Origin of the sequence: Staphylococcus sp. 2S1, assembly GCF_046721335.1 — a bacterium.
Taxonomy (GTDB): Bacteria; Bacillota; Bacilli; order Staphylococcales; family Staphylococcaceae; genus Staphylococcus; species Staphylococcus equorum_A.
The window spans coordinates 1901209-2362581 of the sequence record NZ_JBEUUJ010000003.1; the positions used below are offsets into that span (position 1 = coordinate 1901209).

Here is a 461373-nt window from a genome sequence, read left to right on the forward strand (position 1 = left end):
ATCTAAAGGACCTAAATTAGCAGAAATGCCTAGTCTTTATGGTATCCCTAAATCCGAAGCGATGGATAAGTTGAAAGACTTAGGCATTAAAGACGCTAAAGTAAAACAAGCGTATACGAACCAAAATGTAGCTAAAGGATTAATCGAAGGACAAAACGTATCACCTGGCGATAAAGTTGAAGTGAATGATAGTAATATCGAATTAACTGAATCATTAGGTACAAAACAAGTTTATGTCGAAGATTATGAAAACAAATCTTTTAAAACTGCTAAGTCAGAATTAGAAGCTAAAGGCTTTAAAGTTGTAGTTAATGAAGAGCAAGACGACGACAAAGTTAAAAAAGATCACGTTATCAGCCAATCACCAAAAGGTGAAGAAGTTGATGAAGGTTCAACGATTGGATTCACAGTTTCTAAAGGAGCACCTGAGGAAAAAGATGAAGACAAGGACAAAGACAAAGAAGATTCTGATAAAAAAGATGAAGCTAAGTCTAAAGATGATGAACTAGACAAGACGTATACAGAGACATATCAGGTACAGTATACGGGTGATGATGATGAGAGCCAAGAAGTCAAAGTTTATGTAAGAGATAAAGATGACGAAGGCGATTCAGCTTCACAGACGTACAAGATAAAAGAAAACAAAACAGTAAAAATCCCAATGACAATTCAAAAAGGCGAGACGGCAGGATATACCATTCGCGTTGACGATAAAATCGTCGCCGATAAAGATATTCCATATGATTTTTAGCCAAAGCTTACGATCCGAACTCGCACTTAACGAACGAAGATAGTTTAGTATTGCTAACTTACCTTTGAGTCAAACAAATATAAGTAAACACCATTTCAACTGATATAAAGTCTGTTGAAATGGTGTTTTATTTTATAGGTTTTATTATTTTTATGAGAGTAATAAGATGATTTATACTGATTTTTATACGAAATAGTCATAAATCATATTTAAATTAAAAAGGCTTTGCTATAATATATAAGATAATAGTTTTTAAAGAGAGGTGTCTAAGTGAAGACAGGACGCATTATAAAATCATTAAGTGGCGTTTATCGTGTAGATGTAGAAGGGGAACTATACGATACGAAACCACGCGGTTTATTCAGAAAAAATAAATTTTCACCGATTGTTGGTGATGTAGTTGATTTCGAAGTTGAGAATATAACCGAAGGATATATTCAATACGTTCATGATAGAAAAAATGAATTAAAAAGGCCACTTGTTAGCAATGTGGATCATCTTATATTAGTAATGAGTGCAGTAGAACCTGATTTTTCAACGCAATTACTAGATAGATTTTTAGTCATTGCGCATTCATATCATATGCGCCCGCGTATACTCATAACTAAAAGAGATTTAGCCTCAGCAGAAATGCAACAAAAAGTTATACAATTGTTAAATGTTTATGAAAATATGGGCTATAAAACACAATTTATTAGTATCGATGATGATATTGAACCTGTTTTTGCCGCTTGGGGAGAAGGACTTGCTGTATTAAGTGGTCAATCAGGTGTCGGCAAATCGACACTATTAAATAAATATTTTCCAGAACTGAATATTGAAACACAACATATTTCAAAAGCGCTTAACCGCGGTCGCCATACTACAACGCATGTAGAACTTTTTGAACGAAGCCATGGTTATATTGCTGATACGCCTGGGTTTAGTGCGTTAGATTTTACACATATCCAAAAAGACGAATTAAAAAATTACTTTATGGAGATCAATGAATACGGCGAACAATGTAAATTTAGAGATTGTAATCATATTAATGAACCAAAATGTAACGTGAAAATAGAGTTGGAAAAAGGAAACATTGCACAATTTAGATATGACCATTACTTACAACTCTTTAATGAAATTGCAAATAGAAAGGAAAGATATTAAATGGCAAAACTTTATCCATCATTATTATCAACTGATTTTTTAAAATTACAAGAAGAATTAACAGCATTAGAAGAAGCAGGTGTAGACGGTGTACACTTTGATGTTATGGATGGCCAATTCGTGCCAAATATCTCGATTGGTTTACCGATACTTGAAGCAGTACGTAAAGGTACTAAACTGCCAATTGATGTTCATTTAATGATTGAAGAACCAGAAAAATATGTCGAATTATTTGCCGACTACGGTGCTGATATGATTTCAGTGCATGTAGAAGCAACACCTCATATTCATAGAGTGATAGAACAAATAAAGAATAAGCATGTAAAAGCAGGTGTTGTAATTAATCCTGGAACACCAGTTGATGCAATCTTACCAGTGATAAAAATGGTAGATTTTGTATTAGTGATGACAGTGAATCCTGGTTTTGGAGGTCAATCATTTATTAGTGATACTGTTGATAAATTAGATCAACTATCGAAAATCAAAGATGAATTAAATTTAGACTTTGAAATTGAAGTAGATGGTGGTATTAACAATGAGACTGTTGAAACTGTTATAAACCATGGTGCTACAATGTTAGTTGCGGGGTCATATTTTTTCAAACATGATGATTACAAAGTAGTAACTAAGACATTGAAAGGCTGAAGCTAATGAAAGTGAATTTATTGTGTGGTAATAGAAATTTGCCTGAAAGTTTATTAAACACTGAAACAGATGCGCATTGGATTGGGGTTGATCGAGGAGCGTTACTTTTGATAGAAGCGGGAATAACACCTCGATTCGCTGTAGGTGATTTTGACTCAATTACTAGTGAAGAAAAAGCATTTGTTGAAAAAAGAATTGACATTAATCCATTTAATTCGGAAAAAAATGATACAGACTTAGCTTTAGGTATTGATCAAGCAGTGACCAATGGTTATAAAGAAATTTGTGTTTATGGTGCTACAGGCGGTCGATTAGATCATTTTATGGGTGCATTACAAATTTTAGAAAAACCAGAATATACAGAGCAAAATATTGTCATAAAACTTATTGATGTGAATAATGAAATTCAATTTTTAAAAACAGGGTCATATACGATTCAGAAAAATGACAATTATCGTTATATCTCATTTATTCCAGTTACGTACCCTACGATTATCTCGTTAAATAATTTTAAATATAATCTTGAAAAGGAACAACTTAAACTTGGATCTACGTTAACGATTTCCAACGAACTCAACCAAGCAGAAGGTAATGTGAATATTACTGAAGGTAATGTATTAATGGTGAGAAGTAAAGATTAAAATACAACGACAAATAATGCTCAAGTTTATGAATTAATTTAAATGAGCGCATAAAAAAAGACCAATCCTCCACATAAGGACTGGTCTTTTTCGTGCATTATATTTATTAAACTCTAGTTACTTTACCAGATTTTAAAGCACGTGCGGAAACCCAAACTCTTTTTGGTTTTCCGTCTACAAGAATTCTAACTTTTTGAAGGTTAGCATTCCATCTTCTTTTAGAAGAATTTAAAGCGTGAGAACGATTGTTTCCAGTTGAAGCTTTACGACCTGTTACGAAACATTGTTTGCCCATGAAAGTACCTCCTTTAATAAATATAAATACACGCATCTACTACATACTTGAATAATGTACCACAAATAAAAATAGATGTAAATAAGAAGTATGATTTTTTCTATTTACATAGATTCTACTTTTGTTAAAATCAAATTATGGTATAATTATAAACTGTGGATAAATGTAGAAATTTGCTTAATTAGATAAATTATATTATTTGTTAATTTTATAGTTAATTAAACAACCATAAACTAGGAGGCCCAATTTAAATGACATTAGAAATCACAAATGATTATGGTAGTATAGACATTTCAAACGAAGTAATAGCTTCAGTTGTGGGTAGCAAAGCAGTAGAATGTTATGGGATTGTAGGAATGGCTTCTAGACAACAAGTAAGAGATGGAATTGCTGAAATATTAGGGCATGAAAATTATTCTAAAGGTATTGTTGTAAGAGAAGGCGATGGCGTTATAGATGTTGATATGTATATCATTGTAAGTTATGGTACTAAGATATCTGAAGTAGCGAGCAATTTACAGTCAACAATAAAATACACATTAGAGCAAACATTAAAAGTAAAAGTAAATTCAATAAATATATTTGTACAAGGTGTTCGAGTTAATAATGGCACTAAGAACTAGGAGGACAATACGGAATGGTTAGCAAAATAAATGGTAAATTATTTGCCGAAATGATTATACAAGGGGCACAAAATTTATCAAATCATGCAGACTTGGTTGATTCATTAAATGTGTATCCAGTACCAGATGGAGATACAGGGACAAATATGAATTTAACGATGACATCTGGAAGAGAAGCAGTGGAAGAAAACTTGTCGCAAGATATCGGTGAACTAGGGAAAACCTATTCAAAAGGTTTGTTAATGGGCGCTAGAGGGAACTCTGGGGTCATCTTATCGCAACTATTTAGAGGTTTTAGTAAAAGTTTAGAAGCGTATGATGAGATTAATGCACAGCAATTAGCAGAAAGTTTCAAAGCCGGTGTAGAAACTGCATATAAAGCAATTATGAAGCCTGTAGAAGGTACGATATTAACTGTAGCTAGAGATGCTCGCAGATGTCGCTATGCGCAAAGTAGAAGAAACTGAAGATTGTATCGAATTGATGACATATATTTTAGAAGAAGCAGAAATCTCACTAGAAAACACGCCTAATTTATTACCCGTATTAAAAGAAGTGGGTGTAGTAGATAGTGGTGGTAAAGGTTTGGTTGTCGTTTATGCTGGTTTCCTTAAAGCATTAAAAGGTGAAACGGTAAGTGCTGAAACAGCTAAATTAGATAAAGATTCGTTAGTAAATGAAGCCCATGATTTTCATGGTGTAATTAATACTGAAGATATCGTTTATGGTTACTGTACAGAAATGATGGTACGTTTCGGGAAAAATAAAAAAGTATTTGATGAACAAACATTCAGAGAAGATATGAGTACATATGGTGACTCATTATTAGTCATAAACGACGACGAAATTGTTAAAGTACATGTACATAGTGAAAAACCAGGTGATGTGTTTAATTATGGTCAACAGTATGGAGAACTTATTAAATTAAAAGTAGAAAACATGCGTGAACAACACCGAGAAGTTGTAAAAAAAGAACAAGTAGGTCAAAGAGAGACTCAAACACCTGAAACAGTTGAAACGGCAGTTATTGCTATTTCAATGGGAGATGGTATATCTGAATTGTTCAAATCAATGGGTGCAACACATATGATTAGTGGTGGTCAAACAATGAATCCATCAACTGAAGATATCGTTAAAGTAATTGAACAGTCACAATGTAAACGCGCAATTATTTTACCTAATAATAAAAATATTATGATGGCGAGCGAACAGGCTGCAAATATCGTAGGTGCTGAAGCTGTCGTTATCCCAACTAAATCTATACCACAAGGCATTGCGAGCACTCTTTAATTATGATGAATCAGATGCGCTTGAAGCTAACAAAATACGCATGGTTGAATCACTTGAAGCAGTGAAATCAGGTTCAGTGACATATGCTGTAAGAGATACAAAAATTGATGGTGTTGAAATTAAAAAAGATGCGTTTATGGGCTTAGTTGAAGACAAAATCGTTACGAGTAACGAAAATGAATTTGAAACTGTTAAAGGTTTATTGTCTGAAATGATTCAAGATGATAGTGAAATCATTACGATGATTATCGGCGAAGATGCAAATGCATCATTGACTTCAGATATTGAAACTTGGCTTGAAGCATCTTATCCAGAAGTAGAATTAGATCAACATGAGGGCCAACAACCTGTATATCAATATCTATTCTCTGTAGAATAAATATATTTATTGAACACTTGTATATATGAATAGCTTCCACTTTAGGAAGCTATTTTAAATTGTCGACAAGGTCTAAAAGCTTTGTTGACAATTTTTTTGTGCACGTTTTCTGTGAGTAGAACTATAGCTTCACTATATATTACATACTTGCTTCACTAGGACATGACCTCAACCTATAGGTCTGCGATTTGTTTTGGATTATTCGTATCATGGCAGTGCGTCTTAGATGAAAAAAGTTCATAAACTAAAAAATATAGAGTTAGTCTACTAAGGATAAATTTTGTGACAGTAATTATTTTATTGTATGTAAAGATTTGTATAATTAAATTGAAAGTAAACATTTTTATTTAATTAAACCTTATACAACAATATTCTTCTTTTAAATGAGAATAATGCAACCAGTATTGGTTTATAATGTCTTGCTTAATTGTTATAATGAGTTGCATGCATATAAATGTAAGCGCATTACATTAGAAACATTAAAAATAAGAGTGGGGTATAATTATGAAATATAAAACAGTTTTCGATATTATAGGACCTACAATGGTGGGGCCGTCTTCATCTCATACTGCTCGGTGCAGTAAGAATTGGATTAGTAGCAAAAGATTTATTTAATCAATTGCCAAAACAAGTTGATATCTATCTTTATGGTTCATTTATGGAAACGTACAAAGGACATGGTACAGATGTAGCACTTGTTGGTGGTTTGCTAGGTTATGATACAGATGATGACCGCATACAAACAAGTTTAGAAACAGCTGAGCAAATGGGAATGAAAGTGAATTTTATAGAAATGGCTGAAGAAAGATCACATCCTAACACTGCTATTATCAATATGAGAGATGCTGATAAAGAAATTTCTGTTGAAGGTGTTTCTATAGGTGGCGGTAAAATTGAGGTAGTTGCTATTAATGGATTTAATATTGCGATAAGCGGTAATTATCCAGCTCTGCTTGTGTTTCACAAAGATACTTTTGGCACGATTGGTCGTGTAGCAAATATTTTAGGTGATTCTAGTATCAATGTGGGGAGTATGCAAGTTTCTAGAAAAGAAAAGGGCGACCAAGCGTTAATGACTTGTGAATTAGATGAATCTGTGACAGATGAAATTATAGATAAAATTAAAAACGTCGAAGGTGTAGTGACAGTTTCACTCATGGGCGACGCCTAATGGAGGGTAACGCATGTTTAAAAGTGTGAAAGAACTAGTAGAAAAATGTGAAACAGAAAATAAAAAAATTCATGAAATCATGCTAGAGCAAGAAATGGAAGTAACTGGCTTATCCGAAGCTGATATTTATGCCGGCATGGATAAAAACTTACAAACGATGGAAAATGCACTTGATGAAGGGTTAGAAGGCGTAACTTCAACTACTGGATTAACTGGTGGAGATGCTGTGTTAATCAAAAATTATTTGAAGACAGGTAAATCATTAGCTGGACCAACTTTATTGGATGCAGTGAGTAAAGCAGTTGCAACAAATGAAGTCAACGCGACAATGGGTAAAATTTGTGCAACACCTACTGCCGGCTCTGCAGGTGTAGTACCAGGCGTATTATTTGGACTCAAACCACGCCTTGAACCTACAAGAAAAGATATGTTGAACTTCTTACTTACCTCTGGTGCGTTTGGTTTTGTAGTGGCAAACAATGCATCAATTTCAGGTGCAGCAGGCGGTTGTCAGGCAGAAGTAGGTTCTGCTGCGGCGATGGCGACAGGTGCAACCGTAGAACTTGCCGGCGGAACGCCACAACAATCGGCTGAAGCTTTTGCAATTTGTTTGAAGAATATGCTAGGTTTAGTATGTGACCCAGTAGCCGGCTTAGTTGAAGTGCCTTGTGTGAAGAGAAATGCTGCAGGTGCATCAAACGCAATTGTCTCTGCTGATATGGCTTTAGCAGGTGTAACTTCAAGAATTCCCACAGATGAAGTGATTGAAGCAATGTACAAGATTGGCCAAACGATGCCATCAGCATTGCGTGAAACTGGTCGTGGAGGTTTAGTCGGTACACCAACAGGTCAGCGTCTAAAACAAGAAATATTTGGTGATTAAAAATGTCAAAAGTCAATTTAATAGATAGTCCCTTTCCTTTATCACAGATAAAAGGACTGGGCCCGAAAAGGTTGTCCGTATTAAATGAATTAAATATCCATACTGTAGAGGATTTAATTTTATATTTACCAACCCGTTACGAAGATAATACAGTAATTGACTTGAATACGGCCGAAGATCAAGCGACAGTGACAGTGGTAGGAGAAGTATATTCGACGCCTACTGTCGCTTTTTTTGGTCGTAATAAATCTAAGTTAACCGTACATATCATGGTCAATAATATTGCTGTAAAATGTACTTTTTTCAACCAACCATATTTAAAAAAGAAAATTGAATTGCATGGTACAGTTACGGTAAAAGGTAAATGGAATAGAAGTAAACAAGAGATAAATGGCAGTAGAATGTTTTTCAATCAACAAGAGACTCAAAAATCACAATTTGAACCTGTTTATCGTGTTAAAGAAGGCATTAAACAAAAACCATTGAGGGATATGATTCGACAATCGTTGGGAGAAGTCACTATACATGAATGGCTCTCTGATGAATTGAGACAAAAATATAAATTAGAATCATTAGAGGATACGATTAAAGCGTTGCATTTTGCCACAGACAAGGCATCTTTGCTTAAAGCACGTAGAACATATGCTTTTACAGAATTATTTATGTTTGAGTTACGAATGCAATGGTTAAACCGATTAGAGAAAACATCGGATGAAGCGATTGAAGTAGATTATGATATTAATTTAGTGAAACATTTTATAGACTGCCTTCCTTTTGAACTCACTGACGCGCAAAAGCATAGTGTTAATGAAATATTCAGAGACTTAAAAGCACCAATAAGAATGCATCGTCTCTTGCAAGGTGACGTGGGTTCAGGTAAAACTGTCGTAGCGACAATCTGTATGTACGCACTGAAAACTGCGGGATTTCAATCAGCATTGATGGTGCCTACTGAAATATTAGCAGAACAGCATGCAGAAAGTTTAGTTGAAATTTTCGGCGACAGGATGAATGTGGCCTTACTTACAGGTTCAGTAAAAGGTAAAAAACGAAAGTTGTTACTAGAGCAACTACAAAATAATGAAATTGATTGTATTATCGGCACACACGCCTTAATACAAGATGATGTAGTATTTAATAATGTAGGTCTAGTAATAACAGATGAACAACATCGTTTTGGTGTGAATCAACGTCAATTGTTGAGAGAAAAAGGTGCGATGACTAACGTCCTTTTCATGACAGCTACACCTATACCACGAACATTAGCTATATCCGTTTTTGGTGAAATGGATGTCTCATCCATTAAACAATTACCAAAAGGCAGAAAGCCGATTATTACTTCATGGTCCAAACATGAAGCTTATGAAAGTGTACTCAATCAAATGACTTCGGAATTAAAAAAAGGTAGGCAGGCATATGTAATTTGTCCTCTAATTGAAAGTTCTGAGCATTTAGAAGATGTGCAGAACGTTGTTGAGTTGTATGAATCGCTACAGATATATTATGGTACTGAAAAAGTAGGATTGCTACATGGTAAGTTGCATTCAGAAGAAAAAGATAGAGTAATGCAACAATTTAGTAATCATGAAATAGACGTTTTAGTATCTACAACCGTTGTAGAAGTAGGAGTGAACGTACCTAATGCAACGTTCATGATGATTTATGATGCTGATCGTTTCGGTTTATCTACTTTACATCAGTTAAGAGGGCGTGTAGGTAGAAGTGAACAACAAAGTTATTGTGTACTCATTGCTTCACCGAAAACAGAAACAGGTATAGAGCGCATGAATATTATGACACAAACGACAGATGGTTTTGAATTAAGTGAACGTGATTTAGAGATGAGAGGACCTGGCGATTTCTTTGGTGTGAAACAAAGTGGTTTGCCTGACTTCTTAGTCGCAAATGTTGTTGAAGATTATAAAATGTTAGAAGTAGCAAGAGATGAAGCAACTGAATTGATTCAATCTGGTGTCTTTTTCGAAGCTCAATATCAAATGTTGAGAACATTTGTTGAAGAAAACTTATTATATATGAGTTTTGATTAATAAAGAAAGTATAAAAAAACGGGGCTGAGACATATATTTATGTCTCGGTCCCATTTTTAAATTGAATGTATAATGTTTGTTAATTAACGCCTACGTCAGACCAAGCCTTTTCAATTGCTTTAGATGTTTCGCTATTCGTACCATAAAGGTGGTTCGAAGCTTCTTTTAATGATGCCTTTGCATCAGAAAATTGAGCGTTAGGCGTTAAATATTGTGTGAGTGCTAAATAATAAATTTGTTCAGCTTTTTCTTTGCCAATCGCATTAATTGTTAGGTATGCGGCTTTGTTAGGAATGCCACTATTGGTATGAACACCACCGCTATCTTGGCTGCCTTGTAAATATTGATCCATATGCGCAGGTTGGTTATACTGTTCTGGATTTTTTAAACTTCTTAATGCATCACCATCTTTATTCGGTGTATATACATCCTCGCCGAGTAACCAATCGTCTGAATCAACAAAATAACCAAAAACGTCAGAGAAAGATTCGTTTAATGCACCCGATTGATGACTATACTCTAAACCTGCAGTGCGTTCTGTTACTGCATGTGTGAGCTCATGGGCAACGATATCATTCGCACCTGACAATGCCTTAAACGTCTGGCCGTCCCCGTCACCATAAATCATATATTGACCCGTCCAGGCGGCGTTATTAAAGTTTTTGTCATAATGAACGACCGAATCAATGTCACCGCCGTTATTATCATAACTGTTTCTATCATGTTTATTGAGGAAATAGTCATAGACTTCTTTGGCATAATAATGGGCATCTACGCCGGCGCGTTGTTCTTCTTTATTGAAATGATTGCTGTCATTTGTAATAGGTGAATAGGCATTTGTCGTTTCATTTGCAGTTTTAGTTTCTATGACTGCATCTTGAGAAGTATCGAGTAATGAATATGAATCATTTGCTTTTGTAACGCTTAAAGGTTGTTTTTCATCTCCATTAACGCCTGTCCCTTTACCTTCAGTTGTTGCATTTTTAATAACGTTTTGTTTTTTTAATACTTCACCGGTAGTAGCATCAATTTGGATTTTCCAATGTGTCGCTTTAGGAGAAATATAATTAAGTTCAATATCATAAACAAGTCTTTGCTTATCACTATTTATATCAATATTGTTTTTACTGACAACAGGATAGCTTTTTATGTTTTTTACATCAGACTTTGCTTTGCCTATTGCTTCAAAAGCTTTATTTTCAGCGTTAGCAGAAGATAATTTAGCTTCATTTTCTACTTTTATGTATGGTTTATCTACATTACCATTTATCAATGTTACTTTACCATTTTTATTGACATGTACTTTGATTGTTGTGCCGTCTGATGTAATGTCGTTTACTTTAGGCTTCAATGCGTAATGTGTGACGCCAGTTTTATCTTGTTGTTTATCTATCACGTTATATTGTTTGAAAGCTTCTTTATTGATAGTTTCTTGCTTAGTCTTGGATGATTGATTAACAAGAGATTGTGCATTATTTTGTAAAAATTGTTCTACATCTGCATCATTATTAATCGCAGGGGTATTTGATGACTCTAGACTTTCAGGCTTAATACTATTACTTTCTTGTGCATCAGCATAGCTTGTAGTGAAGGCTAATAATGAACATGACAGTAATGTAGTTGATAATATTTTTTTCATTAGATCCTCCTAAATAAAGTATCCAATTAATGGAATGATTTTTGAAAAATAAATATAATACATCTTTAAAACAATTCAAATTATACATTTCAATTTTATTTAATTCAATATCTTAATAAATATTTATATAGAATGATTAGTATTTGTATTTATTTTGATAATTAAACCGACTGGAAAACGTTTTAAACGTTATAATATTTTTTATATTGGATATCTGACGTGAAAAACATCTAAGGAAGTATGTTTTTTGTTGAGCTAATGAAATAGAAAGTGTTATGATATGTTAGGAATGTTTAAGACTTGGTACTAAAAATTAGGTAATTTAGGTGGTTAGAATAAAATGAAGTTAAAAAAACAAGAACGACGCGAAGCAATTAAAAAAGAAATTGAAAAAAACCCCTTTATTACAGATTTAGATTTGAGTACACTTTTTTCAGTGAGTATTCAAACTATTAGGTTAGATCGTACATACTTAGATATTCCAGAACTAAGAAAACGAATTAAATCCGTAGCAAGAAAAAATTATGAAAGTATTCGATCCATTGATGGTAGTGAAATCATAGGCGATGTAATAAATGTTCAGCCTGATCAACTCGCAACTTCAATTATAGATATTGATGAAGATTCTGTATTTACTAGAAATAAAATTGCCAGAGGACATGTACTTTTTGCACAAGCGAATTCCCTGTGTGTAGCACTGATACATAAACCTGTTGTGTTAACTCAGGAAAGTAATGTAGCATTTTTAAAAACAGTGAAATTAAATGATACAGTACGTGCTGATGCACAAGCGATTGAAATTACAAGTAAATATTATATGATAAAAGTAAATTCGTATGTCAAAGATACTTTGGTATTTAGAGGTACATTCAAAATGTATTATACAAGTGAGGATGAACAAGATGGTTAAAATAGCGATTGATATGATGGGTGGAGACGATGCACCTGAAATCGTTTTAGAAGCTGTTGAAAAAGCTGTGAATGATTTTAAAGATTTAGAAATAATTTTATTTGGTGATCAAACTAAATGCACACTCAAACATGGTCGTGTAGAAGTACGTCATTGTACAGAAGAAATTACGATGGACGATGAACCAGTTAGAGCGATTAAACGTAAAAAAGATAGCTCAATGGCTCGTATGGCTGAAGCGGTTAAAGCTGGTGAAGCAGATGGTTGTGTATCTGCAGGAAATACAGGTGCATTGATGTCTGCTGGTTTATTTATAGTAGGACGTATTAAGGGTGTTGAACGCCCAACATTAGTCCTCACTTTGCCAACAATTTCTGGAAAAGGATTTGTGTTTATGGATGTAGGTGCTAATGCAGATGCCAAGCCGGAACACTTATTACAATATGCCCAATTAGGCAATATTTATGCCCAAAAAATCAGGGGCGTTGAACAGCCTTCAGTAGGTTTGTTGAATATTGGTACAGAGGCAGCTAAAGGTAACACATTAACTAAAAAAGCATTTAGTTTGATGGACGAACAAAATGTCTTCAATTTCACAGGAAACGTAGAAGCAAAAGGTTTAATGGATGACGCAACTGATGTTGTAGTTACAGACGGATATACTGGTAATATGATTCTTAAAAATTTAGAAGGTGTTGCAAAAGCGATGGGTAAAATGCTTAAAACAACGCTTCTAAGTAGTTTCAAGAATAAAATTGCCGCACTTGTATTACGTAAAGACTTAAATGGTTTGATGTCAAAAATGGATTATGCAGAATATGGTGGTTCGGTATTATTAGGATTGAATGGCATTGTAGTAAAAGCACATGGTAGTTCTAGTGCGAAAGCTTTTTATTCAGCAATCCGTCAAGCTAAAATAGCTGGAGAACAAAATATTGTAGAAACTATGAGAGAAACGGTGGGTAAAGTAAATGAGTAAAACTGCGATTATCTTCCCAGGCCAAGGATCACAAAAAGTCGGGATGGCAAATGATTTATTTAATCAAAATGATGCTCGCAACAAAGATTCTTAATCAAGCACAAGCAAAAATGGATTTTGATATTTTAGAAACAATGTTTTCAGATGAAGAAAACAAATTAGGTCAAACAGAAAATACACAACCTGCGTTGCTAACACATAGCTCAGCTTTATTACAAGCACTTAATAATCTAAATGCTGATTATACAATGGGTCATAGTTTAGGTGAATATGTGAGTCTAGTAGCGAGTGGTGTATTGAAATTTGACGATGCAGTTCAAATTGTTCGTAAGCGTGGACAACTGATGGCCGTCGCTTTTCCTGATGGTGTTGGAAGTATGGCCGCAGTATTAGGTTTGGATTTTGATGATGTTAATGCAATATGTCAAAAACTTTCAACAGATGAAGAAATTATTGAACCAGCAAATATTAATTCACCTGGACAAATCGTTGTCTCTGGACATAAAACATTAATAGATAAATTAGTGGCAGAAGGTAAAGCATTAGGTGCGAAACGCGTCCTACCACTTGCTGTGTCTGGCCCATTTCATTCATCTATGATGCAAGTGATCAAAGACGATTTTGCTGAGTATATTGAACAATTTGATTGGAATGATGCGCAATTCCCTGTAGTTCAAAATGTGCACGCAAAAGGTGAAACAGATGCAAATGTAATTAAGGATAATATGATTAAACAATTATATTCACCAGTACAATTCATTGATTCAACACAATGGTTAATTGATCAAGGTGTAGATCACTTTATTGAAATTGGTCCTGGTAAAGTACTTTCAGGTTTAATTAAAAAGATAAATAGAGATGTGAAAATAACTTCAATTCAAACATTAGAAGATATGAAAGCGTGGAATGAAAATGACTAAAAGTGCATTAGTAACTGGTGCTTCAAGAGGTATAGGACGTAGTATAGCGATTCAATTGGCAGAAGAAGGATACAATGTTGCTGTGAATTTTTCGGGAAACAAAGAAAAAGCGGATGCTGTCGTAGAAGAAATTAAAGCGATAGGCGTTGAAAGTTTTGCTATTCAAGCAAATGTTGCAAATGGTGATGAAGTAAAAGCAATGATTAAAGCGGTTGTTGGCGAATTTGGTTCAGTTGATGTCCTTGTTAATAACGCAGGTATTACCCGTGATAATTTGCTTATGCGTATGAAAGAGCAAGAATGGGATGACGTAATTGATACAAACTTAAAAGGTGTTTTCAACTGTATTCAAAAAGTGACACCACAAATGCTAAGACAAAAGAGTGGTGCAATTATTAATTTATCAAGTGTTGTTGGAGCCATGGGTAATCCAGGCCAAGCAAACTATGTTGCGACTAAAGCCGGCGTAATTGGTTTAACGAAATCAGCAAGCACGTGAACTGGCTTCAAGAAACATCACAGTAAATGCTGTTGCACCAGGTTTTATTGTTTCTGATATGACGGATGCTTTAAGTGATGAGCTTAAAGCAAAAATGTTAGAACAAATCCCATTAGCAAAATTTGGGAAAGATCAAGACATTTCTCACACTGTAGCATTTTTAGCTTCAGACAAAGCGAAGTATATTACGGGTCAAACAATACATGTCAATGGTGGTATGTACATGTAAGTAAGTGCTACACAGCATGACAAATTTTGTTTTATAAAACTTCTGATCTCACATAGGAGATTATGATAAGGTATAAAGTATAGATTTAAAATGATTGTGTCACAACTTCATTACTACACTTGATTGTATAAGATCCATTAATATAATGTTATACAGTACAATCATTCGAAATACTACTTGTATTTCAATTGATAAAGTGGGAAAATATATAAGTCTATAATTAGATTTTTTAAAGGAGGTGAATCGACGTGGAAAACTTCGACAAAGTAAAAGATATCATCGTTGACCGTTTAGGTGTTGACGCTGAAAAAGTAACTAAAGAGGCATCTTTCAAAGATGATTTAGGCGCTGACTCACTTGATATTGCTGAATTAGTTATGGAATTAGAAGACGAATTTGGTACTGAAATTCCTGATGAAGAAGCTGAAAAAATCAACACTGTTGGTGACGCAGTAAACTTTATTAATAGTATCGAAAAATAATAAAAAAATATCTGAGTCGTTGAGATGACGGCTCAGATTTTTTATTGATTTTAAACAGAATTTATATTGTAAGATAATACTGCTATAGCGATTTTTACTAGATATATAGATGGTAAATACAGTAGACAGTTTTTTCTTTAGTTTTATTGTATTTTCACGTAAAATATAAAGGTATTAGTACTTTAGCATTAAATCTGAGGAGGAAATAGATTGACCAATTATAAAAAAATAGAAATGGTTAAAGCATTTGAAAAAAAATTTGCGCAGAAGATGCAAGAATTAGACTTGAATTTTAAACAAATAGAATTATATCAGCAAGCATTTTCGCATTCGAGTTTTATAAATGATTTTAATATGAATCGTTTAGAGCATAATGAACGATTAGAATTTTTAGGAGATGCGGTATTAGAATTGACGGTTTCACGTTATTTATTTGATAAATATCCAGAATTGCCAGAGGGTAATTTAACAAAAATGCGTGCAACAATTGTTTGTGAGCCTTCACTTGTAATATTTGCGAAAAAAATTCAAATCAATGAACTTATCTTGTTAGGTAAAGGTGAAGAGAAAACAGGTGGCAGAACCCGTCCCTCACTCGTATCAGATGCATTTGAAGCATTTGTAGGTGCATTATATTTAGACCAAGGTTTAGAATCTGTGTGGAAGTTTGCAGAACAAATTATTTTTCCGTATGTCGAAGATGAAGAACTTGATGGCGTTGTTGACTTTAAAACCCAATTTCAAGAATTTGTCCATAGACAAAATAAAGGTGATGTCACTTATCGTTTAATTAATGAAGAAGGACCAAGCGCATCATCGTTTATTTACTTCTGAAGTGATTTTAGAAAATGCCGCAGTAGCGGAAGGTAAAGGGAAGACTAAAAAAGAATCCGAACAAAAAGCAGCAGAAAGCGCATATAAATCAATGAAAAACAAAGCTAAATAACTTTGTTATAAAACAATATGATAAGAAGTGAATCATATATTGTTAAAACCTTCGCAATAGCAATGTAGTTAATTAAGAAATATATTAGCCTTCAGGTTAATACATGGGTATTTCTAAACTGTGAAACAGCAAGGAACACTTTAAAGGAGAATAGCATGGTATATTTGAAATCTATAGATGCCTTTGGGTTTAAATCGTTTGCGGAGCACACAAATGTACAATTTGATGAAGGTGTAACAGCAATTGTAGGACCTAATGGTAGTGGGAAAAGTAACATAACAGATGCAATAAAATGGGTGCTAGGTGAACAATCAGCTAAATCACTGCGTGGTGCTAAAATGGAAGATATTATTTTTTCAGGCGCAGAACATCGAAAAGCTCAAAATTATGCAGAAGTTAAATTGAAATTAGATAATAGCTCCGGCAAGTTACAACTAGACGCGACAGAAATCGTTGTAACACGTCGATTATACAGAAGTGGTGAAAGTGAGTATTATCTTAATAATGACCGTGCAAGATTAAAAGATATTATTGATTTGTTTCTAGACTCAGGTTTAGGAAAAGAAGCGTTTAGTATTATTTCGCAGGGACGTGTAGATGAAATACTAAATGCAAAACCAGTGAATAGAAGACAAATATTAGAAGAATCTGCAGGAGTTTTAAAATATAAAAAACGCAAAGCTGCCTCCGTACAAAAGCTCGACCAAACAGAAGACAATCTTTCAAGAATACAAGATATTCTATATGATTTAGAGGGGCGAGTTGAACCATTAAGAGAAGAAGCAACTATTGCTAAAGAATATAAACATCTTTCCAAAGAAATGGAAAGAAGTGATGTACTTGTAACGGTCTATGATATTGAACAATATAGTAAAAATATTCATGAACTTGATGATAATTTAAATAATTTAAAGAGTCATCAAGCTACAAAAGATGCAGAGAAAGTACAATATACACAAGCATTAAATAAATATAAATCTGAAAGACAACAACTCGATGAACATATTGAATCATTAAATTTTCAACTTGTTAAAGCGACAGAAGAAGTTGAAAAGTATGCAGGACAACTTAACGTGTTAGAAGAACGTAAGAAAAATCAATCACAAACGAACGCACGTTTTGAAGAAGAACAAGAAAGTCTTAAAATACAAACAGAAACCTTAAAAAAAGAAAAGATAGATGCACAAAATCAAATAGATAAATTAAAAAAACAACAAAAAGAGTTAAATGAAAAAATTCAATACTTTGAATCACAACTCTATGTCAGTGATGAACAGCATGACGAAAAATTAGAGACAATTAAAGATGAATATTATCAACTTATGTCTGAACAATCCGATGTAAATAATGACATTCGCTTTTTAGAACATACCATTCAAGAAAATGAAACGAAGCAATCCCGTTTAGATAGTAGGTTACTTGAAGCCTTTGAACAACTGAAGAAAATTCAAAGCGACATTAATGAAGCTGAAAAGCAAACCGCGACGACTCAAAAAGAATTGAAAAATGCTGAGCAACAGCTCAATAATTATGAAAAAAAATTAACACAACTTAAACAGCAACAGTCTGAGTACGAAGAAAAATTGCACCAAGCGTATCGATTTAACGATAAATTAAAATCTCGTATTGATAGTTTGGCCACGCAACAGGAAGAATATAGCTATTTCTTTAATGGTGTAAAACATATACTTAAGGCTAAAAGTAATAAACTTTCAGGGATACGTGGAGCGGTTGCTGAAGTAATTCAAGTGCCATCCGATTTAACTAAAGCAATCGAAACTGCACTTGGTGCATCACTACAACATGTGATTGTAGATTCGGAAAAAGATGGTAGACAGGCAATTCAATATCTAAAACAAAATGGTTTGGGTAGAGCGACATTTTTACCACTCAATGTGATTCAACCTCGCCAAATTGGTAATGAAATTATGAAAACTGCACAAAATAGTGAGGGTTTTATTAATATTGCCGCACAAGCAATTGAAGTAGAATCAGATTATCAAAATGTAGTTCAAAATTTACTTGGTAATACAATAATTGTAGATGAATTGAAAAACGCCAACGAGTTAGCACGTAAAATTCGTTATCGTACACGTATTGTGACTTTAGAAGGGGATATCGTGAACCCTGGTGGCTCCATGACGGGCGGTGGAGATCGTAAATCTAAAAGTATTTTAGCTCAAAAAGATGAACTATCAACGATGCGTGCTCAACTCGAAGATTATCAACAGCAAACAGTAGCATTTGAAAAGCAATTTCAAAAAATTAAAAATGAGTCAGATCAACTGAGCGAAAAATATTTTGATACAAGTCAACATTATAATGCTATTAAAAAAAATGCTCATAATTATGAATTAGAACTAGACAGATTACGTAAAAGTGAAGCGCATTTAAAAGATGAGCATGAAGAATTTGAATTTGAAAAAAATGATGGTTACCAAAGCGAAACAAGTAAGCAAACACTTGATGATAAAAAACAAAGATTATCTAAAATCAAAACACAACTACAAAAATTAGAAGATGATATCAATCTTTATACAAAACTTTCTAAAGAAGGTAAAGAAAGCACAACGCAAATCCAAGCAACAATTACATCAAAAGCAATCCGATTTGGCAGTTGTAAAAGAACGTTTAAATACTCAGAAACAAACTGAGTCAAAAATTGCCAAACAACTCAATGATGTTATTGTGCAACATCAAAAATTAGAAGAGCAAATTAAACTCTTTAATTCAGATGAAATGACCGGCGAAAAAGCATTTGAAACGATTCAATATAATATGGAACAAAGTAAAGACGAAAAAGTAAAACTATCTCAAAACATAGAAGACGTTAAATCGCGTAGACTCGAATTGAATGATACAATTGAAGTGACAGATCAAAAACTTCAAGAAGCCAATCAAGATATTCTTTCTATAGAAAATCGCTATCAGGATATTAAATCAGAGCAGTCCCGTTTAGATGTATTAATTAATTATGCGATTGATCATTTGAGCGAAGATTATCACTTAACATATGAGCGTGCGAGTGAATTATATGATTTAGATGAAGATATAGACGTTTTACGCAAAAAAGTAAAATTAACTAAAATGTCTATTGAAGAGCTAGGACCAGTTAATTTAAATGCGATTGAACAATTTGAAGAAATTAATACGCGTTTTACATTTTTAGATGAACAACGTGCTGACTTAAGAGCGACGAAAACAACTTTAGAACAACTTATTGAAGAAATGGATCAAGAAGTGAAAGATCGTTTTAAAGAAACATTTCATGCCGTTCAAGGATATTTTTCAGATGTATTTAAATCATTGTTTGGCGGAGGCCAAGCAGAACTCCGCTTAACAGATGATGACTATCTAACTGCAGGAGTAGATATCATTGTGCAACCACCTGGTAAGAAGTTACAACATTTGTCACTACTTAGTGGTGGAGAACGTGCCTTGAGTGCCATTGCATTATTATTTGCGATTTTAAAAGTTCGCTCGGCGCCATTTGTTATCTTAGATGAGGTTGAAGCGGCACTTGATGAAGCAAATGTGATACGCTATGCACAATATTTAAAAAATCTATCAGACCAAACTCAATTTATTGTGATTACACACCGTAAAGGTACAATGGAATTCTCAGATCGCTTATATGGTGTAACAATGCAAGAATCTGGAGTTTCCAAACTAGTAAGTGTTAATTTAAATACGATTGATGAAGTGATTAAGGAGGAACAAACATGAGCTTTTTCAAACGATTAAAAGATAAATTTTCAGCACCTTCAGAAGAACAAAAGCAACAACTTGAAGAATTAGAACAACAAGACGCAGAACAACAAGGTGAAGCATCACAAGATAGAGAGGACGAAACTCAAGATAAACCAGCGAAAAAAGTTAAAAAATTAAAAGAAGCTGACTTTGATGATGATGGTTTAATCTCTATTGAAGATTTTGAAGAAATTGAAGCACAACAGCTCGGTGCCAAATTTAGAGCCGGTTTAGAAAAATCGCGTGAGAATTTCCAAGCGCAACTTAATAATTTACTTGCACGTTATCGTAAGGTAGATGAAGAGTTCTTCGAAGCACTAGAAGAAATGTTAATTACTGCAGATGTTGGATTTAATACTGTGATGCAACTTGTAGAAGAATTACGTGAAGAAGCACAACGTCGCAATATTACTGAAACAGAGGATTTACGTGAAGTTATTGTTGAAAAAATTGTTGAAATCTATCACCAAGATGATGATAACTCAGAAGTGATGAATATAGAAAATGAAGGATTAAATGTAATCCTTATGGTCGGAGTGAATGGTGTTGGTAAGACAACAACAATTGGTAAATTAGCGCATCGTTACCAAGCTGAAGGCAAAAAAGTAATGCTTGTCGCTGGAGATACATTCAGAGCCGGTGCAATTGAACAACTTAAAGTATGGGGCGAACGCGTCGGTGTTGAAGTGTTGAGCCAAAGAGAAGGTTCAGACCCAGCCGCAGTAATGTATGATGCAATTAACGCAACTAAAAGTAAAAACGTAGATATTTTAATATGTGATACTGCAGTGCCGTTTACAAAATAAATCCAATTTAATGAATGAATTAGAGAAAGTTAAACGAGTTATTGGACGTGCTGTACCAGAGGCACCTCATGAAGTTTTACTTTGTCTTGATGCAACGACAGGTCAAAATGCATTGTCACAAGCAAAATCATTTAAAGAGGTTACAAACGTTACAGGTATTGTATTAACAAAATTAGATGGTACTGCTAAAGGTGGTATCGTATTAGCAATTCGTAATGAACTTCATATTCCAGTTAAATACGTAGGTTTAGGTGAAAAATTAGATGATCTCCAACCATTCAATCCTGAAAGCTATGTGTATGGGTTATTCGCTGATATGATTGAGCAAAATGTCGAAGAAGCACCTGAGTCAAATCAGAATGAAGTAGAAATTGAAGGTAATTCAGATGAGTCAAAATGATTTAATTAAAACGATACGTATGAATTATCTGTTTGACTTTTACCAATCATTATTAACAAATAAACAAAGAAACTATTTAGAATTATTTTATTTACAAGATTATTCTTTAAGTGAGATTGCTGATACATTTGATGTGAGTCGCCAAGCAGTGTATGATAATATAAGAAGAACTGGCGATTTAGTAGAAGATTATGAAGAAAAATTAGGGCTATACCGAAATTTTGAACAAAGACAAAAAACATATGAACATATGAAACAGCACATAAATGATCCAGAAAAAATAAAACAATACATTCAAGCACTTGAAGATTTAGAATAAAAGTATATAAAGGAGGGTATTTGATATGGCATTTGAAGGATTATCCGATCGTCTGCAAGGAACGATGCAAAAAATCCGTGGCAAAGGTAAAGTTACTGAAGCAGATATTAAATTGATGATGCGTGAAGTAAGATTAGCATTATTAGAAGCCGATGTTAACTTTAAAGTGGTAAAGGAATTTGTCAAAACTGTATCAGATAGAGCTTTAGGTTCAGATGTTATGAAATCATTAACACCTGGGCAACAAGTCATCAAAATTGTACAAGAAGAACTTACCCAACTTATGGGAGGGGAAAATGCTACGATTAAAATGGCTAACAAGCCGCCAACTGTAGTGATGATGGTTGGTTTACAAGGTGCTGGTAAGACTACCACTGCTGGTAAATTAGCATTATTAATGCGTAAACAATATAATAAAAAACCATTATTAGTAGCAGCAGATATTTATCGTCCTGCGGCAATTGATCAATTGCAAACAGTAGGTAAACAAATCGACATTCCAGTTTATAGTGAAGGCGATCAAGTTAAGCCACAACAAATCGTTGAAAATGCAATCGCACATGCAAAAGAAGCGCATTTAGATTTTGTTATTATTGATACTGCCGGTCGTTTACACGTTGATGAAGCGTTAATGCAAGAATTAAGCGATGTAAAAGAAATTACGAAACCAGATGAAATTATGTTAGTTGTCGATGCAATGACTGGTCAAGATGCTGTGAATGTTGCAGAATCTTTTGATTCTCAATTAGAAGTATCTGGCGTAACATTAACAAAATTAGACGGTGATACACGTGGTGGTGCTCGCACTTTCAATCAGATCAGTTACTCAAAAACCGATTAAATTTGTAGGTATGAGTGAGAAACTAGATGGGTTAGAAGCATTCCATCCTGAACGTATGGCATCTCGTATATTAGGTATGGGAGATGTATTGAGTTTAATTGAAAAAGCACAAACAGATGTGGATGAAGATAAAGCAAAAGACTTAGAAAAGAAAATGCGTACATCTTCGTTTACATTGGAAGATTTCCTAGAACAATTAGATCAAGTTAAAAGTCTAGGGCCTCTTGATGACATTATGAAAATGATTCCTGGCATGAACAAAATGAAAGGCATTGAAAATATGAATATGGATGATAAACAAATTGATCATATTAAAGCAATTATTCAATCAATGACACCTAATGAGCGTAACAAACCTGAGACTTTAAATGTTTCTCGTAAAAAACGTATTGCTAAAGGTTCAGGACGTTCAGTGCAAGAAATCAATAGATTAATGAAACAATTCACTGATATGAAAAAAATGATGAAACAATTTTCCGGTGGCGGCAAAGGCAAAAAAGGCAAACGCAAACAAATGGAAAACATGATGAACGGTATGAATTTACCATTCTAAAATCATAAATTTTGTATAACTATAAATAAAAAACCAGAACAACGACTTGTAACCAAATCGTTGTTCTGGTTTTTTCGTCAACTATATTATTTGTAGAATGATTAAAATTTTTCTAACCCCAAATGATCACGGAAAGTATGACCATTATAAGTTGTTCTGAATAAATTTCTTTTTTGTAATTCTGGCACAATCAATGTTACGAAATCCTCTAAACTATCTGGAAAGACAGGCGGCATCAAATTAAAACCATCGGCTACACCACTTAGTAACCAGTACTCCATTTGATCTACGATAGCTTCAGGAGTGCCAATCAATGTGAAATGCCCACCACCAAGCATTTAAGTAACCAAGTAGTTCTCGTACAGTTGGATGAGTATCACGAATGATTTCCAATATTGTTTCGTAACGTCCAACTGGTCCTGTAAAATCTTCAACAGGAGGTAGGGGAGGCACGGATTCATCTAACTCCCAGTTTTGACAATCTTGTTGAATAAAGAAACTTAATTGTTTTAATGCAGTTTCCACAGGTAAGGCTTTGTCTAATTTTTCTTTCTTAGCATAGGCTTTTTCGTAAGTTTCAGCGACATATGTAACTAGACCGGGAAAAATTTTGATATATCTATTACTGTTTTGTGATAATTGTAATTGTTGATCAAGCTTTTCTCGAAAAGCTTGTGCTTGTTTAAAGTTCCAGGATACTGAATACACTGCATCTGCATATTGAGTTGCCAAGGCAATACCTTGTGAAGATGCGCCAGCTTGCATAGCTACTGGACGACCTTGTGGACTGCTTGGTGTTGTTGATGGTCCTTTAACTTTGAAATGTTTACCATGATGATTAATAGCATTAATGTAATCATCATTAATAATTTTTTTGTTTTTTCGATCATGTAGAAAATGTTCGTTATCCCAAGATGTGAATAACTGATTCATCACTTTTGCAAATTCAGCAGCAATTTCATAGCGTTCATTATGATCAGGGAGCAATTCCATACTGTGATTTAAGGCTTCTAAATCTGTCATAGAGGTGACAAGATTCCAACCTATACGTCCATGTGATACATGATCTAGACTGAGCAATTGTCTAGATGCAGTAAAAGGGTTTGAGAACGTACTTGAAATTGTTGCGACCAGTCCAATGTGCGTTGTCACATGAGCAATAGCAGATAAACTGACGATAGGATCGAACCAAAATGCTGGCATATCAGTAGAAGATTTTGCAGGAAAAGATTGATTATCAGCGAAAAATACTGCGTCGAATAGTCCTTTTTCAGCAAGTTGAGCTAATTCCTGATAATAAGTAATTTCACCAATACGATTCACACTAGAATTCGGCATTAGCCACGCGACTTGGTGATGACCACAAGCATATAATAAAACGCCAATATTAAGTTGTTTTTGATTTTTATCAGACATAGAAAGCACCTCCTAATTATAATTTTTTAATTCATCGTTAAGCCACCATCTACAGTGAAATTTTGTCCAGTTATACCGTTTGCTTGTTCAGAAGCTAAGTATGCAACCATGTTTGCAATGTCTTGTGGTGAAGTCACACGCTTAAGCGGTGTTGTTTGTGCGATCATGTCAAATACTTCAGGCGTCGTTGTAGCACTTGCGTCAGTTGTTTTTAAGAGGCCTCCTGACACCACGTTGGCTCTAATACCAAATTGACCAAGTTCAGCAACAATATTACGAGTAAAACCAATTAATCCAGCTTTTGCAGTTGTATATTCATGATAAGGTACAACAGGATTTTGATATAAATTTGTACCGATAGAAATAATAGTACCTTGCTGTCTTTCTAAAAATTGAGGCATGACACTTTGTGTTACATTGAAGGCAGCTTTTAAAGTACCATCTATTTGTTGTTGGTAATCAACCCATGTTAAATCTTTAAATGATTTTTGCTGTGTAGGATCAAATTTAAAACCTACGAGTGCATTGTTAATTACGACATCAATTTTTCCGAAATATTGAGTGGCCTGTTCAATTAAGTGATCAATATTATCTCTATTTGTGATATCAGCTTGAATAGCAATTGCACAATCTGATCCGATATCAGAAACAAGATCTTCTGCTAACGATTTATTTTTGTAATAATTGATTATAATATTATACCCTTGTTGCGATAATGTTTTTGCAATCGTTGCACCTAAACCTCTACTACTACCTGTTACTAAAACAGTTTTATTCATAACTTTCACTCCTAAAATTTTAAAAAATTCAAATTAAAAAAATACACAACCCTCACTATAGAAAGTTGTGTATTAGAAATGATAAAATAGTGATATTGTAAAAAGGCAAGATTGCCCCTTGAATATATGATATAAAATCTTTCACACTTTCCTCCGCTAGTTTCAGCTAGATCAGGTTCAAAGGGTTTGAGTTGTACTCATCTCAGTTAAAAACACCCCTAGTGCATGCGTTTATTTAATTTAGTCTCAATGTATAGTTTTTAAATATAGATGTCAAGAGACTTAAAATAACATAAGGTATATCATAGATGTATAAAGTGCATGAAAAGAGGAAATTGACAAAAGCGCGTAGTTTACAAGGCGATTGATGAGAAAAAAATGTTTTTTTAAAATTGGTAAAGGATAACCTCTTTACAAATATCAGAAGAACTGGTATCATTATTTCTTGTAGAAAATAAATACTTATGAAATTAAAAGGAGAGAATATAAATGGCAGTTAAAATTCGTTTAACACGTTTAGGCTCAAAAAGAAATCCATTCTATCGTATCGTAGTTGCGGATGCTCGTGCACCACGTGATGGTCGTAATATCGAACAAATCGGTACTTACAACCCATCTAATGTGAAAGCACCAGAAGTTAAAATCGACGAAGAATTAGCACTTAAATGGTTAAAAGACGGTGCTAAACCGACTGATACAGTTCACAATATCTTATCAAGAGAAGGTATTTTGAAAAAATTCGACGACCAAAAATAAGTTTTAAACTTATTAAACAAATATAGTATTTGTAAGAGTACCGTTTTAGGTGCTCTTTTTTTAATGAGAAATATTATAATCAGTGCTTTAAAATAGTTGAGAATAAGAAAATTTTCTAGTGAGGAATGTATTACTATGTTAGATTTATACATGTTATAATAATTAAATAATACATAAAAATTACACAACACTTATAAGATACATTTATCGGAGGCACATATATGAAAGTTGAAGTTGGAAAAATTGTTAATACACATGGTATTAAAGGCGAAGTAAAAATAAAATCTAATTCTGATTTTACAGATAAACGTTTTCAACCTGGGGAAATTGTTGAAATAGCACGTAAAGATAAAGCACCACTTAAATTTAAAATTGCTTCATATCGTATGCATAAAGGACTGCATATGCTTACGTTTGAAGGTATCAATAACATTAATGATATCGAGCACTTAAAAGGTGAAACACTTTTACAAGAACGTGATCATGAAGAAATAGAGCTTGGAGAACATGAATTTTATTATTCAGATATCATTGGCTGTACCGTTTTTAATGAAGATACTCCAATTGGTCGTGTGATTGAGATATTTGAAACAGGTGCAAACGATGTGTGGGTAGTCAAAGGCGACAAAGAATACCTCATTCCTTATATCGCGGACGTGGTTAAAGAAATTGATGTAGAAGGTAGACGTATACAAATCACGCCTATGGAAGGATTATTAGATTAATGAGAATCGACTATTTAACATTATTTCCTGGTATGTTTGAAGGTGTTTTAAATCAATCTATTTTAAAACGCGCTCAAGAAAAGGATTTGTTACAAGTAAATACAGTGGATTTTAGACATTTTGCTGAAAACAAGCATAATCAAGTGGATGACTACCCATTTGGAGGCGGTCAGGGGATGGTGTTAAAGCCGGAACCAATATTCAATGCAATGGATAGTATTGAGCGAACAGAAGACACAAGGGTCATTTTAATGTGTCCTCAAGGTCGCCCATTTACTCAAGCTATTGCTAATGAACTCAGTCAGTGCAGAGCACTTAGTATTTATTTGCGGGCATTATGAAGGCTATGATGAAAGAATCCGTGAACATTTAGTCACTGACGAAATTTCAATGGGGGACTATGTATTGACTGGTGGCGAGCTGCCGACGATGGTAATGACAGATGCGGTAGTTAGACTTTTACCTGGTGTTTTAGGTAATCAACAATCTCACATGGATGATTCCTTTCAAGATGGTTTACTAGAGTTTCCACAATATACACGACCACGTATATATAAGGATTTGAATGTACCAGACGTTTTATTATCAGGCAACCATGCCCACATTGATCATTGGCGTCATGAACAGAAAATTTTAAGAACATGGGAAAAACGACCGGATTTATTAGAACAGTATCCGCTGACTAAAAAAGACCAAGAAATTATAGAAAGATATAAAAAGCAATTGAAAAAAGATTAGTAATATGCTAATATATTTTAAGTGTGCGACACACGAAAATCACTATGGTCCGCTGCTATATTTTGTCTAGGCAAGAACATAGGTTGAAGGAGAGAAAAATAATGAGTAATCACAAATTAATCGAAGCAGTAACTCAATCGCAATTACGCACAGATATACCTTCATTCCGTCCAGGTGACACTTTAAAAGTTCACGTACGTATTGTTGAAGGTACTCGCGAACGTATCCAATTATTCGAAGGTGTAGTTATTAAACGCCGTGGTGGAGGAGTTTCAGAATCTTTCACTGTACGTAAAATATCTTCAGGTGTTGGTGTGGAACGTACATTCCCATTACACACTCCAAAAATCGAAAAAATTGAAGTTAAACGCCGTGGTAAAGTACGTCGTGCTAAATTATACTACCTACGTGAATTACGTGGTAAAGCCGCTAGAATTAAAGAAATTCGTTAATCAGCAAATTAGACATAAAAAAGCGATTCCCAATGGGAGTCGCTTTTTTTGATACATATATAATATAAGTCGCATTAGGTTGTCTTGCTAGAAATACAATTTTAGTCGACATTTCTAGCAAACCTAAGCGACTCATTAAAGAGGTTGAGACAAAATACATGTCTCAGCCTCAATTATTATATTGGCAGTGGCTGACTGAACTGAAAATGCGTTTATATCAAGCTTTTAAAGAACTACTACTTCATTTATGAAGACAAGTAGTTCTTATGCAAGTGCTTCAGCCCTTGTATTCAACTTTACAGTCAGCTTTGCCGGGGTGAGACGACGAAATCTTGTTAGAAAAATTAGATTTCTGTTTCATTCCCTTTATCGTGCTTAATTCTTTGGTTTAATCCATTTCGTGAATCCAATACTCAATATAATACCTAGAATACTTAAAACGACCAAGATAGTTGTATGTGGTGGCGTATACTTGAGTTCGATTTTTTCTTGTCCTTTTTCAACTGGAATTACGGTCATAATGCCATTGCCTTGTTTTACAGGGAGTGTTTTATCATTGGCATACGCCTTCATACCATCACGATATGCCATCGGTAAGACAAGATAGCCTTCGTCATTTTTATCTTTTTTAATTGTATAACCAGAACGTTGTTCAGACACTTGTACATTATCTAACTGTTTAGATGCTTTATTTAAAGTTTCATAGTTTTCACCGTAAATGCCTTTAATATTAAAACGATATTTACCCTGTGACAATTTAACTCGTAGTTTTTCATCTGCTTTTACACGCATTGTAACAGGCGTGACAAACCGGCGATATTTATAAGTCAATTCATTACGACCTTGATTGTATTCGTTCACACCGACGTCATGTTGCTTGTCAGGGCTTAATAGTTCAACATCCATTTCTATATACATATCTTTGTATTTATTTGCAATGGAGGATGGCAGGTGTAAGTTATGCCACCTTTGTCTTTTGTCACTATAAGCTTTCCGTCTTTATCCCTATGTGCATTATTTAATGAGGTAGAGGTTTTGCCCAATAAATTCTCATTAGCCTTAAATTGGCTGTTGGGTTTAGCGTCTTTATCTTTGAGCACGACACCTTGCAACATTGCTTGTTCTTTATCAAGCGGTGATTTAAGATCTTTTGGATCATACACCTTGTTGGTTATATGAGCACTTGGATATTTAATTTCGTTTGTTGAATGAATAAATGATTCTTTTTTTGAATGATGAATCGTATCTTTAGGTTCAAAACCGAAAGATATATTCGAATCATCTGGTCGACGTATACGATCATTAACGTTCCATAATGCCATTAAATTCGCTCTGTTTGATAATAATCGATAAGTACTATTTTTATCAGTATGCATATTAATTTGTAATGTCTGATCATAATATTTTAATATGTCACCATCAAAAATACTTGAATATAAAGCAATACCATTAAAATGATAGATCATTGGTGAATTAAGACCATATTGCGACATATAATCAATTCTACTCAGTGGATCGTCATTATGCTGTTGATTGATTTCAGATATTTTCTTGGATAAAGCAGGACTTTTGTATTTTGAAGCATGCATAGCTGATTTTGTGGATTCATAGTTCCTCACATTATTAAAGTGATGATTAGAAAGAATCATACTTTGTTGAACGATAAATAATACTAATAATACGGCTAATGGCCAACGTTTTTTCAGTAGTGACCTTTTAAATAAAAGTATTCCAATAAAGATCATAATAATGAGACAAGCGAGCATCCAAGTCATTTTTTCTTTCTCAACTATAATTGTCATGATTGACATAATCAGCAAGGCGGGTACACATGCTAAGATATAAGACTTGAGTTTTAATTCTGAAATGTGTTGAATAAATAACGCGATTAATGTCGCAGTGGCGAAAGCAAATATGTAAACCCATCTGCGTTCGGGTGTCGAAAAACCATTAAACATACTATCAAAATAGGGTGTCAATGAACCAACTAACATAATCCAAGTCATAATTGCAAAAAACCTATAATAATAATGTCTATATAACTTAAATGATAGCAATGCTACCATAGCGATAATTGAAACAGTGATATAAAAGCCGTTGCTAAAAAAGTGCTTTTGTCGTGCGAAATCTGTAAACATATCTATTTTAAAATGTGGATTACTTACTCGATCGTTGTTGAAAAACGAAGTAACCCCAGTATAGAATCCCCATATACTAACTAGTGTACTTAATACTATTGCTACAGGAATAATCCATAATTTTTGCTTGCGAGTTACGATATCACTCGGGTGGGGGAACACTAATCTATAAAAGTAATATGCAAAGAGTACAAGAGATTCATAATAACTAAAATAGAAATTTGAAAATAAAGTTAGAGCTACAGCAAAAATAAATAGACCTATTTTCTTTTCTCTATAAAATCGTTCAATAGCCAATAAGGAGAGTGGAAGAAAAATAAGCAAATCTCCATAATATGACCAGGTAAAATTAAAATAAATTACTACTGTTGAGGCACCATATAACATAGAAGCCAGAAAAACAGCATGGTTTTTAAATTTTATATATCTAAAATAGTAAAAGGCTAGTACGAACGTTACTACACCTTTAACAAAAGCAACAATCAGTTGGTTACTTGCCCAATATGTTATGTTACTTGGATTACTATTAAATAACACTTCTGATAGCCAAACAAAAATAAAATTAACCAAAGTAAATGGAGAAGTAGCATAATAATAAGCTAAATCTTTTACATAATCGCCACCTAATCCAAATGAATGATCATAAAAACTTTTGAATTGGCTAAAATGTTCATACAAATACATTTGAAATGGCATCATTTGCCTATAGCCATCACCACTCCCACTAAATACGATACCTTCAGTTAAATAACGAAAGATATATGGTGTGAATGTTAGTAAAGCAACGCCTATACCTAGCGCAACGATACAAATAAATCTTGTAACTTTGTGGGCCCAAAGATTACGAAACATAGTCATACCTCATCTCTGACAAACTCCTTTTAAATATTAATTTGAATTGCGCTGTGGTTTTTTATTTTTGTGAATGCACCAAATCACACTCAAGATGAAACTTATGACTGAAACTGCGATCATAGTATACCAGTATGGTGGTCTATATTTAATTGTAATTTCACTGCTATCCTTATTTACAGGCACACCTGTCATCATATAATTTACTTTTAAAGGTTTTACTTTTTTACCATCCACGTATGCGGGCATACCTTTTCTATAAGGAATATTAATAGAAGCAATGCCTTTCTTATGGCGATCTAATGTTACTTTAATGCCATTTTTAATATCTTGATAATGACCCACATTGTTCTGTTTGCTATGTGCGGTTTCAAGCTTTTTATAATTTTCTCCATGTAAACTTTGTAATTCAAATTCATAATTACCACTAGGGCTAAGTGCAATGTTTATATTACCATTTTCATCTGGTTGTGTTCTATAAAGTTGTGTGTCAACCCCAGTACGATAAGTAGAATTGTTGAATAACCGATTGTTCGAATAACCGTTTATATTTACAGAAAAATTGCTGTCAGGTTTGCCTCGTTTAACTTTTAGCGTCACGTAAAAATCTTTATATTGTGATCTAATGTTTTCTGGAACATGGATTTGTACTTGACCCTGTTTATTATTGTTAGGAATATATATTTTTTTGTCTGTTTTACGATTCATGTTTTGATAGGTGATTTCGGTTTGATTTAATAAGTTTTTAGCTTTATCTGTGTATGTTTTACCCTCATTATTTAAAATTATTCCATCAATCATTGCATGTTCCCTATCTATAGGATCTTTAAGCTTTTGTGCATCAAAGACTTGATCTGAAACACGCACTGAAGGCAAGTTTAAAGTGTTTTCATAGATTTGGTATTGTCCATCTTTTTTAATTTTTTTGAAATGTGCGGGCACGTTATTTTGGTAATCTTTTAACATTAAATAACGAACAGATAATAAACTATTAATGTTTTGTCTGCTATTCGTTGATTGGTATCTACTTACAGATTCTTCTTTCATGTTGATTTTCAAATCATCGTAATAAAAATCAAGTATATTGTGGTCAAAAATACTTGAATAAAGACTCATTCCTTTAAAATGTTGATACATCGGTGTATTATCTTGCTCATTAACGCGCCAATCAATTCGCTCATCTTCAGATTTTCCTTTTTTTATATCAGAAACTAACTGTTGTTGAAGTGGCGTGTCAAAGAGACTTGCATTTACATAATAGCTATTTGCGCGTTGAACATGATCATCAAAATAAATTTGGTTGCGTATAAATACGACAGACACTAAAACAGAAAGTATCATAATAGACAATATAAAGAAATGCGTTAATTTGGTTCTTATTTTAGGTTCTTTAACGAAAAGTATGAGTAAACCAATCATGCTGACTATAGGCATATACCATAGCCACGAAACAAACTTGTCATATTGCCAAGCACTTCCAAAGACAAAACATAAAGAGACTAAAGAGGATAATATGTACGTTTTTAAAGATAAGGTTCTAAAATATTTTACATAAAGTCCTATTAAAATAGCCGAATTAAAAGCGATGAGGTAGTGCCAACGTTTTTGTGGTGCTGAAAAGCCATTAAATACTTGATCCACAAATGGTAAAAAACTAGCACAAATTGAAACCAGCGTAAAAATCGAAAATAATTTGAAATAAAAATGCTTATATAACTTGAATGATAGCAATGCTTGTAGTGTTAAGAAAAGTATGACGATTAAATAATTGTCATAAAATATATTTGTGTTTTGGTTAAAAGGTTCAAATAAGTCTACATCTCCATCAAAAGGGATGCGTCTATTATTAAAGTAACTTTGTATTGTCGGGAAAAAGAAAAACAAACTACAACCTAATGCAATTAATGCTGAAATACATAATGTCATAAATGCATTGAATCTAGTTACGAGATCATTTTTATGTTTAAAAATCATTCGAGCTAGGAAATATAAAAGTCCTGTTAATAATTGATAATAGGCAAAATAAAAATTATTAATTAAAGAAATAGTTACGATAATAATAAAGAAACCTGGTTTACCACTTTTTAAGAAGCGTTCGATTGACCATAGTAATAATGGTAACCAAATAAAAACATCACTAAAAAATGGCCAATAAACAGTGAATCTAAAATAAAGTGGTGACATTACAAAAATAAATGATGCTAATACAGCCACTTTGCGATTGTGTGAAATATAGTGAACATAGATAAATGTTGCTATCATTGCTATAGCAGATTTAATTATAGAAACGACTAAGGCATTTGTCATCCAAAACATCACATCAGAGGTATCCATTGGGATGACTATTTTAAGTAAGACAATAATAATGACGTTCAAAATAAATATAATATTTGTTGAAAAGTAATAACTTAAGTCAGTGAAAAAGTCTCCGCCCAGACCAAAGTCAGAAGCATAAAACCAATTGCCATGACTCCAATTATCAAATAAATACATTTGAATTGGCACCATTTGTTCCATACCATCATTAGGCCCTGTAAATAAAACGCCATCATGGATAAATCTATAAATAACATAACTGTGTCCAATAACAGCCAGTAATAAGAATAAACATGTGTACAAAAATTTACGCTTCATAAACGACTCCTGTATATGTAATAAATATAATTCCATTGTAACGATATTTTATGAATTTAGATAAAAATAACTATTATTTATTTAGAAAAATATAATTCATTAAGTCTTAAGCGTTTTAAAAGTTAAACAGGTTAAATAAAAAACAGTCGAATTTTAATCGTTTTTAGAGATTTAAACGTGGTGTCTAAAATAATTTGAAGTATATTACTAAATAATGTTGTAAAATTAAAGTTAATGAGATAATAATGACATTATTTTATTTATATCGTTATACGTGACGTGTTATGATTTTAAAGTCAAAGAATAGAAAACGAAATTAAAGCATAAGTATATAATTAAAACTTTTAATTAAATAGAGCGTAAATAGAGAAAGGTGATGTATATGGTAATTCAATGGTATCCAGGCCATATGGCTAAAGCAAAAAGAGAAGTATCCGAGGAGTTAAAGAAAGTAGATGTAGTGTTTGAACTTGTAGATGCACGTATCCCGTATAGTTCAAGAAATCCAATGATTGATGAAGTAATACAACAAAAACCACGTGTGGTCATTTTAAATAAAAAAGATATGGCAAATTTAAAAGAGCTAGTAAAATGGGAAAATTATTTTAAAGGCAAAGGCTTTTATCCTGTTGCAATTGATGCAAAACACGGCAAGGGTTTAAAACTCGTAGAGCAAGCAACAATAAAAGCAACAACAGAGAAATTCGAGAAAGAAAAGCAAAAAGGATTAAAACCACGTGCGATTAGAGCAATGATCGTTGGCATCCCTAACGTTGGAAAATCAACATTAATTAATAAATTAGCAAATAAATCTGTTACTAAAACGGGTAATACACCAGGTGTAACGAAACAACAACAATGGATTAAAGTTGGGAAATCATTACAATTGTTAGATACACCAGGTATCTTATGGCCTAAATTTGAAGACCAATTAGTTGGTAAGAAATTAAGTATCACTGGAGCTATCAAAGATAGTATTGTGCATTTAGATGAAGTAGCAATTTATGGCTTAGAATTTATGAAAGCACATGACTATGAAGGGTTAAAAGAACATTACAAAGTTGATGTGCCAATCGACGCAGAAAACTTAGAGTGGTTTGATGCGATAGGGCGTCGTCGTGGATTATTAAGACGTGGTAATGAAGTCGATTATGAAGCGGTTATTGATTTAGTTATACATGAAGTGAGAAATGCCAGAATCGGTACGTACACTTTTGATATCGCTAGTGAAATGGACGTGTAAATAATATTTATGAAACAAACTATTCAAGAAATTAAATTATTGTTGCAAGATATTCACTCGTTAGAAACTTTAAAAAATCATTCTGTTAACGACGATGATCGTAAGGGTGTACAAAATGCGATTGTTTCTAGAAGAAAACAATTGGAAAAAGTTCAAACATTACTAGAAAATTATAAAGTGATGTCTCATTATGAAAATGAAATACTAGCTGATGATGACAAAGCGTTAATTTGTGGCATAGATGAGGTGGGGAGAGGACCGTTAGTCGGTCCTGTTGTTACTTGTGCAGTCATTTTAAATAAGGATCACCATTTCACAGGCTTAAATGACTCAAAACAACTCTCTGCAAAGAAAAGAAATTTTTAGAAACGCAATTATTATCAGAAGTATACGCATACGCGTATGGTGTGGCGACAGTTGAAGAAATTGATCAAATTAATATCTATGAAGCAACTAAATTGGCAATGAAAAGAGCAGTTGAGGCTTTATCTGTTAAGCCTACACATTTACTGATAGATGCGATGACACTAGATGTAGATATTCCTCAAACATCATTAGTTAAAGGAGATGCCAAAAGTGTATCTATAGCAGCAGCAAGTGTGTTAGCCAAAGAACATAGAGATAGATATATGCGCGAACTTGCAGTTAAACACCCAGGTTACGGCTTCGAAAAAAATGTTGGGTATGGCACTCAACAACATTTAAATGGTATAAGTCAGCACGGCATTATAAATGAACACAGAAAAACTTTTGAACCAATTAAATCACTTTCAAATTAATGGTAAAAAACAAAAGATTTAAATAACTGGGCTAAATGAGTTTACAACAGCGCTTACATTTCATATAATTAGTTATGAACTTAACCTAAGAAACAGGAGGATGGAGAATGAATATCCACGAGTATCAAGGTAAAGCATTATTTCGTACTATGGGCGTTGCTGTCCCAGAAGGACGCGTAGCGTTTACTGCTGACGAAGCGGTAGAAAAAGCAAAAGAATTAAATTCAAAAGTATATGTGGTAAAAGCACAGATTCACGCTGGGGTAGAGGTAAAGCAGGTGGAGTTAAAATCGCTAAATCACTATCTGAAGTTGAAACTTACGCTAAAGAATTATTAGGTAAGACGCTTGTAACACATCAAACTGGTCCTGAAGGTAAAGAAATTAAGCGCCTTTACATAGAAGAGGGCTGCGATATTCAAAAAGAATATTATGTTGGATTTGTAATTGATCGTGCTACTGACAGTGTTACTTTGATGGCATCAGAAGAAGGCGGAACTGAAATTGAAGAAGTTGCCGCTGAATCACCTGAAAAAATATTCAAAGAAACTATTGATCCTATTGTTGGTTTAGCACCATATCAAGCTAGAAGAATCGCTTTTAATATTAATATTCCAAAAGAATCAATTAATAAAGCAGCTAAATTTTTAGTTTCACTTTATAATGTTTTCATCGAAAAAGACTGTTCTATTGTAGAAATAAACCCATTAGTAACAACTAATGATGGTAATGTTTTGGCATTAGATGCAAAAGTTAACTTTGATGATAATGCATTATTTAAACATAAAGATATCCTAGAATTACGCGATTTAGAAGAAGAAGATCCAAAAGAAATCGAAGCTTCTAAGTACGATTTATCATATATTGCATTAGATGGAGACATCGGTTGTATGGTAAATGGTGTTGGTTTAGCTATGGCAACTATGGATACAATTAACCACTTTGGTGGCAATCCGGCGAACTTCCTAGATGTAGGGGGCGGTGCAACTAAAGAAAAAGTTACTGAAGCATTTAAAATCATTTTAGGTGATGACAACGTAAAAGGTATTTTTGTTAATATCTTTGGTGGAATCATGAAATGTGACATTATTGCTGAAGGTATCGTTGCCGCAGTTAAAGAAGTAGAGCTTACTTTACCGCTTGTTGTACGTTTAGAAGGTACAAATGTTGAAAAAGGTAAAGAAATTCTTAAAGATTCTGGCTTAGCAATTGAATCAGCTGCAACTATGGCAGAAGGCGCACAAAAAATCGTAAAACTTGTTAAAGAAGCGTAGGAAAGGATGGGAGCACTAACATGAGCGTATTTATTGATAAAAATACAAAAGTAATTGTACAAGGTATCACAGGGTCAACTGCCCTTTTCCATACAAAACAGATGCTTGAATATGGTACACAAATTGTTGCTGGGGTAACACCAGGTAAAGGCGGACAAGTAGTAGAAGGTGTACCAGTATTCAATACAGTTGAAGAAGCACAAAAAGAAACAGGTGCTACAGTATCTGTTATCTATGTACCTGCGCCATTCGCAGCAGATGCAATTTTAGAATGTATAGATGCAGAATTAGATTTAGCTATCTGTATTACAGAACATATTCCAGTAATTGATATGGTTAAAGTTAAACGTTACTCAGAAGGTAAAGAAACACGTGTTATTGGACCTAACTGTCCGGGTGTTATTACTGCTGATGAATCTAAAATTGGTATCATGCCAGGCTACATTCATAAAAAAGGTCACGTAGGCGTAGTATCTCGTTCAGGTACTTTAACTTATGAAGCGGTACACCAATTAACTGAAGAAGGTATTGGTCAAACAACAGCTGTAGGTATCGGTGGCGATCCAGTCAATGGTACAAACTTTATTGATGTGCTAAAAGCATTTAATGAAGACGATGAAACAAAAGCAGTCGTTATGATTGGTGAAATCGGTGGAACAGCAGAAGAAGAAGCTGCTGAATGGATTAAAGCTAACATGACTAAACCTGTAGTAGGCTTTGTCGGAGGACAAACAGCCCCTCCAGGTAAACGTATGGGCCATGCCGGTGCGATTATTTCAGGCGGTAAAGGTACTGCTGAAGAAAAAGTTAAAACACTTAACAATTGTGGTGTTAAAACTGCAGATACACCATCAGAAATTGGTACAACATTAATTGATGCGACTAAAGAAGCAGGCATCTATGAACAATTATTAACTGTAAAACAATAATTGTATTGTACAAACCCAGCACAAATTCCGAAAATATGTCGGAGTTTGTGCTATTTTACGTATTCAAACATTTTAGGTAATATAATACTCGCGGTTGATAGGCATGGATATTCTTTTCTTATCAACCGTTTTTTTGTTGTGAAAATTTCTTTATAAGTTTTATAAATTTGAAGGAATCAATTTACAGAAGAGAAGTTTTAAGTTGTATAACCATCGTTTTATGTCACTTGTTGTAGTTACTTTTATAATAGAAGAAAAACGATTGGAAATTTTTAGCACTTGGCTAATCTTAGTTAGAAGTAATACGTACATAAACTTTATTTTAGTCTTTACAATATAATGAAATTCTAGTTTGAAATGAATTTAAAATAGAGAATTACTCCTTAAAATCTTGTTACTTTTCACTAGAAAATGATGTAGTTTTGTAATCTAAACTACTGCTGTTTTCCATTATAATTGAGATGAAAAGGAGAATTATAATGAGAGAACACGAATATTTAAAACTACGTTTTTCAGGTTTAACGACACACCAAATACATCAACTGTTAAGGTCTAATCCTAGTTTTTTAGACTATGATCAAGTGGAACAAAAGCATGAACTCAAACAATTTTTAAGTACATTAAAAACAAAGCGAAAAGCAGAAATTTATAAGCAATATCTAAATATAGAAGTTAAAAACATAATAACAATGTTAGAACAATGGAATTTAAAGTACATTTCAATAGAACAGTCTACATATCCCATATTACTTCGTGAAATCTATGAACCGCCACTCATTCTTTTCTATAAAGGAAAGCTATCTTTAATGCAATCTCCTCAAACTCTTGCTATTATAGGGTCAAGGCATGCGACAGAATATAGTCAAAAAGCATTGAACTTTCTTTTTCCCTCATTTAAAAAAGAAAACTTAACCATAATCTCTGGCTTAGCTAAAGGCGCAGATAAAATGGCACACGAACATGCTTTATCGATGAATATGTCTGCAATTGCAGTACTAGGTTTTGGTCATTTACAACATTATCCAAAAGAAACGTTTGAAATTAGAAAACGAATAGAAATCGAAGGACTTGTAGTAAGTGAATACCTTCCTTTTCAAAGACCGCAAAAGCATCATTTTCCTGAGCGTAATAGAATAATAAGTGGACTGTCAAAAGGTGTATTGATTACAGAATCTAAAGCAAATAGTGGCACATGTATTACAACGAATTTTGCCTTAGAACAAAATAGAGAAGTATACATACTACCAGGTTCTATCTTTAATCCGATGACTGAAGGGAATTTATTAAGTGCTCAAGAAGGAGCAAAAATTGTTTTAAAAGCAAGTGATATATTAATAGATTATAATTGAAATTTAATTGAATCTAATGGACATTAAATGGAAGTTTATTAATGAAAGAAAAGGCATTTTATAATTATGAAATTACGATGACATTTATTTTGTTTTTTTAGTCAATATTCTTAGAAATCCAGGTAACTTAAAATTAAAAACATTGACAAAAACAAAATAGACCGTTTATCATTTATCTTTGTAATTAGAAATGCAAGGGGGTAACTACTTTGACAGAAAATTTAGTCATAGTTGAATCGCCTGCAAAAGCTAAAACCATTGAAAAATATTTAGGTAAAAAATATAAAGTTATCGCATCTATGGGGCATGTTAGAGACTTGCCACGTAGCCAAATGGGCGTAGATGATGAAAATGATTTTGAGCCAAAATATATTACGATACGCGGCAAAGGTCCAGTTGTTAAAGAACTTAAAAAACATGCTAAGAAAGCAAAAAAAATATTCTTAGCGAGTGACCCTGACCGTGAAGGTGAGGCAATTGCTTGGCATTTGGCGAACATATTAAATTTAGAAGAATCAGTAGAAAATAGAGTAGTATTTAATGAAATAACAAAAGATGCTGTGAAAGATAGCTTTAAACATCCTAGAGGCATAGAGATGAATCTTGTTGACGCTCAGCAAGCGAGACGTATATTAGACCGTTTAGTTGGTTATAATATATCGCCGGTATTGTGGAAAAAAGTTAAAAAAGGTTTATCAGCCGGACGTGTCCAATCTGTTGCACTTAGATTAGTTATTGATCGCGAAAATGAAATCAGAAACTTTAAACCAGAAGAATATTGGAAAATTGAAGGCGAATTTAGATATAAGAAATCCAAATTCAATGCCAAATTCCTTCATTTAAAAAATAAACCATTTAAGTTAACGAATAAAGATGATGTAGAAAAAATTACAACACAATTAGATGGAGACCAGTTTGAGGTAACGAAAGTAACTAAAAAAGAAAAAACACGTTATCCATCTAATCCATTTACAACATCAACATTACAACAAGAAGCTGCGCGCAAATTGAACTTCAAAGCACGAAAAACAATGATGCTTGCGCAAGCAATTGTACGAAGGTATTGATTTGAAACGACAAGGTACAGTCGGTTTAATCACATATATGCGTACAGATTCAACAAGAGTATCTGATCAAGCTAAAGCTGAAGCGAAAAGTTATATTGAAGAAACGTATGGTAATAACTATACGTCAAATCGTAAAGCTAAAGGCCAACAAGGCGATCAAGATGCCCATGAAGCAATCAGACCATCTGGAACATTGCGTACACCAAATGAAATGAAAAATTATTTAACGCGTGATCAACACAGATTATATAAATTAATCTGGGAACGTTTTGTCGCAAGTCAAATGGCACCTGCGATTCTTGATACTGTTGCTATGGATTTAACACAAAATGATTTAAAATTCCGTGCGAATGGACAAACAATTAAGTTTAAAGGTTTCATGACACTATACATTGAAACTACAGACGACGATGAAGGCGGTAAAGAAAATAAATTACCTAATATTGAAGAAGGCGAAATGGTTACAGCAACTAATATCGAACCTTCTCAACATTACACACAACCACCGCCGCGTTATACTGAAGCGCGTTTAGTAAAAACAATGGAAGAATTGAAAATTGGTCGACCATCTACGTATGCACCGACAATAGATACGATACAAAAAAGAAATTATGTAAAAAATGAAAGTAAGCGATTTGTTCCAACTGAACTAGGTGAAATCGTTCATGAACAAGTGAAGGATTATTTCCCTGAAATCATTGATGTCGACTTTACTGTAAACATGGAAACATTATTGGATAAAGTAGCTGATGGCGAAATTCCTTGGAAAAAAGTAATTCGTGATTTTTACAGTAGCTTTAGTCAAGATGTTGAACGTGCAGTAAGAAGAAATGGAAAAAATTGAAATTAAAGATGAACCAACTGGAGAAGATTGCGAACTATGCGGATCTCCGATGGTAATTAAAATGGGACGCTATGGTAAATTCATGGCATGTTCTAACTTCCCAGACTGTCGTAACACGAAAGCCATTATCAAAACGATTGGCGTGACTTGCCCTAAATGTAAAGAGGGCGATGTCGTTGAACGCAAATCTAAAAAGAACCGTATTTTCTTCGGTTGTTCAAAATATCCTGAGTGTGACTTCGTTACATGGGATAAACCTGTAGGTCGTGATTGTCCTAAATGTGAACAATATCTTGTTGAGAAAAAACAAGGACGTAAAAGTCAGGTTATTTGTTCAAACTGTGATTATAAAGAAGAACTGCAAAAATAAACAAACATATCATTTATTAATTATTGCGTAATACAAACTTACATTACGAATATTGTTAATAATTCTATAAGCAACTAACGACACATATTTATAATGTAGACGCATATATTTATAATTATGATATGATGTCGTAGTTGCTATTTTTAATGTATCGGAGGAAATTAAATGACTCAAACTGTCAATGTTATCGGGGTCTGGTCTAGTCGGCTCAGAAGCAGCATATCAATTAGCTCAAAGAGGGATTAAAGTTAATTTAATAGAGATGAGGCCAGTGAAGCAAACACCAAGCACATCACACTGATCAATTTGCTGAATTAGTTTGTTCAAACTCATTACGTGGCAATGCGTTAACGAATGCAGTTGGTGTACTCAAGGAAGAGATGAGACGTCTTGATTCACTTATTATTAATGCAAGCAGACAAAGCAAGAGTACCTGCTGGTGGTGCGTTAGCAGTAGATCGACATGATTTTGCTGGTTACGTTACAGAAACTTTAAAAAATCATCCCAATGTTACAGTGTTAAATGAAGAGATTAATAGCATACCTGAAGGTTATACAATCATTGCTACTGGTCCATTAACAACAGAAAAATTGGCTGCTGAAATTGTTGAAGCTACTGGTGAAGATCAATTGTATTTTTATGATGCCGCAGCTCCAATAATTGAAAAAGAAAGTATAGATATGAATAAAGTATATTTGAAATCTCGTTATGATAAAGGTGAAGCGAGCATATCTGAACTGTCCAATGACTGAAGAAGAATTCAATACATTTTATGATGCATTGATGGAAGCAGAAGTTGCACCAGTAAATGAATTCGAGAAAGAAAAATATTTTGAAGGATGCATGCCCTTTGAAGTTATGGCGGAACGTGGGCGTAAAACTTTATTGTTTGGACCTATGAAACCAGTTGGTCTAGAAGATCCTAAGACAGGCGAACGTCCATATGCAGTCGTACAATTGAGACAAGATGATGCGGCTGGTACATTATATAATCTTGTAGGTTTTCAAACACATTTAAAATGGGGAGCACAAAAAGACGTTATACGTTTAATTCCTGGTTTAGAAAATGTAGAAATCGTAAGATATGGTGTGATGCATCGAAATACATTTATTAACTCGCCAGACGTATTGACGGAAAAGTATGAGTTGATAGGTAGAGAAGAAGTTCATTTTGCTGGCCAAATGACTGGCGTTGAAGGTTATGTTGAAAGTGCGACAAGTGGTTTAGTAGCAGGCATCAACGTAGCGCATAAAATTAAAGGTAAAGGCGGCGTAGTATTTCCAAGAGAAACAATGATTGGAAGTATGGCATATTATATTTCTCATGCTAAAAACGAGAAAAATTTCCAACCAATGAATGCGAATTTTGGTTTACTGCCAACTTTAGAAAATCGTGTTAAAGATAAAAAATTACGTTATGAAAAACTTGCAGATCGCGCGTTATCATATCTAGATAATTATAAGCAAACTTTATAAAATATTCGTTGATATAACCATTTTCTAAAAATTTTGTAAGTTTGACTCAATTTAATAGTTATTTTTCGCAGTCCCCTTCATCAATATGCTACAATTCATATTGATGGAGGGGTTTTTATTGGAAGAAATCCAGCAGGCATATTTATTTATGCTAAAAGTTGAACGACAGTTTTCAGAGCATACTTTAAAGTCATACCACGATGATTTAGAACAGTTTAATGTATTTTTAAGTCAAGAATATTTAGAGTTATCTGCATTCGAATATAAAGATGCAAGAAACTATCTAAGTTATTTATATTCGAAAAACTTGAAAAGAACCTCAGTTTCTCGTAAAATTTCTACGCTGAGAAGTTTTTATGAATATTGGATGACGCAAGATGAAAAAGTTATAAATCCATTTGTTCAATTAGTGCATCCCAAGAAAGAACAATACTTACCACACTTTTTTTATGAAGAAGAAATGGAAGCTTTATTTGATACTGTTGAAAAAGACCCGAAAAAAGGTTTGAGAGATAGAGTGATTTTGGAACTCCTTTATGCAACAGGGATAAGGGTTTCGGAGTTAGTCCATATAAAAGAGCATGATTTAGATATGAATTCACCTGGTGTAAAAGTGTTAGGTAAAGGCGGTAAAGAACGTTTTATTCCATTTGGGGAATTTTGTAAACAAAGTATAGAACGATATTTAGAATTATTTAAACCTAAAAGCAAAAGTGATCATAATTATTTATTAGTAAATATGAACGGTGCGCCTATCACAGAGCGCGGCGTTCGTTATGTGTTAAACGATGTTGTAAAACGTACAGCCGGCGTCACGGATATTCACCCACATAAATTAAGACATACATTTGCAACACACATGCTTAATCAGGGCGCTGATTTACGTACCGTTCAATCATTGCTAGGGCATGTGAATTTATCAACTACAGGTCGCTACACACATGTTACAAATGAACAATTAAGAAAAGTATATTTAAACGCACATCCTCGTGCAAAAAAGGAGAATTAGATTATGAGTACATCTATTCACGCGACAACGATTTTTGCAGTGCAACATAACGGCCATTCAGCAATGGCAGGTGATGGCCAAGTAACACTTGGTGAACAAGTTATTATGAAACAAACAGCACGCAAGGTTAGACGCTTATACAACGATAAAGTTTTAGCAGGATTTGCAGGAAGCGTTGCAGATGCATTTACGTTATTCGAAAAGTTCGAGACTAAACTACAACAATTTGGTGGTAATTTAGAAAGAGCCGCAGTTGAATTAGCTCAGGAATGGAGAGGTGACAAACAACTGCGTCAACTAGAAGCAATGTTAATCGTTATGGATGAGGATTCAATCCTTGTTGTAAGTGGTACAGGAGAAGTGATTGCACCAGATGATGCTTTAATAGCAATTGGTTCAGGTGGTAATTATGCTTTGAGTGCCGGAAGAGCCTTGAAACGTCATGCCACAAACTTAACTGCAGAAGAAATGGCTTATGAAAGTTTAAAAGTTGCATCTGATATTTGTGTGTTTACAAATGATCAAATCGTAGTTGAAAAATTATAAAAGTTAAAACTAAAAAAGCGCAATGAAAAATAAAAATGTATAATTGTAAAAATTTAGGATATAGTAATAATAAATAAATTTAAAAATAATTTTTAGAATAATTGAAATCAAAATTACGGAGGTAATTTATCTTATGGAAACGACTGGCATTAAATTAACACCAAAAGATATCGTTTCAAAATTGAATGAATACATTGTTGGGCAAGATGATGCAAAACGCAAAGTAGCAATTGCATTAAGAAATAGATATAGACGAAGTCTTTTAGCCGATGAAGCTAAACAAGAGATTGCACCCAAAAATATTTTGATGATTGGACCAACAGGTGTAGGTAAGACGGAAATAGCAAGAAGAATGGCTAAAGTTGTAGGTGCACCTTTTATAAAGGTAGAAGCAACTAAATTTACAGAAGTAGGCTATGTCGGTCGAGATGTTGAGAGCATGGTAAGAGATTTAGTTGACGTAGCTATTAGACTAGTTAAAGAACAAAAGAAAGCTTTAGTCGAAGAAGAAGCGAAGCAAAAAGCAAATGAAAAATTAGTAAAACTTTTAGTGCCTAGTATGAAGCAAAAAGCGAATAATGCGAATAACAGTGGGAATAATCCTTTAGAATCATTATTTGGTGGTTCGATGCCAAACTTTGGTCAAAACAATGAAGAAGAAGAGGATACGCCTACAGATGAAATCAAGACAAAGCGTTCTGAAATTAAACAACAATTATTGAATGGTGAATTGGAAGAAGAAAAAGTAAGATTAAAAGTAGAGCAAGACCCAGGCGCTATGGGGATGTTAGGCACAAATCAAAATGAACAAATGCAAGATATGATGAAACAACTCATGCCTAAGAAAAAAGTTGAAAGAGAAGTCCCTGTACAAACAGCACGTAAAATATTAACGGATCAATTTGCCGATGAACTGATTGACCAAGAATCAGCAAATCAACAAGCAATCGAACTTGCCGAGCAAATGGGCATTATATTTATTGATGAAATCGATAAAGTTGCAACTAACAATCAAAATTCAGGTCAAGATGTGTCTCGACAAGGCGTTCAGAGAGATATTTTACCAATACTTGAAGGTAGCATGGTACAAACGAAATATGGTACTGTTAACACTGAACATATGCTATTTATTGGTGCTCGGAGCATTCCACGTGGCTAAACCAAGTGATTTAATTCCTGAGTTGCAAGGTCGTTTCCCAATTCGTGTTGAATTAGAAAGTCTTTCAGTAGAAGATTTTGTACGAATCTTGACTGAACCGAAATTATCACTTATCAAACAATATGAAGCGCTACTTCAAACAGAAGAAGTGACAGTCAACTTTACCGATGACGCGATTAAACGTCTGGCAGAAATTGCCTTCCGTGTAAACCAAGATACTGATAACATTGGCGCACGTCGTTTGCATACTATACTTGAAAAGATGCTAGAAGATTTATCATTTGAAGCACCAAGTATGCCCAATGCGGTTGTAGACATTACACCACAATATGTTGATGATAAGTTGAAATCAATTTCAACAAACAAAGATTTAAGTGCATTTATTTTATAATATAAATAAAAAGGAGAAGGAATATGAGCTTATTATCGAAAACTAGAGAATTAAATACACTTTTGCAAAAGCACAAAGGTATTGCCGTTGATTTTAAGGATGTAGCACAAACAATAAGTAGTGTAACAGTAACAAATGTATTTATTGTTTCTAGAAAAGGAAAGATTTTAGGATCAAGTTTAAATGAATTATTGAAAAATGATCGTATTATACAAATGCTTGAAAATAGACACATACCTAAAGAATATACGGATAAACTAATGGATGTTAGAGAGACACAATCTAACATTGATATTGAAAACGTATTATCAGTGTTCCCACCAGAAAACAAAGATTTATTCAAAATCAGCAGAACTACAATTTTCCCGATTTTAGGTGGCGGTGAAAGATTAGGTACTTTAGTCCTTGGACGTGTTCAAGAAGATTTCTCTGAGAATGATTTAGTTCTTGGCGAATATGTCGCTACAGTTATCGGCATGGAAATCTTACGTGAAAAACATAGTGAAGTTGAACAAGAAGCAAGAGACAAAGCTTCTATTAGCATGGCAATTAATTCTTTATCATATTCTGAAAGTGAAGCAATCGAGCATATCTTTGAAGAATTAGGTGGTAAAGAAGGATTACTTATTGCATCAAAAGTTGCTGATAGAGTAGGTATTACACGTTCAGTTATTGTTAATGCTTTGCGTAAACTTGAAAGTGTCGGTGTTATTGAATCGCGTTCTTTAGGAATGAAAGGTACATTTATTAAAGTGAAAAAAGAAAAATTCTTAGATGAGCTAGAAAGAATTAAATAATAAATACGTAAATGAATTTAAAAATATATCATCAAAAAGAGCGTCTAAATCATAAGACTTTTAGATGTTCTTTTAATGTGTGAAATAGTAATGTGAAAGTATTGCTTTATAAATACAAATATGATATATTTATTCACGGCTATGAAGCCAATACGCACATAAAAAGTATAAGTATAAAGGGTGCGATATTTAGTTATCGTGTTTATATGAGCTTTTTGTGGAGGTAATAAACCAATAGGAGGATTTTAATTATGGCAGTAATTTCAATGAAACAATTACTAGAAGCAAGCGTTCACTTTGGTCACCAAACACGTCGTTGGAACCCAAAAATGAAAAGATACATTTTCACTGAAAGAAACGGTATTTACATTATCGATTTACAAAAAACAGTGAAAAAAGTAGAAGAAGCTTATAACTTCATTAAACAAGTATCAGAAGATGGCGGAAAAGTTTTATTCGTTGGTACGAAAAAACAAGCACAAGACTCAGTGAAAGCTGAAGCAGAACGTGCTGGTCAATTCTATGTAAACCAAAGATGGTTAGGTGGAATCTTAACTAACTATAAAACAATTTCTAAACGTATCAAACGCATCTCTGAAATTGAAAAAATGGAAGAAGATGGCTTATTCGAAGTATTACCTAAAAAAGAAGTTGTAGAACTTAAAAAAGAATACGACCGTTTAATCAAATTCTTAGGCGGAATTCGTGATATGAAATCAATGCCTCAAGCATTATTTGTAGTTGATCCTCGTAAAGAGCGCAACGCAATTGCTGAAGCACGCAAATTACACATCCCTATCGTTGGTATTGTGGATACTAACTGTGATCCAGATGAAATTGATTACGTTATCCCAACAAACGACGATGCTATTCGTGCCGTTAAATTATTAACTGGTAAAATGGCAGATGCGATCTTAGAAGGTCAACAAGGTGTATCTAATGAAGAAGTAGCAAGCAGAACAAAATATTGATTTAAATGAATCAAAAGAAGCTACTGAAGCAGGAACAACTGAAGAAAACACTTCTGTTGAATCAAACTAAGAATAATGTAAAATGGGTGATAAGATATTCAAGCTTATCACCCTTTTTTAAAAACAAATATATTAAAATTCATTAAATAATGGAGGAATATGAAATGGCAATTTCAGCTAAACTTGTAAAAGAATTACGTGAAAAAACTGGTGCAGGTATGATGGACTGTAAAAAAGCGTTAACAGAAACTGATGGTGACATCGACAAAGCTGTTGATTACTTACGTGAAAAAGGTATCGCAAAAGCTGCTAAAAAATCTGACCGTATTGCGGCAGAAGGTCTAGTTCATGTTGAAGAAAAAGGCAATGAAGCAACAATTGTAGAAATTAATGCAGAAACTGACTTCGTAGCTCGTAACGAAGGTTTCCAAGAATTAGTGAAAGAAATTGCTAACCAAGTATTAGAAACAAAAGTTGAAACAGTAGAAGCATTATTAGAAACTACATTAGCTGATGGTAAATCAGTAGACCAACGTGTTAAAGAATCTATCTCAACTATCGGAGAAAAATTAAGTATCCGTCGTTTTGCTATTAGAACAAAATCAGATAACGATGCTTTTGGTTCTTATTTACACATGGGCGGACGTATCGGTGTGTTAACTGTAGTTGAAGGTTCAACTGATGGCCAAGCCGCTAAAGACGTAGCTATGCACATTGCCGCAATCAACCCTAAATATGTTTCATCTGAACAAGTAAGCGAAGATGAAATTAATCACGAAAGAGAAGTTTTAAAACAACAAGCACTAAACGAAGGCAAACCAGAGAAAATTGTAGAAAAAATGGTTGAAGGTCGTTTACGTAAATATTTACAAGAAATTTGTGCAGTTGACCAAAACTTTGTAAAAGATCCTGATCAAACAGTTGAAGCTTTCTTGAAATCAAAAGGTGGAAAACTTGTTGACTTCATACGTTATGAAGTAGGCGAAGGCATGGAAAAACGTGAAGAAAACTTTGTCGACGAAGTAAAAGGACAAATGAAATAATTTTTCATAGTTAAAACAAGAAAGAAGACACCTTTGTGCTCCGTATGAAAGATTTACTTTTGTATTGGAAGACCTATTGTGTCTTCTTTACTTGTATCAATTACATATTTTTACAATAGAGAGGATAAGACAATGGCTCAAACTTCTAAATACGATCGTGTTGTTTTAAAATTAAGTGGCGAAGCACTAGCAGGTAACGATGGATTTGGAATTAATCCAATTACGATTAAAAGTGTGGCTGAACAAGTTGCCGAAGTTGCAAAGATGGACTGCGAAATTGCAGTTATCGTTGGCGGAGGCAATATTTGGAGAGGTAAAACGGGTAGTGACTTAGGCATGGATCGTGGTACTGCTGATTACATGGGTATGTTAGCTACGGTAATGAATGCTTTAGCGTTACAAGATAGCCTTGAACAATTAGAATGCGATACACGCGTTTTAACTTCAATTGAAATGAAACAAGTTGCAGAACCATACATTCGTCGTCGTGCAATTAGACACTTAGAGAAAAAACGTGTAGTTATTTTTGCAGCGGGAATTGGTAATCCATACTTCTCAACTGATACTACAGCAGCTTTACGTGCGGCTGAAGTCGAAGCCGATGTTATCTTAATGGGTAAAAATAATGTTGATGGCGTTTACTCTGCTGATCCAAAAGTAGACCCTAATGCTATTAAGTATGAACATCTTACTCATATTCAAATGTTACAAGATGGTTTACAAGTAATGGATTCAACAGCATCTTCATTCTGTATGGATAACAACATTCCGTTGAATGTGTTCTCAATTACTGAAGAAGGTAATATTAAACGTGCAGTAATGGGTGAAAAAATAGGAACAATAATAACAAAATAATTAGAGGTGTATGACAATGAGCGACATTATTAATGATACGAAATCAAAAATGCAAAAATCTGTTGATAATCTTTCAAGAGAATTAGCTAATATTAGTGCCGGAAGAGCCAATTCCAATTTATTAAATGGCGTAAATGTTGATTACTACGGTGCTCCAACACCAGTTCAACAACTTGCTAGTATCAATGTGCCAGAAGCACGTTTATTAGTAATTGCACCATATGATAAATCATCTGTTGGTAATATTGAAAAAGCAATCAATGCCGCTAACTTAGGTGTGAATCCTTCAAGTGATGGAGAAGTTATACGTATTGTTATTCCGGCATTAACTGAAGAACGCCGTAAAGAGCTTGTAAAAGATGTTAAGAAAATTGGCGAAGATGCGAAAGTAGCAGTTAGAAATGTTCGTCGTGATTCAAATGATGTACTTAAAAAACAAGAGAAAAATGGCGATATCACTGAAGATGATTTAAGATCACAAACAGATGATGTACAAAAATTAACTGACAACTCAATTAAAGAAATTGATAAATTATTAGAAGAAAAAGAAAAAGATATAATGTCAGTATAAACATGGTAATGATGATTATACTTCTATTCACTCATTAAGGTATATAATTACTTATAGTTAGAGCTTGAAGCAGAGGTATATCATATATTTATCTGAACTGTATCAAATCAGACTTTGGTACAGTTTTTTTATTTGTTTATTCAATGCACCTATCTATTATGATAAAATGGTAGTTAATTGCATCTAGAATCTAATTATAATAAACAGAGATGATCAAGCTCGGAGGAAATACCATGTTTAAAAAGTTAAAAAAGAAGAAAGAAAATCAGTATAAGCAATCCGATATAGATTTGGAAGTACATAATATACCCGAACATGTTGCTATAATTATGGATGGTAATGGTCGTTGGGCTAAACAAAGAAAATTGCCTAGAATAAAAGGCCACTACCAAGGTATGCAAACTGTTAAAAAAATCACTAAAGCAACTAGTGATTTAGGAATTAAATATTTAACATTGTATACTTTCTCTACAGAAAATTGGACAAGACCTAAAAATGAAGTGAATTACATTATGAACTTGCCAGTTAACTTTTTAAGAACATTTCTACCAGAGTTGATAGAAAATAATGTTAAAGTAGAGACGATTGGTTTTATTGAGCATTTACCAACATCTACACTTAAAGCGATAGATAAAGCAAAAGAAGAAACAAAGCATAATACGGGCTTAAAATTGGTCTTTGCTATAAATTATGGCGGACGAGCCGAAATTGTTCACAGTGTGAAATCAATTTACGACAAATTGACCGTCAAGGTTTAACAAGCGAAGCAATCACTGAAGAAATGATTAATGATCATTTAATGACTCATTGCTACCCTGACCCGGATCTTTTGATTAGAACATCAGGAGAGCAACGTATTAGTAATTTCCTAATCTGGCAAGTATCTTACAGTGAATTTTTATTCAATGAAAAATTATGGCCAGATTTTGATAAAGAAGAATTAATAAACTGTATTAAAATTTATCAATCTCGTCAAAGGCGTTTTGGGGGATTATAAGTAGTTAGGAGAATAGTATGAAAGTTAGAACTTTGACGGCAATCATAGCGCTTATCATTTTCCTCCCGGTCTTACTGAAGGGCGGAGTTATATTAATGCTGTTTTCGTATTTGTTAGCGTTCATAGCATTAAAAGAATTGCTTAATATGAATATGATTAAGTTTTTATCGGTGCCAGGTATCATAAGTGCGCTAGGAATTTTAATTATTATGTTACCTCAAGGTGCCGGTAACTGGGTTAATGATTTACAATTAAAGTCATTAATAGCAATGAGTTTTATTTTATTAAGTTATACAGTGCTTTCTAAAAATAGATTTAGTTTTATGGACGCCGCATTTTGTTTAATGACGATTGCGTATGTTGGTATTGGGTTTATGTATCTTTATGAAACAAGGTCTGAAGGCTTACACTACATACTATTTGCATTTCTAATCGTATGGTCAACAGATACAGGGGCATATATTTTTGGTCGCTTAATGGGCAAACATAAATTATGGCCTGTGATTAGTCCTAATAAAACAATAGAAGGTTTTGTTGGCGGATTGATTTGTAGTTTAATTATTCCACTTGTTATGATTATGTTTGTAGACTTTAATATTGCAACGTGGATACTATTAATTGTTACGATTGTTTTAAGTATGTTTGGACAACTTGGTGACCTTGTTGAGTCAGGTTTCAAACGTCATTTTGGTGTGAAAGACTCTGGTCGTATTTTGCCTGGCCATGGTGGTATTTTAGATCGCTTTGACAGTTTTATGTTTGTATTGCCACTATTAAACATCTTGTTAATACAAGCTTAACTATCGATTCAAAGTGATACTATACAATTATATAAACAAAAATAAGGAGTTAATGAAATAAAATAACTGAGTGCTTCAATACAGTTATTTTATTTCTTAACTCCTTTTCACAAGCAAAAATACTTTGTGTAATTACGACTGCAAAATGATAAGTATAATGTAAGTGAATGACTTGAAGACATATTAAAGTTACGTGTGTCACTCAGCATTGTTGTGTTATACTTTTATAATCTAAAGTAAGCAAGTAGTCATAAGAAAGTGTATTGTATGAATTAATATATAGTATGATCAAACAATTTATTTCGAAAATATGAGGTGTAGCAAAGTGAGTTTTCTAGTAACAATTATTTCATTTATAATCGTTTTTGGTGTCCTTGTCACAGTTCATGAGTACGGACATATGTTTTTTGCAAAACGCGCGGCATTATGTGTCCGGAATTTGCAATTGGTATGGGACCTAAAATATTTAGTTTCAGAAAAAATGAAACATTATATACGATTAGATTATTACCTGTCGGAGGTTATGTACGCATGGTCGGTGATGGTTTAGAAGAACCACCAGTTCAACCAGGTATGCATGTAAAAATAAAATTAAATGACAAAGATGAAATTACGCACATCATTTTAGATGATCAACACAAATTTCAACAAATTGAAGCAATAGAAGTAAAACAATGTGATTTTAAAGATGGCTTATTCATTGAAGGTGTAACATCATATGATCAAGAAAGACAACGCTATGCAATAGCTAAGAAATCATACTTTGTAGAGAATGGTAGTTTAATTCAAATTGCACCTAGAGATCGTCAATTCACGTATAAAAAACCTTATCAAAAATTCTTAACTTTATTCGCAGGACCACTGTTTAATTTCTTACTTACATTAGTATTATTTATTGGTCTAGCATATTATCAAGGTACAGCAACAAATTCAGTTGATGAAGTTGTTAAAGATTCACCTGCTGAACAAGCAGGGCTTAAATCTGGAGATACAATTGTTAAAGTAGGAAACCATAATATTGATGGTAAAGATGATATCGATAAAGCGGTAAAAGACATTAAAGATAATAAGACAAAATTAGTCGTCGAACGTGATGGCAACAAACAAACATTTGATATTAAGCCTGAAAAAATTGAACAGAAAGTAACGAAAACACACTCAGAAACAAAATATTTATTAGGTTATAGTGCAACGACTGAACACACTATTTTCAAACCAATTGCAGCGGGTGTGGAACAAACACTTAGTGCAGGTAAAATTATTTTCACTGCAATTGTAAGTATGATCGCTAGTATTTTCACTGGAGAATTCTCATTTGATATGTTAAATGGTCCAGTAGGTATATATCATACTGTCGACTCTGTCGTTAAAACTGGTATAATTAACTTGATTTCATGGACTGCTTTGCTAAGTGTTAACTTAGGATTAATGAATTTACTACCAGTACCAGCATTAGATGGTGGACGAATTTTATTTGTAATATATGAAGCAATCTTTAGAAAACCAGTAAATAAAAAAGCAGAAACTACAATTATCGCCATTGGTGCCGTATTTGTATTAATCGTTATGGTATTAGTGACTTGGAACGATATTCAGCGTTATTTCTTATAAGAGGGAGAGAAGCATTTAAATGAAACAATCAAAAGTATTTATACCAACTATGAAAGAAGTGCCAGCTGGTGCTGAGGCATTAAGCCATCGACTATTATTAAAAGCAGGTTTAATCAAACAAAGCACAAGTGGGATTTATAGTTACTTACCAATTGTCATGAGAGTATTAAATAATATTGAAGCCATCGTACGTGAAGAGATGGAGCGTATTGATGCCGTTGAAATATTAATGCCAGCATTACAACCATCAGAATTATGGGAAGAATCAGGACGTTGGAGTGCATATGGTCCAGAACTTATGCGTTTGCAAGACCGTAATGGCCGTCAATTTGCGCTTGGTCCAACACATGAAGAGGTTGTGACTTCGATTGTCCGTGATGAATTGAAATCATATAAACAACTGCCAATGACACTTTTCCAAATACAATCTAAATTTAGAGATGAAAAGCGTCCACGTTTTGGTCTATTACGTGGTAGAGAATTTATAATGAAAGATGCTTATTCTTTTCATGCTGATGAAGCATCACTAGATGAAGCGTATGAAGATATGTACCATGCATATGGTCGCATCTTTAATCGTGTAGGCATTAACGCGAGACCTGTTGTTGCTGATTCAGGTGCAATTGGTGGTAGTCATACACATGAGTTTATGGCGTTAAGCGAAATCGGTGAAGACACGATTGTGTACAGTGAGCAAAGTGATTACGCCGCAAATATTGAAAAAGCTGAAGTGGTTTACCATCCTAATAAAAAACATGAAGATGCACAACCGTTAACAAAAATTGAAACACCAAATGTGCATACAGCACAAGAGCTTGCGACATTTTTAAATAAACCATTAGACGAAATTACTAAATCTATGATATTTAATGTCGATGGTGAATTTATATTAGTATTAATTCGTGGTCACCATGAAATTAACGATATTAAATTAAAAGCTTATTTTGGTACCGACAATGTAGAGTTAGCAACCGAAGATGAAATTATTAATATTTTAGGTGCAAAACCGGGTTCACTGGGTCCAGTTTTTGATAAAGACATTAAAATTTATGCAGATAATTTCATTCAAGATTTGAATAATATTGTCGTTGGTGCGAATGAAGATGGGTATCACTTGTTAAACGCAAATGTAGGTCGTGACTTTGAAGTAGAAGCCTATGGAGATTTTAGATTTATTTTAGAAGGTGAATTATTAGCAGATAGCTCAGACAAAGCGCACTTTGCAGAAGGTATTGAAGTAGGCCAAGTCTTTAAACTTGGAACAAAATATTCTGAATCAATGAACGCCACGTTCTTAAATGACCAAGGTAGAGCGCAACCATTATTAATGGGATGTTATGGCATTGGTATTTCAAGAACATTAAGTGCAATCGTTGAACAGAATAACGACGAAAATGGTATTATTTGGCCAAAATCAGTCACACCATTTGAATTACATTTAATCACAATCAATCCTAAAAAAGATGATCAACGTGAATTAGCGGATCAATTATATACGCAATTAAAAGAAAATTATGATGTGCTTTATGATGACCGTAAAGAACGTGTTGGTGTGAAATTTAATGATGCTGATTTAATCGGTCTACCAATACGTATCGTCGTAGGCAAAAATGCTCGCAGAAGGTATTGTAGAAGTTAAACGCCGCGATACTGGTGACAGTGAAGATGTGCATATTGATAATTTAATTAATTATGTAAATGAATTATATACAAATATATAATTAAAAAGTGAAATGGTAGATGTTACTTATATAAAATCATGAGGTCTGGCACATAAATATGGCATACTATATTAGTGAGTGTAAATTAGAGAACGCACAATAGTTGTCTGATTTCTAAATGTGTTTGTTTCAAACTTTTAAAGAGGGGCGGGAATACGAAATCAAATTTTAAAGTTTGATTTCTGTTCCGCTCCCATTTGTTATTCACAAAAATATGAATTTAAGTTATTAAGTTTAACTATTAGAATTTCACACATATCCGTTATAATATAGAGAATGGAATAATAATACATACACCGTCATTTAATGTAAGTAAGCATATACAAGTAAAGCAGTGTAATTAATAGTAAGGTGGTTATCGTCATGGCAATGACAAATCAGGAAAAATTTAAAATCCTAGCTGACCAAATTAAAATAACAAACCATTTGGAACCAGAAATTTTGGAGCAAAGTGAACTAACGCGTGTGGATGTTAAGACAACAGATCGTACATGGGTGTTTCAAATCACATTACCACACTTTCTATCAATAGAAGATTATTTGCTTTTTACAGGTGCAATTACAGAAGAGTTTAAATCAATTGCAAATGTAGAATGTAATATTACGATAAATAATAAATCAAACCAAGATGAATATGCGATAAAGTATTTTAATCATTGTATCGACCAAACAAAACTTTCACCTAAAGTAAAAGGACAATTAAAGCAAAAACGCTTAATTATGTCGGGGGATGTACTGAAAGTAACTTGTCAAAATGATATCGAGAGAGACCATTTTGATAAAGCCTGTAATGGTAGTTTAGTTAAAGCTTTTCAACAGTGTGGATTCGATATTAGTAAGATAGTTTTTGAAACGGATAGTGTGGGCAACGAAGATGACTTAGCATCATTAGAAGCACATATTCAAGAAGAAGATGAAAAAAGTGCACGTGAAGCTACTGAAAAATTAGAAAAAATGAAAGCCGAGAAGGCAAAACAACAAGATAATAATGAAAGTTCGGTAACTAAGTGTCAAATAGGTAAACCAATCCAAATTGATAATATTAAACCGATAGATTCAATTATTGAAGAAGAATTCAAAGTAGCAGTTGAAGGCGTTATTTTTGATATTAACTTAAAAGAGTTGAAGAGTGGGCGACACATTGTAGAGTTGAAGGTAACTGACTATACAGATTCGCTCGTATTAAAAATGTTCACTCGTAAAAATAAAGATGATTTAGATAACTTTAAGGCATTAAGCGTCGGTAAATGGGTTCGCGCACAAGGACGCATAGAAGAAGATTCATTTGTTCGTGATTTAGTGATGATGATGTCAGATATTGAAGAAATTAAAAAAGCTACGAAGCAAGATAAATCTGAAGAAAAACGAGTAGAATTCCATTTGCATACGGCAATGAGTCAAATGGATGGCATACCAAATATTTCATCGTACGTAGATCAAGCAACAAAGTGGGGTCATAAAGCCATTGCAGTGACTGACCATAATGGTGTTCAAGCCTTTCCAGACGCCCATGCGGCAGCTGAAAAAAATGGTATTAAAATGATTTACGGAATGGAAGGTATGTTAGTTGACGATGGTGTTCCTATTGCATACAAACCTTTGGATCGTGATTTGAAAACAGCAACATACGTTGTATTTGACGTTGAGACGACTGGTTTATCTAATCAATATGATAAAATTATCGAGCTTGCCGCAGTCAAAGTTAAAGACGGAGAAATCATTGATAAGTTTGAACGTTTTAGTAACCCACATGAACGTTTATCCGACGTTATTATTAATTTGACACATATCACGGATGATATGTTAGTTGATGCACCAGAAATTGAAGAAGTCCTTACTGAGTTTAAAGCATGGGTAGGGGACGCTATTTTCGTGGCACATAACGCATCCTTTGATATGGGCTTTATTGATACCGGATATGAACATGTTGGTATTGGCGCGTCTACAAACGCTGTAATAGATACACTTGAATTATCAAGAACAATCAATACTGAATACGGTAAACATGGATTGAATTTCTTAGCCAAAAAGTACGGCGTAGAGTTAACTCAACACCATAGAGCGATTTACGATACGGAAGCAACGGCTTATATGTTTATTAAAATGCTTAAACAATTAGAAGAACTGGGTGTTCATAATCACCAAGATATTAATACATCGTTATCAAACGAAGATGCTTACAAACGTGCACGTCCGAACCATGTCACGCTTATTGTTCAAAATCAACAGGGTCTTAAAAACTTGTTCAAGATTGTAAGTGCGTCCTTAGTTCAATATTATTATCGAACACCTAGAATTCCACGTTCACTATTAGATGAATATCGTGAAGGTATTCTCGTTGGTTCTGCATGTGACGAAGGAGAAGTATTTACTGCTGTAATGCAAAAAGACCAGTCTCAAGTTGAACGTATAGCTCAATACTATGATTTCATTGAAATTCAACCACCTGCTTTATATCAAGGCCTAATTGATAGAGAACTGATACGTGATAATGAAACATTACATGAAATATATAATCGTTTAATCCGTGCGGGTGAAGTTAACGATATTCCAGTCATAGCTACAGGCAATGCACACTATTTAAATGAACATGATTCAATTGCGCGTAAAATATTGATTGCCGCACAACCTGGTAATCCATTAAACCGTTCTACATTGCCAAAGGCGCATTTTAGAACTACAGACGAAATGTTAGATGAATTGCACTTCTTGGGTGAAGAAAAAGCCTATGAACTTGTCATTAAGAATACAAATGAGCTAGCAGATCGTATAGAGCGCGTTGTTCCAATCAAAGATGAGCTATATACACCGAGAATGGAAGGCGCAAATGAAGAAATTCGAGAAATGAGCTATTCTAATGCGAAAGACCTCTATGGTGAAGATTTACCACAAATTGTAATTGATCGTCTTGAAAAAGAATTAGAAAGTATTATAGGTAATGGTTTCTCTGTTATATACCTTATTTCACAACGACTTGTTAAAAAGTCTTTAAATGATGGGTATCTCGTTGGTTCACGTGGTTCTGTAGGTTCAAGTTTTGTAGCAACCATGACAGAAATCACAGAAGTTAATCCATTACCACCACATTACATTTGTCCAAAATGTAAAACGAGTGAATTCTTTGATGATGGCTCTGTTGGCTCTGGTTTTGATTTACCAGATAAAAAATGTGAAACTTGTGGTAGCGTCCTTATTAAAGAAGGTCAAGATATTCCTTTCGAAACATTCTTAGGCTTTAAAGGCGATAAAGTACCAGATATTGACTTGAACTTTAGTGGAGAATATCAACCGAATGCACATAATTATACAAAAGAATTATTTGGTGATGATAAAGTATTCCGTGTCGGAACAATTGGTACAGTCGCAGAGAAAACAGCTTTTGGTTATGTGAAAGGTTATTTAAATGACCAAGGTATCCATAAACGTGGCGCAGAAGTAGACAGGCTTGTTAAAGGTTGTACAGGCGTTAAACGTACATCTGGACAACATCCAGGTGGGATTATAGTTGTACCTGATTATATGGATATATATGATTTTACACCTGTACAGTTCCCAGCGGATGATCAGTCTTCATCTTGGATGACAACGCATTTTGATTTCCACTCCATTCATGATAACGTACTGAAGTTAGATATACTTGGACACGATGACCCAACAATGATTCGTATGTTACAAGACTTATCAGGAATAGATCCTAAAACAATTCCAGTGGATGATAAAGAAACGATGGGCATCTTTAGTTCACCTGAACCTTTAGGTGTCACACAAGAGGAAATTTTATGTAAAACTGGCACGTTTGGTGTACCAGAATTTGGTACTGGCTTTGTTAGACAAATGTTAGAAGATACGAAACCAACAACATTTTCAGAGCTTGTTAGAATATCAGGATTATCACATGGTACAGATGTATGGTTAGGGAATGCTCAAGATTTAATACGTTCAGGTAAATGTGATTTAGCGAGTGTAATCTGTTGTCGTGATGATATTATGGTTTATTTAATGTATAACGGTTTAGAGCCGTCACTTGCCTTTAAGACAATGGAATTTGTGCGTAAAGGTAAAGGATTGACTGACGATATGGTTGAAGCAATGGTAGACAATGAAGTACCTGATTGGTATTTAGATTCATGTAGAAAAATAAAATACATGTTCCCTAAAGCCCATGCCGCAGACTTATGTGTTAATGGCGGTAAGAATTGCTTACTTTAAAGTACATTATCCACTTTATTATTATGCAAGTTATTTCACGGTACGTGCATCTGACTTTGATTTAATTACAATGATTAAAGATAAAGAAAGTATTCGCAATACTGTTAATGATATGTATTCACGTTATATGGATTTAGCTAAAAAAGAAAAAGATACTTTAACAGTGCTTGAAATAATGAATGAAATGGCACAGCGTGGTTTTCGTATGCGACCAATTAGTTTAGAAAAAAGTAAATCATTTGAGTTTATTATTGAAGGCGATACATTGATTCCACCATTTATATCTGTTCCAGGTTTAGGTGAAAATGTTGCGCAAAGAATTGTAGAAGCTCGAGAAGAAGGTCCATTTTTATCTAAAGAAGATTTAAATAAAAAGGCTGGTTTATCACAAAAAGTAATAGAATACTTAGATGAATTAGGCTCTTTACCTAATTTGCCTGATAAAGCGCAATTATCAATATTCGATATGTAATGAACGAAAAGACTTAATAAAAAACAAAAAGCATGAATTAACTTGTCATTATAGGCTTTTTACAAATATAGTTATTTGTCTACCAAATAAACATATGATATAATAACAGTGCTTAAAAAATTAGACTCAGGCAGAAAGAGTGGGCATAATACCCGCTCTTTTCTATTTGCCAAAACAGGAGGTCAGCATGAGTAAAATAACTGAGCAAGTTGAAGCAATAATTCAACCTGTCCTTGACGACTTAAATTTTGAATTAGTAGAAGTTGAGTTTACAAAAGAAGGAAACGATCATTTTTTAAGAGTATCTATCGATAAAGAAGGTGGCGTAGATTTAAATGATTGTGCGCTTGCTTCTGAAAAAATCAGTGAAGTAATGGACTCAGAAGATCCTATCGAACAGATGTATTATTTAGATGTTGCCTCACCTGGTGCTGAAAGACCAATTAAAAAAGAAAAAGATTATCACAACGCTGTGACTAAACCCGTATTTGTTTCTTTATATGCTCCAATCGAAGGCGCAAAAGAATGGTTAGGTATATTGCAATCAGTTGATGATGAAACAATAGTTATGGAAGTCAAAGATAAGTCAAGAACAAAACAAGTTGAAATACCAAGAAGTAAAATCGCTAAAGCACGTCATGCAGTAATTATATAACGTGACGAGGAGGATGATAAATCGTGTCAAGTAATGAATTATTATTAGCTACTGAGTACTTAGAAAAAGAAAAGAAAATTCCTAGAGAAGTATTAATTGATGCTATAGAAGCGGCATTAATTACCGCTTATAAAAAGAATTATGAAAGTGCAAGAAACGTTCGTGTTGAATTAAATATGGATGAAGGTACATTCAATGTTATCGCACGTAAAGAAGTGGTTGAAGAATCATTTGATAACAGAGAAGAAATCGATTTAAGTACGGCACTAGTAAAAAACCCAGCATATGAAATTGGTGATATTTACGAAGAAGACGTAACACCAAGTGATTTTGGACGTGTAGGTGCGCAAGCGACTAAGCAAGCTGTTATGCAACGTTTACGTGATGCTGAACGTGAAATACTTTATGATGAATTCATCGACAAAGAAGATGATATTGTGACTGGTCTTATTGACAGAGTAGATCATCGTTATGTATATGTAAACTTAGGGCGTACTGAAGCTGTATTGTCTGAAGCAGAAAGAAGTCCAAATGAAAGCTACATTCCTAACGAAAGAATAAGAGTGTATGTGAACAAAGTTGAACAAACTACAAAAGGACCACAAATATACGTTTCAAGAAGCCATCCAGGTTTATTAAAACGTTTATTTGAACAAGAAGTGCCAGAAATCTTTGACGGTACAGTTGTAGTAAAATCTGTAGCTCGCGAAGCCGGCGATCGCTCAAAAATCAGTGTACACTCAGACAACCATGACATCGATGCAGTAGGTGCTTGTGTAGGTTCTAAAGGTAGTCGTGTTGAAGCTGTTGTTGAAGAACTTGGCGGAGAGAAAATTGATATTGTGCAATGGGATGAAGATCCTAAAGTGTTTGTAAAAAATGCTTTAAGCCCATCACAAGTATTACAAGTTATTGTTGATGAAGAAAACCAATCAACCGTAGTTGTAGTGCCAGATTATCAATTATCATTAGCTATAGGTAAACGTGGACAAAATGCCCGTTTAGCTGCTAAATTAACTGGTTGGAAAATTGATATTAAATCAGAAACAGATGCTAGAGAAGCAGGTGTCTATCCGGTAGATGTTGAAGATACAGAAGATCAACTTAATGATGTTGTTGACGAAGAAAATGTTGATTTGGAAGAAACAGTCAATGAAGTTTCTGAAACAGTAACTGAAGAAGAAGACGCTGAAAAATAACTTGGAGTGATAACTTTATGAAAAAGAAAAAAATTCCAATGCGTAAATGTATACTTTCAAATGAAATGTACCCTAAGAATGACATGATTAGAGTTGTAATTAATAAAGACGGACAAATTTTTGCTGATGCAACTGGCAAACAACAAGGCCGTGGCGCTTATGTATCTAAAAATGTTAAATTAGTAGAAGAAGCACAACAAAAGGAAACATTAGAAAGATATTTCAAATCTAATGCTGAAACGTTAGAGCCTGTTTATAAAGAGATTATACGTCTTATCTATCGTGAAGAGATACCTAAATGACAAAAGAAAAAATTGTGAATTTTTTAGGATTAGCAATGCGTGCGGGAAAAGTGAAAACAGGCGAATCAGTCATTATAAATGATTTGAAGAACAATAAATTAAAGCTCGTAATCATTGCAACAGATGCTTCTGACAACACAATGAAAGTGATGCAGAACAAATGTGAAAGTTACCATATATCATTACGCATATTTGGAACGAGAGCTGAATTAGGACAGGCTTTGGGTAAAGCAGAACGTGTAAACATTGGAATCACTGATCAAGGCTTTGCTAAAAAGTTATTGTCAATGATTGATGAATATCGTAAGGAGTGACTATATGAGTAAACAAAGAATTTACGAATACGCTAAAGATTTAAAATTAAAGAGTAGAGATATTATCGACGAATTGCAAAAGATGGACGTTGAGGTAACAAGTCATATGCAAACGTTAGAAGATAATCAAATCCACGCATTAGATAAAATTTACAAACCTGAAAAAGCAAAAGAAGCAGAGAAAAAACAACAAAAAACTGCTCAAAACAAGCAACAATCATCAAATAATAAAGGTAACCAAAACAACAAGAATAATCAAAATAACAAAGGTAACCAAAATAATAAATCAAACAATAATAAACCGAATAACAAAAACAACAAAAAGAATAATAAAAAATCAAAACAAATAAAACAAGAAGAACCTAAAGAAATTCCAGAAAAAATCACTTATCAAGAAGGTATTACAGTAGGTGAACTTGCTGAGAAATTAAACGTAGAGTCTTCAGGTATTGTTAAAAAGTTATTCTTACTTGGTATTATGGCTAATATTAATCAATCATTAGATGAAGAAACACTTGAGTTAATCGTTGATGATTACGGTGTTGAAGCTGAAAAAGAAATTGTTATTGATGAAGAAGATTTATCAATTTACTTCGATGATGAAACTGAAGATGAAGATGCTGTTGAACGTCCAACGGTTGTTACAATCATGGGGCACGTTGACCATGGTAAAACAACGTTACTAGATTCTATTCGTCATACAAAAGTAACAGCCGCAGAAGCCGGTGGTATTACACAACATATTGGTGCTTACCAAATTGAAAATGATGGTAAAAAAATTACGTTCCTAGATACTCCAGGTCACGCGACTGTTTACAACAATGCGTGCGCGTGGTGCACAAGTGACGGATATAACTGTTTTAGTTGTAGCAAGCAGATGATGGTGTTATGCCTCAAACAATTGAAGCAATCAATCATGCTAAAGAAGCAAATGTCCCTACAATTGTTGCTGTTAACAAAATTGATAAACCAACATCAAATCCAGATCGTGTAATGCAAGAACTAACTGAATATGGTTTAGTACCTGAGGATTGGGGCGGCGATACAATCTTTGTTCCACTCTCAGCATTAAGCGGAGATGGCATTGATGATTTAATAGAAATGATTGTACTTACTTCTGAAGTACAAGAATTAAAAGCTAACCCAAGTAAAAAAGCTGTCGGTACAGTAATTGAAGCCGAATTAGATAAATCACGTGGTCCATCAGCCTCATTATTAGTACAAAATGGTACACTTAACGTTGGTGACTCTTTAGTAGTTGGAAATACGTATGGTAGAATTCGTGCTATGGTCAATGACCTAGGCCAACGTATTAAAACTGCAGGACCATCTACACCAGTTGAAATTACTGGTATTCATGATGTGCCAAAAGCAGGCGATCGATTTGTGGTTTTCAAAGATGAAAAACAAGCAAGACGTATTGGTGAATCTCGTCATGAAGCGAACGTAATTCAACAACGTCATGAAAGTAAGAGTGTTTCATTAGATAACTTGTTTGAACAAATGAAACAAGGTGAAATGAAAGACTTAAATGTTATTATTAAAGGTGACGTGCAAGGTTCAGTAGAAGCACTTGTCGCATCTCTAATGAAGATAGACGTTGAAGGCGTCAATGTACGTATCATTCACACTGCTGTGGGTGCAATTAACGAATCTGACGTTACATTAGCTAACGCTTCAAATGGTATTATTATTGGCTTTAACGTGCGTCCTGATACAGGCGCGAAACGTGCTTGCTGAGACTGAAGGCGTTGATATGCGTCTACACCGTGTTATTTATAGTGTTATAGAAGAAATTGAATTCGCGATGAAAGGTATGCTAGATCCAGAATTCGAAGAACAAATAATTGGACAAGCAGAAGTTCGTCAAACATTCAAAGTTTCTAAAGTTGGTACAATCGCAGGTAGTTATGTTATAGATGGTAAAATCACGCGTAACGCCGGCGTTCGTGTCATCAGAGATAATATTGTACAATTTGAGGGCGAATTAGACACTCTAAAACGTTTTAAAGATGATGCTAAAGAAGTTGCTAAAGGCTACGAATGTGGTATCACAGTTGAGAAATACAATGACTTAAAAGAAGGCGACATTATTGAAGCTTTCGAAATGGTCGAAATAAAAAGATAAATAATTGGAGATGAATCCAATTTAATGATAGAAAACCTCCAATAATTTAGAGGCTTTCAGAGTGTCAACAAAGTCTCTGACTTTGTTGGCATTTTTTTATGCACGATTTCAGCAGGCACAGCTTCAACCTGTAGTTTTTGGCTAGTGCTTTGCCGCAGGAGTTGGCTCAAAGTATTGTCATATTTGTAGTGAAAATATATAACTGAATTTGAACAATGATTTTCTATATAAAAATAAATCAAATGCCTTTATAGTAATTAGTATGTAGTCGTTCTTAAGCATACAAATTATTGGAGGCTTTTTATCTGGAAAAGATGCTATGGCTGTATTTTTAATATTAAAGTGCTGTCCAAAAGTGAAATATATAAGTATAATGATATTATTACATAAAAACTAGCGATTTAGTTTATGGATTAAAATATAACATGACTTAATATTACAACTTCAATTAGAAACAAAAAATTTTAACCCCTCGTAATGATGTAGCTTACTTTAAAAATCAAATTATAAAAACGCTTTAACCAAACAGTTTTCACAATAATTAAATATTAAAAAAGGGTAGCATATGTTTTGTAAATCATATGTATTTATTTGGTTGCGAATAAGTCAAAATATTATAGTGAAATTTTGGGATAACTATTTTACTGACACTAGCTGTCTATGTACTTAATTACAATTAAATGAAATAGGAGGTTATAAATGATGAGTGAATATTTAAGGGAGATCAATGAATTTTGGCAAGAATATTTGAAGCAATATAACTCTATTTATGATCAAAATACTTTAGAACAAATTATAAAAAATGATGATACGACAGCGTTCTTACATCCACAGGATTTAGCATATTTTAAAGAGCATTTTGGGAATAACTTTGCTGAAATACCTAGATTTAAAAAAATGATAGATTTTGCAAACGGAAAAGTAATTATTGATAAAAATAGACAAAGAATTTTATTTGAAAATGCAGAAATAAATCCTGCTATAGCTAGACCATATTTTGGGAACCCTGATTTAGCTGATATTGTTATATTAAAAAAGCAGCCAGAAAACGATTTTAAAATGTACGAACCTGATATACCAGAATCTGTAGTGATAGATTATCGGCAAAGAATATTATTGGATATACAAGGTAGATTAACATTTAATGGTGAGAAACTGTTTTTACCCTATATAGATAAACATAGATGGTTTATGAAATATTTATATAACGCTTCTTCGACTCTAAAACGTTTTAATATTGACCCAAACAGAGTTATGGTACTTAATTTTTTTCCTTATCAATCGGGGCATACTGCAGGAATACCAAAAGATTTTTTAACATTTAAACATGGATTACCTTCTCAGAGAATGAGTTTTAATTTGTTGTTGAAACTTTTAAACGATGATAAGCATCGCATTTATCTTGTTAGTGAGGAAGAATTATATATTTCGATTTTGAAGAACTTTGCTCATAGTTCAATATGTGACTACCTAATAGATCATTTATTCGTACTTGCTTCAAAACAAAACCGCCATGTTACTTTATGCAATGTGTTAAGTTACCAAGAACACAAAATACGTTTAAGAAAAAAACAAGAATTGAGTAAAATAGAATATTACAACTGGAATAAAGAACAAAAAGAAAAGCGAGAAAAAGGTAATTCAGATTTTTATAGAAAAATTAGCGCGATGCAAAAAAATGTAGAGCATCAACACTGAAATATTAATTATAAAAAGCCTATATTCAGCATAGAAGATATCTAAGGTGAGTATAGGCTAATTTTAAATGTAATAGTTTTTAAACAAAGTCTGGATATGTGCTTTGAATTCATCTACATAATGTTGAGGTTCTATAATTGTAATATATTGTGGATAGTCATATGCAATTTGTATGCTTTCTTTTTTTGAAATAATAATATGTGCGATAGTCCCATGATCACTTTCAGTTCTGTCTATAATAATGAACTGTCTTTGTATTTCTGACCACAGAGGATCTTTAATGAGTAACTTTACAGACTGAATATCTGAAAAAATAGTTTTATCAAACACTTCATTAAGTTGATCGATATTTATAATTGAAGACAAATTTAATATGTGTATCTTTCCTTGATACAAATAAGTAAACCAGTATTTGTTAGAAAAATATCTAGTATATATTGGAATTACTTTTATAGTCAAATTATTACTTATATGTATTGCAACAAAATTATTATTTTCAATGGCCATTTGGAGTCTGAAAATTAACGTGGTTTTGCTCATCTCACACGTCACTTTGAACTGGCTTAAGAGCTTGTTAGACAGGATTTTTTCAGCAAAATTAGAGTTTGCATTAAGCCCTCTAATAAGATTATAAGTGTCTTCATGTATTATCGGTGTAAAATTTTTCAATCTAAATAACAAGTTAAGTAATCTATTATTTTTAAATTTATATTTGTTGATTCTTAAACAATGTTTTTCAAAGTTATTATCGTATATTATTTCTCCATCAATACCATGCCATTCGTTATCTTCATATAAAAAACTGTTAATATCACTAAAATCTCGCTGAATTGAACGAACATTGACGTTAAGCTCGCTGTGCGAGTTCTTCTTTATTGAGTTTCTTTCCGTTTAAAAAGCGGGTATAAATATATAAAAGTCTTTCTGGTTTTTCCAATCATTCACAACTCCTAAAATAAATAAACTTAATTATTAAGTTGGCTTACAGTATAACATTACAATTTATATAATGTGTAAAACTTTATAAAAAACATTTATAAGCGTAGGTTAGGTGTTTCTATGTCAAAAAATCTTCTTAAAATAACAGTTAGGCATAATATTAAACACTTGAGCAATTTAAAATAGATTTTATTGACTATTAATGAAAAAATGTTTCATAAGTTAACAGTTAGGAATTAAAATAATGCCTAACTGTCATAAAATGTTTATTTTTTGTTAATAATGTACAATATAAAGTGTACAGGACTCGAACGAAACTTTTAAAAATATAACCAACTGAAATAATAAATTTGTTTGACGTTATGAAATGAACTGTCATATAATCTTTAAGTAAGGAAACATTTCCCGGACAAATAAATCGTGTGAGGTGAATATAATGAATATGAGAGTCGAACGTGTTGGCGAACAGATGAAGCAAGAAATTATGGATATCGCTAATAACAAAGTCAAAGACCCAAGAATCGGATTTTTAACGATTACAGATGTGCAATTAACAAATGATTTATCAATTGCAACAATCTATTTAACAGTATTAGGTAATGAAAAACAAAAAGAAGATACTTTTAAAGGGTTAGAAAAGGCAAAAGGTTTTATTAAATCTGAACTAGGTTCAAGAATGAGATTACGAATTATTCCTGAATTGAATTTTGAATATGATGAATCAATTGATTACGGAAATAAAATTGAAAGAATGATTCAAGATTTGCACAAAAAAGATTAATTATTATACCAAGTCGGAACAAAATCTCTTTAGATTTTATGTTTCAGCTTTTTTACATAACACAAAGCAAGCTAAGTCATGTTAATATGAGAGTAATGAAAAAAAGAGCATTAAAGGTGGCGTAAAGATGTATAACGGTATTTTGCCTGTGTATAAAGAACGTGGTTTAACAAGCCACGATGTAGTATTTAAATTGAGGAAAATTTTAAAAACAAAAAAAGTTGGACATACTGGCACTTTAGACCCAGAAGTATCAGGCGTTTTACCTATATGTATTGGTGGTGCAACTAAAGTCAGTGATTACATTATGGATATGGGAAAATCTTATAAAGCGACTGTTACACTTGGAAGTAGTACAACTACTGAGGATCAAACCGGTGAAATTCTTGAGCGAACAACTATTGCGCAAGATGAAATTACAGTTCAAGACATTGACCAAATATTGAATCAATTTGAAGGAACGATTACTCAAATACCACCGATGTACTCATCAGTAAAAGTGAATGGAAAAAAACTATATGAATATGCGAGGAATAACGAAGTAGTAGAAAGACCAGAACGACAAGTTAATATTATGCATATTAACCGTACATCTGAACTACGCTTTGAAGATAACAGTTGTCATTTCGAAATTTTAGTGGAATGTGGCAAAGGAACATATATCAGAACATTAGCGACAGATATTGGAAAAGCCTTAGGACTTCCAGCCCATATGTCAAAATTAACTAGAATTCAAAGTGGTGGATTTGATGTAGATGAAAGTCTTACACTAAATGACGTTGCAGAATTACATGAGCATGACGCGTTACAAGAAAAGCTATTTCCTATAGAATATGGATTAAAAGGTTTAAAACAAATTTTGATTTCAGATGCAGTAGTAAAAAGCAAAATTTTAAATGGCCAAAAATTCTATAAAAATGAATTCACAGAAACAATAGATACGATAGTGGCATTGGTAGATGTTACAGACAATAAAGTCTTAGCAATTTATGCGCCACATCCTGAAAAAATTGACGAAATTAAGCCTAAGAAGGTATTTAACTAAAGGAGAAATACGCATGAAAGTGATAGAAGTAGCTCATCCAATTCAAGAAGATCAATATATAACAGAAGACGTTGCCATGGCTTTTGGTTTTTTTGATGGCATGCATAAGGGGCACGCGAAAGTATTTGATATTTTAGAGCAAAAAGCAAAAGCATCCAATTTAAAAAAAGCTGTGATGACGTTTGATCCTCATCCTTCGGTAGTTCTAAATCCTGAACGTAAACGTACCGATTATTTAACACCAATACAAGATAAAGTTGAAATATTAGAGTCCTATGGCATAGATTATTGTATTGTTATTAACTTTTCTTCAAAATTTGCTAATGTACCCGCTGAAACTTTCATAGAAGAGTATATTATAAAAAATAATGTTAAAGAAGTAGTAGCTGGTTTTGATTTTACATTTGGTAAATTTGGTAAAGGTAATATGATGATATTAAATGAAATGACTGAATTTAATACGACAGTGGTAAGTAAACAAGAAATAGAATCTGAAAAAATTTCAACTACTGAAATTAGAAAATCGCTTAAAACAGGTGACTTGCAAAAGGCTAATGAAGAATTAGATTATCTCTATCGTATTAAAGGGACAGTTGTGCAAGGTGAAAAACGTGGAAGAACCATTGGATTTCCAACAGCAAATGTTCAACCTAGCGGTGATTATGTTTTGCCTAAAAATGGTGTTTACGCGGTAAGTATGGAAATTGGGGCGAATAAAAAGGTCTATCGAGGTGTGGCTAATGTTGGTGTGAAACCAACATTTCATGACCCTTCTAAAGCTCAAGTAGTCATAGAAGTGAATTTATTTGATTTTAATGAAAATATTTATGGCGAGCGTGTCACTGTATTTTGGCATCATTATTTAAGACCAGAAATTAAATTTGATGGGATAGATCCTTTAGTAGAACAAATGAATAAAGATAAAGAAAAAGCGAAATACTTATTATCAGTTGATTTTGGAGACGAAATATCATATAATATTTAAGTCGAATGTGTTTTACACATTTAAGGCACCTTTATCTTGGCAGTCCGAGTCTCCAACGGTTCGCTCGGTTAAAGGCGCATAAAAATTAAAGGAGGAAATTGACTATGGCAATTTCACAAGAACGTAAAAATGAACTAATTAAAGAATATCGTACACACGAAGCGGATACTGGATCTCCAGAAGTACAAATCGCTGTGTTAACTGAAGAAATCACTACATTAAACGAACATTTACGTCAACACACGAAAGACCACCATTCACGTCGTGGACTATTAAAAATGGTAGGTCGTCGTAGACATTTACTTAACTATTTACGTGGCAAAGATGTACAACGTTACCGTGAATTAATTAAATCATTAGGTATCCGTCGTTAATTTTAAGATGGATATTGAAAGGGAAAGAACCTTCAGGGTCCTTTCCCTTTTTTATAATCTAGAAAGCATATTATTTAAAAAGTAATATACTAATATAAAATTTTTCTAAGAAATGATATGATGTAACTAATAGATATATGAGAGGAGATTCGTAATGTCTCAAGAGAAAAAAGTTTTTAAAACTGAATGGGCAAATAGATCATTAACGATTGAAATAGGGCAACTTGCTAAACAAGCTAATGGTGCCGTGCTAGTTCGTTATGGTGATACAGTAGTATTATCTACTGCAGTAGCTTCAAAAGAACCACGCGATGTTGACTTTTTCCCATTAATGGTAAATTATGAAGAAAAAATGTATGCAGCAGGTAAAATTCCTGGTGGATTTAAAAAACGTGAGGGACGTCCAAGCGACGAAGCAACATTAACTGCGCGCTTAATTGACAGACCAATTCGTCCGCTTTTCCCTAAAGGATATAAACATGATGTACAAATCATGAATACCGTATTAAGTGCTGATCCTGATTGTTCTCCAGAAATGGCAGCGATGATAGGTTCATCTATGGCACTTAGTGTTTCAGACATTCCATTCCAAGGACCTATTGCTTGGTGTCAACGTAGGCTATGTTGATGGTGAATACGTAATTAACCCAACTGTTGCACAGAAAGAAGTGTCGCGTCTTGATTTAGAAGTTGCTTGGTCACAAAGATGCTGTAAATATGGTTGAGGCAGGCGCAAGTGAAATTACTGAAAGTGAAATGCTTGAGGGAATCTTCTTTGGTCATAATGAAATACAACGTTTAGTTAATTTCCAACAAGAAATCGTGGATCACATCCAACCAGTGAAAACACCATTCACACCTGTTGAACAAGACGAAACGCTTGCAGAAAAAGTGAAACAGCTTACTGAAGCCAATGGTTTGAAAGAAGCTGTATTAACGTTTGATAAACAGCAACGTGATATCAATCTTGACACATTAAAAGAAAAAGTTGTTTCAGAATTTATTGATGAAGAAGATGCTAATAATGCTGCACTAATTAAAGATGTGCATGGCATTTTAAATAGTTTAGTAAAAGAAGAAGTAAGAAGATTAATCGCTGAAGAAAAAATCAGACCTGATGGCCGTAAATCAGATGAAATTCGTCCACTAGAATCAGAAGTTGGTGTGTTACCACGCGTACACGGCTCTGGCTTATTTACACGAGGTCAAACACAAGCACTATCTGTGTTAACATTAGGTTCAATGAGCGAATATCAAATTCTTGATGGCCTTGGTGAGGAACAACAAAAACGTTTCATGCACCATTACAACTTCCCTAACTATTCAGTTGGTGAAACAGGTCCAGTTCGTTCTCCAGGACGTCGTGAAATTGGTCACGGTGCTTTAGGTGAGCGTGCATTGAGTCATGTTATTCCAGATACTAAAGACTTCCCTTATACTGTAAGAATTGTGAGTGAAGTATTAGAATCAAATGGTTCATCTTCACAAGCGTCAATTTGTGGTTCTACGTTAGCCTTAATGGATGCAGGTGTTCCTATTAAAGCACCAGTAGCCGGTATTGCTATGGGATTAGTAACACGTGATGATAGTTACACTATTTTAACGGATATTCAAGGTATGGAAGATGCTTTAGGTGACATGGACTTTAAAGTAGCCGGCACGTCTGAAGGCATTACTGCAATACAAATGGATATTAAAATTGATGGTCTAACAAAAGAGATTATTAGAGAAGCTTTAGACCAAGCACGTGAAGGTCGTTTAGCTATTTTAGAACATATGCTACAAACAATTGATACAACACGCGGTGAGTTAAGTGCGTTTGCACCTAAAGTCGTTACGATGACAATCAAACCTGAAAAAATCAGAGATGTTATTGGACCTGGCGGTAAGAAAATTAATGAAATCATTGATCAAACAGGTGTGAAACTTGATATTGAACAAGATGGTACAATCTTTATAGGTGCTGTTGATAAAGATGCAATCGCCGAAGCACGTAGTATCATAGAAGATATTACGCGTGAAGCTGAAGTTGGCCAAGTATATGAAGGCAAAGTAAAACGTATTGAAAAATACGGTGCATTTGTTGAATTATTCCCTGGTAAAGATGCTTTAGTTCATATTTCACAAATTGCAAATGAACGTATTGATAAAGTAGAAGATGTATTGAAAATTGGAGATACATTTAAAATAAAAGTAACAGAAATTGATAAACAAGGTCGCGTGAATGCGTCTCATAAAGTGCTTTTATCAAATTAATATAAAATAAAAAATCGAATTTTATTAGAAACTAGTAAATGATATGAATCGCGTTACGATAGAATGTTTCCTGTTCTATTCTTAAACGGTTTTCATATCAAAGTATACTGGTTTCTTTTTTATTTAATGCAAATATTAGCAGAATTATTGCGTAAGTAATTAAATACATAAGTGTATAAGACTAAAGTTTAATTTTCAGGAAATTCATAGTTTCTATTGTAGTAAAAACGTGAATATGAAAATATAAAACAAAACATAGAAAATATTGAAGATTTATAAGTAATTGTTTATTTATTGATATCAATCCCGAACTATTTATAGTAATTACTTTAATAGTGTACATAAAGCCTATTTTAACTTATAATATACTATGAGTTTATATATGGACGGGAATTTAAATAGGAGGTAACATTTTGAGTTTAATTAAGAAAAAAATAAAAATATTCGTATAATTCCACTTGGCGGAGTTGGAGAAATTGCGAAAAATATGTATGTCGTTGAAGTAGACGATGAAATGTTCATGTTAGATGCGGGGCTGATGTTCCCAGAAGATGAAATGCTAGGTGTGGACATTGTAATTCCTGACATTCAATATGTCATTGATAATAAAGATAAATTAAAAGGTATATTTTTAACGCATGGCCATGAACACGCTATCGGGGCTGTCACATATGTATTAGAACAAGTAGATGCACCTGTGTACGGTTCTAAATTGACAATCGCGTTAATTAAAGAAAATATGAAAGCACGTAATATTAATAAAAAAGTAAGATATTATACAGTGAATAATGAATCAGTTATGCGTTTTAAAGGGGTAAACATTACATTTTTCAATACAACGCATAGTATTCCAGACAGTTTAGGCGTATGTATTCATACATCATATGGTGCGATTGTTTATACTGGCGAATTTAAATTTGATCAAAGTCTACAAGGTCATTATGCACCAGACTTGAAAAAAATGACTGAAATAGGCGAAGCAGGCGTGTTTGCGCTCATCAGTGATTCCACTGAGGCAGAAAAACCAGGTTATAATACACCAGAAAATGTCATTGAATCACATATGTATGATGCGTTTACTAAAGTAAAAGGCAGACTAATTGTTTCATGTTACGCATCGAACTTTATCCGCATTCAGCAAGTATTGAATTTGGCTCAGAGATTGAATAGAAAAGTTTCTTTCTTAGGCCGTTCATTAGAAAGTTCATTTAATATCGCTAGAAAGATGGGCTATTTTGATATTTCTAAGGACTTATTAATTCCAATTAATGAAGTTGAAAATTATCCTAAAAATGAAGTTATTATTATTGCAACTGGTATGCAAGGTGAACCAGTAGAAGCATTAAGTCAAATGGCTCAAAAGAAACATAAAATAATGAATATTGAACAAGGGGATTCTGTATTCCTAGCAATTACTGCTTCTGCAAGTATGGAAGTCATCGTTGGTAACACGCTAAATGAATTAGCGCGTGTTGGTGCAGAAATCTTACCTAGTAGTAAAAAAATACACACTTCAAGTCATGGTTGCATGGAAGAATTGAAGATGATGATTAATATTATGAAACCAGAATACTTTATACCAGTAAATGGTGAGTTTAAAATGCAAATTGCTCATGCAAAATTAGCGAATGAATCAGGCGTAAAACCTGAGAAAATCTTCCTTGTGGAAAAAGGTGATGTCGTTAACTATGATGGTGACGAAATGATTTTAAATGAAAAAGTGAATTTTGGTAACGTGCTTATCGATGGTATTGGTGTTGGAGACGTAGGAAATATCGTTCTGAGAGATCGTCATTTATTAGCAGAAGATGGTATCTTTATTGCGGTCGTAACACTTGATCCGAAAAACAGACGAATTGCAACTGGACCAGAAATTCAATCTAGAGGTTTCGTTTATGTTAGAGAAAGTGAAGCTTTATTAAATGAAGCTGAAGAAAAAGTGCGTGAAATCGTTGAACTAGGACTACAAGAAAAACGCATTGAATGGTCTGAAATCAAACAAAGTATGCGTGATCAAATTAGCAAGTTATTATTTGAAAACACGAAACGTCGTCCGATGATTATTCCAGTTATTTCTGAAATTTAATAGTTTCCATACTAAACAAAGAGGTTAAGACAAACGCTTAGGTAAACATATTTAAAAGTAGATTGCAGTTGATTGTTATATCTTAAATATGACATGCAAGCAACCTTTAAATCCACTCAAAGCGAACATTGTCTTACCTCTTTTATGTTATTATAGAATACAAATAAACTTTTATTATACAAACATACTTATATAATAAAATCTAAATACATATTATTTACGATGAATAAAAGTGATTCACATAACAATCAATGGGTATAGGATTAAAATAAAATTGAAATCAGAGTTAGAAAAGTAGGTGTGGAACGTGGCACAAACAAAAAAGAGAACTACAACTAAGAGAAAACCAACAAATACAAGAAAGAAAACAACAAATAAAAAGAAAAAACAAAGCGACAGTCCTATTAGATATGTTTTTGCTATTATCGCTTTTGTATTAATTATACTAGGCGCGTTCCAACTTGGTATTATTGGAACAATGATAGATAGTTTCTTGAACTATTTATTCGGTAATAGCCGTTTCATAACATATATATTACTAATTATAGGCACAATATTTATCACTTATTATAAAGCTTTACCGAAGACAAGACGTACAGTTGGTGCTTTTCTATTACAATTCGCACTATTGTTAGTGACACAAATCTTCTTTTACTTTACTAATAATGCACAAGCTGAACGAGAACCAGTATTGTCATTTGTCTATAAGGCTTATGAACAGACTAACTTCCCTAATTTTGGTGGAGGGTTAATAGGATATTACTTATTAACTTTATTCACGCCTTTAATTTCTATTGTTGGTATTATTATTGTGACAATTTTATTGATTGCTTCAAGTGCAATTTTACTTTTAAAGCAAAGTCATCGTGATGTATCGAAAATCGTATTTGAAAAGGTGAAAATTAAAAGTCAAGATGCTTCTGTAAACTTAAAAGAAAAAAGAAAACAAAATAAAATTAAAAAAGATGCTAAAATGCGTGTAAAAGCAGAGAAAAAAGCTGAATTGCAAGCACAACAAGTCGCTACTCAGGATGAAGCTAATAATGAAGTTAAAGATGTAAGTGATTTACCTGAAGTTTCAAATTTAACTGCAGAACAGCAACAATCCATACCTATATATGGACATGGTGATAACGATGATGATAGTGCTCAACCTACGGAAAATAAAAAATACAAACGTAGTCAACGCACGCGCGATCAAGAAGATGCCAATGAGCCAATACCATCACAACAAAGTTCTAAAGAGGAACAAGCTTCATTAGATCAGTTGATAGATGAATCTGAACAAGCCTCAGATGAAGAAGGCGCAAATTCAATATCTGAAGCAGGTGAGGTTGAAAACGAAGCATATACAATACCACCGCTTTCCTTACTCAATCAACCTGCTAAGCAAAAAGCTACATCTAAGGCAGAAGTACAAAAAAAAGGTCAGTTACTAGAAACCACGCTCAAAAACTTTGGTGTTAATGCTAGAGTGACTCAAATAAAAATTGGTCCAGCGGTGACACAATATGAAATACAACCTGCGCAAGGTGTGAAAGTAAGTAAAATTGTTAATTTACATAATGATATTGCTTTAGCACTTGCCGCGAAAGATATTCGTATAGAAGCACCAATACCTGGTCGTTCAGCTGTCGGTATAGAAGTGCCTAATGACAAAGTATCACTCGTTTCATTAAAAGAAGTATTAGATGAGAAGTTTCCTGCCAAAAACAAATTAGAAGTTGGATTAGGTAGAGACATTTCAGGTGATCCAATTACAGTTGAATTAAATAAAATGCCTCACTTACTAGTAGCAGGTTCAACTGGTAGTGGTAAGTCAGTTTGTATTAATGGCATTATTACAAGTATTTTACTTAATGCTAAGCCACATGAAGTAAAACTTATGTTAATTGATCCAAAAATGGTAGAGTTGAATATATATAACGGTATACCGCATTTGCTTATACCCGTTGTGACAAATCCACATAAAGCATCACAAGCACTAGAAAAAGTAGTTGCTGAAATGGAAAGACGTTACGATCTATTCCAACATTCTTCAACTAGAAATATTGAAGGCTATAACGAAGCAATTAGACGACAAAATAAGGAACTAGAAGAGAAGAAATCTGAGTTACCATATATTGTGGTGATAGTTGATGAATTAGCAGATTTAATGATGGTTGCAGGTAAAGATGTGGAAAATGCAATTCAACGAATTACTCAAATGGCACGTGCAACAGGTATTCATTTAATTATTGCAACACAACGTCCCTCTGTAGATGTTATAACTGGTATAATCAAAAATAACATTCCATCAAGAATCGCTTTCGCTGTGAGTTCTCAAATTGACTCTAGAACGATCATAGATAGTGGCGGCGCAGACAAGTTACTAGGTAAAGGTGATATGTTATACGTTGCAAATGGTGGCTCTACGAGAACACGCGTGCAAGGTGCATTTTTAAGCGATCAAGAGGTACAAGATATTGTTAATTATGTTGTTGAACAACAAAAAGCGAACTATGTTAAAGAAATGGAACCAGATGCACCAGTTGAAAAATCAGAAATGAAAAGTGAAGATTCACTTTATGATGAAGCATATATATTTATAATTGAACAACAAAAAGCAAGTACATCCTTGCTACAAAGACAGTTTAGAATTGGTTATAATCGAGCTTCAAGACTGATGGATGATTTAGAACGGAATCAAGTTATTGGACCACAAAAAGGTAGCAAACCTAGACAGATACTTGTGGATTTAGATAGTGATGAGGTGTAAATATGGAACTTACTTCTGTGTATAAAGTTAAAGAGTGGATGATTCAACAAATTAAAGAAGGTAAATTGAGTCCTGGAGAGCCATTGCCAAGTAATTTAGCAGTGGCTAGAACACTAAACGTTAAAACAGATGACGTTTATGATGCCGTAGATGAATTGATTACAGAACAAGTATTATCTAATAACTTAGGGGAAGGTGCGAGTGTTAAATCACTGCACCCGTTCTTCTATCCTTTAGGTGAACTTGTAAGTATTAGTCAAATGATAGAACAACAAGGCTTTAATGCTAGAACAGAATTTATAAGCTTAGATGAAAAACCAGCTACTTCATTGGATGCATTAAGATTAAACATTCCTGATAAAGCTTCTGTGACCATTATAGAGCGTGTCAGACTGGCAGATCGACAACCAGTAGTATATTGCTTAGATAAAGTGCCCGCTGATGATTTAACGTGTGCACAGTATCAAAATAGCGATGAATCTTTATTAAACGCGATTGAAGCTTATGCTAATAAAAAAGTTGCCTATGCGAATACAGAAATTGAGGCAATTAGTTACGAACCTCATATCTCGGACGTGCTAGACGCATCACCGCATGAAGGGCTCATGCTTTTGAAATTAATACATTACGATAATGAAGATAATCCAATACTTTATTCTTTTAATTATTTCAAAAGTAGTTTAGTAAAATTTAAAACGGTTAGAAATAGAATATAAAAACAAAATTATGAAAGCGGGGCATGACAATTTGAAGATAGATAAACAGCAAAATGACTTGCATATAAAAGTAATGCCAACAACAAAATTTAAAACAACCACAATCACATTGAAATTTATGGCGCCATTAGATAGCGAAACAATGACAGCACGTTCACTATTGAGCAAAGTACTCGTTCGTGCGACAAAACAATGGCCGACGGATAAAGCATTTAACCAACACTTATCACAATTATATGGTGCATATGTCAATAGTTTTATTTCAAAATTCAAAGACAAGCATGTAATTACAATATCTTTAGAAATCGTAAACGAACGTTATTTAAAAGACCAGACACCCTTATTTGAAAAAGGTTTGAATCTGTTAAAAGAAATGATTTGGAACCCGTTAATTACAGATGGTGAATTTGATGAAACTTTTGTTGCACAAGAAAAATCGTTATTAACAAAAAAATTAGATGCTATAGTTGATAATAAATCACAAATTGCATTTTTAAACTTACTGAAAAATATGTTTGGAGACCAACCTTATCGCCATATAGCGTCAGGGCAAGTAGAATACATATCAGTGCATAACACCAAAAAATTTATATCATACATATCAATCTATGCTAAAAGATGACTACTGCGCGGTTTATGTAGTAGGCAACGTAGATGAGCAAGCAGTGAAATCACAAATTCAATCATATTTTGATCTTAAACCTTTTCAATTTGAATTATCACATGCAGTACCAACACCGACATCACATACTTTACCACAAGAAATTATTGAAACAGATGTAGTGGATCAAGCTAAATTAAATATGGGATATAAATTCCCAAGCACAATATGGCGATCCACAATACTTTGCTATGGTCGTGTTAAATGTCATGTTTGGCGGTGATCCATCGTCCGTATTATTTAATGAAGTACGTGAGAAACAGAGCTTAGCGTATTCAATACACTCTCAAATGGATGCTAAAAATGGTTTTATGTTTGTACTTAGTGGTGTTTCAGCTGACAAATATGAAATAGCTAAAGATACAATAATAGCTGAATTTGAAAAATTCCAACAAGGTGAGTTTGATGACGATAAATTAGAGCTAGCTAAAAAAGTAATTATTTCACAACGTCAAGAATCTCATGATAGACCAAAAAGTATTATTGAAATATTAAATAACAATATTTTACTTGATGAAGATATGTCAGAAACAAGTTTTATTGAAGGTATACAAAATGTATCTAGAGCAGAGATTCAGCAATTAGCACAAGAAACAATATTAGATACGATTTACATTTTGACGAAAGGAGGTAATGACTGATGAATGAAAAATATTATAAACAAATAGACGAAAAAGTTTATGAAGCTGAGTTAAATAATGGACTCAAATTATTTGTTATTCCGAAAAAAGGATTTCAAAAAACCTTCGTCACATACACAACACAATTTGGTTCATTAGATAATAAATTTAAACCACATGGTAGCGATACATATGTCACAGTACCTGATGGCGTAGCACACTTTTTAGAACATAAATTATTTGAAAATGAAGAAGAAGACTTATTTACTGCTTTTGCGGAAGACAACGCTCAAGTTAACGCCTTTACGAGCTTTGATCGAACAAGCTATCTATTCAGTGCTACTGATAATGTAGACCGCAATATCAAACGTTTATTAACGATGGTAGAAACGCCTTATTTTACTAAAGAGACAGTTGATAAAGAAAAAGGAATCATTGAAGAAGAAATTAAAATGTATCAAGAACAACCAGGCTATAAATTAATGTTCAATACGCTAAAGGCTATGTATGAAACACATCCGATTCGTGTAGATATTGCAGGTAGTGTTGAAAGCATTTATGAAATAACTAAAGATGATTTATATCTATGCTATGAAACATTCTATCATCCATCGAACATGGTGTTATTTGTTGTAGGTGATGTAGATGCAGAGCACATTTATGAAGTCATTGCTGAGCACGAAAATAAAAGAGACAAAGTGAATCAACCACAAATTGTCAGAGATGCTTTAGCTGAAAAAAGCGAAGTTAATGAGGTAAACGTATCAGAATCCATGAAACTTCAATCACCAAGATTAATGCTTGGTTTTAAAAATGAAACTTTAAAAAATGAACCTAACGAAGCTTATGTTAAACGTGATTTAGAAATGACACTATTTTATGAAATGGTGTTTGGTGAAGAGACAGATTTTTATCAAACGTTGCTTAATCAAGATTTAATAGATGAAACATTTGGTTATCAATTTGTTTTAGAACCAACTTATAGCTTTTCAGTTATCACGAGTGCAACGCAATATCCTGATAAATTGAAAGCACTATTATTAGAGGAATTAGAAAACACACAAGGTAAACTAAGTGATGCAGAGGCCTTTAATTTATTGAAAAAACAATTTATCGGAGAATTTATCTCAGGTTTAAACTCACCAGAGTATATTGCTAATCAATACACAAAACTTTATTTTGAAGGCGTAAGCTTATTCGACTTATTAGACATTGTTGAGAGTATCACTTTAGATAGCGTGAACGAAACAGCAAATACATGTTTAAATCTAACACAAGTTGTAGATAGTCGTTTGGAGATGAAATAAAATGAAAGCTTTGGTCATGGGAGGATCTGGTACAATAGGTTCTGCAATTGTCGATCGTTTATTAACGGATGGGTATGAAGTCATCGTACACTATAATAAATCAAACATAGAAACTCTAACTAAGCGCTATGAACAAAAGTCAGTACAATTTGTAAAATGTGATTTAACTCAGTGTAATGAATTGGACAAAGCTTTTGGCTTTATAAAGAATTTAGATTGTTTAATTTATAGTAGTGGTTCAGCTTTATATGGGCAATTACAGGATATGACAGACGAAATGATCGATTCGAGTTATCAAATACATGTGCGTCAATTTATAAGAACAAGTCGATATTTTACAGATCAATTAAGACAAAGTAAAAATGGTAGAATCATCGTTATCTCATCTATTTGGGGCGAAACTGGCGCAAGTATGGAAACTGTTTATTCAGCTATGAAAGGTGCACAAATTAGTTTTGTTAAAGCGCTTAGCCAAGAGTTAGCTATGACAAATGTTACGGTTAATGCTATTGCACCTGGTTTGGTAAGTGGCAACATGACTCAAGTCTGGACGGCAGACGAACTTAGTGACATAACAAGCGATTTACCACAACAAAGATTGATTGCACCTGAAGAAGTTGCACATACGTGTAGTTATTTATGCCATCCATTAGCAAAGAGTATCACGGGGACAGTACAAAAAGTGAATGGCGCATGGTATTTATAAATTTTAATATTGTGTAAAAAAATAAGCCAACTATGAAACATTCAATGATATAATAACAGTACAATAAATCACATGATTTAAAAAAGTGATATTAATAGATGTTTCTTCAAGCACCAGTCTATTATAAAATAACCGTTGTTTTTAAACTAAGGGGTGTTTATTTCATGACAGTAGCTACTAAAAAAGAATGGTATTTAGAATATGAGATAACGTTGAATAGATCAGGTTTATTAGGCGATGTATCTAGTTTGTTAGGTATGATGGGTATCAATATTGTAACGATTAATGGCGTTGATGAAGGTCGAAGAGGTTTACTCATTAAATCTGATAACTTAGAAAAAGTGAGTAGATTTGAAAATATTGTTACTGAAATTGACGATATTTCTATTACTAAATTACGCAAACCTGAACTTCGTGATCGATTGGCAGTAAGACATGGCAGTGTACATAGAGCAAGATGCTGACGATAAAAAGACATTTCGTTTTGAAAGAGAAGACTTAGGTTTGCTCGTTGATTTTATGGCAGAATTATTTAAAGAAGAAGGTCATAAATTAATAGGCATTAGAGGTATGCCTAGAGTTGGAAAGACAGAATCTATTGTTGCCGGCAGTGTCTGTGCGCATAAACGTTGGTTGTTCATCAGTTCTACATTAATCAAACAAACTGTGCGTAGCTCATTAATTAAAGGCGAGTACGATCCTAATCATGTTTATATTATTGATGGTGCTGTAACAGCTAGAGAATCTAATGTAAAACACCAAGAATTAGTAAAAGAAGTGATGAGTTTGCCTTCAATCAAGGTGGTAGAGCATCCTGACTTGTTTGTTGAAACAAGTGATTATGAGATGAGCGATTTCGATTATATTATTGAATTAAGAGAAAATAAAAATCAAGAAATTCATTATGAAGAAATGAAGAAACAAACTGTTAAAAGTAAAAACAACTTAGACTTTGGTAACGATGAATTTGGTGGCGGATTTGGTTTCTTTGAATAAAAAAATGAATAGTTATCAAGGAGGACTGACATCGTGAACACAGTTGGTCAAACTTTAAAGGGACGCCGAGAACGCTTAGGTATGACTTTAAATGAATTAGAAACACGCACACAGATAAAACGTCAAACTTTGACTTTGATAGAAAATAACGATTTTGAATCTTTGAATAAAGTTGATTATGCAGAAGGTTTTATTAAAAAATATGCAAAAGCCGTTAATATTGATTCTGCACAGTTAATCAAAGCACATAGAGACGAAATCCCAAATAATGATGAAAGCATGCAAGAGACGATTGAAGCTTTTTCTAAAGAAAGTAAGCCTACATATCGCAGTAAGAATAAAGAACCGTTGCAAGTAGCTGTTATAGTTAGTGTTGTTGTTATCATCTCAGCACTATTATGGATTTTAGCTGTTTTAGTATTATAATCTGTTAAAGTATAAAGAAACGATTAAGTTATAAAAAGAAAAGAGGACTTCTTATGAATATACCGAATTGGATAACTGTTTTTAGAGTTATACTAATTCCAATATTTCTTCTATTTGCACTGATAGATTTTGGATTTGGTAATATTTCATTTATCGGTGGTAATGAAATTAGAATTGAATTATTAATTAGTGGTATTATTTTTATTATCGCGTCGTTAAGTGATTTTGTTGATGGCTATTTAGCAAGAAAATGGGAACTTGTAACTAATATGGGGAAATTCTTAGACCCATTAGCTGACAAATTACTCGTTTCAAGCGCTTTAATCGCGCTTGTACAAATTGATTTAACAAATTCAATCGTTGCGATTATTATCATTGCACGTGAGTTCGCTGTAACAGGATTACGTCTATTACAAATTGAGCAAGGTTTTGTAAGTGCTCGCAGGGCAATTAGGTAAGATTAAAACTGCTGTTACGATGGTCGCAATTGTTTGGATTCTCCTAGGTGATCCTTTAGCAACTTGGATTGGTTTTGAATTAGGACAAGTTCTGTTATACATCGGTGTATTCTTCACAATATTATCTGGAATTGAATACTTCTATAAAGGTAGAGATGTATTTAAAGCGAAATAATGGGGGGCAGTTCCAATACATGTGCCACACCCACACTTACCAATAAAATTAAGTACTTTAATATAGCAAAACAGTCCAAAGTGATAAAATTTGGGCTGTTTTTATTTTATTTGATAAAATAGTATAATAATTGATTTACTAAGCTTTTTAAAATATATAAAAATCTAATCTTTAGTTTTTTGAGGAATTAAGATTTATAATTAAGTTTATCGAATAATTTTGCGCTCGCTTTTTAGTGCATAAAAAATATAAACTAAAGTAAATCATGTAACTTGGTGTTGAGGAGGAGAAGTTGTGAAGATATCTATCATTGCAGTAGGCTCAGAATTATTATTAGGACAAATAGCTAATACCAATGGACAATATTTATCGAAATTGCTGAATGGTGTAGGTCACAGTGTGGTAGAACATACAGTAATCGGTGATAATCCAGAACGCTTAGAAAGAGTGATAAAAGCATCATTTAATCATTATGATACTGTTATACTAACTGGTGGCTTAGGCCCAACTAAAGATGACTTAACGAAACATACTGTTGCTAAGGTATTAGGACGAGAATTAGTTATTGATAAACATGCTCTGAATTACATTGAACAATTCTTCGAAGAGCAGAATATTGAAATGACTCCAAATAATCGTCAACAAGCGTTAGTTATAGAAGGTTCACATATATTAGAAAATAAAGTCGGCATGGCGCCTGGTATGGTAGTAGATCAAGATGAACGACGTATTGTATTGTTACCAGGACCACCAAGAGAAATGCAACCTATGGCTAAAAACGAACTTTTGCCATTCTTTTTCAATGGTGAAAGCACTATATTCTCAGAATTATTGCGTTTTGCAGTGCATCGGCGAATCTAAAGTAGAAACAGTATTAATGGATTTAATAGATGGACAGACAAATCCTACGATTGCGCCATTGGTCGGAACGCATGAAGTTAATATTAGATTAACGGCAAATGGAGATACGCAACGTGAATGCGAGCAACTTATCGCTCCTATTAAATCAGAAATTTTATCACGCATTGGTGAATATTATTATGGTTCTGATGATATACTACTGGAACAATCTCTGATGGATAAAATTCATCAATCATTTGCTCTATATGATGCTGTTACAGATGGAGAATTATATTCTAGACTGAAGAATTTTAATACTTCACAATTACTTCAAGGGATGTTACCACATCATACGCAATTTATAGATGAACATGATACAATTGAAACTCAACTTTCTGTCTCTGCCAATATCGTTAAAGATTTGTATCAAACAGAAGTAGGTATTTCAATAATGTATTATAAGGATGCAATTTATTTAGGCATTTTAGAAAATGAACGACTTGAAATTCAGTCCTTTAAAATGACGCAAAGAAGAAATTTAATAAAAAGCAGAACTCAAAATTATGTACTAATACGATTACTAAATTGGTTTAAATAAGCATTTGAAGACTGCAAAAACTTAAAAATATAGCACGTGTGTTCTGTTTTAGGTGTAAGTTTTGTCTGTATAAGCGAACAAATATTCTCAAAAAGCTTGCGGAATTATTTAAATCAAGGTATAGTAGAGTTAAGATATTTTACAGAGATTAATCTCAATTAGGAGGTCCAAGCATTGGATAACGATCGTCAAAAAGCTTTAGATACAGTAATTAAAAATATGGAAAAATCATTTGGTAAAGGCGCAGTTATGAAATTAGGTGACAATAAAGCCCAAAGAGTTTCTAGCGTTTCAAGTGGTTCAGTTACTTTGGATAATGCGTTAGGTGTAGGTGGCTACCCTAAAGGAAGAATTATAGAAATATATGGGCCAGAAAGTTCTGGTAAGACTACAGTAGCATTGCATGCTATTGCAGAAGTACAAAAAAATGGTGGCGTTGCGGCGTTTATTGATGCTGAACATGCGTTAGATCCTGTCTATGCAGAAGCTTTAGGTGTAGATATTCAAAATCTATATTTATCTCAACCTGACCATGGGGAACAAGGACTGGAAATTACTGAAGCATTCGTAAGAAGTGGTGCTGTTGACATCGTAGTTATTGACTCCGTTGCCGCATTAACTCCAAAAGCTGAAATTGAAGGTGAAATGGGTGATACACATGTTGGTTTACAAGCACGTTTAATGTCACAAGCATTGCGTAAACTTTCAGCCGCTATTTCCAAATCAAAAACAACAGCAGTATTTATTAACCAAATTCGCGAAAAAGTAGGCGTGATGTTCGGTAACCCTGAAGTAACACCAGGTGGACGTGCGTTAAAATTCTATAGTTCTGTACGTTTAGAAGTACGTCGTGCTGAACAATTAAAACAAGGCCAAGATATTGTTGGTAATAGAACGAAAATTAAAGTTGTTAAAAATAAAGTAGCACCACCATTCAGAGTTGCAGAAGTGGATATGATGTATGGTAAAGGTATCTCTAAAGAAGGAGAACTTATTGACTTAGGTGTTGAAAATGAAATTGTAGATAAATCAGGTGCTTGGTATTCATACAATGGTGATCGTATGGGACAAGGTAAAGAAAATGTTAAATTATATCTAAAAGAAAACCCTGAAATTAAAGAAGATATTAATCGTAGATTGCGTGAAGCACTAGGCATTGTTGATGGTGATGTTAAAGAAGACGAAGATGAAAAACAAACTACGCTTCTTGAAGACGAATAGTGTTATCTAAAACAATTTAAAGATTTACTATAAAATAAGTGTATATATAAAAATATGCGCTTATTTTTTTATATAAATATAAGAATTTTAAAATATAATATGACAAATATTTTGCTATATAAGCTTAATAACATAAGTGACAACAATAGTTATAGGAGAAATAGTGTAAAAGAGGGGTCTCAAATATTGAATTAATGTGTAGGAAACCTTGACACTTCTTAGTTTAAAACCGTACAATTACATTGTATGATTCTTATATAACTTCATATAATCATATTGAAATTGATATACAGAGCAAAATCCTAGATAAAAAGGGGGTGTTTGTGTGAGTTTATTAGGCCTCCTACTCATTTTGCTAGGTATTATTCTCGGAGTTGTTGTAGGGTACATTGTAGCCCGTAATCTATTGCATCAAAAGCAATTACAAGCAAGACAAACTGCAGAAGATATTATTGAACAAGGTAATAAGGAAGCAGAGAATACTAAGAAGGAAAAGCTCCTAGAAGCTAAAGAAGAAAATCAAATCTTAAAAGAACAAAGTGAAAACGAACTTCGTGAAAGACGCGGTGATCTTCAAAAGCAAGAAGCTCGACTTCTTCAAAAAGAAGAAAACTTAGAGCGAAAATCTGATCTATTAGATAAAAAAGATGAGATTTTAGAGCAAAAAGAGTCTAAACTTGAAGAACGACAACAACAAGTAGATGCAAAAGAGAGTAGTGTTCAAACATTAATAAATAAGCATGAACAAGAATTAGAACGCATCTCTGGTCTCTCTCAAGAAGAAGTCGCACAAGAGCAACTTCAAAGAGTTGAAGATGAATTGTCACAAGATATTGCAATACTTGTTAAGGAAAAAGAGAAAGAAGCAAAAGAAGCAGTCGATAAAAATGCAAAAGAATTGTTAGCAACTACTGTTCAAAGATTAGCAGCAGAACATACTTCTGAATCTACAGTATCAGTTGTTAATTTACCAAACGACGAAATGAAAGGTCGAATCATTGGTAGAGAAGGAAGAAATATCCGTACGTTAGAAACATTAACGGGTATTGATTTAATTATAGATGATACGCCAGAAGCGGTTATCCTCTCTGGTTTTGACCCAATTAGACGTGAAATTGCAAGAACTGCATTAGTAAATCTTGTTTCGGATGGACGTATCCATCCTGGACGAATAGAAGATATGGTAGACAAAGCTCGTAAAGAAGTAGACGATATTATTCGAGATGCAGGGGAACAAGCTACATTTGAAATAAATGTGCATAATATGCATCCAGATTTAGTTAAAATCTTAGGTCGTTTACAATATCGTACAAGCTATGGACAAAATGTATTGAAACATTCTATCGAAGTTGCACACTTAAGTGGTATGTTAGCAGCTGAATTAGGTGAAGATGTTACATTAGCTAAACGTGTTGGTCTACTTCATGATGTTGGTAAAGCAATCGATCATGAAGTTGAAGGTAGCCATGTTGAAATAGGTGTAGAATTAGCGAAAAAATATGCTGAAAATGAAACAGTTATTAATGCAATTCATTCCCACCATGGTGACGTTGAACCAACTTCTATTATTTCTATATTGGTAGCAGCAGCAGATGCATTATCAGTCATGAGACCAGGTGCTCGTAAAGAGACATTAGAAAATTATATTAGAAGATTGGAAAGATTAGAAACACTTTCTGAAAATTATGATGGTGTCGAAAAAGCGTTTGCAATTCAAGCAGGTAGAGAAATTCGAGTTATTGTATCACCAGATACTATCGACGACTTAAAATCACATCGCTTAGCAAGAGATATAAAAAGCCAAATTGAAGACGAACTTCAATATCCTGGTCATATAAAAGTGACAGTTGTTCGTGAGACTAGAGCAATTGAATACGCAAAATAAATGTTAGCCATTCAATGACTAACGACAGACTGCCAACAAAGTCATAAGACTTGTTGGCAGTTTTTTGATGATTCGTATCATTAATTGTGTTTATGACATTTCTCGAACAAAGTGATATTATACGGCTTTTAAATAGTAAAAGATATTTGAAGTCTCAAACAACAAAAAAAGAGTGGGATGACGAAATCTAATTTTTCTAATAAGATTTCATCGTATGAGCCCAACTCGGCACAGCTGACAAAATGGAATACAAGAGATTGGTGTAAGTGCACTTTTATTTCAATCAGCCATTGTCCAAATAATAGTTGAGGCTGAGACATGTATTTATGTCCCAGCCTCAACTTACTAGTATACTGAAGTAAAACCTCACTATACTAAGCAATTTATATTTTTATTAATTAGTTTAATTCTAAATCTGCAACTTTAACTTCTTTGATAATTTCAGCTGTGTCATAGCAGTTTGTAGCGATATTTGCATATCTTTCTGCTAAACGATAAGCATTGATATATAGCTCTAGACTATCTTTTGCTATATCTTCTGCGTCTTCACTTTTTGATGGATTTGCTGTAACAACTAGATCAGCAAAATGTTGTGGATCGATATTAATTGACATGTATTACTTCCAACTCCTATATTGTGGATTAAAATAATTACTATAATGAATTATACCCCCATTACAAAATATAAAACTTAAAAATTAAAGAAATATTTACTAAAGAACCTTTTCAACTTAAATTATTTACATTAAACTAACATTAAGAGAGGATGAACAAGTAAATGAGAATATTATTTATTGGAGATATCGTAGGTAAAGTAGGTAGAGAAGCAATTAACACGTACTTGCCTAAGCTTAAACAAACGCATCGTCCTACAGTTACAATTGTAAATGCGGAAAATGCCGCACATGGTAAAGGATTAACTGAAAAGATATATAAAGAATTATTAAGAGAAGGCGTAGATTTCATGACTATGGGGAACCATACTTACGGACAACGTCAAATTTATGATTTTATAGAAAGTGCTAAGCGCATGGTTCGACCAACAAATTTTCCAGATGAAGCACCAGGTGTAGGTATGCGCATTATTCAAATCAATGACTTGAAATTGGCGATTATTAACTTACAAGGTCGTGCATTTATGCAAGATATAGATGATCCATTCAAAAAAGCAGATGAATTAATTGCTGAAGCACAAAAAGAGACAGATTATATATTTGTAGATTTTCATGCGGAAACAACTTCTGAAAAAAATGCAATGGGTTGGTATTTAGATAATAGAGTGAGTGCTGTTGTAGGTACACATACGCATATTCAAACTTCTGATGAAAGAATATTGCCAGGTGGTACAGGCTATATTACAGATGTAGGTATGACAGGATTTTATGATGGTATACTTGGAATCAATAGAGGAGAAGTTATCACACGCTTTATTACTAGCCTACCACAAAGACATGTAGTGCCAGATGAAGGACGTAGTGTCTTATCTGGTGTTATTATAGATATTAATAAAGATGGTAAAGCAACGCATATTGAACGCGTGCTCATTAACGATGATCATCCATTTTAATTATCGTCCGTTAGTATGAATTTTAAAATAAACCACTCTTTACATAGTAATAGGGTGGTTTATTTTGATATGATTGATTATGAATTATTATAACCATTAGGAGGCAAGATGGTATGAAATCACAAGTATCATGGAAAGTTGGCGGCCAAGCAAGGAGAAGGTATTGAATCAACGGGGGAAATCTTTGCTACTGCGATGAACCGTAAAGGATACTATTTATATGGATATCGTCATTTTTCAAGTAGAATAATGGGCGGACATACGAATAATAAAATAAGAGTATCAACATCACCTGTACACGCGATAAGTGATGATTTAGATATATTAATCGCTTTTGATCAAGAAACAATAGAAGTTAACCATCATGAAATGAGAACAGACAGTATTATCATTGCAGACAGCAAGGCAAAACCAGAAAAACCTGAAGGCTGTCGTGCGCAACTCATAGATTTACCGTTTACGGCAACAGCTAAAGAATTAGGCACTGCCTTAATGAAAAACATGGTTGCTATTGGTGCGACATGTGCAGTGATGAAATTAGATATTTCAGCTTTTGAAACGCTTATTACTAATATGTTTACTAGAAAAGGCGCAAAAGTTGTCGAAATGAATATAGAAGCATTAAATGAAGGTTATCGTTTAATGATGGAGCAACTTAATACTGTTGAAGGTGACTTTGTTTTAGAAGAAACAAATGGAACACCACATCTATATATGATTGGTAATGATGCAATTGGTTTAGGTGCTTTATCAGCTGGATCAAGATTTATGGCGGCATATCCTATTACGCCTCGCTTCAGAAATTATGGAGTACATGATTAATAATCTACCAAAAGTAGGCGGCACAGTTGTACAAACTGAAGATGAAATTGCTGCTGCAAACATGGCTATTGGATCAAACTATGCTCGGTGTACGTGCTTTTACTGCCAGTGCTCGGACCTGGACTTTCATTAATGATGGAAGCGATTGGTTTATCTGGTATGACAGAAACACCATTTGTAGTGATTAATACCCAACGTGGTGGGCCTTCTACAGGATTGCCTACTAAACAAGAACAATCTGATTTAATGCAGATGATATACGGTACACATGGAGATATCCCTAAAATCGTAGTTGCACCTACTGATGCAAGCAGATGCATTTTATCTTACGATTGAAGCATTTAATTTAGCAGAAATGTATCAATGTCCAGTGATTATTTTAAGTGATTTACAATTGTCATTAGGCAAACAAACTGTAGAAAAATTAGATTATAACAAAATCGAAATTAACCGTGGCGAAACAATTCAATCTGACATAGAGCGAGAAGAAGACGACAAAGCTTATTTCAAACGTTATGCATTGACTGAGAGTGGCGTATCACCTAGACCTATTCCAGGTGTTAAAGGTGGTATACACCATGTAACAGGTGTCGAGCATAACGAAGAAGGTAAGACGAGTGAAGCAGCTGATAACAGACAACAACAAATGGATAAACGTATGCGTAAAACTGAGCATTTACTAATTAATGAGCCAGTAGAAGCAGATGAACAACATGATGAAGCAGATATTTTATATTTAGGTTTCATTTCGACTAAAGGCGCAATTCAAGAAGGTAAAGATAGATTAGAAGCACAAGGCTTAAAAGTAAATCATATACAAATTAGACAATTGCATCCTTTCCCTAAAGAAACACTTCAAAAATCTATTGATAAAGCATCGAAAGTTGTCGTAGTAGAACACAATTATCAAGGACAACTTGCAAGTATCTTGAAGATGAATGTTACATTGGGTGATAAATTAGTGAACCAAACAAAATACGATGGGACGCCATTCTTGCCACATGAAATTGAAACAAAAGGACTTGAGATTGCCAAAGATTTAAAGGAGCTGGTATAAATGGCAACGTTTAAAGATTTTAGAAATAATGTTAAGCCCAATTGGTGCCCGGGCTGTGGAGATTTTTCAGTCCAAGCAGCGATTCAAAAAGCAGCAGCCAATATTGGCTTAGAACCTGAGGAAGTAGCAATCATTACTGGTATCGGCTGTTCTGGTCGTTTATCTGGATATGTAAATTCTTATGGTGTACATGGTATACATGGTCGTTCATTACCATTAGCACAAGGCGTGAAAATGGCGAACAAAGACTTGACTGTTATTGCTTCCGGAGGAGACGGTGACGGTTATGCAATAGGTATGGGCCATACTGTTCATGCATTGCGTAGAAATATGAACATGACATATATTGTAATGGATAACCAAATTTATGGACTGACTAAAGGTCAAACATCACCTTCATCAGCGCCAGGTTTTGTTACAAAATCAACACCAAAAGGAAATATCGAGCAAAATGTTAAACCATTAGAGCTCGCATTATCTTCTGGAGCAACATTTGTAGCACAAGGCTTCTCAAGTGATATAAAAGGACTTACAAAAATGCTTGAAGATGCTATTAACCATGACGGTTTTTCATTTGTGAACGTCTTTTCACCATGTGTAACATATAATAAAGTGAATACTTATGATTGGTTTAAAGAAAACCTTACAAGTATTGATGATATAGAAGGTTTTGATGTTACAGATAAAAGTAATGCAACACAAAAAGTGTTAGAGTATGATTCTCTAATTAAAGGAATTGTTTATCAAGATACGGAAACACCTTCATATGAATCTCAAATTGAAGAGATGGAAGATACGCCATTAGCTAAAAGAGATATCCATATTGATGAAACGCAGTTCAATGAATTAACAAAGCAATTTGTTTAAATTCGAAGTATAGATAATATTTATATAGTAAAAATAATTAAATGATAGCATATAAGCTGATTACATACGGGGCTTGAATTAAGACAAATTCAATATCGTATAGTATCAGCTTTTTTTAGTAAATGTAGGAATATTTTACTCTGGTTTATAGTATTATAGAAGCTAAACAGTGCTTTATACTTTGGAGGGAATACGATGGTAGACCAATTTAATTCAATGACTGAACTTTTGTTACAGACAAGTGAAGGTAAAGATTGGGAAATTCATACGCGGCGAGCAAGTCAGCCAATGATTATTACGGCAGTCCATGGTGGGGCGATTGAACGTGGCACAACTGAACTTGCTCAATCGATAAGTGAGCGTGGTAACTATGATTTTTATACTTTTAAAGGTGTACGTCATAATAAAAATCACGAACTACATGTGACATCAAGACATTTTGATGAGCCAAAACTGTTACAAATGATCGATGATAATCGGCATGCGATTTCTGTTCATGGTTGCATGGGTGATAAACCAGAAGTGTATATTGGAGGAAAAGATCAAGCACTAAGAAAATATATTAAACACTATTTATCTGAAATTAATATCATTGTTAAAGATGCACCATCCCATATTTCTGGACTTCACGATGATAATTTTGTTAATTGTTGCCAACACAAAGTCGGCGTTCAGCTAGAATTAACTGCGTGTCTAAGAAAAAATTTCTTTATTAACAAAAAATATAATCTTTATGATAGGGAAAATCGAGATAATTGGTCTTCATTAATGGCTGATTTTACGCAAGCAATCATTGATGCTGTAAGCCATTATCAAAAAGAGCGCAATTAACCATTTATGATGTCATTTTAACTAACATTAGAAATAATATTTGCAAAACAAAACATAATAAGATATTATAGATATATTATATCTATAATAGGAAGTTGATAAACAGATGAAATGTTCTAAGGCAACAGATTATGCATTACACGCTTTATTATTTATGATAAAAAGTGACGGCGATTCAAAAAGAATACCAGTACAAGACTTAGCAACCGTATTGAAAGTTTCTACGACTTATTTATCTAAAATTTTAACACGACTTGTAAAAGCTGGGATAATTTCAGCAAATAGTGGTGCAAAAGGCGGCTATCAATTAAAAAATGGATGGCAAGATATTTCAATTTATGAAATTATCGTAACTATAGATGGCAAACAAAGCTTACTAGAGGATAGTTTTAGTCATGGTGAAGGTTGTTCTATTAAACAAATTATGGATGAAGCGGAACGTAGTTTAATAAATAATTTAGAACAAAAAAATTAAAGGACTTGGCTTAACGCTAAGTTCTTTAATTTTTCAATTAATTATAGATATTAAGAGTCTTTAAAAGGTGTAAAGGAGTGGAATAAATGGATTATGAAATCATAGTTATTGGTGGCGGTCCTGCTGGTTTAAGCGCAAGCATTGAATTTTGGAAGAGGTATGATGCATACATTAGTTATCGATGAGGATAAACCACGAAATCGAGTGACATCAGAATCACATGGTTATTTAACACAAGATGGTATTTCACCAACTGAATTCAAACAAAAAGCAAAACAAGATATTGCTAAATACAAAGATGTATCATTTTTAGCAGAACGTGTTATAGATATTAAAGAAAATGATGAAGGATTTGAAGTTTTTACCCAAGGACAATCATTTACAGCCAGACAAGTGTTACTCGCAACAGGATTAAATGAACAAGGACCAGACATACCTGGTTTCAATGATTTTTATGGACAATCTATATTTTATTGTCCGTGGTGTGATGGCTATGAAATGCGTCATCGTAGGTTGGCTGTCATATATTCAGTTGAGATGATAACACATATGGTTAAATTATTAAGCAACTTTTCAAAAGAACTTATCGTTTTTACAAATGGGGAAAGTGTTACAGCCGAAGACAAAGCTTGGCTTAAAGCTAAAAATATTGATATATATACTGAACCCATTGCTGATTTAAGTGGGGAAAAGGATCAATTGACTCATATTAAATTGGCAAACGGCGATAAAGTTGAAGTTGAAGGTGCATTTAGCCAAATGCAATGGGATACTCATTTTGATTTTTTGGAAAATTTGAGTTTAGAGCGTGATGAAAATGAAAAATTTGAAGTCAATGCTTTTGGTGAAACTTCGATTAAGCATTTTTATATTGCAGGTGAAACAAAAGATAATTTCGCGGGTCAAATCATAGATGCAGCAGACTAATGGTGGCATGGTTGCTAAAATGGTAATGATGACACAAATTAGTGAAGATTTTTAAAATAAATCTTATGATATAAATGATTAACGTTTTATATCTATGCCTTGAACATCTTATTTGATAAACTAAAAGATAAGTAAAACATATAAGGGGCTGAAGAAATATGCATGATACGTTAATGAGTGTCCAAATTATTCCGAAAACTGCTAATGGTGAAGATGTTATACCTTATGTTGATGAAGCAATAAAGATAATTGATGATTCTGGTTTGACTTATAGAGTTGGACCACTAGAAACAACAGTACAAGGTGAGATGAATGAATGTTTGATCTTGATTCAAAAGTTAAATGAGCGTATGGTTGAATTAGAAATACCGAGTACGATTAGTCAGGTTAAGTTTTATCATGTCCCTGAAGGTATTACAATCGAGACACTTACTGGAAAATATGATGAAATTTAAAAAATAGATAATAAACAAAAACGATTTAACATATCAAGATGTTGAATCGTTTTTGTTTATTGGGAAAGACCTTTTGCACTTTGGGGCTAAATTTAATATAATGAAGTAATGATTATGGATAAAGTTATAGAACTTTGAACACCTAGGTTGAAATACCAAAGTATAAAACATATTTAAAAACACTTGTTCTTAGTTTATATGATATAGAAAGGATTTTGTAGAGTGAATGAAGAGCAAAGAAAAAGTACTTCTATAGATATTTTAGCTGAACGAGATAAGAAGACTAAAGATTATAGCAAGTATTTTGAGCATGTCTATCAACCACCAAGTTTAAAAGAAGCACGTAAACGCGGTAAAGAAGAAGTAAACTATAACCGTGATTTTCACATAGATGAAAAATATCGTAATATGGGTCAAGGGAAGACCTTTTTAATTAAAACATATGGTTGCCAAATGAACGCGCATGATACAGAGGTCATGGCCGGTATTTTAGGCGCTTTAGGTTATTCAAGCAACAGAAGATATCAATCAAGCTGATGTGATTTTAATTAACACATGTGCAATACGTGAAAATGCGGAGAGTAAAGTGTTTAGTGAGATTGGTAATTTAAAACACTTAAAACGAGAAAAACCAGAAACAGTTATCGGCGTATGTGGCTGTATGTCACAAGAAGAATCAGTTGTTAACAAAATTCTCAAATCGTACCAGAACGTTGATATGATTTTCGGAACGCATAATATTCATCGTTTACCAGAAATTTTAGAAGAAGCTTATTTATCAAAAGCGATGGTCGTAGAAGTATGGTCAAAAGAAGGAGACGTTATTGAAAACCTTCCTAAAGTGAGAAAAGGTAATATTAAAGCTTGGGTAAATATTATGTATGGCTGTGACAAATTCTGTACATATTGCATTGTGCCTTTTACAAGAGGTAAAGAACGTAGTAGACGTCCAGATGATATCATTGCTGAAGTAAGAGATTTAGCGCGTCAAGGTTATCAAGAAATTACGTCGCTAGGTCAAAACGTAAACGCTTATGGTAAAGATATAGAGGGCTTAGAATATGGTTTGGGTGATTTATTAGAAGATATTACACAAATTGATATACCAAGAGTGAGATTTACTACAAGCCATCCTTGGGACTTTACGGATCGTATGATTGAAGTTATTGCAAACGGGGGCAATATTGTACCTCACGTACATTTACCAGTTCAATCAGGTAACAACGCAGTATTAAAAATTATGGGACGTAAATATACACGTGAAAGCTATTTAGATTTAGTAGATAGAATTAAAACGAAGATACCTAACGTTGCACTGACTACGGATATTATCGTAGGTTATCCAAATGAAACTGAAGCACAATTTGAAGAAACTTTAACATTGTATGACGAAGTTGAATTTGAACATGCATATACTTATATTTATTCACAAAGAGATGGTACACCAGCTAACGAAGATGAAAGATAATGTGCCTTTAGACGTGAAGAAAGATAGATTACAACAATTAAATAAAAAAGTGGCTTATTATTCAGAACGAGCTATGAAACAATATGAAGGCGAAGTCATCCAAGTATTGTGTGAAGGTGCCAGTAAGAAGGATAATACTGTGTTAGCAGGCTATACTTCAAAAAATAAACTCGTTAACTTCAAAGCACCTAAAGAAATGATAGGTAGAATTGTAGATGTACAAGTTGATGAAGCGAAACAATTTTCATTAAATGGTACATTCTTACGCATGAGTGAAAAAGCAGTGGTGACTCAATAATGTATGAAAAAGATGACATATTAGCTGAAGCAAATCGCATTAGTGAACGAATCAAATCATTGGATACAGTTAAAGATTATCACACTGTAGAACAACAAATTCATTACAATAAAAATATTGAACAACGCATGAAAGATTTAAAGAAAACACAAAAGCAATCCGTAAACTTACAAAATTACGGTAAAACAGAAGCGCTAAAACAATCTGAAGGTAAAATACAAGGTATTGAGCAAGATATTAATGTATTACCTATAGTGGAAGAGTTCAGAGAATCACAAACTGAAGCCAACGATTTATTACAAATGATGATAAGTACAATGTCTAATCGTTTAAATCAACATGAACAAAATGATGACTAGCGTGTAATGTACTTTCAGGAAAGGAATGAACCGAATGAAGACAATTAAGACGAAAAGGTTAACTTTAACCGCAATATTCATCGCTATTAATGTAGTGTTGAGTAGTATCATTGTCATTCCGTTAGGCCCTATTAAAGCAACACCTATTCAACATTTGATTAATGTACTATGTGCTGTGTTTGTTGGTCCGTGGTTTGGACTAGCTCAAGCATTTATTTCTTCTGTATTACGCATGATTTTTGGTACTGGTAGCTTCTTCGCCTTTCCTGGAAGTATGGTAGGTGTACTACTCGCAAGTGGTTTTTATCATTACCGTAAGCATATCTTCATGGTCATGGTAGGTGAAGTGATAGGAACAGGTATTATTGGTAGTATAATTTGTATTCCATTAGCTTGGATACTTGGCTTTTCAGATTTTGCTATTAAACCATTAATGTTAGCATTTATCGTTTCTAGTATTATTGGTGCTATCATCAGTTATATATTATTAATGATATTGAAAAGAAAAGGCATATTAAAACGCTTCTTATAAGCTATGTCAGATTTACGATACGAGATTAAGACTCAAATAACTAATCAGGAAGTTTTAGATGGATAACGAAACAAGTTATGTCGTGCTATTATTCTTGATTACTTATAGAGACTTGGTCTCGTTTTTTTGAATTTAAATCTACGGTTACTTTATTGATAAATATTTTGATAATAATTAAGCTTTAACGCTACGATTGAATAAATAGGCGTAATATCTAAAGTTATGTTAAAATTTAAGAGTTAAATTAACTAATAAAGTTAAAGAAAATTAAACGAAAATGGATAGTATTAAAGAGGCTTTCGGTACAAAAATGAATATGAAAACACGCTCAGTGCATATTTGAAATGTGTGCTACATGACTACACATACATATTCAAAGATACAATAATAATTGAATTTAATTTTTGAAAAGTAAGAAACTAATAGAAGGATTGTGAAATATCAAAATGACTAACCAAACTCCTATGATGCAACAGTATTTAAAAATAAAATCACAATATCAAGATTGTCTATTATTTTTTAGATTGGGCGATTTTTATGAAATGTTTTTCGATGATGCGAAAGAGGCGTCAAGAGTATTAGAAATCACTTTGACGAAAAGGGATGCCAAAAAAACGAACCCAATACCGATGTGTGGTGTACCTTATCATGCGACAGATGGCTACATTGAAACATTGATTAGCAATGGTTATAAAGTAGCTATATGTGAGCAAATGGAAGATCCAAGACAGACTAAAGGTATGGTTCGTCGTGAAGTTGTTAGAATCGTTACACCTGGAACGGTAATGGATAAAGGTGGCGTTGATGAAAAACAAAACAACTATATATTAAGTTTTGTGAAAGATAATGTCGCTTACGCATTAAGTTATTGTGATGTTTCAACTGGAGAATTGAAAGTTACACATTTCGAAGATGAAGCGACACTAATGAATGAAATTACAACTATTAATCCTAATGAAATCGTCGTAAACGAGAATATTGATGATGATTTAAAACGACAAATCAGTTTAACAACTGAAACAATAACGGTATTATCGGAAATTTCAGATGCACAGTATAGTGTGAATACTATGACGGAAGACAACTTGTTTAATGCGACACAATTGTTGTTAGATTATATATATCACACACAAAAAAGAGATTTATCCCATATTGAAGCAGTTGTTAAATATGAAGCGGTAGACTTTATGAAAATGGATTTTTACGCTAAACGAAATTTAGAATTAACAGAAAGTATTCGTTTAAAAACTAAAAAAGGAACATTGCTCTGGTTAATGGATGAGACTAAGACACCAATGGGTGCCGGACGATTAAAACAGTGGATTGATAGACCACTTATCCATAAAGCACATATAGAATCTCGCTTAGATACAGTAGAACAGTTTATTAATCATTTTATCGAAAGAGATACATTAAGAAATCATTTGAATCAAGTTTATGATATTGAACGCTTAGTAGGCCGTGTAAGTTATGGCAACGTCAATGCACGCGATTTAATTCAGTTGAAACATTCTATTTCAGAAATCCCAAATATTAAAAATCTACTTAATGATTTTGATGAACAGATGACTGCACAATTTAAAGCGCTAGAGCCCTTAGATGAATTACTTGGCTTACTAGAAGAAAGTTTAAAAGAAGAACCACCAATTTCTGTAAAAGAGGGTGGCCTTTTTAAAACTGGTTTTAATAGTGAGTTAGACGAGTATATAGAGGCATCTAAAAATGGGAAGTCATGGCTAGCTGAATTACAGGCTAAAGAACGCCAACGTACTGGCATTAAATCATTAAAGATTAGTTTTAATAAAGTGTTTGGTTACTTTATTGAAATTACTAGAGCGAACTTACAAGACTTCGATCCCACAGCATTTGGTTATCATCGCAAGCAAACATTATCTAACGCAGAACGTTTTATCACAGATGAATTGAAAGAAAAAGAAGACATCATTCTTGGCGCTGAAGATAAAGCAATCGAATTAGAATATCAATTGTTTGTTCAGCTAAGAGAAAAAATTAAAACCTATACAGAACGTTTACAAAAACAAGCTAAAGTTATATCAGAACTTGATTGTTTACAAAGTTTTGCAGAAATTGCGCAAAAATATAACTATGCACGTCCCAATTTTAGTGAAGATAAAACACTACAATTAACAAATTCGCGTCATCCGGTTGTCGAACGCGTGATGGACCATAATGATTATGTGCCAAATGATTGTGAATTAGATCAAGATACATTTGTCTATTTAATAACTGGACCTAATATGTCGGGTAAATCCACTTATATGCGTCAAGTAGCCATAATTAGTATTATGGCCCAAATGGGAGCATACGTCCCTTGTGAATCTGCAACACTCCCAGTCTTTGACCAGATATTTACAAGAATAGGCGCCGCAGATGATCTTGTATCAGGTAAGAGTACATTTATGGTTGAAATGTTAGAAGCGCAGAAAGCACTCGCACATGCGACAGAAAATAGTTTGATTATTTTTGATGAAATTGGAAGAGGTACATCGACGTATGATGGATTAGCACTTGCACAATCGATGATAGAATACGTTGCGAATACGTCTCATGCTAAAACACTATTTTCTACGCATTATCACGAGTTAACAACTTTAGATCAATCTTTATCTTGTTTGAAAAATGTGCATGTAGCGAGCAAACGAATATAAAGGTGAACTTATCTTCTTGCATAAGGTTAAAGATGGCGCAGTAGATGATAGTTATGGTATTCAAGTAGCTAAATTAGCACATTTACCTGATGAAGTAATTTCACGGGCGCAAGTCATATTAGATGCGTTTGAACAGACTGACAAACAAGAAAACCAAGTCGTAGTTAACAAACTTGAAGTAGACTCAAGTATTCAAGAAGCGCAATACTCAAATGTAGAAGAAGCAGTCGCAACATATCCTGAGCAATCTGAATATGCAAAACAGGATGATAATAGAAATCAATTTGAACAAACAGCATTTGAACTATTTGATGCGCCGGTCGAGCAATCTGAAATAGAAAATGAAATTAAGACGTTGAATTTATCTAACATGACGCCGATAGAAGCATTAATTAAATTAAGTGAATTACAAAAACAATTGAAATAGAGGTGAAGTCAAATGGGTAAAATTAAAGAGTTGCAAACATCATTAGCGAATAAGATTGTCGCTGGGGAAGTTGTTGAACGTCCAGGCTCAGTAGTCAAAGAGTTATTAGAAAATGCCATTGACGCCCAAGCGACTGAAATCAATATCGAAGTTGAACAATCTGGCGTAGCATCCATTCGTGTGGTTGACAATGGTACGGGTATTCATATAGAAGATTTAGGCCTCGTCTTTCATCGTCATGCAACTAGTAAATTAGATGCAGATGATGACTTGTTTCATATTCGCACACTTGGATTCCGTGGAGAAGCATTAGCGAGTATCTCTTCTGTTTCCAAAGTGACACTGAAAACATGTACAGATAATGAAGAAGGCCAAGAGATTTATGTGGAAAATGGTGAAATTCTTAATCAAAAACCTGCAAAAGCGAAACAAGGTACTGATATATTAGTTGAATCATTATTTTATAATACACCAGCGCGCTTAAAATATATTAAAAGTTTATATACTGAATTAGGTAAAATTACTGATATCGTAAATCGAATGGCAATGAGTCATCCAGGCATTCGTATTTCACTTATTTCAGATGGCAGAACGATTTTAAAAACAAATGGTTCAGGACGTACAAATGAAGTAATGGCAGAAATATATGGGATGAAAGTGGCTAAAGATTTAGTACATATCTCTGGTGAAACGAGCGACTATCGCTTAGAGGGATATGTTGCTAAACCAGAACATTCCCGAAGTAATAAACATTATATATCTATTTTTATTAATGGTAGATATATCAAAAACTTTTTGATAAACAAAGCAATTTTAGAAGGTTATCATACACTGCTAATGATTGGCAGATTCCCGATTTGTTATATTAATATTGAAATGGATCCGATACTGGTCGATGTCAATGTGCACCCAACTAAATTAGAGGTACGTTTATCTAAAGAAGATCAGTTGTTTGAATTGATTGTAGAAAAAATACGAGAAGCTTTTAAAGATCGTATTTTAATACCACAAAATGATATGAATAAATTGACGCAGAAAAATAAAGTGCTGGATAAATTTGAACAACAGAAAATTGATTTTGAGAAACGTAAACAGCAAAGAGATGCTACACATTCAACGAATTTGAATTTTGACCTTGAGGATAAACAGCCCAATGAAACAAATCAATCTAATCAAGCCTTAGATCATACACTCTCAAGTCCGAATACCTCCTCAGAGGATTCCTATTCAGTGCAAGAATCGACTTATGATTATGCTAAGACGCAAAGAGATGTCTTGACAGATATGGAAGAACAAGATATTACTAATACATTAGCACCTTCTGAAGATGTAGCTGAAGTACCAGACATTAAAGGGAGTATCAGTAGCAATCCTTCACAGCGTATACCTTATATGGAAGTCGTAGGTCAAGTACATGGCACATATATTATTGCGCAAAATGAGAACGGTATGTTTATGATTGATCAACATGTCGCGCAAGAACGGATTAAATACGAATATTTTAGAGAAAAAATAGGTGATGTATCTAATGAAATACAAAATTTATTAATTCCTTTAACTTTTCACTTCTCTAAAGACGAGTTGATGATTATCAATCAACACGTTGAAGAATTAGATAAAGTGGGCGTGCATTTAGAACCGTTTGGTGGTAATGATTATATTGTTGATAGTTATCCAGTGTGGTTTCCTGTTGCTGAAGCGGAAGAAATTATTAAAGATATGATTGAGTATGTCTTAGAACATAAAAAAGTGAATGTTAAAAAAATACGTGAAGAAGTCGCTATTATGATGAGTTGTAAGAAATCAATTAAAGCAAATCACTATTTAAAGAATAATGAAATGGCAGATTTAGTGAATCAATTGAGAGAAACAGAAGATCCATTTACATGTCCACATGGCAGACCGATAATCATTAATTTTTCAAATTATGAATTAGAACGCTTATTTAAGCGTATTATATAGGAGGTTAGTGGATGAAGCCATATATTTTACCGGCTATTCGCTCAATGAAAGATTTAGAAAAACTGATACAGACAGATTATAAAGAATGTGTGTTATTAGATACGCATATAGGTCATATTAAAAGTATTATGGAATTGATGAAGAAGAATAATATAGAAGTGTATATGCATATTGATTTAATTAGAGGTATGAGTCACGATGAATTTGCTTGTGAATTTATCATTCAAAACTATCATCCCAAAGGCATCGTATCGACAAAAACGAAAGTTATAAACAAAGCCAAAGCGTTGAATACGACTACGGTTTTCCGTGTATTTATTCTAGATAGTCATGCACTAACTAGAAGTATTGAGCTTATAAAACGTGTTGAGCCTGACTTTGTTGAAGTGTTGCCAGGTATAGCAACAAAGGCCATAAAAATCATTAATGAAGAGACGAATACGTCTGTGATTGCCGGTGGGTTGATTAATGACGTTGAGGAAGTTGATGTTGCGGTAAAAAATGGTGCGAAATATATCACTACAAGTGATCGGGATTTATGGTAATAAAGCTAAAGCAGTTAAATTAACAATCGTTCTATTAAAGCATAAAGATTGAATGATGTTGATCATAATGTAATTGTCTTAATAGAATTAGCTATTTTAGAAACAGATTAAATCATTTTATTAATGTATAATCATTTCTAAAGCTTATAGCTAATTCTTTTTTATACCATTTTTTAATGATTAAGTATCAATTTATGTAAATTAAAAACCTAGGGGGAACATTTAATGATAAAACCGAGGAAATTATTAAGAGGTGACACTGTTGCAATTGTATCTTTATCTTCTGGTTTAGCCGGAGAAGATTCGATTTTATGGCGAACAAAACAAGGAATCGAACGACTGGAATCCGTATTTGGTTTGCATGTAAAAATTATGCCCAATGCACTCAAAGGTATAAAATATGTCCGTGAACACCCTGAACTGCGTGCTTCAGATTTGAATGAAGCATTAAAAGATAGTGATGTAAAAGCGATTATAAGTTGTATTGGTGGTGAAGATGCCATTAGCATATTACCCTATGTAGATTTTCAAGCAATTTATGATAACCCCAAGATTTTTTCGGGTTATTCCGATTCAACGACTGTGCACATGATGTTTTATAAAATGGGTATCGTTAGTTTTTATGGACAAGCCTTATTGACAGATTTTGCGGAGAATATAGAAATGGATAGCTATACAATTAAAGATATTGAAAAATGTTGGTTCAATAGTTCAGCAATTGGCGAACGATTGCCTACGCCTTATACAAGACCAACAGGATTAGAATGGAAAGTAGAAAATAAAAATATTGCTAGGACTAAAAGAGACAACCAAAGTTATGAAGTTATAAATGGGGCAGGTATTGTGAGTGGCCATTTAATTGGAGGTAATTTAGAAACATTTGTGAGTTTGATAGATACTCCCATATTTCCGGAATTAGAGCATTTCAATCATGCGATACTTTTTTTAGAAACTTCAGAAGATACACCATCTCCTTTAGAATTTTCGAAAATGTTTAATCAATTATTACAAATAGGGGTGTTAGATAAAGTAGAAGGCATTGTTTTTGGTAAACCATTTAATCAAATATATTATGAAGCGTATAAAAATGAAATATTAAAAATTATTAAAAGAAGTAATAAACCAAGCATTCCAATTTTATATAATTTGTCATTTGGACACAATGAACCCAAGCACAGCATGCCTTATGGCTTATCAGCAAAAATTAATTGTCATACTCAGCAATTCGAAATTAAAGAAAGCGCTGTTATTGATTTTTAAATTGTGGCAATTTTTTTACAAAAAAGATTGACAACGCTTTCAATAGAGGTGTAAGATAAACACAAGTTAATAATTAGAACAGAGATGGGAGATTTCTACAGTCATTAAACCAGTGGATTAACACTGGACATAATTGTAGGAGTCTCTTTGTCTTTTTTAGGAGGAGTCTCTATGAGTGTATATTTTGCTGAATTATTGGGAACAGCAATATTAGTATTATTTGGGGGTGGCGTTGTTGCCAACGTTAATTTAAAACGAAGCAATGGTAACGGTGCTGATTGGATTGTAATTGCTACAGGTTGGGGGCTTGCCGTAACTATGGGCGTTTACGCTACTGGTGAAATATCTGGTGCGCATTTAAATCCGGCTGTTACTTTAGCGTTCGCAATGGACGGTGCATTAAGCTGGGGTATGGTTCCTGGATACATCATTTGTCAAATACTTGGTGGTATCATCGGTGGTATTTTAGTTTGGTTAATGTATTTAGCACAATGGAAAGCAACTGAAGATAAAGATACAAAATTAGCTGTGTTTTCTACAGCACCAGCAATAAAAAATTACTTTGCCAACTTTTTAAGTGAAATTATTGGTACTGCTTGCTTTAACAATGGGTTTATTATTCATTGGAATGAATAAAATAGCTGACGGCTTAAATCCATTAATTGTTGGTAGTTTAATTGTTGCGATTGGTTTAAGTTTAGGTGGTCCAACTGGTTATGCCATTAATCCTGCTCGTGATTTAGGACCTCGTATCGCACATGCCATTTTACCAATAGTCGGTAAAGGCAAATCAAATTGGAGTTATGCAATTGTTCCGGTTTTAGGACCTATTACAGGTGGTATGATGGGTGCGGTCATTTATAGATTGTTCTATAAAGGTGCGTTTGATATGATGTCTGTTGTATCAATCGTGTTATTAATTGTAACAATTGCGCTTGGAATCGCTTTAAACAAAGCAAAAAGTGCAAAAGGTATCGAAACAATTTATTAAATAAGTTTTAACTGTCCTGTTTATACGTTAAAATATAAACAGGTCTTATATTATAAAAAAATAAATAATATGAATATGTTTGTTGAATTATTAAAAAGAAATGTATACAGGTAGATTGTTGGGAAACATACATTTCACATACATTATTTATTCAACAAATATAATAAAAGGGAGATTATCAATATGAAAAAATATATTTTGTCAATTGACCAAGGTACAACAAGTTCAAGAGCGATTCTTTTTGACCAAGATGGGAAAATCCAAGGCGTAGCACAACGTGAATTTAAACAATATTTTCCTAAATCTGGTTGGGTAGAACATGACGCAAACGAAATTTGGACGTCTGTATTGGCAGTTATTGCTCGAAGTGCTTAATGAAGAAAATGTTGGCGCAGATCAAATCGCGAGTATCGGTATTACAAATCAACGTGAAACAGCAGTAGTTTGGGATAAACATACGTCACGTCCAGTGTATCACGCAATTGTATGGCAATCGCGTCAAACACAAAGTATTTGTCAAGACTTAAAAGACCAAGGTTTAGAAAGCAAATTCCGTGAAAAAACAGGCCTTTTATTAGATCCTTACTTTGCAGGTACAAAAGTAAAATGGATACTTGATAATGTTGAAGGTACAAGAGAAAAAGCTGACAATGGTGACTTACTATTCGGAACAATTGATTCATGGCTAGTATGGAAACTATCAGGTGGACAAGCACATATCACAGATTATACAAACGCAAGTCGTACATTAATCTATAACATTCATGACCTAGAATGGGATCAAGAATTATTAGACATTTTAGAAATTCCGAATTCAATGCTTCCTGAAGTAAAATCTTCTAGTGAAGTTTATGCTAACACAGTTGATTACCATTTCTTTGGTAAAGAAGTGCCGATTTCTGGTATCGTCGGTGACCAACAAGCTGCACTATTCGGCCAAGCATGTTTCAACCGTGGTGATGCGAAAAACACTTATGGTACTGGTGGATTCATGTTAATGAATACAGGAGAAGAAGCTGTAACTTCTAAGAGTGGTTTGTTAACAACAATCGCGTATGGTATTGATGGTAAAGTCAATTATGCACTTGAAGGTTCTATCTTCGTTTCAGGTTCTGCAATTCAATGGCTAAGAGATGGACTCAGAATGATTAATTCAGCGCCGCAATCAGAAAATTATGCAGAACGTGTCGAATCAACTGAAGGTGTATACGTTGTACCAAGCATTTGTTGGTCTTGGCACACCATACTGGGATGCAGAAGCGCGTGGTGCTATTTTCGGACTTACGCGTGGTACTGAAAAAGAACATTTCATTCGTGCTACTTTAGAATCATTATGTTACCAAACACGTGACGTATTAGAAGCGATGGAAAAAGATTCTGGTATTAAAGTAAATAATTTACGTGTCGATGGCGGCGCAGTTAAGAATAATTTCATTATGCAATTCCAATCCGACATCTTAAACGTTGGTGTTGAACGTCCAGAAATTAGTGAAACAACAGCATTAGGTGCAAGCATACTTAGCTGGACTTGCAGTTGGATTCTGGGATAGTAAAGATGAAATTGCTAATCGTTGGAAATTAGAAAAACAATTCAATCCAGACATGGTAGAAAAAGAAAGAGAAAAATATTATAAAGGCTGGAAGAAAGCTGTAGAAGCTACTCAAGTCTTTAAATTAGATGATGAGTAAAAAAATTAGACTTAAAAGTGTTATCTGTGCTACAATACGGGTAAGTTAATAATATCGAGATGAGAAATGAGAGATTCAATTCGTACAATTATATATGTATGGGATGGGTCTCTCTTTTTTTAATACTTTAGGAGGCGCTGGATTTTATGAGTTTATCAACTTTAAAAAGAGAACAGATTAAGAAAGAATTGAAAAATGACGCTTATGACGTTGTGATTATTGGTGGCGGAATTACCGGAGCTGGGATTGCTTTAGATGCTAGTAATAGAGGTATGAAAGTCGCTTTAGTAGAAATGCAAGACTTTGCACAAGGTACAAGTTCACGTTCTACTAAATTAGTACATGGTGGATTACGTTATTTAAAACAATTACAAGTAGGCGTTGTAGCAGAAACTGGTCGCGAACGTGCGATTGTTTATGAAAATGGTCCACATGTAACAACACCAGAACGCATGTTATTACCATTGCATAAAGGCGGATCTATGGGTAAATTCACTACATCGATTGGTTTAGGCGTTTATGATAGATTAGCAGGTGTTAAAAAAGCTGAACGTAAAACAATGTTAAATGCAAAAGAAACACTTGCAAAAGAACCACTTGTTAAAAAAGCTGGTCTTAAAGCTGGTGGCTCTTATGTTGAATACCGTACAGATGACGCACGATTAACTATTGAAGTAATGAAACGTGCTGAAGAAAAAGGCGCTACTATCATTAACCATACAAAATCTGTTCATTTCACATATGATTCAAATGAAACAGTTAATGGTATTCAAGTAGAAGACCAAATTAGCAATGAAACTTACCCAATTAAAGCTAAAAAAGTTATCAATGCAAGTGGTCCATGGGTAGATGAAGTACGTAGTGGCGATTATGCACGTAACAATAAAGAATTACGTTTAACAAAAGGTGTTCATGTTGTAATTGATCAATCTAAATTCCCACTAGGTCAAGCTGTATACTTTGATACAGAAAACGATGGCCGTATGATTTTTGCTATTCCACGTGAAGGCAAAGCATATGTTGGTACTACAGATACTTTTTATGACAATGTTAAGACATCACCATTAGTTAACCAAGAAGATAGAGATTATTTAATTGAAGCAATTAACTATATGTTCCCTGATGTTAACGTATCTGATGAAGATATTGAATCATCATGGGTCGGTGTGAGACCACTTATTTTAGAAGAAGGTAAAGATCCTTCAGAAATTTCTCGTAAAGACGAAGTTTGGGAAGGTAAATCTGGTTTATTAACAATTGCAGGTGGTAAATTAACTGGTTACCGTCATATGGCAGTAGAAATTGTTGATTTATTAGCAAAACGCTTAAAATCAGAATATAAACTTACTTTCGCTAAAGCGGCAACAAAACACTTACCAATCTCTGGTGGCGATGTAGGCGGCAGTAAAAACTTTGATAAATATATTGAACAAAAAGTTGAAGATGCAAAAGCTTATCAAATAGACGAAGCGACTGCACGTCACTTTGTATCTAAATATGGTTCAAACGCTGAAGAGTTATTCAAAATTGCACAAACTGCGCAATATCAAGAAACTGGTTTACCGTTAGATATCTACACAGAATTAATTTATTCAATTCAAAATGAAATGGTTCACCGTCCAACAGATTTCTTTATCCGTCGTACAGGTAAATTATATTTCAAGATTGATGATGTATTAAATTATAAAGAACAAGTAATTGATGTAATGGCTGAATTATTAGGCTATACAAATATTCAAAAAGAATTATATACAAAAGAATTAGAAACTGCGATTAAAGAAGCACAAACAGGTAATAACCAACCAGACAGTTAAAGAATAAATATGTATAAATAGTAAAACTGGCGACAAGGTCTTAGGACTTTGTCGCCAGTTTTTGTTTGTCTACCTCAATATATCTTTGTGTTACTTTATATCATAATATGTATAGATATCTTTTTCGTTGAAGGGGACAGATAAATCTAAAAAGTAAGGGCTTTGCCACTTTTGTGTTTTTAATGCAGTCTTGTTTAAATTTGATTCCCAATTGGGATAAACACGCATTGCCATTTTGCCTTTGTATTGGGTTGAAGTTAAGACGCCATTTGCTAACAAAATATCTTTCGGAAAAATAAATTGTCCTTTACGATCACCATCAATAATATTAATAACCAAGTAATCTTTAGAACCCTCGCAATTAAAAGGAGTATTTTGAGCTATTTCATTTTTATGCCACATTGCAACAAAATAACCAGTTTTTTTAGGTGTCTTCTTAGCTAACCGACTTTTAAAAGTATGATGGGCTAAGTTAAAATTAAAAGCCTCATATTCATGATTCCATTTTTCAACTTCAAAATTAATTGGAGAAAAGTCATTTACCATTTCGTGCATTTTATTTATTAACTTTTTAGAAGCATAATTTTCAAACATAATAAACCAACCTTTGCTAAATTATATTTAAGTCTTTGTTTTCTGAAGCAAGTAATATAAAATCTAATTACTGTGTTGAAAGCATTAATATACCTAAGATAACTATAAAAATATAAATCCATTTTTCAAAATGATTATGGTGTGTCTTTTTCGATAAATACTTACCTAATAAAACTGCAACAATCAATACAGGTAAAGTAGCTAAGAATAATTGAATAGTTTGACTCGTCCATATACCACCCAACAATTGACCTATGACAACAAAGATAGCTGTTAATAGAAAATGAGCCTGAATTGTACTTTTAAAGTCTTTAATATGCCATTGACTTAGCGTTCCGAAAATAACGATTGGTACACCATGAGAGTTATAAATACTGCCTAGCATGCCGGAAACAAGTCCTGCCAAACCTTCCCATAGAGAAGATTTAAGTTTAATTTTAGCGTGATGGGTAAGAAAAACGGTCTTGATAAATGCATAAATACCATAAAAGATTAGAAAAATAGCTAACAGTAATTGTATTTTTTCAGTATCAAAATGATGGAGTATCCATATGCCTATAGGTATGCCGATTAAACTACCGGACATCATGACTGCCAAAGTCTTATATTTAATATGCTTCATTTCAGAAAAAATATTGAATAAAGCCACAGTTAGACCGACGATACCCACTAAAGATATAGCTGTTTTTATATCTAAACCGATTAAAGCTAATAAAGGCATGCTGATTAAAGCTTCTCCAAAGCCAAAGTATGTTCGGACTAAAGCACCTAAGAATATAGCTAATAAAATAAAAATAAAAATCGTTATATCCATTAGATGTCCTCCTCGACGAATTGTTGTTTGTTTTACATTTTATGATGAGCATGATTAACTCAATACCTATTATTGATTCAATACTTGATATTGAGTATAACATTTTTAATATAGAATCATATTAGGGTTTCGAAGGATTATTGCATTTTTATTGGTGAGAATATTTTCTTAAGTATTTATAAAATCAATGTTTTTTAATATATCGTTGTCTAGTGGTTAACGTTTTGCATTCTATTTGATAACATTGAATTTTGAGGGTATATTGTATAGTATAAGAAGATTGAAATGATGCATGATTTGGGGGCTATCACATGAGTCAAAAGGAATTTAAGATTACTGTTGAAGATGGCACAATGTTAGAAGTGAAATTAGATAAAGCCAAACATGAAACAATTGGTGTTGTACATTTGCTTCATGGTATGGCAGAACATATGGGAAGATATGATGAACTTGTTGAATCGTTTAATCAACAAGGATATGATGTATTACGCCATAACCATAGAGGTCATGGTAAAGAAATAAATGAAAAAGAACGCGGACATATAGATGATATATCACAAGTAGCGGATGATACATATGAAATTGCTCAAACAATGTGTACACACTATACAAACATCCCATACATTATGATTGGTCATTCTATGGGTTCTATTATAGCGCGTGTATTTGCTCAAAAATATCCTGATGCAGCGCAAGGTTTAATTCTTAGTGGCACAGCACAATATCCAAAGTATTTAGGTCTACCCATTGCTCGCATTAATGAAAATCATTACTTTAATATTAGGGAAACGACGTCGATTGAAGTGGATTAACCGATTAATGTATAAATCATTCAATAAAGATATCAAAAATCAAAAAACTTCAAGCGATTGGTTATCTAGCGATGCTCGAGAAGTGGCTAAATTTATAAAAGATCCGAATACTGGTTTTTTAGTTTCCAATCAACTTATATACCAAATAATAAAACACGCATTAGCCACAAGTCGTGTAAAAAATATTGAAAAAATGAATACAGAACTTCCTGTACTACTCATATCGGGTAAAGACGATCCGTTAGGTGGCAAAGGTAAAGGTATTAGAAAACTAGGGAAATTATATAAACGCTGTGGTGTGAAACATGTAACCGTCCATTTATACAAAAATAAACGCCATGAAGTTTTATTCGATACGGATTCTGATATTACATGGAATAACATGTATGAATGGATTGAAAAGCAAATTTTAAAAAAGATAAATAATAATAGTAAATAACTAAAGAGAGTTGATATACACGTGCATAACGATAAACCTTTTTTAATCGTACTTGTAGGACCGACTGCTGTTGGAAAGACAGAATTTAGCATTGAATTAGCGAAAAAATTTAATGGTGAAATTATCAGTGGCGATTCAATGCAAGTATACAAGCATATGGATATAGGTACAGCAAAGATTACACCAGATGAAATGTCAGGCGTGCCACATCATATGATAGATATATTAGAACCAGATGAAACATTTTCTGCATTTGATTTTAAAAATAGAGCCCGAGCAATTAATAACTGAGATTACTGATAGAGGATGTGTGCCTATAATTGCTCGGAGGCACGGGCTTATATATCCAGTCTCTGATTCACGATTATGCGTTTGAAGATGAAACAATCACAGAAGAAGAAAGTGAATTAGTAGATAAAAAATTAGCAGAATTAGATCAGCTATCAAATGAAGCGTTACATCAGTATTTATCATCATTTGATAGTGAGTCAGCAGAAGATATTCATCCTAATAATAGAAAAAGAGTGCGCAGGGCAATACAATATTATTTAAAAACAAAAAAACTTTTAAGTTCTCGAAAGAAAGTTCAACAATATACAGAAAATTATGATACATTATTATTAGGGATAGAAATGTCGCGTGACATATTATATCAAAGAATAAATAAACGCGTAGATATAATGTTGGAACGTGGTTTACTTGATGAAGTGAAACAACTCGTAGATGCGGGATATGAATCATGTCAAAGTATGCAAGCTATAGGCTATAAAGAAATGTTGCCTGTAGTGAAGTGCGGTACAAATAAAAATGACGCAATAGATAAATTAAAGCAACATTCTCGAAACTATGCAAAGCGACAGATGACTTGGTTCAAAAATAAGCTAGACGTAGTATGGTTAGATAAAGAGAAAATGTCACTTTCATCGATGTTAGATGAAGTTTCAGTCCAAATAAAGAAAAGGAGTATAGAACATGAAGACAACAGAAAACATCCAAGATAAATTCCTAGGACAATTTAAGACTGATCAAACAAAAGTGATTGTGTTTTTAATGAATGGTTTTCAAATGAAAGGTGTTATTGAGGATTATGATAAGTATGTAGTATGCTTATTATCTCAAGGTAAACAGCATTTTATTTATAAACATGCTATCAGTACTTTTACAATTGATGATGTACCTCAAACATCATAATCAGAAAATATATAATTAAAAATTAAAAACTAAAAAAGCTACACTAGATTAATTGACATCTAGTGTAGCTTATATTTATTTATAGATATTGTAATGATTAATATTGTTTCAGAAAATCATAAAATCTTCAAATTATAATAATGCTTCAATTTCTGATTCGATTTGATTAGGTTTTTTCTGTGGAGAAAAGCGTTTTACAACTTTACCATCTTTATCTACTAGGAATTTAGTGAAGTTCCATTTGATTTTTTCATTGAAGACACCATTTTGTTCTTTAGTTAAAAATTCAAATAGTGGGTGTTGATTTTCACCTTTGACATCAACTTTTTCATGCATTGGGAAAGTAACGCCATAGTTAATTTTACAGTTTTGTGTAGCTTCTTCACCAGTGCCAGGCTCTTGACCTCCAAATTGATTACAAGGGAAACCTAATACTATAAAATCTTGATCTTTATATTTATCATATAAACTTTGAAGTCCTTCGAACTGTGGTGTAAAACCACATTCACTAGCCGTGTTAACAATTAACATGGGTTGTCCTTGGTACGTATCTAATTTGTACGATTCTCCATTTGGTTTCTGAACTTCTATGTCATATATAGTCATTTTAATTCACCTCTTATAAATAATCTAACATAAATTGGCGCTGTAGTCTTTATATATACACTATGATAGAATAGCTAAGAAAAGAGGTGCATGTTATGACCCAACAACAAACTTATAATACAAAAAAAGAATTAGAAACAGCTATTTTAGTTGGAGTACATGCTCAAAATGATGATGAATTTGATTTTGAGTCGACAATGGAAGAATTAGCATCATTGTCAGAAACGTGTCAACTAAACGTTCAAGAACAGTTTACTCAAAACAGAACGCATTTTGATAGAAAATATTATGTTGGTAAAGGGAAATTAGAAGATATTCGAGCGTATATTGAATATCATGATATCGATGTCGTTGTTGCTAATGATGAATTAACAACAAGCACAATCAAAAGCGCTAAATGGAAATTTAAATGTGAAAATTATCGACAGAACGCAATTAATATTAGAAATTTTTGCATTAAGAGCAAGCAGTAAAGATGGTAAATTACAAGTTGAATTAGCGCAACTTGATTATTTAATGCCAAGATTGCAAGGGCATGGACGTAGTTTGTCACGTTTAGGTGGCGGTATTGGGACAAGAGGCCCTGGTGAAACGAAGCTAGAAATGGACCGTCGTCATATTAGAACGAGAATGAATGAAATTAAACACCAATTAGAAACAGTGGTTGAACATCGTGAACGTTATCGTAATAAACGTGAACAGAACCATGTTTTCCAAGTTGCACTCATAGGTTATACGAACGCAGGTAAATCGTCTTGGTTTAACATGCTTGCCAATGAAACAACATATGAAAAGAATTTATTATTCGCAACACTTGACCCTAAAACACGACAAATCCAGATAAATGATGGGTTTAACTTAATTATTTCAGATACAGTTGGATTTATTCAAAAGCTGCCAACGACATTAATTGCAGCTTTTAAATCAACGCTTGAAGAAGCAAAAAATGCGGATCTATTATTACATGTCGTTGATAGTAGTCATCCTGAGTATAGAGCGCAATATGATACTGTGAATGGAATTATTGCAGATTTAGATATGGCACAAATTCCGCAAGCGATTATATTTAATAAAAAAGATTTACATGAAGGTGCGACGCCGACAACGAATAAGCCATCGGTATTTGTTTCTAGTCGAGATGAAGCAGATATAGACAAAGTAAAACAATTGCTATTTGATCAAGTGCAAAAAACACTCACATATTATGAAGAAACCATACCAAGTGCGAATGCGGATAGATTATATTTTCTCAAACAGCATACACTTGTCTCAGAATTAATATTTAATGAAGATGATGCGACATATGAAATTAAAGGATATAAAAAAGAATAGAAGGAAGTAATGATTAATGGAAGATATGAAACAGCTGATTGCTAATACAGAAGAAACGTTAGCACCATATTTCAGAAACATTGAGGCAACAGCATATGTTAATCAGGAAAAAGTATTAGATGCATTTCATGCGGTTAGAGCAACTGAAAATGACTTGCAAGGCACTACTGGTTATGGCTATGATGATTTTGGTAGAGACCATTTAGAAGAAATTTATGCTCATGTTTTTAAAGCAGAAGATGCTATTGTCAGACCGCAAATTATTTCAGGTACCCATGCGATAACGATTGCTTTACAAAGCACATTAAAATATGGTGATGAGCTGTTATATATAACAGGAAATCCTTATGATACTTTATTAGAGGTTATTGGCATAAATGGAAATGGTATTGAAAGTTTGAAAGAATACGGCGTGAGTTATAATAAAGTTGATTTAAAAGATGATGATATAGATATAGAAGAAGTAATGAATCAAATCAAACCACAAACCAAAGTTATTGCAATTCAACGTTCTAAAGGATATGATCAACGACCTTCTCTTAATTTAGAAGTGATTGAGCGCGCAATTCAAACAATAAAATCACAGTATCCGGACGTGATTATTTTTGTAGATAATTGTTATGGTGAATTCGTTGAAACGCGTGAACCGATAGAATGTGGTGCAGATTTAATTGCCGGATCATTAATTAAAAATCCAGGTGGTGGCTTAGCTAAAATTGGTGGTTATATTGCCGGCAAAGAATCCTTGGTTGCTAGATGTGGATACCGTTTAACTGCACCTGGTATAGGTAAAGAAGCGGGTGCCTCTCTTAACTCATTACAAGAAATGTACCAAGGCTTTTTCTTAGCACCTCATGTTGTTAGCCAAAGTTTAAAAGGCGCATTGTTTACGAGTCTACTATTAGAAAAAATGAACATGCATACAAAACCAAGATATGATGTTCCGAGAACGGATCTTATACAAACAGTTGAATTTGATACGAAAGAGCAAATGATTCAATTTTGCCAAAGTATTCAACAAGCTTCACCGATTAACGCGCACTTTAAGCCAGAACCTGCTTCTATGCCAGGCTATGAAGACGATGTTATTATGGCTGCTGGTACGTTTATCCAAGGTTCGTCTATTGAATTATCAGCTGATGGTCCAATTCGACCACCATATGAAGCCTATGTACAAGGTGGCTTAACTTACGAGCATGTGAAATTGGCAGTAACAAGAGCTGCGAGCAAATCTTAAATCACAGCAACTGATATAAAAGGAAGCTAAAATCCATGTATTCTATCAAACACACATTTTGAAGTAATATACTTGCTAATGATGTGAATTTAGATAAAATATATGGATTTTTTTGAACAAATTAAAGGAATTTTCTAAAAATTAATATGATTTATAAATGTTGATAAGACGCACGTTAGTGATACCAAGGGTTCAAAGGATATGTGAGGAAACCTTACATATTTTTGAAATTATTGAAAAATTGTGCTAAATTTAGAACAAGTTCAAAAATAGAGGTGAGGGAATTGAAGTCAAACGATACATTAAGACGCAATATGCCTGTATTCTCTATCAGTGTTGTAACTAAATTGAGTGAATTAACCGCAAGGCAAATTCGCTACTATGAAACACATGAACTGATTAAACCACAACGTTCAGAAGGCAATAAGAGGCTCTTTTCATTAAATGATTTGGAACGACTTTTAGAAATTAAAAAACTGATTGAAAAAGGATTTAATATCAAGGGTATTAAGCAAATTCTTAATGAAGAGCAAAGTCATCTTTCTGATGATGAACAAGAAACAAGAAAACAAATGATAGTTGAAGCTACCCAGAAACCACAACGAGAAGCAATACCGATAAATCGTGGTGACTTATCACGTTTTATCAAATAATATTAACGGGGGACATTTACAATGCCAAAACGTACATTTACTAAAGAAGACATTCATAAGTTTGCTAAAGAAGAAAACGTAAGATATTTACGCTTACAATTCACTGATATTCTAGGCGTAATTAAAAACGTAGAAGTACCGGTTAGCCAACTAGAAAAAGTATTAGATAATGAAATGATGTTTGATGGTTCTTCAATTGAAGGTTTCGTTCGAATTGAAGAGTCAGATATGTATTTATACCCAGATTTAGATACATGGGTTATCTTCCCATGGACAGCAGGACAAGGAAAAGTTGCTCGACTTATCTGTGATGTTTATAAAACAGATCATACACCATTTGAAGGTGATCCACGTTCAAACTTAAAACGTGTCTTAGAAAATATGAGAGAATTAGGATTCTCAGATTTGAATTTGGGGCCTGAGCCAGAATTCTTCTTATTTAAATTAGATGAAAAAGGCGAACCAACATTAGAATTAAATGATAATGGTGGATACTTTGACCTTGCACCAACAGATTTAGGTGAAAATTGTCGTCGTGATATTGTATTAGAACTTGAAGACATGGGCTTTGATATTGAAGCGAGTCACCATGAAGTCGCACCAGGTCAACATGAAATAGACTTTAAATATGCAGATGCAATTACAGCTTGTGATAACATTCAAACATTTAAACTTGTTGTAAAAACAATTGCACGTCAACATAATCTACATGCGACATTCATGCCGAAACCTTTATTCGGTGTTAATGGTAGTGGGATGCACTTTAACATGTCATTATTCAAGGGCAAAGAGAACGCATTCTATGATCCAGATGGCGATATGCAAATGACGAAAGATGCTTATCATTTCATAGCAGGTACTTTGAAAAACGCACGTGGTTTCACAGCTGTATGTAATCCTTTAGTAAACTCATACAAACGTTTAGTTCCAGGTTACGAAGCACCATGTTATATCGCTTGGAGTGGTAAAAACCGTTCACCATTAATCCGTGTACCAACTTCTCGTGGATTATCTACACGTGTTGAAGTACGTTCAGTAGATCCAGCTGCCAATCCATATTTAGCATTAGCGAGCACTTTTAGAAGCAGGTTTAGATGGTATTAAAAATAAACTAGAAGTTCCAGAACCAGTTAACCAAAACATTTATGAAATGAATCGCGAAGAACGTGAAGCTGTTGGTATAGAAGATTTACCTTCAACTTTATACACTGCTGTTAAAGCAATGAAAAATAACGCACCAATTAAAGAAGCTTTAGGCAATCATATTTATAATCAATTTATTAACTCTAAATCAATTGAGTGGGATTATTATAGAACACAAGTTTCTGAATGGGAAAGAGAACAATACCTTAAAGAATACTAGGTGCTAAACAAGAGGGATAATATCAGTAATATCAACAACTCGGGTCATTCTGAATGAATGATCTCGGGTTGTTTTTTTGCACCGATTTAATGTTAGGAAGTGTTTTGGGTGCGGGTTTTAAATTCCAAACTGGATAATCACTTTTATAGTTATACCATTTTTAGCCCACTTTATTACTAAAAGTCAGATGAAAAACAAGCATAAAAATGATTTGCAAATACAAAAATTAATTAAATCACAGGATATGTTGTCTAAAGAAGCGACACATATTAATTATATTACTCATGCAAATCTTAGCTATTTTAATAACATCTTACGTTAAAACATTATTAATAAAGAACAGCCCCAAATAACTCGATTTGAGTTATTTGGGGCTGTTTGTTGAGATAATATAATTGTAGTGATACACCTATATTAACCGAATATCGCGTGCACGAAAGGTAATAAATATAATGTAAATAAAGTAAGACATATTCCAAAGTATATAATAAATGCACGCGCTTCTTTTGATTTGAAGAAAATAATCACCTCAATCATTATAAACTGAAACTTAATTTTAAGATAAAAGGATTATAAGAGTCAACAAAGAGCATTATAATGCACATTAATATTTGAAGCTATTGTATTATTAATTGTATGTATGATGTATAAGTAGTAATATGTAACTAATAAATATTATTTATCTTGATAAGGGGATGGGTAGATGAACAAGATTAAACTAAGTACATTGAGAGCGGCATCATTAAAAGAATTAGAGAGTAGTATTAATGCATTTTTAGAAGATGATGAAGTGGCAGGTTATCAGTTACTAAATGCTACAGTACGAGAAGTTGAGGAACGCACATACTCATCGAATGAAGAAGAGTTTAATGCTATACTGACATTCATAAAAAATACTTAAAATAAAAAAGTCGAGTATGAAGTTTTAACTTTTTACTCGACTTTTTTATTTTGTGAAAAGGATCTATAAAGTAACGACGATAATTTAAGAAAGATGTTAAAACTACTATAATATAGTTATGTAAACTAAAGTGAAAAATTTTATTTCTTATCGTTCTATTGCTAATACGTATTAAAATGATACATAAAAAAACTGCCCGCATTTGATATGCGGCAGTAAAGGTTATTTCTTTTTATATTTCGTTACGACTGCTTGGATAACAAAAACAATGAAACCAATAAGGACACCTAAACAAATCGCTACGACTGCTCGATACCATTAACGGTAATTGAAATTGATTTTGTAATATGAGTCCTACAATCACTGCAATAATCACTGCGATGATTGTAATCATATTCTCTTTAAATATACTCAATTTGTTCACTCCTATCTAATGTATTATAGCACGAGTTTATCAGTGATATAAAATAAAATATTATTATTCGTCATTATAATTACGTTGAATATTATAACAGAATTTTGTCATTTGAATTAAAGTATAAAATATTGTGGACTACGCTAACTTGACGGCTTAATTGATTTTCTATATGATAATTTGGACAATTCAAAAGAAGTAGGTGCAACAGTGAAATCGACTAAAAAAATGACGATATTAGTTGTTAGTGTGATTGTGTTAGGTGTACTTGCGTTTCAATTTATAAATGGAACAGGGCCTTTTCAAAATAATGGATCAAAATCAGATTCTGGACCTAACGAAACTGAGGAAGTGCACATTGAACGTGTTGTTGATGGTGATACTTTGGTTGCCAAAGATGACAATAACAAAGAACTGAAGGTTAGACTTATCGGAGTGGACACGCCAGAAACAGTTAAACCTGATACTCCAGTTCAACCATATGGTAAAGAAGCTTCTGATTATTCTAAAGCACAATTGACAAACAAAGACGTTTTTTTGGAATATGATAAAGAACAAGAAGATCAATATGGAAGAACATTAGCTTATTTATGGTTAGATAAGCATACAATGTTTAATGAAGAATTAATAAAAAAAGGTTTAGCTAAAGAAAAATATTATGCACCTAATGGTAAATACAGAGACGTATTTGAAAAAGCTGAACAACAAGCAAAAAATAACAATGAGAATATTTGGAGTTAAAGTAATCAACCGAACGTGGTTGTACAAAGTATGCATATAAATGCTAAAAGGAATCATGTGACTTTGTGCACAAAATAAAAGGTAGCTTCCCATTTTAGGGAGCTACCTTTTTATTTTTGCCACTATTCTTTCTAGTAATATCGATTAATGCATATGATTCACTAATTTATTATATTGTTCTTCAGTTAATGATTCATTTGAAGATGCTAGTGTTTCACCAATGACTTCTTTTAAAGATGATTTTGAAGAGACGGTTTCTGCGTAATCTCCTCTAATTGTTGGTCCATCTATGATATTCACACTACCATCTGTAAAATAAACAAGTCCTATACTCTTGATTTGACGTTTTAAGTGTTCATTTATTTTATCTTCTAATACTTTGGCATTTTGAGAAGATTGTTCATATGGATCATAATTATAAAATTCAAAAATCACTGAGTTATTTTTGATACGTTCTATAAATGTATAACTTGTTTTTCGTGTTGTTTGAAATTGTGAATGATATTGATTCGCAATGTAGCGACCGACAGTTTGATTTACTGTGTCTTCATTATTAGATAAAGATTCTAAGTTAGAGTCTACATTAAAATGGTAGAACGTTTTTTGTTTCCAATTTTTAACATTAATGTTGAAGAGCCCTTTATCAGTTATCACGATATAATCGAATGTTCTTGCATATTCAAATAACGGATGTTTTACTGCAAGATTACTTGTAGCAATGATGTCATAAAACTTAATCTTAGTTTCTGTTTTGTATTGTGATAAAATTTCATTTAAATCCTGTTTGGCTTTTCTTAATCCATGATGATATGTATCGTTATTTGCATCAATATCTAACATCTGATTTTTTAAGTATGTGTTTTCACTCGTAACCATACTGATTTTATTAACTAATTGATTCTTAGAATATATTTCAGTATCAAGCTTATGTTTCATAAGGTGATGATTTATAAATACAATAATAATTAATAGAACAATTATTATAAGTAAAATAGAAATTAAAAACATGTGTATCATCCTAATCTTAATTTAATTTTTAACAAGGTTTATTTTACGCCTTTCTTTAAAGTAGTACAAATTGTATTTATTAAATTGTTATAAAAAATACAATAAAATCATTATTAATAACAATTGTGATTATTTGTGTGATTATTCCTATAATAAAAGTTAACTAAGTGAACGTTTGAACAATGATTTATAGTTTTACTTATGACTATAAATAGATATAATAAATTATGCGCAATATAAATAGTGTAGATGGAGGACGACAATTTGAGTGCTATTAAAAGTTATCTCGAGCAAATTACTGAGAAGATCAATGAAAATGAAATTATCGCATTTGATAATCATCCTGTTGCTTATAAAATAATTGATCAATTATTTTATAATGGAATTAAAATCTCAGTGATTAGTTATTCTACGGATATTATTAAATATGTAGCTAAACATACAAATTTTAATATTATATTATCAAATGGTGTGGTTAGCAGTGAATATCATATTATAGTAGGGACAGATGTTGCTCAAACATTTTCAAAATATCGTATTAGTCGGTATTTTGCTACTATGCCTTATATGGCAGATAATTCATTATATCAGACTATACCTGAAGTAGCTGAAATTCAAGTTGCGCTAATACAAAGTGCTGATCAATTTTTGCTTATTAATAGACCTGAATTTTTAAATACCAGATTAGCACATGATTTTATACATATAGGTGATTTTTAAAATTAAATGTGTTTTATTTCACATTTTCATGTTTTATACATTGAAAAACGCTTCTACAAATTATATAATGAATATTATTGGAAACGCTTACTTTGAATAGGAGGTGCTCATTTGCCAGATACTAAAAATAATAATATTAAACAAATTGTAGAGACGCTAAATGAAAATGTAGCTAGTTTATTTAAATATAATGGTGAAGTTGCTAAACAATTATTTTTGCATGATAAATTTAATTTAAATGGAAAAGTAGACATAAGTGTTGAAAGAAAATTTTTAGGGGAAGTTTTAAAATATATACCTAAAACATTTAAATCTGTGCTATATGATGGCACATCCTCAACGTCAGATTTCACGAAAATTGATTTTCCTAAAGTGACACACGCTAATATCTTTGATAACGAAGATATCATCATGACGATTATTGTTTATGATGTAGAAGATGAAGATTGGATGTTTAGATGGAATCATAATATTAGGATGCACTGAGAAACATATTTATTTCCATTCAATCAAATGGGATGTAGATTATGTTAAACCAGAAATCGTCTTGATGTATGAATTGTTGGATCCTATCGATTATCATCAAATTCCTAATTATAGAAGTGTCATTGATTCATTAAGTTATTATCAATTCGTTATCTTACGCTTAGTTGTTGGAGATGAACGTATTAACCAAGCATTAATTTCAGAAAAGAAAGCAATATAAAATCCTTCAAATCAGAATGTCAGTCTTTTAACTAAAGCACATTTGATTTGAAGGATTTCTTTATTTAATATTTATGAATGCATCGTGTTAGATTTTTAAACATTGACCATTATAGCAGTATTCATATGTTGATTTAACCGCTTTTTCTGCATCTGTTACATCTATACCGAACATGATAGATATTTCCGAAGCACCTTGGTTCATCATTTTTAAATTTATATTAGCTTCGGCAAGCGCATGCGTTATTGTATTGGCTGTGCCGACAATTCTATGCATACCTTCTCCTACGATCATGAGTACAGCTAAATCGTGCTCTACACTCAACTCATCAACATCACAACGTTCGCGAATATCGTTTAAGACTTGCTCTTCTCTATGTTGAATTTCTTTTGAACGCATTATGATACTGATACTGTCTATACCTGAAGGCATGTGATCGAATGAAATCTCATAATCTTCAAGTACACCTAATATTTTACGTGTAAAACCAACTTGTCTATTCATTAAGTATTTTTTGATGTTCAGTACTGTGAAGTCTTTGTCACAACTAATACCACTGACAACGTTATTAGAGTTTATTTCTCTATCATGACGAATATATGTCCCTATATCATTAGGTCTATTCGTATTTTTAATGACGACAGGAATTCTATCTTTATGCAATGGCCGCAGTGCTTCATCATGGAAGACACCAAAGCCGGCGTATGAAAGTTCACGCATTTCTCTATAAGTAATTTCATCAATCACTTCAGGATCTTTTACTATAGAAGGATTGGCTCTGAAAATACCAGATACATCTGTAAAGTTTTCATATATATCTGCTCTAACACCTCTAGCGACAATTGCTCCAGTAATATCAGAACCGCCACGTGGGAATGTAACAATGTAATTTTGTCTTGAAAGGCCAAAGAAACCGGGAATAATTAATTTTTCATCATATGCTCTTAATTTATACAATGCTTCATAAGATTGATCTAAGATTTGGGCATTTTGGGGTAAATCTGTAACAGTTATGCCGAGCATCTCCGGGCGAAATATAACGGGTAGGGATGCCTTGACTGTTATTATACTCAGCGATCAATTGAGCATTAAAGTTTTCTCCACAAGATAATAAAGCATCTAACAAACGAGAAGGTTTGTCTTTTAATGTAGCAATGTAAGATTCTAGTGTTTGATCAATCGTAGATAGTAATGTATCACTCATATGTAATTCATGAATAATATCGGCATAGCGCTGAATGATTTCTTCTTTTTTAGAAATATAGTCTAAACGATCAATTACTTTTTCGTATAGACGAATTAATAAATCAGTTGTTTTCACATCTTCTTTATGTCGTTTCCCTGGTGCAGAAACAATAGTGATTTTTCTATCTTCGTCCGAATTAACAATATTTAATACTTTTTTTATTTGTTCTGCATTAGAAACAGAACTTCCTCCAAATTTTGAAACTTTCATAGTGACATACAACCTTTCTAAAAAATCAGAAAATTTTGTTTAGTTTTTATCACGAGAGTGATAGGATAGATATACGATTTAGATTTTCAAGCTTTACAAAAATAATGAATGAATTTATACTATACCATATTCAAGTATTTTTCAACTGTACAATTGTATTTTTTAGAAGAACAATCGGAGGAATGAATTTATGAAGGAATTAAATGTAGCCCTGCTCGGTTTAGGTACTGTAGGTTCAGGTGTAGTAAAAATTATTGAAGAGAATAGAGAACAAATTAAAGAAACAATGAACAAAGATATTAATATTAGACATATCTTGGTACGCGACAAGAGTCGTTCAAGACCTATAAATGTTTCGAAGTATCATTTGACGGAAGACATTGATGAAATATTAAATGATGATTCAATTGATATCGTCGTAGAAGTCATGGGTGGTATTGAACCAACAGTAGATTGGTTGAAACGTGCTTTAAGCGAGAAAAAACATGTTATTACAGCAAATAAGGATTTATTGGCAGTTCACTTGAATGTATTAGAAGAATTAGCTCAAAAAAATGATGTAGCTTTAAAATATGAAGCAAGTGTTGCGGGTGGTATACCAATCGTCAATGCGATAAATAACGGTTTAAATGCAAATAATATCAGTAAATTCATGGGTATTTTAAATGGAACATCAAACTTTATTTTAAGTAAAATGACACAAGAAGAAACATCATTTAAAGATGCTTTAGACGAAGCGCAAAGATTAGGTTTTGCTGAAGCAGATCCTACTGATGATGTTGAAGGCATCGATGCGACAAGAAAAGTAGTAATTACGTCTTATTTATCATTTAACCAAGTCATCAATTTAGCTGATGTAGATAGACATGGTATTAGTGACGTTGAACTTTCAGATATTAAAGTAGCCGATGAATTAGGATATAAAATCAAATTAATTGGTAAAGGTACATATGAAAATAGCCAAGTACAAGCTTCTGTAGCGCCAACACTAGTTAATAAATCGCATCAATTAGCTTCAGTTGAAGATGAATTCAATGCAATTTATGTTATCGGTGATGCTGTCGGTGAAACAATGTTTTATGGTAAAGGTGCAGGTAGTTTAGCTACAGGTAGTGCTGTAGTAAGTGACTTATTGAATGTCACATTAAACTTTGAAACGAATTTGCATACATTACCACCACACTTTGAATTGAAAACTGCAGAAACAAAAGAAATGATGGATGACGAGGATACAATTTCGTTTAAAGATAAAGAAAGTTATTACTTAGTAGTCCAAACAGATGGTGAAGAAATAAACAAAGTTGAAACTCAAATTAAAAGTATATTACCTTTCCATAAATCATTATCAGTATCAGAGCGTGATGCGCATACTGTAGGTATAGTCATCGTTGGTATCGATGAAGCACCAGAGACCTCTATTACAGAGTCAGGTTATATTGTTAAGAAAATTTATCCAGTAGAAGGGGTTTAATATTTATGAAAAGATGGCAAGGATTAGTAGAAGAATTTAAATCATATTTACCCGTAAATGAAGCAACACCACAGTTAACATTAAATGAAGGACATACCCCTTTAATTTACTGTGAGAACATGTCAGAGATGCTTGATATTGAATTACATGTGAAGTATGAAGGTGCAAATCCAACAGGTTCGTTTAAAGATAGAGGTATGGTTATGGCTATGGCCAAAGCAAAAGAAGAAGGCAAAAAAATAGTGATTTGTGCTTCTACAGGTAATACATCAGCATCAGCTGCAGCATACGCTGCACGTGCTGGTTTAAAAGCAATCGTTGTAATACCAGAAGGGAAAATTGCTTTAGGCAAATTATCTCAAGCTGTTATGTATGGTGCTGAAATTGTTTCAATAGAAGGCAATTTCGATGAAGCTTTAGAAATTGTTCAAGAAGTTGCTAAAAATGGTGAAATTGCACTTGTAAATTCAGTGAATCCATACCGTATTGAAGGTCAAAAAACAGGTGCCTTTGAAGTAATTCAACAATTGGACGGTGTTGCCCCTGATATTTTATCTATACCAGTAGGTAATGCTGGAAACATTTCGGCTTATTGGAAAGGTTTTAAAGAATATCACGACAAGCATGATACGCAATTACCTAACATGTACGGATTCCAAGCTGAAGGTGCTTCGCCAATTGTACAAAACAAAGTAGTGAAGGATCCTGATACAGTTGCAACAGCAATTAGAATAGGGAACCCTGCAAGTTGGGATAAAGCGACAAATGCATTGAATGAATCTAATGGATTAGTCGACAGTGTAACTGATGAAGAAATCTTAGAAGCATATCAACTTATGGCACGAAAAGAAGGCGTCTTTAGTGAACCCGCAAGTAATGCTTCAATCGCGGGATTAATTAAACTACACCGTTCTGGAAAACTACCAAAAGGTAAAAAGGTAGTAGCTGTATTAACAGGTAATGGCTTAAAAGATCCTGACACTGCAATTTCTTTATTAGATAACCCTATTAAACCTTTACCAAATGATAGAAAGAGTATTCTAGACTACATCAAAGGAGCACTATAGCATGAGCGATAGGTTATATTTAAAAATTCCGGCATCTACTGCAAATTTAGGTGTCGGTTTTGATTCTATAGGAATGGCTTTAAATAAATTTTTATATTTAGATGTGAAAGTAAGTAAGAATAATGTTTGGACATTTAACCATAACGGCCCAAATGTTGAAGGATTACCAACTGATGACAGTCACTATATTTTCCAAGTTGCTCAAAAGGTTGCGCGTAAGTATAACGTTACTTTACCCAACTTAGATATAGAAATGAGAAGTGAAATTCCATTAGCGAGAGGATTAGGTTCTTCAGCCTCTGCATTGGTAGGTGCGCTTTATATTGCTAACTATTTTGGTGATATAGAATTGTCTAAGTATGAATTGCTTCAACTTGCTACAGAATTTGAAGGGCATCCTGATAATGTCGCACCTACGATATATGGTGGTTTAGTACTCGGGTATTATAATCCAGATACAAAGGTTACAGATGTGTCTTATATTGACACACCGAAAGTAGATATTATTATCACAATTCCATCATATGAATTGAAGACAACTGACTCAAGAAATGCGTTGCCTGATACTTTTTCACACAAAAAAGCGGTTCAAAACAGTGCAATAAGTAATACGATGATTAGTGCACTCATACAGCATAATTATGAACTTGCCGGCAAGATGATGGAGCAAGATGGCTTCCATGAACCTTATAGACAGCATTTAATACCTGAGTTCCAATCGATTAAAGCGATTGCTAAACAGTACCAAGCCTATGCGACAGTAATAAGTGGTGCAGGGCCTACAGTATTAAATTTAATTGCACCTGAACGTAGTGGTGAGTTGGTAAGAGAATTAAAGCATGAATTTGAAAGTTGCCGATCTGAACTTGTTACAATCAACGAATCTGGTGTAGAAACTAAAGTATTGTACCAACATCTTTAATTTGGTGTAGTATAGAATGAAGATGTTGAAAGGAGATAGGCAACATGAGTAAATATAAAGTAATAGTAATGGATATGGACGATACGTTGATGAATGCTGAAAATAAAGTCAGCCCTGAGACAGAATCTTATTTAATTGAGATACAAAAACAAGGGTATAAAGTTATTTTAGCTTCAGGTCGTCCAACTGAAGGTATGCTACCCACTGCGAAATTGTTAGAGTTAGATCGATATAATAGTTATGTGATTAGTTACAATGGTGGTCAAACAATCAATGTTCGTGATGAAGCGGTTGAAGTGAGCCGAGCAATAACGAAAGAAAATTTTGATTTAATTGTAGATTTTTGTAGAAAACATGAATTGTTTGTTTTAACTTATCAAGATGGTCACATCATATATGAAGGTGAACACGAATACATGAACATTGAATCAGAGCTTACTGGTTTACCAATGAAGCATGTAGTTGATATAAAGGCGTATATTCAATCAGATGTGCCTAAAATTATGGGCGTTGATTATGTTTCTAAAGTTTCAGCTATTAACACTGAATTAGATGGCAGTTTCAATGAAGCTGTAGATGTTACAACAAGCAAACCTTACTTTTTAGAATTTATGACAAAAGACGTATCTAAAGGAAATGCAATTATTGCTCTATGTGAGAAATTGGATATAGATATAGCACAAGTCGTCGCATTTGGTGATAGTTCTAACGATATATCAATGCTTGAAGTTGTAGGCTATGCAGTAGCTATGGACAACGCAAATGACGCTGTGAAGGCTGTAGCTGATGAAATTACTTTAAGTAATATTGATAATGGCATTCCACATACGTTACAAAAAATAATAAAATAGGCTTGGATTTAAGTTTAGTTTATATTTGTTCAATTTAAAAAATCACCAATTCCTTGGCATATCAAGCCATTGAATTGGTGATTTGTTTTATGAATAGAGCAATCGTCTAAAGTTCGTTTACGTATTTATTTTGCTGTATGTGTCCATTCATTTTTACCGCGATGTCGTTTAACATGCGCGTATACCTGATCAGCCGCATAATCTAAATTTGTGTAGACTGTAATAGAAAATGCGGATTGATTCTCTTCAAAATCTTCTTCGAGAAATAAATCTTTAAGATGGTTAAAAAGACTTTCCATTTGTGAATGGTCTAAACTACTATACTCCCTTAATGTGCGTTTAATTAAGCGGTTATGTCTATCTTCAAGTGATTGCACAACAATAACGAAGCGTTCCTCAGTTTCTAAAATATCGTCAAATAAATTCGTTTGTCCAATCATAATTTCCACCTCTAAGTTACGTTTATTATTATAATCCATTATACTATATTTCTCTTCAACTGAAAATATCATCGCCTTATAGATTTGAATATGTGTTGAATTCAATAAACACGATTTATTATAAAAGAAAAAGCATTGATGCACAGAAACAAATAATTGCTTCTGTGCATCAATGCTAAGACATTAACTGTAATCGTGACTTTTTAAATCCAACTCTTCAAGTTTAACAATTTTAGTTTTTTTGAAATACTTATGACCAAAGTAAACAATAGCTAAAATCACCATAGGGAAAATATTTCGGAATAATGCTCCGAAATCACGAGCCATTACAGCACCAAATGAATTTCCAACAAATAAGAATAGTAAAGCAAGAATTACAATGATAGGTCCTAATGGGTAAAATGGTGCTTTATAAGGAAGTACATCATCAGGATTTTTATTTTGTTTTTTAATTGCTGACCGTAATCTTATTTGTGCTAAAATACTGGATCCCCAAATTACAATGACTAAAGAACCAATGATATTAAGTAATGTGAAAATAATATCAGATTTGAATTGGGCGATAATAATTATAGCTAATACAATGATAAAAGTAACAAAAAGTGCGGCCATTGGTAATTTTGTAGTTTTATTTAATTTACCTAAGAATCTTGGTGCTTGCTTATCTTCTGCCATTGAGAATAGCATACGACTCGTAGTATAGATACCTGAGTTCGCTGCAGATAATAATGCAGTTAAAATTACAGCGTTAATTACAGATGCTCGCAAATGCAATACCTACACGGTCAAATACAATTGTAAATGGACTTTGTGCTACTGATTCACTTTTGTTCAATAACATTGGATCAGTATAAGGAATAATTGCTGATATGACAGCTATTGATAATACATAGAATAATAAAATTCTCCAAAATACTTGTTTAATTGCTTTAGGCATTGAACGATGCGGATTGGAGGATTCTCCAGCCGTTACAGCAACAACCTCAGTACCACCAACAGAGAAACCCGCGACCAGTAATACGCCTAAGAAGCCTGAAATCCCACCAACAAACGGTGCTTCTCCGCTTGTGAAATTGCTTAAACCATATGTTTTACCACCTAAGATACCAACAATAGTTAATACACCAATCACAATAAATACAACAATTGTGATAACTTTTATAAGTGACAACCAAAATTCTGTTTCACCAAAAGCTTTAACTGAAAAAATGTTCAGTAAAAAGAGTAAACATAAAAAGATAATACTCCACGTCATTGGTGAGAAGAATTGAAATACATCCCAATAATAAAGTACGCTTGCAGATATAATGATATCAACACTCGTTACGAGTAACCATATTGCCCAATATAACCAACCCATCGTAAAGCCTAATGAACTATCCACGAAACGGGTAGAGTATGAACTGAATGACCCCGAAACAGGATAAAACGTAGCTAATTCACCGATAGATGACATTAAGAAATACAGCATTACGCCAATAATCAAGTACGCCAATATTGCGCCGCCTGGACCAGACTTGAGATATAACATTCCCAGTTGCTACAAATAAACCAGTACCGATGGCGCCGCCTATTGCTATCATTGAAATATGTCGAGAGTTAAGACCACGATTCATATTATTTTGTGCCATAAAAAATCTCCTATAATCTATTGAATTTTATATATACAGTCCATTTTAATGCTTTTAAGTGATACAAGCAATGCCTTTTGTGACTTAAAATTCATAAAATATTTAAATATTTAGAAAACTTTCACATATTTCAATGATACTTTGTTGCTTTTAAAATCATATTACATTAAAATAAGTGCTAGATAATAATTATTATTATTTAGAAAATCGAGGGGGAATTTTTATGAGTAATGATAAAAAATTGACAAGCCTTTTTGGTGCGCCAGTCTCGGACAGAGAAAATAGTATGACGGCAGGACCTAGAGGACCACTATTAATGCAAGATTGGTACTTTTTAGAGCAAATGGCTCATTTTGATAGAGAAGTTATTCCTGAACGACGCATGCATGCGAAGGGTTCTGGAGCATTTGGTACATTCACAGTAACAAATGATATTACAAAATATACTTCTGCAAGTATTTTTTCAGAAGTTGGAAAACAAACAGAAATGTTTGCACGTTTTTCAACAGTAGCCGGAGAGCGTGGTGCGGCAGACGCTGAACGTGATATCCGTGGATTTGCTTTGAAATTTTATACGGATGAAGGTAACTGGGATTTAGTAGGTAATAACACACCAGTATTCTTCTTTAGAGATCCTAAATTATTCGCGAGTCTTAATCACGCAGTAAAACGTGATCCACGAACTAATATGCGTAGTTCGCAAAACAATTGGGACTTTTGGACTTCGTTACCAGAAGCATTACATCAAGTAACAATCTTGATGTCAGATAGAGGGATTCCAAAAGGTTTTAGAAATATGCATGGCTTCGGTTCTCATACTTATTCAATGTACAATGACAAAGGTGAACGTGTATGGGTGAAATTCCATCACAGAACTCAACAAGGCATTGAAAACTTACAACCTGAGGAAGTAGCAAGCGTTATTGCTAACGATAGAGAATCATCACAACGTGATTTATTCGAAGCAATCGAAAATAAAGATTATCCAAAATGGAAATTATATATTCAAGTGATGACTGAAGAGCAAGCAAGAAATCATAAAGATAATCCATTCGATTTAACTAAAGTTTGGTATAAAGGTGATTATCCGCTAATTGAAGTTGGTGAATGGGAACTGAACCGTAACCCTGATAACTACTTCCAAGATGTTGAACAAGCCGCATTTGCGCCAACAAACATTGTACCAGGATTAGATTTTTCACCGGATAAAATGTTACAAGGCCGCTTATTCTCATATGGTGATACACAACGTTACAGACTGGGTGCTAACCATTGGCAAATTCCAGTAAACCAACCTAAAGGTGTAGGTGTTGAAAATATTTGTCCATTCAGTAGAGATGGTCAAATGAGAATTTTAGATAATAATCAAGGCGGTGGCACACACTATTATCCAAATAGTGATGGTTCTTTTGAAGATCAACCACAATTTAAAAAACCTGGATTACCAATTGAAGGCGAAGCATATGAATATGATTTTAGACAAGATGATGACAATTACTTCGAACAACCAGGTCGCTTGTTTAGATTACAATCTAAAGAGCAACAAGAGCGTATATTTGTAAATACTGCAAATGAAATGCAAGGTACTACATTAGAAGTTCAACACCGTCATATCCGTCACTGTTACAAAGCTGATAGTGAATATGGTAAAGGCGTAGCGAATGCATTAGGTATTGATATCAATGATGTAGATTTAGAAGTAGCAGACTAAGTTAATATGATGGGTATTAACTTTCTAAGATTTTTAAAACCTTAAAGCAGAATTTATAATTAAAGGTAGCTTCCAATATAATGGAGGCTACCTTTTTATGTTATCTCGTTTTAATTCCTAAAAAGTTTTGTGAATAAAAATGGATTTTACCGCAATTATTGCACATTAGTGCAATTAACGGCGTTGCATCATTTCCTAATGAAGCTGTTAATAAGGGCGCGAAATAATGCCCATTTAAAATTTCGATTTTAGGCTGTTCACAATTACAAATACTTTTGTCTTTTGTTTTTGTCGTTATTGAATTAATGATATGACTTTTCTGCTCGTCTGACATGTGGCGATTTTCCATAAAATTCTCCTCCAATAATAAATACTTATTCTATTATAAGATGTTTCACGGTTGATTAGAAGACTGCTTAAAAATTTAAAAGTGACAATTAAGTTGTAAAATGTTAATTAACACTTATTAATGACCTATAAGATTTGAAAGCTATGGAATGCATGGCAAAAGGGTTTATTTCTGTGTGATGATCTAATCAAATTTAAAGTTTCATAATAAAAATAAAGGAATCTCTATTATGAAAAAGCCCTTAGAAAATGAAATAAAAAAAGATACTCTCAATAAAAATGAATATAAAAAACATACTAAGATTAGCTGTGAAGAAATCTATGACGATAGATTTTTTCACAGCTATTTTTTATAGTTGTAGAGAGAAGTAGATCGAGCAGACTCTTGGATTTTAAATCCGTACTAAAAACTGATCAGCTTTACTCTCGCCTTTTGAAATTCGATTGTAGTATGTTGGGTTCTTGAAACCGTGTATAGGAAAGTGAAATGAGAAAGGTTAAGTAAAGTTTTCGCTTCTCAAACTTTTTTTAGGAGGTTTGATTTATATCGAATACTTAGGAATTGATATTAGTAAAAAAGATAGTGTAATTGCCCACTATTCTGAAAAGCAATTTGTTAAAGAATTTACAATGCAAAATAACCAAAATGGATTTAACCATTTACTTAAATATTTGAAGCAATTTCATGATATGTGTCTCATATTTGAATCGACTGGAATTTATTCAAGAGCTATGGCTAAGTTTTGTAAGACAAATCATATTAATTTCGTTGAAATTAATCCGTTAGAAGCAAAGTTTAAAACAAGTTCTTTAAGGTCCTGGAAAACGGATAAGTCTGACGCTCACAAGTTAGCTCTATTAGCACCAAATCTTTCAAAAAAGAGTATGAAACAATCAGATAGTTCTATTTATTTCGAATTAAGAGAAAGAGCTCGATTTCATCTTGAAATCGAAAATAATCAAAATCGTTTAAAAATAGAATTGATTGAAGTGCTTCATCAAACTTTTCCCGGATTAGAAAATCTTTTTAAAAATCGCTATTCTATAATTGCCCTTAATATTGCGGAATGCTTTTCTCATCCAGACTTTGTGCTTCAAAAAGCCCCACACACATTAACTTTAGATATACTTAACTCAACAAATAAAGGTATGTCTCTAGAAAAAGCAGACAAGTATTCAACACTTTTACTTCAATTAGCGAATGAAAGTTATCCAAATGTAGAAGCAGAATCATTTTTAGTCCAAAAAGTTCAAATTATTACTCAACAATTAAAATTTTCTATTCAACAGATGGATAAGCTAGATAATGAGATGATTGATTTAGCACGAGAATTAAATTGCTTTCAAAATATTATTTCTATTCCAGGTATAGGAGAATTAACAGCGGCGATGATTATTGGAGAATTGGGAGATATTTCTAACTTTCACTCTCATAAACAATTAAACGCATTTGTAGGTATTGATATCAAACGATATCAATCTGGGTTAACGCATTATAGAGACACAATTAATAAACGTGGAAACAAAAAAGCACGTCGTTTATTATTTTTGGTTATATGTAATATATTACGTGGTCAACACCGTTTTGAAAATCATATAGTAGATTATTATTATAAATTAAGAAAGCGACCTAATGAGAAATCTCATAAGACTGCAATAGTAGCTTGTATGAACCGCCTATTGAAAACAATTCATTATTTAGTTACTAATAATAAGTTATATGATTATCAAATGTCCCCACATTAAAACAATCATACAATCAAATATATATTAACACCTTATTTTAAAAAATAAAATCATAAGGTCTATTTTAGTATGCCTTTTTTAAATACTAGTACTTGACTAATCGTAGGAAATAGAGCCTGGGACATAGCATATGTCCTCAGGCTCATTTTTATATTGGCAGTGGCTGACTGAATTGAAAATGCGCTTATATCAAGCTTTTTTCAGTTCTAGTCAGCTGTGCTTGGGGTGGGACGACAAAATTTTATTAGAAAAATTAGATTTCTGTCCCACTCCCTATCTACGTTCTTAGGTGACACCATTATGGAAACACCTTTATTTCTGGAACTTAACAAATCATTTAAGTTCTGTATTACTTTTAAATATGTCGTATTCAAAAGATAAGGTCTAACATCATATTATTTTGTTTCGCGATGTAACGTATATTTGTTTAATCTTGGACAGAACTTTTTAAGTTCTATACGCTCGGGATTATTACGTTTATTTTTAGTAGTAATATAGTTACGCTCGCCAGACTCAGTACAAGCCAATGTAATATTTACGCGCAAAGTTGACACCTCTTTCTTAACAGGAATGATTACGCTTTAAAATTCTATCATATAAATTATTCAATTTCAATTACTTTTCTAAAATATATATGCATTAAAGAAGATATGAATTATCTCATTCAAACAAATTGTAATAATGAGTTGGATTTAGAACTTTCTATTTGATTAATTAAATAGATGTGTTATGATTTAAAACGAAATCATTACGATTTAAAAGGAGAGTTATATTAATGGCAAAAAAATCAAAAATAGCAAAAGAACAAAAAAGAGAACGGTTAGTCGCTCAGTATTATGAATTACGTCAAGAATTGAAAGCTAAAGGAGATTATGAAGCTTTAAGAAAATTACCACGAGATGCCTCACCAACAAGATTAACACGTCGTTGTAAAGTTACTGGAAGACCTAGAGGTGTTTACAGAAAATTTGCAATGTCTAGAATTGCTTTCCGTGAATATGCACATAAAGGACAAATTCCAGGTATTAAAAAATCAAGTTGGTAAATACGACCCAAGTTCGTTTACATTTATAGTAAAACAATGTATATTATCAATTGGTTAAGATAAATTAAAAAGTTATTGTTCGGAATCTGATGTAAAAACATGTATTTTCCTTATATAATATTTAAAATCATCATGAAAATCTTACCATTATATTATTGTTTTATTAAAGATGTTAGGGGTTTGTTAAATTATGAAAATTTTTGATTATGAAGATATCCAACTGATACCAAATAAATGTATTGTTGATAGTCGCTCTGAATGTGATACAACTGTTAAATTTGGTTCAAGAAACTTTAAATTGCCAGTAGTACCAGCAAATATGCAAACAGTGATGAATGAAGAATTAGCAGAATGGTTTGCAGAAAATAATTATTTTTATATTATGCATAGATTTGACGAAGAAGCTCGTATTCCATTTACTAAAAGGATGCAAGATAAAGGTTTGTTCGCATCTATTTCTGTAGGAGTGAAAGAGCGTGAATTCGGTTTTGTTGAAAAATTAGCAGCAGAAAAAATAATCCCTGACTATATTACAATTGATATTGCACATGGTCATTCAGATTCAGTCATTAATATGATTAAACATATAAAAGCACATATTCCAGAGACATTTGTAATAGGCTGGTAATGTGGGTACACCTGAAGGCGTTCGTGAACTTGAAAATGCCGGTGCAGATGCTACGAAAGTAGGTATAGGCCCTGGTCGCGTTTGTATTACTAAAATTAAAACTGGTTTTGGAACTGGTGGTCGGCAGTTATCAGCACTCAACCATTGTAGTAAAGCAAGCACGAAAACCAATCATCGCTGATGGTGGTATCAGAACACATGGTGATATCGCTAAATCAATTCGCTTTGGCGCATCAATGGTAATGGTGGGTTCATTATTTGCGAGCACATGAAGAATCTCCTGGCGAAACTGTTGAATTAGATGGTAAAATGTATAAAGAATACTTTGGTAGTGCTTCTGAATTCCAAAAAGGCGAACACAAAAATGTTGAAGGTAAAAAAATGTTTGTTGAACACAAAGGTTCTTTACTGAATACTTTAATAGAAATGCAACAAGATTTACAAAGTTCAATTTCATATTCAGGTGGCAAAGATTTGAATGCGTTAAGAAAAGTGGATTATGTAATTGTTAGAAACTCTATTTTTAATGGTGATAGAGACTAGTTTTATAGTGGGTGTATAAAATCAGAAAAATTTTATTATATATAGTTGTTTTGTTAATCATAGTATTAGTCGTTCCAATCAAAGAAACAGCTCCTATGACATCGTTACAACAACAGTTTAAATCAAAAGTGGATGGTTGGACATCAGAACAATCTACTTCTGATGATGCGTTGAAAGTGCCGAGTGAACAAGAATTTGCTGTGAATAATATTCAAATGAACATGACTAAAGATGAAGTTGACAAAAAGTTAGGAGACGCACAACGTGTGACTTCTAGTGAGTACGGTACAAATTGGCATACTTACTACTCTGGTGATTATAGATCATTTGTGATGGTGAGTTACATTGATGATAAAGTAAATGCACTTTATAGTAATCAGAATGTGATTTCATCAAAATCAAAAATTAAATATGGAACACCCAAAGAAGTCGTTAGAGATAGATTAGGTGAACCTATTACTGAAAAAGAAAAAGGTCATGTAAAATTTGATGTGCAAGATGACGAATTCGACAATTTCCATGATGATCAGATTTATACAACAGCTTTTTACGACAAACATGAGAACAATAACTTAACTGCACTTTTACAAGTTAGTGAAAAAATGGAAAACCGCTTACAACAACAATACGCCGCACCATCAGAAGGGTTAGCGCAAAGTTTCGAATTACAAAACTTTGATTTAGTAAACGCTGAGAGAGTCCAACGTGATTTAGCCTCGTTAAATTATTCGGCTAGTATTTCTGATACTGCTAGAAAACATAGTGTAGATATGGCAGAGCATGATTATTTTGATCATGATAATTTATCAGGTGATTCACCATTCGACAGATTAGAAGCTGACGGTCATGATTTTAATGCGGCAGGTGAAAATCTAGCTTATGGTCAAACAAGTAGCATTTATGCACACCAAGGTTTAATGAATTCATTGGGACATAGAAAGAACATACTAAAAAAAGAATTCAAAACATTAGGTGTAGGTGTCGACTTTAATGAAGATAGACAACCTTATTGGACTGAAAATTACAGTGGATAGTGTTTATTGATTGTTATAAGAGGGTATCTTATAATTTGTGAGGATGAATAAGTTATGACAACAAATAAAAAAGATAAAACAGAAGATATACTTGAAAAAGTAAAAGAAGTCTTAGATAAAAAAGACAAAAAATAAGAGGTTGAGCTCATTGCTCAATCTCTTATTTTTGTGAGAGTGTTTTTAAAGGATTCAATTTATAATTACATTTCTCTAAATAGGCCTACAACTTTACCTAATACAGTTACATGTTCTAAATAGATAGGTTCCATTGTACTATTCTCAGGTTGTAAGCGATAACGTGTCTTTTCTTTATAGAACCGTTTAACAGTAGCTTCATTTTCTTCAGTCATAGCAACAATAATATCTCCATTTTCAGCGATTGTTTGGCTTCTAACGATTACTTTATCACCATCTAAGATACCTGCTTCAATCATACTGTCTCCAACGACATTGAGAATGAAAATATCACTATTATGAGTTGAAGTGAAGTGTTCGGGTAACGGGAAATATTCCTCAACATTTTCTACGGCAGTAATCGGTATACCGGCTGTTACTTTACCGATTACAGGAACATGAATAGTTTCTTCCATATTTAAAGTATCACCTAATTGTTCTGATACAATTTCAATTGCACGAGGTTTAGTAGGATCTCTTCTTATATAACTCTTTTCTTCTAATCTTGATAAATGACCGTGCACTGTAGAACTTGATGCTAATCCTACGGCTTCACCAATCTCTCTTACACTTGGCGGATATCCTTTTGAATGAACTGTTTGTTTTATATATTCGAAAATTTCACTTTGTCGCTTTGTTAACTCTCTCATAGTAGGCACTCCCTAGATTAATTTGTTTTTATTATAGCATGCATATATATATATTACAAACGTTTGTTCGTTTCTTGTTGACTCGGAACAAGTGTTCTGGTAAGGTGTAAATACAAACAAACGTTCTAGGAGTGGCTATTAATGTTGAAAATATATAAACACCAAATAAAAGCGTATGTAACAGTGTTACTTGTTACGATGCTATTAAGCGCATTATTTATTTTAAGTGCACATAACAATGCAGAATCAGAACAGACGTACGAAATGACCGATCATCAAATAACGCATGAACCAGCACAAAGCGAACAATACAATGTGAAAATCGAAGAGAATAGCGAACACGAACAACAACCGGTTATAGCAACGGTTAAATAATTTTTTAAATAGAAGTGATTTGGGAAAGCAAGCATGTTAATAGTAAATAGGGATAAAGTGAGCGAAACGATTTAGTTTCGCTCACTTTTTTGTTATATTTTTCCTAGATTATAAATTACGGAGGTTAACTATGGCTAACAAGGGTAGCGTAGATTTAGAACGTATTAATGAATTAGCAAAGAAGAAAAAAGAACAGGGACTTACTCAAATTGAAGCCAAAGAGCAATCTAAGTTGCGCAAAGCTTATTTAGACGAATTTAGAGGCAAGTTCAAGCAACAAATTGAAAGTACTAGAATTATTGATTCAGAAGGAAATGATGTTACACCTAATAAAGTGAAAAAAATATTAGATTCTAAAGACAAAGAAGATAAAAACTAAATCACTTTTTTGTTAAATAGAAGAAAATTAATGTATAATGGTATTGAATCTTGCTAGAAGAAAGGAAGTCATGTTAGATGAATATAGAAAAAGATCAATTAGCGATAGATACGATTAGAGCGTTAAGTATCGATGCTATTGAAAAAGCAAACTCAGGTCACCCTGGATTACCAATGGGCGCTGCTCCTATGGCCTATACTTTATGGACGCGTCATTTAAACTTTAACCCCCAATCAAAAGATTTCTTTGATAGAGATCGCTTTGTATTATCTGCGGGACACGGGTCTGCGTTATTATACAGTTTATTACATGTTTCAGGTAGTTTAGAATTAGAAGAGCTAAAACAATTTAGACAATGGGATTCTAAAACGCCTGGTCATCCTGAATTTAGACATACGGATGGCATTGAAGTAACAACAGGTCCACTTGGACAAGGTTTCGCTATGTCAGTTGGTATGGCAATGGCAGAAAAACACTTAGCTGGTAAATTTAATAAAGATGACGCACAAGTTGTAGATCATTATACTTATGTACTTGCTTCTGATGGTGACTTAATGGAAGGTGTTTCACATGAAGTCGCTTCATTAGCAGGTCATAGTCAATTAGATAAACTAATTGTTTTATATGATTCAAATGATATTTCTTTAGATGGTGATTTAGATAAAGCATTTTCTGAAGATGTTAAAGGTCGTTTCGAAGCATACGGTTGGAAGCATATTTTAATTGAAGACGGTAATGATATCGAAGCAATTGATAAAGCAATTGAAGAAGCGAAGTCTAATGATGTACCTACAATAATTGAAGTTAAAACAATTATTGGTTATGGTGCACCAAACAAACAAGCTTCTCATGGTGTGCACGGTGCGCCATTAGGTGAAGACGAAAGAAAATTAGCTTTCGAAAATTATGGTTTAGATCCTGAAAAACGTTTCAATGTGCCTGAAGAAGTATATGAAATTTTCCAACAAACTATGCTAAAACGTGCTAACGAAAACGAAGAAGCATGGAATAAACTTGTTGAAGAATATAGCAGTAAGTACTCAGATTTAGCTGAAGAATTTAAACTAGCTATTAGTGGTAAATTACCAGTAAATTATAAAGATGAGTTACCAAACTTCGAAGCTGGCCATAGTGGTGCTTCTCGTGCTGATTCTGGTGAAGTAATACAAGCATTAAGTAAAACAGTACCTTCATTCTTTGGTGGGTCAGCAGACTTAGCTGGTTCTAACAAATCAAACGTAAAAGATGCGGCTGATTTTGACAAAGATACACCAGAAGGCAAAAATATTTGGTTTGGTGTGCGTGAATTCGCAATGGGAGCTGCAGTAAATGGTATGGTCGCACATGGTGGATTACATCCATACGGTGCAACATTCTTCGTATTCAGTGACTACTTAAAACCAGCACTTCGTTTATCATCAATCATGGGCTTAAATTCAACATTCATCTTTACGCATGATTCAATTGCTGTTGGTGAAGATGGTCCAACACATGAACCAATCGAACAATTAGCTGGTTTACGTGCGATTCCTAATATGAATGTGATTCGTCCTGCAGACGGTAACGAAACACGTGTGGCTTGGGAAGTAGCTCTAGAATCAGAAAGTACACCAACATCATTAGTATTAACGCGTCAAAACCTTACAACAATGGACTTACCAAAAGAAACAGTTGAAGAGGGCGTACGTAAAGGTGCTTATGTAGTGTTTGAATCTGACAAAGAAGCAGAATTCTTATTATTAGCAACAGGATCTGAAGTTAATCTTGCTGTAGATGCGGCAAAAGATTTAGAAGCACAAGGTAAAGGCGTTCGTGTTGTATCAATGCCTAACTGGAATGCATTCGATCAACAATCTGCTGAGTATAAAGAATCAGTATTACCATCATCAATTACAAAACGTGTAGCTATTGAAATGGCTTCACCACTTGGTTGGCATAAATATGTCGGCACACAAGGCAAAGTCATCGCAATTGATGGATTTGGTGCAAGTGCGCCTGGCGATTTAGTAATTGAAAAATATGGTTTCACTAAAGAAAACGTATTGAATCAAATACAAACATTCTAATTAATATAATTAATTATTTAAATTGTTGGTATGAGAGCGAAAGTTCTCATACCAATTTTTATTATTAGATATAAAGCATAGCTTATATTTACAAATTGATTTTGTAATTGATATAATACATAAGGTTGAAAAAATATATATTAATTGAGTTGCTCTTGAAAAGGAGCACCAATTTTAGTAAAATTCATTAGGATAGGAAAGTGGGTGAAACAATGGCAACTTGGTTAGCAATTTTATTAATCGTGTTAGCACTAATTCTAGGACTAGTCGGTGGATTTTTCCTTGCAAGAAAATATATGATGGATTATCTTAAAAAGAACCCACCAATTAACGAAGAAATGCTACGTATGATGATGATGCAAATGGGTCAAAAACCATCTCAAAAGAAAATAAATCAAATGATGACAATGATGAACAAAAATCAACAAGATCAAATGAAAAAAACAAAATAATGTTCTATAAAGGGTTCGAGCCAATAAGTGAATTGGTTTGAACCTTTATTTTTTAACAATAAGATTAAATCATTAAATCCTTAGCCATATTAAATATTTTCAAAGTGAATGATAGTTTTATCAAGATGTTTATGTCGCGAACCCTAAAGTATTCAATAATTAAAATGTGAACTTTATATTTCAAATATTCAGAAAACATTTGATTGTGATATGATTTTTGTTATAATTGTGTATATATAAGGGAGGTATCGATAAGTGAAGGATGCTTATGACATGGAAGACAGAGAAGTATTAGATCGACTAGCTAATATGCACATTAACTTTCCGAACGATGAAGCTTTTAAGAAATATCATAACGCAATGCAAATTCATGATATGAATTATCTTAGATATACACTAAATGATGCATTATCGAGCATGTGTTAATTCACATGTGCAATAGAGCAAAAATGATAGAATAAACCTTTACCAAGGTTCATTCACATTGTCGACAAAGTCTTAAAGACTTTGTTGGCATTTTTTATGGTGTATGTTTTAGATTTTTTAGTCTCACAAAGCTTTAGTCATAGCACTTCACTTTCCCAAGAATAAAACAATAGAAAAAATTATATTATTCGCATAGATGTTAAGCATATTTAGTATAAGAAATTTATTATTTATAGAGGGAAAAGATATTGATAGTTGTTATTTACTTAATTTAAAAATGCTAATATATACTATGTAATGTTAGAAACGAGAAAATAGTGGAAAACGAATTAAAAATACTGATTAATATTTTGTTAAGTGATATACTATCGAAAGTAAATATCATCTTATAGAAATTTAAAGAAGGTGTAAGTGTGTTATATTTAGTAATTTCTATAATTTTCGCTTTTATAATGGGACTAGGTGCTATCTTTGTGCGAATGAAAGCGCAAAATTTTCCAGTTAATGAAAAGAAAATTATATTACCACCATTTTTTATGGCAACAGGTGCTTTAATGTACGTTGTTCCATATTTTAGATTAACTGGTCTTGAAATTGTAGAATGTATTATTTTAGGTATAGCGTTTTCTACAATTTTAATATGGACATCTAAATTTGAAACTCAGGGCAGTGAAATATATATGAAACGCTCTAAAGCTTTCCCTATCATTCTTATTTCACTACTGTTAATACGTACATTACTTAAAATATTTATTAGCAATAAAATAGACCCAGGAGAAATTGGTGGCATGTTTTTCTTACTTGGTTTTTCTATGATTGTTCCTTGGCGTTTAGCAATGTTATATAAATATAAAAAGCTTAAAAGCACGTTAATTCAATAGTTTGTAGAGGCTGGGGCATAAATACATGTCTCAGCCTCAATTGTTATATTGGCAGTAGTTGAAAGAAGTGGAAATTCCTTTATATGTAACTTTTAAAGCATTAGTTCTTCATTTATGAAGATAAGTAGTTCTTATATAAGCGCTGAAGCTATTGTCTTTTTTTATAGTCATCTTTGTGTTCTGGAGTCATATGACAAAATTTTATTAGAAAAATTAGCTTTTTGTCTCATCGCCATTATGGTTATACTTGTCTTAGTAGTAAAAATATTATAATATATAAATACGAACAAACGTTCTATTAGAGGTGTTAAAATGAAAGTAATACATACTGCCGATTGGCATTTAGGCAGAATTTTAAATGGTAAATCATTATTAGAAGACCAAGCATATATTTTAAATCGTTTTATAGAAGCAATGGAAAATGAACAACCGGATGTCATAGTCATTGCGGGTGATTTATATGATACGAGTTATCCGAATAAAGATGCGATTCAATTATTAGAAAGTACAATTGATACTTTGAATCTAGAGATGGGCATTCCGCTCATTATGATAAGCGGTAACCATGATAGTAAAGAACGATTGAACTATGGTTCCAAGTGGTTTGAAAAATCAAATTTATATATACGTACAAAACTTGAAGATATGAATGTACCTATTTCAATTGGGGCTATAGATTTTTATACGTTACCGTTTGCAACAATTAATGAAACTCAACATTTTTTAAAAGATAATACGATAGAAACTTATCAACAAGCTTTAAGTAAATCTATTGAATATATGAGTAATAATATAAATAAGAATAATACCAATATTCTTATTGGTCACTTAACTGTACAAGGTGGTGTGCGTTCAGAATCAGAGAGACCTTTATCTATAGGGACAGTCGAATCTGTAGAAGCTGATTCGTTTCAACAGTTTGATAGAGTTATGCTCGGGTCATCTACACCATCCGTTTAGCATAGATTCTGATTTTATAAGCTATAGTGGGTCTATACTCCAATATTCTTTTTCAGAAGTGGATCAACCTAAAGGGTATAGAACCATTGAAATTAATGAAGATACGATTAAAGAGAAATTCATACCGATTGCGCCTTTAAGACAATTAGAAGTTGTAGAAGGCGATTACGAAGACGCGATACAAGAAAAATTAAAGGTAAAAGATAAAGATAATTATTTACACTTCAAATTAAAACATATGTCTCATGTCAGTGATCCAATGGTACATTTAAAACAAATTTATCCTAATACATTGGCACTTACAAACCAGACTTTTGATTTTAGTGCACACATTCATCAAGATAACTATGAAATTCAAAAATTAGATGATGAAACGATAATTGATAAATTCTATAAAAATATTACTGATGAAGAACTAACACAAACTCAAAGTAAAACAGTAGCTAAGGTGTTAAATGATTTGCTCGAAGGAGAATCTGAATAAATGAGACCTTTAACATTAAATTTAAATAATTTCGGACCTTTCTTAAAAGAAATGATAGATTTTAATAACGTAAAAGATAATCAACTTTTTTTAATCAGTGGTAAAACTGGATCAGGTAAGACAATGGTTTTTGACGCAATTGTCTATGCACTTTTTGGTGAAGCGTCTACTAAAGATAGAAAAGAGAGTGATTTAAGAAGTCATTTTGCAGATAGCAAGACACCTATGATTGTAGAATTTGAATTTAAACTAAGAGACCATATTTTTAAGATTGTGCGACAAGGTGCATTTATTAAAGAAGGTAATAAAAATAAAACGCTAGGCCAGTTAGCAATATACCAATACGAAGACAATGAATATAATCTCAGAGAGAGTAAAATAAATACGGGTAATCAATTTATCAGAGATTTATTAGGCGTAAACGCTGAGCAATTCAGACAACTTTTTATATTACCTCAGGGAGAATTCAAGAGATTTTTACTATCTAAAAGCTCAGAGAAGCAAGAAATTTTAAGGACACTTTTTAATAGTCAGCGTTTTGAAGAAATACAGAAACACTTGAGTAACGACGTAAAAGAAGTTAGAGAACAAATTGAAAAAAGATTCAATATGTTAGAAAATAATTGGCATGATATTGAAACATTTAACGATGAACTATTAACTGAATATAAAACAATCAATGCTAGACAAACAAATCGAATTATGAAAGTATTACCAGAATTTAAAGAAAAAGCACGAAAAATACAACAAGAAATAAAAGAAAAAAAGAGTAAATATAAAGATGAAGTGACCACGGCAGAAAATAATTTAAATTATAATTTAAAACTTGAAGAAGCATTAACGCAGACTTAAAGAGAAACAACTGCAATATGAACAGTTACTTTTAGTTGATGACGAAATCAAAAAGAAAATCCAACTATTAAATGAAATTTATGAAGTAAGACCGTTAGCTAATTTGTTAGAGTCTAAAGAAACGTTAACTTTAAAAAAAGAAAAATCAATAAAAGATATCGAAGAAAAAGAAAAATCGATTAATTCACTCAAAGATAAGTCACATGAAAATAAAAAACAACTCGAAAAACATTTACAGTCTTCAGATATATTAGAAGGTTTTAGAAAGTATGTAGAAAAATGTAAGTTGTTTTATGATAAAGCAAGTAAATATCGAGAGGCATATCATCAACGTGAAACAATAAATAAAGCTTATAAAACACTTGAAGAAAAGGTTAAAACACAAAAGCAACTACTGGATGATCTCGCTAAGAAGTTAAACCATCGTAACAGTGATTATAAAAAAGTTGAATTGCTTAATGCACAAATTTATAATTTAAATAATGAAATCAAAGAGTTAAAACAGAATGAACTCAAAAAAATTGAATTTGAAAGCTTACAAAACAGAAAAAAACAAAAGTTAACAGATATAGAAAAATTTCATATGCGGCTTCAACAATTAGATGACAAATACTCTAATATAGACAAAACGAATATAGATTTAAACAATAAAAAGGATATTATTGCAAAAGTTCAATCAGCATTAAATTCAGGTGATACATGCCCGATTTGTGGAAATGAAGTACATTCAATTGAGCAACATCTAGACTTTGATGAACTAACTGAAAGACATCAAGCGTTAACTGCAATAGAAGAACAACATAAAGATATAAAAGAGAAAAAGATAAAATGTGAAAGTGAATTAAACTATTTAAATGAACAAATAGAAAAATTTTCTCAAGAAGAGCTTAATAATACGAATTATCGTGAACTTGAAAAGCGTATTGATTATAAATATGATGAAAAAGAGAATTTAGAAAAAGAAAATGAAGAGATTAATCAATTAAAAGAACAATTACAAAAAAACGAACAAACTTATCATACGCTTGAATTAGATATGAAAAATAAGCAACATACTCTAAGAGAAAATGATATTACTATAAATGATTTCGAACATAACACCGAACTTGATAATGTTGCTAAGTTTGTGAAAGCTTATGAAAGTAATTTAGAAAAGATAAAAGAATATGACAATGTTTTTAATAAATTAGAACAAAATATTCTAAATAGTAACCAACAACTGTCTATTGAAGAAAATAGTAAAGCATATTTAGAATCAAGTTTAAAAGAATTAAAAAATGAATTGGAAAATATGAATCTGAAGATAGATGAAGAAATGGATAGAATTGGCTTCACTCAATTTGAGCAGGTGGAAGCAACAATAGTTAAAGTAGCAGATAAAGACAAAATTGAAGCAGAGGTCAATACTTACAATAAAGAGAAACAGTCATTAGAATTAGTTATTACACAGCTTAGTGAAGAAACAAAAAATAAAAAACTTGAAGATAGCCAACATTTAAAAGAAATCTATCAACAAAAGCAACAAGTATTAGACAAGATAGCTACGGAATTAAGCCAACATGAATATAAGATTGATTTTAATCAGAAGAAAATCAATGAGATTAATTCAATTATAGAAACATTAGAAAAGGAATTGAAAGCACAGCAAGAAGTGTTTCAATTAGCCGAAATATTGTCAGGTAAAAATGATCAAAAGTTAACGTTAGAAAACTATGTATTAATTTACTACTTGGAACGAATTCTTGCTCAAGCCAATCAACGTTTAGCATTGATGACAGGGCAACGCTACCAATTAACAAGAAGAGAACAAATATCACAAGGTTACAGTGGACTTGAAATAGACGTCTTTGACTCGCATTCGAATCAATCTCGACATATTTCATCATTATCTGGTGGAGAAACTTTCCAAGCATCATTAGCCTTAGCATTAGGACTTAGTGAAGTAGTTCAACAAGAGTCTGGAGGAATTGCTTTAGATTCTATGTTTGTAGATGAAGGTTTCGGAACATTAGATCAAGAAACATTAGAAACAGCGTTAGATACATTACTGAGTTTGAAATCTACAGGGAGAATGGTAGGTATTATTTCTCACGTAAGTGAACTTAAGCAAAGAATTCCGTTAATACTTGAAGTTAGTACAGAGCAATATCAAAGTACTACACAATTTAAAAGGCAATAATTGAATAAGGGATTGGTACAGAAATCTAGTTTTTCTAAAAAGATTTCATCGCATGAGCCTGACCCGGCAAAGTTGACTATAAAGTTGAATACAAAAGCATGATATAAGCATATTTTCAATTCAGTCAGCTACTGCCAATATGCTTATAGAGGAGTCTGAGACATAGGCTTCATAGTAAACTAAAAAATGGTGGTTTCTACGTGAAATAAAGTAGAAACCACCATTTTTAATCGCTTATCCATTTTAGTAGCTCAATGAGTTGCTATTTTTCTTATATTTATTGCCATTAATACTAATTCTACTTCTCGTTTAACTTTAGGTAACCCACGAAGTGACATTCATTTGAAACTCAAAATAGCATTCAAGAAACCAAAAACTGGTTATACATCAATGTTTTTTGGTTGTTGAATTATTAGAAAATGATGGTGCTTTGGGTTGACCCATGCGGGAAATACGCTAGTCAAAGACTACGTCAGGCTGAGGCTTTGTCTGCGGTAAACATGCATAAAAAATACCAACAAAATCGTTAGACTTAGTTGGTAGTAAGAAGCAATGGATATCAAATGCTTATTGCTTTTTATTAATTTTTTCACGTAGTAAATCACGAATTTCTGTTAGTAATACAGTATTTTCTTCTACTTCTTCTTCTTCAGGTTTCATTAAGGTGTTTGCAATTTTAACAAAGATGAATAATGCAAAAGCAATGATAATGAAATCTATAATTGATTGTACAAACATACCATATTCGATGCCCATGAATGTCCAACTTTTTGCAAAGTCAACAGTTCCGAAAATCAAGCCAATTAAAGGCATGATGATGTATGCAACTAGTGCTGTAACAATTTTGTTGAAAGCCGCACCCATTACTACAGCTACCGCTAAATCTAAGACATTACCTTTTAATGCAAATTCTTTAAATTCCTTCAACATTTTATAACACCTCTTAATTAAATATAAATTTTATTATACAATAAGTTTTAAATAAAGAGAATAGTTTTTTTAACTAAATTTGATATTAACACTAGGGTTTGTTATTCTAATACGTGGCGAAAGATAAAAATAGAATTTATAGTGTTTTTTCTATTTAGGATTTTAAAAAATTAAATAAGATGAGAAAGGGAGTTATTATTAATGAATTCTTCTAACGATAGACTTAGTGGTAAGAAAATATCTCCAGTTTTTATCTATAGTGCGATACTCGTAGCGATTGTAGTACTTATAGGTGCATTCTTGCCTGAACAGTTTGACACTGTAACAAATACAATCAAACTATGGATAACAGAAAAACTTGGATGGTATTACTTAATACTTACAACGTTCATTGTTTTCTTCTGTGTTTTCCTAATATTTAGCCCAATCGGTAAACTGAAACTTGGTAAACCGAATGATAAACCTGAATTTAATACAATTTCATGGTTTGCGATGTTATTTAGTGTTGGTATGGGAATTGGACTTGTATTCTATGGAGCGGCTGAACCAATGGCTAACTTTGCTGCGCCACCAACTGCAGATCCAAAAACAACTGAAGCGTATACTGAAGGTTTACGCGCAACATTCTTCCATTGGGGCTTCCACGCATGGGCAATTTATGGCGTAGTAGCATTAGCGCTAGCGTATGCTCAATTTAGAAAAGGCGAACCAGGACTTATTTCTAGAACTTTACGACCTATCTTAGGCGATAAAGTAGAAGGTCCTATTGGAACAATAATCGATGTATTAGCAGTATTTGCTACTGTTGTTGGTGTTGCCGTATCACTTGGTATGGGCGCATTACAAATCAATGGTGGTTTGAATTACTTATTCGGAATTCCAAATAATATATGGGTACAAGCAATTATTATTGTGATTGTAACTATATTATTTATCATGAGTGCTTGGTCTGGATTAAGTAAAGGTATCCAATATTTAAGTAATCTAAATATTAGTTTAGGTTTAATATTGATGATAGCTGTACTTATTATTGGCCCAACTGTATTAATTTTAAATATGATGACAAGTTCAACAGGTAGTCTATTGAACTCGTTCCTATTTAACTCATTTGATACAGCAGCTTTAAACCCTCAAAAGAGTGAATGGATGTCTAGTTGGACACTTTACTATTGGGGCTGGTGGTTAAGTCGGAGTCCATTCGTAGGTATATTTATTGCACGTGTATCTAAAGGACGTTCTATCCGTGAATTTATTTCTGGTGTACTTTTAGTGCCTGCATTAGTAAGTTTCGTTTGGTTCAGTGTATTTGGAGTACTAGGTATTGAAACTGGTAAGAAAAATCCTGAAATATTCGATATGACCGTAGAAACACAACTCTTTGCTGTGTTTAACGAAATACCTATGGGTATTATATTATCAATCGTTGCATTAATATTAATTGCATCATTCTTTATTACTTCAGCAGACTCAGCTACATTCGTATTAGGTATGCAAACGACATATGGTTCGTTAAATCCTTCGAATTACATTAAAGTAACTTGGGGTATTGCACAATCATTAATTGCTTTCGTATTATTATTTGCGGGTGGGGGTGATGGTGCACAAGCACTGAACGCGATTCAGAGTGCCGCCATTATAAGTGCCTTGCCGTTCTCCTTTGTAGTTATAATGATGATGGTTTCATTCTACAAAGATGCCAATAAAGAGCGTAAGTTCTTAGGCTTAACATTGACGCCTAACAAACATAGATTGCAAGATTATGTGCAACATCAAGAAGATGATTATGAAGATGACATTATTGAAAGACGTAAACCATTAAGAGACGATGAAAAAAACGAAAAATAATGTGAATTAACTGGGGGATCCTAATGGGCCTCCAGTTTTTTTGTGCGCAAAAAGATTAAATATTAAGCAGGAGCGGTTTTTGTTAAAGCGTTTAATATAAATAAAAAATATAAGCAAAACAGTAAAAAGAATTGTATATATAATTAAATATAGGTGATAATGATTCTCAATTGATAACATTAACTTATTACACAATCATAGCGTGATAAGTTATACTTATACATACTGATTGAAAAATCAAATCTAAATTATATAGGTTTCTAGTATTATGTAGTTGTTTTAAGTTGCATTTAATTATACAATTCAGATAACGGCATATAATCAATATAAATTTCAAGGGGGATTTTTATGGCTTCTAATATCAAACAACAAGCGAAAAAATCGTTTGAGCTTAACGGAAAATCATATACATTTTATGATTTAAATACGTTAGAAGAACAAGGTTTAACGAAAGTATCAAAATTACCATACTCAATTAGAGTATTACTAGAGTCTGTTTTAAGACAAGAAGATGGTTTTGTAATCACTGATGAACACATCAAAGCATTATCTGACTTTAACAAAGGCGCAGAAGGCGAAGTACCATTTAAACCATCTCGTGTTATTCTACAAGATTTCACAGGTGTTCCTGCAGTTGTAGACTTAGCATCATTACGTAAAGCAATGAATGATGTTGGCGGAGATTTGGATAAAATCAACCCAGAAGTACCAGTAGATTTAGTTATTGACCACTCAGTTCAAGTTGATAGCTATGCAAATCCAGATGCATTAGAACGTAATATGAAATTAGAATTTGAAAGAAACTACGAACGTTATCAATTTTTAAATTGGGCTACTAAAGCATTTAACAATTATAGTGCAGTGCCACCGAGCAACTGGTATCGTTCACCAAGTTAACTTAGAGTATTTAGCAAATGTTGTTCATGCTCGTGAAGTAGATGGTGAAACTGTAGCGTTTCCTGACACATTAGTTGGTACTGACTCACATACGACAATGATTAATGGTCTTGGTGTATTAGGTTGGGGCGTAGGTGGTATCGAAGCCGAAGCAGGAATGCTTGGTCAACCTTCATACTTCCCAATCCCTGAAGTGATTGGTGTTAGATTATCTAACGCATTACCACAAGGTGCAACAGCTACAGATTTAGCTTTACGTGTGACTCAAGAGTTACGTAAACAAGGCGTGGTTGGCAAGTTTGTTGAATTCTTTGGTCCAGGTGTACAACATTTACCATTGGCAGACCGTGCAACTATTGCAAACATGGCTCCAGAATATGGTGCGACTTGTGGTTTCTTCCCAGTAGATGAAGAAGCATTAAAATATATGCGCTTAACAGGTCGTTCTGAGGATCAAATCCAACTTGTGAAAAAATATTTACAAGAAAACAGCATGTTCTTCACAGTAGAAGATGATGAACCAGAATATACTAAAGTTGTTGAATTAGATTTATCAACTGTTGAAGCTTCATTAGCAGGACCAAAACGTCCTCAAGATTTAATTTTCTTAAGTGATATGAAAACTGAATTCCAAAAATCAGTTACTGCACCAGCAGGTAACCAAGGTCACGGATTTGATGAGAGCGAGTTTGATAAAACTGTTGATATTGAATTTAAAGACGGTTCAAGTACAACAATGAAAACGGGCGACCTAGCTATTGCCGCAATTACATCATGTACAAATACATCTAACCCATATGTAATGTTAGGTGCTGGACTAGTTGCTAAGAAAGCAGTAGAAAAAGGATTAGAAGTGCCAGAATACGTTAAGACTTCATTAGCACCAGGTTCAAAAGTTGTTACAGGCTATTTAAATGATTCAGGTTTAAACAATTATCTTGATAAACTTGGATTCAACCTTGTAGGTTATGGTTGTACAACTTGTATTGGTAACTCAGGTCCATTACGTGAAGAAATTGAAAAAGCTATAGCAGAAGAAGATTTATTAGTTACATCTGTATTATCAGGTAACCGTAACTTTGAAGGACGTATCCATCCTTTAGTTAAAGGTAACTACTTAGCTTCACCACAATTAGTTGTTGCTTATGCTTTAGCAGGTACAGTAAATATCGATTTACAAAATGAACCACTAGGTAAAGGCAAAGATGGCGAAGATGTATATCTAAAAGACATTTGGCCTACAATTAAAGAAGTTTCAGATACTGTAGATAATGTTGTTACACCTGAATTGTTCAAAGAAGAGTATGCAACGGTATACAATAATAATGAAATGTGGAACGAAATCGATGTTACAGATAAACCGTTATATGACTTCGATTCTGAATCTACTTATATTCAAAACCCTTCATTCTTCCAAGACTTATCTAAAGAGCCAGGAACAATTGAATCACTTAAAAATTTACGTGTTATGGGTAAATTTGGAGATTCAGTAACAACTGACCATATTTCGCCAGCAGGTGCTATTGGCAAAGACACACCGACAGGTAAATACTTATTGGATCATGATGTTCCAATTCGTCAATTTAACTCATATGGCTCACGTCGTGGTAACCATGAAGTTATGGTCCGTGGTACTTTCGCTAATATTCGTATTAAAAACGAATTGGCTCCAGGTACAGAAGGCGGATTCACAACGTATTGGCCAACAGGTGAACAAATGCCAATATACGATGCGGCAATGAAATATAAAGAAGATGGCACTGGTTTAGTAGTATTAGCTGGTAATGACTACGGTATGGGATCTTCACGTGACTGGGCAGCTAAAGGTACAAACCTTTTAGGTGTTAAAACAGTTATTGCTCAAAGTTACGAACGTATTCACCGTTCAAACTTAGTTATGATGGGTGTTTTACCTTTACAATTTAAAGACGGAGAGTCTTCAGAAAGTTTAGGTATCGATGGAACTGAAGTTATTTCAGTTGATATTGATGAAAATGTTAAACCTCATGATTTAGTTAAAGTACAAGCTAAAAAAGAAAATGGTAAAGTCATTGAATTTGAAGCAGTTGCACGTTTTGATTCAAATGTAGAAATGGATTATTACCGCCATGGTGGTATCTTACAACTTGTATTAAGAAAAAAATTAGCTAGTAATTAATAACTTAATGATTACACATTAGCTGTCTGATATATAAATTCACTTGTTTTAAGTTCTTATGCAAGAGCTTAAGCACTTGTATTTCTTTATCTAATCAGTCTTGTGGGGGTGGGAAAATGAAATCAAACGTTGATTTCTGTCCTGCTCCCTTTTTTATGTTAATATTTAATGTGTAATAATGACTATGTGTATTTGAAAAGAGGACGTAAAATGATTTACAGTATGACAAAAATAGAATCACGTTATCAAGAGACAGATCAAATGGGCGTAATCTATCATGGTAATTACCCTACATGGTTCGAAGTCGCACGTACAGACTATATTTCTAAATTGGGCTTCAGTTATAAAGACATGGAAGATGCGGGTATTATCTCACCAGTAACAGATATAGATATTAAATATATTAAATCCATCACGTATCCAGAAAAGGTAACAATTAAGACTTGGGTAGATAAATACTCTAGATTGAGATATGTTTATCGTTATGAGATTTTTAATGAAGCAGACGAGTTAGCGACTACAGGATCTACTACTTTAACTTGTATTAAAAAGGAAGACTTTAAACCAATTAGACTAGATAAGTATTTCCCAGAGTGGCATGCGGCTTATCTTGATATTGATCAAAAAAATAAAGCGGGCGAAACGTTAGAGCTTGTAAAAGGTATTTAACTCAATACTACTTTTCGTTAAATGTTAATTAAAAGATACATGGTAAAACAAATAAAAAAGGATGATTTCTATATTATTTAATAGAAATCATCCTTTTTCTTGTTTAACTTTAATTCTTTTATCTCGAAAGCTTCTTTAATTATACTAATGATAAATCATTTGAATCTAAAAGTTTAAATACAACTGTTTAAGCAATATTATATAGAAGAAAGATAATAATCAACACTGATTGTACATTAACTTAAGTTCAAAATAATTTAACTATATATTATTTAGTAGTATACGAAATTTCATCAACACTATCATTTATATCGATGAATAAATTATCATCTTTAAAATACCATAAATCTTTTTCGACGATGACTACGTCTAAACCTTCGTAATTATTTTCGTAACCAATTTCAACTTCATCTTTTCTGTCTACGCTAAAGGCAGGGCTAAATCCTTGTTTTAACTGAAATTCTCCACCATAACGAACGAAAAATTGTAAGACTTTATCACCTTCGGGTAATTCAAGTTCTTCTTTAAACCAAGACACTGCATTATTTGAAAGTTCTATTTCCATAATAAAAGTCTCCTTTCGGTTCACAAGTGCTTAACTTATGATAGTTAGTGACTAATCTAAAAATTAGTATTATATACATTACCCGTTTTGAGTAATACTAAAGATATTATAGCATAAATTATCAAAAAATTATTTGAAATCAATTTAGACATATGTGAAATAGCGAAAATCTATGTTAAAGCACTACATTAGTAGTATAATAGAAGTAATGATGTTTTAAAGTGATCGAAGAAATTAATTCTTCGTACGTGGATGTTAGGGGTCTTAAGCTAAAAATAAAAAGTCGGAGGCAATGAAGTCCTCTAGCTTTTTATTTTAATTACTTGATTGTTTACATAGTGACTTGTGTAATAGTTACATCCATTTTATTTTGGGTTCTTCACCTTTGAAAATTCTTACAATATTAGAACGGTGTCTAATAATCAGCAATACAACTACACCGATGCTAACGATAACTAAGATGACGTCTCGAATGAGTACAGCACCAATAAGACAACAGATTGACGCAATAATACTTGAAAGTGAAACATATTTTGTTAATTTCAATATTATAAAGAAAATAGCCGCTAGTATAATTAATAAGACAGGATTCATACCAAGTATAACGCCAAGCACTTGTAGCAACGGCTTTACCACCTTTGAATCCAAGGTAAACTGGATATACATGACCTAAAATTGCGAAAGCACCAACGATTAATCCATTTGTGAAAAATGAACTAATAGGACCTTCTGCACTGACAGGTAACCATAGTGGGAAAAAGACAACAATGAAACCTTTAAATATGTCTAAAAAAGTAACTAGGAAGCCTGCTGGTTTACCTAATACTCTAAAGCTATTTGTCGCGCCAGTGTTGCCACTACCAAATTCTCTGATATCTTTTTTATAAAATAATTTTCCTATTACATAGCCACTTGGAAATGCACCAATGAGGTAACTTAGTATCAACATGATTATAATCATCATCATATATAATCCACATCCTTTAATGACATTAAAATTATTTTACCATACAAGACCATAATAAGACGAATAAAAATTTTCATAGAGGAATGAATTATTTTTTGAAAATTGATTTGGTGCTTGCAATTTATCCAGATTTATATAAGAATAACTAATGTATAGTTTTAAAAACGAACGTATGTTTGTAGGAGGGCGAAACGATTGGCAATGAATAAACAAAATAACTATTCGGATGATTCCATTCAGGTTCTTGAGGGGTTAGAGGCCGTAAGAAAAAGACCTGGTATGTATGTTGGTTCTACCGATAAACGTGGATTACATCATCTAGTGTATGAAGTTGTCGATAATTCCGTCGATGAAGTATTAAACGGTTTTGGTAGTGAAATCATAGTAACTATCAATAAAGATGAAAGTATTACAATAGAAGATAACGGACGTGGCATGCCAACAGGTATCCACACGTCAGGGAAACCTACTGTTCAGGTCATTTTCACGGTACTTCATGCAGGCGGTAAGTTTGGGCAAGGCGGATATAAGACTTCAGGTGGATTACACGGTGTGGGCGCATCAGTTGTCAATGCGCTGAGTGAATGGTTGGAAGTTGAAATCTGTAGAGATGGTACGATATATACCCAAAGTTTTAAAAATGGTGGTAAACCATCATCAGGACTTGAAAAACATGGTAAAACAAAAAGAACAGGTACAAAAGTAACGTTTAAACCAGATCCTGAAATTTTCAAAGCAGCAACTTCATTTAATTACGATATGTTAAGTGAACGATTGCAAGAGTCGGCTTTTTTACTGAAAAGCCTAAAAATCACGCTTAGAGATTTAAGAGCCGGTAAAGAACGTGAAGATGTTTACCACTATGAAGATGGCATTAAAGAATTTGTGAGTTATGTTAATGAAGGCAAAGAAGTATTACACGAAGTCGCTAATTTTGCAGGTGAAGCGAATAAAATTGAAGTAGAAGTAGCATTTCAATACAACGATCAATACTCAGAAGGTATCTTGAGTTTTGTTAATAACGTTCGTACTAAAGATGGAGGCACGCATGAAGTTGGTTTTAAATCAGCTATGACACGTGTGTTTAATGATTATGCGCGACGTATTAATGAATTAAAAGAGAAAGATAAGAATCTAGATGGTAATGATATAAGAGAAGGGCTTACAGCAATTATATCGTTACGTGTGCCGGAAGAATTACTGCAATTCGAAGGACAAACCAAGTCTAAGTTAGGTACACCAGAAGCTAGAAGTGCAGTTGATTCCGTTGTGTCTGACAAATTGCCGTATTATTTAGAAGAAAAAGGGCAATTATCTAAATCTCTAGTAAAAAAAGCTCTGAAAGCCCAACAAGCGAGAGAAGCAACACGTAAAGCAAGAGAAGATGCACGTTCAGGCAAGAAAAATAAACGTAAAGACACATTACTTTCTGGGAAATTAACACCGCACAAAGTAAAAATACTGAGAAAAAAGAAATATACTTAGTAGAGGGTGACTCAGCAGGTGGTTCTGCTAAATTAGGAAGAGATCGTAAGTATCAAGCTATATTACCGCTAAGAGGTAAAGTAATAAATACAGAAAAAGCTAAACTGGATGATATATTCAAAAATGAAGAAATTAACACAATCATCCATACAATTGGTGCGGGTGTCGGTAACGAATTTAAGATTGAAGATAGCAATTATAATAGAATCATCATCATGACAGATGCTGATACCGATGGCGCACATATCCAAGTGTTGTTATTAACATTCTTCTTTAAGTATATGAAACCTTTAGTAGAAGTCGGCAGAGTATTTATTGCACTACCTCCTTTATACAAATTAGAAAAAGGTAAAGGTGCTTCGAGAAAAATTGAGTATGCTTGGACTGACGAAGAATTAGAGCAATTACAAAATAAATTAGGTAAAGGCTTTACACTACAACGTTATAAAGGTCTTGGTGAAATGAACGCCGATCAATTGTGGGAAACAACAATGAATCCTGAAACTCGAACGTTAATTAGAGTACAAATTGAAGATGAATTGCGTTCTTCTAAACGTGTGACAACATTAATGGGTGATAAAGTAGCGCCACGACGTGAATGGATTGAAAAAAATGTTGAATTTGGCTTACAACAAGAACAAAGTATTTTGGATAATAATGAAATTCAAATTTTAGAACAGGAAAACCCCGATGAGGAGGAAATAAATTGAGTGAAATAATTCAAGATTTATCGCTAGAAGATGTTATTGGCGATCGATTCGGTAGGTACAGTAAATACATCATTCAAGAGCGTGCATTGCCAGACGTTCGTGATGGGCTCAAACCTGTTCAAAGACGTATTTTATATGCAATGTATTCAAGTGGAAACACATATGATAGAAATTTCCGTAAAAGTGCTAAAACTGTCGGTGATGTCATTGGACAATATCATCCACATGGTGATTCCTCTGTGTATGACGCAATGGTTCGACTGAGTCAAGGATGGAAATTACGCCATGTACTAATCGAAATGCAAGGGAACAATGGTAGTATTGATAATGATCCAGCTGGCGGCTATGCGTTATACGGAAGCTAAATTAAGCCGTATCTCAGAAGAATTATTAAGAGATATTAATAAAGAAACAGTGCCATTTATGCCGAACTATGATGACACAACAATGGAGCCTATGGTCTTACCAGCAAGGTTACCTCATTTATTGATTAATGGTAGTACCGGTATATCTGCAGGTTATGCAACAGATATACCACCGCATAACTTGGCAGAAGTAATTCAAGCAACGCTTAAATATATTGATAACCCTGATATTACAGTGAGTCAATTGATGAAATATATTAAAGGGCCAGATTTTCCTACTGGTGGTATTATCCAGGGTATTGACGGTATCAAGAAAGCTTATGAAACCGGTAAAGGTAAAATCATTGTCCGTTCTAAAGTAGAATTAGAGGAACTACGAAATGGTAGAAAAGAGCTTATCGTTACTGAAGTACCTTATGAAGTGAATAAAAGTTCACTAGTTAAAAAAATGGATGAGTTACGCGCAGATAAAAAAGTAGATGGTATCGTTGAAGTACGTGATGAAACAGACCGAACTGGTTTACGTATAGCAATTGAATTGAAGAAAGACGTAAATAGTGAAGCGGTGGCGAACTTCTTATATAAAAACACTGATTTACAAGTTGCATATAACTTTAATATGGTTGCGATTAGTGATGGACGTCCTATACTTATGGGCATTCGCCAATTTATTGATAGCTATATCAATCACCAAATTGATGTTGTGACAAAACGTACGCGCTATGAATTAAACCATGCTGAAAGTAGAATGCATATTGTAGAAGGTTTAATGAAGGCACTTTCTATTTTGGATGAGGTCATAAAACTCATTAGAAGTTCTAAAAATAAAAAAGATGCTAAAAATAACTTAGTAGCTGAATATGATTTTAGTGATGCTCAAGCTGAAGCGATTGTGACGTTACAATTGTATCGTCTTACAAATACAGATATTGTTGAATTACAAAATGAACATGATGAATTGAAAAAAACGATCGAAGCTTTAAGAAACATCCTAGATAATCATGATGCCTTATTAAATGTTATTAAAGAAGAATTAACTGAAATAAGAAATCGCTATAAACAAAAACGTTTGTCTTCAATTGAAGCGGAAATTACGGAAATCAAAATTGATAAAGAAGTTATGATACCAAGTGAAACTGTAATCATGAGCGTTACAAAACATGGTTATATTAAACGTACTTCTTTACGTAGTTTTAATGCAAGTGGCGCCGAAGAAGTTGGTGTCAAAGAAGGCGATGAGTTGCTTAAATATCAAGAAGTTAATACTTTAGATACTGCACTTGTCTTTACTAATAAAGGACGTTACTTGTATATTCCAGTGCATAAATTATCAGAGATCAAATGGAAAGATTTGGGTCAACACGTATCACAAATCGTACCGATTGATGAAGGTGAACATGTCATAGATGTCTTTTGTGAACGTGACTTTAAACCTGAAGCATTTTATATTCTTGCTACACGTGATGGTATGATTAAGAAAAGTAATGTTTCTATGTTCAAAACTTCACGCTTTAATAAACCATTAGTATCAATGAAGTTAAAAACGGATGATGAAATCATTAATGTCATGCGCATAGAAGAACTACAACTGATTACAGTGCTTACACATAAAGGTATGTCCTTAACATATAGTAGTGATGAACTTTCTGATACTGGTTTAAGAGCAATTGGTGTTAAATCTATTAACTTAAAAGACGAAGATTATGCAGTGCTTACACAATTGATATCTGAAAAAGATTCAATTCTAATGGCGACACAAAGAGGTTCATTAAAACGTGTAGGATTTAAAGTATTGCAAACAGCAAAACGTGCGCAACGTGGTCTTACATTGTTGAAAGAACTTAAGAAAGCACCTCATCGTATTGTAGTCGCCGAAGTTGTCCAACCAGGACAAAAGCAATATACAATCTATTCAAATAAACAACAAGAAACAGGCGAGATTAAAGATATTCATTTATCAGAACAATACACAAATGGTAGTTTCATAGTAGATATTAATGACTTTGGAGAAGTGGAAAATTTAGTTGTTAAATAATATAAATTGAAAAAACTGTTAGTAAATACAACTATATAATGATAAAATACCTTTTAGGTGCAATAAAAAATAAAACCAAGAGATTTATAGTGGAGCAAGATATGATAGTGCAAAGCCTTTAGCTAAACACTTTTAAACCTTCGCTCACTTTCATGTGCACATATGCATTTTGATTATTAATATGTACATGAAATAACTATAAATCTCTTGATTTTGCTATAAAATTTAAATTATATAGATGAGAGGGATTAAATTGAGTAATTTTGATAGTTTAATTCCAGATTGGTTCAAAACTTTTGTTCAAGTCGGGAATGATTTAATCTGGTCGCAATACCTAATTGGACTACTAATAACAGCAGGTTTATACTTTACTATTAGTTCTAAATTTGTTCAATTAAGATGGATTCCAGAAATGTTTCGTGCCATTGGCGAAAAACCCGAAACACTAGATAGTGGTAAGAAAGGTATCTCGCCATTCCAAGCTTTTGCAATAAGTGCGGGATCTCGTGTCGGTACAGGTAATATCGCAGGTGTGGCTACTGCAATTGTTTTAGGTGGACCAGGCGCTGTGTTCTGGATGTGGGTTATCGCATTGATTGGTGCGGCGAGTGCTTTTATAGAAGCAACTTTAGCACAGGTATATAAAGTACCTGATGAAGATGGTGGTTTCCGTGGTGGACCAGCTTATTACATAACTAAAGGTTTAAATCAAAAATGGCTAGGTGTTTTATTTGCCATATTAATTACAGTGACATTTGCATTTGTGTTTAACACTGTGCAATCTAATACGATCGCTGAATCATTAAAAACACAATATAACGTAAGCCCTGTTGTAACAGGTGTCATTTTAGCAGTACTAACAGGTGTTATTATTTTTGGTGGTGTCCGTAGTATTGCCAAAATATCATCAGTCATCGTACCATTTATGGCAATCATATATATCGGTCTTGTAGCTGTTATTTTGTTTATCAATTATGATCAAATAATTCCAATGATTACTACAATTGTTAAGAGCGCCTTTGGGTTTGAACAGGCGACTGGTGGTGCTGTTGGTGCGGCGATTTTACAAGGAGTTAAACGTGGTTTATTCTCCAACGAAGTCGGTATGGGTTCTGCACCTAATGTCTGCGGCAACAGCGGCCGTTCCTCACCCTGTAAAACAAGGTTTAATTCAATCGCTAGGTGTATTCTTTGATACTATGCTTGTTTGTACAGCAACTGCGATTATGATTTTATTATATACAGGATTAGAATTTGGTGAAAATGCGGCACAAGGTGTTGCAGTAACACAATCTGCACTTAATGAACATTTAGGTAGTGCTTGGTGGTATTTTCTTAACAGTAGCAATATCATTATTTGCTTTTTCATCTGTAGTAGGAAATTATTACTATGGACAATCAAATATTGAATTTTTATCTAAAAACAAAACATTATTATTTGTTTTTAGATGTTTAGTTGTTGTACTTGTATTTGTAGGTGCAGTAATTAAAACAGAAACTGTTTGGGGCACAGCCGATGTATTTATGGGCTTAATGGCAATCGTCAACTTAGTCGCAATTATAGGATTATCTAATATTGCATTTGCAGTTATGAATGATTACCAACGTCAACGTAAAGCAGGTAAAAAGCCTGTCTTTAAACCAGAAGAATTAGAAATTAATTTATTTGGCATTGAAAGTCAGGGCATGAAAAAGAAATAATTATATAAAGTGATTGTAACTATGTATTTTCTATAAAATGAAAATGCATAGTTTTTTTATGTAATAATACTATGAAATTAATAGAAAAGCGTTTTACTACTTTCAATTTTATAAATTTCACTATATAATGCTTATTGACATAATAAGAAGGATGAGTGACATGAGTTCTTACCTTATTACAAAGGTTTTAAATAACAATGTAATTATTTGTACTAATGAAATGCAAGAATATGTATTAATTGCAAAAGGCATTGGTTTTAATAAAAAGATTGGAATGACATTACATGAAAACCAATCCATTGAAAAAGTATATATATTAGATCAAAAATCACAACAAGATCATTATAAAACATTGGTTGAATTAGCTGATGATAACTTGATACAAGCCGTGATTGATGCAGTAAATATTATTACCAATTCGGTAATGAAAATAGACAATCAAAAATTGGTTGTATCGTTAACAGATCACATTATTTTTGCTTATAAGCGTATGAAACAAAATCAATTAATTAATAATCCATTCGTCATGGAAACAAAGCAATTATATAGTGAGGCATATGAAATAGCAGAAAAAGTAATTGAACGATTAAACGATGTTTTAGAAGTGAATTTTCCTGAGGATGAGATTGGTTTTATCGCATTACATATCGCTTCTAATACTGAAACAGTGTCCATACGTGAGATGGAAACGATAAATGTGTTGATTAATAAAAGTATCTTTATTTTAGAGCACGATTTGAAACATACAATAGATAAAGAAACGGTACAATATCAACGGTTTATTAGACATATTCAATTTTTAATAAGAAGATTAAATAAAGGGGAAGTATTGCAAAAAACAAGTGCGTTTGAAGAATTATTAAAAACGCAGTACCCTTTGTGTTTTAATATCGCCTTGAAAATAATGAAAATGTTGCAACAAGAACTGAATGTTACTATATATGAGGCAGAGGTCATTTATTTAACATTACATGTTTATCATTTTATGGTCGCTAAGCCGTCAGATCAAACATAATTTAATTCATTGCAAAATCGGACAATGATATAAACTTATGTATAAAAATTATTATATGCCCCAGTTAACACTGCTAATAGCACTTAGTCATTTCAAATGACTAGGTGCTATTTTTAAAACCACAAACTAAATTAAAAAACTTTGATATTTTAATTTAAATAAAAAGTAATTTTACTTTTTAAAAAGGTTGAAATGTAAAGAGTGTTTAGAAAATATTAAATAACATATAATAATGTATTAAGATTCAACTTTTCACCGCCAACAAGGTTTACAGCTTATGTTGAACATTATAGACTTAGTCTTCAGGTTAATTATGAGTAGGGGGGCTACAGTTGCGTGAAGTATTATGATGAAGTGCCTATTATAAGAGCAGTAGCGGCTATGTTAGTTGTAGCAATTCATACAGTCAATAGTATTGGTTATTCAGCTTCAACAGGCGATTTTACTTCTGACGCTTTAGGATATATCAATCAAATGGCAAGATTAGGCACGCCTATATTTGCTGTTATTAGTGCTTTTTTATTGACGATATCAGTTATTAATAGAGGATTTAGTTTGAATTACTTTATGAAATCTAGATTTAGTAAAATCTTTATCCCTTACATAATTTGGACGATTTTTTATTTGTTATATAGAGAATATTTTTTACATAACCTTGAGGATGACGGTAAGTTAATTAACTATTTTGTTTATGGTAAAGCTAATTTTCATTTATACTTTATTTTGACTGTCATTCAATTTTATTTTCTTTTTCCATTTGTGCATAAATTTAAAAAAGGTTGGCCAATCATATCGGTTTTCATTTTAGCGACCATTGTCAACATTGTTTGGATCGTCATTCAGCCAATTTCATTAGGTGGCGGAGGCGTCGAACGCTTTGTTAATGATAAACTGTTTATTTTGAATTGGATTTCATTCTTTATGCTAGGCATTGTATATGCTAAATTTTATAATGAAATAAAAGAATTGATATTTAAGTATAAAACGGCGCTTACTATAATTATTGCAATATTATTTATAGATTTACTCATAAGTATTGATTTAGAAAATCTCAATAGTTCAATCACAATATCGAACATTATTTATATTCCATTCTTTATCGTTTTTCTTAATTACATGTACGAGCATGTTAAGAAAAATAAGATTGTATTAAATACGTTAACGGTAATTGGTAACTATTCAATGGGGATATACTTAGTTCACTATGTTGCCATACAATTTGTGAAAAGATTACCAATTGTAGAGAATATAGCACCACAAAGTAAATTTGTGAGTGTCTTTATTGCAACAGTTGCACTATCTGCATTATTAGTATACTTAATTGGTAAATTACCTTATGGCAATTATATCGTTCCGATTCCTAAAAAGAAGACGAATAAAAATAAAGATATTACCGAAGAACCAGTTCGTGAAAATGAACCCACTTTAAATTAACAATTTAGAGCTCTCGTATTATTGTGGAATATACTAACTTCTAGGCAAACCAAGCAAATTTTCACGTTTGGTTTGTCTTTTTTTATTAAAAGCTGTAGTAGTACAAAAATAATGAAAGTATTGTTGTACTTTTATTATGTGTATAATTTCTCAAAAAGATTCTTACGATATATAATGTGGTAAAATATATGTTTGGAAGATGACGAATGTGTTAATATTAATATTAGCAAATAAATCGACAATGCATTTTATGTTCGTAGTTTTGTACTACGATTTGTATCATTTAATGTTAAATTATAATTTTAGAATCAAATTAAGGTATGGTGAGTATATGTCGAATGAAGAAAATATAAAGCAAGAAAAAAAGAGTGGAAAAGATAAATTGAGACTGAGTTTTCCAGAAACCCGCTTCATGAAGTTTTTAGGCGGTAAAGATTTACTTTTTGGTTTGTTGATTTTAATATTAGTAGGTTTTTCAATTTTTATATTTGATCAAGTTTCTTACATTTTCAAACCATTTATTATCGTATTTAATACGCTTGCAAGCACCTATCATTGTATCAATTATTCTCTATTATTTATTTAACCCGGTAGTTAATTTAATGGAACGATATAATATTCCAAGAGTTTGGGGCGTTATCATTCTATTCCTACTCATCGTTGGTGTAATATCATTGGCAATTAATCTACTTATTCCAGTGATTGGGTCACAATTCAAAAGTTTTGGTAATAATTTCCCATACTATGTCGATAAAGTGAACCAATTTATTGATAGTCTTACTAAATTTTCTGTGATATCTAATTTCTATACGCAGATTCAAGATCAACTTGATACATTAGCAAAAAAATTACCAGGTATGGTTTCTGATTATTTTAATGGTTTTGGATCTAAAATCAAGAATTTTGCCGAAGCATTAGTCAATGTTGGTGTAGTAATTGCAACAACACCATTTGTATTATTCTTTATGTTAAAAGATGGCTATCGTTTCAAAGATTTTTCTACAAAATTGATGCCACCAAAATTCAGAAAAGATTTTCATGATTTATTAGACAAAATGAGTGTTCAAGTAGGTTCTTATATCCAAGGACAAATTGTTGTTTCGTTCTGTATTGGAATTCTATTATTTATTGGTTATAGCATTATCGGATTAGATTATAGTTTAATCTTAGCATCTATTGCGACTGTAACGAGTGTAGTACCATACATTGGTCCTACGATTGCAATTTCACCTGCAATTATTATTGCATTAATTACTTCACCAATCATGTTGTTGAAATTAATTATCGTGTGGACTGCTGTACAATTTATTGAAGGGCACTTTATTTCACCGAATGTAATGGGTAAAACACTGAAAATACATCCACTAACAATTATTTTTATCTTGTTAAGTGCGGGTAACTTACTCGGTGTAGTTGGGGTTATTTTAGGTATACCGACATACGCTATCTTAAAAGTGCTTATTTCACACTTATATTCTATGTATAAACGTAGATATAATAAATATTATGGTCAAGATGCAGTGCGAGTATCAAACTTCATCAGAAGAAGAAATTCGTTAATATCAACGCATCCTTCGATTAGATTGCACAGTAGCTGTCTGATATCTAAATGAAGTTTTTTCAGTTCCTGTATTACTTTTTCGAGTCAGTCTTATAGAGCGGTGATAGGAAATCAAAATCTGATTTCCTATCACCGCTCCTTTTTTATTAGAAAATTTTTGATTTTGAAAGTACATGCTTGCCTGAGCATGGGAGTGGACAGAAATCTACTGCCAATATAACAATAAAGGCTGTGACCGCGTAAAGCACGCACAAAAATGACAAAGGCTGAAATTCGTCGTTTTTTATATACTTTGCGTTTCATAATGACTTCACTGTGCATCGTATAAATGATTTAAATGAAAGCCACCTAACAATTATGTTATATAGATGTCATTAAAAATTTATTTATTATATTTTAGTGTTGTGCTATATTTTTTATGACACAATAGAATCACTGAAAAGAGAAGTGAAGATATGTCTAAGGAATTAAGAAGTAAAGTATTTTCTATATTAAAAATAGTATTTGCAGTTACGTTATTTATTTTTGTTGTTTTCACATTATATAAAGAACTCTCACATATTAATCTTAAAGAAACAGTAAAATCATTTGGGGAAATTAATAGAGTATGGTTAGTTGCTTTATTTTTAAGTGGTGGGTTATCTATTATTGTATTATCGCTTTATGACGTCCTCTTAGTAAAAACGTTAAAGTTGAAACTCTCTTTATTGAAAACGATTCGTATTGGTTATATTGTAAATGCACTTAATGTTGTCGTAGGCTTTGGAGGTTTTATTGGTGCAAGTGTACGTTTTCTATTATACAAGAACGCAACTGACGATAAAAAGGCGTTAGTACATACAATCTCTATTGTTTTAATATCAATGTTAACAGGACTTAGTTTACTGTCTATCCTTGTAGTGATTCACGTATTTGACGTGACGCACATATTTAGCCCTTTTCCATGGATTAGATGGTTATTGTATATTGTGGCACTATTTTTACCAATATTTATTATAGTTACTTATGTAAAACCAGTTAAACAATCACATAAATTACTTGGTATTTATTGCACAGTTGTTTCTGGTGTTGAATGGATGATAGCGTCATTTGTATTATATATGGCTTTAGTCATTGTAGGCATCCACATACCATTTACTGCTTTTATGGGCATATTTATTATAGCGTCACTATCAGGTTTAATTAGTTTTATTCCTGGTGGGTTTGGAACATTTGATTTAGTCGTCTTATTAGGTTTGAAAAGTCTGAATGTACCGGAAGAAGAAATTGTTTTAGCATTATTGCTCTATCGTTTTGCTTATTATTTATTCCCAGTGTTAATCGCGTTGATTCTTTCTACATTTGAATTCAGAAGTACTGCAAAACGCTATTGGGAAGATTCAAAGCTTATGTTACCAGTGAAAGATATGACATCACTCGTAGCATCGTATCAAAAAGATATAATTGTAAGAGTGCCATCGTTTTCAATTGCACTATTGTTGATGTATACAAGCCTCATATGTTTTTTAAATAATATGACGATTATATATGATGGTTTATATGATCCGAATCATTATATTTATTACATTATCGTATCAGTACATACATCGGCATGTTTACTTTTATTATTAAATATAATTGGTGTATATCATCTCTCTAAACGAGCTATTTTATTTTCAATGATTTCGATTAGTTTAATATTTATTGTTACAGCTTATACTTATGCTTCTTTTATACTACTGAGTTGGCTAGCAGTTATGTTTGTCCTACTATTGGTATTTTATAGACGCTCAAATACAATTAAAAGACCATTCAGATATACAAAGTTATGGTTAAGTGTCGCTGTCGGTGCACTCATTTTGTATATTAATCATATTGTTATAGATGGGACATTCTATACATTAGATATTTATCATTTGGAAATGGACAGTTCAATATTAAGGTATTATTTCTGGTTTACGATTCTACTCGTTGCTATTATTGTCGGTGCAATCGTCTGGTGGTTTGAGTATCGTTATAGAGTAAAGAATAGAAGTAACAATATAGAAATGTGTGAAGCAATCATAGCGCAAAATGGCGGTAATTATTTAAGCCATTTAATGTATAGTGGAGATAAGCATTGTTTTATTAATGAAAAAGAAGATGCCTTTCTTATGTATCGTTATAAATACAGTGCCTATATTGTATTAGGTGATCCAGTAGGCAATCCAGAATCATTTCATGAATTATTAGAAACGTTTTACCGTGAAGCACAATACTTAGGTTATGATGTGATATTTTATCAAGTAACTGATAAATATATGTCACTTTATCATGATTTTGGTAATCAATTTTTCAAATTAGGTGAAGAAGCGGTTATAGATTTAACTACATTTACTACATCAGGTAAAAAGAAACGTGTCTTACGTGCAACATTAAATAAGTTTGATGATCTTAATCTAACTTTTGAAGTGTTGGACCCGCCGTTTTCATCCAAATTACTTGCGGATTTGAAAAACATTAGTGACGATTGGTTAGCAGAAAGAAATGAAATGCATTTTTCTGTAGGTAGCTTTAATGAATACTATGTATCGCAAGCACCTATAGCGATCATTAAAAATAAAGATGAATCTATCATCGCATTTTGTACCTTTATGCCTACGTATTACAAAGCAACACTTTCTGTAGATTTAATTCGTTGGAAGGCAGATAGTCATTTACCTTTAATGGATGGCTTATATTTGAATATGTTGTTATGGGCAAAGGCGCATAATTATGAGCATTTTAATATGGGTATGGCTACATTATCTAATGTGGGGCAAGTGCCGTTTTCATTTTATGGAGAGAGAATCGCAGTAGAGTTTTTGAACATTTTAATGGTCTATATAGATTTCAAGGTCTCAGAAGATACAAAGAGAAATTTAATCCTCTTTGGGAACCAAGATTTTTAGTTTATAGAAAACATCATTCATTATGGCTTAGTATGTTAAAAGTGATGCGTGTAATTAGAAAGTATAAATAAGAAGGAATAAATATAAAAGCAACCAACACACATTTTATGTGTTGGTTGCTTTTTTTAAGGAGTTTAAAAGTGTTTAATGGTTTCTGTAGTTAATATCTGGAGAAGTTATTAACTACTTTAAATAAACTAACTGGTAGAACTGTTCTAAATATCATTTGACTCTAACTATATATGAATTTCTCGTTACCCCTTTGTTAAGGTATAATCATAATATATCATCATTAGAAAACGCTTTCAATGGTGGGAAGTAAGATTATTCAAATAAAAAATGACATTTTATCTACATAATTTCTTTTTAAAATTTAATTGTATTATTACTATTTGCTAGGAGTGGAACGATCGCTAAAAATAGAATTGTATGATAATTATTTAATATTAAAAATAGATTCAATCAGTTCATCATTTGTAGTAAGATATAAAATAAATTAAAAATATTGGGGCGTATTAAAATGAAGAAGATCATAATTGGCATTATCTTAGCCTTATTAGTTATTGCATTAATCGTTGCGGGCACGTTTTTATACCAATCCCTTAATTCTAATTATAAAGGGACAAATCAAGTTTCTCAGAGTAATGAGCACAATAAAGAAAAAAGTAACGGTCATCCGCCGAAAATAGATGTATTAGCACAGCAATTTAGCACAGATTTCATGAATCGTGATACAAGACATGGTTATCATAAAGTATCGAAGGGAATACACAAAGATAAAATAGAAGCTGAATTTGGTAAAAGCGAAAAAACAATGAATATTGCCGGTGTGAAAGTTGTTAAATACGGTGACATTGGGGTTCGCTATACCAATCATAAAGTGAGCCGCTTCTTTATCATACCGGAAGACGTGAATGTCCAACAATTTAGACAAGTACATGGTACAAGAACAATAAACTACGAAGAAAATACAATGATTTATGATGATAATCCTAATAATAAATTCTCGGTAAAAGTTTATGTAGGTCAAAATGGTGAAATTAAGGGGATAGAAAGTATAGATCAAGTAACGGACAATCATTAAAAAGTACAAAGTGGCAATTATAGTTATTTAATATATCCAGATAAATAGTTATAGTATTGAACGACATTACATATGATTTGATAAAGGCATTGATATGTTAGAGCGGTATTCTAAAGTTAAAAGAATACCGTTTTTTATTTTTAAAAACTGCAAATAGCTCTACAGAAAATTAATCTAATAATTAAAACATACGATTGTTCTATTAAATTATAAAAAGTTGTGGTAATATGAAAGCGGTTACATAAATTGAGGTGATTTCATTGGCAACAATAAAAGAAGTAGCTCAATTGGCAGGATGCTCAGTAGCAACTGTCTCTAGAGCAATCAATAATAATGGATACGTAAAAGCACAAACAAGAGCACAAATTGAAAGTGCGATTAACCAACTGAATTATCAACCGAATGAAGCGGCACGTACGTTATATAAGCGAAAATCTAAAATGATAGGACTATTACTTCCAGATATTAGTAATCCGTTTTTCACACTTATTGCTCGCGGAGTAGAAGATGTAGCTTTGGCACACGGTTACCAAGTATTGATAGGTAATAGCGATAATGATATTGATAAAGCAAAAAATTATCTTTCTACATTTGTAGCGCATAATTGTACGGGTATGATTTCCACAGCGCTAAATGAAAATGTAATTGAAAATACACTTCATTCATATGGTATTCCATTTGTATTTGTTGATCGTATCAATGATGGCAATGAAGGGATTTCTACAAATCATTTTGAAGGTGGTCAACTCCAATCTCAATTAATCATCGAAGGACAGGCACAGCACGTATTAATCGTGCATTCTGATTTAAATGTAGCCGCATTCCAATTACGTGTGAATGGCGTAGAAACAGTACTCAACCAACATAATGTGTCATATTGTCGTTGTGAAGAAGAACAAATAGATGACGAAACACAATTTATTAAACAAATACGTCAAAATCATATCGATAGCATTATATGTAGTAATGATTTGATTGCGATTAAAATATTGGGTGTGATTCAACAACATGGATTTAAAGTGCCGAAAGATATACAACTTGTTGGCTATGATGACATACCATTTTCAAAAATGACATTTCCTCAAATTACAACAATAGATCAATCGGCATATCGTATAGGTGAACTTGCTGTATCGAAACTCCTCAATTTGTATGAGGAGGGAGACGCGGACCACGTTGATCAAGTAGCAATTACAGTGAAGCGGAGGGAAAGTACGAGATTTTGATGCATAACATGTAACGGGTTACATAAAATTTTAGGAGTGATTGAATGTATAAGACAGGTATATTAAATAGCGAAATTTCAAAGTTGTTAAGTGATTTAGGGCATACTGATCAAATTATCATTGCAGATTGTGGACTTCCAGTTCCAGAAGGCGTGAAAAAGATTGATCTGGCATTGGAATTTGGAAAGCCTTCTTTTATTGAAGTATTTAACCTTATAAAAAAGCATATGGAAATCGAGCAAATGACATTAGCTGAAGAAATGATAACGCAAAACACGGCATTATATCAGACATTATCAGCTGAAAATATTGAAATTCAAACAACGTCACATGAGCAATTCAAAGTACAAAGTAAAACAGTTAAAGCCATCATTCGCACAGGTGAAGCTAAACCGTTTGCTAATGTTGTACTAACAAGCGGTGTTTTATTTTAAGGGGTGAATAAAATGATAAAGATGGAACAAATATATAAATCGTTTGGGCAAAATGACGTATTAAGAGGCGTGGATTTTGAAATCGGTGATGGTGAGATACATGCCTTAATGGGAGAAAATGGTGCTTGGGAAAAGTACATTGATGAAAATACTCACCGGTGTATATAAGTCGGATAGTGGGTCTGTTGAAGAAAACGGTGAAGCGATTCAATTTAAAAATACCAAAGACGCGGAACTTAATGGTGTGTCGTTCATACAACAAGAGTTAAATATATGGCCTAATTTAACAGTGTTAGAAAATTTATTTCTTGGTAAAGAGGAAACAAAGTGCTTAGGTATTGTGGATAATAAAGCGATGAAAAAACAGGCAAATGCTATTTTCAAAAAGTTAAATATTAATATCGACTTAAATAAAGAAGCGGGTGCTTTATCTGTAGGTATGCAACAGATGTTAGAAATTAGTAAAGCTTTAATGCAAGATTCAAAAGTCATTATTATGGATGAGCCTACTGCAGCATTAACAAATAACGAAATTGATATTTTATTTGAACAAATTCGAAAACTGAAAAGTGAAGGTGTGTCATTTGTCTATATCTCTCATAGAATGGAAGAAATTTTCAGTATTTCAGATCGTATTACGGTAATGCGAGACGGACGTTCCATCTTAACTTCTGCAACAGCAGATACAACAAATGAGAAAATTGTTAAGGCAATGATTGGTAGAGACCTAGATAATCAATACCCAGACAGACATTACACGCAAGATGAGGAAGTTGTTCTTTCTGTAAAAAACCTCAGTTCTACTGAACATAAATTGAATGATATTCACTTTAATCTACATAAAGGTGAAATTTTAGGTTTTAGTGGATTGATGGGTGCAGGACGTTCTGAAATTATGCGTGTATTGTTTGGTTTAGATAAGGGGCATATGCAAGTAACTCTCAATGATAAACAACTACAGATAAATAATCCTAATCACTCTATCAAACAAGGCTTAGCATTTATCACAGAGAATAGAAAAGAAGAAGGCTTGGTCTTGCAAGATTCAATATTAGAGAATATCTCGTTACCAGCTGTTGAAAAGTTTTTCGAAATCCGGCTTTTTAACACGAGCTTCTATGGAGCAATATGCAGAACAAATGATTCAACGTTTGAATATTAAAGGTAAGAAAAATGATGCATGTGTTGATTTATCAGGTGGTAATCAACAAAAAGTTGTTATTGCAAAATGGATAGCAACTGCGCCACATGTCCTAATCTTAGACGAGCCTACACGTGGTATTGATGTAGGTGCGAAAAGAGAGATTTATCAATTGATGAATGAATTGACCGAACGAGGCATGTCTATCATTATGATTTCATCAGAATTACCTGAAATTATAGGCATGAGTGACAGAGTGGCCGTTGTGCATGAAGGAAATATTGCAGGCGTGCTAGAGAAAGCATCATTAACAGAAGAACGTATTATGACATTAGCTACTGGAGGGGAAGTACATGACACATTCTAAACTATCATTTTCATATTTAGAAAAAATAATTCCGTTTATTGGGTTAATCTTATTAGTTATTATCATTAGTGCATTAAACAGCGCATTTTTAGAACCATCCAACTTATTTAATTTACTGAGACAAGTATCGATTAATGGACTCATTGCATTTGGTATGACATTTGTTATTTTAACGGGCGGTATTGATTTGTCCGTCGGTTCTACATTGGCGTTATCAAGTGCGATGGTAGCAATTTTAATGGTATCAGGTGTAGATTCAATGATTGCGTTATTACTCGGTTGTATCTTTGGTGCAGTTCTAGGGGCCATTAACGGTTTGTTAATTACTTTAGGTAAGATGGCACCATTTATCGCAACATTGGCTACTATGACCGTCTTTAGGGGCTTAACACTAGTGATTACGGATGGTAACCCGATTACAAACTTAAATGGGAGCTATGCATTCCAATTATTTGGTCGTGGTTACTTTTTAGGCATACCTGTTCCGGCAGTTACAATGTTTGTTACGTTTATCATTTTATATATTTTGCTACATAAAACAGTATTTGGTAGACAAACTTATGCTATGGGCGGTAATGAGAAGGCAACATTTATTTCTGGTATTAAAGTAAATAAATTAAAAATCATGATTTATAGTTTAGCTGGCTTAATGTCGGCAATGGCAGGTGCAATATTAACATCACGCTTAAACTCTGCACAACCAACAGCAGGTATGTCATATGAGCTAGATGCGATTGCAGCCGTTGTACTGGGTGGTACATCACTTACGGGTGGTAAGGGACGCATACTCGGTACATTAATTGGTGTACTTATTATTGGTGTGTTAAACAATGGTTTGAACTTATTAGGCGTTTCATCATTCTATCAACAGGTTGTTAAAGGTGTAGTGATTATCATAGCTGTATTAATTGATAGAAAGAATAAATAGTGTGGGAGGTTAGCAAGATGAAAAAAATATTAATCAGTGCAATTGCGATTTTATTATTTTTAACAGGATGTTCACTTGAGTCTCCTTTGGAAAATAATGATGACGGTAAGTCAGATAAGAAAAAATCTGATATTGTCATTGGTGTAAGTATCTCAACGTTAAACAATCCATTCTTTGTGAAAATTAAAGATGGTATTGAAGATGAGGCAAAAAAACAAGGTGTTAAAGTGAAGTTTGCAGATGCGCAAGATGATGCGACAAAACAAGCAAACGATATTGATGATTTAATACAACAAAATGTAGATTATCTTATTGTGAATCCTACAGACTCAGATGCAATTTCTGGTAGTATACAAATAGCTAATGATCAGAACATACCAGTAGTAACCTTAGATAGGGAAGTTGCTAAAGGGGAAGTCGCTTCATTTATTGCTTCAGATAACGTTAAAGGTGGGGAAATGGCTGCAAACCTCATCGTTGATAAATTTGGGGAAGGTACTAAAGTTGCAGAGTTAGAAGGTATACCTGGGGCAAGTGCTACAAGAGAACGTGGTAAAGGGTTCCATAACGTAGCAGATGACTCACTTGACGTGGTATCCAAACAAAGTGCGAAATTTAATAGAACAGAAGGATTGGATGTAACTCAAAATATTATTCAAGCACATCCAGATATTAAAGCAATCTTTGCACAAAATGATGAAATGGCATTAGGCGCAATAGAAGCGGTAGGCAGCAAAGATATTAAAGTTATTGGTTTTGATGGTAATGAAGATGCAATTAAATCAGTAGACAAAGGTAAGTTATATGCCACGGTCGCGCAACAACCTGATTTGATGGGTGAAGAAAGTTTGAAAACAGTAATAGATTTACACAAAGGTAAGGAAGTAGAGAAGAAGAATAAGATACCATTAGAAATGAAAAAACAAGAGTAGTAGTAAAAAATAGCTTATAGTGCTATAGGGAGACTAATAAGTGAGTTCGATCATATAATATCAAAAGGCCGGATGCATAGAAGATATGCTCCGGCTTTTATGATTGATTTGTTATTGCTTATAATTTTGACGTTCATTTTGTTCTTCAGCATAACGTTCTGGATTTTTTTTATAAAATTCTTGGTGTTCTGCTTCAGCTTTATAAAACTTAGAAGCGGGCAAGATTTGAGTTGCAATTGCCTTGTCTCTATCAATCGTGTGTTTTAATTTTTCGATATACGTTTCAGCTACTTCCTTTTGATTGTCATTAGAATAAAAAATAGCTGTCTTATACTGCGAACCTCTATCTTGAAATTGTCCGCCGTCATCAGTTGGATCTATTACAGAAAAGAAAATTTCTAATAACTTATTATATGAAAACAGTGCGACATCATATTCGATTTCGACGGTTTCATAATGCCCAGTGTTGCCAGTCTTGACTTGTTCATATGATGGATTATCAACTGTACCTCCCATATAACCAGAGGTTACTTGTTCAATACCTTCATACGTGTCAAAAGGCTTGACCATACACCAAAAGCAACCTCCGGCGAAGTATGCTTTGTTTATATTCATGCTTAACATCCTTTCTGTATTAGACCTTAGTACCATATATTAAGATATTACTTGATTTTTATACTCTTTTTATATAACTTTAATATATGTTAATTATAGTACATAGAAGTGCAATTTTGAAGATATAAGGTTGATACTAATGAATAAGGACAAAAAAAGAAGTACATCAGATGAGAACGAAGAAACAACACAGGCCCCTTTACGAAGGGTGAAAAAGAAGCGGATTAGAAAGCTTCCTTTCATTATTTTAATTATCATTATCCTATTGGCGATAGTGATTGGTTATGCGATTCATGGTTATAATTCAGGTATTGATTATGCTAAAGACCATGGTAAGACACTGAAAGAGCATAAATTTAATGGTGCTCAAAAAAATGACGGTAAGATTACAGTCATGGTGTTAGGTGCAGATAAGGAGCAAGGTGGTATTTCTAGAACAGACTCTATTATGATTGCTCAATATGATTTTGTGCATAAAAAGCTGAAAATGATGTCTGTCATGCGTGATATCTATGCTGATATTCCTGGAAATGGACAGCATAAAATTAACTCTGCATATTCTATAGGCGGTCCAGAATTAATGAGAAAAACGCTGAAGAAAAACTTAGGTGTAGATCCTGAGTATTACGCTATTTTAGACTTTACTGGTTTTGAAAAAATGATTGATGAACTAGAACCTAACGGTGTACCTATAGATGTTGAAAAAGATATGTCGAAAAATATAGGTGTATCACTGAAAGAAGGTCACCATCGATTAAATGGTAAAGAGCTTTTAGGTTATGCTAGATTTAGACATGATGCTGAAGGTGACTTTGGTCGTGTCCGTAGACAACAACAAGTGATGCAAGCACTTAAAGGTGAACTTGCAAGTATCGATACACTTCCTAAATTGCCACGTGTCGCCGGTATTTTAAGAGGTTACTTGAATACGAACATGCCAGACTCTGCAATTATGCAAGCAGGCTTAAACTTTGGTATTCGAGGCGATAAAAATGTTGATTCTCTAACGTTACCTGTCGAAGGAAGTTACCAAGATATTCAAACGTTTGGTGATGGTAGTGCGTTAGAAATCGATAAAGCGAAAAATAAAGAAGAAGTTCAGAAGTTTTTAAACGAATAATATGAAAGAGTGGGACAGAAATCTATTTTTTAACAAGATTTCGTCGCATGAACCTGGCTCGGCAAAGCTGACTATAAATGGAATACAAGAGCTTGATATAAACGCATTTTTAATACAGTTAGCCACTGCCAATCTCAAAAAAGGTAGACAATCATTTTTATGATTGTCTACCTTTTGTTTTATGAGTAAAATCTTTATTGATAGTTTCTTGTGCATGCTTTTCCCGCAGGAGTCAGCACAAGTTACTGCCTTGGTTGTAACAAAGCGCATAGAAAACGAACATTACTAAAAAGTTGGTGTTAACCACAAAACAGACCAAACGCTATGTATTAACGTTTGGTCTGTTTACGTTCTCTATACGTATAAATATAGCATGGTATTATTGGTCGGATTTTCTAACGCCGGCAACACCATAGTGTGATGCTTTCATTTCTTCAATAACAACTTGTATTGCTTCTTTATTAGCACCTGTAGTTTTTTCTACAGCTTGTGTTACCTCAGAGACTAAATCTTTAAGTTGATCATCTGAACGACCTTCTAATAATTTCACATTAACGATTGGCATATGTATTTCCTCCTATAACAATTTGAGCTTATTATATCATGAAAATTCTCAAAATTCTAAAAACAATCAAAATAGAACGTTTGTTCTTATAAGTATTGAATGAGAACACATGTTCGTATATAATAGAATTAATTGAGGGAGGTATTTGATATGTATGATTATAATCTGGTGGAAGAAAGAGATGTATTGTGTATAGACCAAAAGAGCTTTTTTGCAAGTGTGTCTTGTATTCAAAAAGGATTAGACCCATTGAAGGAGAAATTAGCCGTTGTTGCCGATACGAAGAGACAAGGATCAGTTGTTTTAGCCGCCACAGGGCCTTTAAAAGCGCTAGGTATTAAAACCGGGTCGAGACTATTCGAAATACCACATAGAAGCGACATATATATTATTAATCCGAGTATGAGAAAATATTTGGAAGTGTCTGTAGCAATATCAAAAATTGCTTTACGTTATGTAGCGCCGGAAGATCTACATCAATATAGTATCGATGAGTTTTTTATGGATGTTACGGATAGCTATCACCGTTTTAGCACTACGATTCATTCATTTTGTGAAAAGCTGCAATGTGAGATTGAAGAAGAAACAGGAATTAACTGTTCTATTGGTGTTGGCTCAAATATGCTTTTAAGTAAAATTGCAATGGACGTAGAAGCGAAACATTCTTCTAGTTTAATTGCAGAGTGGCGTTACCAAGATGTGCCGAATAAACTTTGGCCTATTCAGCCGTTAAGTGAATTTTGGGGAATTAGTAGGAAAACAGAAGCAAAATTGAATAAACGAGGTATTTTTACTATAGGTGATTTAGCCAATTATCCGTATCAATATTTAAAGAGAGATTTAGGTATAGTGGGGGTAGATTTGCATTTACATGCGAATGGCATAGATCAAAGTAGAGTAAGAGATAAATATGAAGTAATGAATCCATCGATTTGTAAGAGTCAAATACTGATGCGCGATTATCATTATGAAGAAGCTAAGGTTGTCATGCGTGAGTTGATTGAAGATGTTGCTAGTCGTGTTAGGGCAAGAAACCAATTAGCAAAAACGATTCATTTTTCATTTGGTTATAGTGATGAAGGTAGCATTAATAAACAATACACCTTACAGGATCCGACGAATTTGGAAGAGCAAATTTATAAAATCGTTGAACATTTCGCAGATAAATTATGTGATCATACTATGTTATTTAGAACTGTAAGTGTTTCATTAACGAAATTTATAGATGAAAAAGACAGACAGTTAAACTTGTTTATAGATGAATATGAAAGAAAAAGAAATGAAAAATTAGCAAAAACCATTGATGCCTTACATCAAAAATTTGGTCGAGGCATCGTATCTAAAGCCGCATCTTATACTGATGCGGGTACAAAACACGGCCGCTTAGGACTCATGGCAGGTCATAAGATGTAAAAAAGTGCTTAGCATATTAGATAATGAAGTGTTTAAAACTGTTGATAAAATTAGTCGACGTAGACGATTGATTTGTACACGCTTTTCTCAGTCACAGCCTGTAATCTTCGGCTCGTGCTTTTACGCAAGAGTCGGCTCAAATCACTGTCATTATTTAACATGAGTTAGGAATTAATAATGTTAAATATAAAAACAAGCCAAACGTCTTTATTAGTGTTTGGCTTGTTAATAAAATTAGGCTATATAAGTATCGAAATCGCTTAGTGCTTCAGCACCTTTCTTGCGATCTTCTGGGTTTTTAAAACTAATACGTAATGCACCATAAATATCTTCGCGTACTTCTAAAATTCTTAGGTTGCTTATAGAAATATTATGTAAACTCAAGATATTTGTAACTTTGCTTATCATACCCGGTTTATCCGGAATATCCACATATAGATCATACTCAATAGATAGCGCGCCTTGTGATTTAACGGGTAGTTCATCACGATATATTTTAGCATCGTTATAAAAATCATATAAGTCATCAGAGCTATCACGCTCAATGAGAGCAATAACGTCTTCCATTTGAGTTTTCCAGTCATTTAAAATAGTTAAGATTGTGTTTTTATTTTCAATCGTAATGTCTCGCCACATAACAGGGCTACCACTCGCAATTCTTGTGATATCTCTAAAGCCACCAGCTGCAAGTGTTTTTATAAGCGTAGATTCATCAGCATGTTTGGCGTTTAAGTGTACCAAGCTCGAAGCAATGATGTGGGGGACATGACTTACAACACCCGTCACGAAATCATGTTCTTTTGGAGTTATAGAAATAAACTTCGCATCTGTAGTTTTGAGCAAACTTTGAATTTCTTCAAAAGCCGCGTCATTAGCTGATTCATCATGAACGAGTATATAAAATGCATTTTCAAATAAATGTTTTTTAGCATTTAATACACCTGACTTATGACTACCAACCATAGGGTGACCACCAACCAGATGGATATCGTGAGATAAAAGAAGTTGTTCATATTGTTGGATGGTTGACTTTGTACTGCCAGTATCTGTAATAATCACATTCTTTTTCATATGATAGTTTGGTAACTCTTGTAAGTATTTTATCGTTTGTTGTACCGGTGTTGCGTAAATGATGATATCTGCACTTTCAACGCTCGATTTATAATCTGTCGATTGAAAATCAATAATACCTATAGATAAAGCCTTATCTAATTGAGAGGTATCTGCATCATAAGCTGTGATTTCTATATCATCATGATAATATCTTAAATTACTCGCTAGACTTCCGCCAATAAGACCTAAGCCAACGAAAAGTATTTGTTTCATTGTGCGAATCACCTCTATCAAAATTTTCAGAATAGTAACATTGTAAAGCAACAAATGTTATTTCGCAATATGCCTAAACTCTGAAAATGAAGATTTAACTTACTAAGCAAGTTATAATTTTATGAATTGAGATATACTTTGTATGATGAAATGGTATGAGATAATTCAATAAAGATTTATATATGAAAGAATAAAACCGAAATAAAAATCATTTAAATTATACAGGAGTGGTGAAATTGAATATACAAAATATTTTGATTGCTCGGTCAATATGAATCTGCTTTTCAGCAATATTTGTTGTATTTAGAAAAGTATCATTTGCGTTTTCAATCGATTGATATGATTTCAGAAGGTGATATGGAATGGGCGGATGCTTATGTAGGTTTTGCTCCTAGTAAAGCATTTCATCCTTCTAAGGTAAATTGGGTCCATGCATTTAATGCAGGCGTAAATAATTTTTTAGCAATAGATGGTTGGAAGAAATCAAATACGGTATTAACTCGAACTGTGAGTGACTTTGGAGAAAAAATGAGTGAATATTGTTTGAGTTATATATTAAAAGACTTGCAACATCATAAATTATTTCAATCACAACAAAAAGATAAGCTCTGGTCATGCGAAACACCCGTCGCCTTGAAAGATCAAACGATAACGATATTCGGCACTGGTGAAACTGGAAAAGTAATAGCAAAAGTTTTATCGTCATTTGGCACAACTGTATACGGTGTTTCAAGTAGTGGCGAAAACAAAAGGTACTTTAAACAAGTAAATACGTTAGAAACATCCAAACCATTGATTGAACAATCGGATTATATTATTAGTACCTTACCGTTAACACAACAAACTGAAAAACTATTTAATGAACAAATCTTTAGTTATTTAAATAATACTTATTTTATAAATGTTGGTAGAGGACAGGGTGTTGATACAAATCAACTTATAAAGGCACTAGATACTGGAAAAGTGAGACATGCAGTATTAGATGTCTTTGAGTCAGAACCATTACCAAAATCATCAGAGTTATGGCACAGGGAAGATGTTACGATAACACCACATATTTCAGCTTTAACAGATTTAGATGATGCTATTTCATGCTTCTGTAATACATTAGAGTATTTAGAGAGAGATAAAACATTATCAAATCAAGTAGACTTCAGTAGAGGTTATTAAACTGTAATAAAAATATAAGGGTTTTTGCGTTTAGCATCACTGTTATCAAATAGGAATTTCTATTCGGAATCTTACCAATTTTAGAAAATAACAGTTAAACTAAAGATATACATATAAGGAGGGGATAGTATGACAGAATCCATTTTTACGACAATTCAAGCATTAACGAATATTAATAGTCCTTCAGGGCATGCAGAAATGGCAGTTAAATACGTTAAAGATGAAGTTGGAAAGTTAGGTTATACGACTCATATTACTAACAAAGGTGCGTTGATTATTACTGTAGAAGGTGAGAATGATCAAGACCATAAATGTATTACAGCCCATGTGGATACATTAGGTGCAATGGTAAAAGAAATTAAAGAAGATGGCCGTTTAGCATTAGATTTAATTGGTGGCTTTAGTTATAACGCAATAGAAGGGGAATATTGCGAAATTGAAACATCTGCAGGACAAACTTACACAGGCACAATATGTCTACATGAAACAAGCGTACATGTATATCGTAATAATGATAATGAGCCTAGAAACATAGACCATATGGAAGTAAGATTAGATGAAAAGGTGAATACAAAAGCAGATACAGAACAATTAGGTATCGAGGTAGGAGATTTTATAAGTTTTGATCCTAGAACACAAATCACATCTTCGGGTTTTATAAAATCACGTCATTTAGATGACAAAGCAAGTGTTGCCATGATTATAGAGTTTTTAAAAACAGTTAAAAAAGAAAATCTCAAATTACCGCATACGATCCAATTTTACATTTCTAATAATGAAGAAATAGGCTATGGTGCCAATGCTTCAATTTCATCAAATATTGTTGAGTTTATTGCATTCGATATGGGTGCTTTAGGGGATGGTCAAGCTTCAGATGAGTATACAGTTTCTATCTGTGCTAAAGACGCCTCAGGTCCATATCATAAGGCATTACGTGAACAACTTGTCAATTTATGTAAAACAAATAAAATCTCATACAAAGTTGATATTTATCCATATTATAGTTCTGATGCTTCAGCGAGCATTAAAAGCAGGCGCAGATATAAAACATGGCTTATTCGGTGCGGGTATCGAATCATCACATGCATTAGAACGTACGCATATTGATTCATTAAAAGCGACACAAGCATTGTTACATGCTTATTGTTTAGCACCGATTCAATCATAAATATATTGAAACCTAGATTATCTATTTAATTTTGTAATGCTATAAATAAGAGGTGGTGCATTCAATTACGCTAAAAATAGACTATGGGTTTATATTAGGTCTTCGTTTAATGTTTGCAACTAGATTTATCAAATATAGAGTGAATGGTATGAGGAGAACTAAAACACAAATGATAAAAGTAATATTATATCCTGTTTTGGCTATTATATAACCAAATATAATACCTGATAAAATTTCTCCAATTGCACCAGAGGCACCATTCAATGAAAATATCGTAGCCATACTTGTTGTTTTGTTTGCCATTTCTTGATTCAAGATATTGCTGATTAAGGTATTCATAAGATCATCAACGATAGTAACTAATGAAATACTTATTATAGAAACTAACTTTCTTCCTAATATGAGTAATGCTATAAATATCATAGTTACAAATATGATTAAAGCATTGTAAGTTTCAGGTGATTTATTAAAATGAGAATCAAATTTTGAAAATAACTGTAAAACTAATAATAAAATTATTCCACCAAAAGTAGTTATTAAACCAAAAAGCATTTCATTTATCCCTATATATTGAAAATACGGTTGCCAATATCTATCAATTGTATCTATCACAAAGGCAAAGAAAAAACTGGCTATAATGATATTAAAGGCTCTTCTATTGTTAATCATAACGATTGTTGCATCTTTTATAATTGATAGTATAGGGTATTGCTGTTGTTTATGCTTTTTAGTAGGAAGTTTGTCATTTTTAATACAGATAATTAAATAAAGTACCAATATTATAGAGATAGTTCCAGCCTAAGATAAAAGGTAAGTAATTATTAATTTTATAGAAAAAGCCTGATAATGGAGATATCACTATTATAGACAAGATAAAAATTTTTGTGCTATTAAACATATATTTAGAAAAGTTAATTTCTCCCACAGAATAGCTGAGCCATGATTCGAAAGTTCCAGAAAACATAGTTTCAGATAGAGTCCAAGTCAATAGTATAATTATTAGAATTAATATATTTGACGAAAACGGAAAAAATAACCAAGTTAATGAAAGACAAGTGCATGAAATAATTAAATTGAATCTCACACCAAATTTATCTGCAATTGCACCTGAAGGTATTTCAAAAAGAAATTTCATGATTTCAAAAATTGTTCCTATAATCCCAATAAAAAACAAATTATAACCACAGTTAAATAGGAATAGTATCCAAATAGGAGCATAAAATCCTATAATAATTCCCCGTAAAAGTGAGATTATATAAAATGAGCTCATTAGAAATTATACAACTCCTTTATGTATGTAGCATTTTTCTTTTTATTACTAAACATTTTTTATAATAATTCAGCATTATTAATCGTTATTTTTCATTATATTGACGACTTTTTTATTACATAAGCTTTTCTTATACCACTAGGACGTACTAAATATTAATCAAATATCAATGTTTTATTGAACAATGAAACCTAATTATGGTGTAAAACTATAACGCTATCGTACGTCTACCTGTAAATATCATCATTATTAAGATTAAAAGAGAATTTAGATTTAATATTAGAAAGCTAGGCTTCTTCAAAGCGTCCTTGATATTCTTTCTTAGTACATTTAATAATTTATGACTTCTCTGTCTTCTATACTTATTCTAAGGACAAAGATTTAGGTGCTTCGTTAGTGACTTCGTAACTATTACTTTCTAGTTTTTGTATATGTATCTAATACTTCGAAATTATAAAGTGATGTATCGAACACTATAATTATATTATATTTAAAACGTAAAATTTATGTCAATATATTATAATGCATTGAAAATTAGATGATATGTGCATAACTACTAAAATAAATAATTTCGCTTGTTTAGCAACTTCAATTTAATTTTGCAATTTTACTATATACGATGTTATAATATATTTAACAAGAGTTTCGTGCATTGAATGAACCAAAAAACCCCCTCGCTACCACTAATAGCGAGGGGGTTTTTTGGTGTGGTTAATGTCGCCTTTTACTTGTCATTACGATTACGTAACCAATACGCAAATAAGGTAACGATGCAACCACTAATTACTGTGACAGTGGTATGAACAAGAGCCTCGATCATTAATATGCACCTGCTCTCTACGTCATATTGACGCCTGAGAGATAGACGACACTATAATTATATTCTATTCTATTTTTGTTGATTAAGCATCGGATTCATAGATAATAAACCATTGATTTTCATATAAAATATCACAAAATAGTAATGGAAATTTAGCAGATTACATGTACAAAGATGATAAGTTATGATAAAAATAAGCGTGAATATTATCTTTATTTTCTAAGTAAGGGGGATATCTAATGAAAAAAACACTAGGCTTAAACCTTTTGTTTTTAATATTATTCATCATTTTTGCTTTAGCATTTTTCACTAACTTTTTTGGTAGTCTGACGATATATGTCATTATTATCGTCCCTGTTTTAATGCTAGTCATTGGCGGCTATGTATTCAAAACCAACTTCAACAAGTATAACCAAAATGATTTCAACAATAATCATCGTTTAAAGTAAAATAGTAATTAATATAAATTCAAATGTTGACAAATTGAAAATATCCTTGTAGCATACTAGGTAATTACTTTTCGCAACTTAGGTTGCCATTTGAAAGATGACGTAGCATATATGACATGTAGTAAGAAGAAAGCTAATGGGTGATGGAAATTAGCACTGCATATAATGTGAATTGGGCTTTTAGATGTAATTAAAAATTATAATATTTAAAGTGAACAAATAATTTGTTAACTAAGGTGGCACCACGGTAACGCGTCCTTACAGATATGCGTTAGTGTGGTGTTTTTTATATACCAAAAAATAAGAAAGCAAAATGAAGTAAGTGATGTAAAGGTAGCAAGCAGAAAGTTAGTGGTTGATGGAAACTAACACCTACATATACTGAAATTGGGTTTTGTTGGATAACAAATGAATAAATCAATGAGAGAGTAGATTAAAGCAAGTATATCTACTAATTTAGGTGGTACCGCGCGTCAGCGTCCTTAACAATGTTTAAGGATGCTGATTTTTTTATGAGGAGGAAAATAAAATGAAAGTGCAATATCAAAGATTAAATGCAGAGGTAACACCAGAAGCGTTAGCAAGATTGAAAGAAAATAAAATCGTATTAGAGAGTTCAGAACAATCGAAACTAAAAGGGCGTTATTCTATAGTGATTTTCGATACTTACGGTTCAATCACGTTGGATAATGAAACAATGACAGTATGTACACCAGAAGAAAACAGAGTAGAACATGAGCAACCTTATAAAAAAATGAAAGATTTAATTGATCAATATAAAGCAGAAATTGAAGACGAAGCATTAGCGTTATTACCTTTTATTTCTGGTTTTGTAGGATCATGTAGTTTTGATTTAGTAAGACATGAATTCCCAGTACTAAAACAAATCAATCTTGAAGATCATCCGCAACATGATGCTAAGTTTCATATGGTTGAAGATGCATATATATTTGATCATTACAAAGAGCATTTATACGTTATTGCAACGAACTTGTTTTCAAAAGAAAATGATGAACAATTAAAAGCGCGCGTAGCTAAACGTGTAGAAGAATTAAAACAAATTACGATTTATCCATCTGAGCTTGAACATACAGCTACAGAAAAAGAGATTAAATCAAATATTGCACCAGAACAATTTATTAATACAATTAGTAAAATGAAGTCACTCATTCAACAAGGTGATATGTTTCAAGTTGTACCATCTATCGTTTATAGTTACGAACATCACTTTGGTCAACAATTACAAGCTATGTCTTATCAACTTTACCAAAATTTAAAACGTCAAAATCCAAGTCCATATATGTATTACTTGAATATGGATCAGCCGATTGTCGTAGGGAGTTCACCGGAAAGTTTTGTAAAAGTAAAAGGGCAAACCGTAGTGACTAATCCAATTGCCGGAACGATAAAAAGAGGCGCTACTGAAGAAGAAGACCAAGTAAACGAAGCCAGTTTAAAAAACGATGAAAAAGAATTAAGCGAACACAGTATGCTTGTTGATTTGGGTAGAAATGATATCCATCGTGTAAGTGAAACAGGGACTTCGGTAATTGGTAAATTAATGACAATTGAACGTTACGAACATGTGATGCATATTGTCAGTGAAGTTACTGGAAAGCTTAAAGACAATTATTCACCAATGACAGTGATTGCGAGTTTATTACCTACAGGTACTGTATCAGGCGCACCTAAGCTAAGAGCGATTCAACGTATCTATGAAGTGCAACCACAAAAACGTGGCGTATACAGTGGCGGTATTGGTTATATCAATTGTAACCACGACTTAGATTTCGCATTAGCGATTCGTACAATGATGATTGATGACACGCACATTAACGTAGAAGCAGGTTGTGGTGTTGTGTATGATTCAATTCCAGAAAAAGAACTTGAAGAGACAAAATTAAAAGCTAAAAGCTTATTGGAGGTGTCACCATGATACTTATAGTTGATAATTATGATTCATTTACTTATAACTTAGTAGATATGATTGCACAGAAAGAAGCAGTGATAGTTAAATATCCGGATGACCCATCTATATATAATATGGATATTGACGGTGTTATTATTTCACCTGGTCCAGGTCATCCATTAGATACAGATGATTTGATGCAAATCATTGATCATTATAAAAATAAACCGATTTTAGGCGTTTGCTTAGGGTCGCAAGCATTGACTTGTTATCATGGCGGCGATGTCATCCAATGTGATTATATAAAACATGGTAAAAAAGACCAAATGCGTATCACAAAAGAAACTTTGTTATACACTGATATTCCAGAATATTCAGAAATTATGCGATACCATTCATTGATGAGTAATCCTCAAACATTACCTGAAACATTAACAATAACGGCACAAACAGAAGATTGCATACAGTCATTTGAACACACACAATTGTTACATTATGGGATTCAATATCATCCCGAGTCATTTGCTACGGCACATGGTAAACAAATCATTAATAACTTTTTAAACATAATGAAGGAGGTAACAGAAGATGGAGCTACAAACACAGTTAAAACAATATAAACCACTTAATCAAGCACAAATGAATGAATTTATAGAATTACTTATTTCTAAAAATTTAGAAGACAGCGTAAAAATTGAGTTACTCGAAACGTTTTCTGAAAAAGAAACTACGCAAGAGGAGTTAACTTATATATCAAATAGTTTAATTCATTCTATGTATCGTGAACAACCGTACTATCCTAATGCTATGTGTGTTTGTGGCACGGGTGGAGATAAATCAAATAGTTTTAATATCTCTACAACCGTATCTTTTGTTATCGCTAGTGCAAGTGTACCCGTAATTAAGCATGGTAATAAGAGTGTCACTTCATCATCTGGAAGCACGGATTTGTTAAATGCAATGGCTATCAAATCAAGCACTGTTGAAGATACACCAAAACAATTAGACGATAATGGATTGGTCTTTTTAAATGCTACTGAAACATATCCGATAATGAAAAATATTCAACCTATCAGAAAAGGTATCAGCAATCCAACAATATTTAATATTACTGGTCCAATCATTAACCCTTTTAAATTGGATTATCAAGTCATGGGTGTTTACGAAACATCAAAATTAGAAAAAATTGCACAAACCTTAGCAGATTTAGGACGTAAAAAAGCAATCGTTGTATACGGTGCAAATGGTATGGATGAAGCTACATTATCTGGCGACAATATTATTTATGAAGTAACAGCAAATGAAGAAATTAAACACTATACGCTGAATGCAACAGATGTAGGCTTAGATTATGCGCCAAACGAAGCACTTGTTGGAGGTACACCACAAGACAACTTAGAAATCACGAAACATATATTAAATGGAACAGATCGTAGTGCTAAGAGAGATGTTGTTATCTTGAACGCAGGCATCGCACTCTATGTAGCAGAAAAAGCTGAAACAATAGAAGCTGGTGTGAAAGCAACACAAGCATTAATAGAAAGTGGCAAAGCTTTAACGCAATATAATAAAATGGGAGGCAAAACGTATGACTATATTGGATGAGATTGTAACATATAAAAGAGGTTTACTAGAGCAGGGCTATTATGAAGATAAATTATCAACACTAGAAGCAGTGGATATTTCACATAAAAAAACATTCCAATCACATTTAGATGATTCAAATCAACTTGGAGTGATTGCTGAAATTAAATCTAAAAGTCCAACGCTTGATGGATTACCAAGCAAGAGACTTAGCGCAACAAGTGAAAGATTACGAAGCTCATGGTGCGAATGCAGTTTCTATATTAACGGATGAGCACTATTTTGGTGGTAGCTACGAACGTTTACAAGCATTAACAACAGAAACATCATTACCAGTATTGTGTAAAGATTTTGTAGTAGATCCGATTCAAATTGATGTTGCTAAAAAAGCGGGCGCTTCGATAATATTACTTATCGTTAACGTTTTGACCGATCCAGAATTAAGAGAATTATATAAATACGCTACATCGCAAAATTTAGAAGTGCTCGTAGAAGTTCATGATAAAGAAGAATTAGCACGTGCCTATAAACTAGACCCAAAAATTATTGGTGTGAATAATAGAGACTTGAAGCGTTTCATTACAAATGTCTTGCATACAAATGAGATTTTAGAAGATAAAAAACCGGATTATTACTATATTTCAGAAAGTGGTATCAAAGATGAGCAAGATGTTCAAAATATCGTTGATTCGGGTATAGATGGTTTATTAATTGGTGAATCATTAATGAAATGTGATGACTTAAGTCAATTCTTACCAGGTCTAAAATTAGACAAGGTGCAACGATGAAGTTAAAGTTTTGTGGCTTTCGCACATTAGCCGATGTAAACAAAGCAAAAGACTTAAATATTGATGCGATGGGGTTTATTCATTTTCCAAAGAGTAAAAGATATGTAGATATTCCAACCATTAAACAATTGACTGAAGTTATACCTGATGATAAAGAAAAAGTAGTCATCGTTGTTAATCCAGGTTATGACACGATTACCAATTTGATAACGCAAACGCAGATTTCAACAATTCAACTCCATGGAAATGAACCGTTAGAAACTGTACATTTTATTAAGAAAAGTAATCCGAACATTAAAGTTATCAAAGCCTTACCCGCAACAGACCAACAAACATTAACGACAGCTATTGATTATTATAAAGATAATGTAGATATGTTTATTATTGATACACCATCGAAGTCTTATGGTGGTACAGGTAAAGTATATGATTGGGAAATGTTAAAAACAATCAACGATGTTAACTATTTAATCGCGGGCGGTATGAACTACGACAATATACGAGCTGTAGCATCTTTAGATTTAGCACATCAAGGCTATGATATCGCTAGTGGTATAGAAACAAATAATGAAAAAGATACGGAAAAAATGGCAGCAATTATTAAACTCGTAAAAGGAGCAAATGAATTATGAATAAAAACATACAAACAGAAGCAGATGAATTTGGTTTCTTCGGTGCTTATGGTGGTCAATACGTACCAGAAACGTTAATGCCAGCAATTCAAGAATTGAAACAAGCTTATCAAGAAGCCAAAGCAGACCCTAAATTTCAAGAAGAATTAGATGGTTACCTTAAAGACTATGTTGGTCGTGAAACACCATTGACATATGCTGATTCATATACAGAAGCCCTTGGTGGCGCCAAAATTTATTTAAAACGTGAAGATTTAAATCACACTGGTGCGCATAAAATAAACAATGCATTAGGCCAAGCACTATTAGCCAAAAGAATGGGTAAAAATAAACTTGTTGCTGAAACAGGCGCGGGTCAACATGGTGTTGCGAGTGCGACGGTTGCCGCATTATTTGATATGGAACTCGTAGTATTTATGGGTGAAGAAGACATTAAAAGACAATCTTTAAACGTATTTAGAATGGAATTGTTAGGTGCGAAAGTTGAATCTGTAACTGAAGGCCAAGGAACGTTATCAGACGCGGTTAATAAAGCATTACAATACTGGGTAAGTCATGTAGATGATACGCATTATTTATTAGGTTCAGCTTTAGGACCAGATCCATTTCCAACTATTGTAAGAGATTTACAAAAAATCATCGGTACAGAAATTAAAGCGCAAATTCAAGAAAAAGAAGGGCGTTTACCAGATGCAGTTGTAGCTTGTGTTGGTGGTGGGTCTAATGCCATTGGTACATTCTACCCATTCGTTCAAGATGACGTGAAATTATATGGCGTAGAAGCTGCAGGTGAAGGTTATGATACGGATAGACATGCACTAGCGATTAACAAAGGTAAAGAAGGCGTATTGCACGGTACTAAAATGTATCTTATTCAAGATGAAAATGGTCAAATTCAACAAGCACATTCTATATCTGCAGGTTTAGATTATCCTGGTGTTGGACCAGAACATTCGTATTATCACGATATAGGTAGAGTGAAGTTCGCCACTGCAAGTGATAAACAAGCGATGGATGCTTTAGTTAGATTTACAAAAGCTGAAGGTATTATTCCAGCTATTGAAAGTGCACACGCATTAAGCTATGTAGAAACGTTAGCACCAACGATGGGCAAAGATGAAATTCTTGTTGTTACAGTTTCAGGACGTGGCGATAAAGATATGGAAACAATTAGAAATTATATGAAAGAAGACGGTGATTCTAATGCGTAAACTATTCATTCCATATATTATGGGTAATAAATCTTTTATTGAAAATCTTAAGACCGTCAGTGATGCAGGTGCTGATATTGTTGAAGTAGGTGTACCATTTTCAGACCCAGTGGCTGATGGACCAGTCATTATGGACGCTGGTAGCAAAGCCATAAAAGAGGGCGTCAATATTCAGTATATTTTAGATCAACTAACTGAACATCGTGATTCAATATCAAGTAAATATGTATTAATGACTTATTATAATATTATTAATTTTTACGGAGAAGATGCATTTTTTAAAGCTTGTGAAAAAGCAGGTGTCTACGGTTTAATCATTCCTGATTTGCCACATGAACTAGTGCAACAATTAAAAGAACGCCATCCTGACAGAAAAGTGAATATTATTTCACTCATCGCTATGACGACGTCTGAAGAACGTAGTAATCAAATCGCTCAAGATGCGGAAGGATTTATTTATACAGTAACAATGAATGCGACAACAGGGGAAAATGGTAAGTTCCATCCTGAACTTAAAGATAGAATTAAGCATATAAAATCAATTTCTAATGTGCCTGTCGTTGCAGGTTTTGGTATTCGTACACCAGAACATGTGTCAGATATCATAGAAGCTTCAGATGGTGTCGTTATAGGTAGTGAAATTGTTAAACGATTAGAGAAAGATCCAAAAGCAGACACAGTGAGTTATTTTAATTCAATTAGAAATGCACTCGATAGAAAAAGTGAATAAAGCATTGTGTGTGTAAGAGGTTAGAATTATGGGTACGCTATTAAGAGAGAATATATTTTTGAGGTGCATAGCATGCAATTTCAATGAATTAAATATAGCTATTCTCTTATTTTTAAAAAGAGGTGACATAATTTGAGTAAAAAAGTCTTGTTTATTATAACAAGTGTTAATCAATTTGAAGATGGTACACCAACAGGATTATGGTTAGAAGAAGCAAGTGAACCTTATGATATATTAACGGAAGCAAATATTAATGTAGATATCGCTACAATAAATGGTGGGGAAGTCCCATTAGATCCCAATTCTACACAGAATGGTGAACTTAATAAATATAAAGCATTTGTTGAGCAAACGAAATCAGCGTCAAGTATAGAAGATATAGACGTGAGTCAATACGACGCTGTATATTTACCAGGCGGTCATGGCACAGTATTTGATTTTGCACATAATCAGAAGTTAGCTTCTGTACTTGCTGACTTTAAAGCAGATGATAAAATCATTGCATCTGTATGTCACGGTCCAAGTGCTTTTGTCGGTGCTAAAGATAAGAAAGGCAACTTCCTAGTGAAGGGCGTGACGTTAACTGCATTTACAGATGAAGAAGAACGTGCAATGGGCTTTGAGGAAAAAGTACCTTTCTTAACTCAGACAGAATTAGAAAATCAAGGCGTCAAATTTGTAACTCAGGACAACTTCACTGAACATGTGGAAACAGATAATCAATTTATTACTGGTCAAAACCCACAATCAAGCGTAGCAATAGGTGAAACATTACGAGACGCTTTAAATTAGAACATAGTATCATAAGGCGTGGAACAGATATAAATGTTCTACTCCCAACTATAAAGAAAACTGGAAAACTTAATAAGTTTTCCAGTTTTTATTGTTATAACAATGGCAAATGTGTTTAATTGCTTATTCTTTGTTAAAATATAAGTAATGATATAATAAGACATACATAAAGTTCATGTATAATGAATTTATATATGCTATTGATTTAGTTTTATAAATGGTTATTGTATAATAATCAAGATTGAAGTTTAAACTCAAATAAAAAAAGAACTATAAACAAATAGGAGTATACAAAATGAAATTTACGAATTTAACTGCTAAAGAGTTCAGTACATTTACAGATAATATGCCAAATAGTCATTTTACACAAATGGTAGGAAACTACGAATTGAAAATTGCAGAAAGTACAGAAACACACTTAGTTGGTATTAAAAACAATGAAAATGAAGTCATTGCGGCATGTTTACTGACTGCAGTACCAGTAATGAAGTTTTATAAATATTTTTATACAAACAGAGGACCTGTTATAGATTTTGAAAATAAAGAACTTGTTCATTACTTCTTTAATGAATTAACTAAATATGTTAAAAAACATAAAGGTTTACATTTAAGAGTTGACCCTTATTTAGCTTATCAATATCGTAATCATGATGGAGAAGTGTTAGGAAATGCTGGTCATGACTGGTTTTTCGACAAAATGAAACAATTAGGATACAAACACCAAGGATTTTTAACTGGTTTTGATCCAATTCTTCAAATTAGATATCACTCAGTATTAGATTTAGCAGGTAAAACAGCTAAAGATGTACTTAACGGCATGGATAGCCTACGTAAACGTAATACAAAAAAAGTTCAAAAGAATGGTGTTAAAGTAAGATTCTTAGAAGAAGATGAGTTACCAATCTTCCGTTCGTTTATGGAAGATACATCTGAATCAAAAGAATTTGATGATAGGGAAGATAGCTTTTATTATAATAGATTGAGATATTATAAGAATCGTATCTTGGTCCCGTTAGCTTATATGGACTTTGATGAATATATCGAAGAATTAAAAGCAGAGCGTGATGTCTTAAGTAAAGATATTAACAAGGCGATTAAAGATATAGAAAAACGACCAGAAAATAAAAAAGCGTATAATAAGCGAGATAATTTAGAACAACAGCTTATTGCAAATCAACAAAAAATTGAAGAAGCGCAATCGTTACAGGCTGAACACGGTAATGAATTACCAATTTCTGCAGCATACTTTATTATTAACCCCTTTGAAGTAGTTTACTATGCAGGTGGCACTTCAAATGAATTTAGACACTTTGCTGGTAGTTATGCGATTCAGTGGAAGATGATTAATTACGCTATTGACCATAATATAGATAGATATAACTTCTACGGTATCAGTGGTAATTTCACAGAAGATGCGGAAGATGCAGGCGTAGTGAAATTTAAAAAAGGATTTAATGCCGAAGTAGTTGAATACGTTGGGGATTTTGTAAAACCTATTAATAAACCAATGTACAAAATTTATACGACATTAAAAAAAATAAAAGATATTAAGAAGTAGATATAAATTATAGAAGGGAACTAAGCTAGAATGAAATTTACAGAGTTAACCGTCAAAGAGTATGACAATTTTGTACAAAACCCAGCATTAGAGAGTCATTACTTTCAAGTAAAAGAAAATATTGCGACAAGAGAAGAAGATGGATTTCAAGTTGTACTATTAGGCTTAAAAGATGACGACAATCAGGTTATTGCTTGCTAGTCTTTTCTCTAAAATTCCTACAATGGGGAGCTATGTTTATTATTCTAATCGTGGTCCAGTTATGGATTACAATGATTTAGGTTTAGTAGATTTCTATTTACGTGAATTAGATCATTATCTTCAACACCATAATTGTTTATATGTCAAAATGGACCCGTACTGGATTTATAAAATATATGATAAAGATATCAATCCATTGCCAGAACCAGATAAGAATGACGCATTAGTCAACTTATTTAAATCTCATGGGTATACACATCACGGCTTTACGACTGAATATGATACATCTAGCCAAGTAAGATGGATGGGTGTATTGAACTTAGATGGCCAAACACCAAGCATCTTTAAAAAAACAATTTGATAGCCAAAGAAAACGTAATATCAATAAAGCAATTAATTTTGGTATTAAAGTTAGATTGTTAAATAGGGATGAATTCGGTCTTTTCTTAGATCTTTATCGAGAAACTGAAAAACGTCTTGGCTTTGTATCTAAAACAGATGAATATTTCTATAATTTCATTGATAATTATGGTGATAAAGCTTTAATACCTTTAGCATATATAGACTTAAATGAATATATTGAAAATACACAAGAGAGTATTAATGATAAAGAATCACGTAGAGATCAAATCATGCAGAATGAAAATAAATCAGATAAACAGTTGAAGAAAATTACAGAACTGGATAAACAAATAGAGCATGATAAAAAAGAGTTAATGCATGCAAGTGAATTAAGATTAACAGATGGTGCTATATTAAATTTAGCTGCTGGTGTATATTTTGCAAATGCATATGAAGTAAACTACTTCTCTGGTGGCTCATCAGAAAAATATAATCAATATATGGGACCTTATATGATGCACTGGTACATGTTGAACTATTGTTTTGACAATGGTTATGGTCGCTATAATTTCTATGGTTTATCAGGCGACTTCACTGAAAATAGTGAAGATTACGGCGTATATCGCTTTAAACGTGGATTTAATGTGCAAATTGAAGAATTAATCGGCGACTTTTATAAACCAATTAAGAAAACAAAATATTGGTTATTTAATACGTTGAATAATGTTAGAAAAAAAGTAAAAAAATAGCAAAAAAAGAAAGCATACTGGTATGTAAGCCCTAATCAGTATGCTTTCTTTCGTTCTGAAGTTAGTTATATTAGGATGGCAATTCCAATATAACAATGAACTAAAATGTGGAATAGTCTGAGATGTTAATTCTTGTTGTTCCCACATTTTTTAGTATAGCATAGGATTTTAGCAATGCAATAACCTTACACTATAATAATTTTATAGTAAAATTTATTTTTATAAAATTATTAAAATAATATATGTAATAGTTATGAAAATATGAAAAGCGCACTACAAGACGACTTGTAGTGCGCTTTCTAGCATGATTTTTCAAAAATGCGCCCTATTTATTTACAAGTTAAGGATCATTAAGATAATGCTCTAATGATATAAGTTATACCAATAATAAAGAACACCGCACTCATGAAGATAGCAACTAAAATTGCCACCATAAGTGGATTAAACAGTAAAATAATACCGAAAATAATTGTAATAATGTTCAAAATAACCGATATAATATGGAAACCTTTATTTGATTTTTCAAGTGGCGTTACCGTAAACATATTAAATAACGCATTAATAATAAACCAAATAGCAAATAAATAAACAATAAATGTCGTACTTGTAACGATATTAAATAAAATCAATAACCCTAAAATAATGTTAATTACACCAAGTACAAGCACTATGGTTGAAGCATTTTTATCTGTTTTTTTCATTACACGACGAACGAAAATTTCTAAAAAACCGTTAATAATAAATAGTAGTCCTATGAGCCATGTAATAGCAAATAAGTTTTCTTCAGGAAAACTTAAAATAAACACGCCAATAATTAGAAAAATGACGCCAATCACTAAACTAGACCATTTGATTCGGGAACGTTCCCGCATAAATTTCACTCCTAAATGATTATCTAAATAGTATATACCCAAATGACAGAAAAGAACACGTTTTTTATAGGTGCCTATATTTATGTTATGTAACCCTATAAGTATATGCTTTAAATAAAAGACCATTTTTTAAGGATTGCTATAAAATTGAAGGAGATATCAATCTAATAGCAAGATTAAAGAACAAAGTATTGTTTGAGCTTAAAATCACTAATTCATAAAAATAAGACGCTGAGAAGTCGATTTCTCAGCGTTTAAATATAAGTTCATGAGTATATATCCATGTAAACACACGTAAAATTGTGAGTTTAGATCATTGTATAAAATAACCGAAAACAAGATAAACAATATCTTAGTCGCATACAGTCAAAACAAAACTTGTATAGATATTTACGTAGCTTGAAAGTTAATAAAGTACAATTATAATTAGACATTAAGTGAGATGCGTATAAGTATCTAGTAAATGTTAAATGATATGACGTTATGTATATGCATGAAAAAGCTAAAATAGGATTAATAAGTAGTAAATGCTAAATACATAATATATATGATAAAAATAGCTATATAGATATGTAACTTTTAAAATTTACTTTTTAGTTTACATAATATATATTATAGGAAGTTATTGGTATTTGAAAGAAAAGGCCCTAATTGGTAACTCACTACCTGTTACGTTATACATGCTTGTTAACGCAATCATTCTTTCTAGTGCTTCGATGTAATTTCTTCTTGTTCATGATCCATCTATTACGTTATATGTTTATAACTTTAATTAACTTGTTACTATTGTACTTTACTGATGCTATCAAATTATCGACTTTACTATATTGGCTTAAACCTCATATATGGTATATGCTGTGGTTTGAATTTTTATATAACATTTTATTAATTCAACAGATTGAATTTAAAGATATAATTAAAAAAATGAACTGTAACTTAGATTATAGCTACAGTTCATTTTTTATTTTTGTTTATAATCTTCTAATTCATCTTTTGGGATGCCACCACGTTTACGTATTTCTTTTCTAGCTTTCTTTTCGCGGCGTTTACGTCTCCAGTTACGTGTCATGTACCATATTACAAAGCTTAGGATTAAACTTAATATAGTCATAAACGCAACAGAAACCTAATAAAGGTTCATATGTAATATCTTGAAAATTTGGTATTAAAAATGCTGATATTGCTAATACTACTAATGTTAAGATTGGTGCAGTAAACCATTTATTTAAGACAAGATTGCAAAATACTGTTACTAATATGACAGCTACTACAGTAATCCATAAAAAATTAGGCATATCAAAAATAGTCATTAATTCCTCTCCTTTTTATTTAATATTTATACTTTACTTACATTATATATATCATACTATATTTTCTATATAAATACATTCAGTCTTGAGCAGTATAATTTTATATTAAATTAATAAAAAATACGTGTCAATCCAATTCGGTTTACTGTTCCCCACTTTTAATTTAGATAAACTTTCGATTATCATTTATCCGGGTCATTCATGTATAATTAACTGTGAATACAATATAAATGTAGAGGAGTAGATTATATGGCTGAAACACTACCATTTAGAAATAATGTTCCAATTGAAGAAACGTGGGACGTAACTGACTTATTTAGTTCTGACGATGCATTTTATAATACATTGAATGAGACTTTAGAACAAGCTAAGGCGTTTAATCAACAATATACAGGTCACTTAAATGAAGTAGATATTGTTGAAGATGCACTGGATGCATATTCTGAACTATTAATTCAATTAGATCGAATGGCAAATTATGCTGAGTTAAGATTGAGCGTTGATACGGCTAATGAACATGCACAGACATTAAGCGCAAAATTGTCTACATCTTATGGAAAAATCGCTAGTGAACTTTCATTTGTAGTTTCAGAAATATTAGAACTTTCTGATCAAACACTTGAACAACTTGTTAAAACATCGAAGTATCCACACTTTTTAACAAAATTAAAAGCGAATAAGGCGCATCAATTATCTCCAGAAGTTGAAAAAGTATTAGCAAGTTTGTCCCCTACTTTTGAGAGCGCTTTTGAACTTTATGGAACTACAAAAATGTTGGATATTGATTTTGAATCATTTGAATATGATCATCAAACATATCCTTTAGATTATGCTACTTTTGAGAATGAATATGAAGATAATCCAAATGAAACGTTTAGAAGAATAAGTTTCAAACATTTTAGTAATGCATTAAGTAAGTATCAGCATACGACAGTTGCGACATATAATATGCAAGTGCAACAAGAGAAAATCGAAGCAGATTTAAGAGGATATGATTCTGTTATTGATTATTTACTACAAGAGCAAGAAGTGACACGAGACATGTTTAACAGACAAATTGATGTAATTATGAGTGATTTAGCACCCATTATGCAAAAATATGCGAAATTAGTTAAACGTGTTCATGGCTTAGATGTGATGCATTTTGAAGATTTAAAAGTTTCTATTGATCCAAATTACGAGCCCGAAATTTCAATAGAAGATTCTAAACAATATATTTATGGTGCTTTAAATGTACTTGGTGAAGATTATTTGAAAATGGTTGAAGCCGCTTATAAAGATAGATGGATAGATTTTGCACAAAACAAAGGTAAAGAAACAGGTGCCTATTGTGCGAGTCCATATGCTTCACATTCATATGTCTTTATATCATGGACTGGCAAAATGACTGAAACCTTCGTGTTAGCGCATGAATTAGGTCATGCGGGTCACTTTACTTTAGCACAGGAACATCAAAATTATTTAGAATCAGAAGCTTCGATGTATTTTGTAGAAGCACCTTCTACTATGAATGAAATGCTTATGGTGAACTACTTATTTGAAAATAGCAATGATGCTAAATTTAAACGTTGGGTAACAGGTTCTATTATTTCAAGAACGTATTATCATAATATGGTTACGCATTTACTTGAAGCTGCTTTTCAACGTGAAGTTTATAATAAAGTCGATCAAGGCGAATCATTAACTGCCCCAATACTTAATGACATTATGCTTGATGTCTATAGTCAATTCTTTGGAGACAGTGTGAAACTGACAGAAGGCGCAGAGTTAACTTGGATGAGACAACCACACTATTATATGGGATTATATTCATACACGTATTCAGCGGGCTTAACAATTGGTACAGTGATGTCTCAACGTATTCAAAATGAAGGCCAACCGACTGTTGATGCTTGGCTAGATACATTGAAAGCAGGAGGTAGTAAATCACCAGTAGATTTAGCCCAAATTGCAGGTATAGATATCCGTACTGAACAACCATTAAAATCAACAATTGGCTATATTGGCAAACTTGTTGATGAACTAGAAACATTAACTGATGAAATTGAAAAGAAATAACGTTTTATAAAATTAAAAAAGCACAATGGCAATTTTGAAGATCATCCACTTTCATTTATCTGAAAGCGAGTCATCTTTATAAAGCCATTGTGCTTTTATTATGTGTAACATTCTTATTTATTATAGGATTCATAACGTTCGCCTGTAATAAAGAAATAAATATTCTCTGCTATATTACAGATATGATCTCCAATACGTTCCAAATGTCTTGCGACTAAATGTGCTTGCCCGGCAACGAAAGGATCATTATCTATTAAATACGTTGTGTTTACAATATTTTTATAGATATCATCAATATCTTTATCACGATCAATGATTTCTTTTATTAAGGTAATATCATTGTCTTTTACTGCATCATCTAAGTCTTTTAACATTAAGAGCGCAAGTTTTCCCATGGTGTTGAGTCTCGTCAGTACATATTCATCAATAATTTTTGCACGTAATCTAATTTTCGCTATACTTGTTGCATTATCGCCTATACGTTCAAAATCAGTGGCGATTTTTAAAGCGGCCATCATTAAACGTAAATCTGTAGCAATCGGTTGTTGCTTAGTGATAAGCATGATTACTTTTTCATTAATTTCAGTTTCTTGCTCATTGATTTCTTTATCCTTAGCTATTGTTTGTCTGGCATAATTACGATCTTCTTCACTTAACGACGTTAGTCCAAATTCTATATTACGATATACATAAAGACCAAGTCGACGTAGATCTTTAATAAGTCCGTCTAGTTGGCCTTCATATTTATGTCTAATTGTCGCCATAGATTAACCGAAGCGACCTGAGATATAATCTTCAGTTTGCTTATCTGCAGGATTAGAGAAGATCTTATCAGTGTCGTCGTATTCATTAACATAGCCGTTAAGGAAGAAAGCAGTTTTATCAGAAACACGAGCAGACTTGTTGCATATTATGCGTAACAATGATGATTGAATATTGTTCTTTAAGTTCTTGAACAAGTTCTTCTATTTTTAATGTTGATATTGGATCTAAAGCTGACGTTGGCTCATCCATTAATATAACATCTGGTTCAATAGCTAATGTACGCGCAATACAAACACGTTGTTGTTGTCCACCTGATAAACTATAAGCGTTTTTGTCTAAGTCATCTTTTAATTCATCCCAAATTGCAGCGCCACGTAAAGATTTTTCAACAATTTCATCTAAGACTTTTTTGTTTTTAATACCATGGATTTTAGGACCATAAGTAATATTATCATAAATTGATTTAGGAAATGGATTTGGTTGTTGGAATACCATCCCTACATTTGTTCTCAATTTTTCAACTGAATATTTATTATCGAAAATATTTTTATCACGGTACATGATTTTACCGGCAGTTTTAACAGATGGTACAAGTTCAACCATACGATTTAATGCTTTAATGTATGTTGATTTACCACAACCTGATGGTCCAATAATCGCAGTTACATTATTTTCTAAGATATCTAAGTTAATGTTTTTTAATGCATGATTTTCGCCATACCATAAATCAAGATTTTTAGTTGAATAGACAATTTTCTTTTGGCTATCTGGGATTTTATTGTCTGAATGGTTTGGTTCAATAGTAGCTATTGGTGAGTCATTACGGTCGGTATGTGATTTTATTGTATCGTTCGTATCGTTATTATCTATAATTTGTTTATTCATAATTAAAACTCCTTTTTATAGGCTAGATGCTAAGGTTTTACTGAAACCCTAGCACATTCCCATTTACTAGCCTTTTTTAAATAATATTTATCGTGTCTTAAATTTAGTATTTTTTACTATATTTATTTCTTAAGAATATCGCTATTGCATTCATTAATAGTAATATAACGAGTAATACGATAATTCCTGCCGATGCAACGTTTTGGAATTCTTCCTGTGGTAATTTTGTCCAGCTATAAATTGACATTGGTAACGCTTGGAATTGATCGAATATTGTTGATGGTAGCTGTAATAAAATCGTTGGTATACCAATTAAAATTAATGGTGCTGTCTCACCTAATGCACGAGATAGTGCTAAGATGAAACCTGTCAAAATACCAGGAATCGCCGCTGGTAACACAACACGGCGTATTGTTTGCCATTTGTTAGCACCTAGTCCGTATGAAGCTTCTTTTACAGAACTAGGTACAGATCTTATAGCTTCTTGGCTAGCTACAATGATTACCGGTAAGATAAGTAATGACATTGTTAATGCGGCCGCTAAAACGGAGTTTCCGAGTGCAATTGAATCGATACCCATACCTCTTACGAAAATTGTAAGACCGAGTAAACCGAATACGACTGAAGGTACACCGACTAAGTTTGAGATACTCACTTTAATAAAGTTTGTAAGTGCATTTTCTTTAGCATATTCTTCTAAATAAATTGCAGTACCAACACCTAAAGTAATTGTTATCGGGATAATAGTAACCATTAACCATATTGTACCGATAAAGGCACCTTTAATCCCTGCCATAGAAGGCGTTGATGATGAGAAATTAGTGAAAAATGATGGAGTTAAGTGTCCGAGCACCTTTTATAAGTGTATCAATGAGTAATGCCGCTAATACGAGCAGACCAACCATTGTACAGGCAAAGAAAGCCCATTTATTAACTTTATTTGTCGTTAACCTTCCAGAGAGTTTCTTTTCAACTGTTTGTTGATCTACGAGCACGTTTTTGTTTGTTTCAGTCATATTAATACTCCTCTCTGAAACGTTTCGTAATCCATTGAGAAATCAAGTTCATTACTAACGTGAATAAGAATAAAGTGAATCCTACTGCATAAATACTATAGTAAGTATCAGTACCAAATGTTGCATCACCTGTTGCTACTTGAACGATATAACCTGTCATTGTTTGGATAGACCCTGTTATATCAAGTGATGCACTCGGTGTACTACCTGCAGCAAGAGATACGATCATAGTTTCGCCAATTGCACGTGAAATTGCTAATACAATTGAGGCCATAATACCTGAAGTTGCAGCTGGTAAAATAACTTTAGTTGCTACTTCAAATTTTGTAGCACCTAAACCTAGTGCACCTTCTCGCATTTTGTTTGGTACGGATGACATTGCATCTTCACTCATACTTGATATTAATGGAATAATCATTACACCAACTACAAGACCTGGACTAATAGAGTTGAAACTACCTATGTCTGGAAAGATTCCACGTATTAACGGTGTAACAAATGTTAGAGCAAAGAAACCGAATACGATTGTTGGAATACCAGATAATATTTCTAATATTGGTTTGATAATACTTTTAGCACGTGGCGAAGCATATTCACTTAAGTAAAGTGTCGCACCCAGACCTAATGGCACTGCTACGATTGTCGCTATTACAGTTATTTTCAACGTACCTAATATTAATGGCCAAATTCCAAATTTAGGATCAGATGAGAATGGTGTCCATTCCATCGAAAAGAGAAATTCTGTAATAGGAATACGTGTGAAAAACGTAATTGTTTCAGTTAATAATGTGACTACAATGCCGATTGTCGCTAATATAGAAAAAATTGCTATTGTACCTAAAATAATAGGAACAATTTTATCGCTTGCACCATTTTTATTGGCGTTGTTTTTTTCAATCATTTCGCTTACGGAGCGGTTTTTATTCGCCATGTTAATATCCTTCCTTCATATAGACTCCGAAATTGTTAAAAAAAGGTTGGGATATTTAGAAATAGAGAAACAAAGTGGACTTTATTCCCATCGCCACTTTGTTTTCTAATACAGAATCCCGACCTTTAAGATTTACAGCTATGTGTTATTTGTCTTCTTCTTTGTCTTTGCTTTCTTTACCAGTAATCTCTTTTAATTCATCTAGTTGTTTTGTGTAATCTTTTTCTGGTAGAGCTACAAATCCTGCTTCTTCAGCTGATTTACCTTTGTCTTCAAAGATAAATTTCATGAAATCTTGGAATCCTTCATTTTCTTTTAGTTTTTTCTCGTTTGTATAAATGAACAATGGTCTACTTAAAGCATATGAACCATCTTGAATTGATTCTTTAGTTGGTTTAGTAACTTTACCACTATCATCTTTGATTTCAACGGCTTTTAATTTATCTTTATTTTCTTCAAAGAAATTATAACCGAAGTAACCAATACCTTGTTCATTTTTTTGAACTGATTGAACGATTACGTTTGTATCAGCGTTTTTCTCTGCTTTGATATCTCCGTCATCCATAACTTCTTCAGTGAAGAAATCATACGTACCATGTGATTGGTCTGGAGAAAATGATTTGATTTCTTTATCTGGCCATTCAGGATTAACATCTTTCCATGATTTTGCTTCGCCAGAATAAATATCTTTCAATTGATCTTTAGTTAATTCGTTTACAAAATCGTTTTCTTTATTAACTGCAATTGTTACGCCATCTTTTGCAACTTCAAATTCATTATATTTGATACCTTTATCTTCTAATTTTTTCTTCTCTTCATCTTTTATTGGTCTAGATGCGTTTGAAAAATCAGTATTCCCTGAAATGAATTTTTCGAATCCGCCACCAGTACCAGATGTACCAGATGAAACTGTAACATCGGAATTTTCTTTAGCAAATTTTTCGTTTAATTTTTCAATGATTGGACCTACTGTTGATGAACCGTCGCCTTTAACTTCGCCTTCGCCGCCACCAGAACCGAGCATTTCCGCCGCCACAAGCGCCTAATAAAAGTGAAGAGCCAATTACTGTAGTTCCAAATACTTGCCATTTTTTCATTGAAACATCCTCCTAATAAATAAATAACCCTTAAAAGTTATATGTATTTCTTACAGTTCCTATATTACACACAATTTATTAAATACAAATATAGATACTGTAAATGTTTTGTTAATTTAAGGTTGCTTCTATTTACAAAGTTTATAAACACTATGAATTAATAAAGGAGTGACTTGAAAAGATTGATAATACAACGTTTTGGTCGAATTTTATATTACAAACAACTATGGAATTGTAATATAAAAAAGAAAAAATCCTGAAACTACTATATAAAAAATAGTAGTTTCAGGATTGATTTGTTGAGAACTGTATTTTGAAGTCCAATTCATTCTAAAAATTGTGGACATTATTATTATGAAACAAGTTAGATGAAAATATCACTTTATAATAGAAGGAATTACTTTTCTATTCTTTCCCAACCTTTTTTAGTTAAAGCAATTTTACCAGAATCTATTGTGATAATTTTGTTCTTATATAAGTGTCCAATTGCTCTTTTGAATGAACCTTTACTCATATTGAAAATTTCTTTAATAGCTTCTGGACTCGATTTGTCTGAGAAAGGAAGTTCCCCATCATACTCTACGAGCAAGTCAAAGATGTTTTGACCATCATCATCAAGTCTTTCGTGTGCTAGCGGTAAAAATGAACCATTCAATTCACCTTTATCGTTTTGACCAATGATACGCACTTTTACATTTTCACCGAGACGTGGTTCCTCTTTACGTTCTGTTTCGTGAACAAAAATTTTATAACCCTCTTTTGATAGTAAGAAGCTGCCAATTCGTAATAAACGATATGGTCTTGCTTCGATGATTTTATTTTTCAATTCATTGTCGAAAACAGATTTATATGTTTGTTCTACTATTGTTTCTGTTGCTAAACGTGCGAACATATTGTTATCTCTATCAATACGTAACGTAACGAATAACTCATCACCTTGTACTGGCCATACTGATTTAACTTTTGGTAAATCTTCCCAAGGTATTAAAACTTCTCTTGGTAAACCTACGTCGACATGCGCACCATCACGATCTACTTTTAATACTTTTACAAAATCGTATTTATCAGTTGTTACGTCAGGCATATTTTGCGTAGCAAATAATGCACCTGATCTATTTGGGTAAATAAAGAAACTATATTCTTCCCCTATATTTAATTCGTCTTCATCTTTAATTTCGGATTGATTGAGTTTAACTTCTTCTCCGTTTGGTCCTTTTAACTTATATGTTGAGCCTTCTAATCCAACAACTTTAAGAAATTCTATAGAACCTACAATATCTTTTTCATCTTGGGCCATACTTTTCTCCTTCGTACATACAGATTTATTCTTATTTATTATAACATGCTATGAAGAAACTAGCATCACTACATCGAGAATGGTCGAAACAAGTTGATAAGTGTGTTATAATTTGTCCGGTAGATTAACGAAAAGGATAACGAAAAGGAGTAAATGCATGTTACAAGTTACTGATGTAAGTTTACGATTTGGTGATCGTAAACTATTTGAAGATGTAAATATTAAATTTACAGATGGCAATTGTTATGGATTAATAGGAGCTAATGGCGCGGGTAAATCAACGTTCTTAAAGATTTTATCAGGTGAATTAGATGCTCAAACTGGTCATGTTTCTATGGGTAAAGACGAACGTTTAGCAGTATTAAAACAGGATCACTTTGCATTTGAAGATGAACGTGTGATTGATGTTGTTGTTAAAGGACACGAACGTTTATATGAAGTAATGAAAGAAAAAGATGAAATCTATATGAAACCAGACTTCAGCGATGAAGATGGTATTAGAGCTGCAGAACTAGAAGGCGAATTTGCTGAAATGGACGGCTGGAATGCTGAAGCAGATGCGGGTACCCTACTTTCTGGTCTAGGTATCAAAGCAGACCTACAAGATAAAACAATGTCTGAATTAGAAAACAATCAAAAAGTTAAAGTGTTATTAGCACAAAGTCTTTTTGGTAAACCTGACGTATTATTACTAGATGAGCCTACCAATGGTTTAGATATCCCCGCAATAAGCTGGCTAGAAGATTTCTTAATTAATTTTGAAAATACAGTTATTGTTGTGTCTCATGATAGACACTTTTTAAATAATGTTTGTACGCATATTGCTGACTTAGATTATGGGAAAATTAAATTGTTTGTTGGTAACTATGATTTCTGGTACCAATCAAGTCAACTTGCTATGAAAATGGCTCAAGATCAAAACAAGAAAAAAGAAGAGAAAGTTAAAGAATTACAAGATTTCGTGGCACGTTTCTCTGCAAACGCCTCTAAATCAAAACAAGCAACAAGTCGTAAGAAGCAATTAGAAAAAATCGAGATTGATGATATTCAACCTTCTTCTCGTCGTTATCCTTTTGTGAAATTCACACCTGAACGTGAAATTGGTAATGATTTATTACATGTCGACAATGTTTCTAAAACAATCGACGGTGTGAAAATATTAGATAATATTTCATTCTCTATGGATCCTAACGATAAAGCTGTATTAGTTGGTGATAGTGAATTTGCTAAATCAACATTACTTAAAATCTTAGTCGGTGAAATGGAACCAGATGAAGGTACAGTAAGATGGGGCGTAACAACTTCTCAAAGTTTCTTACCTAAAGATAACTCATTCTACTTCGAAGGTGTAGATACAAACTTAGTTGACTGGTTACGTCAATACGCACCTGAGGACGAACAAACTGAGACATTTTTACGTGGCTTCTTAGGACGTATGCTATTTAGCGGTGAAGAAGTTAAGAAAAAAGCGAGTGTCTTATCTGGTGGAGAGAAAGTACGTTGTATGCTAAGTAAAATGATGTTATCAAGTTCTAACGTGTTACTACTGGATGAACCTACAAACCATTTAGACTTAGAAAGTATTACTGCAGTCAATGATGGCTTGAAATCATTCAAAGGTTCTATTATCTTTACATCTTATGACTTTGAATTCATCAATACGATTGCAAACCGTGTTATTGATTTAAATCCAACTGGTGGTCTTTCTAAAGAAACGACTTATAGAGCTTATTTAGAAGAAACTGGTGTATTAAAATAATAACCATGTGTTATTGATTTAAATATAACGCAATAAATAAGAAGCGTATTCTATTTAATATGTAGTGTACTCCTCTTAAAATGTGGACATCTCTAATGCTTTTACAGCATTAGAGATGTCTTTTTCATTTGCTTTATTCATCTGATTTAGAGTGAAGCGCCCCACTGTTTGGGCTAATTACTTTCAAAATAAATTTTTGAATTATATAATCATAATTAATTCAAATGAACGGAGGAGTTATTTTAATGGAAAATTTAAATATGATTGATGGACAACTTTTACCACAAATCGGCTTCGGTACATATAAATTAAATGGTGCGCAAGGTGTACATGCAATCGTTAATGCGTTAAATCAAGGATACAGAATATTAGATACAGCTTATAACTATGAAAATGAAGGTACAGTGGGTAAAGCAATTGAAAGAAGTCATGTTTCAAGAGATCAAATCATTGTAACTTCGAAATTACCAGGTCGTTATCAAGACTATGATGCGGCATTAACAGCTATACAAGAATCTATTTATCGATTAAATGTTGATTATATTGATCTATATTTAATTCATTGGCCAAACCCAAGACATAATAAATATGTTGAAGCTTGGCAAGCGATGATTGATGCTCAAAAAGCGGGACTTATTAAATCTATTGGTGTTTGTAATTTCTTACCAGAACATATAGAAAAATTAGAAAAAGAAACTGGTGTCTTACCTACTGTGAATCAGATTGAATTACATCCGTACTTTAATCAACAAGATATGGTTGAGTATAATAATACAAAAGGAATTATTACAGAAGCATGGAGTCCATTGGGTCGTGCATCTGAAGTAATAAAAGATAAAGACATCGCTGTAATTGCCGAAAAATATAATAAAACAATACCTCAAATTATATTAAGATGGCACGTTCAATTAGGTGTAGTGCCAATTCCAAAATCTACATCTATCACGAGACAAATTCAGAATCTAAATGTTTTTGATTTTAACTTAGAAGTTGAAGACGTAGAAAAAATAAACAACTTATCTCAAAAAGATGGTAGATTAAAAGGTCAAGACCCCGCAACATATGAAGAGTTTTAAAAATTGGAAATATAGAAAAGTGATTGTCATTAAACAGATTTAATTATATTTACACTTATAACGTAAAATGTATAAAAATAATGTTGTATTTTTCAGTAAATTTAAAAAACTTGATAAAAGCGGTTTACAGTACATATAAGCATATGTATAATATGAATCATAAACAAACAAAAATTAAATATGGTTTTGATGAGGCGCATCAATCATTAGTAAATATTAGAAGAACCTGCACTGCTAGCAGCTAATTTTGAAAGGGTGAGATGCCGAAATAGTTATAATAGCAGCTTATAACACGTTGGACTTTATGGTTAAGAGCTAAGAGTCTGTCATTATTGTAAGATAATGGAGTGCATCACTTGTATATAAATTATAGAACAAGTTCGCATCCCGAACTTGTTCTTTTTTTAATACTGTGATTCTCCCCTATTGATTGAGGAGGATATAGAATTGAACAGAAGTGTTTTGAAATTTGGAGGTTCTTCAGTAAGTGATTTTACAAAAATAAAAAATATAGCGGAAATGTTGAAAATGAGAGTTGATCAAGGTGAACAACTTATTGTTGTTGTTAGCGCCATGGGCAAGACCACAGATGAGCTTATGGCTAATGTCTCTGCATTAACTACAAGCCCTAAAGATCAAGAACTTGCACTATTATTAACAACCGGTGAACAACAGACAGTTTCTTACTTATCTATGGTTTTAAATGATATCGGGGTAAACGCCAAAGCGATGACCGGATATCAAGCGGGTATTAAGACAATTGGACATCATTTAAAAAGTCGAATAGCAGAAATTAACCCTGATACATTCGAAATCGCATTTACAGAAAATGATGTTTTAGTAGTTGCTGGTTTTCAAGGCATTAATGAATCACTTGAAGTAACGACATTAGGTCGAGGTGGTTCAGATACTACTGCTGTTGCCTTAGCCGCAAGTAATGACACGGCATGTGAGATATACACCGATGTCGATGGTGTCTATGCTACAGACCCAAGATTATATAAAGATGCAAAACGACTTGAATACGTTTCTTATGAAGAAATGATGGAAATGAGTGCATTAGGTGCGAGCGTATTAGAAACAAGAAGCGTCGAATTAGCAAACAACTATCATATCCCGCTTTATTTAGGAAGAACTTTATCAAATGTGAAAGGAACATGGATTATGTCACAAGCAGAATTATTAGAAAAAAGCAGTCACAGGTGTGGCGTTAGATACACATATGATGCACGTTACAATTAGTTATCCCCTACCAGATAATAGATTACTTACTGAGCTCTTTACTCAATTGGAAGAAGGTTCAGTTAATGTTGATATGATTTCTCAGATTATTAACTTGGAAGGATTACAAATGTCCTTTACTATTAAAGATACAGATGCTTTTCAGATTTCAACCATATTAGAAACTTTAAAAGAACAGTTTAATGCATTAGACTTCAAAATTAATGAAGCATACGTTAAAATCTCTTTAATTGGCTCTGGTATGCGTGATATTTCTGGTGTAGCATCAAAAGCATTCATTACTTTAATTGAAAACGATATTTCATTTTATCAAACTACAACATCAGAAATAAGTATTTCATGTGTGATAGATGCTGAGAATGGCGAACGAGCTGTTCGAACCCTTTATCAAGCTTTTGATATCTGAATTTTCGGAATATAATTAAGATTTATTAAAATAATAAAAATGGAGTGTATGGTATATGACAAAATTAGCATTGGCGGGCGCAACAGGTTTAGTAGGAAGAAAAATGTTAGAAACAATAGATCGCAAAGGTGTGGCGTTTGATGAGTTAGTGTTGTTCTCTTCAGCTCGCTCAGCAGGTGAAAACATTGAATTTCAAGGTAAAAACTATACTGTTAGAGAATTAACAGAAGAAGCGACTAAGGAATCATTTGATTATGTATTAATGAGTGCTTGGTGGAAGTACAAGTGAACACTTCTCCCCTATTTTTGAACAAGCGGGTGCAATTGTCATTGATAATTCAAGCCAATGGAGAATGACTGAAGGTGTAGACTTAATCGTTCCAGAAGTTAACGAACCTGTATTAGACAGAAAAATTATTGCAAATCCAAATTGCTCAACAATACAATCAGTTGTACCACTTAAACCATTACAAGAAGAATTTGGTTTGAAACGTGTTGCATATACGACATACCAAGCAGTTTCGGGTTCTGGGGTAAAAGGGAAACAAGATTTAGCAGAGGGAGCAAATGGTAAAGCACCTGAAGCATACCCACACCCTATTTATAATAATGTATTACCTCATATTGATACTTTCCTTGAAGATGGGTATACAAAAGAAGAACAAAAAATGATAGACGAAACACGTAAAATCTTAAAAGATGATGAATTGAAAGTTACAGCTACTTGTGTACGTGTGCCAGTTCAAGACAGTCATAGTGTTCACATGAGTGTAACGTTAGAAAAAGAAGCTACAGTGAGTGCAATTCAAGAATTATTTGAAAATGATGACCGTGTGGTACTTGAAGATGATCCACAAAATAATGTATATCCATTAGCTATTAATTCTACAGACAGAGATGAAATATTTGTAGGACGTATTCGCCGTGATGAAACATTAGATAATACATTCCATGTATGGTGTACTTCTGACAACTTATTGAAAGGTGCGGCATTGAATGCAGTGCAAATACTTGAACAAGTTATGAGCTTGAAAGGAGTAAAATAATATGGGACATATTTTTGAAGGCGTAGGTGTCGCTCTAACAACACCTTTTACACACAATGAAGTAGATTATGATGCACTTAGAAGACATTTGAAATACTTAATTGAAAATGATGTGAAATCGATTGTTGTAAATGGTACTACAGCTGAGAATCCGGCATTAACTGATGACGAAAAAGATCAAATATTAGAAGTAGTCGTAAATTATGTAAATGGACGCATTCCTGTAATTGCCGGTACAGGTACGAATAACACACAAAAATCAATTCAAGCTTCAGTTCGTGCTAAAGAAATTGGTGCAGATGCAATTATGCTAATCACACCCTACTATAATAAGACGAATCAACGTGGTTTAATTGCTCATTTTACGAAAATAGCAGATGCGATTAAATTACCAGTCATATTATATAATGTGCCTTCTCGTACAAATATGACTATAGAACCAGATACTGTTGAAACTTTAAGTAAGAATGAATATATTATTGCATTAAAAGATGCGACCAACGATTTTGATTATTTAGAAGAAGTAAAAGCACGTATCAACTTAAATGACTTTACACTTTATAGTGGTAATGACGACAATGTAGTTGAGTATTTTAATAAAGGTGGACATGGCGTTATCTCAGTAGTAGCTAACGTGATTCCTAAATCTTTTCAAGCGTTATATGATGCTAAACAAAATGGAGAAGATATTGAAAAACAATTCCAACCGATTCAAACATTGTTAGATGCATTAGCAGTTGATGTTAATCCTATTCCAGTGAAGGCACTCACAGCGGTAGAAGGCTTCGGAAATTACGAGGTGCGTTTACCACTTGTAACTTTAGAAGATGAAGACCGTCGAACATTAGAAAAAGCGTATGAACAATTTAAAGTAGGTGACAAAGTATGAAGATAGTATTAATAGGCTATGGTGCAATGAACCAACGTGTCGCAAGATTAGCTGAAGCAAAAGGACATGAAATAATTGGTGTTATTGTACGAGATGCTACCAAGGATTACCCGTACCCTACTTTTGAACGTATAGCAGATGCTAAAGAAGCAGATGTTGCAATTGATTTCTCCAACCCAGAATTGTTATTACCATTATTGGATGAAGACTTTAATTTACCATTAGTAATAGCAACGACTGGTGAAAAAGAAGAAATAATCAATAAACTTAAAGCATTAAGTGATCAAATGCCAGTCTTTTTCAGTGCGAATATGAGTTATGGTGTACATGCTTTAACAAAAATTTTAGAAGTAGCAGTGCCCCTATTACAAGATTTCGACATTGAACTTACGGAAGCACATCATAATAAAAAAGTGGATGCGCCAAGTGGTACATTAGTAAAATTATATGATGTGATTGATGACTTGCGAGAAAAATCTACACCGGTATATGACAGACATGAGCATACTGAAAAACGCACACAAGATGAAATTGGTATCCATTCCATTCGTGGTGGCACGATTGTAGGAGAACATGACGTGCTATTTGTCGGTACTGATGAGACAATAGAGATTACGCATCGAGCACAGTCAAAAGATATTTTTGCAAATGGCGCAATCGGTGCGGCAGAAAAATTAATCAATAAGGCAAATGATTATTACACATTTGATAACCTATAAAAACTAAGGAGCGTATTAAATTATGGTACAACATTTAACGGCAGAAGAAATTATTAAATATATAAGTGATGCAAAGAAATCTACACCCCTAAAGGTTTATATTAATGGAAATTTTGAAAATGTAACCTTCCCTGATAGTTTCAAAGTGTTTGGTTCACCTGATTCAAAAGTTGTTTTCTGTGAAGCTGATGAATGGAAAACATTTTATGAAGCGAATCAATCTAGTATTGAAACTATAGAAATTGAAATGGATCGTCGTAATTCGGCTATTCCATTAAAAGATTTAACTAACACAAATGCACGTATTGAACCAGGCGCTTTCATCCGTGAACAAGCTATTATTGAAGATGGCGCAGTGATTATGATGGGCGCAACAATTAATATTGGTGCTGTAGTTGGTGAAGGTACAATGGTAGATATGAATGCAACACTTGGCGGCCGTGCAACTACTGGTAAAAATGTACATGTTGGTGCGGGCTCAGTATTAGCTGGTGTCATTGAACCACCTAGTGCTTCACCAGTAGTAATCGAAGATGATGTACTTATTGGTGCGAATGCAGTTATTCTTGAAGGTGTTCGTGTTGGTAAAGGCTCTATTGTGGCTGCAGGTGCAATCGTAACGCAAGATGTGCCGACTGGATCAGTTGTTGCGGGTACACCTGCTAAAGTAATTAAACAGACAAGTGAAGTTGAAGATTCGAAACGTGAAATCGTTTCAGCTTTAAGAAAATTGAATGACTAAAGCTTAATTTCATGCAATTTCCACTTTTACTAAGTTAGTTATGGTTCTAGAATAATCAGAACTATGCTACTTAATACGAACATCCATAAATATTAATGTAGGAGGTTTAAGACGAGACAAGATGTAATAAATGATGGCGTTTATAACTTTTAAAAAGTTGCTATCCATTATACATTGATGAATCGGTCTTACCTCCTCATTTTTTTAATATTATGTTTTCGCTTTTTTATACATATAAACAAAGTGCTTTAGATTAAAGTCTGAAGTTAATTAATAAAACTAAAAGGATTTGATTTAAAATGAATGAATTAGAATTCGTAACAACACATAGACGTCATTTGCATCAAAACCCAGAGCTAAGTCTACATGAATATGAAACTACTACCTATATTGCTTCTTTCTTAGATGAATTAGGTATCAGTTATGAACGCCCTCTTGATACAGGGTTGGTTGCTTATTTACCTGGGAACGGTGAGCATACGATAGCTTATCGTGCAGATATTGATGCATTGCCTATTTTTGAAGAAAACGATGTAGCTTACAAAAGTTTAACAGATAATGTAATGCATGCTTGTGGACATGATGGGCACACTACTGCGTTAATGCTCTTTGTTAAACGATGTAAAGCGATGGCTGATCAAGGAACGTTACCGCAAAGTATCGTTTTTATATTTCAACCTGCTGAAGAAACTGGTGGCGGTGCAAATCGATTAATTCGTGCTTGGTGCCTTTAAAAATTATGAAATTGAAGCAGTATTTGGTATTCATGTTATGCCGTTTGAAAATGAAGGTAAAGTTGTTATACGAGATGAAGAAATAACAGCAAGTGCTACTGAATATAGATTTTATTTAAATGGCCTTTCTAGTCATGTAGCGGATAAAGAACAAGGACATTCTTGTGGAGAAGCATTACAACATGTATTAAGCCAAGTAGGACAAATTCAACAATATCATTTGAACGGTTTAAAACGAAATATTGTCCATATGGGTCATTTTGAAGCCGGAGAAGCGATTAATACTGTCCCTAGTCATGGTTATCTAGAAGGTACAATCAGAACATATGATGTTCATGACTTAGAAATCGTGAAACAACAAATGGCCAAAATTGCTGAAAGTGTCAGCTTATTATTTAATGTAGAATGTGAAGTGAAGTTTGAAGAAGGTTACCCACCTACTTATAATGATCCATTACTACGTAAACATGTTGAACTTGGATTGGAAAATGCAGATTTTGAAATTATTGATAAACCTACACCTTATTTATTTGGGGAAGATTTCAGCTTTTATAGTCAACTTGCGCCGAGTTATTTTGTATTTGTCGGTGTACGAGATGAAGCTAAGGGTTATGTAACTGGCTTACACACTGCTCATTTAAATTTTAATGAATATATGCTCATACGTATTGCAGATTATTATGAACAACTTCTAAAATCCTATAGCGAGGTGCGTGTACAATGACAGCCATTTGGTCAGTAGATACAGAGAAATTTTATGAAAATGCAGTAAATGTAGCGCAAGATAACCAACTCATGGCTGTAGTTAAAAATAATGCTTACCATTACGGTTTGGAATTTGCTGTTCAACAATTTAAAAAAGCTGGTATCCAAACTTTTAGTACAACTTCTTTGAGAGAAGCAATCCGAATTCGTAAACTTGCACCCGACGCTACGATATTTTTAATGAATGCAGTTTATGAATTCGATAAACTACGTGCTTATCATATTCAGATGACTTTACCTTCTCTAGATTTCTATTATGAACATGTAGAAGATTTATATGATATTCAAGTTCATTTAGAATATGAAAATTTATTACATCGTTCAGGATTGAAATCAATTGCAGAAATGAGAGAAGTCCTTATACATCATGCGCAAAATAAAAATGAACAGCGCATGATAATAACTGGCTTATGGACACACTTTGGATATGCAGACGAATTTGATGTTCCAGATTATGAAATTGAGCGAAAAGCATGGTTAGACGTTGTAGATACTTTATTGACTGAGGGCTATCAGTTTGATCTAATTCATGCTCAAAATAGTGCGAGTTATTATCGAGAAAATGGTGTTTTCCTCCATCATACACACGCACGTGTTGGCATTGCATTGTATGGTTCAAGACCATACAGTCATGTAGAGGAAACAGCAATTAAACAATCATTGACTGTTAAAGGTAATGTCATCCAAGTGCGTGAAGTTAATCAAGGAGATTATTGTGGGTATAGTTTTGCTTATGAAGCTACACAAGATGAAACAAGGTTAGCAGTCGTAGATGTTGGTTACGGCGATGGTATACTTAAATCAAGAGCACAACACGAAGCATTGATTAACGGTAAACGTTATCCTATACGTGCGTTAATGATGAGTCATATGTTTGTGGAAGTAGATAGCAATGTTCGTGCACAAGATGAAGTGATACTATATAATAACGATATACGCGTAGATGAGTTCACATTTAAAGGTGTGGGCGCGAATTCTGAACAATTAAGCGCGATGAATCATGACTCACTAATAAAGGAGTATAGATAAATTATGGTAGTAGAATACAATGATAAAGGAGAGCTTACAATTGGAGGTACAAGTCTTAAAACGATAGCACAAAGTTTTGGGACGCCTACGATTGTTTATGATGAAACGCAAATCAGAACACAAATGAGACGTTTTCATGAAGCTTTTCAAAAGAGCGGATTAAACTATAATATTTCATATGCTTCTAAAGCATTTACTTGTTTACAAATGGTTAAATTAGTAGAAGAAGAAGGACTCGAATTAGATGTAGTATCTGAAGGTGAATTATACACAGCATTAGTCGCTGGTTTTGATGCACAACACATACATTTTCATGGTAATAATAAGACAAAACGTGAAATACAATATGCCTTAGAAAGTAAAGTGGGTTATATTGTGATTGACTCTTTAGAAGAAATTGATATTATTAACCGTTATGCAAGTGAAGAAGTGAATGTAGTGTTAAGGTTAAATCCTGGAGTTGAAGCACATACACATGAATTTATTCAAACTGGACAAGAAGATAGTAAATTTGGCTTGTCTATCAAACATGGTTTGGCGATTGAAGGTGTCAAAAAAGTTAAAGATGCTAAGCGCTTAAATCTTAAAGGTGTTCACTTCCATGTAGGTTCGCAAATTGAAGGTACTGAAGCTATGATTGAAACTACTAAATTAGTTATCCAATGGCTGAAAGAAAATGACATTCAGATAGAATTGATCAATTTAGGTGGCGGCTTTAGTATTAAGTATGTCGAAGGTGATGTGAGCTTCCCTATCGAAGATGGTATTGCAGAAATAACTGAAGCAATTAAAACGATAGCACAAGAAGCTGATTACCCTATTCCAGAAATTGGTATTGAACCTGGACGTTCAATTGTAGGAGAAGCAGGTATTACTTTATATGAAGTAGGTACAATTAAAGATATTCCTAATGTGAATAAATATGTGTCAATCGATGGTGGCATGAGTGATCATATTCGTACCTCTCTCTATGATGCGAAGTATGAAGCTCTACTGGTTAATAGAAATGATCCAAAGGATGAAACTGTAACAGCTGGCAGGTAAATTATGTGAATCTGGAGATATTATTATCAAAGATGCACAATTACCAAGTACAGTTAAACGTGGCGACTATTTAGCTATTCTATCAACTGGTGCTTATCATTATTCAATGGCATCAAATTATAACCAAATGCAGAAACCGTCCGTGTTTTTCTTGAAAGATGGAAAAGCAAGAGAAGTTATTAAGCGTCAATCATTACGCCAATTAATCATTAATGATACAAAATAAATGACTATATAAGAAAAAGGTTGCTAGCTACTCCCTACTGGGCATGCTAACAACCTTTTTTTAATGTTCTTAAAATGGTGTTTTAAGCGTGTTAAACAAACAATATAAAGTTCTGGATTATTTGGTCATGATTATAACTGAAAGCTCTTTAAATGCCTATATTGAATGAATATATGTATATTGCACACATTAAGAAAGCCTAACTCGATTTCATCGACGGAAATAGAGGATTACATGCTTGTCGCATGCATTAAGGCGCCCTAACATATTTAAAATGTAATCTAAGAAGCATTAGCGGATTACATGCTTGTCCCATGCATTAAGGCGCCCTAACATATTTAAAATGTAAAGGCGCCTATATATATAAAAAAAGAACCTTTGACAAGGTTCTTTTTAAATAAAGTCAATATAGAAATCTATATTATAGTTTAGCAACGTTTGCGGCTTGAGGACCGCGGTCGCCTTCAACTACTTCAAATTCAACTGATTGACCTTCTTCTAATGATTTGTATCCTTCTTGGTTAATTGCTGAGAAGTGTACGAACACGTCGTTTTCTCCTTCAACTTCGATAAAACCAAAACCTTTTTCGGCGTTAAACCATTTTACTGTACCTTGTTTCATAACTGTGAAACCTCCAAGACTAATATTCATTCAATATGCGTTATTCGCATATTACAAAAAATACAATTTCACAGTTCAAGTCTGTTAGTACAATATTCTTTGCAATATGGAATAAAACTATTGCTTGACTAACAGTATAAAGCAATTTAAATAAAATTGCAATACAAATCTGAATAAACTGTTTATTCAACAATAGGTAATTTATAATATACTTCATTATTATTTAAAACAATAAAACTATAGAATATTTGTAAATCTTCATCGCAATCTTCACAAAATCCTAAATCACAATTATTATAAAACGCATGAATATTATATTTTCCAACTAAATAGTTATCATAATCTTTTTTACATTTTAAAATGATTGATTGATATTGGCTTAACATCTCGTTATAAGTCTCAAAATTATGTTGTTCTACGATATGATCAGTCCAGTCACTAAATAACCACCAACCTTCATAGTCAGCCCGAATTTTTGCAACTGTCCACATTTCATTTCACCCTTTCATAGTCAGCTCAAAAACATTTTCAAAACATTTAAATAGCGTGTTCTAAATTTTAAGCTTAATAGAACAAGTTGATTATACTTATGTATGGTCTTCATACATTCACTCTAAATAAAATCCCCACGTTTATAAATAGATATGAATAGAACTAGTTATATACTTTATATAATTTAATTAGAGTCGCACAATTTGTCTATGTGTAATATTTTAACTAGATAATATACAAAATCAAGTTATCTGACTCATACTTTTGGCCTATATACATACGTAGCTCAAACGTAAATATTAGTTTTGTGGCCTAAAATTTCGTATAATACTACTAAGAGGTGATAATATGCAGTGCAAACACGTTAAAGTATTTGGAATGGTGCAAGGTGTAGGTTTCCGATACTATACACAGAAGATAGCTAGAAAGTATAATATTGTAGGCACAGTTGAAAATATTGATAATTATGTTGATATTTATGCGCAAGGAAATGAAAAAGCATTAACTCCATTTTTAAATGCAGTTATAGACGGTGCGTCACCTGCCTCGCATGTTGAAGATTATACTATAGAAGAATTGAATATTGATGAATCATTAAAGGATTTTAAAACTATATAAAGGAAGATGAAGTTTGAGATATACTATTTCACGTATTTTTGGGACAATCATAGCTTTTCCAGTAGCAGTTATCGCATGGTTTACTAGTGTTTTTGCTCTTGATATTTATGTTATATTTGATTTTCTTATTTCTGCGGTAACGTTCTTGGCAATTTACTTCCCTACTCAACGTTTAACTTCTAGAAAATATTTAAATGAAATTGGTCTATCACGTCGTGATTATCATTTTGTAAATAGTCAGTTAAACAATGCACAAGATAAGATTAGAAGAATTTTGAAAACATTTGTAAATGTGAGATCGATTAAAGATTTTAGACAAGTGAATGAAATATACCGAATTTCTCGTGCAATTTATTTTGCAGTGAAACAACAACCAGGTTCATTTTTCAAAGTAGAAGGTTTCTTCTATTCACATATTGATAATGCATTAAATTTAATTGAAGCATATACAAGATTATCTAAGTCACCTAAAAAATCTAAAGAAGAAAAACAAAAATTAGAACAAACAAGAATTACTTTAGACGAAGTGAAAAGAACTTTAGTTGCTGACTTGAAGAGAATTAATAACGAAGACTATAGCCAGTTAGATATAGAGATGGAATTAAACAAAATGGAACAGAAAAGAAATAAATAACATAGAATTAAGAATGGAGAGAAATTGAATGGCTAAAGAACAAGACTTTTTAAGTTCACATCCATTGGACAAATATATTGATGAACAGTCAGCTAATCAAAATGAAATAATCAATAATAAAACGCAATATACTCAAGAGGAACAACAAAAAATCGATAAGTTGAGCGAACAAATAAAGCCAATGGATAATGATGGTTTACTGAATTATGGTACACAAGCACAATCAAATATGTCACAGTTCTCACACCGTATTTTAAATGAAGTTAACACAACAGATGTTGGCCCTGTGGGTGAGTCTCTGAATGGTTTAATGAGTAAATTAAAGTCAGTTAACCCTGAAGAACTTAATCCAGAAAACCAATCTAAGTTGAAACGTATATTTAAACGTACGAAAGCATCTGTTAATGAAATATTTTCTAAAATGCAATCTGTAGGTTCACAGATTGATCGTATCTCTATTGAGTTAGATAAGCATAAAAATAACTTAAAAAAAGATATAGACATGTTAGATGAATTATACAATATGAATAAAGATTATTTTGAAGAATTGTCTTTATATATTGAAGCGACTAAAAAGAAACAGCATACGCTTCAACAGACTGAAGTACCTAAACTAAGAACACAAGCAAAAACGACAGGTAACCAAATGGATGTGCAAGCGACATCTGATATGGAACAATTTATAGATCGTTTAGATAAACGAATTTATGATTTGCAGTTATCAAGACAGATTGCAATTCAGACTGCACCTCAAATACGAATGATTCAAAACGTAAACCAAGCCCTTGCTGAGAAAATTCAAAGTTCAATTTTAACGAGTATTCCATTATGGAAAAACCAAATGTCTATTGCATTAACATTGATGAGACAACGTAATGCCGTATCAGCTCAAAAGGCAGTTACAGATACTACAAATGATTTACTATTAAAAAACTCTGAATTATTAAAACAAAACGCGTTAGAAACAGCTACTGAGAATGAACGTGGTGTCGTTGATATCGAGACACTCAAAACAACACAAAATGATATTATTGAAACAATTGAACAGACACTTCAAATCCAAGAACAAGGCCGTACTAAACGTAAACAAGCAGAAACAGAATTAAATCAACTTGAATCAGAATTACAAAATCAATTGTTAGATATGAAAGATAATAAATAAGGTTTATGAACAAATAAAGTAGATGGAGTCGGGACAGAAAATCAAATTTTGATTTCTCCCCGCCCCATCTACTTTTTCTATTTAAAATCTTTCGGTTTTGAAAGCGCGTGCTTGCTTGGGGTATGGGAGTGGGACAGAAATCTAATTTTTCTAATAAGATTTCGTCGTCCCACCCTGGAAATAGAGTTGAGATATTATTTGTTTTACAGACTCATACTATTCCCCTAGGCGTCAGCGCTTTACAAAATCGGTACAATTATATAAATTAATACAAAAAATAAGACGCTTTTGTATAATAAAGTTACTCTAACATAACTTTAAAACGAGAAGTAGGATTAGCATGAATGGCAATAAATATAAGGAAAATAGTAGCTCATCGAGCTACAAAAATAGATAAAAAACATAAAAATGATGGCTTCTACTTTATTTCACGTAGAAACCATCATTTTTTAGTTATCTGAGAAGCTTATGTCTCAGACTCATTTTGAGATTTAATTCTAATCGCTCTATTTAATGCTTAGAATCTTCTGTATGTTGATTTGCTGAATTTTTAATTAAATTCTCTGTATTGTCAACTGTGTCTGAGGATTTAGTAGTTACTATATTTTGTTCCACAGCAAGTTTGTGCGCAATTTTCGGCGCTGTCCAAACGACAGGAAGCATGATAATCGATATAGGTACTGCTGTTACGATTATAAAGGACTGTATTGCACTAATACTACCCTCGCCAATATTAATAAGAATAATTGAGATTACACCCATAATAGCAACCCAGAATAATCTGATGATTTTAGGCGGATCTCCTTCGCCAGTAACGGACATAGAAATTGAATATGACATTGTATCGGCAGTTGTTATTACAAATATAAGTGTCAAAATGAGTAAAGCTATAACTAACACATTGCCTAAAGGTAATTGTGTAGCAATTGAGATAACTGCTGCAGGTAAACCATTTTCAGATAAAGGATCACTAATTGAACCATTATTTTTAGATTCATAAAACAATCCACTTCCACCTAAAATAGAAAACCAAAAATGAGAAACTACAGTCTGCTACGACTGAAACGAGTATGAAGATTTCTCTGATTGTACGTCCCTTTGAGACACGGGCAACTAACATAGCCATTAAAGGACCATAACCTATAAACCAACCAAAGAAGAAAAGCATCCATGCGCCAGCCCATTGATTATCTCCTCTAAAGGTACTGATTTCTAAGAAATTAGTGATATATGTTCCATAAGAAGAAATAAAAGTATCAATAATAAAACCACCAGGGCCTATTAACAATATAAAGACAGCAAGTGCTATTGCTAACCATATATTTAGTTTGCTAAGAAACTGTATACCTTTATCTATCCCTGTAGTTGCAGAAATAGATACAATGACCATAAGTCCTGCAACAGATAAGACTTGAGTAATGATATTATCTGGAATACCAAAAATACTATGTAACCAGTAACTAAATTGAAAACCGAAAAACCCAATTGTTCCAATTGTTCCGACTACAGCACCTAAAATACAAAAGACATCTATCATAGAGCCTGTCTTAGTATGCTCAATCTTTTTACCAAATATTGGATATAAAATTGTTCTTGGACGCATTTTCATGCCTTTATTATAATGTGCATACATAATAATGATACCACTGACAGCACCATAAACTGCCCAGGCTGTGAAGCCCCATGATGTGAAACTTTGAGCCATTGCTCGCTGGTATAGCAGACTGAACTACTATCTTTGATACTTGGATCCATAGTTGGTGGCACATCAATAAAATAATACATAGGTTCAGCGACAGCCCAAAATATAGCACCTGCGCCTAATCCTGACGTAATCACAATTGCTGCCCATCTGAAGTAACTCATTTCAGGTTTAGAAGCATTTCCGAGCCTTACACGACCATACTTTGAAAAGGCTAAAACAGCACCTACCGCAAATGTTGCTAGTAATAAAATTTGCCAAAATGCACCGAAATATGTAATGGATAGTTCAAAGCCTTTTTGCACGAAATCCGAAGTTGCTGTAGTAAATAGTGATGACATAATTACAAATAATACGAGTACGCCACCGCTAATAAGAAACACCGGCCAATCTAGTTTGTCTTTCCAATAAGAAAATTTAATGTTATTCTACTCCTCTTTTTAGGTTCTCTCTATTTTCTCTATATTAAGTCTTTTATAATAAATAGTTTAGCTTTTTCAGTACTTATCAAATTGCTTACGAATATCATTGAATATTGTTTTAGAGTTCAAAATTATAAGTATGAAAACGAAGTCTTACGCTATAGCAAATGGTGTTTTTGTGAATATGAACACGTGTACTTTCCATCTTTAATAAAAATATGTAAGTCTATTTATGATTGTGACAAGAGACTTACTATTGTCACTGACGAAACACTTGAAGTTAAGATTATAGCCCACTTCTTCTTAGTAATCAATTGGACTTTGTAAAATAGTTATAATTTTTAAGATTAAATTATTATATATTAATCATGCAATTGGAAAATTCTGCACCTTAAAAAATGATATTTTTATTTAAATGAAGATTTTAACAGCAAAATGTTATTTTTACACATAAAAAAATCCCTTCAAAGCAATCACTGTTTCAGTGACTACTTTGAAGGGATTGTATCTTTACAAAAACGATGCATTTAAATATTGAGCAGAATCTACTTAAATGAACTTTTAATCTTTTTCGTAAACGATAGGTTTTTGACTTTTAACCATAGTAGCTACAATATAACCTATGATTGTAGTGACTATAGCAATTGGGAACCATTCTAATGAATAGTCTTTTAAAGGTAAACTATCAATAAAGCTCATTTTTATCCAGACCTTGTGTATGTACTACACTTAATATTGAAACAATAGAAACAATCGTAACTGGAATTTGTTGTGCAATTGGCTTAGTTGGTACAAAACGTGCAATCAATATCAGTAATACTGAAGTAATTGCTACTGGATATACAATACTAAGTACTGGTTCAGACATTGTAATTACTGAGTTTAAACCTTGATTTGCTAATATAAAACTAATTAGCGTAAATCCAATTACATAAGCTTTATAAGAAATTTTCGGTAAAATTCTATGGAAATATTCTGACACTGAAACGATTAAACCACATGCAGTAGTTAAACACGCAAGTGCAACAATAATACCTAATAGATATTTACCAAAAGTTCCAAAGCCTACATCTGCCATTGTAGTTAATAGGTATGTACCTATGTTTTGATCTTTTGCTGTTAAACTAGCAATTTTTTCTTGCGATACATCCATGTGATTTCCTATAAAACCTAGAGAAATATAGATGAACATTAAGGCAACTGCGGCGATTAAACCAGCTAATAATGTCTGCTTAAAGATCTTATTAGCATTTGTAACGCCTGTTGCTTTTACAGCATTAACTACAATCATTGAGAAGGCAATTGTCGCAATAGCATCCATCGTTAAGTAACCATTGGTAAACCCTTGTGAAAATCCAGCAAAACCAGAAGTAAACGATTCTGCAGATTGACTTGGTGCATTACCACCAAAATCTACAAATCCTTTAATAATCATCGCTAATATCGTGATAAGTAGTAATGGTGTTAGCAATGACCCGATACGATCAACCATTTTACTAGGATTGATACATAAATATAATACAATTAAGAAATAAATAACTGTAAATATAAATAATGCTAAACTACTATTTGTTTGTGCAATCGGTGTAACAGTCATCTCAAATGATGTTGATGCTGTACGTGGAATCGCAAATAATGGACCTATTGTTAAGTATATAATTACTAAGAATACTACTGAAAACTTAGGTGATATTTTATTTAATGACCCGATGTAGCCTTGTTTATCTAATGCACCTACAACAACGCCTAATAACGGTAATCCGATTCCAGTTAATGCAAATGCTAAAATGGATGGCCAGAAATATTCTCCGCTATCTAAACCTAAATTAGGTGGGAAAATAAGGTTGCCGAGCGCCAAAGAACATTGCAAACAATGTGAAGCCTATAATCCATGTATTTTTATTCATATGACGTTCTCCTTTTAATCCAATAAAATAATATTATCTATTCTATCACGTTTAATTAGATGCCGTCTATATAAATTTCAGAATATTTAAATATATAGCGATTAATTTATAAAAATTAGTCTAGCTAAAATGATTTTAATAAAAGTTTTTTCAATAATGGTGACAGATGGCTTGGCAAATTTTCTACGCCTTCTACAAAGATGGCATACTGACCATAAATGTTATGAATCGTTTGTTCTATGTCTTCTGTAATAGGATCTTGACTTAAAAACACATTGAATACTTCGATCCCCATTTTTCTAGCAGTTTCAACGGCTTCATAAGTGTCTAAAATACCATCTTGACTATAATTATATGCTGAAGGTTCACCATCTGAAAATACAATTAGAAAACGTTGATTATGTGAACGACGCATTAATCGTTCACTTCCTATTCTAATTGCTACGCCATCTCTATTATCATCTTGAGGCTCTAGAGCCATAATTCGTGGTCCATCTTTTTCAAAAATTGAACGGTCGTATGAAATGATTTCGTCAATAATATTGGGTTGATTTGCTTCATCTGCATCAAACGCATCTTCGTTAAATGCAAGTATCTCATGTTTAACATTTAATGATTTTAAAGTTTCATGGAATAGGACAACGCCTTTGATCGTTTCTTCCATCTTATCTTGCATACTTGCGGATGCATCAACTAGCAATGTAAAAGTAGCATCAAAGGATTGACTTAAATCTTGTTTCTTATAAAACAGCTTATATTGATCATCAATAAACCAATTAAGTAGATTCTTCTGTAGTCTTCCTTTAGTTAAATTATGACGTTCATCCTGGTATTCTCTATCAATTGTTTTCTTTATGATTTGGATTAAATCTTTTGTCTCAAACTGGACTTCAGATTCAACGTCACGATAATCATTGATATATTGTGGTTCTATGTCTGGAATATTCCATTTAATCTCTACGTTCTGATTGATACCTTTAAGTGCAAACGCTTGGTTATGACCGACAGTACCACCTTCGTCATCTTCAACATTATCAGTAGAGCCTTTGCCCTTTTTAGTTTGCATATCAGTCATATCATCGCTCGCATCACCCTCACGTGCGGTGTCATTATCACCCATGACATCACTATTCTCACCTTCATGTAATTCCATTTCTAAATAAGCGCCACCTTCTGACGCACTATCTTGATTATTAGATTCCATATCTTCGCTTACAACGTCTTCATCGTTTTGTTCATCAGACTGACCATCTGAGTTACTTGCGTCAGTTCTCGTTATATCCTCAAAATTAAGTTCTTCTATTGCTTCATAAACTTTTTTCGGTAAATGATAATATTCGTTCAACATATCTTCTTTTAAAATATCATCGATTTGATACATGATACGTTCTGCTAAATACATGTTATCTTCAGACGTTTCATTATAAAAGAAATTAGGTAAGTATTGATACATATGATTTAAAACATCATCAATTTGAGGATGGATTTGCGGTACATCATAAAAGTTTTCTGTTAAAAAAGATGCTTCTAAATATAAAAATAGTAAGTCTGTAAAAGTTGTTTTGGTTTTATAAACTTTGATTTGTGTCTGAGTATAATTCAATCTAACCTCATTACGCATTTGAATTATAGGCTTTGTCGAAGGACGTAATTGAACTATGGTATTTAATACACGTTTGTCTTCTAATAATTTGAAAAGTTGTTGGAAGAATTTTGGGTGTTGAAACTCTCGATTATGAATGACTTTATTTACAATTTTTTCATCCATCATTTGATAACCATAAGTAGCAAGTAATACATCTGATTTTAATCCTGTGGATTCTATTTCTTTACTCCTATGTGACCAAAATGAGCTTGTAATTAAGGTATGATTGATTGGATCATAGTATGGAAATTTTTGTATTTTAACGTGTGCTTGTTCATTTTTCAGTAAAAGACGAGCTAAATCTTGTAGCATCATGACTTGCTTTGCATCAAGTTGTTCGTCATTAAATTTTATAAAACGATCACTCATGATTATCCCTCACTAAAAGTTTAATTCTACTGCGTTTTTAATTGCTTGTTGTTCACGTTCGTCTTCTAATTTATCTATAATCGTACGCTGTATCGCACGTTCTATTGGCATGATTGTTGCTAAATCGCTCAAGTCAATCGGCGCTCGAATACTGGTCGCTTCTTCAGAAATTTGACCTTGTTTTGTCATTGTTCTCAAATCTTCATTGAACTTTATAATATTTTGGATAACAGCGTCGTCTTTTAACTGGCTTTGGTTTTTAATAACATCACTTAAAATATCACCATCAATATAATCTACTTCAATAACAACGAAACGGTTTTTTAATGCTTCATTCATAGGTAATGTGCCAATGTATCCTACGTTTATTGCTCGCAATAACATTAAAACCTGGTGCTTGCACTTACAACTTCTCCTGTAAATGGATTTGTTAGTTTTCTACGATAGTCTAATACACCATTCAGTATAGGCAGTGTTTCTGGTTTCGCCATATTGATTTCATCAATATAAAGAATATTTCCTTCTTTCATGGCTTGTATGACAGGTCCATCTATAAAGACAATTTCTTGTGACCCATTGTCATTTGTTTGTATTGTTTTAAATCCTAATAAACTTTCAGCATCTAAATCGACTGAACAGTTAATTTGGTGCATCGGTCTATTTAAAGTTTCACTTAGCGTTTCTGCAAGTTTCGTCTTACCAGAACCAGTTGGTCCTTTTAACAGTATATTTTTATTTAATTGCATTAATGATTTAGCATCATTAAAGACAGTCTCGTCTCTATTAATATATTGTGTATTTGTCATGTTTTTTTATCTCCTTTTGCATTTACATGTTTGTCTGATGATTGTTAAAAATCATTAAAAATAGACTGGGGCAAGAATACATCATCATATTTTGCCCTAGCCCTATTTTAATAAGAAAATTTATAAACTCACAATAGTTTGTGAGGAATTGTTTGTTGCGTTTATGGTGCAATACGATATATTTAAAATCTTATACTTCTTTAAAATATTCTTTATAATATCCACCAACTAGACCAGAGTTATCGATGATTTGATAATATTCTTCAGTTTCATTGATAACGTCATATTGTTTACCTACTGTTAGCATATCAGATACTGTGAATTTTTTCGCTTCTGCATGTTCAACTTCGACTTTTTTAATAGGTGTATTTGTTTTCCAAGTTTCATGTAACATAATTGTAAAAACCTCTCTTTATTGTTTTGTTTCTAAAGTTAATATAAATGTGATGCCGCTTTTTTCACTAATTCTTAAAGAACGTTCGCCATCTTGATCTAATGTTTGATAAGGAATACCAATGACTTCAAGTTGTTGCAATGCATTTTGAAAATGTGCTTTGGATTCAGTAGCAAATTCAATTTGTTCAACTATACCATGTTCAGGCATTTTCACTTCATCCTTTGCGAGCATAAATATGTAGCTCGCCACCTAGCCCGCCGTCTCCTATACGAAACACTTGTACTTTATAATCGGCATTGTCTGTTGGTGCGTATTCAGCAAAATGTATGAGTCCAAAAACTTTAGTTAAAATAGATTGCGTTAATATAAGTTCATTAACTTTCAAGAGGACAGGCCCTAATCCTTGGATCTGGTGTAACGGATTTACAGTACTTTCAAATGATGGCATACCTAATGGTGTCCCAGTATTATGTTCATTTGAGTAAATATTAAATGTTTGATCATTTTGGTCTTTAAAATCAAAATATTGATGACCATTTAAATCGGTAATACCACCATGATTAATGTGATGATTATCTAATACTGATTTATACTCATCCAGACCTTCATCACTTGGCACACGCAAGCCAATATTATCTATATGATTATTATTGTTAATATAGTTAGGTATTTCTACAAAATGTATACGTGTCCCAGAATTAAGTTCAGCATCTCCAAAACGTAGCGCTTGTCCTTTGTTTGTCACATTGAGTCCGAGTATATCTTTAAATAAAGTTTTAGTTTTTTCTAAATCATTTGTCCCTGTAGTAACACTTCTAAGACCATTCATTATATTAACCCCTCTATTCATATCTTTTCAACTAATTATAACTTACTTTAAGTATTATTTGTATGATGAATAATGGTTTTACAAAATTATAACGAATATACATTGGACGAATTAAGAAAATGTATTAAAATGTATATATATCGTGATTTATTATTTTTCATGACAAATTTGAAAATAGATTTATTGAATTAGAAGGAGGTTTTAAAATGTTAACTGTATGGGTTGTATTTGGTATTACTGTGCTTATAGCAGTGTATTCTGGAATTACTTTCTTTTCGAATATAAATAATAAAGCAAAGCAAAAAAATGCTAATGCTAAAAGTGTTAAGAAAAATAATATCTATGGCGTAGTTTTCTTAGTATTTTTAATTCTAGCTATTATTGAGCTTTTCGTGTATATAGCTTAATAATTTTACATGTTTAAGACATGTAAATTGAATCGAGATTATTGGAGTTATAATTTAAATGAATAGTTAGTTGTTATACTTGAATAATAAAGTCGTAGTAAAATTTAAAAGGGCGTGGGACAGAATTATCTCATGCTCTATTAGAAAGCCCCAATCTATTAGAAAAAATGATATGCTCCCTTCAAAGTAGACACTTAAAAAGTAAAAACTTTGAAGGGAGTTTTTTTGTGTCTCAAAAACTTAAAGTAGATTTAAATTCACTTCTTATTGCCTTTGACAAATATGAAGAAGGCATGAGTTTTGCGAATATTGTAGATGAATTAAACCTAGATATTCATACAGGTATATTAAGAGATAAATACTATCAATATTTAGATAAAGGTATGGAATCGTTGATTCCAAAATCAAATAACAATAGTTATTCAAAAGAATTTAAAATGAACGTTGTTGATGAATATTTTCATAGTGAGTTATCTTATCGAGATTTAGCGATTAAATACAACGTGCCATCACATAAGACTATAATTAATTGGACAAAACGTTATACTGAGGATAAAGAGAACCAAAATTATTCTTCAATATCTGAGGTGTATATAATGAAAGCGAAAAAAACGACTTATGAAGAAAAATTAAATATCGTTAAATTTTATCTGGATAATGAATTAAGTTACAAAGAAATAGCCCAAAGATTTAATGTTACTTACGGTCAAGTGTACCAATGGATACAAAAATATAAAGAGCATGGCGGCGACGGTCTAATCGATGGTCGAGGTAAAGGTAAACCTCAATCAATATTAACTTCTGAAGAAGTTAATGAAGCTGAAATTAAAGCATTAAAAGAACGTAATAAAATTTTAGAAATGGAAAATAAAGTTTTAAAAAAATATCAAGAAATAGAAAGAGAGATGATGAATCAAAAATCAAACAAATCACGGCATACGAAACGATCCAAACGCTAAAAGAAGAATATCCTGTTCAACAACTATGCCAAACGCTTGGAATTTCAAGATCCAGTTATTATAAATGGATTCATCGCGTACCTACACAAAGAGATGTAGAAAACGAATCTTTAATGGAAGACATACAAGAAATATATGATAAATATAAAGGCATTTATGGTTACAGACGTATTTACATTTATATTCGAATTAAATTAGGTAAAAAAGTGAATCAGAAGCGTATTTATCGATTAATGAAAAAACTGAGACTAACTGCTGTCATACGTCGTAAGAGAGCACCATATAAACGCTCAACGCCTCAAATCACAGCTGAAAATATATTGAATCGTGAATTTCAAGAAGATAAACCTAACGTTAAATGGTTAACTGATGTAACTGAGTTTCGACTTAAAGCTGGAAACAAAGTATATTTAAGTGCTATTTATGATTTAGGTACAAATAAAATAGTTAGTTATGAAACAAGTGCTTCAAATAATAATCAACTCGTATTTAACACTTTTGATAAAGCAGTATGTAATATGGACTCTACCGAAGGTATTCTTTTGCATAGTGACCGAGGGTACCAATACACATCTAGGCGATTTAGAGATAAATTAAATCGCTTTGGCGTAATTCAAAGTATGTCGCGTGTTAGTAGATGTATAGATAATGGACCAATGGAAAGTGTTTGGGGGATTATTAAAAGTGAGATTTATAGAGGAAATAAACATTATTTATTTGAGAATATAGAAAGAGCTAAAATTATTATAGATGATTATATTCATTTTTTTAATAATGAGCGCATCACATTAAAAATGGCTGATCTCGCTTAATACGAGATCAACCTAAAATTTAATTATTTACTTGTCTACTTGACTGGGTGCAGTTCAAAAAACTAATAGATTGGGGCTTTCTATTTAATATTCAAAGATACTAAAGTGTCTACTTGTCTCCGTATGGCTAGAAGCTTTTTGTATTAACAACAATTTTTTATCTTATTGTTTATTGAAAAAATATTTGGTCATGAGAAAAACTATAACTATATAAATTACAGAATGAATGCACAACGTTATAAAGTCTAAGTTAAATATATGAATAGAATCCTTATTTAAAAGATACAAGATATTGCTTATAGGAGGAAGAATCCATAATATCCATTGCAAAAATGAAAATTGTTCTATTAATAAATCCTTGGTCAGTGTAACAATTAAGATAAGTATTGTAAGAAGCCAATTAAAGTTTTTACTGGCAATTTGTGTATTTGTTACAAAAGAACCTAATAATATCCCAAAAGAACTCATTAATATATGCGTGATTAAACCTATGAAAATTAAATTTAATGTAATCTCTTTATTAAAAACTTGGATTAATAATGGATAGAATAGTGAAACTAGAATTAATAAACAACTAACTAGAAAAAGATATAAAACTTTAAGCTTTAAATAATTGCTTTTAGATCTTAATTGGATATATAAAATATAGCGTTCGTTAATAGTATCGTGCTTAAAGTTAATAATTGTAAGCCAAGTCATTATAAGAAATAGCACAATTGATGTGGATCCATAACTAGATAATACAGGGACATCTTTATAAATATAGATGCTTATTAGACATAATAAGTAAATAAAAATAGGTGGTATAAAAATAAAAGATTTTAAAAACTTTAAATTTTCATATTTTAAAAAAGTAAGTAGCATATTATAAGTCCTTTACTTCTATAATTTCATAATTATTATTTATTAAATTTAGTATAACTAAGTTAGATTTTGATTTATATACTTGTATCGCTAACTTATTGTCGCTAATTTCTAGTATAGAAAGTATAGAACCTTCATTATTTACCATAATTAAGTTGTGGTTTTGTTTATAGCTTTGCACAGTAATTAATTTCTGCGTATCTTGCTTAGAGATGGATTTAAATGTGTAATCGTCTAAATTGAGTATATGAGTGACTACAGTATTTTCAAAATTGTAATCATGCGCTGTTATAATAATTGTTTTCGTTTTAACTAATTGTCGTAAATGATTTACAAACCGTTTTTCTGATTTATTATCTAGACCTGAAAATGGTTCGTCGAAAATTAAAATGTCAGGCATCCGCTAATAGACATTGTATAATATTAACTTTTTGTAATGTACCTTTAGATAAACGATGCAATTTCAAATCTTGAAATTCAGTTAAATAAAATAAATCCAAATAATTTTGCAGTATAGTATGTACTTGTTTTTTATTAATTTGATTATTTGAGTTAATTATAAATAATAAAAATTGTTTTACTGTTACTTTAATGTTTTTAGGAAATGCATCCGGGGCATAGCTAATTTTAGAATCAGTATAAATATTGCCGCTACTTGGTAACTGTAATTTAGAAATAAGTTTTAATGTTAAGCTTTTACCTACTCCATTTATTCCTTTTACTAAAGTTATGGAATTTTTGGGGATTTTAAAAGACAAATCATTAATGATAAGATTCTGGTTAAGCTCTTTTGACACGTTTTTAGCTTCAATCGCTATGTTCATTGAATATCATTCCTTTTTCTATAAAAGATCATTATTTATCTTTGCCATAAATGAGCTGTACGACACCGCTTTGATAAGTATGCATTTTTAACAATGACAAATTCAATCTTTGATTAATATTTTCAAATAATGGTTTTCCGAGCACCTAATACTACTGGGTGAATAGATAAACGATATTCATCAATTAAATTTTTATCTATAAATGAGGTGATAATACTAGACCCACCATATAACCATATGTCATTTGTATGAGCTAATTTGATTTGTTCGACTGCTTTGGTAATGTCAGGATTATAAATAAATTCAGTAGTTGTTTGATTTGAAATATGTTGGCGTGTAAATACATATTTACTTTTGCTATGAATATTGTCCCACATGAACTGCTCTCCATTGCTATCGTCTGCTTGCGGTTGGAAAGTTCCCCATAAATCATAGCTTTTTCTACCATAAATAATAGCGTCTATTTGGTTTAAAAATGCAGTGAAATTCATTTCTGGATCCATGATACACCAATCAATTTCACCATTCGATCCTTCTATAAAACCATCTAAAGATACAGCTAAATCTAATATAATTTTGCTATTATCGCTCATAAAATGCACCTTCATTCATTAAAATATATTATTATATATTTATTGTAGTGAAGCTTAAATGAAAAAACAATCATTGTGTTGAATGATAAAATTATTTTATTTACTTAAAAATTGTATGAAAAAGAGTACAAGTCATAAGTATCCCTAATGAAGTTGAAACGATATAGATGATTTAAATATTTATATGTACTTGTCCCATTTTGTATAAGGCTGACGTCCAGTGAAATAGTATGAGTGAGAGATAATAGATTCGATTCATATTCCAAGCAAACATGTACTTTCAAAAATCAAAAATGTTCGAATAAAAAGGAGCAAGATAAGCAATCAATGTTTGATTACTTACCCCGCTCCCACATAGCTGAGTAAATACAGACAACTACAGTGAAATATATAATTTACATTTACAAAATAACATGTTGTATTTATGTTCCGTGCGCTGAATAGATTTTTAATAATGATAAATTTAATCACTGGTAAATGTTACGGTTTGTTTTGATTCAGAAGACATTTGAATTGCATCTATCATAGCGATGGATGCGAGTGCATCTTGAGCATGTACATAATTTTGTGTATCGTTATGCAGACAATCATAAAATTGATTAATCAGTTTACCATGGCTTGGTCCATAATAAGATTTTGTTTTAGGTGCTTTAGCATCTTCTATAACTTGCTTTTTATAACCGTCTTCATTTACACGTGTCAGAATATTATCTTTAATTGTGAATTTTTCATTTTCAAAGATGACTTGAAGCTCAACACTAGAATTCCCAATACTGGCATTTGTAGCGAAAAACATACCATTTGCTTTGTTTTCAAACGCTATGTGTGCAACTGCGGTATCCTCTACTTCAATATCATAATCTAATAGTTGTGAGACATTGCCTTTAATAGATGTGATTTTGCCACAAAGTAATTGCATTAAATCTAGTGTGTGAATAGCTTGATTGATTAGTACGCCACCACCAGCAGTGTCCATCTTACCGCGCCAAGGTTTCTCTGTATAATAAGCTTCAGGTCTAAACCAAGTTACTAGCCCTTTTACGCCAATGACATTACCATATTCACCACTTCCGACGATTTTCTGAAGTGTTTGAAAGGTATCATTATAGCGATTTTGAAAGCAAATACCAATTTTAATTTCTGGGTACTTACGCTCTAATTTCACTAATTCAAGACCTTCTTTAGCGTTAATTGCAAGTGGTTTTTCTTGCAACACATGAACGCCTTTTTCAACACAAGTCGCTGTTGCTGATAAGTGTAAATAGTGTGGTAAACAAATATGAACACAATCTAACGCTTCTGAATCTAACATTTCATTTAAATCTTTATAAAAATGCGTATGAGGTACTTTGTTTTTTAATAATTCGTTTTCATCACAAACTGCTACTAATTGAGCCTCTGGATTATCATCAATCGCTTGAATATGTACTTGAGCGATATCACCTAGTCCAACAATTCCAATTTTAAGCATATGACCATCTCCGTTTATTTATGCTTTTATGAGTTAATTTATTGCTCTGATTGAATTTTTTCTTGTAATGCATTTTTAAATTCTGTTGGATCTACTGGTAGTGATACCTCTTTGCCTAACCAACTTGAAAGATAAATGGCATTTACAAAGTTAACACCATTAATACCGTCACTGCCTGGAGCAATCAATGGTGTATCATCAATAATGTTAGCTGCAAAGTTTTCTAATACGCTGATGTGTTGTTGACCCCATACACTTTCGAATTCAAACGTTTCTTGATCATAGATATCGTCAAAACCATTGCCAGTGAATATTTTGGCAAGCATCTTCCCACGACATATTACGGTTCATGTCTGTTTCAGATTCTTTTAAGCGAGTCAGTGTAATTTTGTTACTATCTTCGACTAATATTTTACCTTTATCGCCAGTGATTTCTAAGCGGTCTGTTCCGATAATGTCATGAGTACATGTAATGAATACACCTGTTGCCCCGTTGCCATAATCTAATACAGTTGTTACATCATCATCGACGTTTAATTCTCTTTGGTAACCATATTTAACATTTGAAAATATTTTTTCAGGTAAGCCACATAACCACTGGAGTAAATCGATTTGGTGTGGTGCTTGGTTTACTAAAACGCCACCGCCTTCTCCATCCCAAGTTGCTCTCCAAGAACTTTGATCATAATATGCTTGTGGACGCCACCATGTAGTGATAATCCAATTTGTGCGACGAATATGACCAATTTCACCAAGCATCAATTAATGCTTTAACTTTTTGGTATAAAGGATTGGTTCTTTGATTAAAGAAAATACCAAACGTTAATTCTGGTTTAGAAGCTGCTAAATCACTGATTTCTTTAACTTTTTCAGCATAGATATCTGCAGGCTTTTCTAAAAGTGCATGAATATCCCTAGACAATGCTTCTTTACCTATTTCTGTATGAAGGTAATGAGGCACTGTAGTAACGACTGCATCTACATCGCCACTTTCTAACATATCAATATAGTTATCGTAGAAAGGTACATCTGGATATTTTTCAGCACTTAATGCTTTTTTCTCAGGATCAATGTCACATATTGCGCCAATTTCTAGTTTATCTACTTCTCCGCTATGAATAAAACCTGCATACGTGCCACCTTGTGCACCTAAACCAATAATTCCTAAACGAACTTTTTCCATTATGCATTCTCCTTTTGTTCAATATTAGATAGTATTTTTAGTAAAGCTTCATATTGCATTTTATATCCTTCAGCGCCGTCTTTAGCTACTGTGTTTTGAATCGTCTCTGTGGAATGTTCAAGTTCTAAATCTTTAAGTGAATCAAATACAACGAGATGAGGTTCTAGTGTTAAAAATCCTTTGTAGCCGCGGTCGATTGCTTGTTTAAGTATCGATTCAATTTTACCATCACCCGTGCCACATAAGACATTGACGCTATCTTCATAAATAGCATCCTTAATGTGAATATATTCAATATGTGGAGCCAATAATTCATAACATGCTTGTGGATCCTCGCCACACTGAACAAAATTTGCGAAATCAAATATTGCTTTAAAATGTTTTGAACCGACTTCATTTAAAATAACATTACAACGTCGAGCAATATCTCCAAAGATATCTTTTTCATTTTCATGAAGTAATATCACATTATATTGTTCAGCAATTTTGGCAAATTGCTTTAATTTAGCAATGACTTCTTTTTCATAATCATCAAAATTATCTTCTTTTGGTATATAAAAACTAAATATTCTAATGTATTTACAATCTAAAGTATTTGATATTTGACATAATGTTTTTAATGTCTCTAATTGCGCTTTAAAAGCATCTTCATCATTAATATAAATTTTGCCTATTGGCGAACCAATGGATGAAATGCCAATGTTCCACTTTTTCAACCTTGGTAAGACATCTTTTTGTATGCTATCAACAGAGTATTTGCTAATATTTTCACCATCAACACCACGCAATGAGATATAGCGCATACCTAATTCACTGACAGTTTTTAACTGGGTATCTAATTCGGATGATATTTCATCCGAAAATCCTGATATTGCGATATTTTTCATTATAAAAATACCTCCATTTTCATTAAATATAACTTGAATTTTATAAAGAAGTAAATTGCAATCGCTTACATTTAACTTCTTTAAAAAGCACCTATTAAGGTGTAGATAGACTATTAATTTAAATTAGAACCATGTTTTATAACCTAAATCAATTAAGTGATCACGACTTGTGATTAAGCAATCATATGGATCGGCACCGTATAATTCATCTTGCTCAACAAAGAAATATTCACTGCCACTTTCAAGGCCGACTTCTATGATATCTCTTAAAGGTAAAGTACCTTCACCAAGTTCAGCAAATTGTGTAATCATATGTAGCATATAATATACCTTCTCAACGCCTTCTCCAGGGTATTGGTCCCAATCAATTTCACCAATACGATAATCTTTTAAGTGGATGGCACGAATGCGATTTGCATATGTTGGTATGAATTTAGCTGGGTCTATACCAAGCACGCCAAATCCAATGTACATCTAACTCAAAGCCTAAATGTTCAGTGTTATCACGCATTAAATCTAACATGAGCTCTCCATTATAACGAACGAATTCTACGTTATGCGCATGATAGTAAAGATCGATGCCATGTTCTTTTAAGCGTTTCGCATATTCCTCACATATTTCGGCAAATTTAAGCGTACTTTCTTTAGAACCCATATAGTTCATAGGAAGCATGCCAATACGTAAAATTGTACAATCTACAGCTTTACAATCTGCTACAATTTTATCAAAATCATTTTGTAATGTATCACCTGGATATTTTTGATCTTCAGAAATATCTTCGACACCACAAGACATTGCCGCGATATTCATGCCAAAATCTTTAATTGCACGTTGCATTTCAGTAATATTCTGTTCTGTCATTTCTATTTGAGATACCTCAACAGCATGGTAGCCAAGCTCGTTTACTTTATTTAAAACATTGTATATCCCATCTTCAGCTACCTTATCTTTAAGCATCATCATTTGAACTCCAATTTGTGGTTCAGTCATATAAATCATCCTTTCAATATAATATTGCTTTAGTGTTATAATTTAATTATATATTGAGTGAAAATTAACAACATTGTAAATAAAGGGAAAAAGATTGTTTTTTGAGCGGGAGGTATTTGAATGAAAGACAACGGGGATATTAAGTTTAAATTTGATTCTATTTCGTTACCTTTTGATGGAGAGTATGCGGCATGGCACAGGATAAGTGATGGTCACTTTGGCAATGAATTACATTATCACGACCATTATGAAATATTCTTCTCACTGTCAGGCAATATGCTATATACCATTGAAGGTAGAAAATATCAGCTAGACGTAGGTTCTTTATTACTCATTACACCATATGAATTTCATCAGTTAAATGAACAAATGGATGGGCATGCCGAACGTATCGGATTAAGATTTGATGAACATTTATTAGAATCTTTGTCTACAGATACATATGATTTAAGTGCATGCTTCGACACAAAATCACCAAACTTTAAAAATTTACTGCAATTGTCAGAATCACAAAAAAGAGAACTATATTATTTACTTCAGGGTTTAATTAATGAACAAAATAGTCAGAAATTTGGAAAGAAATTAGCAGAAGAAGCATTGCTCACTCAATTTTTTATACTTTTAAATAGAGTGTCAATTGCTAATGAACAAGTATCAGTGATAGATGACCCGGAATCTGAGTTAGTAAGACAAGTATTAGATTATATGGAGTTACACTACGCAGATCCTATTTCATTAGAAGATCTCGAAAAGAAATTCTATGTTAGTCGCTATAAAATTACTCAGCACTTCACTCGCCTTGTAGGCTATCCACCATATCGTTATTTATTACAGAAACGATTGCAAAATGCGCAACGTATGTTGAAAAATGGAGAAAGTCCACAACAAGTTGCCAATCAATGCGGTTTTAGCGATTATTCTAACTTTTATCGAAAATTTAAAACGTCTTATGGGTGCAGTCCACGTGATTATTATCAAAAACACGCCAAAAATTAAACTGTTTATAGAGTAGAGAAATGCCATTACTTTAGAATTGTCTCAGCTAGTGAGTCTAAAGTAATGGCAATTTTTAATGGAAAGACTGATCATGAAAAAGGTACTTAACATAATAAATAATGCATCTATGCTTTTAAAGATACAAAAATTATGTTTATGCTCAAGCAATATTCAACGGTTAGTAATCATTATTTGAATGGTCGAAAATTTAATATAATAAGCTTGTTATTGAAATAGAATAATGAACTGTAGTCATTAGAATAAATAGAAATATCGTAACTAGTATAGATTTTAAACATGAAATCTGCTGTTTTACGTGTTTAAAATCCAGAATGTTTAAATTAGTAAATAGTGGTAAGGACACTGATGCTACAAGGTTTATAGCTTTTACAACAGTATCATTACCACCTCCCTCTCGCATAAAACGTTATAACGTGTATAATGACGTTATAACGTTTTAAGACTTGGAATGAATTTTCCATGCGTTAGATTATAAAATAAAGGCGGAAAGATCTATGAAAGAAATTAATGATATTATTGCTGAAAATCTTAAGTTATATAGAAAACAAAATGGATATTCACTAGAACATTTATCCACTTTGACTGAAGTAAGTAAAACGATGCTTGGGCAAATTGAACGTAAAGAATCTATTCCATCGATTACAACATTATGGAAAATAGCTAACGGTTTAAGAGTTTCATTCTCTGAACTTACACAAGAAAATATTGAAAATATTAGAAAGATATCTGCGAATGAATTGAATCCATTAACTTCAGATGACAATAAATATAAAGTATATCCATTTTTTAAGTTTGATATTGAGAAAAAGTTTGAGAGTCATATGGTTATTATAGAGCACTGAAGGTCTTATGAAAGAATCGCCACATGGTTCTGGATCTATAGAGTACATAACGGTTTATGAAGGTACACTAACGCTTAAATTGGATGGAGATAACTATACGGTTCATAAAGATGAATCTATCCAATTTAACGCCAATATCTTCCATTTTTACTCAAATGAAAATATTTCATCAGTTCGATTTAATATGATTGTGCATTATTAATTTCTTTGCAGAAATATTTAACTTTTTCAGAGTTGTAATAAAAATATAAATTACTTTATGCTTGATCGCTCACATTGTAATTTAAGTACGATTTTGAGTTAATGTCTTATTTTGTGATCAAATATGCCTTTTTAGTTATTGTTGTTGTATATGTCCTTTTAAATGAGCATATTTTTTAAAATTCCATGTATCTGTTAAGCATAGTCAAAGACATAACTCGATTTTCTAATACTATCTATTTTTATTAAATTCATGGTTAAACTTAATAGCATTGTTGATTTTAAGCGTTGCCATAATTAGTTTAAGTATTTTTCTTCTAAGACAACGCTCAAAGGTTTCCGGTTATATTTGTTTAACGTGTGGCTTGATATTATTAATCATCGTATTTGTTTTTGGATTAGTTTTGGGGGCGTGAATACGAAGTCGAATTTTGATTTCATGTTCACGCCTCTTATTTGGATTTTAGAGTAATTAAAATTTTAAAAACAAAAAATACAACGACGCTTAGCGCCGTTGTATTGGGATTAATAAACTATTTTGTGTTGTGGATTAAGATTCTAATAGTAAATCTTCTGGATTTTCAATTAAATCTTTAATCATTTTTAAGAATCCTACTGCTTCTTTACCATCAATGATTCTGTGATCATAGCTTAATGCAATGTACATCATTGGACGGTTTTCGATTGTATCTGCATCGACAGCAATTGGACGTGTAATAATTGAGTGCATACCTAGAATAGCGACTTGGCTACCATTAATGATTGGTGTAGACATCATTGAACCAAAGATACCACCATTAGTAATTGTGAATGAACCATTTACCATATCGTCTAGGCCGAGTTTTTTATCGCGTGCTTTTTTAGCTAAATTGCCAATTTCTTCTTCGATTTCAGCAAAGTTTTTCTTGTCACAATCTCTTACGAATGGAACAAGTAAACCGTCGTCAGTAGATACTGCAACACCGATATCATAGAATTGTTTAGTAATCATATCGTCGCCGTCAATCTCAGCATTCACACCTGGGAATTTTTTCAGCGCCGCAACAGTCGCTTTTGTAAAGAATGACATGAAGCCGAGTTTAGTACCATCATGATCTTTAATGAATTGTTCTTTTTTACGTTTACGTAAATTCATTACGTTCGTCATATCGATTTCGTTAAATGTAGTTAACATAGCTGTGTTATTAGAAACTTCTAATAATTTTTTAGCAGCTGTTTTCTTACGACGAGACATTTTTTCTCTCACTACTGGTTTTGATGGATTTTGTTGTGCCGGTTTTTTCGCTTCTTCTTTAGCGGTTGGAGCTGATTGTTTTGAGCTTGCTTGATTTTGACTTTGATCAACATGTTCTTTTCTTACAACATCATTTGACTGTCTTGCTACTTCAGATAAGTCGATACCTTTTTCACGAGCATATTTACGTGCTGAAGGTGTTGCATTAACACGTTGTCCGTTGTCTTGATCTTTTTCTTCTGATTTATCATTTTGCGTTTCAGATTGTTGTGGTTGAGCTTTTTCTGATGATGAATCGTCTTTAGCGTCATCTTGTTTAGTCGGTGTTTCAGAAGCGTTGTTTCCGCTACCTTCTCCAACAACAGCGATAGATTGACCTACTTCAACTGTATCGCCTTCGTTTGCAAGTAATTCTTGAAGAACGCCTGCTTCTTCTGAAACAACTTCAACGTTTACTTTATCTGTTTCTAGTTCAACGATAGCTTCACCTTTATCTACGTTATCGCCTACTTGTTTTAACCATTCTGCAATGGTACCTTCTGTTATGGATTCTGCTAATTCTGGAACTTTTACCTCTGGCATGCTTGACTTCCCCCTAGTTAATTTTTGTACTTTGTTCGAGTATCATATTTTGAACGAGTTTGTGGATTTCACCATCACCTTCAGCCGGTGCCGAACGTTGTATACGACCATGATAACTTAAATCGTATTTATCTGTAGTTAATTCTTTTAGATAAGGATAAACAAATGACCATGCACCTTGGTTCTTAGGTTCTTCTTGTACCCAAGCTACGTTTTCTAAATTCGGCAATTCATTTAACAATGCTTCGATTTCTGTTACAGGGAATGGGTAAAGTCTCTCTACTGCAACAATTAATATAGAATCATTCGGATTTTGAGCCAAATATTCTTTTAAATCAATAAACATTTTTCCTGAAGCTAAAATAACTTTTCTTACAGTGTCTTTTTGATGTTCTTCTGGTAAAATCGCTTCAAATTTGCCCGTAGTAAATTTACTAATAGGATCTGCTACTGTTTTATTACGTAATAAGCTTTTCGGTGACATTACTACTAAAGGTCTCATAGATTCTGTACCTAATGTAGCGACTTGTGCGCGTAATAAATGGAAATAGTTACTTGAACTAGATAAATTAACGATTGTCGCATTATTTTCTCCTGCAAGTTGCAAGAATCTTTCTAAACGTGCAGATGAATGTTCTGGTCCTTGTCCTTCAAATGAATGAGGTAACAATAATGTTAAAGCGAGCACGTTCACCCCATTTAGCTCTTGAACTAAATAAGAAGTTATCAAAAATCATTTGAGACATATTTGAAAAATCACCATATTGTGCTTCCCAAATTGTCATACATGATTTATTTTGAACGTTATAACCATATTCAAAGCCAACTACTGCGACTTCTGATAATGGTGAGTTACGTACTTCAAACGTCGCTTTTTGATCAGGTACATGATGTAACGGTGTGTACTTCTCGCCAGTCTCTGGGTCATGTAAGACTGCATGGCGGTGACTGAAAGTACCACGTTCGCTATCTTGCCCTGTTAAGCGTATTGGATTGCCATTTTGAGTAATTGTCGCAAAAGCTAATTGTTCTGCTTGAGCCCAGTCAACTAATCCATCTTCTTTTTCAAATGGCTCTCTACGTTTGTCTAATACTTTATTAAGTTTCTTCAATACATTGAAATTTGAAGGATACGTAAGCATCGCATCATTAATTTCTTTAAGTTGTTCAAAACTCAATTCAGTATCTTGGCTTTGAATTGGTTCTGCCAAGTCATCTGGTTTTTGCATATTTGGATTATCCATTTTATCATTTTTATCAATTTTGTCATGAGTCTGCTCGTAATGATTTTTGTACTTCATCCATAATATTATTCATTTGATCTTCTGTAATAATATGCTCATCTACGAGCTGTCTTCCGTATAAAAGTTCAACGGAGTCATGTTTACGTATTTCATGATATTGTAGTGGATTTGTGATTGATGGTTCATCCATTTCGTTATGACCATATCGACGGTAACCAACTAAGTCAATAACAACATCTTTATGGAATTCTTTTCTGAAAGCCATAGCAATTTCAATTGCTTCAATTGTTGCTTCAACGTTGTCTGCATTAACATGCATAATTGGCACATCATATCCTTTAGCTACATCTGAAGAATATGTTGTAGAACGACCTTCTTCAGGTTCTGTTGTAAAGCCGATACGGTTATTTGTAATAACGTGCAGAGTACCACCAGTAGAATAACCATCAAGGCTACCTAAGTTCATTGCTTCAAAATTAATGCCTTGGCCAGGATAAGTCTGCGTCACCATGAATTAATATTGGCATAGATTTTTCGAATTCCGTTGTTACTGCACCAGGTTTATCTGTGTTGTCTTGTGTTGCGCGTGTTTTCCCTAAAACAACAGGTGCTACGATTTCTAAATGACTTGGGTTATTAGCTAATGAAATACGTTGTTCACTACCATATGAACGCGTCGTTTTCACGCCACCAAGGTGATATTTAACATCGCCAGACCAACCAGAAGTTAATTTTAAGCTTCCGTCTTCTGGTAAAAACTTCATTGGATCTGTGTGCATAAATTCAGAAATCATCATTTCATATGGCTTTTCTAAAACATGTGTGAGTACGTTTAATCTCCCACGGTGAGCCATACCAATTTGAATGTTTTGAATACCTTCGTCACTCGCAAGTTTTAAAGTTTGCTGTAACATTGGGACTAATGTATCTACACCTTCAATTGAAAAGCGTTTTGCGCCTACAAAGTTTTTGTGTAGATATTTTTCAAAACCTTCAACGTGGGCTAAATTTTTAAAAAGTTCGATTTTTTGATTGTCATTTAAAGTTGCTTTGTACGGTGTTTCAATTCTGCGTTTTAACCATACACGTTCTCTATTGTTGTTGATATGCGTGTACTCAAAGGCGATTGGTCCTTTGTAACGTTTTTCCATACGTACAATAGCTTCATAAGCATTGTCATAAATATCTTTGAAATGCTCTGATACGATACCTGCAGAAATAGATTCAAGTGTTTCTTTGTCTAAATTGAAATCTTCAAAGTTTAACTTTGGAACATTTTCTCTTACAGGTCTATTGACTGGATAAATATCTGCTAATAAATGCCCATATTGGCGGATATTATCTATTAAGCGCATAACACGTTTGATTGTGCTATCACCTTTAGTCACATTACTTTGACCTTCAGTATTTGTTACGATGTTAGCTTCACCGTTTTTGATTGTACTAAATAGGACTTGCAAATCTTCAGGGACTGAAGTCGGATCATTTAGATATACGTCATATAAATCTAAAACATATCCAAGATTTGCCCCGAAATTTACAGGTGCCTCGGAAACCTGTCTTTCGTTGCTCATATTACACCCTCCACAAAATAGTTGAAACGCTTACAAATCAATAATAGCATTAAACAGGCGCAAATTAAAGTACCAATAGCCTAGTTATATGAAAAAACAGAATCTAAATTAAATAGATTCTGTTACTTTTGTAATATATATAATAATGTAACGTATGTTTTGCTAAATTTAAACTTTTTTAATGCTAGATTTCACGTGTTAAAAAGTAATTTTAAAAGTAGTATATTTACCTATTTCACTTTCAACTTGTATAGTGCCATGATTCAATTCAATTATTTTTTTAGCAATAGATAGACCGAGGCCATTGCCACCTAATTTACGTGAACGTGATTTATCGACTCTATAGAAACGGTCAAAAATAAATTCAATATCTTCTTTAGGAATACCAACACCGTGGTCTGTTATCTCAATAGAAATTTGTTTGTTTCTAAGATTGGTTTGGATATGAATATGTTTGTTATGCTTGATCATATTTCATAGCGTTATCAATGAAGATAATTAATATTTGTTCTAATTGGTAACGATTTATTTTAATATTAAGTGGTTTAGGATAAGCTTCAAATTCAAATTTATAGTCCTGATGTAATTGTTTTAAAGATTTTATACGAGAAGTAATTTCCTGATTAATGTCTACATTTTCGATATCTCCATCTCGACTATTATTATTATCTTTAGTGAGTAAGAGAAGCTCTTCTACTAATTTTGTAATTCTCATCATTTCTTCTAAGGAAATGTCTAAAGATTCTTCAAGTATTGTCGCATCTTTTTTTCCCCAACGTTGAATTAAATTTAAGTGACCTTGGATAATTTGTAATGGCGTACGTAATTCGTGAGAAGCGTCTTCCACGAATTGTCTTTGTTGATTAAAAGATTCTTCTAATTGGAACATCATTTCGTTAAAAGTAACGATTAAATTATCTGTTTCTTCATAGTTTGTAGTTAACTCTACTTTTTCTTGGAAACCGTCTCTACGTATTTGTTGCATTTTGTTAGACATCAAAATTAATGGCTTTGTAATTTGTGATGAGAAAAAGTAACTTATAATCGCAGTGATAAACGTTGCAATGATGCCGAAAATAAGCGCAATAAAATATAAAGAATTTACGAGTGTGTTATAGCTTTCTAATGAATGGACGATTACACTATACCCTTTGAAACTTTGAGAATCGATGTGTTGCGTTATAGTCAGGTATTCCGTATTATGATGATTTTTAATTGAAGCTTGATTCGCATCTTTAGCCGCAAAATTTGGTGTGTAATTGATCGTATTATCATTTGAAGTCTCCATTAATTTGTCACCATTGTCACTATAAAGTATTACCTTTTGAAAGTTGCCTAAAGAAGCATTTAAATCTAAAGGTGTGATATCTTTCATATGCTTAGTTTCAAAAAGGTTTACAATATCTGACGAACTTCGTTCTGCCTCAGTAAATTCATTGTGACGTAAACTATTGCTTAAGAAGAATATAATAATCAAACTAAAAATAAATATTGTTGAAAACGTTATTGTTGTTGTTATCATCATCCATTTTGTTTTTAATTTTCTTTGCTTCATTGTCTAACCACATAGCCAACGCCACGAACGGTTTCGATGTATTTATCTTTACCATATGGTTTGAGTTTGTTTCTTAAATAACGAATATAAACATCAACAACATTTGTTTCAACCTCGGTATCATATCCCCAAACATCCGTGATAATTTGTTCTCTCTGCAAAACATGATTTTTATTAACAGCAAGTAAATATAATAAGTCATATTCTGTTTTTGTTAAATCTAAGGATTCGCCCTCTACAGTGACCTTAAAAGCGTCTTTGTCTATAATGATACCCTTGATATCAATGACGTTCTTTTGTGGCTGTCTACGTAGCATAGCACGTATTCTAGCTAGTAATTCTTCTATATCAAATGGTTTAACAATATAATCATCAGCGCCATAATCTAAACCTGCGACTTTATCATAGGTATCGCTTTTAGCAGTAATAATAATAATTGGCGTTGTTTGCTTTTGACGAATTTGACGGCAGATTTCTAAGCCATTGATATTTGGTAGCATCAAATCCAAAAGTATAAGATCATAGTTATTTGATAATGCTTTTTCTAAACCAGGACGTCCATCGTATTCTATATCTACAGTGTAATTTTCGTGTTCAAGTTCAAGTTCTATAAAGCGAGCAAGATTTTGTTCATCTTCTACTATTAATATTTTTGTCATAAGTTGCACCTCAAATTATATTTTAAATGATAATACACAATGTAGGAAGTTATTACTAATAATTGTATAATATTTGTTGTTTGTATACGAGGTATACTTAAACAAGTAAATCGTATTATATCCCCTCGTATTGCATTTTAAAGGTTATTAAGTCTTGATAAATATAAGAATCTATAAAAATTCTTTAATTCTAATTGACAATAATTCTCAGTATTGTATAATGTAATTGAAAATGATTATCAATTCCAAATATAAGACATTCCCCCCACACGAATTTCGATCTTATTGGATTGATCATTTTCAGAAATATCCCCTTTTATATGCCCGTAAAAGACTAACGTTGCGAGACAACGTGAATATAAAAACCGGTTTTACATTGTAAAATCGGTTTTTATAATAAATTTTGACACAAAAAGCAACAAGATTCGTTATATATCAAGTTGCTCAAAATTGAGGCAAGCCAAACGTTAATATCGACGTTTGGCTTGTTTTTTTTGCAATTCAAAATTCAAACAAGATATTTTCAAAATCATAAATAAAAAACTGCCGAAAAGTCAGTGTGAACTGCACCCAGTCAAGTAGACAACTAAATAATTGAAATTTGTTTTAGGCTGACTTCATACCTTTAGGTATGCGGTCAGCCATTTTTAATGTAATTCGATCGTTATTAAAAAAGTTTATATATTCACTTATAACTTTTTTAGCTAATTTAACAGTTTCAAATGTGTAATTTTTATTTCCTTTATAAATCTCACTTTTAATAATGCCCCAAACACCTTCCATCGGCCCGTTATCTATACAGCGACTAACACGAGACATACTCTGTATCATTTTGTTTTCATCCAATATTTTCTTGAATCTGCTATTTGTGTATTGGAAGCCTCTATCACTGTGAAATACAATACCTTGGGTATTATCAACTTGGTTAATTGCCTTTCTAAGCGTGTTGAAAACATACTCATTATTATTAGTTGTATTCATTTCATAACTGATAATCTTCTTTGAACCTAAATCGTATATAGCACTTAAATAAACTTTTTGTCCTGTTTTGGTTTTGAATTCAGTAGTATCTGTCAGCCACTTGGTATTAGGACGTGATTCATTAAACTGACGATTTAAAATGTTTTCTGCAGTAACCGTAGGTTTGCTTTTAATGTACCTCTTTTTCTTCTTACGAATAGTAGCTTTTAAATTCATTTTATTCATCAATCTATAAATACGCTTATGATTAACTGTTTTTCCTAATTTGAGGCGAATGTATATGTAGATTCGACGATAACCATAAATCCCTTTATATTTATCGTATATTGTTTGAATAGTATCCATTAAATCTAAGTTTTCCTGTTCTAATTTGCTTACTGTTCGATGAAGCCATTTATAATAACCCGATCTGGAAACTCCTAATATTTCACATGATTTTAAGATTGGATATTTGTATTTTAATGCTTCTATCGTTTTGTACGATGCCTGTTGTCTGATTTTTGATTCATCAACTCTCTTTCTATAATTTCCTCCTTTTTTAATACTTCATTTTCCATTTGTAAATATTTATTACGCTCTTTCAAAGCTTTGATTTCAGCTTTCAACACTTCTTCATCCGTCATAATTGATTTAGGTTTATGCTTACCACGACTATCAATTAGACCATCACTACCATGTTCTTTGTATTTTTTTACCCAGTTATATAGTTGACCATAGGTCACATTGAATTTCTCGGCGAGTCGCCTTATAGTTCATTTCATTCGCGATATAATATTCAACAATTTCAATACGTTCATTTAAAGTTGTTTTTCTAGCCTTCATTGTATACACCTCGGATTTAGGGGAATATGTTTTGTTTTCTGTACCCTCAGTATAACGTTTTATCCAAGATCTAACAGTACCCGAACTAGGAATATTATACTTATAAGCTAAGTCATAACTTGATAATTCAGTATTGAAATATTCCTCCACAACGTTTCTTTTGAAATGTTTAGAATAGGTATTATTTTTTAAAGATGGCATTATAGATTTAATACCATTGATTTTAAAATTGCTATATTTTTCATTTAACATTGATTTACTTAAATTTATATTCAGTTCTTTTATAACGCTTGAAGCACTTACACCATTTTCCATCATTCTAAAAGCTAAAAGAAAAGTTTCTGTATTTACTTTATAAGTTTTAGACATAAAAATTCCCTCCAAAGTTTTCATTTTTTAAATGTCTACTTTGGAGGGAGCATATCAGTGACTTTTCGGCAGACTAATCAACTAGATGTAACATATATCTAGTTGATTTAGTGTTGATAAACTATCAATAAATACTAAACTTGTAGTTTATGTCTTAAAATAAGCGTTGGTAGTACCACACAGAAGGCGCCACCAATGATTCCGGCAATGATATCAGTTGGATAGTGAACACCTAGGTATACGCGAGATGATGATATTAAAATGATAAATAATGCAGATAATCCTATCATAAATGCTTTAGATTTACCTTGTAGCACTCGATTAGCGATATACATCGTACTGCCAAAGAATGTGGCGGAGCCCATAGCATGACCACTTGGGAAGCTAAACCCAGAAATATCAATGAGCCTTAATAATGTTGGACGTTCTCTATCAAAGAGGTTCTTTAGCAAAGGATTTAAAGTCCCCGATAAACTCATTGCGATAGCAAAAAACAAAGCCTCAATATTTAATCGTTTTAGCATTAAATAAGCAATTAGTAGTAGTGACAAACAAACCATTGCCCATACTTCACCAATCTTAGTTACGCCTAAGAAGAAAGTAGTCGTAATAAAACTTTCAGAAGAATATATAAATTCGTATACTTCATTATCAATCCATTTTCCTAATCTAGATTCATGAAAGAATGCAATGATGCCAAATATTAAAGTGAAAATGATTAATAATGAAATTCGTTTCCATCGACTCATTGCATATGACCTCCCATTAGTTTAGTGCGTCATTAATAATTTTATTGAATAAATCTTGACGCGTATAGCTTTCTTTATATGTTTGCATTTGTTTAACTATTGATTCACGGTTAGCTTCAATTTCATTAAGCTGTGTGATTAATTGTGTTTCAGTTAACGTATCCTCTGGTAATGTTTTACCAAAACCTTTAGATTCAAAATTCTTAGCGTTATCAATTTGATCACCACGGGATTGATCTAAACCAAGTGGAATTAATAACATAGGAATTCTAAGTGCTAAAAATTCATAAATCGCATTTGAGCCGACACGACTAATAACCGTATCAGTAATTGCTAAAAGGTCTGTTAAATCATCTTTCACGAATTCAAATTGAATATAACCATCTTTATTTGAATATTGCTTTTCTAACAAGCCCTTACCAGTTAAATGTACAACTTGATAGTTTTCATTCAGTGCGTCTAAATTTTGTCGTATGATTTCATTTAATTTTTTACTACCTAGACTACCACCCATAACGAGCAATACTTTTTTATCATTAGTAAATTTAGTGAGTTGATATCCTCGGTTTTTATCTCCAGTTTTCAAATCTTCACGTACTGTTGCGCCGACGAAATCTGCTTTATCCTTAGGGAGATACTGCAATGTATCTTCAAAAGTAGTGTAGATTTTCTTAGCAAATTTGAGTGAAATCTTGTTAGCTAAGCCAGGCGTTAAATCTGATTCATGAATTATTGTTGGAATCTTCAAAGATTTTGCGACCATAACTACTGGCACAGATACAAAACCACCTTTTGAAAATAATAAATCAGGTTTCTCTTTCTTTAATACTTTTCTCGCATCTAATACACCTTTTAATACTTTAAATACGTCTTTTATATTGTCCCAAGAAATATAACGTCTTAATTTACCACTAGAAATTGAATGATATTTGATTTTAGGTAATTGAGATTCTATCATCTCGCGTTCAATTCCTTTTTTTGAACCGATGTAAAAGGTTTCATAACCTTCTTCCAAGGCAGTGGGTATTAAACTTAAATTGACTGAGACATGTCCAACAGTGCCTCCCCCAGTAAATGCGATTTTCGTCATATTGTAACCTCTATTCTTCTAATTTTTTATAATAGGCATAAAAGGGTTCTCCTTTATCAAAAGGAGGGTAATCAATTTCTGCCTCGCCTACTTTATTAAAGCCCAATTTATTAAACAGACCTTGTGCACGTTTGTTTAATGCAAATGTATCTGTCACTATAACGTGAATATTATCATCAAGTGCAAGGTTAACAGCAAAGTTAAATAATTGAGTAGCGACACCTTTATATGCTGATGAAACAGCAAGTCTGTGGATTACATATGCACCACTTCTGTCGATTGGCCATTCTAGTTCATCATACCACTCTGATTGTTGTTGGTCGACAACTATAAAAGCATAAATTATAGAAGTTTCTTCAAGTACATAAAGTGTTTCTTTTTGTATGTCTTCTTTGAAATGCTTGCTCCAAAGGATATTGTTCATCCCATTGGTTATTATTATCTTGTTTCATGATTGCTTTAGCTTCTTTTACAATTTTTAGAACACTTGATAAATCGTTTTTGTTAGCAATTCTAATCATAGAAATAGTACCTCTCTATAGTTAATTTAATTTTTTAAGAAGATTTTGTAAAACAGTATCCTCTTTATTTGCTTTGTTGACAAGCGCTTGGGTGAATTTTTCATTTGTTTTTTTGTCGAATGTGCCATTTACTTCCAAATTATTTTCTTTTTGGAATGATTCAATAGCAGATTGCAAAGCATTATCAAATTCATTAGAATTATTATTTACTTTATGACCCAATGCAGATAATCCAACCTTCATTGTTTTAACATTTTTATCGCTATCACCCAACTCAAATGTTTTATCATTAGGTATAACATTTAATGTTTGGTATTCTGGTTCATTAATTTTTACATCCGGTTTAATTCCCTTACCATGAATGTAATGTGAATGTGGTGTTAGCCATTTCATGTTGGTGAATTTTAATAATGATCCATCGTCAAACTCATTTGTTGTTTGAACAATTCCCTTACCAAATGTTTTAGAACCATAAACCTTGGCCTTATCATAGTCTTTCATAGCACCTGTAAATACCTCAGAAGCACTTGCAGAGCCTTTATTGACAAGAATTGATACTTCCATGTCTTTAGCTTCTTTTAAAGCATCATTAGAAGCTGTAATTTCTTCTTTATGATCGCCTTTTTGAAGTTGTACAACGGTTTCACCTTTATCTATAAATATATTAGCCATTTTAATCGCTTCATCTAATAAACCACCTGGGTTATTACGTAAGTCTAAAACAATTTTACGGACGCCATCTTTATGTGCTTTGATAATTGAAGATTTTAATTCACCTGCAGTGCTATCTTGGAATTTATTGATAGTAAAGACACCTATGTCATTTTGTTTTTCATATTCAACGCTTTTCACGTGTATTTTATCACGCTCAATCGTGATATCGTGTGCCTGGTTAGCTCTTTCAATTGTTAGAGTTACATTCGTTCCTTTTTTACCGCGCACTTTATTTACAATCGCTTCCAATGGTTGTCCTTTGATAGATTTACCATCAACTTTAGTCACAACATCTTTAGGTTGTATACCTGCTTTTTCAGTCGGCGAACCTTTCATTGGACTTGTGATTTCAATTTTATTGCCTTTCTTTTGCATTTCTGCGCCGATACCTACAAAATCTCCAGAAACATCTTCATTAAAAGATTTCGTTTCTTTTTTAGTCATATAGTCAGAATATGGATCATCTAACTCTTTTACCATTCCATCAATAGCGACTTCAGATAATTTTTCTGAATCTGTCTCTTTATAATATTCATTATTTAAAGTTTTATAAACTTTTTGCACCTTTTGCATTTCTGTTCGTTGATCACTATTTAGTCCGCTTTTCCAATTACTAACGCCAATTGTTGCAAATACTGCAATGAGTGCTGTGATGATCACAGTAGCTATTATCAATAAAATGAAATGGTCTGCGTTTGAAATTTAAGAATTTAGATTTATTTTGGTGATTATTATCGTTATTACTGTCGTTACTGTTTTCCTCATGTATGTCTTTATGATCTGACATTTAATCACTTCCTACTACATATGTAAAAATTCCTATTAAAGTTTAACTAAAATAAAAAAGCTAGGATTGAACCATATTCGATTAATCCCGACTACTTATATGACACTATAATATTTTAATATATTTGAATCTATATACACAAACATTAAGTGATTTAAAATTTTAGCCATTCTGTATATTCTTCATATAAATCATCGAACACAGCCATTGAAATGGGATAATTGCCTTGTGTCTCTATATAATCAGATATAATATGAAAATCTTTCTCTTGTCTTGGAAAAGATAAATCATCAAAAATTTCTTCTGCTAATTCACCTTTTTCGTTTTTACGACCTCTTGCCGTTAGCACAAATTGATAAAATGAATGATCTTTCATTAGTTCATTGTCACATCAACGATTTTTGTCTCGCCTTTAGTAATAGAATTTACATCTGCAACATTAAGAGATGAGGTATTATCAGAATTTGTGATAATGATTGGTGAAATTACAGATTTTGCATTTTCTTTAATATAATCTAAGTCAAAACGTAATAATGGATCGCCAACACTTACTGTATCTCCACTTTCAACTAAAACTTCAAATCCCTTGCCATCCAATTGAACTGTGTCTAAACCGATATGAACGAGCAATTCTAAACCATTATCAGCTTTTAAGCCTATAGCATGTTTAGTTGGAAATACATTATCTACTTTTCCGTCGATTGGTGATACGACTTCGCCTTCTGTTGGGTTTACTCCAAAACCTTCGCCCATCATTTTTTGTGCGAAAACTGGGTCTGGAATATCTTCAATTTTTACATATTCCCCTGTAATTGGCGCATAAATAACACTATCCTTATTGACTTCTTTACCTTTGCCGAATAATTTTTTAAACATATCTTGTTCGCTCCTTATTTTTCAAAATGTGATATTAAATCTTCATAGCCTAATTCTTCAAGCTTTTCGAAAGGAATAAATTGAACTGCTTGCGGAATTAATACAATATCTTAAACCGCCACTTTCTTTCGGTCCATCATTAAATACATGACCGAGATGACTGTTTGCATCATCTGAACGTACTTCTGTACGTACCATGCCGAAAGTTTTATCTACAAGTTCAACAACTTCTTCATCATCTAGAGCTTTAGAAAAACTAGGCCAACCACAATCTGATTCAAATTTTTCTTCTGAGGTGAATAAAGGTTTTCCTGAAATTTTATCGACATAAATACCTTTTTCATAATGGTTCCAGTACTCATTTTGGAATGGAGGTTCTGTTCCATTTTCTTGTGTAACTAGGTATTCCATTTCATTTAAACTATCTTTGCTTTTTTTAATCATTTTGTTCCCCCCAATGTTTTTCTATAAATGCTTTACGTCCTGATCCACGTTGATATTGCTCATAATGCAATGGATTTTTTTTATAATAATCTTGATGTTGTGATTCAGCAGGATAAAAGTTTTTATATGGTTTGATGGGTGTAATTACAGGATTATTAAAAATAGCCTGTTCATTTAATTGCTGTATTTTTGCTTCTGCGACTTTCTTTTGTTCTTCATTGTGATAAAAAATGGCTGGTTCGTAGTGTTCACCACGATCAAAAAATTGGCCACCATTATCAGTTGGGTCAAATGTTTTGAAATAAACATCTAAAATATTTTCGAAGGAAGTGATTTCAGAGTTATATGTGATTTGTACTGCTTCTACATGACCAGTTTGATTCGTACTTACACTTTCATAAGTAGGATTATCCAAGTGGCCACCACTATAACCAGAAACAACATTTTCGATACCTGGATAAGAAGTAAAAGGTTTAACTAAACACCAGAAACAACCGCCGACTAATGTCGCATAAGCCATAATATACCTCCTATATCTATTTTGTCATAAAGTTACCATTATTTTAAGAGATATGCTATCAAATTGTTTATAAATAATATAAGGACTGTAAATTTTCTTATTAATAGTAACAGCATATATGGAGCAAAATCATATTAAGATCTTAAAACAATTAATCCGATGGCGCCTTGACCAGCATGTGTTGAGATAACAGGTGTTGTTATATTTGTATCGAAATGATGGAAATTAAATTCTTCAGAAAATTGCTTTTTAACCTTATCTACAAATTCAATGACATTGGCATGAGCAATACCAATAGATTTTATATTCCTATCACCTATAAAGTGACTTATTTCTTTCTTTAAGAATTGAACACTTGCATTTTGCGTACGTGAATTGTGTAACATTTCAAGTTTACCATCAACAAGTGTACCAATCGGCTTAATTTTCATCATATTCCCAATTAAACCTTTTGTTTTACTAATACGCCCACCTTTAATCAGTTGATTAAGTTGGCCAATAACAACATAAAGTTTAATGTTTTTTTGTAATTCATTCAATTTTTCAATAATTTTTTCAGTTGCAATACCCTCATTATTCCATTCTACAACGTGCTGAATTTGATAACCTAAACCAAAAGAAATTGATTTAGAGTCTATAACCGTTACATTGCTATCAGAAATTTGACTGGCTTGCAGTGCAGTTTGATAAGTACCACTTAATCCCGAAGTGATATGAATACTAATGATTTCAGAACCATCAGCACCTAATTCATCATACATCTCAATGAATTTGCCAATCGTTGGTTGACTTGTTTTAACATCTGCATCATCCTGAATTCTTTGTATATATGCTTCAGAAGTGATATCGACTTGGTCTACATATGATTTTCCATCTATTGTTAAGTTAAGTGGTACAACATGGATATCATTTTCAACTAAATAGTCATTTGATAAGTCTGAAGTTGAATCGGTTACAATTTTCTTTTTAATCATAATGTCCTCCTATGAATTTTTCTTACGAATTAAATGTAAAAAAGTATGAGGAATTGTATTTTTGTCATCTAATTCCCCTTTTACTGATGATTCGACTTCCCAATCTTCGAATGTATAAGGTGGGAAAAATGTATCCCCATCAAATTTATCTTCAATTACTGTGATATACATATCGTCAACTTTATCAATCATTGCTTCAAATAATGATTGACCACCAAATACGAAAACATGGCCAGGTAAATCAAATATATCATCCATAGAATGAATTACATCAACGCCCTCATGTTGAAACGCTTTATTTCTAGTTAATACAACGTTTCGCCTGTTAGGAAGTGGTTTTCCTATAGAGTCGAATGTTGCGCGTCCCATAACGAGGGTATTGTTAGTACTTAATTTTTTAACGTGTTTAAGGTCATTCGGTAAATGCCAAGGCAATGTGTTATCTACGCCGATAACACGTTGTTGGTCATGCGCTACAAGTATTGATAGTGTCATATTTTTCCTCCCTACTGCTAATATAGTAAAATATTATTTTGAATTTTTAATAATTATCATATATTAATCAATTTTGATCGTTTTGTAGATTACACTGCTATCGGTGCTTTTATTGCTTGGATGAGAGTTATAATCTATAATTTCCAAATCCTCGTAATTGATATCAAAAATAGAAGCATCACTGTTGATTTTTAATTGAGGTGGTTCAAAACCATCACGTGATAATTGTGTTTCTATAGCATCAATATGATTAGCGTAAATGTGGGCATCGCCAAATGTATGCACAAATTCTCCAACCTCTAGTCCACATTCTTTCGCAATTAAATGCGTTAATAAACTATAACTAGCAATATTAAATGGCACACCTAAAAATATATCTGCACTTCTTTGATAAAGTTGACAACTTAATTTACCCTCTTGTACATAGAATTGAAACATCGTATGACATGGTGGCAATGCCATGGTATCTATTTCAGTTGGATTCCAAGCTGAGACAATATGACGTCGAGAATTCGGATTGTTTTTGATTTGTTCTATAACAGTCTTAAGTTGATCGAAATGGTTACCATTTTTATCTTCCCAGTCGCGCCATTGTTTACCATACACATTGCCTAAGTCACCAAATTTTTGGGCAAATGCATCATCGTTTAAAATCTGTTGTTTGAACTTTTGCATTTTTTCCTTATATAGTTTATTAAAAGATTCATCTGCTTGTGCTCTATGTCCAAAATCGGTCATATCTGGCCCTTTATAATCTGATGATTTCACATAATTCTCAAACGCCCATTCATTCCAAATATTGTTATTATATTGGAGTAAATATTTAATGTTCGTATCACCTTTGATAAACCACAATAATTCCGTTGCAATTAATTTAAAGGATACTTTTTTGGTTGTTAATAAAGGAAATCCTTTCGAGAGGTCAAATCTTAATTGATGTCCGAATTTTGAAATTGTGCCTGTATTTGTGCGATCATTTTTTTGTTTACCGATGTCTAAAATTTCTTCGCATAGATTGTGATATGATTGGTCAAAACTATTAAGCATAACAATCACACTCCTTTCTATTATTTATATTTATCTTATTGGAAATTACTGACAATTAAAAGAGTTTACTATTAATTGTGTAAAAAACAATTCACTTTATATAAAGTATACATTATTTTTTTGAAAACGTTTAAAATGTAGCATTATTTTTAAATTTAAAAAACCAACTTACCATATCTTAAATAATAAGTTAGATATGATAAGTTGGTTTAGAGAAACATTTATCCAAGTCCAATTACTATTATCATTTAATATAAAATAACAGATTATATTAAATTAAGTAATTAGCAATATTCATCGAAAGCATCTTTGATATCCATACAAATATCTTGAATATCTCTACCTTCAATATGTTCGCGTGGAATAAAATGTTTTAATTCTTGACCTTCAAATAAAGCGAATGATGGACTTGACGGTACTTGCTGAATAAATGATCTCATTTCTTCAGTAGCTTCCTTGTCTTGTCCTGCAAACACTGTGACTTTATTACTAGGTTTTTTATCGTTTTGTTCAACTACAGTCACTGCTGCAGGTCTTGCTAACCCAGTTGCGCAACCACATGTAGAGTTAATAACTACAAAAGTTGTGTCATCTGCTGCGACATTATTCATATAATTAGAAACTGCTTCAGCAGATTCTAAACTTTCAAAATCATGTTCTGTTAATTCACTACGCATTTGTGTAGATAATTCGTTCATATAAGCATCATATGCATTCATTGATAACACTCCTAAAATTTATCTTTTAATTCATTTTTATCAGTAATTACTTGTTTCTGTTAGCAATTTGTTTCCAAACGGATCCTAAAGCTTCGTCACCATTTTCAATTCTAGAAATTGCCATCTCTATTTGTAGTTTTACTTCGTATGCGGGGTCATCTGCATGTGCTCTTAATGATTCAAGTTGTTCAGGGCCACCTTCGTCAAAGATAAACATTGCCGCTCTCCATCTTACAATTTTTTGTGGGTCATTCAATGCTTTTTCCATTTCGGGTAGCGCTTGTTTGAAACCTAAATCGCTTAAACAATCTCCTGCCGTACGTCTTACTGCAGGACTTTTATCATTTAAACCTTTAAACAGATAAGGTAATACAGCCTTATCTTCCACCATTCCAAGTAGTACGATAGCTTCACGTCTCAAAGGTATTTTTTGCTCATCGCTCACTGCTTCACCTAATAATGGGAAATCTTGTACAGTTGGTGTTGGGAAGGATTTTAACATTCTTAATCTTTCTTTCCAGTCATCCGTGACTTGATAAGCTTCAAGCGTAACGTGTTGATATTGTTTTTCTGGTACAACAATATCTGTAGCTAATGCTTCTTGGACAAGTGTTTTTAAGCGTTCTTCAGGATAAATCGCAGTAATTTCTTCAAATACTTCAGACATAATATCGTCTAATTCACCGTAGCGCACACCTAAATCATCCCATTTGCGAAGAAAGACAATATTATCATTATCTTTTTGTGCGGCTAGCATGCTATCTATATAAATTTCTGGTAATTGTTTGCGTTTTTCTTCAGAGCTTGTAGTAAGTTTAATTTGATAAGGAATCCCCTTAAATTTTAATACTTCAGCCTTAACCTCTCCATAGTGTTCATCAGGCAAAGGTTCACTTATTTCTTCTTGGTCTTCATTTAACGTTGCAGTTACGTTAGGTAAAACATCTTCCCAATCAAATTTCGGCTTTTTGTCCACTGCTAAAAAGTCCATGACATAGAATATAGACTTAACGCCTTCTATTGCTAATACATCATTAATAAAATGAGGCTGTCCCTCTGCAACTGCAGTATACGTATTTGATTTATTATCTTCTCTTTTCTCACTCAAGACAATTTTCATTGTATTTGGACTTGGTGTAGGTTCAACACGAACAATTTCCATCAAGGAACCTCCTTGTTATATTTATATTCTTTCTAACGTAGCTAATATATTCGGTAATACATCATCCCACTCAACATTAGCTTGTTTATCAACTGAAATAAAATCCATAGCTTGGAATATAGATTTAACACCCTCTACTTCTAATACTGCATTAATAAATTCAGGTTGTCCTTCTTTTACTTTAGTATACGTGTTGGGTTTTGTGTCTCCACCTTCTACGCTATATACAAATTTCATTGTATTTGGATTTGGGGTTGCTTCTACATTTAAAATTTCCATGATAAATCCTCCTTATTGTAATTCATTTCCTATTTGTTTAATTTGTTTTCCAATTGAACACTCATTTATACAAAAGTGATGTGCCTGTGTTTTTCCTTCAGTCTTTCTGATATGATTTTTAAGCAAGCATTCTTTGCAGTAGGTGTTCATTAAATGATCTATCGCATCAATTGCTTCTTTTTCAGAATAAGTTAGAATAATCTTCACTCTCCTGTGTTTCTGTAAATAAAAGTATTTAATTATATTAAGATTTGACGCATGAAAGTATTATATCATTTGTAACTACGATTGTTTAATATTAAATTTGCAATTAAGATTAATGTAGAAATAATGTGTATTAATTTTTAAAGTATACTTGCAATTTTTAATTTATCTGATAAGATAATGCAGTTGTTAAATATGCGGTTTCTAAACACCCGCATCATCAAAATTTAGGAGGAATTTAAATTGTTTAACGAAGTTTTTGGTGTGTTAACGTTTTTAATCACATTTTTATTATTAGTCGCAATGTATCGCTTTTTTGGAAAACAAGGGTTAATTGCTTGGATTGCAATTGGTACAATTATCGCTAATATACAAGTAATAAAAACAGTAGATATTTTTACTATTTCTGCAACATTAGGTAATGTAATGTTTGCATCGATATATTTAGCTACTGACATTTTGAATGAGATATATGGTAGGAAAATTGCAAAGCGTGCGGTTTGGTTGGGTTTTAGTTCAACGTTAGTCATGATTATTGTCATGCAATTATCGTTACACTTCACCCCATCTCCCGTGGACACGACGGAAGGTGCATTAGATACAATATTTAATCTTGTGCCTAGAATTGCATTAGGTTCTGTTATTGCATATATCATTGGACAGCATTTAGATGTACTGCTATTTTCATTGATTAAAAAGGTGTTCAGTTCAGATAGAACATTTATTATTAGGGCGTATGGAAGTACGATAATTAGTAATATTATAGATACAGCATTATTCGTAGCTATTGCGTTTTTAGGAACAATGCCAAATGAAGCAGTATTTGAAATTTTTATAACAACTTACTTGTTGAAAATTATTTCTACAATATTTAACGTGCCGTTCGGTTACTGGGCAAAATCTATGTATCGAAAAGGTAAAATACAGAAATTAGATGAAGGTTACTAAAAAAACTCTGAAATTGGTTATATACCGATTTCAGAGTTTTTTTGATTTAAAACAGTAGTAATTTGTTCTCTTAGATATTCAAATGTTACATAACCATCGCTAGCTAGAAAGTGTCCTTGGTGTGGTATATGAATTGTTTGAGTTCCTAAAGCTTTAGACAAACGATCTGTTGCACGTATATCAACAACAGGATCATAATCGCTACCAATAGTAATAATATGTTGAGCATTAATGCGATCAAGCTGAATGTTAGTTTGTTTGATATAATAATCTAATTCTGGTAAATTCTTTAATGTTTCATTAAAGCCTGAAACTAAAAATAATCCTTTAATATGTGGGCATTGAGGAAGTTGAGATAAATAATTAAGCACGGATACTACCCCAAGACTATGAGCGACAATAAGCGTTTCGGAATTTAATTTATATGCCATACTATTGTGTAATGCTTTGTACCACTGATCTATATCTGGATGATTTGAGTCTGGTAAATATATGACTTCGACATCATAATCAGAAGCTTTCATTTTAGCGACTAACCATTGAAACCAATGGCTATCAGTATGTGCTTGATAACCATGTATAATAAACATATTTTTCAAAGTATCAGACCTCTCTTGCTCAACTCCGACTAATTAAGTATAAATTCAATGTATATCTATGATACGAAAAATATATTGAATTTCCAACTGATATGATTAGCGATTATATAGTATAAATGTAATAGTTTTGATAAGATTAGATTAACTTAAATAATGTGGGTGAATTTATGGCGAAAATATATTTTGATGCGGCTACTGCCGGTAATCCAGGTGAAAGTGCTTGTGCCGTTGTCATAGTAACAGACAATGAACGGATTCAGTATGACGCTAGTTTAGGTATAATGGATAACCATAGTGCTGAATGGGCCGCGTTAGTGTTTGCCTTAGAAAGTGCTGTGAAACACGAAGTGACGACGGCGATAGTTTATACAGATTCAAAATTAATTGAAGATAGTTTGAATAAGGGACGCGTAAAAAATAATAAATTCAAACCTTATTACAGTGAAATGTTAAAATTAGAACAACAGTTTGATTTACTTTTTGTAAGATGGATTCCTAGAAATCAAAATAAAGAAGCAAATCATCATGCTAAAAATGCACTATACAAAATTTCTAAAAATAAAAAAGGCAAATAATATAAAAAGTGGTCGCTAACTTTCCAGAAGGATTGCTAACAGCCACTTTTTATTTGTATGTTTAACTGAAATGAGTAGACAAGTATTTTCCTGATACGTATAACTCATGTTCGTTACAGATATTTAATATCTTAGTGATATCTGTACCAAATTTCATATCTTGTAATAACGTTGTTGTATCTAAAGGTACTTCAGTGTGAATTTTAGCTAAAGACTTGGAAACCTTTAAATTTTGCATATCATTACTTATTTTATTCTGTTGACCAGGTGTTAATTCGTCTATTGCGTCAACGACAGATTCTACAGAACCATAATTTTGAATAAGTTTAATTGCTGTTTTTTCTCCTATACCTTTTACACCAGGATAACCATCTGCGCTATCTCCCATAAACGCTTTTACATCAATAAGTTGTAACGGATTCAATCCATATTCACTTTGGAATCTATCAAGCGTGTAGCGATTATAAATGCTGAACCCCTTTTTAGTTAACCAAATTTCTACATTGGGATTGATACATTGTAGTATGTCTTTATCACCAGTTACTACATAAATTTGATTTTCATCAGAATATTGATGTGCTAAGGTTCCAATAACATCATCAGCTTCATAGTTCTGAACGCCAATGTTTACAAAACCAAATTGATTGGACACCTCTTTCACATAATCAAATTGAGGAATAAGTTCTTCAGGTGGTGCCGGTCTATTTTGTTTATACCCATCAAACATATCATTTCTGAAAGTGGATTTACCCATATCCCAACATACAGCTACATGTGTTGGCTGTATGTCATTGATTGCGCTAAATACGTGACGCACAAATCCTTGTATCCCATTTGTAGGTGTGCCTGAAGAATTGCGCATAAATTGTTTGTGAAGACTTGTAGCATAAAAATGGCGGAATAATAAAGCCATGCCATCTATTAGTAATATTTTATTAGACATTTTGTGTACCTCTTTCTTATTTACAATAACACTTTTAATTGTGCGTTCGTTTCTTGCAATTGTTGAATCAATGCATCATCGATTTCAAATGATAATAATTCTTTAATTTGACGATGAATATCACTTTCAAATTGCTTGAATTTTGTTTCAGCATTTTCGTCCATAACTAAGACAATTTCATTGAGTGCTTTTCTAAGATCAGCAATACAAGGGGCGAGCAACTTGATTGTTTCTTGTGTAATTTGTTCTTGTAATTCACCCTGTGTCTTAGGTTGCAGTATATTCTTTTTAGAAAGTGACTTAGGTAATGCATCAATCATATGACTTAACTCCACTTTTAAATAAGGTTCATCTAATTCAATATTGTTTTTATCAAATTCTGGTTCAATAAATACATGCAATTGTTCAAGTTTTTGTTTCAATGGCGCAATTTCATTATGCAATTGTTCGTGGAAGTATTTTTTGACGCGTTCAACAAGTAAGGATTGCTCCAAGTACAAGCGTTGATGAATTTGATCTAAATAAATTTTCGTAGATAGTCGTTTTTCTTCGTTGAAATTACTGTTTTTTGTCATTTGTCCATTATAAATAGATTTGACTTCATCTTGTAATTGTAATTTCAAACGTTCGTTTAAATGATAGATCTGGTCTTCTACTTCATTTGAAGCACGTTGTTCTGCAGTTTGTAATATGTTATAACTCAACACTGTTGATTGTTTATAATTTTTTAATTTTTGTTTACGTTGTTCAATTTGAGCTTTGTTATTCGTTGTTTCTTCAATCATTTGCTCAAACGCTTCGGAAATATGTGTGAGTTGTTTTAACATTTGTTGTTGGAGTATATATTTAGATTCAACTTGAGTAAAGTATTGAATACTCTCCTGTAATTTATCGATACCTTTATCGCCAGACTTAAGCGCCTCTCTACTAGAAACAGCAAAAATATCTGAATCCATGTTGACTTGAGTTAAAGCATCACCAACATATTCTATCACAGCATTTAAATCTTCGTCAGTTTCTGCTAAGTCGGTCGCATTTATAATCATTTTGAAGGCTTGATTTTCATTTAACTGGTTCATTTCTTTCATGTGTTCAATAAAGCGCTTGTCATTATTTGTAAATGAATGATTAAAATAACTAACATATAAGATTAAATCTGAAGATGTCAGTATTTTCTCAGTTTCGTTCGTATGACGTTGATTATTTGAATGTAAACCTAGAGAATCAACGATGATTTTATCTTTTAACCATTCTATTGGTAGTTTAAGGTGTACTGTATTTACAAACGTTGCATACTCATCTTCTGCACTCCACTTTTTAATGTCGTCTTGCGGAATAGTATGTGTTTGTCCTTCTTCTAACATGCGTTTATACATACTGTAATGTTTTTCAACTGCGTTCACAAAAGCCAATTGATTTTTTTCCAAAGTTGCTTTGATTTTATCTGTATTTTTACTTAAAAACGTATCAATACTTTCAAATGTTTTATTTTCAATTTCGAAAACTTGATTCAACTCATCTAAAAGTTGCTCAGATGATTTAAGGGTTATCTGACTTTCATGACCATAAGTTAATTCAGTCATTGTTGCAGTGGTTGGATTAGGAGAACTGACCAAGTGCGAACCACCTAATAGCGCATTAATTAAACTACTTTTGCACGCGCTAAATGTACCAAAGACCCCTATTTTAACAACTTTTTTCTCTAATCGAGTTAATGTATCATCAATATCTTGTTTTGTTTGTTCGAATAATGGGATGTCTTGAATTAATTCAAGTGCATTTTTGATGTTTTGTGTATTATCTTGGTTATCGTAATGTGTTGCAACAGTGTTCCTCTTACTTGCCTTCACAGTATCAGTATTGTCTTTCGCTGTGTATTTGATTTCTGTTCTGTCTATTAATTTATCCAAGGAGTCATCCATATGAATGTAATAATGCATATAATTTTGTGTTTCCAAAGACTCTCTTAAATTACGCATTTCCATAAATTTCACATAATCATTATAATCGTCTTCTTGTTCTGTGCCGATATCATTTGCTTGTGAATGGTTAATGGCTTTTTTAAATAATGGATCAGATTCTTTTGCAATGAATTTTTTGAGTGAAGCCATCAAATCATCTGCAAATGTTAAAACGTATTGATTACTAATCGTTATTTGCATTTGATATAAATCAGTTATGAGCTCTGGGTGTATTGTATAGTGTTGATTAAGAATGTCATCATTGACCTCTGAAGAATTTATAAATCGTGTTAAAAATGACATATCTTCTCTTAGTGGTTGTCTGACTTCTTGATTCACTTTGTCTTGGAGTTGTTCAACAACTGCTGTTAATCTCTTTTGCTGTTCTTCTAATGTTTTTTGTTTTTTATTAAATAAACCACCAACTTTAAAGTTTTTCGTACGACTTTCTAAATAAATTTTGATTTTTTCTCTCGTGTCATGCGTCATGATGTATGCATTATCTAAAATATCTTTACGTTTTTGCTTTAAAAAGTCATATAATTCATCAGGGTTATTTAATAACTTGGCTTCTTCACTGACCTCTTGATTTTGTTGGAAATTGAGATAAGCTTGATCAAAATCCGCTTCGAAAATATCAAGTTGTTCTAAAATATCTTGAATTTCATATTGAACATAAGATAATTGCTCATCAGTAATAAATTTAACAATTCGTTCCACATAATCCTCGATAGATTCTCTATGGGTGTCCTTTTCAATCAAATAATTAGAAAGCGCGTCAATTTCATTATATTCATGCTCATATTTTGACACATAAAAAATTTGATCTAATTCGATTTCCCACTCAGCGATTGATTTCTCTACGCGATCTTTAAATGTCTCAAAAGTAATTTCTTCTTCGCTATGTTTATCTATTTGATTAATTACAAATACCACAGGCACTTTTGCTGCATTTAACTGTTTCATAAATTGGAAATTTAAAGCTGATTGAACGTGGTTATAATCTACTGTATAAAAAAGTACATTACTCGTATACATAAATTCCTCAGTGCTTGATTGATGTGTTGCAACATTAGAATCTACACCAGGTGTATCTTGTAACGTGAAACCTTTTTTGAATTTGTCTGATGGAAATTTTATTTCTACAGATTCTACATCTATGTTTTCACGATTCATTTGTTTAACATCATCGTAATTATTTAATAATGTATATTGTTGATTGCTCAAGTTTGCAATAATTCCTGGTTCGTCTGACACAGAAACAATAGCCGTATTGCTTGTTGTTGGTACAGGTGAACTTGGCAAAATACTTTCTTCTAAGAGTAAGTTAATTAAAGTAGATTTCCCTGCTGAGAAGTGGCCCACAAAAGTTGCAGTGTATTGTTCTAAGTATACCTTTTTAATAACTTGATTGATGATGTGGACAAGACGTCCATTATTTGATTTTTCAACTTCTTTTTTTAGTTTATATAAAATATCGAGTTGCTCAGTATTAGACATGATATGTATCCCCTTTGATTACTTGTATGTAATTAATCTTATTGTATAACAAATTATTGTTTGTCTAAAGGTAGTAAGTGAAATTAAATTTCTTTTAATTACGTATTAATGATAATTTGTCTTAATGTTACGTTGCGTACGTAGTGTATTCTAATCACTAGGCTAATTATTAAAATATGTCGTTATGATATAAACGGCTGTAATAAAAAAGTCACTCCAAACATATTTGGAATGACAATAGCATAAGATAGTTTATGATGAGCTATCTTATATATCCGCTTCAGTATTGTTAGTCTGTCTATTGTTTAACTTACAGCTTTTATATACACTTACTTAATTATTAACTCCCTTTAGGTTTACTGTAATCAGTATTAGGCTTATTGATACCAATGTTTTCTTTTAAATAAAGGCTTGGATCTTTAGCAATTTTAACAGCGACAGTCGCTACACTTTTTCTAGATACTTCTGTGCCTTTGAAGGATTCATTTTTTTGAGTGATTTCATAATCAATCTCGTTTGTATGAGTTAACCACGCTGGTCTAAAAATAGTATAATCTAGCCCTGAATTTTCAATAATGTCAGCTGCTTCTTTATATACAGGTAGTCTATCACCTATTTGTTGCTTGGACCCATTCCCCAAATTCTCCTGGTACTTCATTATATATACCTAGAGAAGTTACGAAGATTAAACGTTTCACATCATTTGTTTGCATTGCTTTTACAATAGTCGTTGCTTCTTTATCAAGATCACCTGATAGACTAGCTATAACGATATCTACATCGTCCATTGCACTATTAACATCATCAAAGTTAGTAGCGTCACCTTCACGCACACGAATTCTATCTGATGCAAAGTCCGGTAATCGATTCGCATCTCTTAAAAATAATCTTAAGGTATAGGATGTGTTTTCTAAAAAAGAATTAATAGTCTGCTTTAGAAACTGCACCATTTGCCCCTAGAATTAATACTCTTGTCATCCAATCACTCCAATATCATTTTATTGTTACAGTAATTTTACTATATAATCAAAAATGTTTTAAGTCTCTTTTTATCTCCAAAATCTGAAATACGTTTGTTACATATAATCTGTTTATACTCACAGTACTATAGTTAACCTCTTTACCCTCATATTAAACTTAAAACATACTTGATTACAATCTGAGTGCTTAATTGATTACTATAATATATTGAATTGAAAAATCCCTAGATATGTTAAACAGTTCTTAAGTATCAACTTAATACAGTTTTCAACATCTAGAGATCTAATTGTAATGATAAACTTAAATTGTTAACGAATTACAGGGGTTTTATCTTTCTTAATTTTAAAGTACTGTGAAATGCTATAGACAATAATACCAATCCATATAAAAATGAACGTTACTAACTGGTCAATATTAAATGGTTCTTTAAATAAGAATATCCCTAATATAAACATCAACGTTGGAGCAATGTATTGTATGAAGCCAGTTAAAGACAAGGGAATTCTACGTGCGCCTGCTGAAAACAGTATTAGCGGAATCGCTGTAATCGCCCCTGAGAATAATAGCCAAAATGATGAACTATTAACTCCTAGAGAAGAACTCCCTTGTTGCCATATATACCATAGATATATAAAGCCTGCTGGAGCAGTAGCAATACATTCTATAGTGATACTGCTAATGGCATCTATCGGCACTAGTTTTTTAATTAATCCGTACAAGCCAAATGAACTTGCTAATAATAAGGAAATACCTGGGAATACACCCATTTTCAATGTCATATAGAGTACACCTATAACTGCTAATGCAATTGCGATCCACTCTAATTTATTAAAACGTTCTTTCAAGAAAATAAGCGCAAGTATTATACTTACGAGTGGATTAATATAATATCCTAAACTCGTTTGCAGCACATGACCATTTGCTACAGCCCATATGAATGTGCCCCAGTTAATTGTAATTACATAACCTGCTGCAATAATAGCAATGAGTTGAATTGGATTTGTAAAGAGTTGATGAACATCTCGTTTAAAGGGCCCAGTATTTTTAGTGAACACTACAACAAATAGCATAAATATCATCGAAAGCACAATTCTATATGCTAAGATTTCAAATGCGCCTAAATCTCTAATTAAATCCCAATATATGGGTAGGACGCCCCATAATATATAAGCGACAAAAGCGAATACGATACCCTTTTTAAATTCAGTGTTCAAAAGATGCACCTCTTTCTACTTTTTCAATTTATCAAATTTTAATTTTGAGGTTTTCTTTTACCCCAATACTGATAATACGTACATTCAATATATCCATTAAATAACTTTCTACGCTTAGTCGCCTTTTGGTTAACTAAATGTTCAAATTCTGTACTACTTGTCAAAATATAAGTAGATAGATGAGGATGTTGTTGCATTAGTTCACCAATATAGCGATACATAACTTCTACTTCATCACGGTCACCGATACGTTCACCATATGGCGGGTTACCTATAAGTGCGAGTGGTTCCTCTGTATCTATTGTAAGTGTATTAACATCTTTCACGCTAAATTGAATAATATCAGCTAATCCAACTTCTTCAGCGTTTCTGCGTGCAATATCTATCATTTCTGGATCGATATCCGAAGCATAGATTTCAAGTTTTCTATCGTAATTAGCTTGTTGATCTGCCTCGTCTCTCATTTCGTCATATAAATTGTCAGGCATCATGTCCCATTTTTCAGAAACAAAATCACGATTAAACCCAGGTGCAATGTTTTGCGCGATTAAGCAAGCCTCTATTGCTATTGTGCCTGAACCACAGAATGGATCTATTAACGGCGTATCACCTGTCCAATTCGCTAAACGAATTAAACTTGCCGCAAGTGTTTCTTTAATTGGTGCTTCACCCTGAGCTAAACGATAACCACGTTTATTCAATCCTGAACCAGAAGTGTCTATTGTAAGAAGTGCATTATCTTTTAATATTGAAACTTCCACTGGGTATTTTGCACCTGTTTCATTTAACCAACCGCGTTCTTGATACGCACGTCTTAAACGTTCAACAATTGCTTTTTTTACAATTGCTTGGCAATCAGGAACACTAAACAACGTCGATTTCACACTACGACCTTGTACTGGGAAGTTACCATCTTGTTCAACAATTGTCTCCCATGGTAAAGCCTTTGTTTTTTCAAATAACTCATCAAATGTAGTGGCTTTAAATTGACCTACTACAATTTTAATTCTGTCGGCTGTACGTAACCATAAATTACACTTAACAATTGCAGATTCGTCACCTTCAAAAAATATTCTGCCATTTTCGACAGTTGTTTCATAACCTAATTCTTGAACTTCTTTTGCCACAACTGCTTCTAATCCCATAGGACATACGGCTAATAATTGATACATTAGTTTGCTCCTTCTTAAATAAAGATTTACTTATATTTTATCAAAAAAATTTTTAAATAGATATGACATTGTACTAAGTTCTAATGCAACTCAGGTTAATGAATATCTTCTATAACTTTAGAAATTAAAAAAGCTCTCCTATGTGGGAGAGCTTGGGTCTAGTGATGATATTTCTGTAAGCCATGTTTTGTACCGTTGTACTGCTATCGTGTACTAGATACACTCGTACGCTGGTGGTAACCATCTGTCTACATGCTTTTAAAAGCATGTCCTATTTATACGTTGAATTCCGTTAAATAAGTGCTCCTACCTAATTTGGATTGCTCACTCGAGGGGTTTACCGCGTTCCACCTTTTATATTTCTATAAAAGCTACGTCACTGTGGCACTTTCAAACTATTTTAACCGTATCTATAAGACTTAGGTTATTTCATTGCCGTCAATTTAATGCCTTGACTTATTTTTTCATCAAGCACGAACACTACAATCATCTCAGATTGTGTGAGCATGGACTTTCCTCTATATTGCTATAGCGATCACCCAAAACACCATCTTTGAAAGTATACCATGCTTTAGACGGCTAAACAAACAAAATAAACCAAGTTTTGAATGAAATCAAAACTTGGTTTTATGTAGATGAAGCTATATCTACGATTTGCACACACTATAATCATTCATTAGCGTGTTATTTTCCAAATACCGCTTTTTCTAAGTTAGAAATTCTTTTTAGAATATCAACATTATTATTATTGTTATTGTTGTTATTACTCTTAGTTGCAGTATTACTATTGGAAGAGAAATTCTTATTTTCTTGTGGTCTTGACGTTGCTACACGTAATCTAAGTTCTTCAAGTTCTTTTTTTAGTTTATTGTTTTCTTCGGAAAGCTTAACAACTTCACTATCTAAGTCTGACATTTTTTGATAATCGGCTATGATGTCGTCTAAGAAGGCATCGACTTCTTCCCTTCTATAACCACGTGTCATAGTTTTTTCAAAATCTTTTTCATAAATATCCTTTGCTGATAATTTCAATGAAATATCTGCCATTTTTTCCCACCTCATTCGAAACTTTGTTCTTGAGACCACTGTAAATCATTGATGAACTCAGTTAATTCATCGAACGTCACAATGTCACAAGTATAATTTGTTTTTTCCATAAAATCAACTAACATTTGCTTGAAGAATTTTGGACTTGCTTCTTGCTCCTCATCATATATTAATAATGTTTGATCTGTGTGATCTAACATGAACTGATCTGTCTGTTTAAATTGATGAGGTCCTTCGTATGGTGAATGAAACACACTATCTACAAAATCAGCCTTTTGTGTGATATTTTGATATTTAGCTTGATTTTGTTCGTTCCATCTATCGCTGTGACCATAAAACGGCGTTATAATACCCAATTTAAGTTCTGGATATGTTGCTTTCAAATCAAGTACTACTTCTGCTGTCCATAACTCTATACCCATCTGTCCTTGTATTAATACCCATTCTAAGCCTTCTTCAATCAATTGATTTAATTTATGTGCTATAAATTTTTTTAAATAGGAAACTTCTGGAGCATCATCTTTGAAAATATTAAGTTCATAAGATTTATAGCCTGTGACATAAACTGTTTTTATCATAGATACAACTCACTTCTTTGAATATAGCTTAAATCATATTGAACAGCCTTTATTTTTTCTGTGAATAACTTTCTGCTTGAGCGCTTAAAGTGGCACTCCACAGATAATTCTTCGATATTAGAAACTAATAAATCAAATTTTTGTTTGTTCATATATTGCAATTGAAGTATTTGAGTTTCATATTGAATAAAGGATGTGAGCAATTCATCAATATTATTCGTGAATGGGACGACAACAGAATAAAAATCATAATCTTCGCCAGATGCTTTTACGGATTCATATTTATCTTGCATAAGCTGTACATCATCTAATAATTGCGTAATTAACTGTTGCATGAAGTTTCCTCCTACACAATAAATTTACCATAAAAGACAATGTGCGTCATTTCTAAAGCGTCGTCTTACAATTATGTTATAATAGCGCCTTATTTAGTTCCAAATATTGTTTAATTATGCAAAGCACGTTAAAATGTACTTGATGTATTTGTAAATACATTGATTCATATTTCAAGGTTTGGAAAAATTTGCCAAAGTCGGGTATAATGGAAAAAGTTTTTGATTTCCAAACTAAAGTGGTGAAAAACAATGAATTACCCTAATGGGAAACCATTTAATAGAAATAAGTCTCAAGTCGGACGAACTCATAAGGGTCAAACGGGTAAAATAGACTATGGTGGCAGAGGTATGTCGCTTGAAAATGATATCGAACTGTCGAACACTTACTATTTGAACCATGGAATGGCGGTTATACATAAAAAACCAACGCCTGTTCAAATCGTAAATGTTCATTATCCTATGAGAAGTAAGGCTGTAATTAATGAGGCTTATTTCCGAACGCCGTCTACAACTGATTATAATGGTATTTATAATGGACATTACCTTGACTTTGAAGCGAAAGAAACGAAAAATAAAACTTCTTTCCCATTGAGTAATATGCATGAACACCAAGTTTCACATATGGCGTCTTGTTTCAAACAAAATGGAATAGTATTTTTATTAATTCGATTTAAAACGCTTGATGAAGTATATCTACTTCCCTATTCTAAGTTTGAATACTTTTGGGAAAGACATACAAATAACATTAAAAAGTCGGTAACGGTTGAAGAAGTAAGAAAAAATGGTTACTATATTCCTTATCAGTATCAACCACGATTGAATTACCTCAAAGCTGTTGATAAGTTGATATTAGATGAAAGTGAGGACCGCGTATGACGGAGAAAAAAAGGACTTCCCAATCTAAAAAGAAAGGTAAGTCCGAGCAAAAAAAGAATAGGAATATTAAACGAACGATAATCAAGATAATTGGCTTTCTTATCATTGCCTTCATTGTCTTAGCGTTAATAGGTATCTTGTTATTTGCTTATTATGCTTGGAAAGCTCCGAGCATTTACTGAGTCAAAATTACAAGATCCAATCCCAGCTAAGATTTATGATAAAGATGGAGAATTGGTGAAAACAATTGATAACGGACAACGACGTGAACATGTTGAATTAGATGAAGTACCTAAAGCAATGAAGGATGCTGTTTTGGCTACAGAAGATAATCGCTTCTACAGTCATGGTGCACTTGACTATAAACGTCTGTTCGGCGCTGTTGCCAAAAATATCACTGGTGGATTTGGTTCGCAAGGTGCATCGACTTTAACACAACAAGTTGTTAAACGATCATTCTTGACAGATAAAAAATCTATCGCACGTAAGGCACAGGAAGCATACTTATCATACAGATTAGAACAAGAGTACAGTAAAGATGAAATATTCGAAATGTACTTGAATAAGATTTATTATTCTGATGGTGTTTATGGTGTGAAAGCGGCAGCTAAATATTACTTTGATAAAGAATTGAAAGATTTAACTTTAACTGAGGAAGCATATCTTGTCGGATTACCACAAGTACCAAATACGTATAATGTTTATGATAATCCTGAAGAAGCGGAATCACGTAAAAATACTGTGCTATATCTCATGGAATATCATAATAGGATTTCTAAAGAAGAGAAAGAAAAAGCACAAGATACTAAAATACAAGATACACTTGTTCAACGAACTAATGAAGAACGACAAGTAAGCAATGATGATTCTAAAAAAGAATATGATTCATATATTAATTTTGTGAAATCAGAGCTTATGAATAATAAAGCGTTCAAAGGTGAAGATTTAGGATCTGTATTAAATAGTGGCATTAAGATTCATACGAATATGGACAAAGATGTTCAAGATACATTGCAAGAACGTATAGATAATGGTAGCTACTATAAAAATGATGATCAACAAGTTGGTTCATCTATCGTAGATAGTGAAACTGGTGAACTTGTTGCAATATCTGGTGGTAGAAATTATAAAGACGTCGTTGATAGAAACTTAGCAACAGATGCACACCCTACCGGATCGTCATTAAAACCATTCTTATCTTATGGTCCAGCAATTGAAAACATGTCTTGGGCAACAGATCATGCCATGAAAGATGAAGAAGAATATCAAGTTGATGGTGTTACATTTAGAAACTATGACTTGGAAAGTCACGGAACAGTTAAACTTTATGATGCATTACGTCAAAGTTTCAACATCCCTGCCTTAAAAGCTTGGCAATCAACAAAAGAAAATGCTGGAAACGATGCACCGAAGAAATTCGCTGAAAAAGTAGGATTAGAATACGAAGGAGATATTGGACCTTCTGAAGTATTAGGTGGTTCTGCATCTGAGTTCTCTCCTACACAATTAGCATCAGCATTTGCTGCAATTGCAAATGGTGGCGAGTACAACAATGCACATTCTATTGAAAAAGTTGAAAAACAAGATGGCGAAGTCATTGAATATGACCATACAAGTAAAAAAGCTATGAAAGATTCTACTGCTTATATGCTAGCCGAAACACTTAAAGGTACATTTGAGGCTTATGGCTCTGCATATGGACATGGCATTTCTGGATTAAACATAGGTGCTAAGACAGGTACAGGTACTTATGGTCAACAAACTCAGCAACAGTATAATCTACCTGATGATGCTTGCTAAAGATGTTTGGATTAATGGTTTCACTCCTAAATACAGTATGTCTGTATGGATGGGATTCAATGAAGTTAAACAAGGCGGAACAAACTCATTTGTAGGAAGTGATGAACAAGAATATCCTCAATTCCTATTAGAAGATGTAATGTCTAATATTTCGCCACGCGATGGTGAAGACTTCACGAAACCAGATTCTGTTAGCGGAGACAGTAAAGATAATTTATCAGTTAAAGGTGAACCTGATGACAATACAACTGATAATGATCCTAAAGGTCAAGGCAGTAACAGTGATTCAGACAGTGATTCTGATAGTGATTCAGACAGTAATAGTTCAAGTAGTAACAATACTGGTAGCACAAATACCAATAATACAAGTGGTACAAACACTACCAATGCAAATAGAAGTGGAACAGCTACTTCAAATAGTACACAATAACAAGATTTTAGTTTTAAAAGACCCGCTTTCCATATTAATTGGAATCGGGTCTTTGTTTTTAGTTAAAGTATATTTATATATCAATTCATCAAACAGATACAATCATGAATAAAAAAACAGCGTAAGTCTCCTAACTTTGAGAGCTTACGCTGTTTTTAATTGTTTAATGTTTGTTTTTTAGACGAATTTGATAAGATGCGTTCATTTTAATAAGTTCTGATTTTAATGTTTTCATTTGGCTGTAACCCATAAAATGATATTTACGTGCTATCATATAATGATATCTTTCTTCAAAGTTCATTGGAACGACAGCATATTCATCTAAGCAATTAAAATCAATCATTTCAATATCATTAATTTGTTGAAAGTAAAGTTGAATCAGATTAAAGTATTGATCTAACAATCTTTTTGCTTCTGGTAATTTTAATTTTTTTACTTTCGCGTATGAATCCAATTCCAGTTCTAACTTTGTAAAGTCTTCTTTTGTAATCATTTTATTCATGCCTCTTTCAAACTTGCTTTATAGCGCTTTTGACCTTCCCTACATTCTTCGAATAATGGACAAACATCGCATTTTGGTTTACGAGCTAAGCAATGATAGCGACCGAAAAATATGAGTTGATGATGTGTTTTGTTCCATCTTTCTCTAGGAACTACTTTACACAATTTATCCTCTACTTGACGTACATTATCTTTCCATCGGCATATCCCTAAACGTTTTGAGATACGTTCTACATGTGTATCTACAGCTAATGAAGGTTCTCCAAAAGCTACGCTCATAACGACGTTGGCCGTTTTTCTACCCACACCTGCTAAGCTTTCTAACTCATCATGTGTTTGAGGAATCTTACCATCAAATTTATCTAAAAGCGATTGACTTAATTTTTGAATATTTTTGGCTTTATTTCTATATAAACCAATAGTACGTATATCATTTTCTAATTCTGAAATATCCACACTTAAATAATCTTCGGGTGTTTTATATTTTTCAAATAAAGGTTTCGTGAGTTTATTTACAGAAATATCAGTTGTTTGTGCAGATAAGAGTACAGCAATTGTAAGTTCAAACGCATTGTCATGGACAAGTTCACATTCAGCGTTTGGAAACATTTCAGCTATGACATCAACCATTTCAAGTGCTTTTTTATTACTTACCATTTGGATTCTCCCCATTCAGCCAATCAAATTTAGGGACCTTGCTAACTGTATGTTTCATTTTAGGTTGGTTAAATTGGCGGCTAATTTTTTTGAGTCTTCAATCGTTTTTACATTATTCTTCTTCCAATTCAGTAAAATACGATCGATATATTTAAAACTCATTTTATTTTGGCTCTCTGCTTCATTTAAAGCGACTTGAATGACACTTAAATCATGTTTATCTATATCTAGCCATTGATTTAATGTTTCTATCTCGTATGGAGATAAAGGCCTGCCAAACGCTTGTTCAATTTTTTGAAATAGTGTATTGAACTCTAGTTCAGATTCGTGTTCATCTTGTTTTACATTCATTTGTTGCATAATTTCACTTAATCGATCATAGAACTGATTAAGGTTCATATATTCAGTAAACTTGCCTTCTTCGTCTTTATTGACATTAAGCTCTAGTAAATCATGTTGTATTAGAGTTTGAATGATTGAAGTGATTTCTCTTGAATCTAATGCGAGCCTTGCTGTAAAGATTCAATTGAAGGTTGTTTATTAGAGGTTTCTGATGCATGTAATAATTTGATTAAAATAACTAACTCTGTTTCATTTAAACCTAATTCATTGTAATGATCAAGTAGTTCTTTTCGAATTACGACTGGTCTCGTTTTTAATTGTTCTCTATCCAAAGTAGCCCCTCCCATCTTTGATATTGCTATAAAAACGTCCGACCATTATTTGTGGACTGGACGCTTATTGTGAATCTTATTTTAAATATTATGGATATAATCGATTAAGTAAGCGTGGGAATGGTGCAGTTTCACGGACATGGTCTACACCCGATAACCAAGCTACAGTTCTTTCTAATCCTAAACCGAAACCACTATGAGGTACACTGCCATAACGACGTAAATCTAAATAATAACTATAACTCTCAGCGTCTAAGCCATATTCGTTAATACGTTGCTCTAGTAAGTCAAGGTCATTTATACGTTCAGACCCACCTATAATTTCGCCATAACCTTCAGGTGCAATGAGATCTGCACACAGTACAGTATCTTCATTTTCTGGATTTGGTTGCATATAGAAAGGTTTGATTTTTGTTGGATAGTTAGTGATAAATACTGGTAAATCATAATGATTAGCGATAGCCGTTTCATGTGGAGAACCGAAATCTTCGCCCCATTCTATATCGTCAAAACCTTGTTCTTTTAAGAATACTACAGCATCATCGTATGTGATACGTGGGAATGGTGTAGTTACTTTTTCAAGTTTAGATGTATCACGCTCTAATATATTAAGTTCAAGTTTACAATTATTTAATACAGATTGAATCACATGTGTCACATATTGTTCTTGGATTTCTAAACTTTGTGCATGTTCACAAAAAGCCATTTCAGGTTCAATCATCCAGAATTCAATTAAATGACGACGTGTTTTAGATTTTTCAGCACGGAATGTTGGACCAAATGAGAACACTCTACCGTGAGCCATTGCGCTGACTTCCATATAAAGCTGTCCACTTTGAGATAAGAATGCGTCTTCATCAAAGTATTTTGTATGGAATAGCTCGCTTGTGCCTTCAGGTGCACTTGCTGTTAAAATAGGTGGATCAATTTTTGTGAAACCATTGTCATTAAAGAAGGCATAAGTTGCACGAATAATCTCATTTCTAATTTTCATTACAGCATGTTGTTTTTTAGAACGTAACCATAAATGACGATGATCCATTAAAAATTCTGTACCATGGTCTTTAGGTGTAATTGGGTAATCATGAGCTTCTGAGATTACTTCTATAGATTTCACTTGCATTTCGTAACCAATATCTGAGCGATTATCTTCAGATATAATGCCAGTAATATAAATAGATGATTCTTGTGTTAATTCTTTAGCTAATTTAAATATTTCCTCAGTTACTTCTGCTTTTGCAACGACACCTTGCATAAAGCCCGTACCATCTCTTAATTGTAGGAATGCTATTTTCCCACTTGAACGTTTATTAGTTAACCAAGCGCCAATAGTCACTTCTTGGTTTAGATATTTTTTAGCTTCTTTAATCGTTGTCTTCATAGCCAGTCTCCTAATAATATTGTAGTCTTCTTTTCTTTATCCTTATATATTTTAACAAAATCGATGTATAAGTTCTAGTTGCGCGTGCTAAGTTTATTGATTGCGTTTGTCTTCTTTTTTTAATTTTTTGAGTATGCTTGAAAATTGTTTGATATCGCCTTTATTTTGACGATAACTTTCTAATGATTGTTCAAAAAATTGCTTGTAATTACTGCGAATTAAGCGATCATCAAAGGATACGATAATCCCTTTATCATTTTCGCTACGTATCAATCTACCAAGACCCTGTCTAAAACGCGTTACAGACATCAGGTAATACATAATCTTTGAATGTAGAAGTAAACTCAGACTCCATTAGCCAATATTTTGTATTGTTTTGATTCATAAAAGGCAACTTAGCAATCATTACACATTTGATACCATTAGATTGAAAGTCAAAACCTTCAAAGAATGTACCTGTACCTAATAAAATTGCTTTATTAAAACTATTAAATTGTTGAACAATCTTATAGTTTTGATTTTGCTTGTTGTGTCAAAACCACATAGTCTTCAAATTCTGGCAATTCATTTAATAACTCTTGAACCATATGCATCATTTTATAACTTGTAAATAGTATTAAACATTTAGACTCTACAATGTTAATATACTCAATTACATAATTAACAATAGAACTCACATAATCATCAATGCTTTTATAATTATATGAAGCTACATCATTAGGTATGAATACAGTAGTTTGGTTTGGTGACATCACCTTCGAATCAATCTCATACGTGTTAAAGACGATATCTTTATTAAACCAATGTTTGAAGTTTTCAAATGAATGGTTAAACGTTAATGTACCTGAAATAAATGTAAGTGATTTAAATTTATCTAATACTTGTGTGGTCAATATTTCTTTAACATCATAGTCTTTAACATTAAGTCTAATTGTTGATTTTTGATTTATATTTTTAATTGATAAATAACTTGTGTGATTATTTTTTAAACTGTGTTCAATTTCTTTAAAACGATCATTAATATAAAGGATTTGTTTGCGCACCGACTTGATTGTTTTATGACTCATACCATTGAAGAATTCTAATGTCATATTGAGTTTATGAATAATTGAATGTAAATCGTTCAAAATTGGTGCAACGTCAAAATGATAGACAAAATGGAGCTTGTGAACTTCATCATCATGCACTTCAGAACTTTGAATGATGTCAAAAATAGTAGTGAATAATTGCTCATTTAAATCATGTATCTCATTGACTGTTGTTTTTAATCCGAAAACATCTATAGGCGGTATATCTAATTTTTCAAGAATTCTTTGTTGTTCTAAATGATCGATAGATTTAAGTAGCTTTTCATTTTCTGTCTTACCAATTAAGCCAAGTTGATATTTAATATCAGAATAACTCAATTCATTAGTCACTTGGCTTAAAGCATAGTCAGGCAAACGATGTGCTTCGTCGATAATACAATCATCAAATAATTGATATATAGAATTATCATGAGCGACATGTATTAAATGAGCATGATTTGTAATACCAATTTGAATATTTTGAGCATTTCGTTTAATGAAATTGAAGTAATGTATATCGTTGCGAACAGGCACATAAGTCTCTAGCTTTTGTTCGAAATACATTTTTTGCCCGCCTTTTAAATCTAGTTCTTGAATATCACCTGTATCTGTTTCGGTAATCCAAATTAATAATTGCATTTTTAATATGCCGACTTCGTAATTACTGGCTTCTTCTTTCAAAATTTGGCTGATTAAACCTAATGAGATATAATCACGTTTACTTTTTATTAAAGTAGCATTTATTTTGAAATCTAAAGCTTGTTTAAGCGCGGTATATCTTTTTCCAACAATTGGTTTTGTAATAATTTAGTATTAGTTGAAATCATTACGTGTTTACCAGTTTCAATATTATACATTAATGATGCGAGTAAATATGCAAATGACTTGCCACTACCAAGTGGTGCTTCAATCATTGCTTTTTCACTATTCATTAATTGTTCTAAAATAATCTCAGATAGATACAATTGTTGTGGTCGATAGGTCAAACTAAGTTCCTTAGTAATCAAGGTATATAAATCTTTCAAAGTACCATCAAAATCTACTGTAGGTGCCTTGAAATCTTTTTGTTTTTTATAAATAATTTGTTCGAATTGGTCATAAACATCTTCTAGTGGTTTATCTTCATGATTACGCACCATTTCAAATAAAATATCATGTAAGTCATATTTTAAATTCTTACTTAAATAATATAGTTGTTTCAAAGTATCTAAAGGTAACGTTTCGAATTTCTCAAATGCGAGTATCATAAGTTGCGCTGTTGTTGCGGCATCTTCGTCGACGCGGTGTGCGTTGTTTAGAACAATACCATGTGCTTCTGCTAACTCACTTAACTGATAACTTTTATCTGTTGGAAAAGCGACTTTAAATAATTCTAACGTATCCATTACTTTTTTTGGACGATATTTGATATCACAATTTTTAAAAGATTTTTTTATGAAATTCAAATCGAAAGCAACGTTGTGTGCCACAAAGATACACCCATCTATTTGTTTATAAATATCTTCAGCTATTTCATGGAAATATGGTGCTTGATTTAACATTGCTTCTTCTATTGACGTTAATGCTTGTATAAAAGGAGGAATTTCTAAATCTGTTTTAATCATTGAATGGTACGTGCCGATTATTTTATTTTCTCGAACAAAAGTAATACCTATTTGAATAATTTCATCATAGTCTAATTGATTTCCTGTTGTTTCTAAATCCATAACGGCATAACACGGTTTTGTCATTCTCATTCCTCCTTTCAACGAGGTTAAAATTCTATATCCGCACTGATTAAACGATGTTGATTGTTTGCTTCATCCAAAACAAGTAAAAACCCATCTTCATCAATATCAACTGCTTCTCCGTGGAATTGTCTACCATTTTCTGTAAATCTTAATGTTTTGTTCCAAATATTCGAGGCTACTATGTATTCTTCTCGAATAGTTGAAAATGGTTCTGTAAGAAATTGTTTATATCGGTATTCAATATTACTTACAAGTGATTGTAAAAAATAGTAACGATTAATTTTTTCGTCAGCATGAATGCGGACACTTGTGGCTTTTTGTTGCAGTTCTTCACTAAAATCTTCTTGTAAGTGATTCATATTAATACCAATGCCACAAATTACCGCTTCAATACCATCACTATTCGCAACCATTTCTGTCAAAAAGCCACAAACTTTTTGTTTATTTATATAAATATCATTTGGCCATTTAATGGTAACCGGATCGATACTGAACTGTTGTATCGCATCTCTTATTCCTAGAGCCATAAATAAATTGAATTTTGTTATCATTTCAAAAGGTACATCAGGGCGTAGCACAATTGACATCCACAAGCCTTTTCCTTTGGAGGATGACCAAGGTCTATTGAATCGACCTTTACCTTGTGTTTGTTCATCACTTAAAATAAGAAACGTATTTGTATTACCTACTAATTTTTGCTTAGCCAATAATTGAGTTGAATTAATACTTTCCAATATTTCAACTTGATCAAATACATTTTGTGCTTTTAGCATTGGTAGGACAATGCCACTATACCATTTATCAGGTAATTGGATTAAGCGATGCCCTTTATGATTCACTGAATCAATCTGACATCCTTCCGACTTAAGTTGATCTATTACTTTCTTTACGGCTGTACGTGAAATACTTAATTGTTCTGCTATAAACTGACCCGATATATAATCAGGTTGGTGTTGATACAATATTTGAACAACATCTTTACTATATTTGGACATGTGTTTTCACCCACTTTAGCAGTTCTGGTTTAAAGTTTTTGACCTCATCTGATATGATGGCACATTCAACCTGACGTAATATGGATTTAAGCCATGCGCCACTCGGTTTATCTAATGCTTGTAATATATCTTTGCCATCTATATCCATTTCTTTTCTTGAGGAAATCGGTAATTTTTGGCTAACTTCATTGATGGAAGCGACGTTAAAAATAAATGGAGATACCTTCATAATATTGTTGTCATTGAGCATGCGTTCATAACTTAATACTTGTAGTATATCTTCTTTGCCATAATCATAAACAAATAACTTCAAATTTTGTTTGCTTTGGATTTCTGGCATTTGTTGTAACATACGTTCGAGTCTGGTGATATATTTCTTTTCATTGTTGCTAATTTTCAAATCCGAGAGCTGTGTGTCAACATCAGGTTGTTGTGCTTTTAAGAATGCAATTAACATTGATAATGATATTGGTTCTTCTAATATGAATTTTGATAAGTCAAAACGGTTAAAAAATGGTATATAATTAAATGCATTAAAATACTTTAAATTATTGAAACTTTGAGCCACATATTGACCTAATGTTAATTTTTTAAGTTCAATTACGATACGTTCAATAGATAAATGCGCAATATCTGCTATATGGGCATGCATACCATTAAATGTGGCTTTCTCTAACGTAAAGCCAAGTTGTGATTGAAAGCGCAATCCTCTAATAATTCGTAACGTATCTTCGTTAAATCGTTCTGCTTGGATTGCCAACTGTCTTGATTAATCGCTGTTCTATATCTTTTAGACCATCAAAGTAATCATGGATTTGATAATTCATATCCATAGCAATGGCATTCATTGTAAAATCTCTTCGTTTTACGTCTTCGTATAAGTCTCTTACGAAAAAGACTTCATTAGGTCTGCGATGATCATCATATTCCCCTTCTGCACGAAAGGTTGTCACTTCATATTGATCGCCATTATAGACGACATTAATCGTACCATGCTCCCTACCAATAGGAATGGTCTTATCAAATACTGCTTCAATTTCATCTGGTGTGGCACTAGTCGTAATATCGATATCATGAATTGGTTTTTGCATTAAGTAATCTCTAACTGCGCCACCAACATAAAATGCTTGGTAATGATGTTTTTGTAAAGTTTCTAAAATCGGCTTTGCCGCTTCGAATAATGTTTTAGTCATTGTTACCCTCTAACATTTTTTTGTAGTAATACTCATATTGATCTGCAATTAAGTCAGACGAAAAGCGTTCTGAGACATCTGCTAGCATGCGTGTTTGCATTGTTTTATAAAGCTTTGCATCTGTGAGTAATTTTAAGGCATACTGGCTTGCGCTTGTACTATCACCTACATCAACTAAAAAACCGGTATCTTCATGTTTAATGACTTCTTTAATTCCACCGACCGTAGAACCAATTGGCACTACTCCGGATTTCATTGCTTCAAGTAGTGTTAGGCCAAAACTTTCTTTTTCACTTAGTAGTAAGACTAAGTCTGAAATTTGATAAAATTCACTAACCCAATTTTGTTTTCCTAAAAAAAGAACTTCATCTTCAATATTTAGATCACGTGCTTTTTGTTTCATATCCATTAATTCTGGACCATCGCCTAATAATAATAATTTTGATGGCATAGATTTATGTACTTTTGCAAATGTATCGATAATAGTATCGATACGTTTTACGCTTCTGAAGTTTGAAACATGAATTAAAACCTTCTCTTCTGGTTTAATACCATAACAAGCTTTTAATTGTTCATTTTCTTCAGTTTGTACATCAGGTTTTGTTGGGAATTCATTTTCTCGAACAAAATTATATATTGGAACAATTTCTTTATCTGTCTCAATAATATCATTAGTTTGTTTCGCAAGTGACTGGCTTACACTCGTCACAATATCACTTTCTTCTATACCAAACTTAATTGCATTTTTTAAAGAATGATCATAACCTAGAACAGTTATATCAGTCCCGTGCAATGTAGTCATAATTTTAATGTCCTTTTTGGACATATGTTTTGCTAAGATACCACAAACTGCATGAGGCACTGCATAGTGCATATGTAACAAATCTAAATCATACTCATTGATAACCTCAGCAATTTTAGTACTTAAAGTTATGTCATAAGGAGCATACTGGAAAACAGCATACTGATTGACTTCAACTTGGTGAAATGTGATATTTGGTAATGGTTTTCGTATTCTAAAAGGTATATTAGATGTAATAAAATGGATGTCATGCCCTCGTTCGACAAGCTTTATGCCTAATTCAGTGGCGATGATTCCAGAACCACCCATAGATGGGTAACAAGTAATGCCTATTTTCATAAGGTGGGACACCCTTTCTATTTCAAATTAATTTATTTGCGTTCAAAACGATCTTTATCACGAGTATTAAATTTATTCATTGTTTCATCAAAGCTTTCTGTCATATCAATATCTAAAGAATTGGCAATACATAATAAAACGAATAAATTATCGCCTAGTTCTGCTTTAATTGTATTTTCGGCTTCTGTCTCTTTTTTCTTTTTCTCACCGTGGTAGTGATTAATCTCTCTTGCCAGTTCACCAACCTCTTCAGTTAATCGCGCAAGATTAGCTAAGGGAGAGAAATACCCTGTTTTAAATTGACCAATATAGTCGTCCACTTCAGTTTGCATATTTTTCATAGTCTTCATCATATACGCCTCACATTCTAACGGTTTCTTATATAGTATAGACTAATTTTAGGCTTCATGCATTATTCCTGCAATAGTTAACCGTTATATTATTTACTATTTGACTATGATCTTTTTAATTTGTTTATTTCATTATTACACGTAATTAAGTAGTGCATGCTTCTTTTTTTAAAATAGGTAAATTAATGTTTTTGCTTTGATGTGTTTTTAATGTGAGATTTAACTTTGTAATGAGCGGAATGTCTTTTAAATAAAAAATGGGAGCGAGACATAAATCTAATTTTTGTAATAAGATTTCACCGTCCCGCTTCGGCAAAGGTGACTATAAAAAATGAGGTTGAGACATGTAATTATGTCTCAACCTCATTTAGATTATTATTCACTTGATCTAGCAATAAGAATAAATCTTGCAAGTTCTGCTAATGCAACTGCAGTTGATGCAACGTAAGTCATTGCTGCTGCTGTAAGTACTTTTTTAGCATGGCGGTGTTCTTTTTCATTAACAATGTCTAAGCTTTTTATTTGTTTCATCGCTCTACTACTTGCGTTAAATTCAACTGGTAGTGTAACGATTGAGAATAATACTGCAAGAGACATGAACGCAATACCAATCCATAATGCTGTAGAACCTAAAGTGCTTTGCATAGTAGTTAAAATAATACCCGCAAATACTGCTAAGTAACCAATTGAACTACCTACGTTAGCCAGTGGTACTAAAGATGTTCTGAATCTTAAGAAGAAATAACCTTCTGCGTGTTGTATCGCATGTCCAACTTCGTGAGTCTGCGATTGCTGTACCGAGCAACTGAAGGTCTACTGAAGTTAGCTGGTGATAACACAAGGACTTTCTTTTTAGGATCATAATGATCTGTTAAGAACCCTTTTCCTTCGACGACATCTACATCATAAATGCCATTTGCATGAAGTATTTCTATAGCAACTTCTTGACCAGTCTTACCACTTGTCGATCTTACTTGTGAATACTTTTCATAATTAGACTTAACTTTGTGTTGCGCCCATAAAGGCAATACCATTAGAATAACAAAGTATATAATCATATAGATAAAAGACAAAAATCCTCACTCCTTTATAAACATTTTACTGTGAACGTTAATGATGGTCAAATATTTTATCCTTTTTAAATCGAGTTAAATTTAAATATAGCACTAAAGGTATGACACTTAACCAAAACGCGAGATAAGCAACACCTTCAATATGGCTAGCAATAAAATCATAGTAAGGATATTGCATAAATACATAATCAATAATGTCATTATGGAATACCCATATCACAGCAATAGTAAAAGCAGGTATAGTGATTTTAAACCTTGGATAAAAGAAAAATGCCTCTATAGCCATTATACCGTGAGAAAGGATAAGCATACAGCCAATGATTGTAACCGAGTCATATTGGATAAACATAATAATGTTCATAATAACAGCCCATACACCGTATTTTATCAACGATACAAAAGCCAAAGCTTCTATAATTGGTAAGTTCTTACCTGCGATGAGTCCAATGAGTGCAATACATAAAAATAATGAAGCTGTTGGACTATCTGGCACAAACGGTACGAACTGCCAACTGGACACGCTCAGTTGACTGCCATACCATATATAACCATATATCGTGCCTAATAAATTACAAATAAGCAGAAAGTAAAGTACACCTTTATTATAAATGAGTAAATGCCATAAATATTTTATATTCATAAGGTCAATCCTTCATTGTTTTATTTACATTTCTTAACTCAAAAGTATTAAGGATTTGAGTTAATTGATAAAACAGTGCTTTATCATGCAATTGTAAACTTAAATCAATATTATCTTGTAAATGTGTGATTATAGAGGACTCGCTTTGTTTTGATAGTGGGATACTATAGATGTCTTGCATATACATAGCATAGTATGGTGAATGTAACAATTGCATTAATAATAATTCATCTAAACGAGATTCTCTTGATAGTGTTTTACTAAAATGCAGTTTGATATCAAAAGACACGAGCATCGTTTGCTATATAATTGAAGATTTCGTCACTATTAATCAACTGTTGATTTTTAAGTGTAAACCTAATACCTTGTTGATCAGTATCTTCCATAGCAATTTCCAATATATGATGTTCGGAAATGAGTTCATCCACAAAATGGATTTGTTGCAATAACTCAGGTGAAGACTTAATTAAGTTTAATACCCACACACTAATCCTAGATTTAAACTGATATTGAAAAAGCAGATATTCAATGAAATTAGCTTTCACTTGTTGTAGGGTATTGCTCATCTTAATCACCTTCCTTGACTAGAAAGATAATAATCTTTCTGCTTCATCATGCCATGTTTCATTGCTTGGATCTAATTCAAGTAATTGATTTAGCATTGCTTTTGCTTGTTCAATTTGTCCGATTTCAACTAGATAGAAATAATAATCACTTAGAAACGCAGATTGCGTGTGCAATGTTGGATATGCTAATTCAAAGAAATGTTGTGCTTCTTTGTCACGTTCCTCTTGTCCTAATGCAAATGCTAAATGCCACATAAAGACGGGATCTAAATCTTCTTCGTCAACATATTTCAATAATGCTATAAGTGCCTCGTAGTCTTCTTCCTGTCTATATAAATCACTTAGGATTAAAAGTGGTTCTTGATAAGCATTATCAACTTCTAAGGCTTGCAGTAATAATTGTACACCTTCATTAGCATCGCCATGTTCAATTGCTATACTGCCTGTTGATACCATCAACTCTTTATAAAATTGACTTAATCTCAAGCCTTCTTTACCAATTTCAATGGCTTCTGCATGGTTATGTTCATTTTCATAAAGTTGTTGCAGATAAAAATAGCCTTGTAAGAAGTCTGGATCTTTAGATAATAGTGTTTGAACTAAATTAATCGCTTCTTGAGAGAGCTCATTTTTTTCATAAGCAATCGCTTTTTTAAAGTAATCTTCAGATACCATTTCTTCTTCATTAATTTCATCGAACATTTTAATCGCATCACTGTAGTTTCCACTTTGCAAACTACAGTCTGCTAAGCGAGAAAATAAATTTGTGCCATTCACTTGATATTCGCCTGTTTCAAGCACAGTTTCGTATTCAGAAACTGCACGTAGGTATTGTCCGTCAAAATACAATAATTCAGCAAGTGCATAGTGTATGATTGGATCATTTGGTTCTATATCTATGGCGTCAACCAATTTATCTATCGCAACTTCTAACATATTTAATTGTTGATATAAATCAGCTTCTAACATTAAACGTTCAGTTGATAATTCAACTTGGTTTAAATATTCTAAAGCTTCATCAGTTTGATTCTCAGCCATTAAACCTTCGATGAAGTAAATAAGCAATTCACTTTCATCAGGATATTTATGGTATAACGTACGGAATACTTCAAGCCCTTGAGGCATTAAACCGTAATTATATAACGTTTCACCAAGTATAAAAAGTGCATCGTCCTTTGGAGAACTTAATGCTTCATTCACACGAGTGTCTAAGTTATCTAATTTTTGTAAGTTGATATCGTCTATGAGTTTATAGATATCTTCCATACTTTTATCCCTCTTTTTCTAATTGTTTTAACTTCGTTAAGAAACCTGGGAAAGAAACATTTACAGCATCAAATTGATTAATAGTTAACGATTCATCTGTTAATAATGATGCAATTGCAAGCATCATACCTATACGATGATCAGTAAAACTATCGACTGTTGCTGTTTGCTTTAAAGTAGAAGGATGAATAACCATACCATCACTTGTTGGTTGTAACATAAATCCTAATAAATTTAGCATATTCGCAGTTGTATCAATACGATTTGTTTCTTTAACTTTCAATTCTTCTGCATCTTTTACAATACTTGTACCTTCAGCTTGTGAACATAGTAATGCTACAATTGGGATTTCGTCAATTGCTCTTGGTACTAAATCGCCATCAATTTGGATTGGCTTCATATCAGGAGAATATTGTATGCGAATTGAAGCAGTTGGTTCTGGACCATCTGTTTGGTTGAATAGCGTAATGTTCCCTTCCATTTGTTTCACGATATCTATAATACCTGAACGTGTTGGGTTTACGCCAACATTGTGAATTGTAATATCACTTTCTTTTGTTATCAAGCCCGCCACTATAAAATATGCTTGCTGAAGAAATATCGCCTGGCACATGGAAATCTACGGGGTGAATGTGTTCGATCCCTCGTTTTGGCATTTCTATCGTTTTCCCATCAGTAGTAACAGGAATATGGAAATGTTGGAACATCGTTTCTGTATGATTACGTGTTGTGCCTAGTTCTTTAACAGTTGTCGCCTCTTCTGCAAACAAACTTGCGAATAAAATTGCACTTTTTACTTGTGCACTCGCAACTTCCATCTGATAAGACATGCCATTAATTTGTGCTTGGTTTAATGATTAGCGGTGTGTAATTATTATCCACGCCTGTTATATTAGCGTTCATTAAGCTTAAAGGTTTCATAATTCTGTCCATCGGTCTTTTACCAATAGATTCATCACCTGATATAACAGTTTCAATACCTAAACCACTTAACAGACCGGCGACCAAACGTGTCGTTGTACCAGAATTACCTGTATACAGTACTTGATGAGGCGTTTTGAAGTGTTTATAACCAGGCGAATTAATTTCTATTTTATCTTCGCCAACAGTAATTTCAACACCTAATTGCTGGAAAATTTCCACTGTATTCAGACAATCTTCACCAAGAAGCGGTTTATATATTGTAGAGGAGCCAGATGCAAGAGAACCTAACATAATGGCTCTATGTGTCATTGATTTATCTCCTGGCACTTCTATTTCACCAATCAATGGTCCGTTAATGTCAATTGTTTTACTGTTTGTCAAAAAATCCACCTACTTTTTTAAAATATGTTAGGAAATCTGTGAATGCATGTAGAAGTGTTGGCTTATCTATGTGTTTTACCACAGGATTGCCAATGCCATCCAATAATACCATTTGGACGCCTTGTTGATCATTTTTCTTATCTTTTAACATGAGCTGATATAAGGCTTCAAACTCAAATTCATTAATGATATCTAATGGATAATTTAATGAAACTAAATAATTAATATAATGAGATATATCAAAATCTCTATTTAAGACTTTATTAGCAACAATAAATTGATAAATAATGCCTATCATCACTGCATGGCCATGAGGAATTTTAAAGTTGTATTCAACTGCATGTCCAAATGTGTGACCTAAATTTAAAAATTTACGGACATTGGATTCTTTTTCATCTTTGACGATAATATTTAATTTCGTTTGGATACCTTTAAATAAATAATATTCAATTTCATTTAACGAAGCGAGTGCTTGGCTGATCAGGGTATTGTGTTTCAATATTTTGCACAGCTTCCATGTCACTCAATAAGGCATGTTTATAAACTTCTGCATACCCACTTAAAATTTCTCCATAAGGTAAAGTTGTTAGAAAGTTCAAATCATAAATGACAGCATTAGGTCTATAAAAGGCACCTATTAAATTCTTACCATGTTTAGAATTAATACCTACCTTGCCTCCTACACTTGAATCATGCGCAAGAATTGTCGTTGGTACTTGAATAAAATCTACGCCTCTTAATAAGGTTGCGGCAAGGAATCCTGTGAAATCGCCGGTAGCGCCACCGCCAACTGCGATTAAACAAGTGTCACGCGTCAATTGTTTACTGAGTAATACTTCAATCGTTTCTTCATAAAAGGCTAACGATTTGGTCGCTTCACCAGAAGGGATGATAAGTTTATGTGCGCCATATTCAGAAGTGATAAAATCTATCGTTTCATTCCAATTATTATTTACCGTTTCATCAACTACCAACACAACATCTTTATAATCATTAATATATTGATGTAATTGATCTAATGCATGGTGTTCTACAATAATTGGATAGTTATTGGATGTATAAGTAGTTTCTAATTTCATATGCTCACCTAGTTACTTCATAAATTTTAAATTGCTACTTAGTATTCTATATTTAATAAACGACGTTCGTCTATTTGTGATTTTAATTGCTCTATATGATTACTTTGGAATTCTTCAAGTAATGCTTTTGCAATTTCAAATGCTACGACATTCTCAACTACAACACTTGCTGCAGGTACAGCACAACTGTCGGAACGCTCAATAGAAGCTTTAAATGATTCTTTTGTATTAATATCAACGGAGTTTAGTGGCTTGTAAAGTGTTGGGATGGGTTTCATTACACCATTAACCACAATAGGCATACCATTAGACATACCACCTTCAAAGCCACCTAAGTGATTGGAACCTCTGTAGTAACCATTCGAAGTATCATACAAGATTTCATCTTGAATTTCACTGCCTGGTTTCTCAGCTGCTTTAAAACCTTCACCAAAGCTTACACCTTTAAATGCATTAATACTTACAACGCCTTGAGCAATTCTACCGTCAAGTTTACGATCGTAATGTACATAGCTACCAATACCTACTGGTAAGCCTTCAACAATTGTTTGGACTACACCGCCGATTGTATCACCTGCTTTTTTAGCTGAGTCAATTTTATCGCGAATTTCTTGAGCTATCTCATCATTTACAACGCGAACATCATTTTTATCGATATTAGCTTTAATTGTTTCAAGATCATATTCAATATCATCTTTGATGCCACCAATTTCAACCACTCTACTATAAAAATTAATATCTAATTGTTTTAACAAAATTTTAGAAACTGCACCAACTGCAACACGTGCGGCAGTTTCTCTTGCTGAAGAACGTTCTAACACGTTTCTTAAGTCTCTATGATTGTATTTCATACCACCAATTAAATCAGCGTGGCCAGGACGTGGTTTGGTAATTACACGTTTCATATTGTCTTGATCTTCTTCACTAATTGGATCAGCGCCCATAATTTTCTTCCAATGTGTGAAGTCATCATTTGTAACAATCAATGTAATTGGACTACCTAAAGTATATCCATTACGCACTCCTGAAACAATTTCAACTGCATCCTTTTCAATTTGCATGCGACGACCTCTTCCGTAGCCACCTTGTCGTTTAAACATTTCTTCATTAATATCTGCTACGTTGATTTCTAGATTTGTTGGTACACCTTCAATAATTACAGTTAACTGTGGTCCATGTGATTCACCAGAAGTTAAATATCTCATACTTTTCCCACTCCGTTCCTTTAGTACTTTAAATTATAATATTCTCTATATCTTATCACATTCAATTGTTCAAATTAACAGAAAAATTTACAAATATTGAATCTTATGAAAACTTCCATGTTTTAAGTGTAACATTTGAATATTTTTTATAGTAAGAACTTTAGATTTTATATAGAAACATTATCATTTTCCAATATTATTTATTACTTAGGGTGGAAAAGAAAGTAAAGGTTAAAATTTGATTTCGTTCTCTCCATCTATAAGGTTATTTAGATATCAGAAGGCTATTTTATACTCTATACTCACTTTAGTGTTTCACTAAATGGTAGACGTAAAATATAAAAAGCTAACTGAATTAATTAAATTTCAGTTAGCTTTTTATATTTTAAAAATTCATCATTATGAAGCCTATTATTTATTGAAGTTAATATTATTCGTATAACCATGCTTCACGTGATCCAGTATAATCACTTAATTCTTCAGCTTTAAACCAAAGGTTAATTTCTTTTTTAGCTGAGTCTACTGAGTCTGAACCATGAATAATGTTTCTACCTACAGTTAAACCTAAGTCTCCTCTAATTGTGCCTGGTGTAGCTTCAGACGGATTAGTTTTACCTATAATATGACGCGAAATATTTACGGCATCTTCACCTTCAACTACCATAGCGAATACTGGTGCAGAAGTGATGAAGTCAATCAATTTGTTATAGAACGGTTTATCTGTGTGTTCTGCATAATGTTCTTCTGCAAGTGACTGTGGTACAGTCATAAATTTACCGCCTACAAGTTTTAGTCCTTTTCGTTCAATACGAGAAATGATTTCTCCTACCAAATTGCGTTGTACCGCGTCTGGTTTAATCATTAGAAATGTTCTTTCCATAATGTGTGAATCCCCCTGTTTGTTATGTATCAATTGTACAGTAATAATGTACATGACTATGTATCAATAAAATATTATGTTTTGAGATACATTAATATATTAACAGGTAATTAAAGCGCTTTCAATGCTTTTCATGTAACTTATAAATTTCTTTTTCCAACTTTTTTAATTAATTTCTTAAACAAGGGCTTAGCGACTTCGCTTTCCAATTGATCAAGTAGGTTTAAGGCTTTATCTAAATATTTATCACTAATTACTTGTGATTGTTGTATAACATCAGATGATTGAATACGTTGAATACAGTAGTCAAACGTTTCTTGATCTGAGTCTGGAGTAAGTTGTTGTATCTGCGCTTTGAATTCTGGGTGCTTTCTCATTTCTAATAATACGGGTAAAGTGATATGACCATTCATCAAATCACTACCAACTGGTTTTCCTAATTTTTTTCTGTACTTGTAAAATCCAGGATGTCATCCACAATTTGAAAACTCATGCCAATATAATGGCCAATCATTTTTAAGTTGTGAACTGTTTTCAGATCGGCACCAGAAGCAATCGCACCTACTTCAGTAGATAATTGTATTAGTAATGCTGTTTTGCGATTAATTCTACGCAAATAACTCGTGATTGTTTGATAACCATTAAATTGGTCTTGGAATTGAAATAGCTCCCCCATACATACTTCAACGATTGCATTTGAAATCACCGAATGAATACGGTTATCTTCAATGTTTGAAATATGTTCAAGTGCTGATGCAAGTAAAAAATTACCGGCAAGAATAGCAGTATTTTGATCCCATTTTTTAGCTATAGTTAAGCTTCCTCGACGTTTATCACTCTTATCTACGACGTCATCGTGAACTAAAGTTGCCATATGGATTAATTCAAGCGCAACAGCTACACGATAAACATCCTCATTCATTTCTTTACCAAATTGGCTACTTAAAATTACAAAGGCAGGTCTAACGCGTTTACCACCTGAAGAAAACAAATGATAAGAAGCATCTTCTAGTACTTTATCATTGCTTATAAGAGATTGTTCTAATCGCTTTTCGATTTTCTTTATTTCACTATTCATGTTTAACTTTGACACGTTAATCACCTTTGGTTGATTCATTTTTATTTATAGCCAAGGTGCATCAGCTGCAACGCCACCTGTAAAGCTACGTATTTTTATGTTACTGAAACCTGCTTGACCAAACAGACGTTTTAATTTTTCTTTATCTGGAAAATCAAAAGTAGATTGTTGCAACCATTCATACTCATCTTTAGATTTTGCAAAAACTTTACCGAAAATAGGCATTATAAATTTAAAATAAAGTTTATAACCTTGTTTGAATATTGGTGTTGTAGGTTGGCTAGTTTCTAAACAGACGACCATACCACCTGGTTTAAGCACTCTGTATAATTCTTTAAGTGTAGCTAGATAATCAGGTACATTACGTAAACCAAACCCAATAGTTACATAATCAAATTCATTGTCTTCAAATGGTAGATTCATTGCATCACCATGTACAAGTTGTATATTATGCATATCTTGTGTTTTACCTTTGCCGACTTCGAGCATGTTTTCACTGAAATCTACACCAATGACTTCACCTGTAGGTCCTACAGCCTTACTGAGTGAAATAGACCAATCAGCAGTACCACAACATACGTCTAAAGCTTTACTACCAGGTTTAACGTTCATTTCTTTCATAACACGTTTTCTCCAAGTCTTATGTTGCTCAAAGCTAATAATATTATTTAGGCGATCGTACTTGCCAGAAATATTTTGAAAAACGTCATGTACTTGTTCTTTTTTTGCTTTATTATCTGCCATATTTAATTACCTCTTTTTTGAATGTATTTCAGACTTTATTTCACCTAAAAATGTTATTAATTCATCTTTAGAAAATTTACTTAAATAAGAAGGATGCTTTTCAGCTAAGTTCGCTAATAATTTATCATTGATTGATTCAAGATTGGCATCAGGAGCAAAATGTTGAATTGTAATACGTGGAAATAGGTTTTCAACTTTTAATATATATTGACTGATGTGCTCTTTAGTAAGTGCATCGTGATGTATGGATGACTTCATTTCATTCACTTCAACGATTGTCGCACTTATTTCTTTTTGATAAGTTGGAGCGTTTAACTTTGCTAATAATGTATAAAAATGTGCGCTCAATAAGTCACCAATTAAAATAGACTTTTTAGACGATAACGTTGTAGAAACTTCGTCTAAATGACGCATCGCAGTATCTATTGTGAGGCAAGCTAATCTAGCTTCTTCAGGAATATCATATGAATCGAGAATTTGCGCTAAGTTTTCATCAATAGCTATAGATTCATAATAATGTATACCTTTAAGTCGATGTACAATTTGTTTTTCTAATATGCTTAATGTCGTTTCCATGTTCACACCTCACGTTATTATCCATATACATATTAACATTATATAGAGAAAAATAAAATCAACGATAGTTAAAGCGGTAAATATTTATGTATGATGTATTTGTACAAATACATTTTTAGTGTAATGAAACGTTTAATTTTTCTGATTTATGTATGTATAATTTAATTTATATTAAGCGCTATGACAATTACAATATTTAATTTATATCATCATTATATCGAATGATATCATATTAAGTATAAATAAATGCAAATTGTTTAAGGTTCTTAGATTAAAAGTGTATAAAAAAAGAAAAAGCCCCTTATAAAAGGGCTTTAGTTTTAGTAAAGAATTATTTAACTGCGTCTTTTAATGCTTTACCGAGCTTTGAATGCTTGGAACTTTGCTTGCGGGGATATCAATTTCTTTACCTGTTTGTGGGTTACGGCCTTTACGAGCAAGCACGTTCGCGTACTTCGAAGTTACCGAATCCAATTAATTGTACTTTTTCACCTTTAGAAAGTGATGATTGAATTGATTCGAATACTGCATCTACAGCTAAACCAGCCTCTTTTTTAGTTAAATCAGCTTGTTCTGCAACAGCATTGATTAAATCTGTCTTGTTCATTATGAATTCACCTCCCCTAGGGTTTATAATGATACTTAATATCATTATGGTATGACTTTAACACAACGAATACTGCAACTGCAATGATTTATGCGCAGAAAACGTTGAAATAATAGGATTTTAACAACAAATTGCTATATATTTGTTAAAAAGTGTAATAATGCTTCTTTATTCAGATTTTTTTCCACGTCCCATAAGGTCTTTAACACTCTCATCTACAGGTCTGTTTTCAAATAAAACACTATAAAGTGCGTTAGTTATTGGCATGTCAACATTTTGCGATTTTGCTAAATGATAAACTGATTTTGTGGTATATACACCTTCGACAACCATATCCATCTCATCTAACGCTGTGTCTAATGATTTTCCTTCACCCAATTTAAAGCCTAATGTGTAGTTTCTAGAATGCGTAGATGTACATGTAACGATTAAGTCACCAATGCCACCTAAACCTAAGAAAGTAATAGGGTCAGCACCTAGTTTTTCACCTAATCGGCTAATTTCTGCTAAACCTCTAGTCATGAGTGCGGCTTTAGCGTTGTCTCCGAAGCCCATGCCTGAGATTACACCACTTGCTACAGCGATGATATTTTTTAACGCGCCACCTAATTCAACGCCTACAAGATCCTCATTTGTATAAACGCGTAAGTAATCATTCATGAATAAGTCTTGTGTTAATTTACTTACTTCAGGTGACTTAGAAGATGCGACAACTGTCGTTGGTTGTTTGATGACAACTTCTTCTGCATGACTTGGACCTGATAATACACCGATACCTGCATTATATTCTGCTGAAATAGAATCCTCTAACATTTCAGAAACACGTTTATAAGTATCGTTTTCTATTCCTTTTGCTACATGTATAAATGTTTTTGGAGTTGATAAAAGTGAATCAATTTCGCTTGCTACTGATCTCATAGCTTTTGTAGGCAATGCCATTAAAAAGACTTTAGAAAAATTTACAGCAGCTTTTATATCTAATGTTGCTTTGATTGAATCATTGATCTTAGCTGTTTTTAAATATTTACTATTGATGTGTTGTTCATTAATTTCATTGATTGTTTGTTCGTTTTTACCCCACATCAATACTTGGTGTCCATTTTCAGCTAAAACATTTGCTAAAGCTGTACCGAAACTTCCTGTACCAAAGACTGTTACTTTAGACATGAATATCTCCTCCGATAATTAATTTCTCTTTCTAGGTATAATATGCACAGGTGTACCTTCAAAACCGAATGTCTGCTCTGATTTGATTTTCCAAATAACGTTTATAAGAAAAGTGCATTAATTCTACATCATTTACAAATACGATAAAGGTTGGTGGTTCAATCGCTACTTGCGTAGTATAGAATACGTTCAATCTACGACCTTTATCAGTCGGAGTTGGGTTCATAGAAATAGCGTCAGTGATTACTTCATTTAAAGTTGAACTCTTCACGCGTTTTTTATGGTTTTCACTAGCTTGTGTAATATATGGGAATAACGTTCTAAGTCTTTGACTTTCTTTTGCAGAAACAAATGCAACTTCAGCGTAATCTAAGAATTGGAATTCTTTGCGAACTTCATCTTTGAATTTTTTCATTGTATTCGTTTCTTTATCAACTGTATCCCATTTGTTTACTACGATTACAATAGCTTTGCCTTCTTCATGAGCATATCCTGCCACGCGTTTATCTTGTTCGATGATGCCTTGGTCAGCATCAATAACAACTAAAATAACGTTTGAACGTTCGATAGCTTTTAGGGCACGTAATACAGAATATTTTTCTGTATTTTCATATACTTTCCCTTTTTTACGCATACCGGCTGTATCAATTAAGACATAGTCTTGGTCGTCATAAGTATATTGAGTATCGACGGCGTCACGTGTCGTTCCCGCTAAGTTAGAAACGATAACACGTTCTTCACCTAGTATTGCGTTAACTAAGCTAGATTTACCAACATTTGGACGTCCGATAATTGATAAGCGAATTGTATCGTCATCATATGGATCAGGTTCTTCTTCTTTAAAGTGTTTGACAACCTCATCTAAAAGATCACCTAGACCTAAGCCATGCGAACCAGAAATTGGATAAGGATCGCCAAAACCAAGCGCATAGAAATCATAGATTTCATTTCTCATTTCTGGATTATCTACTTTATTTACTGCTAAAACAACAGGTTTTTTTGATTTGTACAACATTTGAGCAACAACTTGATCACTTTGTGTTAAACCCTCTCGTACGTTGACCATAAAAATAATGACATCAGATTCATCAATTGCAATTTCTGCTTGTGCTCTTATTTGTGTTTGGAATGGTGCGTCACCAATTTCAATACCACCTGTATCGATGACGTTAAAATCATGTGTTAACCATTCGCCTGATGAATAAATTCTGTCTCGAGTCACACCGGGTGTATCTTCTACTATAGATACACGTTCACCTACGACTCTATTGAAAATTGTAGATTTGCCTACATTGGGCACTGCCTACAATTGCTACTATAGGTTTAGTCATAACTAACTTCCTCTCTTTTTTAATCTCTATAATTCTATCATAAGGGGTAACCAAATCAAAAGAAATATTTAATCTGTACTAATATTATTAGGTTAGTTTTAAAAAATTTGTTTTTAGAGATTACATAAAAATAAATCTTGTCCTAAATAGATGTTAGGACAAGATTTAAAATTGGTGTTAAATTTATACGTTAAAACTTGAAGTCTTTTAATTTATCTCCGAAAACATCACCTAAAGTAGGATTATCATCATCGTCAGAACCACTTTCTAAGTAAGATTTCGTAGTGGCACTATCACTTTCAACGACATTTTCCGATTCTAATGTTGCTTTAATAGATAATGAAATGCGTTCTTTTTCTACGTCAACACCTAGTACTTTAACACTTACGACTTCCCCAGGCTCTAATACTTCGCTTGGTGAACCGATGTGAGTATGTCTTATTTCAGAAATGTGTACTAAGCCTTGAACGCCTGGTTTAATTTCAACAAAGGCACCGAAGTTAGTTAGTCTAACAACTGTTCCTTCGATGACATCACCTTCGTTAAACTCACCTTTTATTGATTCAAATGGACTTGGTAAAGTATCTTTAATTGATAATGAGATACGTTCTGAATCTCTATCAACTGATTTTACTTTTACATTAACTGTATCTCCAATAGATACTACGTCTTCTGGAGATTTAACGTGTTCATGAGATAATTCAGAAACGTGAACAAGTCCGTCTACGCCACCAATATCTACAAAAGCGCCAAAGTTAGTTAAGCGTGCAACTTTACCTTCAATCACATCGCCTTCATTAAGTGAATTTAATAAATCATCTTTTTTCTCTGCATTTTCTAATGCCTCTACAGCTTTACGACTAAGAATGACACGATTATTAGCGGGATCCAGTTCTTCCACTTTTAGTTTAAGAACTTGTCCTTCGAAATCAGAGAAATCTTCAATGAAGTCTGTTGAAATTAATGAAGCCGGAACAAACCCTCTTTGGCCAACATCGACTACTAAACCACCTTTTACTACTTCAGTGACTTTAGCTTCAATCGTTTTATTGTTGTCTAATTGTTCTTGTAAAAATTCATATGATTTTTCTGTTTCAAGTTGACGTTTAGAAAGTATATAAGCACCTGTCTCATTTTCTTCGTCATACTCTACTTTTGTAACATATGCACCAATTTCATCACCAACTTTGACAACATCACTTGGATTGTCTATATGATGCGTAGAAAGTTGACTAATAGGGATGATACCATTAAATTTAGCACCATTAATGTTTACAATTACTTGTTTTTCATCAATTTCTTGAATCTCACCAGTAACTGTATCCCCTTCTTTAATCTCTTTGATCATTGATTCGTTGAATTCTTCAGTCATCTTGTCTGCCTCCTTATTACACTACATAATTATAACATCTTATAAACTGACAGAATTGTCAAGAAATTCCCCTTTATTATAGGAATTCAAATTCTATTTGTTAAAAAGTTGTAAAATCAGGGTTTCGAGCTAACAAAAGCTTTGAAATGTTTACCTAAAATTTACATTTATTTATATATATGCAGATCTAATTGATATAAAAATGTACCTTATTTATATACCCTATAATTGTTATTATATAACCTTTTTACACAATTTAAAAAGAAACGGCATTATAATACGCTGTATTTAAGAAAAAGACTAATATTTTATTTGATTTGAGTAACTAAGGATAAAATTTCTTCAGTTACTTTTTCAATACTTTTACCTGTAGTATCTACTGTAATTGCATCATCCGCTTTTTTCAAAGGTGAAATTTCACGTGTCATGTCATAATTATCTCGATCGGCAATTTCTTGTTTTAATAGTTCAACATTAGAGTCGATGCCTCTTTGTTCATTATCTTTTTGTCTACGCATTGCGCGTTCTTCAACAGAGGCAATCATATAAACTTTTAAATCTGCATCTGGCAATACAACTGTTCCAATGTCTCTACCATCCATAACAATACCCTTTTGAGCTGCTAATTCTTGTTGCTTTTTAACTGCAAAAGTGCGCACAGCTTCTTTAGATGCTACAAAGGAAACATTGTTTGTCACATCATTTTCTCTTAAAAAATCAGTAACATCATGGTTATCTAAAATGACTCTCTGACCTTTTTCTTCATCATACGTCAATGATAATTGGGATGAATCTATCAATTGCGAGAAGTCTTCAGTCTTATTTTGTTGTAAATATTTATAAGTTATAGCGCGATACATTGCGCCAGTATCTACATAAATCATTGATAATTGTGCGGCAACGCGTTTAGCTATTGTACTTTTCCCTGCAGCAGCAGGTCCATCAAGTGCGATATTAATTAATTTCATTTTAGTAAACCTTCCTTGTTGTTTTATGTATAATATTTTATCATAAATATGTAAGTTATAAATAGGAGGAATGCCCATATGAAAAAACTTCTTCTCATACATACTGGTGGGACGATTAGCATGTCACAAGATGAAACTAATAAAGTAGTAACAAATTCAGACAATCCAATATCCAACCATCAAGACATTATTGAACAATATGCTGATGTAACAGAAATTACGCCATTTAACGTTCCATCCCCACATATGAATATAAAATATGTAGAAATATTAAAGCATATTATTGAGGATGCTAGTAGGAATGAAAATTATGATGGGTTTGTTATTACACATGGTACAGATACGTTAGAAGAAACAGCATACTTACTAGATCTTACTATAAATGTTTCAAAACCGATAACAATTACGGGTGCTATGCGTTCTTCAAACGAAATTGGTTCAGATGGGTTATATAATTTCATCTCGGCTATTAGAGTGGCTTCAAGTGATAATGCGGCAGATATGGGTGTTATGGTCGTATTTAATGATGAAATTCATACTGCACGAAATGTGACTAAAACGCATACCTCCAATACAAATACATTTCAGAGTCCTAATCATGGCCCATTGGGTGTAGTGACAAAAAATAGTGTTCAATTTCACCATAAACCATACGAACATTTAGTTTTAAATGATATTAACCATGATTTAAATATTCCTTTAGTAAAAGCTTATATGGGAATGAATAGTGATGTATTAAACTTTTATAGTAAGCATCAAGTTGATGGCATCATTATCGAAGGCCTAGGCCAAGGCAATTTGCCACCTACATGTTTAGAGGGTCTAGATAAGTGTTTGGATAAAGCAATACCTGTTGTACTTGTCTCACGATCGTTCAATGGTATTGTTGGCCCAATTTATGGCTATGAAGGTGGCGGTGCTACCTTAGCTGAAAAAGGCGTTGTTTTTTCAAACGGATTAAATGGACCTAAAGCAAGACTTAAACTTTTAGTAGGTTTGAGTAATCAATTAAATGCTAATCAGTTAAAAAAATATTTCGAATCACAGTTATAATGATTTAAAAAAACTGAGGCTGGGACATATCACATGTCTCAGCCTCAGTTTTTTATATTGGCAGTGGTCGACGTAATTGAAAATATGCTTATATCAAGCTTGCATTCCATTTTATAGTCAGCCTTGCCGGGATGGAACGACGAAATCTCATTAGAAAAATTTCTGTCTCATACCCTAGTTTATTATATTATTATGATTCAAGTGGTGTTTGTTTTTTAGATAATATACTTTGAGTGATAATACCGCCGTGGTATTTGCCGTTTTCAATAAAAATTGTATTTGCATCATTGCCTGCCGCAATGACACCGACGATATAGCAGTTTTCGACATTTGTTTCATAAGTTTCTCTGTTATAAACTGGCGCAGTACCAAACTCATTACTATTGATATCTATACCAATTGATTGTAGGAAATCATAGTCTGGATGATAACCAATCATAGCGAAGACATAATCATTAGGAATTTCAATTGTTTGATTTCCTTGCTCATAAAATACACTATCTTCTGTTATTTTAGTAACATTTGAGTTAAATGCCATGTTAATTTTTTCATGGCGTACTAGAGATTCGAAATTCGGTAGAATCCATGGTTTAATTGCCTTTGGATAATCTTCTCCACGATAAATAACTGTTACGTTAGCCCCAGCTTTTTCTAACTCTAAAGCCGCATCTACAGCTGAGTTTTTACCTCCGACAATTACAACATTTTGGTCAAAGTAAGGATGTGCTTCTTTAAAATAATGCATTACTTTCGGAAGCTCAGCTCCATCTACTTCAAGATGATTATGATGACCATAATAGCCAGTTGCTACAGTAAGGAATCTACATTGGTAGACATCTTTAGTTGTTGTAATCGTAAAACGGTTATTAATTTTTTTCACTGTGAGGACTTCTTCGAAAGCATTAACTCGCAATTGATGATGCTTAACCACTGCTCTGTAATATACTAGAGCTTGATTTCTATGTGGTTTGCTTTCTTCAACAATAAATGGAATATCCCCAATACTTAATTTATCACTTGATGAAAAGAAAGTTTGATGTGTAGGATAATTATAGATTGCATCTACAACATTTCCTTTTTCAATAACTAAAGTATCAATACCTTTTTTCTTTTGTTCAATAGCGACACTTAATCCGCAAGGACCGCCACCAATAATTATACTTTCAACTGTTTGCATAGTTTATTTGTCCTCCTTATACCACCAATATATTATACCAGTAGTTTAGAAAAAACCAAATGATAGAAATCGAATATTTTTGCACAAATGATATTGACGCTTTATTAAACTTAAAAAATTAATGAAAAAACGACAAAACTCACTAATTTAAGGAGTTTGGTCGTTTAATTGGTTTTTACTTATAAGGTGATGAACTATTGTGGAATAACAAGGCGTTGTCCATTATGGATTTCATTTCCTTGTAGATTATTTGCTTGTCTGATTTTTTCAACGTTTTCAGGAGAACCACTACCATAATATTGAATAGCAATTCTATATAGGTTTTGACCATTGACTACATGTGATTGTTGGCCAGAGTTACTATTTGCTTGTTCGCTATCTTGGTTGTTAGTTGCTTGTGATTGATCTGAAGATGAATTGCTTTGAGCGTTAGATTGATCACTTTGTTGATCTTGACCGCTCTGACTGTTTTGGTCGCTTTGACCTTGACTGTCTTGCGTATTATTTGTTGCATCTTGTGAACCATTGCTAGCTGAATCAGAATTTGCATCGTTACTTGATTGATCAGAATTTGCATCACTGTTTGCTTGGTCAGTGTTTTCGCTATCAGAATTGGCAGAATCTGAACCGCTATTGCTGTCTTCTGAGTTTGCAGATGAGTTATCTTTGTCTTCATCTTTATTGGCTTTATCATCTTCTGATTTTTTATCTTCATCTTTTTCTTTTTCAGAATCAGACTTACTATCTTTATTATCAGCTACTTTTTTGTCATCGCTATTTTTGTCACCATCGTCATCGCCAGTTAAAGCCATGCCACCGAAAATAGCAATTGCGGCTAATATTAATATCGCAGCTAATATTGGTAATAATTTACCTAATAAACCGCCTTTTTTCTTTTTCTTATTATCGTCATCATTGTTATCACCATTATTACCATTGCCGCCATTACCATTACCGCCGTTGCCATTGCCGCCAGCTTTAGAATGTGCCGTCGCGGCAGCACCTGTTCCGGCAGACAGCAGCGCCACCGACTACAGCGAGCACCTTTTTTCTTAGAACCATTTTTTTCTTTGTTCTTTTCATCTTTATCTTGTGCTTCGTTTTCGCTGTGATTATCTTTATTGTCTTTGTTGCCTTTGTGCTTGCCAGCGAGCATAAGCACCTGCACCAGTTGCGGCTGGCACCTCCAGCTACAGCGAGCGCCTTTTTTCTTAGAGTTATCTTTATCTTGCTCTTTTTTATCTTGATCTTCTATATCTTTTTCATTTTTATTCTGCTCGGTTGCTTTATTGTTATTATCTTGGTTGTTATCTTGCTTATGTTCATCTTTGTTATCACTATGCTTGCCAGCAGCATAAGCACCTGCACCAGTTGCGGCAGCGGCGCCTCCGACTACAGCGAGCACCTTTTTTCTTAGAACTATTATTATCATTTTCTGAATGCGAAGCATCATCTGATTTGTCTGCTTGTTCGTTATCAGAGTTGTTGATATTTTGTTCATTATCATTTAAGTCATTTTCTGAATCTTTATTATCATTGTGCTTTCCAGCAGCATAAGCACCTGCACCAGTTGCAGCAGTGCCACCGACTACAGCAACACCTTTCTTATTAGATTCATTATCTTTTTGTGATTCAATATTTTCATTGGAATCATTTTGGTTTTCTTTTGTATTTTGATTGTTTGTAGATCCAGGGTTTAAATCATTATTCTTCGAAGGATCTTTTGTTGAGTTATTATTATCTTGTGGTGATTGATTTTCGCCTTGAACTTCATCATTGTCATGTTCAGGCTGATTATCTGAATTTTGATTTGTAGCTGTGTCACGTCTGCGCTGTCTTCTTTGAGCGTTTCTAGGAGGGAATTGTTCGTCTGTCTTATCAGAAACTTCCTCTTTTACGTTGTCAACTGAACCGTTAACGGAATCCTTTGCATTGTCTTGATGTTCTTTTGGATCAATGGATTGACGATTTTTTTCAAAATCATCTTTAAAATTGTTGTTAGACAAATTCATCATCCTTCCTCGTTTTAATTTAAGTATATACTGTTATACCCTAAAAATAAGTAAATATGTATAACTTTTTATGCAAAAAATCACTATTAAACTAGTATATATGTAGTATTATAGCTTGTTTGAAAAAGTGAAGTAAAGTATTTGTCTATTATTTAAACAAATTTTGTATTTTTTCATTAAAATCCATTTTTCTTTTTACTTTTTTTCTATTAATTAAATTAATTACATTTAAATCAGAATCATTATCACAGCATTGATCAGGTCTTTTACTTAACGTTTCACCAAAGAATTCCATCATATAAGTGCGTCGACATTGGTCTAGGTTTTTGTATCCTAGCATACGTATATAACCTTGGCGTTTTCGTTGATAGGTCCTGTCAAATATCGTACGCAACTCAGTAAATGAGTAATAGCTATTTAATATTTCTAATATTTCAAATTTATCCGGAGTTACAAAGGCACCTACTTCAAAGGCATCTACATCCTCAGTGGTCATCATATCCGTAAATAATAGTGTTTCTAGTAAAAAACTATCGTCAGGTTGAAATAAACTAATTGCTTGACTGTCAGCCCCATCACGACCAAGCACGACCAATTTCTTGCATGTAGTTTGATGGACTTGTTGATAAATGGTAATGAAAAATAGAACGTATATCTTTTTTATTAATGCCCATACCAAATGCACTAGTTGCCACGATGATAGGTATTTCATTATTTAAAAATTGATGCTGAACTGTGTGCCGTTCTTGATAAGATAAATCTCCATGATAAATACCTGTTAAAAATCCATAGTTATATATTTCTTTTGCTAAGGTTAGGCACACTTTTTTGGAAGAAACATATATAATTGTAGGTCCTGAATTTTCTAATGCTTGGAAGTAACCATTTTAATTTAGCTTCATCGTCTGCGAAATTTTTATGTGTTAAAGAAATATTGTCTCTATTCATACTCGTTTTAATGACATGAAAAGATTTTTTTAACATATCATTTAAATCATAAGTTAAATAATTCGGTGCTGTTGCAGTCAGAGCAAGCACGGTTGCTGTCGGAAAACGTGCGATAATTTTACCTATAAGTGCATAGTGTGGTCTGAAATCATATCCCCATTCAGATAAGCAATGTGCTTCATCTAATACGACCATGCCGATATTCAAATTTTTAATGAGTTTGAAATTTTGCGGTTGGAGTATAAATTCTGGACTTAAATAGATAAATCGACTTTTTGTTAGTGATTCAATGTTTCTTTTTCTCTCATTTTCATCCATGCCTGAATGAATACAACAGACATGATGTTCACCATGTAATTTGAGTTGCATGACTTGATCATCCATCAAAGAAATGAGTGGTGAAATGATGAGAGTCGGTTGTTGACGTATGTATGTTGGTAATTGATAACAAAGACTTTTACCACTTCCTGTAGGTAAAATACCTAATGTATCTTCATTGTTCAATACACTTTCTATAATCTCTTGTTGACCAGGTTTAAAAGTCTCAAACCCGAACCACTTTTTTAGCTCATGTTGTAACATTGATTTCACCTCTCTCAATTCCAACGATAATCAATTTCAATTCAAAATAGCTGAGGTCAGAAAATATTTCTTTATAATTGCGTAGCCTCTCGCTACGATGTGAAATGTAATAAGTCATGAAATCAGTATAAGTTGAATGTGTTAAATAATCTTCATAATTCGATATGTAGCCTTTTATAAATAGCTCTAAAATATGATCATCTATCGTATTAGGTTTAACATTTTGTTGTGCGACCAATTGTTCGAAGTTTAATCCATTTTGTAAACCTACGTAAGTTTGCTCTGTTTTATTTAATAATGATGGTAGCACAATCAGTTTATTTAACAGTGGATAGTTAGATTCGTGCTCAATCTCGTACATTAATGTGACTAAATCTGTAAATTCTAATTCAAATAAGTGTTCTTGTGGTATGTCTTCTATTAAACTAATTTGTTGTCGTGTATACATACTTTCTTCAAAACCTTGTAGGTAATAGTGAATATATATTGTGTTGTTTTTATTCAACATAGATTGGAATAATGTCGTAAGTTCTGCAATGAATTGGTCCTGTAATTGATTGCTTATAATTTCTTTATATACAAATTTAACTTGTTGGTGTACAGTACTATGTTGAGTAATAGGTACGAATTGATAGACCTTATGTTTAGTATTAGATAGGGTCTGAGTTAATAATTGTATGGCTTTAAATGTGTTAGTTAAACTATCAAACGTATGTCTCGGATGATTAGCGATATTTTGATAGCTATTATCTTGAGCATTAAATTGATTGAAATATCGCTCGAACGACTGATATTTCAAGTTAGGCATGCTGTGATATAATGACAAGAGTTGTTGACTACAGGCATCAAAAAAGGTTTGATGTGACTTTTTCCCTGTGATAATATTAAATATACTTTTTTCAGTTTTGTAATTGTGTGCATGTGTTTGTGCAAATTGGATTATATTATACATGTTTACTCCCTCATTCTATAAAACGAAAACATTTGAAAAATCTTAAAACAGTGACTACAATAATAATTGTGCTATTAGTGTAGCATTTTTGTCAAAGGAGGCGAAGAAATTGGCTAAATATACAATTGTTGATATGGATACATGCATTGCATGTGGTGCTTGTGGTGCCGCCGCCCCTGATATATATGACTATGATGATGAAGGTATTGCTTATGTGATACTAGATGACAACAAAGGTACAGCAGAGGTGCCGGAAGAATTATATGAGGATATGGAAGATGCGTTAGATGGTTGTCCTACTGATTCAATTAAAATTGAAGAAGAATCATTTGATGGAGATGCGTTAAAGTTTGAATAAAAGCAAGTTTAGTACCATAAAAGTAAGTATGCGATTTATACTTAATAATATATAATAAGCGTTTGTCTAAATATAGTGATTACTAACTATATTTACTAATGGCTACGTTTAAGGTTAGCGTGTTCACATTGCATGGAGCATGCTAATTTTTATGTCTAAAATGATTTTAAATTATGAATAGTTGATTTAATATATAAAAACAGGGCGATTTCTGTATTACTTTAATAGAAATCGCCCTGTTTTTATATTTATTTTGGTAATACATTTTTTAAACGTTTAAATAAAAGAATGAACACTATAGAAATAATAGCGCCTTTAATAATGTTGAATGGAATAACACCAGATACAATGACAATCTTAACGTTTTCTACAACATTAGATAAATTCATAATCATGCCATATAAAGGTAACAACACAAAGTAGTTCAAGATACTTAGAATAATTGTCATTACAATAGTTGCTACAGTAAAACCTATAATCTGTGATTTAAGGTTATATTTGTTTTTAGTAACATAATAAGCTGTTAGTAAAAAACTGGATGCTTGCTAAAAAGTTAGCAACTGGACCTACTGGATCTCCAAGATTAAATAAAAAGTTTAATAAATTTTTTATAAATTCTACAATGATACCGGCGAGCGGTCCGAGTGTGAATGTAGCTAATAATGCGGGCACATCACTAAAGTCTAAAGTTAAATAAGGCGGTAAAAATGGTATTGGAAATTTTATAAACATCAATATAAAAGAAACCGCACTTAACATACTTATCGTAATAAGTCGTTTTGTTTGTTGTTGCATATTAAATTATCTCCTTCCATTCATCTTTCATCGAATAGGAGGATTTAACAGCACAACAAATAACCCTCCATCTTCTCCCATCCAGACTTTACTGTCGGCTCTAGATTTTCACTAGATCAGCCATTTATTTAAATGAAAATAAATGGGTCGCGAGCTTTAATTACTGCCGGTTGGGAATTACACCCTACCCCGAAGATGAATATCTTAAATTTTTATAAATATATCATAGCTTATTACTCAGGTAAAAACAATACTATTGCTCTAAATATGCTAAAAAGGGAGTAAAAGCGACTAAATTAAAGAAAACCTACACTTTTTAGTGAGTCTGCAAGCATAATTGATAATAAAGACCGGCGAAATAACAATAATGATTTCGCCGGTCTTTATATTAATGTTTGATTAGTTTAATTGAAGCAGTAACCACTCAACTATTTTCTATAACATCTCATTATTAGTTAACTTTGGTAATTTGACAATAAATGTTGTTCCTTTACCTAGTTTACTTTTAACGTCAATACTGCCACCATGTTCATCTATAATCATTCGACATATAAATAAACCTAGACCTGTACCTTGTTTACCACGTTTACGCGAGGAATCAACTTTATAAAAACGTTCAAACACTTGTTGTAGATGCTCTGGCGCAATACCAGAGCCCGTGTCTGTAATATATAATATGTTTTCTGTCTCTGTTTCCCCATAACTGATAGTGATGGCATCTCCCGCTTCGGTATACCTTGTTGCATTGTCTATCAAATTAGTTAAGACTTGTTCAATTCGATCTAAATCATAATACCACAGCTGTTCGTGCGTATTTGGATTTAAATTGATGCTTAAACCTAAACTCTCTGCATGACTTTGATATTTTTGTTGCATTTTATTTAGCAATGTATCAATTGGCTGAACAGATTTTTCTACCGTTAGCCCCTCAAGCATCCATACGTGCAACACTGAGAAGCTCATTTACAAGTCGATTTAAGCGTTTAGTTTCATCTAGTACAATAGATAGTGATTCATGTATTTCATCGGGCTCTGTGACGATGCCGTCCACTATAGACTCAGTATAGCCTTGTAGTAATGAAATAGGCGTACGTAATTCATGTGAAACATTAGCAATAAAATCTTTTTTCATTTGGTCTATGTTATGTTCGTTTGTCATATCACGAATAATAGCTACGATACCACTACGACCATCTGGTTGAATTTGATCAATATAACTCGTTATTATTACTAAATAACGCGTATTTATTTCATATTCTTCAAATTGTGTTTGCTTGTTTTTGAAAGTACGTTCATTTTGTTTATCAAGCTTTTTGAGTTCATGATCACCAAGTATTTGAAGTGTGTTTTGAGCCATTTTATTAGAAATTATAATTTCTTTTTTATCATTGTATCCCAATACACCTTCAATCATAGAATTGATTAAACTATCACGAATATTTTTTGAAGATGACAAGGCATCTATATGTTGTTGAATTTCAGAACTCATCGTATTAAACGTACGAGATAATTCACCAATTTCATCGCGCGTATTTACAGGTACGACTTGAGCATAATCTCCTTTAGAAACTTTCAAGGCCTGTGTCCGTAAATTTCGTAACGGTTTTGTTATACGAGATGATAAGAAAAAGGCAAAAACGGTTGTAATTGCTAAGAAGATAATAGCGATAATTAAAATAATAACTGTAATTACGTTATTGGTTTCTTCAATCGTTTTTAAATCTTGATAGATAAATACGCCACTGTAGTTATTATTTCGATTATTATCTTGCTCAGTCAAGTTTTTAGCAGGATAACCAATTAACACATAAGTCCGCTGTTGCCCATTGATTTTGACAGTAACGTGTTCTGAAATTTGTTTTCCTTTATCAAACACTTGGTTATAATCTTTATTGTTTTTAATTTCTTTAAACATCTTGTCTTTAATTTTATCTTTATGTTGGCTCACCATATGCTTATCATTCATAATAATAAGCCCATCTGGGTTTTCTATCAATTTACGACTGTATTCAATAGCTGTAGTTTTATCATCTGCACTTTCCACCAATTGACTGATACGCTGTGCATCTTTGAGTAATGAATCTTCGGTTTCTTGCGTAAAATAGGACTGAATAAATGTTATGAGTGCAGACACTTAGTAAAATTAAAACTGTCGTTACTATTAAAATAATAGTTAACCACAGTTTTATTACTACATTATTTAGCCGATTCATCATTGGACTTAACCTCGAATTTATAACCAACACCCCAAACAGTTTGAATCATTTGAGCTGCTGCATCAGATACTCGATTTAACTTTTCTCTTAAACGTTTAACGTGAGTATCTACAGTACGCAAGTCGCCGTAGAATTCATAATGCCATACTTCTTTTAGAAGCTGTTCTCGATCAAAGACTTTGTTAGGTGTTTTAGCTAGAAATATTAACAACTCATATTCTTTTGGTGTTAAATTAACTTGGTTATTATCTGCTAATACTCTGTGTGCATCGTTGTCAATGACAAGGTGGTCAAATTCAATTAAATCACGCGCATGAGGTTCACTTTGTTCTGTATGCGCTACTTGTGTACGTCTTAACAACGCTTTGACGCGCAATACCACTTCACGAGGAGAAAATGGTTTCACGATATAATCGTCTGCACCAGATTCGAATCCTTCTACCCTATTTGTTTCTTCACCTTTAGCAGTCAACATAATAATTGGTGTTTCTTTGTGTTCTCTGAGACGTGAAGCAACAGTGATACCATCCATTTCTGGAAGCATAAGGTCTAATAAAATACATGAATAATCATGTTCCATCGCCATTTTATACGCTTCATTACCATCACTTGCTTCATGTATCTCAAAAGATTCTCTTTCAAGGTATAATTTTAATAATCTTCTGATTCGATCTTCATCATCTACGATAAGTATTTCATTTGACATACATATGTACCTCCCACACTGCTAACTTTCAATTTAATCACATTATATCATACGTTTAATAGGAAAAGTGATTACGAAGAAAAAGATTGTGAAACTTTTCTCATGATTTAAATTAAACTAAACGTAATAACAATTATTTACCATGTTCTGCAAGTTGACGCATCACTTTTACTTCATGAGGTGTTAAGACTCTGCCTTCACCTGCATTAAGCCCTTTTAGGTTAAGTGGACCAACTTCAATGCGTTGTAATTTTGTAACTTCGTGACCAAAATGTTCAAACATGCGACGGACTTGTCTATTGCGTCCTTCTGTAATTGTAATTTCAACAAGTGTTGAATTTTTATCTTTATCTTGATTCTTTACTTTTACAGTAGTCGGTTGTGTATGGCCATCTTCTAGTTCAACACCATGTTCTAAAGCTTTAACTTCTTCACGCATTAAATAGCCTTTTAATTTAACAACATATTTTTTCTTAATTTTATAACTCGGATGTGTCATTAAATTAGTGAATTCGCCGTCGTTAGTTAATAAAAGTAAACCTGAAGTATCATAATCTAAACGACCCACTGGATAAATTCTTGTTTTAATTTGTTTAAAGTAATCTGTAACCACTTTTCTACCTCTATCGTCCGATACACTAGTGATAACTTGTGCTTGGTTTATAAAATAAAATATATAGTTTATCTTGTTGTTCTAATTTAATGCCCTCAACTTCAATTGTATCCGACGGTTTAACTTTCGTACCTAACTCTGTTACTACTGAGCCATTAACTAAGACTTTGCCTTCTGTGATTAATGTTTCTGCTTTTCTACGTGACGTGTGACCACTGTTTGCAATACGTTTTTGTAATCTTTCTGTCTCTTTATTCATTATTTTCTCCTTTTTGATTTACTAAGTTACTGAAGAAAGCTTCTATTTCTTCATCTTCCTCATCAGTTGTTGGTAAATCATCTAAATGTTCAATGCCAAATACGTTTAAAAATAGTTCTGTGGTATAGAGTTGTTGGCTTCTGGAATCCGCTTCGTCTTTAGCTTCTATTAGCCCTCGAGCAATTAAAGTTTTAACAGCGCCGTCAGAATTTATACCTCTTATCATCTCAATGTCGCTTCGTGATAAAGGTTGATTGTAGGCAATAATAGACAATGATTCCATTGTCGCTTGCGATAATTTCATTTTTGATTTTTGTTCTATTAATTTTTCAATATAATTTGCTGCATCTTTTTTTGTAGTAAGTACATAAGTTTGACCAAAATGTTGAATTTCTAAGCCATCTGATATGTATTCAGAAACGAGTAGTGACAATTGTGTTTGGTCAATGTCTAAAATTTCAAGTAATTGTTTTTCATCTAAACCTTCGTCACCTGCTGTATAAAGTAATGCTTCTAGTATACCCTTATCGTTCAATGCCATAGTTTACCCCTCTTATAATGTTGATATCGTCGAAATTTTTGAGTTGTTCTATATTTACAATGCCCGATTTAGACATTTCAAGTATTGCTAGAAAATGTGTGACCACCATTTCAACAGGTTCTGTAAAATTAAACAAACTAAAAAAATTAAACGAATCATGTTGTTGTAAACGCGCATTAACTTGAGAAGTTGCTTGTTGAATCGTAAATGTTTCTTTACGTATATCTACAGTTTTTGGCGTGTTGAATTCAACGCGATTTTTAACTTTTTGATAAGCGATGATTAATTCTGTTAAATCAATTGTATTACTTGAATCCCATGTTTCATTAGATTCTAGGTGTGTTAAATCAGTTGGATGCTTTGAAAAGTAAAAAGCACGTTCAGATTTCTTTTCATTTAATATCTCAGTATATTCTTTATAATTTTGATATTCAATTAATCGTCCTACTAAATCTTCACGTGGATCCTCTTCTAATTCGTCGACTTCTTCTGATTGTGGTAACAGCATTTTACTTTTAATCATAAGCAGTTCGAAGCCATAACTAAATATTCACTAGCAACATTAATCTCTAATTGATTCATTGCATGTATATATTGCATATATTGTTCTGTTAATGATTTCATGGGAATATCATAAATATCAATTTCAATTTTTTGAATGAGATGCAATAATAAATCTAAAGGACCATTAAAAGCATCTAGTTTTACTTCATACATAGTATCTACCTCATATAGCAAGTTATGTGCGTATTTCACTAAAATATTATAGCATGTTTAATGAAAACATTTAAATTTGGAGCGGTTTTAATTATGGAAAATGCATTACAAGATTTTTATTATCAATTTCATACGGAACAACATTACTTTTTGTGTCATGACATTTTAGAAGAAACTTGGAAAGAAAATCCGCAATTTAGTAAAGATGATGCAATTGTAAGTTTGATTTTGTTAGCAACAGGTTGCTATCATTATCGCGGACATAACAATGTTGGTGCGTTACGATCATTTAAAAAAGCATTAAGTGTTATAGAACAAAGTGAACAATCCATTGATTTAGGCATCTATACAGATGAATATAAAAAAATCATTATAGAATTAATTCAGTCTGTGGCTAGTGCTAAGCAATTTGTGCCAATTCAATTACCAATAACAAAAGAAATGGAACAGGATATTTTAAAAAAATACCCTAATTTTGTTAGAACACCACATATGATAGAAGATAGTTATATTGTAAATCATCATTTAGAAAGAGATCGTTCAGAAGTTGACAAAGCGCGACAACAGGCACTTGATATACGCCGTGCAAAAAAAGAATAAACTTAAATCAAATGAATAAAACAAGTCATATTAAAATGGCGACGCAAACAAAAAAACACAAGCTAGCTATTCAACGAATAAACTGGTTTGTGTTTATGCACGTGGATGAAATTCATTATACATTTTGCGAATTTGTGATTTTGAGACATGTGTGTAAAGTTGTGTTGTCGAAATATCAGAATGTCCTAACATTTCTTGTACAGCACGTAAATCAGCACCATTTTCAAGTAAATGTGTAGCAAATGAATGTCTCAATGTATGTGGTGTCAACGTCTTATTGATATTCGCTTTTACACCATTTTGTTTAATCATTTTCCAAATAGCTTGTCTTGATAAAGGTTTACCATGCATATTTAAAAACAATACATTTGTCACAGTACGCTTCAGTAATTGAGGGCGTGTTGTATCTAAATATGTATTTAAATATTCTATTACTGCATCACCCAATGGGATAATGCGTTCTTTGTTTCCTTTACCAAATACTTTGACGAAGCCCATGATTAAATTGATATCCTCAAGTTCAATGTGTATAAGTTCAGAAACGCGCATGCCTGTAGCATATAACAATTCTAACATTGTACGATCTCTATAGCCGTTAATTTTTGATAAGTTCGGAGTCTCAAGCAAAGCAAGTACTTCATCTACTTCTAAGACATCAGGTAATTTCCTATCATATTTCGGTGTTTCGATTAATACAGTTGGATCTTTTGCGAGCATATTTTTCTCGTAATGCGAACTGATGAAAACTGCGTACTGTAGATATGAAACGCGCCAATGATTTTGCGGAAGCACCCTCGTCGTGTAAATAGCCAAGGCATTGATTGATTAATTGTCTATCTACAAAATCTATATGCCCTATTTTTTGTTCTTCTAAAAAAGTGGCATATTTTTTTAAATCTCTTCTATATGCGCCAATTGTATTCGAACTCAACCCTTTTTCTAGTTGGATAAATCTCAAATATTCTTCAATTATCGTATCCAATGGTACCACCTCTATTTATAAAATAGTGTATGATGTTGAGCTTACTTACCTTGAGCTTGGCAATCTGAGCATACACCATGGAATGTTAAGCGATGGTCTGAAATTCTAAAGTTAAAATCTTGCTCTACTTTTTCTTCCACTTGAGGCAATAAATCTTCTTCGATTTCTTCTACTTTACCGCATTCCATACAAACAAGGTGATGGTGGAAATGCTTCGCACCTTCTTTACGTAAATCAAAACGGGCAACACCATCACCAAAATTAATTTTATCCACAACTTTTAATTCTGCTAATAATTCTAACGTACGATAGACAGTCGCAAGTCCTATTTCAGGTGCTTTATCTTTAACTTTTAAATAAACGTCTTCAGCGCTTAAATGATCTTTCTCATTTTCAATTAAAACTCTTAACGTTGCTTCGCGTCTGCGGAGTTAATTTATAAGATGATTGTTGTAATTGTTGCTTCACGCGATTTAATCGTTCTTCCACGGAAGCCTCACTCCCCTACTAATAATTATAATCATTTCAATTTACATAATGATTTATATATATAAAATACCAATAATTGATAAAATACGCAAGTGTGTAGGCAAGTTATTTGGAATGATTATAATTAAGTAATAGATATTGTAAAGCAATAATTGTTTTAGCATCCTCGATTTCTTGGTTTTGGAGCATGGATGTTATTTCTTCAATATTATATGTTTCGATTTCAATAAATTCATCGTCATCTAAATTCATTTCACCTATTTTCAAATCTTTGGCAAGATAAATTGAAATCTTTTCATTAGAGAAGCCTGGAGAACCGTACATTTCAGTAATCAATTCTAAATTTTCAGCAATATAGCCCGTTTCTTCTTCTAATTCTCTTTTGGCAGCTGATTCTCTTTCTTCATTTAATTCTAATTTTCCAGCTGGTATTTCTAATAATGTTTTTTCAGCGGGTTTACGATACTGTCTGACGAGAATAACTTGGTTATCTGGATTGATTGCACATACTGCAACTGCCCCGTTATGGTAAACTAATTCACGTTTTGACGTTTGTCCATCGGGTAGTTCTATATCATGGACTTCTAAATCAATAATTGCACCTTTGTAGATGGACTCTTTATGTAATGTTTTCTCGAATAGATTCATTATAATCACGTTCCTTTTATTTGAATTAAGTTATTGTTAAGATTAACACGTTAGTGTTTCAGGGAATAGCAAAAGCGATAAAAGCGATATTTGTAGAAATGTAAGTATTTATATTTCATTTATATCAAAAATTTTGCGCAATGCATAAAAGTAATTCATAACGACTTATTTTGTTACGTCTATGCCCTATCATCAAGTGTATCGAAAGGAGAAACGACATGCAAAAAAATATTTTAAAAAGTGGTATTGAAATCTCAGAATTAGGTTTAGGATGTATGAGTCTAGGCACTGATTATGAACAAGCAGAACCAATTATAGAACGTGCGATTGAACAAGGCATCACATATTTTGATACGGCTGATATTTATGATAAAGGTGTAAACGAAGATATTGTAGGTAAAGCCTTGAAAAAATATCAAAATCGAGATGATATTGTGATTGGCACAAAAGTAGGTAATCATTTAGCTGATGATGGTACTACATTTTGGGATCCTTCTAAAAAATATATCAAAGCTGCTGTGAAGGACTCTTTACAAAGACTAGGATTAGATCACTTAGATTTATATCAATTACATGGTGGTACGATTGATGATCCACTAGATGAAACAATTAGTGCATTTGAGGAATTGAAAAAAGAAGGTGTTGTGCGTGCGTATGGCATATCTTCAATTCGACCTAATGTCATTGATTATTATTTAAAACACAGCGATATCGAAACTTTAATGTCTCAATTTAACTTAATTGATAATAGACCAGAAGTATTATTAGATGATGTGCATGCTAAGAAGGTTAAAATACTTGCACGTGGGCCTGTTTTTAAAGGATTGTTAACTACTAATAGTAATCAAGCATTAGATTCTAAATTTGCAGAAGGTATATTTGATTATACTTACCAAGAATTAGGAGAAACGATAGCTTCTATTAAAGAGATTGAAAATAATTTAACTGGTTTAACATTTAACTATCTTACGTCGCATGATGCTCTAGGTTCTATTATTATGGGGGCTAGCGGCGTTGAGCAATTAGATGAAAATGTGAAGAATTACGAATTATCAAAAGAAATTAGTTTAGAAAAACTGAAAGTTGCACGTAATCGTGTTAAGAATCTGGAATATACACAGCATTTAAAATAATAAATCACAACACTAAAAAAGAGTTAGTTTGATACTTGTGAAAGTAGATGTCCTGTTCCTCATCTATTATCCTTTAAGTTCAACTAACTCTTTTTATATTGCCATTTAAGTTCAATAATACATAAACAGAATAGTAGCAATTAAGCTTTATTTTTAAAAAATATCGTGAAATGTTTTTCAATAAAACGTGGTGCAAGTTGATAAATCTTTAATATAAAATGCATCCATTTAGGTTCATTGATTTCTGTTTTGTTCGTAAGTATCCCTTTTACGACTTGCTGTGCTAATTTATCTGAATCTAGCATAATACTTTTATATTTTTGTGCAAATGCTAGCGATGGATCTGCTTTTTCATGAAATGGTGTAGCAATGGGACCAGTATTTATAGTTAGGACATGATAGTTAGGTTTTTCAATGCGTAGTGCATTCAAGACTTGGTTAAAAGCAGCTTTACTTGCCCCGTAATGTGCGGCATAAGCTTGTGTTAAAAAAGCAGACTGGCTACCAATACCAACGATGGATGGATTAGTACTTAAAAATGGTTGAATAGTAGTCAAAAGTATATTGAAGTTCACTACATTTAAATTATAAGTTTCTAACATTTCATCAATACTATGTTGCTCTATTGCTTTAAAATAACCTAACCCAGATGAATAAATTAAACCATCGATTGATTGGTCTTGAAAATGATGCTTAAGCTTTAGAATTTGAGCCTGTGATTGTAAGTCGCATTGTATGATAGATAAATGCTCTGTACCATACTGCGCAATAATATCATCTAATTTTTGTGGATTACGTACGATTACTGTCACAAACACCCTTTTCTTTAATAGTATCTTTAATATTGCTTTACCTAAACCACTCGTTCCTCCAGTTAAAATATAATGTTTGCCAATCATAATTATCCCTACCCTTTGTCAATGTACAGTTAGTATAATTGAAATGGCTATGATATGTCATGTATATAATATAAATATTAGTTATATTATAAATCTATGTTAGTATAGAAACATAAAAACTAAGAGGAAGTGAAATATTCACATGAAACTAGTATTTTATGGTGCTTGGTAACATGGCTCATGCCATTTTTACAGGTATCGTTAATTCAAAAGTGATTGATTCTAACAATATTTATTTAACAAATCGTTCTAACGAAGTTGCACTTAAAGATTATGCAGAAAAATTAGGTGTGAATTATAGTTACGATGATGAAGCATTATTAAAAGATGCTGATTATGTATTTTTAGGTACAAAACCTTATGATTTTGATGTATTATCTGAGCGTATTAGACCTAATGTAACAGAAAACAATAAATTCATTTCTATTATGGCTGGTTTACCTATAAGCTATATTCGTGAAAAAATTGGTGCTGATAATCCAATTGCTCGTATTATGCCAAATACAAATGCGCATGTAGGTCATTCTGTAACAGGTATCAGTTTTTCTAATAATTTTGGACCAAAATCTAAAGAAGAAGTTGATGATTTGATCAATGCATTTGGTTCAGCAATAGAAGTTTCTGAAGATAACTTGCATCAAGTTACTGCAATTACAGGAAGCGGTCCAGCCTTTTTATATCACGTATTCGAACAATATGTGACAGCGGGCACGCAACTAGGTTTAGAGAAATCTCAAGTTGAAGAATCTATCCGTAATTTAATTATTGGCACAAGTAAAATGATTGAACGATCTGAATTGAGTATGGAGCAATTGAGAAAAAATATAACTTCTAAAGGTGGCACTACCCAAGCAGGCTTAAATGCTTTATCAGAACATGATATAGAAGGCATATTTGAAGATTGTTTACGTGCCGCGGTTAATAGAAGTATTGAATTATCAAGTCGAGATGACGATTAGTTAATTTAAATTTAAGATACAAATGCTACTTTAACTAACTTATAAATATAAAATAATAACACTAATTCATTGCATGTTGCATTTGAATTAGTGTTATTTTAATTTCGAAATATTTCATCACTTTATATTACAACTAAACTCGCGGAAAGCGTGCACAAAACACGTAGAAACATATGATCAACCTACACTAAAGATAATATTGGTAGTTTAAAAGCGCAAGTTCCTAAATTAAGAACTTACGCTTTCGTTAGATATCTATATTACTATTTTGAATTAGTCTGTAGCTAGAATGACCACGAATCAAAATCATTAACAAACATGAATGGTGGTGTCTTGTCTCGAGACTTTAATGATTGACTAATCGTTTCCACTTCTTCTTTTGTATAGCGATTACTTATGTGTGTAATTAAACTATATTCAACTTGAGCTTCATCAATTAACTCAAACACATCGTCAATATGACTGTGGTGATAACTGTTTGCTAACATTTTATCCCCTTCTATATAAGTACTTTCATGTACCATTACTGTTGCATCTTGAGCAATTAACAACTCATTTTTACAAGGCATCGTGTCGCCAAATATAGCGATAACAGGACCTTTAATAGCATCGCCTTTAAATTGATTAGAATCATAAATTAATCCATTATGTTCAAAAGTTTCATTAATTTTAATATCTTGATACTTAGGTCCCGGTTCCAAACCAATATCCTTTAAAGCTTGAACATCAATTTTCCCTGGGGTATAGGGCGCTTCAATTCTGTAGCCATAAGATGTAATACCATGGTTTAATAGATGTGCGTTCACATTAAAACCGTTATGATGATAGTTTAATTGATCTTCAATTTCTATGTATGTGATTGGATAATTTAATCTGGATTCAGATAGTTGTAAGGCCGTCTCTATAAATTGTTGAATACCCTTTGGTCCAACTACTGTGAGTGGCTTACTTTCTCCACCCTGAAATGAACGACTCGTTAATAGTCCGGGCAAACCAAATATATGATCCCCGTGCATATGCGTAATAAAAATATGATCAACTTTACCCAATTTGATTGAATGATGCAGTATTTGATGTTGAGTCCCTTCACCCACATCAAATAACCAAACATTATTTGAGTATGGTTCTAAATTTAATGCAATTGCTTGGGTGTTTCTTTCTTTGGTTGGTAGACCCGCACTCGTGCCAAAAAATGTGATTTCCATGCATATGCCTCCTCTTCTTGTTCACATTTTATCACACAAAAGAATAAAAAATATATTAAAATTAAATACTTCCAAGCAAAATTGTAGGAATAATACTGAATATTGGTCTATAATAAATAGAGATTTATAAAAAGAATTGAGGTTTTGATCTTGAATACTAGAAACAAAGATATTCCATGCTTAATAACAATTTTTGGAGCAACTGGTGATCTTAGTCACAGAAAATTATTTCCATCATTATTCCATTTGTATCAACAAGAAAACTTAAATGAACAAGTTGCAATCATTGGGATAGGTAGAAGAGACTTAACAAACGATGATTTCCGTAGTCAAGTGAAATCATCAATTCAAGAACATGTTAAAGATACAAAACATCTTGATAAATTTATGGAACACGTGTTTTATCATAAACATGATGTCAGTGATGAAGCAAGTTATCAATCACTACTAGAAGTGAGTAATAAATTAGATACTGAGTTCCAACTTCAGGGTAATAGATTATTCTACCTAGCTATGGCTCCTAATTTCTTCGGTGTGATTTCTGATTATTTGAAATCATCTGGATTAACCGAGACTACTGGTTTCAAACGTTTAGTTATTGAAAAACCATTTGGTACTGATTTAGAGTCAGCAGAGCAACTTAATGAACAATTACGTCGTTCATTTAAAGAAGAAGAAATTTATCGTATTGACCATTACTTAGGTAAAGACATGGTACAAAATATAGAAGTACTTCGTTTCGCTAATGCGATGTTCGAACCATTATGGAATAATAAATACATTTCTAACATTCAAGTAACATCTTCAGAAGTATTAGGTGTTGAAGATAGAGGTGGTTACTATGAATCAAGTGGTGCTTTAAAAGATATGGTTCAAAACCATATGTTACAAATGGTTGCATTATTAGCAATGGAAGCACCAATTAGTTTACACAGTGAAGATATACGAGCTGAGAAAGTTAAAGCACTTAAATCATTGCGTAAATTAGAATCAGAAGAAGTTCGTCAAAACTTTGTTCGCGGACAATATGATGAAGGTACAATTGATGATCAAAAAGTAAGACGTTACAGAGATGAAGACCGTGTTGCTGAAGACTCAACAACCCCTACTTTCGTTTCAGGTAAATTGACTGTCGATAACTTTAGATGGGCTGGCGTGCCATTTTATATTAGAACAGGTAAACGAATGAAGAGTAAAACGATTCAAGTCGTTGTTGAATTTAAAGAAGTGCCTATGAATTTATATTATGAAACAGATAAGAAATTAGATTCAAATTTACTTGTCATCAACATCCAACCTAATGAAGGTGTATCATTACATTTAAATGCGAAGAAAAATGTTCAAGGTATTGAAACAGAACCTGTTCAATTATCTTATGCGATGAGCGCACAAGATAAAATGAATACTGTCGATGCTTATGAAAATTTATTATTTGATTGTCTAAATGGTGATGCTACTAACTTTACCCATTGGGAAGAGTTAAAATCTACTTGGAAATTTGTCGATGCAATACAAGAAGAATGGGACCAAAATGAACCTGAATTCCCTAACTATGAATCAGGATCAAATGGTCCATTAGAAAGTGAATTACTCTTAAGTAGAGATGGTTTCCATTGGTGGGACGATATTCATTAATATGTTTATCTTTCTATAACATAAGGCAACAACGCAAGTGTAAAAAATCACTTGTGTTGTTGCTTTTTTCTTAACCTTTTTTTGTGTTATGATTTAATCTATTGAGCAAATTACATAAAGTTTATGCGTTTACTTATTTACATTTTACTCTATTTAATATTTTTGAGATGTAAGTATAAGTAAAATGATGTAGAATATAATTAATTAGGTAAACGATGCTAACGTTTTCCAACAATAAATTTAAAAGCAATGATGGCGCATGAGTCATTTGAAAATTAGGAGTGAAAGTTTTGGACGTTATCAAGCAAATACAACAGGCAATTGTTTATATAGAAGATCATTTGCTAGAGCCTTTTCATTTGCAAGAACTCAGTGATTACGTTGGTCTTTCACCTTATCATCTTGATCAATCATTTAAAATGATTGTTGGTCAGTCTCCAAGTGAATATGCGAGGTCACGTAGAATGACTTTAGCAACAAAAGAGATTATTAGTGGTTCAAGTCGTTTAATGGACGTAGCTAAAAAATACAATTATAGTGATACAAACGCGTTCGCAAATGATTTCAGTGATTTTCACGGGGTGTCACCCATCCAAGTGAATACCAAACGCGATGAACTTAAAATGCAGCCAAGACTTTATATAAAACTGACAACAACTGAAACTGCACCTTATAATTACAGATTAGAAGATACACAGGGCCTATCATTAGTAGGTTACAATCGATTTTTAGATGCAGATGAATTAGAAAATCCATATAAAGTACCTGACTTTTTAGAAGATTTATTAGTCGATGGAAAAATTAAAGAGCTTCAACGTTATAATGATGTAAGTCCACATGAGTTATTTGTAGTCAATTGTCCATTAGATCAAGGTATGGAAATATTTGTGGGTGTACCAAGTGAAAGATACCCCGCACACTTAGAAAGCCGTTTCCTACCTGAAAGACAATATGCTAAATTTAACTTACAAGGTGATTTAGACTATGTCATTAACGAAGCTTGGTATTACATCGAAACAAGCCTTCAAATGACCCCGCCATATGAGCATAACAGCCTGTATGTGGAAGTTTATCCCTTAGAATTATCTTTTGATGATGCTTGTCACTAAAGTTCAGCTATGGATGCCTGTAGATCAAGAACAATATCATGACAATGAACTATAAAAAACCTCTGACATAATTTGAATTCAAAATAATTCAAATATCGTTAGAGGTTTTTTGTAGACTTAAATAAATTAATTTTTTATAAAGCTATTACAAAAGCTTCAAATGGACGTAATGCAGTTAAATTCAATTTGTTATCTTTGTAATTGTGCAGTTTAATATTATTTTCATTTATCGTTTCATTGAATGCCAACGAGGCAGACTTATCAGTTAAATTTCCTACTACAAGGACACGTTTTCCTTCTAATTCTCTAATATAAGCAAATACACGGTCATTTTCAGCATCTATCAGATTAAAAGTGCCATATGTAAAAATATCATGTGATTTTTTTACTTGAATCAGAGATTTGTAAAAATTTAAAATTGAATCAGAATCTTGTAGCTGTGATGATACATTAATCTCAGTGTAATTAGGATTAACTGGGAACCAAGGCTCATGTTCAGAAAATCCACCGTTTATAGCATTAGTCCATTGCATTGGTGTACGAGAATTATCTCTATTTTCCATTTTGTGTTTGTTTAACAGTTCTGTTAAATCACCACCCTGAGCCTTAACGATATTATATTCGTTCACTACAGCAACATCATTAAATGTTTCCACACTTTCAAATGGATAATTGGTCATACCGATTTCTTGTCCTTGATATATGAATGGTGTGCCTTGTTGTAAGAAATATACAACCGCATGACTTGTAGCTGACTCATACCAAAATCTTTCATCATCACCCCATGTAGATACACGTCTAGGTTGATCATGATTTTCTATAAACAATGCATTCCAGCCTACATCTTCAAGTTTCTTTTGCCATCTATTTAACACATCTTTATATGCTTTAACATCAAATTTAATATCGCCAGTATTCCATAAACCTAAGTGCTCAAATTGGAAAATCATATTAAACTTACCTTTGTCTTCACCGACCCATTCATCAGCATTATCAGGATTCACACCATTTGCTTCTCCTACTGTCATAATATCGTAATGACTTAAGGATTCATCCTTCATTTCTTGTAACCAATCATGTATGCCTGGTTGGTTCATATCTACGTCGAATGCAGGCGCGTATGTTTTGCCTTCAGGAACTGGTAAATCTCCGGCTTCAAATGTTTTCTTAATATGGGTAATTGCATCCACTCTGAAGCCATCAATTCCTTTTTCAAACCACCAGTTCATCATGTTAAAGACAGTTGCTTTAACGTCTTTATTTTCCCAATTTAAATCAGGTTGTTTTTTACTAAATAAATGGAAATAATATTGACCTGTTGTTTTATCATATTCCCATGTAGAACCATTAAATATACTTTCCCAATTATTAGGTTCAGATCCATCAGCTTTTGGATCTTTCCAGATATACCAATCTCGTTTTGGATTATCTTTACTCGATTTAGATTCTATAAACCATGGATGTTCATCTGATGTATGATTGACTACTAAATCTAAAATGAGTTTCATACCACGTTGGTGTACACCATCTAATAATTGATCAAAATCATCCATCGTTCCAAATTCATCCATGATATCTTGATAATCACTAATATCATAACCATTATCATCATTTGGTGATTTATACATCGGGCTTAACCAAATGATATCGATACCTAAATCTTGTATATAATCTAGTTTTTCAATAACTCCTTGTAAATCTCCAATGCCATCGTTATTTGAATCGTTAAAGCTTCGAGGATAAACTTGATATGCTACTGCCTCTTTCCACCACTGTTTATTCATATTATTGCTCCTTTGTTAAATATTGAGTTGAGACTCTTTTAATAATATCTGTTGGAATAACTTTATTAAAATCGACAATATGTTCTCCACTAATTAATTGAATGATAGCGTCGCCTGCTGCTTCACCTAATAAGTCAGGATGAATATTGACCGCGGTTTGTGGTGGCGCCGCAAATTCAGTTAAGTAAGAATCATTGAAGGTTGCTGTTTGTAAATCTGTTGGCACACGAAGTTGTAGTTCATACAATACGCTAAGCACAATATGATTGAGCATCGTATCTGATGTAATAATGACTGAAGATAGTTCATTATGTGTGAGTAAATAATGAAAATAAGATTTTATGCTTTGGTAGTTCATATCAAAATATTCGATAAGACCTACTTGTGCATGTTGTTTAAGGACATTAGTAAATCCTTTGATTCGATCTTTAACAACTTCATAATTTCCACGTTCAGCTAAAAATAAAAACTTACTATGACCAAGACTTATGAGATAGCGTGTTAATTGCTCCGTCGCTTCAACATTATTATTATCTATATGAATGACTTGTTGATTAGATAAGGGTTTCCCCACGACGACGTACGGCATATTATGTTGAGCAAGTATTTGTTCTATCTTATCGTTTTCTTTTGAGTATAATAAAATAAAGCCATCTACTGCATGATAAGAAATCATGTGACTTACTTCTAATTCTATATTTTCATATTGCTCATTTGTGGTAGATATTGTTGCATAACCATGTGCTTTGCATGATTTATATATACCTGAAAGGACATCTATAATAAATGGATTTTGCCTTGTTTCATTACGCCCGCTTTTTTGAATAATACCTATTGTTTTAGATTTTTTTGTAACTAATGTTCGGGCCGCATGATTTGGTTGGTAGCCTAATGCTTCCATCACCGCTAATACTTTTAATCTAGTAGCATCGCTTATACGATTGTTACCGCTAATGACACGTGAAACTGTCGATGGTGCTACATTTGTTGCTTTTGCAACATCCTTTATAGTTACCAAGTTGAGTCATCCTTTGCTAATGTATATAATTAAAGCGTTTTCAAAACTATAATTATAATGATAATTAAGTATAAAGGGAAAGTCAAAGGATTTGTGCAAACGATTGCACAAAGTTTGCATTTTTTGTAATCATGGGTTAGCTTTTTCTTATTTAAATGCCATTACTTGGAAATTTAATGTAATACTAAAGCTGTTATTAAAAATTTACATAAAAAAACTACTAGTAAAGTCCGTAGACTTTGCTAGTAGTTTCAAACGCGAAGTAGTTTCACGTCTTTTATAATGTTAATATAAAGATGTTTATTAGTCTTCAATCCATTGTGTATGGAATACGCCTTCACGATCTTTACGTTCGTAAGTGTGTGCACCAAAATAATCACGTTGCGCTTGAATTAAGTTAGCTGGTAAGTTTTCTGAACGATAACTATCATAATAGTTAATACTTGCAGAGAAACCTGGCGTTGGAACACCATTTTGTACACCAGTAGCTACAACATCACGTAATGCATCTTGATAGTTTGTTACGATATCTTTGAAGTATGGGTCTAATAATAGATTTTGTAATTCTGTATCATTATCATATGCTTCTTTAATTTTTTGTAAGAATTGCGCACGGATAATACAACCTTCACGCCAAATCATAGCAAGCTCTCCAAGTTTTAAATTCCATTCATTGTCGTCACTAGCTTTTCTCATTTGAGCAAAGCCTTGTGCGTATGAACAAATCTTACTCATATACAGCGCTTTACGGATTTTTTCAAGGAATTCTTCTTTGTTACCTTCAAATTTAGTACTTGGTCCATTTAATTGTTTAGAAGCATTCACGCGTTCTTCTTTGATTGAAGATATAAAGCGTGCAAATACTGATTCAGTAATAATTGTTAATGGAATACCTAATTCTAAAGCGTTAATAGAAGTCCATTTACCTGTACCTTTTTGGCCAGCTGTATCCATGATTTTTTCAACTAATGGACCATTACCATCATCATCTAATTTAGTGAAGATGTCACCAGTGATTTCAATCAAGTAACTTGAAAGTTCGCCGACGTTCCAGTCTTTGAATGTTTGTGAAATTTCTTCATGAGACATACCAAGTAAGTCTTTCATCATTGCGTAACTTTCAGCAATTAACTGCATATCTGCATATTCAATACCATTGTGCACCATTTTAACGTAGTGACCGGCACCATTAGGTCCAATATAAGCTACACATGCGGCGCCATCTTCAGCTTTAGCAGAGATTGCTTCTACAATGTCTTTAACTTTATCAAATGCTTCTTGTTGTCCACCAGGCATTAATGAAGGACCAGTAAGCGCGCCAACTTCACCACCAGAAACGCCCATTCCGATGAAGTTAACACCACTTTCAGCTAGTGCTTTATTACGTCTGATTGTATCTTGATAATTAGTGTTACCACCATCGATTAAAATATCATCATTATCTAGTAATGGTAATAAGCTATCGATTGTTGCATCTGTTGTCTGGTCCTCGCCTTCACCATTAATAAAATCTTACGGGGTTTTTCTAGAGAATTCACAAACTCCTCTATAGAGTACGTCGGATGTATATTTTTACCTTCAGATTCTGTTACCATTTCATCTGTTTTAGAAGATGAACGGTTAAAAACTGAAACGCTATATCCTCGTGATTCAATATTCCAAGCAAGGTTTTTACCCATTACGGCTAAACCTACTACACCAATTTGTTGTGTCATTTAACTAACCTCTCTTATTAAAGTTTTCTCATATATTGTATCACAAAGCATCACTCATATTCACTTAATCAGTTTTCAGATTTTTGAGTAATTATTTCAACTATTTTTATAAGCTGTTCTGCTAGAAGATTTAAAGCATCAATTGACATACGTTCTTCAGTTGTATGGATGTGCTCGTAACCCACGCCTAAGATGACAGTTGGTATGCCTAATTGATTAATTATATTACCATCAGAACCCCCGCCGACCATAACTGTGTTCGGTGTTAACCCTAATGCAATTGCGCTGGCTTTAGCTACGTTAGTAACTGTGGCATCTTGTGCAATTTTAAAGCCAGGATAACTATTAATTATTTCAACTGTAGCTGAGCAACCATATTTTTCTGCTGTTTCTTCAAAAACAGATTTCATATGAGTTACTTGAGCATTTATACTTTCATCTGAGTGTGATCGGGCTTCAGCCATAAGTGTTACTTTGTCAGCTACAATGTTAGTTGCAGATCCGCCTTCAAAACGGCCTATATTTGCTGTGGTATATTCGTCTATCTGACCTAATTTCATCGCACTTATAGCTTTAGCGGCAATATTAATCGCACTTACACCTTTGTTAGGTACACTCGCGTGAGCTTTTTTACCATGAATTGTAGTATTAATTTTCATTTGTGTGGGTGCATTAATAACAGTTGTCCCTACGTCTACACTTGCATCGATAGCATAGCCATATTTGGCATCGAGTAAAGATGTATCTAATGCTTTCGCACCTTCTAAACCAGATTCTTCCGAAACAGTAAGTACAAATTGAATCTTACCATGTGCTATGTCTTGTTCATTTAATATGTAAATTAATTCTAAAATAGTAGCTAATCCGGCTTTATCATCAGCACCTAAAATTGTAGTTCCATCTGAATAGATGTAACCATCATCTTTAACTATCGGCTTTACATTAACACCAGGCACAACTGTATCCATATGACTCGTGAAATAGATATTATCTATATTTTCATCATTTGTCGTCGCCTCTAATGTGCAAATTAAATTATTTGCTCCTAAATTTTCATGTTGACCAACATGGTCTTCAACTACCTTTAATCCCAATTTTTCAAACTTAGATTTAAGTAACCGTTGAATTTCAATCTCATTGCCACTCTCAGAATCAATTTGCACTAATTCCAAAAAAGTATCTAGGAGTCGTTGTTTATTTATCATTTAAAAATCCCCATTCCATTATTTATATGCCATACGTTTAAGTGTAACGAAATGTGTACATAAGCAAAACTAATATGTTTCAATTCTAGAGGGTGCGTATGATATAATAAACTTATAAAGTAGTTTGAAATTGAATGTGTTGTAATTGAATTATATTGATATATACAGTGTGTTTTATCTATATTTCAATTCCATATTCTAGATTTGGAGGAATCATCTTTGGGTAACAACAAAGTTCTAAGAGTCATTATTATAGTCATGTTAGTAGCTATTATTCTTGCATTGGTATTGACAAGTGTCGTACCATTAGTGAATTAATTATAATGGTTTTTGAAAGTATCAATTTTTAATTAAACGTTATTTTATTATTAAAAGCGATGAATCACTAATATATGTATAGTTAATAAGTACAGTAGAAAATGAATAAAGCCATACAAAATTCTTAAATCAAAAGAATTTTGTATGGCTTTATTATTTAGGATGTTGCGATTTTAGAATCATTATGTAATCTTAATGATCCAAATTGTGATTTTAGTAATAAATATGATTCAAGTTCATTTAAAAGTTGTAATAAGTTTGCACGTGTTCGAAAAGCTTCATGTGACGTAGGCAACTCTAATTCATTTAATTCTATTCGAATTTCATATAACGAATGCAATCGTAATGCAGTATAATCATTACTATTTACATTTGTCCCTACTTCAACAAATAAATTAGATATTTTGGATAATAAGCAATCTTTTGTTTCAATATTTTGAAGGATTAGAGCCATTCTTCGTAACAGACTCTAACTGTTCTTCCCGCATATCAAAATAATGATAATAAGAATTTTCATTTCTAACATAGTGATTCTTAACATCTCTAAATGCGATTGATTTAGCTTTGCGAATCGTAACTTTTAACTTCTCAAAGGATATATCTAAGCTTGGGTTTGGACTTGTACAAGCCTTACTGAACATTTGAAAAATTTCAGTAAATTGATTTTCAATTTGTTGTTTATACTGTTTTAAATTACTATCTAAGCTTGGCATAATAACATTCATTAAGAATGCAATACCGAGACCAACAATTAATAAGATAATTTCATTGAAAAATAAATCCATATCAATCGTTTTAGCATTGAAAACATGAAGTAAGATAACACAACTTGTAACAACACCTTCTTGAACTTTAAATACAACAGTTAAAGGAATAAAAAGTAGCACAATGATACCTAAAACAATTGCGTTTTGTCCTAATAAATTAAAAATAATAGAACCAAGTGCGAGTATCATAAGACAAGATACAAAACGAGATACAATTGCTTGTAGTGAATGCACCTTTGTATGTTTAATACAAAGAACCACTAAAATGGCACTAGATGCAAAATTATCTAAACCAATTAATTTTGCAATAATAATACCTAGTGCCATTCCAATTGCAGTCTTTATCGTTCTAAATCCGATGCGGTATGGATTCAAACGTGTCATGTATTAATCCCTCTATTTTTCGTCACAATAAGTGTCGAATGTGTTTTGTAATTGAGTAATGACATCCATTACGTCATGACCTTCAATTTGGTGACGTTCTACCATTTGGGCAACTTTACCATCTTTGATTAATGCAAACGATGGACTTGATGGTGCATAACCTTCAAAATAATCTCTTGCTTGTTGTGTTGCTTCTTTATCTTGACCCGCAAATACAGTTACAAGGCGGTCTGGTGTTTTATCGTAATGTAAAGCATGCGTTGCTGCTTGGTCTAGCAATACCACCAAGCACAACCACATACTGAGTTAACCATCACAAGTGTCGTTCCATCTTGTTGTAATACTTTATCTACTTCTTCTGGAGATGTTAATTGCTCATATCCAGCCTGTTCTATTTCATTTCTTGCTTGATTAACAACATCAGTCATATATAAATCAAAATTTAAATCCATAATAACGTCACCTTTCATTTCTGAATTATTACTTTTATTCTACTAATATATGCGCAATACTTCAACATGTGTGATTATAATATATAATAATATTGCTTAAATTCATAAAAATTATATCGCGGACGGTTGATAAAACACATGTTAAACCAGAAAAATTAAATGAAAAATGAGTGTGAAACTTTTGTCTCACACTCATTTTTTAAACTTGAAAATTAATTAGTCTACAAAGTTAAATATATTAATATATACTTGTATGTTTAATTGAATATTGTTCAATACGTGTTTTTACAAAATTCATAAATCTACCGCTTGAAGACCATCTAATATACGATGATCAATCGATAGACATAAATTAACCATATTGCGAATTGCAATCATATCATCAATAACGACAGGTTTTTTAATAATAGATTCAATCTGTAATATTGTCGCTTGAGGATGGTTGATGATACCCATAGATGAAACAGAACCAAATGTTCCAGTATTATTCACAGTAAACGTACCACCTTGCATATCCTCAGAACGTAATTTTTTGTTACGCGCTTTATTTGCAAGCTCGTTAATTTCACGGGCAATACCTTTAATTGATTTTTCGTCTGCATTTTTAATTACAGGGACATATAATTTGTCTTCATCTGCGACAGCGATAGAAATATTAATATCCTTATGCATAACAATTTCTGAATCTGACCAGCTACTATTTAACAGTGGATACGCTTTTAGCCCTTCTGCAACAGCTTTTACGAAAAATGCAAAGAAAGTTAAATTATATCCTTCACTTTCTTTGAAGCTTTGCTTATGATAGTTACGTGTTTTTACTAGATTTGAAGCGTCCGATTCTACCATCATCCATGCATGCGGTATTTCATTGACACTATTTACCATGTTTTGAGCGATTTGCTTACGAACACCATTAACTGGAATTGCTGACCCTGGAGAAGGTTCATTGTAATACGCTTGTTTTGTAACTTTAGGTGAATCTTTAGGTGCTACAACTGTTGAAGGTGTTTTGTTCGTACCTTCTTTAATTACTTTTTCAATATCTTTTTTCGTAACTCGACCTTCAAAACCAGTACCAATCACTTCAGATAACTCGATTTGATTTTCTGAAGCAAGTTTAAATACCACTGGTGAAAAGCGACCATTGTTTTTGGGTTTATCTTCATGTGAAGCGCTATTAACATTATCATCTATATCATTTGAAGCAACCTCTTGAGGTTCATTAGATTCTGTTGTTTGTTGTGTATTTGAATTGTTTGTTTCTTGCGATTCATCACCAATATCAACAAGGCATATGACTTCATTTACCGCTACTGTTGTGCCTTCTTCTACTATAATTTCTTTAATTGTTCCTGAAAATGAAGATGGCACTTCTGCTGTCACTTTATCAGTGATAACTTCGCATAATGGATCATATTCTTCAACAGTATCTCCTACAGATACAAGCCATTGTTCTATTGTACCTTCATGCACACTTTCACCGAGTTTAGGCATTTTGATTTCCATGATTGTGCCTCCTTAAAATTCTGCGAGTTCTCGCATTTTAATTTTTATCTTATCTGGATTGATCATAAACTCGTCTTCGAGAGTTGGTGCAAATGGCATTGATGGAACATCAGGTCCCGCAAGTCTCATTATAGGTGCATCTAAATCAAATAAACAGTTTTCAGATATAATCGCAGATACTTCAGAAATAATACTACCTTCTAAGTTATCTTCTGTAACTAATAATACTTTACCAGTCAATTTAGCACGTTCAATAATTGTTTCTTTATCTAAAGGATAAACTGTACGTAAATCAACAACTTCTACATTAATACCATCTTCAGATAACATATCTGCTTGCTTGGATACAGTAATTCACACATAAACCATAAGTGAAAACAGTTATATCATCACCTTCACGTTTTACATCAGCTTTACCGATAGGCACAGTATAATAGTCTTCTGGTACTTCTTCTTTTAATAATCGATATGCTTTTTTATGTTCAAAGAAGAGCACTGGGTCATTCGTCTCAATTGATGACAATAATAAACCTTTTGCATCATAAGGTGTAGACGGTATAACAATAGTCAATCCAGGTGTCGATGCAAATATCGCTTCAACGCTTTGTGAATGATAAAGCGCACCATGAATTCCGCCACCAAACGGCGCACGAATTGTAATGGGACATTGCCAATCATTATTGGAACGGTACCTCATCTTAGCAGCTTCACTAATGATTTGGTTTGTAGCAGGTAAAATATAATCAGCGAACTGAATTTCAGCAACAGGACGTTTACCTAACATTGCGGCGCCTATACTTGTACCAACTATATTAGATTCTGCTAATGGCGTGTCTAATACACGTGCCTCACCATATTTTTCTTGTAATCCTAAAGTGACTCCAAATACGCCGCCTTTTATACCGACATCTTCTCCTAATACGAAAACGTCATTATCTTTTTCCATTGATTGGTCTAGCCCTTGATGGATAGCTTCTAAATAGGATAATTTAGCCATTGTTTGAGCCTCCTTCTTCGTAAACGTGTGTATAAGTTTCTTCTGCTGATGGATAAGGTGCTTGCTCAGCTTCCTTAGTTGCTTGGTTGACTATTTCTTTATGTTCTTTTTCTAAATCATCTAACCAGCCTTCATCAATAAAACCTTCTTCAAGTAAAAATGCTTTGAATTTAAGGTTACAATCTAAAGATTTAAGTTCATCGCGTTCTTCTTTTGAACGGTATTTATCATCATCATCAGATGAATGAGCAGTCATTCTCGTACACATAGCTTCTATTAGTGTTGATCCACCGCCATTTAAAGCACGTTCTCTAGCTTCTTTCATTACTTTATACATAGCTATTGGATCATTTCCATCCACATGCTCGCCATGTATTCCATAGCCAATAGCACGGTCAGAAAGTTTTTCAGCACCATATTGAAGTGAATCAGGAACTGAAATTGCATATTTATTGTTTTCAATTACACAAATAAACGGTAATTTATGTACTCCTGCAAAGTTTAATCCTTCGTGAAAATCACCTTGGTTGGAACTACCTTCACCGACAGTTGTCATTGCTATGTTTGCTTTGTTATCCATTTTCAAAGCTAAAGCGGCACCAACAGCGTGTAAAATTTGAGTTCCTACCGGAGAACCTTGAGAAAGCATCCCTATGTCACTTTGACCAAAATGAGAAGGCATTTGTTTTCCACCTGAATTGATATCATCACGTTTACCAAAAGCGGCTAACATAGAATTCAGAGGTGTCATACCTAAATAAGTTACAAGCGCTAAATCTCTATAATAAGGTGAAGAAATATCACCTTTTTGCATAGCATAAGCCATACCTATTTGTGTTGCTTCTTGTCCTTGGCAGCTAATGACAAAGGGGATTTTGCCCGCACGGTTTAATAGCCACATACGTTCATCTATTTTACGACCTAAGTCCATCCATTTGTACATTGCTTGTAGGTCTTCTTTTTCTAAGCCTACAGATTTATAATCAAACATTTTATTGCCTCCTTATTAAACGTGAATCGATCTATTCTCAACTTTTAATCCTAATTCCATTAACACTTCAGAAAGAGAAGGATGTGCATGGGTTGTTAAACCAAGTTCTAATGTTGAGCCATTCATAAATTGGAATAACGACACTTCATTAATCAGTTCTGTGACATGAGGTCCAATCATATTCAGCCCTAATACAGTATCATTTTCTTGATCGATTACGACTTCACAAAAACCACTTTGATTTTGTGTGTCTTCAATTACAGCTTTACCAATTGCTTTAAACGGCACTTTTACTGTGCGTGCTTTAATATTTTCTGCTTTGGCTTCTTCTATATTTTTGCCAATACTCGCTACTTCGGGTTGACTATAAACGCATCTTGGCATTTTTTGATAATCTATCGGTAATGGCGATGCATCAAACATATGATCAATCGCAATCATTCCTTCTTTTGAACCTACGTGTGCAAGTTGCAATTTACCGATACAATCACCCGCGACGTAAATATGCTTATCTTCAGTTTGTTGATATTCATTGACGATGATGTGCTTTTTATCAGTCAACTTGATTTTAGTATTATTTAGGCCGATATCATCAGTGTTCGGTTTACGACCTATCGAAACGAGTGCTTTGTCAAATGTAACCGACTTTTCATTTAATATTATTGTTATCTTATTTTCATCAATTACAATATTTTCTTCACCTAGTTGAGTGTTTTCATAAAACGTTACACCACGCTTAGATAATTCTTGTTTTAATACTTTTGCTACTGATTTACTTTCAGTTGGTAGAATACGATCTCCGGCTTCAATCACTGATACCTCGACACCAAAATCTACTAGTAATGATGCAAATTCTAAACCAATTACACCGCCTCCAACAATTGCGATAGAATTTGGTAGTTGCTCAAGATTTAAAATGTCATCACTAGAAAGAACGATATTATGATCAAATGGCAAAAATGGTAGTTCCATTGGTTGAGAACCAGTACAAATTAGCACGTTATTATTCGGAATTAATTCTGACTCACCATCTTCAAATTCTACTGAAACTGTACCACTTTGCGGTGAAAAAATGGAAGGCCCTAATAAACGACCAGTACCATTAAATACATCGATTTTATTATGGTCCATCAAATGTTTCACACCGTTAAACATTTGATTAACGACTTCATGTTTACGTTCTTGAACGCGCGAAAAGTTCAATTTAAAATCATTTATATCAACACCATATTCACTTGAGTTTTTAACTGTATGCATAACCTCAGCTGATTTTAAAAGTGCTTTTGTTGGGATACATCCTTTATGTAAACAAGTGCCTCCAAGTAAAGACTTTTCTACAAGTGCAACTTTTTTTCCTAGTTGAGATGCTCGAATTGCCGAGACATAACCCGCTGTACCTCCGCCTAATATTACTAAATCATATTTTTCTTCTGACATGCTTGCACTCCTAACTATAAACTTTAGCACTTTCTATACCTTCTAAAACAAGCGATGTGCGAGTCGCTAAAGCGTCCATTTCTTTTTCACCGGGGTAGATTGTCACCGGTGCTATCCAATCGACATAAGATTGGATTAAGGATGTTAATATTTTATTATAACTCAGTCCGCCAGTAAGGATAACTTGATCAACGTTTCCTTTAAAAACGATTGCGCGTTCACCAATCGCTTTCGCGACTTGATATGCTAATGCATCAAACGCTAGTTTTACATCACTATCTGATTCATATTTATGTGATAACACTTTTAAATCATTTGTTTTAAACATATTAACAAAACCACCTTCTTTGCTCAAAAAGTGATTCATTTCTTGTGGTGTAAAATTGCGTTTATAACCATATTCATATAACAAATCATTTGGTATAGAACCTGCCCGTTCAGGACTAAAAGGACCCTCGCCTAGCAAGCCTTCGTTCACATCAACGACAAGACCCTGTTTATGTGCGCCAACAGTTATACCACCACCCATATGAGCAACAATAACGTTAACTTGTTTATAAGTTTTACTGGATGAATTTGCATATAAGCTTGCAACAGCTTTTTGGTTTAATGCATGAAAAATACACCTTCGCTTAATATCTTTGATACCTGTAACTCTAGCAATATCCATTAATTCATCTACAACTACAGGGTCAATTGTAAAAACAGGTATTTGAAGATCTTGACTTAATTCGTAACCGATAACCCCACTTAAGTTAGATGCATGGTCACCATATTTAAATGTTCGAAGTTCATTATACATCGTTTCGTTGATTGTATAAACGCCACCACGTATGGGTTTCAATAATCCCCCTCTACACGCAATGCCATCAAAGTCACTAAAATTCACACCAGCTACATTTTTTACAAAACGTTCAATTTCAAATCGTCGATGTTTGATTTGTTCTATCAAATTTAAGGAAGTAATTTCGAGGTCATGCCGTATTGTTTCATTATAATTGCAATACGCATCTGTATAAATAGCAACCTTAGAAGATGTGCTTCCTAAATTAAGCACTAAAATTTGAGACATTGCCCCACCTTCTTTATTGAAAATAAAATAGAAAGTTATTAACTTTAACTGCTCAAGGAACATAGATTTTATTATTATGCAACGGCTAGATTACCGGCTTCAAAATTGAAATAAATAGTCAACTTTGAAAAAGTCATCGCACATAAAAGGATTATATTAAACTATTTATAATATCCACTTATATTTTACATCAAATAGACAAAATATAAAATTAATAACCTATTTTATATCGCAACAAGTAAAATGAGCCTTTCATAGCAAGGTCAATTTAAAACTTTTAGGGCTAACAATAATGAATCAAGTTTGTTTTGTTTATTATCAGCTCTAGAAGTAAGTACAATTGGAAATTTTGCGCCTAAAACTAGGCTTGCTACACGTGCACCACCAAAGTATGTGAATGACTTGTATAACGCGTTGCCAACATCAATATGTGATACAAGCAAAGCATCGACGTCACCGACTACAGTAGACTTTATATTCTTTTTAATAACGCTTTCCATGCTGATTGCATTATCAAAAGCTAGAGGACCGTCAACAATTAAATAATCATCCGCATCTCTATTAAAAATATTTTTGATTTTTTCAGAATCCGTAGAAGATGGGATTTTCCTTGTAACTTTTTCGACAGATGATAATAAACCTACTTTAAACTGTTCATAACCTAATGCCTTACTAAATACTGACAAATTTTTAATAATTTGTCTTTTTTCCTCTACTGAAGGTGAAATATTTAAAGCAACATCACTCATCATTAATGTTTTATGATAATTTGGTATATCGAAACATGCGACATGACTTAGAAAACCATGATTTTCTATAAAATTTTTATTGCTTAAAATAAAAGATAGTAATGATGAAGACGTTAAATTACCTTTCATTAACATCGAAACTTTACCACGTGATAAATCTTGTGCACATTGTTTAAATAATTCATTTTCATCATCAAATGTATAAATGTGAATTCTGTTTAATAATCGTGCGTCTATATTAAAAGATCTAATAATTTCAGTAAGATCATGTGTATCATATAAAAACACTTCTATATCTGTTAAAGTAAGTGCTTCTATCACGACTGAAAGCATCTTTTCATCATTTGCATATAAAATGGCTATATTACCTTTTAAAGTTGTAGTCGGTTCAATTAAATGTTGATATTGCATGAAAACCAACACCTTTCCCTATAAGTAAAGTAGTATTTATACGTTCGCATTATTAATCATTAAGGTGATTTTGTTCTATCATTTCTTTAGCATTCTGACGTGTAAGCTCAGTAACACTTGCTCCAGAAATCATTCTTGCTACTTCATCAATACGTTCTTCACCGGTTAATTCTTTAACATGAGTAGTTGTTCTGTTATCTTTAGAAGCTTTACTAATAAATAAATGTTGATCACTCATTGTCGCTACTTGTGGTAAATGAGAAATGCAGATTACTTGTATATGTTGTGCTAAGTCTTTCATTTTCTGAGCCATCTTCTGTCGTTGCTTGACCTGAAACACCAGAATCTACTTCATCAAATAAAATCGCTGTTTGCCCTCTTGTTTTTACAAAGATTGTTTTGAGCGCCAACATAATTCTAGATAATTCTCCTCCAGAAGCGATTTTATTTAAGCTTTTAAGCGGTTCACCTTTATTAGGGCTTATTAGAAATTCTACAAATTCAATGCCTTCACGGTTAGGTGTATCTAATGGTTTAAAGGAAATTTCTAAGTTCGCGTCTTTCATTTGTAAGTTTTGAATTTCATCCACAATATTGTCTCGCAGTGATTGAGCTACAACACGACGTTCTTGAGATAATTTTTTACCTAACTTGAAAACTTTATCATAAAGTGATTCTATTTCTTCACGCAATTGTGACGTACTCTCTTCATAGTTCTCAATTTTGTTGATTTCATTATCCAATTTATCTTGGTAAACAATAAGCTCACTAATATCTTTGCCATATTTGCGTTTCAAGCTGTTTAAGACGTTCATTCTAGCTTCTAGTTCATTAAGATACTGTTCGTCAAATTCAGTGTTTGTGAGTTCATCATATAGCTGATGTTTCGCATCGTCTAATGTGTAGTAAAATTGATCTACATCTTCTTTAAGACGATCATATTTATCAGGCAAAATATCACTAATTGATTGAAGTCTGGTTACTTAATTCATACAAACGATCGGTAATTGCATGTTCATCAGTTAATGTTAGATGTGCATTGCTTAGTGCTAGGCTTAAATTTTCAGAGTTTTGAATGCGTTTAATATCTGTCTCAAGTTGTGAAACTTCTCCATCAGTTAATTGAGCTTCCTGTAATTCCTCATATTGAAATTTAAGTAAATCTAATCGCTGAAGCAGTGCTTGATCCGCAGTTTCCAAATCTTCAAGTTCTTTCTTTTTAGCTTTATATTGATCAAAAGTAGACACATAATCATCAAGCAAAGATTTATATGTATCCTCTGCATAATTATCTAATAATTGTAAATGATATTTTTGCTTTAATAATGATTGCGTTTCATGCTGGCCATGTATATCTAACAATTCTTGCATTATTTTTCGCAAGTCTTGTAGTGTAACAATTTGATTATTCACTCTACACATACTTTTTCCAGAACTAAAGATTTCTCTTTTAACTAATAAAAAATCTTCGTCTATATCAATTGATAAATCACGTAATATGGAAATAGCTTCTTTACTCTCATCAATGTCGAAGATACCTTCAATAATTGATTTCTTTTCCCCATGTCTTACATAATTTGAAGAAGCACGCATGCCAATGAGTTGACCAATTGCATCAATGATAATTGATTTACCCGCACCTGTTTCACCACTTAATACTGTTAAGCCCTCACCAAAATGCACTTCTAATTCATCAATGATTGCAAATTGCTTAATAGATAAAGTTTGTAGCATCCTTATATCACTTCCTTATACTTATAATAAATTAAAGATGCGTGTCTTAATTTTTTCGCTCGCAGAATCATCTCTACAGATAATTAAACAAGTATCATCACCGCAAATAGTTCCTAAAACTTCTTCCCAATCAATTTGGTCTAAAATTGCACCGATTGATTGAGCATTACCAGGTAATGTTTTTAGAACTAATAAATTGCCTGTTCCATCAATGTTTACAAAAGAATCCATTAAATAGCGACCTAATTTTTCTAAAGGATGATATTTTCGATCATTTGGCAAACTATAGACATATTGTCCTGCAGAGTCGGTACCTTTATAAGTTGCAACTCTTTAATGTCTCTTGAAACAGTTGCTTGAGTGACGTTCAATTCGTACTCATTTAAACGCTTTACTAATTCATCTTGTGTTTCTATCTTTTCATTTGAAATGATTTCTCGTATTTTTATATGTCTCACTGATTTTTTAGCCATGTATAGCACCTCTGTAAACGAATATTTATACATTTATTTTACCACAAGCATAAGAATTCTACTACTAAAGTTAATTTGAAATATCGCTAAATATATCACGTTAATTATGCTATATATCAGTAAAATGTCACTATAAGGTATACAAATATGAGTTGTAAAATTTCAGCAAATTATGTAAAGAATCATTAAATTGATGAATAATTATTGAATAATATATTTTCACTCAATAAAAAATCACACTACATATACGTAGCATGATTCTTTGAGCTATTAAGTATTTTATTAACTGAACATTATTTAAAGATGGGAACCGTTATAAATAATTATCTAAAGCATCCTATTTATGATTCACGATTATTAAATAATTCAATAATACCTTCAAGATCTTGAGTATTATATGATTCCGGTAATTCATTTAAGCACTGATAAGCGGCATCAGCGTGAAACTTCAACTTATCTTCTGCACCAGTTTGTCCTAATAAAGATACGTAAGTGCTTTTATCATTTTCGATATCACTACCTACTGCTTTTCCTAATTTTGCTTCATCGCCATAGATATCTAGCAAATCATCTTTAATTTGAAACATTAAACCTAAATGTTCACTGTATGTTTCTAACAAATCTGCCACAGATTGTTCTGGTTCAGCAATATCAACTGCGGCCATAACTGCAAATTTAAGTAGCGCACCCGTTTTAGCGTTATGAATTTTTTCAAGTGTATTTAAATCTATTGATGAGCCTTCACTTTGCATATCTAAAGCTTGACCACCTACCATACCTAAGTGTCCGCTCGCATATGACAAACGCTTAACAAGCTTAATTTTAACAGTATCAGTTAGATTTGAGTCATTGGTAATGATTTCAAAAGCTTTGGTAAGTAGTGCATCTCCGGCAAGTATCGCTTTCCATTCACCAAAAACTTTATGATTTGTAAGTTTGCCTCTACGATAATCATCATTGTCTAACGGTGGCAAATCATCGTGAATTAATGAATATGTGTGGACTATTTCTAATCCTAAGGCAGATGATAATCCGGATTTATATTCATTTGATAACATATCTAAAGTTAATAATAATAAGACAGGTCTTATTCGTTTACCGCCTCGCTTCTAAAGAATAACGCATACTCTCTTCTATATTAGTGTTGAGTGAAGACTCTGGAACTGTTGTAGATAACTTTTGATTAATTTCTTCTATTAAATTATTCATCTTGTTATTCTCCATCGTTATCAATCGTCTCCTCATTTTCAACATTTTCATCAGTCATGAGCTCATTAACTTTCTTTTCAGCATCTTTCAATGTTTCATCACAAGTTGCAGATAATTTCATACCACGTTGATATAAATTTAAAGATTCTTCTAATGATACATTTTCATTATCAAGTTTTTGAACGATGCCTTCGAGTTCTTTCATCATTTCTTCAAAACTTTGTGTATTACTATTACTCATCTTTACACCTTACTTTCTTAACTTGTGCATCAACAACGCCATCTTTCATTGTTAATACAATGTTATCATTTTCAGCTAAGTCATTCGTACTTGTTATTACATCATCATCTTTATTCACAATTGTATAGCCACGTAACATTGTGTTTGTTGGACTTAGATTATTTAAGCTTTCTAGTTTACTAGCAAGTTTATTTTGTTGATTGGTAATAAAATTATTCATGACTTTATTTAAATCTGTACGCTTTTGATTATTTGTTAATTGTTCTCTATTAATATTTTGTTTGAAATTTTTCAAGTTAAACTTATTAGTTAATAGTTGCAATTGTTGCTGTTCATTTTTAATTCTTAAATTCATTGATAGGCTTAACTGCTTTTCTAAATCATCACGTTTTTGAATTTGTTGGTCATATAACAAAGTTGGTGTTTGGAACTTGTAATATGAAGATACATGTTCCAAGTGTTTTCTTTGTTGTTGCATATGTTGTTTAATAAAACGAGTGAGTGAAAGGTTCGTTTGCTTTAAATATTGACGTAATTCATATTGATCTGGTGTTGCCATTACTGCTCGCTTGTGTTGGTGTAGCAAGCACGTACATCAGCTACGAAGTCACTTAATGTAAAATCAGTTTCATGTCCAACAGCGGATATGATTGGTGTTTCACAAAAATATATTGCCTTTACTACATCTTCTTCGTTAAAGTTCCATAAATCTTCTATAGAACCACCACCACGACCTATGATAATTGTATCAACATTTAATTGATCAGCCTGTTGTATCTTTTCGACTATATCATTTTTAGCTTGTTCACCCTGTACTAAAGTATTAATTTGAACTTGCTCAGCTAGTGGATATCGACTATTTATCGTCGTATGAATATCTCTAATTGCCGCTCCAGTACCCGCAGTTAACACCGCTATTTTTTGGGGGAATTTAGGAATTAACTTTTTATGATTTTGATCAAAAAAACCATCTTTAGTTAATTTCTTTTTCAACTGTTCTAATTTTTGGTATAAATTACCTACCCCATCAATATGCATTTTATTAACATAGATTTGATAATTTCCTCTACGCTCATAAACAGAAACGCGTGCTTCTAGTAATACTTCGTCACCTTCTTTAGGATCAAAATCAATTTTAGAAGCATTGCCTTTAAACATCATTGCACTAATGACACTGTTTTTATCTTTCACATTAAAATAAAGATGACCACTGCTATGCTTTTTAAAGTTAGACAGTTCCCCTTTAATCAATACAGATTGTAAATGGGGATCTTGGTCAAATTTGTATTTAATATATTTAGTTAATGCGGAAACACTTAAATAGTCTGCCATTTTATATCACTCTTTTATTCAATATTGCTCAATACACCATTGATGAATTTATAATGATCATCATCGCTGAATTGTTTCGCTAATTCAACAGCTTCATTTATAATTACTTTTTGTGGCGTTGAACTATGTAACAATTCAAAAGTAGACATTCTTAAAATAATGCGATCTGTTTTCAATAAACGGTCTAGTGTCCAATCTTTTAAATATGGTTGGATTTTTTCATCTAAAATCGTTTCATGATCTTTTACTCCAGTTACTAACCAGTTGATAAAATCGAATTCTAAGTCTGGGTTTTCATCTGTAATAAAACTAATTGCTTCTTCAATTGTTAATTCGCTATTTTTCATTTCAAGTTGAAAAAGAGTTTGAAAGGCTTGTGTTCTGGATTCTTTTCGACTCATTATAAACTCCTTCAAGCATTGTATTTTTGTAAATCATTTGAGAAACGTAATAACAAATAGATTGAAATATTCGTTATTACATATCTACAAAATGTATTTAAAGTAAAATTTGCTTATATAATTTTAATTGGTTGGTTCAATATGTGTAATATGAACATTGATTTGGCTAGGTTCAATTGTAGTCATCGTTGTTACAGAATTAAAAATGGTACTTTGGATTGTTTTCGCTGTTTCTGAAATATTGATACCGTAAGACAATGAACAATAGACATCAATATAGATACCATCTTCTCTTGTATCAACTTTAACACCTTTGCTCAGTTGCTTTCTAGTAAATCTTTCAATACTACTATCCTTTAATTCTTTAAAATGACCTTGTATCCCTTTTATTTCAGCTGTTGCAATACTTGCTATAACTGTTAATACCTCAGGTGCAATTTCTATTTTTCCTAAATTGGAATGTGAGGTTTCTGATACTTTGACCATTTCACATACCTCCTATTTAGTTTGATCATCCATGATATTATATTTTTCAAGAAACTTAGTATTAAACTCTCCGCTTCTGAAAATTTCATTATTTAACAAACGAATATGGAATGGAATCGTAGTATCTATACCTAAAACGAGATACTCACTTAACGCGCGTATACCTGTCATAATCGTTTCTTCTCTAGTTGGCTCATGCACAATGAGCTTAGCAACCATAGAATCATAATATGGTGGAATCGTATAATTAGTATAACATGCTGATTCAATTCTTACGCCGAAGCCACCTGGTGCTAAATACTGGGTGATTTGACCAGGTGAAGGCATGAAGTTTTTATATGGATTTTCAGCATTGATACGGAATTCCATCGCATGACCTTCTATTTTGATATCTTTTTGTTTGAATGGCAATTTTTCGCCCATTGCAACTTTTAATTGTAATTTAACTAAATCTACACCTGTAACCATTTCTGTTACTGGGTGCTCAACTTGGATTCTTGTATTCATTTCCATGAAGTAAAAATCATTAGAATCTAAATCATATATAAATTCAATTGTACCTGCGTTTTCATAATTAACAGCTTTTGCTCGCTCTGACTGCGACGTTACCCATTTCTTGACGTTTCTCTTCAGATAAAATTGGAGATGGCGCTTCTTCAACAAGTTTTTGCATTCTACGTTGTATAGTACAATCGCGTTCACCTAAATGGACAACGTTACCAAAACTATCACCCATGATTTGAATCTCTATATGTCTGAAATTCTCAATGAATTTTTCGAGATATAGACCACCATTACCGAACGCAGTTTCCGCTTCTTGTTGTGTCATTTTAAAGCCAGTTTCCAATTCTTTTTCATCACGAGCCACACGGATACCTTTACCGCCACCGCCGGCAGTTGCTTTAATAATAACTGGATAACCAATTTTATCGGCAATGCCTTTTGCATCGTCGATATCCTTTACAAGACCTTCGCTGCCTGGGACAACAGGCACTTCCGCGCGTTTCATTTCTTCTTTAGCAACGTCTTTAATACCCATCTTTTGGATAGATTCGTAACTTGGTCCAATGAATTTCAGTTGGCAGGCCTCGCATAGTTCAGCGAAATCACCATTTTCCGCTAAAAATCCGTAGCCAGGATGTATACCGTCACAACCTGTTGATGTTGCGATAGATAAAATGTTTGGGATATTTAAATAAGAATCTTTAGATTGTGTTGGGCCAACGCAATATGCTTCATCAGCAATTTGAGTATGTAAAGCGTCTTTATCTCCTTCAGAGTATATAGCCACAGTTTGTAATCCTAAATCGTGACATGCACGAATGATTCTTACCGCAATCTCTCCTCTATTTGCAATTAATATTTTATTCATTATTTCACCTTGAATAACGGTTGGCCATACTCTACCATTTGACCGTCTTCTACTAGAATTTCAGCAATTTCTCCAGTTACTTCAGCTTGTATTTCATTAAACAATTTCATTGCTTCTAAGATACACACTGTTGATTCGTTTGTAACTGAATCTCCAACTTGTACATATGCACTTTCTTCAGGTGATGGTGATTTATAAAATGTCCCTACCATTGGCGCATTAATTGTTTGTAAGTTGTCTTCCACTGCGTTTGTATTTACTTCCTCTGAACTTTGCGTGTTTACAGGAGCTGACATTACACCTTGTTGCGGTGAAACTTGTTGCATTGGTTGTTGTGAAATTTGAGGTGTAATGATTTCAGTTTCTTTTTCTTTTTTTAAATTAACAACGTTGCCTTTATCTTCTATATTGATTTCAGTCAAGCTAGATTGATCAAGAATTTCTATTAATTCTTTAATTTCTTTAAAATTCATAAGTACTGACTCCTTCAGATTGTTTTCATTTACCTAGTTTATTTTACTTTAGTGAAATGTTCAATTCAAGCATATACATGCTTTCAATAATAAAGTGTTTATTCTTTATAAAGTTCTATATAGATATAATTTAATGATAATTCTATTTATTATAACGTTTTTTTAATGGAATGGGGCCATGTTATTGTAATTAATTGATATAAAGTTTAAATTCTTTTGAATAATACTATTATAACAGTCGTTTGTTTATTATAAAATGAAAAAATAAAATAACCTTTCCAACGTTTCGTGAATTGGAAAGGTTATTAATAAATATGGCTAAACTAAAAATAATAAATATGATTATTTTTATAAGTGTTAACCTCTTGAAATATAACTACCATCGCCTGTGTTAATTATAAGTGTGTCGCCTTCATTTACAAATAACGGCACATTTAGTGTATAACCAGTTTCTACTGTAGCTGATTTTGTTGCTCCGTTAGCAGTATCACCTTTTATACCAGGTTCTGTTTCTGTTACTGTAAGTTCAACAGTTTTTGGCAATTCAACGCCAAGTGTTTCACTTTCGTAAGTTTGAATTTGAACTTCCATATTAGCTTTTAAGAAATTCAATTCATTTTCTAAATAATCGGCTGCTAATTCTGTTTGCTCAAAAGTTTGATTATCCATGAAAACATGTGTATCACCATCTGCATATAAATACTGCATGCGGTGATTTTCAATCATAGCAGTTTCGACTTTTTCGCCGCCTCTGAATGTTTTCTCCTGAATAGCACCAGTTCTTAAATTACGTAATTTTGAACGCACAAATGCAGATCCTTTACCTGGTTTTACGTGTTGGAAATCTAATACTTTCCATATACCATTATCTACTGCAATTGTTAAGCCTGTCTTAAAATCATTAACCGAAATCATTCAGTTTCCTCCTCAATTATAAGGTCTTCTATAAAATAATAAGGTTTTTAGCGCATTTAGTAAAGCATTCACAACCATTTTCTGTAATTAAAACGTCATCTTCAATGCGAACGCCACCTAATCCGTCTAAATAAATACCAGGTTCAATTGTAACACAGTTATTTATCTCTAATTTAGCTTCTGATTTTCTAGATAGATTGGGTCCTTCGTGTACATCTAACCCTATCCCATGTCCAAGGGAATGACCAAACGCATCACCATATCCTTGTCCAGTAATATAATCTCTAGCGATAGCATCTAAAGCTTTGCCTGTAACACCTTGTTTAGCGGCTTCAATGCCTTTAATATTAGCTTCTAAGACAATATTGTATATTTCTTTGAGTTTAGGATCTGGTTCACCTATAGCAAACGTACGTGTGATATCAGAAGAATAACCTTTATAATATGCACCGAAATCTAAAGTAATCAGTTCACCTTGATTAATAACTTTTTCACTTGCGACACCGTGTGGCAACGCACCTCTGACACCTGAGGCAACAATTGTATCAAATGAAGTACCTTCTGAGCCTAGTTCTAACATTTTACTTTCTAATTTAGCTTTTAATTGCTGTTCAGTCATACCTGCTTTTGCAACAGTTAAGATATACTCATACGTCTCATCAACAATTTCAGCAGCTTTTTGAATAAGTTTAATTTCGCTATCATCTTTTACTTCTCTGATTTTTTCAATTAAACCAGAAACACTGATTAAGCTAATGTAGGATTTGCTTAATTGTAAGTATGTATCATAGCTGACTAAATCACCTTCAAAGCCTACATTCTGGACGTTTAACTTTTCCAATTGTGCTTTCACTTCTTCTATGAGACCACCTTTTTGTTTAATGATCTCAAATTGAGTAGCTTGGGAAGTTGCTTGCTCTATGTACCTAAAGTCTGTAATCAATAAGTTTTTATCTTTTGTAATAACAAGCGCGCCACTTGTACCTGTGAATCCTGATAAATACCTTCTATTAAAATCGGTTAATACAACAATCGCTTCCAAATGTTTTGTTTCTAAGGCAGAATTCAGTTTTTCTATTCTAGTCATCTGTCTTCCTCCTATTCAATAAATTTGTACATTTTCTTTTTATACATTAAAATGATAGCATAATTATTATGTGAATATATAGTTTTTGAATTAGGAGAGAGTTATGAAGAAAAAAATTATAGCTATATTAAGTGCTTCATGTTTACTAGTAGGTTGTGGTAGTCAAAATTTAGGTCCTTTAGAAGAAAAGACCACACAACTTCGTGATGAAAATCATAAATTAAAAAGTAATATTCAAGAATTAGAACAAACTATCGACAAAGAAAAAACAAACGTTGCTTCACTTAAGAAAGACAAAGAAAACATTAAACAGGCTAAAAACAATAAAAAGAAAGTAACAAATTTAAAAGCATCATCTAAATATTATCAAAATATAGCAAAAGCAGTTGATCAATATAATGATATTGAAAGTGATGTAACAAAAAATAAAAATGATAAAAAGATTCTTGGTAAGTTGACTGACATAACGAATAAAATCGATTCTGCGCACACTACATATGAAAATGATATTGATAAAGATAAAATGAGTGATGAAGATAAGAGTAAAAAGAAAAACATCACTAAATTAAATAAAGACCTTAGTTCAGCAATAAATGACATTAGAGATGGTTATAGCGAGAAAGATAAGAAGAAACTTAAAAAAGGACAAAAAGCCCTATCAACCATTAGTATCGATAATAAACAGAGTTAACAACTAAATAGGAGTGTTATAAATTGAAACGAGCAATATTTTATATAATAATCGCAATCGCGAGCAATTGGGTTAATCCTCAATTTAGATTCGTTTATATTCAGTTTTGTTAGTATGGCAATTAGTTTTGCTGTATTTGCGGGGATTATATATGCGATATATTACTTCTTCTTTTTAACAGAAGATCAACGAAAGTATAAACGCGCACAAAGAAAATATAAAAGACGCAATAGAAAAAAATAATTTTATTGCGCTATCTTACTCTTAAAACTTTTATTTAAATCTATCTAACTTTATATGTAACAAAAAATGTGAGGATACAGTCATTAAAGACTGTATCCTCACATTTTTTGATTTCGATAATTTTATTTACGATAATTCCATTCGTCAGCTTTATATTTTTCAATAAGTTTATTCACTTCTTCTTGTTGTTTATGCGTTAAGTTTAGTGGTTTAAAATCAATATTCAACCCTTTCTTGAAACCTATTTCAAAAGCCTCTTCCATTTCGGGTATTGTAATATGTCGGTCTGAAATATCATTAATCGCCACTGCTTTTTCTACGAAAGATTGTTTCATTTTATCTTTTAAACGCTCGTTTTTAAAAATGAACATATCGAATAAATCATCAATGTCGACGTCTTGTAACAATGAACCATGTTGTAAAATGACGCCTTTTTGACGTATCTGCGCACTACCCGCTATTTTACGCCCTTCTACAACTAACTCATACCAACTAGGAGCATCAAAACATACAGCGCTTCTTGGTTGTTTTAATTTCTCACGTTCTTCTTTTGAACGAGGGATTGAAAAGGATGCTTCGAAGCCTAAAGCCTGAAACCCTTCTAACAAACCTTCAGATATCACTCTGTATGCCTCTGTTACGGTCGAGGGCATCTCCGGATGAGATTCTGGTACAATAACACTATATGTAAGTTCTTTGTCATGTAGCACGCCTCTGCCACCTGTTTGACGTCTGACTAAACCATATCCCTTTTCTTGTACTTTTTCTATATCTATTTCTTTAGTCAGTCTTTGGAAATAACCAACAGATAATGTTGCTTGGATTCCACGTGTAAAATCTAATAACTGGATCAATTTCTCCCCTAGAAACAAAATTAAGCAGCGCTTCGTCCATTGCCATATTGAAATATGGATCGTTACTTCCTGTATTTATAAAATTCCAAGATTCAGTCACACTAAAAACCCCAATCAATAAATTAAATTGTTTTAATATTCATTTTATGTTATCGTTTGCACTAATTGTCTAAGTTTGTCAGCATTATCCAATAAATTAAATAAAAAATTTTGATAAATTGTGCTAACAGTCTTATAATATATAATATCGGTTAATTAGGGAGGATGCAAGATGAGTAATTTTTGGTTTATACCTTTAGCGACATTAATAATAATCATCGCTTACATGCTAATCAATTATCTTCTTAACAAGAGAGCAGTCACTGAATTAAACCAAAATGAATTCCATAATGGTTTGCGTAAAGCTCAAGTTATTGATGTAAGAGAAAAAGTGGATTATGATTACGGACACATTAACGGTGCACGCAACATTCCAATTACAACGTTTAAGCAAAGATATCAGGGATTGAGAACTGATCAACCTATTTATCTATGTGATGCAAATGGCATTGCGGGTTATCGTCTTGCTAAAATATTGAGAAAGAATGGTTATAAAGATATCTACATGTTAAAAGGTGGATATAAAAAGTGGACTGGTAAGATTAAGTCGAAAAAATAAATGTATAAATAAGTATTGTGTTTATAAAACTTGATTTACATTAGCTTAACTCTACATACTCATTTTTATAGCGGATTATTGACCTTAATGGGTGAATAATTCGCTATTTTTAATATCTACAAATGTATCCAAAAATTTAGTCGCGGTTTCCTTACTGGATTTATTGCTTTTTAAAATAACTATGGTTATTTGATATAAGATACTTTGACATAATGAAACGATTTTGATTAATCATAAGAATTTAATATAAAAAAGTACTACTCCGATTATAATTTCAACGGAGTAGTACTTTTATTATGAGCATGAGTATTCATTACTCAAAAATTTTATTCTTTTTCTGAACGTAGATTTTCAAATTTCAATACTGGATGACGTGCGGCTTTCGTTTCATCCAATCTATCTATAATTGTAGTATGAGGTGCTTCCAATACTTTGTCTGGATCTTCTTTAGCTTCATTAGCTATTTCAATCATTTTATCACAGAAATAATCTAAAGTTTCTTTTGACTCAGTTTCTGTCGGTTCAATCATCATACCTTCATCCACGTTAAGTGGGAAATAAATTGTAGGTGGATGAACACCGAAGTCTAGCAAACGTTTAGCCATATCTAATGTACGCACACCGTGTTCTTTTTGTTTAGAACCACTTAGCACAAATTCGTGTTTACAATATTGTTCATATGGTATTTCAAAGTGGTCTTTTAATCGAGCCTTAATATAGTTAGCATTTAACACAGCGACTTCTGAAACTTCTTCAAGACCTTTATTACCCATCGTACGAATGTAAGTATATGCTCTTAAATAAATTCCAAAGTTACCGTAGAACGGTTTAACGCGACCGATTGAATTTTCAATATCATTATCATATTTATATTCGTTATCTTCTTTAATAACCATAGGTTTTGGTAAGAAACTAGCTAGTTCTTTCTTAACACCTACTGGACCTGAACCTGGTCCACCGCCACCGTGAGGACCTGTGAATGTTTTGTGTAAGTTTAAGTGTACAGCGTCAAATCCCATATCACCTGGTCTTACTTTATCCATAATTGCATTTAAATTTGCACCATCGTAGTATAATAGGCCGCCTCGCTTCATGAACGATATTTCTGATGTCCATAATATTCTTTTCAAAAATCCCTAAAGTATTAGGATTAGTTAGCATAATTGCTGCCGTTTTTTCATTAACTAAACGTTTCAAATCATCAATATCAACTTCACCGCGCTCATTTGATTTAACAGTAACTGCTTTGAATCCTGCAAATGCGGCTGAAGCTGGATTGGTACCATGAGCCGAATCAGGAACAATAACTTCGTCACGGTGACCTTCGCCATTTTTTTGATGATAGGCTTTGAAAATCATTAATGCTGTCCATTCACCATGTGCACCCGCGGCTGGTTGTAATGTAACTTCATCCATACCTGTAATTTCTTTTAACTCTTCTTGTAGGCTATGAATAATTTCTAATGAGCCTTGTACTTGTGATTCATCTTGTAATGGATGTGATTCTGCAAATCCTGGTATTCTTGCAATTTTTTCATTAATTTTAGGATTATATTTCATCGTACATGAGCCTAATGGATAAAATCCTGAATCAACGCCAAAGTTTTTGTTTGAGAGTTCGGTATAATGGCGAACCAAATTTAATTCTGCAACTTCTGGTAATTCTGCTTTATTTTTTCTGATGAATTTATCATCTAATAATTTATCTACAGCACCATTATCAATTTCTTTCTGAGGTAACGAGTATGCATAACGATCCTTTTTAGAACGTTCAAAAATTAGTGGACTAGATTTACTTACTACCATTTAATTCACCCGCTTTCTTAACAAATGTGTCTATTTCATCTTTCATTCTTAATTCTGTTACCGCAACTAACATATGATTATTAAAGTCTTCAGAAGCTTCACTTAAGTCAAATCCTCCGATAATTCCTTCTTCAATTAAAGCATCATTAACTTCTTTAACTGGTTTGTCGAATTTAACTACAAACTCATTAAAAGATGTGCCATTAGCAACTTCAAAACCAGCTTGTTTGAATTGATCTTTTGCATAGTTAGCATTTTCAAAGTTTCGTACCGCGATATCATAAATACCTTGTTTACCTAAAGCTGACATACAAATTGAGGAAGCCAAAGCATTTAATGCTTGGTTTGAACATATATTTGATGTCGCTTTATCACGACGAATATGTTGTTCACGTGCTTGTAAAGTCAATACAAAACCACGATTGCCATCTCCATCTTCGGTTTGTCCTACCAAACGGCCAGGTATTTTTCTCATTAATTTTTTAGTTGTTGCGAAGAACCCACAATGAGGCCCACCAAATTGTGCGGGTATACCAAATGGTTGTGTATCTCCGACAACTATGTCTGCTCCGAAACTACCTGGAGGTGTTAATAAACCTAATGCAAGCGGGTTTGCGTATACAATCATTAAAGCCTTTTTGTCTTCAATAAATGAATTGATTTTTTCTAAATCTTCAACAGAACCATAGAAGTTTGGATATTGTACAGCAACAGTCGCTGTATCATCATCAACCGCTGCTTCAAGCTTATCTAAATCTGTAATCGTGCCATCTAAATCAACTTCAACGATTTCAAATTCTTCACGTGTTTTAACATAAGTTCTTAATACCTGTAAAGCTTGATAATGTAGTCCTTTTGATACAACAACTTTGTTTTTACGTGTTTGGTTGAAAGCTAAAATACATGCTTCTGCAAAACTTGTAATACCATCATACATTGACGAGTTTGCTATATCCATATCAGTTAATTCACAAATTAACGTTTGAAATTCGAAAATCGCTTGTAATTCACCTTGAGAAATTTCTGGTTGATAAGGTGTATAAGCAGTATAAAATTCTGAACGTGAAATCATTGAATCAACAACAGCTGGAGCATAGTGATCATATACCCCTGCACCTAAAAATGATGAATGCGTTTCTTTGGTGATATTTTTGTTTGCGATTCTGCTCAATCGCTTACTTAATGTTGTTTCTGATTCAGCATCAGGTATAGCTAATTCTCTTCCCAGTAAAATATCTTTTGGAACGTCTCCAAAAAGTTCTTTAATAGAATTAGCTCCAATAGTATCTAACATTTCCTTTTTATCTTGCTCTGTTAATGGAATATAACGATGACTCATAGTAACACCCCTTTGGATTATTTAGTAATTTGGTTTTTCTTAACAATTTTAGCCTTAAGTTGCCTTTTTCTAACTTGTACAATCACTTCTTTACCCATTTCAAAAGCATCGCGATTGATTAAAGCTAACCCAATTGATTTACCACTTAATGGTGACTGTGTACCAGAAGTGATTTCACCAATTTCATGGCCATCTAAATCATAGACTGTGTAACCAGTTCTTGGAATGCCTTTGTCTATCATTTCTATACCTACAGTTCTGCGTTTAGAACCATTTTCTTTTTGATCTTTTAGTACACTTTTGCCAATAAAGTCAGCTTCTATCAATGGTTTTGCGACAAATGCGATACCGGCTTCATATGGTGTTATAGACTCTGTTAAGTCTTGACCATGTAGCGGCAGTCCAGCTTCAAGTCTTAATGTGTCTCTTGCACCTAGTCCACAAGGTTGTACATCGAATTCAAGAATTTTTTCCCACAAGTCAGGTGTATCTTCTGCATTACAATAAATTTCGAAGCCATCTTCACCTGTATAACCTGACTGTGAAAGGATTACATTCTTTCCAAAGAATTCAACGTTTTGTTTAAAATCAAAAGGTTTCATTTCTGCTACGTCAACGTTAACATGTTGTTTAACCAAATCACGTGCTTTCGGGCCTTGAATTGCTAATTGACCATAGTCATTTGATGCATTAATTACTTCTGCATCAAAATTTATAGCATTTTCTTTCATCCATTCAAAATCTTTATCTGTATTTCCAGCATTTACTACTAATAGATAAACTTTTTCATCTAATTTATAAGTAATTAAATCATCAATAATCCCACCATTTTCATTACATAGCGCGGTATATTGAGCTTTAGTAGTAGTTAAGTTTTCAATATCATTTGAAAGAAGATATTGTACTAATTTATCTGCTTCAGAACCTTTAATAATAATTTCTCCCATATGACTTACATCAAACAAGCCAATTTCAGTTCTTACTGCATTATGTTCTTCTTTTATACTTGAAAACTGAACTGGCATTGCCCGACCACCAAATTCCACAATTTTAGCCCCGCTATCAACAAAATTTTGGTAAAGCGGTGTATGTTTAAGTTCGTTAGACATGAAGAAACCTCCTAAAAATTTTATAAAAAAAACAGAGTAGACTAATCTACCCTGTTTATGACACTCCAGGAATGCGTCACAGTATTATCCTTTTGCCTGAGAGTTTCGTTAAACTTGCACCTTCGGCGATGGTCTAATGTTATATATAATATAACCTGCCATTCTCTCTAATACTGGTCATTCGCATGTTAACTCTTTCTTGATTTCTTTGTGTAAATCTGAAAGAGAATTACTACTATTCACTTTTATGAATGCGATTTCATTATATCTTGAAACCCTAGATGAATACAAGCTTTTTAAATCAAAAAGTGATTTATTATTAGCATTTGGTCTATTGTTATCATTCTTGATTCTATTGTAAACAATTGTCAAATCACAATCTAACCAAATAATTTTGGTTTGTTGTTTTAAAAAGTCAAATGACTTATCACTTTCTATAATGCCACCACCAGTAGAAATGATATCAAAACGATCCATACACTGTTTTAAATACTTATATTCTAGTGCTCGAAAACCACTTTCACCTAGTTGTTTAAAAATATTAGGAATTGTTTTGTTCTCTTGTTGAACGATATAGGCATCTAAATCGACATAAGTGAGGTGTTCAGCTTTAGCAAGATATTTACCTAAAGTTGTTTTGCCAGTACCCATAAATCCTATAAGGATTATTGGCTCTAAATTGTTATTTTTCAAAAATATCTTCCTTTTTTATAAATAAGTTAATTTGCTTTTCATAATAAGCTTCAATATTATCTAACGTTTTTAGCTGAACGCTAAATTGGAACGTGTAGTTTGTTATTAAAGATAAATATAGCATAAATATGACCATCACAAAAGGATATATATAGCCCGATATATTAAAAAAGTATTTGTTTTTCAAATGTCTTATCCTTATCAAATATTTTCAAGTTAACAAGTAAAGATTTATTTTTTAGTATTCGAAATTTTATCGCCTTTACGTTATTAAGTATTGTGATATTTCCCTTTCCATTAATAGACTTAATAATTTTATTATTTTTAAAGTTATAAGATATAAGTTTATTTTCCTCTTTAATCAAAAGTTGAGTCTCTTTTGATTTATCTATGATTATATTTGCCTTTTTATTCATTAAGTCTTGAGTTAAATCTCTCGCAAATAATTCACTTTCTACATTTAGATGATCATTTGCTAGAAAACCCAAGGCTGTAGTCGATTTAAATATTCCAGGAATTATAGTTAGTAACAATACAGTTATCATTAATGCAAAAAGCATCTCGATATAAGTGAAAGCACTAATCTTTTTTATAATAGCAAATTTCATTTTTTGTTTCCTTTTTTATTATACAAATTTTATTCGCTTTGAGAGTTAAACTATAGCCATCCAAAATCAAACCTTTTTTCAATTCAGATTTGCTGTAGTTATGCATTGAAAGAAGTAGGATTCTTTTCATTTCTATTTCTGATAATTTTTCTTTTGTAGATTGATTTAATTGTAATAACATTGGTAAAAATAATACACAGATCGTAGTGATAATTGAGAAAGAAATAATAGCATCTAAAAATAAAGAAGCAGTGACATTATATTTTTTCAAATCTCATCCTTCCTTTTTCAATATGGAAAACAATTTTATATAAACGGTTATTTCTTGATAGGTAAAGTGTTCCAAATTTATTATTATCACCATTTTTATCAAAGGTTAAATAATTCACATTTGTTCTAGGATGAATATAAGTATTATGAGTTAACTTTATAGGAGGATTTTCATGTTGGGGTTCTCTAACAATAATTTTTGATGAAAAAGTGTTGAATATTAAAGTAATTGGTTTATTATCTTTAATTGCTTTAGATTTTAAATAGTTAAATTGCATAATAAGATTCGTCATAGAATGATTATTTGATTGGAATGAGGAATCATTTAAAGAGATGTGTCTTACTTGCAAAAATAATAACAAACTTACTATACCTAAAACCAATAGCATTTCTATATAAGTAAATGCCTTACTAGTTAGCAACTGCTTCACCATTATTTATTGAAATCGTGGAACCAGTTTTACAATGCTTTTGACTTTCATTAATATATCCTTCTGATACAAGATCATCAATTGATGTTGGCTTTTTATTGTATTTTAATGAATAAGCTTCAATTTGGCTGTCTACCATTTTTAGTTGAGCTTCACAACCAGTAGATTGTATATGTGATGACTGTTTTGCAATGTTAGGCAGGATTAAGATAAGCAATAAACTTATGATTAATAAAACAAGCAACATTTCAATAAGTGTAAACGCTTCTTTATTAAACTGTTTTTTAAGGTTTTTCAAAAAGTGTATATACCCCTTTCCTTTTCATTTTATTGTTTGCATTAAATCAAACATTGGTAACATAATAACGAGATATAAAGATACGATGAGAAAAGCTAATAATGTGAATATACAAGGTTGAATGAATTTTATGAGTTGTTGCAAATAACGTTCTATTTGTGCAATGACTATCTCGCTATATAATTTTAATTCTATTTCAACTCTACCTTTTTTCTCACCTTCTTCTATAAATTCTGTTAATCCTTTTTCAAAACAAGCGATGCTAGTTAAAATTTCACTGAGTGTTAATCCATTTTGTGTTCCGCGTGTTATTTGATCAGCTAAAAATTTTAAATATTTATCATTCTGTTGTTGAGCATAAATCCCCACTATTTTTTGTAAGTTCACACCATTTTTATAAAACAATGAGAATTCAGAGGCAATTCGATACGTTTTATAAAGTTTGAAAAATTTACGTATGATAGGTACTACTAAAACAAACTTATGTTTATGCTTGTATTGATAAAGTATTGTAATAAAGGATAAAGGCTATTGAAGTAATGAATAGAAATATAATGAGGTAAGTAATGAAGGTAGGAAAATAAACAATAAATGTCGATAAAAATAGTTGTAAAGTCGATATTTGGACATCCATATTGTTATATAAATTTTGAAATTCTGGAATAATAGTGTGATTTAGAACGATTAACATTGTTATAAAGATTGTTAATAATAGTAAAGGATATTGAAGTGTTTTAAATAACGCTTTTTTAGCATTATAATTTCTCGATAAATAATCATGTGCATGCGCTAAACTCATAGGTAAATCACTAAATAGCTCTGAGAAATAAATAAGCATCACAACAGGTTGCGGGTATTTTAATATGTGAAGTATTTGATGACAGTTTGCACCATTTTTTAATTCTTCTTCAATTAATGCGGTTACTTTAGGTGATTTAACTTTAATATGTTTTAATAAAAAGCTAAAGGCTTCAGAAAGTGTGAATCCATGTTCTAGTAAATCTTTTAATCTTATTAAAAGTTCTATTTGATTTTTCTCGGTTATTATCTTATATTTAGGTGTTTTAAATATAGCGATCAACTGTTTCTTCACATATCACACCTTCTTTAGACATTTGGTTTAAATGAAAGGATAAATTATGAAAATGCTTCGGTAATGTGTAATCATTATTAAAAAAATAACTTATATCATGTTGCAGTAACTGTTCATAAATCAATTTTCTTTCACTGTTATAAGTTGTAATCAGTCTTTGGTTTAATACACTCAAAATAGATTGATTAATTTCTTGTTTGGTTATGCCCATTTCTAATAATCTTAATAACGCTCCCTTACAATTGTTAGCATGTATTGTAGTAAGTACCAAGTGACCACTTAAACTTGCTTGTATTACATATTTTGCTATTGTAGAATCTCTAACTTCACCAATAAGTATAATGTCTGGATCACACCTTAGTATCGCTTTAAAAGAACTCTCATAATTAATACCGCTTTTTCATTGATAGAAACTTGAGTAATACCCTCAACTAACTGTTCCACCGGATCTTCCACTGTTATGATATTTAAGCCTAACTTTTCTTTTGCATACATAACCATATGATACATTAACGTGCTTTTACCAGATCCAGTTGGACCACTAAACAATATTAAACCTTGCTTTTTATTCATTAATGTATACAATTTTTCAATATTATGGGAGATACTTTGCTTTTGAAAGTATTGAGGAATGATTCTAACGACACAACTTTCATTACCGAGAGACAATGGTAACGTTGAGATTCTTAAATAAAATATTTGTTTTAGTTTATATATGTATCTTCCACTTTGTGCCGAATTATGTTTTGATACATCTAATCCGACTTGATATTTCATATAAGTAAGCAGTTTTCTATAAACATGTATCTGAATCGACTCAATAAAGGTTAGATCATCCTGAATTCTAAATTTGATATGCACTTCCTTTTCAGAAGGTATAAAGTGTATATCAGTAGCATTGCTCTGAATTGCTTTCTCAAGTATGTTATTAAATAATAACTTCAAAAAATCACCTCCTACTTATAAACACGTAGGAGGTGATAGAATTACTTTACTTATTTTATTTTTCAATCTTTTTTATAATCTTAATTGATATGACGATATATTAACCGTGTAGATATGGGTTTAATTGCTCATCCTCTACTGTAGTGTGCGGCCCATGACCTGGGAATAATGGTAAATCATCGTCTAGTTTGAACAATTTATCTAATATTGAATTAACTAAAGTTTCATAATCACCTTTATATAAATCAGTTCTGCCTATACCTTGATTGAATAATGTATCACCAACAACTGCAAATTCATTAAAGACGAATGACAAACTACCTGGAGAATGTCCTGGTGTGTGAAGGACTTCGAAATTAAAGTCAGCGATTTGCATTTTACCTTCTTTAAGTTCTATTGGTGTTGCTTTGCTTTTTATAATTGGCATGCCATATTGTTTGAACTTTTCAGAACCATTTTTTTCTGTATTTGTTAAAAAATCAAATTCTGATTTATGCATATAAACTGGCACATCATATTTTTTTACAATATCATCTAAAGCACCAATATGATCAAAATGTGCATGTGTTAACAATACCGCTTTTAGTGATTTATTAATTTGATTTAGTTTTTTAATAATTAACTCGCTATCACTAGCAGGATCTACTAAAATGACTTGCTTATCATTTTCAATAAAATATGCATTTGTATCAACTAAACCTAAACTTAAACTCGAAATCCTCACCCTAGTTGCCTCCATTTTCCAAATGATTTTGGACAGCTTTCACTTTATCATTCATTTTGCGAGACTTATCACGACGATCATCAATCCTTATATTCGTACAGACACGGTCTAAGCCTTTATCAAAAGGTAATTCATGAATTGCTTGAACAACCTCAAATAAATCTTTTAAGTCACCTTCGATTAAAGTGTTCATAGGAGTCAATTGATAATCTATTTTGCCTTGCGCTTTAAATTCTTTTAATTTTGTTTGTATTTCTGCAATATATTTACTAACACTCGGACCATCTGTACCAACTGGTATAACAACTACATCAACAATAGCCATTATTTAACACCATCCTTTTCAATTATATAAGTATAAATTAACCCGGTCTGCTCCGGTAATACCGAGCATCATTTCCAAGTTGTGCTTGAACGATTTCTGTACCTTGTTGTGCGGGTGTAAATGTTAAATTATGATACTCTGTTTTAATATTTTCAATTAATATCAAACCAGCTGTGGACATGCCACCACCTAAAACAATATATTTAGGATTACTTGTAACGCTAATAATACTACATAGGTAGGCAATATAATTTGCTACACGTTCAGTAATGAAAATACAGAATTGATCTCCAGCCTTAGCCGCATCGAATACTGCTTTTGCACTTACTTCATTATCTTTAATTAACTGCAAGATTGATGATTTAAACGTTAATTTAGGATAATAAAAATTGACTAAATTAACTACACCGGTTGCAGAGGCTACGGTTTCAATACAACCTGACTTGCCGCAATTACAACGGAAACGCTGATCATGATCTACTCTAAAGTGTCCAATCTCTGCGCCAGAACCGTTATGACCGTGTACAATCTCTCCATTAGAAATAATACCGCCACCTAATCCGGTTCCCAGTGTTATAGCCACAACATCATCTGAGCCATTTCCAGCGCCTTTATGTTTTTCACCTAAGGCCGCAACGTTCGCATCATTATCAACGTAAACTGGACAATCTACAAATTGTTGGAATATATGTCGTACATTAACACTTTCAGTCCAATATAAATTAACTGCTCCATTTACTTCGCCTGTTTCGAAATTCACTGGACCAGGGACACCTATGCCGACACCAATGACGTTTGAAAAAGCATATTCAGATTCATCTATGTAATTTACGAAAGAATCATAAACTTTTTTTAGTAGTAAATAGCCAGTAGCATCAGACGTATCAGTATCAATTGACCATTTTGCTAAGCGATCAAGATTTTCGTCAAAAGCACCTAATTTACATGTTGTTCCACCAATATCTGCTGCTAATATGATTTTATTCATTAATTTATTCATCCTTCTCTATTTTTTTGAAAGGGTTTGCTATCTTTCACTGTAGTTCAAAAATGCTTATATATCAAGGGTTTTGGAGATTTTACACCAATATATAATTTATGTTTTTTTACCGTTTTTAAAATAACCCGCCCTTTTTGCCCTTAAAATATTACAAGATATTTCCTTATATACATTTTAATCTTAATCAATTCTCAATTGCAATTATAACGAACAAAACTTATCTCTCTAAATAAGACTTCCTAATATATATTTCATATAAACAAAGTAGTTGCTAATGTGCATTTCCATTCGTATATAACCTTTTACAAAATAACTATCTTCTATTGCTCAATATGAGTCTTTCTTTCATATTCTAATACTATATTTGTTAAATCTCATACGTTGATTTAGCGTTGTAGTAAATCTATGCAAGAACTTTAACATAACAAAGAGGTAGACACTTAAAGTGACTACCTCTTTGTTAAATGTATGACAAGTACAATTCATATTAATCAAAAATTATTTTTTGAATTTATCAACGATATCATTAACTTTATCTTTTGCATTTTCTGCGACTTCTTTGACCTTACCAGAAGCTTTATCTTCTTTACCTTCTTTTTCTAACTCATCATTTCCAATTGCGTTTCCAGCCGTTTCTTTCACATTACCTTTAAATTGATCAAATTTACTTTCGTCTGCCATGAGACGCACCTCCATTAAATAATTTAACCAAACATCACTACTATTATAATATTATTTTATCTTATTTCCTGCAACTAATTTAAATGAAAATAGTAGGCACAATGTACTGTACTACCTTATAAATTGTAACAAGGGCAACATACATAGGTGCAACACCAATATGTCTGAAGTATTTGTCATATTATAAGTTACAATCCATGGTACGCCTACCACTTACTATTAATAAAATAGCTCATTAACGGTTGAGCCGCGAAGACCTTATATTGAATCATCTGATTTTTTAAGGAGAGAATCGGAATGTCGACAGAAAAAATTCAAGTATAAACAAGACGATATAAAATATCGCTATTACGTGAAACTTAAAGCCCCATACGTAGACAAATGGCAACACATGAGTATTGTTTTAAATAAAAATACTAAAGCCTCTCAAAAAGAGGATGTGTTGAAATTAGGAATACGTAAGAAGTTACATTATCTACATTCAACCCACTTATATTAATTCACTTGTAGAAACGCACATTTCACTTTAAACATTATGGAACGTGTTGGGTTTGCGGACGAAATACAACGTCATAAATATATACTTCTATTTCATGAAAAATAGACAAACCTTTGATTAACAAACATATCTCATTAGAAAATCCGCACTTTTCTATCCTTTTTAATACTTAAAACAAAATATCCCCCTGTAAACACAATAGTTACAGGGGGATATTTTGTTTTATTTATTTATTCTTCTTTGATTAATAATTAATATGCATTTCAAATATTCATCATTTGTTAATAATTTATAATCGTACAATGATTTTATTTCTTGTTCCATCATTTCATACATATCATTTTTGTCTTTAAAATATATAATAAAGCCAAACTTTTTTAAAAGCTGAAGTACATCATAAAAATTATTAATCTTTTGATTCACTATTATCGCTCAATTCTTTATTTAAATTAATATAATCATTATTGCTTGGATCTGCCTTTAGTGCAGCTTTTATATATTCTTTAGCTTTATCATCATCTTCAAGTGACCTACTTGCAATCGCTAGTTGATAATTTAATAGACCGGAGTCAGGAAAATACCTTAAGCCTCTTTTCCAACTTGCGACACCTTCAGATTTTGAGTTTAGAGTGGCGTTGATGAGTCCATGCAGATAATACGTTTCATCATCTGCATAGTTCTTATCTATCGTATCTTCAACCATATCTTTGGCTTCATTATATTGTCCTTGCTTCATTTCATTCGAAATAATTGTGTTATATATATTATCTTCATTAATCGTAAAAATACGAATTTGTGCTTGCAATAAATAATACAAGCATAAGAATTAATAAAAACCAAAAACGATTTTGATTTGCTTTATAATAGTAGCCAATTAATGTAATTAATAGACCACCTGCAAAGCCACCTATGTGTGCGACAATGTTAATATTTTGCATAAATAAAGATAATCCTATCATTATTACAAGAACAATAAGCAACTGACCGATAAGCTTACGATTAAACTGTTTACCTACATACATAAATCCAAAAATGGCACCAATCAATCCGAATATTGCACCACTTGCACCCGCAGAAACAGTGTCAATATTGAATGACAATGATGCAAAGTTACCAAATAGTCCGAGCAACAATGTAGATGACAAACATTCGCCAATGACCTACGATTGATTCTACAATTTTACCAAAAATGAACAAACTTAGCATATTCATTAAAATATGTTCAAAATCGTAATGTAAAAATATAGATGAAATCAATCTATACCATTCACCATGCACAACATTAAAGTGCACAAGTCCACCTACATCTAACATTTTCAAATCTGAAAAACGATTTAAAAACAGTACCATTGCAAGCCAGATAATAATATTGATTGCAATTAATGTGTAGGTCACAGGAGAAAACTTCAACATATGTTTTTCAATGGGATTATTATTTAACGCTCGTTGTTTATATTGATATTTTGTAAGTTTAGTATCTCTATTATAAATTTTCTTCATTATGAAATTCGGCATAATTCTTTCAGCGTGACTTGCTTCTCTAATAATTTTCACTTTAAATTTAAGTGGTTGTAATTCATTTAAATTTTCATCAGTAAAAGCTTTATCCGTGAATATGTATAATTCATAATTTTTAGGTGAAAAATCTAAAAATGAAACGATATTCTCTTCGTTTTCTTGAATCCTACTTTTAGCAAACCTAACTTCTTGAGTGGAATTAGCACCAAATTCAAAGATAGCAACAGACTGTTTTTTCTTGTTTGCTAACCAAATTTCACTATCATCTTGATTACGATGAACAACATGATAATTAAAATATTTAATCCAAGTGTAGATACACTTCCAATAATGTTTTTCTGTAATCATTTCTGCCTCCATAATTAAGTTGTTGCTATTATTAATTTTTCAACGGGCTGATCATGTGATTCAACCTCAAAGTCACCAAGTTGGAAGTCATAAAGCAAACTTATCGTTGGTTGTGTATTTTGACTTAAAAACTTATCAAAATATCCACCACCGTATCCAATGCGATATCCACTATGATTAAATACCACGCCAGGTACAATTAATAAATCTAATTGATTTGAAATTTCCGTATCAGCTTCCACATGATTAATACCTTTATCATCTGGTCCAATATGGTCAAGTTTATCTACATGTTTAAATGTCATTTCTTTACTTTGATAATTTGTTTCAGGTACAAAAACAGTCTTACCTTCAGTAAGCATTTGCTCAATAATAGCATATGTATTTACTTCATGTGGCATAGATAATACAACGCCTACACGCTTAGCTGATTTATATTCACTCGTATCAAATAAATGGTGAGCAAGATATTCATCTGAAACTTGTTTATGGTCATTAGACATAAAAGATTTCATTAATTCAATTTTATCTTGGCGTAATACTTTTTTACTCATAACATACACCTTCCCGTTAATTATACTTCTGTTATTATAACGTTAATGAATTACAATGTCATTAAACTGCAATTTTTAAAAAATAATTAATGTAGTCTTCCAAAAAAATAACCAGATTCTATTAAAAGAATCTGGTTCAAAATATAAATTATTTTGTTTCACGGTGCATAGTGTGTTTGTTATCACGAGCACAATGTTTTTTCATTTCTATACGTTCAGGATTAGTACGTTTATTTTTTGTAGTAATGTAGTTTCTTTCTCCACATTCAGTACAAGCTAGAGTTACGTTTACGCGCATGCTAATTCCTCCTTACCTTTTCAAAATACGACCTACTAATCATACCATTTAGTTATAAAATTGAAAAGTATTAATTTTTCAATAAACACCACTATGTCGGTATTTTTAATAAATTGTGTCTTAAAATGATTTAATTTTTGTCTTTTTCTTTAAAATAATAGTTTATAACATCTCTACCTAAATCTCCGCCGTTTAACCAAGGTTCAGGTACGGGTTGATTGGTATATACGATTGAAAATGCTAATTGTGGATTTTCAATTGGTGCATAGCCAACATATGTTGCGTTTACTTTAGGATCGCCATCTTGGAATACTTCGGCTGTTCCTGTTTTACCTGCAGAAGGCACTTCAGTATCATTAAAGCTTTCATATCCTGTTCCTTCTTCTTCATTAAAGGCCATTTCAAATCCTTCTTGCACTTGGTTAACTTCCTCTTCAGTGTTATTAACCTTGTTAAGTACATCGCCTTTGAATTTCTCTTTTACTGGACCAAGTGTGTCTTTATTAGTAGCATCTCTTACTTCTAATCCGATATGTGGTTGTACTCTATAACCATCGTTAGCAATGGTAGAAACGTATTGTGATAATTGTAACGGTGTATATGTGTCGTACTGACCAATTGCTAAATCTAAGAAGTTACCTGGATTATCAGTTAAAGGTTCAATTTGTCCACTTGTCTCATTAGGTAAATCAATACCTGTTTTAACTCCTAAACCAACTTGGTTTAAACCTTTACGCAATTTTTGACCCGCTTCTGAAATATCTGAAGGCAATGTCATGTTTGGTGTATATGCAGATCCAGCGATTTTCAATGCTGTTTTAAACATATAAACGTTGGAAGAATGCATCAATGCTTCTTTATCATTAATAGTCACTTTACCATCTTGGTTAAAGTAAGAACTTTTCTTAAGTCCGCCGACAAATTCTAATGGTTGGTCGACCATCTCATCGCCTACCTCAATTGCATTGTTTTGGTATCCGGCTAACAGTGTACCACCTTTTATAGAAGAACCTACTGCATATTGTGAAGTGAATGTTCCGATATCATAATCTGTTAAATCGCCATTCTTATCAATTTGTTTACCTGCCATTGCTAAGACATCGCCATTGTTTGGATTTTGGACTACAATCATAGCATTATCCATATCTTTAGCGCCTTCACTACGCAATTTGTCAATTTGTTTTTCTAGATACTCTTCAGTTTTTTTCTGGAGTTCTATATCGATACTAAGAACTAAATCATCACCACGTGAGCCTGGATTTATAACTTTCGAGTCAATAACGTCTCCAGATTTATCCGTAGTATATTTCATTTCTTTCTTCTTACCTTTTAGAATGTCATCATATTGATATTCTAAATAAGATTTACCTACTCGATCATTACGTGAATACCCTTTAGATAAATACTTTTCTGTTAATTCTTTTGGTATTCCTTCTTCACTTGTAGAAACGTCACCAAATATACCTCTCAACGTATCATCATATGGGTATTTTCTATCCCAATCCATTGTAGTATTGACTCCTGGTAATTCTGATAATTTTTGAGATACTGTCTGCATATTCTTCGTCACTAACGTCTTCGTTTTTAATCATTTGTGGATCTAAAGCCGATCCAGACATCATTTCTCGATAAATAGATAGTATCTGCAAATCTTCATCAGTTAATGTATCGGTTTGTTTAGCACCAATCTTTTTATACAATGATTCATCATAATCATCTTGAGAAATACTGCCATCTTCTAATAATGCTTGTTCTTCTTTCATCAAATCTTCAGCTTTATTAGGGTGAATTTGAATCCAATAATCTTGCTTATCTCTGTCTGTAATTTTATCTGTATCCATTTCTATTAAGCGAGACAAGTCTTTAGCAATTTTTAAAACTTCTGATTGGGATGTTTTTCTGCCTCTTGCATATGTAATCGCCTTTTTAGATGCATTATCAACGAGAACTTTACCGTTTCTATCTAAAATTCGGCCTCTTGGCACAGCTTCATTAACAGTTAAATTTTCACTGTTTTTAATAAGCTGTTCATAATGAGATCCTTCAGCAATTTGTAAATAACCCAATCTTAAAACAATTACTGCGAAAATGAATACAATAACACCAAAAATAAAACTAATTCTTTTATTCATTGTATTTCTAATCTTTTCATCATTTGATTTTTCTTTTAGTCTTTTTAGCAAAACAACATACCTCTATTCAAAAGTTCTCACTACAAATGATATATGAAATCAGACAATATTTCTATTATTTTAGTTAAAAAAAATGACGACCTTTGAAAAGGCCGTCATAATCGCCTGCTTAATTATTTAGCGGCGTTATATAATTCGTCAACTTTTTCCCAATTTACAACGTTCCAGAATGCACTAATATAGTCTGGACGTTTGTTTTGGTATTTAAGGTAATAAGCATGTTCCCAAACATCTAAGCCTAGGATAGGTGTTTTACCTTCAGTTAATGGGTTGTCTTGGTTAGGCGTAGTAACGATTTCTAATTTGCCATCGTTTACAACTAGCCATGCCCAACCTGAACCGAAACGTGCTTGCAGCTTGGTTAGCAAACTCTTCTTTGAATGCATCTAAAGAACCCCATTGTTCTTTAATTTTATCAACAACAGTACCTTTTTCTTCAGAGTTTGGAGTTAATAATTCCCAGAATAATGAATGGTTTAAGTGTCCTCCACCATTATTACGAACAGCTGTTTGAATGTTTTCTGGTACACTGTCTAAGTTTGCAACAATTTCTTCGATTGATTTAGATTCTAAATCAGTTCCTTCAACTGCGGCGTTTAATTTAGTTACATAAGTGTTATGGTGTTTGTCATGGTGAATCTCCATTGTTTGTTGATCAATGTGTGGTTCCAATGCATCAAAACCATAAGGTAAGTTTGGTAATTCAAAAGCCATAAATAATCATCCTCCTAATTAATCTTAAATAAAGCATAACAAGTTATATTAATGACAACAATTAATATGCTTGTGAAAGCAATACATATAGTCATAAAATACTATTTGTCATCTTTAGTTCCTTTATTAGTATATCTCAAATCAGACCTATTTAAACATCTTTGACGAACTATTTTAAAAATTCAATTTAATTCATACTAACGGCCTATGTTTAATCAACTCATTTTTAGTAGAAAGAATTATTTTGTGATGTTTTACAAGTTATAGAATAATGTTTTTTTGTACGCTGTGCTATTATGCTCGTTTACCTAGTACATAAATGATGTTAATTCAATATAGAGACCGTTACGGCCATTATAAATCAACTTATCATATTTATTTAAAACTTAAAAAATAAGCCAAACGTCTTTATTAACGTCGGCTCAATTTTTATATTCTGCGCTTAGTTTAAACAACTTAAGCTTTTTGACAAAGTTCACAAACACCGTAAACTTCTAATTTATGTGTACGAATATTTACTTGTGGTAGAAAAGCTTTAATTTGTTCAATTGGGCAAAAATCTATCACTTTAGTGTCACCACATGATTCGCAAATAAAATGGTGGTGGTGGTGATCTGTACAAGCAATTCTAAATTTCATCTCTCCATCAAGTTCTGTACCTTCTACAATGCCTAAATCTTTAAAAAGATGTAAGTTTCGATATATGGTATCAAAAGAAATGCCAGGATAATTTTCATCCATTTTTTGTTGAATATGCTTTGCATTAATATATTTATCTTCTGCAACGAAGATATCTACCATTTCTCGTCTTTTATTTGTATATTTATGACCGTTTGCTTTGATTATATCAATGGCTTCCTCAGTTTTCATTTTTAACAGCCCCTTTTACCATTCTTATTTTAAATTTTTGGTACATCATCGTTATTGCAAGGATAAGTACAAGTAATACTACAATCACACCACCAGGAGAAATGTTCATATAAAACGCTAAAACTAATCCACCGATAACTGACAGTTCTCCAATAACAACACTTAGGATGATTAACTGCTTGAAACCTTTCGTCGTGCGCATAGCAATAGCTACAGGTAGTGTGATTAATGCACTTACCAATAAGATGCCTACAACACGCATAGAAGCTGATATGACCATAGCTACAATAATAATAAATAGGTATTGTATCCAATTAGGAATGCCGATGACTTTACTGTATTCCTCATCAAATGACAATATAAATAATTCTTTATAAAAGGATAATATAAAGACAATTACAATAATTACAATAGCAATAATAGTAATTAAATCACTTTCAGTTACTGCACTAATTGAACCAAAGAGTAAACCAACAATCTCTTGATTAAAACCATCCGCAAGAGAAATAAAAATAGCACTCAGTGCTATACACGCACTCATAATAATAGGAATCGCAATCTCTTGATAATTACTGTAAGAAGTTCTAAGATTTTCAATTAATAGTGCTCCTATAATAGCAAAAAGAATACCAAACCACATAGAATTTATAAATGCTAAAGTTGGCATAATTGTAACGACAAACATGCCAAATGAAATACCACCTAAAGTGACGTGACTTAATGCATCAGCAATAAGTGATAACCTGCGTACAACAATAAAAGCACCGATTAATGGTGCAATAAGACCAATAAGCACACCGCTAATTAAGGAGTACCGCATGAAATCAAAATTAAGTAATGCTTCTATCATGATGAACAACACTCCCTACTATGCTTGGTGATCTACAAATTGAATAGGGTGTCCATATATTTTCGATATTTCAACTTCATCCAACGATTTGAAATCTTCAGTAGAACCGTGAAAATGTAAATGTTTATTCAGACACGCTACTTCGGTAGCTGTATCAACAACAACACCAATATCATGAGTTACTAAAATGATTGTTACACCTTCATGTTTAAGGGTCTCTAGTGTTTCATAAAACTCACTTACATGTTTGGCATCGATACCACTTGTAGGTTCATCTAAAATCAATACCGATGGCTCGCTAATTAAGGCTCTAGCTATTAATACACGTTGCTGTTGTCCTCCTGAGAGTTCAGCTATGTTTTTATCTATCAAGTGTTCTATATTCAGCCTTTTCAATACTTCTTTCACTTTGCTTTCATCAGTTTTATTAAACCATTGCAGTAATTTTTTACGTTTAGTCAGACCACTAATTACGACTTCTTTAACGCTCGGCTGGGAATCCGGCTTTAAAAGCTTGTGCTTTCTGGGAAACATAACTGATTTTAAGCATAGACTGTTTACCATTGTAATCTTTACCATCAACATAAATTTGTCCCTTTTGTATAGGTAATAATCCGAGTATAATTTTTAGCAAAGTTGATTTCCCTGCTCCATTTGGGCCGACAATTGCTAGAAACTCTCCGCGATTAATTTTAATATTTATATTTTCTAGTACTTGTTTATTGTCAAAATAATAATCAATATTTTTTAATTCGAATACTGGCGTAGACATGTTTTCACCTCGTTTTATACTATACAACGTAGATGTCATTATGTAAATAGTAATCTTTACGACTTATCAAAAAACACGAACACTTTTGTTAAATGAAAGTGTTCGTGTTTTATATTTATTTTATTGATTTAAAAGTTTGTTTTGTAATTCAGGATCAAATTGTTGTTGTTTCAACATTTCAATTTCTAGTTTGTAGGGTGGCTTTTTACTTTTTTTGTCTTCACCTACGAAAGGCGTTTCTAAAATCTTAGGTACATCTTTAAAGGCATCATGATGAACGATATAATTTAAAGCGTCAAAGCCGATATAACCAAAGCCAATGTTTTCGTGTCTATCTTTATGAGCACCAATATCGTTTTTACTATCATTCACATGTACAACTTTAATTCTATCCACACCAACGATTTTATCAAATTCGTTTAATACGCCATCAAAATCTTCTTTAACATTGTAACTCTGCATCGTGCGTATGGCACGTGTCAAAACACACTGATAATCTTTCATTATGATTAACACCATCGATAATTCGAGCTATTTCTTCAAAATTTCTTCCAACTTCTGAACCCTTACCAGCCATTGTTTCCAAAGCAATTCTTACATTATTGTCATTAGTTAGCACTTCGTTAAGGCCTTCAATGATTTTTTTAATACCTACATCAGCGCCTTCACCTACATGTGATCCAGGGTGAAGTACGATATCTTTTGCACCTAGCGCTTGTGTACGTTCAATTTCACTTTGTAAGAATTCCACACCTAAGTCAAAAACATGTGGTTTTATAGTATTAGCTATATTAATAATATATGGTGCATGAACAACAATATTTGAAAGACCATGTTGCTCCATAATTTCATGCCCTTTTTCAATATTTAATTCTTCGATGGGTTTTCTTCTAGTATTTTGAGGCGCACCTGTGTAAATCATAAAAGTTGATTCGCCCAATTTATGTGCTTCTTCTGCTTGAACCTTCTAACATTTTTTTACCATTCATAGATACATGAGATCCCAATAACATAGTAGTCACCTATCCTTTTTTATTTTTCCTCTGTTGTCGACTTTGTTGTTTACTAAATTGTTTACGTTCTTTAAGTTTTAAATCATCTAAATCACGTTTGAATTTCTTTTTATAACCAGGTTTAACTTTTTTCTTATTACTTTTTACTTTATGTTTTAATTCGTTTGTTAAGTGATCATCTTTATTTCTGCGTTTTCGACGGGTATTATGGGCTTTTACTGCTTTTAATTCACCATCTTTGATGTCAACATTTTCAAATTCATAGCCACGTTGTTCAATCAAAGTAACATTTTCTTCTTCATCTGGGCTGTATAATGTAATTGCGACACCTTTATATTGGCCACGTCCAGTACGTCCAACACGGTGAGTAAAGAAATCAATATCTCTTGGTACATCAAAGTTAATTACATGGCTCACGCCGTCAATGTCTATACCACGTGAAGCTAAGTCACTCGCAATAACAAATTGGAATTCTAAGTTTCTAACACGTTTCATTTGTTGTTTACGTTCTCTCGGTGTTAATCCACCGTGAATCATACCTAATTTCAAACCAGACGCGACTAATTGTTTTGCTAATTCGTCCGCACTATCACGACTATTACAAAAAATAATACATAGATAAGGATTTAAAATATCAATTAGCTTTAAAGTTTTTTCAACTTTCGCTTCACCTTTTGTTGGAATTAAATAGAATTCTATATTCTTTTTATTTTTCTGAGTATTTTCGATTTCGACATACTCGGGATTTTCTAGGTATTTGTTTAAAAATGGGTGCAGTGATTTTGGTATAGTGGCACTGAAAACTGCAATATGCGCATTTTCATCTAATCTTGTAGCCACATAATCTACTTCTTCAATTAAACCTAAATCAATCATTAAATCTGCTTCATCAATAACCAAATAAGAAGCTAAATGAACATGTAAATCCCCATTTTTAGCTAAATCATTTATACGTGTTGGTGTACCAATAATAAGTTGTGGTTGGTTTTTTGCTCGATTACGGTCTTTTTCTATATCTGTACCACCAATAAATAGCTTTACAGAGACTTCATTTTTAAATTTGGCTAAGTGACTAGCTACATCAAATAATTGTTGTGCTAGCTCTCTTGTAGGGGCTACGATAATTGCTTGTGGTTCTTTATATTCTGTATTGATTGAATTCATTAATGGTAATAAAAATGCATGTGATTTTCCTGTACCAGTCTGTGATTGACCTATTAAATTTACCTGTTTCATTATTTTTGGTATTACTCTACTTTGTATTTCAGTTGGTTGAGTAAAATTCAAATCCTTCACAGCGTCTAATAGACTTGGTTCTAAATTAAATTTCTCAAATGGGTGATTCGCCATGTCTTGGCCTCCTTAAATCTTCATCTTATCTATTATAAAGCATTAGCTTATAATTTTGAACTAAATTATTTAATCATATTGCATATGTTATTCATTCATTGTACATAATAATAACTCGAACCTACCTGTCATAAGTAAATTCGAGTCATTCACGTATTATATATATTCAAATGGATCTGTATTTAATTGGGATGCGTTTATATTAAAATTAAATTCTTCGTCGTTTAACCATGTTATTAAAAGTTGACGCAATCCATCTTTCATCACATATTCACTATAATGGTTAATATCTAATAAATTAACACCTGCAATTTTAGCGTCTAAAGCATCATGATGTTTAATATCTCCAGTCACAAATATATCTGCACCTTTTTTAGCTGCAGTATACTCAAAACCAATACCAGAACCACCAATAACAGCAACTGTTTTGATCTGTGCGTTTTTGTCACCAGTAAATCGGACACTAGGCATTTGCAATTGTGTTTTAACGTGCTTCACAAATGATTCTGCTGACATAGATGCTTTAAGTTCACCGATCATACCTAAACCATAATTTGCTTCTTTTTCCATTTTTATAAAATCATAAACGGGTGTTTCATATGGATGATGTTGTGTGATTAATTGTTGTGCTAAAACGCGTTGATTGGCTTCAATCATAAATTCTAATTTATACTCTTCAACATGTTCCACAGATCCTAATTCACCAATATGTGGATTTGCATGACCTACAGGTTTAAATTGTCCGTTACCAGGGCTTTCAAAGAAGCAATATTCATATTCGCCTTCTTGTGCTAAACCTGCTTCACTCAGACGTTTTTTGAAAGTTTCTAAATTTACTTTTGGAATAAACACTTGGACTTTAAAATATGGAATTGTTTCTGGATTTAGAATATGTTGATTGTGTAATTCGATTTTATTAGCCGAGCATCGCATTAACACCTTTTGGATAAACGTCTAAATTTGTATGCAAGGCGATAAGGTTAATATTATTTTGAATTAACTTCCTTATGATAGCTCCATAGCCATCTTGCTGTGTAATGTTTTTAACCCCTTTAAATATTAGCGGGTGATGACAAACTATTGTATTACATTGATTCGTCATTGCTTCCTCAACTACATCATCAGTACAGTCAAGCGCAGTCAGAACCCCTGTAACTGTAGAAGATGTATCACCAATAAGTAAGCCTACGTTATCCCATGATTCTGCCGTATTCAATGGTACATGCTGATTAATAATGTGAAGAAATTGTTCAACGTTCATTTATATCACCTCATTGATTAAATTAATTTCATTATTGATTTCATTTAAGCGTTCGGCGTCTTGTTGTGGATTTAAATTCTGTTGTATTTTATATAATGCATCTCGTTCGCGTTCCCATTTTTTGAAAAACAAATTGTTTTTATTTTTCAATAATTCAGGGCCAAATTTTAATGCTTGTGATGATAAAGGTTCAACACTTTCTAAATAATCTGCAACAATAATTTCATATATATGACCTTTTTCTTCTAATATATCCTCAGCTATAATACTGTAATTCATCTTCACAAGTTGTTTTCGTATGGCACTAGATTGGATGTTGCTTTGCAAAATCAATCTCGGTTGATTTGTTAATTTTTCAGAACCTTCATCTAGTATTTTAGCAATTAAAGGCCCGCCCATACCACAAATCGTAATCGATGAAATATCGTCACTCTTTTGTATGACAGATAAACCGTCACCGAGTCTAACGTCAATAAAAGAATGTAGTTGTTGTTCAATGACATTGCGCTTCGATGCTTCAAACGGTCCTTTGATCACTTCACCGACAATTGCCTTTTGCGTTAAGTTGTTTTCAATTGCAAAAATTGGTAAATATGCATGGTCCGAACCGATGTCCGCTAGACAATCGCCTTGTATATAAGTACTTACTTTTTTTAATCTTTGATTTAATGGAATCATAAAAAGTTCTCCTCTATGTATATGTAAAAAGCTCTTTTGTACATCATTGTACAAAAGAGCTAAAAAGTTAGTCCATAAAGTCTTTTAGACGTTTACTTCTGCTTGGGTGTCTTAATTTTCTAAGTGCCTTAGCTTCGATTTGACGAATTCGTTCTCTAGTTACACCAAACACTTTACCAACTTCTTCTAATGTACGAGTTCTACCGTCATCTAATCCAAAACGTAAGCGTAATACATTTTCTTCACGGTCAGTTAGTGTATCTAATACATCTTCTAACTGTTCTTTTAACAACTCATAAGTCGCATGATCTGAAGGGCTTTGGGCTTCTTGGTCTTCTATGAAGTCGCCTAAATGACTATCATCTTCTTCACCAATTGGTGTTTCTAAAGAAACTGGCTCTTGAGCTATTTTCAGTATTTCTCTTACTTTTTCAGGTGGTAAATCCATTTCTTCACCAATTTCTTCTGGTGCTTGGATCACGGCCTAAATCTTGTAATAATTGTCTTTGTACACGGATTAATTTATTAATTGTTTCAACCATGTGAACAGGTATACGAATCGTACGTGCTTGGTCAGCAATCGCACGCGTGATAGCTTGACGTATCCACCACGTTGCATATGTGGAGAATTTGAAACCTTTATTGAAATCGAATTTTTCCACGGCTTTAATAAGTCCCATATTACCTTCTTGTATCAGGTCAAGGAACAGCATACCGCGTCCTACGTATCTTTTGGCTATACTGACTACAAGACGTAAATTCGCTTCAGCTAAACGTGATTTAGCAATTTCATCGCCTTTTTCAATTCTTTTAGCCAATTCAACTTCTTCTTGTGCGTTTAATAAATTTACGCGTCCGATTTCTTTTAAATACATACGGACTGGATCATTTATTTTCACACCTGGAGGTGCACTTAAATCATTTGGATTTAATTTTGAATCTTTGTCTGAACTATCTTTTTCATTAACTAAACTTATGTCGTTATCTGTTAATTGGTCAAAAAGTTCGTCCATTTGATCAGAATCCATTTCGAAGTTTTGCATTTTTTCAGCAATTTCTTCATGACTCAAGTGTCCTTGCTTTTTACCTTTTTCAATCAATTGTTTTTTTACATCTTCTAAAGTTAGAGATGGGTCGATGGTTTGTTTTTTAACTTTAACTTTATTTCCAGACATGAAAAGGCCTCCCGAATATATAATATCAACTTGATACCAAAATATTTTATAGTCAAAATTTATAAAACTGAATTAAAATAACATTCTAGTATACAGGCTGTTAATCCTATTAATATACACATACATTCATTATTGAATTAATTCATCCTATTTTTATTATGATTTACAATTTTTTCTAAATAATATTTTTGCAATTCTAAATCACCTAACCTCGAAGCCTCCCGTAGCTTATGATTAAGCGATTCTATCGTTTCTTCATTTCTATTAGATGTTAGTGTATTTACATAGTCATCAATTTCATATTCAAATGGTTCTTCATTTATCATATAGTTATCTAATGATATAAATGCTTCCTTGATTTCATTGGAATCAATGTACTGTAAAACGTCACTAATATTAAATGTATCATGCTCAGAGTAAAACTGGTGTAAAACATTAAATATACGCTTAAAATACTCATTTGTAAAGTCTTCTACTTGAAGTAATTTGTGATAATTCAAGAAAGTGTCTTTATCATTCATAAAATGTTTCAATAAAGCACGTTCTGCTTTTTCGTTTTTGTTTAAGTTATTAAATTGTGGGACTGTTGGTAATTGGTAAGCTTGAGGTTGATAATAATCTTGTTGGTGTCCTACTTCATTATTTAGACTATCCAAGCTAACTTTAAACAATTCCGATACTTCTTGCAATATCTTTTTACGAAGTATTGATGACTTCATGAGTGATATATCATTTGTTATCTCTTTTAAATATCTTTCATATGATAAATCATTATTGTCTATTTCATCTTGATGTATATGCACTTTATATAAAATATATGATTTCTTTTCATGTTCTACATAATAGTTAAATGCATCAGCGCCGTGTTTTCCAATATATTCATCTGGATCCATATCTTTTGGAAGTTGTACCACAAATACATTAAATCCTTGTTCCAATAACGCTTGACCTGATTTCAATGTTGCTTCACTACCTGCAAAGTCACCATCAAACATTAACGTTACATTAGATGTGAGTTTCTTAATGAAAGCAATATGTTCTTGTGAAATTTGTGTACCCATGCTAGCAACGACTTGTTTGATTCCGGCTTGGTCAACTTTAATGACATCCATAAATCCTTCTAATAAGATAATTTCATCATTTTTGCGTATCGATTTTCGCGCCTTATCAACATTGTATAACAACCTTCGTTTCTGGAAGATGGGCGTTTCAGGACTATTAAGATACTTTGGCTCTTGATTCGTATATGTTCTACCGGAATAACCCACTGTTCTACCTTGAGCGTTCATCAGTGGAAACATAACTCGATCTCGAAAGCGATCATAATAACTAAAATTCTCTTCATTTCTAGACAATAAACCCGCTTCATAGGCTAATTGAATGTCGTAACCTTTTTTTTGTAAAAAATCATGACAAAAGTGAGAATTCTTTGGTGCATAGCCAATTTTTCTTGCATCAATTAATGCATCTGTAAATCCACGTTCTTTTAAATAAGTTAAAGTCTGCTTCACCTTCTACTGTTTTCTTCAATGCATAGTGATAATATTCTTGCATCAGTTCATGCATTTCAATCATTTGTAAATCTTCTGATGCAACCTGATGTTTATCATCTTGCCCTGAAGCACTTTGGTCAGTTTCAACTTCAATATTCACACGTTCACCTAATTCTTTTACTGCTTCTGTAAAAGAAATATCTTTTATTTCTTGAGTAAATTGAAAAACATTGCCACCTTTTTTACAACCAAAGCAATGACAAATTTGTTTGTCTTCTGACACTGTAAATGACGGTGTTTTTTCATCATGAAAAGGACACAAACCAATATAATTGCGTCCCTTTTTTTCTAATTTGACATACTCGCTTACTAAGTCGAGTATGTCAGTCTTATCTTTTATTTCATTTATTGTTGATTGTTCTATTCGCAACTTAATCACCTATTAGACATTAATTACAATATTATAGCTTTTTTCATTGGTTTTTGAAACTATTTTGCTCAATAATGCTAATAATATCATTTGCAGTTTCTTCTATCGCTTTATCAGAAACATCAATAACTGGACAACCTATCTTATCCACGAGTTCATGAAAGTAATTTAATTCTTCTTCAATACGCTGCTCAGTCGCATATCTTGCACTGTCACCTAAACCGAGTTGTTTTAAACGTTCTTTACGAATACGGTTTAGTTTTTCTTCACTTATTTTTAAAGCAATGCATTTTGATGGATCAACGTTAAACAAATCATCCGGTGGTGTTACTTCTGGGACAATAGGTATATTCATCACCTTGTAACTTTTGTGTGCAAGATATTGTGATAGTGGGGTTTTTGAAGTTCTAGAGATTCCTAATAGCACGATATCTGCTTTTGTTAGTCCCTTAGGATCTTTGCCATCATCGTATTTTACAGCAAATTCAATTGCATCAATTTTTTTGAAATATGCCTCATCTAATTGATGTACTAGCCCTGGTTCAAAATAAGGCTGTTCATCAATTTTGTCTAAGAGGATATTCATGAGCGGACCCATAATATCTACGGATTTGATTGCATCCTCTTTGATTTTTGATTCCATATATTTTCTTATTTCAGGTTTAACTAGTGTATAGACAACAATAGCTTCTGTATCTTTAGCTACTTGGATAACTTCATCTACATTTTCTAAAGTTTCAATATACGGATATCTATTAATTTCACTATCGCATTGATTTGGATTAAATTGTGAAATACATGCTCTTGCCACAAGCTCAGCTGTTTCTCCTACCGAGTCCGATGCGACTATAATTTTTATATTTTCCATAAGTTAAATACCACCTATTCGTTTAATAATGATACAAAGATTTTTGTAATTGTAGTTTTTGATATACGTCCTTTGACTTCATATTTGCCATTTTCTTTTTTGATTACGATGGGTAGTGAATCAATTTCTTTTTCAATCATTAAATTGGTCGCAAAAACGACTCTTTCATCTTCAAGAATAAAGCTTAAGTTCGGCATGCGTGTCATAATAATATTTACAGGCATTGTGTGTATATCTTCACCAATCATAGATGCTCGTAGTAAATCCTTACGCGAACAAACACCAATAAAATCTCCATTACTATTGATTACGAATAACGTACTGACATCTTCTAAAAATATTGTACATATTGCATCATAAACTGACATCTCATTTTTAACCACAACAGGATGCGATGCATAATCTTTCACTATATATTGTTTTAATTGATCAGCTAGTAATTTATTCTTTGGCTTACCAGAATAATAATAACCTACACGTGGTCTAGCTTCTAAAATACCGGACATTGTTAAAATGGCTAAGTCAGGTCTTAATGTTGCACGTGTCAAACTAAGTCTTTCTGCTATATGCTCACCAGTTATAGGACCGTTGTTTTTGACAATTTCAACTATTTGCTGTTGTCTTTTACTTAGTTCTATTGTACTTCACCCCTTCACTCATTCTTCTTAATTATACATGGAATTTTTAATTGCTACAAATACATATAATTACTTGCTAATAAACGCACAATACATTAATATTAAAATTAAAGCGAGTTGGGGACAGTGAAAGCCTAACAAGACTCATTGGCCACAATTAAATGATAGATAAAAGCGAGTGTACACACTAAGTTGGGTGGAACCGCGGGTTATCAAGAATAATTTAAATAAACATGTATATTTTATATGTGATTAAAAATGATTAACTCGTCCCAAGACAATGATTAAGTTTTTTTGGCTTTTTCTTTGTCTTGGGGCGTTTTTATGTTAAAAAGGAGTGTTTTTTATGACAAAAGATATGGAAACAATTGTCTCATTAGCAAAACATAGAGGTTTTGTATTCCCTGGTAGTGATATTTATGGTGGTTTATCAAATACATGGGATTACGGTCCACTAGGAGTAGAATTAAAAAATAATATTAAAAAAGCTTGGTGGCAAAAATTCATCACTCAATCACCATATAACGTTGGTATTGATGCGACTATTTTAATGAACCCAAAAACTTGGGAAGCTTCAGGTCACTTAGGTAACTTTAACGATCCTATGATCGATAACAAAGACAGCAAGATTCGTTATCGTGCTGACAAAATTATCGAAGATCATATGGCAAATGTTAAAGGTGATGAAAACTTTGTAGCTGATGGCTTAAGTTTCGACGAAATGAAACGTATTATCGATGAAGAAGGTATTGTTTGTTCTGTAAGTGGTACAGCCAATTGGACTGATATTCGTCAATTCAACTTAATGTTTAAAACGTTCCAAGGCGTAACTGAAAGTTCAACAAATGAAATTTTCTTACGTCCAGAAACTGCACAAGGTATTTTCGTAAACTATAAAAATGTACAACGTACAATGCGTAAAAAATTACCATTTGGTATTGGTCAAGTTGGTAAATCATTCCGTAACGAAATTACACCTGGTAACTTCATATTCAGAACACGTGAATTCGAACAAATGGAATTAGAATTCTTCTGTAAGCCTGGTGAAGAAATTGAATGGTATAACTACTGGAAAACATTTGCAAGTCAATGGTTAAAAGACTTAAATTTAAGCGAAGAAGCTACACGTTTACGTGATCATGACGCTGATGAATTATCTCACTATTCTAATGCTACAACAGATATTGAATATCGTTTCCCATTCGGTTGGGGTGAATTATGGGGAATCGCAAGTCGTACAGACTTCGACTTGAAACAACACAGTGAACATTCAGGTGAAGATTTCCAATATCACGATCAAGAATCAGGCGAAAAATATATTCCATATTGTATCGAACCTTCATTAGGTGCTTGATCGTGTTACATTAGCTTTCTTATGTGATGCATATAGTGAGGAAGGCGTTGAAGGAAGTAAAGATTCTAGAACTGTATTACACTTCCACCCTGCTCTAGCACCATATAAAGCCGCTATCTTACCATTAAGCAAAAAATTATCTGGCGACGCTATCAAAATATTTGAAGAGCTAAGCGCTAACTTTGCAATAGATTTCGATGAATCACAATCTATTGGTAAACGCTACCGTCGTCAAGATGAAATCGGCACACCTTACTGTATTACTTTTGACTTTGATTCATTAGAAGATCAACAAGTTACAGTACGTGACCGTGATTCAATGGAACAAGTACGTATGCCAATTTCAGAATTAGAAGCTTTCTTAACTGAAAAAGTAAAATTCTAATTTTTAAATAAAATACACAGCTGTGATTTAGCAGATTGCTAATAACGTGATGAGGCTGAGACATAATACATGTCTCAGCCTCAATTTTTATATTGGCAGTGGTTGAATGAATTGAAGATGTGCTTATATCTAGATCTTAAAGAACTACAACTTCATTTATGAAGAGAATTGGTTCCTATGGAAAAGCTTCAGCACTTGTATTCAAATTTCCAAGCTACTTTGCCAAGTCGGGCTCATGACGAAATCTTGCTACAACAATTTAATTTTGTCGGCTGACTCCATCATTTTTCATCTATTCAAACAGCTGAAAACATATATTATTAATATAAAAAGAGTACACCTTGAAATTTATTTTCAAGGTGTACTCTTTTTTAAATTTACGTTCTTCTCGTACATAGATAATTACAGATTACTATCTAATCTATGTAGTTGGTTAATTAACTTTTGACTTTTAAAAAACATACCTGCATATTCGCTATAGAGCATAATCATTAACTCTGACATTTCATCTACTACATCATCATGAATACTCAAAGAACTCATTTGACTAATCGGCAATTTTTGCAATATATCCAATAGATAAAGTGTTTTATTCATTAAAATGAGTGCATGTGGATCTTGATGTCGCACATTCGCAGAAATAGCACCATCAAATTTAAAACTATAACCAATTAAACGAGATTGATCATTACTATCAGTAACTACACACTTGTCAAAAATTGCATTGAAGCCAAATTTTGTCATACATTTTAATAAAACAATGACTGACATGAGTTGGGCAGATACACCATCTTTAATTTTCGACAATACAAAATGTAATAAATCATAGCTATATTGAGAAATTTCATCACTTTCAATCGAGCGGTCAATTGTTTCTGCACTTAAACTGGCAAAGCTACTTTCATAAATATCTAAACGAAGGTTGTAATTTTGGTCTATTACATCGACAGAACTCAGTGTTCCCATACCCTTCCATTTAGAATAAATAAATAAGCCATACACAAATAACTGTGTATTAGCTTGTAAACCACTTTTGCTTTTTTTAGCTCTTCGCACCATTAGTGGTACTTTTGCACCATGCTCATTTAAAATTGTGATAATTTTATCGGATTCGCCATAATCAACCGTTTTAATAATAATACCTTTTTGTTTGATTAACACATTAGCTCACCGACTCCCAAATTAATCTCGATCTTCTAAATAACCCATTTGACGGATGAAGTTAACTTTATTTCGCCAATCTTTTTGGACTTTTACCCAAAGTTCTAAATAAACTTTAGATCCTAGTAACATTTCGATATCTTGGCGTGCACGTTTACCAACTTCTTTAAGTTTTTTACCGCCTTTACCAATAACAATACCTTTTTGTGAATCTCGTTCAACAAATATTGTTGCTTCAATTCGAACTCTGTCTTCATCTTCTTTAACCATGCGATCTACGTTTACACCAATGGCATGAGGGATTTCTTCACTTGTTAAATGTAAAATCTTTTCACGAATTAACTCGCCTACAACAAATTGTTCTGGATGATCAGAGATTTGATCATCTGGATAGTACTTAGGTCCTTCTGGTAGATAAGATTTTATTACATTTATAAAATGATCTACATTTAAGCCTTCCAGTGCTGAAATTGGTACAATTTCAGTGAAATCCATATATTTTTTGTATTTTTCAATTCTTGGCATAAGTTCATCTGGGTGTACTAAATCAATTTTATTTAATACTAAAAAGACAGGTGTTTTAATCGTTTTAAGCATATCCATAATATACTCATCACCACGACCTATATCTTCATTTACATTTACCATGAACATAATAGCATCTATTTCAGATAACGTGTTTGTAGCGACGCGCATCATGTAGTCGCCTAATTTATGTTTCGGTTTATGAATACCAGGTGTATCTAAGAAAATGATTTGAGCATCTTCTTGTGTCATAACGCCTTGAATTTTGTTTCTTGTAGTTTGTGCTTTATCAGACATAATAGCTATCTTATGTCCGATCACACGGTTAACAAACGTAGATTTCCCAACATTGGGTCTACCTATAATTGATATAAATCCTGATTTATGTCCTGTCATTAATTTAAATCCTTTCCAGAAAATCCTAATGGTAATAAGTCATTTACGGTTGATTCTATCATATCGCCTTTATGATTAGTCATATATACTGGCATATCGTCATCGCATAATTCTTTTAACACCTGACGACATTCACCACATGGTGAAGATGGCGCATCTGCATCAACAGTAACTGTAATTGATTCAAAATCACCTGGTCTATAACCATCTGATATTGCGGCAACCAAACTTGATCTCTCTGCACAAATTGCCATTGAGTATGCTTGCGTTTTCAACATTTGCTCCATGATAAACTTTACCGTCTTTCGTTCTTAAATATGCACCAACTTTAAAATTACTATATGGTGAATATGAATTGGCTTGAGCATTTCTTACTTCTGTAAAATAGTGTGATTGATAAGCCATAGCTAACACGCTCCTATTCAATATTAAGGGTTATTAAAAAAATCCACTTAATTATCGATTTAATGTTTAATTACTCTGTTCTTTAAGTATAAACAAATTCTATAAAATTGCACTACAATTTAGAACACATATGGTAAAAAAACAACGAGACCAATAGCAAGTGCAGTAATAGAAGCTAACACAACACTAAAAGCGGCGATATCTTTAGCCTTTTTTGCTAATATATGATAATCACCTGTAACTAAATCAACCACATATTCTACTGCTGTATTGATAGCTTCGAAAGCAAGTACAACACCTATCGCTATAATAATAAAAAGCCATTCTAATTGACTAATACCAAAAGCAATACCACAAATAACAGTGGCAAGCCCTAATAAAAGATGCATTAAAAATTTGCTGTCTTTATTTAATAGTACTAACATACCTTGAAAAGCGTATTTAAAACGTTTCATGTCTACCTCTAATCTCTTGTTAAACCATAAGCATTTAGAATTTGATCTTGTCGCCCAAACATTTCTTTTTCGTCCTCTTCATCTATATGATCATAACCTAATAGATGTAAGAAACCATGGAGTGCAAGAAAGCCTAATTCTCTTTCAAAAGAATGACCGTAAGAATCGGCTTGTTCACTGAGCTACGTCAGTACAAATAATAATGTCGCCTAATACTCTTGGCATATCAAGTCCAATAATTTCTGGTTCATCTTCTTCTAAAGCAAATGAGATAACATCTGTTACTTTATCTTTATCACGATACATTTTATTAATTTCTTGAATTTCGGTTTTATCTACAAAAGTTACAGATAACTCGGCATCGCTATCAATTTGTTCTTGCTCTTTTGCAAAAGTGAGGAGTTTATCAATCTGAGTTAACCATTCACTTTTAACTATTTCAGTGTGATCACTAAAGTCTATTGTAAACATTTACTCTTCTCCTTCGTAACGGTCAATAATTTTACTTACTAATGGGTGACGTACAACATCACTTTGATCAAGATAATGTACGCTTAAGCCTTTAACTTCTTTTAATTTTTTAACTGCTTCTTTTAGACCACTTTTAACTCCTTTAGGTAAGTCTACTTGAGTTTGGTCTCCAGTAACTACCATTTTCGAATCAAAACCTAGTCGAGTTAAGAACATTTTCATTTGTGCTTGTGTTGTATTTTGTGCCTCATCTAAAATAACAAAAGCATCATCTAATGTTCTACCGCGCATATAAGCTAGGGGCGCAATTTCTATGATGCCTCTTTCTATAAAGCGCGCCGTTTGTTCTCTTCCTAAAACAGTATTTAAACCGTCATACAGAGGTCTTAAGTATGGATCAACCTTTTCCTTTAGATCTCCTGGCAAGAAGCCTAGTGACTCTCCTGCTTCCACTGCAGGTCTTGTTAGCACAATTCGTTTAACATTTCCTTTTCTTAACTGTTTCGCGACGTACACAACCGCTAAGAAGGTTTTTCCTGTACCAGCTGGTCCTACACCAAACACTAAATCATTATGATACATAGCATTTACATACATACGTTGACCCATGGTTTTTGCACGGATGGTCTTTCCGTATGCATCTTTAGTTATTTCTTCTTCATATAAATCTAATAAGTATTGAATCGTACCATTATTTGCCATTTTCACTGTTGCTTCAACATCTTTTGAAGAGATTGAAATACCTTGTTGAATGACTTTCAAAAGGTTAATGAGTACTGATTCTGCTTTTTTAACATGCTCTACTTGCTCTCCTTTTACAGAGATTTCTTGACCTCGAGCATGTACAATGACATCAAACCCTTCCTCAATTAATTTAAGGTGTTCATCGTTATTACCAATGAGCGCTTGAGCTTCATTGATGTCATCTATTTGAATAATTCCAGGCATATAGGTGCTCCTTTACAAATATATTCGTTTCATCTTATTTTATCCTATTAGATTTTAACTTACAAAAATTATTATCGTTCATTAAATTATTTTAAGCATTTAACAATTCAATCATATAATGATGATTACACCATCATTATATCACGAATTAACTATATATTATTTCAAAGAGTATTAAATAGAGGCTCATTTATCAAATTTTACATGATGTTTACATTCTTATTAGTCGTGAGCTATTAGTTTAATTTATTATGGTTATTTTTTCATTGAAATTATTGCAAATACACAAAAACGCCTTACAAAGTCATTATATATCGACTCCATAAGGCGTTTAATTTATAGACTATACTGCGCTATAATCTTTTGGGTTTTTCTAATATTTCCGACCAAATAATACCATTTACAACTTCATCTTCTGCAAACCTATATTTTTCATTAGTAACTGGACTCTGAATTGCCTGTGCATCCATTAACTGTTTTAAACGGAAACGTTTTGTTCTCTCAGATAAATATTTATCTGAAATAATAGCACGTGCTCTTCTTTCAGTTCTCTTCAGTTTTTTCTCGTTTTCACGATCAATTTCTGTACGCACATCTTGTAATTCGCCCATTAAATCTGCTTCAAGTTCTTTTTGCAGTTTATCCTCTTTTTGCTCTTGCGAACGTTTTAACTTTTCTGCTTCAGTCTCGTTGTCTGTACGCATTGTTCGAGTCGTTTGTTGAGGATTTGGCGTTTCCATTTTTTCAGCTCTAGTTTCAACTGGTCTTGCGGGTTCCGCACGCTTTTGCGGTTGTTGTTCAATATCTTTCCTCGTTGGTCCTTCATTCATTTGTTGTTCGATTTCTTTGAATGCTTTACCAATTTCATCAAGGAAACCGCCTCTTTTAGGTGGCTGATCATTTCGATTAGGTTGATTATTTATTGGTGGTTTTTGGTTTTTTCTATCTTTATGGCTATTATCGCTAATAGCGCTGACTATTGTAACAATCACAGATATTACAAAGATAATAATAGCTATATTCATTTAATCACCCCTAATTAATTTTCCGGTGATTCATCATCTTTTGGGTTCGTACGTTCGTTGATTGAGTTTCTCATGCCAGTATCAGCTTCAACATTTTTAAGGTTATAATAATCCTTAACGCCTAAGTTGCCAGAACGTAACGCTTCTGCCATAGCAAGTGGTACTTCTGCTTCTGCTTCAACAACTTTAGAACGCATTTCTTGAACTTTAGCTTTCATTTCTTGCTCTTGAGCTACAGCCATTGCTCTACGTTCTTCTGCTTTAGCTTGTGCAATGTTTTTGTCAGCAAGTGCTTGTTCAGTTTGTAAGTCTGCACCAATGTTTTTGCTGATATCAACGTCAGCAATATCGATTGATAAGATTTCAAATGCTGTACCAGAATCTAAACCTTTACTAAGTACTGTTTTAGAAATATTGTCTGGGTTTTCTAAAACTTGTGTATGGTGCTCACTAGAACCAATTGTTGATACGATACCTTCACCGACACGTGCAATAATTGTTTCTTCACCGAGCACCACCTACTAAACGAGCGATGTTAGCACGAACAGTAATACGCGCTTTAGCTTTTACTTCGATACCGTTCATCGCTACACCTGCGATAAATGGTGTTTCTATTACTTTTGGGTTAACTGACATTTGAACAGCCTCTAATACATCACGGCCAGCTAAATCAATAGTCGCTCCACGTTCAAATGGTAAGTTGATGTCGGCTCTTTGTGCTTGCAATGTTAGCATCAACAACACGGTCAACGTTTCCTCCTGCTAAGTAATGTGATTCAAGTTGGTTTGTTGTTAAATTCAAACCAGCTTTGTGTGCCTTAATTAATGGTGAAATAACTTTTCGTGGTGAAACTCTACGAAGTCTCATACCAACTAATGTTCCAATACCTACTTTAACGCCTGCGACTATTGCTGAAATCCATAATCCGACTGGAACAAATGAAAATAGTAATAATAAAGCTATTACTACTATGACGACGATAACAACTAATCCGATCATACTTTCTCTCCTTTATGATTCGTTTTCTCTAACAACAACTCTCGTACCTTCTACTTCTAAAATGGTTACTGCTTTATTTCGCAAAATAAATGATCCATCAGAAACTGCGTCGATACGTTCATTGTTGAGTGTAATGATTCCTGCTGGTCTTAAATCTGTTAATGTAGTAGCAGTAAGCCCAACTAAATGAGAGCGATCTTCATGTGAAGTGTAGCCTGCCTCTGCATTTGTAGAATCCTTCAAAACTACTTTATCTAAAAACGGTATCTTACGTTTGAAAATTTTCACTAGTACCACCCACTCTATGATTGATAATATCAATGCTACAACTACACTAGCAATCATATAAATTAAATTGTCACCTAAAGTAATAATACTAAAAATTATTAGCCCCATACCGATAATTCCGATAATCGCACCAACAACAAAAAGTTCTATTATTACCAATATGACACCGATTCCAAATAAGATGATTGAATACAAGTTGACATCGCCTTTTACAAAAAACCCTAAAAAGAGTATCAATAAGGCTAATGTGGCAACGATACCCACAATATTTATCTTATTAGAGTATAATTGATATAAAAATCCTAGGAAGATAATACAAGTTAAAATTAAAGCTCCAAACGGACTGACGATAACGCTTGCAACATTATCAATCCAATTTCCTTGTTCAACAAAGTTGACTGAAAATATTGTATGTATACTACTCGAAGGAATCACTCTATCACCTCGCTCTCAACTTGATTATACATGAAATGAATGTATGATTATAGCGTTTATAGCATAAATGTTAATTATATTAATTTTTTCAAATCATGAACCTGAATATATAAAAAAATAATAGTCTTAGTTGTTGAACAACTAAGACTATTACTATTTATAATTAATGTTGGTGTTGAGGGAGTCAACGACACAATTAATTATTAGAATATTCGTTTACGTGCAAGCTACCGTTAGTAAATACTATTTACGTTTACGCGCGGCTTCTGATTTTTTCTTACGTTTAACACTAGGTTTTTCGTAATATTCACGCTTACGAACTTCTTGAATTGTACCGCTTTTAGAAACTGTACGTTTGAAACGACGTAACGCATCTTCAAGTGATTCATTACTCTTAACTGTTGTTTTAGACATGTGTATTTCCCTCCCTCCAAATATCAACGAAACTTTATTATCATTTCATGGTTATGACCATGTATTAATCAGTATAATATATCTGATTAAAGCGGTCAATTAGTAAAATTTACAATTTTTTAATTTAAAGCAAAAATTTGTACTAAAATGTATACATTGTATTACTTAACACATGATTATTTTAACATTAATCTAATAAATCTTTTTCAAAACTTACAGCACTTAATACGTAAAGTGGTGCAGTTTCTGCTCTTAAAATTCTAGGACCTAGACCAATTTGATACGCCTTACCATCGAATAATGCTACTTCTTCTTCTGATAAGCCACCTTCTGGCCCAAATATAACTAACACACGAGCACCAGATTTCATTTCACGAACTACAGACTTAAAATTGTGCGTTTCACCTGTTTTAGCGAGCATCTTCATAAGCGATGAGTACATAATCGTATTCATCGATATGATTATAAACTACTTTTAAACTTGGTTCATAAGTTATGGACGGTATAGCTAAACGGTAGCTTTGCTCAGTTGCTTCTTTAATAATCTTTTGCCAGCGCTCTAATTTTTTAACAATCTTACTATCATTTAATTTAACCACTGAACGTTTCATACCAGCGACTATGAAATGATTAGCACCTAATTCTGTCGATTTTTGGAGCATCCATTCATATTTATCAGCTTTAATTAAACCACTACAAATCGTAATATGTTGAGGTAATTCAGTATCAATATCAATTTTTTCTACTAACGAAAGTTCAATACCTTCAGTAGCTATATCGATAATCTGACACTTATATACGTTCTGATCCACAAATGTAATAATTATTTTATCGCCAGTCTGATGACGCATCACATTGGATATATGGTGTATGTCACCTTTATCAGTAATGAAAAAACGCTGATTTACATCAGCGTTTTGGTCAATAAAGTATCTTTGCATCGTTATTCGCTCACTTTCTGTCCAACGATACAAACCCAACTGTTATCGTGATTAATAGAAACAATTTCAAAACCACTACGCTTCATATGATTTATAATAGATTCATGTTTTTCTTCTATAATACCAGAAGTTATAAAATAACCATCTTTATTTAAAACGTTATAAGCATCTTCGATCATTTCTTCAATAATATGAGCTAAAATATTGGCGACAACAACATCAAATTTTTCAGTTTCTTCTGTTAGTAAATTACCAGGAACAGCTTCAATTGCCTTAGCACAATTATTTTTCATGAAATTTTCTTTAGCAACTTTCACTGCCATTTCATCAACGTCTAATGCTTTAATACGTTTAACACCTAAAAGATGTGCGGCAATACTTAATATTCCTGAACCTGTACCAACATCTATAACTGAATCATTCGGCTTCACATAAGTTTCAATTGCTTTTAAACACATGCTCGTTGTAGGATGATCGCCTGTACCGAATGCCATACCTGGATCCAATTCTATGCACAACTCACTATCATCTTCTTTTTGATATGTTTCCCAACTAGGGACTATCGTAAATTGTTTTGATGCACGAAATGGATGAAAATAATTTTTCCATTCATTTTCCCAATCTTGTTCTTGAAGCATTTGTTCTTCGTAGTTAAAAATAGAGTTATCTAGAGATTCAACTTGCGAAATTTCATTTAAAAGCGCTTTTCTAAACGTTTCAGTATATTTCAGTTCATTGAAATACGCTTTTAGCCTGACCCCTTGTTTAGGGTAATCATTAGCATTAAGCGCATATAGCTCGCCATATTTATCCTCAAAGTCGTGATTTAAGTCATGAGAGTCCTCTATAACAACACCATTTGAACCAAAATTTTCCAATATATTAGTAATTATAGGCGTTACTTCATGATTAGCAATGATTGATATCTCGGTCCAATTCATATTCTAATCTCCTTTAAAGAATCTTTTAGCTTTGTCTCTAAAATTTGATGCTTGTTCAGAAATTTCTTCGCCATCAATTTCGGCAAATTCTCTTAATAATTCTTTTTGTCGATCACTCATTTTACTTGGTGTTACGACATTTATATTGATAAATAAGTCGCCATAGCCGTAGCCATGAACATTCTTAATTCCTTTTTCTTTTAGACGGAATTGTTTTCCAGTTTGCGTACCTGCTGGAATTGTTAACATCACGCTGCTGTTAAGCGTCGGCACTTTAACCTCGTCACCTAGTGATGCTTGAGCGATACTGATATCAAGTGAATAATAAATATCATCGCCATCTCTTTCAAATTTTTCTGAAGGTTTAACTCTAAATACAATATACAAATCACCTTGAGGTCCGCCATTTTCTCCAGGAGCACCTTCACCTGCTAATCTAATTTGTTGTTCATTATCTACACCTTCAGGTATTGTGACACTGATTTTAACATTTTTGTTCTCAGTACCTTTGCCCTTACATGTTGGACATGGTTCTTCAAACTCTTGTCCAGAACCACTACATACTGGACAAACTTTTTCAGTTCTAACTCTGCCAAGTATTGTATTTTGTTCTACAGACACATGTCCAAGCACCACTACAGTATTCGCAAGTTTTCTTTTTAGTACCTGGCTTAGCGCCCGCACCATCACAAGTGTGACAAGACACATCTTTACGGATTGAAATTTCTTTTTCACTACCGAAAACAGCTTCATCAAACGTAACTGTCATTGTATATTGTAAGTCATCGCCTTTTCTTGGGGCGTTAGGATCACGTTGTTGACGGCCGCCACCAAAGAATGAACTGAATATATCTTCGAAACCACCGCCACCAAATCCACTAAAGTCTTGGCCACCGAATCCTTGGCCGCCAAAGCCACCTTGAGGACCATCATGTCCAAATTGGTCATAATTTGCGCGTTTATTTTCATCGCTTAATGTTTCATAGGCTTCAGAGATTTCTTTAAACTTCTCATCAGAACCTTCTTCTTGATTAATATCCGGGTGATACTTCTTTGATAATTTACGATAAGCCTTTTTAATTTCATCTTTAGAAGCGCCTTTGCTGACACCTAAGACTTCATAATAATCTTTTTTGGCCACTAATATCTCTCCTTTTACTGTTTTATTAAATCATTTTTAAAAAAGGAAAAAGTCAAAGCCAATGTTCAATTGACTTTGACTTAATTTGGCTAAGCAATTGTGTCATATTTTTCTATTAATAACAATTAATTAGTCAATGACTATACTTATTTTTGGTTGTCTTGGTTGTCCTCATCTTTTACTTCTTTGAAATCAGCATCTTCAACATCACTATCTTGAGAAGCATTTGCTTCTTCACCTTGTGCTTGTTGTTGAGCTTGAGCGACTTGTTCATATACTTTTGTTGATAAGTCTTGAACTACTTTTTCTAACTCTTCTTTTTTAGCTTTGATATCTTCAATATCTTCGCCTTCAAGTGCTGATTTTAATGCTTCTTTCTTATCTTCAGCATTTTGTTTATCTTCTTCGCTGATGTTTTCACCTAAATCAGTGATCGTTTTTTCAACTTGGAATACTAAGCTGTCTGCTTCGTTTCTTGTATCACTTTCTTCGCGACGTTTTTGGTCAGCGTCAGCATTTTCTTCAGCGTCTTTAACCATACGATCGATTTCATCATCTGATAGTGAAGAGCTAGATTGGATTGTGATATTTTGCTCTTTATTTGTTCCCAAGTCCTTAGCAGTAACGTTTACAATACCATTTTTATCGATGTCGAAAGTAACTTCGATTTGAGGTACGCCACGTGGAGCTGCTGGAATGTCAGTTAATTGGAATCTACCAAGTGTTTTATTGTCTGATGCCATTGGACGTTCACCTTGTAACACGTGAATATCAACTGCTGGTTGGTTGTCTGCTGCTGTTGAGTAGACTTGTGATTTAGATGTTGGGATTGTCGTATTTCTTTCGATAAGTGTATTCATACGTCCGCCCATGATTTCAATACCTAATGATAATGGTGTAACGTCTAATAATACTACGTCTTTAACATCACCAGTGATTACGCCACCTTGAATCGCCGCACCCATAGCAACAACTTCATCAGGGTTAACGCCTTTATTAGGTTCTTTACCTACTTCTTTTTTAACAGCTTCTTGAACTGCTGGGATTCTTGTTGAACCACCAACTAAGATAACTTCATCAATTTCTGAACTTGATAAGCCTGCATCGCTCATTGCTTGGCGAGTTGGTACCATTGTTCTTCTGATTAAATCGTCAGCTAATTCTTCAAATTTAGCACGAGTTAAATTAATTTCTAAGTGTAATGGGCCATTTTCTCCAGCTGAAATAAATGGTAGTGAAATTTGAGTTTGAGAAACGCCAGATAAATCTTTTTTAGCTTTTTCAGCAGCGTCTTTAAGACGTTGTAAAGCCATTTTATCTTTTGATAAATCTACGCCGTTTTCTTTTTTGAATTCAGAAACTAAATAGTTAATGATTACTTCATCAAAGTCATCTCCGCCTAGTTTGTTGTCACCTGCAGTAGAAAGTACTTCGAATACGCCGTCACCTAATTCAAGGATTGAAACGTCAAAAGTACCGCCACCTAAGTCAAAAACTAATACTTTTTCTTCTTTTTCTGTTTTGTCTAAACCATATGCTAAAGCTGCTGCAGTTGGTTCGTTAATAATACGTTCTACTTCTAAACCAGCGATTTTACCAGCATCTTTAGTTGCTTGACGTTCACTGTCGTTGAAATATGCAGGAACAGTAATAACTGCTTTTTCTACTTTTTCACCAAGGTAATCTTCAGCTGTACCTTTAAGGTTTTGTAATACCATTGCTGAGATTTCTTGAGGTGTGTATGATTTACCTTCAACATCAACTTTGTAATTCGTACCCATATGACGTTTAATTGATTGAATTGTATTAGGGTTTGTGATTGCTTGACGTTTAGCAACTTCACCTACTTGAGTTTCATCATTTTTAAATGCAACTACTGATGGTGTAGTTCTTGCACCTTCAGGGTTTTGGATTACTTTTGGCTCATCGCCTTCTAAAATTGAAACACATGAATTTGTTGTACCTAAGTCAATACCTATTACTTTACTCATAAATAATTTCCTCCTGTTTGTTTATATAAATTGGTGTTTTCATCAATACTAAAACCTATTGATTTACTTTAACCATTGAAGGTCTTAATACACGTTCTTTTAGTTTATAACCTTTTTGTAGCTCTTGAGTGATTTCGCCTGATTCAAAATCAGGATTGTCATCTTGAACTACAGCTTGATGAATGTTCGGGTCAAATTGATGACCTTCTGTTTCAATTAATTCTAAACCATTTTCTTTTAATGCATTAATTAAACTTTCATGAATCATTTCCACACCTTTTTTAAGTGATTGGAATTGTTCATTTTCGCCTTCAATTTGTAACGCACGCTCAATGTTATCTATTGTTGGTAGAATATCATTAAGTACATCTTGCGCTTTATATGCTTTCATTGTTTGATTTTCTTTTTGGATTCTACGCTTATAATTTTCAAACTCTGCGTATAATCTTAAATACTTTTCTTCATTTTCTTGAACATCTTGTTTTAATTGTTGAATTTCTTCATCTTTAGGATCTACATTTTCTGTAGTTTCTTGTGAATCATCCTCCTGCAGATTATCTTGTGATGCTTCTGTAGTTTCATCAGTATTAACAGAAGATGTATTTTGCTCGTTATCAGTTACATCTTCATTTGCTTCTTGATCAAATACTGATTCATTTTTTTCTGTCATTTTCCGCCCTCCAATACAATACTTAATTACCAAATCGTATTTAGTAATCGTATTACGTTCTGATAATTCATTGCTGTTGGTCCGATAACCGCAATTTGGCCTTTTAATCTATCGTCAATGTGATACTGACTTGTGACGATAGAAATACCACTCAAACTTGATTCTATTTCATGTCCAATTTTGACGTTAATTGTCGAATTGGACATATCATCAAGTAATTGCGTGATTTTATTCGATTCTATATATTGCAAAATAGGTTGAATCGATGACACGTTCGTTTCATTCAACGCATCAATTAGTTTAACCTTTCCGCCCATAAAAATGCCATTACTTTGATTATCAAAATGAATCTCGATTGTACTTAGCATATCTTTGATAAAATGCTTCTCTAATTCAGAATTAACAAAAGCATCTAACTCATTTTCAAAACGATGATGATTCCATTCATCATATTTAGCAGTAACAAAATTCGAAATTTTTGTCAGTTCGTCATTAGATAACGGAACTTCGGATGCTAAATGCAGATGTTCTACATGACCGGATGTGAACACGACTACCATTATAACCAAATAGGCATTTGCTCGAATCAAATGAATGTTATTAATTATATCTTTTTTGTGATTTGGACGCATTACCAACGTTGTATATTGAGATGCAATTGAAAGTTCATTTGCAAATTCGCTCAATGCTGAGGAAATGTCATAATGATTATCAACTAGTAAATCACTCAAACGTTGAATTTTTGTTTGCTGTTGATGAGATGTTTGTTGCAATAATTGATTCACATAATATCTGATGCCTGACTGTGATGGTGATCGCCCTGATGAAGTATGTGTCTTCTCAATCAATTCAAGATCTTCGAGATGCTTCATCTCGTTTCGAATAGTTGCAGGACTAAAATTCAATTTGTGTCGTTCAATCAGTGTTTTTGAACCAATTGGATGACCTAAATCAACATAATCTTCAACAATTGCATTAAGTATGCTCAATTGTCTATCGCTAATCATGTTTTCACCTCATTAGCACTCTTTTGTTCCAAGTGCTAATTATAATTTATCAAATTGGTCAAAGTAAGTCAATGTTAAAGCATTCAATTTTAAATTTATTTATACATTTAATAAAAATGCTTCAAAGACAATATTCCCAATCACTTTTCCACGTTCAGTCATCGTGATATGTCCATTTTGATCAATTAAAAGTTCACGTTGAATTAAGTCTTCTATAGTTTGACCATAGACTTCTTCTAAGGTTTTTCCAAATTTCTGTGAAAATTTGTCTTTATCCACACCTATATTCATCCGTAATCCTAAAAACATTTCTTCTTCCATTTGTTCTGTTTCAGTAGGAAATGTTGAATCTAATACGGGTCGTTCATTGTTTTGTACTTTTTTAATGTAATGGTTTACTGGATTTACATTATTATAACGCTCTCCATTTACATAACCACTTGCACCAAGCACCAAAGCCATAATAGCCTTCATTTTTCCAATACACTTTATTGTGTTCGGATTCATGTCCAACTTTACCGAAATTGGATATTTCATATTGATGCATCTCTGATTGTTCCATTCTTTCTAATAGATATTCGTACATTTCTTCACCAATATCTTCATTAGGAACTTTCAATTGTCCTTTTCTATACATATTATAAAATTTTGTTTTGGGTTCTAATATCAAACCATAACTGGATATATGATCAATATCCATCGACAAAGCCTTTTCTAGACTATCTTGAAAATCTTCTAGAGTCTGGTTTGGCAAATGATACATTAAATCTAAACTAATAGATGGAATGCCAACTTGACGAGCATTAGCAACAGATTGATAAATATCTTCTGTTTTGTGTGTTCTACCAAGTATGTCTAATAATTCTGGTTTAAATGTTTGAACACCCATAGACAACCTATTGACACCGTAATTTTTAAGTAATTGAACTTTTTCAATTGTTAATTCATCGGGATTTGCTTCAAAGCTAAATTCGCCTTTTATTTCAAAAGTATCTGTAATAGCTACTAATAATTTTTCGAGTTGTTGATAATCAAGTGCTTGTGGGCGTACCGCCGCCAACAAAAACTGTTTCTAATTTTCTTATTTCACTTTGTTGCATTTCAGTGATTAAACAATCTAAATACGTATCAACTGGTTGGTTTTGTATAAAGTACTTGTTGAAATCACAATACGTACAAATCCTCACGCAAAAAGGAATATGGATATAAGCACTTTTCACTTCCATATTGCGTTCACCTACTTTCATTTTTTGAAGATGTGAGCACACAACAAAAAACTGGGGCATAAATCGAATGGATTTAAGGCCCCAATGTTTAATTTATATTAATCTTCATCCATCTTAAGAACTGCTAGGAATGCATCTTGAGGAATCTCAACGTTACCTACAGATTTCATTTTAGCTTTTCCGGCTTTTTGTTTTTCTAATAATTTTTTCTTACGGCTAATATCTCCGCCGTAACATTTAGACAATACATTTTTACCCATCGATTTAATATTTGTACGCGCAACAATCTTTTGGCCAACTGTCTGCTTGAACAGGAACCTCAAATTGTTGTCTTGGAATAAGTGTTTTTAATTTTTCAACTAACATTTTACCACGATCATATGCGAATTCTTTATGTACTATAAAGCTTAAAGCATCTACTTTTTCGCCATTTAGCAATATGTCCATTTTTACTAAGTCACTTTCTTTATTATCAATAAATTCATAATCAAAAGAAGCATAACCTTTTGTATTCGATTTAAGTTGATCGAAGAAATCAAAAACCACTTCTGATAATGGAATTTCATAAATAATATTTACACGAATATCATCCATGTACTCCATATTTACAAATTGTCCACGTTTACGCTGACATAATTCCATTACAGCACCAACATAATCATTAGGTACCATCATAGTAGCTCTAACAAATGGTTCGTAGATCGTATCAATTTTATCTCTTTCAGGCATATTGGCTGGATTATCAACAGTAACTTCTTCACCTGTTTTCATAATACATTGATAGATTACTGACGGTGCTGTTGCAATAAGTGCAATACCGAATTCACGTTCGATACGTTCTTGAATAATTTCCATATGAAGCATACCTAAGAAACCGGTACGATAACCAAAGCCTAATGCTTGTGATGATTCAGGTTCGAATTCTAATGAGGCATCATTTAATTGTAATTTTTCTAATGCATCACGCAAGTCGTTGTAGTCTTTGTTATCTATAGGGAATAAACCACAGAATACCATCGGGTTCATTTTTTTATAACCTTGTAGTGCTTGTTCAGCAGGACGTCTTACATGCGTGATTGTATCACCAACACGTGAGTCGTCAACATTTTTTATACTAGCTATAATGTATCCTACATCACCGACAGTAAGTTCTTCTACAGCTAATTGTTTTGGCGTATTAATACCAACTTCAGTAACTTCGAAATCCTTACCTGTAGCCATCATTTTAATGCGGTCTCCAGGTTTAACCGTACCTTCCACAACTCTTATAGATGAAATAACGCCTCTATAAGGATCATACTCAGAATCAAAGATAAGTGCTTTCAACGGTGCTTCAGGGTCGCCTTGCGGCGGAGGAACAACTTCAACAATTTTTTCGAGTATATCTTCTATACCAATATTAGATTTTGCACTTGCTAGCACAACATCCTCTTTATCGATACCGATGACATCTTCTAATTCCTGCTTCACACGTTCTGGCTCTGCTGCAGGTAAATCTATCTTGTTAATTACAGGCAGTAGCTCCAATTCGTTATCTAGAGCTAAGTAAACGTTAGCTAAAGTTTGTGCCTCAATCCCTTGCGCCGCATCAACTACTAAGATTGCTCCTTCACAAGCGGCTAATGATCTAGACACTTCGTATGTAAAATCTACGTGTCCAGGTGTGTCAATAAGGTGGAATGTGTATATTTCACCATCTTTAGCTTCATACTTTAAGCGAACAGCATTTAATTTAATTGTTATACCACGTTCTTGTTCTAAATCCATGGAATCTAGCAATTGTGCGTGCATATCTCTCGATTCAACTGATTTCGTGTTTTCTAAAATCCTATCAGCTAACGTAGATTTACCATGGTCTATATGTGCGATAATTGAAAAGTTCCTAATATTTTCGCGTTTATTGAAACGGTCTTGTTTATCCATGTATTATCCTTCTCACTTTCATAATTCTAGCCCGTAAATATGTATGACATTCTTTGATATAATAACGTTTTTAGTAGGTAATTGCAAACTTACTACGATTTTTTACTATTTTCCGTAAATAATTGATATACTTGATATTGTATTCTACTTTGCATTATAGAGTGAATGTTCTTCTTTTCCAAATAGTATTGTACCATTTTCATCGATTCTATGCGCACGCGATAAATAAATGATTGCAGAAAGGCGCTCGTTTTGATAAAATATTTCTTGTTGTAATCAAATTCATTTTGATAGCGAAATCATTATTAGGAGGTGACACACATGCCAAACATCAAATCTGCAATTAAACGTGTTAATACAAACCGTACTGCTGAAGAGCGTAACATTTCACAAAAAAATGAAATGCGTACAGCAGTTAAAAGAGCACACACAGCAATTGAATCAAATGCTGACAACAAAGCTGACTTAGTAAACTTCGCTTTGAAAAAAGTAGATAAAGCTGCTCAACGCAACTTAATCCACTCAAACAAAGCTGATCGTATCAAATCTTCACTTATGACAGTCGCTAAATAATAAAAAAGTTCAAGCCAAGGCTTGAACTTTTTTTATTTGCGTAAACAAATGAATATACGAATAACAAAGAAGTCTGAGCCACTGTGGTTTCAGGCTTTTTTTGTATTATTATGGGTTTTCAAACTTGTATTAACTTTTAAATAATATTAGCGCAAACATTTATAATTAAAGTGATAGAATAAATAATTCCAATATTAAATGTTTATCCATATAAGAAGATTTTAATTTATAGTCTGTCTCCGCACAATTATCAATAATATTCAATAAACTTTCCAATTGATAATGTCTTGCCTGATTCAATGCTAGTTTCACTCTATAAGGATGTACACTTATTGTTTTTGCAATTTGTTGTCCACTATAACCCTTTTGACTCAATATTTTACTTTGATAAAATAAACGATAATTACTCGTAATAAGTGCTAATAATTTAATAGGTTCTTCCTTCATTGCAATCAAATCTTTTACTAATCGTATTGCTTTAGCCTTATTATTTTTTTGGATGTATTCTGTCAGTAAAAACACATTCTGTTCAAGACTCCTGTTTACAATTTGTTGGACATCTTGTTTGTTTATCGTTGGTCTATCTCCTAGAAAAAGAATCAATTTTTCAATTTCTTGCTTTACTATATTGAAATTAATACCTGTTAATTCTATAAATAAATCTAAAGCATCTTGTTTTATATCTTTATAATTTCCATGTAATTCATTTTTAACCCAATTTTTAATTTCATCTTCAGACATTTGTTCAATTTTTTCAATTGAGCATGCTTCTTCAGAGTCTTTACTAATTTTTTTCGCTCATCAAGTTTAGAATGATAAACTTCGAATACAATCATACTCTCGCCATCATATTTTTCTATAAATTCCATGAGTTGCTCTATATTATGATTTACATCTTTAGGCGCTTTTTCACCAGTGAATACATATGCATTTTGTACTAATACTGCTTTTTTATCTGAGAAAAATGGCATCGTTAAAGCTTCTTCTATAATTGGAGCTAAATCGCTTTCATATAGGTTGTATTTAACAAAATTGAAATCATCTTTTGGAGTATCTAAATATTTCTCTATTACTTCTGTAGATTTTTTTTCAATTAATTCAGGCACTTCTCCGTATATTGTAATTATATTATTGCTCATATGTAGCACCCTTTCATCACTATTACACATTTAATCATTATATCATGCAGTGCTTTATCTCTCTACATAAAATCATTGATTTAGATTAGTACTAAGCCCAAAATTCGAATTTAATGTAATAGAAATTTCTCCGTTTTCATTTGTTTGTAAAACTTGAGAATTAGTATTTTTTAAGCGTTCCACTATTTCTTCATTGGGTAATTTATATCTATTATTTTGACCAACAGAAATTAAACTTATTTTCGGGTGAAGTGTATTTATAAAAGATGCACTAGAACTCGTTTTACTACCATGGTGTCCTACTTTTAAGATATCAATATTTTCAATGTGATACTTATTTAACAATAACTGCTCGTTATTTTTTGAAGCATCTCCCATAAGTAAAATCTTGAATTTATCATATTCAATTAATGTAATAATTGATTGTTCATTTAAATCATTTGATGTTGTAATTGTGGCATCTAATAATTTAATTTTCGCTTTGTTAAGTGAAAAACTTTGTATTGATTTAAAGTCTAATAGCTTTATGTTAAAACTTTTGCATATATTAACTAATGATTTCAGTTCTTTCAATTGGTAACTACTTTTATTAATTATTATATTTTTTATAGGATATTTTTCAATCAAAAAATTAAGTTCTCCCATATGATCTATATGTGGATGAGTAACAATTAAATAATCTATTTTCTTAATACCATGTTTTTTCAAAGTCGGTAGTATATGAAATTTTGATATATTATGTTGGCTTGACTCTCCTTCTTGTAATAACTTGCCCCCCGTATCAATCAATAAACTCTCTTGCCTATTTGTCTCAAATAAAATGGCATCTCCCTGACCAACATCAAGCATTGTCAATTTATAATCATTAGATAATGGCAATACGGTAACGACTATATACAATAAAACAAATGAACAAATAAATAAACTATAAAATTTATGTGCAAATAATATTAAACACGCAAATAAGAGCGCAAATCCTAAAGTGATATGTAAGCCATTTAACTCTGGTACATACCATCTGTATGAACTTAAATAAATAAACATTTCCAAAATAAAATCATGTAGCTTTAAAATTAAATTAAGTAAATAAGTTAAAGGCGTTATTTCAAATGGAAAATGGCTTATAATAAAAAATAAAATTACTAACGGAAATAGTATAATGGTGTAAAAAGGAACAAAAATAAGATTCGCTAAAAAACCAAGCCATTGAATCTGGTTAAAATTAATAGCACTAATCATAAATGAACCTAACTGAGCTATTATAGTAATAATTAGAAGCGATTTTATCGGTGAGGATTGAGCTATTAAGGGTAATGAAAAAAGTATGAAGAATGTAATTAAAAAAGAAAATTGGAAGCCTATATTATAGGCATAAGCAGGATATATAATTGTTAATATTATAAATAAAAGTGCGAGAATGTTCATTGAATTCTTTATAATAGTTTTAGGAATTAAAATGATTATTAAGGCTGCTAAAATTGATCTCACAGCACTAGGAGCTAAATCAGTATAAAGAGCATATATCGGTAAAAAGATAAACAATACCATTTTGATGTAGGCTAACGGACACTTAAAAATATTTAATACGTATATTAAAATACCTATAATTGCCGCAATATGTGTGCCACTTACTGCTAATAAATGATAGATACCAATTTCTTTGAATTTATCTAATTCATTATTATCAATTTTCGAGGTATCTCCACTAATTAATGCAATAACTTTCTCCGGATACTTGATATTGGTGTGACTTAAACGTTCGAAAATATATTGTTTATGCTTATCTAAGATAGCGTGATATCTCGAATTATTTAGTTTACAACTTTCGAAGTCAATTGTATTAATAAAAAGTGAAACGGGGCTATATGGGGACTGATTTAATGGTTTAAATATTGCTTTCATATGACATGTCTTTTGATAGAGCTGTATGTATTTATAACTGTTAATGTTTTTATTAACAAAAAAGTAATAGTTATATTTTTTATTATTTATTTTAGCTTTACCATGTAGCTTTTGATGTTTCAGAATAGGTTTTGTCACAAATTGTGCATCTACTTCAATATTTTGATTTAAGTACACTGCACGTGCTTTATTCTCACTTACGAAATTACTCTGAAACATCATATAACTAATGAATGGTATGATTAAAACAAATAAAATTTGAAACCACTTTAACCTTTTGCGTATCACTAAAAAAATTAAGATACCACATAAAAATATCGATAATAATTTAACATGTAGCCATAGTAGACCGACTAAATAAGCAATTGCATAGTAAATCAGTGATTATTTATTGGTAAGGTATTGTGCTACATGTTCTTGATTAAATGGTATTTTTTTATAATCGATACCTGATTGGTGTAAAAGCTTTAACGCATATGAATGGTTGTGATAGTCTTCAGCGTAATAAATTGTTTGAATACCGGCTTGGATAATGGATTTCGTACAATTTAAGCAAGGAAAATGTGTGACATATATCGTTGCTCCCTCTGTTGACACCCCTTGTTTGGCACATTGTAGTAATGCATTCATTTCAGCATGAATTGTACGTATACAATGGCCATCCTCTAATAAACAATCCTCATCTATACAATGAACTTCTCCTGAAACTGAGCCATTGTACCCACCTGCGATGATTCTATTATCTTTAACAATTGTTGCGCCAACAGATAATCGTTGACAAGTGGAACGTAACGCCAATAAATGACTTTGAGCCATAAAGTATTCTTCCCATTTAATGCGATCCATGATGTTATACCTCCATTAATAGTAAATATTTATTTTATAAGTAACTATAGGTTAATTTGTATTGAGTTATATTGCAATAAAAAATCTATATTGTAAAATATGAGCCTAATTTTTCAAGCGTTTTTGCTCCAATGCCTTTAACTTCTGTTAATTGTTCGATAGATTCAAAAGCACCATTTTGTTCTCTATATTCTATAATAGATTTAGCTTTTGAAGGACCTATGCCTGGAACTGTTAACAGTTCCTCTTCTGTAGCACTGTTAATATTTATTTTTTCTTTATTAGTGCTATTGTCAATGACTTTTGTTGAGTTTGAGTTTGTGCTTCTATTAATACTATTATTAATATTTTCAGTCATTTGTTGATTTGAATTTATCGTTTCCTCTTTCTTTGGTATATAAATCAACTTTTGATCTACTAACTTTTCAGCTAAATTTATTTTTGACAAATCAGCATCATCAGTCACGATTGCTCGATCTAAAAGTTGTTTAATTCTATCAGAAGATTTCATTTTATAAATATCAGGATGCTTCACTGCACCTTTGACGTCCACAAAAATGTCTTCTGTTTTAATTTGCTTTGGTTGTTCATTACTATTTTTCATATGCTTTGCATTGGACTCTAGTTGTGTTTGTGTAGCTGTGGTAATTTCATCATTCGAATTTACTATATTATGATTATCTTCGTTTGTAAAAGTACTTTGCGACAACCAAGTGATTAAAATGACCACGAAAATTAAAATTGCTATAGCAACTGCTTTGTACTTACAAATGATTTCTTTTATATTGTTCCACTGATCTAACAAGAAAAAATCACTCCTTTATACTATACACGTATAAAGGAGTGATTTTACTTTTATTTTTTGACAATGAAAAACAGTCGATGCCCTTCATTGCTATTATTCTTAATATCAAAATCGACAAACGTAGTGATTTGGCTAAACCCTACATTATTAAGCATTTCCATATAATCTGCTTCTGTATAAGTCCGTTGATAGTGTGATTCATCGAACCTTGCATATTGATTATCATCTTGTTTAATAAAGAATGACATATCATGCCAAACACTCAGTGGTTCCTCGCCTTGCACAGCTTCCCAACCAAGAAAAACTTTTTCAGATTCATCGATATAACTTTGGTTATTAAATAATGTATTCATTTTAAAAGGTGTATGAACATCAAACATAAATACACCATCTGTTTCTAAATGGTTAAAAACATGACTAAATGTGGTGAAAACATGATCTTTTTCAGGTAAATAATTTAATGAATCACAGAAAATCGTAATTACATCAAATTTCTGATTCAACTCAAATTCAGTCATATCACCTTCTATCCAATTCACTTTGTTAGATTTCTGAGTTGCTATCGAAAGCATATCAACACTCAAATCCATACCTGTGATTTGGTCAAAGTCTGTTAGCAATGATGTTAAACTTCCTGTACCACAACCAATATCTAATATAGACGTCCTATTTTCTGCAAATTGGTTTACAATTTCTAACCATGATTCATAGGGTTGATCTAATGTTAATTGATCATAGAACAAGCTCATTTCTTCATATTGCACCATAATTAATAAACAACCTGTCTATAACTCTCAAGAGGTGCATCACGATATAATTTCTCAATATTATAGTAATCACGTTCATCTTTATGGAATACGTGTACCACTACATTAGATAGATCAATAAGGACCCATCTGGCATCATTAAAACCTTCCATTCGTTTTACTTCGATATCAGCTTCACCTGCTGCATCTTTTACCGAACGTGCTATAGCTTGGACTTGTTTTTCGTTATTACCATGACAAACTACAAAATAATCAGTCATGTCACTAATGCCTTTCATTTTTAAAGAAATAATATCTTCTGCTTTTTTATTCTCTGTTGCTTCGACAGCAATGTTTAATAATTGATCTGAATTCATTTAATCATCCTTTACTCTTTCGTCACTGTAATTGTAATAATTCAAGCATGCAATCGTGGCATCATAAACATTAATATCTTTATTAATTAAGTATAAAACTGTTCGCTTAGAAATTTCATAAATGGTTTTATCTAAGCTACCTTGATTGTATGCTAAATCTCTAATTTCTTCAACGCCTGGGGTCTGACGACCTGGTTCTATATAATCAGCTATGAATATTAATTTCTCAGTTTTCGTCATTTGAGCGCGTCCAGTTGTATGGTTTTTAATCGCTAGCAAGACTTCTTCATCAGTGACATTAAACTGTTGATTCATTATTATAGTCGCTACTGGGCCATGTAAAATTTCAGAGCCATAACTCAGTAAATTACTATCTAATTCATTCTGTGTAACAATTTGATACATTGATCCTAAATCATCATATTTACAGTAATCATGTAGTATACCCGCAAGTTCAGCCTTATCTTTGTCGCCATCATAGATTTCTGCTAATTTCACAGCTGTTTCAGCAACTCTCAATGAATGGTTAAACCTTTTCTCAGGTAATTTATCTTTAACTAAAGTAACTGCTTGATCAATTTTCATATAATCCTTCCTCTCGGATATATTGTTCTACACTAGGAGGAACTAAAACTTGAATATTTTCATCGTTTTTAATTCTATCTCTGATTAATGTTGAACTAATATCAATACGCGGTATATTGATTGCTAACATACCAGGCTCTACTTCTTGAGCTGATTTATCTCTGTTAACAATTACAAAAGTAATTAATGACTTTAACTCATCAATTTTATACCACTTTTCAAGTTGATTGTATTGGTCAGTACCTATAACAAAGTATAGCTTAGATCGAGGATCTTGCTTTAAAATATGCTCTACTGTATCATAAGTGTAGCTTTGCCCTTTACGTTCAATTTCATCAAGAAAAATTGTTCCAAATCCAAGTTCATTAATCGCACACTGAATCATATCTATTCTATACTGTGCGTCTAAAAAATCATTATGCTCTTTTAATGGAGACATATAGCTCGGTATAAAATAGAACTTCTCAGGTTTTATTACGTTATTCACTTCACTTGCAACAACCATGTGAGCTGTATGAATCGGGTTAAACTGCCCACCATATAATACAATTGATTCAGTCATTATGGTAATTGAATTTGTTTGTTGTCTTGAGATTCTTTGTACAATACAATCATAGACCCGATTACTTGTACTACATCACTTCTTGTCGCATCACTTAAACTTTGTGCTAAATCATTTTTATCTTCATAGTTATTTTGTAAAACATGTACTTTAATTAATTCTCTGTTTTCTAAAATATCGTTAATTTGACTAACCATATTATCATTAATACCTGATTTCCCAATTTGGAAAGTTGGATCTACGTTATTTGCTTTACTTCTTAAAAATCTTTTTTGTTTACCTGTTAGCATAATATGCTCCTTTTATAAATGTTTTAGTACTGCTTCTTTCATTACTTGAATGTCTGGTGTTTGTTCGGTCCAAATCTCAAAACTTTCTGCGCCTTGGTAAACAAACATGTCCAATCCATTGTGTATAGGATTGCCTTTTTCTTCTGCTATTTCTAAAATCGGTGTTTTAAAAGGAATATAAACAATATCACTTACTAATGTATGTGAATCTAATTGATCGAGACTTATAGCTACATCTTTGTTTTTATTCATACCTGCAGGTGTAGTATTAATAATAATGTCGAATTCAGATAATGACTTTTCTGCGTCTGATAAATTAATCTTATTTATATCCAAATCCCAGTTATCAAAGCGACTCATAGTTCTGTTAGCAACGGTTAATTTAGGTCGAACGTGTTTATTCAGTTCATTTGCAATACCTTTACTGGCACCGCCTGCACCTAAAATGAGTATATAAGCATTTTGTAAATCCGGATAAGCCTGTTTAAGACCTGTAACATAGCCTATGCCATCTGTATTGTAGCCTATCCATTTTCCGCCTTCAATTTTCACTGTATTAACAGCACCAACCGTTTTAGATTGGTCATCAATTTCATCTAAATAAGGTAGAATACGTTCTTTATGAGGTATTGTAACATTAAATCCAGAAAGCGCTTTGTCTTCTATGATTTCTTTAATAAGATGAAAATGTGCTTCAGGAATATTAATCGCTTCATATGTTGAATCATCATTTAAAGTCTCAAAGTTAGCGTTATGCATAACGGGTGACAAAGAATGATCTATAGGATTGCCTATTACTGCGTATTTCATATTAAACACACCTTACATTATTGAATTTCTTAATACAACATCTACATTTTTCGGTACTCGAACTATAACTTTGGCACCTTCATCAATCGTGATAAAACCTAATCCTGAAATCATCACATCTCGCTTCTCTTTACCTGTTTCTAATCGTACTGCTTTAACATTTTGTAAATCAAAATTATCAGGGTTATGAGGTGGTGACAATAGTGCACCTAACTGATTTTTCCACAATTCATTGGCATTTTCAGTTTTAGTTCTATGGATATTGAGTTCGTTTGAAAAATGACACACTAACGAACGTCTGCCACCACTAACATAGTCAATACGCGCTATTCCACCAAAGAATAAAGTTTGACCTTCATTCAATTGATATACGCGCTGTTTAACTTCTTTTTTAGGCATAATCGTTTTAAGCTCATCCTCCGTTACCACATGTGTCATTTGATGTGCTTGAATCACGCCTGGAGTATCAAACATAAATGATGTATCATCTAACGGTATGTCAATCATGTCTAGCGTTGTGCCTGGGAATCTAGAAGTAGTAACGACATCTTTTTCACCAACACTGCGTTCGATCAATTTATTTATAAGCGTAGATTTACCAACATTTGTAGTTCCTACAATATAAACATTATCGTTATTACGTAATGTGTTAATAGATGCTAACAAATCATCTATACCTTCATTTTTTTCTGCAGATATCAATACAACATCTTCAGTTTCCAAACCATATTTTCTAGCTGTTTTCTTCAGCCATTCTTTAACACGGCGTTTATTAATCTGTTTAGGCAATAAATCTAACTTATTGGCTACTAAAATGATTTTTTTATTACCCACGATACGTTTGATTGCATTAATGAAAGACCCTTCAAAATCAAAGACATCTACAACATTTACTACAATCCCTTTTTCATCTGCTAAACCATTCAACAAATTTAAAAAGTCTTCACTATCTAAACCAACATCTTGAACTTCATTGTAATTTTTTAGTCTAAAGCATCTTTTACATATGACATCTTCACGATGTAAATTATGTTCTGGCACATAGCCTGCCGCATCTGGATCTTCAGATTGAAGTGGTGCGCCGCATCCGATACATTTTAAAATTTCAGTCAATCAATTTTCCTCCCATTTGATATAGCCTTTTTTTCTAAAGTGTTGTAGTAATCTTCGTTCTATCATTCGGTTGAATTTCGTAATAAACCCATCCGTTTGTTTCACGGGAACCACCATAATTGTGAAGAGTCCACGTCTATTACCTCCAAATACATCTGTAAGCATTTGGTCACCAATCACTACAATTTCAGCAGGTTTTAGGTTCATTAATTGTGCGGCTTGATTAAAAGCGCGACCTCTTGGTTTTTTGGCTTTGAAAATATAATCAACATTCAATGATTTTGAAAAACTACCAACACGTTTTTCATTATTATTAGAAACAATCGTAATTGTAATGCCTAATGCATTTGCTTTCTCAAACCATTGTTTCACTGCTGTAGTAGGGTCTGCTTCGTCCCATCCTACAAGTGTGTTATCTAAATCTGTAATAATTCCTTTCACGCCAGATGCTCGCAAGTTTATCAATATCTATTTGAAAAACGGACTGCACATATTCGTTTGGCATAAAATAGTTTTTTATTATACCCATTATTTATTTTCACCTTTTTATATAGTTTTAATTAAACGCTCAACAATTTCACTAGAAGATATTGTTGCTTTTTCTAAAAATGCATCAAACGTAATACCAAGCATCGCCGTCAGCTAAATCTGAAATTGCGCGCGTAATTATGAATGGTAAATTAAATTGATAGCAGGTTTGTGCAATTGCAGTAGCTTCCATTTCTGCGGCCATTGCTTGTGGAAAATTCATTTTAATCGTTGTACGTTGCTCAGTTGTACCAATAAAGCTATCTCCACTCACAATTAAGCCAGTTTTAGCTACTAGTTGTTGTTCATTAATTGCATCTGTTGCCTTTTGAATTAAATGCTCATCAGCAACAAATTGTGCTGGCATTTGTGGTATTTGTCCTAATTGATAACCAAATGCTCTTGCATCTGCATCATGATAAGTAACCATATCACTGACTACAACATCACCAACATTTAATGATTTATCTAACGCTCCTGCAGAGCCCGTATTAATAATTACATCAGGTCTGAATTTTTCAATTAATAATGTTGTAGAGATTGCTACGTTCACTTTACCTATACCACTTTGTGACAGTACTACTTCTTTATCATGTAGACGACCTTTATAAAATATTACATGCGCAATTTTTATTTCTTCTAATGTTACAAGTTTATCTTTTAAGATTGCTACTTCTTCTTCCATAGCACCTATAATACCTATCATTATAATTCACCTCATATTAAAATCCTAGCCTTAGTTATTCTACCACATTTATGTTCATAGCTCGATCATTGTTCAACTTTTTATTATTAAATTCTCTATGCTATTTTCCCTATTTTTAAGTAATTAATAATAATTTTTTTATACATTTGAATTCCTTATTTTTTCCATATAAAAACTCTGAACAACACATGAGCAGTATGTATCGTTCAGAGTATTAAAATATTTATATATTAACTACCAAATAAGCCTGATAAGCTTTGTAGAGAGAATAACGCTGCAAGCAATTGTAACTATTACTGCCAATATACCAAAGAGTAACATCCATGTTGGATGATGATAATCTCCGACAATCGATTTTCGTTTACTCGCTATTAAAATTGTACCTAAAGTGATTGGTAGAATAAATCCGTTAAGTGCTCCGGCAACGATTAATAAAGTAACTGGTTGACCTATGAATAAAAATACTAGCGTAGAAACTACAATAAAACTAATTACAATTATATTGGTTTTATTGTATATCGATTTATGTAGTGTTTTTAAAAATGTCGCACTCGTATAAGCAGAACCAATTACAGATGACATTGCGGCTGCGAATAATACGACACCAAAGATACTACGTCCAACTGGTCCAAGTACATGTTCAAAGACTGAAGCTGGTGGGTTTTCTGAACTTAAAGTAACACCTGTAACAACTACACCCAATACCGCTAAGAATAATAAAACTCTTAAAACGCCGGTAGTCAATATGCCTGAGATCGCGGCTTTGTTAATAAATGGTAAATATTCTTTGCCTTTAATTCCAGAATCTAAAATTCTATGTGCCCCTGCAAAAGTAATATAACCACCAACTGTACCACCTACCAAAGTAATAATCGGTAATACAAGCGCCAATGGTTGTTCTGGCATGACTAAATGCTTAGCCGCTTCTGCATATGGCGGGTTGGCCTTAAACATTACAAACGCTATGACTACGATCATAAGCATTCCTAAAAACATTGTAACAACGTCCATAATTTTTTGGCCACTTTTACTAATAAAGATACCGATAGCTAGAACTGCTGTAATTGCAGCGCCAATCTTCACATCTAAACCGAAAATGGCATTTAAACCAAGTCCAGCTCCTGCTATATTACCGATATTGAAAGCTAATCCTCCAATGGCTATCAGTATCGAAATAATTGTACCTAGCCCACTGAAAATCTCATTTGCTACTTCTTGACCACGTTTACCTGTAACTACTAATACTCTCCAAATATTTATTTGTGCACCAATATCTATAATAATAGATAATAGGATAGCAAATGCAAAACTTGCAGTAAATTGTGCAGTAAATACTGCGGTTTGAGTTAAAAATGCTGGTCCAATAGCAGATGTTGCCATTAAAAATACCGAACCTAATAGTAACCTTTTATGGTTTTTTGTGAACTCAAAATCTTTTTCTTCAGAACTTAATCTTTCTTTCATAGGTTAGCCCCCTAGACTTTTTATAGAAACGCCTTCTTTCGTTAATCTTTCTCTAATTTGTGTTACAAACTCGAGAGCATGTGTACCATCTCCATGCACACAAATTGTATCAGCCTCTATGCTGATGGTCTTTTGGCTTTTTGCGACAACGGTTTGTGATTTCACCATGTTAACTACTTGCTCAATTGCTTCATTTGTATCCGTAATTAATGCATCGTGTTCTTTTCTACTTACGAGTTGGCCATCATCTTCGTATCGTCTATCTGCAAAGACTTCTGAGGCTGTTGTTAAACCAACTGATTTAGCTTCAGAAATTAATGACGTGTTAGATAATCCCACATATATTAGGGTGTTGTCAATATCAAATACTGCTTGTGCAATTGCACGCGCTATATCTTTGTTTCTAGCTCCCATTTGATAAAGGGCGCCATGCGGTTTTACGTGATTAATCTTCACGTTATGAATTTTACAAAATCCACTTAACGCACCAATTTGATAAACAACAATATCATAAATTTCACTTGGTGATAAATCCATATTTCTACGTCCAAATCCTTGTAAGTCTGGTAGTCCTGGATGAGCACCGATGCCTACATCATGTGCTTTGGCTAATTTTATCGTTTCATTCATTACATGTTGGTCCCCGGCATGGAAACCACAAGCAATATTTGCTGAAGTAATAAGTGGGATGATATGTTCATCCCCTCCAAATGAATAATTACCGAATGCTTCACCGAGATCACAATTTAAGTCTACTTGCATTAAGATACCCCCTTGATAATTTGGTGCCTATCTAAAAATTTTATATCTACTTCTTTTGCATCTCCATCTGCATACAATGGATAAGATAATACTGCGTATAAAAAGTCAGCAGTTGTTGTAAAACCGTCTATCACCATTTCATCTAAAGTGACTTTTAATTTTTTAATTGCACGTTGTCTGTCGGGTGCTTTGACAATCACTTTTGCTACTAAAGAATCATAGTAAGGAGAGACAGTATAACCTTGATAAAGTAAGCTATCTACACGTACGTTAAATCCTTGTGGTAAGTGTAATGCTTCTACTTTGCCTGGTGAAGGCTGGAATTGTCGTTCTGGGTTCTCTGCATTAATTCGTGCTTCGATTACATGTCCATCAAAAACTATATCTTCCTGTGTGAAAGGCAATTTGCCATTTATCATCAAGTATAGTTGAGCTTGTAGTAAATCCCTATTCGCTCTCATTTCAGTCACAGTATGTTCTACTTGAATACGCGCATTCATTTCAATGAAATAATATGCTTCGTCTGTTACTAAAAATTCGATTGTACCTGCACTTCTATAATTTGAAGCCTTTGCTACTTTGACAGCATCAGTACACATTGCATTTCTAGTTTCTTCTGATATTGCCGCACATGGTGATTCTTCAATTAATTTTTGGTTTTTTCTTTGTACAGAACAATCTCTTTCTCCTAAATGTATGTAATTATTCTTACCATCACCAATGACTTGAACTTCTACATGCTTCGCTACAGGAATGAACGATTCAACATAAATACGATCATCACCAAAATACTTCTCGCCTTCACTCTTGGCCTCTTTAAAAGCTTTAGGCAATTCTTCAACTGTTTTAACAATTCTAATGCCTTTACCACCGCCACCGCTAGTCGCTTTTAAAACTAGGGGGAAGCCAACATCTTTTGATATTTGTTTCACTTCTTCAATTGACTCCACAGCATTCGTAGAACCTGGAATAATTGGCACACCCGCATCATCAACCGTTTGACGTGCAGTGATTTTATCACCCATCATTTCCATCGTCAATTGTGTTGGACCAATGAAATCAATATTATTTTCTTCTACTTTTTGTGCAAAAGAAGTACTCTCTGATAAAAAGCCATAGCCTGGATGTATTGCAGTAGCACCACTGATTTTGGCGGCGCTAATAATTCTGTCTTGATTCAAATAACTCTCTAGTGGATTTGCTTCACCTATACAAATAGCTTGATCTGCTAAACTCACATGTAAACTCGTTTCATCCCCTAATGCATATATAGCTACTGTTTCAATATCCATCTCTCTACATGCTCGGATAATTCTAACAGCTATCTCTCCTCTGTTTGCTATTAAACAACGATACACAGCAAACGCCCCTTTCTTTCACTTATTTTATTTTAATAATCGTCTGATTATATTCGACATTCGCACCATGTTCTACTACGATTTCCTTCACTACACCATCTACGTCACTTTTCACTTCATTCATTACTTTCATCGCTTCAATAAAACCAATCGTATCACCTTTATTTATTTCATCACCAACATGAATGATGGGCTCAGTAAGCTCTTTTTCATCTTGTTGGAAGAACGTACCTACCATTGGTGATTTAACTTCCTTAAAGTTGTCATAGTCCTCTGCTTGACCGTCTGCTACAATTTGATTTTGATTGAACGCTTGGTTTGCTACAGTTTGTGAACTATTATCGGAAGAAAATGAATGCACTTTATTATCATTAAAATCTATTGCTATTTCACTTTTACTATCTTTGTATTCAAATTTCTTAACTTCATTTTCTTTTACTAATTTTATTAATTGCTCGATTTTTTCAAGATTCATTTTAATTCCCCTTTTAGTAATTTTTTGATACGTGAAGCCGTTGGTCTGAATTGAGCCGTATTATAAATAGGTGTATCGATTGTATTTTCTAATACTTTCTTGAAATCTAATTCTTGTTGTTTTAATTTTTTTGTTGTCGCTTCAATCGTTGTCCATTCAAAATGTAGCACGTCCCCTGGTTGTTTCTGTGCTAAAATATGTAAATCTGAAGCACATACAGTAGCAATTTTTGTATAACCACCAACTGTTTGTTTATCATTCAATAAAATAATTGGATTGCCATCGTTTGGAACTTGAATGCTACCTAAAGCTACTGGTTCAGAAATGATATCCGCAGAATCTGTTGGTGAAATTATCTCACCTTGTAAGCGATATCCCATGCGGTCTGATTTTTCAGAAATTTTAAAATCAACTGTTGTTAATTTATCTTGCGCATCTTGAGTGAAACGATTTATTTGTGGTCCTTCGATAATTTGAATTGTATCTTTATTAAATGGTTCAGTATTTAATTCTAAACTGTAGCCTACTTTAGAAAGGTATGTATCATCTTGTTTACACAAAATTACATCATCTCGTTTTAAGGCACGTCCCTTATATCCTCCGATATGACTACGTGTATGAGTAGCATAACTACCAGCCGCAATTGGAACATACAGGGGTTTACCTAACAAAATATAACCTCTCGCACCATTAACTACGGCACCTAGTTCCAATATATCGCCTTTTTTTACTGAAGTTACTGTTTGAACATCAATCACTTCATCATTTATCTTGGCATTAAATTGTGCACCAGTGATAATAAAAGAATTATCTTCTAAAAATTGAAGTGTTGGCCCAATGATTGTGCATTCAATTGCAGGCCCTTCATTTCCAATAAGTGTTTGACCTAATCTATATGCATATTGATCTAACACGCCCGCATTTGAAAATCCTTGGTTTTGAAAACCAATTCTACCTTGATCTTGTATTGTGCTAAATAGTCCAGGATTCAAAATTTTTATAGACATATTAAATTTTCACCCACTTTTCTATATCAAAATTGTCATGTTGTTGTTCATCTAATATACGATGGTATGTTTCTTCTTCAATAGCATAAAATTTTATATAGTCTCCTGCGCCATATAAACACATAGGTTCTCTATGAATATCAAACACTTTAATTGGCGTGCGTCCTATAATTTGCCAACCACCAGGCGATTGTTTTGGATATAGTCCTGTTTGATTATTAGCAATACCTACAGAGCCTGCATGAATGCTTGTCCTTGGTTCTTGCCGTCTTGGCGTATGTAATTGTGTATCTAATCCTCCTAAAAAAGGAAAACCAGGCATAAAACCTAGCATATAAATTAAATAAGCATTTTCAGTATGTATTCGTATAACCTCTTTAGTAGTTAAATTGTTATGTGATGCTACCTCTTGAATATCTTGTCCATAACTTCCACCATATAACACTGGTATATTAATCGTTTGTGTTGGTGTAGCTGTATCATTAAATTTTGTTATCTCTATTTGATTTAAATTAAGCGCTTTAATTATATGGGTTAAATCACTTTTACTGATATCAATGGTTAACATAATTGCACGATACGAAGCAACTACTTCAATAATAGCTGGATTGTTTTGTGCTTTAATATATTGTTCAACGCGTTGTACCTTTTGAAACGTATCAGGATCAATACGCTCTTCAAAATAAATCATAATCGTTTGTTCATTAATTAATTTATAATTCAAAGATTATGCCCCCTTTATTACATTTACAATATAGTTTATCTTCAGATAAACTATATTGTGCACATGCTATTGATAGTATATCATTTATTTTAAAATTGTGTTTAATAGAAAAAGTTATTACTAATAATAACTAAACGTTTATTAAACAAAGTATATTAGTAAATAAAATAGCAATATTATTCTAAAATTTCATTCTTATCATTAAGTTAACAAAATGTTACCATCAAGTATATAAATACTTTTGCATAGTGTAAAATCCCCCTAAATATCCTTGAAGATATTTAGGGGGATTAATTTTATTTAATATTTTTAATAATAACGTTTATTTCGCCACCATTTGGTAACGGTACACGTACTTCATCTTCTAATTTCTTACCAATTAAACTTTTAGCCATTGGCGATTCATTAGAAATCTTACCATTGAATGCATCAGATTCAGCCGAACCAACAATTTGGTATTCTTCTTCTTCTTCGCCTGGTAATTCTACAATTGTTACTGTTTTACCAATTTTAACTTCATTGTTATCACCAGTATCTTCGATAATCTGTGCATTACGTAACATATGTTCTACACGTTGAATATCTTGTTCGATAAATCCTTGTTCGTCTTTTGCGAGCATCGTACTCTGAGTTCTCAGATAAGTCACCAAAAGAACGTGCTACCTTAATTTTTTCAACGACTTCTGGTCGTTTAACTGTTTTTAATTCTTCTAACTCATGTTCTAGTTTCTCAAAACCCTCTTGAGTCATTGGATATTGTTTTTGATTTTCCATTATGTCATCTTCCTTTACATATACATACTATTGTTTACTTACTAAAGTTTGAATCTTTGTCGTCATTATATCGATTGCTACTTTATTACTGCCACCTTCTGGAATAATAATATCTGCATATCTTTTAGTAGGTTCTATAAATTGATTATGCATTGGTCGCACCACATTTAAATACTGATTTATAACAGAATCCATAGTACGGCCTCTTTCTTCAGTATCTCGAAGTAACCGTCTTAAGATACGCAAATCAGCATCAGTATCAACATAAATTTTGACATCCATTAAATCTCTTAATGTTTTGTTTTCAAGCGCAAATATACCTTCCACGATAATAACATCTTTTGGCTCAAATGCAATCGTTTTATCACTTCTCGTATGATTTGAATAATCATACGTTGGAACTTCAATTTGTTTCCCATTTCTCAAATCATTTAAATTCTCGATTAACAAATCATTATCAAATGCAAATGGATGGTCATAATTGGTTTCCAAGCGTTCATCAAAAGTTAAATGCGATTGGTCTTTATAATAATAGTCTTGAGCCAATAGTGCAACACTATGACCTTCTAAATTCTTCATAATTTCATTTGTTACTGATGTTTTCCCTGATCCAGAACCGCCTGCAATTCCTATAATTGTCGTACTATTCATTATCCAATTTCCTTTCTCATCATGTTGTTGGCATAAATTGGATGATCGACTTTGATTTGCACGATTTGCAATGGGTGGCGTGCGAGCATCAAGTTCATTACCTTCTTCATCATAAATTGTATCCACAACTTGTCTAAATGTTTCAATTTCAGGGCCAAAAAATTCGATTTCTTGTCCAGGTTCAAATTTATTACGTTGTTGCACTGTAGCTATATGGGTAGAACTATCATAATCTAATACTAAACCACAGAAGTCAAATGAAGCATTCTTTTTATTTTGTTGCCCAAACATTTGTTCTTCATAACCTGGCGTACCTTCAATAAACGCTGAAGCCGTATCTCTATTGGCACATTTATCTAATTCGATTAACCATTCTGGCTTGATTTTAAAATGTTCTGGATCCTCCGCATAAGCATCGATGACTTTGCGATACACAGAAACAACTGTTGCAATATAGTGAATAGATTTCATACGTCCTTCAATTTTTAAAGAATCAACACCAATATCCATCATTTTTGGTATAGCTTCGATTAGTTTTAAATCTTTAGGACTCATTGCAAATGGCGCAACTTCATCATCGCCATAGAATAAATCTAAATCGCCGTCTTGATCTATATGTAACAAGTCATAATCCCAACGACAACTTTGACAACAGCCACCTCTATTGGAATCGCGCGCTGTCATATGATTGCTTAAAGTACATCTTCCTGAATAAGCAATACACATCGCACCATGTATAAAAGACTCAATTTCAATATCTACTTTTTCTTTCATCTCTTTCATTTCCATTGCTCCAGTTTCACGAGCTAATACCACTCGATCTAAGCCTTCTTCTTTCCAAAATTCAACGGCTTTATAATTTGAAAGAGATTGCTGTGTAGATAAATGTATCTCTAATTTAGGAGCCACTCGTTTACATGTTTCAATAATCAGAGGGTCAGCAACGATAATGCCTCTTGCACCAGTTAAGGCCAAATCACGCAAATAATCATCTAATCCATCTATATTTTCGTCATGCGCAATGATATTTGTAGTGACATAAATTTTAGCACCATAGCGTTGAGCAAATTCAACGCCTTCTTTAATTTCATCCATTGTAAAATTATCTGCATTTGATCTTAAACCGTATTCTTGTCCACCGAGGAACACAGCATCTGCCCCATAGTGTACTGCAATTTTTAATTTTTCTAAATTACCAGCGGGTGCCAGAAGTTCAGGTTTATTCATTTTAGGTTTATTATGTAATTTAACTTCTTCTAAAACTTTCACTGTTAAACCTCCATCAATATACTGTTTGTTTAAATAAAAAGCCTTCGTCAAACGGACGATGTTCTGGTTGTATAGCTTCAATTGGATCGACAAGCATAAATTTTTCATCTTCATAAACTTCAGGATCTTCATTATATAAATCAATGGCTTCTCTATATTGTTCTGTACATACGTTAATATACGTTTCTGATTGTAATACACCATCTATTTTCAATGCATCTATACCAGCTGCTAAAAGTGGTTCTAGCTCTTCAATTAGACATATATCATTAGGTGACATGATATGTGTGCCATTATAATCCTCATACACGGGATATTTATTATCACGTTCTTCATCGTATAATAATAATTCATTTGCTTCTTTATTTCTTTCAATTTTCATTTGTCGTTCTTGAAATGTATAATAATTGCCTAATAACATACGTTTAGATTGGAACATGCAAGTCATTCCATGCACTTGAACTTCAATCTCAACATCAGCGTTTTCTTTAATGTTAATAATCTCTTCTAAACTAAGTTCTCTAGCTAATTGAGCACGTTGTGCACCTTTTTTACCCCAATAATTACATTGAAAGTAATTGGTAACTAGTGCTTCAGCATCCCAATTTAATGGAATTGGATGTGCTTGTTGTTTTACAAACATAACCACTGTTGGGTCACCAAATATAATACGGTCTACTTTAATTTCATGCAAAAAATTAATATAAGACGCCAATGCGTTCAGATGATAATTATGAAAAATGCCATTAACTGCGAGCATAAGCTTTTTTACCTTGACTGTGTATTAAATCCACAGCTTTTATCATGTCATCTTTATTAAATTCACCTGCAAGTCTTAAGCCGAATTTTTGTTCGCCAATTACAAAAGCATCAGCACCTTTTTCAATTAATACTTCAATATGTTCAACAGATTTGGGTGTTACTAATAATTCTGTCATTTTGATTCCCCTTTAATTGAAATTGCCAAACCATCATCCATGTTTAAAAAATTAGTAGTATAATCTGTGTGATTCATTAACCATTCATTGTAATCTTGTACTTTCTTTACCATTTGTCGGACATTTCTATTACGAACAACAGAGATATCAGATACAAAGCCGTGATAAAGTACATTGTCAGTAACAACGATGCCACCTATTTTTAATAAAGGCGTATAAAGTTCAAAAAACTTTTTAGATTGTGCCTTCGTCGCATCAATAAATATCATATCATAGCCGCGATCACTCACATTTTCAACTTGCTCTAATGCATCGCCTTCAATTAATCTGATTTGGTTATAATATTGAAATAACTCAATATTTTCTTTCGCTTTATCTTGCATTTCTACATTACGTTCAATTGTAGTCACATTAATTTTTTCAGAAATAGAAGCAAATTGCATTGCGCTATAACCAATTGCAGTTCCAATTTCTAAAATATTAATAGGTTTATGTAATCTAATAATTTGTTTTATCATTTCTAAAGTGAGCTTATCAACGATGGGCACTTGATTTTCCTCTGCATAGGTTCTTAATGATTCAATATTTTTATCAGTTTGCTTATGCAAATTTAACAAATATAACTGATTATTATCCATTTTCATAACTTCCTTTGTTGTAAAATGATACTTTTTGTTTAAATAATAAAATAAATCAGTCAGAATAAATTGACTGATTGTCTGCAATAAAAGTAATTGGTAACTCGCTTTTTATAAGGATACGCGTTCGATTATTGATATTTAAATATATCATCAATATACATAACGTACGATTGAAATTAACTTTATATATTTTACCATAAACTAGCACAAAATATAAGTGTAAATTGTGTTTCAAAGCTGTGCTGAGCTTTATATAGTTGTTTTCCAAAACGGAAGCCTCTGTTTAGAATATGAGCTGAACAGGGACTTATGCCAACAATATAAAAAACTGTCAACAAAACCTCACACGTTTGTTGACAGCAAGAAAGGATGATTTCTAGTGAAATCATCCTTTAGTTATTTATTCGTCGCTATACGAGGCTATATGTGGCCTCTACAGTGATTTTATTCGTGGTCGTGATCGTGGTCATGATCATCCATTTCAGTATTAACTACTTCTTCAATCATGTCCCATTCTTCATCTGTTTCAACTGGTAAGAATTTACCACCTTCACCATTTTCGTCTGGTTCATTGATCATTGGTACTAATTCAACTAAATCTTCATCATCAGATTCAGCGCCTTCTTCAGCAAGAATAACATATTCTTTCTTGAATTCTGGGTGGAAAAATTCTAAAACTTTACGGTATAAAACTTCATTACCTTCTTCATCATATAGTGTTAATAATTCCTCTTCGTTGTTAATTTCTAATTCTGCATCTTTATTTTGTTCTGTCATTATTAAACGCTCCTTTTTATTGAATAGAGTCTAAATAGCCTTGCAGTATAAAAACTGCTGCCATTTTGTCTATTACTTTTTTTCGTTTCTGTCTAGAAACATCTGCTTCCAGTAAAGAACGTTCTGCGGCCATGGTACTTAATCGTTCATCCCACATAATTATCTCTACAGATGGCAGTGCTTCTTGAAGTTGCTCCTTGTATTGTAACGAAGCCTCGCCTCGAAATCCAATAGAATTGTTCATGTTTTTAGGTAAACCTATAACAACAGAGCCAACATTCTCTTTTTTTATAATTTTTACTAATTGTTCAATACCTAGTTCATTGTTTTCTTCGTCTATACGGAGTGTGTCTAATCCTTGGGCTGTCCAACCCATTAAATCACTTACTGCAATGCCAACAGTCTTACTTCCAACGTCTAAACCTAATATTTTATGCTTTAACATATATTATTTTGAATTCTCTTGTAAATAATTCGAAACAAGTTCTTCCATAATATCGTCACGATCTATGCGGCGTATTTGGTTTCTGGCCTCGTTATTACGAGGTATATAAGCTGGATCACCTGATAGTAAATAACCTACGATTTGATTTACAGGATTGTATCCTCTTTCTTCCAACGTATTATAGACATTTTGCAATACTGTTTTGACATCTTCTTTTGGAATTTCATCGTAATTAAACTTCATTGTTTTATCAAAATTTTCCATTCTTTTAGCACTCCTTCGTATCAAGTAAAAAAGTTCTTATTTACATTCTACATTACTATGCACTGAAGTTATAGAGATTTAATGTAATCTTTAATGAAACGTAATGATTCTGTGATGTTTTCAGGTTGAGTACCTCCACCCTGAGCCATGTCAGGACGGCCTCCGCCTTTTCCTCCTACAATAGGTGCCATGTTTTTAATAATATCTCCTGCTTTCACTTTAGCAGTTAATTCTTTTGGTACAGTGGCAACTAATGATACTTTTCCATCCACGTTACTTACTAATACGATTACTGTATCTTGTAATTTCGATTTAAAGTCATCCATCGTTTCACGAATTGCTTTGGCATTTGCAACTTCAACTTCTGTTGCTAAAACTTTCAAGCCATTTATATCTTCAACTTGGTTAGTGATATCACCCATTTTCAAGGCTGTAACTTCTTTGTTTTTTTGCTCTAATTGTTTTGTAAGTTCTTTTTCATCAGATTGCATTTGCACTATTTTTTCAAATACTTGTTCATCTGTTTTAACTTTAACTTGAGTCTTAACAGCATTAAATTTCTCTTGTACAGATTCTAAATATAGAAATGCTGATTTACTTGTAAATGCTTCGATACGACGCACGCCTGCACCTGTACCTGATTCACTAACAATTTTAAACAATCCAATTTCAGACGTATTATTCACATGGATACCACCACATAATTCAATAGAGTATGGTGCCATATTTACAACTCTTACTACATCACCATATTTTTCACCAAATAGTGCCATAGCACCTATTTGCTTAGCCTCATCAATTGGCATTTCTTGGATATTAACATCGATGCTATTCCAAATTTCTTCGTTAACACGTTGTTCAACACGATCAATTTCTGCTTGACTCATAGGACCGAAATGTGAGAAATCAAATCTTAAACGGTCTGCTTCAACCAATGAACCAGCTTGATTAACATGATCGCCTAACACTTCTTTTAAAGCAGCATGTAACAAGTGCGTGGCACTGTGGTTTTTCTTGATTGTACGGCGGTCTTCGTGATTCACGCTTGCAGAAACTTCAGCATCTTTTCTAACTGTTCCAAACTGAACTTCACCTGTATGTAAGTTCTGCCCGTTTGGTGCTTTCGTTACTTCAGTCACGGCAATTTCAAATTGTTCGTTACTGATTATACCTTGGTCTGCAACTTGTCCACCACTTACAGCGTAGAAAGGTGTTTCACTTAATACAAAATGAATTGTTTCTCCGAGCTTCAACTGTATCTACTAATTCTCCGTTATAGATAATATCAGTAATCGTTGTTGCTTTATCCATGATGTCGTAACCTACAAACTGACTTTCAGTAGTTATTTTTTTCAATACTTCACTTTGAACCTGCATAGATTGAGAACTTTGACGTGCTTGTCTTGCTCTATTTCTTTGTTGTTCCATTTCAATTTCAAAAGTCTGCATATCAACAGAAAGGTTTTCTTGTGTTGCGATCTCTTCAGTTAATTCAACTGGGAAGCCATAAGTATCATATAATTTAAACGCATCTTTACCATTGATTTCCTGAGTTGAATCTTTAGCTTTTGCAACTAAATTATTTAATATCGCAAGTCCTTCTTCTAAAGTTTCGTGGAAACGTTCTTCCTCAGATTTAATAACACGTTTAATAAAATCTGATTTTTCTTTTACGTTTGGATAATAAGGTTCCATAATATCCGCAACAATATCAACCAACTGGTACATAAATGGTTCATTAATTTCTAGAGATTGACTGAATCTTACAGCACGGCGTAACAATCTACGCAATACATAACCTCTGCCTTCATTAGCGGGTAATGCGCCGTCGAGCAATTGCGAATGCAATTGTACGTATATGATCAGAAATCACTTTAAAGGCAACATCATAGGCATCTTTTTCTAAGTACTTTTTGCCAGAAACTGCTTCAACTTCATGAATAATAGGCATAAATAAATCAGTTTCATAATTTGTACGTACATTTTGGGCGATAGAAGCCATTCTTTCTAGACCCATGCCAGTATCAATGTTTTGATTTGGTAATGGTGTATAAGTGTGATCTTTATTATGATTAAACTCGCTAAACACTAGATTCCACACTTCTAAAAAGCGTTCATTTTCTCCACCAGGATACATTTCTTCTTCAGGATCATCATGACCAAATTGATCGCCACGATCATAGAATATTTCAGTGTTGGGACCAGATGGACCTTCACCTATATCCCAGAAATTACCTTCAATACGGATGATTCTACTTTCTTCTAATCCCATTTCTTCATTCCAGATTCTATATGCTTCCACATCTTCAGGATGAACTGTGACATAAAGTAATTTCGGATCCATTGCCATCCATTTCTCACTTGTTAAAAATTCCCATGCAAATTGGATTGCTTCTTTTTTAAAATAATCACCAATTGAGAAGTTTCCTAACATTTCAAAGAACGTATGGTGTCGTGCAGTAAAGCCTACGTTTTCAATGTCATTAGTACGAATTGCTTTTTGTGAATTCACTATACGAGGTTTTCTCGGTGTTTCTCTACCATCAAAATATTTTTTCAATGTAGCAACACCAGAGTTAATCCATAGTAAAGAATCATCATCAATAGGCACTAACGGCGCTGAAGGTTCAACCATGTGTCCCTGTTCAACGAAATAATCAATAAAACTTTGTCTAATTTCACTAGCTTTTAAGTTTTTCATCCTTAAAATTCCTCCATCTCAAATCAAGTTATAACAGTTATAAGAAAAAATTGAAAATAAAAAACGCCCATCCTCATAAAAGGGACGAACGTTTCGCGGTACCACCCTGGTTATAAGCATTAGTAAATCTATTTCTATCTAAACTTTAAAGATTTACATATCAGACGATAGTTATTCTTAAAATTTACTAACTCACACTTATCACTTAATTAGTTAATATTTATACTGACATAAAGCAGCGTTCAACTGTATTATCTGTACTTTCCACCAACCAGTACATCTCTTGTTGTCTAACACAGTCTACTCACCTTTATGCTAAGTTAATTATATTGTATTTACTTTCGTTACTAATGTCAATCTTCTACAAAGTCGTATGGTGAAATGTCTCCCATGTTGATCATTGGGTTAATTTTAAAGATATTATCTTCAGTCAAAATGATGTCTGCATCAATTGTTTTACTGATTGCAATACTATCTTCAGCATCTTCAGTTACTTCGTTGCTGAAATAAGTTTTCAGAAATGTGCATAATTGTGTCATTCTCACTTGACCGTGTGTTTTCAATCCAATATCAAATGCTTGTGGGTCACCTAAAAATATAAGCGACTGCTTCGCTCGGGTAAGCCCTGTGTATAAAATAGGTTTTTGTAACATTCTAAAATATTGTTTGACCATTGGCATAATGACTATAGGAAATTCAGAACCCTGAGACTTATGAATAGATGTGCAATATGCATGTGTTAATTCTAATAAATCTTTTCGAACAAACGTTATTTCATTGCCATCAAAATCAACGACAAGTATGTCTTTATTTAATGCATTTTCTTTCGCCCAAAATATACCTACGATTACACCGATATCACCATTGAAAATATTATCACTTGGTCGGTTCACAAGTTGTAAAACCTTATCACCTTTTCTAAAAACAACATCACCAAACTCAATTTCTCGAGTATCTTTGTCTTTAGGGTTCAATATATCTTGCAAGACTGTATTAAGTTTTTTTATACCGCGGAACCTTTATACATAGGTGCTAACACCTGAATATCACTCATGTCATATCCTTTATTTACTGCACTTGTCACTACTTTTTCAACTACTATGGGTATTTGTTCAGTCGTACATTTGATAAAGTTACGATCATGGAAACGCTGTGTGATATTAATTGCTTCGCCCAATTTCATTCTATGTGCCAACTCAATAATGCTAGAACCGTCTTGTTGTCGGTATACTTCAGTTAAATTAACACGGGGAATGACTTTTGAATCGATTAAATCTTTAAACACTTGTCCAGGACCAACAGATGGTAATTGATCTTCATCACCTACTAATATAACTTGTGCGTCTATAGGTACTGCACTCAAAAATTGATGGAATAGCCATGTATCAACCATCGACATCTCATCAATAATAATAAGTTTTGCTGATATTTCATTTTCTAATATGTCTTCAGGTTGTGTATCTTGATTCCAACCAATTAGGCGATGTATCGTCATTGCTTCTAAGCCTGTAGATTCTGCAAGCCGCTTCGATGCCCTGCCGGTAGGTGCGGCAAGCACAACTGGGTAATCGTCATTCTGGTAATCATCATAGTCTAACGATAATCCATGGATTTCTGCATATAACTCTACGATACCTTTGATTACTGTCGTTTTACCAGTACCTGGACCCCCAGTGAGTAGCATGATTTTAGTATTGATTGCAGTTTGCGGCGCGTCTCTTTGTGAGTCGGCATATGTTACTTCATTACGGTTCTCTATTTCACCAATTTCAAGTAATAACTCTGATTGCTCAATTTCTTTTAATTTATTTGTATGCGTAAAATTGCGATATAAGTTTTGAACGCTTTTCAACTCTGAATAATACAAACTTGGTATAGCAACTTCATTTTCTTGTTGGATTAATTTCGTATCATTTACTAAATCTTGCAATACATTGATAAGTTGTTGTGCATCAATCATTTCTGTTGGTGGTTGAGACAACATATCTTGTGTCATTTCCAGAACATTATTTGTAGGTAAATATGTATGACCTTGTTTAATACATTCTTCTTCTAAAACATATAATAAACCCGCTTTTAAACGTTCATCATCATTAAATTGAATACCCACGTTGCGCGCTAAAGTATCTGCTTTATTAAAACCGATTCCTTTTACATCATAAACCAATTGGTAAGGTGTATTTTCAACAACTTTAAGTGTCTCACCTAAATAGGCTTGATATATTGCCATAGCGAGCTTCGGACCAAAACCTAAATCGTGAAGGCGTATAATAATTTGTTCTGTTTCTTGATTACTGGCGATTTGTTCTGCAATTTGCTTTTGTTTCTTTTTCGGTAGACTCGGTACTTTTTCTAAAACGGCAGGGTCATTGAGTATATCGCTTATGGCATTCTCGCCTAACTTATTTACAATGCTTTGCGCCGTTTTTTTACCAATACCTTTAAAAAGGTCACTGGATAAATAACTAATGATTGCTTCTTTTGTTTGTGGTAATTCTTTTTCAAACGTTTCAGCTTTGAGTTGCTTACCATATTTAGAATGTGTTACAACTTGACCTTTAAACGTATAGACATCACCTTCAGCAATTTCTGGAAAAAACCCTACAATTGTAGGCATTGAATCGAAATCTTCATTTGTTTCAATTGTATCTACCTTTAAAACCGTATAAAAGTTTTCTTTATTTTGAAATAAAATGGCATCTACGGTTCCTTTAATCATTGAATTATTAAATAATGTAGGGTCTTCCATTAGTTATTCCTCCTCTGCTATAGATTTAAAAGTTTTAATTGCGTGTTGGCTCATCACGTGTTCTGGATTAGCCTCTACTGCACGTTCAAAAATTTGAATTGCTTGTGTTGTATCTTCAGTTTGCATATAAGTAGCTAAGCCTAGATTATATAAAGCATCTGAATGCTTTTCATCTAAAGTTAATACATGGTTCAATTGAGTCATTGCTTGTTCAAACATTTCTAAATGACATAATACAAGACCATATTGAAATTGAACTTCCACGTCTTTACGGTCATCTTTTTCAGCGACAGTCATTAGGAACGGTAATGCCTCTTTAAATGCCTCTAGTTGATTAAATGACATACCAATCATATAATTCGTATCCACTAAATCTACTTTGTATTTTAGCGCTTGTTGATATAGTTTGATTGCTTCACTAAAACGTCCTTCATTATAATATACATTACCTAAATTATAATAAATCGCACCATTCTCTGGGTCGAGTGTTATTGCTTTTTGAAAAAACTTTTCAGCCTTTTCAACTTCACCCGCTTCGGCGATTAGAATACCCGCATTTATGTAATTTTCAACTTCTTTAGGATTTTCTTCAATATTTGCAAATAATGCTGTTAATGCTTCTTCAATATTACCTTGTTTAATTAATTTATATATTTGTTCTTGATCCAATTTAAACCCTCATTTCTGACTATTCATTATAACATTTGCTCATCTTTTTTAAATCATATTTTAGAAAAAGAAATCGTTAGTTACTATAATATATAGCTTACTAACGATTTCTAAGTAAAATGTATTAAACGACGTAACTTAACTGACCTGATTCTTTGAATACATCATCAATTGTAGCGCCACCTAAACATACATCACCATCGTAAAGTACGACAGATTGACCCGGTGTGATTGCACGAACTGGTTCAGCAAATGAAACGCGAATTGCATTGTCATTTTCTTTTTTAACAAATACTTTAGTATCTTTTTGGCGATATCTAAATTTAGCAGTACATTCAAAGCCTTCTTCTAAATCAACCGTATTCACAAATGAAATGTCAGAAGCGATTAAATAGTCACTGTATAGTGCCTCATGATGAAAACCTTGTTCTACATATAACACGTTGTCGTCTAGATTTTTACCTACTACAAACCATGGATCTCCATCTCCACCAATACCAAGACCGTGACGTTGACCAATTGTATAGTACATTAGTCCTGCGTGTGTACCAATTTTATCCCCTGCTAATGTAACCATATCACCAGATTGAGTCTGGTAGGTATTGTGATAGAAATTCTTTGAAATTACGTTCTCCTATAAAACAAATACCTGTAGAATCTTTCTTTTTCGCAGTAGCTAAATCTTGTTCTTCAGCAATACGACGTACTTCTTTCTTCTCAATATCACCTATTGGGAACATAACACGAGATAATTGATCTTGCGATAATTGATTTAAGAAATAAGTTTGGTCTTTGTTATTATCGACACCACGTAACATTTCAACATGACCATCTTCATGGCGTCGTATGCGAGCGTAATGACCTGTTGCAACATAATCTGCACCTAATTTTAATGCATGTTCTAAGAATGCTTTAAATTTAATTTCTTTATTACACATTACATCTGGATTAGGCGTGCGCCCTTTTTTATATTCATCTAGGAAATAAGTAAATACTTTATCCCAATATTCTTGTTCGAAATTAACAGCATAATAAGGTATACCGATTTGATTACATACAGCGATTACATCATTATAATCTTCTGTAGCCGTACAAAACCCACTCTCATCAGTATCATCCCAGTTTTTCATAAAAATGCCTATGACATCGTAACCTTGTTCTTTTAATATGTGTGCCGTTACAGAACTGTCTACGCCACCTGACATACCGACTACCACACGTGTATCTTGATTTGACAACTATATTTCCTCCTTAAATTTGTGATAAATTTTGTGTATTTCTGCAGTTATATATTTAATTTCTTGTTCAGTCGTTTGTTCATTAAAGCTAAATCTTACAGAGTGTTTTGCGCGTTCTTCATTGCCATACATTGCTATTAATACGTGCGATGGTGTTGTTGTTCCTGCTGTACATGCGGAGCCTGACGAGACATATATATTAGATAAATCCAATAAGGTGAGCATCGTTTCTACATCAACGAAAGGCAAATATAAATTAACGATATGTCCTGTTGAATCTGTCATAGAACCATTCAATTCAAATGGAACCGATCGCTCTTGTAATGTCACGAGAAATTGATTTTTCAAATTCATTAAATGAACGTTATTATCGTTTATATGATTATTGGCTAAAGCCAAAGCCTCAGCTAATCCTACAATTTGCGGAAGATTTTCTGTACCGACTCTTCGTTTTGCTTCTTGTTCTCCGCCTAATTGTGGGAATTGCAATATTGTTTCATCTTTGACTAATAACGCACCCACACCTTTAGGGCCTCCAAATTTATGTGCAGTAATACTCATCACATCTATGTTAAATTCATGAAAATCTATTTCAAGATGGCCTATTGCTTGAACTGCATCAACATGGAACAAAGCGTTAGATTCAGCGATGATGTCGTCAATGTCATACATAGGTTCGACTGTGCCAATTTCGTTATTAACAAACATGATTGACACTAAAATTGTTTCATCCGTAAGTGTTGCTTTTAATTGGTCTAGTTGTATTAAGCCTTCGTGATCCACATCTAAATAAGTGACTTCAAAGCCTTCTTTTTCAAGTTGTTCAAATACATGGAGTACAGAGTGATGTTCAATTTTAGATGTAATGATGTGTTTACCTTTATGTTGATGTTCGTACGCAATACCCTTTATTGCAGTATTATTAGATTCAGTAGCGCCACTTGTAAATATAACTTCACTTGGCTTAGCACTAAATATCTTCGCTACAGTTCTACGCGACTCATCGAGATATTTTCTTGCATCTCTTCCCATACTATGAATAGAAGAGGGATTACCATAATGAACGCTATAAACATCTATCATCTTATCTATAACTGCTTGTTTGACTGGCGTTGTTGCGAGCATAATCTGCATATACTTCCATGTTTGACACTCCTAACAATTTTATCAATGTTCCAATGATAGCACCATCTAATCAAATTTTCTAGTTGTCTGTTTCAAAATGTCCACTTTCATCAATTGTTTTGTAATCATCTATTAATTTCAATGTATCGTCTGTATTTGACCTGCGATATTGAGTAAGCGTTAAATTATGAAGTTGCTTATTGGATACTTCCCAATGTGTTGCTGTAAATCGTGATTGTAAGTACTGGTCATGTGTGACAATAAGCACTTGACCAGTGAAACTATGAATCATGTCCATAATCAAGTCCTGTGTTGCGATATCAAAATAGTTTGTTGGTTCATCTAATATCAATAAATTGGGTCTCGAGAAAAATAATAATACAAACTGTAGCCTGCTTTTTCTCCCATTGATAAATAAGTAATGGGCTCCTTAATTTTATCTTGGTCAAAACCAAATGAAGCTAAAATCGTTTGAGCGTGATTAAGTGTCATACCTTCTAAATCTAACAAAGTATTTAAAGGGGTCTCACAGTATGTTAAATTATCATTTTGTTGATCAAAATAACCTATTTTAAGTGAAGGTGTAATATAAATATGACCTTGATCAGGTTTTAATGTTTGTCTAATCAAGCTGATTAATAGTGATTTCCCACTACCATTGCGTCCTGTAAGCAAAATGTTTTCATTATTCTTAATTTCGAAATTCGCTTGATCATAAATACAAAGGTTATTTATTGAAATACTGAAATTTTCTAGCCTTAATAAGTAGCGTTTGCGCATGTTTTCATGTTGGTCAAAATAAAACCTTCTGCCATCTTTTTCAGGTTCTTCTAGTTTATTTTCGTTTAATTTTTGATTTAATTGTGACGCTTTTACTTTTGATTTTTGCGCTAATTTACTTAATCGCTTTTGCTCAGATGGATCGCGAACACTTGTTGTTTGCTTAGAAGCGACATGCCATTCTTTAACTCTCTTGATAGTATCCTCAAGTCGCTTAACTTCTTTCTGCTGTTTTTCATAAGCATTCACTTGTGTTTGAAACTCTAAATCTATAATTTCTTTGTACTGGTTATAATTACCCGTAAATTTCCTTGTCTGCGTTCGATTTATTTCTATGATATGACTAGCAGTTGCATTGATAAATCCACGGTGATGCGATACATAAATGATTGTCCGCTTTGATTTATTCATGTGCGTTATTAAATCATTTAGCATCGTTTGATCAAGATGATTAGTTGGTTCATCTAATAGGATTAAATCTTTTTCTGAAATAATTGAACGTAATAATGCGACGCGTGTTTGTTGACCTCCGCTTAAAAGGCTAATTTCCTTGTCTAAATCAGTTTCGCTTAAATTAAATAAATTCGCCTGTGTTATAATTTTTTGTTCTAATTCATAGCCATTATATGCTATAAAATCAGCTATTTTTTCATAGTTATAAGTTATTTCTTTTTTTAATTTTAATATTTCTGGAAATAAAGATAAAATGAATTCCATTCCAGTTTCATAATAATAATCTGTCATTTCTTGCTTCATAAGATACGCATTGTCTCTATACTTTAAGTATAGTTCATTTAGTAAGGTTGTTTTTCCAACACCATTATCACCCACAAAAGCTATGTGTTCTCCTTTTTCAACACTTATATTTACGTGATTTATCAGCGTTTTACCATATTTTTCAAATGGTTTTTGAACATAATAAAAAGACATATCAATTTCCTCGCTTCCAAGGACATGACATGCCATAAATACATACTGCAATCAATCTATGCGGTTGCTTAATAATAGCTTATATTATTTACGACATGGTCATATCCTGTAACTTTTTCATTTAAATGTAGTTTTGTTAATTTATTCTCTTGATATTTATCCAATGTCTTCATCGCCTTAATTAAGCCACCTAACGTTTTTAATTTCACTCATTATAACAGTGAGCAGTTTCTTACGCAAGTTTTATAGCGACTGTTATACTTCAAGGTAATAACAATCATTAAGGAGGACAACGATAAACATGTACAATTTAAAATTATCAGCGCTTAATCTTGTACCTATTCGAGAAGGAGAAGATGATCAAGCCGCAATTAAAGATATGGTCAAATTAGCTCAAAATTTAGAAACGTTAGATTATAATCGCTATTGGATTGCAGAACATCATAATGCCCCAAACTTAGTAAGTTCTGCTACTGCTTTGTTAATCCAACATACATTAGAGCACACATCTAAAATCCGAGTGGGTTCAGGTGGTATTATGTTACCAAATCATGCACCATTAGTAGTTGCCGAACAGTTTGGTACGATGGAAACAATATTTCCAGAACGTGTAGATTTAGGTTTAGGACGTGCACCTGGCACTGATATGATGACAGCTAGTGCCTTACGTAGAGATCAACATAATGGTGTTTATGAATTCCCAGAAGAAGTTGAGCAACTCGCTACATATTTTGGTCCTGGTAATCAACAAGCATATGTGCGAGCTTATCCCGCTGTAGATAAACATGTACCACTTTATATCCTAGGTTCATCTACTGACTCTGCCCATTTAGCGAGCACGAAAAGGACTTCCTTATGTATTTGCTGGTCATTTTGCACCACAACAAATGAAAGATGCAATTGAAATATATAAAGATTTATTTGAACCTTCTGATGAACTTAGCAAACCCTATGTCATCGTTTGTTTAAATGCCATTGTTGTTGATACGGATGAACAAGCTGAATACTTATCAACAACTCAAGCACAAGTAATGGTTAGTATAACTAGAGGTAGAATGCAACCACTTCAACCACCTACTGATGATTTAAAAGGTATTTTAACACCGACTGAATTTGAAGTTGCGCAACAACGTATGGTCTCTTCACTTATCGGCTCAGAAGAAACTGTAAAAAATAAAATTAAAACCTTTATAGATGAGCATGGCGATATTGATGAATTAATGGCTATCAGCTATATTTATGATCAAGAAGCTCAACTTGATTCTTATCGTAAACTTAAAAATGTAATAGATACGCTGTAAAATTCAAGTTAATGAAACGTTAAAATCCCAATCTACAAATTTGTAGATTGGGATTTTAGTTATTTACAAAATAAATTTAGCGAAGACTATTTTTCGTCTTTTTTATCTTCATCTTTTTTATCATCACTGCCACCAGTGAATTTATCAATTTGTTCTGAAGCTTGTTGTGCTTTTTCGTTATCAGAACCTTTTAATTTTTCAGATACAGTTTTTGCAGTGTCTTTTGCTTTGTCTAAGAAATTTTCAGCCATAGTAATTACTCCTTTGAAAGTTAATTAAAACTTAAATTATTTTTTGAATTTATCAATAGCATCATTTGCTTTATCTTTTGCATTTTCTACAAATTCTTTAGCTTTACCGGAAGTTTTATCTTCCTTGCCTTCATTTTCTAAGTCTTTATTGTCAGTTACGTTACCGACTGTTTCTTTCACATTACCTTTTGCTTGTTCGAATTTATTTTCATCTGCCATGTAAATTACCTCCTTAGCAATGTATATAAGTTAAATACCACTAATCATTGTGTCTAAACATGATAAATAAAATAAATCCAATATTTTCTTTAAAAGAAATCATTGTGAACTATAAATTTATAAATTATAGTTAAATTTAAATATAAAACATATAACCGTCTAAATCATCAGTTTCTTTAAAATCAGCTAGATATTGTAAAGTTGTATTATCAAGTACCTCTCTTACAGCATCTCTCATTCTAATCCAAAGTTCTTTTTGTGCAGGTGGCTCTGATTCAATACTTTCTACAAATGTAATCGGACCTTCTAATAAACGTATAATATCACCAGCTGTTATTTCTTCCGTCGGTACTCTTAATTGGTAACCGCCTTTTGCACCACGAACACTTCGAATTAATCCAGCATTCCGTAAAGGACCGACTAATTGCTCTAGATATAGATCACTTAAATTATTTTCTTCTGCTATAGATTTTAATGATACGCACCCTTGTCCTTGTTTTTTAGCTAGGGAAATCATTAATGTTAACCCATATCTTCCTTTTGTTGAAATTTTCATTATATTACCTCACTTAATTCGAATACTATATATTAACATTCTATCATTTTTTACGTTAATATAGAATTAGAAAGGTGTGACAGATTGTGACGAACGAACCACTTGCATCGAGAATGCGTCCGAATAACATAGATGAAATTATTTCTCAAAAACATTTAGTAGGTCCAAAAGGGATTATTAGAAGAATGGTTGAAACGAAAAGATTATCTTCAATGATATTTTTTGGCCCTCCCGGTATAGGTAAAACAAGTATTGCAAAAGCGATATCTGGTAGTACGCAATTCAAGTTTCGACAACTCAATGCTGTAACTAATACCAAAAAAGATATGCAGTTGATTGTTGAAGAAGCAAAAATGTCTGGACAAGTAATTCTACTATTAGATGAAATACACCGTTTAGATAAAGCCAAACAAGACTTTTTACTGCCACACTTAGAAAATGGAAAAATTGTATTAATTGGCGCGACAACATCTAATCCTTACCATGCAATTAATCCTGCTATACGTTCGAGAGCTCAAATTTTCGAATTATACCCATTAGATGACGATGATGTCAGAGTCTCATTAGAGAGAGCAATCAATGATGCTGAACGTGGGCTCGCTACTTACAACCCTATTGTTGATGACGAAGCAATGACTTATTTTACTACACAAAGTCAAGGCGATGTAAGAAGTGCACTCAATGCTTTGGAATTGGCTGTATTAAGTTCTAAAGTGACTGATGACAATAGATATATCACACTAGACGATGCTAAAGATTGTTTGCAAAAAGGGGCTTTTGTAAGTGATAAAGATGGAGATATGCACTACGATGTGATGAGTGCATTTCAAAAATCAATTAGAGGTAGCGATGTCAATGCTCGCATTACATTACCTAGCACGTTTAATCGAAGCTGGAGATTTACCAACAATCGTTCGACGTTTGTTAGTGATTAGTTTTGAAGATGTTGGATTAGCGTCACCAACGAGCTGGTCAACGTACATTAGCGAGCAATAGAATCAGCTGAGCGTCTAGGTTTCCCAGAGGCTAGAATTCCTTTAAGCCAAGCTGTAATAGAACTTTGTTTATCACCAAAATCTAACTCAGGTATTTCAGCTATTGATGCTTGCCTTATCAGATATACGTAAGGGGCATGTTGGTCAGATTCCTGACCACTTAAAAGATGGTCATTATGCAGGTGCTAAAGAATTAGGTCGTGCAATCGGTTATAAATATCCGCATAGTTATGAGAGCGGCTTCGTTTCACAACAATATTTACCCGATAAACTTAAAAATAGAATTTATTATGAGCCCAAAACAACTTCTAAAAGCGAACAACAATTTAAGTCTGTTTATGACAATATTAACCATTCACAAAAAAAGAAATAAAATGTATTATAAATCACTACAATCAATAAAAGGTAGCTCTCCAAAACGGAAAGCTACCTTTTTAAAATAGTTATTGATGACTGAGCATTTTTTATTTTTTGTCTTTAATACGCGTAACAGGAATGTCTTTTAGAATATCATTAATTACATAACCCGCACTGATTAATCCAACTACACTAGGTACAAAAGCATTTGAAGATGGTGGCATTTGTCCTTTTCTCGTTGGTGCATTAGCATCCCCCACTGTATCCTTAACATCTTCTCTAATTACAATTGGACTTTCATCTGAAAAAACAACAGGTATGCCTTTATGAATGCCTAATTTTTTTAATTTACGTCTTATAATTTTAGCCATAGGATCTGTATGTGTTTTAGAAATATCTGCCACTTCAAAACGTGTTGGATCTATTTTATTGGCGAGCACCCATGCTTGAAATCACGGAAATCCCTCTATCTAAACACTCTTTCATTAAGTGTACTTTATAAATGATTGTATCACTTGCATCTACAAAATAATCGATATCATATTCACTGAACAATGCTTCATAAGTCTCTTCCGTATAAAACATATGCAATGAAGTCACTTTACAATCAGGGTTAATTAATTTAATACGATCCTCCATCAAAGTCACTTTACTTTGTCCGATTGTAGAGGTAAGCGCATGCAATTGACGATTGACGTTAGTGATATCAACATCATCTTTATCAATAAGAATGATATGACCAATATTTGTACGTGCCAAAGCTTCAGCGACAAATGAACCAACACCACCTACGCCTAGCACAACAACTGTCTTTTCTTTTAATAATTCCAAGCCTTCTTGACCATAGGCTAATTCATTTCTAGAAAATTGATGTCTCATCTAAATACTCCTTATTATTATTAATATGCTATAACAAAACTATTATAACATTATCATATATTTATATTTACAAAATGCATTATTTATCTTACATTATTTGAAATCGTAGCATTCACATTTTAAATTTCAGCAAAAAAAATACGCAAGACCGAAGTCTTGCGTACGATAGAGTCCGTTAGTGCCGTAGTTATAAAGTGCTTGATCATTCGGCCTGCTTATAACAGGTGGGTGCCCTGTTTCTTGTTTTGCAAGTCCTCCTTTGAGGCGTGTGCGTCGCAAGAAAACCCATTGGGCTCCCGGATCAAAGAGTGTTAGGCCCAAATATGAAGCAAACTTACGAACACTTCAGATGACTATCTTATGTGAACATCATAACACATAATCTCAAATTAGCAAGAATTAAAACTTCTTGCGCTAATTAATGACGAATACGTAATGAAAGTTCTTCTAATTGATTTTCTGATACTTCACTTGGTGCATCTGTTAATAGACATGTCGCAGATGCAGTTTTAGGAAAGGCAATTGTATCACGTAAGTTTGTACGATTCGTTAATAACATAACTAAACGGTCTAATCCTAATGCGATGCCGCCATGTGGTGGTGCACCATATTTAAAGGCATCTAGTAAGAAACCAAATTGTTCTCTTGCTTGTTCGTCTGTGAAACCTAAAACTTCGAACATTTTAGCTTGTAAATCAGCATCATGAATTCTGATAGAACCTCCGCCTAATTCATAACCATTCAAAACAACATCATATGCATTGGCTTGAACATTCTCAGGCTCAGTGCTTAATTTTTCAATATCTTCTTGTTTTGGTGAAGTGAATGGATGATGAGCCGCAGTATAGCGTTTAACATCTTCATCATATTCAAGTAATGGCCAATCTGTAACCCATAAGAAATTCAATTTCGTTTCATCAATCATGTTTAACTCTTTCGCAAGTTTAAGACGTAAAGCGCCTAAACTTTGTGCAACAACACTTGGTTTATCTGCTACGAATAACACCAAGTCACCGCTTGCGCTCCAGTTAGTGATTGTAACTTTTCAACATGATCATTTTCAAAGAATTTAGCGATTGGTCCATTTAAACCATCATCTACAACTTTTACCCATGCCAAGCCTTTAGCACCATAGATATTTACAAATTCTGTTAAAGCATCTATGTCTTTTCTTGTATATTTATCAGAAGCACCTTCAGCTACAATTGCCTTAACTTGACCATCTTTATTGATAGCATCTTTGAATACTTTAAAGTCCATAATTTCACCAAGTTCTGAAACATTGATTAATTCCATGCCAAAACGTGTATCTGGTTTATCTGAACCATAACGACTCATAGCGTCGTTATATGTCATTCTTGGGAATGGACGTGGTACTTCAACGTCTTTCACATCTTTAACAACATTTTGTAACATTTCTTCGCCCATATCCATCACATCTTCTTGATCTACGAAGCTCATTTCAATATCCACTTGAGTGAATTCTGGTTGACGATCAGCACGTAAATCTTCATCACGGAAACATTTAACAATTTGATAATATTTGTCAAAACCACTAATCATTAATAATTGTTTGAATATTTGGGGTGATTGAGGTAATGCATAAAATTCGCCACCATGCACACGTGATGGTACTAAATAGTCACGGGCACCCTCTGGCGTTGATTTATTTAATACGGGTGTTTCTATATCATAAAAACCTTCTTGGTCTAAGTATTGTCTAATAGAACGTGTTGTTTGGTGTCTCATTTTAAATGTTTGTGCTAACTCTTGGCGTCGTAAATCAAGATATCTATATTTTAATCTGATATTTTCGTCAACATTTTGATTTTCTTCATTTAATGCAAATGGAGGCGTCTCAGATTTATTGATAATTTGGATATCTGAAACTTGTACTTCAACCTGGCCAGTTTCAATTTTTGGGTTTACCGTTTGAGGATCACGTTGCTTAACTATCCCTTTAACTTCTACCACGTATTCTGATCTAACAGTTTCTGCAATTTGTAATGCTTCTGCTGAAAAATCTGGGTTAAATACGATTTGAACATAACCTTCACGGTCACGTAAATCAACAAAAATTAAGCCACCTAAATCTCTACGGTTGTGTACCCAACCTTTTAATGTTACTTCTTGGTCTAATAACGACTCTGTTACTAAACCACAGTATGTTGTACGTTTACTCATGATATCTCTCCTTAATTTTTGAAATAATTAACCATTTCATCTAATTTAATAGTTTCAGTTTCACCTGACTCCATATTTTTTACATTTATTTTATTTTCTTCTAGCTCTTGTTCACCTACGACTATTGTATATCGCGCATTTAATCTATCTGCTTGCTTCATTTGGCCCTTAACTTTACGTTGTAAATAATCTTTATCTGCTTTCACACCATTTTTACGTAAATCATTTAATAGTTTCACAGCATAACGGTCCGCTTTATCGCCCATTGTTACAATAAATAAATCAAATTCATGATTGGCATTAAGTTCAATTTGTTCTTCCTCTAGTGCAAGTAACAATCTTTCAATACTTAACGCAAACCCTATACCAGTCTGGCTTGGTCCATCTAATAATTCTAATAAACCATTATATCGTCCGCCACCACACAGTGTAGTAATCGCACCATCATAATTAGGGTTATCCATCATTAACTCGAAAGCAGTATGTGTATAATAATCCAATCCTCTAACTAAATTCGGATCTTCTACGTACGGAATACCTAAATCATCTAAATGTTGTTTTACTTCTGCGTAATAAGCTTTTGATGATTCATTTAAAAATTCTGTAATACTTGGAGCTGTTTTTATTTCTTCTTTGTCTTTATCGATTTTACAATCTAAAATTCTCATTGGATTTGTGTGTAATCGTGATTGACAATCACTACAAAAATGTTCGATTACAGGTTCAAAATGATTCACAAGTGCATCATTATATTCTTTACGAGAATTTATATCACCTATACTATTAATAACAAGTTTTAAGTGCTTCAATCCAAATGACTGATAAATATGCATTGCCATTGCTAGTACTTCTGCATCTACACCTGGATTTTCAGCACCAATAGCTTCTACACCAAACTGAGTGAATTGGCGATATCTCCCTTTTTGTTTTCGTTCATAACGAAACATTGGTCCGTTATAATATAATTTAATAGGTTGATTCGGAATACCTTGCATTTTATTTTCTATATATGAACGCACAACTGTCGCTGTACCCTCTGGACGTAATGTGATATTTCTGTCGCCTTTATCTTTAAAGGTATACATTTCTTTTTGAACAACATCCGTTGAACCACCTACACCACGCGCAAATAATTCAGTACTTTCAAAAATTGGTGTACGAATTTCTTCGTAATTATACAATTCCATGAGTTGATCTAACTTTGCTTCAATATAACGCCATTTCTTTGTTTCCTCTGGTAAAATATCTTGAGTCCCTCTAGGTATATTTATCATAGAACCTCTCCTTTTAAGCAATAAAAAAACCCTTGCATGACTAATAGTCATACAAGGGACGAATTTCCGTGTTGCCACCCTAATTGGTTATAAATATTTAAATTTATAACCCACTTCATACGAATAACGTTCGTTACACGGCTTTATTTTTAAAGCACCTCTTCTTGTGTTAAATTTCTAAATTACTAAGCATAATTTTTCAGCCAGGAATTATGTCTCTTCGCATTGTTTAAATGCTACCATTTCGTTTAGAACTTTCAAGAATTATAGCGGTTTTAATATAGAATTCATATTTAATAATAACGAGTTTACGACTAATATGCAACCTTTTTATTCTGAGAAGTATGCACGTAGTCCATCAACAACTGCTTTTTCTACAATTTGTCGATGTAATTGGTCTCTAATCATATCTTCATCTGTAGGATTACTAATATAACCTAATTCTAATAATACTGCTGGTACATCTGTTTGTCTCAATACTTGGAAGTTTTCTTGTCGTGCGCCTTTATTTGTTAATAATGCTTTCTTTTGTAGGCTCGCACTCAATGTCTCTGCTAATGCTTTTTGATTTTTCTTAAACCAATAAACGGTACTACCATTTGCTTTAGCTGATTTTAATGAATCATTATGTATACTAATATAAGCATCACCTTTAATATTTCTATCGCTAAGACTGACATATTCATCTGAACTACGTGTCATATTCACTGTTGCACCTTCTTTTTCTAAAAGTGCTTTAAGCTCTTGAGCGGTTTTTAAAGTGTATACTTTCTCTTTACTATGTTTATTTGTATTACTTGATGCCCCCTGATCACGTCCACCGTGACCAGGATCAAGTACAATTATTTTATCTTTTAAAGGTTTAGCATTTTTGTTAGCGTCTGCTTGAATATTTAAATTCGTATGCCAACCAGACCACCCAGCCTTTTTCATTGTTACCGGATTCTACTTCAATCCACTTACCAGATTCGCCAATTTTATGGAAGTTTTGTCCCTTTTTGATTGAATTAATTTCTGGATAAACAGCGTTAGGTCCAGTTCTTAATTCTGCATCTTCAGTAATATAAATCGTACTACTGTTTTCATCATTATGATTTAAGAAAGCAATAATCGTAATAATGAAAATGACAAATGCTACTGCGACAATAAATGTGGGGATATTTCTAAGATTATGTTTTTCTAACCAAGTATCGAGTTTTTTCATACTATTTTGCCATCCTGACTTTCATAAATCACTGTTACAGGTCCATCATTAGCAATATTCACTAACATATCCGTACCAAATTCGCCTGTTAACACGTTTATTCCATAAGAACGTAATGCATCGTTAAATATTTCATAATATTCATTTGCCTGTTCTGGAGGCATAGAATGAGAAAATCCTGGTCTGTTCCCTTTTCTAACATCTGCATACAATGTAAATTGTGATATAGATAAGATTTCACCTTCTACTTGTTGAATATTTAAGTTAAGCTTGCCATCATTATCTTCAAATAACCGTGCATTCACAATTTTTTTTGCTAATGCAGAAATATCGGCCTCTGTAGATGCTTTACCAACACCAACAAATAGGCAATATCCTCTTTTTATTTTATTTTCTATATTTTCATTAGAAACCGAAGCTTCCTTTACTCTTTGTACGACTATTTTCATGTATGTTGCACCTCTAATTCCAAACTCTTGTGACAGTATATACATCGCCGAGTTGTTTAATCTTGTCTACAACTTGGTAAACTTCATTAACATTTTTTACCATAACACTAATATTAATCACAGCATTTTTATCTATATCTGACTTGCCAGATACTTTCACTAAATTACTTTTAGTTGAATTTACAGCTTGTAATACTTCATTTAAAAGCCCATTTCTATCATAAGCAGAAACTTCTAAATCTACTTGATAACGTTGAGTGGCATCTTTAGAACGTACCCATTCTACGTGAATCAAACGGTCTTTTTCACTTTTAATATTAGGACAATCTGTTCTATGTACTTTAATGCCATGCCCTTTAGTGATATAACCAACAATATCATCACCTGGGATTGGATTACAACATTTTGATAATTTGATTAAGACATTTTCAATACCTTCAACATAAACGCCACTATCCGTTGTAATGTCATCTTTAATAGGTACTGATTTAGAAATTTCTTGTGCCGAATTCAATGCTTTTTGCTTATCTTGAATACGTTGCTTTTCAGTTAATTTATTCACTATTTGTAAGGCTGTTACCCCTCCAAAACCAACTGCGGCAAATAAGTCATCATCGTTAGCAAAATTATATTTATTATTTACTACGGCGATATTTTCCTCATTTAATACCGTGTCTACTCTAAAACCTTGATCTTTGATTTCCGCTTCAATCATAAATTTACCCTTTTCAATGTTTGAAGAACGGTCTTGTTTTTTAAAGAAACTGCGAATTTTACTTTTAGCACTTGATGATTTAACAATTTTCAACCAATCTCTACTTGGACCATAAGAATGTTTACTTGTTCTAATTTCAACAATATCTCCAGTCTGCAAGACATAATCTATAGGTTCAATTTTACCGTTTACTTTTGAACCTATCATTTTATTACCTACTTCACTATGAACTGCATATGCAAAATCAATAGGAACTGCACCGTAAGGTAATTCTACAACGTCACTTTCTGGCGTAAACGCATATACTTTGTCACTTTGTAAATCAAATTTAAGTGTTTCCATAAATTCTTCAGCATCTGACGTAGTATTGTCTGTTTCTGCAAACTCTTTAATCCAATTTAACTTTTTATTAAAGTTTTGTGCTTTCTCTGTTACTTTCTTACCTTCTTTATATGCCCAGTGCGCCGCTACACCATGTTCAGCGATTTCATGCATTTCAGAAGTTCTAATTTGTATTTCAAGTGGATCGCCGTTTGGACCAACAACCGTTGTATGTAATGACTGATACATATTTTGTTTTGGCATCGCAATATAATCCTTAAATCTACCAGGCATCGGTTTCCAAAGCGTGTGTACTAAGCCCAGTACAGCATAACAATCATTGATAGAATTCACGATAATTCTAACAGCTAACAAATCGAAAATTTGATCAAACTGTTTCTTTTGTTTAACCATTTTTCTATATATACTATATATGTGTTTAGGTCGACCATTGATTTCCCCAACAATATTCATGCTAGACATATCTGCTTGTATACGATTTATAGCATTTTGAATGTAATCTTCTCTTTCACTACGTTTTTTCTTCATTAAATTAACAATTCTGAAATATTGAACGCTATCAATGTATCTAAGCGCTGTATCTTCCAATTCCCATTTAATAGTATTGATACCTAATCTATGAGCCAAAGGTGCATAGATTTCGAGCGTCTCTTTAGAAATTCTAATTTGTTTTTCTCTTGGCATCGGTTTGATTGTTCTCATATTATGTAAACGATCTGCCAATTTAACTAAAATCACACGTACATCTTTAGCAATTGCGATAAATAGTTTTCGATGATTCTCCGCTTGTTGTTCTTCTTTTGAACGATATTTCACTTTTTTTAATTTTGTTACACCTTCTACAATAACTGCAATTTCTTCATTGAACATACCTTGAACATCATCAAATGTATATGGTGTATCCTCGATTACGTCATGTAAAAACCCCGCAACAATTGTTGGTCCATCTAAATGCATTTCAGTTAATATGCCGACAACTTGAATTGGATGCATTATGTATGGTAAACCATTTTTTCGAAATTGACCTTCATGTGCCTCATAAGCAATATGATAACTTTTCAACACATATTCATAGTCTTCTTTTGACAAATATGATTTGGCTTTGGATAGTACTTCATCAGCACTATATGGATATTCATTGTTCACTTAAGACACCCCCATACTAAATATTAATCGCTATTAGATACCCAGTATTATATTCCGTTAGTTTTATCTAATCTTATTTAACTACGATTGTAACGTATTTTCATTTTATTAGGTCAAATTTTGTATAATAGTTATATGATACTACATGTTATTAAATAAATAAATGAGTTCATGTGAGTATTGGGGAAATAAAGTTTATTTTTAAATATTATATAGTGTGTTCAAGTGAATGATATTCATAACAAAGTCTCAGATAACTACCCACAATACAACCTATTGTAATAAATTGGATATATTTTAAATTAAAAAAAGAAGCCAGGACATAAATACATGTCTGAGCTTCTTTTGTTATATTACTTTTATATTTTATTCGTCGTATGAGATTAAACTCATTACGTCGTAATCTTCTATTTTTTCAATACCGTTAAGATATTTAAGTTCAATGATAAATGCAATACCTACAACGATGCCACCTAATTGTTCAACAAGTTTAATTGCCGCTTCAATCGTTCCACCTGTAGCTAATAAGTCATCCGTAATCAGCACACGTTGACCTGGTTTAAGCGCATCTTTATGCATTGTTAACACGTTTGTACCATATTCTAAGTCATATTCATAACGAATTACTTCTCTTGGCAATTTACCTTCTTTTCTAACTGGCGCAAAACCAATACCCATTGAATACGCTACTGGACAACCTATGATAAAGCCACGTGCTTCAGGTCCAACTATAACATCTACATCACGGTCTTTAGCATAATGAACAATTTGATCTGTAGCATAACCAAATGCTTCACCGTTATCCATAATTGTTGTAATATCTTTAAAGTTAACTCCAGGCTTTGGCCAATCTTCTACTTCCGACACATACTGTTTTAAATCCATTCAAACTTCCTCCTATTTATCTACCAGTTCAGACTTAATCCATTGCTTTAAATTATTAAAATCTTCATAAAGCAACATTTTTTCAACTTCAATTCTTTCTAAACGACCTTGATAATACTTACTCGATTCAATGGCTTTCTTAGTAGAGTCGCTATTTATCTTAATTATACCATTTTCATCTTTGATAAACTCTAAATCTAGGAAAACTTTCAAGATGAATTTAAGCATACTAGACTGTATATTTAAGTATTGGCAAAGTTGCATTCCATCTTTAGCTAAATTAGTTTCCTTTTTCATAGCTAACGCTTTAAAGCATTGTTTGAACGTTTCCATTTTTGGCATGCCTTCGAAATAAATCGAGCGTTCATGATTTAAAACAAGATAAATTTGTGAAACTTCTACGGTTTTCAAAGTATCTTTGATTTCTTGTATAGAAGCAGGCAAATCACGAAAAACATATTTATCATAATTTTGCTGAATTTCATCACCATAAAAGTAATAATTTTCGCCTAGTTTTTCACTTTTTTTATGAATAAGGTAAGCTACATCCGTTGAATTTTGCTCAAAGCCACTCACTTTACTTTTACTTCGATAATCAAGAATTTGTAAATTATTACTTGATAAGTCTTGTATCATGAATTGAGGTGATTGAAAACCATTCCATTCATTAATTTGCAATGTACCAATACAATTAATTGGTTGTTGTTCCCCTAATTCTTTAACAAGGTGCCCATTTTGCCAAAAGATAGCCTGTAATTGACTTTCACCCATTACGAGTTTGAGATGTTTCTGTTCTTGGCCAATCCCTTTTGCTTGATTGACAATGACATCTTGTAATTCAAAGCATGGACTAGAAAAGTCTGTGCCAAAAGGACGTAATCTTTGAATATCTTGAATGTTTTTTATTGTAATATCAGCTTCTGAAATTTTAACGTCTACTTTTTTACGTGGCTCAAGTGATGTTGTTTCAGCAAGTTGAGTCATCCAATCATTTAATTCTTGTCTCAGTGTTTCAATGTGTTCTATTGGCATCGTCACACCTGCAGCCATATGATGACCGCCAAATTTTGATATTAAATCACCATGTGCATTCAAAACTTCGAACATTGAGACTTGCGCTATACTACGAGCTGAGCCTTTTGCATGGCCTTGCGCCTCATCGATATTTAATATAAGCGTTGGTAAACTATACGTTTCTACAACTTTAGATGCCACGATGCCTAAAACACCTTCATGCCAATTGGGTTCAGCTAATAATAAGAATTTAGCGCCTTGTTGTACTTGTGCTTCAGCTACTTGTAATGCTTCTTCAGAAATTTGTGCAACGATATCTTTACGTTCTTGATTAAAGAATTCGACCTGTTCAGCTAGAAAATCTGCTTCTTCATCTGTTTCAGCCATTAATAATTCTGCGACAAGCGCGAGCATCTTCTAGTCTACCTACTGCGTTTAAACGAGGGCCGATGATAAAACCGATTGTTTCTTCATTAATTTCATCACTGTAACCAGACTTGTTTTAAAATCGCCCTTATAGATGGTGGACAATGATTGTTAAGAACTTCTAATCCTTTTTGAACTAAAGTTCGATTTTCATCCGTTAAAGAGACTAAATCAGCAATTGTTCCTATAGCAACTAAGCCAAGGAAATATGCAGGTGGTTCATCCAATAAATTCTGTGCTAATTTATAAGCTACGCCAGCACCACATAAGTATTTGAATGGGTAATCAAATTCCGGATGCATTGGATGCACAATTGCATAGGCATTAGGCATCGTTCTACCAATTTCATGATGGTCTGTCACAATCACATCAACGCCTAAATCTTGTACCATTTGTATTTCTTCATGGCCTTGTATGCCATTATCTACAGTAATAATGAGTGAAATCTCTTCTTCATAAGCATTTTTAAACGCCATTTCATTTGGGCCGTAACCTTCAGAGAAACGATTCGGTATATACCAACCTACGTGTGCGCCTAACTCTTTTAACGTATTTACGAGTATAGTTGTAGACGTTACACCATCTGCATCATAATCACCATATACTAAAATCTTTTGATTTTGGTCTATCGCCAAATTAATGCGTTCGACAGCTTTAGTCATATCGCTCATTAACAATGGATCATGTGTGACTTGAGTGCCTTTTAACAAATCATCAATTGATGGTTTATCAGTTAAACCTTTACTTTCTAAGATTTTCTTTACAATAGGAGTTAGCTTTAATTCTGATGAAACTTCCTCTGTAATCTCAGTTTCTGGTGCGTTAACATCCCAAGTATACTTGGATTTAATCATACTATTCTCCCTCATTTCCACAAGCAATTATACAAAAGATATTCGAAAATAAAAAGTACTTACATTTAAACAAGACTTTCTATTATATTTATAAAACGAATACCATGTTTTTAAAAAATTCACAAATACATCTTAACATGAAAAGTAATCTACTTTAGCTTATTAACTATAATTCGTATTTAAAATTACTTTATTTGTTAATACCTTTTAAAATCATAAAAAAACAGCCCGAATTTTTAATTCGAGCTGTTTCACTTTATTTGAAATGTTTTAGTTATAATTGACACTAGAATTCAAAGTACTTACATCCTGTGCAAGTTATACTAAGATTTTTTCATCATTTGATTTTTTCTCTTTATAAACGACAATCTTATGATCGTCTGATTTTTTAAGTTGACGTTTCTTCATAATGCCCCATAACGGTACTGCGATAAATACAGATGAGAACACACCTGAAATCAGACCGATAAGTAATGCTAATGAGAAATTAAAGATACTTGGTGAACCCAATACTAGTAACGAAATAACTACGATAACTACTGTTAAAACTGTATTAATAGAACGTGTCATTGTCTGACGAATCGATCTATTAACAATATCGTCTATTTGAGATTTTTTCGTAATCACTTTTACTTTGTGTAAGTTCTCCCGGACCCTATCGAATGTAACAATCGTATCATTGATAGAGTAACCAATAATCGTTAATACTGTTGCGATAAAGGTAATATCTACCTCTAATCTAAATAAACTAAATACAGCAACAATGATAAACGCATCATGTAGTAGTGCCAGTACTGATGATAGTCCCATACGCCATTCAAATCTAAATGTAGTATAGATAATAATACCAATAGCGAGCATATATAAGTGCAAACATGGCGTTTTTAGCAAGTTCTTGACCAATCACTGGTGAAACTGTATTGACTGTTGGATCATTACCAAACTCATTATCTATAGTGCTCTTAATTTTAGCAACTTCATCTTTAGATAAATCATTTTTAAATTGTACAGTAGCATTTTGACCATTTTCACCAAGTGAAACCTGAGTCGGTTTGAAATCTTTATCTTCAAGTGTTTGAGTCACTTTTTCCTCTGACACTTTATTTTCAGATTCAAAATCAACTCTCGTACCACTTGTGAAATCAATACCTAAATTCAATTTGAAAATGAAGAGAATGATAGCACCGATAATAATAATAAGGACACTTAATGATAACAATGGCTTAGCCAATTTCATAAAGTCCCAACGTTCATATGGCGTTTTCAAATCATGGACGTCTTTTTCTTCATTGATATTATAGATTTCTTTCTTATTTACACCAAATAACCAATATGATTTTTTGAAGTAATTAGATGACACTAGTAATGATAATAGCCATCTTGATAAGAACACTGCTGTTACAAAGATCATTAAGATACCGATGAGTAACATAGTTGCGAAACCTTTAACTGAACTTTCACCAAAGAAGAACAACACTGCGGTCGCAATCACAGTTGTTAACTGTGCATCGACAATGGTTAAGAAAGAACTCTTATTCGCTTTTTTATAAGCTTGTTTGAGTGTCCGTCCAATTTTGAGCTCGTCTTTAATCCGCTCATACATTATAATGTTCGCATCGACAGCCATACCGACACCTAACACTAAGGTCGCTAAACCTGGTAATGTAAGTACACCAGATATAAAGTTAAATGCTAGCATTGTTAAATATATATACGCCGTTAGCGCAATAATTGCTACTAAACCTGGCAAACGGTAGAAACCTAACATGAATAGATAAATTACTGCAATACCAATTATAGCGACAAACACTGTTTTATCTAATGCGTCTTGACCAAACTGGGCACCGACTGAATTAGAATAAATCTCATTTAAATCTACTGGTAAGGAACCTGCATTCAATAAATCAGCAATTTGTTTTGCTTCTTTGATGCCTTCTTCACCATTAAATCCACCTGAAATTTCAACACTATCAGAATTAATCGGTTTATCTACTGAAGCGACTGAAACGAATTTCGGATCTTTTTTACTCACTTCTTTATGGTAAGAATCACCTTTTTCGTGATCTAACCAAACAACCATGACGTTTTCATCTTTTTTCGAAATTTCTTCAGTTACTTTTTTGAATTTATCACTATCTTTTAATTTGAAAGTAACTGTTGGTTGATTCGTATTCTCTTTAAATTCTTGTTTTGCTGAACCTTGCTTGGATATCTTTACCAGTCAATTTGATATTGTCATCCGCATCACGAATTGTTAAATTTGCTTGTGATGATAAGACCTCTCGGGCTTCAGATTGGTTTTTAACACCCGCAAGTTGAACACGAATTCTATTTTTATCTTCGACTTGAATTTTTGGTTCGGAAACACCTAAGACGTTGACACGGTTTTCAAGCGTTTTCGCTGTTGATTTAACCGCTTTATCGTCAATTTTATCATCTTTTTGTAAAGGATCTACTTGATATAAGACCTCAAATCCACCTTGCAAGTCCAAACCAAGGCTAACGTCTTTAACTACACTCTTATAAGTAAATGCCATAGCTCCCAACAACAGACCTACGAGCACTATGAATGCAACTATTCTACTACTCTTCTTCACTTGAACACCTCATTGTAAGCTTATGTTATAAGAATACTTGATTAAATCATTTTAATGCAATTTTATACAATCTATACTTTCTTCTAAACGACCTTATTATCTTAACATATTACAACGTGTGTAAAAACTAACTCAACTATTTTGTATTCATAACTTAATTGTAAGCGTTATTAACTTTTTAAATTATTACAAAAATATTACTCGTTTATACGTTAAGTTATGATTATATACTAGGTCATTTTAAATTATAACACTATATCAACATATTGTTTAAGAAAGTATATATGATTTCTATGAATGTTTCAGTAGAATATGTTAATAAAAAAAGAACTGATATTTTCATATCAGTTCTTTACTTTATTTATGAAGGATCAACTTGTTTTATAGCGAGGTTTTTCTAAAGTAATTTCAGTACCATTGCCATTTAAAGTTAATACTACTGTAGTTTCATCTACTGCACGAACAGTACCTTTGATACCGCCGATTGTAGTTACATGTTGGCCAGAACTTACTTGGCTAATCATTTCACGATGCTCTTTCGCTCTTTTCTGCTGTGGTCTGATTAAGAAAAACCACATTAATGCTAATAATAAAATTGGTAATATTAATGAAGTAAATTGCATTATTTTATTTCTCCCTTGTTAAAAGTTTTTTGGGTTGTCTACATTAAGTCCATACTGTTCAAAGAATTCTTCTTTAAAATCAAGAAGACGATCTTCACGAATAGCTTGTCGTACATTTTCCATTAATTTTAGCAAGAAATGTAAATTATGATAAGTAGTAAGACGAATACCAAAAGTTTCTTCTGCTTTAATTAAATGTCTTATGTAAGCTCTACTATAATTTTTACAAGTATAGCAGTCACAATTTTCATCAAGTGGTCCAAAATCTTCTGCATATTTAGCATTTTTAATAGTCACTCGTCCATGTGAAGTCATACAAGTACCGTTACGCGCGATACGTGTTGGTAGTACACAGTCAAACATGTCTATACCTCGAATACTACATTCAATTAATGCATCTGGTGAACCCACACCCATTAAATAACGTGGTTTGTCCTTCGGCATAAATTGTTCTGTGTGTGTCACCATATCGTACATCACTGGCTTAGGCTCTCCTACAGACAAGCCACCTATTGCATATCCTGGAAAATCTAAAGCAACTAATTCCTCAGCGCTTTGTTTTCTAAGATCTTTATATTCTCCGCCTTGTATAATCCCAAACAAAGCTTGATCATCAGGTCTCTTATGTGCTTTCAAACATCTTTCAGCCCATCTAGTGGTTCTTTCAATAGAATCTTTCACATATTTATATTCGGCAGGCATAGGAGGACATTCGTCAAATGCCATCATAATATCTGAACCTAAATCATTTTGAATCTCTGTAGCTTTCTCAGGACTCAAAAATAACTTCGATCCATTCTTATGATGGCGAAACTCTACGCCTTTTTCAGTAATATTTCTCAAATTACTTAAGCTAAATACTTGGAAACCGCCAGAATCAGTCAGTATAGGACCATTCCAGTTCATGAACTGATGTAAGCCCCCACTCTTTTTGATAATATCATTTCCTGGCTGTAACCACAAATGATAAGTGTTCCCTAAAATGATTTTCGCTTCCATTTGATGTAATTCTTCTGGACTCATTGTTTTTACAGTTGCTTTTGTACCTACTGGCATAAACATCGGCGTTTCAAATGATCCGTGCGGTGTGTGTACAATACCTAATCGAGCACCCGATTGCTTACAAGTTTTAATATGCTCATACGTTACTGCTGGCATATAAAATCTCCTTTCATTCCCTAAATAATTAACATTGCATCTCCGAAACTAAAGAATCTGTATTCTGATTTTACCGCTTGCTGATATGCATTTAAAATATAATCTCTACTACTAAAAGCAGATACTAGCATAACAAGCGTTGATTTTGGTAAATGAAAGTTTGTAATTAAACCATCAATTGCCTTAAATGTATAGCCTGGGAAGATAAAGATATCTGTCCAGCCACTTTGAGCTTTAAATACCTCATTCGTTTGCATAATCGTTTCTAGTGTTCTAGTTGATGTCGTACCTACAGAAATCACACGATGTCCTTTAGACTTGGTTTCATTTAATAACTCTGCTGTTTCTTGGTCCATTTGATAATATTCACTATGCATTTCATGGTCGTCAATATTATCTACACTTACAGGTCTAAATGTACCTAAACCAACATGTAACGTAATAAATGCAATGTTAATACCTTTTGCTTTTATACGATTTAATAATTCATCAGTAAAATGTAACCCTGCTGTTGGTGCGGTTGCAGAACCAGATGCTTTGGCGTAAACAGTTTGATAACGATCTTGATCGTCTAAGCGTTCTTTTATATAAGGAGGTAAAGGCATCTCACCAAGCTCATCTAAGCGCTCTTGTAATATGCCCTCGTAATGTAGTCTCATTATACGACCACCTTGGTTTAACTCCTCAATACATTCAGCAACTATCTTACCGTCACCAAACGTTAATTTATTACCAACCTTAATTCTTTTTGCAGGCTTTAATAATACTTCCCAATCATTACCAGAGATTTGTGTCAGCATTAGCATTTCTACTTTTGCACCGGTTTCTTCTTTCAAACCAAACAAACGAGCTGGCATTACTCTTGTATCGTTTAATACAAGCGTGTCACCTTTATCTAAGTAATCAATAACATCTTTAAAATGTTTATGTTCAATATCACCAGTTTGTCTGCCAAGAACTAATAATCTACTCTCATCTCTGTTTTTCAGAGGTGTTTGTGCTATCAACGCTTCAGGCAAATGATAATCAAATGCTTCAATATCCAAACTTATTCCCTCTTTCCATTCTTGCTAAAATGTTCAAATGCATAAGGTGTCGCTTTCCGTCCTCTTGGCGTACGCTCAATAAATCCTTTTTGAATTAAAAAGGGTTCATATACATCTTCAATTGTAATGCGTTCCTCTCCAATAGAAACAGCAATCGTATCTAAACCAACAGGTCCACCTTTATACTGCTTGCAATATACAATTCATCATTTTATGATCAATGTAATCTAGCCCTTCATCATCTACTTGTAATAACTGCAGAGATTGCTTTGTAGTATCTATGCTGATTGATTCATCTTCTTTCACTTGTTGAAAATCACGTACACGTTTTAACAAACGATTGGCTACCCTTGGCGTGCCGCGACTACGTTTAGCTAATTCTGTTGCACTTTCCTTATCGATAGACGTACCTAATACTTCTGCGGTACGCACAATGATTTCTTCCAATTCAGGTTCTTCGTAATACTCTAATCTGAGATGAACACCGAATCTATCGCGTAAAGGAGCTGTTAAACTACCTGCTCTTGTAGTAGCACCTATTAAAGTAAAAGGTGGCAAGTCTATACGAATACTTCTCGCTTCTTCTCCTTTACCAATAACGATATCCAAGAAGAAATCTTCCATTGCAGGATATAATACTTCTTCAACAACACTACTTAACCTGTGAATTTCATCAATAAATAAAACGTCTCCTGGTTGTAAACTAGAAAGAATCGTTGCTAAATCACCTGGTCGTTCTACGGACGGCCCAGAAATCGTTCTAATATTCACTTCCATTTCATTCGCAATGATGTTAGACAAAGTCGTTTTACCTAATCCAGGGGGACCAAATAATAGGACATGATCTAACGGTTCTTGTCTCATTTTAGCTGCTTTAATAAACACTTCTAAATTCGATTTAATCGCTGATTGTCCAATATATTGACGTAACCTTGTTGGTCGTAAAGAAAGTTCAAATGAAGTTTCCTCTTCATGTACTGATTGGTCTACCATTCTATCATCCATTACATTCCCCCCTTTTTAAATATAGTAATATTTATGATATAAGTAATTGTAACCCTCTTTTAACTGCATCATCGACCGATTCAAATGATTCTTTAGTTAATGTTTTTTCGACTTTAGTCAATTCACGTTTAGAATAACCTAATGCTTCTAATGCTAGTATTGCTTCATTAACAATTGCAGTTGCACCATTACTATCAATTCCCATGTTTAATAGCTGACTGCTATCTACTTCGTTAATCTGTACTTTACCTTTAAGGTCCAATACAATTTGGCGCGCAGTTTTTTTACCTATTCCAGGGAATTGTGTTAAGTAAGCATCATTTTCGTTCTCGATGGCAATTTTGACGTCATTCGGAGAACTACTTGCTAAAATTGCTAATGCAGATTTCGGACCAATACCAGTTACTTTTATCAAACTTAAAAACATATCTTTTTCTTCTTGATTTATAAAACCATAGAGCAACTGTGCATCTTCTCTTACGATAAGTGAAGTGTGAATCACGACTTCTTGATCCATTTGTTTTTGAAAACGATAAGAATTAGGTGTTTGAATCTCGTATCCTACACCTGATGCTTCAACTACTACATGCGTAGGATTCAATACTGTTAATGTGCCTTTAATATATGCGTACACGTTTACACTTCCTTATATAGTCATACTAATTAATTCTACTTTAGAAATATGATCAATAATTTTTAAAGCTTCCATTACATCATCAATTTCCAAATCCGTGCCCTTGGCATCTAATGAAAGTGTGATTGTTGCTCTACCATCCATTGGAATACTTTGGTGAATTGTTAACACAGATAACTGTAAACTAGATAATGTATTTAATACTTGTGCCAACATGCCTACAATATCATTGACATACAATATTAATGTAAACTCTCTCGTTGATTCCATCTTTTCATCTATCGGAAATATAGTATCTCGATATTTATAAAATGCACTTCTAGATAAATCGAACTGTTTGACTGCTTCAAATATGGACAATGACGGATCGTTTTTTAATACATCTTTAATTTTTAAAGTTTTTACAACTGATTCTGGTAAAACATCTTCTCTAATTAAATAAAACTTTTTATAGTCTTTTTTGTCCAAATTAAGCACTCCTATTCAACAAATTCAAATTCTCCACCAAGTATTCTTACAATATCACCATTTTCACAACCACGTGCTCTCAACGCCTCATCAATGCCCATAGAACGCATTTGTCGTGCGAATCTACGTACTGCGGGGTCGCTATTGAAGTCAGTCATCTTGAACATTCTTTCGATTGCTTTACCACTTACAACGTATGCGAGCATCATCATCTCTAGTAATTGTGAAGTTATCTTGACTCGGCGTATGTTTGTACAACACTCTGTTAACACCCAAGTCTTCCTCTTCTTCTTTACTAAAGTCAATGTCTTTTACTTCTTCTAATTTATCTGCAATTGCATATAAAAGTTCATCTATATGATCATGCATCACTGTAGATAAAGGAATAATATGAATACTATCATCATTCAATTCTTCTTTGAAAATTTCTAAATTATCTTCAGCGTTTGGCATATCCATCTTATTTGCTACAACGATTTGAGGTCTCTCTTCTAAACGATGTTCATAAGCACTTAATTCTTCATTAATTACTTTATAATCTTCGAATGGATCGCGACCTTCAGAGCCACTCATATCAATCATATGAACAATAACTTTTGTTCTCTCAACGTGTTTTAAAAATTGATGCCCTAATCCTACACCTTCAGACGCACCTTCAATAAGACCAGGTAAATCTGCCATTACAAAACTTCTTTGATCTTTTGTAGAAACAACACCTAAGTTAGGTTTAATTGTAGTGAAATGATAAGCACCAATTTTCGGTTTGGCTTTAGATACTATTGAGAGCAAGGTAGATTTACCTACACTAGGAAAACCTACTAATCCTACATCGGCTAGTAATTTTAATTCTAATGTAACTTCTATTTCTTCACCTGGTTCTCCATTTTCACTAAAATCAGGTGCAGGGTTTCTTGGAGAAGCGAAACGAGAGTTACCTCGGCCACCACGACCACCCTTAGCTACAGTTGCACGTTGACCATCTTCAACTAAATCTGCAACAACTTCTTCTGTTTCAACATTTTTCACAATTGTGCCTGGCGGCACTTTTAGAACTAAGTGGTCTGCATTTTTACCATGCATATTACTCGTTTGACCAGCGCCACCTCTATTAGCCTTGAAATGTGTTTGATATCTAAAGTCTAATAAAGTTCTTAATCCTTCATCAACTTCAAATATAATTGACGCACCATTACCACCGTCGCCACCAGTTGGACCACCAAATGGAATATATTTCTCTCTACGGTAGGCTGTTATACCATTACCGCCATCACCTGCTTTAAGTGATATTTTAACTTGATCGACAAACATGATTTCACCTCTTTTTCTAAAAACTTAATTTCCATATCTTTTATATTATATCATTATCTTGCCTACTAGAAAATAAAGACAAAAAAATTAACACCAGAAGTCATAACTTCTGGTGTTAATGGTGACAAAAACTACTCAGCTGCTTGCGTAAACAGAAACTTGTTTTTTGTCGCGACCTTTACGTTCAAATTTAACAACGCCGTCGATTTTAGCGAATAATGTATCGTCGCCACCACGACCAACATTTTCACCAGGATAGATTTTAGTACCACGTTGGCGGAATAAAATTGATCCACCTGTAACGTATTGACCATCAGCACGTTTAGCTCCTAAACGTTTTGACTCAGAGTCACGGCCGTTTCTTGTAGAACTTACCCCTTTTTTAGATGCGAAGAATTGTAAGTTTAATTTTAACATTGGGTTGCACCTCACTTATAATTTAGTCTGATATTTTCTTTATATTCTTCTTCAATTGTTTGCAATGATACTAACATTGCCTGAAGAATTAATTGCGCTTTTTCATTTGTAGCATCGACACTTCTTACGTGGAAATGTCCACCGTCATCATTGTAATCAATGTCTGGTTTTTCGCTTGTTAATCCCATGATAGCATTAACGCTTCCGAAAATAACTGCGGATGCACCGGCACAAACTATATCATGCCCGTATTCGCCATGTTCTGCATGACCATCCATAATAACATCAGTTACTTGACCGACTTCGTTCAATGTAACATCAACAGTAATCATAATTAAGCGTTGATTTTGTCGATAGTTAATTTAGTGTAAGGTTGACGATGACCTTTTTTACGTTTTGAGTCTTTACGACGTCTGTAAGTAAATACAGTGATTTTTTTACCGCGTCCTTCTTTATTAGCAGTAGCAGTAACTGTAGCACCCTCAACTGTTGGCGCACCAACTTTAACTGAGTCTCCACCTACAAATAATACTTTGTCAAAAGTGAATGAATCACCTTCGTTTAAATTTAATTTTTCAACGAAGATTTCTTGTCCTTCTTCAACTTTTAATTGTTTTCCACCTGTTTCGATAATAGCAAACATACTTTGCACCTCCTATAATTTTAAGTCACGCCAAATGCAGGTGACATAAATGTACTTGAACCTGAATCTGAGCGGTTGTATGTAGCTATGAACTACTCAACTACTGCATTTTAGCATTAGGATTTCTTACTGTCAATCTTCAATTGCACTTTTCTTAGGAATTTCATAATAATTGGGAATAAAATTGTAAGTAAAATTAAATTTAATATAAATGTAGGTATTAATCTAAATATAATAAAATCTATAAACTCAAAATTAATAAGCCCTAAAATACTATACATAATTGCTACATAAATTTCTAAGAAAACTGTACTCAGTAAAATAATGATAAACAGCATTGTATGATCTCTATAAAATATTTTGAAGAAAAAGTCCATGATGACTACAAATAAAATATAGCCAAATAGGTATAGACCATAAAAGCTGCCGAAATATAAATCTGTAATTAGACCTAATACTACTGATAAAACCAGCGCTACACCAAAACTTCTATACACACTTAGCATCAAAATGTACATGATCGTTAAATGTGGCACGAAAATAATATCTTTATCTCCTATTTGCATTGGTATAACAAGCCCAATTGCAGTATCAATATAAAACAATACAATACCAATAAGAAAGTAGTATAATGCGCGCATTAATTATCCCCGCTTTCATTATCTGGTATTGTTTTTGGGTCTCTTTTAGCAACATAGACGTGGTTTAAGTCTGCTAAACTTGCGGCTGTTTTCACTCTTACTTCTTTAGATAGACCGTACTCATCATTTTCAACCTTAGATACTTCACCTATGTAAATACTGCTAGGAAGTTGATCTGCTAAGCCACTCGTAACAACTTTATCTCCTTTTTTAATACTATCTTTATTATTTATATCTGTAATTACAAGTTCTTCATTCTTAGCATCATAATGATCTATTAAACCAAAAACGTTTTCTCCATCATGTTGAATGTTTACAGACAATCGATTAGCACGTGTGTTCGTTGAGATTAAATCCACTTGAGACGAGAATTGATTCACTTTAGAGATGCGGCCAACTAACCCTTCTGAAGTCATCACAGCCATATTGTTTTCTATTCCATCTTTAGAACCTTGGTTTATAACCAACGTATTCATCCATTGATCAGGATTTCTAGATAATACTGTGCTAGAAATCGGTTCATATTTTGAAATATCTTCAACATCTAATTCTTTTTTGTAAGTTTTATTTTCAGCTTTTAGTCTTTCATTTTCAGCTTCTAATTGCTTTAACTTACTACTTTGTTCTTCTGAACTATCTTTTGCAAAGAGATTACCGATAGATCCTGTTATAAAATGTACAGGATAGCTAACTGCTTTTTGACCAAAAGCAACAGTATCTCCAACATACTGTTCTACTGGTGATTGCGTTTGTGAACGCAAAGATACACCAATTAAGGCTATAAACACAATGATTGCACACAGTATAACAATCAGTTTGTTGTTTTTAAAAAACTTTGACAACCTGAACACCTCTATTAACCAACTATTTTATATTCTTATTACCATTTTATATCACTAGTGTTACGAAATAAAGCACGAACCCTGATATTCCATAACAAAATTTATCCTATATTAAATCAACAGTTTAACTAGATTAAACGGATACGTTTCAAGATTTGATTAAAATGTAATAAATTAAACGATACATTGTATTATAACAATACTTATAGTCAATAGTGTATTAAAAAGTTTTGATTTTGCGAATAGTAATTCAATATATTATTTTTGTTTAAAAATTAATATTAAATACTTTTTGAGGAAAACACATTTATTTATATCTTATATGTTTAATCTTTTTATATACGCTTATATAAGCATTCAAAATGTCTTCAAGTTTCAAACTATAAAAAAAACGCCTCTACTATAAGAGACGTGAACTTACTTTAGTCATTTTCTTTTTCATCTGATTTGTTGTCGTCAGTTGATTTTTTAGCTTTTTTCTCATCTTCTTCATATAATGTTTCTTTTTTACGCCAACGTGCAAATAAATTTTGTGCTTTTGCTTGCTCGACCATTTTCTTATCTTTAGACTGTTCACTCATAATTGGACACCAACCTTTAACGTTTTTACTTATTTAAGGCTAACGCATTTCACCCTATAATTCAAACGCATTACTCGTAGCTAGATTGTGGTTGTAGTTCAATATGCACTCCTAATTGATTTAAATCTTGTTCCATTTCAATTTCCGTCTTATAAACACGAAGTGAATCTGAGCCAAATTTATAGATAATAAACTCATCGCCACGTTGACCGACCAAGTATTCATCAGTATAACCCATTCTTTCTAAACCTGAGACTGACATAAACTCTTTTTTATTAATCCAATCAAACACATTTTTCGTTTGACTAAACGGTACATTATTAAGGATGTCATTATCTTCTACTGAATACCGTTTGCCACCAGTCAAATTTTGTTGAGGTGCTTCATTATTCATAGATGGCTTATCATCATGTACTGGGTTCCATTCTTGGTCTTTTAAAAAAGGTGCATATTTTAATGCGAAAAGTACAATTGCTACTATCGCTATGACAGCTATAATGTTTTTTACAATACTGAAAATAAACCGCATGAACCATCCTCCTATTAAGTCACTCTATATTATAATTTTTCACAGTCGAATTATCATCAGTCTCTAGAAGTATTTAAAACTTATCTATAGACTGATGCATACGCCCTATTTTCATAGTACAATGTTTTTAAAGGGAGTGAATACAGAATGAGTATTTTATCAATAATCCTGCTTGCACTCTTAGTCATACTACTATTTAGAGTAGGTTTATCAATTTTAAGATTTATAATATATATTGGAATTATTGTGTTATGTATATATTTGGGTTACCAAGGTATTCTTTGGTTAATGGAGAATTTTAACACTTATTTCAATTTCATAAATTAAAATTTTAGCGCTTAAGGATTAAATTATCCATTAAGCGCATTTTTGTGTTATTAGATTTAAAACATTTAATACTTTTACTTAAAATATGTAAAAACTATAAAGTACTACTAGCAAAACTTAACATATACTATAGAAACTTGTCATTTACTTACTTTCCTACACCATTACTTAACACCTGATAAACATAATAACAGCCACTTAATAATAGTGCCCATATTATCGCTACCACTATAGCACTCAATAAATAAATCCAAATTGAAGTTGATGAATGATTAAATACAACGAATAATATAGTTGTAATAACAACCCCGATAACTGAAACAGCTATGGCAATACCTGTTTTTTTCAAATTAATTGCTTGGCGCTTTTTTGTGAGTTGCATAAGATACACTACAGGTAACAATAACCCGATTAATAAGATACTTCCCAATATATAATCCTCCTTATATAACAACTTGATTATACATTACCTTGACGCATACCGGAAGATTAATGTGTCTCATAAAACAAATCAATCATATGTAAAAAGACACCCTTTCAATATCAGGATGTCTTTAATATATAATGTTACTTTAAATGCTTAAACAAATTCTTCATATTCACGTGGGTTTTGATCTTCAACACGACCGCTTTCACCTTGATCTAAGTCATCAATCTTATCCAAGTCTTCTTGTTCTAATTCAAAATCAAGATAATTATAGTTTTCTTGTTGATGTACATCATCACTTGATTTAACAATTGGAAATACATGGTTTTGATTAACCCAGTTAATAATTACTTGAGCGGTGTACGCTCATATTTATCAGCAATAGCCTTAATCGTATCGTTCGTAAGAACATCATTAATTTCACGACCTAAAGGGCTCCAAGCTTCTGATAAAACACCTCTTTTATCATTTTCTGCTATTAAATCTTTATTATTGAAATACGGGTGAATTTCTATTTGATTAGTAGTCGGTGTCACTCCTGTTGCTTCAATAATTTCATCTAAATGTTCAGGCATAAAATTAGAAACACCAATTGTTTTAATTAAACCATATTTCTGTGCATCGACTAATGCTTTCCAAGCCTCAACGTATTGACCTTGTTTGGGATTCGGCCAATGTATTAAATATTTATCAAAATAGTCTAAGCCTGTACGATAAAGTGACTCTTGAATAAGATTAATAGCTTTATCATATTCATGTGCGGCGCCTGGTAATTTAGCACTTACATAAATCTGTTCTCGAGGTATTGACGATCGACGAATTGCCTCGCCCACCATACCTTCATTGTTATAATTAGTTGAAGTATCTATTAAGCTGTAGCCTATATCAATTGCATTTATTACTTGATTAACGCCTTTTCCGCCTTGAATATTAACCGTTCCTAATCCTATATGAGGTAAAGTTGATCCATCATTTAAACGAAACTCATCATACATCGTCATTAATAATCCTACCCTTCTTCCATATATTTAAAAATCAGCCTAAATAAACTGATTATATATAATCGTTACTTTCTATTTCTACCCGTTTTAATACTTTAATAATCTGGGGAAACATTTGGACAATCAAAACCGATGGATGTTTTGATTTATATAATCGTTATATTGTTTTTTCAATGGCAAAAGACAAACTAAGAAATAACTGTATTAGTTTGTCTCTTTTTTGATATATAGTTAGTTTTTAGTATTCATTACTCTCTACTTCATACTTAATATTTAATTTTTTTAATAACTTATTTATTTCCAATTCCAATAACGGTTGCTCAATGTCTCTAATTAAATTTATATATAACTTATTATCATAACTTAACATACTACAGTTGTATGGTGTCCGTGATCTAGTGTTAAGTATACAATCTACTCTATCTATATATTTATCCATTTCCGATGGTATCCGAATTAATCCTAAATTCGATAGCGTTAAACATGTTGTTTTTTCACTATATAAAAATGAACGCTTAAGAAAAATTTGCTTGAGAAATAATGGCATCATTTTGATGAATATATTATTTTGTATGCTCACATTTTTTTGAATCCTTGTTCGTAAATTATCTTCTGATAATCCTGACTTAAGTTGATTATCAATAGTTTTAATAATTTCATTTAAACTATAATCTTGAACTTTAGGATTAATTTGAGGTTTCATATAGAGGACAAAATTACGTAACGTGTTTTTATGGAACACATTTCTTAAATCAATAGGCAAGAAGATTTTAATATCTTTCTGACTTTGCATTTTCATTTCCTCTTTTTGCAGATTTATTAACCCCATAATTATCATTGAAGCTACTAAAACAGTTAAACTTATATTCATGTCTTTAGCTATTTTCTTTATATCTACTATATCAATAATATATTTTTCTGTTTTTAATTTGTTTATTGTCTTTCCTTTTAATTGGTACACTTGGTTATTCTTGAAAATAACTTTATTTCTTTGTTTTATTTTAATATCTTTATAGTTGTCTGCTATTTCATCTTTACTAGGGTGCTCATTAATATCTAGTATATCTTCTCTATCTTTTAAATGTAGATTTTCTTTTCGTTTAAGGTATTCATAAACTAATGATTTCAAAAACACCATACCACCCTTACCATCAGTCAATGAATGAAACAATTCAACATGTACACTTTTTTCTGAATATAATACGCGAAAACTACTTTTATATAAATCTTTTTTAGACATATACTTTAATAGTTTTGTGTCTTTTTCTATATTGGGTGCTTTATAAACTGGTTCTAGATAATACCAAAACATACCTTTGGATATTCTAGTCGCAATTGTAGGGAATCTTTCTGTAACTACATTTAAAGCCTCTTGTAATATGACTGGATTTATTTCTTCTTTCAAAGTAAAAGATAACCTGAATATATTTAACCAGCTTTTGTTATGAGAAGCCATATGAATAATTGCTGTGTTATCAAGTTTTACTTTATACTTTTTTCGATTATGCATATATTACACTCCTCTTAATAGTTTAGACTACCCATAAATCTTGTATATAAATTTTCTATAAATAACATATTAAAAAGCAATTTCATAACAAAATTCTAGTTTTCTATAATAATCATTTTCTACAAAATCAGTAGGTTTAACCTTAGTATTATTTGCTTCAAAATATTCAAGGTTAGCTATTTTCAAAATGCTGTATACAAATTGAGAACAAAACATAATATTAGGTCTAATAGATGCCTTAGTTACAAGTCCTACTAAATTATAAGCACTGCCGGCGTTATTTATTTCATTGATTTTTTCAATTATACGTTTCTTTTGTTCTTTTGTAG

The 461373-nt window shown here is 32.7% G+C and carries 291 protein-coding genes, 2 other RNA genes, 153 pseudogenes, 4 riboswitches and 1 other annotated feature (2 of these 451 cut by a window edge); of the genes and pseudogenes, 184 read left to right on the forward strand and 262 right to left on the reverse strand.

Annotated features, from left to right (window positions below; all coding sequences use genetic code 11):
• The 4 genes and pseudogenes from pknB to ABLV90_RS10150 all read left to right on the forward strand — a co-directional run.
• Positions 1-751, forward strand: a pseudogene (gene pknB / locus ABLV90_RS10135) (Stk1 family PASTA domain-containing Ser/Thr kinase) (it extends 1299 nt beyond the left edge of the window).
• A 270-nt stretch (positions 752-1021) separates the two neighbouring features.
• Positions 1022-1897, forward strand: a complete 876-nt coding sequence (rsgA, locus tag ABLV90_RS10140; protein WP_427704788.1) for a ribosome small subunit-dependent GTPase A — start codon at positions 1022-1024, stop codon at positions 1895-1897.
• The gene (rpe, locus tag ABLV90_RS10145; RefSeq protein ID WP_069816095.1) at positions 1898-2542 is read left to right on the forward strand and encodes a ribulose-phosphate 3-epimerase; all 645 of its coding nucleotides are present in this window, start codon (positions 1898-1900) and stop codon (positions 2540-2542) included.
• Between the two features lie 5 nt (positions 2543-2547).
• The gene (locus ABLV90_RS10150) at positions 2548-3183 is read left to right on the forward strand and encodes a thiamine diphosphokinase (protein ID WP_069816093.1); all 636 of its coding nucleotides are present in this window, start codon (positions 2548-2550) and stop codon (positions 3181-3183) included.
• A 106-nt stretch (positions 3184-3289) separates the two neighbouring features.
• Here the strand turns inward: ABLV90_RS10150 and rpmB are convergent, their stop codons facing one another.
• Positions 3290-3478, reverse strand: a complete 189-nt coding sequence (gene rpmB, locus ABLV90_RS10155) for a 50S ribosomal protein L28 (RefSeq protein WP_002507894.1) — start codon at positions 3476-3478, stop codon at positions 3290-3292.
• A 251-nt stretch (positions 3479-3729) separates the two neighbouring features.
• Here rpmB and ABLV90_RS10160 point away from each other — a divergent pair, with 251 nt between their 5' ends.
• From ABLV90_RS10160 to recG, 5 genes and pseudogenes are all read left to right on the forward strand, one after another.
• Positions 3730-4101 carry an Asp23/Gls24 family envelope stress response protein gene (locus tag ABLV90_RS10160; protein WP_069816091.1) on the forward strand — a complete coding sequence of 124 codons (372 nt, stop codon included), beginning with the start codon at positions 3730-3732 and terminating at the stop codon, positions 4099-4101.
• A 14-nt stretch (positions 4102-4115) separates the two neighbouring features.
• Positions 4116-5770 (forward strand): annotated as a pseudogene (gene fakA / locus ABLV90_RS10165) (fatty acid kinase catalytic subunit FakA).
• 504 nt (positions 5771-6274) lie between these two features.
• Positions 6275-6941, forward strand: a pseudogene (gene sdaAB, locus ABLV90_RS10170) (L-serine ammonia-lyase, iron-sulfur-dependent subunit beta).
• A 13-nt stretch (positions 6942-6954) separates the two neighbouring features.
• Positions 6955-7824, forward strand: a complete 870-nt coding sequence (gene sdaAA / locus ABLV90_RS10175; protein ID WP_460872594.1) for an L-serine ammonia-lyase, iron-sulfur-dependent, subunit alpha — start codon at positions 6955-6957, stop codon at positions 7822-7824.
• Positions 7825-7826: 2 nt separating this feature from the next.
• Entirely contained in the window at positions 7827-9872 is a 2046-nt protein-coding gene (recG, locus tag ABLV90_RS10180; RefSeq protein ID WP_460872595.1) for an ATP-dependent DNA helicase RecG, read from the forward strand.
• A gap of 79 nt (positions 9873-9951) precedes the next feature.
• Here recG and ABLV90_RS10185 read toward each other — a convergent pair whose 3' ends face one another.
• Entirely contained in the window at positions 9952-11511 is a 1560-nt protein-coding gene (locus ABLV90_RS10185; protein WP_460872596.1) for a M4 family metallopeptidase, read from the reverse strand.
• A gap of 340 nt (positions 11512-11851) precedes the next feature.
• Here ABLV90_RS10185 and fapR point away from each other — a divergent pair, with 340 nt between their 5' ends.
• The 10 genes and pseudogenes from fapR (at position 11852) to ffh (ending at position 23145) form a co-directional block, all read left to right on the forward strand.
• Complete coding sequence (fapR, locus tag ABLV90_RS10190; protein ID WP_069832882.1) at positions 11852-12421, forward strand: transcription factor FapR; 570 nt, start codon at positions 11852-11854, stop codon at positions 12419-12421.
• Entirely contained in the window at positions 12414-13400 is a 987-nt protein-coding gene (gene plsX, locus ABLV90_RS10195; RefSeq protein WP_460872597.1) for a phosphate acyltransferase PlsX, read from the forward strand. Before fapR ends, plsX begins: the two co-directional genes overlap by 8 nt.
• Positions 13393-14320: pseudogene (gene fabD / locus ABLV90_RS10200) on the forward strand (ACP S-malonyltransferase). The gene plsX and the pseudogene fabD overlap by 8 nt, the downstream one beginning before the upstream one ends.
• Positions 14313-15048 (forward strand): annotated as a pseudogene (fabG, locus tag ABLV90_RS10205) (3-oxoacyl-[acyl-carrier-protein] reductase). The pseudogenes fabD and fabG overlap by 8 nt, the downstream one beginning before the upstream one ends.
• A gap of 248 nt (positions 15049-15296) precedes the next feature.
• Positions 15297-15530 carry an acyl carrier protein gene (locus ABLV90_RS10210; protein WP_002507883.1) on the forward strand — a complete coding sequence of 78 codons (234 nt, stop codon included), beginning with the start codon at positions 15297-15299 and terminating at the stop codon, positions 15528-15530.
• Between the two features lie 234 nt (positions 15531-15764).
• Positions 15765-16476, forward strand: a pseudogene (gene rnc / locus ABLV90_RS10215) (ribonuclease III).
• Between the two features lie 155 nt (positions 16477-16631).
• Positions 16632-20202 (forward strand): annotated as a pseudogene (smc, locus tag ABLV90_RS10220) (chromosome segregation protein SMC).
• Positions 20199-21432, forward strand: a pseudogene (ftsY, locus tag ABLV90_RS10225) (signal recognition particle-docking protein FtsY). The pseudogenes smc and ftsY overlap by 4 nt, the downstream one beginning before the upstream one ends.
• Entirely contained in the window at positions 21419-21751 is a 333-nt protein-coding gene (locus ABLV90_RS10230) for a putative DNA-binding protein (RefSeq protein ID WP_285323055.1), read from the forward strand. Before ftsY ends, ABLV90_RS10230 begins: the two are co-directional and overlap by 14 nt.
• Positions 21752-21776: 25 nt before the next feature.
• A pseudogene (gene ffh / locus ABLV90_RS10235) lies at positions 21777-23145 on the forward strand (signal recognition particle protein).
• Between the two features lie 101 nt (positions 23146-23246).
• On the opposite strand, the pseudogene ABLV90_RS10240 reads toward ffh, so the two are convergent.
• Together ABLV90_RS10240 and ABLV90_RS10245 are read right to left on the reverse strand one after the other, a co-directional pair.
• Positions 23247-24561: pseudogene (locus ABLV90_RS10240) on the reverse strand (LLM class flavin-dependent oxidoreductase).
• 26 nt (positions 24562-24587) lie between these two features.
• Positions 24588-25340 (reverse strand): 3-oxoacyl-ACP reductase, encoded by a 753-nt coding sequence (locus ABLV90_RS10245; protein WP_460872598.1) that lies wholly within the window; start codon positions 25338-25340, stop codon positions 24588-24590.
• A gap of 131 nt (positions 25341-25471) precedes the next feature.
• Positions 25472-25570: riboswitch (TPP riboswitch) on the reverse strand.
• A gap of 259 nt (positions 25571-25829) precedes the next feature.
• Here ABLV90_RS10245 and rpsP point away from each other — a divergent pair.
• From rpsP to rplS, 4 genes and pseudogenes are all read left to right on the forward strand, one after another.
• Positions 25830-26096: a 30S ribosomal protein S16 gene (gene rpsP, locus ABLV90_RS10250; protein WP_069816061.1), complete on the forward strand. Its 267-nt coding sequence runs from the start codon at positions 25830-25832 to the stop codon at positions 26094-26096.
• 221 nt (positions 26097-26317) lie between these two features.
• Complete coding sequence (rimM, locus tag ABLV90_RS10255) at positions 26318-26821, forward strand: ribosome maturation factor RimM (RefSeq protein ID WP_427704766.1); 504 nt, start codon at positions 26318-26320, stop codon at positions 26819-26821.
• Positions 26821-27559, forward strand: a pseudogene (gene trmD, locus ABLV90_RS10260) (tRNA (guanosine(37)-N1)-methyltransferase TrmD). Before rimM ends, trmD begins: the two are co-directional and overlap by 1 nt.
• 101 nt (positions 27560-27660) lie before the next feature.
• Positions 27661-28011 carry a 50S ribosomal protein L19 gene (gene rplS / locus ABLV90_RS10265; RefSeq protein WP_002507872.1) on the forward strand — a complete coding sequence of 117 codons (351 nt, stop codon included), beginning with the start codon at positions 27661-27663 and terminating at the stop codon, positions 28009-28011.
• 375 nt (positions 28012-28386) lie between these two features.
• Here rplS and ABLV90_RS10270 read toward each other — a convergent pair.
• Positions 28387-31001: pseudogene (locus ABLV90_RS10270) on the reverse strand (YfhO family protein).
• A gap of 36 nt (positions 31002-31037) precedes the next feature.
• Positions 31038-33635, reverse strand: coding sequence for a YfhO family protein (locus ABLV90_RS10275; protein WP_460872599.1), 2598 nt, complete (start codon positions 33633-33635; stop codon positions 31038-31040).
• A gap of 382 nt (positions 33636-34017) precedes the next feature.
• Here ABLV90_RS10275 and ylqF point away from each other — a divergent pair, with 382 nt between their 5' ends.
• The 26 genes and pseudogenes from ylqF to ABLV90_RS10405 all read left to right on the forward strand — a co-directional run bounded on the left by ylqF (position 34018) and on the right by ABLV90_RS10405 (position 66414).
• Positions 34018-34878 (forward strand): ribosome biogenesis GTPase YlqF, encoded by an 861-nt coding sequence (gene ylqF / locus ABLV90_RS10280; RefSeq protein ID WP_460872600.1) that lies wholly within the window; start codon positions 34018-34020, stop codon positions 34876-34878.
• 9 nt (positions 34879-34887) lie between these two features.
• Positions 34888-35657, forward strand: a pseudogene (locus tag ABLV90_RS10285) (ribonuclease HII).
• A 107-nt stretch (positions 35658-35764) separates the two neighbouring features.
• Positions 35765-36930: pseudogene (gene sucC, locus ABLV90_RS10290) on the forward strand (ADP-forming succinate--CoA ligase subunit beta).
• A 20-nt stretch (positions 36931-36950) separates the two neighbouring features.
• A complete protein-coding gene (gene sucD, locus ABLV90_RS10295) occupies positions 36951-37859 on the forward strand; it encodes a succinate--CoA ligase subunit alpha (protein WP_460872601.1) in 909 nt (302 codons plus the stop codon).
• Between the two features lie 479 nt (positions 37860-38338).
• Positions 38339-39208, forward strand: a complete 870-nt coding sequence (gene dprA, locus ABLV90_RS10300; RefSeq protein WP_427704757.1) for a DNA-processing protein DprA — start codon at positions 38339-38341, stop codon at positions 39206-39208.
• A 209-nt stretch (positions 39209-39417) separates the two neighbouring features.
• A pseudogene (gene topA, locus ABLV90_RS10305) lies at positions 39418-41489 on the forward strand (type I DNA topoisomerase).
• A 165-nt stretch (positions 41490-41654) separates the two neighbouring features.
• Positions 41655-42966: pseudogene (gene trmFO, locus ABLV90_RS10310) on the forward strand (FADH(2)-oxidizing methylenetetrahydrofolate--tRNA-(uracil(54)-C(5))-methyltransferase TrmFO).
• A gap of 118 nt (positions 42967-43084) precedes the next feature.
• Positions 43085-43975, forward strand: a complete 891-nt coding sequence (gene xerC, locus ABLV90_RS10315) for a tyrosine recombinase XerC (RefSeq protein ID WP_427704751.1) — start codon at positions 43085-43087, stop codon at positions 43973-43975.
• 3 nt (positions 43976-43978) lie between these two features.
• The gene (hslV, locus tag ABLV90_RS10320; RefSeq protein WP_002507861.1) at positions 43979-44521 is read left to right on the forward strand and encodes an ATP-dependent protease subunit HslV; all 543 of its coding nucleotides are present in this window, start codon (positions 43979-43981) and stop codon (positions 44519-44521) included.
• A gap of 133 nt (positions 44522-44654) precedes the next feature.
• Positions 44655-46071, forward strand: a pseudogene (hslU, locus tag ABLV90_RS10325) (ATP-dependent protease ATPase subunit HslU).
• 23 nt (positions 46072-46094) lie between these two features.
• Complete coding sequence (codY, locus tag ABLV90_RS10330) at positions 46095-46868, forward strand: GTP-sensing pleiotropic transcriptional regulator CodY (RefSeq protein WP_460872602.1); 774 nt, start codon at positions 46095-46097, stop codon at positions 46866-46868.
• 251 nt (positions 46869-47119) lie between these two features.
• Positions 47120-47909, forward strand: a pseudogene (gene rpsB / locus ABLV90_RS10335) (30S ribosomal protein S2).
• Between the two features lie 94 nt (positions 47910-48003).
• Entirely contained in the window at positions 48004-48882 is an 879-nt protein-coding gene (gene tsf, locus ABLV90_RS10340) for a translation elongation factor Ts (RefSeq protein WP_460872603.1), read from the forward strand.
• A 132-nt stretch (positions 48883-49014) separates the two neighbouring features.
• Positions 49015-49737: a UMP kinase gene (gene pyrH / locus ABLV90_RS10345; RefSeq protein ID WP_021338738.1), complete on the forward strand. Its 723-nt coding sequence runs from the start codon at positions 49015-49017 to the stop codon at positions 49735-49737.
• A 16-nt stretch (positions 49738-49753) separates the two neighbouring features.
• Positions 49754-50308, forward strand: coding sequence for a ribosome recycling factor (gene frr / locus ABLV90_RS10350; protein ID WP_069816033.1), 555 nt, complete (start codon positions 49754-49756; stop codon positions 50306-50308).
• A gap of 233 nt (positions 50309-50541) precedes the next feature.
• Positions 50542-51305, forward strand: a pseudogene (locus ABLV90_RS10355) (isoprenyl transferase).
• 17 nt (positions 51306-51322) lie between these two features.
• Positions 51323-52105 carry a phosphatidate cytidylyltransferase gene (locus ABLV90_RS10360; RefSeq protein WP_069816029.1) on the forward strand — a complete coding sequence of 261 codons (783 nt, stop codon included), beginning with the start codon at positions 51323-51325 and terminating at the stop codon, positions 52103-52105.
• 412 nt (positions 52106-52517) lie between these two features.
• Positions 52518-53650 (forward strand): annotated as a pseudogene (gene rseP, locus ABLV90_RS10365) (RIP metalloprotease RseP); the annotation flags it as partial.
• A gap of 85 nt (positions 53651-53735) precedes the next feature.
• Positions 53736-55437 (forward strand): annotated as a pseudogene (locus tag ABLV90_RS10370) (proline--tRNA ligase).
• 363 nt (positions 55438-55800) lie between these two features.
• Positions 55801-60118, forward strand: a pseudogene (locus ABLV90_RS10375) (PolC-type DNA polymerase III).
• A 187-nt stretch (positions 60119-60305) separates the two neighbouring features.
• The gene (rimP, locus tag ABLV90_RS10380) at positions 60306-60773 is read left to right on the forward strand and encodes a ribosome maturation factor RimP (protein ID WP_069816020.1); all 468 of its coding nucleotides are present in this window, start codon (positions 60306-60308) and stop codon (positions 60771-60773) included.
• A 23-nt stretch (positions 60774-60796) separates the two neighbouring features.
• Complete coding sequence (nusA, locus tag ABLV90_RS10385) at positions 60797-61972, forward strand: transcription termination factor NusA (RefSeq protein WP_460872604.1); 1176 nt, start codon at positions 60797-60799, stop codon at positions 61970-61972.
• Positions 61973-61989: 17 nt separating this feature from the next.
• Positions 61990-62274, forward strand: a complete 285-nt coding sequence (gene rnpM / locus ABLV90_RS10390) for an RNase P modulator RnpM (protein WP_069816016.1) — start codon at positions 61990-61992, stop codon at positions 62272-62274.
• Complete coding sequence (locus ABLV90_RS10395; RefSeq protein ID WP_002507846.1) at positions 62271-62588, forward strand: L7Ae/L30e/S12e/Gadd45 family ribosomal protein; 318 nt, start codon at positions 62271-62273, stop codon at positions 62586-62588. Before rnpM ends, ABLV90_RS10395 begins: the two co-directional genes overlap by 4 nt.
• A 4-nt stretch (positions 62589-62592) precedes the next feature.
• Positions 62593-64716: pseudogene (infB, locus tag ABLV90_RS10400) on the forward strand (translation initiation factor IF-2).
• A 702-nt stretch (positions 64717-65418) separates the two neighbouring features.
• A complete protein-coding gene (locus ABLV90_RS10405) occupies positions 65419-66414 on the forward strand; it encodes a hypothetical protein (protein WP_427704738.1) in 996 nt (331 codons plus the stop codon).
• Between the two features lie 63 nt (positions 66415-66477).
• On the opposite strand, the gene ABLV90_RS10410 is transcribed toward ABLV90_RS10405, so the two are convergent.
• Entirely contained in the window at positions 66478-66780 is a 303-nt protein-coding gene (locus tag ABLV90_RS10410; RefSeq protein WP_460872605.1) for a hypothetical protein, read from the reverse strand.
• Positions 66781-67786: 1006 nt separating this feature from the next.
• Between ABLV90_RS10410 and rbfA the strand changes: the two genes are divergently transcribed.
• The 18 genes and pseudogenes from rbfA to rny all read left to right on the forward strand — a co-directional run bounded on the left by rbfA (position 67787) and on the right by rny (position 88247).
• On the forward strand, positions 67787-68134 hold the full coding sequence (rbfA, locus tag ABLV90_RS10415) for a 30S ribosome-binding factor RbfA (protein WP_460872876.1): 348 nt from the start codon (positions 67787-67789) through the stop codon (positions 68132-68134).
• Between the two features lie 127 nt (positions 68135-68261).
• Positions 68262-69179 (forward strand): tRNA pseudouridine(55) synthase TruB, encoded by a 918-nt coding sequence (gene truB / locus ABLV90_RS10420; protein ID WP_427704733.1) that lies wholly within the window; start codon positions 68262-68264, stop codon positions 69177-69179.
• A 13-nt stretch (positions 69180-69192) separates the two neighbouring features.
• A complete protein-coding gene (gene ribF / locus ABLV90_RS10425; RefSeq protein WP_427704731.1) occupies positions 69193-70164 on the forward strand; it encodes a riboflavin biosynthesis protein RibF in 972 nt (323 codons plus the stop codon).
• Between the two features lie 104 nt (positions 70165-70268).
• Positions 70269-70538, forward strand: coding sequence for a 30S ribosomal protein S15 (rpsO, locus tag ABLV90_RS10430; RefSeq protein ID WP_427704728.1), 270 nt, complete (start codon positions 70269-70271; stop codon positions 70536-70538).
• Between the two features lie 154 nt (positions 70539-70692).
• Positions 70693-72794 (forward strand): annotated as a pseudogene (gene pnp / locus ABLV90_RS10435) (polyribonucleotide nucleotidyltransferase).
• A 442-nt stretch (positions 72795-73236) separates the two neighbouring features.
• Positions 73237-74880, forward strand: coding sequence for a ribonuclease J2 (rnjB, locus tag ABLV90_RS10440; RefSeq protein WP_460872877.1), 1644 nt, complete (start codon positions 73237-73239; stop codon positions 74878-74880).
• Between the two features lie 307 nt (positions 74881-75187).
• Positions 75188-76060 (forward strand): annotated as a pseudogene (locus ABLV90_RS10445) (cell division protein FtsK); the annotation flags it as partial.
• Between the two features lie 111 nt (positions 76061-76171).
• Positions 76172-77638: pseudogene (locus tag ABLV90_RS10450) on the forward strand (DNA translocase FtsK); the annotation flags it as partial.
• A 2-nt stretch (positions 77639-77640) separates the two neighbouring features.
• Entirely contained in the window at positions 77641-78354 is a 714-nt protein-coding gene (locus ABLV90_RS10455) for a GntR family transcriptional regulator (protein ID WP_069832860.1), read from the forward strand.
• 10 nt (positions 78355-78364) lie between these two features.
• Positions 78365-79656 (forward strand): annotated as a pseudogene (yfmF, locus tag ABLV90_RS10460) (EF-P 5-aminopentanol modification-associated protein YfmF).
• Positions 79656-80942 carry an EF-P 5-aminopentanol modification-associated protein YfmH gene (gene yfmH / locus ABLV90_RS10465; RefSeq protein WP_427704721.1) on the forward strand — a complete coding sequence of 429 codons (1287 nt, stop codon included), beginning with the start codon at positions 79656-79658 and terminating at the stop codon, positions 80940-80942. Before yfmF ends, yfmH begins: the two are co-directional and overlap by 1 nt.
• A 1-nt stretch (position 80943) precedes the next feature.
• Entirely contained in the window at positions 80944-81648 is a 705-nt protein-coding gene (ymfI, locus tag ABLV90_RS10470) for an elongation factor P 5-aminopentanone reductase (protein ID WP_427704718.1), read from the forward strand.
• A 164-nt stretch (positions 81649-81812) separates the two neighbouring features.
• Positions 81813-82644 (forward strand): annotated as a pseudogene (locus ABLV90_RS10475) (YmfK family protein).
• 33 nt (positions 82645-82677) lie between these two features.
• On the forward strand, positions 82678-83070 hold the full coding sequence (locus ABLV90_RS10480; protein WP_427704716.1) for a helix-turn-helix domain-containing protein: 393 nt from the start codon (positions 82678-82680) through the stop codon (positions 83068-83070).
• 53 nt (positions 83071-83123) lie between these two features.
• Positions 83124-83703: pseudogene (gene pgsA, locus ABLV90_RS10485) on the forward strand (CDP-diacylglycerol--glycerol-3-phosphate 3-phosphatidyltransferase).
• A 294-nt stretch (positions 83704-83997) separates the two neighbouring features.
• A pseudogene (locus ABLV90_RS10490) lies at positions 83998-85141 on the forward strand (CinA family nicotinamide mononucleotide deamidase-related protein).
• A gap of 174 nt (positions 85142-85315) precedes the next feature.
• Positions 85316-86362 carry a recombinase RecA gene (recA, locus tag ABLV90_RS10495; RefSeq protein ID WP_069832855.1) on the forward strand — a complete coding sequence of 349 codons (1047 nt, stop codon included), beginning with the start codon at positions 85316-85318 and terminating at the stop codon, positions 86360-86362.
• 325 nt (positions 86363-86687) lie between these two features.
• Complete coding sequence (gene rny, locus ABLV90_RS10500; RefSeq protein WP_460872606.1) at positions 86688-88247, forward strand: ribonuclease Y; 1560 nt, start codon at positions 86688-86690, stop codon at positions 88245-88247.
• Between the two features lie 398 nt (positions 88248-88645).
• Here rny and ABLV90_RS10505 read toward each other — a convergent pair whose 3' ends face one another.
• Complete coding sequence (locus ABLV90_RS10505) at positions 88646-88861, reverse strand: hypothetical protein (RefSeq protein WP_069815977.1); 216 nt, start codon at positions 88859-88861, stop codon at positions 88646-88648.
• 164 nt (positions 88862-89025) lie between these two features.
• Between ABLV90_RS10505 and ABLV90_RS10510 the strand changes: the two genes are divergently transcribed.
• The 17 genes and pseudogenes from ABLV90_RS10510 (at position 89026) to ABLV90_RS10590 (ending at position 109262) form a co-directional block, all read left to right on the forward strand.
• Positions 89026-89814, forward strand: a complete 789-nt coding sequence (locus tag ABLV90_RS10510; protein ID WP_460872607.1) for a TIGR00282 family metallophosphoesterase — start codon at positions 89026-89028, stop codon at positions 89812-89814.
• Positions 89815-89927: 113 nt separating this feature from the next.
• A pseudogene (locus ABLV90_RS10515) lies at positions 89928-91693 on the forward strand (2-oxoacid:acceptor oxidoreductase subunit alpha).
• Positions 91694-92560, forward strand: a complete 867-nt coding sequence (locus ABLV90_RS10520; RefSeq protein WP_069815973.1) for a 2-oxoacid:ferredoxin oxidoreductase subunit beta — start codon at positions 91694-91696, stop codon at positions 92558-92560.
• A gap of 195 nt (positions 92561-92755) precedes the next feature.
• Entirely contained in the window at positions 92756-93391 is a 636-nt protein-coding gene (locus tag ABLV90_RS10525; protein WP_460872608.1) for a poly-gamma-glutamate hydrolase family protein, read from the forward strand.
• A 106-nt stretch (positions 93392-93497) separates the two neighbouring features.
• Complete coding sequence (locus ABLV90_RS10530; RefSeq protein WP_460872609.1) at positions 93498-93866, forward strand: RrF2 family transcriptional regulator; 369 nt, start codon at positions 93498-93500, stop codon at positions 93864-93866.
• Between the two features lie 162 nt (positions 93867-94028).
• Entirely contained in the window at positions 94029-94793 is a 765-nt protein-coding gene (locus ABLV90_RS10535; protein WP_460872610.1) for an NAD(P)/FAD-dependent oxidoreductase, read from the forward strand.
• 158 nt (positions 94794-94951) lie between these two features.
• Positions 94952-95248: a thiamine-binding protein gene (locus tag ABLV90_RS10540; RefSeq protein ID WP_069815965.1), complete on the forward strand. Its 297-nt coding sequence runs from the start codon at positions 94952-94954 to the stop codon at positions 95246-95248.
• 222 nt (positions 95249-95470) lie between these two features.
• Positions 95471-97014: pseudogene (miaB, locus tag ABLV90_RS10545) on the forward strand (tRNA (N6-isopentenyl adenosine(37)-C2)-methylthiotransferase MiaB).
• Positions 97014-97373 carry a YlbF/YmcA family competence regulator gene (locus tag ABLV90_RS10550; RefSeq protein ID WP_427704700.1) on the forward strand — a complete coding sequence of 120 codons (360 nt, stop codon included), beginning with the start codon at positions 97014-97016 and terminating at the stop codon, positions 97371-97373. The pseudogene miaB and the gene ABLV90_RS10550 overlap by 1 nt, the downstream one beginning before the upstream one ends.
• 34 nt (positions 97374-97407) lie before the next feature.
• Positions 97408-97905 carry an energy coupling factor transporter S component ThiW gene (thiW, locus tag ABLV90_RS10555; protein ID WP_460872611.1) on the forward strand — a complete coding sequence of 166 codons (498 nt, stop codon included), beginning with the start codon at positions 97408-97410 and terminating at the stop codon, positions 97903-97905.
• Between the two features lie 446 nt (positions 97906-98351).
• A pseudogene (gene mutS, locus ABLV90_RS10560) lies at positions 98352-101001 on the forward strand (DNA mismatch repair protein MutS).
• 12 nt (positions 101002-101013) lie between these two features.
• Positions 101014-102963 carry a DNA mismatch repair endonuclease MutL gene (mutL, locus tag ABLV90_RS10565; RefSeq protein ID WP_460872612.1) on the forward strand — a complete coding sequence of 650 codons (1950 nt, stop codon included), beginning with the start codon at positions 101014-101016 and terminating at the stop codon, positions 102961-102963.
• A gap of 11 nt (positions 102964-102974) precedes the next feature.
• A complete protein-coding gene (locus tag ABLV90_RS10570) occupies positions 102975-103508 on the forward strand; it encodes a glycerol-3-phosphate responsive antiterminator (protein ID WP_069815953.1) in 534 nt (177 codons plus the stop codon).
• 225 nt (positions 103509-103733) lie between these two features.
• Positions 103734-104768 carry a S66 family peptidase gene (locus ABLV90_RS10575; protein ID WP_427704692.1) on the forward strand — a complete coding sequence of 345 codons (1035 nt, stop codon included), beginning with the start codon at positions 103734-103736 and terminating at the stop codon, positions 104766-104768.
• Positions 104769-104939: 171 nt separating this feature from the next.
• Positions 104940-105759, forward strand: a pseudogene (locus ABLV90_RS10580) (MIP/aquaporin family protein).
• A 183-nt stretch (positions 105760-105942) separates the two neighbouring features.
• Positions 105943-107448: pseudogene (glpK, locus tag ABLV90_RS10585) on the forward strand (glycerol kinase GlpK).
• A gap of 146 nt (positions 107449-107594) precedes the next feature.
• The gene (locus tag ABLV90_RS10590) at positions 107595-109262 is read left to right on the forward strand and encodes a glycerol-3-phosphate dehydrogenase/oxidase (protein WP_460872613.1); all 1668 of its coding nucleotides are present in this window, start codon (positions 107595-107597) and stop codon (positions 109260-109262) included.
• Positions 109263-109352: 90 nt separating this feature from the next.
• Here ABLV90_RS10590 and ABLV90_RS10595 read toward each other — a convergent pair whose 3' ends face one another.
• Entirely contained in the window at positions 109353-109856 is a 504-nt protein-coding gene (locus ABLV90_RS10595) for a MepB family protein (protein ID WP_069832840.1), read from the reverse strand.
• 67 nt (positions 109857-109923) lie between these two features.
• The gene (locus tag ABLV90_RS10600) at positions 109924-110670 is read right to left on the reverse strand and encodes a sulfite exporter TauE/SafE family protein (RefSeq protein ID WP_460872614.1); all 747 of its coding nucleotides are present in this window, start codon (positions 110668-110670) and stop codon (positions 109924-109926) included.
• Between the two features lie 311 nt (positions 110671-110981).
• Between ABLV90_RS10600 and ABLV90_RS10605 the strand changes: the two are divergent.
• From ABLV90_RS10605 to hfq, 3 genes and pseudogenes are all read left to right on the forward strand, one after another.
• Positions 110982-111921: pseudogene (locus ABLV90_RS10605) on the forward strand (lysophospholipase).
• A gap of 21 nt (positions 111922-111942) precedes the next feature.
• A pseudogene (miaA, locus tag ABLV90_RS10610) lies at positions 111943-112922 on the forward strand (tRNA (adenosine(37)-N6)-dimethylallyltransferase MiaA).
• Positions 112894-113112 carry an RNA chaperone Hfq gene (gene hfq / locus ABLV90_RS10615; RefSeq protein ID WP_285323125.1) on the forward strand — a complete coding sequence of 73 codons (219 nt, stop codon included), beginning with the start codon at positions 112894-112896 and terminating at the stop codon, positions 113110-113112. Before miaA ends, hfq begins: the two are co-directional and overlap by 29 nt.
• Positions 113113-113244: 132 nt before the next feature.
• Here hfq and ABLV90_RS10620 read toward each other — a convergent pair whose 3' ends face one another.
• Positions 113245-113718: a glutathione peroxidase gene (locus ABLV90_RS10620; RefSeq protein ID WP_065337888.1), complete on the reverse strand. Its 474-nt coding sequence runs from the start codon at positions 113716-113718 to the stop codon at positions 113245-113247.
• Positions 113719-113813: 95 nt separating this feature from the next.
• On the opposite strand from ABLV90_RS10620, the pseudogene hflX reads away from it, so the two are divergent.
• From hflX to ABLV90_RS10645, 5 genes and pseudogenes are all read left to right on the forward strand, one after another.
• Positions 113814-115050, forward strand: a pseudogene (gene hflX / locus ABLV90_RS10625) (GTPase HflX).
• A 16-nt stretch (positions 115051-115066) separates the two neighbouring features.
• A pseudogene (locus ABLV90_RS10630) lies at positions 115067-116306 on the forward strand (aminotransferase class I/II-fold pyridoxal phosphate-dependent enzyme).
• A gap of 265 nt (positions 116307-116571) precedes the next feature.
• On the forward strand, positions 116572-116940 hold the full coding sequence (locus ABLV90_RS10635) for a MerR family transcriptional regulator (RefSeq protein ID WP_002507792.1): 369 nt from the start codon (positions 116572-116574) through the stop codon (positions 116938-116940).
• Positions 116941-116961: 21 nt separating this feature from the next.
• Positions 116962-118303 (forward strand): annotated as a pseudogene (gene glnA / locus ABLV90_RS10640) (type I glutamate--ammonia ligase).
• A gap of 703 nt (positions 118304-119006) precedes the next feature.
• Positions 119007-119204, forward strand: a complete 198-nt coding sequence (locus ABLV90_RS10645) for a hypothetical protein (RefSeq protein ID WP_069815928.1) — start codon at positions 119007-119009, stop codon at positions 119202-119204.
• 222 nt (positions 119205-119426) lie between these two features.
• Here ABLV90_RS10645 and ABLV90_RS10650 read toward each other — a convergent pair.
• Positions 119427-119619: pseudogene (locus tag ABLV90_RS10650) on the reverse strand (LapA family protein).
• A 210-nt stretch (positions 119620-119829) separates the two neighbouring features.
• On the opposite strand from ABLV90_RS10650, the gene nucI reads away from it, so the two are divergent.
• Positions 119830-120360: a thermonuclease NucI gene (gene nucI, locus ABLV90_RS10655; protein WP_427704677.1), complete on the forward strand. Its 531-nt coding sequence runs from the start codon at positions 119830-119832 to the stop codon at positions 120358-120360.
• 144 nt (positions 120361-120504) lie between these two features.
• Here nucI and ABLV90_RS10660 read toward each other — a convergent pair whose 3' ends face one another.
• On the reverse strand, positions 120505-121368 hold the full coding sequence (locus ABLV90_RS10660; RefSeq protein ID WP_427704675.1) for a hypothetical protein: 864 nt from the start codon (positions 121366-121368) through the stop codon (positions 120505-120507).
• A 264-nt stretch (positions 121369-121632) separates the two neighbouring features.
• On the opposite strand from ABLV90_RS10660, the gene ABLV90_RS10665 reads away from it, so the two are divergent.
• Both ABLV90_RS10665 and ABLV90_RS10670 read left to right on the forward strand, forming a co-directional pair.
• Positions 121633-122088, forward strand: coding sequence for a hypothetical protein (locus ABLV90_RS10665; RefSeq protein ID WP_460872615.1), 456 nt, complete (start codon positions 121633-121635; stop codon positions 122086-122088).
• A 111-nt stretch (positions 122089-122199) separates the two neighbouring features.
• Positions 122200-122794: pseudogene (locus tag ABLV90_RS10670) on the forward strand (hypothetical protein).
• Positions 122795-122881: 87 nt separating this feature from the next.
• Here ABLV90_RS10670 and ABLV90_RS10675 read toward each other — a convergent pair.
• Positions 122882-124250: pseudogene (locus ABLV90_RS10675) on the reverse strand (aspartate kinase).
• Between the two features lie 190 nt (positions 124251-124440).
• Here ABLV90_RS10675 and ABLV90_RS10680 point away from each other — a divergent pair.
• Genes ABLV90_RS10680 through ABLV90_RS10695 form a run of 4 tightly spaced genes read left to right on the forward strand, consistent with a single transcriptional unit; the run spans position 124441 to position 128561 of the window.
• Positions 124441-125721, forward strand: coding sequence for a homoserine dehydrogenase (locus ABLV90_RS10680; protein WP_460872616.1), 1281 nt, complete (start codon positions 124441-124443; stop codon positions 125719-125721).
• Between the two features lie 5 nt (positions 125722-125726).
• Positions 125727-126788 carry a threonine synthase gene (thrC, locus tag ABLV90_RS10685; protein WP_069832829.1) on the forward strand — a complete coding sequence of 354 codons (1062 nt, stop codon included), beginning with the start codon at positions 125727-125729 and terminating at the stop codon, positions 126786-126788.
• 1 nt (position 126789) lies between these two features.
• Positions 126790-127710, forward strand: a complete 921-nt coding sequence (thrB, locus tag ABLV90_RS10690) for a homoserine kinase (RefSeq protein WP_069815910.1) — start codon at positions 126790-126792, stop codon at positions 127708-127710.
• Positions 127711-127754: 44 nt separating this feature from the next.
• On the forward strand, positions 127755-128561 hold the full coding sequence (locus ABLV90_RS10695) for a Cof-type HAD-IIB family hydrolase (RefSeq protein ID WP_427707797.1): 807 nt from the start codon (positions 127755-127757) through the stop codon (positions 128559-128561).
• A gap of 125 nt (positions 128562-128686) precedes the next feature.
• Here ABLV90_RS10695 and ABLV90_RS10700 read toward each other — a convergent pair whose 3' ends face one another.
• Entirely contained in the window at positions 128687-129001 is a 315-nt protein-coding gene (locus tag ABLV90_RS10700; protein ID WP_002507777.1) for a hypothetical protein, read from the reverse strand.
• Positions 129002-129184: 183 nt separating this feature from the next.
• Positions 129185-130632: pseudogene (locus ABLV90_RS10705) on the reverse strand (amino acid permease).
• A 223-nt stretch (positions 130633-130855) separates the two neighbouring features.
• Between ABLV90_RS10705 and ABLV90_RS10710 the strand changes: the two are divergent.
• Positions 130856-132343, forward strand: a complete 1488-nt coding sequence (locus ABLV90_RS10710) for a catalase (RefSeq protein ID WP_427707799.1) — start codon at positions 130856-130858, stop codon at positions 132341-132343.
• Positions 132344-132443: 100 nt separating this feature from the next.
• Here ABLV90_RS10710 and ABLV90_RS10715 read toward each other — a convergent pair whose 3' ends face one another.
• Positions 132444-132692: a hypothetical protein gene (locus ABLV90_RS10715; protein WP_427704662.1), complete on the reverse strand. Its 249-nt coding sequence runs from the start codon at positions 132690-132692 to the stop codon at positions 132444-132446.
• A 545-nt stretch (positions 132693-133237) separates the two neighbouring features.
• On the opposite strand from ABLV90_RS10715, the gene ABLV90_RS10720 reads away from it, so the two are divergent.
• Positions 133238-134437 carry an IS110 family transposase gene (locus tag ABLV90_RS10720; RefSeq protein WP_460872878.1) on the forward strand — a complete coding sequence of 400 codons (1200 nt, stop codon included), beginning with the start codon at positions 133238-133240 and terminating at the stop codon, positions 134435-134437.
• 395 nt (positions 134438-134832) lie between these two features.
• Here the strand turns inward: ABLV90_RS10720 and rpmG (ABLV90_RS10725) are convergent, their stop codons facing one another.
• Positions 134833-134982, reverse strand: coding sequence for a 50S ribosomal protein L33 (gene rpmG / locus ABLV90_RS10725; protein ID WP_002507773.1), 150 nt, complete (start codon positions 134980-134982; stop codon positions 134833-134835).
• Positions 134983-135212: 230 nt separating this feature from the next.
• Here rpmG (ABLV90_RS10725) and rpsN point away from each other — a divergent pair, with 230 nt between their 5' ends.
• The 3 genes and pseudogenes from rpsN to ABLV90_RS10740 all read left to right on the forward strand — a co-directional run bounded on the left by rpsN (position 135213) and on the right by ABLV90_RS10740 (position 137687).
• The gene (rpsN, locus tag ABLV90_RS10730) at positions 135213-135482 is read left to right on the forward strand and encodes a 30S ribosomal protein S14 (protein ID WP_427704659.1); all 270 of its coding nucleotides are present in this window, start codon (positions 135213-135215) and stop codon (positions 135480-135482) included.
• 190 nt (positions 135483-135672) lie between these two features.
• A pseudogene (guaC, locus tag ABLV90_RS10735) lies at positions 135673-136653 on the forward strand (GMP reductase).
• Positions 136654-136664: 11 nt separating this feature from the next.
• The gene (locus tag ABLV90_RS10740) at positions 136665-137687 is read left to right on the forward strand and encodes a CAP domain-containing protein (protein ID WP_427704654.1); all 1023 of its coding nucleotides are present in this window, start codon (positions 136665-136667) and stop codon (positions 137685-137687) included.
• A gap of 200 nt (positions 137688-137887) precedes the next feature.
• On the opposite strand, the gene lexA is transcribed toward ABLV90_RS10740, so the two are convergent.
• Positions 137888-138511: a transcriptional repressor LexA gene (gene lexA / locus ABLV90_RS10745; protein ID WP_069832155.1), complete on the reverse strand. Its 624-nt coding sequence runs from the start codon at positions 138509-138511 to the stop codon at positions 137888-137890.
• A gap of 141 nt (positions 138512-138652) precedes the next feature.
• Here lexA and sosA point away from each other — a divergent pair, with 141 nt between their 5' ends.
• From sosA to sbcC, 9 genes and pseudogenes are all read left to right on the forward strand, one after another.
• Entirely contained in the window at positions 138653-138886 is a 234-nt protein-coding gene (gene sosA, locus ABLV90_RS10750) for a DNA damage-induced cell division inhibitor SosA (RefSeq protein WP_460872617.1), read from the forward strand.
• A 130-nt stretch (positions 138887-139016) separates the two neighbouring features.
• On the forward strand, positions 139017-139265 hold the full coding sequence (locus ABLV90_RS10755) for a DUF896 domain-containing protein (RefSeq protein WP_069815891.1): 249 nt from the start codon (positions 139017-139019) through the stop codon (positions 139263-139265).
• Between the two features lie 77 nt (positions 139266-139342).
• Entirely contained in the window at positions 139343-141331 is a 1989-nt protein-coding gene (gene tkt / locus ABLV90_RS10760; RefSeq protein ID WP_460872618.1) for a transketolase, read from the forward strand.
• Between the two features lie 212 nt (positions 141332-141543).
• Complete coding sequence (locus ABLV90_RS10765) at positions 141544-141783, forward strand: YneF family protein (protein WP_021338794.1); 240 nt, start codon at positions 141544-141546, stop codon at positions 141781-141783.
• 255 nt (positions 141784-142038) lie between these two features.
• The gene (locus ABLV90_RS10770) at positions 142039-142209 is read left to right on the forward strand and encodes a hypothetical protein (protein ID WP_460872619.1); all 171 of its coding nucleotides are present in this window, start codon (positions 142039-142041) and stop codon (positions 142207-142209) included.
• Positions 142210-142622: 413 nt separating this feature from the next.
• Entirely contained in the window at positions 142623-143090 is a 468-nt protein-coding gene (locus ABLV90_RS10775; RefSeq protein ID WP_002507699.1) for a CcdC family protein, read from the forward strand.
• A gap of 312 nt (positions 143091-143402) precedes the next feature.
• Positions 143403-144534 (forward strand): annotated as a pseudogene (gene sbcD, locus ABLV90_RS10780) (exonuclease subunit SbcD).
• Positions 144535-145386, forward strand: coding sequence for an AAA family ATPase (locus ABLV90_RS10785; protein ID WP_460872620.1), 852 nt, complete (start codon positions 144535-144537; stop codon positions 145384-145386).
• Between the two features lie 46 nt (positions 145387-145432).
• Positions 145433-147565 (forward strand): exonuclease subunit SbcC, encoded by a 2133-nt coding sequence (sbcC, locus tag ABLV90_RS10790; RefSeq protein ID WP_460872879.1) that lies wholly within the window; start codon positions 145433-145435, stop codon positions 147563-147565.
• A gap of 567 nt (positions 147566-148132) precedes the next feature.
• Here sbcC and mscL read toward each other — a convergent pair.
• Positions 148133-148495, reverse strand: a complete 363-nt coding sequence (gene mscL / locus ABLV90_RS10795; protein WP_460872621.1) for a large conductance mechanosensitive channel protein MscL — start codon at positions 148493-148495, stop codon at positions 148133-148135.
• 201 nt (positions 148496-148696) lie between these two features.
• Between mscL and ABLV90_RS10800 the strand changes: the two genes are divergently transcribed.
• The 3 genes and pseudogenes from ABLV90_RS10800 (at position 148697) to menI (ending at position 154064) form a co-directional block, all read left to right on the forward strand.
• Positions 148697-150340, forward strand: a complete 1644-nt coding sequence (locus ABLV90_RS10800) for a BCCT family transporter (protein ID WP_460872622.1) — start codon at positions 148697-148699, stop codon at positions 150338-150340.
• Between the two features lie 348 nt (positions 150341-150688).
• Positions 150689-153395 (forward strand): annotated as a pseudogene (gene acnA, locus ABLV90_RS10805) (aconitate hydratase AcnA).
• A gap of 210 nt (positions 153396-153605) precedes the next feature.
• A complete protein-coding gene (gene menI, locus ABLV90_RS10810) occupies positions 153606-154064 on the forward strand; it encodes a 1,4-dihydroxy-2-naphthoyl-CoA hydrolase MenI (RefSeq protein WP_427704514.1) in 459 nt (152 codons plus the stop codon).
• A 268-nt stretch (positions 154065-154332) separates the two neighbouring features.
• Here menI and ABLV90_RS10815 read toward each other — a convergent pair whose 3' ends face one another.
• Positions 154333-154629 carry a HesB/YadR/YfhF family protein gene (locus tag ABLV90_RS10815; protein ID WP_460872623.1) on the reverse strand — a complete coding sequence of 99 codons (297 nt, stop codon included), beginning with the start codon at positions 154627-154629 and terminating at the stop codon, positions 154333-154335.
• 354 nt (positions 154630-154983) lie between these two features.
• Positions 154984-155593 (reverse strand): annotated as a pseudogene (gene plsY / locus ABLV90_RS10820) (glycerol-3-phosphate 1-O-acyltransferase PlsY).
• Positions 155594-155797: 204 nt separating this feature from the next.
• Here plsY and parE point away from each other — a divergent pair.
• From parE to ABLV90_RS10890, 14 genes and pseudogenes are all read left to right on the forward strand, one after another.
• Positions 155798-157791 (forward strand): annotated as a pseudogene (gene parE / locus ABLV90_RS10825) (DNA topoisomerase IV subunit B).
• A pseudogene (parC, locus tag ABLV90_RS10830) lies at positions 157788-160191 on the forward strand (DNA topoisomerase IV subunit A). Before parE ends, parC begins: the two co-directional pseudogenes overlap by 4 nt.
• Before the next feature lie 253 nt (positions 160192-160444).
• Positions 160445-161892: pseudogene (locus ABLV90_RS10835) on the forward strand (alanine/glycine:cation symporter family protein).
• 160 nt (positions 161893-162052) lie between these two features.
• Entirely contained in the window at positions 162053-162907 is an 855-nt protein-coding gene (gene glcT / locus ABLV90_RS10840) for a glucose PTS transporter transcription antiterminator GlcT (RefSeq protein WP_460872624.1), read from the forward strand.
• Between the two features lie 336 nt (positions 162908-163243).
• Entirely contained in the window at positions 163244-164341 is a 1098-nt protein-coding gene (locus tag ABLV90_RS10845; RefSeq protein ID WP_460872625.1) for an acyltransferase family protein, read from the forward strand.
• Positions 164342-164672: 331 nt separating this feature from the next.
• Positions 164673-164927 (forward strand): hypothetical protein, encoded by a 255-nt coding sequence (locus tag ABLV90_RS10850; RefSeq protein ID WP_460872626.1) that lies wholly within the window; start codon positions 164673-164675, stop codon positions 164925-164927.
• The gene (locus ABLV90_RS10855; protein ID WP_460872627.1) at positions 164881-165954 is read left to right on the forward strand and encodes an AI-2E family transporter; all 1074 of its coding nucleotides are present in this window, start codon (positions 164881-164883) and stop codon (positions 165952-165954) included. Before ABLV90_RS10850 ends, ABLV90_RS10855 begins: the two co-directional genes overlap by 47 nt.
• Positions 165955-166423: 469 nt before the next feature.
• Positions 166424-168882, forward strand: a pseudogene (gene mprF, locus ABLV90_RS10860) (bifunctional lysylphosphatidylglycerol flippase/synthetase MprF).
• 449 nt (positions 168883-169331) lie between these two features.
• Positions 169332-169895, forward strand: coding sequence for a hypothetical protein (locus ABLV90_RS10865; protein WP_427704508.1), 564 nt, complete (start codon positions 169332-169334; stop codon positions 169893-169895).
• A 251-nt stretch (positions 169896-170146) separates the two neighbouring features.
• On the forward strand, positions 170147-171121 hold the full coding sequence (locus ABLV90_RS10870; RefSeq protein WP_427704506.1) for a LacI family DNA-binding transcriptional regulator: 975 nt from the start codon (positions 170147-170149) through the stop codon (positions 171119-171121).
• Between the two features lie 44 nt (positions 171122-171165).
• A complete protein-coding gene (gene rbsD, locus ABLV90_RS10875) occupies positions 171166-171555 on the forward strand; it encodes a D-ribose pyranase (protein WP_285323875.1) in 390 nt (129 codons plus the stop codon).
• Between the two features lie 12 nt (positions 171556-171567).
• Positions 171568-173063: pseudogene (locus ABLV90_RS10880) on the forward strand (sugar ABC transporter ATP-binding protein).
• Positions 173050-173991: an ABC transporter permease subunit gene (locus tag ABLV90_RS10885; RefSeq protein WP_460872628.1), complete on the forward strand. Its 942-nt coding sequence runs from the start codon at positions 173050-173052 to the stop codon at positions 173989-173991. Before ABLV90_RS10880 ends, ABLV90_RS10885 begins: the two are co-directional and overlap by 14 nt.
• Positions 173992-174008: 17 nt before the next feature.
• Positions 174009-174923 carry a D-ribose ABC transporter substrate-binding protein gene (locus ABLV90_RS10890; protein WP_460872629.1) on the forward strand — a complete coding sequence of 305 codons (915 nt, stop codon included), beginning with the start codon at positions 174009-174011 and terminating at the stop codon, positions 174921-174923.
• A gap of 111 nt (positions 174924-175034) precedes the next feature.
• Here the strand turns inward: ABLV90_RS10890 and msrA (ABLV90_RS10895) are convergent, their stop codons facing one another.
• Positions 175035-175538: a peptide-methionine (S)-S-oxide reductase MsrA gene (gene msrA, locus ABLV90_RS10895; protein ID WP_069815726.1), complete on the reverse strand. Its 504-nt coding sequence runs from the start codon at positions 175536-175538 to the stop codon at positions 175035-175037.
• Between the two features lie 139 nt (positions 175539-175677).
• On the opposite strand from msrA (ABLV90_RS10895), the gene ABLV90_RS10900 reads away from it, so the two are divergent.
• A complete protein-coding gene (locus ABLV90_RS10900; RefSeq protein WP_277579774.1) occupies positions 175678-176658 on the forward strand; it encodes an LCP family protein in 981 nt (326 codons plus the stop codon).
• A 379-nt stretch (positions 176659-177037) separates the two neighbouring features.
• Here ABLV90_RS10900 and ABLV90_RS10905 read toward each other — a convergent pair whose 3' ends face one another.
• Entirely contained in the window at positions 177038-177223 is a 186-nt protein-coding gene (locus tag ABLV90_RS10905; RefSeq protein ID WP_002507674.1) for a 2-hydroxymuconate tautomerase, read from the reverse strand.
• Between the two features lie 150 nt (positions 177224-177373).
• On the opposite strand from ABLV90_RS10905, the gene ABLV90_RS10910 reads away from it, so the two are divergent.
• Positions 177374-178636 carry a Y-family DNA polymerase gene (locus tag ABLV90_RS10910; RefSeq protein WP_427704501.1) on the forward strand — a complete coding sequence of 421 codons (1263 nt, stop codon included), beginning with the start codon at positions 177374-177376 and terminating at the stop codon, positions 178634-178636.
• 234 nt (positions 178637-178870) lie between these two features.
• On the opposite strand, the gene ABLV90_RS10915 is transcribed toward ABLV90_RS10910, so the two are convergent.
• Positions 178871-179962 carry a prephenate dehydrogenase gene (locus ABLV90_RS10915; RefSeq protein WP_069815710.1) on the reverse strand — a complete coding sequence of 364 codons (1092 nt, stop codon included), beginning with the start codon at positions 179960-179962 and terminating at the stop codon, positions 178871-178873.
• A gap of 258 nt (positions 179963-180220) precedes the next feature.
• On the opposite strand from ABLV90_RS10915, the gene ABLV90_RS10920 reads away from it, so the two are divergent.
• Together ABLV90_RS10920 and ABLV90_RS10925 are read left to right on the forward strand one after the other, a co-directional pair.
• Positions 180221-181132, forward strand: coding sequence for a D-2-hydroxyacid dehydrogenase (locus ABLV90_RS10920; RefSeq protein WP_460872630.1), 912 nt, complete (start codon positions 180221-180223; stop codon positions 181130-181132).
• Between the two features lie 129 nt (positions 181133-181261).
• Positions 181262-182300 (forward strand): annotated as a pseudogene (locus tag ABLV90_RS10925) (M42 family metallopeptidase).
• 81 nt (positions 182301-182381) lie between these two features.
• Here the strand turns inward: ABLV90_RS10925 and ABLV90_RS10930 are convergent.
• Both ABLV90_RS10930 and ABLV90_RS10935 read right to left on the reverse strand, forming a co-directional pair.
• On the reverse strand, positions 182382-183077 hold the full coding sequence (locus ABLV90_RS10930; protein WP_460872631.1) for a hypothetical protein: 696 nt from the start codon (positions 183075-183077) through the stop codon (positions 182382-182384).
• A 1217-nt stretch (positions 183078-184294) separates the two neighbouring features.
• Complete coding sequence (locus tag ABLV90_RS10935) at positions 184295-184390, reverse strand: type I toxin-antitoxin system Fst family toxin (RefSeq protein WP_002512389.1); 96 nt, start codon at positions 184388-184390, stop codon at positions 184295-184297.
• A gap of 239 nt (positions 184391-184629) precedes the next feature.
• Here ABLV90_RS10935 and ABLV90_RS10940 point away from each other — a divergent pair, with 239 nt between their 5' ends.
• The 11 genes and pseudogenes from ABLV90_RS10940 to ABLV90_RS10990 all read left to right on the forward strand — a co-directional run bounded on the left by ABLV90_RS10940 (position 184630) and on the right by ABLV90_RS10990 (position 195335).
• Complete coding sequence (locus ABLV90_RS10940) at positions 184630-184839, forward strand: hypothetical protein (RefSeq protein WP_427704495.1); 210 nt, start codon at positions 184630-184632, stop codon at positions 184837-184839.
• Between the two features lie 529 nt (positions 184840-185368).
• Positions 185369-186775, forward strand: coding sequence for an anthranilate synthase component I (locus tag ABLV90_RS10945; protein ID WP_427704493.1), 1407 nt, complete (start codon positions 185369-185371; stop codon positions 186773-186775).
• Positions 186772-187368 carry an anthranilate synthase component II gene (locus ABLV90_RS10950; protein WP_427704492.1) on the forward strand — a complete coding sequence of 199 codons (597 nt, stop codon included), beginning with the start codon at positions 186772-186774 and terminating at the stop codon, positions 187366-187368. Before ABLV90_RS10945 ends, ABLV90_RS10950 begins: the two co-directional genes overlap by 4 nt.
• On the forward strand, positions 187337-188353 hold the full coding sequence (trpD, locus tag ABLV90_RS10955; RefSeq protein WP_460872632.1) for an anthranilate phosphoribosyltransferase: 1017 nt from the start codon (positions 187337-187339) through the stop codon (positions 188351-188353). Before ABLV90_RS10950 ends, trpD begins: the two co-directional genes overlap by 32 nt.
• Positions 188337-189120 (forward strand): annotated as a pseudogene (gene trpC / locus ABLV90_RS10960) (indole-3-glycerol phosphate synthase TrpC). The gene trpD and the pseudogene trpC overlap by 17 nt, the downstream one beginning before the upstream one ends.
• Positions 189117-189752 (forward strand): phosphoribosylanthranilate isomerase, encoded by a 636-nt coding sequence (locus ABLV90_RS10965; protein WP_427704488.1) that lies wholly within the window; start codon positions 189117-189119, stop codon positions 189750-189752. Before trpC ends, ABLV90_RS10965 begins: the two are co-directional and overlap by 4 nt.
• Positions 189749-190963, forward strand: coding sequence for a tryptophan synthase subunit beta (trpB, locus tag ABLV90_RS10970; protein ID WP_427704486.1), 1215 nt, complete (start codon positions 189749-189751; stop codon positions 190961-190963). The genes ABLV90_RS10965 and trpB overlap by 4 nt, the downstream gene beginning before the upstream one ends.
• Positions 190956-191693 (forward strand): tryptophan synthase subunit alpha, encoded by a 738-nt coding sequence (gene trpA / locus ABLV90_RS10975; protein ID WP_427704485.1) that lies wholly within the window; start codon positions 190956-190958, stop codon positions 191691-191693. The genes trpB and trpA overlap by 8 nt, the downstream gene beginning before the upstream one ends.
• Positions 191694-191825: 132 nt before the next feature.
• Entirely contained in the window at positions 191826-192485 is a 660-nt protein-coding gene (locus tag ABLV90_RS10980) for a type 1 glutamine amidotransferase domain-containing protein (protein WP_069832130.1), read from the forward strand.
• Positions 192486-192780: 295 nt separating this feature from the next.
• Entirely contained in the window at positions 192781-194043 is a 1263-nt protein-coding gene (locus ABLV90_RS10985; RefSeq protein ID WP_427704483.1) for an aminoacyltransferase, read from the forward strand.
• Between the two features lie 30 nt (positions 194044-194073).
• Positions 194074-195335, forward strand: a pseudogene (locus tag ABLV90_RS10990) (aminoacyltransferase).
• Between the two features lie 350 nt (positions 195336-195685).
• Here the strand turns inward: ABLV90_RS10990 and ABLV90_RS10995 are convergent.
• Both ABLV90_RS10995 and ABLV90_RS11000 read right to left on the reverse strand, forming a co-directional pair.
• Positions 195686-196207 carry a DUF308 domain-containing protein gene (locus ABLV90_RS10995; RefSeq protein WP_460872633.1) on the reverse strand — a complete coding sequence of 174 codons (522 nt, stop codon included), beginning with the start codon at positions 196205-196207 and terminating at the stop codon, positions 195686-195688.
• A gap of 961 nt (positions 196208-197168) precedes the next feature.
• Positions 197169-197517: pseudogene (locus ABLV90_RS11000) on the reverse strand (hypothetical protein).
• A 249-nt stretch (positions 197518-197766) separates the two neighbouring features.
• Between ABLV90_RS11000 and pepF the strand changes: the two are divergent.
• Positions 197767-199575: an oligoendopeptidase F gene (gene pepF / locus ABLV90_RS11005; protein WP_460872634.1), complete on the forward strand. Its 1809-nt coding sequence runs from the start codon at positions 197767-197769 to the stop codon at positions 199573-199575.
• Positions 199576-199688: 113 nt separating this feature from the next.
• Here pepF and phoU read toward each other — a convergent pair whose 3' ends face one another.
• The 6 genes and pseudogenes from phoU to ABLV90_RS11035 all read right to left on the reverse strand — a co-directional run bounded on the left by phoU (position 199689) and on the right by ABLV90_RS11035 (position 205566).
• Positions 199689-200339, reverse strand: coding sequence for a phosphate signaling complex protein PhoU (gene phoU, locus ABLV90_RS11010; RefSeq protein ID WP_460872635.1), 651 nt, complete (start codon positions 200337-200339; stop codon positions 199689-199691).
• A 3-nt stretch (positions 200340-200342) separates the two neighbouring features.
• A pseudogene (gene pstB / locus ABLV90_RS11015) lies at positions 200343-201225 on the reverse strand (phosphate ABC transporter ATP-binding protein PstB).
• Between the two features lie 103 nt (positions 201226-201328).
• Positions 201329-202241: pseudogene (pstA, locus tag ABLV90_RS11020) on the reverse strand (phosphate ABC transporter permease PstA).
• Position 202242: 1 nt separating this feature from the next.
• Positions 202243-203172, reverse strand: coding sequence for a phosphate ABC transporter permease subunit PstC (gene pstC, locus ABLV90_RS11025; RefSeq protein ID WP_460872636.1), 930 nt, complete (start codon positions 203170-203172; stop codon positions 202243-202245).
• Between the two features lie 145 nt (positions 203173-203317).
• Positions 203318-204269 (reverse strand): annotated as a pseudogene (locus tag ABLV90_RS11030) (PstS family phosphate ABC transporter substrate-binding protein).
• A 397-nt stretch (positions 204270-204666) separates the two neighbouring features.
• Complete coding sequence (locus ABLV90_RS11035) at positions 204667-205566, reverse strand: CvfB family protein (protein ID WP_046465301.1); 900 nt, start codon at positions 205564-205566, stop codon at positions 204667-204669.
• A gap of 157 nt (positions 205567-205723) precedes the next feature.
• On the opposite strand from ABLV90_RS11035, the gene ABLV90_RS11040 reads away from it, so the two are divergent.
• From ABLV90_RS11040 to lysA, 10 genes and pseudogenes are all read left to right on the forward strand, one after another.
• Positions 205724-207325: an ABC-F family ATP-binding cassette domain-containing protein gene (locus ABLV90_RS11040; protein WP_460872637.1), complete on the forward strand. Its 1602-nt coding sequence runs from the start codon at positions 205724-205726 to the stop codon at positions 207323-207325.
• A gap of 245 nt (positions 207326-207570) precedes the next feature.
• Positions 207571-208401, forward strand: a complete 831-nt coding sequence (locus ABLV90_RS11045; RefSeq protein ID WP_427704470.1) for an aldo/keto reductase — start codon at positions 207571-207573, stop codon at positions 208399-208401.
• Positions 208402-208582: 181 nt separating this feature from the next.
• A riboswitch (Lysine riboswitch) is annotated at positions 208583-208762 on the forward strand.
• Between the two features lie 86 nt (positions 208763-208848).
• Positions 208849-210049 (forward strand): annotated as a pseudogene (locus ABLV90_RS11050) (aspartate kinase).
• A gap of 55 nt (positions 210050-210104) precedes the next feature.
• A pseudogene (locus ABLV90_RS11055) lies at positions 210105-211095 on the forward strand (aspartate-semialdehyde dehydrogenase).
• 1 nt (position 211096) lies between these two features.
• Positions 211097-211984: a 4-hydroxy-tetrahydrodipicolinate synthase gene (gene dapA, locus ABLV90_RS11060; protein WP_427707812.1), complete on the forward strand. Its 888-nt coding sequence runs from the start codon at positions 211097-211099 to the stop codon at positions 211982-211984.
• Positions 211981-212703 carry a 4-hydroxy-tetrahydrodipicolinate reductase gene (dapB, locus tag ABLV90_RS11065; RefSeq protein ID WP_460872638.1) on the forward strand — a complete coding sequence of 241 codons (723 nt, stop codon included), beginning with the start codon at positions 211981-211983 and terminating at the stop codon, positions 212701-212703. Before dapA ends, dapB begins: the two co-directional genes overlap by 4 nt.
• A gap of 22 nt (positions 212704-212725) precedes the next feature.
• Positions 212726-213445: a 2,3,4,5-tetrahydropyridine-2,6-dicarboxylate N-acetyltransferase gene (gene dapD, locus ABLV90_RS11070; RefSeq protein WP_460872639.1), complete on the forward strand. Its 720-nt coding sequence runs from the start codon at positions 212726-212728 to the stop codon at positions 213443-213445.
• Positions 213446-213744: 299 nt separating this feature from the next.
• Positions 213745-214903: pseudogene (locus tag ABLV90_RS11075) on the forward strand (M20 metallopeptidase family protein).
• On the forward strand, positions 214900-215973 hold the full coding sequence (locus ABLV90_RS11080; RefSeq protein ID WP_427704465.1) for an alanine racemase: 1074 nt from the start codon (positions 214900-214902) through the stop codon (positions 215971-215973). The pseudogene ABLV90_RS11075 and the gene ABLV90_RS11080 overlap by 4 nt, the downstream one beginning before the upstream one ends.
• 3 nt (positions 215974-215976) lie before the next feature.
• Positions 215977-217243: pseudogene (lysA, locus tag ABLV90_RS11085) on the forward strand (diaminopimelate decarboxylase).
• 421 nt (positions 217244-217664) lie between these two features.
• Here the strand turns inward: lysA and cspA are convergent.
• Together cspA and msaA are read right to left on the reverse strand one after the other, a co-directional pair.
• Positions 217665-217865 carry a cold shock protein CspA gene (gene cspA, locus ABLV90_RS11090; RefSeq protein ID WP_002507639.1) on the reverse strand — a complete coding sequence of 67 codons (201 nt, stop codon included), beginning with the start codon at positions 217863-217865 and terminating at the stop codon, positions 217665-217667.
• Between the two features lie 182 nt (positions 217866-218047).
• Positions 218048-218356, reverse strand: coding sequence for a regulatory protein MsaA (gene msaA / locus ABLV90_RS11095; protein WP_002507638.1), 309 nt, complete (start codon positions 218354-218356; stop codon positions 218048-218050).
• A gap of 349 nt (positions 218357-218705) precedes the next feature.
• On the opposite strand from msaA, the gene ABLV90_RS11100 reads away from it, so the two are divergent.
• The 3 genes from ABLV90_RS11100 to ABLV90_RS11110 are packed head-to-tail and all read left to right on the forward strand — an operon-like array spanning position 218706 to position 220771.
• Positions 218706-218975, forward strand: a complete 270-nt coding sequence (locus tag ABLV90_RS11100) for an acylphosphatase (RefSeq protein ID WP_046465312.1) — start codon at positions 218706-218708, stop codon at positions 218973-218975.
• Positions 218976-218988: 13 nt separating this feature from the next.
• On the forward strand, positions 218989-219609 hold the full coding sequence (locus ABLV90_RS11105) for a 5-bromo-4-chloroindolyl phosphate hydrolysis family protein (RefSeq protein ID WP_046465313.1): 621 nt from the start codon (positions 218989-218991) through the stop codon (positions 219607-219609).
• A 28-nt stretch (positions 219610-219637) separates the two neighbouring features.
• Entirely contained in the window at positions 219638-220771 is a 1134-nt protein-coding gene (locus tag ABLV90_RS11110) for a toxic anion resistance protein (protein WP_460872640.1), read from the forward strand.
• A gap of 510 nt (positions 220772-221281) precedes the next feature.
• Here ABLV90_RS11110 and ABLV90_RS11115 read toward each other — a convergent pair.
• The 7 genes and pseudogenes from ABLV90_RS11115 to ABLV90_RS11145 form a co-directional block, all read right to left on the reverse strand.
• Positions 221282-222476, reverse strand: a pseudogene (locus ABLV90_RS11115) (BCCT family transporter).
• On the reverse strand, positions 222377-222856 hold the full coding sequence (locus ABLV90_RS11120; protein WP_460872641.1) for a BCCT family transporter: 480 nt from the start codon (positions 222854-222856) through the stop codon (positions 222377-222379). Before ABLV90_RS11120 ends, ABLV90_RS11115 begins: the two are co-directional and overlap by 100 nt.
• 600 nt (positions 222857-223456) lie before the next feature.
• Positions 223457-224802: pseudogene (gene brnQ3, locus ABLV90_RS11125) on the reverse strand (branched-chain amino acid-like transporter carrier protein BrnQ3).
• A gap of 124 nt (positions 224803-224926) precedes the next feature.
• Positions 224927-226816: a vWA domain-containing protein gene (locus ABLV90_RS11130; RefSeq protein WP_427704460.1), complete on the reverse strand. Its 1890-nt coding sequence runs from the start codon at positions 226814-226816 to the stop codon at positions 224927-224929.
• Between the two features lie 12 nt (positions 226817-226828).
• A pseudogene (locus tag ABLV90_RS11135) lies at positions 226829-227622 on the reverse strand (ATP-binding protein).
• 190 nt (positions 227623-227812) lie between these two features.
• Positions 227813-228016, reverse strand: coding sequence for a DUF6501 family protein (locus ABLV90_RS11140; RefSeq protein ID WP_002507630.1), 204 nt, complete (start codon positions 228014-228016; stop codon positions 227813-227815).
• Between the two features lie 18 nt (positions 228017-228034).
• A pseudogene (locus tag ABLV90_RS11145) lies at positions 228035-228848 on the reverse strand (VOC family protein).
• A gap of 206 nt (positions 228849-229054) precedes the next feature.
• On the opposite strand from ABLV90_RS11145, the gene ABLV90_RS11150 reads away from it, so the two are divergent.
• Together ABLV90_RS11150 and ABLV90_RS11155 are read left to right on the forward strand one after the other, a co-directional pair.
• Complete coding sequence (locus ABLV90_RS11150; RefSeq protein ID WP_002507627.1) at positions 229055-229255, forward strand: hypothetical protein; 201 nt, start codon at positions 229055-229057, stop codon at positions 229253-229255.
• Between the two features lie 167 nt (positions 229256-229422).
• A pseudogene (locus ABLV90_RS11155) lies at positions 229423-231026 on the forward strand (IS3 family transposase).
• 865 nt (positions 231027-231891) lie between these two features.
• Here the strand turns inward: ABLV90_RS11155 and ABLV90_RS11160 are convergent.
• The 8 genes and pseudogenes from ABLV90_RS11160 to ABLV90_RS11195 form a co-directional block, all read right to left on the reverse strand.
• On the reverse strand, positions 231892-232290 hold the full coding sequence (locus tag ABLV90_RS11160; protein ID WP_460872642.1) for a hypothetical protein: 399 nt from the start codon (positions 232288-232290) through the stop codon (positions 231892-231894).
• Positions 232283-232714, reverse strand: coding sequence for an ATP-binding cassette domain-containing protein (locus tag ABLV90_RS11165; RefSeq protein WP_460872643.1), 432 nt, complete (start codon positions 232712-232714; stop codon positions 232283-232285). The genes ABLV90_RS11160 and ABLV90_RS11165 overlap by 8 nt, the downstream gene beginning before the upstream one ends.
• 31 nt (positions 232715-232745) lie before the next feature.
• Positions 232746-233307: pseudogene (locus ABLV90_RS11170) on the reverse strand (dihydrofolate reductase family protein).
• A 463-nt stretch (positions 233308-233770) separates the two neighbouring features.
• On the reverse strand, positions 233771-234778 hold the full coding sequence (locus ABLV90_RS11175) for a Gfo/Idh/MocA family protein (RefSeq protein ID WP_460872644.1): 1008 nt from the start codon (positions 234776-234778) through the stop codon (positions 233771-233773).
• A gap of 38 nt (positions 234779-234816) precedes the next feature.
• A pseudogene (locus ABLV90_RS11180) lies at positions 234817-235961 on the reverse strand (Gfo/Idh/MocA family protein).
• Positions 235961-236848, reverse strand: coding sequence for a sugar phosphate isomerase/epimerase family protein (locus tag ABLV90_RS11185; protein WP_427707819.1), 888 nt, complete (start codon positions 236846-236848; stop codon positions 235961-235963). Before ABLV90_RS11185 ends, ABLV90_RS11180 begins: the two are co-directional and overlap by 1 nt.
• A gap of 123 nt (positions 236849-236971) precedes the next feature.
• The gene (locus ABLV90_RS11190; RefSeq protein WP_460872645.1) at positions 236972-237304 is read right to left on the reverse strand and encodes a hypothetical protein; all 333 of its coding nucleotides are present in this window, start codon (positions 237302-237304) and stop codon (positions 236972-236974) included.
• Entirely contained in the window at positions 237282-237839 is a 558-nt protein-coding gene (locus ABLV90_RS11195) for a sugar phosphate isomerase/epimerase family protein (protein ID WP_460872646.1), read from the reverse strand. Before ABLV90_RS11195 ends, ABLV90_RS11190 begins: the two co-directional genes overlap by 23 nt.
• A 120-nt stretch (positions 237840-237959) precedes the next feature.
• Between ABLV90_RS11195 and ABLV90_RS11200 the strand changes: the two genes are divergently transcribed.
• The 3 genes from ABLV90_RS11200 to ABLV90_RS11210 all read left to right on the forward strand — a co-directional run bounded on the left by ABLV90_RS11200 (position 237960) and on the right by ABLV90_RS11210 (position 239900).
• Complete coding sequence (locus tag ABLV90_RS11200; protein WP_046465324.1) at positions 237960-238835, forward strand: AraC family transcriptional regulator; 876 nt, start codon at positions 237960-237962, stop codon at positions 238833-238835.
• A gap of 515 nt (positions 238836-239350) precedes the next feature.
• On the forward strand, positions 239351-239698 hold the full coding sequence (locus tag ABLV90_RS11205; RefSeq protein WP_460872647.1) for a helix-turn-helix domain-containing protein: 348 nt from the start codon (positions 239351-239353) through the stop codon (positions 239696-239698).
• A gap of 7 nt (positions 239699-239705) precedes the next feature.
• A complete protein-coding gene (locus ABLV90_RS11210; RefSeq protein WP_460872648.1) occupies positions 239706-239900 on the forward strand; it encodes a cupin domain-containing protein in 195 nt (64 codons plus the stop codon).
• 549 nt (positions 239901-240449) lie between these two features.
• On the opposite strand, the gene sucB is transcribed toward ABLV90_RS11210, so the two are convergent.
• The 20 genes and pseudogenes from sucB to ABLV90_RS11310 form a co-directional block, all read right to left on the reverse strand.
• Positions 240450-241715: a dihydrolipoyllysine-residue succinyltransferase gene (gene sucB, locus ABLV90_RS11215; RefSeq protein ID WP_460872649.1), complete on the reverse strand. Its 1266-nt coding sequence runs from the start codon at positions 241713-241715 to the stop codon at positions 240450-240452.
• Positions 241716-241728: 13 nt separating this feature from the next.
• Positions 241729-244533 (reverse strand): annotated as a pseudogene (locus tag ABLV90_RS11220) (2-oxoglutarate dehydrogenase E1 component).
• A 198-nt stretch (positions 244534-244731) separates the two neighbouring features.
• Positions 244732-246088: pseudogene (locus ABLV90_RS11225) on the reverse strand (ATP-binding protein).
• A complete protein-coding gene (locus ABLV90_RS11230; RefSeq protein WP_069815636.1) occupies positions 246085-246747 on the reverse strand; it encodes a response regulator transcription factor in 663 nt (220 codons plus the stop codon). The pseudogene ABLV90_RS11225 and the gene ABLV90_RS11230 overlap by 4 nt, the downstream one beginning before the upstream one ends.
• A gap of 606 nt (positions 246748-247353) precedes the next feature.
• Positions 247354-248943, reverse strand: a pseudogene (locus tag ABLV90_RS11235) (IS3 family transposase).
• Between the two features lie 110 nt (positions 248944-249053).
• Entirely contained in the window at positions 249054-249668 is a 615-nt protein-coding gene (locus ABLV90_RS11240) for a phosphatase PAP2 family protein (RefSeq protein ID WP_285323160.1), read from the reverse strand.
• A gap of 16 nt (positions 249669-249684) precedes the next feature.
• The gene (locus tag ABLV90_RS11245) at positions 249685-250758 is read right to left on the reverse strand and encodes an undecaprenyldiphospho-muramoylpentapeptide beta-N-acetylglucosaminyltransferase (protein ID WP_460872650.1); all 1074 of its coding nucleotides are present in this window, start codon (positions 250756-250758) and stop codon (positions 249685-249687) included.
• A gap of 10 nt (positions 250759-250768) precedes the next feature.
• A pseudogene (locus tag ABLV90_RS11250) lies at positions 250769-251279 on the reverse strand (GNAT family N-acetyltransferase).
• 21 nt (positions 251280-251300) lie between these two features.
• Positions 251301-252780 (reverse strand): annotated as a pseudogene (locus ABLV90_RS11255) (S41 family peptidase).
• 154 nt (positions 252781-252934) lie between these two features.
• A complete protein-coding gene (locus ABLV90_RS11260; RefSeq protein ID WP_046465334.1) occupies positions 252935-253156 on the reverse strand; it encodes a YozE family protein in 222 nt (73 codons plus the stop codon).
• Positions 253156-253656 (reverse strand): PTS sugar transporter subunit IIA, encoded by a 501-nt coding sequence (locus tag ABLV90_RS11265; RefSeq protein ID WP_046465335.1) that lies wholly within the window; start codon positions 253654-253656, stop codon positions 253156-253158. The genes ABLV90_RS11260 and ABLV90_RS11265 overlap by 1 nt, the downstream gene beginning before the upstream one ends.
• 14 nt (positions 253657-253670) lie before the next feature.
• Positions 253671-254100, reverse strand: a pseudogene (gene msrB, locus ABLV90_RS11270) (peptide-methionine (R)-S-oxide reductase MsrB).
• Complete coding sequence (gene msrA, locus ABLV90_RS11275) at positions 254093-254620, reverse strand: peptide-methionine (S)-S-oxide reductase MsrA (protein ID WP_460872651.1); 528 nt, start codon at positions 254618-254620, stop codon at positions 254093-254095. Before msrA (ABLV90_RS11275) ends, msrB begins: the two are co-directional and overlap by 8 nt.
• A 134-nt stretch (positions 254621-254754) precedes the next feature.
• Positions 254755-255594 (reverse strand): DegV family protein, encoded by an 840-nt coding sequence (locus ABLV90_RS11280; protein ID WP_460872652.1) that lies wholly within the window; start codon positions 255592-255594, stop codon positions 254755-254757.
• Between the two features lie 9 nt (positions 255595-255603).
• On the reverse strand, positions 255604-256089 hold the full coding sequence (locus ABLV90_RS11285) for a dihydrofolate reductase (protein WP_069815623.1): 486 nt from the start codon (positions 256087-256089) through the stop codon (positions 255604-255606).
• Positions 256090-256178: 89 nt separating this feature from the next.
• Positions 256179-257136: pseudogene (locus ABLV90_RS11290) on the reverse strand (thymidylate synthase).
• 284 nt (positions 257137-257420) lie between these two features.
• Positions 257421-257855, reverse strand: coding sequence for a bacilliredoxin BrxA (gene brxA, locus ABLV90_RS11295; RefSeq protein ID WP_460872653.1), 435 nt, complete (start codon positions 257853-257855; stop codon positions 257421-257423).
• 46 nt (positions 257856-257901) lie between these two features.
• Positions 257902-259017 (reverse strand): conserved virulence factor C family protein, encoded by a 1116-nt coding sequence (locus ABLV90_RS11300; protein ID WP_460872654.1) that lies wholly within the window; start codon positions 259015-259017, stop codon positions 257902-257904.
• Positions 259018-259038: 21 nt separating this feature from the next.
• The gene (locus ABLV90_RS11305; protein ID WP_002507599.1) at positions 259039-259296 is read right to left on the reverse strand and encodes a NifU N-terminal domain-containing protein; all 258 of its coding nucleotides are present in this window, start codon (positions 259294-259296) and stop codon (positions 259039-259041) included.
• A 12-nt stretch (positions 259297-259308) separates the two neighbouring features.
• A complete protein-coding gene (locus ABLV90_RS11310; protein ID WP_046465342.1) occupies positions 259309-259503 on the reverse strand; it encodes a zinc-finger domain-containing protein in 195 nt (64 codons plus the stop codon).
• 240 nt (positions 259504-259743) lie between these two features.
• Between ABLV90_RS11310 and ABLV90_RS11315 the strand changes: the two genes are divergently transcribed.
• Complete coding sequence (locus ABLV90_RS11315; RefSeq protein WP_427707830.1) at positions 259744-260448, forward strand: queuosine precursor transporter; 705 nt, start codon at positions 259744-259746, stop codon at positions 260446-260448.
• A gap of 17 nt (positions 260449-260465) precedes the next feature.
• Here ABLV90_RS11315 and ABLV90_RS11320 read toward each other — a convergent pair whose 3' ends face one another.
• On the reverse strand, positions 260466-261038 hold the full coding sequence (locus ABLV90_RS11320) for an RBBP9/YdeN family alpha/beta hydrolase (protein WP_460872880.1): 573 nt from the start codon (positions 261036-261038) through the stop codon (positions 260466-260468).
• 176 nt (positions 261039-261214) lie between these two features.
• On the opposite strand from ABLV90_RS11320, the gene ABLV90_RS11325 reads away from it, so the two are divergent.
• Positions 261215-261622, forward strand: a complete 408-nt coding sequence (locus ABLV90_RS11325) for a ribonuclease HI family protein (protein ID WP_427704429.1) — start codon at positions 261215-261217, stop codon at positions 261620-261622.
• Positions 261623-261683: 61 nt separating this feature from the next.
• On the opposite strand, the gene ABLV90_RS11330 is transcribed toward ABLV90_RS11325, so the two are convergent.
• From ABLV90_RS11330 to ABLV90_RS11370, 9 genes and pseudogenes are all read right to left on the reverse strand, one after another.
• Positions 261684-262565 carry a 5'-3' exonuclease gene (locus ABLV90_RS11330; protein ID WP_046465346.1) on the reverse strand — a complete coding sequence of 294 codons (882 nt, stop codon included), beginning with the start codon at positions 262563-262565 and terminating at the stop codon, positions 261684-261686.
• Positions 262566-262585: 20 nt separating this feature from the next.
• Positions 262586-266026, reverse strand: coding sequence for a dynamin family protein (locus ABLV90_RS11335; protein ID WP_460872656.1), 3441 nt, complete (start codon positions 266024-266026; stop codon positions 262586-262588).
• A 340-nt stretch (positions 266027-266366) separates the two neighbouring features.
• Positions 266367-267004, reverse strand: a pseudogene (locus tag ABLV90_RS11340) (SDR family oxidoreductase).
• Positions 267005-267315: 311 nt separating this feature from the next.
• On the reverse strand, positions 267316-268221 hold the full coding sequence (gene rarD / locus ABLV90_RS11345) for an EamA family transporter RarD (RefSeq protein ID WP_460872657.1): 906 nt from the start codon (positions 268219-268221) through the stop codon (positions 267316-267318).
• A 38-nt stretch (positions 268222-268259) separates the two neighbouring features.
• Complete coding sequence (locus tag ABLV90_RS11350; RefSeq protein ID WP_285323177.1) at positions 268260-269393, reverse strand: THUMP domain-containing class I SAM-dependent RNA methyltransferase; 1134 nt, start codon at positions 269391-269393, stop codon at positions 268260-268262.
• A 171-nt stretch (positions 269394-269564) separates the two neighbouring features.
• Positions 269565-269940: RNase P RNA component class B (gene rnpB, locus ABLV90_RS11355), an RNA gene on the reverse strand.
• A 137-nt stretch (positions 269941-270077) separates the two neighbouring features.
• Positions 270078-270440, reverse strand: coding sequence for a DivIVA domain-containing protein (locus ABLV90_RS11360; RefSeq protein WP_427707834.1), 363 nt, complete (start codon positions 270438-270440; stop codon positions 270078-270080).
• A gap of 11 nt (positions 270441-270451) precedes the next feature.
• Entirely contained in the window at positions 270452-271018 is a 567-nt protein-coding gene (locus tag ABLV90_RS11365) for an SLOG family protein (RefSeq protein ID WP_021339200.1), read from the reverse strand.
• A complete protein-coding gene (locus ABLV90_RS11370; protein ID WP_046465352.1) occupies positions 271015-271353 on the reverse strand; it encodes a DUF1798 family protein in 339 nt (112 codons plus the stop codon). The genes ABLV90_RS11365 and ABLV90_RS11370 overlap by 4 nt, the downstream gene beginning before the upstream one ends.
• A gap of 249 nt (positions 271354-271602) precedes the next feature.
• On the opposite strand from ABLV90_RS11370, the gene recU reads away from it, so the two are divergent.
• Positions 271603-272229: a Holliday junction resolvase RecU gene (recU, locus tag ABLV90_RS11375; protein ID WP_285323178.1), complete on the forward strand. Its 627-nt coding sequence runs from the start codon at positions 271603-271605 to the stop codon at positions 272227-272229.
• A pseudogene (locus ABLV90_RS11380) lies at positions 272226-274459 on the forward strand (transglycosylase domain-containing protein). Before recU ends, ABLV90_RS11380 begins: the two are co-directional and overlap by 4 nt.
• 163 nt (positions 274460-274622) lie before the next feature.
• Here the strand turns inward: ABLV90_RS11380 and ABLV90_RS11385 are convergent.
• From ABLV90_RS11385 to cmk, 25 genes and pseudogenes are all read right to left on the reverse strand, one after another.
• Complete coding sequence (locus tag ABLV90_RS11385) at positions 274623-274952, reverse strand: YpoC family protein (protein WP_427704421.1); 330 nt, start codon at positions 274950-274952, stop codon at positions 274623-274625.
• 5 nt (positions 274953-274957) lie between these two features.
• On the reverse strand, positions 274958-275617 hold the full coding sequence (nth, locus tag ABLV90_RS11390; RefSeq protein ID WP_046465356.1) for an endonuclease III: 660 nt from the start codon (positions 275615-275617) through the stop codon (positions 274958-274960).
• Positions 275607-276291 (reverse strand): annotated as a pseudogene (locus ABLV90_RS11395) (DnaD domain-containing protein). The gene nth and the pseudogene ABLV90_RS11395 overlap by 11 nt, the downstream one beginning before the upstream one ends.
• 88 nt (positions 276292-276379) lie before the next feature.
• Positions 276380-277672, reverse strand: a complete 1293-nt coding sequence (asnS, locus tag ABLV90_RS11400; protein WP_460872658.1) for an asparagine--tRNA ligase — start codon at positions 277670-277672, stop codon at positions 276380-276382.
• 93 nt (positions 277673-277765) lie between these two features.
• Positions 277766-280469, reverse strand: a pseudogene (locus ABLV90_RS11405) (helicase C-terminal domain-containing protein).
• A gap of 23 nt (positions 280470-280492) precedes the next feature.
• The gene (locus tag ABLV90_RS11410) at positions 280493-281464 is read right to left on the reverse strand and encodes a biotin--[acetyl-CoA-carboxylase] ligase (RefSeq protein WP_460872659.1); all 972 of its coding nucleotides are present in this window, start codon (positions 281462-281464) and stop codon (positions 280493-280495) included.
• A pseudogene (locus ABLV90_RS11415) lies at positions 281451-282657 on the reverse strand (CCA tRNA nucleotidyltransferase). Before ABLV90_RS11415 ends, ABLV90_RS11410 begins: the two are co-directional and overlap by 14 nt.
• Complete coding sequence (gene bshA, locus ABLV90_RS11420; protein ID WP_460872660.1) at positions 282650-283798, reverse strand: N-acetyl-alpha-D-glucosaminyl L-malate synthase BshA; 1149 nt, start codon at positions 283796-283798, stop codon at positions 282650-282652. Before bshA ends, ABLV90_RS11415 begins: the two are co-directional and overlap by 8 nt.
• Before the next feature lie 32 nt (positions 283799-283830).
• On the reverse strand, positions 283831-284148 hold the full coding sequence (locus ABLV90_RS11425; RefSeq protein ID WP_285323470.1) for a nucleotide pyrophosphohydrolase: 318 nt from the start codon (positions 284146-284148) through the stop codon (positions 283831-283833).
• 375 nt (positions 284149-284523) lie between these two features.
• Positions 284524-285221 (reverse strand): annotated as a pseudogene (locus ABLV90_RS11430) (zinc metallopeptidase).
• Between the two features lie 37 nt (positions 285222-285258).
• A complete protein-coding gene (locus ABLV90_RS11435) occupies positions 285259-285861 on the reverse strand; it encodes a DUF1405 domain-containing protein (RefSeq protein ID WP_046465365.1) in 603 nt (200 codons plus the stop codon).
• A gap of 4 nt (positions 285862-285865) precedes the next feature.
• Positions 285866-286427: pseudogene (locus ABLV90_RS11440) on the reverse strand (YpiB family protein).
• 18 nt (positions 286428-286445) lie between these two features.
• Positions 286446-287693: a tetratricopeptide repeat protein gene (locus tag ABLV90_RS11445; protein ID WP_046465367.1), complete on the reverse strand. Its 1248-nt coding sequence runs from the start codon at positions 287691-287693 to the stop codon at positions 286446-286448.
• Positions 287694-287697: 4 nt separating this feature from the next.
• Positions 287698-288998, reverse strand: a pseudogene (gene aroA, locus ABLV90_RS11450) (3-phosphoshikimate 1-carboxyvinyltransferase).
• Positions 288985-290077, reverse strand: a pseudogene (gene aroB / locus ABLV90_RS11455) (3-dehydroquinate synthase). Before aroB ends, aroA begins: the two co-directional pseudogenes overlap by 14 nt.
• A gap of 38 nt (positions 290078-290115) precedes the next feature.
• A complete protein-coding gene (aroC, locus tag ABLV90_RS11460; RefSeq protein ID WP_460872661.1) occupies positions 290116-291282 on the reverse strand; it encodes a chorismate synthase in 1167 nt (388 codons plus the stop codon).
• Positions 291283-291712: 430 nt separating this feature from the next.
• On the reverse strand, positions 291713-292162 hold the full coding sequence (gene ndk / locus ABLV90_RS11465; protein WP_069815587.1) for a nucleoside-diphosphate kinase: 450 nt from the start codon (positions 292160-292162) through the stop codon (positions 291713-291715).
• 140 nt (positions 292163-292302) lie between these two features.
• A pseudogene (locus tag ABLV90_RS11470) lies at positions 292303-293255 on the reverse strand (polyprenyl synthetase family protein).
• Between the two features lies 1 nt (position 293256).
• Positions 293257-293984 (reverse strand): annotated as a pseudogene (locus tag ABLV90_RS11475) (demethylmenaquinone methyltransferase).
• Between the two features lie 6 nt (positions 293985-293990).
• Entirely contained in the window at positions 293991-294560 is a 570-nt protein-coding gene (locus tag ABLV90_RS11480; RefSeq protein WP_460872662.1) for a heptaprenyl pyrophosphate synthase subunit A, read from the reverse strand.
• Positions 294561-294891: 331 nt separating this feature from the next.
• Positions 294892-295167, reverse strand: a pseudogene (locus tag ABLV90_RS11485) (HU family DNA-binding protein).
• A gap of 168 nt (positions 295168-295335) precedes the next feature.
• Positions 295336-296334 (reverse strand): NAD(P)H-dependent glycerol-3-phosphate dehydrogenase, encoded by a 999-nt coding sequence (locus ABLV90_RS11490; RefSeq protein WP_460872663.1) that lies wholly within the window; start codon positions 296332-296334, stop codon positions 295336-295338.
• 18 nt (positions 296335-296352) lie between these two features.
• Positions 296353-297665 (reverse strand): annotated as a pseudogene (gene der, locus ABLV90_RS11495) (ribosome biogenesis GTPase Der).
• Between the two features lie 190 nt (positions 297666-297855).
• Positions 297856-299037: a 30S ribosomal protein S1 gene (rpsA, locus tag ABLV90_RS11500; RefSeq protein ID WP_460872664.1), complete on the reverse strand. Its 1182-nt coding sequence runs from the start codon at positions 299035-299037 to the stop codon at positions 297856-297858.
• Between the two features lie 308 nt (positions 299038-299345).
• The gene (gene cmk, locus ABLV90_RS11505; protein ID WP_427707844.1) at positions 299346-300005 is read right to left on the reverse strand and encodes a (d)CMP kinase; all 660 of its coding nucleotides are present in this window, start codon (positions 300003-300005) and stop codon (positions 299346-299348) included.
• A gap of 78 nt (positions 300006-300083) precedes the next feature.
• On the opposite strand from cmk, the gene ABLV90_RS11510 reads away from it, so the two are divergent.
• A complete protein-coding gene (locus tag ABLV90_RS11510) occupies positions 300084-301058 on the forward strand; it encodes an asparaginase (protein ID WP_427704405.1) in 975 nt (324 codons plus the stop codon).
• A gap of 190 nt (positions 301059-301248) precedes the next feature.
• Here the strand turns inward: ABLV90_RS11510 and ypdA are convergent, their stop codons facing one another.
• From ypdA to ABLV90_RS11530, 4 genes and pseudogenes are all read right to left on the reverse strand, one after another.
• Positions 301249-302235, reverse strand: a complete 987-nt coding sequence (gene ypdA / locus ABLV90_RS11515) for a bacillithiol disulfide reductase YpdA (protein WP_460872665.1) — start codon at positions 302233-302235, stop codon at positions 301249-301251.
• A gap of 194 nt (positions 302236-302429) precedes the next feature.
• Positions 302430-304247: pseudogene (ebpS, locus tag ABLV90_RS11520) on the reverse strand (elastin-binding protein EbpS).
• A gap of 148 nt (positions 304248-304395) precedes the next feature.
• Positions 304396-305777 (reverse strand): annotated as a pseudogene (locus ABLV90_RS11525) (RecQ family ATP-dependent DNA helicase).
• Positions 305764-306729: a helix-turn-helix domain-containing protein gene (locus ABLV90_RS11530; protein WP_460872666.1), complete on the reverse strand. Its 966-nt coding sequence runs from the start codon at positions 306727-306729 to the stop codon at positions 305764-305766. Before ABLV90_RS11530 ends, ABLV90_RS11525 begins: the two are co-directional and overlap by 14 nt.
• A 109-nt stretch (positions 306730-306838) precedes the next feature.
• On the opposite strand from ABLV90_RS11530, the gene ABLV90_RS11535 reads away from it, so the two are divergent.
• Complete coding sequence (locus ABLV90_RS11535; RefSeq protein ID WP_002507556.1) at positions 306839-307087, forward strand: ferredoxin; 249 nt, start codon at positions 306839-306841, stop codon at positions 307085-307087.
• Between the two features lie 248 nt (positions 307088-307335).
• Here ABLV90_RS11535 and ABLV90_RS11540 read toward each other — a convergent pair.
• The 6 genes and pseudogenes from ABLV90_RS11540 to ABLV90_RS11565 all read right to left on the reverse strand — a co-directional run bounded on the left by ABLV90_RS11540 (position 307336) and on the right by ABLV90_RS11565 (position 312934).
• Positions 307336-307882, reverse strand: a pseudogene (locus ABLV90_RS11540) (ECF transporter S component).
• 65 nt (positions 307883-307947) lie between these two features.
• Positions 307948-308083, reverse strand: a riboswitch (FMN riboswitch).
• Positions 308084-308317: 234 nt separating this feature from the next.
• A pseudogene (locus tag ABLV90_RS11545) lies at positions 308318-310095 on the reverse strand (ATP-binding protein).
• On the reverse strand, positions 310079-310804 hold the full coding sequence (locus ABLV90_RS11550) for a response regulator transcription factor (protein ID WP_002507553.1): 726 nt from the start codon (positions 310802-310804) through the stop codon (positions 310079-310081). Before ABLV90_RS11550 ends, ABLV90_RS11545 begins: the two are co-directional and overlap by 17 nt.
• A 133-nt stretch (positions 310805-310937) precedes the next feature.
• A pseudogene (locus ABLV90_RS11555) lies at positions 310938-311676 on the reverse strand (pseudouridine synthase).
• Positions 311669-312211, reverse strand: a complete 543-nt coding sequence (scpB, locus tag ABLV90_RS11560; protein WP_460872881.1) for an SMC-Scp complex subunit ScpB — start codon at positions 312209-312211, stop codon at positions 311669-311671. The pseudogene ABLV90_RS11555 and the gene scpB overlap by 8 nt, the downstream one beginning before the upstream one ends.
• A pseudogene (locus tag ABLV90_RS11565) lies at positions 312201-312934 on the reverse strand (segregation and condensation protein A). The gene scpB and the pseudogene ABLV90_RS11565 overlap by 11 nt, the downstream one beginning before the upstream one ends.
• A 93-nt stretch (positions 312935-313027) precedes the next feature.
• On the opposite strand from ABLV90_RS11565, the gene ABLV90_RS11570 reads away from it, so the two are divergent.
• Complete coding sequence (locus tag ABLV90_RS11570; protein ID WP_460872667.1) at positions 313028-313534, forward strand: DUF309 domain-containing protein; 507 nt, start codon at positions 313028-313030, stop codon at positions 313532-313534.
• Between the two features lie 93 nt (positions 313535-313627).
• Here ABLV90_RS11570 and xerD read toward each other — a convergent pair.
• The 3 genes and pseudogenes from xerD to ABLV90_RS11585 form a co-directional block, all read right to left on the reverse strand.
• Positions 313628-314516 (reverse strand): annotated as a pseudogene (gene xerD, locus ABLV90_RS11575) (site-specific tyrosine recombinase XerD).
• A gap of 41 nt (positions 314517-314557) precedes the next feature.
• Positions 314558-315005 (reverse strand): annotated as a pseudogene (locus ABLV90_RS11580) (Fur family transcriptional regulator).
• 105 nt (positions 315006-315110) lie between these two features.
• Positions 315111-315653, reverse strand: a complete 543-nt coding sequence (locus ABLV90_RS11585; RefSeq protein ID WP_427704401.1) for an NUDIX hydrolase — start codon at positions 315651-315653, stop codon at positions 315111-315113.
• A gap of 218 nt (positions 315654-315871) precedes the next feature.
• Between ABLV90_RS11585 and ABLV90_RS11590 the strand changes: the two genes are divergently transcribed.
• Positions 315872-316786, forward strand: a complete 915-nt coding sequence (locus ABLV90_RS11590; protein ID WP_460872668.1) for an aldo/keto reductase — start codon at positions 315872-315874, stop codon at positions 316784-316786.
• A gap of 140 nt (positions 316787-316926) precedes the next feature.
• Here the strand turns inward: ABLV90_RS11590 and ABLV90_RS11595 are convergent, their stop codons facing one another.
• A complete protein-coding gene (locus ABLV90_RS11595; RefSeq protein WP_427704398.1) occupies positions 316927-317685 on the reverse strand; it encodes an SDR family NAD(P)-dependent oxidoreductase in 759 nt (252 codons plus the stop codon).
• 142 nt (positions 317686-317827) lie between these two features.
• Here ABLV90_RS11595 and proC point away from each other — a divergent pair.
• A pseudogene (proC, locus tag ABLV90_RS11600) lies at positions 317828-318644 on the forward strand (pyrroline-5-carboxylate reductase).
• Between the two features lie 284 nt (positions 318645-318928).
• Here the strand turns inward: proC and rnz are convergent.
• Positions 318929-319849 (reverse strand): ribonuclease Z, encoded by a 921-nt coding sequence (rnz, locus tag ABLV90_RS11605; RefSeq protein ID WP_427704397.1) that lies wholly within the window; start codon positions 319847-319849, stop codon positions 318929-318931.
• 150 nt (positions 319850-319999) lie between these two features.
• Here rnz and zwf point away from each other — a divergent pair, with 150 nt between their 5' ends.
• Entirely contained in the window at positions 320000-321484 is a 1485-nt protein-coding gene (gene zwf / locus ABLV90_RS11610; RefSeq protein ID WP_427704396.1) for a glucose-6-phosphate dehydrogenase, read from the forward strand.
• A gap of 290 nt (positions 321485-321774) precedes the next feature.
• Positions 321775-322648: pseudogene (locus ABLV90_RS11615) on the forward strand (effector binding domain-containing protein).
• Positions 322649-322727: 79 nt separating this feature from the next.
• Here ABLV90_RS11615 and ABLV90_RS11620 read toward each other — a convergent pair.
• From ABLV90_RS11620 to ABLV90_RS11635, 4 genes and pseudogenes are all read right to left on the reverse strand, one after another.
• On the reverse strand, positions 322728-324377 hold the full coding sequence (locus ABLV90_RS11620) for a glycoside hydrolase family 13 protein (RefSeq protein ID WP_460872669.1): 1650 nt from the start codon (positions 324375-324377) through the stop codon (positions 322728-322730).
• A 1-nt stretch (position 324378) separates the two neighbouring features.
• Entirely contained in the window at positions 324379-325395 is a 1017-nt protein-coding gene (locus ABLV90_RS11625) for a LacI family DNA-binding transcriptional regulator (RefSeq protein ID WP_460872670.1), read from the reverse strand.
• Between the two features lie 303 nt (positions 325396-325698).
• Positions 325699-327110 (reverse strand): annotated as a pseudogene (gene gndA / locus ABLV90_RS11630) (NADP-dependent phosphogluconate dehydrogenase).
• Between the two features lie 68 nt (positions 327111-327178).
• Entirely contained in the window at positions 327179-328315 is a 1137-nt protein-coding gene (locus tag ABLV90_RS11635) for a M20/M25/M40 family metallo-hydrolase (RefSeq protein ID WP_460872672.1), read from the reverse strand.
• A gap of 219 nt (positions 328316-328534) precedes the next feature.
• Between ABLV90_RS11635 and prli42 the strand changes: the two genes are divergently transcribed.
• The gene (prli42, locus tag ABLV90_RS11640) at positions 328535-328633 is read left to right on the forward strand and encodes a stressosome-associated protein Prli42 (protein WP_155398016.1); all 99 of its coding nucleotides are present in this window, start codon (positions 328535-328537) and stop codon (positions 328631-328633) included.
• A 157-nt stretch (positions 328634-328790) separates the two neighbouring features.
• On the opposite strand, the pseudogene ABLV90_RS11645 reads toward prli42, so the two are convergent.
• The 19 genes and pseudogenes from ABLV90_RS11645 to ABLV90_RS11735 all read right to left on the reverse strand — a co-directional run bounded on the left by ABLV90_RS11645 (position 328791) and on the right by ABLV90_RS11735 (position 347122).
• Positions 328791-329784: pseudogene (locus ABLV90_RS11645) on the reverse strand (aromatic acid exporter family protein).
• A 12-nt stretch (positions 329785-329796) separates the two neighbouring features.
• Positions 329797-330236 (reverse strand): annotated as a pseudogene (brxB, locus tag ABLV90_RS11650) (bacilliredoxin BrxB).
• Positions 330237-330474: 238 nt separating this feature from the next.
• Positions 330475-331742, reverse strand: a pseudogene (locus ABLV90_RS11655) (dihydrolipoamide acetyltransferase family protein).
• A 12-nt stretch (positions 331743-331754) separates the two neighbouring features.
• A pseudogene (locus tag ABLV90_RS11660) lies at positions 331755-332739 on the reverse strand (alpha-ketoacid dehydrogenase subunit beta).
• Entirely contained in the window at positions 332732-333730 is a 999-nt protein-coding gene (locus tag ABLV90_RS11665; RefSeq protein WP_069815545.1) for a thiamine pyrophosphate-dependent dehydrogenase E1 component subunit alpha, read from the reverse strand. Before ABLV90_RS11665 ends, ABLV90_RS11660 begins: the two are co-directional and overlap by 8 nt.
• A gap of 15 nt (positions 333731-333745) precedes the next feature.
• Positions 333746-335167, reverse strand: a complete 1422-nt coding sequence (lpdA, locus tag ABLV90_RS11670) for a dihydrolipoyl dehydrogenase (RefSeq protein ID WP_460872673.1) — start codon at positions 335165-335167, stop codon at positions 333746-333748.
• Between the two features lie 10 nt (positions 335168-335177).
• The gene (gene buk / locus ABLV90_RS11675; RefSeq protein WP_427707852.1) at positions 335178-336239 is read right to left on the reverse strand and encodes a butyrate kinase; all 1062 of its coding nucleotides are present in this window, start codon (positions 336237-336239) and stop codon (positions 335178-335180) included.
• A gap of 263 nt (positions 336240-336502) precedes the next feature.
• Complete coding sequence (locus tag ABLV90_RS11680) at positions 336503-337399, reverse strand: phosphate acyltransferase (RefSeq protein ID WP_460872674.1); 897 nt, start codon at positions 337397-337399, stop codon at positions 336503-336505.
• 52 nt (positions 337400-337451) lie between these two features.
• Positions 337452-339133, reverse strand: a pseudogene (recN, locus tag ABLV90_RS11685) (DNA repair protein RecN).
• A gap of 21 nt (positions 339134-339154) precedes the next feature.
• Positions 339155-339606 (reverse strand): annotated as a pseudogene (gene ahrC, locus ABLV90_RS11690) (transcriptional regulator AhrC/ArgR).
• Between the two features lie 341 nt (positions 339607-339947).
• Positions 339948-340830, reverse strand: a pseudogene (locus ABLV90_RS11695) (polyprenyl synthetase family protein).
• A complete protein-coding gene (locus ABLV90_RS11700; RefSeq protein ID WP_046465408.1) occupies positions 340820-341056 on the reverse strand; it encodes an exodeoxyribonuclease VII small subunit in 237 nt (78 codons plus the stop codon). Before ABLV90_RS11700 ends, ABLV90_RS11695 begins: the two are co-directional and overlap by 11 nt.
• A pseudogene (gene xseA / locus ABLV90_RS11705) lies at positions 341049-342388 on the reverse strand (exodeoxyribonuclease VII large subunit). Before xseA ends, ABLV90_RS11700 begins: the two are co-directional and overlap by 8 nt.
• A 14-nt stretch (positions 342389-342402) precedes the next feature.
• Positions 342403-342789, reverse strand: a complete 387-nt coding sequence (nusB, locus tag ABLV90_RS11710; RefSeq protein WP_427704378.1) for a transcription antitermination factor NusB — start codon at positions 342787-342789, stop codon at positions 342403-342405.
• Positions 342790-342912: 123 nt separating this feature from the next.
• Positions 342913-343275, reverse strand: a complete 363-nt coding sequence (locus ABLV90_RS11715; RefSeq protein WP_046465411.1) for an Asp23/Gls24 family envelope stress response protein — start codon at positions 343273-343275, stop codon at positions 342913-342915.
• A gap of 12 nt (positions 343276-343287) precedes the next feature.
• A pseudogene (gene accC, locus ABLV90_RS11720) lies at positions 343288-344647 on the reverse strand (acetyl-CoA carboxylase biotin carboxylase subunit).
• Positions 344647-345120, reverse strand: a complete 474-nt coding sequence (accB, locus tag ABLV90_RS11725; RefSeq protein ID WP_046465413.1) for an acetyl-CoA carboxylase biotin carboxyl carrier protein — start codon at positions 345118-345120, stop codon at positions 344647-344649. Before accB ends, accC begins: the two are co-directional and overlap by 1 nt.
• A 357-nt stretch (positions 345121-345477) precedes the next feature.
• Positions 345478-346035 carry an elongation factor P gene (efp, locus tag ABLV90_RS11730; RefSeq protein WP_002507518.1) on the reverse strand — a complete coding sequence of 186 codons (558 nt, stop codon included), beginning with the start codon at positions 346033-346035 and terminating at the stop codon, positions 345478-345480.
• Between the two features lie 28 nt (positions 346036-346063).
• Positions 346064-347122, reverse strand: a complete 1059-nt coding sequence (locus tag ABLV90_RS11735) for a M24 family metallopeptidase (RefSeq protein WP_427704376.1) — start codon at positions 347120-347122, stop codon at positions 346064-346066.
• Positions 347123-347225: 103 nt separating this feature from the next.
• Between ABLV90_RS11735 and ABLV90_RS11740 the strand changes: the two genes are divergently transcribed.
• Both ABLV90_RS11740 and ABLV90_RS11745 read left to right on the forward strand, forming a co-directional pair.
• Positions 347226-347813 (forward strand): hypothetical protein, encoded by a 588-nt coding sequence (locus ABLV90_RS11740; protein WP_427704375.1) that lies wholly within the window; start codon positions 347226-347228, stop codon positions 347811-347813.
• A 23-nt stretch (positions 347814-347836) separates the two neighbouring features.
• Positions 347837-348056 (forward strand): annotated as a pseudogene (locus ABLV90_RS11745) (SA1362 family protein).
• 122 nt (positions 348057-348178) lie between these two features.
• Here ABLV90_RS11745 and ABLV90_RS11750 read toward each other — a convergent pair.
• Positions 348179-349010: pseudogene (locus ABLV90_RS11750) on the reverse strand (biotin/lipoate A/B protein ligase family protein).
• A 171-nt stretch (positions 349011-349181) separates the two neighbouring features.
• Between ABLV90_RS11750 and ABLV90_RS11755 the strand changes: the two are divergent.
• A complete protein-coding gene (locus ABLV90_RS11755; RefSeq protein ID WP_460872675.1) occupies positions 349182-349568 on the forward strand; it encodes a rhodanese-like domain-containing protein in 387 nt (128 codons plus the stop codon).
• A 326-nt stretch (positions 349569-349894) separates the two neighbouring features.
• On the opposite strand, the pseudogene gcvPB reads toward ABLV90_RS11755, so the two are convergent.
• From gcvPB to ABLV90_RS11915, 32 genes and pseudogenes are all read right to left on the reverse strand, one after another.
• Positions 349895-351374, reverse strand: a pseudogene (gcvPB, locus tag ABLV90_RS11760) (aminomethyl-transferring glycine dehydrogenase subunit GcvPB).
• Positions 351361-352713, reverse strand: coding sequence for an aminomethyl-transferring glycine dehydrogenase subunit GcvPA (gene gcvPA, locus ABLV90_RS11765; RefSeq protein WP_460872676.1), 1353 nt, complete (start codon positions 352711-352713; stop codon positions 351361-351363). The pseudogene gcvPB and the gene gcvPA overlap by 14 nt, the downstream one beginning before the upstream one ends.
• 17 nt (positions 352714-352730) lie before the next feature.
• Positions 352731-353822 carry a glycine cleavage system aminomethyltransferase GcvT gene (gcvT, locus tag ABLV90_RS11770; RefSeq protein ID WP_460872677.1) on the reverse strand — a complete coding sequence of 364 codons (1092 nt, stop codon included), beginning with the start codon at positions 353820-353822 and terminating at the stop codon, positions 352731-352733.
• A gap of 74 nt (positions 353823-353896) precedes the next feature.
• Positions 353897-354003: riboswitch (glycine riboswitch) on the reverse strand.
• The gene (locus tag ABLV90_RS11775; protein WP_460872678.1) at positions 354000-354473 is read right to left on the reverse strand and encodes a shikimate kinase; all 474 of its coding nucleotides are present in this window, start codon (positions 354471-354473) and stop codon (positions 354000-354002) included. (Overlaps the previous riboswitch by 4 nt.)
• Before the next feature lie 206 nt (positions 354474-354679).
• Entirely contained in the window at positions 354680-355123 is a 444-nt protein-coding gene (comGF, locus tag ABLV90_RS11780) for a competence type IV pilus minor pilin ComGF (RefSeq protein ID WP_427704365.1), read from the reverse strand.
• Positions 355095-355394: a hypothetical protein gene (locus tag ABLV90_RS11785; protein ID WP_427704363.1), complete on the reverse strand. Its 300-nt coding sequence runs from the start codon at positions 355392-355394 to the stop codon at positions 355095-355097. Before ABLV90_RS11785 ends, comGF begins: the two co-directional genes overlap by 29 nt.
• Complete coding sequence (comGD, locus tag ABLV90_RS11790) at positions 355381-355782, reverse strand: competence type IV pilus minor pilin ComGD (protein WP_427707854.1); 402 nt, start codon at positions 355780-355782, stop codon at positions 355381-355383. The genes ABLV90_RS11785 and comGD overlap by 14 nt, the downstream gene beginning before the upstream one ends.
• A gap of 22 nt (positions 355783-355804) precedes the next feature.
• Positions 355805-356122, reverse strand: coding sequence for a competence type IV pilus major pilin ComGC (comGC, locus tag ABLV90_RS11795; protein WP_427704361.1), 318 nt, complete (start codon positions 356120-356122; stop codon positions 355805-355807).
• A gap of 24 nt (positions 356123-356146) precedes the next feature.
• Complete coding sequence (locus ABLV90_RS11800; protein ID WP_460872679.1) at positions 356147-356509, reverse strand: type II secretion system F family protein; 363 nt, start codon at positions 356507-356509, stop codon at positions 356147-356149.
• 100 nt (positions 356510-356609) lie between these two features.
• Complete coding sequence (locus tag ABLV90_RS11805; RefSeq protein WP_460872680.1) at positions 356610-357215, reverse strand: hypothetical protein; 606 nt, start codon at positions 357213-357215, stop codon at positions 356610-356612.
• Positions 357187-358160 (reverse strand): annotated as a pseudogene (comGA, locus tag ABLV90_RS11810) (competence type IV pilus ATPase ComGA). Before comGA ends, ABLV90_RS11805 begins: the two are co-directional and overlap by 29 nt.
• Positions 358161-358260: 100 nt before the next feature.
• A complete protein-coding gene (locus ABLV90_RS11815; protein ID WP_046465428.1) occupies positions 358261-358884 on the reverse strand; it encodes an MBL fold metallo-hydrolase in 624 nt (207 codons plus the stop codon).
• A 1-nt stretch (position 358885) separates the two neighbouring features.
• Positions 358886-359209: an MTH1187 family thiamine-binding protein gene (locus ABLV90_RS11820; RefSeq protein WP_046465429.1), complete on the reverse strand. Its 324-nt coding sequence runs from the start codon at positions 359207-359209 to the stop codon at positions 358886-358888.
• Positions 359209-360197: pseudogene (locus ABLV90_RS11825) on the reverse strand (glucokinase). The gene ABLV90_RS11820 and the pseudogene ABLV90_RS11825 overlap by 1 nt, the downstream one beginning before the upstream one ends.
• 510 nt (positions 360198-360707) lie before the next feature.
• On the reverse strand, positions 360708-360890 hold the full coding sequence (locus tag ABLV90_RS11830) for a CsbD family protein (RefSeq protein ID WP_046465431.1): 183 nt from the start codon (positions 360888-360890) through the stop codon (positions 360708-360710).
• A gap of 721 nt (positions 360891-361611) precedes the next feature.
• On the reverse strand, positions 361612-361812 hold the full coding sequence (locus ABLV90_RS11835; protein WP_069815514.1) for a YqgQ family protein: 201 nt from the start codon (positions 361810-361812) through the stop codon (positions 361612-361614).
• Positions 361796-363255 (reverse strand): annotated as a pseudogene (locus ABLV90_RS11840) (rhomboid family intramembrane serine protease). The gene ABLV90_RS11835 and the pseudogene ABLV90_RS11840 overlap by 17 nt, the downstream one beginning before the upstream one ends.
• 14 nt (positions 363256-363269) lie before the next feature.
• Positions 363270-363809, reverse strand: coding sequence for a 5-formyltetrahydrofolate cyclo-ligase (locus tag ABLV90_RS11845; protein ID WP_069815510.1), 540 nt, complete (start codon positions 363807-363809; stop codon positions 363270-363272).
• Positions 363810-363957: 148 nt separating this feature from the next.
• Entirely contained in the window at positions 363958-364107 is a 150-nt protein-coding gene (gene rpmG / locus ABLV90_RS11850; protein WP_002483181.1) for a 50S ribosomal protein L33, read from the reverse strand.
• A gap of 130 nt (positions 364108-364237) precedes the next feature.
• Positions 364238-366290 (reverse strand): annotated as a pseudogene (locus tag ABLV90_RS11855) (peptidoglycan D,D-transpeptidase FtsI family protein).
• Positions 366291-366412: 122 nt separating this feature from the next.
• Positions 366413-367013, reverse strand: a pseudogene (locus ABLV90_RS11860) (superoxide dismutase).
• 456 nt (positions 367014-367469) lie between these two features.
• Positions 367470-367883, reverse strand: a complete 414-nt coding sequence (locus tag ABLV90_RS11865) for a Fur family transcriptional regulator (RefSeq protein ID WP_427704353.1) — start codon at positions 367881-367883, stop codon at positions 367470-367472.
• A complete protein-coding gene (locus ABLV90_RS11870) occupies positions 367873-368733 on the reverse strand; it encodes a metal ABC transporter permease (RefSeq protein WP_460872681.1) in 861 nt (286 codons plus the stop codon). The genes ABLV90_RS11865 and ABLV90_RS11870 overlap by 11 nt, the downstream gene beginning before the upstream one ends.
• Positions 368730-369505: pseudogene (locus ABLV90_RS11875) on the reverse strand (metal ABC transporter ATP-binding protein). The gene ABLV90_RS11870 and the pseudogene ABLV90_RS11875 overlap by 4 nt, the downstream one beginning before the upstream one ends.
• Before the next feature lie 120 nt (positions 369506-369625).
• A pseudogene (locus ABLV90_RS11880) lies at positions 369626-370518 on the reverse strand (deoxyribonuclease IV).
• A gap of 9 nt (positions 370519-370527) precedes the next feature.
• Positions 370528-371868, reverse strand: a complete 1341-nt coding sequence (locus ABLV90_RS11885) for a DEAD/DEAH box helicase (RefSeq protein WP_460872682.1) — start codon at positions 371866-371868, stop codon at positions 370528-370530.
• Positions 371869-372024: 156 nt separating this feature from the next.
• Positions 372025-373129: pseudogene (locus ABLV90_RS11890) on the reverse strand (Nif3-like dinuclear metal center hexameric protein).
• The gene (locus ABLV90_RS11895; RefSeq protein ID WP_460872683.1) at positions 373130-373807 is read right to left on the reverse strand and encodes a tRNA (adenine(22)-N(1))-methyltransferase; all 678 of its coding nucleotides are present in this window, start codon (positions 373805-373807) and stop codon (positions 373130-373132) included. It abuts the pseudogene before it with no gap.
• A gap of 67 nt (positions 373808-373874) precedes the next feature.
• Positions 373875-374982, reverse strand: a pseudogene (rpoD, locus tag ABLV90_RS11900) (RNA polymerase sigma factor RpoD).
• Positions 374983-375119: 137 nt separating this feature from the next.
• Positions 375120-376905, reverse strand: a pseudogene (gene dnaG / locus ABLV90_RS11905) (DNA primase).
• 43 nt (positions 376906-376948) lie between these two features.
• A complete protein-coding gene (locus ABLV90_RS11910) occupies positions 376949-377773 on the reverse strand; it encodes a pyruvate, water dikinase regulatory protein (protein ID WP_046465445.1) in 825 nt (274 codons plus the stop codon).
• A gap of 14 nt (positions 377774-377787) precedes the next feature.
• The gene (locus ABLV90_RS11915) at positions 377788-378411 is read right to left on the reverse strand and encodes a helix-turn-helix transcriptional regulator (RefSeq protein ID WP_460872882.1); all 624 of its coding nucleotides are present in this window, start codon (positions 378409-378411) and stop codon (positions 377788-377790) included.
• Between the two features lie 346 nt (positions 378412-378757).
• Between ABLV90_RS11915 and ABLV90_RS11920 the strand changes: the two are divergent.
• Positions 378758-380150, forward strand: a pseudogene (locus ABLV90_RS11920) (glycine--tRNA ligase).
• 402 nt (positions 380151-380552) lie between these two features.
• On the opposite strand, the gene recO reads toward ABLV90_RS11920, so the two are convergent.
• The 18 genes and pseudogenes from recO to lepA form a co-directional block, all read right to left on the reverse strand.
• Positions 380553-381311 carry a DNA repair protein RecO gene (recO, locus tag ABLV90_RS11925; protein ID WP_427704346.1) on the reverse strand — a complete coding sequence of 253 codons (759 nt, stop codon included), beginning with the start codon at positions 381309-381311 and terminating at the stop codon, positions 380553-380555.
• A 21-nt stretch (positions 381312-381332) separates the two neighbouring features.
• Positions 381333-382232, reverse strand: coding sequence for a GTPase Era (gene era / locus ABLV90_RS11930; protein ID WP_002507481.1), 900 nt, complete (start codon positions 382230-382232; stop codon positions 381333-381335).
• Positions 382232-382637, reverse strand: a pseudogene (gene cdd / locus ABLV90_RS11935) (cytidine deaminase). The gene era and the pseudogene cdd overlap by 1 nt, the downstream one beginning before the upstream one ends.
• A gap of 119 nt (positions 382638-382756) precedes the next feature.
• Positions 382757-383092 carry a diacylglycerol kinase family protein gene (locus ABLV90_RS11940; protein ID WP_069815488.1) on the reverse strand — a complete coding sequence of 112 codons (336 nt, stop codon included), beginning with the start codon at positions 383090-383092 and terminating at the stop codon, positions 382757-382759.
• Between the two features lie 8 nt (positions 383093-383100).
• A pseudogene (ybeY, locus tag ABLV90_RS11945) lies at positions 383101-383563 on the reverse strand (rRNA maturation RNase YbeY).
• On the reverse strand, positions 383564-384511 hold the full coding sequence (locus tag ABLV90_RS11950) for a PhoH family protein (RefSeq protein WP_460872684.1): 948 nt from the start codon (positions 384509-384511) through the stop codon (positions 383564-383566).
• Between the two features lie 353 nt (positions 384512-384864).
• Positions 384865-385536: a hypothetical protein gene (locus ABLV90_RS11955; RefSeq protein WP_427704345.1), complete on the reverse strand. Its 672-nt coding sequence runs from the start codon at positions 385534-385536 to the stop codon at positions 384865-384867.
• A gap of 14 nt (positions 385537-385550) precedes the next feature.
• Positions 385551-386536, reverse strand: a pseudogene (floA, locus tag ABLV90_RS11960) (flotillin-like protein FloA).
• 12 nt (positions 386537-386548) lie between these two features.
• A complete protein-coding gene (locus ABLV90_RS11965; protein WP_285323259.1) occupies positions 386549-387259 on the reverse strand; it encodes an NfeD family protein in 711 nt (236 codons plus the stop codon).
• A 243-nt stretch (positions 387260-387502) separates the two neighbouring features.
• A complete protein-coding gene (gene rpsU, locus ABLV90_RS11970) occupies positions 387503-387673 on the reverse strand; it encodes a 30S ribosomal protein S21 (protein WP_002507473.1) in 171 nt (56 codons plus the stop codon).
• A gap of 187 nt (positions 387674-387860) precedes the next feature.
• Positions 387861-388614: pseudogene (locus tag ABLV90_RS11975) on the reverse strand (16S rRNA (uracil(1498)-N(3))-methyltransferase).
• Between the two features lie 2 nt (positions 388615-388616).
• Positions 388617-389555, reverse strand: coding sequence for a 50S ribosomal protein L11 methyltransferase (gene prmA / locus ABLV90_RS11980; protein ID WP_427704342.1), 939 nt, complete (start codon positions 389553-389555; stop codon positions 388617-388619).
• 3 nt (positions 389556-389558) lie between these two features.
• Positions 389559-390696: pseudogene (gene dnaJ / locus ABLV90_RS11985) on the reverse strand (molecular chaperone DnaJ).
• 146 nt (positions 390697-390842) lie between these two features.
• Complete coding sequence (dnaK, locus tag ABLV90_RS11990) at positions 390843-392687, reverse strand: molecular chaperone DnaK (RefSeq protein WP_460872685.1); 1845 nt, start codon at positions 392685-392687, stop codon at positions 390843-390845.
• Positions 392688-392742: 55 nt separating this feature from the next.
• Entirely contained in the window at positions 392743-393357 is a 615-nt protein-coding gene (grpE, locus tag ABLV90_RS11995; RefSeq protein ID WP_046465459.1) for a nucleotide exchange factor GrpE, read from the reverse strand.
• 26 nt (positions 393358-393383) lie between these two features.
• Entirely contained in the window at positions 393384-394364 is a 981-nt protein-coding gene (gene hrcA, locus ABLV90_RS12000) for a heat-inducible transcriptional repressor HrcA (RefSeq protein WP_046465460.1), read from the reverse strand.
• 99 nt (positions 394365-394463) lie between these two features.
• Positions 394464-395590, reverse strand: a pseudogene (gene hemW / locus ABLV90_RS12005) (radical SAM family heme chaperone HemW).
• 98 nt (positions 395591-395688) lie between these two features.
• Positions 395689-397513, reverse strand: a pseudogene (lepA, locus tag ABLV90_RS12010) (translation elongation factor 4).
• Between the two features lie 321 nt (positions 397514-397834).
• Here lepA and rpsT point away from each other — a divergent pair.
• On the forward strand, positions 397835-398086 hold the full coding sequence (rpsT, locus tag ABLV90_RS12015) for a 30S ribosomal protein S20 (protein ID WP_460872686.1): 252 nt from the start codon (positions 397835-397837) through the stop codon (positions 398084-398086).
• Positions 398087-398251: 165 nt separating this feature from the next.
• Here the strand turns inward: rpsT and holA are convergent.
• The 35 genes and pseudogenes from holA to ABLV90_RS12190 all read right to left on the reverse strand — a co-directional run bounded on the left by holA (position 398252) and on the right by ABLV90_RS12190 (position 430445).
• Positions 398252-399225 (reverse strand): annotated as a pseudogene (holA, locus tag ABLV90_RS12020) (DNA polymerase III subunit delta).
• 72 nt (positions 399226-399297) lie between these two features.
• Positions 399298-401304 (reverse strand): DNA internalization-related competence protein ComEC/Rec2, encoded by a 2007-nt coding sequence (locus ABLV90_RS12025; RefSeq protein ID WP_427707856.1) that lies wholly within the window; start codon positions 401302-401304, stop codon positions 399298-399300.
• A gap of 207 nt (positions 401305-401511) precedes the next feature.
• A complete protein-coding gene (locus tag ABLV90_RS12030; protein WP_285323272.1) occupies positions 401512-401973 on the reverse strand; it encodes a ComE operon protein 2 in 462 nt (153 codons plus the stop codon).
• Between the two features lie 85 nt (positions 401974-402058).
• Entirely contained in the window at positions 402059-402778 is a 720-nt protein-coding gene (locus tag ABLV90_RS12035) for a helix-hairpin-helix domain-containing protein (protein WP_460872687.1), read from the reverse strand.
• A gap of 50 nt (positions 402779-402828) precedes the next feature.
• Positions 402829-403545, reverse strand: coding sequence for a class I SAM-dependent DNA methyltransferase (locus ABLV90_RS12040; protein ID WP_285323275.1), 717 nt, complete (start codon positions 403543-403545; stop codon positions 402829-402831).
• 2 nt (positions 403546-403547) lie between these two features.
• Positions 403548-403901, reverse strand: coding sequence for a ribosome silencing factor (gene rsfS, locus ABLV90_RS12045; protein ID WP_046465467.1), 354 nt, complete (start codon positions 403899-403901; stop codon positions 403548-403550).
• Positions 403902-404486: a bis(5'-nucleosyl)-tetraphosphatase (symmetrical) YqeK gene (gene yqeK / locus ABLV90_RS12050; RefSeq protein WP_460872688.1), complete on the reverse strand. Its 585-nt coding sequence runs from the start codon at positions 404484-404486 to the stop codon at positions 403902-403904. It lies immediately after the preceding gene.
• A complete protein-coding gene (nadD, locus tag ABLV90_RS12055) occupies positions 404476-405048 on the reverse strand; it encodes a nicotinate (nicotinamide) nucleotide adenylyltransferase (RefSeq protein WP_460872689.1) in 573 nt (190 codons plus the stop codon). Before nadD ends, yqeK begins: the two co-directional genes overlap by 11 nt.
• Entirely contained in the window at positions 405048-405338 is a 291-nt protein-coding gene (gene yhbY / locus ABLV90_RS12060; RefSeq protein WP_002507455.1) for a ribosome assembly RNA-binding protein YhbY, read from the reverse strand. Before yhbY ends, nadD begins: the two co-directional genes overlap by 1 nt.
• Positions 405339-405350: 12 nt before the next feature.
• The gene (gene aroE / locus ABLV90_RS12065; protein ID WP_427704331.1) at positions 405351-406148 is read right to left on the reverse strand and encodes a shikimate dehydrogenase; all 798 of its coding nucleotides are present in this window, start codon (positions 406146-406148) and stop codon (positions 405351-405353) included.
• A gap of 12 nt (positions 406149-406160) precedes the next feature.
• Positions 406161-407261, reverse strand: coding sequence for a ribosome biogenesis GTPase YqeH (gene yqeH / locus ABLV90_RS12070; protein ID WP_427704329.1), 1101 nt, complete (start codon positions 407259-407261; stop codon positions 406161-406163).
• A pseudogene (locus tag ABLV90_RS12075) lies at positions 407262-407790 on the reverse strand (YqeG family HAD IIIA-type phosphatase).
• Positions 407791-407807: 17 nt separating this feature from the next.
• Positions 407808-408495: pseudogene (gene mtnN / locus ABLV90_RS12080) on the reverse strand (5'-methylthioadenosine/S-adenosylhomocysteine nucleosidase).
• A 234-nt stretch (positions 408496-408729) separates the two neighbouring features.
• Positions 408730-409959, reverse strand: a complete 1230-nt coding sequence (locus ABLV90_RS12085) for an NRAMP family divalent metal transporter (RefSeq protein WP_460872690.1) — start codon at positions 409957-409959, stop codon at positions 408730-408732.
• A 3-nt stretch (positions 409960-409962) separates the two neighbouring features.
• Positions 409963-410721 carry a 5-oxoprolinase subunit PxpA gene (gene pxpA, locus ABLV90_RS12090; protein ID WP_427704326.1) on the reverse strand — a complete coding sequence of 253 codons (759 nt, stop codon included), beginning with the start codon at positions 410719-410721 and terminating at the stop codon, positions 409963-409965.
• Positions 410721-412079: an acetyl/propionyl/methylcrotonyl-CoA carboxylase subunit alpha gene (locus ABLV90_RS12095; protein WP_460872691.1), complete on the reverse strand. Its 1359-nt coding sequence runs from the start codon at positions 412077-412079 to the stop codon at positions 410721-410723. The genes pxpA and ABLV90_RS12095 overlap by 1 nt, the downstream gene beginning before the upstream one ends.
• 22 nt (positions 412080-412101) lie before the next feature.
• Positions 412102-412554, reverse strand: coding sequence for an acetyl-CoA carboxylase biotin carboxyl carrier protein (locus ABLV90_RS12100; RefSeq protein ID WP_427704323.1), 453 nt, complete (start codon positions 412552-412554; stop codon positions 412102-412104).
• Positions 412551-413561: a biotin-dependent carboxyltransferase family protein gene (locus ABLV90_RS12105; protein WP_460872692.1), complete on the reverse strand. Its 1011-nt coding sequence runs from the start codon at positions 413559-413561 to the stop codon at positions 412551-412553. Before ABLV90_RS12105 ends, ABLV90_RS12100 begins: the two co-directional genes overlap by 4 nt.
• Before the next feature lies 1 nt (position 413562).
• Positions 413563-414285, reverse strand: coding sequence for a 5-oxoprolinase subunit PxpB (gene pxpB, locus ABLV90_RS12110; protein WP_427704319.1), 723 nt, complete (start codon positions 414283-414285; stop codon positions 413563-413565).
• A gap of 296 nt (positions 414286-414581) precedes the next feature.
• A pseudogene (gene greA, locus ABLV90_RS12115) lies at positions 414582-415059 on the reverse strand (transcription elongation factor GreA).
• A gap of 27 nt (positions 415060-415086) precedes the next feature.
• Entirely contained in the window at positions 415087-415710 is a 624-nt protein-coding gene (udk, locus tag ABLV90_RS12120) for a uridine kinase (protein WP_057512344.1), read from the reverse strand.
• A pseudogene (locus ABLV90_RS12125) lies at positions 415710-416979 on the reverse strand (peptidase U32 family protein). The gene udk and the pseudogene ABLV90_RS12125 overlap by 1 nt, the downstream one beginning before the upstream one ends.
• 13 nt (positions 416980-416992) lie before the next feature.
• Positions 416993-417917 (reverse strand): annotated as a pseudogene (locus tag ABLV90_RS12130) (peptidase U32 family protein).
• Positions 417914-418555: an O-methyltransferase gene (locus ABLV90_RS12135; RefSeq protein ID WP_460872693.1), complete on the reverse strand. Its 642-nt coding sequence runs from the start codon at positions 418553-418555 to the stop codon at positions 417914-417916. Before ABLV90_RS12135 ends, ABLV90_RS12130 begins: the two are co-directional and overlap by 4 nt.
• Before the next feature lie 447 nt (positions 418556-419002).
• Entirely contained in the window at positions 419003-419335 is a 333-nt protein-coding gene (locus ABLV90_RS12140; RefSeq protein WP_285323293.1) for a DUF1292 domain-containing protein, read from the reverse strand.
• Between the two features lie 16 nt (positions 419336-419351).
• The gene (gene ruvX / locus ABLV90_RS12145) at positions 419352-419780 is read right to left on the reverse strand and encodes a Holliday junction resolvase RuvX (RefSeq protein WP_002507439.1); all 429 of its coding nucleotides are present in this window, start codon (positions 419778-419780) and stop codon (positions 419352-419354) included.
• A gap of 3 nt (positions 419781-419783) precedes the next feature.
• A complete protein-coding gene (locus tag ABLV90_RS12150; protein ID WP_046465485.1) occupies positions 419784-420044 on the reverse strand; it encodes an IreB family regulatory phosphoprotein in 261 nt (86 codons plus the stop codon).
• Between the two features lie 68 nt (positions 420045-420112).
• Positions 420113-422745, reverse strand: a pseudogene (gene alaS, locus ABLV90_RS12155) (alanine--tRNA ligase).
• Between the two features lie 353 nt (positions 422746-423098).
• A pseudogene (locus tag ABLV90_RS12160) lies at positions 423099-425494 on the reverse strand (ATP-dependent RecD-like DNA helicase).
• A gap of 3 nt (positions 425495-425497) precedes the next feature.
• The gene (locus ABLV90_RS12165; RefSeq protein WP_460872694.1) at positions 425498-426163 is read right to left on the reverse strand and encodes a tetratricopeptide repeat protein; all 666 of its coding nucleotides are present in this window, start codon (positions 426161-426163) and stop codon (positions 425498-425500) included.
• Between the two features lie 124 nt (positions 426164-426287).
• A pseudogene (mnmA, locus tag ABLV90_RS12170) lies at positions 426288-427401 on the reverse strand (tRNA 2-thiouridine(34) synthase MnmA).
• Positions 427402-428545: pseudogene (locus ABLV90_RS12175) on the reverse strand (cysteine desulfurase family protein).
• Positions 428546-428605: 60 nt separating this feature from the next.
• Positions 428606-428878, reverse strand: coding sequence for a hypothetical protein (locus ABLV90_RS12180; RefSeq protein ID WP_460872695.1), 273 nt, complete (start codon positions 428876-428878; stop codon positions 428606-428608).
• Positions 428875-430236, reverse strand: coding sequence for an ATP-binding cassette domain-containing protein (locus ABLV90_RS12185; protein WP_460872696.1), 1362 nt, complete (start codon positions 430234-430236; stop codon positions 428875-428877). The genes ABLV90_RS12180 and ABLV90_RS12185 overlap by 4 nt, the downstream gene beginning before the upstream one ends.
• Positions 430237-430304: 68 nt before the next feature.
• Positions 430305-430445 carry a hypothetical protein gene (locus ABLV90_RS12190; RefSeq protein ID WP_176721510.1) on the reverse strand — a complete coding sequence of 47 codons (141 nt, stop codon included), beginning with the start codon at positions 430443-430445 and terminating at the stop codon, positions 430305-430307.
• A gap of 92 nt (positions 430446-430537) precedes the next feature.
• On the opposite strand from ABLV90_RS12190, the pseudogene ABLV90_RS12195 reads away from it, so the two are divergent.
• Positions 430538-431537, forward strand: a pseudogene (locus tag ABLV90_RS12195) (LLM class flavin-dependent oxidoreductase).
• Between the two features lie 86 nt (positions 431538-431623).
• Here the strand turns inward: ABLV90_RS12195 and ABLV90_RS12200 are convergent.
• From ABLV90_RS12200 to cymR, 3 genes are all read right to left on the reverse strand, one after another.
• Positions 431624-431788 (reverse strand): hypothetical protein, encoded by a 165-nt coding sequence (locus ABLV90_RS12200; RefSeq protein ID WP_176721511.1) that lies wholly within the window; start codon positions 431786-431788, stop codon positions 431624-431626.
• Positions 431789-431824: 36 nt separating this feature from the next.
• A complete protein-coding gene (locus ABLV90_RS12205; protein ID WP_002507428.1) occupies positions 431825-432007 on the reverse strand; it encodes a CsbD family protein in 183 nt (60 codons plus the stop codon).
• Positions 432008-432143: 136 nt separating this feature from the next.
• A complete protein-coding gene (gene cymR / locus ABLV90_RS12210; protein ID WP_460872697.1) occupies positions 432144-432563 on the reverse strand; it encodes a cysteine metabolism transcriptional regulator CymR in 420 nt (139 codons plus the stop codon).
• 86 nt (positions 432564-432649) lie between these two features.
• Between cymR and ABLV90_RS12215 the strand changes: the two are divergent.
• A pseudogene (locus ABLV90_RS12215) lies at positions 432650-433931 on the forward strand (replication-associated recombination protein A).
• 91 nt (positions 433932-434022) lie between these two features.
• Here ABLV90_RS12215 and ABLV90_RS12220 read toward each other — a convergent pair.
• The 24 genes and pseudogenes from ABLV90_RS12220 to ABLV90_RS12335 form a co-directional block, all read right to left on the reverse strand.
• Positions 434023-434794, reverse strand: a pseudogene (locus ABLV90_RS12220) (ThiF family adenylyltransferase).
• Positions 434795-434959: 165 nt separating this feature from the next.
• A non-coding RNA gene (gene ssrS / locus ABLV90_RS12225) (6S RNA) lies at positions 434960-435149 on the reverse strand.
• 63 nt (positions 435150-435212) lie between these two features.
• Positions 435213-436978, reverse strand: a pseudogene (gene aspS, locus ABLV90_RS12230) (aspartate--tRNA ligase).
• Between the two features lie 11 nt (positions 436979-436989).
• Positions 436990-438252 (reverse strand): histidine--tRNA ligase, encoded by a 1263-nt coding sequence (hisS, locus tag ABLV90_RS12235; protein WP_460872698.1) that lies wholly within the window; start codon positions 438250-438252, stop codon positions 436990-436992.
• Between the two features lie 330 nt (positions 438253-438582).
• Positions 438583-439456: pseudogene (locus tag ABLV90_RS12240) on the reverse strand (N-acetylmuramoyl-L-alanine amidase).
• The gene (dtd, locus tag ABLV90_RS12245) at positions 439453-439905 is read right to left on the reverse strand and encodes a D-aminoacyl-tRNA deacylase (RefSeq protein WP_427704298.1); all 453 of its coding nucleotides are present in this window, start codon (positions 439903-439905) and stop codon (positions 439453-439455) included. Before dtd ends, ABLV90_RS12240 begins: the two are co-directional and overlap by 4 nt.
• A 13-nt stretch (positions 439906-439918) precedes the next feature.
• The gene (locus tag ABLV90_RS12250) at positions 439919-442108 is read right to left on the reverse strand and encodes a RelA/SpoT family protein (protein ID WP_460872699.1); all 2190 of its coding nucleotides are present in this window, start codon (positions 442106-442108) and stop codon (positions 439919-439921) included.
• A 366-nt stretch (positions 442109-442474) separates the two neighbouring features.
• Positions 442475-442993: an adenine phosphoribosyltransferase gene (locus tag ABLV90_RS12255; RefSeq protein ID WP_021339119.1), complete on the reverse strand. Its 519-nt coding sequence runs from the start codon at positions 442991-442993 to the stop codon at positions 442475-442477.
• Positions 442994-443005: 12 nt separating this feature from the next.
• A pseudogene (gene recJ / locus ABLV90_RS12260) lies at positions 443006-445287 on the reverse strand (single-stranded-DNA-specific exonuclease RecJ).
• Between the two features lie 318 nt (positions 445288-445605).
• Positions 445606-447884, reverse strand: a pseudogene (gene secDF, locus ABLV90_RS12265) (protein translocase subunit SecDF).
• Between the two features lie 361 nt (positions 447885-448245).
• Positions 448246-448507: pseudogene (gene yajC, locus ABLV90_RS12270) on the reverse strand (preprotein translocase subunit YajC).
• An 18-nt stretch (positions 448508-448525) separates the two neighbouring features.
• A complete protein-coding gene (gene tgt, locus ABLV90_RS12275) occupies positions 448526-449665 on the reverse strand; it encodes a tRNA guanosine(34) transglycosylase Tgt (protein WP_427704293.1) in 1140 nt (379 codons plus the stop codon).
• A gap of 20 nt (positions 449666-449685) precedes the next feature.
• The gene (gene queA / locus ABLV90_RS12280) at positions 449686-450711 is read right to left on the reverse strand and encodes a tRNA preQ1(34) S-adenosylmethionine ribosyltransferase-isomerase QueA (RefSeq protein WP_460872700.1); all 1026 of its coding nucleotides are present in this window, start codon (positions 450709-450711) and stop codon (positions 449686-449688) included.
• A gap of 2 nt (positions 450712-450713) precedes the next feature.
• Positions 450714-451716: pseudogene (gene ruvB / locus ABLV90_RS12285) on the reverse strand (Holliday junction branch migration DNA helicase RuvB).
• Positions 451717-451747: 31 nt separating this feature from the next.
• The gene (gene ruvA, locus ABLV90_RS12290; RefSeq protein ID WP_427704288.1) at positions 451748-452350 is read right to left on the reverse strand and encodes a Holliday junction branch migration protein RuvA; all 603 of its coding nucleotides are present in this window, start codon (positions 452348-452350) and stop codon (positions 451748-451750) included.
• Between the two features lie 12 nt (positions 452351-452362).
• On the reverse strand, positions 452363-452818 hold the full coding sequence (locus ABLV90_RS12295) for an ACT domain-containing protein (protein WP_040762881.1): 456 nt from the start codon (positions 452816-452818) through the stop codon (positions 452363-452365).
• An 11-nt stretch (positions 452819-452829) separates the two neighbouring features.
• Positions 452830-454126 (reverse strand): annotated as a pseudogene (obgE, locus tag ABLV90_RS12300) (GTPase ObgE).
• A 135-nt stretch (positions 454127-454261) separates the two neighbouring features.
• A complete protein-coding gene (rpmA, locus tag ABLV90_RS12305) occupies positions 454262-454543 on the reverse strand; it encodes a 50S ribosomal protein L27 (protein ID WP_460872701.1) in 282 nt (93 codons plus the stop codon).
• An 11-nt stretch (positions 454544-454554) separates the two neighbouring features.
• The gene (locus ABLV90_RS12310) at positions 454555-454875 is read right to left on the reverse strand and encodes a ribosomal-processing cysteine protease Prp (protein WP_460872702.1); all 321 of its coding nucleotides are present in this window, start codon (positions 454873-454875) and stop codon (positions 454555-454557) included.
• 2 nt (positions 454876-454877) lie between these two features.
• Complete coding sequence (rplU, locus tag ABLV90_RS12315; RefSeq protein ID WP_065338186.1) at positions 454878-455186, reverse strand: 50S ribosomal protein L21; 309 nt, start codon at positions 455184-455186, stop codon at positions 454878-454880.
• A gap of 13 nt (positions 455187-455199) precedes the next feature.
• Positions 455200-455273: a sequence feature (ribosomal protein L21 leader region), on the reverse strand.
• A 29-nt stretch (positions 455274-455302) separates the two neighbouring features.
• A complete protein-coding gene (gene mreD / locus ABLV90_RS12320; protein ID WP_427704287.1) occupies positions 455303-455827 on the reverse strand; it encodes a rod shape-determining protein MreD in 525 nt (174 codons plus the stop codon).
• Positions 455827-456669, reverse strand: a complete 843-nt coding sequence (gene mreC / locus ABLV90_RS12325; protein ID WP_285323317.1) for a rod shape-determining protein MreC — start codon at positions 456667-456669, stop codon at positions 455827-455829. Before mreC ends, mreD begins: the two co-directional genes overlap by 1 nt.
• A gap of 422 nt (positions 456670-457091) precedes the next feature.
• Positions 457092-457250, reverse strand: a complete 159-nt coding sequence (locus ABLV90_RS12330; RefSeq protein WP_460872703.1) for a hypothetical protein — start codon at positions 457248-457250, stop codon at positions 457092-457094.
• A gap of 70 nt (positions 457251-457320) precedes the next feature.
• Positions 457321-457779: a DUF4930 family protein gene (locus ABLV90_RS12335; RefSeq protein WP_460872704.1), complete on the reverse strand. Its 459-nt coding sequence runs from the start codon at positions 457777-457779 to the stop codon at positions 457321-457323.
• A gap of 147 nt (positions 457780-457926) precedes the next feature.
• Between ABLV90_RS12335 and ABLV90_RS12340 the strand changes: the two genes are divergently transcribed.
• Positions 457927-458106 carry a hypothetical protein gene (locus tag ABLV90_RS12340; RefSeq protein WP_071561853.1) on the forward strand — a complete coding sequence of 60 codons (180 nt, stop codon included), beginning with the start codon at positions 457927-457929 and terminating at the stop codon, positions 458104-458106.
• 148 nt (positions 458107-458254) lie between these two features.
• Here the strand turns inward: ABLV90_RS12340 and ABLV90_RS12345 are convergent, their stop codons facing one another.
• The 4 genes and pseudogenes from ABLV90_RS12345 to ABLV90_RS12360 form a co-directional block, all read right to left on the reverse strand.
• The gene (locus ABLV90_RS12345) at positions 458255-458536 is read right to left on the reverse strand and encodes a hypothetical protein (protein ID WP_427704285.1); all 282 of its coding nucleotides are present in this window, start codon (positions 458534-458536) and stop codon (positions 458255-458257) included.
• A gap of 150 nt (positions 458537-458686) precedes the next feature.
• A pseudogene (locus ABLV90_RS12350) lies at positions 458687-459534 on the reverse strand (aldo/keto reductase).
• Positions 459535-459772: 238 nt separating this feature from the next.
• Complete coding sequence (locus ABLV90_RS12355; protein WP_460872705.1) at positions 459773-461044, reverse strand: hypothetical protein; 1272 nt, start codon at positions 461042-461044, stop codon at positions 459773-459775.
• Between the two features lie 69 nt (positions 461045-461113).
• Positions 461114-461373: the end of a hypothetical protein gene (locus ABLV90_RS12360; protein WP_460872706.1), read on the reverse strand. 805 nt of this gene lie beyond the right edge of the window; only the last 260 of its 1065 coding nucleotides appear in the window; its start codon lies off the right edge, out of view; it ends in the stop codon at positions 461114-461116.

Coding starts and splice junctions, on each gene's coding strand:
- rpmG (WP_002483181.1), bottom strand. CDS start 364,107: ATGCGCGTAAACGTAACTCTAGCTTGTACTGAATGTGGAGAAAGAAAC.
- thrB (WP_069815910.1), top strand. CDS start 126,790: ATGAGCGATAGGTTATATTTAAAAATTCCGGCATCTACTGCAAATTTA.
- ABLV90_RS11735 (WP_427704376.1), bottom strand. CDS start 347,122: ATGACTAGAATAGAAAAACTGAATTCTGCCTTAGAAACAAAACATTTG.
- ABLV90_RS10245 (WP_460872598.1), bottom strand. CDS start 25,340: ATGAATAAAACTGTTTTAGTAACAGGTAGTAGTAGAGGTTTAGGTGCA.
- ABLV90_RS10910 (WP_427704501.1), top strand. CDS start 177,374: ATGTATGATTATAATCTGGTGGAAGAAAGAGATGTATTGTGTATAGAC.
- ABLV90_RS11285 (WP_069815623.1), bottom strand. CDS start 256,089: ATGACACTATCAATACTTGTAGCGCATGACCAACAACGTGTTATCGGC.
- ABLV90_RS10785 (WP_460872620.1), top strand. CDS start 144,535: ATGAGACCTTTAACATTAAATTTAAATAATTTCGGACCTTTCTTAAAA.
- phoU (WP_460872635.1), bottom strand. CDS start 200,339: ATGGCGACAATTAGACATAAATATGAAGGCCAACTAGACGGACTTATT.
- ABLV90_RS10590 (WP_460872613.1), top strand. CDS start 107,595: ATGAGTTTATCAACTTTAAAAAGAGAACAGATTAAGAAAGAATTGAAA.
- rpsT (WP_460872686.1), top strand. CDS start 397,835: ATGCCAAACATCAAATCTGCAATTAAACGTGTTAATACAAACCGTACT.
- nth (WP_046465356.1), bottom strand. CDS start 275,617: ATGGTAAGTAATAAAAAAGCACTTGAAATGGTTGATGTCATAGCTGAA.
- ABLV90_RS11570 (WP_460872667.1), top strand. CDS start 313,028: ATGGAAAATGCATTACAAGATTTTTATTATCAATTTCATACGGAACAA.
- ribF (WP_427704731.1), top strand. CDS start 69,193: ATGAAAGTGATAGAAGTAGCTCATCCAATTCAAGAAGATCAATATATA.
- rpmB (WP_002507894.1), bottom strand. CDS start 3,478: ATGGGCAAACAATGTTTCGTAACAGGTCGTAAAGCTTCAACTGGAAAC.
- ABLV90_RS11300 (WP_460872654.1), bottom strand. CDS start 259,017: ATGGAAATTGTTCGTGTTGAACCTACACCAAGTCCAAATACAATGAAA.
- pstC (WP_460872636.1), bottom strand. CDS start 203,172: ATGGCGAATAAAAACCGCTCCGTAAGCGAAATGATTGAAAAAAACAAC.
- ABLV90_RS11530 (WP_460872666.1), bottom strand. CDS start 306,729: ATGTATAATATAATCCAATTTGCACAAACACATGCACACAATTACAAA.
- trpA (WP_427704485.1), top strand. CDS start 190,956: ATGCGTAAACTATTCATTCCATATATTATGGGTAATAAATCTTTTATT.
- ABLV90_RS11210 (WP_460872648.1), top strand. CDS start 239,706: ATGAAAGAATCGCCACATGGTTCTGGATCTATAGAGTACATAACGGTT.
- ABLV90_RS11140 (WP_002507630.1), bottom strand. CDS start 228,016: ATGTTACATGAAACTTGGAAAACAAATACACCTATTAAAAAAGTCGAA.
- comGF (WP_427704365.1), bottom strand. CDS start 355,123: ATGAAATTTGCTATTATAAAAAAGATTAGTGCTTTCACTTATATCGAG.
- ABLV90_RS11175 (WP_460872644.1), bottom strand. CDS start 234,778: ATGCTTAAAATTGGAATTGTTGGACTAGGTGATATCGCTCAAGTACAT.
- hslV (WP_002507861.1), top strand. CDS start 43,979: ATGAGTACATCTATTCACGCGACAACGATTTTTGCAGTGCAACATAAC.
- ABLV90_RS12205 (WP_002507428.1), bottom strand. CDS start 432,007: ATGGCAGATGAAAATAAATTCGAACAAGCAAAAGGTAATGTGAAAGAA.
- msrA (WP_460872651.1), bottom strand. CDS start 254,620: ATGGCTTATGCGACATTAGTCGGCGGTTGTTTCTGGTGTTTAGTTAAA.
- ABLV90_RS10230 (WP_285323055.1), top strand. CDS start 21,419: ATGAGTCAAAATGATTTAATTAAAACGATACGTATGAATTATCTGTTT.
- ymfI (WP_427704718.1), top strand. CDS start 80,944: ATGAAAGCTTTGGTCATGGGAGGATCTGGTACAATAGGTTCTGCAATT.
- ABLV90_RS12255 (WP_021339119.1), bottom strand. CDS start 442,993: ATGGATTTAAAACAGTATGTGTCGGAAGTAGAAGATTGGCCAAAGCCT.
- ABLV90_RS11150 (WP_002507627.1), top strand. CDS start 229,055: ATGTTAACTGTATGGGTTGTATTTGGTATTACTGTGCTTATAGCAGTG.
- prmA (WP_427704342.1), bottom strand. CDS start 389,555: ATGAATTGGACCGAGATATCAATCATTGCTAATCATGAAGTAACGCCT.
- ABLV90_RS10150 (WP_069816093.1), top strand. CDS start 2,548: ATGAAAGTGAATTTATTGTGTGGTAATAGAAATTTGCCTGAAAGTTTA.
- gcvT (WP_460872677.1), bottom strand. CDS start 353,822: ATGTCTAACGAACTTAAACATACACCGCTTTACCAAAATTTTGTTGAT.
- ABLV90_RS10575 (WP_427704692.1), top strand. CDS start 103,734: ATGATAAAACCGAGGAAATTATTAAGAGGTGACACTGTTGCAATTGTA.
- ABLV90_RS11490 (WP_460872663.1), bottom strand. CDS start 296,334: ATGTCTAAAGTAACAGTCTTTGGTACAGGAAGTTTCGGTACAGCTTTA.
- ABLV90_RS11410 (WP_460872659.1), bottom strand. CDS start 281,464: ATGTCCAAATATAGTAAAGATGTTGTTCAAATATTGTATCAACACCAA.
- ABLV90_RS10525 (WP_460872608.1), top strand. CDS start 92,756: ATGGTAGACCAATTTAATTCAATGACTGAACTTTTGTTACAGACAAGT.
- dtd (WP_427704298.1), bottom strand. CDS start 439,905: ATGAAAATAGTCGTACAAAGAGTAAAGGAAGCTTCGGTTTCTAATGAA.
- ABLV90_RS11110 (WP_460872640.1), top strand. CDS start 219,638: ATGGCTAAAGAACAAGACTTTTTAAGTTCACATCCATTGGACAAATAT.
- ABLV90_RS11265 (WP_046465335.1), bottom strand. CDS start 253,656: ATGTTTAAAAAATTATTCGGCAAAGGTAAAGAAGTCAATAAGGATAGT.
- ABLV90_RS10995 (WP_460872633.1), bottom strand. CDS start 196,207: ATGCGGGAACGTTCCCGAATCAAATGGTCTAGTTTAGTGATTGGCGTC.
- ABLV90_RS10815 (WP_460872623.1), bottom strand. CDS start 154,629: ATGGAAATAGAACTTTCAAATAATGCAGTGTCTTGGTTTAAAGAAGAA.
- ABLV90_RS11365 (WP_021339200.1), bottom strand. CDS start 271,018: ATGATAAAAACAGTTTATGTCACAGGCTATAAATCTTATGAACTTAAT.
- ABLV90_RS11245 (WP_460872650.1), bottom strand. CDS start 250,758: ATGACGAAAATCGCATTTACTGGGGGAGGCACTGTTGGACATGTCTCA.
- ABLV90_RS10520 (WP_069815973.1), top strand. CDS start 91,694: ATGGCAACGTTTAAAGATTTTAGAAATAATGTTAAGCCCAATTGGTGC.
- tsf (WP_460872603.1), top strand. CDS start 48,004: ATGGCAATTTCAGCTAAACTTGTAAAAGAATTACGTGAAAAAACTGGT.
- ABLV90_RS11480 (WP_460872662.1), bottom strand. CDS start 294,560: ATGGAAACGACATTAAGCATATTAGAAAAACAAATTGTACATCGACTT.
- ylqF (WP_460872600.1), top strand. CDS start 34,018: ATGGTAATTCAATGGTATCCAGGCCATATGGCTAAAGCAAAAAGAGAA.
- yhbY (WP_002507455.1), bottom strand. CDS start 405,338: ATGCTAACAGGTAAACAAAAAAGATTTTTAAGAAGTAAAGCAAATAAC.
- ABLV90_RS11200 (WP_046465324.1), top strand. CDS start 237,960: ATGAAAGACAACGGGGATATTAAGTTTAAATTTGATTCTATTTCGTTA.
- rpsO (WP_427704728.1), top strand. CDS start 70,269: ATGGCAATTTCACAAGAACGTAAAAATGAACTAATTAAAGAATATCGT.
- ABLV90_RS12150 (WP_046465485.1), bottom strand. CDS start 420,044: ATGGAAAATTTTGATAAAACAATGAAGTTTAATTACGATGAAATTCCA.
- ABLV90_RS11910 (WP_046465445.1), bottom strand. CDS start 377,773: ATGGAAAATATAAAAATTATAGTCGCATCGGACTCGGTAGGAGAAACA.
- gcvPA (WP_460872676.1), bottom strand. CDS start 352,713: ATGAGTCATCGTTATATTCCATTAACAGAGCAAGATAAAAAGGAAATG.
- ABLV90_RS10885 (WP_460872628.1), top strand. CDS start 173,050: ATGACACATTCTAAACTATCATTTTCATATTTAGAAAAAATAATTCCG.
- rplU (WP_065338186.1), bottom strand. CDS start 455,186: ATGTTTGCTATTATCGAAACAGGTGGAAAACAATTAAAAGTTGAAGAA.
- menI (WP_427704514.1), top strand. CDS start 153,606: ATGATTTACAGTATGACAAAAATAGAATCACGTTATCAAGAGACAGAT.
- ABLV90_RS10710 (WP_427707799.1), top strand. CDS start 130,856: ATGAGTAATGATAAAAAATTGACAAGCCTTTTTGGTGCGCCAGTCTCG.
- ABLV90_RS11820 (WP_046465429.1), bottom strand. CDS start 359,209: ATGGCTATTGTTGATGTAGTTGTTATACCAGTTGGTACAGATGGTCCG.
- ABLV90_RS10965 (WP_427704488.1), top strand. CDS start 189,117: ATGAAGTTAAAGTTTTGTGGCTTTCGCACATTAGCCGATGTAAACAAA.
- frr (WP_069816033.1), top strand. CDS start 49,754: ATGAGCGACATTATTAATGATACGAAATCAAAAATGCAAAAATCTGTT.
- rplS (WP_002507872.1), top strand. CDS start 27,661: ATGAGTAATCACAAATTAATCGAAGCAGTAACTCAATCGCAATTACGC.
- ABLV90_RS10620 (WP_065337888.1), bottom strand. CDS start 113,718: ATGACTATATATGACATAGAAGTTCAGAAACCAAATGGAGAATCGTAC.
- ABLV90_RS11330 (WP_046465346.1), bottom strand. CDS start 262,565: ATGTCTAATAAAATATTACTAATAGATGGCATGGCTTTATTATTCCGC.
- ABLV90_RS10865 (WP_427704508.1), top strand. CDS start 169,332: ATGAAGAAGATCATAATTGGCATTATCTTAGCCTTATTAGTTATTGCA.
- ABLV90_RS10660 (WP_427704675.1), bottom strand. CDS start 121,368: ATGTTTTTAATTTCTATTTTACTTATAATAATTGTTCTATTAATTATT.
- pxpA (WP_427704326.1), bottom strand. CDS start 410,721: ATGCAAGTAGACTTAAATTGTGATCTCGGTGAAGCATTCGGTAATTAT.
- ABLV90_RS11080 (WP_427704465.1), top strand. CDS start 214,900: ATGACAGCCATTTGGTCAGTAGATACAGAGAAATTTTATGAAAATGCA.
- ABLV90_RS11425 (WP_285323470.1), bottom strand. CDS start 284,148: ATGAAGACTATGAAAAATATGCAAACTGAAGTGGACGACTATATTGGT.
- ABLV90_RS11715 (WP_046465411.1), bottom strand. CDS start 343,275: ATGGTCAAAGTATCAGAAACCTCACATTCCAATTTAGGAAAAATAGAA.
- ABLV90_RS10715 (WP_427704662.1), bottom strand. CDS start 132,692: ATGGAAAATCGCCACATGTCAGACGAGCAGAAAAGTCATATCATTAAT.
- ABLV90_RS10915 (WP_069815710.1), bottom strand. CDS start 179,962: ATGAAACAAATACTTTTCGTTGGCTTAGGTCTTATTGGCGGAAGTCTA.
- ABLV90_RS11830 (WP_046465431.1), bottom strand. CDS start 360,890: ATGGCAGACGAAAGTAAATTTGATCAATTTAAAGGTAATGTGAAAGAA.
- dapB (WP_460872638.1), top strand. CDS start 211,981: ATGAAGATAGTATTAATAGGCTATGGTGCAATGAACCAACGTGTCGCA.
- ABLV90_RS10570 (WP_069815953.1), top strand. CDS start 102,975: ATGAAGCCATATATTTTACCGGCTATTCGCTCAATGAAAGATTTAGAA.
- ABLV90_RS12040 (WP_285323275.1), bottom strand. CDS start 403,545: ATGGTGCAATATGAAGAAATGAGCTTGTTCTATGATCAATTAACATTA.
- ABLV90_RS10645 (WP_069815928.1), top strand. CDS start 119,007: ATGAACAAGATTAAACTAAGTACATTGAGAGCGGCATCATTAAAAGAA.
- ABLV90_RS11590 (WP_460872668.1), top strand. CDS start 315,872: ATGCAAAAAAATATTTTAAAAAGTGGTATTGAAATCTCAGAATTAGGT.
- ABLV90_RS10510 (WP_460872607.1), top strand. CDS start 89,026: ATGAGAATATTATTTATTGGAGATATCGTAGGTAAAGTAGGTAGAGAA.
- trpD (WP_460872632.1), top strand. CDS start 187,337: ATGGAGCTACAAACACAGTTAAAACAATATAAACCACTTAATCAAGCA.
- glcT (WP_460872624.1), top strand. CDS start 162,053: ATGAGTTCTTACCTTATTACAAAGGTTTTAAATAACAATGTAATTATT.
- hisS (WP_460872698.1), bottom strand. CDS start 438,252: ATGATAAATATACCTAGAGGGACTCAAGATATTTTACCAGAGGAAACA.
- ABLV90_RS11195 (WP_460872646.1), bottom strand. CDS start 237,839: ATGACTGAACCACAAATTGGAGTTCAAATGATGATGCTTAAAGATAAG.
- truB (WP_427704733.1), top strand. CDS start 68,262: ATGTATAACGGTATTTTGCCTGTGTATAAAGAACGTGGTTTAACAAGC.
- rpe (WP_069816095.1), top strand. CDS start 1,898: ATGGCAAAACTTTATCCATCATTATTATCAACTGATTTTTTAAAATTA.
- ABLV90_RS10850 (WP_460872626.1), top strand. CDS start 164,673: ATGTCGAATGAAGAAAATATAAAGCAAGAAAAAAAGAGTGGAAAAGAT.
- ABLV90_RS11955 (WP_427704345.1), bottom strand. CDS start 385,536: ATGAATATAGCTATTATTATCTTTGTAATATCTGTGATTGTTACAATA.
- grpE (WP_046465459.1), bottom strand. CDS start 393,357: ATGACAGAAAAAAATGAATCAGTATTTGATCAAGAAGCAAATGAAGAT.
- ABLV90_RS10950 (WP_427704492.1), top strand. CDS start 186,772: ATGATACTTATAGTTGATAATTATGATTCATTTACTTATAACTTAGTA.
- ABLV90_RS11130 (WP_427704460.1), bottom strand. CDS start 226,816: ATGAGTGATCGTTTTATAAAATTTAATGACGAACAACTTGATGCAAAG.
- rpsP (WP_069816061.1), top strand. CDS start 25,830: ATGGCAGTTAAAATTCGTTTAACACGTTTAGGCTCAAAAAGAAATCCA.
- ABLV90_RS10185 (WP_460872596.1), bottom strand. CDS start 11,511: ATGAAAAAAATATTATCAACTACATTACTGTCATGTTCATTATTAGCC.
- nusB (WP_427704378.1), bottom strand. CDS start 342,789: ATGAGTCGAAAAGAATCCAGAACACAAGCCTTTCAAACTCTTTTTCAA.
- ABLV90_RS10890 (WP_460872629.1), top strand. CDS start 174,009: ATGAAAAAAATATTAATCAGTGCAATTGCGATTTTATTATTTTTAACA.
- msaA (WP_002507638.1), bottom strand. CDS start 218,356: ATGTGGACAGTTGCAAAAATTCGGGCTGACTATGAAGGTTGGTGGTTA.
- aroE (WP_427704331.1), bottom strand. CDS start 406,148: ATGAAATACGCAGTAATAGGCAATCCTATAGATCATTCTTTGTCACCC.
- ABLV90_RS12100 (WP_427704323.1), bottom strand. CDS start 412,554: ATGAATCTTGAAAAAATCGAGCAATTAATAAAATTAGTAAAAGAAAAT.
- ABLV90_RS11845 (WP_069815510.1), bottom strand. CDS start 363,809: ATGAGTAAAAAAGTATTACGCCAAGATAAAATTGAATTAATGAAATCT.
- ypdA (WP_460872665.1), bottom strand. CDS start 302,235: ATGCAAACAGTTGAAAGTATAATTATTGGTGGCGGTCCTTGCGGATTA.
- recU (WP_285323178.1), top strand. CDS start 271,603: ATGAATTACCCTAATGGGAAACCATTTAATAGAAATAAGTCTCAAGTC.
- ABLV90_RS11325 (WP_427704429.1), top strand. CDS start 261,215: ATGGCGAAAATATATTTTGATGCGGCTACTGCCGGTAATCCAGGTGAA.
- ABLV90_RS11385 (WP_427704421.1), bottom strand. CDS start 274,952: ATGATTACAAAAGAAGACTTTACAAAGTTAGAACTGGAATTGGATTCA.
- ABLV90_RS11700 (WP_046465408.1), bottom strand. CDS start 341,056: ATGAGTAATAGTAATACACAAAGTTTTGAAGAAATGATGAAAGAACTC.
- rnpM (WP_069816016.1), top strand. CDS start 61,990: ATGAAAAAGAAAAAAATTCCAATGCGTAAATGTATACTTTCAAATGAA.
- ABLV90_RS11445 (WP_046465367.1), bottom strand. CDS start 287,693: ATGGAAGATATCTATAAACTCATAGACGATATCAACTTACAAAAATTA.
- ABLV90_RS10530 (WP_460872609.1), top strand. CDS start 93,498: ATGAAATGTTCTAAGGCAACAGATTATGCATTACACGCTTTATTATTT.
- ABLV90_RS12105 (WP_460872692.1), bottom strand. CDS start 413,561: ATGTCTATAAAAATTTTGAATCCTGGACTATTTAGCACAATACAAGAT.
- lexA (WP_069832155.1), bottom strand. CDS start 138,511: ATGAGAGAGTTAACAAAGCGACAAAGTGAAATTTTCGAATATATAAAA.
- ABLV90_RS10985 (WP_427704483.1), top strand. CDS start 192,781: ATGAAATTTACGAATTTAACTGCTAAAGAGTTCAGTACATTTACAGAT.
- rbsD (WP_285323875.1), top strand. CDS start 171,166: ATGTATAAGACAGGTATATTAAATAGCGAAATTTCAAAGTTGTTAAGT.
- ABLV90_RS11950 (WP_460872684.1), bottom strand. CDS start 384,511: ATGCCTGGAATTATTCAAATAGATGACATCAATGAAGCTCAAGCGCTC.
- ABLV90_RS10550 (WP_427704700.1), top strand. CDS start 97,014: ATGTATGAAAAAGATGACATATTAGCTGAAGCAAATCGCATTAGTGAA.
- efp (WP_002507518.1), bottom strand. CDS start 346,035: ATGATTTCGGTTAATGATTTTAAGACAGGCTTAACAATTGCAGTAGAT.
- ABLV90_RS10800 (WP_460872622.1), top strand. CDS start 148,697: ATGAATTCTTCTAACGATAGACTTAGTGGTAAGAAAATATCTCCAGTT.
- hfq (WP_285323125.1), top strand. CDS start 112,894: ATGAAGACAACAGAAAACATCCAAGATAAATTCCTAGGACAATTTAAG.
- ABLV90_RS11510 (WP_427704405.1), top strand. CDS start 300,084: ATGAAAAAACTTCTTCTCATACATACTGGTGGGACGATTAGCATGTCA.
- brxA (WP_460872653.1), bottom strand. CDS start 257,855: ATGAATGCATATGATGCTTATATGAACGAATTATCTACACAAATGCGT.
- rnz (WP_427704397.1), bottom strand. CDS start 319,849: ATGGAAATCACATTTTTTGGCACGAGTGCGGGTCTACCAACCAAAGAA.
- ABLV90_RS11205 (WP_460872647.1), top strand. CDS start 239,351: ATGAAAGAAATTAATGATATTATTGCTGAAAATCTTAAGTTATATAGA.
- ABLV90_RS11435 (WP_046465365.1), bottom strand. CDS start 285,861: ATGAATATAAAATATTTATGGCATTTACTCATTTATAATAAAGGTGTA.
- ABLV90_RS10395 (WP_002507846.1), top strand. CDS start 62,271: ATGACAAAAGAAAAAATTGTGAATTTTTTAGGATTAGCAATGCGTGCG.
- dapA (WP_427707812.1), top strand. CDS start 211,097: ATGGGACATATTTTTGAAGGCGTAGGTGTCGCTCTAACAACACCTTTT.
- rimM (WP_427704766.1), top strand. CDS start 26,318: ATGAAAGTTGAAGTTGGAAAAATTGTTAATACACATGGTATTAAAGGC.
- ABLV90_RS10455 (WP_069832860.1), top strand. CDS start 77,641: ATGGAACTTACTTCTGTGTATAAAGTTAAAGAGTGGATGATTCAACAA.
- ABLV90_RS11755 (WP_460872675.1), top strand. CDS start 349,182: ATGAGTAATTTTTGGTTTATACCTTTAGCGACATTAATAATAATCATC.
- rpsA (WP_460872664.1), bottom strand. CDS start 299,037: ATGACTGAAGAATTCAACGAATCAATGATCAAAGAGATTAAAGAAGGG.
- ABLV90_RS12085 (WP_460872690.1), bottom strand. CDS start 409,959: ATGAAAGAAAGATTAAGTTCTGAAGAAAAAGATTTTGAGTTCACAAAA.
- cymR (WP_460872697.1), bottom strand. CDS start 432,563: ATGAAAATTTCAACAAAAGGAAGATATGGGTTAACATTAATGATTTCC.
- ABLV90_RS12030 (WP_285323272.1), bottom strand. CDS start 401,973: ATGGATCGCATTAAATGGGAAGAATACTTTATGGCTCAAAGTCATTTA.
- ABLV90_RS10600 (WP_460872614.1), bottom strand. CDS start 110,670: ATGGATATAACGATTTTTATTTTTATTTTATTAGCTATATTCTTAGGT.
- ABLV90_RS11865 (WP_427704353.1), bottom strand. CDS start 367,883: ATGAAAACTGAGGAAGCCATTGATATAATCAAAGCAAACGGTCATAAA.
- ruvX (WP_002507439.1), bottom strand. CDS start 419,780: ATGTTAAAGCATAAAATATTAGGTTTAGACGTTGGAAGTAAGACTGTT.
- ABLV90_RS10700 (WP_002507777.1), bottom strand. CDS start 129,001: ATGATTGGACAAACGAATTTATTTGACGATATTTTAGAAACTGAGGAA.
- ABLV90_RS10905 (WP_002507674.1), bottom strand. CDS start 177,223: ATGCCAATCGTTAATGTGAAATTATTAGAAGGTCGTTCAGATGATCAA.
- ABLV90_RS12135 (WP_460872693.1), bottom strand. CDS start 418,555: ATGGATAATAATCAGTTATATTTGTTAAATTTGCATAAGCAAACTGAT.
- ABLV90_RS12335 (WP_460872704.1), bottom strand. CDS start 457,779: ATGCGGTTTATTTTCAGTATTGTAAAAAACATTATAGCTGTCATAGCG.
- ABLV90_RS12200 (WP_176721511.1), bottom strand. CDS start 431,788: ATGGCTGAAAATTTCTTAGACAAAGCAAAAGACACTGCAAAAACTGTA.
- ABLV90_RS11585 (WP_427704401.1), bottom strand. CDS start 315,653: ATGAATCTATTCGAGAAAACATTACATAAAGAGTCCATCTACAAAGGT.
- ABLV90_RS11335 (WP_460872656.1), bottom strand. CDS start 266,026: ATGTCTAATACTGAGCAACTCGATATTTTATATAAACTAAAAAAAGAA.
- ABLV90_RS10900 (WP_277579774.1), top strand. CDS start 175,678: ATGAATAAGGACAAAAAAAGAAGTACATCAGATGAGAACGAAGAAACA.
- ABLV90_RS10360 (WP_069816029.1), top strand. CDS start 51,323: ATGAAAGTTAGAACTTTGACGGCAATCATAGCGCTTATCATTTTCCTC.
- ABLV90_RS11230 (WP_069815636.1), bottom strand. CDS start 246,747: ATGACAAAAATATTAATAGTAGAAGATGAACAAAATCTTGCTCGCTTT.
- ABLV90_RS10405 (WP_427704738.1), top strand. CDS start 65,419: ATGAGTGAATATTTAAGGGAGATCAATGAATTTTGGCAAGAATATTTG.
- ABLV90_RS11370 (WP_046465352.1), bottom strand. CDS start 271,353: ATGCAACAGTTAATTACGCAATTATTAGATGATGTACAGCTTATGCAA.
- ABLV90_RS11185 (WP_427707819.1), bottom strand. CDS start 236,848: ATGAAAAATATCGCAATATCAGGATTTTCGGATGAAATATCATCCGAA.
- ABLV90_RS12330 (WP_460872703.1), bottom strand. CDS start 457,250: ATGAGTGAACAGTCTAAAGATAAGAAAATGGTCGAGCAAGCAAAAGCA.
- ABLV90_RS11165 (WP_460872643.1), bottom strand. CDS start 232,714: ATGAACATAGCGATTGAAGCTAAAAACGTGTCAAAAGAGCTTAACCAG.
- bshA (WP_460872660.1), bottom strand. CDS start 283,798: ATGAAAATAGGCATTACTTGTTACCCATCTATGGGTGGTTCTGGAATC.
- ABLV90_RS11870 (WP_460872681.1), bottom strand. CDS start 368,733: ATGATAGAAGCATTACTTAATTTTGATTTCATGCGGTACTCCTTAATT.
- ABLV90_RS11040 (WP_460872637.1), top strand. CDS start 205,724: ATGTTACAAGTTACTGATGTAAGTTTACGATTTGGTGATCGTAAACTA.
- dapD (WP_460872639.1), top strand. CDS start 212,726: ATGGTACAACATTTAACGGCAGAAGAAATTATTAAATATATAAGTGAT.
- codY (WP_460872602.1), top strand. CDS start 46,095: ATGAGCTTATTATCGAAAACTAGAGAATTAAATACACTTTTGCAAAAG.
- ABLV90_RS11100 (WP_046465312.1), top strand. CDS start 218,706: ATGCAGTGCAAACACGTTAAAGTATTTGGAATGGTGCAAGGTGTAGGT.
- ABLV90_RS11940 (WP_069815488.1), bottom strand. CDS start 383,092: ATGAAACGTTTTAAATACGCTTTTCAAGGTATGTTAGTACTATTAAAT.
- ABLV90_RS10160 (WP_069816091.1), top strand. CDS start 3,730: ATGACATTAGAAATCACAAATGATTATGGTAGTATAGACATTTCAAAC.
- sucD (WP_460872601.1), top strand. CDS start 36,951: ATGAGCGTATTTATTGATAAAAATACAAAAGTAATTGTACAAGGTATC.
- mscL (WP_460872621.1), bottom strand. CDS start 148,495: ATGTTGAAGGAATTTAAAGAATTTGCATTAAAAGGTAATGTCTTAGAT.
- accB (WP_046465413.1), bottom strand. CDS start 345,120: ATGAATTTTAAAGAAATTAAAGAATTAATAGAAATTCTTGATCAATCT.
- cmk (WP_427707844.1), bottom strand. CDS start 300,005: ATGAAATTAATTAATATCGCACTTGATGGACCTGCTGCTGCAGGGAAA.
- tgt (WP_427704293.1), bottom strand. CDS start 449,665: ATGCCAGCAGTAACGTATGAGCATATTAAAACTTGTAAGCAATCGGGT.
- recG (WP_460872595.1), top strand. CDS start 7,827: ATGTCAAAAGTCAATTTAATAGATAGTCCCTTTCCTTTATCACAGATA.
- ABLV90_RS11280 (WP_460872652.1), bottom strand. CDS start 255,594: ATGATTAAAAAGAAAATTGTAACCGATTCAACTTCAGACTTATCAAAT.
- ABLV90_RS12310 (WP_460872702.1), bottom strand. CDS start 454,875: ATGATTACTGTTGATGTTACATTGAACGAAGTCGGTCAAGTAACTGAT.
- ABLV90_RS11620 (WP_460872669.1), bottom strand. CDS start 324,377: ATGAATAAACAGTGGTGGAAAGAGGCAGTAGCATATCAAGTTTATCCT.
- hrcA (WP_046465460.1), bottom strand. CDS start 394,364: ATGATTAGCGATAGACAATTGAGCATACTTAATGCAATTGTTGAAGAT.
- buk (WP_427707852.1), bottom strand. CDS start 336,239: ATGTCTCAAATTTTAGTGCTTAATTTAGGAAGCACATCTTCTAAGGTT.
- dprA (WP_427704757.1), top strand. CDS start 38,339: ATGAGAGAACACGAATATTTAAAACTACGTTTTTCAGGTTTAACGACA.
- ABLV90_RS10940 (WP_427704495.1), top strand. CDS start 184,630: ATGAAAAAAACACTAGGCTTAAACCTTTTGTTTTTAATATTATTCATC.
- trpB (WP_427704486.1), top strand. CDS start 189,749: ATGAATAAAAACATACAAACAGAAGCAGATGAATTTGGTTTCTTCGGT.
- ABLV90_RS10505 (WP_069815977.1), bottom strand. CDS start 88,861: ATGTCAATTAATATCGATCCACAACATTTTGCTGATCTAGTTGTTACA.
- ABLV90_RS12185 (WP_460872696.1), bottom strand. CDS start 430,236: ATGTCTTTTTATTATGTTCAAAAACCATTTGAAAAATATGGTAAAACG.
- yqeK (WP_460872688.1), bottom strand. CDS start 404,486: ATGAAAATTGATCAAGCAGTTACTTTAGTTAAAGATAAATTACCTGAG.
- pepF (WP_460872634.1), top strand. CDS start 197,767: ATGGCTGAAACACTACCATTTAGAAATAATGTTCCAATTGAAGAAACG.
- sdaAA (WP_460872594.1), top strand. CDS start 6,955: ATGTTTAAAAGTGTGAAAGAACTAGTAGAAAAATGTGAAACAGAAAAT.
- ABLV90_RS11305 (WP_002507599.1), bottom strand. CDS start 259,296: ATGGAAATTTTAAATGTAGAAGCAACCCCAAATCCAAATACAATGAAA.
- thiW (WP_460872611.1), top strand. CDS start 97,408: ATGAAGACAATTAAGACGAAAAGGTTAACTTTAACCGCAATATTCATC.
- rsfS (WP_046465467.1), bottom strand. CDS start 403,901: ATGAATTCAGATCAATTATTAAACATTGCTGTCGAAGCAACAGAGAAT.
- mutL (WP_460872612.1), top strand. CDS start 101,014: ATGGGTAAAATTAAAGAGTTGCAAACATCATTAGCGAATAAGATTGTC.
- ABLV90_RS11635 (WP_460872672.1), bottom strand. CDS start 328,315: ATGATAAATAAACAACGACTCCTAGATACTTTTTTGGAATTAGTGCAA.
- sucB (WP_460872649.1), bottom strand. CDS start 241,715: ATGCCAGAGGTAAAAGTTCCAGAATTAGCAGAATCCATAACAGAAGGT.
- ABLV90_RS11320 (WP_460872880.1), bottom strand. CDS start 261,038: ATGTTTATTATACATGGTTATCAAGCACATACTGATAGCCATTGGTTT.
- ABLV90_RS10945 (WP_427704493.1), top strand. CDS start 185,369: ATGAAAGTGCAATATCAAAGATTAAATGCAGAGGTAACACCAGAAGCG.
- yfmH (WP_427704721.1), top strand. CDS start 79,656: ATGAATGAAAAATATTATAAACAAATAGACGAAAAAGTTTATGAAGCT.
- asnS (WP_460872658.1), bottom strand. CDS start 277,672: ATGAAGACAACGATTAAAGAAGCTAAAAAATATCTAAACCAAGAAGTG.
- ABLV90_RS10695 (WP_427707797.1), top strand. CDS start 127,755: ATGAGTAAATATAAAGTAATAGTAATGGATATGGACGATACGTTGATG.
- ABLV90_RS11045 (WP_427704470.1), top strand. CDS start 207,571: ATGGAAAATTTAAATATGATTGATGGACAACTTTTACCACAAATCGGC.
- era (WP_002507481.1), bottom strand. CDS start 382,232: ATGACAGGACATAAATCAGGATTTATATCAATTATAGGTAGACCCAAT.
- ABLV90_RS10540 (WP_069815965.1), top strand. CDS start 94,952: ATGCATGATACGTTAATGAGTGTCCAAATTATTCCGAAAACTGCTAAT.
- ABLV90_RS11775 (WP_460872678.1), bottom strand. CDS start 354,473: ATGGGTACTGGCAAAACAACTTTAGGTAAATATCTTGCTAAAGCTGAA.
- ABLV90_RS12340 (WP_071561853.1), top strand. CDS start 457,927: ATGAGTATTTTATCAATAATCCTGCTTGCACTCTTAGTCATACTACTA.
- ABLV90_RS11595 (WP_427704398.1), bottom strand. CDS start 317,685: ATGATTGGCAAACATTATATTTTAACTGGAGGAACGAGTGGTTTAGGT.
- aroC (WP_460872661.1), bottom strand. CDS start 291,282: ATGAGATATTTAACTTCTGGTGAATCACATGGACCACAGTTAACTGTA.
- dnaK (WP_460872685.1), bottom strand. CDS start 392,687: ATGAGTAAAGTAATAGGTATTGACTTAGGTACAACAAATTCATGTGTT.
- ABLV90_RS10595 (WP_069832840.1), bottom strand. CDS start 109,856: ATGTTTGAAAATTATGCTTCTAAAAAGTTAATAAATAAAATGCACGAA.
- rpsN (WP_427704659.1), top strand. CDS start 135,213: ATGGCAAAAAAATCAAAAATAGCAAAAGAACAAAAAAGAGAACGGTTA.
- ABLV90_RS10755 (WP_069815891.1), top strand. CDS start 139,017: ATGGCTAACAAGGGTAGCGTAGATTTAGAACGTATTAATGAATTAGCA.
- ABLV90_RS10765 (WP_021338794.1), top strand. CDS start 141,544: ATGGCAACTTGGTTAGCAATTTTATTAATCGTGTTAGCACTAATTCTA.
- msrA (WP_069815726.1), bottom strand. CDS start 175,538: ATGAATATAAACAAAGCATACTTCGCCGGAGGTTGCTTTTGGTGTATG.
- ABLV90_RS11680 (WP_460872674.1), bottom strand. CDS start 337,399: ATGCAATATCAACATTTAATTGAACCGACTACAACTTTAAAAGGTAAT.
- ABLV90_RS11895 (WP_460872683.1), bottom strand. CDS start 373,807: ATGATTCCATTAAATCAAAGATTAAAAAAAGTAAGTACTTATATACAA.
- udk (WP_057512344.1), bottom strand. CDS start 415,710: ATGAATAGTACGACAATTATAGGAATTGCAGGCGGTTCTGGATCAGGG.
- ABLV90_RS11360 (WP_427707834.1), bottom strand. CDS start 270,440: ATGGCAGATATTTCATTGAAATTATCAGCAAAGGATATTTATGAAAAA.
- sosA (WP_460872617.1), top strand. CDS start 138,653: ATGTTGAAAATATATAAACACCAAATAAAAGCGTATGTAACAGTGTTA.
- thrC (WP_069832829.1), top strand. CDS start 125,727: ATGAAAAGATGGCAAGGATTAGTAGAAGAATTTAAATCATATTTACCC.
- ABLV90_RS10535 (WP_460872610.1), top strand. CDS start 94,029: ATGCATACATTAGTTATCGATGAGGATAAACCACGAAATCGAGTGACA.
- ABLV90_RS12140 (WP_285323293.1), bottom strand. CDS start 419,335: ATGACAGAACAAAATAAAGATGCAGAATTAGAAATTAACAACGAAGAG.
- rpmA (WP_460872701.1), bottom strand. CDS start 454,543: ATGTTAAAATTAAACTTACAATTCTTCGCATCTAAAAAAGGGGTAAGT.
- ndk (WP_069815587.1), bottom strand. CDS start 292,162: ATGGAAAGAACATTTCTAATGATTAAACCAGACGCGGTACAACGCAAT.
- ABLV90_RS11740 (WP_427704375.1), top strand. CDS start 347,226: ATGAAGAAAAAAATTATAGCTATATTAAGTGCTTCATGTTTACTAGTA.
- tkt (WP_460872618.1), top strand. CDS start 139,343: ATGAATATAGAAAAAGATCAATTAGCGATAGATACGATTAGAGCGTTA.
- ABLV90_RS11240 (WP_285323160.1), bottom strand. CDS start 249,668: ATGAGTCGATGGAAACGAATTTCATTATTAATCATTTTCACTTTAATA.
- ABLV90_RS11350 (WP_285323177.1), bottom strand. CDS start 269,393: ATGTATCAATTATTAGCCGTATGTCCTATGGGATTAGAAGCAGTTGTG.
- ABLV90_RS12355 (WP_460872705.1), bottom strand. CDS start 461,044: ATGCATAATCGAAAAAAGTATAAAGTAAAACTTGATAACACAGCAATT.
- ABLV90_RS11160 (WP_460872642.1), bottom strand. CDS start 232,290: ATGCCTGACATTTTAATTTTCGACGAACCATTTTCAGGTCTAGATAAT.
- lpdA (WP_460872673.1), bottom strand. CDS start 335,167: ATGTCAGAAGAAAAATATGATTTAGTAATATTAGGCGGAGGTACAGCG.
- ABLV90_RS11885 (WP_460872682.1), bottom strand. CDS start 371,868: ATGGCGAATCACCCATTTGAGAAATTTAATTTAGAACCAAGTCTATTA.
- rimP (WP_069816020.1), top strand. CDS start 60,306: ATGAGTAAAATAACTGAGCAAGTTGAAGCAATAATTCAACCTGTCCTT.
- cspA (WP_002507639.1), bottom strand. CDS start 217,865: ATGAAACAAGGTACAGTAAAATGGTTTAACGCCGAAAAAGGTTTTGGT.
- nadD (WP_460872689.1), bottom strand. CDS start 405,048: ATGACTGAATCAATTGTATTATATGGTGGGCAGTTTAACCCGATTCAT.
- ABLV90_RS11550 (WP_002507553.1), bottom strand. CDS start 310,804: ATGTCAAATGAAATACTTATCGTAGATGATGAAGATCGAATCAGAAGA.
- pyrH (WP_021338738.1), top strand. CDS start 49,015: ATGGCTCAAACTTCTAAATACGATCGTGTTGTTTTAAAATTAAGTGGC.
- fapR (WP_069832882.1), top strand. CDS start 11,852: ATGAAGTTAAAAAAACAAGAACGACGCGAAGCAATTAAAAAAGAAATT.
- rpsU (WP_002507473.1), bottom strand. CDS start 387,673: ATGTCTAAAACAACAGTTAAGAGTAATGAATCACTTGAAGATGCGTTA.
- ABLV90_RS10680 (WP_460872616.1), top strand. CDS start 124,441: ATGAAGGAATTAAATGTAGCCCTGCTCGGTTTAGGTACTGTAGGTTCA.
- ABLV90_RS11035 (WP_046465301.1), bottom strand. CDS start 205,566: ATGGCCCAAGATGAAAAAGATATTGTAGGTTCTATAGAATTTCTTAAA.
- mreD (WP_427704287.1), bottom strand. CDS start 455,827: ATGCGCGCATTATACTACTTTCTTATTGGTATTGTATTGTTTTATATT.
- ABLV90_RS10275 (WP_460872599.1), bottom strand. CDS start 33,635: ATGAAGCGTAAATTTTTGTACACATGTTTATTCTTATTACTGGCTGTT.
- plsX (WP_460872597.1), top strand. CDS start 12,414: ATGGTTAAAATAGCGATTGATATGATGGGTGGAGACGATGCACCTGAA.
- ABLV90_RS10935 (WP_002512389.1), bottom strand. CDS start 184,390: ATGATCGAGGCTCTTGTTCATACCACTGTCACAGTAATTAGTGGTTGC.
- ABLV90_RS11665 (WP_069815545.1), bottom strand. CDS start 333,730: ATGTTTGATTATAAATCTGTAGGCTTAGAAAAAGAAGACCTACAAGCA.
- ABLV90_RS11260 (WP_046465334.1), bottom strand. CDS start 253,156: ATGAAAGATCATTCATTTTATCAATTTGTGCTAACGGCAAGAGGTCGT.
- comGD (WP_427707854.1), bottom strand. CDS start 355,782: ATGCTATTGGTTTTAGGTATAGTAAGTTTGTTATTATTTTTGCAAGTA.